The sequence below is a fragment of the Kaistia hirudinis genome (assembly GCF_014196455.1).
GTDB lineage: Bacteria > Pseudomonadota > Alphaproteobacteria > Rhizobiales > Kaistiaceae > Kaistia > Kaistia hirudinis.
This window is the reverse complement of the sequence record NZ_JACIDS010000005.1, coordinates 110,272-561,738: the sequence shown is the minus strand read 5'-3', so window position 1 is coordinate 561,738 and position 451,467 is coordinate 110,272. Positions and strand designations below refer to the sequence as shown.

Annotated in this window: 412 protein-coding genes, 2 tRNA genes, 2 other RNA genes, 1 pseudogene and 1 riboswitch (2 of these 418 cut by a window edge); of the genes and pseudogenes, 216 read left to right on the top strand and 201 right to left on the bottom strand. The window is 67.3% G+C overall.

Annotated features, from left to right (window positions below):
• From GGR25_RS21225 to GGR25_RS21195, 7 genes are all read left to right on the top strand, one after another.
• On the top strand, nt 1–996 hold the 3' portion of the coding sequence (locus GGR25_RS21225) for a M81 family metallopeptidase (protein ID WP_183400862.1). Its footprint begins 480 nt before the window's first position; only the last 996 of its 1,476 coding nucleotides appear in the window; its start codon lies beyond the left edge, outside the window; its stop codon occupies nt 994–996.
• A gap of 76 nt (nt 997–1,072) precedes the next feature.
• Nucleotides 1,073–2,518 (top strand): MFS transporter, encoded by a 1,446-nt coding sequence (locus GGR25_RS21220; protein ID WP_183400861.1) that lies wholly within the window; start codon nt 1,073–1,075, stop codon nt 2,516–2,518.
• 56 nt (nt 2,519–2,574) lie between these two features.
• Nucleotides 2,575–3,828 carry an aminopeptidase gene (locus GGR25_RS21215; RefSeq protein WP_183400860.1) on the top strand — a complete coding sequence of 418 codons (1,254 nt, stop codon included), beginning with the start codon at nt 2,575–2,577 and terminating at the stop codon, nt 3,826–3,828.
• Nucleotides 3,829–4,051: 223 nt separating this feature from the next.
• Nucleotides 4,052–6,721, top strand: a complete 2,670-nt coding sequence (gene mprF / locus GGR25_RS21210) for a bifunctional lysylphosphatidylglycerol flippase/synthetase MprF (RefSeq protein ID WP_183400859.1) — start codon at nt 4,052–4,054, stop codon at nt 6,719–6,721.
• Nucleotides 6,718–8,139 (top strand): virulence factor family protein, encoded by a 1,422-nt coding sequence (locus GGR25_RS21205; protein ID WP_183400858.1) that lies wholly within the window; start codon nt 6,718–6,720, stop codon nt 8,137–8,139. The genes mprF and GGR25_RS21205 overlap by 4 nt, the downstream gene beginning before the upstream one ends.
• 267 nt (nt 8,140–8,406) lie before the next feature.
• Nucleotides 8,407–9,072 carry a virulence factor family protein gene (locus GGR25_RS21200; protein ID WP_183400857.1) on the top strand — a complete coding sequence of 222 codons (666 nt, stop codon included), beginning with the start codon at nt 8,407–8,409 and terminating at the stop codon, nt 9,070–9,072.
• Nucleotides 9,073–9,183: 111 nt separating this feature from the next.
• Complete coding sequence (locus tag GGR25_RS21195; RefSeq protein WP_343068140.1) at nt 9,184–10,152, top strand: endonuclease/exonuclease/phosphatase family protein; 969 nt, start codon at nt 9,184–9,186, stop codon at nt 10,150–10,152.
• An 11-nt stretch (nt 10,153–10,163) separates the two neighbouring features.
• Here GGR25_RS21195 and GGR25_RS21190 read toward each other — a convergent pair whose 3' ends face one another.
• The 6 genes from GGR25_RS21190 to GGR25_RS21165 form a co-directional block, all read right to left on the bottom strand.
• Complete coding sequence (locus tag GGR25_RS21190) at nt 10,164–12,059, bottom strand: DUF2207 domain-containing protein (RefSeq protein ID WP_183400855.1); 1,896 nt, start codon at nt 12,057–12,059, stop codon at nt 10,164–10,166.
• A gap of 7 nt (nt 12,060–12,066) precedes the next feature.
• Complete coding sequence (locus GGR25_RS21185; RefSeq protein WP_183400854.1) at nt 12,067–12,621, bottom strand: LemA family protein; 555 nt, start codon at nt 12,619–12,621, stop codon at nt 12,067–12,069.
• A gap of 75 nt (nt 12,622–12,696) precedes the next feature.
• Nucleotides 12,697–13,077 (bottom strand): hypothetical protein, encoded by a 381-nt coding sequence (locus tag GGR25_RS21180; protein WP_183400853.1) that lies wholly within the window; start codon nt 13,075–13,077, stop codon nt 12,697–12,699.
• Between the two features lie 139 nt (nt 13,078–13,216).
• Nucleotides 13,217–14,422, bottom strand: a complete 1,206-nt coding sequence (locus tag GGR25_RS21175; protein ID WP_183400852.1) for a lytic murein transglycosylase — start codon at nt 14,420–14,422, stop codon at nt 13,217–13,219.
• Between the two features lie 136 nt (nt 14,423–14,558).
• Nucleotides 14,559–14,909, bottom strand: coding sequence for an MmcQ/YjbR family DNA-binding protein (locus GGR25_RS21170; protein WP_183400851.1), 351 nt, complete (start codon nt 14,907–14,909; stop codon nt 14,559–14,561).
• Between the two features lie 3 nt (nt 14,910–14,912).
• The gene (locus tag GGR25_RS21165) at nt 14,913–15,482 is read right to left on the bottom strand and encodes a TetR family transcriptional regulator (protein ID WP_183400850.1); all 570 of its coding nucleotides are present in this window, start codon (nt 15,480–15,482) and stop codon (nt 14,913–14,915) included.
• Nucleotides 15,483–15,559: 77 nt separating this feature from the next.
• Here GGR25_RS21165 and GGR25_RS21160 point away from each other — a divergent pair, with 77 nt between their 5' ends.
• Nucleotides 15,560–16,123: a dihydrofolate reductase family protein gene (locus tag GGR25_RS21160; protein WP_183400849.1), complete on the top strand. Its 564-nt coding sequence runs from the start codon at nt 15,560–15,562 to the stop codon at nt 16,121–16,123.
• Here GGR25_RS21160 and GGR25_RS21155 read toward each other — a convergent pair.
• Complete coding sequence (locus GGR25_RS21155) at nt 16,092–17,678, bottom strand: peptide chain release factor 3 (protein WP_183400848.1); 1,587 nt, start codon at nt 17,676–17,678, stop codon at nt 16,092–16,094. The two genes, GGR25_RS21160 and GGR25_RS21155, sit on opposite strands and share 32 nt — an antisense overlap.
• Before the next feature lie 240 nt (nt 17,679–17,918).
• Here GGR25_RS21155 and GGR25_RS21150 point away from each other — a divergent pair, with 240 nt between their 5' ends.
• Nucleotides 17,919–18,917 carry a helix-turn-helix transcriptional regulator gene (locus GGR25_RS21150; RefSeq protein ID WP_183400847.1) on the top strand — a complete coding sequence of 333 codons (999 nt, stop codon included), beginning with the start codon at nt 17,919–17,921 and terminating at the stop codon, nt 18,915–18,917.
• 18 nt (nt 18,918–18,935) lie between these two features.
• Here GGR25_RS21150 and GGR25_RS21145 read toward each other — a convergent pair whose 3' ends face one another.
• Nucleotides 18,936–19,286, bottom strand: coding sequence for a DUF423 domain-containing protein (locus GGR25_RS21145; RefSeq protein ID WP_183400846.1), 351 nt, complete (start codon nt 19,284–19,286; stop codon nt 18,936–18,938).
• An 81-nt stretch (nt 19,287–19,367) separates the two neighbouring features.
• On the opposite strand from GGR25_RS21145, the gene GGR25_RS21140 reads away from it, so the two are divergent.
• Together GGR25_RS21140 and mgrA are read left to right on the top strand one after the other, a co-directional pair.
• Complete coding sequence (locus tag GGR25_RS21140) at nt 19,368–20,219, top strand: NAD-dependent epimerase/dehydratase family protein (RefSeq protein ID WP_183400845.1); 852 nt, start codon at nt 19,368–19,370, stop codon at nt 20,217–20,219.
• 142 nt (nt 20,220–20,361) lie between these two features.
• Nucleotides 20,362–21,369, top strand: coding sequence for an L-glyceraldehyde 3-phosphate reductase (gene mgrA, locus GGR25_RS21135; protein WP_183400844.1), 1,008 nt, complete (start codon nt 20,362–20,364; stop codon nt 21,367–21,369).
• A gap of 7 nt (nt 21,370–21,376) precedes the next feature.
• Here the strand turns inward: mgrA and GGR25_RS21130 are convergent, their stop codons facing one another.
• The 3 genes from GGR25_RS21130 to GGR25_RS21120 form a co-directional block, all read right to left on the bottom strand.
• Nucleotides 21,377–21,949, bottom strand: coding sequence for a hypothetical protein (locus GGR25_RS21130; protein ID WP_183400843.1), 573 nt, complete (start codon nt 21,947–21,949; stop codon nt 21,377–21,379).
• A gap of 2 nt (nt 21,950–21,951) precedes the next feature.
• The gene (locus GGR25_RS21125) at nt 21,952–22,608 is read right to left on the bottom strand and encodes a TerC family protein (protein ID WP_183400842.1); all 657 of its coding nucleotides are present in this window, start codon (nt 22,606–22,608) and stop codon (nt 21,952–21,954) included.
• Between the two features lie 127 nt (nt 22,609–22,735).
• Nucleotides 22,736–23,737, bottom strand: coding sequence for an aldo/keto reductase (locus GGR25_RS21120; RefSeq protein ID WP_183400841.1), 1,002 nt, complete (start codon nt 23,735–23,737; stop codon nt 22,736–22,738).
• Nucleotides 23,738–23,929: 192 nt separating this feature from the next.
• Here GGR25_RS21120 and GGR25_RS21115 point away from each other — a divergent pair, with 192 nt between their 5' ends.
• On the top strand, nt 23,930–24,778 hold the full coding sequence (locus GGR25_RS21115) for a GNAT family N-acetyltransferase (protein WP_183400840.1): 849 nt from the start codon (nt 23,930–23,932) through the stop codon (nt 24,776–24,778).
• A gap of 35 nt (nt 24,779–24,813) precedes the next feature.
• Complete coding sequence (locus GGR25_RS21110) at nt 24,814–26,046, top strand: SAM-dependent methyltransferase (RefSeq protein WP_183400839.1); 1,233 nt, start codon at nt 24,814–24,816, stop codon at nt 26,044–26,046.
• 6 nt (nt 26,047–26,052) lie between these two features.
• Here the strand turns inward: GGR25_RS21110 and GGR25_RS21105 are convergent, their stop codons facing one another.
• The 6 genes from GGR25_RS21105 to GGR25_RS21080 all read right to left on the bottom strand — a co-directional run bounded on the left by GGR25_RS21105 (nt 26,053) and on the right by GGR25_RS21080 (nt 32,854).
• Nucleotides 26,053–27,150 carry a DUF1513 domain-containing protein gene (locus GGR25_RS21105; RefSeq protein ID WP_343068129.1) on the bottom strand — a complete coding sequence of 366 codons (1,098 nt, stop codon included), beginning with the start codon at nt 27,148–27,150 and terminating at the stop codon, nt 26,053–26,055.
• A gap of 2 nt (nt 27,151–27,152) precedes the next feature.
• Complete coding sequence (locus GGR25_RS21100; RefSeq protein ID WP_183400838.1) at nt 27,153–28,259, bottom strand: imelysin family protein; 1,107 nt, start codon at nt 28,257–28,259, stop codon at nt 27,153–27,155.
• Complete coding sequence (locus GGR25_RS21095) at nt 28,256–29,476, bottom strand: di-heme oxidoredictase family protein (RefSeq protein ID WP_246410085.1); 1,221 nt, start codon at nt 29,474–29,476, stop codon at nt 28,256–28,258. The genes GGR25_RS21100 and GGR25_RS21095 overlap by 4 nt, the downstream gene beginning before the upstream one ends.
• A complete protein-coding gene (locus GGR25_RS21090) occupies nt 29,473–30,930 on the bottom strand; it encodes a multicopper oxidase family protein (protein ID WP_183400837.1) in 1,458 nt (485 codons plus the stop codon). Before GGR25_RS21090 ends, GGR25_RS21095 begins: the two co-directional genes overlap by 4 nt.
• An 86-nt stretch (nt 30,931–31,016) precedes the next feature.
• Nucleotides 31,017–32,291 carry an imelysin family protein gene (locus GGR25_RS21085; RefSeq protein ID WP_183400836.1) on the bottom strand — a complete coding sequence of 425 codons (1,275 nt, stop codon included), beginning with the start codon at nt 32,289–32,291 and terminating at the stop codon, nt 31,017–31,019.
• Nucleotides 32,292–32,353: 62 nt separating this feature from the next.
• Nucleotides 32,354–32,854 (bottom strand): hypothetical protein, encoded by a 501-nt coding sequence (locus GGR25_RS21080; protein WP_183400835.1) that lies wholly within the window; start codon nt 32,852–32,854, stop codon nt 32,354–32,356.
• Between the two features lie 340 nt (nt 32,855–33,194).
• Between GGR25_RS21080 and GGR25_RS21075 the strand changes: the two genes are divergently transcribed.
• Genes GGR25_RS21075 through GGR25_RS21060 form a run of 4 tightly spaced genes read left to right on the top strand, consistent with a single transcriptional unit; the run spans nt 33,195 to nt 36,036 of the window.
• Nucleotides 33,195–33,455 carry a hypothetical protein gene (locus tag GGR25_RS21075; RefSeq protein ID WP_210300038.1) on the top strand — a complete coding sequence of 87 codons (261 nt, stop codon included), beginning with the start codon at nt 33,195–33,197 and terminating at the stop codon, nt 33,453–33,455.
• A gap of 8 nt (nt 33,456–33,463) precedes the next feature.
• Nucleotides 33,464–34,213: a metal ABC transporter ATP-binding protein gene (locus tag GGR25_RS21070; protein ID WP_343068128.1), complete on the top strand. Its 750-nt coding sequence runs from the start codon at nt 33,464–33,466 to the stop codon at nt 34,211–34,213.
• Nucleotides 34,210–35,082 (top strand): metal ABC transporter permease, encoded by an 873-nt coding sequence (locus tag GGR25_RS21065; RefSeq protein ID WP_183400834.1) that lies wholly within the window; start codon nt 34,210–34,212, stop codon nt 35,080–35,082. The genes GGR25_RS21070 and GGR25_RS21065 overlap by 4 nt, the downstream gene beginning before the upstream one ends.
• Before the next feature lie 30 nt (nt 35,083–35,112).
• Nucleotides 35,113–36,036, top strand: a complete 924-nt coding sequence (locus GGR25_RS21060) for a metal ABC transporter substrate-binding protein (protein WP_183400833.1) — start codon at nt 35,113–35,115, stop codon at nt 36,034–36,036.
• A 73-nt stretch (nt 36,037–36,109) separates the two neighbouring features.
• Here GGR25_RS21060 and GGR25_RS21055 read toward each other — a convergent pair whose 3' ends face one another.
• On the bottom strand, nt 36,110–37,030 hold the full coding sequence (locus tag GGR25_RS21055; protein ID WP_246410083.1) for a sugar kinase: 921 nt from the start codon (nt 37,028–37,030) through the stop codon (nt 36,110–36,112).
• An 82-nt stretch (nt 37,031–37,112) separates the two neighbouring features.
• Entirely contained in the window at nt 37,113–37,988 is an 876-nt protein-coding gene (locus GGR25_RS21050) for an oxidoreductase (protein ID WP_183400831.1), read from the bottom strand.
• 94 nt (nt 37,989–38,082) lie between these two features.
• Here GGR25_RS21050 and GGR25_RS21045 point away from each other — a divergent pair, with 94 nt between their 5' ends.
• On the top strand, nt 38,083–38,988 hold the full coding sequence (locus GGR25_RS21045; protein ID WP_183400830.1) for a LysR family transcriptional regulator: 906 nt from the start codon (nt 38,083–38,085) through the stop codon (nt 38,986–38,988).
• 10 nt (nt 38,989–38,998) lie between these two features.
• Here GGR25_RS21045 and GGR25_RS21040 read toward each other — a convergent pair whose 3' ends face one another.
• From GGR25_RS21040 to GGR25_RS21015, 6 genes are all read right to left on the bottom strand, one after another.
• Nucleotides 38,999–40,213 carry an alpha/beta hydrolase family protein gene (locus GGR25_RS21040; RefSeq protein WP_183400829.1) on the bottom strand — a complete coding sequence of 405 codons (1,215 nt, stop codon included), beginning with the start codon at nt 40,211–40,213 and terminating at the stop codon, nt 38,999–39,001.
• A gap of 60 nt (nt 40,214–40,273) precedes the next feature.
• The gene (locus GGR25_RS21035) at nt 40,274–41,449 is read right to left on the bottom strand and encodes an iron-containing alcohol dehydrogenase (RefSeq protein WP_183400828.1); all 1,176 of its coding nucleotides are present in this window, start codon (nt 41,447–41,449) and stop codon (nt 40,274–40,276) included.
• 204 nt (nt 41,450–41,653) lie between these two features.
• Nucleotides 41,654–43,057: an aldehyde dehydrogenase family protein gene (locus tag GGR25_RS21030; protein WP_183400827.1), complete on the bottom strand. Its 1,404-nt coding sequence runs from the start codon at nt 43,055–43,057 to the stop codon at nt 41,654–41,656.
• A gap of 33 nt (nt 43,058–43,090) precedes the next feature.
• Entirely contained in the window at nt 43,091–44,455 is a 1,365-nt protein-coding gene (locus tag GGR25_RS21025) for a glutamine synthetase family protein (RefSeq protein WP_183400826.1), read from the bottom strand.
• Nucleotides 44,456–44,616: 161 nt separating this feature from the next.
• Nucleotides 44,617–46,173: an amino acid permease gene (locus tag GGR25_RS21020; protein ID WP_183400825.1), complete on the bottom strand. Its 1,557-nt coding sequence runs from the start codon at nt 46,171–46,173 to the stop codon at nt 44,617–44,619.
• A 192-nt stretch (nt 46,174–46,365) separates the two neighbouring features.
• Nucleotides 46,366–47,205 carry an N-formylglutamate amidohydrolase gene (locus tag GGR25_RS21015; RefSeq protein ID WP_183400824.1) on the bottom strand — a complete coding sequence of 280 codons (840 nt, stop codon included), beginning with the start codon at nt 47,203–47,205 and terminating at the stop codon, nt 46,366–46,368.
• Nucleotides 47,206–47,358: 153 nt separating this feature from the next.
• Between GGR25_RS21015 and GGR25_RS21010 the strand changes: the two genes are divergently transcribed.
• The gene (locus GGR25_RS21010) at nt 47,359–48,216 is read left to right on the top strand and encodes a MurR/RpiR family transcriptional regulator (protein ID WP_183400823.1); all 858 of its coding nucleotides are present in this window, start codon (nt 47,359–47,361) and stop codon (nt 48,214–48,216) included.
• A gap of 9 nt (nt 48,217–48,225) precedes the next feature.
• Here the strand turns inward: GGR25_RS21010 and GGR25_RS21005 are convergent, their stop codons facing one another.
• From GGR25_RS21005 to GGR25_RS20975, 7 genes are all read right to left on the bottom strand, one after another.
• On the bottom strand, nt 48,226–49,776 hold the full coding sequence (locus GGR25_RS21005; protein ID WP_183400822.1) for a serine hydrolase: 1,551 nt from the start codon (nt 49,774–49,776) through the stop codon (nt 48,226–48,228).
• 77 nt (nt 49,777–49,853) lie between these two features.
• Complete coding sequence (locus GGR25_RS21000; protein ID WP_183400821.1) at nt 49,854–51,236, bottom strand: FGGY-family carbohydrate kinase; 1,383 nt, start codon at nt 51,234–51,236, stop codon at nt 49,854–49,856.
• 84 nt (nt 51,237–51,320) lie between these two features.
• Complete coding sequence (locus GGR25_RS20995; protein ID WP_380146553.1) at nt 51,321–52,424, bottom strand: autoinducer 2 ABC transporter substrate-binding protein; 1,104 nt, start codon at nt 52,422–52,424, stop codon at nt 51,321–51,323.
• Nucleotides 52,425–52,522: 98 nt separating this feature from the next.
• Nucleotides 52,523–53,488: an ABC transporter permease gene (locus tag GGR25_RS20990; protein ID WP_183400819.1), complete on the bottom strand. Its 966-nt coding sequence runs from the start codon at nt 53,486–53,488 to the stop codon at nt 52,523–52,525.
• A gap of 2 nt (nt 53,489–53,490) precedes the next feature.
• Entirely contained in the window at nt 53,491–54,477 is a 987-nt protein-coding gene (locus tag GGR25_RS20985; protein ID WP_183400818.1) for an ABC transporter permease, read from the bottom strand.
• The gene (locus GGR25_RS20980; RefSeq protein WP_183400817.1) at nt 54,474–56,003 is read right to left on the bottom strand and encodes a sugar ABC transporter ATP-binding protein; all 1,530 of its coding nucleotides are present in this window, start codon (nt 56,001–56,003) and stop codon (nt 54,474–54,476) included. Before GGR25_RS20980 ends, GGR25_RS20985 begins: the two co-directional genes overlap by 4 nt.
• Nucleotides 56,000–56,815 (bottom strand): DeoR/GlpR family DNA-binding transcription regulator, encoded by an 816-nt coding sequence (locus GGR25_RS20975; RefSeq protein ID WP_183400816.1) that lies wholly within the window; start codon nt 56,813–56,815, stop codon nt 56,000–56,002. The genes GGR25_RS20980 and GGR25_RS20975 overlap by 4 nt, the downstream gene beginning before the upstream one ends.
• Nucleotides 56,816–57,082: 267 nt before the next feature.
• On the opposite strand from GGR25_RS20975, the gene GGR25_RS20970 reads away from it, so the two are divergent.
• From GGR25_RS20970 to GGR25_RS20955, 4 genes are all read left to right on the top strand, one after another.
• The gene (locus GGR25_RS20970) at nt 57,083–59,185 is read left to right on the top strand and encodes a bifunctional rhamnulose-1-phosphate aldolase/short-chain dehydrogenase (RefSeq protein ID WP_183400815.1); all 2,103 of its coding nucleotides are present in this window, start codon (nt 57,083–57,085) and stop codon (nt 59,183–59,185) included.
• Between the two features lie 127 nt (nt 59,186–59,312).
• A complete protein-coding gene (gene rhaI / locus GGR25_RS20965; protein WP_183400814.1) occupies nt 59,313–60,605 on the top strand; it encodes an L-rhamnose catabolism isomerase in 1,293 nt (430 codons plus the stop codon).
• A gap of 279 nt (nt 60,606–60,884) precedes the next feature.
• Nucleotides 60,885–61,154, top strand: a complete 270-nt coding sequence (locus GGR25_RS20960) for a glycine zipper domain-containing protein (RefSeq protein WP_183400813.1) — start codon at nt 60,885–60,887, stop codon at nt 61,152–61,154.
• 176 nt (nt 61,155–61,330) lie between these two features.
• Nucleotides 61,331–61,597 (top strand): glycine zipper domain-containing protein, encoded by a 267-nt coding sequence (locus GGR25_RS20955; RefSeq protein WP_183400812.1) that lies wholly within the window; start codon nt 61,331–61,333, stop codon nt 61,595–61,597.
• Nucleotides 61,598–61,664: 67 nt separating this feature from the next.
• Here the strand turns inward: GGR25_RS20955 and GGR25_RS20950 are convergent, their stop codons facing one another.
• Both GGR25_RS20950 and GGR25_RS20945 read right to left on the bottom strand, forming a co-directional pair.
• Complete coding sequence (locus tag GGR25_RS20950) at nt 61,665–63,293, bottom strand: peptide ABC transporter substrate-binding protein (RefSeq protein ID WP_183400811.1); 1,629 nt, start codon at nt 63,291–63,293, stop codon at nt 61,665–61,667.
• A 133-nt stretch (nt 63,294–63,426) separates the two neighbouring features.
• A complete protein-coding gene (locus GGR25_RS20945) occupies nt 63,427–63,840 on the bottom strand; it encodes a YbaK/EbsC family protein (protein ID WP_246410081.1) in 414 nt (137 codons plus the stop codon).
• 184 nt (nt 63,841–64,024) lie between these two features.
• Here GGR25_RS20945 and GGR25_RS20940 point away from each other — a divergent pair, with 184 nt between their 5' ends.
• The gene (locus GGR25_RS20940; protein WP_183400809.1) at nt 64,025–64,645 is read left to right on the top strand and encodes a hypothetical protein; all 621 of its coding nucleotides are present in this window, start codon (nt 64,025–64,027) and stop codon (nt 64,643–64,645) included.
• Between the two features lie 4 nt (nt 64,646–64,649).
• Here the strand turns inward: GGR25_RS20940 and GGR25_RS20935 are convergent, their stop codons facing one another.
• On the bottom strand, nt 64,650–65,546 hold the full coding sequence (locus GGR25_RS20935; RefSeq protein WP_183400808.1) for a metallophosphoesterase family protein: 897 nt from the start codon (nt 65,544–65,546) through the stop codon (nt 64,650–64,652).
• A 194-nt stretch (nt 65,547–65,740) separates the two neighbouring features.
• On the opposite strand from GGR25_RS20935, the gene GGR25_RS20930 reads away from it, so the two are divergent.
• The 3 genes from GGR25_RS20930 to GGR25_RS20920 all read left to right on the top strand — a co-directional run bounded on the left by GGR25_RS20930 (nt 65,741) and on the right by GGR25_RS20920 (nt 68,433).
• Entirely contained in the window at nt 65,741–66,202 is a 462-nt protein-coding gene (locus GGR25_RS20930; protein WP_246410079.1) for an NUDIX domain-containing protein, read from the top strand.
• Nucleotides 66,203–66,425: 223 nt separating this feature from the next.
• Entirely contained in the window at nt 66,426–66,959 is a 534-nt protein-coding gene (locus GGR25_RS20925; protein ID WP_183400806.1) for a GNAT family N-acetyltransferase, read from the top strand.
• A 40-nt stretch (nt 66,960–66,999) separates the two neighbouring features.
• The gene (locus GGR25_RS20920) at nt 67,000–68,433 is read left to right on the top strand and encodes an arylsulfatase B (RefSeq protein WP_183400805.1); all 1,434 of its coding nucleotides are present in this window, start codon (nt 67,000–67,002) and stop codon (nt 68,431–68,433) included.
• 531 nt (nt 68,434–68,964) lie between these two features.
• On the opposite strand, the gene GGR25_RS20915 is transcribed toward GGR25_RS20920, so the two are convergent.
• The 4 genes from GGR25_RS20915 to GGR25_RS20900 are packed head-to-tail and all read right to left on the bottom strand — an operon-like array spanning nt 68,965 to nt 75,794.
• Nucleotides 68,965–71,043, bottom strand: coding sequence for a hypothetical protein (locus GGR25_RS20915; RefSeq protein ID WP_183400804.1), 2,079 nt, complete (start codon nt 71,041–71,043; stop codon nt 68,965–68,967).
• The gene (locus tag GGR25_RS20910) at nt 71,040–73,862 is read right to left on the bottom strand and encodes a DUF4159 domain-containing protein (RefSeq protein ID WP_183400803.1); all 2,823 of its coding nucleotides are present in this window, start codon (nt 73,860–73,862) and stop codon (nt 71,040–71,042) included. Before GGR25_RS20910 ends, GGR25_RS20915 begins: the two co-directional genes overlap by 4 nt.
• Nucleotides 73,859–74,773 carry a DUF58 domain-containing protein gene (locus GGR25_RS20905; protein WP_343068127.1) on the bottom strand — a complete coding sequence of 305 codons (915 nt, stop codon included), beginning with the start codon at nt 74,771–74,773 and terminating at the stop codon, nt 73,859–73,861. Before GGR25_RS20905 ends, GGR25_RS20910 begins: the two co-directional genes overlap by 4 nt.
• A gap of 4 nt (nt 74,774–74,777) precedes the next feature.
• A complete protein-coding gene (locus GGR25_RS20900) occupies nt 74,778–75,794 on the bottom strand; it encodes an AAA family ATPase (RefSeq protein ID WP_183400802.1) in 1,017 nt (338 codons plus the stop codon).
• Between the two features lie 122 nt (nt 75,795–75,916).
• Between GGR25_RS20900 and GGR25_RS20895 the strand changes: the two genes are divergently transcribed.
• The 4 genes from GGR25_RS20895 to GGR25_RS20880 are packed head-to-tail and all read left to right on the top strand — an operon-like array spanning nt 75,917 to nt 78,636.
• Nucleotides 75,917–76,522, top strand: a complete 606-nt coding sequence (locus tag GGR25_RS20895) for a DUF1285 domain-containing protein (RefSeq protein ID WP_183400801.1) — start codon at nt 75,917–75,919, stop codon at nt 76,520–76,522.
• Nucleotides 76,519–77,148 (top strand): CoA pyrophosphatase, encoded by a 630-nt coding sequence (locus GGR25_RS20890; RefSeq protein WP_183400800.1) that lies wholly within the window; start codon nt 76,519–76,521, stop codon nt 77,146–77,148. The genes GGR25_RS20895 and GGR25_RS20890 overlap by 4 nt, the downstream gene beginning before the upstream one ends.
• A gap of 1 nt (nt 77,149) precedes the next feature.
• Nucleotides 77,150–77,413 carry a DUF6111 family protein gene (locus tag GGR25_RS20885; RefSeq protein ID WP_183400799.1) on the top strand — a complete coding sequence of 88 codons (264 nt, stop codon included), beginning with the start codon at nt 77,150–77,152 and terminating at the stop codon, nt 77,411–77,413.
• Nucleotides 77,410–78,636 carry a CCA tRNA nucleotidyltransferase gene (locus tag GGR25_RS20880; protein ID WP_183400798.1) on the top strand — a complete coding sequence of 409 codons (1,227 nt, stop codon included), beginning with the start codon at nt 77,410–77,412 and terminating at the stop codon, nt 78,634–78,636. The genes GGR25_RS20885 and GGR25_RS20880 overlap by 4 nt, the downstream gene beginning before the upstream one ends.
• 69 nt (nt 78,637–78,705) lie before the next feature.
• Here the strand turns inward: GGR25_RS20880 and GGR25_RS20875 are convergent, their stop codons facing one another.
• From GGR25_RS20875 to GGR25_RS20860, 4 genes are all read right to left on the bottom strand, one after another.
• Nucleotides 78,706–79,614, bottom strand: coding sequence for a cytochrome c1 (locus GGR25_RS20875; protein ID WP_380146551.1), 909 nt, complete (start codon nt 79,612–79,614; stop codon nt 78,706–78,708).
• A gap of 29 nt (nt 79,615–79,643) precedes the next feature.
• Nucleotides 79,644–80,912: a cytochrome b gene (locus GGR25_RS20870; RefSeq protein WP_183400796.1), complete on the bottom strand. Its 1,269-nt coding sequence runs from the start codon at nt 80,910–80,912 to the stop codon at nt 79,644–79,646.
• Nucleotides 80,913–80,930: 18 nt separating this feature from the next.
• Nucleotides 80,931–81,491 carry a ubiquinol-cytochrome c reductase iron-sulfur subunit gene (gene petA, locus GGR25_RS20865; RefSeq protein ID WP_183400795.1) on the bottom strand — a complete coding sequence of 187 codons (561 nt, stop codon included), beginning with the start codon at nt 81,489–81,491 and terminating at the stop codon, nt 80,931–80,933.
• A 209-nt stretch (nt 81,492–81,700) separates the two neighbouring features.
• Nucleotides 81,701–82,207 (bottom strand): MarR family winged helix-turn-helix transcriptional regulator, encoded by a 507-nt coding sequence (locus tag GGR25_RS20860; protein WP_183400794.1) that lies wholly within the window; start codon nt 82,205–82,207, stop codon nt 81,701–81,703.
• Nucleotides 82,208–82,358: 151 nt separating this feature from the next.
• On the opposite strand from GGR25_RS20860, the gene GGR25_RS20855 reads away from it, so the two are divergent.
• Nucleotides 82,359–82,700 carry an antibiotic biosynthesis monooxygenase family protein gene (locus GGR25_RS20855; protein ID WP_183400793.1) on the top strand — a complete coding sequence of 114 codons (342 nt, stop codon included), beginning with the start codon at nt 82,359–82,361 and terminating at the stop codon, nt 82,698–82,700.
• Nucleotides 82,701–82,746: 46 nt separating this feature from the next.
• On the opposite strand, the gene GGR25_RS20850 is transcribed toward GGR25_RS20855, so the two are convergent.
• Nucleotides 82,747–84,576: an ABC transporter ATP-binding protein gene (locus GGR25_RS20850; RefSeq protein WP_183400792.1), complete on the bottom strand. Its 1,830-nt coding sequence runs from the start codon at nt 84,574–84,576 to the stop codon at nt 82,747–82,749.
• Between the two features lie 697 nt (nt 84,577–85,273).
• A complete protein-coding gene (locus tag GGR25_RS20845) occupies nt 85,274–87,124 on the bottom strand; it encodes an ABC transporter ATP-binding protein (protein ID WP_183400791.1) in 1,851 nt (616 codons plus the stop codon).
• Between the two features lie 56 nt (nt 87,125–87,180).
• Between GGR25_RS20845 and GGR25_RS20840 the strand changes: the two genes are divergently transcribed.
• From GGR25_RS20840 to GGR25_RS20815, 6 genes are all read left to right on the top strand, one after another.
• Nucleotides 87,181–87,666, top strand: a complete 486-nt coding sequence (locus GGR25_RS20840; protein WP_183400790.1) for a tRNA (cytidine(34)-2'-O)-methyltransferase — start codon at nt 87,181–87,183, stop codon at nt 87,664–87,666.
• The gene (gene hemF / locus GGR25_RS20835; RefSeq protein ID WP_183400789.1) at nt 87,663–88,547 is read left to right on the top strand and encodes an oxygen-dependent coproporphyrinogen oxidase; all 885 of its coding nucleotides are present in this window, start codon (nt 87,663–87,665) and stop codon (nt 88,545–88,547) included. The genes GGR25_RS20840 and hemF overlap by 4 nt, the downstream gene beginning before the upstream one ends.
• A gap of 19 nt (nt 88,548–88,566) precedes the next feature.
• The gene (locus GGR25_RS20830; RefSeq protein ID WP_183400788.1) at nt 88,567–89,436 is read left to right on the top strand and encodes an S-methyl-5'-thioadenosine phosphorylase; all 870 of its coding nucleotides are present in this window, start codon (nt 88,567–88,569) and stop codon (nt 89,434–89,436) included.
• 83 nt (nt 89,437–89,519) lie between these two features.
• The gene (locus GGR25_RS20825; RefSeq protein WP_183400787.1) at nt 89,520–90,062 is read left to right on the top strand and encodes an adenine phosphoribosyltransferase; all 543 of its coding nucleotides are present in this window, start codon (nt 89,520–89,522) and stop codon (nt 90,060–90,062) included.
• A 2-nt stretch (nt 90,063–90,064) separates the two neighbouring features.
• The gene (locus GGR25_RS20820; protein ID WP_343068126.1) at nt 90,065–90,709 is read left to right on the top strand and encodes a glutathione S-transferase; all 645 of its coding nucleotides are present in this window, start codon (nt 90,065–90,067) and stop codon (nt 90,707–90,709) included.
• Between the two features lie 90 nt (nt 90,710–90,799).
• Nucleotides 90,800–92,329: a DUF4282 domain-containing protein gene (locus GGR25_RS20815; protein ID WP_183400786.1), complete on the top strand. Its 1,530-nt coding sequence runs from the start codon at nt 90,800–90,802 to the stop codon at nt 92,327–92,329.
• Between the two features lie 208 nt (nt 92,330–92,537).
• Here the strand turns inward: GGR25_RS20815 and ychF are convergent, their stop codons facing one another.
• The 5 genes from ychF to GGR25_RS20790 form a co-directional block, all read right to left on the bottom strand.
• Nucleotides 92,538–93,632 carry a redox-regulated ATPase YchF gene (gene ychF, locus GGR25_RS20810; protein ID WP_183400785.1) on the bottom strand — a complete coding sequence of 365 codons (1,095 nt, stop codon included), beginning with the start codon at nt 93,630–93,632 and terminating at the stop codon, nt 92,538–92,540.
• A gap of 9 nt (nt 93,633–93,641) precedes the next feature.
• Nucleotides 93,642–94,088 (bottom strand): PIN domain-containing protein, encoded by a 447-nt coding sequence (locus tag GGR25_RS20805; protein WP_183400784.1) that lies wholly within the window; start codon nt 94,086–94,088, stop codon nt 93,642–93,644.
• Nucleotides 94,003–94,302 (bottom strand): hypothetical protein, encoded by a 300-nt coding sequence (locus GGR25_RS20800; protein ID WP_183400783.1) that lies wholly within the window; start codon nt 94,300–94,302, stop codon nt 94,003–94,005. Before GGR25_RS20800 ends, GGR25_RS20805 begins: the two co-directional genes overlap by 86 nt.
• Before the next feature lie 69 nt (nt 94,303–94,371).
• The gene (gene pth, locus GGR25_RS20795; protein WP_183400782.1) at nt 94,372–95,127 is read right to left on the bottom strand and encodes an aminoacyl-tRNA hydrolase; all 756 of its coding nucleotides are present in this window, start codon (nt 95,125–95,127) and stop codon (nt 94,372–94,374) included.
• A gap of 36 nt (nt 95,128–95,163) precedes the next feature.
• Entirely contained in the window at nt 95,164–95,778 is a 615-nt protein-coding gene (locus GGR25_RS20790) for a 50S ribosomal protein L25/general stress protein Ctc (RefSeq protein WP_183400781.1), read from the bottom strand.
• Nucleotides 95,779–95,970: 192 nt separating this feature from the next.
• Here GGR25_RS20790 and exbB point away from each other — a divergent pair, with 192 nt between their 5' ends.
• From exbB to GGR25_RS20775, 3 genes are all read left to right on the top strand, one after another.
• Nucleotides 95,971–96,846, top strand: a complete 876-nt coding sequence (gene exbB, locus GGR25_RS20785; protein ID WP_183400780.1) for a tonB-system energizer ExbB — start codon at nt 95,971–95,973, stop codon at nt 96,844–96,846.
• A 6-nt stretch (nt 96,847–96,852) separates the two neighbouring features.
• A complete protein-coding gene (gene exbD, locus GGR25_RS20780) occupies nt 96,853–97,272 on the top strand; it encodes a TonB system transport protein ExbD (protein ID WP_183400779.1) in 420 nt (139 codons plus the stop codon).
• Between the two features lie 225 nt (nt 97,273–97,497).
• The gene (locus tag GGR25_RS20775; protein ID WP_183400778.1) at nt 97,498–97,848 is read left to right on the top strand and encodes a hypothetical protein; all 351 of its coding nucleotides are present in this window, start codon (nt 97,498–97,500) and stop codon (nt 97,846–97,848) included.
• A 58-nt stretch (nt 97,849–97,906) separates the two neighbouring features.
• Here GGR25_RS20775 and GGR25_RS20770 read toward each other — a convergent pair whose 3' ends face one another.
• The 5 genes from GGR25_RS20770 to lgt all read right to left on the bottom strand — a co-directional run bounded on the left by GGR25_RS20770 (nt 97,907) and on the right by lgt (nt 102,295).
• On the bottom strand, nt 97,907–98,839 hold the full coding sequence (locus GGR25_RS20770) for a ribose-phosphate pyrophosphokinase (protein ID WP_183400777.1): 933 nt from the start codon (nt 98,837–98,839) through the stop codon (nt 97,907–97,909).
• Nucleotides 98,840–98,985: 146 nt separating this feature from the next.
• On the bottom strand, nt 98,986–99,501 hold the full coding sequence (locus tag GGR25_RS20765) for a hypothetical protein (protein ID WP_183400776.1): 516 nt from the start codon (nt 99,499–99,501) through the stop codon (nt 98,986–98,988).
• A 95-nt stretch (nt 99,502–99,596) separates the two neighbouring features.
• Nucleotides 99,597–100,367 (bottom strand): peptidoglycan editing factor PgeF, encoded by a 771-nt coding sequence (gene pgeF, locus GGR25_RS20760; protein WP_183400775.1) that lies wholly within the window; start codon nt 100,365–100,367, stop codon nt 99,597–99,599.
• A 21-nt stretch (nt 100,368–100,388) separates the two neighbouring features.
• Complete coding sequence (locus GGR25_RS20755) at nt 100,389–101,456, bottom strand: class I SAM-dependent methyltransferase (RefSeq protein WP_183400774.1); 1,068 nt, start codon at nt 101,454–101,456, stop codon at nt 100,389–100,391.
• Nucleotides 101,457–101,464: 8 nt separating this feature from the next.
• Nucleotides 101,465–102,295 (bottom strand): prolipoprotein diacylglyceryl transferase, encoded by an 831-nt coding sequence (gene lgt, locus GGR25_RS20750; RefSeq protein WP_183400773.1) that lies wholly within the window; start codon nt 102,293–102,295, stop codon nt 101,465–101,467.
• Between the two features lie 167 nt (nt 102,296–102,462).
• Between lgt and GGR25_RS20745 the strand changes: the two genes are divergently transcribed.
• Complete coding sequence (locus tag GGR25_RS20745) at nt 102,463–102,753, top strand: accessory factor UbiK family protein (protein WP_183400772.1); 291 nt, start codon at nt 102,463–102,465, stop codon at nt 102,751–102,753.
• Nucleotides 102,754–102,756: 3 nt separating this feature from the next.
• On the opposite strand, the gene GGR25_RS20740 is transcribed toward GGR25_RS20745, so the two are convergent.
• Nucleotides 102,757–103,197 carry a DUF1330 domain-containing protein gene (locus tag GGR25_RS20740; RefSeq protein ID WP_183400771.1) on the bottom strand — a complete coding sequence of 147 codons (441 nt, stop codon included), beginning with the start codon at nt 103,195–103,197 and terminating at the stop codon, nt 102,757–102,759.
• Nucleotides 103,198–103,314: 117 nt separating this feature from the next.
• On the opposite strand from GGR25_RS20740, the gene GGR25_RS20735 reads away from it, so the two are divergent.
• The gene (locus GGR25_RS20735) at nt 103,315–103,650 is read left to right on the top strand and encodes a GIY-YIG nuclease family protein (protein ID WP_183400770.1); all 336 of its coding nucleotides are present in this window, start codon (nt 103,315–103,317) and stop codon (nt 103,648–103,650) included.
• A 61-nt stretch (nt 103,651–103,711) separates the two neighbouring features.
• Here GGR25_RS20735 and GGR25_RS20730 read toward each other — a convergent pair whose 3' ends face one another.
• Entirely contained in the window at nt 103,712–104,611 is a 900-nt protein-coding gene (locus GGR25_RS20730; protein WP_183400769.1) for a branched-chain amino acid aminotransferase, read from the bottom strand.
• A 397-nt stretch (nt 104,612–105,008) separates the two neighbouring features.
• Here GGR25_RS20730 and GGR25_RS20725 point away from each other — a divergent pair, with 397 nt between their 5' ends.
• The 3 genes from GGR25_RS20725 (at nt 105,009) to GGR25_RS20715 (ending at nt 107,759) form a co-directional block, all read left to right on the top strand.
• Nucleotides 105,009–105,440, top strand: coding sequence for a MarR family winged helix-turn-helix transcriptional regulator (locus GGR25_RS20725; RefSeq protein ID WP_246410148.1), 432 nt, complete (start codon nt 105,009–105,011; stop codon nt 105,438–105,440).
• 53 nt (nt 105,441–105,493) lie between these two features.
• On the top strand, nt 105,494–106,213 hold the full coding sequence (locus GGR25_RS20720) for a response regulator (protein WP_183400767.1): 720 nt from the start codon (nt 105,494–105,496) through the stop codon (nt 106,211–106,213).
• A gap of 205 nt (nt 106,214–106,418) precedes the next feature.
• On the top strand, nt 106,419–107,759 hold the full coding sequence (locus tag GGR25_RS20715) for an ATP-binding protein (RefSeq protein ID WP_246410145.1): 1,341 nt from the start codon (nt 106,419–106,421) through the stop codon (nt 107,757–107,759).
• A gap of 234 nt (nt 107,760–107,993) precedes the next feature.
• Here the strand turns inward: GGR25_RS20715 and GGR25_RS20710 are convergent, their stop codons facing one another.
• From GGR25_RS20710 to GGR25_RS20685, 6 genes are all read right to left on the bottom strand, one after another.
• A complete protein-coding gene (locus GGR25_RS20710) occupies nt 107,994–108,821 on the bottom strand; it encodes a VOC family protein (protein WP_183400765.1) in 828 nt (275 codons plus the stop codon).
• A gap of 84 nt (nt 108,822–108,905) precedes the next feature.
• Complete coding sequence (locus GGR25_RS20705; RefSeq protein ID WP_183400764.1) at nt 108,906–109,250, bottom strand: tRNA-binding protein; 345 nt, start codon at nt 109,248–109,250, stop codon at nt 108,906–108,908.
• 63 nt (nt 109,251–109,313) lie between these two features.
• On the bottom strand, nt 109,314–109,973 hold the full coding sequence (locus GGR25_RS20700) for a TetR/AcrR family transcriptional regulator (protein ID WP_183400763.1): 660 nt from the start codon (nt 109,971–109,973) through the stop codon (nt 109,314–109,316).
• A gap of 68 nt (nt 109,974–110,041) precedes the next feature.
• Nucleotides 110,042–110,866, bottom strand: coding sequence for a pyrroline-5-carboxylate reductase (gene proC / locus GGR25_RS20695; protein WP_183400762.1), 825 nt, complete (start codon nt 110,864–110,866; stop codon nt 110,042–110,044).
• Between the two features lie 170 nt (nt 110,867–111,036).
• Entirely contained in the window at nt 111,037–111,540 is a 504-nt protein-coding gene (locus tag GGR25_RS20690) for a type III secretion system chaperone family protein (protein WP_183400761.1), read from the bottom strand.
• A gap of 331 nt (nt 111,541–111,871) precedes the next feature.
• Complete coding sequence (locus GGR25_RS20685) at nt 111,872–112,084, bottom strand: cold-shock protein (RefSeq protein WP_183400760.1); 213 nt, start codon at nt 112,082–112,084, stop codon at nt 111,872–111,874.
• Between the two features lie 456 nt (nt 112,085–112,540).
• On the opposite strand from GGR25_RS20685, the gene GGR25_RS20680 reads away from it, so the two are divergent.
• Together GGR25_RS20680 and GGR25_RS20675 are read left to right on the top strand one after the other, a co-directional pair.
• Nucleotides 112,541–113,392, top strand: coding sequence for a dienelactone hydrolase family protein (locus tag GGR25_RS20680; protein ID WP_183400956.1), 852 nt, complete (start codon nt 112,541–112,543; stop codon nt 113,390–113,392).
• Between the two features lie 153 nt (nt 113,393–113,545).
• Nucleotides 113,546–113,695 (top strand): hypothetical protein, encoded by a 150-nt coding sequence (locus GGR25_RS20675; RefSeq protein ID WP_183400759.1) that lies wholly within the window; start codon nt 113,546–113,548, stop codon nt 113,693–113,695.
• 46 nt (nt 113,696–113,741) lie between these two features.
• Here GGR25_RS20675 and GGR25_RS20670 read toward each other — a convergent pair whose 3' ends face one another.
• Both GGR25_RS20670 and lepB read right to left on the bottom strand, forming a co-directional pair.
• Complete coding sequence (locus GGR25_RS20670) at nt 113,742–114,914, bottom strand: MFS transporter (protein WP_183400758.1); 1,173 nt, start codon at nt 114,912–114,914, stop codon at nt 113,742–113,744.
• A gap of 92 nt (nt 114,915–115,006) precedes the next feature.
• Nucleotides 115,007–115,789 carry a signal peptidase I gene (gene lepB / locus GGR25_RS20665; protein ID WP_183400757.1) on the bottom strand — a complete coding sequence of 261 codons (783 nt, stop codon included), beginning with the start codon at nt 115,787–115,789 and terminating at the stop codon, nt 115,007–115,009.
• 183 nt (nt 115,790–115,972) lie between these two features.
• Between lepB and GGR25_RS20660 the strand changes: the two genes are divergently transcribed.
• The 5 genes from GGR25_RS20660 (at nt 115,973) to minE (ending at nt 119,952) form a co-directional block, all read left to right on the top strand.
• Nucleotides 115,973–116,776 (top strand): SH3 domain-containing protein, encoded by an 804-nt coding sequence (locus GGR25_RS20660; RefSeq protein ID WP_183400756.1) that lies wholly within the window; start codon nt 115,973–115,975, stop codon nt 116,774–116,776.
• A gap of 115 nt (nt 116,777–116,891) precedes the next feature.
• A complete protein-coding gene (locus GGR25_RS20655) occupies nt 116,892–117,974 on the top strand; it encodes an LLM class flavin-dependent oxidoreductase (protein ID WP_183400755.1) in 1,083 nt (360 codons plus the stop codon).
• 165 nt (nt 117,975–118,139) lie between these two features.
• Complete coding sequence (gene minC / locus GGR25_RS20650; protein ID WP_183400754.1) at nt 118,140–118,850, top strand: septum site-determining protein MinC; 711 nt, start codon at nt 118,140–118,142, stop codon at nt 118,848–118,850.
• A 26-nt stretch (nt 118,851–118,876) separates the two neighbouring features.
• Nucleotides 118,877–119,692: a septum site-determining protein MinD gene (minD, locus tag GGR25_RS20645; RefSeq protein WP_183400753.1), complete on the top strand. Its 816-nt coding sequence runs from the start codon at nt 118,877–118,879 to the stop codon at nt 119,690–119,692.
• Nucleotides 119,689–119,952 (top strand): cell division topological specificity factor MinE, encoded by a 264-nt coding sequence (gene minE / locus GGR25_RS20640; RefSeq protein WP_183400752.1) that lies wholly within the window; start codon nt 119,689–119,691, stop codon nt 119,950–119,952. Before minD ends, minE begins: the two co-directional genes overlap by 4 nt.
• Before the next feature lie 44 nt (nt 119,953–119,996).
• Here minE and GGR25_RS20635 read toward each other — a convergent pair whose 3' ends face one another.
• The 5 genes from GGR25_RS20635 to parA all read right to left on the bottom strand — a co-directional run bounded on the left by GGR25_RS20635 (nt 119,997) and on the right by parA (nt 124,822).
• The gene (locus GGR25_RS20635) at nt 119,997–121,721 is read right to left on the bottom strand and encodes a hypothetical protein (RefSeq protein WP_183400751.1); all 1,725 of its coding nucleotides are present in this window, start codon (nt 121,719–121,721) and stop codon (nt 119,997–119,999) included.
• A gap of 184 nt (nt 121,722–121,905) precedes the next feature.
• On the bottom strand, nt 121,906–122,211 hold the full coding sequence (locus GGR25_RS20630; protein WP_183400750.1) for a UBP-type zinc finger domain-containing protein: 306 nt from the start codon (nt 122,209–122,211) through the stop codon (nt 121,906–121,908).
• A complete protein-coding gene (locus tag GGR25_RS20625) occupies nt 122,208–123,893 on the bottom strand; it encodes an FAD-dependent oxidoreductase (RefSeq protein ID WP_183400749.1) in 1,686 nt (561 codons plus the stop codon). The genes GGR25_RS20630 and GGR25_RS20625 overlap by 4 nt, the downstream gene beginning before the upstream one ends.
• A gap of 39 nt (nt 123,894–123,932) precedes the next feature.
• Nucleotides 123,933–124,160, bottom strand: coding sequence for a SlyX family protein (locus GGR25_RS20620; protein ID WP_183400748.1), 228 nt, complete (start codon nt 124,158–124,160; stop codon nt 123,933–123,935).
• A 14-nt stretch (nt 124,161–124,174) separates the two neighbouring features.
• Nucleotides 124,175–124,822: a ParA family partition ATPase gene (gene parA / locus GGR25_RS20615; RefSeq protein WP_183400747.1), complete on the bottom strand. Its 648-nt coding sequence runs from the start codon at nt 124,820–124,822 to the stop codon at nt 124,175–124,177.
• A gap of 173 nt (nt 124,823–124,995) precedes the next feature.
• On the opposite strand from parA, the gene uvrB reads away from it, so the two are divergent.
• From uvrB to GGR25_RS20600, 3 genes are all read left to right on the top strand, one after another.
• Nucleotides 124,996–127,890 (top strand): excinuclease ABC subunit UvrB, encoded by a 2,895-nt coding sequence (uvrB, locus tag GGR25_RS20610; RefSeq protein ID WP_183400746.1) that lies wholly within the window; start codon nt 124,996–124,998, stop codon nt 127,888–127,890.
• A gap of 120 nt (nt 127,891–128,010) precedes the next feature.
• Complete coding sequence (locus tag GGR25_RS20605) at nt 128,011–128,562, top strand: hypothetical protein (protein ID WP_183400745.1); 552 nt, start codon at nt 128,011–128,013, stop codon at nt 128,560–128,562.
• Nucleotides 128,563–128,690: 128 nt separating this feature from the next.
• A complete protein-coding gene (locus GGR25_RS20600) occupies nt 128,691–130,283 on the top strand; it encodes an FAD-dependent monooxygenase (RefSeq protein ID WP_183400744.1) in 1,593 nt (530 codons plus the stop codon).
• Nucleotides 130,284–130,290: 7 nt separating this feature from the next.
• On the opposite strand, the gene GGR25_RS20595 is transcribed toward GGR25_RS20600, so the two are convergent.
• A complete protein-coding gene (locus tag GGR25_RS20595; RefSeq protein ID WP_210300036.1) occupies nt 130,291–131,016 on the bottom strand; it encodes a phytochelatin synthase family protein in 726 nt (241 codons plus the stop codon).
• A gap of 764 nt (nt 131,017–131,780) precedes the next feature.
• Here GGR25_RS20595 and GGR25_RS20590 point away from each other — a divergent pair.
• The gene (locus tag GGR25_RS20590; protein ID WP_183400742.1) at nt 131,781–132,353 is read left to right on the top strand and encodes an AAA family ATPase; all 573 of its coding nucleotides are present in this window, start codon (nt 131,781–131,783) and stop codon (nt 132,351–132,353) included.
• Here the strand turns inward: GGR25_RS20590 and GGR25_RS20585 are convergent.
• The gene (locus GGR25_RS20585; RefSeq protein ID WP_183400741.1) at nt 132,331–133,158 is read right to left on the bottom strand and encodes an SDR family oxidoreductase; all 828 of its coding nucleotides are present in this window, start codon (nt 133,156–133,158) and stop codon (nt 132,331–132,333) included. The two genes, GGR25_RS20590 and GGR25_RS20585, sit on opposite strands and share 23 nt — an antisense overlap.
• Nucleotides 133,159–133,289: 131 nt before the next feature.
• Between GGR25_RS20585 and GGR25_RS20580 the strand changes: the two genes are divergently transcribed.
• The 3 genes from GGR25_RS20580 to GGR25_RS20570 all read left to right on the top strand — a co-directional run bounded on the left by GGR25_RS20580 (nt 133,290) and on the right by GGR25_RS20570 (nt 134,480).
• Entirely contained in the window at nt 133,290–133,550 is a 261-nt protein-coding gene (locus GGR25_RS20580) for a hypothetical protein (RefSeq protein WP_183400740.1), read from the top strand.
• Nucleotides 133,551–133,640: 90 nt separating this feature from the next.
• A complete protein-coding gene (arfB, locus tag GGR25_RS20575; protein WP_183400739.1) occupies nt 133,641–134,060 on the top strand; it encodes an alternative ribosome rescue aminoacyl-tRNA hydrolase ArfB in 420 nt (139 codons plus the stop codon).
• Between the two features lie 165 nt (nt 134,061–134,225).
• Nucleotides 134,226–134,480: a GlsB/YeaQ/YmgE family stress response membrane protein gene (locus GGR25_RS20570; RefSeq protein ID WP_183400738.1), complete on the top strand. Its 255-nt coding sequence runs from the start codon at nt 134,226–134,228 to the stop codon at nt 134,478–134,480.
• Nucleotides 134,481–134,488: 8 nt separating this feature from the next.
• Here GGR25_RS20570 and GGR25_RS20565 read toward each other — a convergent pair whose 3' ends face one another.
• Nucleotides 134,489–134,737 (bottom strand): YgaP-like transmembrane domain, encoded by a 249-nt coding sequence (locus GGR25_RS20565; protein ID WP_183400737.1) that lies wholly within the window; start codon nt 134,735–134,737, stop codon nt 134,489–134,491.
• A gap of 138 nt (nt 134,738–134,875) precedes the next feature.
• Between GGR25_RS20565 and GGR25_RS20560 the strand changes: the two genes are divergently transcribed.
• Nucleotides 134,876–135,667 carry a DUF72 domain-containing protein gene (locus GGR25_RS20560; protein ID WP_183400736.1) on the top strand — a complete coding sequence of 264 codons (792 nt, stop codon included), beginning with the start codon at nt 134,876–134,878 and terminating at the stop codon, nt 135,665–135,667.
• A 187-nt stretch (nt 135,668–135,854) separates the two neighbouring features.
• Nucleotides 135,855–136,259: a septal ring lytic transglycosylase RlpA family protein gene (locus GGR25_RS20555; RefSeq protein WP_183400735.1), complete on the top strand. Its 405-nt coding sequence runs from the start codon at nt 135,855–135,857 to the stop codon at nt 136,257–136,259.
• A 9-nt stretch (nt 136,260–136,268) separates the two neighbouring features.
• On the opposite strand, the gene modC is transcribed toward GGR25_RS20555, so the two are convergent.
• The 4 genes from modC to modA form a co-directional block, all read right to left on the bottom strand.
• Nucleotides 136,269–137,342, bottom strand: a complete 1,074-nt coding sequence (gene modC, locus GGR25_RS20550; RefSeq protein WP_183400734.1) for a molybdenum ABC transporter ATP-binding protein — start codon at nt 137,340–137,342, stop codon at nt 136,269–136,271.
• A complete protein-coding gene (modB, locus tag GGR25_RS20545) occupies nt 137,339–138,034 on the bottom strand; it encodes a molybdate ABC transporter permease subunit (protein WP_183400733.1) in 696 nt (231 codons plus the stop codon). Before modB ends, modC begins: the two co-directional genes overlap by 4 nt.
• Nucleotides 138,035–138,131: 97 nt before the next feature.
• The gene (locus GGR25_RS20540) at nt 138,132–138,338 is read right to left on the bottom strand and encodes a TOBE domain-containing protein (RefSeq protein ID WP_183400955.1); all 207 of its coding nucleotides are present in this window, start codon (nt 138,336–138,338) and stop codon (nt 138,132–138,134) included.
• A gap of 5 nt (nt 138,339–138,343) precedes the next feature.
• Nucleotides 138,344–139,141 carry a molybdate ABC transporter substrate-binding protein gene (modA, locus tag GGR25_RS20535; RefSeq protein ID WP_183400732.1) on the bottom strand — a complete coding sequence of 266 codons (798 nt, stop codon included), beginning with the start codon at nt 139,139–139,141 and terminating at the stop codon, nt 138,344–138,346.
• A gap of 188 nt (nt 139,142–139,329) precedes the next feature.
• On the opposite strand from modA, the gene GGR25_RS20530 reads away from it, so the two are divergent.
• The 3 genes from GGR25_RS20530 (at nt 139,330) to GGR25_RS20520 (ending at nt 140,919) form a co-directional block, all read left to right on the top strand.
• Nucleotides 139,330–139,950: a glutathione S-transferase family protein gene (locus tag GGR25_RS20530; RefSeq protein ID WP_343068125.1), complete on the top strand. Its 621-nt coding sequence runs from the start codon at nt 139,330–139,332 to the stop codon at nt 139,948–139,950.
• A 231-nt stretch (nt 139,951–140,181) separates the two neighbouring features.
• Nucleotides 140,182–140,436, top strand: a complete 255-nt coding sequence (locus tag GGR25_RS20525) for a hypothetical protein (protein WP_183400731.1) — start codon at nt 140,182–140,184, stop codon at nt 140,434–140,436.
• Between the two features lie 96 nt (nt 140,437–140,532).
• Nucleotides 140,533–140,919, top strand: coding sequence for a winged helix-turn-helix domain-containing protein (locus tag GGR25_RS20520; RefSeq protein ID WP_246410076.1), 387 nt, complete (start codon nt 140,533–140,535; stop codon nt 140,917–140,919).
• 19 nt (nt 140,920–140,938) lie between these two features.
• Here the strand turns inward: GGR25_RS20520 and GGR25_RS20515 are convergent, their stop codons facing one another.
• From GGR25_RS20515 to GGR25_RS20495, 5 genes are all read right to left on the bottom strand, one after another.
• Nucleotides 140,939–142,183: a BaiN/RdsA family NAD(P)/FAD-dependent oxidoreductase gene (locus GGR25_RS20515; protein WP_183400730.1), complete on the bottom strand. Its 1,245-nt coding sequence runs from the start codon at nt 142,181–142,183 to the stop codon at nt 140,939–140,941.
• A gap of 366 nt (nt 142,184–142,549) precedes the next feature.
• Entirely contained in the window at nt 142,550–143,371 is an 822-nt protein-coding gene (locus tag GGR25_RS20510) for a lytic murein transglycosylase (protein ID WP_183400729.1), read from the bottom strand.
• A 134-nt stretch (nt 143,372–143,505) separates the two neighbouring features.
• Complete coding sequence (locus GGR25_RS20505) at nt 143,506–143,982, bottom strand: YaiI/YqxD family protein (protein WP_183400728.1); 477 nt, start codon at nt 143,980–143,982, stop codon at nt 143,506–143,508.
• Nucleotides 143,983–144,401: 419 nt separating this feature from the next.
• Complete coding sequence (locus tag GGR25_RS20500) at nt 144,402–147,539, bottom strand: autotransporter outer membrane beta-barrel domain-containing protein (RefSeq protein ID WP_183400727.1); 3,138 nt, start codon at nt 147,537–147,539, stop codon at nt 144,402–144,404.
• A 420-nt stretch (nt 147,540–147,959) separates the two neighbouring features.
• Nucleotides 147,960–149,162: a lytic murein transglycosylase gene (locus GGR25_RS20495; RefSeq protein ID WP_183400952.1), complete on the bottom strand. Its 1,203-nt coding sequence runs from the start codon at nt 149,160–149,162 to the stop codon at nt 147,960–147,962.
• Between the two features lie 261 nt (nt 149,163–149,423).
• Here GGR25_RS20495 and GGR25_RS20490 point away from each other — a divergent pair, with 261 nt between their 5' ends.
• Nucleotides 149,424–150,923: a DHA2 family efflux MFS transporter permease subunit gene (locus GGR25_RS20490; RefSeq protein ID WP_183400726.1), complete on the top strand. Its 1,500-nt coding sequence runs from the start codon at nt 149,424–149,426 to the stop codon at nt 150,921–150,923.
• 11 nt (nt 150,924–150,934) lie between these two features.
• On the opposite strand, the gene GGR25_RS20485 is transcribed toward GGR25_RS20490, so the two are convergent.
• Both GGR25_RS20485 and GGR25_RS20480 read right to left on the bottom strand, forming a co-directional pair.
• Nucleotides 150,935–152,992 (bottom strand): elongation factor G, encoded by a 2,058-nt coding sequence (locus GGR25_RS20485; RefSeq protein ID WP_183400725.1) that lies wholly within the window; start codon nt 152,990–152,992, stop codon nt 150,935–150,937.
• A gap of 207 nt (nt 152,993–153,199) precedes the next feature.
• The gene (locus tag GGR25_RS20480; protein WP_183400724.1) at nt 153,200–153,709 is read right to left on the bottom strand and encodes a DUF992 domain-containing protein; all 510 of its coding nucleotides are present in this window, start codon (nt 153,707–153,709) and stop codon (nt 153,200–153,202) included.
• A gap of 214 nt (nt 153,710–153,923) precedes the next feature.
• Here GGR25_RS20480 and GGR25_RS20475 point away from each other — a divergent pair, with 214 nt between their 5' ends.
• Nucleotides 153,924–154,889, top strand: coding sequence for a magnesium transporter CorA family protein (locus GGR25_RS20475; protein ID WP_183400723.1), 966 nt, complete (start codon nt 153,924–153,926; stop codon nt 154,887–154,889).
• 6 nt (nt 154,890–154,895) lie between these two features.
• Here the strand turns inward: GGR25_RS20475 and GGR25_RS20470 are convergent, their stop codons facing one another.
• The 3 genes from GGR25_RS20470 to GGR25_RS20460 form a co-directional block, all read right to left on the bottom strand.
• A complete protein-coding gene (locus GGR25_RS20470; RefSeq protein WP_183400722.1) occupies nt 154,896–156,338 on the bottom strand; it encodes a phospholipase D-like domain-containing protein in 1,443 nt (480 codons plus the stop codon).
• 25 nt (nt 156,339–156,363) lie between these two features.
• Nucleotides 156,364–156,807 carry a VOC family protein gene (locus tag GGR25_RS20465; protein WP_183400721.1) on the bottom strand — a complete coding sequence of 148 codons (444 nt, stop codon included), beginning with the start codon at nt 156,805–156,807 and terminating at the stop codon, nt 156,364–156,366.
• A 103-nt stretch (nt 156,808–156,910) separates the two neighbouring features.
• Nucleotides 156,911–158,113, bottom strand: coding sequence for a pyridoxal phosphate-dependent aminotransferase (locus GGR25_RS20460; protein ID WP_183400720.1), 1,203 nt, complete (start codon nt 158,111–158,113; stop codon nt 156,911–156,913).
• Nucleotides 158,114–158,388: 275 nt separating this feature from the next.
• Here GGR25_RS20460 and msrP point away from each other — a divergent pair, with 275 nt between their 5' ends.
• Nucleotides 158,389–159,348: a protein-methionine-sulfoxide reductase catalytic subunit MsrP gene (gene msrP / locus GGR25_RS20455; protein ID WP_183400719.1), complete on the top strand. Its 960-nt coding sequence runs from the start codon at nt 158,389–158,391 to the stop codon at nt 159,346–159,348.
• A 533-nt stretch (nt 159,349–159,881) separates the two neighbouring features.
• Here the strand turns inward: msrP and GGR25_RS20450 are convergent.
• Both GGR25_RS20450 and trxB read right to left on the bottom strand, forming a co-directional pair.
• Nucleotides 159,882–160,772, bottom strand: a complete 891-nt coding sequence (locus GGR25_RS20450; protein ID WP_183400718.1) for a LysR family transcriptional regulator — start codon at nt 160,770–160,772, stop codon at nt 159,882–159,884.
• 77 nt (nt 160,773–160,849) lie between these two features.
• Nucleotides 160,850–161,815, bottom strand: a complete 966-nt coding sequence (gene trxB / locus GGR25_RS20445) for a thioredoxin-disulfide reductase (RefSeq protein WP_183400717.1) — start codon at nt 161,813–161,815, stop codon at nt 160,850–160,852.
• Nucleotides 161,816–162,022: 207 nt separating this feature from the next.
• On the opposite strand from trxB, the gene GGR25_RS20440 reads away from it, so the two are divergent.
• On the top strand, nt 162,023–162,487 hold the full coding sequence (locus GGR25_RS20440; protein ID WP_183400716.1) for a winged helix-turn-helix transcriptional regulator: 465 nt from the start codon (nt 162,023–162,025) through the stop codon (nt 162,485–162,487).
• Nucleotides 162,488–162,500: 13 nt separating this feature from the next.
• Here the strand turns inward: GGR25_RS20440 and GGR25_RS20435 are convergent, their stop codons facing one another.
• Complete coding sequence (locus GGR25_RS20435; RefSeq protein ID WP_183400715.1) at nt 162,501–163,376, bottom strand: LysR family transcriptional regulator; 876 nt, start codon at nt 163,374–163,376, stop codon at nt 162,501–162,503.
• Between the two features lie 94 nt (nt 163,377–163,470).
• Here GGR25_RS20435 and GGR25_RS20430 point away from each other — a divergent pair, with 94 nt between their 5' ends.
• Nucleotides 163,471–164,484: an aldo/keto reductase gene (locus GGR25_RS20430; protein ID WP_183400714.1), complete on the top strand. Its 1,014-nt coding sequence runs from the start codon at nt 163,471–163,473 to the stop codon at nt 164,482–164,484.
• Between the two features lie 12 nt (nt 164,485–164,496).
• On the opposite strand, the gene GGR25_RS20425 is transcribed toward GGR25_RS20430, so the two are convergent.
• From GGR25_RS20425 to carB, 3 genes are all read right to left on the bottom strand, one after another.
• The gene (locus GGR25_RS20425) at nt 164,497–165,054 is read right to left on the bottom strand and encodes a DUF1697 domain-containing protein (RefSeq protein WP_183400713.1); all 558 of its coding nucleotides are present in this window, start codon (nt 165,052–165,054) and stop codon (nt 164,497–164,499) included.
• Between the two features lie 21 nt (nt 165,055–165,075).
• A complete protein-coding gene (greA, locus tag GGR25_RS20420) occupies nt 165,076–165,549 on the bottom strand; it encodes a transcription elongation factor GreA (RefSeq protein ID WP_183400712.1) in 474 nt (157 codons plus the stop codon).
• Nucleotides 165,550–165,798: 249 nt separating this feature from the next.
• Complete coding sequence (gene carB / locus GGR25_RS20415; RefSeq protein ID WP_183400711.1) at nt 165,799–169,113, bottom strand: carbamoyl-phosphate synthase large subunit; 3,315 nt, start codon at nt 169,111–169,113, stop codon at nt 165,799–165,801.
• Between the two features lie 249 nt (nt 169,114–169,362).
• Here carB and ypfJ point away from each other — a divergent pair, with 249 nt between their 5' ends.
• Entirely contained in the window at nt 169,363–170,289 is a 927-nt protein-coding gene (gene ypfJ / locus GGR25_RS20410) for a KPN_02809 family neutral zinc metallopeptidase (protein WP_183400710.1), read from the top strand.
• A gap of 6 nt (nt 170,290–170,295) precedes the next feature.
• Nucleotides 170,296–170,877, top strand: coding sequence for a DUF1003 domain-containing protein (locus GGR25_RS20405; protein ID WP_183400709.1), 582 nt, complete (start codon nt 170,296–170,298; stop codon nt 170,875–170,877).
• Between the two features lie 8 nt (nt 170,878–170,885).
• Here the strand turns inward: GGR25_RS20405 and GGR25_RS20400 are convergent, their stop codons facing one another.
• On the bottom strand, nt 170,886–171,398 hold the full coding sequence (locus GGR25_RS20400) for a ClbS/DfsB family four-helix bundle protein (protein ID WP_183400708.1): 513 nt from the start codon (nt 171,396–171,398) through the stop codon (nt 170,886–170,888).
• Nucleotides 171,399–171,426: 28 nt separating this feature from the next.
• The gene (locus GGR25_RS20395; protein ID WP_183400707.1) at nt 171,427–172,353 is read right to left on the bottom strand and encodes an alpha/beta hydrolase; all 927 of its coding nucleotides are present in this window, start codon (nt 172,351–172,353) and stop codon (nt 171,427–171,429) included.
• Nucleotides 172,354–172,620: 267 nt separating this feature from the next.
• Here GGR25_RS20395 and GGR25_RS20390 point away from each other — a divergent pair, with 267 nt between their 5' ends.
• Nucleotides 172,621–174,651: a DUF6600 domain-containing protein gene (locus GGR25_RS20390; protein ID WP_183400706.1), complete on the top strand. Its 2,031-nt coding sequence runs from the start codon at nt 172,621–172,623 to the stop codon at nt 174,649–174,651.
• 79 nt (nt 174,652–174,730) lie between these two features.
• Here the strand turns inward: GGR25_RS20390 and GGR25_RS20385 are convergent, their stop codons facing one another.
• From GGR25_RS20385 to GGR25_RS20360, 6 genes are all read right to left on the bottom strand, one after another.
• A complete protein-coding gene (locus GGR25_RS20385) occupies nt 174,731–175,018 on the bottom strand; it encodes an HlyU family transcriptional regulator (protein ID WP_183400705.1) in 288 nt (95 codons plus the stop codon).
• A 71-nt stretch (nt 175,019–175,089) separates the two neighbouring features.
• Complete coding sequence (locus tag GGR25_RS20380) at nt 175,090–175,671, bottom strand: Uma2 family endonuclease (protein ID WP_183400704.1); 582 nt, start codon at nt 175,669–175,671, stop codon at nt 175,090–175,092.
• Between the two features lie 72 nt (nt 175,672–175,743).
• Complete coding sequence (gene rpoD / locus GGR25_RS20375) at nt 175,744–177,723, bottom strand: RNA polymerase sigma factor RpoD (RefSeq protein ID WP_183400703.1); 1,980 nt, start codon at nt 177,721–177,723, stop codon at nt 175,744–175,746.
• Nucleotides 177,724–177,885: 162 nt separating this feature from the next.
• Entirely contained in the window at nt 177,886–179,817 is a 1,932-nt protein-coding gene (dnaG, locus tag GGR25_RS20370) for a DNA primase (RefSeq protein ID WP_183400702.1), read from the bottom strand.
• Between the two features lie 94 nt (nt 179,818–179,911).
• A complete protein-coding gene (locus tag GGR25_RS20365; RefSeq protein ID WP_183400951.1) occupies nt 179,912–180,892 on the bottom strand; it encodes a small ribosomal subunit Rsm22 family protein in 981 nt (326 codons plus the stop codon).
• A 5-nt stretch (nt 180,893–180,897) separates the two neighbouring features.
• Entirely contained in the window at nt 180,898–181,350 is a 453-nt protein-coding gene (locus GGR25_RS20360) for a GatB/YqeY domain-containing protein (RefSeq protein WP_183400701.1), read from the bottom strand.
• 271 nt (nt 181,351–181,621) lie between these two features.
• Here GGR25_RS20360 and carA point away from each other — a divergent pair, with 271 nt between their 5' ends.
• Both carA and GGR25_RS20350 read left to right on the top strand, forming a co-directional pair.
• Nucleotides 181,622–182,851 (top strand): glutamine-hydrolyzing carbamoyl-phosphate synthase small subunit, encoded by a 1,230-nt coding sequence (gene carA, locus GGR25_RS20355; protein ID WP_183400700.1) that lies wholly within the window; start codon nt 181,622–181,624, stop codon nt 182,849–182,851.
• A gap of 15 nt (nt 182,852–182,866) precedes the next feature.
• A complete protein-coding gene (locus GGR25_RS20350) occupies nt 182,867–183,793 on the top strand; it encodes a diacylglycerol kinase family protein (RefSeq protein ID WP_183400699.1) in 927 nt (308 codons plus the stop codon).
• Nucleotide 183,794: 1 nt separating this feature from the next.
• On the opposite strand, the gene GGR25_RS20345 is transcribed toward GGR25_RS20350, so the two are convergent.
• Nucleotides 183,795–184,529, bottom strand: coding sequence for an SIMPL domain-containing protein (locus GGR25_RS20345; RefSeq protein WP_183400698.1), 735 nt, complete (start codon nt 184,527–184,529; stop codon nt 183,795–183,797).
• Between the two features lie 128 nt (nt 184,530–184,657).
• Here GGR25_RS20345 and GGR25_RS20340 point away from each other — a divergent pair, with 128 nt between their 5' ends.
• From GGR25_RS20340 to GGR25_RS20325, 4 genes are all read left to right on the top strand, one after another.
• Nucleotides 184,658–185,920, top strand: coding sequence for an NAD(P)/FAD-dependent oxidoreductase (locus GGR25_RS20340; RefSeq protein ID WP_183400697.1), 1,263 nt, complete (start codon nt 184,658–184,660; stop codon nt 185,918–185,920).
• A gap of 47 nt (nt 185,921–185,967) precedes the next feature.
• Nucleotides 185,968–186,043: transfer RNA gene (locus GGR25_RS20335), tRNA-Ile, on the top strand.
• Nucleotides 186,044–186,288: 245 nt separating this feature from the next.
• A complete protein-coding gene (locus GGR25_RS25070) occupies nt 186,289–187,929 on the top strand; it encodes a GMC family oxidoreductase N-terminal domain-containing protein (RefSeq protein WP_183400696.1) in 1,641 nt (546 codons plus the stop codon).
• Nucleotides 187,930–187,940: 11 nt separating this feature from the next.
• Nucleotides 187,941–188,705 (top strand): SDR family NAD(P)-dependent oxidoreductase, encoded by a 765-nt coding sequence (locus GGR25_RS20325; protein ID WP_183400695.1) that lies wholly within the window; start codon nt 187,941–187,943, stop codon nt 188,703–188,705.
• A gap of 124 nt (nt 188,706–188,829) precedes the next feature.
• Here GGR25_RS20325 and pobA read toward each other — a convergent pair whose 3' ends face one another.
• Complete coding sequence (gene pobA / locus GGR25_RS20320) at nt 188,830–189,999, bottom strand: 4-hydroxybenzoate 3-monooxygenase (protein WP_183400694.1); 1,170 nt, start codon at nt 189,997–189,999, stop codon at nt 188,830–188,832.
• A 124-nt stretch (nt 190,000–190,123) separates the two neighbouring features.
• On the opposite strand from pobA, the gene GGR25_RS20315 reads away from it, so the two are divergent.
• On the top strand, nt 190,124–190,999 hold the full coding sequence (locus GGR25_RS20315; RefSeq protein ID WP_183400693.1) for a helix-turn-helix domain-containing protein: 876 nt from the start codon (nt 190,124–190,126) through the stop codon (nt 190,997–190,999).
• On the opposite strand, the gene GGR25_RS20310 is transcribed toward GGR25_RS20315, so the two are convergent.
• The 5 genes from GGR25_RS20310 to pcaD are packed head-to-tail and all read right to left on the bottom strand — an operon-like array spanning nt 191,000 to nt 194,652.
• Nucleotides 191,000–192,049: a 3-carboxy-cis,cis-muconate cycloisomerase gene (locus tag GGR25_RS20310; protein WP_183400692.1), complete on the bottom strand. Its 1,050-nt coding sequence runs from the start codon at nt 192,047–192,049 to the stop codon at nt 191,000–191,002.
• 9 nt (nt 192,050–192,058) lie between these two features.
• Nucleotides 192,059–192,685, bottom strand: a complete 627-nt coding sequence (gene pcaG, locus GGR25_RS20305) for a protocatechuate 3,4-dioxygenase subunit alpha (protein ID WP_183400691.1) — start codon at nt 192,683–192,685, stop codon at nt 192,059–192,061.
• Nucleotide 192,686: 1 nt separating this feature from the next.
• Nucleotides 192,687–193,430: a protocatechuate 3,4-dioxygenase subunit beta gene (gene pcaH / locus GGR25_RS20300; protein ID WP_183400690.1), complete on the bottom strand. Its 744-nt coding sequence runs from the start codon at nt 193,428–193,430 to the stop codon at nt 192,687–192,689.
• A 39-nt stretch (nt 193,431–193,469) separates the two neighbouring features.
• Entirely contained in the window at nt 193,470–193,871 is a 402-nt protein-coding gene (gene pcaC, locus GGR25_RS20295) for a 4-carboxymuconolactone decarboxylase (RefSeq protein ID WP_380146460.1), read from the bottom strand.
• Nucleotides 193,858–194,652, bottom strand: coding sequence for a 3-oxoadipate enol-lactonase (gene pcaD, locus GGR25_RS20290; protein ID WP_183400688.1), 795 nt, complete (start codon nt 194,650–194,652; stop codon nt 193,858–193,860). The genes pcaC and pcaD overlap by 14 nt, the downstream gene beginning before the upstream one ends.
• Nucleotides 194,653–194,781: 129 nt before the next feature.
• Between pcaD and pcaQ the strand changes: the two genes are divergently transcribed.
• Entirely contained in the window at nt 194,782–195,702 is a 921-nt protein-coding gene (gene pcaQ, locus GGR25_RS20285; protein WP_484496849.1) for a pca operon transcription factor PcaQ, read from the top strand.
• Nucleotides 195,703–195,720: 18 nt separating this feature from the next.
• Here pcaQ and GGR25_RS20280 read toward each other — a convergent pair whose 3' ends face one another.
• From GGR25_RS20280 to GGR25_RS20245, 8 genes are all read right to left on the bottom strand, one after another.
• Nucleotides 195,721–197,163: an aldehyde dehydrogenase gene (locus GGR25_RS20280; protein WP_183400686.1), complete on the bottom strand. Its 1,443-nt coding sequence runs from the start codon at nt 197,161–197,163 to the stop codon at nt 195,721–195,723.
• 55 nt (nt 197,164–197,218) lie between these two features.
• Nucleotides 197,219–198,004: a coniferyl-alcohol dehydrogenase gene (locus GGR25_RS20275; protein ID WP_183400685.1), complete on the bottom strand. Its 786-nt coding sequence runs from the start codon at nt 198,002–198,004 to the stop codon at nt 197,219–197,221.
• A gap of 41 nt (nt 198,005–198,045) precedes the next feature.
• Complete coding sequence (locus GGR25_RS20270) at nt 198,046–199,113, bottom strand: branched-chain amino acid ABC transporter permease (protein ID WP_183400684.1); 1,068 nt, start codon at nt 199,111–199,113, stop codon at nt 198,046–198,048.
• Nucleotides 199,110–200,006, bottom strand: a complete 897-nt coding sequence (locus tag GGR25_RS20265) for an ABC transporter permease subunit (RefSeq protein ID WP_183400950.1) — start codon at nt 200,004–200,006, stop codon at nt 199,110–199,112. Before GGR25_RS20265 ends, GGR25_RS20270 begins: the two co-directional genes overlap by 4 nt.
• Nucleotides 200,006–200,731: an ABC transporter ATP-binding protein gene (locus tag GGR25_RS20260; RefSeq protein ID WP_183400683.1), complete on the bottom strand. Its 726-nt coding sequence runs from the start codon at nt 200,729–200,731 to the stop codon at nt 200,006–200,008. The genes GGR25_RS20265 and GGR25_RS20260 overlap by 1 nt, the downstream gene beginning before the upstream one ends.
• Complete coding sequence (locus GGR25_RS20255; RefSeq protein ID WP_343068124.1) at nt 200,728–201,468, bottom strand: ABC transporter ATP-binding protein; 741 nt, start codon at nt 201,466–201,468, stop codon at nt 200,728–200,730. The genes GGR25_RS20260 and GGR25_RS20255 overlap by 4 nt, the downstream gene beginning before the upstream one ends.
• A gap of 79 nt (nt 201,469–201,547) precedes the next feature.
• Nucleotides 201,548–202,807, bottom strand: coding sequence for an ABC transporter substrate-binding protein (locus tag GGR25_RS20250; protein WP_380146547.1), 1,260 nt, complete (start codon nt 202,805–202,807; stop codon nt 201,548–201,550).
• A gap of 95 nt (nt 202,808–202,902) precedes the next feature.
• Complete coding sequence (locus tag GGR25_RS20245) at nt 202,903–204,351, bottom strand: aldehyde dehydrogenase (RefSeq protein ID WP_246410132.1); 1,449 nt, start codon at nt 204,349–204,351, stop codon at nt 202,903–202,905.
• A 345-nt stretch (nt 204,352–204,696) separates the two neighbouring features.
• Between GGR25_RS20245 and GGR25_RS20240 the strand changes: the two genes are divergently transcribed.
• The 11 genes from GGR25_RS20240 (at nt 204,697) to GGR25_RS20190 (ending at nt 216,741) form a co-directional block, all read left to right on the top strand.
• The gene (locus tag GGR25_RS20240) at nt 204,697–205,626 is read left to right on the top strand and encodes a helix-turn-helix domain-containing protein (protein WP_183400680.1); all 930 of its coding nucleotides are present in this window, start codon (nt 204,697–204,699) and stop codon (nt 205,624–205,626) included.
• Between the two features lie 98 nt (nt 205,627–205,724).
• Nucleotides 205,725–207,197: an AfsR/SARP family transcriptional regulator gene (locus tag GGR25_RS20235; RefSeq protein ID WP_380146456.1), complete on the top strand. Its 1,473-nt coding sequence runs from the start codon at nt 205,725–205,727 to the stop codon at nt 207,195–207,197.
• 122 nt (nt 207,198–207,319) lie between these two features.
• Nucleotides 207,320–208,606 (top strand): cytochrome P450, encoded by a 1,287-nt coding sequence (locus GGR25_RS20230; protein ID WP_183400679.1) that lies wholly within the window; start codon nt 207,320–207,322, stop codon nt 208,604–208,606.
• Nucleotides 208,607–208,670: 64 nt separating this feature from the next.
• Nucleotides 208,671–209,774, top strand: a complete 1,104-nt coding sequence (locus GGR25_RS20225; RefSeq protein ID WP_183400678.1) for a PEP/pyruvate-binding domain-containing protein — start codon at nt 208,671–208,673, stop codon at nt 209,772–209,774.
• 69 nt (nt 209,775–209,843) lie between these two features.
• Complete coding sequence (locus GGR25_RS20220; protein ID WP_183400677.1) at nt 209,844–211,652, top strand: PEP-utilizing enzyme; 1,809 nt, start codon at nt 209,844–209,846, stop codon at nt 211,650–211,652.
• A gap of 56 nt (nt 211,653–211,708) precedes the next feature.
• Complete coding sequence (locus tag GGR25_RS20215; RefSeq protein ID WP_183400676.1) at nt 211,709–212,314, top strand: HD domain-containing protein; 606 nt, start codon at nt 211,709–211,711, stop codon at nt 212,312–212,314.
• A gap of 16 nt (nt 212,315–212,330) precedes the next feature.
• Complete coding sequence (locus GGR25_RS20210) at nt 212,331–213,776, top strand: aldehyde dehydrogenase family protein (RefSeq protein WP_183400675.1); 1,446 nt, start codon at nt 212,331–212,333, stop codon at nt 213,774–213,776.
• The gene (locus tag GGR25_RS20205) at nt 213,773–214,387 is read left to right on the top strand and encodes an HD domain-containing protein (RefSeq protein ID WP_183400674.1); all 615 of its coding nucleotides are present in this window, start codon (nt 213,773–213,775) and stop codon (nt 214,385–214,387) included. The genes GGR25_RS20210 and GGR25_RS20205 overlap by 4 nt, the downstream gene beginning before the upstream one ends.
• Nucleotides 214,384–215,145, top strand: a complete 762-nt coding sequence (locus GGR25_RS20200) for an SDR family NAD(P)-dependent oxidoreductase (RefSeq protein ID WP_183400673.1) — start codon at nt 214,384–214,386, stop codon at nt 215,143–215,145. Before GGR25_RS20205 ends, GGR25_RS20200 begins: the two co-directional genes overlap by 4 nt.
• A gap of 13 nt (nt 215,146–215,158) precedes the next feature.
• Nucleotides 215,159–215,479: a 2Fe-2S iron-sulfur cluster-binding protein gene (locus tag GGR25_RS20195; protein WP_183400672.1), complete on the top strand. Its 321-nt coding sequence runs from the start codon at nt 215,159–215,161 to the stop codon at nt 215,477–215,479.
• Nucleotides 215,479–216,741 carry an NAD(P)/FAD-dependent oxidoreductase gene (locus GGR25_RS20190; protein WP_183400671.1) on the top strand — a complete coding sequence of 421 codons (1,263 nt, stop codon included), beginning with the start codon at nt 215,479–215,481 and terminating at the stop codon, nt 216,739–216,741. The genes GGR25_RS20195 and GGR25_RS20190 overlap by 1 nt, the downstream gene beginning before the upstream one ends.
• Before the next feature lie 14 nt (nt 216,742–216,755).
• On the opposite strand, the gene GGR25_RS20185 is transcribed toward GGR25_RS20190, so the two are convergent.
• Entirely contained in the window at nt 216,756–218,642 is a 1,887-nt protein-coding gene (locus GGR25_RS20185; RefSeq protein ID WP_210300031.1) for an ABC transporter ATP-binding protein, read from the bottom strand.
• Nucleotides 218,639–220,429 (bottom strand): ABC transporter transmembrane domain-containing protein, encoded by a 1,791-nt coding sequence (locus GGR25_RS20180; protein ID WP_211200359.1) that lies wholly within the window; start codon nt 220,427–220,429, stop codon nt 218,639–218,641. The genes GGR25_RS20185 and GGR25_RS20180 overlap by 4 nt, the downstream gene beginning before the upstream one ends.
• 286 nt (nt 220,430–220,715) lie before the next feature.
• Here GGR25_RS20180 and GGR25_RS20175 point away from each other — a divergent pair, with 286 nt between their 5' ends.
• Nucleotides 220,716–221,726, top strand: a complete 1,011-nt coding sequence (locus GGR25_RS20175; RefSeq protein ID WP_183400670.1) for a diguanylate cyclase domain-containing protein — start codon at nt 220,716–220,718, stop codon at nt 221,724–221,726.
• Between the two features lie 2 nt (nt 221,727–221,728).
• Here GGR25_RS20175 and GGR25_RS20170 read toward each other — a convergent pair whose 3' ends face one another.
• Both GGR25_RS20170 and GGR25_RS20165 read right to left on the bottom strand, forming a co-directional pair.
• Nucleotides 221,729–222,550 carry a class I SAM-dependent methyltransferase gene (locus GGR25_RS20170; RefSeq protein ID WP_183400669.1) on the bottom strand — a complete coding sequence of 274 codons (822 nt, stop codon included), beginning with the start codon at nt 222,548–222,550 and terminating at the stop codon, nt 221,729–221,731.
• A gap of 44 nt (nt 222,551–222,594) precedes the next feature.
• Nucleotides 222,595–224,358, bottom strand: a complete 1,764-nt coding sequence (locus GGR25_RS20165) for a uracil-xanthine permease family protein (RefSeq protein ID WP_183400668.1) — start codon at nt 224,356–224,358, stop codon at nt 222,595–222,597.
• A 196-nt stretch (nt 224,359–224,554) separates the two neighbouring features.
• Here GGR25_RS20165 and GGR25_RS20160 point away from each other — a divergent pair, with 196 nt between their 5' ends.
• Nucleotides 224,555–224,890 (top strand): STAS domain-containing protein, encoded by a 336-nt coding sequence (locus GGR25_RS20160; RefSeq protein WP_183400667.1) that lies wholly within the window; start codon nt 224,555–224,557, stop codon nt 224,888–224,890.
• Nucleotides 224,891–224,908: 18 nt separating this feature from the next.
• Here GGR25_RS20160 and GGR25_RS25065 read toward each other — a convergent pair whose 3' ends face one another.
• Genes GGR25_RS25065 through GGR25_RS20145 form a run of 3 tightly spaced genes read right to left on the bottom strand, consistent with a single transcriptional unit; the run spans nt 224,909 to nt 229,562 of the window.
• The gene (locus GGR25_RS25065; protein ID WP_183400666.1) at nt 224,909–226,828 is read right to left on the bottom strand and encodes a SpoIIE family protein phosphatase; all 1,920 of its coding nucleotides are present in this window, start codon (nt 226,826–226,828) and stop codon (nt 224,909–224,911) included.
• On the bottom strand, nt 226,825–227,973 hold the full coding sequence (locus GGR25_RS20150) for an ATP-binding protein (RefSeq protein WP_183400665.1): 1,149 nt from the start codon (nt 227,971–227,973) through the stop codon (nt 226,825–226,827). Before GGR25_RS20150 ends, GGR25_RS25065 begins: the two co-directional genes overlap by 4 nt.
• Nucleotides 227,970–229,562 carry an ABC transporter permease subunit gene (locus tag GGR25_RS20145; protein WP_183400664.1) on the bottom strand — a complete coding sequence of 531 codons (1,593 nt, stop codon included), beginning with the start codon at nt 229,560–229,562 and terminating at the stop codon, nt 227,970–227,972. The genes GGR25_RS20150 and GGR25_RS20145 overlap by 4 nt, the downstream gene beginning before the upstream one ends.
• 127 nt (nt 229,563–229,689) lie before the next feature.
• Here GGR25_RS20145 and GGR25_RS20140 point away from each other — a divergent pair, with 127 nt between their 5' ends.
• Nucleotides 229,690–230,571, top strand: coding sequence for an amino acid ABC transporter substrate-binding protein (locus GGR25_RS20140; protein WP_183400663.1), 882 nt, complete (start codon nt 229,690–229,692; stop codon nt 230,569–230,571).
• Between the two features lie 214 nt (nt 230,572–230,785).
• On the opposite strand, the gene GGR25_RS20135 is transcribed toward GGR25_RS20140, so the two are convergent.
• Both GGR25_RS20135 and GGR25_RS20130 read right to left on the bottom strand, forming a co-directional pair.
• Nucleotides 230,786–231,946: a dihydrodipicolinate synthase family protein gene (locus GGR25_RS20135; RefSeq protein ID WP_183400662.1), complete on the bottom strand. Its 1,161-nt coding sequence runs from the start codon at nt 231,944–231,946 to the stop codon at nt 230,786–230,788.
• Between the two features lie 95 nt (nt 231,947–232,041).
• On the bottom strand, nt 232,042–232,719 hold the full coding sequence (locus tag GGR25_RS20130; protein WP_183400661.1) for a TetR/AcrR family transcriptional regulator: 678 nt from the start codon (nt 232,717–232,719) through the stop codon (nt 232,042–232,044).
• Nucleotides 232,720–232,834: 115 nt separating this feature from the next.
• Here GGR25_RS20130 and GGR25_RS20125 point away from each other — a divergent pair, with 115 nt between their 5' ends.
• From GGR25_RS20125 to GGR25_RS20115, 3 genes are all read left to right on the top strand, one after another.
• Nucleotides 232,835–233,797 carry a glycosyltransferase gene (locus GGR25_RS20125; protein ID WP_183400660.1) on the top strand — a complete coding sequence of 321 codons (963 nt, stop codon included), beginning with the start codon at nt 232,835–232,837 and terminating at the stop codon, nt 233,795–233,797.
• A 57-nt stretch (nt 233,798–233,854) separates the two neighbouring features.
• On the top strand, nt 233,855–234,538 hold the full coding sequence (locus GGR25_RS20120; protein WP_183400659.1) for an HAD-IA family hydrolase: 684 nt from the start codon (nt 233,855–233,857) through the stop codon (nt 234,536–234,538).
• A gap of 171 nt (nt 234,539–234,709) precedes the next feature.
• Complete coding sequence (locus GGR25_RS20115; RefSeq protein WP_183400658.1) at nt 234,710–235,819, top strand: acyltransferase family protein; 1,110 nt, start codon at nt 234,710–234,712, stop codon at nt 235,817–235,819.
• Between the two features lie 6 nt (nt 235,820–235,825).
• Here the strand turns inward: GGR25_RS20115 and iolB are convergent, their stop codons facing one another.
• The 5 genes from iolB to GGR25_RS20090 form a co-directional block, all read right to left on the bottom strand.
• Nucleotides 235,826–236,629: a 5-deoxy-glucuronate isomerase gene (gene iolB, locus GGR25_RS20110; RefSeq protein ID WP_183400657.1), complete on the bottom strand. Its 804-nt coding sequence runs from the start codon at nt 236,627–236,629 to the stop codon at nt 235,826–235,828.
• 10 nt (nt 236,630–236,639) lie between these two features.
• Nucleotides 236,640–237,527: a myo-inosose-2 dehydratase gene (iolE, locus tag GGR25_RS20105; protein WP_183400656.1), complete on the bottom strand. Its 888-nt coding sequence runs from the start codon at nt 237,525–237,527 to the stop codon at nt 236,640–236,642.
• Nucleotides 237,528–237,725: 198 nt separating this feature from the next.
• Nucleotides 237,726–239,573 (bottom strand): 3D-(3,5/4)-trihydroxycyclohexane-1,2-dione acylhydrolase (decyclizing), encoded by a 1,848-nt coding sequence (iolD, locus tag GGR25_RS20100; RefSeq protein ID WP_183400655.1) that lies wholly within the window; start codon nt 239,571–239,573, stop codon nt 237,726–237,728.
• Between the two features lie 458 nt (nt 239,574–240,031).
• Nucleotides 240,032–241,960, bottom strand: a complete 1,929-nt coding sequence (locus tag GGR25_RS20095) for a bifunctional 5-dehydro-2-deoxygluconokinase/5-dehydro-2-deoxyphosphogluconate aldolase (protein ID WP_183400654.1) — start codon at nt 241,958–241,960, stop codon at nt 240,032–240,034.
• Between the two features lie 168 nt (nt 241,961–242,128).
• Nucleotides 242,129–242,971 (bottom strand): MurR/RpiR family transcriptional regulator, encoded by an 843-nt coding sequence (locus tag GGR25_RS20090; protein WP_183400653.1) that lies wholly within the window; start codon nt 242,969–242,971, stop codon nt 242,129–242,131.
• A gap of 208 nt (nt 242,972–243,179) precedes the next feature.
• Between GGR25_RS20090 and GGR25_RS20085 the strand changes: the two genes are divergently transcribed.
• The 3 genes from GGR25_RS20085 to GGR25_RS20075 all read left to right on the top strand — a co-directional run bounded on the left by GGR25_RS20085 (nt 243,180) and on the right by GGR25_RS20075 (nt 246,270).
• Entirely contained in the window at nt 243,180–244,301 is a 1,122-nt protein-coding gene (locus tag GGR25_RS20085) for a Gfo/Idh/MocA family protein (RefSeq protein WP_183400652.1), read from the top strand.
• Between the two features lie 25 nt (nt 244,302–244,326).
• The gene (gene iolG, locus GGR25_RS20080; RefSeq protein ID WP_183400651.1) at nt 244,327–245,322 is read left to right on the top strand and encodes an inositol 2-dehydrogenase; all 996 of its coding nucleotides are present in this window, start codon (nt 244,327–244,329) and stop codon (nt 245,320–245,322) included.
• 72 nt (nt 245,323–245,394) lie between these two features.
• Nucleotides 245,395–246,270 carry a glycerophosphodiester phosphodiesterase gene (locus GGR25_RS20075; protein WP_183400650.1) on the top strand — a complete coding sequence of 292 codons (876 nt, stop codon included), beginning with the start codon at nt 245,395–245,397 and terminating at the stop codon, nt 246,268–246,270.
• Here GGR25_RS20075 and GGR25_RS20070 read toward each other — a convergent pair.
• The gene (locus GGR25_RS20070) at nt 246,240–247,061 is read right to left on the bottom strand and encodes an inositol monophosphatase family protein (protein ID WP_183400649.1); all 822 of its coding nucleotides are present in this window, start codon (nt 247,059–247,061) and stop codon (nt 246,240–246,242) included. The genes GGR25_RS20075 and GGR25_RS20070 overlap by 31 nt on opposite strands.
• A 142-nt stretch (nt 247,062–247,203) precedes the next feature.
• Between GGR25_RS20070 and GGR25_RS20065 the strand changes: the two genes are divergently transcribed.
• Nucleotides 247,204–247,971 carry an SDR family NAD(P)-dependent oxidoreductase gene (locus tag GGR25_RS20065; protein WP_183400648.1) on the top strand — a complete coding sequence of 256 codons (768 nt, stop codon included), beginning with the start codon at nt 247,204–247,206 and terminating at the stop codon, nt 247,969–247,971.
• Here the strand turns inward: GGR25_RS20065 and cueR are convergent.
• Both cueR and GGR25_RS20055 read right to left on the bottom strand, forming a co-directional pair.
• Entirely contained in the window at nt 247,958–248,401 is a 444-nt protein-coding gene (gene cueR, locus GGR25_RS20060) for a Cu(I)-responsive transcriptional regulator (protein WP_183400647.1), read from the bottom strand. The two genes, GGR25_RS20065 and cueR, sit on opposite strands and share 14 nt — an antisense overlap.
• Nucleotides 248,398–250,683, bottom strand: a complete 2,286-nt coding sequence (locus GGR25_RS20055) for a heavy metal translocating P-type ATPase (RefSeq protein WP_183400646.1) — start codon at nt 250,681–250,683, stop codon at nt 248,398–248,400. The genes cueR and GGR25_RS20055 overlap by 4 nt, the downstream gene beginning before the upstream one ends.
• Nucleotides 250,684–250,828: 145 nt before the next feature.
• Here GGR25_RS20055 and GGR25_RS20050 point away from each other — a divergent pair, with 145 nt between their 5' ends.
• Nucleotides 250,829–251,026: a heavy-metal-associated domain-containing protein gene (locus GGR25_RS20050; protein ID WP_183400645.1), complete on the top strand. Its 198-nt coding sequence runs from the start codon at nt 250,829–250,831 to the stop codon at nt 251,024–251,026.
• Here the strand turns inward: GGR25_RS20050 and GGR25_RS20045 are convergent.
• Nucleotides 251,005–251,415, bottom strand: a complete 411-nt coding sequence (locus GGR25_RS20045; RefSeq protein WP_183400644.1) for a DoxX family protein — start codon at nt 251,413–251,415, stop codon at nt 251,005–251,007. The two genes, GGR25_RS20050 and GGR25_RS20045, sit on opposite strands and share 22 nt — an antisense overlap.
• A 348-nt stretch (nt 251,416–251,763) precedes the next feature.
• Here GGR25_RS20045 and GGR25_RS20040 point away from each other — a divergent pair, with 348 nt between their 5' ends.
• Entirely contained in the window at nt 251,764–251,988 is a 225-nt protein-coding gene (locus GGR25_RS20040; protein ID WP_183400643.1) for a hypothetical protein, read from the top strand.
• A 42-nt stretch (nt 251,989–252,030) separates the two neighbouring features.
• On the opposite strand, the gene GGR25_RS20035 is transcribed toward GGR25_RS20040, so the two are convergent.
• From GGR25_RS20035 to GGR25_RS20025, 3 genes are read right to left on the bottom strand one after another with little or no spacing between them, the layout of a single operon-like run.
• Nucleotides 252,031–253,527, bottom strand: coding sequence for an FGGY-family carbohydrate kinase (locus tag GGR25_RS20035; protein ID WP_183400642.1), 1,497 nt, complete (start codon nt 253,525–253,527; stop codon nt 252,031–252,033).
• 7 nt (nt 253,528–253,534) lie between these two features.
• Nucleotides 253,535–254,335 (bottom strand): BtpA/SgcQ family protein, encoded by an 801-nt coding sequence (locus GGR25_RS20030; protein ID WP_183400641.1) that lies wholly within the window; start codon nt 254,333–254,335, stop codon nt 253,535–253,537.
• Between the two features lie 48 nt (nt 254,336–254,383).
• The gene (locus tag GGR25_RS20025; protein ID WP_183400640.1) at nt 254,384–255,232 is read right to left on the bottom strand and encodes a DeoR/GlpR family DNA-binding transcription regulator; all 849 of its coding nucleotides are present in this window, start codon (nt 255,230–255,232) and stop codon (nt 254,384–254,386) included.
• Nucleotides 255,233–255,361: 129 nt separating this feature from the next.
• On the opposite strand from GGR25_RS20025, the gene GGR25_RS20020 reads away from it, so the two are divergent.
• Together GGR25_RS20020 and GGR25_RS20015 are read left to right on the top strand one after the other, a co-directional pair.
• On the top strand, nt 255,362–256,150 hold the full coding sequence (locus GGR25_RS20020; protein ID WP_380146442.1) for an SDR family NAD(P)-dependent oxidoreductase: 789 nt from the start codon (nt 255,362–255,364) through the stop codon (nt 256,148–256,150).
• A gap of 123 nt (nt 256,151–256,273) precedes the next feature.
• Nucleotides 256,274–257,233 (top strand): NAD-dependent epimerase/dehydratase family protein, encoded by a 960-nt coding sequence (locus GGR25_RS20015; RefSeq protein WP_183400638.1) that lies wholly within the window; start codon nt 256,274–256,276, stop codon nt 257,231–257,233.
• Between the two features lie 4 nt (nt 257,234–257,237).
• Here the strand turns inward: GGR25_RS20015 and GGR25_RS20010 are convergent, their stop codons facing one another.
• From GGR25_RS20010 to GGR25_RS19995, 4 genes are all read right to left on the bottom strand, one after another.
• Nucleotides 257,238–258,452, bottom strand: a complete 1,215-nt coding sequence (locus GGR25_RS20010) for an MFS transporter (protein ID WP_246410072.1) — start codon at nt 258,450–258,452, stop codon at nt 257,238–257,240.
• A gap of 108 nt (nt 258,453–258,560) precedes the next feature.
• The gene (locus GGR25_RS20005) at nt 258,561–259,745 is read right to left on the bottom strand and encodes an amidohydrolase family protein (protein ID WP_183400637.1); all 1,185 of its coding nucleotides are present in this window, start codon (nt 259,743–259,745) and stop codon (nt 258,561–258,563) included.
• Nucleotides 259,746–259,759: 14 nt separating this feature from the next.
• Nucleotides 259,760–260,800 carry a questin oxidase family protein gene (locus GGR25_RS20000; RefSeq protein ID WP_183400636.1) on the bottom strand — a complete coding sequence of 347 codons (1,041 nt, stop codon included), beginning with the start codon at nt 260,798–260,800 and terminating at the stop codon, nt 259,760–259,762.
• A 9-nt stretch (nt 260,801–260,809) separates the two neighbouring features.
• A complete protein-coding gene (locus GGR25_RS19995) occupies nt 260,810–262,231 on the bottom strand; it encodes an NAD(P)-binding domain-containing protein (RefSeq protein ID WP_246410070.1) in 1,422 nt (473 codons plus the stop codon).
• A 417-nt stretch (nt 262,232–262,648) separates the two neighbouring features.
• Between GGR25_RS19995 and GGR25_RS19990 the strand changes: the two genes are divergently transcribed.
• The 4 genes from GGR25_RS19990 (at nt 262,649) to GGR25_RS19975 (ending at nt 267,048) form a co-directional block, all read left to right on the top strand.
• On the top strand, nt 262,649–263,935 hold the full coding sequence (locus tag GGR25_RS19990) for an ABC transporter substrate-binding protein (protein ID WP_183400634.1): 1,287 nt from the start codon (nt 262,649–262,651) through the stop codon (nt 263,933–263,935).
• 139 nt (nt 263,936–264,074) lie between these two features.
• A complete protein-coding gene (locus GGR25_RS19985; RefSeq protein ID WP_183400633.1) occupies nt 264,075–265,022 on the top strand; it encodes a carbohydrate ABC transporter permease in 948 nt (315 codons plus the stop codon).
• A 113-nt stretch (nt 265,023–265,135) separates the two neighbouring features.
• Complete coding sequence (locus GGR25_RS19980; RefSeq protein ID WP_246410126.1) at nt 265,136–265,888, top strand: carbohydrate ABC transporter permease; 753 nt, start codon at nt 265,136–265,138, stop codon at nt 265,886–265,888.
• 410 nt (nt 265,889–266,298) lie between these two features.
• A complete protein-coding gene (locus GGR25_RS19975; RefSeq protein ID WP_183400631.1) occupies nt 266,299–267,048 on the top strand; it encodes an SDR family NAD(P)-dependent oxidoreductase in 750 nt (249 codons plus the stop codon).
• A 26-nt stretch (nt 267,049–267,074) separates the two neighbouring features.
• On the opposite strand, the gene GGR25_RS19970 is transcribed toward GGR25_RS19975, so the two are convergent.
• From GGR25_RS19970 to GGR25_RS19925, 10 genes are all read right to left on the bottom strand, one after another.
• A complete protein-coding gene (locus GGR25_RS19970; protein WP_246410067.1) occupies nt 267,075–268,490 on the bottom strand; it encodes an allophanate hydrolase in 1,416 nt (471 codons plus the stop codon).
• A gap of 175 nt (nt 268,491–268,665) precedes the next feature.
• Entirely contained in the window at nt 268,666–269,295 is a 630-nt protein-coding gene (locus GGR25_RS19965) for an isochorismatase family protein (RefSeq protein WP_183400627.1), read from the bottom strand.
• Nucleotides 269,292–269,993 carry a cysteine hydrolase family protein gene (locus GGR25_RS19960; protein WP_183400626.1) on the bottom strand — a complete coding sequence of 234 codons (702 nt, stop codon included), beginning with the start codon at nt 269,991–269,993 and terminating at the stop codon, nt 269,292–269,294. The genes GGR25_RS19965 and GGR25_RS19960 overlap by 4 nt, the downstream gene beginning before the upstream one ends.
• A complete protein-coding gene (locus tag GGR25_RS19955) occupies nt 269,971–270,528 on the bottom strand; it encodes a hypothetical protein (protein ID WP_183400624.1) in 558 nt (185 codons plus the stop codon). Before GGR25_RS19955 ends, GGR25_RS19960 begins: the two co-directional genes overlap by 23 nt.
• Nucleotides 270,529–270,559: 31 nt before the next feature.
• Nucleotides 270,560–271,729, bottom strand: coding sequence for an ABC transporter ATP-binding protein (locus tag GGR25_RS19950; protein ID WP_183400623.1), 1,170 nt, complete (start codon nt 271,727–271,729; stop codon nt 270,560–270,562).
• Between the two features lie 136 nt (nt 271,730–271,865).
• A complete protein-coding gene (locus tag GGR25_RS19945; protein ID WP_183400622.1) occupies nt 271,866–272,600 on the bottom strand; it encodes a copper homeostasis protein CutC in 735 nt (244 codons plus the stop codon).
• Nucleotides 272,601–272,603: 3 nt separating this feature from the next.
• Nucleotides 272,604–273,530, bottom strand: a complete 927-nt coding sequence (locus GGR25_RS19940; protein WP_183400620.1) for an ROK family protein — start codon at nt 273,528–273,530, stop codon at nt 272,604–272,606.
• A gap of 7 nt (nt 273,531–273,537) precedes the next feature.
• Nucleotides 273,538–274,701 (bottom strand): N-acetylglucosamine-6-phosphate deacetylase, encoded by a 1,164-nt coding sequence (gene nagA / locus GGR25_RS19935; protein ID WP_183400619.1) that lies wholly within the window; start codon nt 274,699–274,701, stop codon nt 273,538–273,540.
• 26 nt (nt 274,702–274,727) lie between these two features.
• A complete protein-coding gene (locus tag GGR25_RS19930; RefSeq protein ID WP_183400618.1) occupies nt 274,728–275,750 on the bottom strand; it encodes an SIS domain-containing protein in 1,023 nt (340 codons plus the stop codon).
• Nucleotides 275,751–275,772: 22 nt separating this feature from the next.
• Complete coding sequence (locus GGR25_RS19925) at nt 275,773–276,522, bottom strand: GntR family transcriptional regulator (RefSeq protein WP_183400617.1); 750 nt, start codon at nt 276,520–276,522, stop codon at nt 275,773–275,775.
• 235 nt (nt 276,523–276,757) lie between these two features.
• Here GGR25_RS19925 and GGR25_RS19920 point away from each other — a divergent pair, with 235 nt between their 5' ends.
• The 3 genes from GGR25_RS19920 (at nt 276,758) to ettA (ending at nt 280,155) form a co-directional block, all read left to right on the top strand.
• Nucleotides 276,758–277,975: an NAD(P)/FAD-dependent oxidoreductase gene (locus GGR25_RS19920; protein ID WP_183400616.1), complete on the top strand. Its 1,218-nt coding sequence runs from the start codon at nt 276,758–276,760 to the stop codon at nt 277,973–277,975.
• A gap of 4 nt (nt 277,976–277,979) precedes the next feature.
• Entirely contained in the window at nt 277,980–278,360 is a 381-nt protein-coding gene (locus tag GGR25_RS19915; protein WP_183400615.1) for an SEL1-like repeat protein, read from the top strand.
• 142 nt (nt 278,361–278,502) lie between these two features.
• Nucleotides 278,503–280,155, top strand: coding sequence for an energy-dependent translational throttle protein EttA (gene ettA / locus GGR25_RS19910; RefSeq protein WP_183400613.1), 1,653 nt, complete (start codon nt 278,503–278,505; stop codon nt 280,153–280,155).
• A 33-nt stretch (nt 280,156–280,188) separates the two neighbouring features.
• Here the strand turns inward: ettA and GGR25_RS19905 are convergent, their stop codons facing one another.
• Nucleotides 280,189–280,794, bottom strand: a complete 606-nt coding sequence (locus GGR25_RS19905; protein WP_183400612.1) for a glycoside hydrolase family 19 protein — start codon at nt 280,792–280,794, stop codon at nt 280,189–280,191.
• Nucleotides 280,795–281,258: 464 nt separating this feature from the next.
• Nucleotides 281,259–281,942, bottom strand: a complete 684-nt coding sequence (locus GGR25_RS19900) for a hemerythrin domain-containing protein (protein WP_183400611.1) — start codon at nt 281,940–281,942, stop codon at nt 281,259–281,261.
• A 156-nt stretch (nt 281,943–282,098) separates the two neighbouring features.
• On the opposite strand from GGR25_RS19900, the gene tam reads away from it, so the two are divergent.
• Entirely contained in the window at nt 282,099–282,878 is a 780-nt protein-coding gene (gene tam / locus GGR25_RS19895) for a trans-aconitate 2-methyltransferase (RefSeq protein ID WP_183400610.1), read from the top strand.
• Nucleotides 282,879–282,884: 6 nt separating this feature from the next.
• Here the strand turns inward: tam and GGR25_RS19890 are convergent, their stop codons facing one another.
• The gene (locus tag GGR25_RS19890) at nt 282,885–284,447 is read right to left on the bottom strand and encodes a restriction endonuclease (RefSeq protein ID WP_246410123.1); all 1,563 of its coding nucleotides are present in this window, start codon (nt 284,445–284,447) and stop codon (nt 282,885–282,887) included.
• A gap of 131 nt (nt 284,448–284,578) precedes the next feature.
• A complete protein-coding gene (locus tag GGR25_RS19885) occupies nt 284,579–285,484 on the bottom strand; it encodes a LysR substrate-binding domain-containing protein (protein ID WP_183400607.1) in 906 nt (301 codons plus the stop codon).
• Between the two features lie 155 nt (nt 285,485–285,639).
• Here GGR25_RS19885 and GGR25_RS19880 point away from each other — a divergent pair, with 155 nt between their 5' ends.
• The 8 genes and pseudogenes from GGR25_RS19880 (at nt 285,640) to metH (ending at nt 295,439) form a co-directional block, all read left to right on the top strand.
• Nucleotides 285,640–287,103: a catalase gene (locus tag GGR25_RS19880; RefSeq protein WP_183400606.1), complete on the top strand. Its 1,464-nt coding sequence runs from the start codon at nt 285,640–285,642 to the stop codon at nt 287,101–287,103.
• Between the two features lie 181 nt (nt 287,104–287,284).
• Nucleotides 287,285–287,467: riboswitch (yybP-ykoY riboswitch) on the top strand.
• The gene (locus tag GGR25_RS19875; RefSeq protein WP_183400605.1) at nt 287,463–288,023 is read left to right on the top strand and encodes a manganese efflux pump MntP; all 561 of its coding nucleotides are present in this window, start codon (nt 287,463–287,465) and stop codon (nt 288,021–288,023) included. Its footprint overlaps the riboswitch before it by 5 nt.
• Before the next feature lie 96 nt (nt 288,024–288,119).
• The gene (locus GGR25_RS19870; RefSeq protein WP_183400604.1) at nt 288,120–288,842 is read left to right on the top strand and encodes a B3/B4 domain-containing protein; all 723 of its coding nucleotides are present in this window, start codon (nt 288,120–288,122) and stop codon (nt 288,840–288,842) included.
• Nucleotides 288,843–288,926: 84 nt separating this feature from the next.
• Nucleotides 288,927–289,940 carry an ArsR/SmtB family transcription factor gene (locus tag GGR25_RS19865; protein WP_183400603.1) on the top strand — a complete coding sequence of 338 codons (1,014 nt, stop codon included), beginning with the start codon at nt 288,927–288,929 and terminating at the stop codon, nt 289,938–289,940.
• Nucleotides 289,940–290,872, top strand: coding sequence for a methylenetetrahydrofolate reductase [NAD(P)H] (gene metF, locus GGR25_RS19860; RefSeq protein WP_183400602.1), 933 nt, complete (start codon nt 289,940–289,942; stop codon nt 290,870–290,872). The genes GGR25_RS19865 and metF overlap by 1 nt, the downstream gene beginning before the upstream one ends.
• Before the next feature lie 65 nt (nt 290,873–290,937).
• Complete coding sequence (locus tag GGR25_RS19855; protein ID WP_183400601.1) at nt 290,938–291,222, top strand: type II toxin-antitoxin system Phd/YefM family antitoxin; 285 nt, start codon at nt 290,938–290,940, stop codon at nt 291,220–291,222.
• The gene (locus tag GGR25_RS19850) at nt 291,215–291,643 is read left to right on the top strand and encodes a type II toxin-antitoxin system VapC family toxin (RefSeq protein ID WP_246410065.1); all 429 of its coding nucleotides are present in this window, start codon (nt 291,215–291,217) and stop codon (nt 291,641–291,643) included. Before GGR25_RS19855 ends, GGR25_RS19850 begins: the two co-directional genes overlap by 8 nt.
• Nucleotides 291,643–295,439, top strand: a pseudogene (gene metH / locus GGR25_RS19845) (methionine synthase). Before GGR25_RS19850 ends, metH begins: the two are co-directional and overlap by 1 nt.
• A gap of 6 nt (nt 295,440–295,445) precedes the next feature.
• Here metH and GGR25_RS19840 read toward each other — a convergent pair.
• Complete coding sequence (locus GGR25_RS19840; protein ID WP_183400600.1) at nt 295,446–296,447, bottom strand: glycosyl transferase family 90; 1,002 nt, start codon at nt 296,445–296,447, stop codon at nt 295,446–295,448.
• 187 nt (nt 296,448–296,634) lie between these two features.
• Here GGR25_RS19840 and GGR25_RS19835 point away from each other — a divergent pair, with 187 nt between their 5' ends.
• From GGR25_RS19835 to GGR25_RS19825, 3 genes are all read left to right on the top strand, one after another.
• Nucleotides 296,635–297,345, top strand: a complete 711-nt coding sequence (locus tag GGR25_RS19835; RefSeq protein ID WP_183400599.1) for an AzlC family ABC transporter permease — start codon at nt 296,635–296,637, stop codon at nt 297,343–297,345.
• Nucleotides 297,342–297,662: an AzlD family protein gene (locus tag GGR25_RS19830; RefSeq protein ID WP_183400598.1), complete on the top strand. Its 321-nt coding sequence runs from the start codon at nt 297,342–297,344 to the stop codon at nt 297,660–297,662. The genes GGR25_RS19835 and GGR25_RS19830 overlap by 4 nt, the downstream gene beginning before the upstream one ends.
• A gap of 429 nt (nt 297,663–298,091) precedes the next feature.
• Nucleotides 298,092–299,093, top strand: coding sequence for a DUF2336 domain-containing protein (locus GGR25_RS19825; protein ID WP_183400597.1), 1,002 nt, complete (start codon nt 298,092–298,094; stop codon nt 299,091–299,093).
• An 87-nt stretch (nt 299,094–299,180) separates the two neighbouring features.
• Here GGR25_RS19825 and GGR25_RS19820 read toward each other — a convergent pair whose 3' ends face one another.
• The 3 genes from GGR25_RS19820 to GGR25_RS19810 all read right to left on the bottom strand — a co-directional run bounded on the left by GGR25_RS19820 (nt 299,181) and on the right by GGR25_RS19810 (nt 301,801).
• A complete protein-coding gene (locus GGR25_RS19820) occupies nt 299,181–300,290 on the bottom strand; it encodes a BMP family ABC transporter substrate-binding protein (RefSeq protein ID WP_183400596.1) in 1,110 nt (369 codons plus the stop codon).
• Between the two features lie 111 nt (nt 300,291–300,401).
• Entirely contained in the window at nt 300,402–301,058 is a 657-nt protein-coding gene (locus GGR25_RS19815; RefSeq protein WP_183400595.1) for a flavin reductase family protein, read from the bottom strand.
• Nucleotides 301,055–301,801: a GntR family transcriptional regulator gene (locus GGR25_RS19810; protein WP_183400594.1), complete on the bottom strand. Its 747-nt coding sequence runs from the start codon at nt 301,799–301,801 to the stop codon at nt 301,055–301,057. Before GGR25_RS19810 ends, GGR25_RS19815 begins: the two co-directional genes overlap by 4 nt.
• Nucleotides 301,802–302,026: 225 nt before the next feature.
• Here GGR25_RS19810 and GGR25_RS19805 point away from each other — a divergent pair, with 225 nt between their 5' ends.
• From GGR25_RS19805 to GGR25_RS19790, 4 genes are all read left to right on the top strand, one after another.
• A complete protein-coding gene (locus GGR25_RS19805; protein WP_183400593.1) occupies nt 302,027–302,176 on the top strand; it encodes a ribbon-helix-helix protein, CopG family in 150 nt (49 codons plus the stop codon).
• Nucleotides 302,177–302,179: 3 nt separating this feature from the next.
• Complete coding sequence (locus tag GGR25_RS19800; protein ID WP_183400592.1) at nt 302,180–303,079, top strand: DUF1989 domain-containing protein; 900 nt, start codon at nt 302,180–302,182, stop codon at nt 303,077–303,079.
• Between the two features lie 74 nt (nt 303,080–303,153).
• Entirely contained in the window at nt 303,154–304,119 is a 966-nt protein-coding gene (locus GGR25_RS19795) for an extensin family protein (RefSeq protein ID WP_183400591.1), read from the top strand.
• Nucleotides 304,120–304,246: 127 nt separating this feature from the next.
• Complete coding sequence (locus tag GGR25_RS19790) at nt 304,247–304,969, top strand: hemerythrin domain-containing protein (RefSeq protein WP_183400590.1); 723 nt, start codon at nt 304,247–304,249, stop codon at nt 304,967–304,969.
• 3 nt (nt 304,970–304,972) lie between these two features.
• Here the strand turns inward: GGR25_RS19790 and GGR25_RS19785 are convergent, their stop codons facing one another.
• Entirely contained in the window at nt 304,973–305,347 is a 375-nt protein-coding gene (locus GGR25_RS19785; RefSeq protein ID WP_183400589.1) for a winged helix-turn-helix transcriptional regulator, read from the bottom strand.
• Nucleotides 305,348–305,473: 126 nt separating this feature from the next.
• Between GGR25_RS19785 and GGR25_RS19780 the strand changes: the two genes are divergently transcribed.
• Complete coding sequence (locus tag GGR25_RS19780) at nt 305,474–306,487, top strand: zinc-binding alcohol dehydrogenase family protein (RefSeq protein WP_183400588.1); 1,014 nt, start codon at nt 305,474–305,476, stop codon at nt 306,485–306,487.
• A 171-nt stretch (nt 306,488–306,658) separates the two neighbouring features.
• Here the strand turns inward: GGR25_RS19780 and GGR25_RS24820 are convergent, their stop codons facing one another.
• Entirely contained in the window at nt 306,659–310,462 is a 3,804-nt protein-coding gene (locus tag GGR25_RS24820; protein ID WP_246410061.1) for a hydantoinase B/oxoprolinase family protein, read from the bottom strand.
• 141 nt (nt 310,463–310,603) lie between these two features.
• Between GGR25_RS24820 and GGR25_RS19765 the strand changes: the two genes are divergently transcribed.
• The 5 genes from GGR25_RS19765 (at nt 310,604) to rnpB (ending at nt 314,651) form a co-directional block, all read left to right on the top strand.
• Complete coding sequence (locus GGR25_RS19765; protein ID WP_183400587.1) at nt 310,604–311,959, top strand: hypothetical protein; 1,356 nt, start codon at nt 310,604–310,606, stop codon at nt 311,957–311,959.
• Between the two features lie 63 nt (nt 311,960–312,022).
• Nucleotides 312,023–312,727, top strand: a complete 705-nt coding sequence (locus GGR25_RS19760) for a J domain-containing protein (protein WP_183400586.1) — start codon at nt 312,023–312,025, stop codon at nt 312,725–312,727.
• Entirely contained in the window at nt 312,724–313,509 is a 786-nt protein-coding gene (locus tag GGR25_RS19755; RefSeq protein WP_183400585.1) for an N-acetylmuramoyl-L-alanine amidase, read from the top strand. The genes GGR25_RS19760 and GGR25_RS19755 overlap by 4 nt, the downstream gene beginning before the upstream one ends.
• A gap of 120 nt (nt 313,510–313,629) precedes the next feature.
• Nucleotides 313,630–314,145, top strand: a complete 516-nt coding sequence (locus GGR25_RS19750) for a lytic transglycosylase domain-containing protein (protein WP_183400584.1) — start codon at nt 313,630–313,632, stop codon at nt 314,143–314,145.
• A gap of 116 nt (nt 314,146–314,261) precedes the next feature.
• Nucleotides 314,262–314,651, top strand: an RNA gene (gene rnpB, locus GGR25_RS19745) — RNase P RNA component class A.
• Nucleotides 314,652–314,687: 36 nt separating this feature from the next.
• On the opposite strand, the gene GGR25_RS19740 is transcribed toward rnpB, so the two are convergent.
• Nucleotides 314,688–315,158, bottom strand: coding sequence for an MAPEG family protein (locus tag GGR25_RS19740; RefSeq protein WP_183400583.1), 471 nt, complete (start codon nt 315,156–315,158; stop codon nt 314,688–314,690).
• Nucleotides 315,159–315,168: 10 nt separating this feature from the next.
• Here GGR25_RS19740 and GGR25_RS19735 point away from each other — a divergent pair, with 10 nt between their 5' ends.
• The 22 genes from GGR25_RS19735 (at nt 315,169) to recN (ending at nt 343,614) form a co-directional block, all read left to right on the top strand.
• Nucleotides 315,169–315,984 (top strand): TetR/AcrR family transcriptional regulator, encoded by an 816-nt coding sequence (locus GGR25_RS19735; RefSeq protein ID WP_281378652.1) that lies wholly within the window; start codon nt 315,169–315,171, stop codon nt 315,982–315,984.
• A 64-nt stretch (nt 315,985–316,048) separates the two neighbouring features.
• Nucleotides 316,049–316,534, top strand: a complete 486-nt coding sequence (locus GGR25_RS19730) for a cupin domain-containing protein (RefSeq protein ID WP_210300029.1) — start codon at nt 316,049–316,051, stop codon at nt 316,532–316,534.
• 453 nt (nt 316,535–316,987) lie between these two features.
• Nucleotides 316,988–317,473 carry a division/cell wall cluster transcriptional repressor MraZ gene (mraZ, locus tag GGR25_RS19725; protein ID WP_183400582.1) on the top strand — a complete coding sequence of 162 codons (486 nt, stop codon included), beginning with the start codon at nt 316,988–316,990 and terminating at the stop codon, nt 317,471–317,473.
• Nucleotides 317,470–318,507 (top strand): 16S rRNA (cytosine(1402)-N(4))-methyltransferase RsmH, encoded by a 1,038-nt coding sequence (gene rsmH, locus GGR25_RS19720; RefSeq protein WP_183400581.1) that lies wholly within the window; start codon nt 317,470–317,472, stop codon nt 318,505–318,507. The genes mraZ and rsmH overlap by 4 nt, the downstream gene beginning before the upstream one ends.
• Nucleotides 318,504–318,899 (top strand): cell division protein FtsL, encoded by a 396-nt coding sequence (ftsL, locus tag GGR25_RS19715; protein ID WP_183400580.1) that lies wholly within the window; start codon nt 318,504–318,506, stop codon nt 318,897–318,899. Before rsmH ends, ftsL begins: the two co-directional genes overlap by 4 nt.
• Nucleotides 318,896–320,626 (top strand): peptidoglycan D,D-transpeptidase FtsI family protein, encoded by a 1,731-nt coding sequence (locus tag GGR25_RS19710; protein ID WP_183400579.1) that lies wholly within the window; start codon nt 318,896–318,898, stop codon nt 320,624–320,626. Before ftsL ends, GGR25_RS19710 begins: the two co-directional genes overlap by 4 nt.
• A gap of 54 nt (nt 320,627–320,680) precedes the next feature.
• Nucleotides 320,681–322,138 (top strand): UDP-N-acetylmuramoyl-L-alanyl-D-glutamate--2,6-diaminopimelate ligase, encoded by a 1,458-nt coding sequence (locus GGR25_RS19705; RefSeq protein ID WP_183400578.1) that lies wholly within the window; start codon nt 320,681–320,683, stop codon nt 322,136–322,138.
• A complete protein-coding gene (locus tag GGR25_RS19700; protein WP_183400577.1) occupies nt 322,135–323,586 on the top strand; it encodes a UDP-N-acetylmuramoylalanyl-D-glutamyl-2,6-diaminopimelate--D-alanyl-D-alanine ligase in 1,452 nt (483 codons plus the stop codon). Before GGR25_RS19705 ends, GGR25_RS19700 begins: the two co-directional genes overlap by 4 nt.
• Nucleotides 323,586–324,668: a phospho-N-acetylmuramoyl-pentapeptide-transferase gene (mraY, locus tag GGR25_RS19695; protein WP_183400576.1), complete on the top strand. Its 1,083-nt coding sequence runs from the start codon at nt 323,586–323,588 to the stop codon at nt 324,666–324,668. The genes GGR25_RS19700 and mraY overlap by 1 nt, the downstream gene beginning before the upstream one ends.
• A gap of 9 nt (nt 324,669–324,677) precedes the next feature.
• On the top strand, nt 324,678–326,078 hold the full coding sequence (gene murD, locus GGR25_RS19690) for a UDP-N-acetylmuramoyl-L-alanine--D-glutamate ligase (RefSeq protein ID WP_183400575.1): 1,401 nt from the start codon (nt 324,678–324,680) through the stop codon (nt 326,076–326,078).
• Complete coding sequence (ftsW, locus tag GGR25_RS19685) at nt 326,078–327,256, top strand: putative lipid II flippase FtsW (RefSeq protein WP_183400574.1); 1,179 nt, start codon at nt 326,078–326,080, stop codon at nt 327,254–327,256. The genes murD and ftsW overlap by 1 nt, the downstream gene beginning before the upstream one ends.
• Complete coding sequence (gene murG, locus GGR25_RS19680) at nt 327,257–328,369, top strand: undecaprenyldiphospho-muramoylpentapeptide beta-N-acetylglucosaminyltransferase (protein WP_183400573.1); 1,113 nt, start codon at nt 327,257–327,259, stop codon at nt 328,367–328,369.
• On the top strand, nt 328,366–329,778 hold the full coding sequence (murC, locus tag GGR25_RS19675; RefSeq protein ID WP_183400572.1) for a UDP-N-acetylmuramate--L-alanine ligase: 1,413 nt from the start codon (nt 328,366–328,368) through the stop codon (nt 329,776–329,778). The genes murG and murC overlap by 4 nt, the downstream gene beginning before the upstream one ends.
• Nucleotides 329,775–330,719, top strand: coding sequence for a UDP-N-acetylmuramate dehydrogenase (murB, locus tag GGR25_RS19670; RefSeq protein ID WP_183400571.1), 945 nt, complete (start codon nt 329,775–329,777; stop codon nt 330,717–330,719). Before murC ends, murB begins: the two co-directional genes overlap by 4 nt.
• Nucleotides 330,720–330,916: 197 nt before the next feature.
• Nucleotides 330,917–334,414, top strand: a complete 3,498-nt coding sequence (locus GGR25_RS19665; RefSeq protein WP_183400570.1) for an autotransporter domain-containing protein — start codon at nt 330,917–330,919, stop codon at nt 334,412–334,414.
• A 168-nt stretch (nt 334,415–334,582) separates the two neighbouring features.
• A complete protein-coding gene (locus GGR25_RS19660; protein ID WP_183400569.1) occupies nt 334,583–335,506 on the top strand; it encodes a D-alanine--D-alanine ligase in 924 nt (307 codons plus the stop codon).
• Between the two features lie 20 nt (nt 335,507–335,526).
• The gene (locus GGR25_RS19655; protein WP_183400568.1) at nt 335,527–336,408 is read left to right on the top strand and encodes a cell division protein FtsQ/DivIB; all 882 of its coding nucleotides are present in this window, start codon (nt 335,527–335,529) and stop codon (nt 336,406–336,408) included.
• Nucleotides 336,408–337,730: a cell division protein FtsA gene (gene ftsA, locus GGR25_RS19650; RefSeq protein WP_183400567.1), complete on the top strand. Its 1,323-nt coding sequence runs from the start codon at nt 336,408–336,410 to the stop codon at nt 337,728–337,730. Before GGR25_RS19655 ends, ftsA begins: the two co-directional genes overlap by 1 nt.
• 100 nt (nt 337,731–337,830) lie before the next feature.
• On the top strand, nt 337,831–339,570 hold the full coding sequence (gene ftsZ / locus GGR25_RS19645) for a cell division protein FtsZ (RefSeq protein WP_183400566.1): 1,740 nt from the start codon (nt 337,831–337,833) through the stop codon (nt 339,568–339,570).
• Nucleotides 339,571–339,846: 276 nt separating this feature from the next.
• Complete coding sequence (gene lpxC / locus GGR25_RS19640) at nt 339,847–340,803, top strand: UDP-3-O-acyl-N-acetylglucosamine deacetylase (protein ID WP_183400565.1); 957 nt, start codon at nt 339,847–339,849, stop codon at nt 340,801–340,803.
• A gap of 232 nt (nt 340,804–341,035) precedes the next feature.
• Nucleotides 341,036–341,920, top strand: coding sequence for an outer membrane protein assembly factor BamD (locus GGR25_RS19635; RefSeq protein WP_183400564.1), 885 nt, complete (start codon nt 341,036–341,038; stop codon nt 341,918–341,920).
• Between the two features lie 14 nt (nt 341,921–341,934).
• Nucleotides 341,935–343,614 (top strand): DNA repair protein RecN, encoded by a 1,680-nt coding sequence (gene recN / locus GGR25_RS19630; protein WP_183400563.1) that lies wholly within the window; start codon nt 341,935–341,937, stop codon nt 343,612–343,614.
• A gap of 19 nt (nt 343,615–343,633) precedes the next feature.
• Here recN and GGR25_RS19625 read toward each other — a convergent pair whose 3' ends face one another.
• Entirely contained in the window at nt 343,634–344,386 is a 753-nt protein-coding gene (locus tag GGR25_RS19625; RefSeq protein WP_183400562.1) for a class I SAM-dependent methyltransferase, read from the bottom strand.
• A 335-nt stretch (nt 344,387–344,721) separates the two neighbouring features.
• Between GGR25_RS19625 and GGR25_RS19620 the strand changes: the two genes are divergently transcribed.
• Nucleotides 344,722–345,987 carry a multidrug effflux MFS transporter gene (locus GGR25_RS19620; protein WP_183400561.1) on the top strand — a complete coding sequence of 422 codons (1,266 nt, stop codon included), beginning with the start codon at nt 344,722–344,724 and terminating at the stop codon, nt 345,985–345,987.
• Nucleotides 345,988–345,999: 12 nt separating this feature from the next.
• Here GGR25_RS19620 and GGR25_RS19615 read toward each other — a convergent pair whose 3' ends face one another.
• Complete coding sequence (locus tag GGR25_RS19615; protein WP_183400560.1) at nt 346,000–347,424, bottom strand: helix-turn-helix domain-containing protein; 1,425 nt, start codon at nt 347,422–347,424, stop codon at nt 346,000–346,002.
• A 161-nt stretch (nt 347,425–347,585) separates the two neighbouring features.
• Here GGR25_RS19615 and aceA point away from each other — a divergent pair, with 161 nt between their 5' ends.
• From aceA to ligA, 3 genes are all read left to right on the top strand, one after another.
• Nucleotides 347,586–348,875 (top strand): isocitrate lyase, encoded by a 1,290-nt coding sequence (gene aceA / locus GGR25_RS19610; protein ID WP_183400559.1) that lies wholly within the window; start codon nt 347,586–347,588, stop codon nt 348,873–348,875.
• 14 nt (nt 348,876–348,889) lie between these two features.
• The gene (locus tag GGR25_RS19605) at nt 348,890–349,084 is read left to right on the top strand and encodes a DUF4170 domain-containing protein (RefSeq protein WP_183400558.1); all 195 of its coding nucleotides are present in this window, start codon (nt 348,890–348,892) and stop codon (nt 349,082–349,084) included.
• A gap of 89 nt (nt 349,085–349,173) precedes the next feature.
• Nucleotides 349,174–351,612, top strand: coding sequence for an NAD-dependent DNA ligase LigA (gene ligA / locus GGR25_RS19600; protein ID WP_380146545.1), 2,439 nt, complete (start codon nt 349,174–349,176; stop codon nt 351,610–351,612).
• Nucleotides 351,613–351,694: 82 nt separating this feature from the next.
• On the opposite strand, the gene GGR25_RS19595 is transcribed toward ligA, so the two are convergent.
• Both GGR25_RS19595 and GGR25_RS19590 read right to left on the bottom strand, forming a co-directional pair.
• Nucleotides 351,695–352,219, bottom strand: coding sequence for a PRC-barrel domain-containing protein (locus GGR25_RS19595; RefSeq protein ID WP_183400556.1), 525 nt, complete (start codon nt 352,217–352,219; stop codon nt 351,695–351,697).
• A 126-nt stretch (nt 352,220–352,345) separates the two neighbouring features.
• Nucleotides 352,346–354,181, bottom strand: coding sequence for an aminopeptidase P family protein (locus GGR25_RS19590; protein ID WP_183400555.1), 1,836 nt, complete (start codon nt 354,179–354,181; stop codon nt 352,346–352,348).
• Between the two features lie 230 nt (nt 354,182–354,411).
• Here GGR25_RS19590 and GGR25_RS19585 point away from each other — a divergent pair, with 230 nt between their 5' ends.
• Complete coding sequence (locus GGR25_RS19585; RefSeq protein WP_210300028.1) at nt 354,412–354,630, top strand: hypothetical protein; 219 nt, start codon at nt 354,412–354,414, stop codon at nt 354,628–354,630.
• A 122-nt stretch (nt 354,631–354,752) separates the two neighbouring features.
• Nucleotides 354,753–356,243 (top strand): succinyl-CoA:acetate CoA-transferase ScpC, encoded by a 1,491-nt coding sequence (scpC, locus tag GGR25_RS19580; protein ID WP_183400554.1) that lies wholly within the window; start codon nt 354,753–354,755, stop codon nt 356,241–356,243.
• Nucleotides 356,244–356,453: 210 nt separating this feature from the next.
• Here the strand turns inward: scpC and GGR25_RS19575 are convergent, their stop codons facing one another.
• Both GGR25_RS19575 and GGR25_RS19570 read right to left on the bottom strand, forming a co-directional pair.
• Complete coding sequence (locus tag GGR25_RS19575) at nt 356,454–357,320, bottom strand: 50S ribosomal protein L11 methyltransferase (RefSeq protein WP_183400553.1); 867 nt, start codon at nt 357,318–357,320, stop codon at nt 356,454–356,456.
• 351 nt (nt 357,321–357,671) lie between these two features.
• On the bottom strand, nt 357,672–360,032 hold the full coding sequence (locus GGR25_RS19570; RefSeq protein WP_183400552.1) for an ATP-dependent helicase: 2,361 nt from the start codon (nt 360,030–360,032) through the stop codon (nt 357,672–357,674).
• A 136-nt stretch (nt 360,033–360,168) separates the two neighbouring features.
• On the opposite strand from GGR25_RS19570, the gene GGR25_RS19565 reads away from it, so the two are divergent.
• The 3 genes from GGR25_RS19565 to GGR25_RS19555 all read left to right on the top strand — a co-directional run bounded on the left by GGR25_RS19565 (nt 360,169) and on the right by GGR25_RS19555 (nt 366,598).
• Nucleotides 360,169–361,143 carry a zinc-binding dehydrogenase gene (locus GGR25_RS19565; protein WP_183400551.1) on the top strand — a complete coding sequence of 325 codons (975 nt, stop codon included), beginning with the start codon at nt 360,169–360,171 and terminating at the stop codon, nt 361,141–361,143.
• Nucleotides 361,144–361,327: 184 nt separating this feature from the next.
• Nucleotides 361,328–362,743 (top strand): FAD-binding oxidoreductase, encoded by a 1,416-nt coding sequence (locus GGR25_RS19560; protein WP_183400550.1) that lies wholly within the window; start codon nt 361,328–361,330, stop codon nt 362,741–362,743.
• A 45-nt stretch (nt 362,744–362,788) separates the two neighbouring features.
• Complete coding sequence (locus tag GGR25_RS19555) at nt 362,789–366,598, top strand: AsmA family protein (RefSeq protein WP_343068136.1); 3,810 nt, start codon at nt 362,789–362,791, stop codon at nt 366,596–366,598.
• Here the strand turns inward: GGR25_RS19555 and GGR25_RS19550 are convergent.
• From GGR25_RS19550 to GGR25_RS19510, 9 genes are all read right to left on the bottom strand, one after another.
• Nucleotides 366,585–366,815, bottom strand: a complete 231-nt coding sequence (locus GGR25_RS19550; RefSeq protein ID WP_183400548.1) for a ribbon-helix-helix domain-containing protein — start codon at nt 366,813–366,815, stop codon at nt 366,585–366,587. The genes GGR25_RS19555 and GGR25_RS19550 overlap by 14 nt on opposite strands.
• A gap of 5 nt (nt 366,816–366,820) precedes the next feature.
• Nucleotides 366,821–367,027 (bottom strand): DUF4169 family protein, encoded by a 207-nt coding sequence (locus tag GGR25_RS19545; protein ID WP_183400547.1) that lies wholly within the window; start codon nt 367,025–367,027, stop codon nt 366,821–366,823.
• An 18-nt stretch (nt 367,028–367,045) separates the two neighbouring features.
• The gene (locus GGR25_RS19540; RefSeq protein ID WP_183400546.1) at nt 367,046–367,345 is read right to left on the bottom strand and encodes a CcdB family protein; all 300 of its coding nucleotides are present in this window, start codon (nt 367,343–367,345) and stop codon (nt 367,046–367,048) included.
• The gene (locus GGR25_RS19535; protein WP_183400545.1) at nt 367,345–367,608 is read right to left on the bottom strand and encodes a type II toxin-antitoxin system CcdA family antitoxin; all 264 of its coding nucleotides are present in this window, start codon (nt 367,606–367,608) and stop codon (nt 367,345–367,347) included. Before GGR25_RS19535 ends, GGR25_RS19540 begins: the two co-directional genes overlap by 1 nt.
• A gap of 61 nt (nt 367,609–367,669) precedes the next feature.
• Entirely contained in the window at nt 367,670–369,058 is a 1,389-nt protein-coding gene (fumC, locus tag GGR25_RS19530; RefSeq protein ID WP_183400544.1) for a class II fumarate hydratase, read from the bottom strand.
• Nucleotides 369,059–369,197: 139 nt separating this feature from the next.
• Nucleotides 369,198–370,841 carry a Na/Pi symporter gene (locus tag GGR25_RS19525; RefSeq protein ID WP_183400543.1) on the bottom strand — a complete coding sequence of 548 codons (1,644 nt, stop codon included), beginning with the start codon at nt 370,839–370,841 and terminating at the stop codon, nt 369,198–369,200.
• 142 nt (nt 370,842–370,983) lie between these two features.
• The gene (locus GGR25_RS19520) at nt 370,984–371,526 is read right to left on the bottom strand and encodes an SspB family protein (protein ID WP_183400542.1); all 543 of its coding nucleotides are present in this window, start codon (nt 371,524–371,526) and stop codon (nt 370,984–370,986) included.
• Between the two features lie 62 nt (nt 371,527–371,588).
• Nucleotides 371,589–371,955: a transfer-messenger RNA gene (gene ssrA / locus GGR25_RS19515) on the bottom strand.
• A gap of 27 nt (nt 371,956–371,982) precedes the next feature.
• Nucleotides 371,983–372,681 carry a TetR/AcrR family transcriptional regulator gene (locus GGR25_RS19510; protein ID WP_380146413.1) on the bottom strand — a complete coding sequence of 233 codons (699 nt, stop codon included), beginning with the start codon at nt 372,679–372,681 and terminating at the stop codon, nt 371,983–371,985.
• Nucleotides 372,682–372,884: 203 nt separating this feature from the next.
• Here GGR25_RS19510 and GGR25_RS19505 point away from each other — a divergent pair, with 203 nt between their 5' ends.
• The 10 genes from GGR25_RS19505 (at nt 372,885) to GGR25_RS19460 (ending at nt 381,995) form a co-directional block, all read left to right on the top strand.
• Nucleotides 372,885–374,099 carry a multidrug effflux MFS transporter gene (locus tag GGR25_RS19505; protein ID WP_183400541.1) on the top strand — a complete coding sequence of 405 codons (1,215 nt, stop codon included), beginning with the start codon at nt 372,885–372,887 and terminating at the stop codon, nt 374,097–374,099.
• Nucleotides 374,100–374,213: 114 nt separating this feature from the next.
• On the top strand, nt 374,214–375,008 hold the full coding sequence (locus GGR25_RS19500; protein ID WP_183400540.1) for a thymidylate synthase: 795 nt from the start codon (nt 374,214–374,216) through the stop codon (nt 375,006–375,008).
• 277 nt (nt 375,009–375,285) lie between these two features.
• The gene (locus GGR25_RS19495) at nt 375,286–376,287 is read left to right on the top strand and encodes a DUF4424 domain-containing protein (protein WP_183400539.1); all 1,002 of its coding nucleotides are present in this window, start codon (nt 375,286–375,288) and stop codon (nt 376,285–376,287) included.
• A complete protein-coding gene (locus GGR25_RS19490) occupies nt 376,284–376,787 on the top strand; it encodes a GNAT family N-acetyltransferase (RefSeq protein WP_183400538.1) in 504 nt (167 codons plus the stop codon). Before GGR25_RS19495 ends, GGR25_RS19490 begins: the two co-directional genes overlap by 4 nt.
• A 56-nt stretch (nt 376,788–376,843) precedes the next feature.
• Nucleotides 376,844–377,356: a TIGR00645 family protein gene (locus GGR25_RS19485; RefSeq protein ID WP_183400537.1), complete on the top strand. Its 513-nt coding sequence runs from the start codon at nt 376,844–376,846 to the stop codon at nt 377,354–377,356.
• On the top strand, nt 377,343–377,888 hold the full coding sequence (locus tag GGR25_RS19480; protein ID WP_246410059.1) for a dihydrofolate reductase: 546 nt from the start codon (nt 377,343–377,345) through the stop codon (nt 377,886–377,888). The genes GGR25_RS19485 and GGR25_RS19480 overlap by 14 nt, the downstream gene beginning before the upstream one ends.
• 143 nt (nt 377,889–378,031) lie before the next feature.
• On the top strand, nt 378,032–379,165 hold the full coding sequence (hflK, locus tag GGR25_RS19475) for an FtsH protease activity modulator HflK (RefSeq protein ID WP_183400536.1): 1,134 nt from the start codon (nt 378,032–378,034) through the stop codon (nt 379,163–379,165).
• Complete coding sequence (hflC, locus tag GGR25_RS19470) at nt 379,162–380,109, top strand: protease modulator HflC (RefSeq protein ID WP_183400535.1); 948 nt, start codon at nt 379,162–379,164, stop codon at nt 380,107–380,109. Before hflK ends, hflC begins: the two co-directional genes overlap by 4 nt.
• Nucleotides 380,106–380,303, top strand: coding sequence for a DUF2065 domain-containing protein (locus GGR25_RS19465; protein ID WP_183400534.1), 198 nt, complete (start codon nt 380,106–380,108; stop codon nt 380,301–380,303). Before hflC ends, GGR25_RS19465 begins: the two co-directional genes overlap by 4 nt.
• Nucleotides 380,304–380,405: 102 nt before the next feature.
• Nucleotides 380,406–381,995, top strand: a complete 1,590-nt coding sequence (locus GGR25_RS19460) for a DegQ family serine endoprotease (protein ID WP_183400533.1) — start codon at nt 380,406–380,408, stop codon at nt 381,993–381,995.
• Between the two features lie 46 nt (nt 381,996–382,041).
• Here the strand turns inward: GGR25_RS19460 and GGR25_RS19455 are convergent, their stop codons facing one another.
• The gene (locus GGR25_RS19455) at nt 382,042–382,584 is read right to left on the bottom strand and encodes a GNAT family N-acetyltransferase (RefSeq protein WP_183400532.1); all 543 of its coding nucleotides are present in this window, start codon (nt 382,582–382,584) and stop codon (nt 382,042–382,044) included.
• Nucleotides 382,581–383,477, bottom strand: a complete 897-nt coding sequence (serB, locus tag GGR25_RS19450) for a phosphoserine phosphatase SerB (protein ID WP_246410056.1) — start codon at nt 383,475–383,477, stop codon at nt 382,581–382,583. Before serB ends, GGR25_RS19455 begins: the two co-directional genes overlap by 4 nt.
• Between serB and miaA the strand changes: the two genes are divergently transcribed.
• Nucleotides 383,476–384,405 carry a tRNA (adenosine(37)-N6)-dimethylallyltransferase MiaA gene (gene miaA / locus GGR25_RS19445; protein WP_246410055.1) on the top strand — a complete coding sequence of 310 codons (930 nt, stop codon included), beginning with the start codon at nt 383,476–383,478 and terminating at the stop codon, nt 384,403–384,405. The two genes, serB and miaA, sit on opposite strands and share 2 nt — an antisense overlap.
• An 8-nt stretch (nt 384,406–384,413) precedes the next feature.
• On the opposite strand, the gene GGR25_RS19440 is transcribed toward miaA, so the two are convergent.
• A complete protein-coding gene (locus GGR25_RS19440) occupies nt 384,414–385,439 on the bottom strand; it encodes a helix-turn-helix domain-containing protein (protein WP_183400530.1) in 1,026 nt (341 codons plus the stop codon).
• A 440-nt stretch (nt 385,440–385,879) separates the two neighbouring features.
• On the opposite strand from GGR25_RS19440, the gene GGR25_RS19435 reads away from it, so the two are divergent.
• The 6 genes from GGR25_RS19435 to ilvC all read left to right on the top strand — a co-directional run bounded on the left by GGR25_RS19435 (nt 385,880) and on the right by ilvC (nt 390,781).
• Entirely contained in the window at nt 385,880–387,646 is a 1,767-nt protein-coding gene (locus tag GGR25_RS19435; RefSeq protein ID WP_183400529.1) for an acetolactate synthase 3 large subunit, read from the top strand.
• 24 nt (nt 387,647–387,670) lie between these two features.
• On the top strand, nt 387,671–388,210 hold the full coding sequence (gene ilvN, locus GGR25_RS19430; RefSeq protein WP_183400528.1) for an acetolactate synthase small subunit: 540 nt from the start codon (nt 387,671–387,673) through the stop codon (nt 388,208–388,210).
• 58 nt (nt 388,211–388,268) lie between these two features.
• Nucleotides 388,269–388,577, top strand: coding sequence for an AbrB/MazE/SpoVT family DNA-binding domain-containing protein (locus GGR25_RS19425; RefSeq protein WP_183400527.1), 309 nt, complete (start codon nt 388,269–388,271; stop codon nt 388,575–388,577).
• A complete protein-coding gene (locus tag GGR25_RS19420) occupies nt 388,567–388,899 on the top strand; it encodes a type II toxin-antitoxin system PemK/MazF family toxin (protein WP_183400526.1) in 333 nt (110 codons plus the stop codon). Before GGR25_RS19425 ends, GGR25_RS19420 begins: the two co-directional genes overlap by 11 nt.
• 145 nt (nt 388,900–389,044) lie before the next feature.
• Complete coding sequence (locus GGR25_RS19415; protein ID WP_380146405.1) at nt 389,045–389,746, top strand: TetR/AcrR family transcriptional regulator; 702 nt, start codon at nt 389,045–389,047, stop codon at nt 389,744–389,746.
• Between the two features lie 15 nt (nt 389,747–389,761).
• Entirely contained in the window at nt 389,762–390,781 is a 1,020-nt protein-coding gene (ilvC, locus tag GGR25_RS19410; protein WP_183400524.1) for a ketol-acid reductoisomerase, read from the top strand.
• A 77-nt stretch (nt 390,782–390,858) separates the two neighbouring features.
• Here the strand turns inward: ilvC and GGR25_RS19405 are convergent, their stop codons facing one another.
• On the bottom strand, nt 390,859–391,323 hold the full coding sequence (locus tag GGR25_RS19405; RefSeq protein WP_183400523.1) for a BA14K family protein: 465 nt from the start codon (nt 391,321–391,323) through the stop codon (nt 390,859–390,861).
• A gap of 346 nt (nt 391,324–391,669) precedes the next feature.
• Between GGR25_RS19405 and GGR25_RS19400 the strand changes: the two genes are divergently transcribed.
• From GGR25_RS19400 to GGR25_RS19385, 4 genes are all read left to right on the top strand, one after another.
• Nucleotides 391,670–392,575 (top strand): PhzF family phenazine biosynthesis protein, encoded by a 906-nt coding sequence (locus GGR25_RS19400; RefSeq protein WP_183400522.1) that lies wholly within the window; start codon nt 391,670–391,672, stop codon nt 392,573–392,575.
• A 43-nt stretch (nt 392,576–392,618) separates the two neighbouring features.
• Nucleotides 392,619–393,692: a histidinol-phosphate transaminase gene (gene hisC / locus GGR25_RS19395; RefSeq protein ID WP_183400521.1), complete on the top strand. Its 1,074-nt coding sequence runs from the start codon at nt 392,619–392,621 to the stop codon at nt 393,690–393,692.
• A gap of 90 nt (nt 393,693–393,782) precedes the next feature.
• Entirely contained in the window at nt 393,783–394,205 is a 423-nt protein-coding gene (locus GGR25_RS19390; RefSeq protein ID WP_183400520.1) for a hypothetical protein, read from the top strand.
• A gap of 345 nt (nt 394,206–394,550) precedes the next feature.
• On the top strand, nt 394,551–396,128 hold the full coding sequence (locus tag GGR25_RS19385; RefSeq protein WP_183400519.1) for a 2-isopropylmalate synthase: 1,578 nt from the start codon (nt 394,551–394,553) through the stop codon (nt 396,126–396,128).
• Nucleotides 396,129–396,210: 82 nt separating this feature from the next.
• On the opposite strand, the gene GGR25_RS19380 is transcribed toward GGR25_RS19385, so the two are convergent.
• Complete coding sequence (locus GGR25_RS19380) at nt 396,211–398,421, bottom strand: esterase-like activity of phytase family protein (protein ID WP_183400518.1); 2,211 nt, start codon at nt 398,419–398,421, stop codon at nt 396,211–396,213.
• A 208-nt stretch (nt 398,422–398,629) separates the two neighbouring features.
• Between GGR25_RS19380 and GGR25_RS19375 the strand changes: the two genes are divergently transcribed.
• The 3 genes from GGR25_RS19375 (at nt 398,630) to GGR25_RS19365 (ending at nt 400,566) form a co-directional block, all read left to right on the top strand.
• Nucleotides 398,630–398,705, top strand: a tRNA-Lys gene (locus tag GGR25_RS19375).
• Nucleotides 398,706–398,841: 136 nt separating this feature from the next.
• Complete coding sequence (locus tag GGR25_RS19370) at nt 398,842–399,531, top strand: AIM24 family protein (protein ID WP_183400517.1); 690 nt, start codon at nt 398,842–398,844, stop codon at nt 399,529–399,531.
• A gap of 6 nt (nt 399,532–399,537) precedes the next feature.
• Nucleotides 399,538–400,566 carry a hypothetical protein gene (locus GGR25_RS19365; protein ID WP_246410052.1) on the top strand — a complete coding sequence of 343 codons (1,029 nt, stop codon included), beginning with the start codon at nt 399,538–399,540 and terminating at the stop codon, nt 400,564–400,566.
• Nucleotides 400,567–400,632: 66 nt separating this feature from the next.
• On the opposite strand, the gene GGR25_RS19360 is transcribed toward GGR25_RS19365, so the two are convergent.
• On the bottom strand, nt 400,633–401,817 hold the full coding sequence (locus GGR25_RS19360) for a Gfo/Idh/MocA family protein (RefSeq protein ID WP_183400516.1): 1,185 nt from the start codon (nt 401,815–401,817) through the stop codon (nt 400,633–400,635).
• A 156-nt stretch (nt 401,818–401,973) separates the two neighbouring features.
• Here GGR25_RS19360 and GGR25_RS19355 point away from each other — a divergent pair, with 156 nt between their 5' ends.
• The 11 genes from GGR25_RS19355 to GGR25_RS19305 all read left to right on the top strand — a co-directional run bounded on the left by GGR25_RS19355 (nt 401,974) and on the right by GGR25_RS19305 (nt 415,088).
• The gene (locus GGR25_RS19355) at nt 401,974–402,864 is read left to right on the top strand and encodes a MurR/RpiR family transcriptional regulator (RefSeq protein ID WP_183400936.1); all 891 of its coding nucleotides are present in this window, start codon (nt 401,974–401,976) and stop codon (nt 402,862–402,864) included.
• Between the two features lie 105 nt (nt 402,865–402,969).
• Nucleotides 402,970–404,487: a mannitol dehydrogenase family protein gene (locus GGR25_RS19350; RefSeq protein WP_183400515.1), complete on the top strand. Its 1,518-nt coding sequence runs from the start codon at nt 402,970–402,972 to the stop codon at nt 404,485–404,487.
• Between the two features lie 42 nt (nt 404,488–404,529).
• Nucleotides 404,530–405,444, top strand: coding sequence for a sugar phosphate isomerase/epimerase family protein (locus GGR25_RS19345; RefSeq protein WP_183400514.1), 915 nt, complete (start codon nt 404,530–404,532; stop codon nt 405,442–405,444).
• A gap of 65 nt (nt 405,445–405,509) precedes the next feature.
• Nucleotides 405,510–406,538, top strand: a complete 1,029-nt coding sequence (locus GGR25_RS19340; RefSeq protein WP_183400513.1) for an ABC transporter substrate-binding protein — start codon at nt 405,510–405,512, stop codon at nt 406,536–406,538.
• Nucleotides 406,539–406,622: 84 nt separating this feature from the next.
• Complete coding sequence (locus GGR25_RS19335) at nt 406,623–408,113, top strand: ATP-binding cassette domain-containing protein (RefSeq protein ID WP_183400935.1); 1,491 nt, start codon at nt 406,623–406,625, stop codon at nt 408,111–408,113.
• Nucleotides 408,110–409,084: an ABC transporter permease gene (locus GGR25_RS19330; RefSeq protein WP_183400512.1), complete on the top strand. Its 975-nt coding sequence runs from the start codon at nt 408,110–408,112 to the stop codon at nt 409,082–409,084. Before GGR25_RS19335 ends, GGR25_RS19330 begins: the two co-directional genes overlap by 4 nt.
• Before the next feature lie 13 nt (nt 409,085–409,097).
• Nucleotides 409,098–410,084 carry an ABC transporter permease gene (locus GGR25_RS19325; protein WP_183400511.1) on the top strand — a complete coding sequence of 329 codons (987 nt, stop codon included), beginning with the start codon at nt 409,098–409,100 and terminating at the stop codon, nt 410,082–410,084.
• A gap of 97 nt (nt 410,085–410,181) precedes the next feature.
• Nucleotides 410,182–411,255 (top strand): NAD(P)-dependent alcohol dehydrogenase, encoded by a 1,074-nt coding sequence (locus GGR25_RS19320; RefSeq protein ID WP_183400510.1) that lies wholly within the window; start codon nt 410,182–410,184, stop codon nt 411,253–411,255.
• 171 nt (nt 411,256–411,426) lie between these two features.
• The gene (locus GGR25_RS19315) at nt 411,427–412,389 is read left to right on the top strand and encodes a substrate-binding domain-containing protein (protein ID WP_183400509.1); all 963 of its coding nucleotides are present in this window, start codon (nt 411,427–411,429) and stop codon (nt 412,387–412,389) included.
• Nucleotides 412,390–412,475: 86 nt separating this feature from the next.
• A complete protein-coding gene (locus GGR25_RS19310) occupies nt 412,476–414,017 on the top strand; it encodes a sugar ABC transporter ATP-binding protein (protein ID WP_183400508.1) in 1,542 nt (513 codons plus the stop codon).
• Between the two features lie 48 nt (nt 414,018–414,065).
• A complete protein-coding gene (locus tag GGR25_RS19305; protein WP_183400507.1) occupies nt 414,066–415,088 on the top strand; it encodes an ABC transporter permease in 1,023 nt (340 codons plus the stop codon).
• A 200-nt stretch (nt 415,089–415,288) separates the two neighbouring features.
• On the opposite strand, the gene GGR25_RS19300 is transcribed toward GGR25_RS19305, so the two are convergent.
• The gene (locus tag GGR25_RS19300) at nt 415,289–415,855 is read right to left on the bottom strand and encodes a sterol desaturase family protein (protein WP_183400506.1); all 567 of its coding nucleotides are present in this window, start codon (nt 415,853–415,855) and stop codon (nt 415,289–415,291) included.
• A gap of 206 nt (nt 415,856–416,061) precedes the next feature.
• Here GGR25_RS19300 and GGR25_RS19295 point away from each other — a divergent pair, with 206 nt between their 5' ends.
• Nucleotides 416,062–416,967 carry a trypsin-like peptidase domain-containing protein gene (locus GGR25_RS19295; protein ID WP_183400505.1) on the top strand — a complete coding sequence of 302 codons (906 nt, stop codon included), beginning with the start codon at nt 416,062–416,064 and terminating at the stop codon, nt 416,965–416,967.
• Here GGR25_RS19295 and GGR25_RS19290 read toward each other — a convergent pair whose 3' ends face one another.
• The 7 genes from GGR25_RS19290 to GGR25_RS19260 form a co-directional block, all read right to left on the bottom strand.
• Nucleotides 416,968–418,053 (bottom strand): zinc-binding metallopeptidase family protein, encoded by a 1,086-nt coding sequence (locus GGR25_RS19290; protein WP_183400504.1) that lies wholly within the window; start codon nt 418,051–418,053, stop codon nt 416,968–416,970.
• A 48-nt stretch (nt 418,054–418,101) separates the two neighbouring features.
• Nucleotides 418,102–419,175, bottom strand: coding sequence for a sensor histidine kinase (locus GGR25_RS19285; protein WP_183400503.1), 1,074 nt, complete (start codon nt 419,173–419,175; stop codon nt 418,102–418,104).
• Complete coding sequence (locus GGR25_RS19280; RefSeq protein WP_183400502.1) at nt 419,175–419,618, bottom strand: response regulator; 444 nt, start codon at nt 419,616–419,618, stop codon at nt 419,175–419,177. The genes GGR25_RS19285 and GGR25_RS19280 overlap by 1 nt, the downstream gene beginning before the upstream one ends.
• 75 nt (nt 419,619–419,693) lie before the next feature.
• Entirely contained in the window at nt 419,694–421,115 is a 1,422-nt protein-coding gene (locus GGR25_RS19275; RefSeq protein WP_343068122.1) for a sensor histidine kinase, read from the bottom strand.
• A gap of 82 nt (nt 421,116–421,197) precedes the next feature.
• Nucleotides 421,198–421,350 (bottom strand): DUF3309 family protein, encoded by a 153-nt coding sequence (locus GGR25_RS19270; protein WP_183400501.1) that lies wholly within the window; start codon nt 421,348–421,350, stop codon nt 421,198–421,200.
• Nucleotides 421,351–421,423: 73 nt separating this feature from the next.
• Nucleotides 421,424–422,653 (bottom strand): MFS transporter, encoded by a 1,230-nt coding sequence (locus GGR25_RS19265; protein ID WP_183400500.1) that lies wholly within the window; start codon nt 422,651–422,653, stop codon nt 421,424–421,426.
• 213 nt (nt 422,654–422,866) lie between these two features.
• Nucleotides 422,867–429,427: an apolipoprotein A-IV repeat region-like domain-containing protein gene (locus GGR25_RS19260; protein WP_183400499.1), complete on the bottom strand. Its 6,561-nt coding sequence runs from the start codon at nt 429,425–429,427 to the stop codon at nt 422,867–422,869.
• Between the two features lie 474 nt (nt 429,428–429,901).
• Here GGR25_RS19260 and GGR25_RS19255 point away from each other — a divergent pair, with 474 nt between their 5' ends.
• From GGR25_RS19255 to GGR25_RS19240, 4 genes are all read left to right on the top strand, one after another.
• Nucleotides 429,902–430,183, top strand: coding sequence for a hypothetical protein (locus GGR25_RS19255; protein ID WP_183400498.1), 282 nt, complete (start codon nt 429,902–429,904; stop codon nt 430,181–430,183).
• 46 nt (nt 430,184–430,229) lie between these two features.
• Nucleotides 430,230–430,505, top strand: coding sequence for a hypothetical protein (locus tag GGR25_RS19250; RefSeq protein ID WP_183400497.1), 276 nt, complete (start codon nt 430,230–430,232; stop codon nt 430,503–430,505).
• A gap of 101 nt (nt 430,506–430,606) precedes the next feature.
• Nucleotides 430,607–430,927, top strand: a complete 321-nt coding sequence (locus GGR25_RS19245) for a 2Fe-2S iron-sulfur cluster-binding protein (protein ID WP_183400496.1) — start codon at nt 430,607–430,609, stop codon at nt 430,925–430,927.
• Nucleotides 430,928–431,042: 115 nt separating this feature from the next.
• Nucleotides 431,043–432,071: an NAD(P)/FAD-dependent oxidoreductase gene (locus GGR25_RS19240; RefSeq protein WP_183400495.1), complete on the top strand. Its 1,029-nt coding sequence runs from the start codon at nt 431,043–431,045 to the stop codon at nt 432,069–432,071.
• Nucleotides 432,072–432,113: 42 nt separating this feature from the next.
• On the opposite strand, the gene GGR25_RS19235 is transcribed toward GGR25_RS19240, so the two are convergent.
• Nucleotides 432,114–432,419: a hypothetical protein gene (locus GGR25_RS19235; protein ID WP_210300025.1), complete on the bottom strand. Its 306-nt coding sequence runs from the start codon at nt 432,417–432,419 to the stop codon at nt 432,114–432,116.
• 75 nt (nt 432,420–432,494) lie between these two features.
• A complete protein-coding gene (locus tag GGR25_RS19230) occupies nt 432,495–433,427 on the bottom strand; it encodes a bifunctional helix-turn-helix transcriptional regulator/GNAT family N-acetyltransferase (protein ID WP_183400493.1) in 933 nt (310 codons plus the stop codon).
• Between the two features lie 159 nt (nt 433,428–433,586).
• On the opposite strand from GGR25_RS19230, the gene GGR25_RS19225 reads away from it, so the two are divergent.
• The gene (locus tag GGR25_RS19225; RefSeq protein WP_183400492.1) at nt 433,587–433,760 is read left to right on the top strand and encodes a hypothetical protein; all 174 of its coding nucleotides are present in this window, start codon (nt 433,587–433,589) and stop codon (nt 433,758–433,760) included.
• Between the two features lie 152 nt (nt 433,761–433,912).
• Here GGR25_RS19225 and GGR25_RS19220 read toward each other — a convergent pair whose 3' ends face one another.
• The 4 genes from GGR25_RS19220 to GGR25_RS24815 form a co-directional block, all read right to left on the bottom strand.
• On the bottom strand, nt 433,913–434,941 hold the full coding sequence (locus tag GGR25_RS19220) for a YcjF family protein (protein ID WP_183400491.1): 1,029 nt from the start codon (nt 434,939–434,941) through the stop codon (nt 433,913–433,915).
• Entirely contained in the window at nt 434,938–436,416 is a 1,479-nt protein-coding gene (locus tag GGR25_RS19215) for a YcjX family GTP-binding protein (RefSeq protein ID WP_183400490.1), read from the bottom strand. The genes GGR25_RS19220 and GGR25_RS19215 overlap by 4 nt, the downstream gene beginning before the upstream one ends.
• A gap of 39 nt (nt 436,417–436,455) precedes the next feature.
• On the bottom strand, nt 436,456–437,004 hold the full coding sequence (locus tag GGR25_RS19210; RefSeq protein ID WP_246410050.1) for a SixA phosphatase family protein: 549 nt from the start codon (nt 437,002–437,004) through the stop codon (nt 436,456–436,458).
• Between the two features lie 169 nt (nt 437,005–437,173).
• Nucleotides 437,174–437,695, bottom strand: a complete 522-nt coding sequence (locus GGR25_RS24815) for a BA14K family protein (protein WP_246410049.1) — start codon at nt 437,693–437,695, stop codon at nt 437,174–437,176.
• A 239-nt stretch (nt 437,696–437,934) separates the two neighbouring features.
• Between GGR25_RS24815 and GGR25_RS19200 the strand changes: the two genes are divergently transcribed.
• Nucleotides 437,935–438,312 carry a flagellar biosynthesis repressor FlbT gene (locus tag GGR25_RS19200; protein ID WP_183400489.1) on the top strand — a complete coding sequence of 126 codons (378 nt, stop codon included), beginning with the start codon at nt 437,935–437,937 and terminating at the stop codon, nt 438,310–438,312.
• Between the two features lie 22 nt (nt 438,313–438,334).
• Here GGR25_RS19200 and GGR25_RS19195 read toward each other — a convergent pair whose 3' ends face one another.
• On the bottom strand, nt 438,335–438,784 hold the full coding sequence (locus tag GGR25_RS19195) for a hypothetical protein (RefSeq protein WP_183400488.1): 450 nt from the start codon (nt 438,782–438,784) through the stop codon (nt 438,335–438,337).
• 389 nt (nt 438,785–439,173) lie between these two features.
• Here GGR25_RS19195 and dksA point away from each other — a divergent pair, with 389 nt between their 5' ends.
• On the top strand, nt 439,174–439,590 hold the full coding sequence (gene dksA / locus GGR25_RS19190) for an RNA polymerase-binding protein DksA (RefSeq protein WP_183400487.1): 417 nt from the start codon (nt 439,174–439,176) through the stop codon (nt 439,588–439,590).
• A 169-nt stretch (nt 439,591–439,759) separates the two neighbouring features.
• Here the strand turns inward: dksA and GGR25_RS19185 are convergent, their stop codons facing one another.
• On the bottom strand, nt 439,760–440,938 hold the full coding sequence (locus GGR25_RS19185; protein ID WP_246410047.1) for a flagellar biosynthetic protein FliO: 1,179 nt from the start codon (nt 440,936–440,938) through the stop codon (nt 439,760–439,762).
• Between the two features lie 432 nt (nt 440,939–441,370).
• On the opposite strand from GGR25_RS19185, the gene cckA reads away from it, so the two are divergent.
• Together cckA and GGR25_RS19175 are read left to right on the top strand one after the other, a co-directional pair.
• Entirely contained in the window at nt 441,371–443,890 is a 2,520-nt protein-coding gene (gene cckA / locus GGR25_RS19180; protein WP_210300024.1) for a cell cycle histidine kinase CckA, read from the top strand.
• 452 nt (nt 443,891–444,342) lie between these two features.
• The gene (locus GGR25_RS19175; protein WP_183400485.1) at nt 444,343–446,166 is read left to right on the top strand and encodes an amidohydrolase; all 1,824 of its coding nucleotides are present in this window, start codon (nt 444,343–444,345) and stop codon (nt 446,164–446,166) included.
• 14 nt (nt 446,167–446,180) lie between these two features.
• Here the strand turns inward: GGR25_RS19175 and GGR25_RS19170 are convergent, their stop codons facing one another.
• On the bottom strand, nt 446,181–447,092 hold the full coding sequence (locus tag GGR25_RS19170; RefSeq protein WP_183400484.1) for a LysR family transcriptional regulator: 912 nt from the start codon (nt 447,090–447,092) through the stop codon (nt 446,181–446,183).
• A gap of 105 nt (nt 447,093–447,197) precedes the next feature.
• Here GGR25_RS19170 and GGR25_RS19165 point away from each other — a divergent pair, with 105 nt between their 5' ends.
• The 4 genes from GGR25_RS19165 (at nt 447,198) to GGR25_RS19150 (ending at nt 450,438) form a co-directional block, all read left to right on the top strand.
• Nucleotides 447,198–447,833: an NADPH-dependent F420 reductase gene (locus GGR25_RS19165; RefSeq protein ID WP_183400483.1), complete on the top strand. Its 636-nt coding sequence runs from the start codon at nt 447,198–447,200 to the stop codon at nt 447,831–447,833.
• Nucleotides 447,834–447,903: 70 nt separating this feature from the next.
• Complete coding sequence (locus tag GGR25_RS19160; RefSeq protein WP_183400482.1) at nt 447,904–449,145, top strand: cytochrome P450; 1,242 nt, start codon at nt 447,904–447,906, stop codon at nt 449,143–449,145.
• A 53-nt stretch (nt 449,146–449,198) separates the two neighbouring features.
• On the top strand, nt 449,199–449,579 hold the full coding sequence (locus GGR25_RS19155; protein WP_183400481.1) for a hypothetical protein: 381 nt from the start codon (nt 449,199–449,201) through the stop codon (nt 449,577–449,579).
• Nucleotides 449,580–449,583: 4 nt separating this feature from the next.
• The gene (locus GGR25_RS19150; protein ID WP_183400480.1) at nt 449,584–450,438 is read left to right on the top strand and encodes a class I SAM-dependent methyltransferase; all 855 of its coding nucleotides are present in this window, start codon (nt 449,584–449,586) and stop codon (nt 450,436–450,438) included.
• Here GGR25_RS19150 and GGR25_RS19145 read toward each other — a convergent pair.
• Nucleotides 450,369–451,190, bottom strand: a complete 822-nt coding sequence (locus GGR25_RS19145) for a DUF1194 domain-containing protein (protein WP_183400479.1) — start codon at nt 451,188–451,190, stop codon at nt 450,369–450,371. The genes GGR25_RS19150 and GGR25_RS19145 overlap by 70 nt on opposite strands.
• A gap of 154 nt (nt 451,191–451,344) precedes the next feature.
• Here GGR25_RS19145 and GGR25_RS19140 point away from each other — a divergent pair, with 154 nt between their 5' ends.
• Nucleotides 451,345–451,467: the 5' end (the start) of a winged helix-turn-helix domain-containing protein gene (locus tag GGR25_RS19140; protein ID WP_183400478.1), read on the top strand. It continues 1,455 nt past the right edge of the window; the window shows 123 of its 1,578 coding nt (coding positions 1–123); the start codon lies at nt 451,345–451,347; the stop codon falls past the right edge of the window.

The window sequence follows — 451,467 nt, the reverse complement described above, 5'->3', positions numbered from 1 at the left end:
TTCCCGCACACCGATTTCTACGAGCGCGGCGAGCATGTCGTCGACCTCGCGATCCGCACGCTGCGCGGCGAGATCCGGCCCGTCATCTCCACCTTCGACTGCCGCATGATCGACGTCTTCCCGACCAGCCGCGAGCCGATGCGCTCCTTCGTCGATCGGATGAAGGCGATGCACGGCAAGGATGGCATTCTCTCGGTCTCGCTGATCCACGGCTTCATGGCCGGCGACGTGCCGGAAATGGGCACGCGCGTTCTCGTCGTGACGGATGATCGCAAGGCCGAGGGCGACGCGCTGGCCGAAAAGCTCGGCCGCGAGGTCTTCTCCTATCGCGGCCGGACGATGATGCCGCAGCTCTCGATCGACGGCGGCATCGACCGCGCGCTGGAGATCGTGGCGAGCAAGCCCGGCAAGCCGGTCGTCGTCGCCGATACCTGGGACAATCCCGGTGGCGGCGTCGCCGGCGACGGCACGCTGATCCTGCGCCGCATGATCGAGCGCGGGGTCGAGGATGTCGCCGTCGCGACGATCTGGGACCCGATCGCCGTGACGTTCTGCCTGGCGGCAGGGGAGGGCGCGCGCATCCAGCTGCGCTTCGGCGGCAAGGCAGGCCCCGATGGCGGCGCGCCGATCGATGCGCTGGTCGACGTCGTGCGCGCGGTCCCGGAAGGCTGGCAGAGCTTCGGCAAGAGCCGCGTTACGCTCGGCGCGACTGCTCTCGTGCGGCTCGTCGGCACGAAGACCGACGTGATCCTCAACACCAACCGCACGCAGACTTTCGAGCCCGACATCTATTCCAATCTCGGCCTCGACCCGCTGTCGAAGGCGATGCTGCTGGTCAAATCGACCAACCATTTCCACGCCGGCTTCCTGCCGATCGCGGCGGAGATCCTCTATATCGACGCGGGCGCGCCCTATCCCTCGAACCCGCGCATCACGGACTACCGCAAGCTCACCCGCCCGATCTGGCCCCGCGTCGAGGATCCGTTCGCGGTCTGAGGGGGCCCTTGCAGGGCGGTGAAGAACGCGCGATGAGGGAGGCCCGCCTTCCGATGGCCTTCCGCACGCTGTCCCGATGACCGAAGCAACGCCGAAGAGCGACAAGCCTTCCAGCCTCATCGCCTATCTCGTCGCCGGTGCGTTCTTCATGGAGAACCTCGACGGGACGGTGATTGCCACGGCCTTGCCGCAGATGGCCAAGTCGTTCGGCGTGACGGCCGTCGACATGAATGTCGGCATGTCGGCCTATATGATCACGCTCGCGATCTTCATTCCGGCGAGCGGCTGGATGGCGGATCGGCTCGGGGCCCGCACCGTCTTCGCATGGGCCGTCGCGATCTTCACGCTTTCGTCGATCTGGTGCGCCATGGCCGGCAGCCTCGAGAGCTTCACGCTGGCGCGCATCGTCCAGGGTGCGGGCGGCGCCATGATGGTGCCCGTCGGGCGGCTCGTCGTGCTGCGCAATACCGAGAAGACCGACCTGATGCGCGCGATCGCGACGCTGACCTGGCCGGCGCTTTCGGCTCCGATCCTCGGGCCACCGCTCGGCGGCTTCATCACCACCTATGCCTCGTGGCACTGGGTGTTCATCCTGAACGTGCCGCTCGGCCTGGTGGCGCTGCCGCTGGCGCTGCGCCTCATCCCGAACGACAAGCCGAGTTCGCGCCCGACTTTCGACTGGCTCGGCTTCATCCTGACGAGCCTTACCTGCGCCGGCCTGATGTATGGCCTCGAACTCGTCGGTCACAGCGAGGCGACATGGGTCGTCGGCGGGTTGGTGCTCGCGGCGAGCCTCGTCTTCGGCGTTGCGGCGGCGCTCCATTCGCGCCGGCATGCCCATCCGCTGCCCGACCTCTCCGCCTGGCGGATCCAGACCTTCCGCGTCACGATGAGCGGCGGCTCGCTCTTCCGCTCCGCCGTCAGCGCCGTGCCCTTCCTCGCGCCGTTGATGCTGCAGGTCGGCTTCGGGCTCGATCCGTTCGTCGCCGGCCTCTATGTGCTCACGCTCTTTGCCGGCAATCTCGGCATGAAGCCGCTGACGAGCTTCGTGCTGAGGACCTTCGGCTTCCGGACGACGCTGATCGGCAATGGCCTGTTCTTCATCGCGACGATGATCGGCTGCGCGCTGCTGACCCCGGCGACGCCGCCCGTCGTCATCGCGGCGATCCTGTTCTTCTCGGGCGCGGCGCGCTCGATGCAATATACGGCGATCAACACGATCGCCTTCGTCGATGTGCCGCAGGAGCAGATGGCCGGAGCGAACACGCTCTTCAGCCTCGTCCAGCAGATCACCTTCGGCCTCGGCATCGCGCTGGGGGCCGTGGCGCTCCGCCTCTCCGATACGCTGCTCTCACCGGAGACGATCGGGCTGACGCTCGGGGACTTCCACACGGCATTCCTGATCGTCGCCGTCGTCGCGCTGATCGGGCTTTTCGACAGCTTCCTGCTGCCGCATGACGCCGGAACGCTCGTCTCGAAGCATCAACCCCGTCGCCGCGCCACGGTATCGCCACGCTCTTGACGATGGTCTGGCCGGGCGATACGTCGCGCCGAAGCGCTAACGGAGACGAAGGCTACATGAATATCGTCAACCGCGACCCCTTCCTCACGCAGGAATCGAAGCTCGATCGCCTCGGCGAGGTCGCCGTCAAGGTCGGACTCGGGCTGCAGGTCGGGCAGGAGCTGGTGATGACGGCTCCGATCGAGGCGCTGCCGCTGGTCCGTCGCATCACCGAACACGCCTACAAGGCCGGCGCCTCGCTGGTGACGACGCTCTTCTCGGATGACGAAGCGACGCTGATGCGCTTTCGCCATGCGCCTGACGGCAGCTTCGATGTGGCATCGGGCTGGCTGTATGAAGGCATGGCGTCGGCGTTCCGCAACGGTGCCGCCCGTCTCGCCATTGCCGGCGACAATCCGTCCCTGCTGTCGGGCGAGGATGGCGACAAGGTCGCGCGTGCCAACCGAGCGCGTTCGCGGGCCTATCAGCCAGCGCTCGAACTGATCGCCGGCTTCGACATCAACTGGACGATCGTCTCCTTCGCCTCGCTGGCCTGGGCCAAGGCCGTTTTTCCGAACGAGCCCGACTCGATCGCCGTCGCCAAGCTCTGGGACGCGATCTTCTCTGCCTCGCGCGTCGACCGTCGCGATCCGATCGCGGCCTGGGCCGAGCACAATGCCGTGCTCCACGCCCGTACCGCGCTGCTCAATCGCAAGCGTTATGCGGCGCTGCACTTCAAGGGACCCGGCACCGACCTGACCGTCGGCCTTGCCGACGACCATGAATGGGAAGGCGGCGCGTCGACGGCCAAGAACGGCGTCATCTGCAATCCCAACATCCCGTCGGAAGAGGTCTTCACGACGCCGCACAAGGATCGCGTCGAAGGCGTCGTGCGCAGCACCAAGCCGCTCTCGTATCAGGGCACGCTGATCCAGGACATCGAGGTGCGCTTCGAGGCCGGCCGGATCGTCGAGGCCAAGGCGCGGACGGGCGAGGAAGTGCTCGGCAAGGTGCTGGAGACCGACGAGGGCGCTGCCCGCCTTGGCGAGGTCGCTCTGGTGCCGCACTCCTCTCCGATCTCGGCGAGCGGGCTGCTCTTCTACAACACGCTCTATGACGAGAACGCCGCCTGCCACATCGCACTCGGCCAGGCCTATGCCAAGTGCATCCGCGGCGGCGACACGATGACCGCGGACGAGCTCGCCGAGAAGGGCGCCAACAAGAGCCTGATCCATATCGACTGGATGATCGGCTCGGGCGAGATCGACATTGACGGCATCGATGCGGCCGGCGTTTCCGAGCCGATCATGCGCAAGGGCGAATGGGCCTGAACGTCCGCCGGCGCGCTTCACTCAAGCACATTTGCGTGAGGCGCGACGGAAAACAGAAACTGCGGCATAACGTCGGTCCCGTGGTCTCCAGCCAGCCTCAATCCAGCCCAAATTGAGCCCCCACACACTGCTATCGCCATTATCGGTGATTAGCAGGGAAGGCCTGCCAGCCGACGCTTCGTCCCGATTGGGAAGCGTCGGCGCGACGGACCTGCCGGGGCCTATGACAGACACGACACTCTCAGCACAGACTTCCGATTTGAACGAGCCGGCGGGGCAAGCTCCTGCGCCTTCAGCGACGCGTCTGGACCAGCCGCCTCCCGGTCTCCGCCAGCGGATCGCCGAGTTCGCCTCGAGCTGGAAACCGCTGCTCTCGCTGGGCATCGGCGTCGTCGTGCTGGTGCTCGTCTGGGTCGCGATCAGCCATCTAATCGGCGAGGTCAACTATGACGATGTCGTCGATACGCTCCATGCGACGCCGCTTTCGGCGATCGCCGCGGCGATCGGCTTCACGGTGCTCTCGTTCCTGTCGCTGAGCATCTATGACTACTCCGCGCTGCAATATCTCAAGAAGCGCGTGCCCTATCCCCTCGTCGCGCTGACCTCCTTCTGCGCCTATGCCGTCGGCAACACGGCTGGCTTCGGGCCGCTGACCGGCGGCGCGATCCGCTTCCGCTTCTATGGCCGCATGGGCTTCGAGCCGGCGGATGTCGCCAAGGTCGTCGCCTTCATCACCGTCGCCTTCGGTCTTGGCCTCGCCGGCGTGACGGCGCTCGGCCTCGTATTCGACCCGGCCGACGTCGCCGAGCCAATCGGGCTGCCGCCCTTCGTCATCGCTGGCATCGGCGCGGCGATCCTTGCGGCGCTGGGCGCGCTCTGCCTCGCTTCTGCCCTCGGACGGCGGCGCATCGGCTTCCGCGGCATCGCCGTCGAACTGCCGTCGCCGCGGATCATGGCGGCGCAGTTCATCGGCACGCTGCTCGATGTGACGACCTCCGCTGCGGTGCTCTGGGTGCTGCTGCCGCAGACCGATCTCGGCTTTCCGGCCTTCGTCGCGATCTATGCGGTCGCCATCGGCCTCGGTGTCGCCAGCCATGTGCCGGCCGGCGTCGGCGTCTTCGAGGCGGTCATCGTCGCCGTCGTCGGGCGGACCGCCTCGATCGACGAGGTGCTGTCGGCGCTGTTCCTCTATCGCCTGATCTACTACGCACTGCCTCTGCTCGCCGCGACCGGCACGGTGTCCGTCATGGAGCTCCGCGGTGCCGCGGCAGGCGCTCGATCCTCCCGCGTCCTGCGCGCGGGAGCTCGGCTCGCGCCGCGCGTTCTCTCGGCCTTCACCCTGGTCATGGGCACGGTGCTGGTGCTCTCCGGCGTCACGCCGGCGGCCGATTCGCACCTAGACCTCCTGTCGCAATTCATGCCGCTGCCGATCGTCGAGGGCGCGCATTTCATCGAGAGCGTGCTCGGCCTTGGTCTGATCGTCATCGCGCGCGGGCTCGCACATCGCCTCGACGGTGCCTGGTGGGCTGCGGTCGTGTCGGTGGGCGTCGCGGCGATCCTGTCGCTGTTGAAGGCCATCGCGATCTCGGAGTTTCTGGCGCTCTCGCTGCTGTTCCTGGCCCTTCTCGCCACGCGGCGCGAATTCTCGCGGCCGGCGTCGCTGCTGCATCAGACCCTTACGCCCGGCTGGCTTCTGGCCATTGCGACCGTCGTGATCAGCGCGATCGCCGTCCTGTTCTTCGTCTATAGCGACGTCGATTATTCGCGCGAGCTCTGGTGGCAGTTCGAATTCTCGGAAGAGGCGCCGCGCAGCCTGCGCGCCATACTCGGCGTCGTAATCGCCGCCGGTGCGCTTGGCGTCTGGTCGCTGCTCCGTCCGCCCAAGGGCAAGACGGGCCGGCCGAGCGCCGCGGAACTCGCCGAGGCCACGGCCATCCTGGCGCATCAGTCGCATCCCGACGCCAATCTCGTCCGCCTCGGCGACAAGACGCTGCTGTTCTCCGAGGATCGCAAGGCCTTCATCATGTATGGCCGGCAGGCCCATTCATGGGTCGCGCTCTTCGATCCGGTCGGCCCGCGGTCGTCCTGGCCGGGCCTCGTCTGGCAGTTCGTCGAGATGGCGCAGGCGGCTGGCGGGCGGGCCGTGTTCTATCAGGTCCAGCCGCAGAACCTCTCCCTCTATGCCGATGCCGGCTTGCAGCCCTTCAAGCTCGGCGAGGCGGCGCATGTGGATCTCGCCAGCTTCGATCTGAAGGGCGGCAAGAGAGCCAGCCTCCGCCATGCCTTCAATCGCGCGCAGCGCGACGGTCTGATCTTCGAGATGCTGGCCCCGGCCGACGTCGCGCGCGAAATGGACGAGTTGCAGGCCGTCTCGAATGTCTGGCTCGCCGAGCGCAAGGCCCGCGAGAAGCGCTTCTCGATCGGCGCCTTCGAACGCGACTACGTCGGGGCGCTTCCGGTGGCGGTGGTCCGTCGTGAGGGTCGGATCGTCGCCTTCGCGACCGTCATGACCACGGATCTCAAGAACGAGGTCACGGTCGATCTGATGCGCTGTGCCTCGGATGCGCCCGGCGGCACTATGGAATTCCTGTTCACGGCGCTGCTGCTGCATTTGAAGGATGAGGGCTACCGGGTCTTCGACCTCGGCATGGCACCGCTTTCGGGTCTCTCGGAGAGCCCGGCAGCCCCGTTCTGGCACAAGCTGGCCCGAACCGTGGTCGAGCACGGCGAGCGCTTCTACAATTTCAATGGGCTCAGGGCCTTCAAGGCCAAGTTCCAGCCCGAATGGCAACCCCGCTACCTGGCCGTCTCAGGTGGTGCCAGCCCCGCATTGGCGCTGGCGGACGTGACAGTATTGATCAGCGGCGGTCTCAAGGGAGTGGTTGGGAAATGAAACTGCAGCTGGCCGCCGCTTTGCTGGCTACCGCCTTGGCCTCCCCGGCCTTCGCTGATGCCGATGCGCCCCCGCCCGTCGATCATTTTGTCGCCGGGACCGTATCGACCGCCGAGGGCGGCCTTCTCGGCAAGCCCAAGGTCTTCCTGCCGTCGGGTGCCGTGACCGGCGCCGTCTTCCTGTTCTCCGACGCCAAGGGCTGGAGCGCCTACGAGGAGGCTGCCGCCACGAAGCTGCAGGGGGAGGGCGCCATCGTCGTCGGCGTCGACACGCCCGTGCTCTTCGCCGCGCTCGAGAAGGACAGCGCCGACGAGTGCGTCTATCTCGTTTCCGACATCGAGGATCTCTCGCACCGCATCCAGCGGGCGCTGAACACCGAGAACTATTCCTCGCCGATCGTAGCCGGTGTCGGCGAAGCCGGCGCGCTCGGCCTCGCCATCGCGGCGCAGACCCCGGACGCGACCATGGGCCATACGGTCTCGGTCGATCCGACGCTCGCCATCTCGCTGGTCAAGACGCTCTGCACCGACGCGCCGCATGTGACCACCAACGGCCAGACGGTCTACGGACTCGCGCCTGACGATCTCACCAATCCCGTCGATGTCTATTTCACGGCCACTGCCCCGGCCGACGGCAAGGCGCATGTCGCCGAACTGCAGGCGAAGGGGTTCGCCATCAAGTCGAAGGCTGCGGACGGCAAGCCCTATGAGGCGCTGCAGGCCCGGCTCGACCATCTGGTGACGCCGCGCAGCGAGGCCGACAATCCGCTCGCCGATCTGCCGCTGATCGCGCTGCCGGCAAAGCCGCTTCGCAACACGATGGCCATCGTCTATTCCGGCGACGGCGGCTGGCGCGATCTCGACAAGTCGATCGGCGACGTCTTCCAGAAGGAAGGCGTTCCCACGGTCGGCGTCGATTCGCTCCGCTATTTCTGGTCCAAGAAGACACCGGACCAGACGGCGGCGGACCTTGCGCGGATCATCGATGTCTACACCGAGGAATGGGGCGTCAATCACGTCATCCTCGTCGGCTATTCTTTCGGGGCGGACGTCCTGCCGTCGGCCTATAACGGGCTGCCGGATGTCGAGAAGGCCCAGGTCGCGCAGATGTCGCTGCTCGGCCTTTCGGATCAGGTCGATTACGAGATCTCGGTCGGCGCTTTCCTCGGCACGAGTTCCGGCGATGGCCAGACGCTGCCCGAGATCGCGAAGATCAAGCCGGGCCTGATCCAGTGCGTCTATGGCGAGGACGAGGACGATAGCGCCTGTACCAAGCTGCAGGGGACGAGCGTCGAACTCATCAAGACGACGGGCGGCCATCATTTCGACGGCGACTATGAGGCGCTTGCCAACAAGATCCTCGATGGCCTGAAGCGCCGCGTCGCCGGCCACAGCGGCTATCCGATCGCCGAGAAGTAATCGCGCGCCGCTAACTGGTGGCAAGCCTTCCGGCCGGCTGTCCTGCCCTGTGGCAGGCTTGCCGGCCGGCGACGGATCACATTTGCGCGGCACGACCGCTGCCGGTCGTTCTGCCCTGAGCCATGGTGTTCGGACATGCGCTGGATCCGGCATATTGCCGCCGTCACGCTGGCGATGGGCTGCGCCGTCCTCCTCCGCGCCGACACGCGCCACGCGCTGCCCGATCTTCCGATCATCGTGCTCCCCGTCGAACTGCCGCGGGACACGATGGCCGTGGTCTTCTCCGGAGACGGAGGCTGGCGGGATATCGACCGGTCCATCGCTGCCGTTTTCCAGAAGCAGGGCATTCCGACCGTCGGGTTCGATTCCCTGCATTACTTCTGGCGAAAGAAGTCACCAACCCAGACGGCGGCCGATCTGGGCCGCGTCATCGGCCACTATTCCCGGCTCTGGAAGGCCAGGCACGTCATCCTTGTCGGCTATTCCTTCGGGGCCGACGTGTTGCCGCGCACCTATGATCAGCTTCCACGGCAGGCCAAGTCGAAGGTCTCGGAGATTGCGCTCCTCGGATTGTCCGGTCGTGCCGACTACGAGATTTCGGCGGGCTCCTTCTTCGGCACCGGCGCCGGTGATGGTCCGACTTTTCCGGACATCGCCAAGATCCAGCCCGGCCTGGTCCAGTGCTTCTATGGCGAGCAGGACTACGGCAGTGCATGCTCCAAGCTCGAGGGAACGGGTGCCGAAATCGTCAGGATGGCGGGCGGCCATCATTTCGACGGCGACTATAATGGCGTCGCCAACAAAATCCTCGACGGGGCGAAGCACCGGATCGCCGCGCATGCCGCCTATGCGGTCGCGCAGAAGCGATGGCAACGGCGACCGCACGCCTGGTGCATCGCGCGTGTTGACGATGTTCGCCGCGGTGCAGCATAACGGATCGTTCGATCGAGTGTGGGCAGGGCCTTGAGCGAGACGATTGCCGGAAACAGGATGGTCTCGGAGCGCCCTCGGCGAAGTGTAAGGTCGGTCCTGTCGTCCGCCTTGGTGTCACTGCTGCGCTTCGCCTTCGACGCGACGGTGCTTCCGGTGGCCTTGCTCGTGATCGCCAGTCATTTCGGCGACCGGGCATGGCTGTTCGACATGACCACCTTCTTTCGCCCGCACATCGCCGCCCTGGCCCTCGCCCTGGTGGTGCTGGGGCTCCTGGCGCGGAGCTTGCCGCGGCTTGTCGGTGCCGTCCTTCTGTTCGGCGCCGCGTTTTATCCGCTGTTCGTGCCGGTCGCGCCGATGGCTGCGACGGCCGCGCAGGCGAATTTCCGCGTCATGAGTGCCAATCTCATGGGCGGGGAGAACAATGACACCGAGGCTTTCCGCAAGCTCGTGGTGGCCGAGGCCCCCGATATCGTCGTCGCGCAGGAAGTCGTGCCGGCGTGGCGGCCGACGCTCAGCAGCCTGGAGGGCTACCCCTACACGGCGGGTCCCGAGTTCACCGACGGCGAGAGCACCGTGATGGTCGCGAGCCGCTATCCGATCAGGGCGGCGCAACTCTTCTGGCAGGCTCATCTCGAGGGGGGACCGGCGCCAGGCGCGATACCGCTCCGCATCCATGTCGCGCGGCCGGCGCCGCAGAAGCCGCTCATCGTCTTTGCGATCCATCCGCCCACGCCGCGGGCCTATCGCGACTGGAAATCACGCAACGCCTATCTGGAGCAGGTGGTGGTGCAGGCGGTGCGGGAAGGACCCGATGCCGAAGTGATCGTGGTCGGCGACTGGAACACGCCCTATTGGTCGCCCTTCTTCGCCCGCACCGTCGACGGTGCGGGTCTTCGGACCACGGAGGGTGCCTGGCCGTCGCCGACGCGGGTGTTCCAGGAGTTCGGCGCTCCCGACATGCTCGGCACCCCGATCGACCACGTCGTGGTAGCACCGTCGATCGGGGTGAAGGCGCTCAGGGTCGGCGGCCATTTCGGCTCCGATCACCTGCCGCTCATTGCGGATCTGGAGCTTCCCTGACGCCGGTTCGACTACCAGCCGGATCCGCCGCCGCCACCACCACCGCCGCCGGAAGACCCGCCGCCGCCCGATCCGGAGCTTGAACCTGGTGCGGTCGAAGCCGAGGCGACGGTTTGCGAAAGGCTCGAACCGAGCCGGTTGGCGAGGCTGCCGACATCGCGATTGGCGCTCGTCACATACCATTGCGCGACGGCCGCGGTGGCGCCTGCGCTGGCCAGGATGCCGGCGAACTTCGCCGCCCAGGCGTTCTCGACATCGAGTGCCACGGCATAGGGAAGATAGCGCTCGAACAGCTCGGGCGTCTTTTCCGGCGGATGCAGGATATCGAGCCGATGTTCCTCGGCGATCCCGAGATAGTGGCGGAAGCCCTCGATCGCGTCGCGGATCTTCTGCCCCTCCGCCGTCGGCGATCGCATCCAGGAGAAGGCCGAAACGAGCACAGGAAGCAGCACGAACGGAAGCAACAGCGCCGCGAGATCGAGCCGGCTGCGTATCGTGGTCACGAAGGCGCCGATGCCTGCGCCGCCGAAGCCGAGCGCGAACAGGCCCATGAAGAGCCAGATTCCGATGCGGCTGAACAGCGATGCCCCGCTGCGGCCCTGGTGGATGGCGATGCCGATGACTACGCCGGCGACGGATGAGAAGACGAGGCCGACGGCAGCCTGGACGCCGGCCTCCGGCCCCATGGCGGCGATCAGCGCCAGGATGGTCAGGCCATAGGCGACGGCCGTGACGAGGATGCCGACAGCCAGCCATCCCCCGTTCCAATGGAACAATGTGCCGGCATAGGCGCGCTGAAGGCCCGAATTGAGCGCCGATTTCGCCTCGGCGAGGATCGCATGCTGCGCCTGTTTCAGCGGCACCGCGACGCCGCGGCGAAAGAGGGCGGCCTGCATCGCCTCCTCAGACGTATCGACCGCCGCACCGCCTTCGAGCCGCGACAGCGTGAGCGTGCGGCCGTCATCGGCCAGCCTCAGCCGGCGGTGGACGCCGAGGTCGAGGATGGCCGAGGTGAAGGTCCGGTCGTCGAAATCCATCTCGGCGATGTATCGCGTCGCCGGCGCGGAAAGACCCTGCGGCGGCGAAAAGAGCGGCACCAGCGTGCCGCGGGGCGGATCGCGGCCGACCTTGTTCCAGGCGACGATGAAATAGGCGATGCCGATGATCGTCCCGATGATGGCGGCCATCGCGCCGAGATTATCCTCGATCCACCAGAGCGCGCGGCGCGCCGGGCCGGGCGGCGTGACGACACCCTTCGGCCAGGCAACGGCAATGGTGAGGCCGCTGCCCGGCGGCAGCGGGGCGGTGGTCTCGAACACGATCTGGCCGGGCTCCCGGGAGACGATCCGCGCATCCTGGCCGCGCGCGCCCTGCGGCCCCGTGTAGAAGGCCGTCTGCACGAAGGCGACGGGATCGGGCAGGCGGACGATTGCCTGCGCAGTATCGATCGGGAAGGTCCACTGGTTGCCCGTGGCATTCCAGTAGAGCTCGTCGAAATCGGAGAAATAGCCGAGCTGCCGCGTCGTGCGATAGCGGATGACATAGTCCTGCGGGCCGTAGGGCACGAGCGCGTCGGCAGAACCGATCCGGATCCTTATGCCATTGCCGAGTTGCTCGGTGTCATAGGGCTCGCCAGCGCCGTCGCGCTCGACCGAGACGACCTTCAGGCCGACCTGGACGGTCGCGCCGCGCCGGTCGCGATAGATCGTCGGAATGTCGCGGAGGATCCCGTGGCGGACCTGATCCCGCTCGACATTGATGCGGATGGTCTCGGTGACGTCGAGCGTCCCGTCGCGCTCGACGCTCACATCGCTGACGAAGCGCTGGATGCGCTCTTCAGCGTTTGCCGACGCTGCAAGAACCAGAACCAGCGCCAGGCAGCGAAAGAGCAGGGCTAAGCCGCGCATGGCCGGCTCAGAACGAGACCTTCGGCGGGATCTGCGCTGCCGCCCGGTCCTCGATCTCGTAGAAGGGCTCGGCATGAAAGCCGAGCGGGCCGGCGACGAGCACGGCCGGGAAGGACTGGACGGCCGTGTTCAGGTCGCGGACGGTGCCGTTGTAATAGCGGCGTGCCATCTGCATCTGATCCTCGATCTCGGCGAGCTGTCCCTGGAGCTCGCGGAAATTGGCGTCGGCCTTCAGCTCGGGATAGGCCTCCGAAATGGCGATCAGCCGTCCGAGGGCACCCGAAAGCGCCTGGTCGGCGGCGGCCTGCGTGGTGACGTCGCGGGCGCCCATCGAGGCGGCGCGCTTCGCGGCGACGTCCTCGAAGATCCCCTTCTCATGGGCGGCGTAGCCCTTCACGGTCTCGACGAGATTGGGGATCAGGTCGGCGCGCCGCTTCAACTGCACGTCGATGCCTGACCATCCCTCGTGCACGAGGTTCCGCTTGGCGACGAGGCCGTTATAGAGGGTGATCGCGTAGATCGCGATGACGACGATGACGGCGAGGATGATCCAGGTGCTCAATCCATTCCTCCTGCGCGCAAGCGGGCGGCGACTGCGTTCATCTTACGCTTCTTCGGCCGGATGTCCTTCACCGCGTCAGCCTGCCGTGACGATGCCGACATACAGCGCGTCGCTGCCCTCACCGCCGTGCAGGCAGATGAAGGGCAGATTGATCGTCGTCGCCGGTCGTCCGTCATGCGCCTCATAGCCGAGCTCGGCGAGGCCCACGATCTCGGTCGCCACATATTGCGAGCCGATCCTGGCGTCATAGCTGTTCTGTTCAAGCGTCTCGTCGCGCGCGATGGCGAAGCGGATCAGGTGACCTTTGTTCGGGTGGCCGAACTCTGCCACGGCCTTCGCCTCGCACGCTGTCAGGCGCGCATCGTCGCTCGACGTGCCCGTCTCGTCGCCGATCGCGGGATCGGCGATGGCGAGCGTTGAAAGGACGAGGGCCGCGGCGAGAAGGGGGCGGAACATTCGGGACATCCGGACGTGGTGGCGTTCGCATGCGTGCCTATCGCCGCGCGGCAGGCGAAGCTATGACGCCGCTCACACCTCTCCCGCCGGCGCCGGACCGGATGCGGATGTCGATCCGCCCAGCCGGCCGAAGTCTCGGCTAACTGCCCGATCGCAGGCGCTGCAGCAGCGCCTGGTCCGGATACGAATCCGGCGGCAGGCCGAGTTCCTGCTGCATCGCCTTCACGGCCCCGCGCGTGCCGGCGCCGATCATGCCGTCGGCCTTGCCGACATCATGGCCGCGCTTCGCCAGCAGCTTCTGCAGTTCGACCACCTCCTTGTAGGAGAGCTGTTCCGCGCCGCTGCCGCGGCCGACCGGCGGCGCGCCGGCAAGGCGCGTCGCGAAATAGGCGGCCGTCAGGGCATAGACGAAGGACTGGTTCCACTGGAGATAGACGTTGAAGTTCGGATAGGCGAGGAAGGCCGGGCCCTTGCGGCCCATGGGCAGGATCAGCGAGGCGGGCAGCCCCGCCGCGCCCAGCTTCGACCCCGGCGCGGCCGCCACCCCCATGCGCTGCCATTCCGCCACGCTGTGGGTTATCGTCAGATCCGCCTGCGCCCAGTCGAATTCGGCGGGAACGCGCACCTCGGTGAGCCAGGGCTGGCCGCGCTGCCAGCCCTCGTGGACCAGCAGGTTCGCCGCCGAGGCGAGCACGTCGGGCACGCTCTTGATCAGGTCGCGCTTGCCGTCGCCGTCATAGTCGACCGCAAAATCGCGATAATGCGTGGCGAGGAACTGCACCTGGCCGAGTTCGCCGGCCCAGGGGCCCTTCATCTGCGCCGCCGTCAGATCGCCGCGGTCGATGACTTCGAGTGCCGCCATCAGCTGGTCGCGGAAGAGGTCGGGCCGGCGGCAGTCATAGGCGAGCGTCGCCAGAGAGCGCAGCGTCGGCATGTCGCCGAGATTGGCGCCGAAATCTGTCTCAAGTCCCCAGAAGCCGACGATGACCGGCGCCGGGACGCCGTAATCCTTATCGATGCGGGTGAAGACATTCGCGTATTTCTTCATCAGGGCCGCGCCCTGCTGAAGCCGGTACTTCGCAACCATGCGGTCCGAGAACTGAAGGAAGCTCTGCGAGAAGACGTTCTGCGCGCGATCCTTCGCGACGACGTCCTTGGCGTAGCTGAGGCCGTCCAGAGCGGACGAGACGGTGGCGGGCGACACGCCCTTGGCGATCGCCTGCTGCTCGAAGGATTTGAGCCAGGCCGGGAAGCCGGCGGGATCGTTGCAGCTGGCCGCGGACGCCGCGCTGCTGGCAGTCGCGAGCAGAAGCGCCGCCAGGACGCGCCATCCAGTCTTTCGCATCGTCATCTCCATCGCCATCCCACGTCGCGAATCGGGCACGGGCACTATGAACGGACTCTATCGTCCATTCCATGGCGAGGCCGGTTCGCCGCAGCGAGCGTCGACCGGCTCAACCGGGTATGGCCCTCCGACCTCGTCAGGCCGGACGCGAGCGATCATGTGCCTCGACGAGCCGCTTCGGGGCCAATGTGCGCCAGGCCCGCTCGACCAAAGGCGCCAGACGGGCCGCATCCGTCGCCGCCAGTCGGATCAGGACATAGGGATAGCCGCGGTAGTGATCGGTGATGAAGAAGGTCTCGGGCTCCATCTCGATCAGCAGGTCGCGATCATCGATCTCCGACCGCAGCGCGAAGACCGTGTCCTCGTCCCGGAGACGGCCCAGGAAGCGTTTCCGGACGACGAAGGACATGGTGCCGTGGTGCGTGCTCTCCTCGACGCCGGGGAGTGCGAGGAAAAGGCGCCTCAAATCATTCGCATCGACGGGCATCGCTCAATTCTCCTCCAACGACCTCCGGCGCAGCCAACTGCCGAGCATGGTTTGCACATAGGAGCCGGGGGTGCCGTCGCGCTCGAAGCCCCACCAGAGGACGGCGCCCTGCCAGAGCGCCGTCAGCTCCCGCGCCGCATCTTCATCCGGCCCTCGGCGACCGGCAAGGCGCGGAGCCAGGATCGCGCATAGCCTTTCGCGCCACTGCCGGCCGCGGATGCGCAGATCCGGGTCGCGCAGGTCCTCGCGCAGGATCATCAACTGGTCGGCATAGGCGTCGCCCTCGGCATAGTCGCCCGAGAGCGCGACGAGCAGGGCCAGGGCGCCATCCGGTGTCGCTTCGGTCTCGTCGGCGATTTCCTCGGTTCGCGCGTCCAGCAGATCCCAGGCGCGTGCGAGCGCCGCCTTCACGAGCGCCGGCTTGGAGCCGAAACGTTGCACCAGCGTGGCCGGCGCGAGCCCGGTCGCGGCGCTCACCGCGGCAAAGGTGACGGCCTCCGGCCCCTCGGCCGCCATCAGCGCCAGGGCGGCATCGAGCAGGTCGGCATCGGCAATGGAACGACGGCGCGCCATGGGTGTCTCTTTTAATGAACGAATATTCGTTTATATAACACCGAACCGAATCGACAGGCGAGTCTCAGGAGGAGATCATGGCCAGGATCCGAGGCTATATGGGCATCAGCGTCGACGGCTGTCTCGCATCGGCGGATGGCAGCATCGACTGGCTGCGCCGCTATGACGGCGTCGATCTCGGCGTGCATGGCTATGACCGTTTCATCGCCGACATCCGGACGGTGGTGATGGGGCGGGGGACCTACGAGTCTCTGGTCGCGATGGGCGAGGGCTGGCCCTATGCGCAGCAGCGCGCGATCATCGTCACCGCGCGGCCGATCGAGGATCCGATCGGGCCGCTGGAAGTCTGGTCCGACGGCGTCGATGCGCTGGCGGAGACGCTCCGGGCGCTCGATGACGGCGATGTGTGGATCGTCGGCGGCGGGCAATTGCAGCAGGCGATGATCCAGCGCGGCGCGCTCGACCAGCTGGAACTCTTCATCGTGCCGGAGCTGGTCGGCGGCGGGATACAATTCTTCCCGCCAAACGGATTTGCCCGCAGCCTGCGCCTGGCCGATGCCGCGCCGCTCGCGGCCGGCATGGTCTGGCTCGACTATCGCTTCGACGAGACTACGCCGCCGCGCGGCGCTGATAGTCCTTGATCTCGCTGGCGGTGATCGCCGGCGCCCGGTCGAGCTCGTAGCGCAGTTCGAAGGCCGACGGCGCCATGAACACCGGTGCGCCGTCGAGATCGGCCGCCATCGAGCCGCGATGGCGCTCGATGAAGGTCTCCAGCGCGAGCTTGTCGTCCGAGCTGATCCAGCGACAGACCGAGAAGCGCGAGGTCTCGAAATCGATCGGTAGGCTGTATTCGGCCTGCATGCGCTCCTTCAGCACGTCGAGCTGCAGCGCGCCGACGACGCCGACGATCGCCGGCGAACCATCATGCGGCACGAAGACCTGCACGACGCCTTCCTCGGCCATCTGCTGCAGCGCTTCCTTCAGCTTCTTCGCCTTCATCGGGTCCTGAAGGCGGATGCGGCGCAGGATTTCGGGCGCGAAGCTCGGTACGCCGCGGAAGACGAGATTCTCGCCCTCGGTCAGCGTGTCGCCGATGCGGAGCGTGCCGTGGTTCGGGATGCCGACCACGTCGCCGGCGAAGGCCTCGTCGGCGAGGAGACGGTCCTGCGCGAAGAAGAACTGCGGCGAGGAGAGGGGGATCGGCTTGCCCGTGCGGACCAGCTTCGCCTTCATGCCACGCTCGAGCCGGCCCGAGCAGACGCGCAGGAACGCGATGCGGTCGCGATGGTTCGGATCCATATTCGCCTGGATCTTAAATACGAAGCCGGACATCTTCGCCTCGTCCGGCTCGACCAGCCGGCTCTCGGCCTGTTGCGGCCGCGGCGGCGGTGCATAGGCGGCCATGGCGTCGATCAGGTCGCGGACGCCGAAATTGCGCAGCGCCGAGCCGAAATAGACCGGCGTCAGGTGCCCCTCGCGGAAGGCATCGCGATCGAAGCCGTTGGCGGCGCCGGCGATCAGCTCCATTTCCTCGCGAAAGAGCGCGACGGCCTCGGGCCTCGTCAGCGTGTCGATGATCGGATCTTCGGGCCCCGAGACCTTGGTGACCTCGTTCTCGAGATCGAGGCGACGCACGGTCCGGTTCACGATGTCATAGGTGCCGGCGAAATCGCGGCCACGGCCGATCGGCCAGGTCATGGGCGCGGTTTCGAGCGCCAGCGTCTTCTCGATCTCGTCCAGCAGATCGAAGGGATCGCGGCTCTCGCGGTCGAGCTTGTTGACGAAGGTCACGATCGGGATATCGCGCAGGCGGCAGACCTCGAAGAGCTTCCGCGTGCGATCCTCGATGCCCTTGGCCGCGTCGATCACCATGACCGCGGAGTCGACGGCGGTCAGCGTGCGGTAGGTGTCTTCGGAAAAGTCCTCGTGGCCCGGCGTGTCCAGAAGGTTGAAGATCGTGCCGCCATATTCGAACGTCATCACCGAGGTGACGACGGAGATCCCGCGCTCGCGCTCGATGTTCATCCAGTCGGACCGCGTCTGGCGGCGGTCGCGCTTGCCCTTGACCTCGCCGGCAAGCTGGATCGCGCCGCCGAGAAGCAGCAGCTTCTCCGTCAGCGTGGTCTTGCCCGCGTCGGGGTGGGAGATGATGGCGAAGGTCCGTCGGCGTTCGACGGGTCCGATCGAGGCGTCCATACGACTTTCTTTGACCGATTTTCAGCGTGGCGTTTCGATAGACGAGGGCGCTGCGAAAGGCCAGCCCCCGGGGCGTTGTCGCCGCACCATGGCCTTCATGTAATCTCGCCGCCACGCATCGGTAAGGTGCGCGGGGGCAGGTCTTTCTATATCGAAGAGGCCGGCATATCCGGCGCCGCCTATTCCCGAACTTGCTGAGACATGAGCGGCGACACCCCTTCCTCCCCCATCCAGGAGCCTATGCTTCGCCCGTTCCACTTCTCGACGGCGGCCGAGCGTCCGGATCACCAGTTCGATGCATGGCGCTCCGCCATGTCCGGCTCGATCGATGTCCGTCGGCCGAAGGACGACGGCAACCGGCCGGGCTTTGCCGCTTCCATCGACGCCTGGAACCTTTCGGGCCTCGGGCTCGTCACCATGTCGATGCCGGGGGAGGGGTATCGGCGCGAATGGGATCACAGCCCGCGCGCCGAAGCCGACCACTGGTCGCTGATGATCCCCGTGGTCGACGGTTCCGGTCGGGCCTATGGCGATCGTCCGGTCCTGTTCGGCTCGCTCGCCCGGCCGTTTCGCGGTTCCGGAACCGACATGAAGGTGGTCACGCTGTTCCTGCCGCGCGATCTCTATGACGATCCCCCGGGCGTGCTCGACACCGCCATCGGTCAAGCGCGGGATCGCGGCGTCGTCTCTCTCGTCGCCGATTTCGTCCTGTCGGTCGAACGGCGGCTCGGCGAAGGCGGCGCGGGTGTCGATCCGGACGTTCTGTCCTCGGCGTTGCGGTCCGCCGTGCTGGCGGGTCTCGCGCCGACGCCCGACCGGATCGAGAATGCGCGGGCACTGCTCCAGGCGCGCCTCGTCGAGCGCATCATGCGCTATGTCCGCGAGAATCTTGCGGCGCCGGATCTCGACTGGCGCCGGATCTGCCGGGAGTTCGGTCTGTCGCGCTCCACGCTGCATCGCCTGTTCGACGATCATGACGGCATGTCGAACGTCATCCGCCGCGAGCGTCTGCTGGCGGCCTATCGTCAGTTGCAGCGCGGCGACCAGATGATGGCGATCAGCGTGTTGGCGGAACGTTTCGGCTTTGCGGATTCATCGAGCTTCTCGCGAGCGTTCCGGCGCGCCTTCGGCCATTCTCCGCGCGATCTGCGCGGCGCTGAACGCGGCAGCGGGCCGCTTGCCGCGGTCGAGCGGACGATCCCGCCGCTCGACGCCTTCCTGTTCGGTCTGAGCCGCTGACCGGCCGGCTCCGAACCGCTACCGGCGCTTGATCAGCGCGGCGAAGGCGATGCCCAGCCAGCCGAGGATCATCGCGGTTCCGCCGATCGGCGCGATCGCGGCGAGCGCCGCGCTGCCGGAAAGGTCGTGATAGGTGAGCGCGCCGGAAAAGGCGACGAGACCCACGGCGATCACCCAGGCGCAGAGCGTGAGCAGGCGGCCGGTGTCCTTGCCGTTGAGGCCGAGCGCGAGCAGGGCCGGGGCCTGCGCCATGGCGAGCGCGCCGGCCGTGGCGAGACGCTCGGCGCTGGCCATGTGCGAGCCTGCGGCGGCAAGCGCGACACCAGCGGCACCGGCAATTCCCGCGACGGCAACGAGGCTTCTGTTCATCTGCATCTCCAAGGGTGGTCGCCACCGCATGATCGGCCTAGATTCCGGTTCCCATCAAATGGCCGAGCAAGGAACAGGATCATGATCATCGTTACAGGAGGAAGCGGCCTCGCCGGCCGGGCCGTGGTCAAGGACCTCGTGGAGCATGGATATGAGGTTGCGTCCATCGACATGGCGCCGCAGCCGGCCGGGCAGGGCGTGCCGTTCTCGCGCGTCGATCTCACCGATTACGGCCAGGCCCTTGCCGCATTCTCCGCGATCGACGACCGCTATTCGCATGTCGAAGGCATCGTCCACCTCGCCGCGATCCCGGCGCCGGGGCTCACACCGAACCATGTGATCTTCGAGACCAACATGGTCTCGACCTACAATGTCTTCGAAGCGGCGCGCGTGCTCGGCATTCGCAATGTCGTCTGGGCATCGAGCGAGACGGTGCTCGGCCTGCCCTTCGAGACGCCGCCGCCCTATGTGCCGGTCGACGAGGCCTACCGGCCGCGGCCCGAGACGGCCTATTCGCTCTCCAAATATCTCTCCGAGGAGATGGCGCGCGAGTTCTGTCGCTGGGACCCCGCGTTCAAGATCTTCGGCCTCCGCTTCTCCAACATCATGGCGCCGGAGCGCTACGCCGAGTTCCCGGCCTTCGACGCCGATCCGAAGCTGAGGCGCTGGAACCTCTGGGCCTATATCGACGCCCGCGACGCGGCGCAGGCAGTGCGCCTCGCGCTCGAATCGCCGCTGAAGGGCGCCGAGGTCTTCATCATCGCCAATGAGGACGGCGTCATGGGGCGGCCGAACGAGGACCTGCTGGCGGCCGAGTTTCCCGGCGTACCGCGGAAGCGCGATGTCGGCCCCTATGAGACGCTGCTCTCGATCGACAAGGCCAAGGACGTGCTCGGCTACCGGCCCCAGCATAGTTGGCGCGCCAGCGCCTGATACCGTGCGGAACCGCCGCCTCCCGGGTGGCGGTTCCTCGCTCCGCCGGGCTTGACCGAACCGATCGGGAGGCGCAAAGGCTTGACGATTGAATCGATCCATTGTGCGCCCGTGCACGGTCCGGAACTGAGGAGACGCCGAGATGGTTTATGCCGCCGCCGCCAGCCGCTATGAGCGGATGAAATATAATCGCGTCGGGCGCACCGGGCTGCTGTTGCCGGCAATCTCGCTCGGTCTCTGGCACAATTTCGGCCATGACGGGAAGGCCGAGACGATGCGGGCGATGTGCCACCGCGCCTTCGACCTCGGCATCACCCATTTCGATCTCGCCAATAATTACGGCCCGCCGCCCGGTTCCGCCGAGGAATTCTTCGGCACGATGATCGAGGGCGACTTCAAGCCTTATCGCGATGAGCTGATCGTCTCGACCAAGGCCGGCTGGCGGATGTGGCCCGGTCCCTATGGCGAGTTCGGGAGCCGCAAATACCTGATCGCGAGCCTCGACCAGAGCCTCCGGCGGATGAAGCTCGACTATGTCGACATCTTCTATTCGCACCGCTTCGACGCCGACACGCCGCTCGAAGAGACAATCGGCGCGCTGGATTCGATCGTGCGGTCCGGCAAGGCGCTCTATGCCGGCATTTCGAACTACAGCGCCGAACAGTCGCGCCGCGCGGCCGAGATCGCCCGCGGCCTCGGGACGCCGCTCATCATCCATCAGCCGCGCTATTCGATGCTCGACCGCTGGACCGAACGCGACAGCCTGCTCGATACGCTCGAGGACGAAGGCATGGGCTGCATCGTGTTTTCCCCGCTGGAGCAGGGCGTGCTCTCCGACCGCTATCTCAAGGGCATCCCGTCGGATAGCCGCGTTCGCCATTCGCACTTCCTGCAGGAGAGCGTGCTCTCGGCGGAAAACCTCTCCCGCGTCGCCGCGCTCAACACGATCGCGGCCGGCCGCGGCCAGACCCTCGCGCAGATGGCGCTGGCCTGGGTCCTGCGTGACCCGCGCATGACCTCGGCGCTCATCGGCGCCAGCCGGGTGTCGCAGATCGAGGATGCGGTGGCCGCGCTCGACAACCTCACCTTCACCGAGCAGGAACTCACCGATATCGACGCCTATGCGATCGACGGCATGCTGAAGCGCTGATCGCGCTTCAACTGCTCCGCATCGCCATGCGGATCCAGAACTGGCCGTAGAAGACTAGCCAGAACAGCGCGACGGCGAGTGTCTGGGCGCGCGGCGACAGGCGAGGGGCGGTCAACGTCCCGAAGGCCGCCGCGAGCGCCGTGGCCGCGAGAAAGCGCGCCAGACGCACGGGCAAGCTCACGGCCAGAAAGAGCATGAGCGGGATGCCGGTCTCGCCCGCTCCGACCGCGAAAATCTTGTAGGGCATGCCGGTGAGCGAGCCGACGAACATGGCGACCGGCCAGTCCGTCCCGGTCATTGCGGCGATCCCGCGTTCGATGCGATTGGGATCGAAGAAGGGGACGGCGTCGAGCAGGGCGAAGGCGGCCGGCGGATCTGTTGCCGCCAGATGCCAGAGATAGGCGCCGGCGCACAGCGCGCCCAAGGCGGCGGCAAGGCTTGCGGCCAACCCGACGCGCCAGCCGAGGCGGAGCGCGACGAAGGTGAGCAGCACATCCGCGACGACGTAGAAGAACGTGCCTTCCGCGACGCCCCAGAGGAACGCCGCGCCGACCGCCAGAGGCACGGCGGCGCGGCGCATCGTCAGATGGCGCCGACCGCGTCGGCGAAGTGGAACATTTCGAGGCCGCCGTCCCAGATCATGCGCAGCGCGACATAGGCGATGACGGCGAGGCCGACATAGGCGATCCAGGGCGCCCGCTTCAGGACATTGGCGACAAAATTCGCCGCGACGCCCATCAGCGCGACCGACAGGACGAGACCGACGATCAGGACCCAGGTGTGCTCGCGCGCAGTTCCCGCGACGGCGAGGACATTGTCGAGTGACATCGAGACGTCGGCGATGATGATCTGCCGCAGCGCCTGGCCGAGCGTCTTGCCGCCGGGCCTAGACGCGGAGGCCTCCGCTGCGGCGAGGAGCTCTGCCTCCTCGTCCTGATGCGCCTGGCTGCGCAATTCGCGCCAGAGCTTCCAGCAGACCCACAGCAGCAGGATGCCGCCGGCGAGGGTCAGCCCGATCACGCCGAGGAGCTTGGTCGCGAAGAGGGCGAAGAGAATGCGCAGCGCCGCCGCGGCGCCGATGCCGAGAATAATGGCCTTGCGCCGCAGTTCGCGCGGCAAACCGGCGGCGGCCATGCCGACGACGATGGCGTTGTCGCCGGCCAGAACGAGATCGATCAGGACGACCGTCGCGAGCGCGACGAGTTCGGACCCGATCAGGCTGGAGGAGAAGAATTCCATTTGCGCTGCGGAACCTCGCGCGAGAAGCATGCTGCATCCGGGAGGCGCGGAACGCCCAGACCGGATGCCGCACCAGGCGGCGCTTCGTTGCGCCGCCCCGCGGATATCGCGCCCGCTTCCGCCTGGGTCAAGCGGGTATCGGCGCGTCTGCGTCGATCAGCCCCTCGCTCCTGAGATCCGTCCAGAGCGAGGCGGGAATGTCCTGGCGCCACCAGGCGACGATCTGGTCGAGCTCGGCGGCCATGCGGGGACCCGGGATGACGCTGCTGACGATCGGGTTGGCGATGACGAAGCGTAGCGCCGCCGCCGGCAGGTCGACGCCATGCGCCTCGCATACCCGGCCGATCGCCCGCGCCTTGTCGATGATCGGCTGCGGGGCCTTGGCATAGTTCCACGTGTCGCGGCCGGCGAGGATGCCGGAGTTGAACGGGCCGCCGATGATGATCGTCGTGCCGGCCTTCTGGCACTTCGGGAACAGGGTGTGCAGCGGCTCCTGCTCGAGCAGCGTATAGCGCCCGGCGAGCAGGAACGCGTCCCACTGTCCGTAGTCGAGCGCCTCGGCGAGCACCTGCCACTCGTTGACGCCGATGCCGATCGCCTTGATCGCGCCGGAGGAACGGAGCTGGTCAAGCGCCTTGTAGCCGCTCGCCATGGCGATGGGGAAATGATGCGCCTTGCCGGCCTCGCCGAGCGTCTCGGTCGACACGTCATGCATGAGCAGCATGTCGATATGGTCGACGCCGAGCCGCTGCAGGCTGTCCTCGAAGGAGCGCATCACCGCGTCATAGGAATAGTCGTAGACCTGCTCGAAGGGCAGCGGATCGACCCACTGGTCTTCCGGCCCGCGCGGTGTCACGCGCGACTTGAGCAGGCGCCCGACCTTGGTCGAGAGCGTCCAGCCGGTATGGGCGCGCAGCGTGTCGCCGAGGAGGTGTTCGGACTTGCCATAGCCATAGAAGGGCGCGGTGTCGAAATAGCGGATGCCGACTTCGAAGGCGTGCTCGACCATGGCCCGCGACTGCGCATCGGGCACCGGCGGGTGGACATTGCCGCCGAGCGTCGCCGTGCCGAAACCGAGGGTCGAGAGCTGCAGGCTCGTGCGGCCGGCGGCGCGGGTCTCGAATGTCATAGGGGTCTCCTCCGTGACCGTGTCGGCGGTCGTGCGGGCAAGCGCTGGCAGGCCGACTTTTCTCCGATCGGGGCGCTGGCAGTCGGCCCCTTGGAGGGGACGTTAGACGTCTGGGCACTGACGACGCAAGCGCCCACTGGACAGGAGGCACTCCTGACCGCCATACCCGTTCGAATGGCGTCGGAGACCGGCATGACCGATCAATTCTCGATCCGGACGATGGGGGCGAGCGAGCTCGACATCGCCATCGGCTGGGCCGAAAGCGAGGGATGGAATCCGGGGCGCGGCGATCGCGACGCCTTCCTCGCTGCGGATGCCGACGGCTTCCTGATGGGCTTTCTTGGCGACGAGCCGGTCACGGCGATTTCGGTCGTGCGCTATGGGCCGGCGTTCGGCTTCCTCGGCTTCTACATCTGCCGTCCCGACCAGCGCGGCAAGGGGCTGGGCTGGCGCACCTGGCAGGCCGGGCTCGAACGGCTGGACGGGCGGACCGTCGGGCTCGACGGCGTCGTCGCGCAGCAGGACAATTACCGCCGTTCCGGCTTCGTGCTCGAGCACCGTAACATCCGCTTCGCCGGAGCGCCCGTTCTCCCGGCACCGACCGATCCCCGGCTGGCGCGCGTCGAGGGTGGCAACGCGGCTGGCGTCATCGCCTTCGACACCGGCTTTTTCCCGGCGCCGCGGCCGCGCTTTCTCGATGCCTGGCTCGATGGAAAGGGAGGCCGCCGCGCCTATGCCCTCATCGAGGATGGTGCGATCGAAGGCTATGGCGTGATTCGTCCGGCGGTTTCCGGGTTCAAGATCGGACCGCTCTTCGCGCGCACCGCCGAAGGGGCCGATGTCCTCTTCCGTGCGCTGGCCGCGGAGGCCGGCGGCGAGACGATCATCATCGATTGCCCCGAACCCAATGCCGCCGCACAGTCGCTCGCGGCGCGCTACGCACTTTCTCCAGCATTCGAGACCGCGCGCATGTATCGAGGAACCGCGCCTCTTCTTCCGCTCGATTCGATCTTCGGCATCACGAGCTTCGAGCTCGGCTGATTCACCAGGCCCTTACCCGAAAGCACAGGATTCCGATGCACCTTCTTCCCCATCTGCTCACGCGCTTCGTCCAGAAGGGCCGCCTCACCGTGACCTTCGCCGATGGCGAGCGGCGCAGCTTCGGCAGCGGTGTCGATGGTCCCATCGTCGCGATCCGTCTCAAGGATGCGGCGGTGGAGCGGGAGATCTTCTTCAATCCGGAGCTCAAGGTCGCCGAGGCCTATATGGACGAGCGGCTGGTGATGGAGGAGGGCGGGCGGGTCTTCGACCTGCTGATGCTGTTCTCCGTCAATCGCTCGGGCCTCGCCGCCCATCCCGTGCAGAAGGCGCTGCGGGCGGTCTGGAAGAAGTTCCGCCGCAGCCAGCAGTCGAACCGGCTCGGCGGCGAGGCGTCGCAGAACATCCGCCATCACTACGATATCCCGCCGAAGTTCTATCGTCTCTGGCTCGACGAGACGATGACCTATTCCTGCGCCTATTACACATCGCCGGATGTCGGTCTCTATCAGGCGCAGATCGACAAGCTCCGCCATATCGCGGCGAAGCTGAAGCTCGAGCCGGGGATGCATGTCGCCGAGATCGGCTCCGGCTGGGGCGCGCTCGGTACGTTTCTCGCGCGGAACTACGGGGTCAAGGTGACCTCGGTCTCGCTGTCGCCCGAGCAGATCGCCGTGGCCAAGGAGCGGGCGGAGCGCGAGGGCGTCGCCGACAAGGTGACCTTCATCGAGCAGGACTATCGCGAGCTTCAGGGGACCTATGACCGCGTCGTCTCCATCGCCATGATGGAGGCGATCGGCATCGACAATTTCGACAACTACTTCCTGACGATCAAGAAGCTGACCAAGCCCGGCGGTTTCGCGCTGGTGCATTGCATCGCGCGCATGTCGCCGCCCGGTACCACCGCTCCGTTCATCCGCAAATATATCTTCCCCGGCGGTTATGTTCCGGCGATGTCCGAAGTCTTCGCCTCGCTGGAGCGCACGGGCACCTGGTGCGACGACTGCGAGAGCCTGCGCCTGCATTATTACTGGACGATCCGCGACTGGCGTCTCAACTATGAGGCCAAACGCGACGAGGCCGTCGCCATGATGGGCGAGCGCTTCTGCCGGATGTGGGACTTCTACCTGGCCTCGGTCGAGCTCGGCTTCCTGCACGGCTCGAATTTCGTGTTCCAGATCCTGATCTCGGACAAGCGCGACGACGTGCCGGTGATCCGCGACTATATCGTCGAGGAGGAGAAGCGGCTCGCCAGCATCGGCGCGGTCTGAGGCCGTTCAGTCCAGCCGCTTCAGGTGGTTGTCGAAATGCACGTCGCGGCGGACGATCGTCTTCGGCGCGTCGTCCGCGGCCATGTCGACCAGAATGCCGTCGCCTGAGGTCGCCAGGAAATGATGGCCGGCGGCGCTTGCGAGGCCGCAGCCATCGCGGAAGGGGCGCGCGGCCAGCGGTTCGCCCTTTTGGACATCGAAGAGAAACACGGCGCCGCCGATCGGCGACGACGCGGCGATGACCGAACCGTCGCGGCTTGCGGTCACCGAGCCGATATAATTGCGCGCGAGGCGGGCCCAGTCCGCAGGGAAGGGCAGGAGCGTCGGTTCGCCGTCGCGGTCGATCCGTCCGACGAGCGGCGGGCGCTCCTTCTTGTCGCCCTCCCATTGGCAGCCGAACCAGACATCGCCCTTCGCATCGAGGCTCATATGGCGCATCGACAGGCGGTTGAGATTGTCGGGAAGCGTGCTTTCGCCGATGCGGTCGCCATGGGCGCGGTCGATGCGGACGATGGAGGGACGCATGGCGGCGAGATTGAGCTTCTGGCGGCCGAAGTCGGGATGAGTCTCGATGCCGCCATTGGCGACGAACAGGCTGCCGCCATCGGGCGAAACCAGCAGTTCATGCGCATCGAGCCCGCCGGTGTCGAATTCGCCGATGCGCGCGAAGCCGGCGCTCGCATCATAGACGCCGACCACGCCGCGCGGTCCGGCGGCGAAATCGTTCTCCGTCGCGTAGAGTAGCCGCCCGTCCGGCGAGAACACGCCGTGGCCGAAGAAGTGGTGGCCCTCCGGCGGGCGGATGGTTGCGAGGGGGGTCAGGCTCGCCACATCGATGGCGAGCGCAAAATAGCCGGGGCGGCGGGCGAAAACGACGGCGCGGCGATGGACCGGGTCGGTCGCCACGTCATGCCCGCGGCCTTCGAGCGGGATACGGCCGAGCTCGCGGCCGTTCTCGTCCATGATCAGCGCCGCATGCTGGCGCGGGCCGATGCGAACCGAGCTGATGAAGACCGCCCCCTCTTCGAGCCCGGCGCCATCCGCCCGCTGGCGCGGCAGGATCGCGGCCAGGATGCGGTCGGCGATGGGGCGCAGGCTCGCCACGATCAGTCGCCGTCGAGCGCGTTGAAGCCGGGCGAAATGCCGGCCGCGACCGGGAAGGTGTAGTTGTAGATGTCCTCGAGCTTCTTCAACACGTCGAAGGCGGCGCGCAGCTTGTCGTAGCTCGCCTGCGTCGTGAGGGCCTTGGTCCAGTCGTCGCCGACAGCGAGATTGGCCTCATAGGTCGAGAGGATCGCCTTGGTCTGGTCGAGAAGCTGGGCCTCGTCCTTCGGCGCGAGGCTGAGAACGGTCGATGTCGTCACGAGATCGCCGATGGCGGTGCCGGAGGCGCGCAGATAGGGCAGCGTCATGCCCGATTTGACGAAGACGCCGCGGCCCGGCTTGGCGACGTCGAAGGACTTGCCGAGCGCGGGCAGGAGGCGCTGGTCGCGGATCTGCAGCACGCCGACGCCGATGGCCTTCAGGATCTCGACGACCGGCTCGGTGACGTCGCGATAGACGATGTTGTCGCCGCCGGGGCTCAGCATCGTTTCCTTCCAGCCGCCTTTTTTCGTCCATCCATCGAGCGTCGCTGCGGCGATGGCATCGAGATTCTCCGCGATCCGCGCGGCGAGGCGGCAGCGATAGTCGAGCGATTCCGTGGCGCTTTCGCCGGACCAGAGCAGGCTTTCGAGCGCCGGGAGGCCCTGCACCGCGGCGGAGAGCTTGGCGACGGCGCCCGGCTCCAGCAGGGCGGGATCGGGCTCGGCCAGGATCTTGCGGAGCTGGCGCACGCCGGTCCCATGCGGATCGGGCAGGAAGCAGAAACGCTCGTGCCGGCCCTCGTCGGCGATCGGCCCGAAGCGGAAGAAATCGACGCCGGCCCAGGCGTCGAGCACGGCCTCGAAGGCGGCGCGCACCTCGGCCGAGGGCGTCGCCGCCGGATTGGCGCAACTGGCGGATACCGCTGCGGCAAGCGCGGCCGTCTTCGCCTTCAGCGTGCCGTAGGCCGGCAGGATATAGCCGTCGATCGTCTTCGCCGTCACGGCGCGGAAGGCCGCCTCATCGATCACCGGCGGCGTCTCGAACTGCGCCTGCTGTCGGCCGAACGCCTTGCCGGCCAACATCATCAGGGGAGAGAGCAGGAGGAAGCGCTTGGTGATCGCGATCATAGTGTTTCCAGATAGGCGATGAGCGCCGCCCGGTCGCCATCCGGGAGCGCTTCGAAATTCGAGCGGGCCGCGGCCGCTTCTCCGCCATGGGCGAGGACGGCATCCGCGATGGTCGCCGCCCGCCCGTCGTGAAGATAGCGCCGATCGGGTGCACGGCGAGTCGAAAGCGTCAGTAGCGGAGCCGTGCGCCATTCCGATGACAGCACACCGGGCTCGCCGACGCCATCGTCGAGCTCCGCGCCCATGTCGTGCAGAAGGAGATCGGAGAAGATGCGCACCGTGCCACCTCCCAGCGCCGGCATGTCCGGCACATGGCAGGCCGCGCAGCCGGCCGACGCAAAGAGCGCCTCGCCCCGCGTATCCGGCCGCGGCGCGGGCGCCTTGAGGCCTTCGACATAGACCGCGAGCACGCGGATCATGTCGTTGGAGATTTCCTCGCCGTCGAATTCGGCGCTGCGGCCGTTCGGGGCCGCGAGGCAATCGGCCTCGGCGGGCGTGCAGTCGCCATAGGGATGCGGGAAGAGCGGGCTCGACATGCCGATGTCGAGGCCCAAGGCGTCCGCCGTCTGCGCGTCGATCGTCGGCGCCGAAGCCTTCCAGCCATAGCGGCCGAGAACGCGCTTGCCGTCCCGCTCGACAAAACGCGGCCGGCCGGAAGGCCCGGCGCCGCGCGCCTTCTGCTCCGCCGCGATCCGCTCGACTGCTGCGGGATCGACCGCGCCGAGCGCGCTGATGCCGCGCAGCGGCGGTGCCTGGCGCGGGCCCATATGGATTCCCGGCGCGAGCGGCCCGCGGGCTGGCTCGAAGCTCGGGACGACGCGCGGCGGCGTGCCTTCGACCCGATAGGCGACGCTGCCCTCGCTGATGATGCCATTGGCCGAGCGGGGCTGGATCTGGCGTCCATAGACGGGATCCGCTTCGCCGGTGGCATTGCCGAGGCGAACCGAGAGCCCGCGCGCCGTGATTCCGCCGTCCGGCCCGATGGTCATCGCGGCCGAGAAGGCCTTGCCGGTGTGGCAGCTGGCGCAGCTCTTCTCGTTGAAAAGCGGTCCGAGCCCGTCATTGGCGGCCGTCGAGGACGGCGCCTGGACCCACATGCGATCGAACAGCGCCTTGCCCATCGCGAAGTCGAGCCCGGAATCCGGCGCGCCGGCGAAGACCGATCCGGCCCAGGCAATCGACGCGCTGGCGGCGAGCGTGGCGAGGACCCGCTTCAAGAAACCTCGTACCAGCCCATCATGCCGGTCTCCTGATGCTCGATGATGTGGCAATGCAGCATCCAGCGGCCGGGATTGTCGGCGACGAAGGCGACGTCGAGGGTTTCCTTCGGCAGGAGCAGGACGGTATCGGCGTGATGCGGCGGCAGGACGCGCTTGTTCGATCCGATCACGGTCCAGGAATGGCCGTGGATATGGATCGGGTGCATCTGCGGCGTCAGATTTTTGAGCTGCATCCGGTAGCTGCGGCCCCGCTGGAGCTGCAACAGCGGCGGCGGCAGCTGGTCCATGCCCTGGCCCGGCCAGGAGGACTTGTTGATGGACCAGAGACTCGCGGCCGAAAGGCAGAGTGGCCCGAGCGGCAGGCCGTCATCGCCGGTTGCCGCCGCGACGCTCGCGCCGGTCGCCGTGGCCGAGAAGGTCATCGTCAGCCGTCCGGCGCCGTCGATGTCGGGCATGGGGATGCGCGCGGCCGCGAGGGGCGCGGGATCGAAATCGCCTTGCCGACGCGGCGCGCCCTTCGCGACGAAGCGGGCGAGCGGCACGGGCTTGGCGGCGAAATAGTCGAAGAGCGTCACGGTCCCGCCATCGGCCGGCGTGCGGATCACCACGTCGGCGCGCATCGCCGGTCCCATCTTCCAGGACCGGAGCGGGAAGGGCGGGCAGGCGAGGCCATCGATCGCGACCACGGCTGCTTCCGCGCCCTCGAAGCCGATCTCGGAGATGCGCGTCGCATCGACATTGATGACGCGCAGCCGCACATCCGCGACCGCCGGCACCTCGACGAGGGGATTGGTGATGCCATTGACGCTGCGCACCGTGCCGAAGGTTCCGGCGCGGCCGGCGCCTTCAAGCGTGAGAAAGGGCAGGAAGCCTGTCCTCGCCTCGTCGAGCCGCCAGTCGCGCATGACGACGAGCTGGTCGTCGTCATAGGGCTCCGGCGCGTCTCCATCGATGATCAGGATGCCGGCAAGACCGCGGCCGAGCTGCTCGACCGTGTTGCAGTGGGTGTGGAAGAAGAACGTGCCGGTGTCCGGCGGCACGAAGGAATAATCGTAGCTTTGGCCCGGTTCGACCGGCGGCTGCACGAGATAGGGCACGCCGTCCTGGTCGTTCGGCAGCCGAATGCCGTGCCAGTGGATCGAGACGTGCTCGCCGGGTCGCGTCAATCCGTTGACTAGATGCGTGTCCAGCCGGTCACCAAGATTCAGCCGCACGACCGGCGGCAGGCCCTGGTCGGCGAAGGTCCACAGCGGCAGGTCGTGGCCGTCGAAGCAGGGGAGCGCGAGGCTGCGCTCCTTCGCGACCAGATCGAGCCGGACCGCCTTCTCGGCGCCCGGCGTTGCGACGGGCGCCAGAGGGCGCGCATAGGCGCGTCCCCCGCTCGCATTGCCGACGAGAGCCGCTCCAGCAAATCCGGCGGCGCCGAGGAGCAGCGAGCGACGAGAGATCATGATTGCCTGCGCGGTTCGAAGGTCTCGGCCGTCCCCCGGCGGCCGAGACCTTAGATAGGGATCGCCCCGTTGTCCGTCGATGCGCCTTATTGACCGTCGACGGCCGACGGATTGTCGAGGCTGTCGGAGCCTTCGACCTCGATCTTGAGGTTGAGCGCGGCCACCACGCCTTCGACGGCGCGGGTCTGCGACACCAGCGCATCGACGACGTCCTGGACGATCTTGTTGCCGGCATCGTTGCCGGCCGCGATCATCTGGTCGTAGTGCTCGCCGCCATCCGACGTGTCCTTGAGGACCTGCATCTTGGCCGTGGTCGCGGCCATCGCCTCGTCGACCCGCTTGGCTGCCTCCGGGTTCTTGGCCGCGGCAAGGTCGCGAAGGCTCGGGCCGGAGACGACCGTTCCGTCGCTGCGCTTGTAGCTGGCGTCCCAGATCGAGACCATGCCGGCCTGATCGTAATAATGGCTGTTGGCCGTGTTGTCGGAGAAGCAGTCATGCTCCTCTTCCGGATCGTGCAGCAGCAGGCCGAGCTTCATGCGCTCGCCGGCGAGCTCGCCATAGGAGAGCGAACCGATGCCGGTCAGGATGGTCGAAAGCCCGCCCTCGGGACCCTTCGCCACCAGCTCCTTGCGAGCCTCGCCCTCAGGCTGCCAGTTGGCCGCCATGTCGGAGAGATCCTTCACGAGCAGGTCGGTCGCTGCCTTCAGATAGGCGGCGCGGCGGTCGCAATTGCCGTTGGTGCAGTTCTTGGTGTCGTAGTCGGTGTAGGGGCGGTTGCCGGCGCCGGGGCCGGTGCCGTTCAGGTCCTGGCCCCAGAGCAGGAACTCGATCGCGTGATAGCCGATGGCGACATTCGCCTCGATGTCGCCGGCTTCCTGCAGCTTGTCGAGCAACTCGGCATTGATGGTCGTCGCGTCGATCTTGTCGGGGCCGATCTGGATCTCCTTGTTGGCGATCACATTGGCCGTATAGAGCGGGTTGGCATCCGACTCCGTGCCGTAGCTCTTGGTGTCGACATAGTCGATCAGGCCTTCGTCGAGCGGCCAGGCGTTCACGCGGCCCTCCCAATTGTCGACGATGGCGTTGCCGAAGCGGTAGCCCTCGGTCTCCTGATAGGCGGGCCGTGCGTCAATCCAGGCCTTGCGCGCCGCGGCAAGCGTCGCCTCGGACGGCGTCGCGATCAGCGCGTCGATCGCGGTGTCCAGCGTCTTGGCGCCGGAAAGGGCGTCCTCGTACTTCGCCTGCGCGATGTCGGCATAGGTCTTGAGGACCGCCTCGGCGGTGGGCGCGTCGGCGGCAAAGGCCGCGCTGCTCAGCAGAGCCGATGCGGCGGCCCCGAGAAGAAAGGCTCTGATCTTCATTCGTATCTCCGTTTGACGGGCCTTGCCGCGCGGCTGCCGGTCACCCGGCCGCACCGGAAGGCTCAGTGATAGGCGCTGCGGGCCGGGCGGTCGGCGATGTCGCGCACGACGGCCGCCGGCACGGGCAGAAGCAGATGGCCGCAGCCGGCGAGTTCGGCGGCGAAGCCCTCGGCCGCGGCAGCGGCGGGCGCGACGCCTTCCGGCTCGACGAGGCGGCGCGTGGCGGCAAAGACGCCCTCGCGATCCTCGGACTGGGCCGCGGCAACCATGGCCAGCACCATGCATTCGTCGCGGCAGAGATTGGGGCATTCGACCGGGCTCGAATGCGCCGGAAGATCACGGAAGGCGTGGACGGCATCCAGCCAGCGCGCGAAGGCGAGAAAGAGCCGCCGTCCCTCGACCGAGCCGAGTTCATCCATGAAGAAGTCGGCGGTGCGTTCGAAATTGCCGAGCGAGCCGAACTCCCCGCCCATGGTCCAGCGCCGATAGCCCTCGATCACGAGGCGCTCCGCCCGGCGGTCGAGATAGCGACAGAAGCTGCCGCAGCCGCGAAAAGTCCCCATTTCCCGTCCTTCCGCCGTTCGTCGATGCTCGCAAGCGAGCGGCCGTCGAGATGTGAGCCCAGTCGATCGGCGCCACGGACCCGGACAATAATCGCCGGAACCCAAGGGAGCGCCGCCAAGGCCGCACCTTTCAGCATGTTGAAAGGCAAAGTCAAGAAATAGTCAGAGTTTGCAATCGTTCTAAATCATTGGTCATCCTCGTCTTTTTCGTCGGCTTTCCGCTTCGGGGCGCGCTGCGGCGCCATCCTGTCGCAGGGCCTCGATGCCGGCGGATTTCCCTCTTGCGCGATGCGGAATGATATAACATAACATCTGACAGGCCGGGGCGGCCGAAGGGACGATGATGGCATTTCGGGAATCGATCGGGAGGAGCTCGCCGGGCACGGGGGCATCGGTGCCGGCTTTGGCCGAGCCGGAGCCCCATGATCACGCCCACGCACCCGGTCACTCGCACGGCGCGGCGGCGCGTGCGCCGGCTGTCGCCGGGAGCCGGCGTCGGGCGGGTGAGCGGTTCTTCCTCGCCTCGGCGCTCGACCGCATGGCGCTGGCGCTCCTGCTGGCGGGCCTGATCTGGCTCGCCGTTCTCTGGGCTATGGGCTGAGGTCCGCCGTGTCGTCCGACCCCGCCGTCCGCTGCTCCGACGTGACGCTGTCCTACCGTCGCCATCCGGCGGTGCATCATCTTTCAGGTTCGTTTGCGGCGGGCTCGTTCACGGCGATCGCGGGCCCGAACGGCGCCGGCAAGTCGACCCTGCTCAAGGGCATTGTCGGGTTGATCCGTCCCGATGCAGGCACGATCGCGCTCGAAGGCGTGCGCCGGAGCGACATCGCCTATCTGCCGCAGCAGAGCGCGCTGGACCGTGGCTTTCCCATGCGGGTCGTTGAACTCGCGGCGATGGGCCTGTGGCGCCGCTTCGGGCCGTTTCGCCGCATGGGCGGCGCGGCGATGCGCGACGTCGAGGCTGCGCTGGAGACGGTCGGTCTGTCCGGTTTCGAGGATCGCAGCGTCGGTTCGCTGTCGGGCGGGCAGTTCCAGCGCGCGCTGTTCGCGCGGCTGCTTCTCCAGGATTCGCGTCTGATCCTGCTCGACGAACCCTTCACCGCGATCGACGCGCGCACGACCGAGGTGCTGCTCGACCTCGTCTGCCGCTGGCATCGCGAGGGGCGGACAGTGATCGCCGTGCTGCACGATTTCGACCTCGTCCGTGAATACATCCCTCAGACGCTGCTTCTTGCGCGCGAGCAGGTCGCGTGGGGGCCGACCGAAACGGTTCTGACCGAGGAAAATCTCGCGCGGTCGCGGCGCATGCAGGAAGCCTTCGAGGACGACGCCGAGCTTTGCAAGAGGCCCGCGGCGTGAGCGTCTACGATCTCCTGATCGCGCCGTTCGCCGATTTCGGCTTCATGCGGCGGGCCCTGGTCGGCTGCGTGGCGCTGTCGCTGTCCGGCGCGCCGATCGGCGTGTTCCTGATCCTGCGCCGCATGAGCCTGATGGGCGACGTGATGGCGCATGCGATCCTGCCGGGCGCCGCGATCGGCTTCCTGCTCTCCGGCTTCTCGCTCTTCGCCATGACAACGGGCGGCGTCATTGCCGGCCTGCTCGTCGCGCTTGGCGCCGGCGCGATCGCGCGCTCCACGCCGCTGAAGGAGGATGCGAGCTTCGCCGCCTTCTATCTGGTCTCGCTCGGGCTCGGCGTGCTGATCGTCTCGATGAAGGGCTCGAACATCGATCTGTTGCATGTGCTGTTCGGCAATGTGCTCGCGCTCGACGACGCGGCGCTGATCCTGATCGCCTCCATCGCAACCATCACGCTGCTGGCGCTGGCGCTGGTCTATCGGCTGCTGGTCGCGGAGTGCTTCGATCCCGGATTCCTGAAGAGCGTCGGCGGCTCGGGCGGGCTCGTCCACTTCCTCTTCCTGACGCTGGTAGTGCTAAATCTGGTCGGCGGCTTCAACGCGCTGGGCACGCTGATGGTCGTCGGGCTCATCATCCTGCCGGCCGCGTCATCCTCGTTCTGGGGCGAGACCATTCTCGGCCAGATCGTGGCCGCGGCCGTGATCGGCATCCTCTCCTCCTTCGTCGGCCTGGTGCTGTCCTATCAGGCTGACCTGCCTTCCTCGCCCGCGATCATCCTGACCGCCGGCGCGATCCATGCCGGCTCGATCCTCGCCGGTCCGCGCGGCAGCTATCTCGCCCGCGCCTTCCGGCCGCGGCATCTCCGCGGCTGAGATCCCGATTCGAGAAACAGGAGCAATCCGATGAAGCTCAAGCGTTTTTCCCTCGCTCTTGCCATGACGCTTTCGCTCGGCGGCGCCGCCTTCGCGGCCGAGCCGGTCAAGGTCGTGGCCAGCTTCTCCGTCCTCGGCGACCTCGCGGCCGAGGTCGGGGGCGATCATGTCACCGTCACGACGCTCGTCGGGCCGAATGGCGATGCCCACGCCTTCGAGCCGAGCCCCAAGGATGCGAAGGCGCTCGGCTCGACCGATGTCCTCGTCGAGAACGGTCTCGGCCTCGAACACTGGCTGGAGCGGCTCGTCTCCGTGTCCGGCTTCAAGGGCAAGGCGGTGATCGCCTCCGAAGGCGTGACGCCGCGTGAATGGCACGGCGACGCCGACGAGGCCGCGGAACTGGAGAAGGATTCGCATGGCCACGCGGTCGACCCGCATGCCTGGCAGGATGCCCAGAACGGCATCATCTACGTGAACAACATCGTCGCCGGCCTTTCGGCTGCCGATCCGGCCAACGCGGCGGACTACAAGGCCAATGGCGAGAAGCTGATCGGCGAGCTCAAGACGATCGACGCCCGCCTGAAGCAGGAGTTCGCCGCCTTGCCGGAAGCGCGGCGCAAGGTCGTCACCACACACGACGCCTTCGGTTATTTCGGCGCCGCCTATGGCGTTTCCTTCATCGCGCCGGAGGGGATCAGCACGGAGAGCGAAGTCTCGGCCTCGCAGATCGCCTCCGTGATCAAGCAGATCCGTGACGAGAAGATCCAGGCGATCTTCGTCGAGAACATCACCGATCCGCGCCTCCTCAACCAGATCGTGCAGGAGACCGGCGTGAAGATCGGCGGCGAGCTGTTCTCGGACGCGCTGTCGCCGGCTGACGGCCCCGCGCCGACCTATGTGAAAATGTTCCAGAACAACGAGACGCAGCTTCTGTCCGCGATGAGTGGGACCTGATCGCAGACGGCAGGAGTCCTTGCTCCCCGGTGGCACTCGGGCCGCCGGGGAGCGAGGCTTTTTCTGTCTTGCGTCAGCTCCGCTCGGCAAGCGCCGCGATGACGGCGGCACGCTTCGGCATCGGCGCTACGGCGCCGTAGCCCTCGGTGGCGAGGCCCGCCGCCGCATTGGCATAGCGCGCGGCGGCGAACGGATCGCCCTCGCGCAGATATTCCGCCAGGAAGGCACCGTCGAAGGTGTCGCCAGCGCCGGTCGCATCGACCGGGCGCACGGGAATGGCGGCGACGCGATCACGCCCGCTGGGCGTCGCGACCAGCGCGCCATCCGGCCCCATGGTCACGATGACGATCTTCGGTCCGAGGCCGAGATAGAAATCGGCGATGCGGTCCGGCTCGATCGTTCCCGCCAGCTCCTTCGCATCCTCAGCGCTCGTCTTGACGATGTCCGAAAGCGCCACGGCCGCGTGGATGATCGCCCGCGCCCGGTCGATCGGCCATAGGCGTAGACGCAGATTGGTGTCGTAGGAGACCAGCGTCCCGGCGGTGCGCGCCGTGCGCATGGCGAGAAAGACGAGGTCGGCGGCGGCCGATGAAATGGCCTGGCTGATGCCCGAGGCGTGGATCACGCGGGCGTTGCGGACATAATCGAGCGGCAGCTCTTCCGGCGTCAGGCGGCTCGCGGCGGAGCCGGCGCGGCGATAGGAAAAGACATGGCCCTCGGGGCCATGTGTCACGAAATAGAGGCCGGTCGGCGCGCCCTGATCGATCTTGACCGCGCTCACATCCATGCCCTCGCCGCGCCAAAGCTCGAGGAAGGACTGGCCGAATGAATCCGCGCCGAGCGCCGTGATCATGCCGACCGAGGCGCCCTGGCGCGCGGCGGCGACGGCGCAGTTCGATGCGTCGCCGCCATGGCCCGGATGAAAGTCGCCACCGTTCTTCGGCTGGTTCAGTTCGAACATCGGCTCGCCGATGCAGACGATCTCCGGACCCAAGCTCGCTCCCCTCAAGACGCATCCTCCACGCAGGACCGCGCCTTTCTGGAGCCTGGCGCGGCCTCGCGCAAGAGGTGGCCGGTCAGGCGGCCTGCGCCGCGATGCCGTCGAGTCTCGCGATCGCATCGGCGGGCAGCTCCAGCCCGGACGCGGCGATGTTCTCCTTGAGGTGAGCGAGCGAGGAGGTGCCGGGGATGAGCAGGATATTGGGCGAACGCTGGAGCAGCCAGGCGATCGCGACCTGCATCGGCGTCGCGCCGAGCTCGGCTGCGACCGAGGTCAGGGTCGACGACTGCAGCGGCGAGAAGCCGCCGAGCGGGAAGAAGGGCACATAGGCGATGCCGTCTGCGGCAAGCGCATCGATCAGCGCGTCATCGTCGCGATGGGCGAGATTATAGAAGTTCTGGACGCAGACGATGGGGACGATCCGCCGGGCGGCGGCGATCTGGGCCGCGGTGGCGTTGCTGAGGCCGATATGGCGGATCAGCCCCTGCTCACGCAATTTGGCCAGCGCCTCGACCTGTGCCTCGATCGGGCCTTCGGTCGGGGTGAAGGGATCGAACATCAGGCGCACATTGACGACTTCCAGTTGGCCGAGCCCGAGGCTGCCGAGATTCTGGTAGATTTGCGCCACCAGTTCCTCCGGCGCGAAGGCCGGGATCCAGGAGGCATCGACGCCGCGTCGCGCGCCGACCTTGGTGACGATCGTCAGATCGTCGGCATAGGGGGCGAGCGCGGCGTGGATGAGACGATTGGTGACGTGCGGGCCATAGATGTCGGCCGTGTCGATGTGATCGATACCGCTCTCGACGACCGCGCGCAGCACGTCCTGCGCTGCGGCGGGATCCTTCGGCGGACCGAAGACGCCGGGACCGGCGAGCTGCATCGCGCCATAGCCGAGCCGCCTGACGGAGCGGGTGCCGAGGGTGTAGGTGTTCGTGTTGCCGGACGTGCTCATGATGGATCTCCTCTGAGGACGCCCTGCAACTAGTGTCTGGCCGACTGCGCGATAATCCGCCACAATCCGCACAGCCCGTACGGAACTGCGAACAATGAAACCCGACCTCGGCGATCTCTCCGCCTTCATGGCCGTCGCGAAGGCAGGCGGCTTCCGCGGTGCGGCCAAGACGCTCGGCAGCAGCGCCTCGGGCGTCAGCGAAGCTGTGCGGCGTCTCGAAGAGGCGCTCGGCATGCGTCTCTTCAACCGGACGACGCGGAGCGTGGTGCCGACCGAGGCCGGCCGGCGTCTATTGGAGCGGCTGGAGCCGGCGCTGCGCGAAGTGGATTCGGCGCTCGACATCGTGAACGGGTTTCGCGACCGGCCGGCGGGGCCGCTGCGCCTCAATGTGCCGTTCAGCGCGGCGCGGCTGGTGCTGCCCCAGATCGTGGCACCGTTCCTCGCGGCCTATCCGGATATCCGCCTGGACATCGTGGCGGAGGATGCCTTCGTCGATCTGGTGGCCGAAGGCTGCGACGCCGGCATCCGCTATGACGAGCGGCTGGCGCAGGACATGATCGCGGTGCCGATCGGCCCGCGGCGGCAGCGCTTCGCCTGCGGCGCCGCGCCAGCCTATCTCGATCGCCATGGACGGCCGAACCATCCCCAGGACCTGCTGCACCACCGCTGCATCACGGCGCGCCTCACGAGCGGTGCGCTGCATGACTGGGAATTCGAGCAGGACGGCAAGATCGAACGGGTTCGCGTCAACGGTCCGCTGATCGTCCAGCCCGGCGCGGCCTTCGATCTCGCGATCGAGTCGGCGGCGCGGGGCGTGGGTATCGTCGCGATCTTCGAGGACTGGCTGCGGCCCTATTTTTCGAGCGGCGCGCTGGAGCCGGTGCTCGAAGACTGGTGGCAGCCCTTTTCCGGCCCCTATCTCTATTATCCCGGGCGCCGTCTCGTGCCGGCGCCGCTTCGGGCCTTCATCGATTTCATCAAGGCGCTGCCGCCAGGCTGATCGGGCGCGGCTACTGCAATCCGTCGAACCACTGCTTCCACAGCGGCACGGACGTGGCGAAGGTGCCGCGATGGTCGGTCTTGCCGGTCGAAATCGCCTCGACCGCCGGATTGCCGGCGCCGATCGCCTGCTGGTAGGTCATCGCCAGCCGTCCGAGGCCGACCGAGATCACCTCGTCCATCTCGCCGTAATAGTTGTGAACCGGCGTGCGGATGATCCAGCGATAGGCGTCGGACGCCGCGGCGATGCGGCCGAACGCCGATGCGGCGAAGAAGGTGGGGTCGAAGTATTCGGGGCGCACCAGCTTCTTGACGTCGGTCGGGATCTGCGAGGCGTCGACATTCTCGCGCTCATAGACCTTCCGCGATATCTCGTAATAGTCGTCGTTGAGCAGCGAGCGCGCGAGGCCGGGGACGCCGTAATAGTTCTCGAAGGAGAAGGACGACAGGATGAACAGGATCGGCACCCAGTCGGCGTCGATCTTGCGCGGGAAGTCGAGGAAGCCGGACAGCACCATATAGACGTCGAGCGGCGCACTGGCCGTCGCCGTGGCATCGACCTTGACGCCGGTTTGCTCCAGTTTCTCGAGAAAGGCCATCGTTACATAGCCGCCCTGCGACCAGCCGCCGAGGAAGAGCTTCGGCGTCTCGATCTTCATCGCGGCGAGGACGGCGCGCGACGCCATCAGCATGTCGAAGGTCGCCTGCTGGTGGCTGGCCTTGACCATGTAGCCCTCGGGCTCGTCGGACCCGCCGCCCATGCCGAAATAGTCGGCGCCGATGACCACATAGCCCTGGCCCGCGAACTGGGCGAGCACCAGCTCGGTCTCGGTCGACTGTTCGGGGACGGACGGGACCTGCGTCTTCAGATAGACCGTGCCGTGCTGGTAGGAGAGCAGCGGGAAGCTGGTCGCGCCGGTATCGGGGATCGCGAGCAGTCCGGTCGCCTTGATCGGCTTGTTGCCGCGCTCCGGCACGACGGAGTCGTAGCTCACGCGATAGAGCCGTACTGCATTCTTCGCGGGCGTATAGGTGACCGCGATGTTGAAGAATTTCGGCGCGTCGGCCGTGAGGACCTGGTTGAGCCTGTCGGCGCTCCAGACACCGATCTCCTCATAGCTGACGCCCGAGGAGACTGCGATTGGCGCCGCCGAGGCGGCAGCCGAGAGCGCGGCCATCACGACGGCGAGGGCGCCGGCGATGGCAAGACGAAGCAGCGCGGACATGGGCTCTCCTGACCGGCGAGCGAGGTGAGGTGTCCGGCCGCCGGGCGCCGGTGAGCGCCTCTATAGCACGCCGTTTATGGCGTTTTTGAACAGCACCTCATAGTCCTGCGCGGTCAGCGGCACGGGATTGCCGCCATTCGACGGGTCATGTTCAGCCATCTTCGCCGCCTCGGGCAGCACGTCCTCATCGACGCCGATTTCCTTCAGCGTGTGCGGAATGCCGAGTTCGGCGCGCAGCGCCAGCACCCAGTCGACGACGCTCGCCGCCGACTGGCCGGGCAGGTCCAGATAGCGGGCGAGCGCTGCGAGCTTCTCGTCGATGGCGGAAAGATTGTGCTTCAGCACATAGGGCATCACGACCGCATTGGTGAGGCCATGATGCGTGCCGCGCAGGCTGGAGCAGGGATGGCTCATCGCATGCATCGCGCCGAGGCCCTTCTGGAAGGCGACGGCGCCCATGGACGAGGCGATCAGCATGTAGGACCGTGCGTCGAGATTGCCGCCATCCTTGACCGCCACCGGCAGCCAGTCCTTGACCAGCCGCATGCCTTCGAGCGCGATGCCGGCCGAGAGCGGGTGGAAGAACGGGCTGCTCCAGGCTTCCAGCGAATGCGACAGCGCGTCCATGCCGGTCCATGCGGTGATCTTGGCGGGCAGGCCGACGGTCAGCTCGGGATCGGAGATGACGACCTTCGGCAGCATCAGCGGATGGAAGATGATCTTCTTGGTGTGGTCGCTCGGATCGGTGACCACGGTGGCGCGGCCAACTTCCGAGCCCGTGCCGGCGGTGGTGGGGACGGCGACGATCGGCGCGATGCCCTTCGCGTCGGCGCGGGTCCACCAGTCCTCGCGATCCTCGAAATCCCAGACCGGACGAGTCTGGCCGCTCATGAAGGCGATCGTCTTGCCGATATCCATGGCCGAGCCGCCGCCGAATGCGATGACGCCGTCATGGCCGCCGGCCTTATAGGCGGCAAGGCCGTCATCGAGATTGGCCAATGTCGGATTGCCGTCGACCTTGGAGAAGACCGCATAAGGCACGCCGGCCTTGTCGAGCACGGCGAGCGCCGTCGCGACCACCGGCAGGCCGGCAATGCCGGGATCGGTGACGAAAAGCGGCCTGGTGATGCCCGCCGTCTTCACCGCGCCGGCGAGATCGGCGATCCGTCCGGCGCCGAAGCGGATGGCGGTCGGATAGGACCAGTTCGCAGTCAGCGAGGCGTAGCGGTCGAGCATGATGGGTCCTCAAGTCTGATGTCGGCGTCTGCGGCCTGTCGGTTCGCTTGCCGTTTCCGGTTCATTCTCCGTCACCCCGGCGAAAGCCGGGGTCCATACAGCCGCCGAGCATCATCGTCTGCCGCTTCAGCTGCATGGATCCCGGCTTTCGCCGGGATGACGCCTTGATCGATTTCAGCGCCCCGCAAGAGACGCCGGGCTGGTTCAGCCCGTCTTCGTCCGCAGGTGGAACGCCTTCGGGCGGGTCAGGTGTTCGTAGCCGACGCGGGAGAGCGTCGCGCCGCGGCCCGTGCCCTTGACGCCGACCCAGGGCAGGGCGGGATCGAGGAAGTCGCAGCGGTTCATGTAGACCGTGCCGGTCTCGAGCTGGTCGCCGATGCGCTCGGCCGCGTCCACATCTTCGGTCCACAGTGCGCAGGTCAGGCCGAAATCGGAATCGTTCATGAGGCGGATCGCCTCCTCGTCGGAGGAGACCTTCATGATGCCGAAGGCCGGACCGAACGTCTCTTCGGTCATGAAGCGCATGGAATGATCGACATCGACCAGCACCTGCGGCGCGAGATATGCCGTGCCCTCGCGTGCCTCGGGGAAGTGCTTCGGATCGATCAGCGCCTTCGCGCCGGCGCGGATCGCCTCGTCGACCTGGTCCTTGACGAATTTCGCCGCGGAGGCGCGGACCAGCGGCCCGAGCGTCGTCGCCGGATCGGTCGGGCTGCCGAGCTTGTAGGCGTTCACGGTCGCGACCGCGCCCTCGACAAAGGCGTCATAGACCGCCTCGTGCACATAGACGCGTTCCATGCCGCAGCAGGACTGGCCGGAGTTGAAGAAGCCGCCATCGACGATGTTCTCGATCGCGAAGGGCAGGTTCGCATCGGCGCGGACATAGGCCGGGTCCTTGCCGCCGAGCTCCAGCGTGGTCGCCGGGAAGTTCGGCGCGCCGGCGACGGAAGCCATGATCGAGTGGCCGCCGGCGGTCGAGCCGGTGAAGCCGACCTGATCGACGAGGCCCGAGCGGATCGCCTTGTCGGTCGTCTCGTGGCTCATGTTCACATATTGGAACACGTCCTGCCAAAGGCCCGCCTTGGCGAAGGCGGCGGCGAAATGCTCGGCGACCAGCGCGGTCTGGCTGGAATGCTTCATGACGACGGTGTTGCCGGCCAGGATCGCCGGCAGCACGGCATTGAGCGCCGTCATATAGGGATAGTTCCATGCCGGCAGGTTCAGGCAGACGCCAAGCGGTTCGCGACGGATATAGCGCTTGAAGCCTTCCTTGGGGCCGACATCGATATCGGCCAGCGACTCCGGCGCGATCTCGATCATGTAGCGCGCGCGCTCCTCGAAGCCGCGCATCTCGCCATGGCCGTAGCGGATCGGCCGGCCCATCTGCCAGGCCAGCAGTTCCGCGACCTTGTCCTTCTCGGCGACCATGGCGTCGATGAAGGCGGTCGCGATTTTCTGCCGCTCGGCCATGGACGACGTCCGCCAGGCACGCTGCGCCGCCTTGGCGGCTTGGAGCACCTTGAGGACGTCGGCTTCGCTCGCCAGTGGCCGCTCGGCATAGAGCGAGCCATCGACGGGGGTGATTATCTTCAGGACGGGGGCGTTCATGTCGGTTTCCCGGAAGTGAGGATTGGGCGGCAGCTAGTACCGTTCGAACCCGCGCTGCAACTCCCAATCCGTGACGCGGCGGTCATATTCGAACTGTTCCCAGCGCGCCGTATGCACATAGTGATCGACGACGCTGTCGCCAAAGGCCGCGCGCAGCAGTTTCGACTTTTCGAGCGCCGTGGTCGCGTCGCGCAGCGTCTTCGGCACTTCGCGCAGTCGCTTGCCGACATAGGCGTCGCCGGCGAAGGCGGGCTCCAGCTCCAGCTTACGGTCGATGCCGTCGAGGCCGGCGGCGATCAGTGCGGCGAAGGCGAGATAGGGATTGAGGTCCGCGCCGCCGATGCGGCATTCGGTGCGGATCGACTTGCCATGGCCGACGACGCGGAAGCCGGCCGTGCGGTTGTCCATCGACCAGATCGCCTTGGTCGGCGCGAAGGTGCCGACCTGAAAGCGCTTGTAGGAATTGATGTAGGGCGCCAGGAAATAGGTGAATTCCTTGGCGCTCGTCAGATGTCCGGCGAGCCAGGACTTCATCGTCTCCGACATGCCGAGCGGGTCCTTCGGATCGGAGAACAGCGGCTTCTTGCCGGCCGCGTCCCAGAGCGAGGAATGGATGTGCGACGACGAGCCGGCGAGGTCGTAGCGCCATTTCGCCATGAAGGTCACGGCGCGGTTCTGGAGATGGGCGATCTCCTTGACGCCGTTCTTGAGGATCACATGGTGGTCGGCCGTCTCCAGCGCCTCGGCATAGCGGACATTGACCTCTTCCTGGCCGGGGCCCCATTCGCCCTTCGAATTCTCGACCGGGATGCCGGCGCCCATGAGGCCATTGCGGATCGCGCGCAGCAGCGGCTCGTTCTTGGTCGTCTGGAGGATGTGATAATCCTCGATATAATTGCCCATGGTCTTCAGATCGCGCCAGCGCTTGGCGTCGGCGGTCTCATAGGTCTCGTCGAAGACGTAGAATTCGAGCTCCGAGGCGAAGAAGGCGCTCATCTTGCGGTCGCTGAGCTTCTTCAGCTGCGCCTTCAGCATCGAGCGCGGGGCGTGCGGCAGATCCTCGCCGTGATGGTCGCAGACATCGGCGAGCATCAGCGCGGTTCCCTCGAGCCAGGGAATGCGGCGCAGCGTCGACGGATCGGGTTTCAGGACGAAATCGCCATAGCCCTTCTGCCAGCTCGCCGCCTCGTAGCCGGGCACCGGCTCCATGTCGATGTCGACGGTCAGAAGGTAGTTGCAGGCATGGGTTTCATGGACGGCGCTCTCGAGGAAGAAGGCGCCGGTGAAGCGCTTGCCGATCAGGCGGCCCTGCATATCGGGGAACGCGACGATGACCGTGTCGATCGTGCCGGCGTCGATTTCGGCCTCGAGTTCCTTGAGCGTCAGTTTTCCGGCCATCGGTGGATTCCTCGTTCGTTGGGGAAGGCACCGCACGCAGTCGCCGTTCCGTCATTGTCTTTCGGCCTTGGGCGCACCCAGGGCTCGCTGGGGTCGGCTCTTGGTGGCCGCTCGTCGGGAAGCCGTCCCGGCCATGCCGGGACGACTCTTGGTCAGGGCATTCAGCCGGTTTCGCCCACGGCCTTCTCGGCCGCAGCAATCGCCGCCTTGCGCTTGGCGATCACGTCGCCGATCGGCGGACCCTGGAAGCGGCGGTTCTCGAAGGCGAACCAGACGATGGCCGCGAGCACGAGGAAGCCGATCGTGATGTAGAGCGCCCAGTCGTTCGGCGGCTGGATGCCGATGACGAAGATCAGCACCATGGAGACGATGGAGAGGAGGGCGAAGAGCGAGAACAGGCCGCGCCCGACATTCCAGGGTCCCATGGTCGGCCACTTCTTCGTGCCATAGGCGAAGAGACCGAGCGCGATCGGGATCGCGAAGGAGAAGAACAGGAAGATGACCGTGCAAGAGACGACGATCGAATAGGCGGATGCCCCGGCGATCGTGATCTCGGAGGTGAACCAGACGAAGAGCACCGCGAGCACCGAACCCGTCCAGATCGCCGCCACCGGCGTGCGGAACTTCGGGCTGACCTTCGACAGCGCCTTGGAAGCCGGCAGGCCGCCATCACGCGAGAAGGCGAAGATCATGCGCGAGACCGAGGTCACCGTCGCAAGGCCGCAGAGGAATTGCGAAACGAAGATCGCGAGATAGAGGATGATCTTCACAGTCGGATTCACCTGGGCGTCCATTGCCCAGAAGAACACGTTCCAGCCCTGCTTGGCCGCGTCGTCCATGTTCGGGATCATGAGCACGAACGAGCACAGCATGATGTAGCCGAACACCGCCGACCACACGACGGACATCACCATGCCGCGCGGGACGTGATGGGCCGCCTTGACCGTCTCTTCCGAGGTGTGCGCCGACGCGTCGTAGCCGGTGATCGTATAGATCGGCAGCAGCAGGCCGAGCAGGAATACCCACCAGCCCGACACGGACGGCCAGACATTCCCGCCGGCTTCGCCCGAATAGTTGGAGAAGGTGAACAGGCGGCCGAAATCATACGACGGCGCCGCGATGAGGCAGACGATGGCGAGCACCAGCGCCGTGACGAAGATGAGATAGCCCGAGAAGTCGGTCAGCTTCGCCGTGAGACCGATGCCCATATGGTTGATCAACGCCTGCAGGCCGGTCAGGACGGCAAGGAAGATGACGCGATTGGTGATCGTGTCCTCCCAGCCGATCATCGGACCGAAGGCACCGAAGAAGAAATAATAGGTGCCGACATTGATCGCGCCGAGCACCGTGACGAGGCCGAGCAGGTTGAACCAGGCGGTGACCCAGCCGGTGAAGCGGTTGCCGAGGATCGAGCCCCAGTGATAGAGGCCGCCGGCCGTCGGATAGGCCGAGGCGATCTGCGCCATGGCCAGCGCGAAGACGCCGGAGATCAGGCAGCCGACCGGCCAGCCGATGCCGATCGCGGCGCCGCCGGCGCCCGAGGTCGCCTGGGCGAGCGAATTGATGCCGCCCGAGAGAATGCAGATGATCGAGAACGAGATCGCGAAGTTCGAGAAGCGGCTCATGCGCCGCTCGAGCTCCTGCGCATAGCCCATGGAGTGAAGGACGTGTATGTCCGCCTTCTTGTCCTTCTCGGTATAGCCGTCGACATTGCTCATTGACTTCTCCCGTCACAGGTCCCGATCGGGCCGGACCCCTGTCGCCGGCAGCCGATCCAGCCATGGCCCTCTGAAGTGCGGCACATGGCGCGGCCTTTGCCATGCGTCGCGTCCGTCTGCGGTCTTGCTGCCGTTCGATCGGACCCTTCGCGCCTCCCGGCGCTCAAGCTTTTCTGGTCTCTTCCGCGTCCCTCACGCTCGTGCGCGGCGCTGCTCCTTCAACTGATAGCCGAGGGTCTCAGCCGCTTCCGCGAGCGTGTTGCCGAGCCCCTCCACCCAGGCGCCGACGTCCCGCGGCGAGGCGAGGAGGTCGTTGCGGATCTCGATCATCACGTGCGGCAGACCGCGTTCGCGCCCGTGGCGCCGGATCGTGTAGTCGACATTGTCCTTCGGCGAATAGGGCTGGTTGTCGCCGACGACGAGGTCGCCGCCCTTGCCGAGGCTTGCGAGCATCGGCTCGACCAGCCGCCGGTCGTCGGTCGAAATGAGCCCGACATGCCAGGGCCGCGCCACGCCGCGATAGATCGGGGTGAACGAATGCACGGTGACGAGGATCGTCGGCCGTCCCTCGGCGAGGCGCCGGTTGAGCAGCTTGTCGACGGCGGCATGAAACGGCGCCCAGACCGCGGCGATCCGGCTCCGCCGGTCGTCCTCGGTCAGGCCGGTATTGCCGGGAATGGGCGTGTCTTCCGAACGGGGCGTGATCGCGTCGGGCAGATGCGGCTCGCGGTTGCAATCGATGACGAGGCGCGAATAGCGCTGCAGCACGGTCGCCGCGCCGAATCGCGCCGCGAGGCCGCGCGTGACGGGCGCCGCACCGGGGTCCCAGGCGATGTGGCGCTCGAACTGATCCGCCTCGAGGCCGAGATCGCCGAGGGCGACGGGGACGCGATTGGAGGCGTGCTCGCAGACGAAGACGAAGGGATCGGCCGATCCATCGGTCGATTCGGCGGCCGGCGGCTCGTCCGCGGACAGCAGCAAGCCGTCCTCCCGCGGAAAATGCGAACCGATCTCGCCGGAAGTCTGCGTCAAGAATGTGCCCGCCCGTTTTTCCGCCTGCCGATCCGGCCCGGCCATCCGGCAATCCGGATCCCCTATTGAAATGTACGTTACAGCAGCCGCAATATGCGTCAATTCTGAAATGAAGGCGTCAGTTGCCTTCGAACGCGGCAGAGGTGAGGGCGCATGACGCAGGAGGTTCAGCCCTCGCTGGCGGAACGATTGAAGCGCGAGCTCGGGCGCATGACGCCGAACGAGAAGCGCGCCGCCGTCCGCCTGCTCGCCGACTTCCCCATGGCCGGTCTCGATACGGCGGCTCGCTTCGGCGAGGCGGCCGGCGTCAGCGCGCCGACTGTCCTGCGCATGATCGCCAAGCTCGGCATCTCCAGCTATGGGGCATTCCAGGACGAGCTCAAGGCCGAGCTGGCGGCGCAGCGCGAGACCCCGCTCGCCAAGGGCGCCGGTCTCGGCGGGCGCATGCCGCGCGGCGATCCACTCTCGGATTTCGCCGCGGCGACGATCGACAATCTGCGGGCCACGTCGAGCAATGTGCCGCGCGACGAGTTCGCGGCCGTCGCGGCCATGCTGGCGGATGGCAGGCGGGCGGTGCATCTCCTCGGCGGACGCTTCACCGACGCGATCGCGGAATATGCAACCGTGCATCTGCGCGTGCTGCGCCCCGGCGTGCGCCACATCGCCGGCCAGCCCGCCGCCTGGCTCGACCAACTCCTCGATATCGAGAAGCGGGATGTCGTGCTGCTCTTCGACATACGCCGCTATTCGGACGATCTGCTCGCCTTCGCCGAGCGGGTGGCAGCGCGGGGTGCGATCGTCGTCCTCGTGACCGACCAGTGGCTCTCGCCGATCTCGCGCGTGGCCCGCCACGTGCTGCCGGCCCATGTCGCCGTGCCGTCGGTCTGGGATTCGAGCGCCGGCCTCCTGCTCGTCGTGGAGGCCTTGCTCGCCGAGGTCGCCAAGGCCGAGAACGGCGCCGGCACCAAGCGTCTCCAGGCGCTGGAAGCGATCCGCGGCGTGGAGGAATAGGCGCGCGGCCTATTCCGTCCGTTTCAGCGTCCCGAGGCCGAGATCGTCGAGGCTTTCGATGCGGACCGTTTCCGCCTTGCCGTCGGGACCGATGGCGAAGGTGACGGTCGAGCGGAAGGTCGGCATTTCGGCGGCTGGATACATCAGGAACGTGTCCCGCGCGAAGGGCGCGAGCGTAAAGCGGCGCTTGCCCTCGGGACCGAGCGCCAGCACGAGGCTGTCTCCCTCCTGGCTCACCGTCGCCGCACCGATATAGTCGTTCGCGTAGCGGGCGGCATAGGCTGTCAGCGCGAGCGGCGGCAAAGCGGGTTGCGGCGGGTGGGCGAAGCGCGCCTCCGAGGCCTTCACGGCCGGGTCGAACAGGCCCGAATAGGCGGCGTCCCAGTCCTTGATCCAGCCCTTCTCTATTCTGCCGTCGAGGGCGAGGTCGAAGAAGGAATCGGCGAGACCTTCGGGCAATCCGGTCGGGAAGGCGTTCGCCAGCACGACGATGCCGAGCTTCTCCTCCGGCAGGATGGTCACGAGGGTGCGGGCGCCTGTGCTGAACGCGCCGGCATGACCCCAGCTGAGCCCGTGACGGCCATATTCGATATTCCAGCCGAGGCCGTAGAAGGACTGTGCTCCGGTGACCGGGTTCTTGCCGCGGTCCATGAGGGGCTGGTGGGTTGCGGCCAGCGCATCCTCGGCGATGAACTGTTCGCCGCCCACACGGCCATTGTTGATCTCGAGCTTCAGCCAGGTGGCGAGGTCGTGCGCCGTCGAGCTGACGCCGCCGGCCGGAGCCTGGGCGTCGGGCAGGCGCTTGACCGCGGCGGTCCACTGGCCGTCGATCTTCACGTGAAGCTCAGAGCGGTCCTCGTGCTTGAGGAAATCCGCATAGCGCGAACTGGTCGCGCTCATGCCGAGCGGGCGATAGAGCGTTTCTTCCGCGAGGTCCGGCCAGGCGATGCCGAGCGATTTGGCGACCGCGACCGCGCCCTCGGTGAGGCCGAAATTCGAATAGGAGTAATGCGAGCGGAACTCGTCGAGCGGCACGAGGCGGAGGCGATGCAGGATCTCGGCCTGGTCATAGCCGAGGTCTTCGAGTTCGTTGCCGGCGAGGCCGGGGAGGCCGCTTCGGTGATTGAACAGGTCCTCGACCGTCAGCACCGAGGTCGGATAGGCGTCGGCCAAGCGGAACGCTGGATCGAGATCGGCGATCTTCGAGTCCCAGGCGACGCGCTTCTGACCGACGATGGCTGCGACGACGGTGGCCGAGATCGGCTTCGAGAACGACGCCAGCTGGAACACGGTGTCGGGACCGACCGCTCCGGCCTTGCCCGCCTCGCGCACGCCGAAGCCCTTCACAAACAGGACGTCGTCGCCCTGCACGACGGCGATGGCGAGACCGGGGACGTCACCGCGCGCGACAGCGGCCCGTGCCATATCCTCGAGCTTCGGCAATGCCGCCAGGACCTTGTCGCGCGCGACCGGTTCGGCGAGCGCCGCCGCGGGGGCCGCGAGCAGGGTGGCTGCGATCAGACCGCCAGCGATCCGATTCCGGGATCCGTGTGTGGACATGCGACCGTCTCCTCCCGTTCGATGCCGGCCCATACAACAGGACAAACCTTCCGCCGCCAAGTCGCGCTGCTGGCGGATCACTCCAGCGCGTCGCGCCACGCGGCGGCGTAGGTCGAAAGATCGATCGAGAGCGGTTCGATCGGCGCGCCGTCGGGCAGGCCGGGGCCGGCGCCTTCGGGACCGTCGGCGAGCAGCGCGGCGCCCTCGGTCGTGCCGGTCGCGTCTGTCCGCGCGATGACCGGGCGGTCGACGAGACGCGCGAGCGCGGCGAGGAAGATCGGGTTTCGCGACAGCGGCCCCTCGACGACGATCGGGCCGGCCGCACTGGTCAGTTCGAGGCAGGTCGTCGCCACGAGTGCGCAATAGAGGCTCGCGCCCGCCGCGCGCTCTCCAGGCGACAGCGCCGCCGGATCGCTCGACCAGTGGCCGTCGAGATAGGCATAGGGACCGGTGCCGGGCGCGAAGGAGGGGAGCGCCATCACGCCGCTGCGCACCACACGCTCGACGTCGTCGAGGCTCGGCGCGGTCTTGTCGCCATCGGTCAGCCGCTCATATTCGCGGCCCGCCATGAAGCGCGCCGACGGCACGGGCCGCCCGAGCGCATCGACATTGGCGAGGCAGTCGCGGGCCGGATCGAGATTGGCGATCTCGCCGCCGACGGCGAAGAGGATGAGCCAGGTGCCCGTCGACAGCACGGCGAAGGGGGCACGGCGGCGCAAGATGTGCGGCAGCAGGCTCGCATTGCTGTCATGGATGCCGGCGACGACGCGGCAGCCCACCGGCAGTCCGGTCTTCTTGGCGAGCGCCGGGCGGATCGTCCCCGCCGTGTCCCAGGGATGCACGACGGGCGGAATGCGCTTCGCCCAGCCGCGATCCTCGGCGAGGCGCGAAAAGGTGCCGGCTTCGGGATTCCAGAGATCGGTGTGGCATCCGAGCGACGTCGGCTCGGCGGCGAGCGCGCCGGAGAGGCGCCAGACCCAGTATTGCGGATAGAGCAGGATGGCCGTCGCGCGGCCGAAGGCCGAGGGAAAGGTCTCCTCGAGCCAATAGAGCTGACGGCCGACATTCAGCCCGCCCGGCAGGTCCGGCGAAAGCGTCTCCCAGAAGGCACCGCGCAGCGGGCGGTAGGCCTCGGAGATCGAATCCGGCCCGCCATATTCATAGTCGAGCACGGGCAGCAGCAGGCCGTCATCGTTCAGGATGGCGCAGGCGGCGCCATGCGTGGTCGTCGAGATGCAGCCGATCTCGGCCTGCGCCGCATATTCCGTCAGGCCCGAGACGATGAAGCTCCAGAGCCCGTCGGTATCGAAATGCGGATAGAGCCCGTCGCGCCGGACCTCGTTCGGCATGGTGCGCAGCGCGACGATGGTGCGCGTCTCGCTGTCGACCAGAGCGAGCTTCGCATTGGTCTTGCCGATGTCGAGGACGACCGTGGCGGCCGGGCGGGTAGAGGCGGACATTGGGGATACGCTCCGGCGGAAAAAGAAGACGCGGGCCACGCCTTATCGCATGACCCGCGTCCCCATCGATAGCCGCTCCGTCGATCAGAAGTCGAACTGGCCGATATTGCTCTTGTCGAACACGAAGGGCGAGCCGAGCAGGATCTCGGAGCCGTTCACGACCTTGAGCTCGCCGAGCTTGCCGGCCTTCACCGAGGTGGCGCCCGGCTTCAGCGTGCCGTCAGCCGTCGCGCGGAGAACCTGCATCGCGGCATAGCCGAGGTCGACGGGGTTCCACAGGACCACCGACTTGACGCAGTCCTTCTCGACATAGGGCTTCATCGCGTTCGGCGTCGCGAGGCCGACAATGGCGATCTTGCCGCACTGGTTGGCCTGGGTGACCGCTTCGGCGGCGGCCGGCGTCGCGACGGAGGTCATGCCGAAGATGCCCTTCAGCTGATCGCCATACTTGTTGATCAGCGTCGAAGCCTGGTTGAACGACAGGACGTTGTCTTCCTGCGCCTCGACCGTCTCGAGCCACTTCATGTTCGGGTGGCACTTGGCGGCATAGGCGGCCATCTCGGCGATCCAGCGCGCCTGGTTCGGCGTGGTGAAGGTCGAGGTGACGATGGCGAAGGACGCGTCCTCGCCGGCTTCCTTGGCCATGGAGTCGATCAGCGACTTGGCGATGCCGTTGAACTCGGCCTGGTTCACGAACCACTGCCGCGCGTCCGGCGTCGCATTGGCGTCATAGCCGACGACATTGATGCCGGCCGCGAGCGCCTTCTTCAGCACCGGCGCGATGGCGACGGGATCGTTGGCGGCGAACAGGATGCCGTCGACGCCCGAGGTGATGTAGTTGTCGATGAAGGTGATCTGCTCGTCGATATTGGCCTTGGTCGGGCCGTCCGTCTTGGCGTCGACATTGCCGAGCTCGGTGGCCGCTTCCTGGATGCCCTTGGTCGTGGCGGCGAAATAGCCGACGCCGATCAGCTTCGGAATGTCGACGACGGTGATCTTCTTGCCGGCGCGATCCGGCGCATTGGTCGGGACGCCGCCATCATAATCCTTGGACACCACGGCGCCCGGCGTGCCATCGCACGCGAGCGGATTGGTGGGCAGCTCGTCGCCGCCGGTCCAGGTCGACTGGGCGAGGGCAGCGCCGCTGACGAGGCCGAAACAGGCCGCCAGCAACAGGGTCTTCTTCAACATTGCCGTTCTCCTCCTGAATGCTCGCCCCCGCGGCTCCTCCCGAGGGGGATCTTTCGGCTGGTCCGGTCGGCAGGCCGCCGGGCCTTTCTCTAGTTTCAGCCGTCGCCGTTGCGGCTGAAGAGGTTGCTCGCGAGGATCGCGAGGATGAGGACGAGGCCGATCACGACGATCGTGCCGTCGCCCTTGACGCCGGAAAGGGCGAGCCCGTTCTTCAGCGCCTGGACGAGCACGAGGCCGACCACGGTGCCGATGATGGTGCCGCGCCCGCCGAAGATCGACGTGCCGCCGAGCACCACCGCCGTGATCACGTCGAGTTCGACGCCCGTGCCCATGTCGGAGCGCGTCGTCGAGACGCGCGAGACGAAGATGACGGCCGCGAGCCCCGAGACGAGGCCGGCGGCCGTGTAGATGAGAAGCTTGGTGCGATCGACATCGATGCCGGAGAAGCGCGCCGCCGTCTCGTTGGCGCCGACCGCATAGGTCGCGCGGCCGAAGGTGGTGTAGGTCAGCACGAGGCCGGCGACGATCGCGAGCGCGATGAAAATCCACAGCTGCGTCGGCACGCCGAGCACCTCGCCCTGACCGAGGACGAAGAACCAGTCCGGATAGCCGCGGACCGACCGCGCCTGGCTGATGCCCTCGGCGAAGCCGCGATAGAGCGCGAGCGTCGCAAGCGTGGCGATCAGCGGCGGCACCTTGAAGCGCGTGATGATCAGGCCGTTGACGAGGCCGCATGCGGCGCCGACGACGATGGCGAGCACCATGGCGATCGGCAGCGGGATGCCGAGATTGTGCCAGAACACCCCGAGCAGGATCGCGCAGAGGCCGAGGATCGAGCCGACCGAAAGGTCGATGCCGCCCGTGATGATCACGAAGGTCATCGGCAGGGCGATCAGCCCGACCTCGGTCATCAGGCGGCCCTGGTTGAGCAGGTTGGGCACCGTGAAGAACCGGTCGGACTGCTGCGCCAGCACGAACAGCACGAGGACGAGGAGGATCGCGAGGATCGTCTCGTGGCGGAGGAAGGATTTCACGGTCGTTGAAAGCGGAACGTCTGACATGATCACGAAATCCTGTGGCGGCGGGCCATGTCGGCGAGCACGGTGGCGAGGATCAGCAGACCCTGGACCGAGCGCAGCCAGTAGGCGGAGACGTTCAGGAAGATCAGCGACGAGCCGATCGCGGCGAAGAGGATGGCGGCGAGCGTCGACCCGATGACCGTGCCCGTGCCGCCGAGGATCGAGACGCCGCCAACGACCGAGGCGGTGATGATCGTCAGTTCGAGGTTCGGCGGAACCGTCGACTGGATCACCTGCAATTGCGTCGCGAACAGCACTGCCGCGATGCCGGCGAACATGCCGTGGATCGCGAAGATCGAGACCGTGGTCGCCTCGACACGAATGCCCGCGACGCGCGCCGCCTCGGGATTGCCGCCGACGGCATAGATCGAGCGGCCGAAGGCGGTGGAGCGCATCCAGATCGCGGCGGCGATGGTGAGGATCGCCATGAACCAGACGGGGGAGGGGACGCCGAGCAGGCGGAACTGCGCGATCAGATAGTCCGGCGGCAGATTGGTGATCCAGGCGCCGCCGGTCGCGCTGATGAGCCCGCCCTTGAGGATCGACAGCATGCCGAGCGTGACGACGATCGAGGGAATGCGGACATAGGCGACGAGAACGCCGATGATCGAGGTGATCGCCATGCCGACGACGATCGGCACGAGCCAGGCAATCCAGACCGGGTAGCCCGCGACGGCGAGCGTGCCGGAGATGGTGGCGAGCACGCCGATCAGCGAACCGACCGAGACGTCGATATGGCCGGAGATGATCACCATCGACATGCCGATCGCGGCAACCGCGATATAGGCGTTGCCGACGAAGATCGAGGTGAGGTTGGTCTGGCTCGTGAAGCGCGGCGCGATGGTGCCGACCACGGCGAAGAGCAGAACGATGGCGGCCAGGATGATGAGTTCCTGGCCATAGGCGGAGGCGATCCGCGAGAAGGCGCCCGTGGATGCCGCGCGGCGCGGGCTCGCTGCTTCGAAGCTCATGCCGCGTGCTCCCCACCGGTCGCGCCCGCATGCGTCATGGCCCCGCCGATGACGTCGGGCGTCGCCTCGGCACGGTCGTAGATCCCGACCATGCGGCCGCCATTCATCACCAGCACGCGGTCGCTCATGCCCAACACCTCCGGCAGTTCGCTCGAGATCATGATGACGGCGAGGCCTTCGCCGGCCAGTCGGCTCATCAACGCGTGGATCTCCGACTTGGCGCCCACGTCGATGCCGCGGGTCGGCTCGTCCATGATCAGCACCTTCGGCTCGGTCGCGATCCACTTGGCCAGCACGACCTTCTGCTGGTTGCCGCCCGAAAGCTGGCGCGCCGGCTGTTCAGGCCCGCGCGCGCGGATGCCGAAACGGACGATCGCATCCTTCGCCATCGCCAGTTCGCGGGCGCGGTCGATGATCGAGCCCTTGGAAATGCGGTCCAGGAGGGCGAGCGAGACGTTCTCGCGGATCGTCTGCGGCTTGATCAGCCCCTGGAGGCCGCGATCCTCCGGCACATAGGCGATGCCGATGTCGCGCGCCTGCTGCGGGCTGCGGATCGTGACCGGCGTGCCGTTCAGCAGGATCTCGCCCGAGGTGGCCGGCGTGATGCCGAAGATCGTCAGGGCGAGTTCGGTGCGACCCGAACCGACGAGGCCGGCAATGCCGAGGATTTCGCCGGCGCGCAGCGTGAACGAGATGTCGCGCACGTCCTCGCCATGCGAGACATTCCTCAGCTCCAGCACCGGCTCGCCGATCGGCACCTCGACCTTGGGGAAGAGCTGGTCGATCGAACGACCGACCATCATCGAGACGAGGGTGGCGTGGTCGACCTCGTCGATGGGGCGCGTACCGATCTTGGCGCCGTCACGCAGCACCGTCACGCGGTCGGCGAGGGCGAAGATCTCCGGCATGCGGTGCGAGATGTAGATGATCGCGACGCCGCGCGCCTTCAGCCGGCGGACCACGTCGAGCAGGCGGCGGACATCCGCTTCGGCGAGCGAGGCCGTCGGCTCGTCCATGATCAGCAGCTTCGCGTCCATCGAGAGCGCCTTGGCGATCTCGACGCGCTGGCGGTTCGCGACCGAGAGCGAGCCGACGCGGGAATCGATGTCGAGATCGTGGCTGTCGAGGTCGTTCAGCAATTCGCGGGCGCGGCGGCGCAGCGTGCCCCAGTCGATCCGGCCGAAGCGGGTGCGCGGCGCATGGCCGAGGAAGATGTTCTCGGCGACGGTCAGGTCCGGGAACAGCAGGAGTTCCTGATAGACGGTGGCGATGCCGGCATCGCGAGCATCGCGCGGCGCCGAGAAGGCGACCTGGCGTCCGCGCACGGTGACGGTTCCGCCTTCATCGGGGCGGTGAAAGCCGGAGATGATCTTGATCAGCGTCGACTTGCCGGCGCCGTTCTCCCCAAGCAGCGCGTGGACTTCGCCCGGCCGGACGTCGAAATCGACATCCTTCAGCACCTTGATGCCGGAGAAGGTCTTCGACACCCCGCTGAGGCGGATGAAGGGTTCGGCAGCCTCGGTCATTCCTGCTCCTCCGATGACGGGCCGGAAAGCGGCTCCGCCTGCACCTCGGCCACGATCAGCCGCACGCCCGCCTCGGTGACCATCTTGGCGTCACGGGGGGAGATCCCGCTGTCCGTGACGATGACGTCGAGGCGGTCGAGCGGGCACAGGATGAGGGCCGAACGGCGCGCGAATTTCGAGGAATCGACCAGAAGCACGAGCTCGTCCGCCTGGTTGATCAGCTTCTGCTCGGCCTGGATCAGCAGCGGGTCGCCTTCCATCACGCCGTGGCGGCCGACGCCCTGCGCGCCGAGGAACATGCGCCGCGCATAGAAATTGCGCGTCACGTCATTGTCGAAGGGCGAGAGGATCAGGCTCTGCTCGCGATAGACGGCGCCGCCCGGCAGGACGATCGTGTTGCGTGACCGGCCGACGAGCTCCTCGGCGATCGCGAAGGAATTGGTCAGGATCTGCATGCGCCGGCTGGCGAGGCCCGCGACCATCTGGAAGGTCGTGGTGCCGCCATTGATGATGATGGAATCGCCGTCTTCGCAGAGATCCACGGCCGCCTGTGCGATGGCGCGCTTCTCGGCCGCGTTCATCTCCTCGCTCGCCGAGAAATGACGCCCGCCTATGCCGACGAGCTGCGGCGGGTGCAGCGCCTCGGCCCCGCCGCGGACCTTCTTGAGCTTGCCCTCGACATGCAGCGCATTGATGTCGCGCCGGATCGTCGCCTCCGAGGCCCCCGTCAGCTCGACAAGCTGGGCCACGGTCACGACCGGACGGTCCGCGACCTCGCCCAGGATCAGGCGCTGGCGTTCAATCTCGTGCATGTGTCCTCCCAGACCGAGCGATCATGCGCACTGCAATGTAAGTGTCAATCATAATCGATCAAATTCAGCTATTTTGCGCCGCAGCAGAGCTTTCATGATCGTATTGCGCTGCAATATGACTAAATATGATCGCTCATGATTGACAATTACGGTCGAGACTGACAGATCATAGCGTCGACGAAGCGTCCGGCCCTCGGGTCGGGGCGCTAACCGGCCTGCGCGTCGGCGGCGGCGTGGCGGGCGCCCTTTCCAAGCGGACCTCCTCGCATGACATCCCCCGTTTCCAAGACCCTTCTCGACAATCGCTGGGACGACGCCAGGGCGGCGGGCATGAGCGAGCCGGAGCTGCTGCTCTATCGCTCGAACCTGCTCGGCTCGGACAAGCGGATCACCAATTTCGGCGGCGGCAACACCTCCGCCAAGGTCGTCGAGAAGGACCCGCTTTCGGGCGAGGACGTCACGGTTCTCTGGGTCAAGGGCTCCGGTGGCGATGTCGGCTCGATGAAGCTCGACGGCTTTGCGACGCTGTATCAGTCGAAGCTCGACGCGCTCCAGGGCATCTATCGCGGCCTCGAATTCGAGGACGAGATGGTTGGCTATCTGCCGCACTGCACCTTCAACCTGAACCCGCGCGCCGCCTCGATCGACACGCCGCTGCACGCCTATGTTCCCTACAGGCATGTCGACCACATGCATCCCGACGCGGTCATCGCGATCGCGGCGACGCCCAATTCGAAGGAACTGACCAAGCTCATCTATGGCGACGAGATCGGCTGGCTGCCTTGGAAGCGGCCGGGCTTCGAACTCGGCCTGTGGCTGTCGAAATTCGCCCGGGAGAACCCAAAGGCGAAGGGCGTCGTGCTGGAGAGCCATGGCCTATTCACCTGGGCCGACACGGCGAAGGATTGCTATGAGCTGACGCTCGCGATCATCAACAAGGCGATCGCCTGGTTCGACAAGGAGACGGTCGGCAAGGCTCCCTTTGGCGGCGCAGTGGCGAGCGCACTCGATCCCGAGAAGCGCCGCGCCGTCGCGGCCGCGCTGATGCCCGAGATCCGGGGTCGCATCGGCAAGACGGAATCGAAGGTCGGCCATTTCGACGACCAGGATGCGGTGCTCGAATTCGTCAACGCGGCGGAGCTCAAGCCGCTCGCGGCGCTCGGCACGTCGTGCCCGGATCACTTCCTGCGTACCAAGATCCGCCCGCTCGTGCTCGATTATGATCCGGCGCGCGATAATCTCGACGAGGTCATCGCCGGCCTCGACGCGGCGATCGAGGCCTATCGGGCCGATTACGCGGCCTATTACGAGCGCTGCAAGCGGGCGAACAGCCCGGCGATGCGCGATCCGAACGCGGTCGTCTATCTGGTGCCGGGCGTCGGCATGATCACCTTCGCCCGCGACAAGGCGACGGCGCGCATATCGGGCGAGTTCTACGTCAACGCGATCAATGTGATGCGCGGTGCCTCGTCGGTGTCGACCTATGTCGGCCTGCCCGAGCAAGAAGCGTTCGACATCGAATACTGGCTGCTCGAAGAGGCGAAGCTGCAGCGCATGCCGAAGCCGAAGAGCCTCGCCGGCCGCATCGCCTTCATCACGGGCGGCGCCGGCGGCATCGGTTCGGCGACGGCCGTGCGCTATCTGCAGGAGGGCGCAGTGGTCGTCCTCGCCGATATCGACCAGGGCTCGCTCGACGCGCGCGTCGAGGAACTCGGCAAGCGCTTCGGCAAGGACAATGTCCGCGGCGTGATCGCCAATGTCACCAGCGAGGCGCAGACGATCGAGGCCTTCCGCAAGACGCTGGTCGAATATGGCGGTCTCGACATTCTCGTCTCGAATGCCGGCATATCCTCCGCCGCACCGTTCGAGGACACGACGCTGGAAGTGTGGGATCGCAACATCTCGATCCTCGCCACCGGCTATTTCCTCGTCTCGCGCGAGGCCTATCGCATCCTGAAGAAGCAGAAGCTCGGCGGCGCGATCGTCTTCATCGCCTCGAAGAACGGCCTCGCCGCCTCGGCCGGCGCCTCGGCCTATGGCGCGGCGAAGGCGGCGGAGATCCATCTCGCCCGCTGCCTCGCGCTCGAAGGTGCGCCGTTCGGCATCCGCGTCAATACGATCAATCCGGATGCCGTCCTGCGCGGCTCCAAGATCTGGCAGGGCGAATGGCGCTCGCAGCGGGCCCAGTCGAACCGGATCGGCGAAGATGATCTCGAGGAATTCTACCGCAAGCGCTCGCTGCTGCAGCGCTCGGTGTTTCCCGAGGACATCGCCGAGGCGGCCTATTTCCTGGCTTCCGATCTCTCGGCCAAGTCGACCGGCAACATCATCAATGTCGACGCCGGCAACGCGGTGAGCTTCACACGGTAAGACATGCCGTTTCCGTCATGGCCGGGCTAATCCGGCATCCGTTCGGCCGCGCTTCATGCCGGCCGAACCGGAGCCTGCCCGGGCGGGATGGCGGAGGCGGAAACCAACAATCGGGGAGGACCAACCCATGAGCGCACTTCCGATCTCGGCCGAGCTCGTCACCGAGCAGAACGGCATCGAGGCGGCGGCTCTCGCCAATGACTATTCGCATCTCGGCGAGCAGCTCGACCGCCGTGGCATCGACATCGACGCGATCACCAGGAAGGTCGCGGCGTTCCATGTCGCGATTCCGTCCTGGGGCGTGGGCACCGGTGGTACGCGCTTCGCCCGCTTCGCCGGGCCCGGCGAGCCGCGCGGCATCTTCGAGAAGCTCGACGACTGCGCCGTGATCCAGCAATTGACGCGCGCGACGCCGACCGTCTCGCTGCACAATCCCTGGGACAAGGCCGATCCGAAGGAACTGAAGGCCAAGGGCGACGCGCTCGGCCTGGGCTTCGACGCGATGAACTCGAACACCTTCTCGGACGCGAAGGACCAGAAGCACTCCTATAAGTTCGGTTCGCTCTCGCACACCGACGCGGCCGTCCGCCAGCAGGCGATCGAGCACAACATCGAGACGATCGAGATCGGCAAAGTGCTGGGCTCGAAGGCGCTGACCGTGTGGATCGGCGACGGCTCGAACTTCCCCGGCCAGTCCAACTTCACGCGCGCCTTCGAGCGCTATCTCGACTCGATGAAGGCGGTGTATGCGGCGCTGCCCGACGATTGGCGGATCTTCTCCGAGCACAAGCTCTACGAGCCGGCCTTCTATTCGACCGTGGTGCAGGACTGGGGCACCAACTACCTGATCGCGCAGGAACTCGGCCCCAAGGCCTTCGCGCTGGTCGACCTCGGCCATCACGCGCCGAACGTCAATATCGAGATGATCGTCGCGCGGCTGATCCAGTTCGAAAAGCTCGCCGGCTTCCATTTCAACGATTCGAAATATGGCGACGACGATCTCGATTCGGGCTCGATCAATCCGTTCCAGCTGTTCCTCGTCTTCAACGAGCTGGTCGATGCCGAGCATCGCAAGGCTCCGAGCTTCAATCCGGCCTATATGATCGACCAGTCGCACAATGTGACCGATCCGATCGAGAGCCTCATGGCGAGCGCGATCGAGATCCTGCGCGCCTATACGCAGGCGCTGCTCGTCGATCGCAAGGCGCTGGAATCCTATCAGGATTCCAATGATGCGCTCATGGCGAACCAGACGCTGAAGCGCGCCTTCACGACGGATGTCGGCCCGATCCTCGCCAAGGCCCGTCTCGTCAAGGGCGGCGCCATCGACCCGATCGGAACCTATCGCGCCTCGGGCTATCGCCAGCGCGTCACGGCCGAGCGCCCGTCGAGCGGCGGCAGTTCGAGCGGTATTGTTTGAGGGTTCAGGAGAGTCTGGAACCGGATCGCCGTAAGCGGAATTGTCGCTTTGGCGGCAACGTGACGGCCGTCACACTATGACGACCGGACCCATGTTGCCCACTTCTCGCTCCGCCACGGAACGGATAATGTTGCTGCGGGCTTGCTGCGGGGTATCGTGTGGCAGGTGTCGTGGTTGACTGCCGCTCCGGTGTTTCCGGTCGCGTCCATCATGAGGCTTCGTGCCGTTAAGGCTGTGTGTGGCGGTTAGCTCGGGGCGCCGCCGACAGGAGGTTTGAGAATGAAGAAGTTTACGACTCTCGCAACGCTCGTTCTGCTCGGCGCCGTGGCTGCCGGCTGCTCGCCGACGACGGGTTCGCGCACGGGTGACGGCGCGGTGCTCGGTGCCGCCGCTGGCGGCGCCATCGGCGGCCTGGCGACCGGAACCTGGGGTGGCGCGGCCATCGGCGCCGGCCTCGGTGCCGTGACCGGCGCGATCATCGCCGATGCGACGGGCAAGTGCTACTGGGTCGACAAGAACGGCGTGAAGCACTACGTCGCCTGCCGCTAAGGCGCCCAATATTTCCTACGGAACGGCCGGGCTTTGCCCGGCCGTTTTCGTTTCAAACGCTCTTCATGGCGACCGCGGCATCGGCGCATGGGAACCGGATGCCTCTTCGCGGCTTTTCCTCAGCGGGCTTCGCCCGGGTCAAGGCGCCGGGGCTTCGGCCAGAGGAGAACAATCCCATGAAGAAATCTGCGCTTGTCGTTTCTGTCGCGCTTGCGGGTGCTGTGCTGGCGGGCTGCACCACCGGTTCGCGGACCGGCGACGGTGCCGTGATCGGTGGCGTCACCGGCGCGGCGATCGGCGGTGCGGCGACACAGAGCTGGGGCGGAGCGGCCGTTGGCGCCGGCGTCGGCGCCGTGACCGGCGCCATCATCGCCGACGCGACGTCGAATCGCTGCTACTGGGTCGATCGCTACGGTCGCCGGCACTACGTCTCCTGCCGCTGAGCGGCGGATGATCGACGTTTGAGCGCGGTCTCGAAGGGCCGGATGTCATGTCCGGCCCTGATCGCCGTCAGGGCGCGAGGCTCAGGAACCGGCTCGGGTGAACGTTCACGACGTTCGCCTGCCAGCCCTTGAGGTTTGGCGCGACCAGCGAGAGCGAGGCATAGCCGAGCAGGGGCATGAAGGGCTGGTCGCGCGCGATGACCGTCTCGGCATCGGCGATCTGCTTCAGGCGAAGGGCGGGATCGAGCTCCATCTCCGCATCCTGCACGATCTCGTCATAGCCGGCATTGGCGTAGCGGGCATAATTGAAGCGCTTGTTGCCGCTGAGCAGCAGCGTCAGCATGTCGACCGCATCCGGCTCGTCGAGAATCCAGCCGGCGCGGGCGACATCGAAATCGCCGCCGTCACGCAGGCGCTGGTAGTGGTCGGAATTGCTTTCCGTCACGATCTTGGCCTCGACGCCGATGTCCTTCCACTGTTCGGCGATCAGCTTCGCGGTCTGTTCATGGGCGGTGCCGGTGCCGACACGGATCGTCAGGTTGAGCGGCTTGGCGCCGGGCTTCTTCGGATCGAAACCGGCCTCGGCGAGAAGGGCCGATGCCTTCTGGCGGCGCTCGGCGATCGGAGCGACGGGTGCTTGCGGCCGGGCGGAGAGGTCGCGCGGGACAAGGCTTTCGGCCGGCACCATGCCGCCCGACCAGGCCTCGGAGGCAAGGGCCTCGCGATCGATCGCCATGGAGAGAGCGCGGCGCACGCGCGGATCGTCGAACGGCTTCTTGGCCGTGTTGAAGGCATAGAAATAGGTGCCTTCATAGGGCGCGACCTGGAGCGCGGGCCCGACTTCGGCGCGCAGCTTGCCGAGGTCGCCCGTCGGCACATCCGAGCACACCATCACCGCCTTGGCCTCGAAGGCCGCAAGGCAATCCTCGGCCTCGGCGAAGGGACGATAGACGACCGTGTCGGCCGCCACGCCATCGGCCGCGTGGAACTTCGGGTTCTTCAGCAGCGTATAGCCATCCTTGCGGTCGACGGCGCCGATCCGGTAGGCGCCGTTCGAGACGACCTTGCCGGTCGTGCCGAAATCGGCGCCGAGCTTCTTGATCGACGCGACGAAGACGGGAAGCGCGACGGGCTGCGCCAGCCGCAGTTCGAAAGTAGGGGTCGGCTGCTCCAGCGTGATCTCGAGCGTCAGCGGATCGAGCGCCTTGACGCCGAGCGTCTCGGGCTTGGCGAGGCCCTGCTTGATCAGGATCGCGCCGCGGATGACCTGCAGCGGGCCATCCTCGGTCGCGCCGGTCGCCGGATCGAACAGGCGGCGGAAGGAAGCGACGAAATCGGCCGCCTTCAGCGCCTCGCCATTCGACCAGATGCCGTCCTCGCGCAGCTTGAACGTATAGACCAGACCGTCCGGCGAGATCGTCCAGCTCTCGGCCGCGCCGGGGACGAGGCGCCCGAGCGCATCGACCGTCACGAGGCCGTCGAACATGTCGACCAGAATGGCCGCTTCCTCGGCGGTCGAAGCCTTCTGCGGATCGAGCGTCTCCACCTTGCCGGTAAAGCCGCGCTGGATCGTCACGTCAGCCGCCGCCTCGCTGGCGGGGAGCAGGACCGCGAGGGCGCCGGCGAGCGCGGTGGCTGCCGCAAGGATCGATCTGGCCCGGCGCGCGCCGCGCGCAGAGCGCGATGGAAGCTGCATTCGCTGTTTCTCCGATTCCGCTCTCGACTTCGAGGCATAAGCCCGACTTTCGATCGGTTCTCAAGCGCGTCCGCGCGCCGCTGTGACCGGCGTCACGACACGCTATCGTGATCGCGTGCACCGCCCCGGCGCCTCACGCGGGGCGGGCCTCGGCCATGGTGATGATGCTGGCGCCGATCGCCGTCGCGAGCGCCTTGGGATCGACGGCGAACACCGCATTCGGTGTTCCCGCGGCGGCCCAGACGGCCGGAAAAGCGAGAAGGTCCTGGTCGACCCAGGTGGCGATCGGCGTCGCGTGACCGAGCGGCGGGATGCCGCCGATGGCGAAGCCGGTGGTTTCGCGCACGAAAGCGGCGTTGGGGCGTTCGATCGCCGCGCCGACGGCCGCGCCGACATGCGCCTCATCGACGCGGTTGGCGCCCGAAACGAGCAGCAGCACCGGCCGGTGACCGTCGCGCGTGCGGAATACCAGCGATTTCACGATTGCGCCGACGGGACAGCCGCAAGCGGCCGCAGCCTCTTCCGCTGTGCGGGTCGACTCGGGCATAGTGCGAATCGTCACGGATAAGCCGAAGGATTCGGCGGCATCGCGCACGCGCGCTGTGGGTCCAGTGATCCCGGTCATGATCGGCCTGTGTATCCTCGTCGTTTCGGCGGATGAGAGGGTGCGCCGATCCGCCAAATTTGATAAACGAACACTAAACAACTTTGCTTGCATTCGGAGTCAATCGATGAGCGACGCCAGCGGCAGGAACGGGACGTCCTCCAACGTCCGCAATCTGACCGATGCGATCCGCAAGGTCCGCGTGGCGGAATCCGAGCGGTCGGATGTCGTCGTCGAACTGCGCGAAGCCGAGCGTACGCGCCTCGACATGCTGGCCGACGAGCTGCGCGGCGTCTTCGCCGATGTGCCGTCGGACGATGATCAATTCATCTTCGAGGTTTCGTCCGGAACGCAGCCGAGGCTGTGGATCGACATGACTTCACTCGTCGTGATGGGCCGTGACCGGCGGACCTATCGCTTCGTCAAGGATACGCGTCTCGGCCGCACGGTGATCCTCGAAACCGCTGATATCGACGACATGGCAGATTGCGTCACGCAATATGTCGCCGAGCGCATCATCGAGCGCGAGCGCGCCATGGAAGGCGACTGGCTGGCGAAACGCATCGCGCAGCAGGATATGCCGGCGCGTCCGGAAAAGACGGCTGCGAGCCTGCTCCGCCATGCGCTGCCGCAGGAGCCGGCGGCCGCACAGAAGGTGCATCCGGGCTGGATCGTCTCGGCCTTCCTCGGCGGTATCCTGGTCGGCGTGGCGATCCTTCTTGCCTATGCCTGGATCCATATCGGCTGACGCTTCACCATATCTGCCGCTCGCGGATCACACCGATCGCCGAACCCGGTCCCTCGAAACCGCGCTCCGTCATGTGGCAGCGCCAGGCGCCCGGCTCGCCATCAATCGCGAAGATATTGTAGCGGGCCGCCGGCTTGTGGCCGCCCGGCGCATTCGAGGCTGACGGCACGCCGACGACCGGAATGGCGCTGTCCGGACCTTCGATTTCGACGAAGGAATCGACATGGGTGTGGCCGTGCAGGACGAGTTCCGCGCCGGCCTCCTTGAGCACCGCGCGGATGCGTCCGGAGCCGACGAGGCGCTTGTGCCAGTTGGTGGCGCCCCTGAAGGGCGGATGATGGATCAGCACGACGCGGAAGAGGCCGTCACGGCGGGCATGGACCAGCTGGTCATGCAATTCCGGCAGACAGGCGCTTTCGACATGGCCTGTCGCCATGAACGGCGCCGAGGCGCGCGCCGACGACAGCGCGACGATCGCCACAGGTCCGCGCCGGCGGACATAGGGGAAGATGACGCGGCCGGGCGGCGTGCCATGGTCGCCGGTCGCATAGGGCGCCCAGGCCGCGAGCGCCCGCTTGAGCGCGCCGGGCACATAGGCGTCGTGATTGCCGGGAATGACCGAGATGCGCTCGGGACTGCCGAAGGCCTCGAGCCAAGCGCGGGCGGTGACGATTTCGTCCGGCAGACCGAGATTCATCAGATCGCCGGTCACCGCGATATGGTCGGGGGCCTGGGCGAGGACATCCTCGACGAGGTTTCCGAGGACCGGGCCGGCGAGGGCGCGCATGCGGTTGCGCCGCCAGTTCACATAGCCGAGCACGCGCTTGGAGGCGAGCTCCAGCGTGCGCGGCTTCGGCAGCGGCCCCAGATGCGGGTCCGAGAGATGGGCGAGGTGGAACATCACTTCCTGCAATAGGCCGTTGGGCGGCGCGGCGGAAGAGTGGATCGGTCGCGGCTTTGCTGGCAAGCTTCGCGCGGTCCAGAGCCGTCGAGCGGTTCATTGAATCGCCGAACGGCTCTATCTCATTGTTTGGTCGCGTTTTCTTCACGCGAAGGGGAGTCCCTTCGCTCGAAAGCGCTCTGATGAGTCCCGCCATGCCGATCCGCTCCACCCTCTCGAAGCTCGCCGGCCTCGTCGCGCCGGTCACACGCGGCATGACGCTCGGCGTGCGGGGCGCCTGTTTCGACGGCAACGGGCGGATTTTCCTGGTTCGCCACTCCTATATGCCCGGCTGGTACATGCCGGGCGGCGGGGTCGAGCGGGGCGAGAGCACGATCGAGGCGTTGGAGCGCGAACTCTGCGAGGAGGGCGGCATCGTTCTCGATGCGCCGGCGGAATTGTTCGCCGTCTACTGGAACACGAAGCGCCGGCGCGACCATGTGCTGCTCTTCGTCGCCCGGAGGATCAGCCGGCCCGATCCGCCCGCCTATCCCAATCATGAGATCGTCGAGGCGGATTTCTTCGATCCGGATTCGCTGCCCGCGGAGACCAGCCCGGCAACGCGGCGGCGCCTCGCCGAGATCCTCACCGGTTCGCCCGCGGACCGCCATTGGTGAAATCCCGGCGTTGCGGCGGGCGAGCCGCCGTGTTATGCGCGCTCTTCATATCAACTCGTCGGGAACCATCCATGGTTTCGAGGCCCCTTTCGCGACGACGTCGCTCCGGCCGTGACCTTGCGTCACTTGAGGCCGAGCTTCCGTTCGTCCTGCGGCTTCGCCCCGTCTGAGAAGGGTGCCTCCGTCGGACTCAGCCACCGCCATCCGACGAGACCGCATCCCGATGAAGATCGACAGCTTCACCATCACGCTCGAACAGCCGGGCGACGACCCGGCCATCGAGGCGCTGCACGAGAGCGCCTTCGGACCCGGCCGCTTCGCGCGCGCCGCCTCGATCCTGCGCGAGGGCGTGCCGCATGATCCGGGCCTTTCCTTCGTCGCGAAATCCGGCTTCGATCTGGTCGGCTCGGTCCGCCTGACGCCGATCCTCATCGGTGGCCGGCCCGGGCTGCTGCTCGGCCCGCTTGCGGTCGTCGACGGCTGGAAGGGGCGCGGGGCCGGCAAGTCGCTGATGCGCACCGCGCTCGCCGCCGCTGCCGAGGCGGGGCACGAACTGGTCCTCCTGGTCGGCGACGAGCCCTATTATGGCCCGTTCGGCTTCCAGCGCGTCGCGCCCTATCTTCTCACGCTGCCGGCACCGGCGGATCCGGCGCGCATCCTCGTCTGTCCGCTTGTCGAGGGCGCCATGGAGGGGATTGGCGGCAGGGTGACGCGGGCGCCGGGCGCCGGCTCGACAGTCCCCGGTCCGGGCGCATAAATATCGTCACACCGGCGAAGACGGCCGGAGGGAGCATGCGATGAGACGTGTGAATTCGGCGGTGGCCCTGCTCGGGGCTGCATTCGGCATGATGCTGGCGGCCCTCTCAGGCGCGACCGCGGCAACGGCCAAGCCGCCCAACATCGTCTACATCGTCGCCGACGACCTCGGCTATGCCGATGTCGGCTATCACGGCTCGGACATCAAGACGCCGACCATCGACGGCCTCGCCAAGGGCGGCGCGCGGCTCGAGTCCTTCTATGCGCAGCCGATGTGCACGCCGACGCGCGCGGCGATCATGACCGGGCGCTATCCGCTGCGCTACGGCCTGCAGAGCTTCGTCATTCTGCCGGAACAGACCTATGGCCTGCCGACCGACGAGAAGCTGCTGCCGCAGGTGCTGAAGGATGCCGGCTATGAGACCGCGATCATCGGCAAATGGCATCTCGGCCACGCCAAGCCCGAATATCTGCCGATGCAGCGCGGCTTTGACTACCAGTACGGCCCGCTGATCGGCGAGATCGACTACTACACCCACGAAGTGCACCACGTCGTCGACTGGTATCGCGGCGACAAGCCCCTGCACGAAAAGGGCTATTCGACCACGTTGCTCGGCGAGGACGCCGTTCGCTATATCGATGGCCGCAGCCCCGACAAGCCATTCTTCCTCTATCTCGCCTTCAATGCGCCGCACACCCCGTTCCAGGCGCCGAAGGAGTATCTCGACCGCTTCAAGGACATCAAAGACGAGAACCGGCGAACCTATGCGGCGATGATCGCGGCGATGGACGACCAGATCGCCAATGTTCTCAATGCGCTCGACAAGAAGGGGCTCCGCGACAACACCATCGTCGTGTTCCAGAGCGACAATGGCGGCGTGCGCGACTCCATGTTTGCCGGCGAGATCGAGACCAAGGGCGACCTGCCGGCCTCGAACGCGCCCTATCGCAACGGCAAGGGCTCGCTCTACGAGGGCGGCACGCGTGCCGTCGCGCTCGTCAACTGGCCGGGACACGTCAATCCGGGCGAGGTCAACGGCCTGATCCACGTCGTCGATATGCTGCCGACGCTGGCCGGCCAGGCCGGCGCCAGCACCGCGGGCACCAAGCCGCTGGACGGCATGGACGTCTGGAAGACGATCAGCGAGGGCGCCCCGTCACCGCGGAGCGAGATCGTCTACAATGTCGAGATGTTCCGCGGCGGCGTGCGCGAAGGCGACATGAAGCTGATCTGGCAGACCCCGCTGCCGCAGCGGGTCGAGCTCTACGACATCGCCAAGGACCCGAAGGAGACGACCAACCTCGCCGACGCCCAGCCGGAGACGGTGGCAAAGCTCGAGGCGCGCATCCAGGAACTCGCCAAGGAGAGCGCCAAGTCGCTGTTCATGGAAGCGACCATGGGCGCCTATCTCCATCGCGAACTCGGAACGCCGGCGCTGCCGAACGATCCGGCCTTCTTCGAGCAGAAGGACTGACGGGAGGCCGGCTCGTCCCCGTCGGAACCGCGTCGCCCGACCCGCACTCGGCCTTAACCCGCCCCTGGAGGGCGGGTCGAAAACGCGAATGCGTTTTCGGGGCGGGGGCGCGGTGGATGGGCCGTGCGCCTTCCGCGCCGACGATGCGCCTGGCCGATGCCGTGAAGGACGCTTCGGCTCCGCCGAAGCTACCCCCTCCCCGAAAGTGCTGATGCACTTTCGACCCGCCCTCCAGGGGCGGGTTGAAGCGGAGCTTGGCCGGACGCATCTCCGAAGCATATCGGTCGTTGCGATCTCGCCGCGACGCTGGGGGAGACCGTTCCGCCCTTCACCTCTTCCAGAGGGAGAGGTCGACGGCCAAAGGCCGGCGGGTGAGGGGTTAGGGAAGGTTCAGGATAGGGCTCTGATCCGTTCGTGCGGCTTCTGAGGGTCCGTAACCCCCTCACCCGGACCTGCGGTCCGACCTCTCCCTCTGGGAGAGGTGAGGGGCGGAGTTCCGTGCGATAGCACGCTCTCAAGGGGGAAGAGGCGCTACCGCCCCTCGCGATACCAGGTCGTGGCGGCGGCGCCGAGGAGGAGGGCGAGGCCGAGGAAGCCGGAGAAGAGCGGCAGGCGGTCGACACCCTTCAGCACCGAGGCTTCGGTCATGCGGATGCCGATCCAGTCGCTGCCCGCCATGGAGCGGCCCGAGCGGATCGGGACGACGCGTGGCGGGACGAGGCGGCCGTCGGCGTCGCTCATGCGCGCAATACGTCCTCCGGACGCAGCGACCACCGGCGCGAGCTTCTCCTCGGTCGAGCGCACATCGGTGAATTCGCGCGGATTGGCCGGCCCGACGTGGGCGAAGGCGCGCTGGTCGCCATCCTCGACGCGCCAGAGGCCGATCTCGTCGGCCGGGATCTCGGCGCGGAAGCGGCCGGGACCATCGGGCGCGAGCTGGACGCTGCTGGTCTTGCCCGAAGGCGCCGTCAGCGTCGCCGCCGGCGCCGCGTCCTTCATGGTCTGACGCTCGACGACGAGATTGCCGCCATCGGCGGTGACGCGGAGCGATTCCTCCTCGAGATCCGGCTCCTTCATCAGCCAGTGCGCGAGGCGGCGCAGCAGGTCGACATGCGGCCCGCCGCCCTCATAGCCGCGCGCCCAGAGCCAGACCTGATCCGAGAGCAGCAGCGCGACGCGGCCCTTGCCCTCGCGCTGCAGCACGAGCAGCGGATCGCCCTTGGCGCCCTTCATGATGACTTCCCCGCTCGGCTGGTCGGTCTCGACCTGCCGGAACCAGCGGCTCCAGTGCGGCGGGCTGGTGTCGCCGCCCTCGAGGCCGCGCGTCACCGGATGGCGCTTGCCGAGATCGGTGACCTCCGGGCGATAGGGCTCCTCGATCACGCGCCCGGTCGGCGCGGCCGGCAGCACATCGGCGAGCGGCGTGCCGTAAAGGCTGCCATCGGAGGCGTAGTCGGGACCGGAGGCGACGAGCAGCGCACCGCCGTCGCGGACATAGCGGGCGATGTTGTCGAAGTAGAGGATCGGCAGCACGCCGCGCTGGGCATAGCGGTCGAAAATGATCAGGTCGAACTGGTCGATCTTGACCGAGAACAGCTCGCGGGTCGGGAAGGCGATCAGCGACAATTCGTCGATCGGCGTGCCGTCCTGCTTTTCCGGCGGGCGCAGGATGGTGAAATGCACGAGGTCGACGGAGGCGTCGGATTTGAGCAGGTTGCGCCAGGTGCGCTCGCCGGCATGCGGTTCGCCGGAGACGAGGAGCACGCGCAGATTCTCGCGGATGCCGTCGACGACCGCCGCGGCGCGGTTGTTGATGGTCGTGAGTTCCCCCGCGAGCGGCTCGACCTCGAATTCGTAGACGTTCTGGCCGGCATGGGCGATGTCGATGGTGACGCGGTTGACGGCGCCGGGCTGCACCGTCTCGGTCGCCAGCGGCTCGCCGTCGCGGGTGATGGTGACGCGCACCGGAGCCGTCGACGCCGTGCCCGTGTCGATCACGCTGTATTCGATGACCTGCTTCTCGCCGACGATCGCGAAGCGCGGCGCCTCGCGGATGACGATCTGCCGGTCGGTCTCGTTCGGCTTGCCGGAGATGAGCGCGTGAAGCGGTGCGCCGCCGAGGATTTCGGCCGGCGGCGCGGGAATGTCGTGCACTTCGCCGTCGGTCAGCATCAGCACGGCGCCGATGCGTTCCGGCGCGACATCGGCGAGTTCGGTCTCGACGGCCTTGAACAGCTCGGTGCCATCCACCGGCCGGCCGCCCGCCGTTGACCCGACCTCGACCGTGCGGATCTCGATGTCGCGGAGGTCGCCGAGCCGCTTCTGGACGGCGTCGCGCATCGCGGCCGTGGTCGCGGCACGGTCGGCCAGGTCCTGGCTGGCGCTCTTGTCGACGACGACGGCGACGATCGTGGGCAGCGGCTCGCGCTGCTCGGCGAGCAGCACGGGACCCGCCAGCGCGGCGACGAGCGCGGCGAGCGCCAGCAGGCGCAGCCATGCCCCGCGCACGCGGCGGAAGAGCAGCAGCAGGCCGGCGCCGAGCGCCAGCGCCGCGGCGGCGAGCAGCAGCGGCAGCGGAATGAGCGGGGCGAAGTTCAGCGTCCAGTTCACTGTCCGAGCCTTTCGAGCAGGGCCGGGACGTGAACCTGATCGGCCTTGTAGTTGCCGGTCAGCGCATACATCACGATGTTGACGCCGGTGCGGACCGCCATTTCGCGCTGCCGCGGATCGGTCGGCACGGTCGGATAGAGATAGCGCCCGTCCGCGTCGGTCGCCCAGGCGCCGGCCAGGTCGTTCTCGGTGATCAGGATCGACGAGACGCCGTCACCGGGTCGTACGGGCCTGTCGGCGGCGGACGCAGCTGTCTCATCGGGCGGCAGCGCCTCGACCCAGAGCGGGCCGCCGGAATAGCGGCCGGGGAAATCACCGAGAAGATAGAAGGCCTTGGTCAGGACGTGGTTGCTCGGCACGGGTTCGAGCGGCGGAATGTCGAGGCCGGACAGCATGTCGCGCAGCCGCTCGGCCGCAGGCGTGCCGACGAAGCCGGAACCGCCGGGCGGCCGGTCGAGCTCGTCGCGCGTATCGAACAGGATCGAGCCGCCCTGCTTCATATAGGCGTCGATCTTGGACAGCGTCGCCGAAGAGGGCATCGGGCTCGCCGGGTCGATCGGCCAATAGAGCAGGGGGAAGAAGGCGAGCTCGTCCTTCTCCACATCGACGCCCATGGGATCGCCCGGCTCCAGCGCCGTGCGCGCGGCAAGCTCGCGCGAGAGGCCGGCGAGGCCGGCGCGGCTCGTCTCGTCGATCTCGCTATTCCCCGTCGTCACATAAGCGAGGCGGGTCTGGTTGGCGGCCTCCAGCGCGAAGCGATCGGATGCCTCGTCAGCATGCAGCGGGCGCGGGCCCGCGGCGAGGATCAGGGCGGCGGCGAGGAGCGCGGCCGGCGTGGCACGGCGCAGGCGCAGGCCGCCATTCAGCCAGAGCACGGCGAGCGCATCGAGGATCAGGCAGGCGAGGGCCGCGACGAGCAGGACGGGCGCCAGATCCTGCGGCGCCGCCGTCGGATAGGCGCGCACGCTCGCACCCCGCAGTGCGGCCGTATCCAGCGGAACAAGGGTGGCGTCCGGCGCCAGCACGTTCACGGCGCGGAAGGCCTCGTCGGAGCCATAGAGGCCCGGCGGATGCTCGCGATCCGGCACGGTGCCCTGCGCATTGGCGGGCAGCGGTCGCGCAAAGGGATCGTTCGCCGTGAAGCGGCCGAAGCCGTCGAGCAGGCGATAGGGCGGCAGCGAGACGACGGAGCCGCTCGAGCCGGCGGTGCGGGCGGCACCGTCGGCAGGCGGGGAGGAGAAGGCGACGATCCGGCGCAGCATCTCGACGAATGTGCCGGAGAGCGGCAGGTTCGACCAGCTCGTATCCGCGGTGACGTGGAAGAGCACGATCCAGCCCTTGCCCATAGGGGCGGCGGTGACGAGCGGTGTGCCATCGGCGAGCGCGGCCCAGGTGCGGCCCGCGAGATTGCCGTCCGGCTCGGCGAGGACCTGGCGCGAGACCGTCACGTCGTTCGGGACCGCGAGGCCGGCGAACGGGCTTTCGGCGGAGAAGGAGGCGAGCGGCTGCGGCGTCGACCAGGAGAGGCTGCCGCCGAGCACGCGGCCGCCTTCGCGGAGGCGCACGGGGATCAGCGTGTTCTGCCCCGGCGTGGCGGCGGCGAGGCGCGGGCCGGCGAAGCGCAGCAGCGTCCCGCCCTTGTCGACCCAGTCGGTGAGCTTGCGCTCGACATCGGGCGTGAGCGTGCCGATATCGGCGAGCGCGATCACGGCGGCGCCGCCCTCGATCATCTTCGGCACCGCGATCTCGGCATTGGCGTCGCGCGTGTCGAGCACGTCGGCGAAGGGCTGCAGCGCGCGTGAGAGGTAATAGAGCGGCGAGAGCAGCGGCTGGGCGGTATCGATCGATCCGCCGCCGATCAGGCCGACGCGGCGGCGCTGGAAACGATCGTCGAGCAGCTGGACGGCACCGGCGGTGCCGGAGCCGGCGATCTCGACGCGGACGATGTCGTTGCGCAGCTCCGTCGGCAGGTCGAAGGCGGCCTCGGTCCGAGTCTCGCCCGGCTTGAAGGCGAAGGGCGCGGTGCCGACCGGGCGGCCTTTCAGATCCTCGGCGACGAGGCTGCCGGTGGCGGTGCCGTCGCCCGCCGGACGGAGCACCGCGAGCGTCAGCGCCTCGGCGGTGGAGCGGGGATCGGCGATGCCGAGGAGCGGGGAGGGCGTTCCGGCATAGAGCGTGACGGGAACGGCGAGGCGATCGTTCAGGAAGGCGGTGAACGCGTCCGCATCGGGTCCGCCAAGGCCGCTCGCGAGCCAGTCGGCGCCGCCGATAGCCTTGCTCGCCCCCAGCGGCGCGAGGGCCGCGGCGAGCGCGGCGCGGTTCGCCGCATAGGGGCGCGGCGCCAGCGCGTCGAGCCGGGTGCGAATGGTCGCGGCGTCGGCCGGGGCGAGATCCTGGTTCGCCGGGTCGGCGCTTGCGGCGAGCACGATCGGCCGGCCGGCGCGATCGGCGATATCGACGATGCGCTTGGCGGTCTCGATACGGGCCGGCCAGTCGCGTGCCGCCGCCCAGTCATTGTCGACGACGAGCAGCAGCGTACCGTCGCCGGCCGCGCTCTCGCCCGCCGGACGCCAGACGGGACCGGCCAACGCGAGGATCACCAGCGCGGCGAGCAGGAGGCGGAGCGCAGTCAGCCACCAGGGGCTGCGTGCCGGCTGCTCCTCCTTCGGCGCGATCTCGGCCAGGATCCGCGTCGGCGGGAAGCTCTCGAGCCGCGGGCGCGGCGGCGTCAGCTTGAGCAGCCACCAGATGGCGGGCAGCAGCACCAGCGCCGAGAGCAGCACCGGCGTCGCGAAGGCGAGCGGGAGCCCGGCGATCATGCCGCCCTCCCGGGCGCAGCGCGCTCGGCGAGGCGGGCGTGCAACGCGAGCAGCGGTTCGCTGGCGGCCCTGTCGGTGCGGTGGACGAGATAGGTCCAGCCGAGGCGCCGGCAGAGCGCCGTCAGATGATCGCGCCGCGCGGCGATATGGCGGCGATATTCATCGGCCAGCTGCTCGGCGCGGCCGGCCGTATAGACGGCGCCGCTCTCCGCGTCGCGGAACTCGGTCCGGCCGGCATAGGGGAAGGTCTCCTCGATCGGATCGCGGATCTCGACGAGATGCGCGGTCGCGCCGGCCTTGGCGATTTCGCCGAGGCGCTGGTCGATCTCCGCGATCGGATCGAGAAAGTCGCCGAAGAGGACGAGATCGGACAGGCGGCTGAGGCGCCGCGCATCCGGGAAGGGCGGCAAGGCGCCGGCATGCGTGATCGTCATCGCGAGGCGTTCGGCGGCGTTGCGGGCGAGGATCGGATCCGACCCGCCGGCGATGCCGATGCGCTCGCCGGCTTCGGCGAGGAGTTCGGCGACGGCGAGCGTGAGCACCAGCGCCCGGTCGGCCTTGGTGACCGGGGCGAGGCGCGAGCGGAAATCCATCGAGGCGGAAAGGTCGACGCCGAGCCAGACGGTATGGGCCGCCTCCCATTCGCGCTCGCGCACATAGAGATGGTCATCGCGAGCCGAGCGGCGCCAGTCGATCCGCCCCGGCGCTTCGCCGGTCACGAAGGGGCGGAACTGCCAGAAGGTCTCGCCGGGGCCCGCCTTGCGGCGGCCATGCCAGCCGGCGAGGACGGTATTGGCGATATGGCGCGCCTGCACGAGCAGGGCCGGCATCCGCGCGGCAAGCGTCTTCGCCTGTCCCAGCGACGGGCCGAGGCGCCTGCTTTCCGATCTGTCGGCCGGCTCCGCGTCCACCCGCTCACCCGATCCTGGACTTCAGCCGCGCGATCACGTCGCGCACCGAAAGCCCGTCTGCCCGTGCCGCATAGGACAGGCTCATGCGATGCTGCAGCACCGGCTCGGCGAGTGCGGCCACGTCGTCGAGCGAGGGCGCATAGCGCCCGTCGATCAGCGCGCGGGCGCGCACGGCCAGCATCAGTGCCTGGCTGGCGCGGGGGCCTGGACCCCAGGCGATCGCGTCGGCGAGCTTCGGATCGCCGCTCTCGCCGGGGCGTGCCGAGCGGACGAGCTTGAGGATCGCCTCGACCACGGAGGTACCCACCGGCAGCCGGCGGACGAGCTGCTGCATCGCCAGCAGTTCGGCGGCCGTCGTGACCGCCTGCGGCGCGGCTTCGCTCGCGCCCGTCGTCTCGAACAGCATGCGCCGCTCGGCCTCGATATCGGGATAGAGCACGTCGATCTGCAGCAGGAAGCGGTCGAGCTGTGCCTCGGGCAGGGGATAGGTGCCCTCCTGCTCGAGCGGGTTCTGTGTCGCAAGGACGTGGAACGGCGCTGGCAGGTCGTAGCGCTGGCCGGCGATGGTGACGTGATATTCCTGCATCGCCTGCAGCAGCGCCGATTGCGTGCGCGGGCTGGCGCGGTTGATCTCGTCGGCCATCAGGAGCTGGGCGAAGACCGGTCCCTTCACGAAGCGGAAGGCCCGCCGTCCCTCGGCGTCCTGGTCCATCACCTCGGAGCCGAGAATATCGGACGGCATCAGATCGGGCGTGAACTGCACGCGCCGCTCGTCGAGCCCGAGCACGGTGGCGAGCGTTTCGACCAGCTTGGTCTTGGCGAGGCCGGGCACGCCGACGAGCAGGCCATGGCCGCCCGCGAGCAGCGTGATGAGCGCGCGCTCCACGACCGTATCCTGACCGAAGATGACCCGCCCGATCGCCTCGCGCGCGGTCCGGATGGTGGCGACCGCCGCGTCCGCCTCCGCCACGAGCTTGGCGGGATCGGCTGCGGGGACTTCGCTTTGATTGAATGCGCTCATGGCCACCCATATAGTTTCAATCGACGGAGGGGCGAGGCTGCATCTTACCCCTATCCCCAGATACCCCATCACTTCGGGATCGGCCCGGTCTCTTCGCCGCCGCCTCAGGAACATCAAGAAGCATGCCAGTGTCAAAGCAAGGCGAAACGAAGGCCGATCCGGATTTCGGGCCCGTTTCCCACCTGACGCGATGGGCCGAGGCCATCAAGGACGGCACGCGGGCCGCTCCGGTCGAGCGCTGGCATCCGTCGTCCTGCGGCGCGATCGACATCCGGATCGACCGCGCGGGCGCCTGGCATCACGAAGGCCGCCGCATCGAGCGCGAGGCGCTGGTCAAGCTGTTCGCGCGGGTGCTGCGGCGCGAGGCGGATGGCAGCTTTGTGCTGGTGACGCCGGCCGAGAAGCTCTCGATCCGCGTGGAGGATACCCCGTTCCTGGCCGTCGATCTCGACGTCGAGCCCGGCCCGCCGCGCCTCCTTCGCTTCCTGACCAATCTCGGTGAGGTCGTGCCGCTCGACGTAGCGCATCCGCTCCGGATCGCCGATACCGACGACGACGCCTTCGTGCCCTATGTCACCGTCCGCCCGGGCATCGAGGCGCGGCTGACCCGCGCGCTGGCCGAAAGCCTCGCCCATCTCGCCGAGGTGCGGGATGGCGCGGTCGGTATCGAATCGGGCGGTCACTTCTTCGTCATCGGACGCGCCGCCGCCATGGAGCGCCTTCCATGAGCGTCGCAGCGTCCCTTCCCATGGACGACGTCTTCGCGCGCGCCCGCCAGCGCCTCGCGCATATCGCGCCGGGCAGCGGCGCCGTTGAGGGCGAGGCCGTGATGAACCCGGAATTCGAGCCGCCGCCGGGCTTCCGCGCCCGGCCGGCCGCCGTGCTGATCCCGATCGTCGGCCGCGCCGCACCGACCGTGCTGATGACCCGCCGCACCGCCACGATGCGCCGTCATGCCGGGCAGATCGCCTTTCCCGGCGGCGCGATCGATCCGGAGGACAGCGACGCCGCCGCGGCGGCGATCCGCGAGGCGCAGGAGGAAGTCGGCCTGGAGCCGTCCCTCGTCGAGCCGCTCGGCCGGCTCGATCCCTATATCGCGCCCACCGGCTTTCACATCACCCCGGTCGTGGCGCGCGTCGATCCCGGCCATCACCTCGTGCTCAATCCGCGCGAGGTCGATCTCGCCTTCGAAGTACCGCTCGCTTTCCTGATGAACCCCGCGAACCACCGCATCGGGAGCCGTGTCCTCGACGGCGCGCGCCGTTCCTTCTACGAAATGCCGTATGATGATCACTATATCTGGGGAATAACCGCCGGGATCATTCGCGGCCTCTATGAAAGGCTCTTTGCCTGAGATGGTACGCTTTCTCGCCTTTACGATCATCGCGTTCCTGTTGCCGTTCATCGTCTATGGCGGCTGGCGCTTCATCACGGCCGGGATCACGCCGGGCAGCGAATCGTGGCCGATGAAGGTCTGGACGCGGCTCGCCGGCGCGGGTGCGGCGCTGATGCTGGTGTCGATCATCGTCCTGGTCTCCCTCTCCGGCGAGGGGGCGAAGAAGACCTATCATCCGGCGCGGATGGAGAACGGCCAGCTTGTTCCCGGGAGCTTTGATTGACTGAGACCGACCTGTCTTCGGCGCCTTTTCTGACAGATCCGCTGGTGAAGAAGGTGCTGGCGCTGCTTTCGAGCGACGGCGAGGAGGCGCGCGTCGTCGGCGGCGCCGTGCGCAATCATCTCATGGGCCTGCCGGATTGGGGCGATATCGACATTGCCACCACAGCACTGCCGGAGGAGGTCGTGCGCCGCGCCGAGGCCGCGGGTCTCAAGACAGCGCCGACCGGCATCGAGCATGGCACGGTCACCGTGATCGGCCATCACCGCATCGCCGAGGTGACGACGCTGCGCGTCGATGTCGAGACGGACGGGCGCCGCGCGACGGTACGGTTCGGCCGCGACTGGGAAGCGGATGCCGAGCGGCGCGACTTCACGATGAATGCGCTCTCGGTCGATGCCCATGGCCGGCTGCATGACACGGTCGGCGGTCTTGCCGATATCCGCGCGCGCCGCGTGCGCTTCATCGGCTCGGCCGATCGCCGGATCGCCGAGGACCGGCTGCGCGTGCTGCGCTTCTTCCGCTTTCATGCCGCCTATGGCGAAGGCGCGCCCGACGCGGTGGGGCTCGATGCCGCCATTCGCGCCCGGCAGACGCTTGGCGCGCTGTCGGCCGAGCGCATCGGGATCGAGATGCGCAAGCTCGTCGTCGCGCGCCGGGCTGCGGATACGATCGCCCTGATGCAGGAGAGCGGGATCCTGCCGCTCGTCGTGGCTGGCGTCGCCGATCTCGTGGCGTTCCGCCGCCTCTGCCTGTTCTTCGGCGGCGAAGGCCCGCCGGCGCTCCGCTTCGCCGTCGCCTTCGCGCGGATTGCCGAGGATGTCGAACGCATCGCGCGCCGTTTCCGCCTCTCGGGCAAGGAGCGGGACCGCATGCTGACAGCCATCGCCGCGCACCAGGTGCTGCAGGCGGGGGAGGGGGCGGGCGATCGCGCGAGCCTCTACCGGCTGGGCCGCGAGGCTTTCGCCGATGGGCTCGCCTATGGCGCGGCGCTCGGCCGGATTCCGGGCGAGGTCGCGCTCGGCCGGATGAAGGCCGTCGAGGGCTGGGCCGTTCCGTCGTTTCCGCTGTCCGGGCGCGACGTGGTCGAGCAGGGCGTCGATCGTGGCCCGCGCGTCGGTGTGCTGCTGCGCGACATCGAACGCTGGTGGATCGCCGAGGACTTCGCCCCGGACGCAGACGCGCTGCGCCGCCGGCTGCAGATGATGGTGGCGGCCCAGCAATAAAAAACCGGCGCCGCAAGGGCGCCGGTTTCGATCAGTCCGTTCAGCCGGGCGGAGCGGCCGGCATGCCGGTCAGTGCGCGATCTTCGACCAGATCTTGCGCTTGGTCGCGTAGAGCAGGCCGGCGAACACCAGCACGAAGATGATGACCTGGAAGCCGGTGCGCTTGCGCGCATCGAGATGCGGCTCGGCGGCCCACATCAGGAAGGCCGAGACGTCGCGGGCATACTGGTCCACAGTCTGCGGCGCGCCATCGGTGTAGGTCACCTGGCCGTCCGAGAGCGGCGGCGGCATGGCGATGGCCGGGCCGGCATTGAAGCCGACATTGTAATGCAGGCCGGGGCCGACGGTGACGCCGGGCGGCGGCTCCTTGTAGCCGGTCAGCAGGTTGTGGATGTAGTCCGGCCCGCCTTCCTGGTACTGCGTGAACACGTCCAACACGAACCAGGGGAAGCCGCGGTGCACGGCGCGCGCCTTCGCCATCAGCGAAAGGTCCGGCGGCGCCTTGCCATTATTGGCGGCGGCGGCGGCTTCCGGATTGGGGAAGGGCGCCGGGAAGCGGTCGGACAGGCGGCCCGGACGCTCGAACATGTCGCCGGCGTCGTTCGGCCCGTCCTGAACCTGGTAGCCAGCGGCCACGGCCTTGGCCTGCGCTTCCGTGAAATGCGGCCCGCCCTCATCCGCGAGATTGCGGAAGTGCAGGAAGTTCATGGAATGGCAGGAGGCGCAGACCTCCTTGTAGACCTGATAGCCGCGCTGCAGCTGGGCCGTGTCGTACTTGCCGAAGATGCCGGCAAACGACCAGGGCTCCATATGCGGATGGCGGATCGGGTAGGTCGGCACCGCTTCGGCGGCGGGGGCCGGCTCGCCCTCCGCAGCATTGGCGGACACCGTTCCGGCGAGGCAGGCCGCCGCCAGCAGCGAGGCGCCGAGGGCAAGGCCCAGCCTCGTGCGGGCGAAGGGGGCGGAGATCATCTTCATCATGGTCGATCCGTTTCCTGTCCCGTCGCTCACTTGGTCTGCGGCGCGGAAGGCGCCCCGGCCGTCACCGGCGCACCACCCTTGCCGAGCACCGATTCCGTGATGGAAGCGGGCAGCGGCCTCGGCTTCTCGAACAGGCCGAGCAGCGGAAGGATGACCAGGAAGTGCACGAAGTAATAGGCGGTGAGGATACGCCCGATGATCACATAGGCACCCTCGGGCGGCATGGCGCCGATATAGCCGAGGCCGACCGAGACCACCGCCCAGATCCAGAAGAACTGGCGGTAGAGCGGGCGGTAGTTCGCCGAGCGCACCTTGGACGTGTCGAGCCACGGCACGAGGAAGAGCACGGCGATGGCGCCGAACATCGCGATGACGCCGAACAGCTTGTCCGGGATCGAGCGCAGGATCGCGTAGAACGGCAGGAAGTACCATTCGGGCACGATATGCGCCGGCGTCACCAGCGGGTTCGCCTCGATGTAGTTGTCCGGATGGCCGAGATAGTTCGGCAGGAAGAACACGAACCACGAATAGAAGGCCAGGAACAGCACGAGGCCGAGCGCGTCCTTCACCGTGAAATAGGGGTGGAAGGGCAGCGTGTCCTGCTCGTCCTTCACCGAAACGCCGGTCGGATTGTTGGAGCCGGGGACGTGCAGCGCCCAGATGTGCAGCACCACGACGCCCGCGATGATGAAAGGCAGCAGATAATGCAGCGCGAAGAAGCGGTTCAGCGTCGGATTGTCGACCGAGAAGCCGCCCCACAGCCAGGTCACGATGGCCTCGCCGACGATCGGGATCGCCGAGAAGAGGTTGGTGATCACGGTGGCGCCCCAGAAGGACATCTGGCCCCAGGGCAGCACGTAGCCCATGAAACCGGTGGCCATCATGAGCAGGAAGATGATCATGCCGAGGATCCACAGCACCTCGCGCGGCGACTTGTAGGAGCCGTAATAGAGGCCGCGGAAGATGTGGATGTAGACGGCGATGAAGAACATCGACGCGCCGTTGGAATGCAGGTAGCGCAGCATCCAGCCGCCATTCACATCGCGCATGATCCCCTCGACCGAGGCGAAGGCGAGCGTGGTGTGCGGCGTGTAGTGCATGGCGAGCACCACGCCGGTCGCGATCTGGGCGACCAGCATGAAGGCGAGGATGCCGCCGAAGGTCCAGAAATAGTTCAGGTTCCGCGGATTCGGGAACACGATGAACGAGGAATGGATCAGCCCGCCGATCGGAAGGCGTGCTTCCAGCCATTTGAGGGCGGGATTGGTCGGCTCGTAGGACGAATGTCCGGACATGGTCTCAGTCTCTCCCCGTCAGCCGATGCGGATCTTGGTGTCGCTCAGGAACGAATAGACCGGGATGGCCATGTTCTCCGGCGCCGGGCCTTTGCGGATGCGTCCGGCCGTATCGTAGACCGAGCCGTGGCACGGGCAGAACCAGCCATGGTACTCGCCCTCCTGGCCGAGCGGGATGCAGCCGAGATGCGTGCACACATTGACCATGACGAACCAGTTTTCCTTGCCCTCGGCCGCGCGGTTCGCGTCGGTCGCCGGAGCGTCGGCGGGCAGGTTCGCGTTGCGCGCGATCGGGTCCTTGAGTTCGGAGAGCGCGGCCGCCTTGGCGTCGGCGATCTCCTGTTCCGTACGGTTGCGCACGACGACGGGCTTGCCGCGCCATTTCACGGTCACGGATTCGCCGGCCTGGATCGAACCGATGTCCACCTCGGACGTCGCCAGCGCAAGCGCCGATGCGTCGGGGTTCATCTGGTTGATAAAGGGCCACACCGTCGCCGCCAGGCCGACCGCTCCAACCGCACCGGTGGCGATGTAGAGGAAGTCGCGACGGGTCGGTTCTGCCGTAGCACTGGATGCCAAGATAACTCCCCTCTCTCAATACTTTCGGAGGCTATGCCCCCGGGACCGCTCCCCCGGCCCCGCTGCGGATAGCCGCTCGCCGGTGGTCGGCCGCAAGGCATGGGAGACGCACGGTCTCCCACCGCTCAGATTAGAAGCTGTTTAGCCACCGTCCGGCCACATTGTCCATAGAGCGCGGGGGCCATGCGCACATTGTCGCGGCAGCGCTCTCAGCCGGCGTCGTCCCGGCGGGCGATCGTGGCGAAACGCTCCAGCAGGCGTGCGAAATCGGCGAGGTCCTCATCCGACCACGCCGCGAAATGGGCGCCGAGAAGCGCGCGCTTGTGCTGCCGGGCCTCGCGGAGCAGCGTCTGGCCGCTTTCCGTGAGGCGCAGCGCGCTTCGCCGCCCGTCTTCTTGGGAGGCGACGCGGGCGACGAGGCCGCTCTTCACGGCGCTCGCGACGAGGCGGCTCGCCTGCGAAGGATCGACGCCCACCAGGCCCGCGACCGTCCCCACCGCGACATCCGATTCGTCGCCGCCGCGCGCGATCGCCTCGACGACTTCCATCACGGCCGCATCGACTCCCGCGCCGAGATCGGTCAGCACGCGGCGTCCGAGCGACCGGCGCGCCATCGAGCGGCGGATGCGGCCAAGTGATTCGTCGACCCGCGCGACATGGGCGGCGCGCCCGTCCTCGGCCGTCCCGACCGGTTCGTCCTCGTTCATCGTTTCCATGTCGCGCCCGTCCGCCATGCGCGCAGCCTAGCACGCCGGTCGCAAAGGCGCTTGCGAATTACGTGAAACAGACATATGCATGAGTAATGCATATAAATGCTATGCGCATGGAATACTGCCGCTCCAGATGGGCGGGGAAGGGGAGACTGGAATGACCGAATCGCTTTTGCCTGATCAGGGCGCGCTCTATCGCGTCGACAAGTTCGTGGTGCCGCCGGCGGCGCGCGCGGCCTTTCTCGAACGGGTCACCGCGACCCATGCCGTGCTGCGCGCCCAGCCCGGCTTCGTCCGCGACCTCGTGCTCGAGCAGAATGGCGGGCCGGGGGAGTTCAATGTCGTGACGCTGGTCGAATGGGAAAATGCCGGCGTGGTCGCGGCGGCCTCCGGGGCCGTGGCGCGGGCGCATGCCGCGGCCGGCTTCGACCGCCAGGCCTTCCTCGCCGCAAACGGCATCCGCGCCGACATCGCAAACTATGGCGCGCTTGCGCTCTGAAACGGAGAGGCCGCCGCCCGCCTGATGCGGATGGCGGCCTCTCATCTCATGCCGCGTCGAGGAAGCCGCCGGATTGGCGCCGCCACAGGCTGGCATAGAGCCCGTTCTGCCGCAGCAACTCGTCATGGCGGCCGGTCTCGACGATGCGGCCCTTGTCGAGCACGACGAGGCGGTCCATCGCCGCGATGGTGGAAAGCCGATGCGCGATCGCGATCACCGTCTTGTCGGCCATCAGCTCGGTGAAGCTCTCCTGGATCGCCGCCTCCACCTCCGAATCGAGCGCGCTGGTCGCCTCGTCCAGCACAAGGATCGGCGCGTCCTTCAGGAGGACGCGGGCGATCGCGATGCGCTGGCGCTGGCCGCCGGAGAGCTTGACGCCGCGCTCGCCGACATGGGCGTCGAGGCCGGTCCGGCCATGCGGATCCGAGAGGCCGTCGATAAAGCCGTCGGCATGGGCGCGCCGCGCCGCTTCCAGCACCTCGGCCTCGCTCGCGTCGGGCCGGCCATACAGGATGTTGTCGCGCACCGAGCGGTGGAGCAGGGAGGTGTCCTGCGTGACGAGGCCGATCCGCCGGCGGAGCGTATCCTGCGTCACCCCGGCAATGTCCTGGCCATCGATGCGGATCGTGCCGGCCTCGGTGTCGTAGAAGCGCAGCAGCAGGTTGACGAGCGTCGACTTGCCCGCGCCCGAGCGCCCGACGAGGCCGACCTTCTCGCCCGGCCGGATCGTCAGCGACAGATCCTCGATCACGCCGCCCTTCTTGCCGTAGTGGAAGTGCACCTTGTCGAAGCGGATCTCGCCCTTGTCGACGGCGATGTCCTTCGCGCCCGGCTTGTCGAGCAGCGCATAGGGCCTCGCGATCGTCTCCAGCCCCTCCTGCACCGTGCCCATCTGCTCGAAGATGCCGATCGACACCCACATGATCCAGCCGGACATGTTGGTGATGCGGATCGCGAGGCCGGAGGCGATGGCGATCGCGCCGAGCGAGATCGACGAGGACGACCAGAGGCTGACGGCGATGGCGCCGGTGCCCACGATCAGGATGCCGTTCAGCGTCGAGACGGTGGCGTTCATCAGCGTGATGAGCCGCGTCTCGCTGCGGAAGGTCTCGGTGTGCTCGACCAGGATGTCGCGGGCATAATCGTCCTCGCGGTCCGGATGGGCGAACAGCTTCACCGTCTGGATGTTGGTGTAGCTGTCGACGATCCGCCCGGTCAGGACCGAACGCACCTCGGACATCGCCGTCGCGCGATCGCGGATGCGCGGCACGAAATGGACCAGCGTCGCGACATAGCAGACGATCCACAGCGTGAGCGGAATCGTCAGCCGCCAGTCGGCATCGGCGAAGATGACCAGCGCCGAGATCGCGAAAATGATCACGAACCACAGCGCATCGATGATCTGCGTCACGGATTCCCGAAGCGCCGGGCCGGTCTGCACGATCTTCGACGCAATCCGCCCCGCGAAGTCGTTGGCGAAGAACGTCATCGACTGGCGCACGACATAATGATGCGTCTGCCAGCGGACGAGATTGGTGAAGGATGGCGCGATCGCCTGCTGGTTGACGAGGTCATGCACGACCTGCGCGATCGGCCGCGCGATCAGGATCACGAAGCCCATCCACAGGAACGTCGGACCGTAGTCGGCCAGGACGGCGCCCGGCGAGGTCGTGCGCAGGAGGTCAACGATCGAGCCGATATAGCGCATCATCGAGACCTCGATGAGTGACACGACGAGGCCGATGCCCATCAGCGCCAGCAACCAGGGCCAGACCTGCCGGCAATAGCGCAGATAGAAGCCGACGAGCGTCTGCGGCGGCATGCTCTCGTCATGCCGTTTGAACGGATCGATGCGGGTTTCGAAGAAACGGAACATGGCTGGGCTCCGAAGGCAGCACGGCCGGCGCCAACACGCGCGGAACCGGGAGCTGCCGGAATGAGACGGGCGCGCCGACGCGGGCAAAAGCCCTGCGGCGCGCGAACGGAACTGGAAACGTGGGGAACAGAGAAAGGGCGGTCGTCGAAGGCTCGACCGGATTTCGCTGCGGGTTTGAGCTAGTGGCGCGCGGCCAGTGCTTCAAACGGACGACGTTCGGCGCGGACAGCGGAGTGATTGAACTTCATCCAGCCCTCCATGGCTCGAAATCGCCCGCGCCCATCGCGGCGAGAAATACAACTTCGCTTATAGCCACGCCGGCGCAAATTGCGACCGCCTTTCGGGCCCGAAAGCGCGCATTGGCGCGCCCTGTTGCCGAATCGCGACAGGAGTAGGCGCAGTCTTCCCAGTCGCCGATGACATAAGCCCGGCCCCATGCATAGGCGTCATCCCGGCGAAAGCCGGGATCCATACAGCCGCTGCATCGGGGGCGCGAGCATGATGGCGATGGACCTGAGTGCCCCAAAGACGCCCTAGCATGTCTGGTCTGCACCATTCGACACCTATTCGAACGGCTTCAGGCTGAATGGACCCCGGCTTTCGCCGGGGTGACGCCGGAGAGGGTGTTGACGGCGGAGCGTTGGGGAGGCCGAGCGTCGCAAGCCGGTCGATCGTGACCGAGCCTGTCGGTCGAGCGCTACTCCGCCGCGATCTCGTGCGGGGCGCGGTCGCCGAGGAAGCCGCCGGACTGGCGGGCCCAGAGCTGGGCGTAGAGCCCCTGGCGTTCCAAGAGTTCGGCATGCGTGCCCATCTCGATGATGCGGCCCTCGTCCATGACGACGAGGCGGTCCATCGCCGCGATGGTCGAGAGACGGTGCGCGATCGCGATCACCGTCTTTCCGTCCATGAGGCTGGTCAGTTGCTCCTGGATCACCGCCTCGATCTCGGAATCGAGCGCGCTGGTTGCCTCGTCGAGCACGAGGATCGGCGCATCCTTCAGGAGGACTCGGGCGATCGCGATGCGCTGGCGCTGGCCGCCGGAGAGCTTGACGCCGCGCTCGCCGACATGGGCGTCGAGCCCCTTGCGGCCGCGCGGATCGACGAGGCCGGCGATGAAGCCGTCGGCGGCGGCGCGCCGCATCGCCGTCTCGATCTCGGTATCGTCGGCATCGGGCCGGCCGAAGCGGATATTGTCGCGGATCGAGCGGTTGAGCAGCGCCGTATCCTGCGTGACGACGCCGATCGCGGCGCGCAGCGACGCCTGCGTGACGGTCGAGACATCCTGTCCGTCGATGCGGATCGCGCCGGATTCGAGATCGTAAAGCCGCAGCATCAGGCTGACCAGGGTGGTCTTGCCCGCGCCGGAGCGACCGACGAGGCCGATGCGCTCGCCCGGCTTCACCACGAGGTCGACATCGCGCAGCACGGTCTTGCCGCCATCATAGGAGAAGCGGACATGGTCGAAGGCGATCTCGCCCTGCGTCACGACCAGTTCGCTCGCATCCTCGCGGTCGACCAGCCCATGCGGGCGGGCAATGGTGCGCATGCCGTCCTCGACCGTGCCGACATTGTCGAACAGGCCCGTGAGCGTCATCATCACGCGGCCGGACATGACGGTGAGGCGCATGACGAGGCCGAGCGCCACAGCCGTCTCGCCGGGGCTCATGCGGCCGACCAGCCACAGATGCAGGGCGAGCGCGCCGGTCGCGCCGATCAGCAGCGCGTTCGAGGTATGGAGCAGCGCGGCCAGCGTGGTCAGCAGGCGGTTCTGGTCGAGCTGGCGGCCAGTCTGCTCGGCGATCGCGCTCCGCGCCGTTTCCTCCTCGCGGCCGTCGCGGGCGAAGAGCTTCACGGTCTGGATGTTGCCGTAGATATCGGCGAGCTTGCCCGTCAGCAGCGAGCGCGCTTCGGAGGCGGCGGCCGCCCGCCGCCGCACGCGCGGCACGAAATAGAAGGCGACGCTCGCGAAGGCGGCGATCCAAAGCGCCAGCGGCACCACCATCCAGACATCGACGCTGAGGAAAATCACGAAGGCCGAGGCGACGAAGACGACGATGACCCACATGAAGTCGATCACCTGGGTGAGCGACTGGGTCACCGACGAGCCGGTCTGGACGATCTTGGTGACGATGCGCCCGGAGAAATCGTTCTGGAAGAAGGCGTAGGACTGGCCGAGCACGTGCAGGTGGTTGAGCCAGCGGATGCGCGCGGTCAGCGCCGGAGGCAGGATCTGGTTCGAGAGCACGATCTGCGTGATGGTCGCGAGCGGGCGCAGCACCACGACGACGAGCGCCATGCCGGCGAGCTGCCAGCCATATTCCGTGAGGAAGTTCGCCGCGGTGCCCTTGCTCATCATGTCGACGAGGCGGCCGATATAGGCGTAGATCGCGACCTCGGCGAGCGAGACGGCGAGGCCGGCCGCCAGCAGCGCGACGATATAGGGCCAGACGGGCTGCAGGAAAAAACGATAGAACGCGATGAGGCGGCCGGGCGGCGATTGCGCGTCGACGGCGAAGGGGTCGATCAGATGTTCGAAAAAGCGAAGCATCGCCGCGTTTCTAGTCCCGTTTCCTGCGCCGGGCGCCCGGCCTGAGCGCCTTCGTCATGCCGCGCATCGTCCTCTACCAGCCCGACATTCCGCACAATACGGGCGCGATCCTGCGATTCGCGGCCTGTCTCGACATCGGTGTCGACCTGATCGAGCCGGCCGGCTTCGATCTTTCCGATCGTGGCCTGAAGCGCGCCGGCATGGACTATGTGGAGCAGGCCATGCTCACCCGCCACCCTTCGTTCGAAACATTCGAGACGGCGCGGCGGGAATCGGGCGGTCGCTTCATCCTCTTTACCACGCGGGCCAGCCGAGCCTATTTCGACTTCGACTTTTGCACCGGCGACCATCTCGTCTTCGGGCGCGAGAGCGCCGGGGTGCCGGATTTCGTGCATGAGCGGGCGGATGAACGCCTCCTCGTGCCGATGCGGCCGGGGCTTCGATCGATCAATCTCGCCATGACGGTCGCGCTCGCCACCGCCGAGGCGCTGCGCCAGACGGGCGGCTTCCCCGAGCCTGGCGGCGAAAGGACGGACGGATGAGCGAGACGGAGAGGCTGGAGGCCGAGAAGGCCGCGGCCACGCGCTGGTTTGCCGAATTGCAGGGCGCGATCATCGCCGCCTTCGAGACGCTCGAGGACGAGGCGCCGTCCTTCCATGCCGGCGCGCCGGGCCGCTTCTTGAAGACGCCGTGGCAGCGCACGGATCACGCCGGCGGCGATGGCGGCGGCGGCACCATGGCGCTGATGCATGGGCGGCTGTTCGAGAAGGTCGGCGTGCATGTGTCGACCGTGCATGGCAGCTTCGCGCCGGAGTTCGCGGCGCAGATTCCCGGCGCCGACCAGGATCCGCGCTTCTGGGCGGCCGGCATCTCGCTGATCGCGCATATGGCGAATCCCAACGTGCCGACCGTGCATATGAACACGCGCATGGTTGTCACCACGCGGCAATGGTTCGGCGGCGGGGCGGACCTGACGCCGTTCCTCGGGCGGCGGCGCACGCAGGAGGACGCCGATTCGGTGCGCTTCCACGCGGCGATGCGGCAGGCCTGCGAGCGCCACGCTGTCGCCGACTACGGCCGCTACAAGGAATGGTGCGACACCTATTTCTACCTGAAGCACCGCGCCGAGCCGCGCGGCATTGGCGGCATCTTCTATGACGGGCTGAATTCTGGCGATTTCGCCGCCGATTTCGCCTTCACGCAGGATGTCGGCCGCGCCTTCCTCGACGTCTACCCGCAGATCGTGCGCGCCAATTACGGGTCGCCGTGGACGGAGGCCGACCGCGAGGAGCAGCTTGTGCGGCGCGGACGCTATGTCGAGTTCAATCTCATCTATGATCGCGGCACGATCTTCGGTTTGAAGACCGGCGGCAATGTCGATTCGATCCTGTCGTCGATGCCGCCTGTGGTGAAATGGCCGTGACATCCTCGGGGAGCGAAGCATGACGAAGGCGGTTCTCGGCATCATCGGCGGGTCGGGCCTTTATGACCTGCCGGGCCTCGAGGAGGCGGAATGGCGCGATGTGGCGAGCCCCTGGGGCACGCCGTCGGACCAACTCCGCTTCGGGCGGATCGGCGAGACGCAAATCGTCTTCCTGCCGCGCCATGGCCGTGGCCATCGCCTGTCGCCGTCGGGGATCGATTACCGCGCCAATATCGACGCGCTGAAGCGCGCGGGCGTGACCGACCTCATCTCCGTCTCGGCCGTCGGCTCGCTTAAGCAGGAGCTCTTTCCCGGCGACTTCATCATCGTCGACCAGTTCATCGACAAGACGGTGGCGCGCGTCTCGTCCTTCTTCGGCAATGGCTGCGTCGCGCATGTCTCGCTGGCGCATCCCGTGGCGCCGAAGCTGGTGGAGCGCATCCGCATGGCGGCCGTCGCCGAGGCGATCGACCATCATGTCGGCGGCACCTATGTCTGCATGGAGGGGCCGCAATTCTCCTCCGCCGCCGAATCGCACCTGCATCGCAGCTGGGGCGCGGATGTCATCGGCATGACCAACATGCCGGAGGCGAAGCTCGCCCGCGAGGCCGAGATCTCCTATGCCACCATCGCCATGGTGACGGATTATGACGGCTGGCACCCCAATCACGACGCGGTCACGGTCGATCAGGTCATCGCGGTGCTGAACGACAATCGCGACAAGGCGCAGCGGCTCGTCGCCCGCCTGGCGCGCGATTTTCCTGCCGAGCATGAGCCCTGTCCGATCGGCTCGGACCGCGCGCTCGACCATGCGATCATGACCGCGCCGGCCGCGCGCGATCCGATCCTTCTTGCCAAGCTCGACGCCATTGCGGGGCGGGTCCTCTGAGCGGGAGCATCGCGTCGCTCTGGACGCGGGCGCCAAGCTGAGGCAAGCCTAGCCACCAACTCTTCCATGATGCGAAAGCCAGCATGAGCCCCGTCCCCTTCGACATCGCCGCCGCGATCCGCACCATTCCGGACCATCCCTCGCCGGGAATCCTGTTTCGCGACATCACCACGCTGCTCGGCGATGCGCGCGCCTTCCGCCGCACGGTCGACGAACTGGTCCAGCCCTGGGCCGGGGCCAAGATCGACAAGGTGGCCGGCATCGAGGCGCGCGGCTTCATCGTCGGCGGCGCGGTCGCGCACCAGCTTTCGGCCGGCTTCGTGCCGATCCGCAAGAAGGGCAAGCTGCCCTGGAAGACCGTGAGCACGACCTATGCGCTCGAATACGGCACCGATCAGATCGAGATGCATATCGATGCGATCGCGCCCGGCGAGCGGGTCCTGCTCGTCGACGACCTGATCGCGACCGGCGGTACCGCCGAGGCGGCGGTGAAGCTGCTGCGGGAGATGGGCGCCGTGGTCGAGGCGGCCTGCTTCATCATCGACCTGCCGGCGCTCGGCGGTGCGGACAAGCTGCGCGCGCTCGGCGTGCCGATCCGCACGCTCGTCAGCTTCGAGGGGCATTGACCGTGGCGGATTTCTCCATCGTTCTCGGCACGCGGATCTGGTCGACCTGGTCGATGCGGCCCTGGCTGGTGCTGCACCGGACCGGCGCCTCCTTCGACGAGACGGTGATTCGCCTGCGCGCCGACGATACGGTCGCGCAGGTCGCGGCCGTCAGCCCGTCCGGCCTGGTCCCGCTCCTGACCGATCACCGTTTCGGCGCGCCGATCCAGGTCTGGGATTCGCTGGCGATCTGCGAATATCTGGCCGAGTCATTCCCCGAGAAGAATTTATGGCCTGCCGATCGCGCGGCGCGGGCCGTGGCCCGCTCGGTGTCGGCGGAAATGCATTCGGGCTTTGCGCGCCTCCGCCATTCCCTGGCCATGGATCTCTTCGCCGAGAAGCCGGGCGAGGGCTATGGCGACGAGGGCGTCGCGGCGCAGGTCGCCCGGATCGACGCGATCTTCCGCGATTGCCGCGCCCGGTTCGGCGCGAGCGGTCCCTATCTCTTCGGCGCCTGGTCGATCGCCGATGCGATGTTCGCGCCGGTCGCGAGCCGCTTCAGGACCTATCGTCCGCCGCTCTCCGATGTCGCGGCCGGCTATGTCGAGACGATCACCGGCGATGCCGGCTTCCGGGCCTGGGAAGATGCGGCCCGTCGCGAGTTGTGACGTGCGGGCCACAATGCGCGCATTGCCCCTATCCGGCCTTACCAGCAGGGCTCCGAGCCTGTACCATCGCGACGCGCTCGGGATGACTGAATGAATTCGTTCTTCGACATTTTCAGGTGGGATCGCTTCGTTTCGTCGAGCGCGGTCGAGGTGCTGTTCTGGCTTCTGGCCGGGCTCTCGATCCTCGGTGGAGCCTATGGCGTCATCACCGGTGTTCAGCTGCTCGCTTCCGACGAGGCGCGCGGGCTGATCGCGATCGCCGGCTCGATCATCGGCGGCGTCGCCGGCATGGTGCTGGCGCGCATCCTGTGCGAGGCGGTCGTGATCCTGTTCCGGGTCAATGACAGCCTGGCCGATATCGCCGACCGCATTGCCGAGACGGCGGTCCAGGATGAGATCGACCCCGTGCGGACCGAGCGTCGCGCCGCCGAGACGGCGCGGCCATCTTCCGGCCGACAGGAGCGGCGCGAGCCGCTCGCCGTGGAGCTCGCCGCGATCGACCATCGCGTGGCCGCCGCCGAGGCGCTGGACGACCGCCTGCCCGAGCCGCGTCTGGCCGAGCCGCGCGGCTGGGACCAGCGCGGCGCCGAACCGCGCCATCCCGAAGCCCGTCATCCCGAAGCCCGTCATGGCGAGCCGCGCCGCGTCGAGCCGCGCGCCATCGAGCCGCGTCCGGCCGAGCCCCGTTCCTGGGAGGTTCGCGCGCCGGAGCCGCGGGTCGCCGAGCCGCACCGCGCCGAGCCGCGCGCCGCGGATCTGCCGCCGCAGCGTGGCGAGGATCCGCGCAATGGCGAGGTGAGGCGACCGGCCCAGCGTTATGCCGAGCCGCGCCGCGGCGAACCGCATCCGCCCGAGCCGCAGCCCGAGCCGCGGCATGCGGACGCGCGCTTCGAACCGCGTCCGTCTGCCGAATCCCGTGGTGTCGAGAACCGGGGTGCCGAGGTCCGCCGCTATGAATCGCGCAGCGGCGAATCGCGCTACGGCGAAGGGCGCGCGCGTGACGCTGCGCCGAGCGACCATGCCGATTTCGTGCCGCCCTCGCGGCAGGAGAGCCATCCGGCGGACCATCGCCCCGGATCCTCGCGCCTTCCGGCCGAGCGCGATCCGGCGCGTGCACATGAGCCGCCGGCCGCCACGCGTCCGCTGCCCGGTGGCCTCCGTGAATTGCCGAGTCCGCGGCCGCCCGAGACGCGGGATACGTCGATCCAGCGCCCGGTCGCGCATGAGCCGCGGCACCCCGAGCCCCGTCCGCTTCCGCCGGCACCGGCCGCCAAGGTTTCGTTACCCCCGGCCGATAAGGCACCGCCCATCCAGGCGGAACCGGCAATCCATCGTGAGGAGGCGCCGGCGCGCGACGCGATCGAGGCGCACGAGCCGCATGGCGGCCAGGATGATCGGCCTGCGCCTGCGCCTCAGGCGGTGGAACGCAGCGCTGCGGAGTCGCCGGCCGCTGCGGTCGTCGCCCCGGAGGGCCCGCCCGAGCCTGCCAAGCCGCGCGGCGAGGGCCGTGGCACGGAAGGCAAGCCGCGCGAGGGCCGGGCGTCGCGCCGCGGCAAGTCGGCTCACTCGCAGAAATCAGGCCCCGGCCAGACCCCGCCCAAATCCGGCGACGCCGCCTGACCGGGCGCGTTCGCGCGCGGAGCCGTGCGGGATAGCGCCGAGCGCCCGACGGACCTCGTCAGGCGGTGGAAGGCAGCCTGCAGGCCATCTCCTCGCGCACGCCGCCAGCAGGCCTGGATTGCCGGGTCGAGCCCGGCAATGACTCGCGTGGTGTGTCGGCAGATGGCGAAGGTGGCGCGCGGGCAGCGTGCTGCCCGGCGTGGCAGACTCAGGTGTTGAAGCGGAAGAGCAGCACGTCGCCGTCGGCGACGACATATTCCTTGCCTTCGTCGCGCGCCCGGCCGGCTTCCTTGGCGCCAGCCTCGCCGCCGAACTTGACGTAATCGTCATAGGCGATCGTCTGGGCGCGGATGAAGCCGCGCTCGAAATCGGAATGGATCACGCCGGCGGCCTGCGGGGCCTTGGTCCCGACGGGGATCGTCCAGGCGCGCGCTTCCTTCGGGCCGACCGTGAAATAGGTGATCAGGCCGAGCAGCGCATAGCCGGCACGGATCAGACGGTCGAGGCCGGGCTCTTCGAGGCCGAGCGTCTCGAGGAATTCCTTCTGCTCCTCGGGCGCCAGCTGGGCGATCTCGGATTCGATCGCGGCCGAGATCACGACGCAGCCCGCGCCTTCGCGCGCGGCCATCTCCTCGACACGCTTTGAGTAGGCGTTGCCGGTCGCGGCCGAGGCTTCCTCGACATTGCAGACATAGAGAACCGGCTTCGACGTCAGAAGGTTGAGCGCTTCGAAGGCGCCGCGATCCTCGTCGGCGACCTTGACGAGGCGGGCCGGCTTGCCCTCGCGCAGGAGCGCGAGCGCGGCATCCATCAGCTCGACCTGGTGCTTGGCTTCCTTGTCGTTCGCGGCGCGCTTCCGGAGCGGCGCGACACGGCGCTCGAGGCTGTCGAGATCGGCCAGCATCAGCTCGGTCTCGACCGTCTCGGCGTCCGCGACCGGATCGATCCGGTTCTCGACATGGGTGATGTCGCCATCCTCGAAGCACCGCAGCACATGTGCGATCGCGTCGACTTCGCGGATATTGGCGAGGAACTGGTTGCCGAGCCCTTCGCCCTTCGACGCGCCGCGCACCAGGCCGGCGATGTCGACGAAGGTGAGGCGCGTCGGCACGATCTCCTTCGACTTGCCGATCACGACCAGCGTGTCGAGGCGGGGATCCGGCACCGCGACCTCGCCGGTGTTCGGCTCGATCGTGCAGAACGGATAATTCGCGGCCTGCGCCGCCGCCGTCTTGGTCAGCGCGTTGAACAAGGTCGACTTGCCGACATTCGGCAGGCCGACGATACCGCATTTGAAGCCCATGGTGCTTTCTCAGTTCATCAGGGCTTCGAGGCCCTGTTCATCACGGAATAAATCGACGATGCGCATACCATCAATCACGCGCCCATGCTCCAGATCTTCCGTCACGAACAGCCCGCAATTCGCTTTCAGCGCCGAAGAGAGCATAACGCAGTCCCACCAGGCGAAGCCGGTGGCGTCCTGAACCTCCCAGCCCTTAGCGGTCGTGGAGGCGTCGATCGGTGCCGTGCAGCTCGGCAGGAGCGATCCGATGAACCGGCGCGCATCCGGCCTCGGCATGATTTTCCGGCGATCCGTCAGCACGCGATAGCACTCGTTCAGGGTCTGAGGACTCGTGACCAGCCGATGCGACAGGGCTGCAAGGCGGACGAAATTAGCCGCCTTGATCCTTTTCGTCGGTTCGTTGGGATCGAGGCTGTAGATCAGAATGTTGCTGTCGACGAAGATCCCGGTCGTCATAGAGGTCATCCCTCCTGGGCATATTGGCAGCGATGCCGGGATACCCAGGTCCCGACAAGAAGGATTCGAGATCGGTCAACGAATAGGCGGCGTGGCGCATGTCGTTCTCCAGCCTTTCGCCCAGCCAGCGCGACAGGCTCTTGCCGGCCTTGGCCGCTTCGACGCGGGCCCATTGGGCGACCTTCTCGTCGAGAGTGATGGTGACGTTCTTCATGGCGGTTCCGGCACGAACTTCGTGTGACACGGATTTCGTGTCTTCGTGTCGCCTTGTCAAGGCGATGCGTCAGTCGCCCTTGCCGAAGAGGCGCTTCAGCCCCGCAGCGAAGGGGCTGTCGGACGTCTTTTCCGCCTGGAGCCCGCTGGCCTTCGGGGCAGGGGCCTGCGGCGCGGACGGGGAAGTCATGTCGCCGTTCGGCTTGTCGGACGCCTTGGCCTTGTCGGAAGGCGCCGCCTTGCCCGGTGCCGCCGCCTTGGGCTCGCTGCGATGCAGGCGGTTGGCGAAGGTGCTGTCCTTGTCGTCGGCGAGCAGGGGAGCGGCGTCGGCGATGGCGTCCATCAGGCCGTTGACCCATTCCTCGGCTTCGGCGCGCGAGAAATCATGCAGCACATGCGCATGGACGAGTTCCTTGGCGCCGGGATGGCCGATGCCGAGCCGCAGGCGGCGATAATCGTCGCCGAGATGGGCGCTGATCGAGCGCAGGCCATTGTGGCCGCCATGCCCGCCGCCCGCCTTCATGCGCGTCTTGCCCGGCGGCAGGTCGAGCTCGTCATGGATCACGACGATATCGGCATTGGGGATCTTGAGGAAGCGCGCGGCCTCGGCAACGGCCCGGCCGCTGTCGTTCATATAGGTCTGCGGCTTCATGAGGAGCACCTTGCGACCGGCAAGCGTGCCCTCGGCCACTTCGGCATGAAAGCGCGAGCGCCAGGGAGAGAAGCCATGGCGGCGGTGGATGGCATCCGCCGCCATGAAGCCGATATTGTGCCGGTTCAGCGCATACTGGCCACCGGGATTGCCGAGGCCAACGATGAGGAGCATGGACGCGTCCCCTTGTGCGAACCGGAGGACCGCGGCTTACGCCTTGGCAGCTGCCGCGTCGGCCTCGGCCTGCTCGGCCGACGTCAGGGCGGCGGGTGCGGCGATCGTCGCGACGGTGAAGTCACGGTCGATCACGGGCTTCACGCCTTCCGGCAGCGTCACGGCCGAGATGTGAACCGAGTCGTTGATGTCGAGACCGGAGAGGTCGACGACGATGTGATCCGGGATCGCATCCGCCGGAGCCGTCACCTCGATCTCGTGGCGGACGATGTTGAGCACGCCGCCGCGCTTCAGGCCCGGGGACTTGTCCTCGTTGATGAACTGCACGGGGATTTCGACATGCAGCGTCGAGCCGGCCGAAACGCGCAGGAAGTCGACATGGATCGGCTGGTCCGTGACCGGATGCAGCGCGTAGTCGCGCGGAATGACGCGGATCTTCTCGCCATCGACGTTGATGGTCGCGACGGTCGTCAGGAAGCCGCCGGCATGCAGCTTCAGATAGACGTCCTTGTGCGACAGCTCGATGGAAAGCGGGGCCTGCTTGTTGCCATAGATGACGGCTGGAATCTTACCTTCGCGACGCGACGCCCGGGCGGCCCCCTTGCCCACGCGGTTGCGCACGGAGGCCGTGAGCTCGTAAGAGGTGCTCATCGGTATTCTCCTTCTTGAACAACGAAAAAAGGCCGCGGTGCCTCCAGGGGTGTCGGCGCGGCCGTGCGCCTTATAGCCGAGGCCGGCAGGGGCGACAAGCAAGGATCCTTCCAAACTGCGGCACGGGGGTTGAACTCCGTGGGCGACGGCTTTATTCGGAGTATAGAACTCAACTTTAATCCGAAGGGCGCCATGCCGGACGCACTCCGCCGGGTTGCCGCGTCGATCGTCGCGTCGATCTTTCTTCTCCTGCCGCTGGCTGCCGCCGCGCAGGTTCCCGATTCGCTCGGACCAGCCGTCGCCGTCGAGGTCGCGGCGCCCGGCGAGATGGGGGGCACGGGCGAAGCCGTTGTCGATCCCGCGACGCTGCCGCACGACCTGTCGCCGATCGGCATGTTCCTCGGCGCCGATCATGTCGTGAAAGCGGTGATCGGCGGCCTCGCGCTCGCCTCGGTCGCGACCTGGGCGATCTTCCTCACCAAGGTGTTCGAGCTGACGGCGGTGCGCCGGCGCTGGACGGCTTTCCGCCATCGTCTCGGCCGGGTGGGGACGCTCGACGAGGCGCTCGAGCTCTCCCGGCGGCGGCGCGACGCCGCGGCGCGGCTGGTGCGGGCCGCGTCCGACGAGATCGACGTGTCGCGCGGCCTGCCCGCTGCCGGCATCAAGGAGCGCGTCGTGATCCGTTTCGACCGGATCCAGGCCGGCTCCAGCCGTGAACTGGCGCGTGGCACCGGCGTGCTGGCGAGCGTCGGCTCGCTTTCGCCCTTTGTCGGCCTGTTCGGCACCGTCTGGGGCATCATGAATTCGTTCATCGGCATCAGCCAGTCGAACACGACCAACCTCGCCATCGTCGCGCCGGGCATTGCCGAGGCGCTGTTCGCCACCGGCGTCGGCCTCGCCGCGGCCATTCCCGCGGTGCTCTTCTACAATATCTTCGCCCGCATGACGGCGGCCAACAAGGCGGCGCTCGCCGATGTCGCGGCCGAGGCACTGGCGCTGCTGTCGCGCGATCTCGATCGCGCCGCGCAGCGCGGCTCGCTGCGCATCGTCGCCGCGGCGGCGGAGTAGGGAGCGATGGCCGCCCGCCTTCAGGACAGCGACGACGAACTTTCCGAGAACAGCGAGATCAACGTCACGCCCTTCATCGACGTGATGCTTGTGCTGCTCATCGTCTTCATGATCGCCGCGCCGCTCGCCACCGTCGACGTGCCGGTCGAGCTGCCGCGCTCCAACGCCAAGGCGGCGCCGCGCGAGGGCAAGCCGCTCTTCCTGTCGATCGGCCGGGATCTCGGGTTGAAGCTCGGCAATGATCCGGTCGATCCGGCGGCGCTTGGCGCCGCGCTCGACCAGGCGAGCGGCGGCAATCGCGGGGAACGCATCTATCTCCGCGCCGACCGGCGTATCGACTATGGCGAGGTGGTGGAGGTCATGAACCGCCTGCGCGACGCCGGCTATGCCAAGGTCGCGCTCGTCGGGCTCGACGCGGGCCGCTAGGCCGTTCAGCGCCCGCTGGATCGGCCGGACCCCGTCGTCATCCCCCTTGCGATCCTTCCGGTCTGACCGATGCATGCCCGGAGCACACCCTGGCCGATCGGTGCAAACCGCGGCCTGATGCCGTGTCCTGTCCGCGTTTCGGCTAGCTTCGGCGTTCTGCTCGATCCATCATGCTTGCCGAGATCGCGCCGGTCGGGGGCGCCGGCGGCCCCGATGGAGGATGCCATGAGCTGTGAATGCGATTCCCAGTGCCCGGCTGCGACGCAGTGCTACTGCATTTATACCTATGACGACGGGATCTGTGTCTGCGTCTGCGACTATCCGATGGTTCAGCCGGCCTTTGCCAAACGGCCGGCCAAGTCGATCGAGACCATGGTGGATCTCTGCATCAAGAACATCGAGCTCGGCGATCTGGCCGCGGCGCTGGACGGCATTTCCGGAGCCGGCATTCTCGTCCCGGCGGCGCGCCTGAAGACGCAGGTTTCGCTCAGCCTGCGCAAGGCGTCGCTGGCCGATGCGCTCGCGCAGCTCGGCCTCGTCGCCCAGAATGGAGAGGCTGCCGCAGCAGCACCATGACGTGACGCGCCCGGCGCTGGTCTGGCTCGACGCGGGCCGCTGACCGGCCCGCGCGGCTTCAGATGAACAGGCTCGAGACCGATTTCTCGCTGGCCGTGCGGTTGATCGCTTCGCCGATGAGCGTTGCGATCGAGGTGACGCGGATGTTCTCCGCCTTCTGCACCGCCTCGGTCGGCTGGATCGAATCGGTGATCACCAGTTCCTTCAGCATGGACGAGGCGATGCGCGCGACGGCGCCGCCTGACAGCACGCCGTGGGTGATATAGGCGACGACCGACTTCGCGCCCTTGGCCAGCAGGGCCTCGGCGGCGTTGCAGAGCGTGCCGCCCGAATCGACGATGTCGTCGAACAGGATGCAGTCCTTGCCGTCGACATTGCCGATGATGTTCATGACTTCGGATTCGCCGGGGCGCTCGCGGCGCTTGTCGACGATGGCGAGCGGCGCGTCGATCCGCTTGGCGAGGGCGCGGGCGCGCACCACGCCGCCGACATCCGGCGAGACCACCATGACATTCTCGAGCTCGTAATGCTCCTTGATGTCACGGGTGATCACCGGAACGGCAAACAGATTGTCGGTGGGGATATCGAAGAAACCCTGGATCTGGCCGGCGTGGAGATCGAGGGTGAGCACGCGGTCGGCGCCGGCGTGGGTAATCAGGTTGGCCACGAGCTTGGCCGAGATCGGCGTACGCGGTCCTGCCTTGCGATCCTGCCTTGCGTAGCCGAAGTAGGGCAGGACCGCCGTGATGCGCCGGGCCGAGGACCGGCGGAGCGCATCGATGATGATGAGCAGCTCCATCAGGTGGTCGTTTGCCGGGAAACTCGTCGACTGGATGACGAAGACATCCTCGCCGCGCACGTTTTCCTGGATCTCGACAAAGATCTCCTGGTCGGCGAAGCGCCGGACGAGACATTTGGCGAGCGGAATTTCAAGATAGTTGGCGATCGCCTCGGCGAGCACCCGGTTGGAGTTTCCAGCAACCAGCTTCAAGGTGTCCGGTCCCGTCGTCAGGGGAAAATCCGCGCCCGACTCCGGGGAGGGGCAGCCGGCGGCGTTGTAGCAATTGAGGTGCCGCACTGCAAACGCGATTCTGGCGCAGGCGTGCGCCATCCCGTCCGACGTGCGCCGGGCGCCCTCTAGCGGGCGTTGCCCCAGGCGACGATCGACGAGATCGTGCGGCGCGCGACATTGGCCGTCGTCGAGGAATCGACGCCCGACCAGGGGTCGCTCTGCGAGCCGCCAGCCGAGGTTTCCTGGCCGGAAATGCGATGTACGCGCCGCCCGCTGGTGTCGAAGATATCCCAGACATAGACGAGGATCGTGCCGGAGGTATCGCCGAGCGCCGAGAGGTAACCCTTCACGACATAAGTCGCGGCGGTGTCGCCGGAGGGCACCAGCGACACGTGCTGGATATAGGCTTCCTTGCCGAGTTCGGCGGAAAGGCGCGTCAGCACGGTGGCCGGAGCGCCGGTCACCGGGGCGAAGGCGAACTTGGCCTCGGCAAATGGAACCGTGGGCGGCGCGGGCGCCGTGCTGCCTCCGACCGAGGTCGAGGAGGAGCCGCCGCCGCCCGTGTTGCCGCACGCCGCCACGAACAGAGCCGCCGCCAGCGCGAACGCCATCGGCAACAGCTTTTTACCCTTAACTATCATGGCGATCGTCCTGCCGGCGCGCTCGTCCAGACCCCATGTCCTTCCTAGACGCAAATGCCGTCACGGTCCAGAACGGGGGCTGTGGATTTCGTGTTTCAGTCCGCAATCGCGATCGCGTGCAGCAAGCGGCCATAGTCGGGCTCGCCGCGATGGGTGGTGCGCCGATAGGAGAAGAAGCGCGCCTCGTCGGCATAGGTGCAGAGCGCCAGATCTTCGAAACGGCCGATGCCGCTCGCGCCGAGTCGCGCGCCGATATAGGCGGGGAGATCGAACAGGTGATGCTCCGCGCGCGTCGAGGGCTCGAAATAGCGCGCATTCGCCGCATCGGCATTGAGGAAGCGGGCGCGGAATTCGGGCCCGACTTCATAGGCTGCGCGCGAGATGGTCGGCCCGAGCACGGCGACGATGCGCTCGCGCCGTGCGCCGAGGCTCTCCATGGCGTCGATCGTCGCCTCGAGAATGCCGGTGAAGGCGCCCTTCCAGCCGGAGTGCGCCGCGCCGACCACCCCGGCCTCGCCATCCGCGAACAGGACGGGACCGCAATCGGCGGTGCCGACGCCGACCGCGAGGCCCGGCCGCGCCGTGACTACGGCATCGGCCTTTGGTCCCGCGCCCGTCTGCCAGGGCTCGTCGACGATCACCGCGACGTCGCTGTGGACCTGATGCGGTGTCGCGAGGCGGCCGGGGTCGACGCCGAGCGCCGCGGTAACCCGCGCGCGGTTCTCGTTGACGGCAGCGCGGACGTCGAGCGAGCCGACGCCGCAATTGAGGCTCGCATAGATCCCGTCCGAGACGCCGCCCTCGCGGGTGAAGAAGCCGTGGCGGATCGACGGGAGAGCGGAGAGCGCATCGGAGGTGAGCTTCATGATCCTGGTCCGTGGCCGCTTCTAGAAGGGAGGAAGATGGAGGTCGGGCGCGGTGACGCACAGCACCTTGAACAGATCGCCCATGGCGCCGGGCGCCGCAAGGCGTTCGACGGCGCTGCGGATCTCGTCCTGAACGGGAGCGGGCTTACCGGCACCGAGCCGGCCGGCGCGCTCGACGAGGCCAAGGGCGAGGAGGAAGGCTCCCTGCGTCATCAGCCGCGCAGGAACCGCGCCGGCGGCTCTGGCGGCTTCGGCGAGGCGGGCGAAGTCGACATGGACCGTGAGGTCGGCTTCGCCGGGGTGGGCGAGCGGGGGATCGAATGCGTGCGCGCGGAGCGCCTGCAGCGTGTCGCCATGCCCAGCGCCTTCATGGCCGTAGTCGATGGCGAGGATCGCGCCGCCGTCCCGGGCGATCCGTGCGGCGAGCTCGGACATGATCGCGCCGGATATCGCGGCGATCTCGACCGTCTCGCCGTCGGCCACATCAGCCGGACCTTCGAAATCCGGCGCAGGCCGCAGCTGGAAGGCGAGGGCGCCGCCCTCAAGCGCCACGCAGCGTTCGGACCATCCGCCTCCGGCGCGCACAAACTGGTGGACGGGGAGGGCGTCGAAGAACTCATTGGCGAGGATGATGGCCGGTCCCGCCGGGATCGCGTCCACGGCCCGCAGCCAGACGACCTCGTGCCCGGCGAGGCGTTCGCGCTGGAGCAGCGTCAGGCGCGGACTGGTCTCGACCAGCACGATGCGCGCGGCCGTCTCGAAGGCCGGCACGAGCCGCGCGGCACGCAGCGCATCGGCCATCAGCGTGCCGCGGCCGGGGCCGAGTTCCGCGAGGATGAAGGGGGAGGGGGCGCCCATCTGCTGCCAGGCGTTCACGGCCCAGAGGCCGATGAGTTCGCCGAACATCTGACTCACCTCCGGCGCGGTGACGAAATCGCCCGCCGTGCCGAAGGGGTCGCGCGTCATGTAATAGCCGTGCTGAGGATCGCCGAGGCAGGCGTCCATATAATCGGCGATCGTCAGCGGGCCGTCGCGCGCGATGCGGGCCGCCAGACGCAGCGCGAGCGGGGTCGGCTGCTTGTCGAGCATGGCGAGGCTCACGAGGCCGGTGCGGGCACCGGCCGCCGCAGCACCACGACGAGCAGGATGATGCCGGCGATGAGAAGCGGCAGCGAGAGCAGCATGCCCATGGTGAGCCCGCCGGCCAGATAGCCGATCTGGATGTCCGGCTCGCGGAAGAATTCCGAGACGATTCGCGCCAGCGCATAGCCGATCGCGAAGATCGCCGAGATGAAGCCGGGCTGGCTGAGGCGCAGCTGCCTGTGGGTGAAGAAGCGCAGGACCAGGAAGAGCACGACGCCTTCGAGCAGCGCCTCGTAGAGCTGGCTCGGATGGCGCGGCTGCAGGTCGGCGTTCGGAAACACCATGGCCCAGGGAACGTCGCCCGGCCGGCCCCAGAGCTCGCCATTCACGAAATTGGCGAGGCGGCCGAGGCAGAGGCCGACGGTGACCGAGGGCGCGATCGTGTCGATCAGCGACCAGACCGGGATTTTCCGGCTCCGCGCGAACAGGATCATGGCGATCACCGTGCCGAGGAAGCCGCCATGGAACGACATGCCGCCATGCCAGACCTCGAAGATGGTCAGCGGCGCGGCGAGAAACTTGCCGAGATCATAGAACAGCACATAGCCGAGCCGGCCGCCGACGATGATGCCGACCGTCGCCCAGACCACGAAATCATCGAGATCGACGACGCGCATCGGCGCTCCGGACGGACCCCAGAGGCGCGGATTGGAGACGAGGCGGCGCGCATACCACCAGCCGAACAGGATGCCGACGATATAGGCCAGCGCGTACCAGCGGATCGCGAACGGCCCGATCTCGATCAGCACGGGGTTGATGGCGGGGAAGGGGAGGACGTTGAGCATGAAAACCCCGGATTTGCGCGTCGCGGGCATAGGTGCGCCGAGACTATGGTAGGGTCAAGGCCTCGTCGGGCCGGCCTCTGCCGCGCTTGGTCGCGCCGCCGCGCCCTTGCTGGCGGCAGGCCGAAACCCCATAGTCAGATCAACGCAGACCGCTTGGAGGGGATTCCATGGAACAGGGCCCGAACCGCATGTTCGACGATTTCGCCAAGCTGATGACCGATGCCGCCGGCATCGCGCAGGGCGTCCGCCGCGAGGCGGAGACCGCCATGAAGCACCAGGCCGAGCGTTTCCTCGGCGACATGGACTTCGTCAAGCGCGAGGAATTCGAGATCGTGCGCGAGATGGCGCAGAAGGCGCGGATCGAGAACGAGGCGCTCGCCGCCCGTGTCGCCGAGCTCGAGGCAAAGCTCGCCGTGCTGACGCAGGGCCATGTGGTGGCCGCGCCGACGGGCGAATAGACCTTACGCCTGGACGCCGTCCCGCTCGGTGAGCGGGACGAGACGCGAATCGGCCAGCGCCGCCGTGCGGTGGCCGAGGCCGGCGCGGTAGGCCGGATCGTCGGCGAAGGCGAGAAACGACGCGACGCTCGCTTGCCGGATCAGCATGACGCGATCCCAGCGCTCGGAGGCGGGGCCGATCAGGTTCGGACCGCCCTCATACAGGCCGAGAATCGAGCCGCCGCTCCGTGTCAGAAAAGGCAGCGTGTACGCGACGTAGCGATCGAATGCCTCCGCGCCGCTGATCGGCGTCGGCGGGGCGAGATCGGGATGCGCCGCATAGTCGGCGCGTTCGCGAAACCGCAGCAGGTTCAGCATCACGACCGGACCGACGAGGCCCCGCCGGAAAAAGGTGGCGCCCGCTTCCTGCGTGACGTCCAGATAGCATGTCGTGTCGGCGGCCATGGCGCTTCCTTCCGTGATCTTGGCCTTATTTTATCCGGGTGATATTGCGCATGCAATAATACCCGGATAAAAAATGCCGATCGCTCCGGCCTTTTCCGGAGCCGGAGGCATGTCCGGATGAACACCGAAGACAGGAAGGCGGCGATCTCCGCCTATAAGAAGCGCGAGCGCGCGATCGGCATCTATGAGCTTCGCTGCGCGGCGGCGGATGCGGTCTGGGTCGGCCAGACGACCAATCTCGATGCGATCTGGAACCGGATGCGCTTCACGCTGGAGCATGGCTCGCATCCGAGCCGCTCGCTGCAGGCCGCCTGGAACGCGCATGGCGAGCACGCCATCGCGCTCAGCGTCCTCGAGCGGATCGAGGACGAGGAGTCGAGCTACATATTGAACGGGTTGCTCAAGGAGCGCTGCGCCGCCTGGCGCACGCGGCTCGGCGCGCAGGCGATCTGAATCCGGCGCAACAAAAAGGCCGGGCGATGGCCCGGCCTTTCGTCATCGATGTCGTCTCGCCTCAGGCGTTCGCGGCGATCTTCTGCTCGGCCGGCTGGACGGCGGCCGTGTAGTCGTTCATCAGCGTCTCGGTGATCTTGCCGGGCGTGAAGCGGAACTCGTCGATCTCGGAGACCGGGGTCACCTCGGCGGCCGTGCCGCAGAGCCAGCATTCCGAGAAGGTCGGCAGCTCGTCCGGCGAGATGCGACGCTCGACGACTTCATAGCCGCGCGCCTTGGCGAGATCGATCACCGTCTGGCGCGTGATGCCGTTCAGGAAGCGGTCGGCGAGCGGCGTATGGATGACGCCGTCCTTGACGAAGAAGATGTTGGCGCCGGTGGCCTCGGCGACATTGCCTTCCCAGTCGAGCATCAGCGCATCGGCATAGCCGCGGCGCTCCGCCTCATGCTTGGAGATCGTGCAGATCATATAGAGGCCGGACGCCTTGGCGAGCGAGGGCGCGGTCTGCGGATCGGGACGGCGATACTTCGCGAAGGTCAGGCGGATGCCCTTGAGACGCTCGGCCGGGCTGAAATAGGACGGCCATTCCCAGGCGGCGATAGCGACATTGATCCGGTTCTTCTGGGCCGACACACCCATCATCTCGCTGCCGCGCCAGGCGATCGGACGGAGATAGCCGTCGACCAGGCCGTTCTTGGCCAGCGTCGCCTGACAGGCGTCGTCGATCTCCTGCAGCGTGTAGGGGATCTGGAAATCGAGGATTTCGGCCGATTTGAACAGGCGCTCGGTATGCTCGCGCAGCTTGAAAATCTTGCCGCCATAGGCGCGCTCGCCCTCGAAGACGCCGCTGCCATAATGGAGCCCGTGGGTCAGTACGTGAACCTTGGCGTCCTTCCAGGGCACGAAGGATCCATTGAACCAGATCCATCCATCTTTCTGATCGAAGGCAACCGCGCTCATCGTCATCGCTCCCAAATGGGTCTCCAAGACCCTTGCTTGTCGTGTCGTTTCGACCCGAATCCCGCGTTTTTCCGTCTTTGTAAAGCGCCATTGCGCCCTCAGCAGACGGACCGGCGACCGGTCGGGCCATTTTGCACCGCCGCGAAACTATCGGTAATGTGCCGGTCGAGGCGCGCTTCTGCGTTTCACATTGCAGAGGGGCACGGCTGGCGCGTTCGAAGATTTCGTCGCGACGGTCTCTCACGTAACAATCGAACCGAAATATGTCAATATGGCTGACGTAAATTTCGCGGCAGATTCCGGATCGGACACCCCTTCCGTGTCGGAGCCGGCGTCGCATGAGCTCTCGGGCCCGATCAGCGATCCCGTCTCGCTGGCCGAGCATCCCGAGATCGTGATGATCGAGCTGCTGTTCTACGCCTATCGCGACTTCGTGTCGGATCCCGACGCGGTGCTGGCGACCTTCGATTTCGGCCGGGCGCATCACCGCGTCGTCCATTTCGTCAGCCGCCATCCCGGCATGCCGGTCGCCGACCTTCTGGATATCCTCAAGATCACCAAGCAGTCGCTCGGCCGCGTGCTGAAGCAGCTGATCGACACGGGTTATATCGAGCAGGTGCCGGGACCGGTGGATCGGCGCCAGCGCCTGCTCTATCCGACCGCGAAGGGCCGCGCGCTGTCGCTGCGCCTGACCGAGCCGCAGGCGCGCCGTGTCCAGGCTGCGTTCGCGGGGCTGTCGGCGGAGGAGCGGCGGGGGGCCGAACACTTCCTGCGCATGATGATCGACGCCGAGGAACGCGATAAGGTGACGAAGCTGATCGGCCGCTGAGCCGCCGGCGGGAGGATCGCTGCCGGCTCGCCCCGGCGCCCGAGGAGTGTTCGATGAGTGATGCCGCCACCTCTCTTCAGCCCATCGTCGCGGACGATGCCCCGCATATCCTGGTCATTGACGACGACCAGCGCATCCGTTCGCTGATCCAGCGCTATCTGACCGACAACGGCTTTCGCGTCGATGTCGCCTCCGATGCCGGCGAGGCGCGCGGGCGGCTCGGCGGCCTCGCCTTCGACCTTCTGATTCTCGACGTGATGATGCCGGGCGAGAGCGGGCTCGAACTGATGAAGAGCCTCCGCGAGACGCTCGACGTGCCGATCCTCATGCTCACCGCGCGGGCGGAGATCGAACACCGCATCGCCGGCTTCGAGGGCGGGGCGGACGACTATCTCGGCAAGCCGTTCGAGCCGCGCGAACTGGTGCTGCGCATCAATGCGATCCTGAAGCGCGGCGCGCCGGCGCCGGCGCCGCTGATCGAGCAGCTTCGCTTCGGCCCGTTCACCTTCCATATCGGCCGCCGCGAACTGCGCCGCGGCACGGAGACCGTGCGCCTCACCGACCGTGAGCGCCAGATCATGGCCGTCTTCGCCGCGAGCCCGAACGAGACGGTGCCGCGCCTTGCTTTGCTCGCCGAGGATGAGCCGGCGGGAGAACGGACGATCGACGTGCAGATCAACCGGCTCCGGCGCAAGATCGAGGTCGATCCGACCAACCCGCTCTATCTCCAGACCGTGCGCGGCATCGGCTATCGCCTGGTGACCGAGGCGTGACGCTGTTCCCCGCACCGGGCGCGCGTCCCCGCCGCCCAGCCGGACGAAAGGCCTGATGGACAAGCCGCCGCATCCGTTCCACGGCATCGGCCGGATCGGAAGCTGGTCCGACTGGCCGCTGGTCGCGCTCGTCCGCCGCCTCGCGCGCTCGCCGTCCGTCAATGCCGCGCGCCGCGGCTTTCGTCGCATCCAGCCGGCGATCGACATGGCGCTCGCGCCCTGGCGCTTCGTGGGCCGCCGCTTCGGCCAGGCCATGCCGAAGGGGCTCTATGCCCGCGCGCTCATCATCATCATCGCGCCGATCGTCATCCTGCAATCCGTGGTCGCCTTCGTCTTCATGGAGCGCCACTGGCAGACCGTGACGCGGCGTCTCTCCGCCGCGACGGTGCGCGACATCGCGGCGATCACCGACCTGATCGAGACCTATCCCGGCGCGACCAACGAGCAGGAGATCGTGCGCATCGCCGCGCAGCGGCTCGGCCTCGTCGTGTCGATCGTGCCGAACGAGCCGCTGCCGCCCGCGGCGCCCAAGCCCTTCTTCTCGCTGCTCGACAGCGCGCTCTCCAACGAGATCAGCCAGCAGATCGGCAAGCCGTTCTGGATCGACACGGTCGGCAAGTCCAACCTCGTCGAGGTGCGCATCCAGCTGGGTGACAAGGTGATGCGCGTGCTCGCCCGGCGCAGCCAGACCTATGCGTCCAATTCGGAGATCTTCATCTTCTGGATGGTCGGCACGAGCCTCGTGCTGCTCGTCATCGCCATCGCCTTCCTGCGCAACCAGATCCGGCCGATCCAGCAGCTCGCCGATGCGGCCGAGAGCTTTGGCAAGGGACGGCCGATCGAGAATTTCAAGCCGCGCGGGGCGCGCGAGGTGCGCCGCGCCGGCGCGACCTTCATCGAGATGCAGGATCGCATCCAGCGCCAGATGGAGCAGCGCACGACGATGCTCGCCGGCGTCAGCCATGACCTCAGGACCGTGCTGACGCGCTTCCGCCTGCAGCTGGCGCTCTTGCGCGAAAACGACGATGTCCGCGCCATGCGCAAGGATGTCGACGACATGCAGCGCATGCTCGAAGGCTATCTCGCCTTCGCGCGCGGCGATGTCGACGAGCCCTCGCGCAATGCCGACGTGGCAGCGCTGCTGCGCGAGATCGCCGACAACACCCGCCGGCTCGGCCATGACGTGACGAGCAGCTTCTCGGGCGATCCGGTGGTGAATCTGCGGCCGGGCGAGTTCAAGCGCTGCATCATGAACCTCGTCACCAATGCCTGCCGGCACGGCAGCACGGTCACGGTCACCGGGCTCCATGCCGATGGCTGGCTGACGGTGCATGTCGACGATGACGGGCCCGGCATTGCCGAGGCGCAGCGCGAGGTGGTCTTCCGCCCGTTCTACCGCCTGGACGAGGCGCGCAATCTCGACGAAAGCGGAACCGGCCTCGGCCTCTCGATCGCCCGCGACATAGCGCGGGCGCATGGCGGCGACGTGGAGCTCACCGACTCGCCGCTGGGCGGCCTGCGCGCCAGCGTGTCGATCCCGGCTTAGGATGGGCCTCGTTCTTTCACCTCTCCCTGAGGGAGAGGTCGGCCCGCAGGGCCGGGAGAGGGTTTACGGCCTCTCCGCCATGGTCTCCGGGCAAGAATTTCCGGGATGGTCCGTAAACCCTCACCCTTCCGACCTAGGTGTCTCGGTCGCTTCGCTCCCTGCGACACCAAGGTCGAAAGCCCTCTCCCTCAGGGAGAGGGGAAGCGAAGCGCCGGCCGTCGAGCACCTTCGGCCTTATGCTCCCGGCACCAGCCGCACCACCGTGCCCCACGGATCGACCAGTTCCTTCTCCGCCGCGACGCCGGAGCCCGTCATCTCGACGAAGGCGAGGCCGCTGCGCTGCGGATCGCGCGCTCTGGCGCCGCGGCTGCGCCAGATATTGCCCGCGATGTGGTGGTGATAGCCGCCCGACGACAGGAACGTCGCGCCGGTATAATCGGCGACGGGCTGGAGCCCGACTTCCGACATCCACCAGCGCTCGGCCGCCTGATGATCGCCGACACGCAGATGCACATGGCCGATCCGCAGCCCTGCCGGCGCCGCGCGATAGGGCGCCCTCTCCGCGCCGGCCGACTCGACGATGGGCCTGAGGTCGAGATGCAACGTGGACATATTGACCGTACCGTTGCTCCAGACCCAGCCCTCATGCGGCCGGTCGGCATAGATCTCGACGCCATTGCCTTCCGGATCGGTCAGATAGATCGCCTCGCTCACGATGTGATCGGCCGTGCCGTCCACGGCAAAGCGATCCTGTGATGCGCGCATGATCCAGCGCCCGAGATCGGCCCGCGACGGCATCAGGAACGCCGTATGGAACAGGCCGGCGCTGCGGGGATCGTCCTCGAGCCCATTGGGCCCGAGCGGCGCGATTTCGAGAAACGCCGTGCCGCCGGCACCGAGGCTGACGGCGCCGTCCTTTGTCCCGAGCGTCTCGAGCCCGAGGATGGTGCGGTAATAATCGGCGACGCGGTCGACATCGCGCGCCTTGAGGCCGACCGCGGCGACATGGATCGGCCGCGTCAGCGCGAAGGGCAGATCATTCCCGGCAACAGCGGCGGTCATCGTTGGACATCCTTTTCCATCATGCCGTGAAGATAGGATGCCAGACCCCGCCTGCGGCAGGGGCCCGCGGGTGAACACACCGTGTCAGAAAAGGCGCGCGCCATTCGCAACCGGTCGCTCGATCGCCGTCAGAACCACGGCGCCCTCGTCATCCGGCATGCCGAGCGTCAGCACCTCGGACATGAACGGGCCGATCTGGCGCGGCGGAAAGTTCACCACCGCCATGACCTGGCGGCCGACGAGCTCCTCGGGCGTGTAGTATTTCGTGATCTGGGCCGAGGATTTCTTGCGCCCGATCTCCGGCCCGAAATCGATCACCAGCTTGTAGGCGGGCTTGCGCGCCTCGGGGAAGGGCTGCGCCTCGACGATCGTGCCCGCGCGGATGTCGACCTTCATGAAGTCGTCGAAACTGATGGGGGCGGTCGTCATGCGCGGGGCTCCTCGCGGGGTGAAGGCTGTTCTCCCCGCGTAGCACATCACCGCGCGGCGCCGTCAAGCCGCGTCGGCGGCGGGCCGGTCCGTGCCCCGCCGCGTGGAGCGGCGCTTCTCGATGCGCGCCGCGATCGAGCAGGCGGCCTTGGCCAGCTTCTCCGAGCGGCGCGACCAGCCTTCGGCCCGCTCCAGCGCGCGGTCGAGCGCCGCCATGGTGCGGCCTTGATCCGGGTCCTCGTCCTCGCGCCAGACCGGCAGCACGCGGGCGAGGATCAGCACATAGCCCTGCGCTCGCGCGGCGCCGAGAAGCCCGCCCGTGCCGATACCGGCGGCGGCCAGCATGAAGCGGGCGCTGTCGAGCGCTACTCTGTTGAGGCAGAGCGCCAGCCCCGGATCGCGGCGGACGCTGGCGTCGAGCGAGCCGAGCGCGGCCTTATGGGGTGCGAGGAGATCGAGGCGGCGCATGACGATGTCGAACAGGCGGTCACGCGCGCTCTCCTCGGCGGAGGGCTGCTCGATGCCGTCCAGCACGGCGCGATCGGTGCGGCGGACGAAATCGGCGAGGATCGAGACCTTGCCGTCGAACGCATCGCGGAGATCGGCAAGCGTCAGTCCCGCGCGCTCCGCGATCTCGCCGAGGCCGATCGCCTCGAACCGCTTCTCGCCGAGCAGCGCCATGAACGCCTCGACGATCGCCTTCTTCGTCTTCTCGCTCGCCATGATCCGAACTCCTCGGTTTCGCCTCGCACCAAGATGGGTGCGGGATGTGGCGAAGGCGAGGCTTTTCTCTAGCCCGCCAGCTCTTCCGCCCGCCGCTTGGCGGCGGCGACGGCGCGGATCATCAGCGGTGCCATTCCGTCTTCGGCCATCAGCACGTCGAGCGCGGCGGCGGTGGTGCCGTTGGGCGAGGTGACGTTACGGCGCAGCTCCGCCGGCGGCAGGTCGGAGCGGTAGAGCAGTTCGCCCGCACCGGAGACCGTCTGCCGCGCGAGGCGGGCAGCGAGCTCCGGTTCGAGTCCGGCCGCGACGCCGGCCTCGGCCAGCACTTCGGCGAGCAGGAAGACATAGGCGGGGCCGGAGCCCGAGACGGCGGTGACGGCGTCGATCAGGCCTTCACTCTCCACCCAGCCGATCTCGCCGACGGCGGAGAGCAGCGCGCCGGCGAGTGCGCGGTCCTCGGCGGTGGCGGCCTGATTGGCGTAGAGGCCCGTGACGCCGCGGCCGACCTGCGCCGGCGTGTTCGGCATGGCGCGGACGATGGCGCCGCCGAGCGCCTCGGCGATGGTCGCGACCGTGGTGCCGGCGGCGATCGAGAGCGTCAGCGTGCCCTGCCCGATCAGCGCCTTGAGCGCGGGCAGGGCGCCGCCCATCATCTGCGGCTTGATCGCGAGCAGCAGCAGCCGCGCCTTGACGCCGGCGGGGGGAGCCGCGAGCGGCACGATACCGGCCTTGGCGAGCAGGGCCTCCGTATCCGCCGGGGGCTTGGGATCGACGACGACGACCGCGGCGGGATCGAGCCCGCCCGCGAGCCAGCCCGCGAGCAGGGCGCCTCCCATCTTGCCAGCGCCGATGAGCACGAGGGGGGAGGCCGGGGAGAAGCTTGCGAAGGACATGGCAGGCGCGGATCCGATCTGGAGCGTCTTCAGGCGAAGTCCATACCGGTTCGCCTGAAGAAAATGCTCGGAGGCAAAAGGCTTGGTCCGGCGCGACGCGCCGGATCACCCCTTCGCCTTACGCCGGACGAGCCGCTCTGCCAACGGCTCTGTGCGCGAAGGCCTGTGCCTCAGGCCTCGCCGACCGTCTCGAACATGACGGTTTCGAGGGACTCGGCCGCCGACTTGCCGGCCCAGACGACGAACTGGAACGCCTGGTAATAGCGCTCGCAGCTCTCGACCGCGTTTTCGAGCAGGCCTTCGATCTGGGCGGAATTCGGCTCGGCACCGCCGGCGAGCAGCAGGGTCTGGCGGTACATGACCACGCCTTCCTTGCTCCACAGGTCGAAATGGCCGATCCAGAGCTGTTCGTTGACCAGCGACAGCAGGCGCATCACTTCGAGCTTGCGCGGGTCTGTCACCTTCAGGTCGAACGCGCAGGCGAGATGCACCGCCTCCATATCCTCCATCCAGGAGAAGGAGACATGGTAGTCGCACCAGCCGCCGCCGACCGAAATCGTCAGCTCGTCATCGGCGGAACGCTCGAAATTCCAGTCGTTCGCTGCCGCGACATGCTCGATCCGGTCCAGCGGATTCACCGGACGATCTTCGGTCTCGAATTCAATGAGGCTCATGGCCGATCCTCGCGCCTGATCGGGGAATGGGACGCATCAACAGCATTCCGAAAGCGAAGCCTGGCTCCTCCTTCGTTTCGAGCAAGAAATGTCCCGCGCATCGGCGCGAAACGCCCTTGTCTATTCGAGATCAATGCCGAGTTCGGGACCCGGCAGCGCGAATCTCTTCTGATTTGAGTATATAGGCGTGGTCGCGGTTTGCGAGATCACTTTTCTTCGCATGTGCAAAAGAAAAGGTGGGTAACGTCAGTCGACGTCACACAAGCCAAAGCCGCCGGAAGCGGTGCCGCCGGCGGTCAGCATCCTCGCCTTGAGGGCGAGGCGCTCGATGTCAGGCGGGACGGAGGTCGACCGCCTTGGGGCCCTTGCCGCGCTTGTCCGGCTCGGTGTCGAACGAAACCTTCATGCCGTCATTGAGCGCACCGATGCCGGAACGCTCGACAGCGGTGACATGCACGAAGACATCCTTGCCGCCGTCATCCGGCGTAATGAAGCCGAAACCCTTCGACGCATTGAAGAATTTGACGGTTCCCGTCTGGCGCATTCCCGATCCTTCCCTTCCGCTCCCTACCGGCCGCTCGTTGGCGGCCGGGCTGTCAGGCACCCAGATGTCGGCGAAAGGTCTCAGTGTCTTCCTCTGGCACCCGGCGGTCGATGCATTGCACCGATCCGGGATATCCAAACATCCGACACAGCTTAGTCCAGTCTCCGTCAGCTTCTCGTCTGCCCTCGCAACCAGAAGAATGCGACACAACTCGCACGAACGCAACGATCTTGCTTGCCGCGCCGAAATCGATGCGTGCGCGAGTTCTCAGGGGCATTGCGCGCGCGCAGCGCTGGGCGAGATCGCCGCGTCCGAGCCTCTCGCGCGGCCTGATCACGCGCGCGTGATCGGCATGGCGGTTGATCGGACCGCTGCGAGCCCCACTTCCCTAGGATCGCATCGATCAGAGGAGGAATTGCCGTGCCGGAGCCGACACGACCTGCCGTCACTCAGGAGATGATCCGTCTCTATGACGAATACACCCACCTGACGCTCGACCGCCGCGGCTTTCTCGACAAGCTGACGCGGCTCGCCGGAGGCTCGGTGGCCGCTGCCGCCATCGTGCCGCTGCTGGCCGCCAACAAGGCTCAGGCCGCGATCGTCGCCGCGGACGATGCCCGGATCACGACGAAACCCGTGACCTTTCCGGGACCCGGTGGCGTGCAGCTCTCCGGCTATCTGGCTGCGCCCAACGATGCGGCCGGCAAGCTGCCCTCCGTCCTGGTGATCCACGAGAACCGGGGCCTCAACCCGCATATCGAGGATGTGACGCGCCGCCTCGCGCTCGAGGGCTTCCTCGCTCTCGGCATCGACCTGCTCAGCCGGGATGGCGGAACGCCGGCCGACGAGGATGCGGCGCGCGAGAAGATCGGCAAGCTCGACCCCGCGGCGACGATCGCCGAGGCGGTGGCGGCCGTCGCCTATCTCAAGGCGCTGCCGGAATCGAACGGCAAGGTCGGCGCCGTCGGCTTCTGCTGGGGCGGCGGCGTCGTGAACCGTCTGGCGACCGCCACGCCGGATCTCGTCGCGGGCGTCGCCTATTACGGCATGCAGGCCCCGGCGGCGGATGTGCCCAAGATCAAGGCGAAGCTGATGCTTCACTATGCGGGCCTCGACGATCGCATCAATGCCGGCATCCCGGCCTATGAGGCGGCACTGAAGGCGGCCGGCGTGGACTACCAGGTTTTCGTCTATGACGGCGTCAACCACGCCTTCAACAACGACACGTCGTCAGCCCGCTACGACGCGGCCGCCGCCAAGCTCGCCTGGTCGCGGACGATCGACTTCTTCAAGGCAAATCTCGGCTGAAACCGGGGCTAACGCCTTTCCCTGTCACGAAATTGGCACGATCACTGCATATTATGGCTCGCAACATTCGGTTTCGGCGGGGGCTGCCGACGGAACCGAATGTCCTCACCAGACTTATGCAGCAGATAGCCGATATCGCCGGGAAGCAGCGTCATGTCCAAGTTCGGGGCTGAGAACATCATTGCTGCCGGAGCCGTATGGCTCCTGATCATGCTGCCGAGCGCCGCCTTTGGCGGCGTATGGGGCTCCGATGCGCGCTATTGTGGCGCGCAGGCGGCCACCGGCCTGGTTCGCGCGCACTAGCGGCTGCCCGGCAGCGCACGGCCGTCTTCGGCCCAATCATTGGTTTTTATTCGGCCGGACAGGCGATCGCCGTCTCGCGGCGTGCCATGTTGCGCGAGGCGATCGCGATGCCGAGCGCGCCGATCGCAAGCGCGGCGCCGACGAGCGGCAGATGGTCGTAGCCGATCCCCAGCGTAAGCGCGGCGCCGCCGATCCAGGCGCCGGCGGCATTGCCGAGATTGAAGGCGCCCTGGTTCAGCGTCGAAGCGAGGTTGGGCGCTTCGCCGGCGCATTCGATCACGCGCATCTGCAGCGGCGGGACGAGCGTGAACAAGACGATGCCCCAGACGAACACCGTGATGCTGGCGCCGAGCGGCGAGTGGCTCGAGAAGGTGAACTGGGCGAGCACGGCCGTCAGCAGCACCAGCGCGCCGATGACGGTCGCCATCAGCTTCCAGTCGGCGAGGCGCCCGCCGATCAGATTGCCGATCGTGATGCCGAAGCCGAACAGCAGCAGCACCCAGGTGGTCGTCTGCGGCGTCAGGCCCGTCACCTGCTGCAGGATCGGCGCGATATAGGTGAACACCGAGAACATGCTGGCCGAGGCGCCGACGCTGATGGCCATGGCGAGCCAGACCTGGCCGTTGCGGAATACGCGGAACTCGCTGATCAGGCTGACGGGCGCGCGGAGGCCGTCGGTGCGAGGCACCCAGATGCTGATCGCCGCCACCGAGACGAGGCCGATTGCTGCCACGACATAGAAAGTCGAGCGCCAGCCGAAGGCATGGCCGAGCGCCGTTCCGGCCGGGACGCCGAGGATGTTGGCCAGCGTCAGCCCGGCGAACAGCATCGCCATCGCCCGTGCCCGCTGATTGTGCGGCACCAGGCTCGCCGCGACGATGGCGCCGATGCCGAAGAAGGCGCCGTGGCCGAAGGCCGTGACGACACGGGCCGCCATGAGCAGGCCGTAGTCGGGCGCGATGGCGCAGAGCAGATTGCCGATGACGAAGAGAACGGCGAGGCCGATCAGCGTCGTCTTCCGCGGCAGCTTCGCCGTCGCGATCGCGATGATCGGACCGCCGACCACGACGCCGAGCGCATAGCCCGTGATCAAGAGGCCGGCGGCCGGGATCGTCACGCCGAGATCGGCGGCGATATCCGGCAGCAGGCCCATGATGACGAATTCGGTCGTGCCGATGCCGAATGAGGCAACGGCGAGGGCGAAGAGCGCCAAGGGCATAGGAAGTCCGTTCGCGAGGAGGGCACGCGAATTAGAATGCAACCCTGTGCATTTTGCAATGCAGCATTATCAAATTGCAGGACGATGTGGCGTCAGCGCACCAGCGAGAACATCCGGTTCCAGCGGATCGACCACGGCCAATCCCAGAACTTCCACAGCGACGAGCGATCATCGACGGAGAGGAAGATTATCTGCGCCTTGCCCTCGAGATCCTCGACCGGGACATAGCCCATCTCGCTCGGCACGCGGCTGTCGGCCGAGTTGTCGCGATTGTCGCCCATCATGAAGACGTGGTCCGGCGGCACCTCGAAGCGCGGCGTATTGTCGAGATCGCCATGGTCGCCCTGGATCTCGATGATGCGATGCTTCACGCCGTTCGGCAGCGTCTCGATATATTGCGGCACCGCCACCATCTCGCCGAAGCCGTTGCGCGTCTCGAAGGGCTCGATCGGCTCGCGCTCCACGATCTTGTCGTTGATGTAGAGCCGGCCGTCCTTCATCTGCACGGTGTCGCCGGGCAGGCCGATGACGCGCTTGATATAGTCCTTCGACTGGTCGACCGGGCCGCGGAAGACGGCGATGTCGCCCTGGTCGGGCAGGCTGCCGAAGATGCGCCCGGAGATCGGCGCGATGGCGAACGGGAACGAATAGCGCGAATAACCGTAGGAGTATTTGGAGACGAAGAGATAGTCGCCGATCTCGAGCGTCGGGATGAGCGAGCCTGACGGAATCTCGAAGGGCTGGAACAGGAAGGTGCGAACGATGAGCGCGATGATCAGCGCTTCGGCGAAGACGCGGATCGTGCCGCCGACGCCATCCTTGGAGGCCTTCTCCGGCGCGGCCTTGGCGGCCGGGGTCTTGTCAGTATCGGTCATCCGGGCGGTTTCCGGCCTGTTGCGTTGGGCGAGGTTTAGGCGAAGCGCTCGCCCGGAGCAATCCGAGCGGAATGCCGCCGGGCGGCGTGGCGAGGTGTTCGCCACCATATTGTCTGACTCTGCGGCGAAACTTGGTCTCGAATCGGCGTGCGGCGGCGCGACGTGAAACGGAGGATCTCCATATTGTCGATCATTGGCCATTCCGGCCCCGCGTCTGACGGCAGCGGGCTGCGACGGCGTTTCTCCATCGGCGCGCTCGGGCTGCTCGCCGGCCTCGTGCTGGCGCCCTCGCTGGCCGCGGCCGTGGACGGCTTCACCACCGGCAACGTCAATATGCGCACCGGGCCCGGAACGGGCTTCGACAAGATCACGACCTTGCCGGCCGGCACGGGCGTCGATGTGATCGGCTGCACCGACAATGGCTGGTGCCAGGTCTCGGCCGGCGGTCCGCCCGGCTGGGTGTCGCGCAGCTATCTCGAACGCATGTCGGGTCCCCCGCCGGCCTATGACGGCCCGCCGATCGTGGTGGCGCCGCCCGTGGTCGTGCCGCCGCCCTATTACGGCGGATTCTACGGGCCCGGCTGGTATCCGCCGCTCGGCTGGGGGCCCGGCTATCCCGGCTATCGTCCGCCGCCTCCGGGCTGGCGCCCGCCGCCCGGCTACGGCCCGCCCGGTTATCCGCCGCGGCCCGGCTATGGCCCGCCCGGCTACCCGCCGCCGCCTCCCGGCTACGGTCCGCCTGGCTATCGTCCGCCACCGCCCGGATATGGGCAGCCGGGCTACCGGCCTCCGCCACCGCCCCCGGGCGGGCAGCCCGGCTACCGGCCGCCGCCGCCTCCGCCCGGTGGGCAGCCCGGCTATCGGCCGCCGCCTCCCGGCGCGCCGCTGCCGGGCTACCAGCCGCCCATCCGTCAGCCGGGTTTCCCGCAGCAGGGCGGCAAGAAGCCGATGTTCGGCTGCGACCCGATCCTGGCGCCGTGCCAGTGATCGGCGACCGCCCGCTCGGGTAGCGGGCGGTTGACGGTCCGTCGCCGAAGGAGGGGCTCGATTCCGGGGCCGCCCGACCTCATATGTGCCTGAACGGGCACAAAGAGGCGGTTCCATGGAATTCGGCGTCTACACCTTCGGCGACAACATGCCGGATCCCGCGACCGGGGTCCGGCTCGATCCGGCCCATCGCATGCGCAATCTCCTCGATGAGATCGAGCTTGCCGATCAGGTCGGCCTCGACGTGTTCGGGCTCGGCGAGCATCACCGGCCCGATTACATGATCTCGGCGCCGGACGTCGTGCTGGCCGCCGCGGCCGCCCGCACGAAGACGATCCGCCTTTCGAGCGCTGTGACGGTCCTGTCCTCCGACGATCCCGTGCGCGTCTTCCAGCGCTTCGCGACGCTCGACCTGATTTCGAACGGCCGCGCGGAAATCATGGCCGGCCGCGGCTCGTTCATCGAGTCGTTCCCGCTCTTCGGCTACGATCTCTCCGACTATGACGAGCTGTTTTCCGAAAAGCTCGAGCTGCTGCTGGCGCTGCGGGCCGGCGAGCATGTCACATGGTCGGGCCGGCACCGGGCTTCCATCAACAATCTCGGCGTCTATCCGCGTCCCGTGCAGGATCCGCTGCCGCTGTGGATCGCCGTCGGCGGCACGCCGCAATCGGTGGCGCGCGCCGGCGCGCTCGGCCTGCCGCTCGCGATCGCCATCATCGGCGGCATGCCGGAACGTTTCGCGTCTCTGGTCCGCCTCTACCGGGAAGCCGGGCAGCGCGCGGGCCAGGATGCGGCAAAGCTCGCCGTCGGCATCAATTCGCACGGCTTCATCGCCGAGACCTCGCAGGAGGCGGCCGACATCGCCTATGCGCCCTTCACCGAGGCCATGAACCGGATCGGCCGCGAACGCGGCTGGCCGCCATCCGGCCGCGGCGAGTTCGAGGCCTCGCGGCGGCTGCGCGGTGCGCTCTTCGTCGGCAGCCCGAACGAGGTCGCCGAGAAGATCCTCTACCAGCACGAATTCTTCGAACATGACCGCTTCCTGATCCAGTTCACGGTCGGCTCGATCCCGCATGACAAAATGCTGAAATCGATCGAACTGTTCGGCACGAAGGTGGTGCCGCAGGTGAAAGAGGCGCTGGCGCGCAAGGCCGATTCGCCCGAGCCGAAAGCCGCAGACGCCGTTAACCTCGCCTAACGCGCGCAGGACGCGGGAAGCTCGCGTCAACATTTTTTCAACCATTCGAAAGGGGCGGAAATCCTTGGTTTCCGCCCCTTTGTCTATTGGACGGCCCGCTCCCGTTAACTGCTCGTTAACCAGCTTCGCTTCACACATTCCTTAACGAGAAGCGGAAGAGCGATCGTGTCCACAGCAGTCAAGCAGCGTCAGACAATCCGATTCCGGGGCCGGTCCTTCCTCGCGACCGTGCTTGCCCCGCAGCTTCCGCTGGCCGACTGGCTCGCCGAGCTGGAGCGCCTCGCTTCGCGTTCCGCCGGCTATTTCGAGCATCGGCCCGTCATTCTCGACGTCTCCGGCCTGCCCATCTCCGAGCGCGACTTCAAGGGGCTGCTCGCGGCCCTGTTCGAGCGCGACATCAAGGTGATGGGGGTCGAGGGCGTCGACACGAGCTGGCTCGGCTTCGGCATGCCGCCCTCCGTGAGCGGCGGCAAGCACACCGATATCGTGCACACGCCGAACACCGAGCCACCCACCAAGGCGAAGCAGTCCTTCGGCGACCAGTCGATCCCCTCGCTGCTGATCGAGACGCCGGTTCGCTCCGGCCAGTCGATCATCTTCCCGCAGGGCGACGTCACCGTGATCGGCTCCGTCGCCTCGGGCGCCGAGATCATCGCCGGCAATTCGATCCACATCTATGGCGCGCTGCGCGGACGGGCCATCGCCGGCTCGACCGGCAATGCCGCCGCGCGGATCTTCTGCCAGCGCTTCGAGGCGGAACTGATCGCGATCGACGGTCTCTACCAGACGGCCGACGAGATCGACGCGAAGTATCGCGGCAAGGCCGTGCAGGCCTGGCTCGCGCGAGACCAGATGAACATGGCGGCTCTGGCCTGAGCCGGAAGGGTTAAGGAGACACGGACATGTCGCAGGTTCTGGTGGTCACGTCGGGCAAGGGCGGGGTCGGCAAGACGACTTCGACCGCAGCGCTCGGCGCAGCCCTCGCGCTCGGTGGCAATCGCGTGGCCGTCGTCGATTTCGACGTCGGCCTGCGCAATCTCGACCTCGTCATGGGCGCCGAGCGGCGCGTCGTCTACGACCTGATCAACGTGGTCCAGGGCGAGGCGAAGCTGCAGCAGGCGCTGATCCGCGACAAGCGGCTCGACACGCTCTATCTGCTGCCGGCCTCGCAGACCCGCGACAAGGACGCGCTGACCGCCGAGGGCGTCGCCCGCGTCATGGAGGAGCTGCGCGAGAGCTTCGACTGGATCGTCTGCGACTCGCCCGCCGGCATCGAGCGCGGCGCGATGCTCGCCATGCGCCATGCCGATGTCGCCGTCGTCGTGACCAATCCGGAAGTCTCGTCCGTGCGCGACAGCGACCGCATCATCGGCATGCTCGACGCCAAGACCGAGAAGGCCGAGCGGGGCGAATATATGGAGAAGCACCTCCTGCTCACCCGCTACGACGCGGCGCGGGCGGAGCGCGGCCAGATGCTCAAGGTCGACGACGTGCTCGAGATCCTCTCGATTCCGCTGCTCGGCATCATCCCCGAGAGCGAGGCCGTGCTGAACGCCTCCAATCTCGGCTGCCCGGTGACGCTGAACGCGGCCGAGAGCGCGCCGGCCAAGGCCTATATCGACGCCGCCCGGCGCCTCGAGGGCGACACCGTGCCGATGGTGGTCCCGATGGAGCGCCGCGGCCTGATGAGCAAGATCTTCGGCCGGAGGGCGGCATGACGATTTTCGACTTCTTCCGACCCGCGCGCTCTGCGCCGGTCGCGCGCGACCGGCTGCAGATCCTCCTGCAGCACGAGCGCGTCACGGCAGGCGCCAGCGACCTCGTCGCCGTCCTGCGCGAGGAAATCCTCGCTGTCCTGCAGCGCCATGTCGACATCCCCGCCGACAAGGTCCAGGTCAAGATGCAGCGCGGCGAAGCGATCTCGACCCTCGAGGTCGACGTCGAACTGCCAAATCCGGTTCGCCGCAAGGCGGCGTGAGGGGCGGGGCGGCGGTCGGACATCTCTGCGCCGTCGCAGCGCGCTCAGGCGCCGAGGATCGTGTCCTCGGAATCGTCCAACGTCGCCGCGTCTCCCCCGATACGGCGGCTGATCGTCTCCCAGATCTGACGGAGGCGGATGACGTGGAGGTCGTCCATGACGACGCGAACCATATGCTTGATGGTCGCGTCCTCATCCTCGACTTCGAAGACCTTGTACTTGGTCCTCGTGCCGTCCTGTATGATGTCGAAGCTCATGATGGGCTGAGTGGTGCTTGCAGGCGTTTGCTCGACGCGAACATGATAGCCACACGGCGCGGTCGGCGTATCATAGAGTGGAAGCTTCACGCGGTACTTGGCTTTCTTGAGGCTTTCTTCAAACATCAACCTGTCAAACGCATCCATATCTAGAGGGGCCGAATCCGGACTATCCGGATTCCGCATTTTGATTTTCCCGAGGCTCTCTATATCTCGGCTGATCTGGGTCGTCGCCATGAGGATCGAGCCGACGGCCCGGCGAAACGCCTGGGTGGATTTCAGGCTCAGGACCGCCCTTTCGAGATCGAATATCGTGCGGATATTGTGCTGCCGCAGGATCAGGAAGCGCTCGAGCCCGACCACAGTGCAAAGCTGTGCCTGCGCAACCCAGTCGATGGTCTGATAGATGCCATACGGGGTTTCGACGTGCAGCAGGATCGGATTGGCAACAGCCAGGTTCTGCACTTCATAAACGCCGGCCGCCGCCAGCCGAAAACGTGTAAAGAAATCGATGCCATCGATCGCGTCGAGCGGGACCGAGCGGGTGGCATCATTAAACCGGTTGTCGGTGAGCTTGAGAAAGCTTGCCAGCCCCGCGGCGAAGCCTGCGGCACGCTCTTGCTTCTGCGCTTCAACGACCGATGTCGCGACAGATGCCTTCGCCCACTCCCGATTGCTGATCCAAGCCAGGACATAGTTGAGACCTGCATCGGGAACGAACCCTATGGCGAAGACGAAGGGATAGAGAACCTTGCCCGGGCTCGTGCCGCAAACATGATCAAGTGTCAGGCCACGAAGACAGTTCCAAAGGACAATTGCGGCAGCGAGACTCGTCACGATTTGCAAGGTGGCGCGCATGAATGTCGTCGCCGAAAGGTCGAACAGACAGACGGCTCTGACCAGTATGGTCATGGCCGAAGCATAGGCACCGAGGAAGGCTATGGATAGCATCGGCGGGTAAAGTGCGCAGCCGCCGAACTGGGCGCCGACATTGGATAGCGTGCCGAACGGGTCGATCTTTCGCGCGGTGTCTATCGCACCAATCCAGCCGATCATTACGATACCGACAAAAGGAAGGGCTGTCATAGCCATCTGCCGATTGACTGGCATATCGAAGCAGCGAATCGGATTGACAAGATAGTTGACGGTCGGCTTGCTTTTATATGGCGCGGGACTTCCCGCACTTCGGGCATCCAGTAGTTCCTCCAGCCGGATGAAATGGTCTTCCGGCATCGCTTCATCAAGGTCGATGGTATACTTTGAAACGACCAGCTCCATTGACGGCGAGGAGCGGATGTCGGGTCGATAGGACTTGAGGGGCACTGGCGTTTCGCCGTTTTTCGGGCACGGCGACGGGTCGATCGCGAAGCCTTTCGAGAACGCATAGATGCGCTTAACGCGTCCGATGCGGACGGCATGATTGACTTTGATGGTTATGATCGAACTGGCGAGTGCGATCAGCAGAGGCAGCCAGAGAACGTAGCAGGTGTCGCGGCTGACAACCCAGCTCACCAGTCCGTCCAGTGGGCTTGTCACACCATCAGGTGAACCGACAGACCAGAGCGCATCCACAAAGACCCCTCCGGACCATAGTGTCGATCGCATAAGTTTATATCATATGTTTCTGCTCGTAAAAAGAGTGTAATCTTTCGAATGCTGTGTGAGCTGATGGCCCTATGCACTCACTCCCGCCCCCTCACACAAACCTCGGGATCGGACCGTCTTGCGGGGTCTGGTTGGGGAGGTCGATGAAGGTTTCGTCGATGTAGCACCAGCCCCAGCCTTCGGGCGGATCATAGCCTTCGATGATCGGGTGGCCGGTTGCGTGGAAATGGCGGGTCGCGTGCTTGTTCGGCGAGTCGTCGCAGCAGCCGACATGGCCGCAGGTCCGGCACAGGCGCAGATGGACCCACCAGGCGCCGATCTTCAGGCATTCCTCGCAGCCCTTGGCGCTCGGCTTGACTGTCCGGATCGTGCCGGCGTGTGTGCAGGTTTCGCTCATGTCCTGTCGACCCGTGTCTGGTTGGGGGAGGGGGTGTTGGCGTTTGCGGCGAGATAGGCGTGGATCGCGGCGACGACCTGCGCGCCTTCTCCGACGGCGGCCGCGACGCGCTTGACGGAGCCCGAGCGCACGTCGCCGGCCGCGAACAGGCCGGGCCGGCTCGTTTCGAGCGGCTGGCGTCCGGACCCGGCGGCCTCGCCGGTCAGCACGAAGCCCTTGGCGTCGCGGGCGACGCCGCAGCCTTCGAGCCAGTCGGTGTTCGGGTCGGCGCCAATGAACAGGAAGAGATGGGCGGCCGGCCGCGTCGTCGTTGCGCCGGTCTTGCGGTTGGTCCAGCTCACGCCGTCGAGCGCGCCGGGCGTGCCATGCAGCGCCGTGACCTCGCTGTCCGTGACGAGTTCGATATTGGGCGTCGCGGCGATGCGGTCGATCAGATAGCGCGACATGCTGGCCGCGAGGCCGCCGGCGCGGATGATCATCCAGACCTTCGCCGCCTGGCCCGACAGGAAGACGGCGGCCTGGCCGGCGGAATTGCCGCCGCCGACCAGCACGACCTCCTGGGCGGCGCAGAGCCTGCGCTCCAATGGCGAGGCCCAATAATGCACGCTCGCGCCGCCGAAATCCGCGATGCCCGGAATGGCCGGATGGCGATACCGCGCGCCACTGGCGATCACCACCGTCTGCGCCGAGGCGTGCTCGCCGTCACCGAGCGTCAGGCGGAAGCCGGGCGCGCCGTCGATGTCCTGCGGTTCGATGAACTGCGCCGAGGCCGGGATCGCGAATTCGGTGCCGAATTTCTGGGCCTGGTTATAGGCCCGCGCCATCAGCGCCATGCCGGTGATGCCGGTCGGGAAGCCGAGATAATTCTCGATCCGTGCCGAGGCGCCGGCCTGGCCGCCAAAGGCGCGCGTATCGAGCGCCAGCACCGAGAGGCCCTCCGAGCCGGCATAGACTGCAGTCGCGAGGCCCGCCGGTCCGGCGCCGACCACCGCGACGTCATAGACGCGATCGGGATCGATCTTGCCGACGAGGCCGAGGCAGCGCGCGAGCTCCTGTTCGGACGGGTTGCGCAGGATCTGCCCGCCCGGGCAGAGCACCACCGGCATTTCCTCGCGCGTCAGATGCAGCCGCTCGAGCAGCGCGTCCGAGGCCGGATCGGCGGTGGGATCGAGCCATTGATAGGGATGGCCGTTGCGCCCGAGGAAGCCTTCGAGCCGCAGCAGGTCGTCAAGGCCCGCCGGCGCCACGATGACGGGACCGGCGCCGGCCTCGATCAGGCCGACCCGGCGCAGGATCAGCGCGCGCATGACGCGTTCGCCGAGATCGGCTTCCGCGATCATCAGTCCCCGCAGCCGTTCGGGCGGAACCAGCAGCGCCTCCACGGCGCCGATCGCGCGCACATCGACGAGGGCAGGGCGGCCGGAGAGCTGGCTGATCTCGCCGACGAAATGACCCGCACCCTGGCGCACGATCAGATGCTCGACGCCCGCCGCGTCGCGATGGGTGACCGTGATCTCGCCGGCCAGGATCAGCAGCAGACCGGGCGAAAGGCCGCCGGCTGCGACGATCGTCGCGCCATCGGCATAGGCGACGCGCGTGGCGAAGCGCTCGACGCGGGCGATATCGGCCGCCGAGAGGAGAGGGAAGGCCTGATCGCGGCGGGATTCTACGGTCGATGGCATGTGCGATGCTCCGCGAGATCGGCCGCCGGGCGACCGGTGTCAGTAATGCGGCGGAGGGGGTTCCGCCGAGGGCAGGCTCGGGCGCGCCTCGACGATCTCGTCGAATTCGGCCTTGAGCCTGTCATAGCGCCGCGCGAGCCGGTCGATCTTCTCCCATTGCGCGGCAATCATGGTGTGCAGCTCCTCGATCGTGCGTTCTTGAAAAGCGGCACGGGTTTCGAGGTCGTCGATCCGGGCGACGAGGTCCTTGGTGGGGTCGGTGCTCATAACTTGTCTCTAGCTCAGGGGGCGGCGACGTCGAGATGGCGCTTCATCTCCGCCGCGACGGCCTCGACTTCGGCGGCGGCCTTGCTGCCCGGGAAGGTTTCCATGACGGTCGAGCCGAGGCCCATGGTCGAGCCGAAGGCGACGCGGTTGCCGATGCGGGCTTCCAGCGTTTCGGCGCCCAGCTCGGCCAGCTTGGCGATCATCTGATCTGTGGTCTGCGCCCGGGCGGGGGCACGGTTGATGACGAGGACGGAGGGAGGGCCGCCGCGCTCGACCAGTTCCAGCGTCGCCTGCGTCGCCCAGAGGTCGACCGGCGTCGGCTGGACGGGAACGGCGACGAGATCCGCGATCTCGATGACGTTGCGCGCTTCGAGGTCGGAGCGGGGCGGCATGTCGATGACGACGAGGTCATGGTCGCGGGCGAGCAGCTTCGCCTCGCGCTTCGCGCCCCAGCCGCTGGCCGTGCGCAGGACGAGGCCCGCCCCGTCCTCGCCGAGCCGCCGCTCCCGGATCTCGAACCACTGGCCGAGGCTGCCCTGCGGATCGACATCGAGGATCGCGACGCGCCACCGCTTCGTGAAGGCGACGGCGAGATGAGCCGCGAGCGTCGTCTTGCCCGAGCCGCCCTTCTGCTGCGCGATCACCAGAGTCTTGCCGGCCATGCCATTGTCGCTCCGTGGCTCTCATCGGCGAACCTGCCCGCCTGATCCAGGTTGCACTGCGGCATCCTATAGAAGGCGCAGCCCGCCGTCTCCCCGCGTGCGTCGCCTGATGTGACCGGAATCTTGGCGGCCGACCCTTCAAATCGGCGGTGACTCGTTCTACTTTCGTACCCATGGCCAAACGTCCCACTCCCCAAGGTTTCGGCGAAGCGCCGCAGGCTCCGTTCGAGGGCGAACCGCTCTCGGGCAACATCGCCGACTGGATCGACGAGATCGCGCGCGCGGCCGACGCCGAGCCGATCGCGCCGAAGCCGAAGCGGGCGCCGCGGGCCCGCGGCGAGCGCATGCAACTGGTCGATCTGCCCGTCGACGCCGACAAGAAGGCGAAGAAGAAGGGCGGCAAGGAGGGGGCCGGGCATAAATCCGGCCGCGGCACCTCGATCGGCATTGCGGGTTCGGCGCGCGAGCGCGCCGCCAGCGGGCTCAATCCCGTCGCCGGCCTCGACGTGACGCTGGAGGAGGCCGAGGCGACGGGGAGCCTCGCCTCGTCTTCCGTCACCAAGACGGTGGCGGCGCTGACCGAACTGATCGAGAAGGGCCGGCCGGAGATCCGGGACAAGACCTGGGTGCCGCATCGCCCGCCGCGTCCGGAGAAGTCGGAAGGCGGCGTGCCGCTGAAGATCGTGTCCGAGTTCGAGCCGCGGGGCGACCAGCCGCAGGCGATCGCCGAACTGGTCGGCGCGATCCGCAATCAGGAGCGCGACCAGGTGCTGCTCGGCGTCACCGGCTCGGGCAAGACCTTCACCATGGCCAAGGTGATCGAGGAAACGCAGCGCCCGGCCCTGATTCTCGCGCCGAACAAGACGCTCGCCGCGCAGCTCTATGGCGAGTTCAAGTCGTTCTTCCCGGAGAACGCGGTCGAATATTTCGTCTCGTATTACGACTACTACCAGCCCGAGGCCTATGTGCCGCGGACCGACACCTATATCGAGAAGGAATCCTCGGTCAACGAGCAGATCGACCGCATGCGCCACTCGGCGACGCGGTCTTTGCTGGAGCGGGACGACGTGATCATCGTCGCCTCGGTCTCGTGCATCTACGGTATCGGCTCGGTCGAGACCTATACCGCCATGACCTTCGGCATCGCGCTCGGCGAGAAGCTCGATCAGCGTCAGCTGCTCGCCGACCTGGTCGCGCTGCAATACAAGCGGCAGGATCTGAATTTCGTGCGCGGTTCCTTCCGCGTGCGCGGCGACACGGTCGAGATTTTCCCGGCCCACCTCGAGGACCGCGCCTGGCGCGTCTCGCTGTTCGGCGACGAGGTCGAGACCATCACCGAGTTCGACCCGCTGACCGGACAGAAGACGGCGGACCTCAAATTCGTGAAGGTCTATGCGAATTCGCACTATGTGACGCCGAAGCCGACGCTCAACCAGGCGATCCAATCGATCAAGACCGAGCTGCGCGCGCGCCTCGCCGAGCTGGAGGCCGCCGGGCGGTTGCTGGAAGCGCAGCGGCTTGAGCAGCGCTGCCGCTTCGACATCGAGATGATCGAGGCGACGGGCTCCTGCGCCGGCATCGAGAATTATTCGCGCTATCTGACCGGCCGCCTGCCGGGCGAGCCGCCGCCGACCCTGTTCGAATATCTGCCGGACAATGCGCTCGTCTTCACCGATGAGAGCCATGTCACGATCCCGCAGATCGGCGCCATGTATCGCGGTGACTTCCGCCGCAAGGCGACGCTGGCCGAATATGGCTTCCGCCTGCCGTCCTGCATGGACAACCGGCCGCTGCGCTTCGAGGAATGGGACGCGATGCGGCCGCAATCGGTCCATGTCTCGGCGACGCCCGGAAGCTGGGAAATGGAGGAGACCGGCGGCGTCTTCGTCGAGCAGGTCATCCGCCCGACCGGCCTCGTCGATCCGCCCGTCGAGATCCGCCCCGCCAAGAGCCAGGTCGACGATCTGCTCGGCGAAGTGCGCGAAGTCGCGAAGAAGGGCTATCGCACCCTCGTCACCACGCTGACCAAGCGCATGGCCGAGGACCTGACGGAGTATCTGCACGAGAACGGCGTGCGCGTGCGCTACATGCACTCCGACATCGATACGCTGGAGCGCATCGAGATTATCCGCGACCTGCGCCTCGGCGCCTTCGACGTGCTGATCGGCATCAACCTGCTGCGCGAGGGCCTCGACATTCCCGAATGCGGCATGGTGGCGATCCTCGATGCCGACAAGGAAGGCTTCCTGCGCTCGGAGACGTCGCTGATCCAGACGATCGGCCGTGCGGCGCGCAATGTCGACGGCAAGGTCATCCTCTATGCGGATCACATCACCGGCTCGATGGAGCGGGCGATGGCGGAGACCAATCGTCGCCGCGAGAAGCAGGTCGCCTATAATCTCGAGCACGGCATCACGCCGGAATCGGTCAAGAAGTCGATCGGCGACATCCTGTCCTCGGTCTATGAGCAGGATCACGTCACGGTCGATGCCGGCCTCGCCGATACGCCGCTGGTCGGCAATAATCTGAAGGCGCATCTCGACGACCTCGAAAAGCGCATGCGCGAGGCGGCGATGAACCTCGAATTCGAGACCGCCGCGCGGCTGCGCGACGAGATCAAGCGGCTCAAGGAAACGGAACTCGCCATCGCCGACGATCCGCTGGCGCGCCAGAGCGAGATCGACGACCGTACCGGCGGCTTCCGCGGCACGCGCAAATATGGCAACGCCGCCAACATGCCGCCCGAGACCGAGGCGGATCGCCAGCGCCGCCGCCAGAGTCGCGGCTTCGACCGCGACCGGTCGGAGCTGGCCGACGAGCCGGCGAGCCGCGCGCGCAAGAATTCGCTCGACGAGATGACGGTGAAACGCACCGAGGTTCCCGTCGCGACGCGGGCGCGGAAGCCCGATCTCGACGAGATGGGAGAGAGCTCCAACATGACGTCCAAGGCCGCCGATATCGGCGAGCGCCCCGTCAAGCCGGACCCGATGACCAAGAACCACCGCCCCGGCGGTCGCTCGACGGCGGGACGGGCCGGGAGCCATGCGGGGCGGAAGGGCAAGCGGTAGGCGCGGGCGCTGCTCGCCCCGCGCCGCGACCATTTCGGCCATTGGTCGCTCGCGGCGGCAGGCGCACAGTGAGCATCTCGAACCGAACCGGCGTGCGACGGGGTGCGCCTGGATATCAGCATGTCGCTCCTTGACGACTATCTGCCGGTGCATCAGTTCAGCGAACGGCACTCCCGGCGCATGACGGCGGAGCCGCACGCCGTCCTGGCGGCCGCCGCGACCTATGAGCCCCGGTCGGATCGTTTCATTCGCGCTGCGATCGGCCTCCGGGAATTGCCGATGCGCCTGTTCGGCCTCGTCTCGGGGCGACAGGCAGAGCTTCCGCCGGCCTTCGGCATGGACAAGTTCGCGCTGCTCGACGAGCGCGCCGGCCGCGAACGGGTCTATGGACTGGTCGGACGGTTCTGGAAGCCGAATTTCGGTCTCGTGCCCGTTGCGGACGGCCCCGCTTTCCTGGCCTTCGACGAGCCGGGCGTCGCGAAGCTGGTCCTCGGCTTCTCCGCGACGCAGGAGCCGGGCGGGTTCACGACCTTGACCACGGAGACGCGCGTCTTCTGCCCGGACGCCGCGACGCGCCGCCAGTTCGCGCCCTATTGGTACCTGATCCGCCCGGTGAGTGGCCTGATCCGCGGCCGGATGCTGGCCGCGATCCAGCGCGCGTGCGAAGGGTGACGCGCTCGTAGCGATCGGGGGAAGCGGCGGCCCGTCCCGGGCCAAACCCGGCCGATCTGCTCGGGGCTGTGCTCTTGCCGTCGATTGTGCTGTTCTCTGGTCGGCCATCGGCCGATGGGGAGGCGCGAATGACGGATGTCCTGGTTGTCGGGGCGGGTCCGGTTGGGCTCAGTCTTGCGATCGAACTGGCGCGGCATGGCGTGCGGTGCCGGATCATCGACAAGGCGGCGGAGCCTTCGCGCTTCTGCCGCGCCATCGGCGTCACGCCGCGGACACTGGAAATCTGGGAATCCATGGGTCTCGCGCGCGACATGGTCGATGCCGGGCTCTGGCTGACCGGCATGCGGTCGATCATCAATGGCAAGACGATGCCGGACGAGGTCGTGCCCGAGCTCGACCTGCCCTATGCCGCGCTGGGGCTGCCCCAATACGAGACCGAACGCCTGCTCACGGCCCGCTTGAACGAACTGGGGATCCATGTCGAGTGCGGCGTGGAGCTGATCGGCGTGACGGCGGGGGCGGATCGCGTCCTTGTCGAGCTTCGCGACAGTTTGGCGGCCCTGGAGAGCGCCGAATTCGCCTATGTCGTCGGCTGCGATGGCGCCCATAGCCGGATCCGCAAGGAGATCGGCGCAAGCTTCGACGGCGACGCCTATCCCTGGTCGTTCATGCTCGGCGACGTGCATATCGACTGGGATCTCGCCTATGGCCGCGCCCTTCGCGCGGTGCGCCCCGTGGAGGGCGGTCCGCCCGACATGTTCATCGCCATTCCGCTGCCCGGGCGCGGACGCTATCGCGTGTCGATGCTGGCGCCGCAAAGCGTCCAGGACCTCGCCGGCTCCGACCACGGCATCCAGACCGAAATGCCGGGCCCGAGCCTTGCGGATCTGCAGGCCATTGCCGACGATCTTCTGCCCGATGGCGCTCGGCTCTCCGATCTGCGCTGGTCGTCGATCTTCCGCATATCGATGCGTCTCGCCAGCCTGTATCGCCATGGCCGTCTGCTGATCGCGGGCGATGCGGCGCATATCCATCCGCCCACGGGCGGGCAGGGCATGAACACCGGCATTCAGGACGTCCATAACCTCGCCTGGAAGCTGGCGCTCGTGCTGAAGCGACAGGCGGCGGCGGACCTGCTCGACAGCTACGAGGCCGAGCGCCGGCCGGTTGGGGCCGACGTCATCGCCCGCACGCGGGCCGCCAGCGAGAATTATGGCCGCGAAATCGACAAGGCCAATGCGCGCCTTGTCGATGCACAGATCCTCGTCGCCTATCATGAGAGCCGGATCGTGCGCGACGATGCCGGACCGGGGGTCGCGGGCCTTGTGCCGGGCGACCGGGCTGCGGATGTCAGCGGCCTCGCGCGTCAGGGGCTCGGCTTTCCCCTCCGCCTGTTCGACATGCTGGCCGGCACGGATCACGTCCTGCTCGCGCGCATCGATGGCGAGGATGTTGCCGGCGCGCTGGTCGATTTCGCCGCCTTCGCAGCCGACTGGCGGCGCAGCCATGACGTGCCGCTGCGTTTCGTCGCGATCGTCGCCGATGGCCCGCAGCAGCCCGGCGTCGCGGTGCTGCACGATCCGGCCCGCCGCTTCGGTGCGGCCTATGGCGGGGCGTCGGCCTTCCTCGTGCGGCCGGATGGCTATATCGGGTGGCGCGGCCCGTCCTTCCGCCACGATGGCCTGGCGGACTATTTCGAGACGCTCATGAAAGGCGCATGAGGGCGCGCTACTGCACCGTCTTCTTCGCGATCAGCACATAGCCGCGCGTCTTGTTGTCATTGTCCGCATCGGGCGTGTTCATCGCGGCATAAAGATCGGCGACGGTGACCCAGACCGGCGGATATTTGTAGCGGGCGACGTCGAGGATCAGGAAGCGGTCCGCCTCGGCGTCATAGGCCGCGAGCGGCGAGATATGGCCGCCGGTCTGCTGGCCCATGGCCTTGCGCAGATAATTGACGATGACGAAATGGCCCTTCTGCGCCAGATAATCCCGCGCTTCGCTGCGGAAGGTGTCGAGGCTCGAATCCGCGGCGTGGCGCACGCTCGCCTCGACTGGCTTCGTGGCGATGGCGGCGCCGAGCTGGTCGAGCGTCATGCCCTGCTTCAGGATCGTCGCCCTGGGGATCACCGCCTCGGTGGCCTCGTCGAGGACATTGTCCTGCGTGAAGGTCTTGAACGGCTCATATTCCGGCACGGCTGGCGCGGGCAGGGCCATGGCGTTGAATACCATGGTCATCGAGGCGACGCCGCAGAAAGACTGCGTCTTCTGGGTGACGAAATTGTCGGCGAGCGGGAAATAGGCCTCGCGCGCCTCGGCGCCGACGAGCAGCGCTTCTCCGGCATCGCTGGAGGCGCCGACGAGGTTCTCCGGCAACGGCAGGGTCTGCGCGAGTGCGCCGGCCACGGCGAGGCCGAACGCGACGACTGCAATACCGAGGCGGCGGATGATCATGGCGACGTCCTCCCACCCGCAGGATGAACCCGCCGCGCCAGCGTGACAATGGCCGGGATCAGTGAGCGCCAAGCGCATCGGCAGAGGGGGCAGTGGCGCGTTCCCTCTCCCGCGAAGCGGGGGAGGGCGAGGGAGGGAGCCAACCTGCACGATCGCTCGAGTTGTGGCGCCAGCCTGTGCTCGATAATCTCCGGCCGCCGCGGCCTGATCACCCCCTCCCCAGCCCTCCCCCGCAAGCGGGAGAGGGGGCAGGCCGGTGCGCGCCGGACGAGCCCGGGAAAGTAATCTATCCCCGCCCCCTCCGACCGAGCGCATACTCCCTTCATCCCCGCCCACCGAAGAGGGCGAACCGGTCGTTCCGTTTGCGGGTGGGGCTCGGCGGGCCTTGGGGGCGAGGGCGTCACGAGCCTCGCCCCAAAGGGCGGCCGGAACTCCGATGCGCCGGGTCCGTACACGCGGGCCAGCGGCGGGCGTTCGGCTTCTTCCGTAAGGAGGAGGCTGGCGTGGGACTTGCCGCCGGGTGACCCAGCAACGAAACACCCACGGTCCGTCGGTACCGGTCGCAGATCTCGTCGGCGCGGGGCGCCGGCTGCCGTAAACGGGCGGCTCGGGCACCTCATCTATTCAATTCAGCCGGCGCGCCGTCCGCGCGCAGGCAGCAGGCCGCCTCGCGCGACCTCTTCGAAGCGAAGCCTCGCGGCCAATGGCCGGCGGGGATTTTCGCGCTGTCCTTCCCATCAACCAAGCCGGCAAACGAGGCTGCCATGATCGACAAGACCGCGCGACCCGCCACCGCGCCCGTCCTCCTCACGGGCTGTTCAGGCGGAGGCAAGTCGACCCTCCTCGCCGCGCTGGCACGGAGGGGCTATGCGACCTTCGAGGAGGCCGGGCGGCAGATCGTGCGCGAGGAGACGGCGAGCGGCGGACGGGGCCTGCCATGGCTGGACATGGACCGCTTCGTCGACCTCATGCTGGCGCGCGCCAGCGCGCAGTTCGCAGCCGCCCGTGCGGTGCCGGGGCCGGCATTTCTCGATCGCGGCGTGATCGAGGCCTTCGCCTGGTATCGGCGGACGGGCCGCACGGTTCCCGCGCCCGTCGAGGCGGCGGCGCGCACGCTGCGCTATGGCGACCCGGTCTTCCTGGCGCCACCCTGGCCGGAAATCTTTGCCGGCGATGCCGAGCGGCGGCACGATCTTTCCGCCGCGACGGCGGAATTTGAGGCGATCGTGGCCGCTTTGGCGGAACTCGGCTACCGGACGGTGGAACTGCCGCGGATCGATGTCGAGGCGCGCGCCGATTTTGTGCTGGCCGCGATCAGGGCTTCAGCGACGCCTTGAAGACGTCGGCCCAATCCTTGTGCCAGCGCGACAGCGGCGGGCGGTTTTCGACGATGTCGCCGGCGGCCCAGAGGATGCGCTTCTCGTCGGTGGCGCGATCCACCTCATTGTCGGGGCAGAGGATGTAGAAATCGCCGCGCGCGATCGACTCCAGCATGAGATCCACCGTCTGCTGCGGCGTCCAGGCGCCGGCGGGCTTTTCGGCCCGGCCCTCGGCCGTCAGATGGGTGAAGACGAAGCCGGGAACGAGCAGATGGGCGGTGACGGCGCAGCCCTCGGTGTTGCGCAGTTCATGCGCCAGCCCCTCGGTCAGCACCTTCACGCCGGCCTTGGAGACGTTATAGGCCGTGTCGCCCGGCGGCGTGGTGATGCCCTGCTTGGAGCCGGTGTTGATGACAAGGCCGGGCCGGCCCGAGGCGACCATGCCCGGCACGATCGCCTGCACGCCGTTGACGACACCCCACAGATTCGTGCCGAGCACGCGCTGCCAGTTGGCGAGGTCGCCGAGCGCGGGGCCGCCATGGCCCGTGCCGGCATTGTTCATGAGCACGTCGATGCGCCCGAACTTCGCCAGCGTCGCGTCGCGCATCGCCTCGACCGAGGTGCGATCGGAAACATCGGTGCGGATCGCCTGCGTGTCGCTGCCGAGCGTCGCGCGCGCCGCGTCGAGCGCGTCCTGCCGCAGATCGGCGATGGCGACCTGCATGCCGAGCGCGCGATAGGCGCTGGCCGCGGCGAGGCCGATGCCCGATGCGCCGCCGGTGATCAGCGCGACATGACCGGGGGCGATGGCGGGATGGATCATGGCGATGTCTCCGATGGCTGGTGAACGGGCGGGGTCCGGCTGCCTGCAAAAAGACACGCAGGGCTGGCATGATTTCACAGTCGATCTATATCGGCGTAGGACAATTCAGGCGACAGGGATTCAGCTCAGCCATGCGACGCACGCTCCTCGCTCTCTCGCTTCTTCTCGCCGCGACGCCCGCCGCCTTCGCCTGTTCAGAGGACGAATTGCAGGCGAAGTCGATCCAGCTTTCGGATCTGGTCAAGGCGATCGTCGCCAAGGATCCGAACCAGGCGGACGCCTGGCGCCAGAAGCAGATCGAGGTCGACCGCACGGCGGAGCGCACCAGCGATCTCGACGAAATCTGCGCGGCCTACGACAAGGCGATCGGCGAGGCGAAGGCCGGCCAATAGGTCGCCACGACGCGCCGAGGTCCTCGCCGAACGGTCGCGGCTGTGCGATAGGGTGCCTCCAGCAGCCAGGGTGTGCCGGAGGTCCCCGCCATGATCCCCGTGACAGAGACGATCTTCCTCGACGAGAGCGAGATCGAGGAGAGCTTCATCCGCTCATCCGGCCCCGGCGGGCAGAACGTCAACAAGGTGTCGAGCGCGGTTCAAATCCGCTTCGACGCGCGCCGCTCGCGCTCGCTGCCCGATGCCGTGGCTGTGCGGCTGATGCGGCTTGCCGGCTCGAAGCTGACGCAGGACGGCGTCATCGTCATCACGGCGCAGCGCCATCGCGACCAGGCGCGGAACCGCGTCGATGCGGTGGAGCGGCTGGTGGAGCTGATCCGCGAGGCGGTCCCGCCGCCCGTGCCGCGGCGCGCGACCAAGCCGACCAAGGCCTCGAAGGAAAAGCGCCTCGAAGGCAAGGCCAAGCGCTCGGGCATCAAGTCGATGCGCGGCAGCGTCAAGTTCGACTGACCGCGGGCTCCGTCACCGGGGAGGCGACGCGGTGGCGCGCGGCGCCGCGATGCAAGCAAGGGGACGGCTCGTCAAAGCGCGCGATCGCGTGCACCATAGCCGCCACCGCGCCGAGGGGCGATTCGCGGGAGGCGGCGCGATCCACGAAGGCGAGGGAGCGTGCCTATGGGCATCATCTGGACGATCATCATCGGCGGCGTCGCGGGCGTCATCGCCAAGTTCATCATGCCCGGCGACAACGAGCCGAAGGGCTTCATCCTCACCATCCTGCTCGGCATCGCCGGCGCCTTCATCGCGACATGGCTCGGCCAGGCGATCGGCTGGTATGGCCCGAACGATCAGGCAGGATTCATCGGCGCCATCGTCGGCGCTATCATCATCCTGCTGATCTGGGGTGCCGTCACGCGCAGGCGCGCCTGACGCAGCCCCTAGCGAATCCGCTGATCCCGGTCACCGAACTGCTCCTCGAGCGCCTCGGTGATCGGGCAGTGGCCCGTCGCGCCGCGATAGGCGAGGTAGGAGCCGGTCGCGAGCGCGAGCACGGAGAGGAAGCGGTTGGGACGCGGGCGGACCGCCGCTGCCGCGAGCACGAGGCCCGCGAGCACGGACACGGCGCGGCCGGTCGCCGAGATCTCGGGAAGGGGGGCCGGCGGCTGGGGTCTCGAACGGAAGATCATCGCTATCGCTCCTGTGTTGCACTGGACAACGTGCTGCCCGGCGGCGCGTTCCGTCGATCGCTGTTCCATTCCGGGTGGCCGGGCGGAAAGGCCGAGGGTAGTCTGGTCCACGCTTAGCGCTCGGATGAAGAGGCTTCCATGATCTATGTCGGTATTGGCGGCTGGGTGTTCGAGCCCTGGCGCGGAACTTTCTACCCCGAAGGCCTGCCGCAGAAGCGCGAGCTCGCCTACGCGGCCGACCATGTGACCGCGATCGAGATCAACGGAACCTATTACGGGACACAGAAGCCGGAGAGTTTCCGCAAATGGGCGGGCGAGACGCCGGACGGTTTCGTCTTCGCACTCAAGGGATCGCGCTTCACCACCAACCGGCGCGTGCTGGCCGAGGCCGGGGAGTCGATCCAACGGCTGATCGGCAGCGGCGTCACCGAACTCGGCGCCAAGCTCGGGCCGATCAACTGGCAGTTCATGGAGACGAAGAAGTTCGATCCGGAGGATTTCGAGGCCTTCCTCGCGCTGCTGCCGAAGGAGTCCGACGGGGTGCGCCTGCGCCATGTCGTCGAGGTCCGCCATGCGAGTTTCGTCGATGCCGCCTTCGTCGCGCTGGCACGCCGCTATGGCGTCGGCATCGTCGTCGCGGACTCCGAGACCTTCCCGCTGATCGCGGACCCGACGGCGGATTTCGTCTATGCGCGGCTCCAGAGCGCCGATGAAGCCCATCCGAAGGGCTATTCCGAAGCCGCGCTCGCCGACTGGGAGCGCCGCGCGCGGAGCTGGGAAGGTGGCAGTACGCCGGACGATCTCCCGCTCCTCGCCGAGGCGCAGGGCAAAGGTGCGGCGCGCGACGTTTTCATCTTCATGATCAATGGCTTCAAGCCCAAGGCGCCGCACGCCGCCATGGCACTGATCGAGCGTCTGGAGCAGGGCTGACGGCATTCCTTCCCACGCCGATTCATCCCATTGCTTTGCCGGCTTGCTAAGATTGAGTCAGATTGGTTGACAATCTCTGCCGCATTCTCGCCTTTTTCGTCCCGTTGATGAACAACGAAGCTCAGGTTCTTCTTGGGAAATCGGGTGGGTGCCGCGCCGAGCGAGCGCGAAAACGGAGAGATCCGCATTGGGTTCGAAACTACGTGTTGCGGCGTTTGCCGCCAGCTTCCTTGCCGCTGCCGCGGCCTATTCTGTGGGAACAACACCGGCTGAGGCCGGCAGCCAGTGCGGCAGGGCCTCCTGGTACAAGCTCGGCGGCAAGACGGCGAGCGGCGAACGGAACAATCCGAGCGCCATGACCGCCGCCCATCGCTCGCTTCCCTTCGGGACGCGCGTCAAGGTCGAGAACCTCAGGAACGGCAAGTTCGTCGTCGTTCGCATCAATGATCGCGGTCCCTATTCCGGCGGACGCGTGATCGACCTCTCCAAGGCCGCCGCACAGCAGCTCGGCATGATTTCCAGCGGCACCGCGCATGTCCGTGTCACCACGGTCGATGCCAAGGCGGCGCTCCGCGGCGCCTGCCCGGCCTGAGCCTGCGGCTCAGCCCCGCCGCTCGTCGAGCGCGACCGCCTTCACCAGCGCCGTCACCATCTGACCGGGTTCGAGGCCGAGTTCGCGCACCGCGTCGCGCGTGATCCGCGCGACCAGTGGCTCGCCGCCGACATCGAGCCGTATCGCGACGTCCGGCGGCGCCAGCTCCGCGATCGCGGTGATGCGCGCGGTAAGGCGATTGCGGACCGAGAGGCGGCCCGGCTCGCCGACGGCGATCGTGACATCGCGCGAGCGGATCGAGAGGCGCACGAGGCTGCCCGCGGGACGGCCGACATGCGGCACCAGCAGCGCGCCGGCCGGATGTTCGAGACGCGCCAGCCCGTCGGCCCCGGCTTCGGTGACGAGACGCGCGGTCAGCACGCCGCCGGCCTCGAAGCCGCCTTCGGCGTCGATGGTGGCGAAGACCTCGCCGACTGGACCGCTCGCCAGGACCCGGCCGCCCTCGATCCGCACCACCGTGTCGGCCAGCCGCGCGACCTCCTCGACCGAATGGCTGACATAGACGATCGGCAGCCTCATCTCGTCGCGCAGTCGCTCGACAAAGGGCAGGATCTCGGCCTTGCGCGCGGGATCCAGCGCGGCCAGCGGCTCGTCCATCAGCAGGCATTCCGGGCTCGACAGGAGCGCGCGCCCGATCGCGACGCGCTGTTTCTCGCCGCCCGAGAGATCGCGTGGCCGGCGGGCGAGCAGGGGCCGGATCGCAAGCAGATCCACGATGGCGTCGAAATCGCCCCAGCGCCGGGCGCCCGGGGTCAGCCAGCGGCCGAACATCAGGTTCGAGCGGACGGAGAGGTGCGGGAAGAGGCGGCCCTCCTGGAAGACATAGCCGATGCGCCGCTCGGCGGGGCGCAGGAAGACGCCGGTATTCGTATCCACCAGCACGCGGCTGCCGAGCGCGATGCGGCCCTTGTCGGGCCGCAGCAGGCCCGCGATCAGGTTGACCAGCGTGGTCTTGCCCGAGCCGGACGGGCCGAACAGGGCCGTGATGCCGCCGCCGGTCTGGAAGCGCATCGCGACCTCGAACGCGCCGAGCCGCTTCTGGACATCGACATCCAGCGTCACGTCCGCTCCCCCGCACGGAACCGCGCCGCCAGCCATTCCGCCAGCAGCATGGCGCCGATCGCGATCACGATGGAGACGAGGGTGAGGCGCAGCGCGCCCGTCTCGCCATCGGGCGACTGGATCAGCGCATAGATCGCAGACGGGATGGTCTGCGTCTCGCCGGGGATGTTGGAGACAAAGGTGATGGTGGCGCCGAACTCGCCGAGCGAGCGCGCAAAGGCCAGCACGGCACCCGCAAGGATGCCGGGGATGGCGAGCGGCAGCGTCACGGACAGGAAGACGACGATCCGCCCCGCGCCGAGCGTCGCGGCGGCGTCTTCGAGCCTGCGGTCGATCGCCTCGATGGAGAGGCCGATGGCGCGCACCATCAGCGGGAAGCCCATGATGGCCGAGGCGAGGGCCGCGCCCGTCCAGCGGAACGCGAAGACGAGGCCGAAGGTCTGGTCGAGAAACGCGCCGATCGGTCCCTTGCGGCCGAAGGCGAGCAGCAGCAGATAGCCGGTCACCACCGGCGGCAGCACGAGCGGCAGCGAGACGATGCCGGCCAGGAGGCTGCGTCCCGGAAAGCGGCCGCGCGCGAGCAGCATCGCCATCGCGATCCCGACCGGCAGGCTGGCTAGGGTCGCGACGGTCGCAACCTTCAGGCTGAGATCGATCGCCGTCCATTCCTCGGGCGTGAAGAGCTGCTCCATGGCGTTCACTCTCGCCGGATTCGGCGCGCCTCGCTATGGCGCGTCGATCCAGGGTGCCGCGAGGGCCGCCGGGGCACGGGCCGGGCGGCGACGCCGGTCACTTGCCGATGATCACGTCCGAGGCCTTGATGACCGCGACGGCGCTGTCGCCCACGGCGAGGCCGAGATCGTCGACGGCCTCATTGGTGATCGAGGAGGTGATGACGATGCCGTGGCCGACATCGATCTTGACGCGGGCGGTGGTGACGCCCATATCGATCGATACAATCTTGCCGTGCATCTGGTTGCGGGCGCTCAACTTCATCATCGTCACCCCTTGCTGCCGAGAAGCGTGAAGCCCTGAACCTCGAAGGCAGATTTCGCATCGGAGGACAGCAGATAGTCGAGGAACGCCTTCGCGTCGGCGCTGGTGCCGGTCTTGGTCAGCGCGACGGGGTAGACGATCGGCGGATGCGTATCCTCGGGGAAGGTGGCGACGATTTTCACCGCCTTCTCGGCATGCGCATCGGTGCCATAGACGATGCCGAAAGGCGCCTCGCCCTTGGCGACGAAGGCGAGCGCGCCGCGGACATTGTCGGCCTGCGCCACATGCGGCTCCACGGCGGCCCAGACGCCCAGCTTCTCCAGCGCCGCCTTGCCATACTTGCCGGCCGGCACCGAGGCGACCGCGCCCATGGCGAGCTTGCCATCCGCGCCGAGCGCTTCGGCCAGCGGAAAGCCCGGCTTGATCTCGAGCGACGCGGTCGAATCCTTCGGCGCGACGAGAACCAGCGTGTTGCCGAGCAGCGTCACGCGCGAAGCGCCGTCGATCAGGTCCTTCTTGGCGAGGTAGTCCATCCAGTCGAGATCGGCGGAGAAGAAGATGTCCGCCGGCGCGCCGGCTTCGATCTGCTTGGCGAGCGCCGAGGACGCGGCATAGCTGACCGCGACGTCCTTGCCGGTCTTGGCCTTGTAGGCGGACACGGCGGTGTCGAGCGCGTTCTTGAGGCTCGCGGCGGCGAAGACCGTGACGTCGGCGGCATGGGCGAGCGTCGCCGAGAGCGGCGCGGTGATGAGGACGGCGCCGGCAAGGACGATGAGGCTGCGGCGAAGGCGGTTGGGTGACATGGGAGGCTCCGTGGATCTATCGACATTTCTGCACGGAAATATCGATGCGATCAACCGAGGTCTCCCGGCGAGACGCGCGCGCCGGATCGATCGCTTCGCTTGATGCATGCTTCAGCAGCGTGAATTGGACGGCTGCACCCGCGCCGCCTAAGCTTGCCGCTACCGGATCGGAATAGCGGGAGAAGACCGTGAGCGACGCCTACACGCTCTATTCGATGCAGCTCTCGGGGAACTGCTACAAGATCCGCCTGGCTCTGCATGAGCTCGGCCGGCCGTTTCGCATCGTCGATGTCGAGAAGGGCAGCGGCGTGACGGCGTCGCCGGAATTCCTGGCGCTTAACCCGAATGCGCAGGTTCCCCTCCTGATCCTCCCCGATGGGCGGCCGCTGGCCGAATCCGGCGCGATGCTGATCCATCTCGCCGAGGGAACGGAGCTGATCCCGTCCGATTCCTATGAGCGGGCGCTGTGCTTCCAGTGGATGTTCTTCGAGCAGTACAGCCACGAGCCCGTCATCGCGGTGGCGCGCAACTGGCTGCATCTGACGCCCGGCGGGCGGCAGACGATGGCGCACCGGCTTGAGGAATGGCAGCAGAAGGGCCATCGCGTGCTCGGTGTCATGGAAGGGCGCCTCGCGGCGTCGCCGTTCTTCGCCGGCCCTCGCTTCTCGATCGCCGACATCGCGCTCTACGCCTATACGCATGCGGCGGAAGATGCCGACTATGATCTCTCCGCCTATCCGGCGATCGGCAACTGGCTCGACCGTGTCGCGGATCGGCCGCGCCATGTCGGGATCGAGTGGCGTCCCTAGGGCGTCCGATACGACTTTCCAGGCGCTCGTTCACGCGGTGTGACTTTCATCACAGACGGCGTGAACTTTGTTTCCTAATGTCATGTTGCAGCAACAGTTTCGGCGATTCGCCGATGGCCTCATTTTGGCCATCACAACTGTCGGCCATCGCCACATTGCCTTCGAACGGCTGCCGCACTCGAAGCTTGGAATGAGGAGGTCGGGATGGGGGTCCGCGACCGGGGAACGATCATGCGCAACGACGATAGAATCCACAGAGGCAAGGGACGCAGAGAGGCCGCGACCCGTCGCGCCTTCTACATCTGGATGGCAGCCTACGCCGCGGTGCTCGTCGCGATCGTCGCCATCCACTCCTTCGGCGGTGTTTCGACCGGCACGACGATCGATGCCAATGGCGTTCGCACGCAGCAGGCCGGTGCCGTCGGCGCGCCGCAGAGTTCGCTCGCGGTGCGCCTGGCGCCCGTCTCGTTCGACGTCGAGGGCTGAAACGCGGCCGACCCGCTGAAATCCGCGCCGTGCTCGACGAGCCCGCGGAAGAGATCGACCGCTTCTCGCCGATGGCGCATGATGGCGAGAGACCTGATGGCCAGAGTCTTGCGGGATCCGTTCGCCATGCGCGTCACCAACCAGACAGAGGGGCTGCGCTTCCGCCTCGTGCTGAAGCCGGGCTTCGCGCTCGGTCCCGGCAAGGCGGACCTGCTCGATGCGGTCGAAGCCACCGGATCGCTGGCCGCTGCGGGGGCACGGCTCGAAATGAGCCCCAAGCGCGTCTGGACGCTGGTCCGCGAAATGAACGACGCGTTTCTCGAACCGCTGATCGAGACGGAAAAGGGCGGGGCGGGCGGGGGCGGTGGCGCGCGCGTGACCGATCTCGGGAGGCGCATCCTGGAGCGCTACCGGTCCATGGAGCACGAGGCCAACGCGGTGGTCGCCGCGGGTATCGCCGAGCTCAAGACCCTGATGCGATAGCGCTTCAAGCTGCGCGCGGTCAGCCCGCCGGCAAAGCGATGCCGAGATGGTTCGCAATGCCCGATGCGGCCACGACGCCGGTCGCAAAGGCGCCCTGCAGCAGATAGCCGCCCGTCGGCGCTTCCCAATCGATCATCTCGCCCGCGGCGAAGACGCCGGGCAGGGCGCGGATCATCAGCTGCGCATCGAGCGCCGCGAACGGAATGCCGCCCGCGCTGGAGATCGCCCGCTCGATGCCGGCCGTGGCGTCGAGGCGGACGGGGACCGCCTTGATGCGGGCTGCGAGCCCCTCGGCGTCGCGTGGCAGCTGGCCCTCGGCCGCTTCACGCAGCAGATTGATCGCCACCGGGGCGAGATGCAGCGCCTTGCGCAGACGGTTGGCGAGCGATTGCGACGGGTTCTGCCGGGCGATGCGTTCGGCGATCTGCGCCTCGTTCATCCCGGGGCGGAGGTCGACGGGGATCGTCGCGCCGCCGTCACGCTCGATCGCGTCGCGGAGCGCGGAGGACAGCGCGTAGATCGCTCCGCCTTCGATGCCATAGGCCGTGACCATTGCCTCGCCGCGGACGGTCTGTCCCTCGAAGCTGATCGCGACGGCCTTCAGCGGTTCGCCGGCGAAGCGCGTGCGGAAGCTCTCCGACCAGCTGACGCGAAAGCCGACATTGGCCGGCTTCAGCGGCGCGACGGGCACGCCGCGGGCCGCGAGAATCTCCGTCCACGCTCCATTCGAGCCGAGGCGCGGCCAGCTCGCGCCGCCGAGCGCGAGCAGAACCGCGTCGGGCCGTGCGGTGACCTCGCCGTCGGGGCGCGCGAAGAGCAGCGCACCGTCCTCCGTCCAGCCGCGAAATTCGTGCCGCATCGCGAAGGTGACGCCGAGCGCGGTCAGCCGGCCGAGCAGCGCGCGCAGCAGCGGCGACGCCTTGAGGGATTTCGGGAAGATGCGGCCGCTCGACCCGACAAAGGTCGCCTCGCCGAGGCCTTCGGCCCAGGCGACGAGCGAAGCCGGCGGAAACGCCTCGATGATCGGCCGCAGCGTGTTCGCCGCCGGACCGTAGCGATTGAGAAAGGGCTCGATCGGCTCGGAATGGGTGAGGTTCAAGCCGCCGCGGCCCGCCATGAGCAGCTTGCGGCCGGCGCTCGGCATGCGGTCATAGACCGTGACGGCAACGCCGGCAGCGGCGAGCCGCTCGGCGGCGATCAGGCCGGCCGGACCGGCGCCAATGATGGCGACGGTTGGTCTGGGCGCGTTGGATGGGTTCGACATGGCGGGCGTTTTCCGCCGAATCGCAGGGAGCCGCAAGATGGCTGCGGCCGAATTCGCCGCCACGGCAATAACCAACGGCGGCGCGGCCGCTGGTGTGCCGATGCAGGAGGAACGTCAATCGGCTGGGCCGGCGCATCCGACGCCGGAATCCACGTTCGTCGTGGGCTTCCGGCGTCGTGAGCGGCTCCTCCAGGCTCGCGGAAAAACGCGAAATCCTGCCGCCATTGTCGCGTCGTCGGGGGGATGCGACGGGACGGAACCATCCTAGCTATTCCACCGGTCGCCGGAATGGCACTGTGTCTCAGCGATAGGCTCGCCGTCCCATTGTCGTCCGGGACGGCGTCAATTGGGCTGATGGGCCTCCGGCTACTGCTTGCCGACCAGCTTGTCGGCGAAGAGCGCCGCGCTCTTGGCGTAGACCTCGGCCTTGTTCCACTGCCGCAGCACGTTGAAATTGGCCGAACCCTCTTCCCAGCTGCCGCCGCGCTGCCAGCCATAGCCCTTGAGGTAGTTGGCCGTTGAGGCGAGCACGTCGTTGGGGCTGCCGCGGAGGTTAGCATGGCCGTCGCCGTCGAAATCGACCGCGAAGCGCACATAGGAGGATGGCATGAACTGCGTCTGGCCGAGTTCGCCTGCCCAGGCGCCCTTCATCTGGGCCGGGGTGAGATCGCCGCGCTCGACGATCAGGAGCGCATCGAGGAGTTGCTCCTGGAAGAAATCGGTGCGGCGGCAGTCGAAGGCGAGCGTCGCCACGGAGCGGATCGTCGACATGTTGCCGCTGCCCGCGCCGAAATCGGTCTCCATGCCCCAGATCGCGATCAGGATCGGGCCGGGGACGCCATAGGTCTTCTCGATGCGATCCAGCGTGCGCGCATATTGCTGCAAGAGCTGCTTGCCGCGCGCCACGCGGCCGGGCGAGACGACGCGCTTCGAATAGACCTCGAAGGGTTGCTTGAAGTGCTTCTGGTTCCGGTCGAGCTTGATGACGCGCGGATCATAGGTGACGCCGTCGAACGCGATGCTCAGCGTCCGCTGCGAGATGCCCTTGGATGCCGCATAGCTCTTGAAGCTCTCGAGCCAGGCCGGGAATTGCGACGGATCCTTGCCGCACTGGACGGCTTCGGCTCGTGCGAGGCCGGCTGCCAGGAGCAGGGATACAGCCAGGATTCGGAGTTTCGAAGAATTCATGATCAGCCTGCGTCTTCCTCGCGTTTCTTCTTGCGCCGGCCCCCAGCGCGCTGCGCGAGACTAATTCGGAACGCAAGCAATTGCAGTCGAAATAGCGTTGACCATCGCGTTTGCGCGGCTGCGTTGCGCCGATGCTATGCGCCGGAGACGAAGCCGGCCCTTTTCAGGCGGACGATGGCGAGATCGAGCGCGGACAGAAATGTCGAACGATCGCGCGGGGAGAAAGGGCGGGGACCGCCGGTGATGGCGCCGGCCGAGCGCAAATCCTCCATCAGGTTCCGCGTCGCCAGCGCCATGCCGATCGAGTCCGGCGAGAAGGGCTTGCCATTCGGCGCGATCACATCGGCACCGGCCTTGACCGCGCGATCGGCGAGCGGGATGTCGGCGGTGATGACGATGTCGCCGCGCGACACGCGTTCGGCGATCCAGTCGTCGGCGACGTTCAGCCCCTCGCCGACGACGACGCGGCGGATCCAGGGCTCGCGCGGCACCGCGATCGGCGCATTGGCGACGACGAACACCTCAAGCCGATGCCGCTCGGCGACCTTGTAGATCTCCGCCTTCACCGGACAGGCGTCGGCATCGACATAGACGAGGATCGGGCGCGTCATAGCTCCTTCCGAAGTCATGGCATTCATTCCAAATGAGAAGGGCCGCCTGCGTGGCGGCCCTTCCATTGTCTTACCGCGTCCGGGCGGAGCCCGGAACCATCACTTACGCGGCGGAAACTCCGACAGAGGCAGAGATCCGGACCTGCATGAGCGACGCGCGCGGCGAACGACAATGAGACACGAGATCACCTCCTTTCGAACGTTGACGATGGGTCCAAGATAGTACGCAAAGCGCGAGTCTGTAAGACCCCCGCCCGATCGATTTCGAACGACGCGGATACCTGCTTTGGCAGGGAGCGTGGCCCACAAACAGAAAGAGCCGCTCAGCGATCTCTTGAAACGCTGAGCGGCTCTGGTGATGGTCGGCCAGGTCTCCTCCAGTGTCGTGCCGGAGGAGAGGGCGCAGTCTCGCTCGATGATCAGAACTTGATGTCGAGATTGCCCTTGACGGCGTTGTCCTGGAGGCCGTCGCCGAACTGGCCGCTATAGGTCAGGCCGGCGGAGACCTTGCTGTTGAAGTTGTAGTCGACGCCGGCATTGACGACGGCGGTGTCCTCGGCGATCGGGACGCCGGCGACGGAGAAGGGCAGGCCTCCGCCGACGAAGGCAAGCTGCGCGGTCGGATCGACATCGTCGAAGGCGTGCTGCCAGGCCAGCATGATGCGCGGCACGATGCTCGCCTCGTTCTCCAGCTTGATCATGGTCGCCGCGCGGGCACCGAGCGTCACATAGAAGAGGTCCTCGCCGCCCGTCGTCCCGGTGAGGGCCGAGGACGAGCCGGATTCGGTGACGTCCGCCGAGCCGAGATTGACATAGGCCGGCGCAACGAAGGGCTCGAGCCAGGCCTTGCCATAGGCCGTCTCCGCGCCCGGAGGCGAGAGATCGAAGTGCCAGTTGGCCTCGCCGAAGAGCTGGGTGGTGCCGAGCTGGTAGCTCGCATTGTTGGCGCCGACATAGCCCGGGAAGGCGACGGTGCGGCCGATGGAGGTATCGTTCCAGCTATAGCTGGCGGCACCGAGCAGGCCGATGGCGCCGATGCGCGCACCGCCATAGCCGCCGAGGCTGTAGGTGTCGATGTCGCCGGACGAGGCGCGGTCGTCGATCTCGAAGGTCGAGCGGCCATAGCCGCCGAGAACACCGAGGCGGACGCCATCGGCAACCGCACCGTCGACGCCGGCGAAGAAGCCGCCGGTATCTCGGCTCACGGATGCGGCATTGCCGTCGCTGTCGATATCGCCCCAGGCGCCATAGCCCTGGCCCCAGACGGCGAGACCGGTGGCCGCGCCCAGCGCGGCGGCGTTCGGACCGCCGACGCCCTTGGTGTCGAGGCTCTGCCAGACCCGGCCGGTGACGGCCTGCCGCAGATAGATCGAATCCTGCGCGATGATCGACGTCGCGCTGGCATAGGCCTCCCCGGACAGCGCGTCGAAGGCGCCGGGTGCCTGCGCTGCCGTCAGGGTCAGCACCGCGTCATAGACGGGATTGCCGAGGCCGAGCGACTCCGTCCCGAAGGCCGAAGCCTTCTGGTTGGCCGTGCCCGCCAGCGCCGTGAACGCGACGGCGTTGCGCATCAGCTTCAGATAGACGTCGTTGGCGTCGTAGCTGAGCAGCGGATCGAGGAAAGCGTAGTTGGTCGTCGCGCTGTCGAACGTTCCGCTGACGCCGCCCACTGCGGAGAGGATGGCATAGGTGGTGAAGGGGTTGGCGCCGGGCGCTGCGTTCACCTGCACCGTTCCGCCGGTGAGGCTTGCCGTTCCGCTCGCCGCGATCAGGTCGTGCGCTCCAGAGGCAGCGACGTCGACGACATAGGTCGAGCCAGCAGCGAAGGCGACGTCGCCATTGACGGTGAGCGTCCCCGGCGAATAACCGGGCGAGACCGTACCGCCCGCGTTGACGACCAGGCCGCCGATCGAGCCGGAACCCGAGAGCACGCCGCCATCCACCGTGAAGACCGAGGCCGACGAGGCTCCCTGCGCCAGCTGCAGCGCACCGGCATTGATGGTGGTGGTACCCGTCAGGCTGCCGCCGCTCCCGGTCAGGACCCAGAGGCCCGAGCCTGACTTCGTCAGATTGGTGAAGCCTTCATAGGTGCCGGTGTCGCTGACGTCGCCGAGATTCAGCGTTCCGCTTCCGGCGCCGGTCAGCTCCAGCATGTTGCCGGTGCTCGCATTCGTCACCTTGCCGACCAGATTTGACGTGTCGGACATGACGAACCGGTTGCTGCCGGCTCCCATGGCGACCGCCACCCCGTTCGCCGAGCCGGCCGAGATGGTGCCGCTATTGACGACGGTGGAATTGCCGTCGCCGGTCGCAACCGTGGTCGGGCCGCTCGAGGCGAGCGTGCCGGTGTTCACGAGGCTGTTTGTCGTCGCGTCCATCCAGACGGCGAGATCGGTTGCGGAGACGCGTCCGATATTGGTGATCGAAATGGCGCCGTCGGTCCGGGCAACCGACGCGGACGTGTAGCCCGATACGAAGCCGCTATCGGCGGAGATGCCGATACGTCCTGTCACCGTGCCGTTGTTGACGATCGTGATGTCGCCCTTTGGCGTTTCGGCACGGATTCCGGCGTCGCGGTTCGCGGTGACCGAGCCGGTCGCCCCATTGGCGATCTCGACGTCGCCGGCCGTGTCGACGGCAGCGCGCAGGCCATTATACCCCTGCGCCGCCTTGAGCGCGTTGTGGGCTGCGTCGAGCGCCGGATCGCCCTCGGCGACGACGGTGCCGCTGTTGTAGACGCTGGCATCACCCGTCTCCGTCGCCGCGAAGATGGCGTTGTCGTTGCCGGAGATGGCGGTGCCGGAATTGTTGATGGTGGCATCGCCATTGGCCGACCAGGCGATGAGCGCGTGCTGCAGCGTCGCTTCGACCGTGCCCTCGTTTACGATCTCGGCCAGTCCGTAATAGTCGATCACACGGATGCCGGCCGTTGTGGCGGTCACATGTCCGGTGGCGGTATTGGTCACCGAGACGGTCTGCTCCTCGCCGTCGGTCACACCACGAGAATTGCCGTCGGCATAGATGCCTCGGGCGTTCGATGTCACGGTGCCGGAATTGACGATCGTGACGGCGCCGAGATTGGTGGCACCGTCGATGGCAGCATTGCCGGGATAGCTGGTCGGTCCCTGCCAGTCGATGGTTCCGGCATTGTTGATGGAGATGTTGCCGGCATAGTCGTTGCGGATCCAGATCGTGCCGAAGCCGGCGGCTGCGGTAGCACGCACGGCACTGTCGATCGTGACGTCGACATTGACGGTGACCGGAATGACATTGGCCGACTGATCGGTCCCGAACTGCATGACCAGGGCGCTGTAGTTCGGGTTGTTCACGACTGTATTGCCGGTCAGCCAGACGGTCTGGTCATAGGTGCCGGAGGTCAGCGGCGAGCCATAGCCGACGAACACCGTGTCGACGTCGCGGACGGTCAACGAACCGACGCCCGGCACCATCGAAACGCCGACAACGGACGAGTCACATTGAACGAGCGTCGTGGTGCCGGTGACGGTGCAGGCCGCCAGCGCCGAACCGCCGGTCAGCATCAGCGAGCCCGCCGCCATGGCCGGAACAAGCGCCGACGTCAGGAGAAGATGGCGGTGTGCTCGTCCGAACCCAGATGCTGGGCGATGCCCGGTGGAGTGGGATTGGCAGCGCGATATCTTCGCAGCGGAATCAAACATGACGGCCCCCCGGCTGATCCAAAGATGACGGCGCACTGCCAACTTTGGACGACCAGAAGGACGCAGGCGGACGCATGGTTCCGCACGTTCTCCTCGCATCGCCCCCAATGCGAGTCCCATCAATAAGTTAGACATCTGATCGTGGGGCCAGCCAGAGCCGTTTTGCAGCCGGCCCAATTACTCGGCTGCAAGTTGCGCAATGGCAACAGAGGAGGTTGTGGCGCGAATACGTCTGGCAGTCGGAAGCGCGGTGGACTTGACCCATCGGACGATGGCTGCTGGAACTCCGCACAACGCGCCCTACCGGATCGCCTTCAACAGCGCCGCATCCGGGAAGCAGGTGTCGGCGCGGCCGTTCGCTTGTTGCCACTCGCCGATCGCGATGCGGGTCTTGTAGCCGACGAGCCCGTCGACATTGCCGACATCCACGCCGCGGGCCGTCAGGCGCTCCTGCATGGCGCGCACATCCGAGCGCTTGAAGCCGCCGACATCGTCCCAGGTGCCGCGGATCGCGCCGCCGCCGCGAATGCGATCCCCCAGATGGCCGATGAACAGCGCGTAGAGATCGGAGTTGTTATAGGTCTTCAGGATGTAGAAGTTCTTCGAGACGATGAAGGCCGGGCCGTGACGTCCTGCGGGCATCATCAGATGACCGATCCGCTTGCCGTTGCGCCCCGCGAGCGGCTTGCCGTCGACGGTGCGAATGCCCATCGCCTCCCATTGTGCGAGCGGCTTGCCCTGGTCCGGGCCCTCGAGGCTGCAGGCGACACCCGCGGGCAGCACGACCTCGACGCCCCAGCCGACGCCGGGCTCCCAGCCGTTCTGCTTGAGATAATTGGCGATCGAGGCGAGCACGTCCGGCACCGATTCCCAGATGTCGCGCCGGCCGTCGCCGTCGAAATCGACGGCGGTGGTCAGATATTTCGTCGGCATGAACTGCGGCTGGCCGAGCGCACCGGCCCAGGAACTGCGCATCTCCGACAGCGGGATGTGGTCGCCTTCGAGGATCTGCAGGGCGGCGATCAACTCGGGATAGAAGCTCGCCTTGCGCGCGCCCATGAAAGCTTCGGTCGCGAGCGTGCGGATGGCGGGGTAGGGGATCTTCGCGGCGCCATAGCCTGACTCGCGACCCCATATGGCAACGAGAATCGACGCGGGAACGCCATAGCGCTTCTCGATCGCGGCGAGCGTCTTCGACCATTGCTGCGTGCGGGCGCGGCCGGCCGTCGTCAGGCCGGCGAGCTTGGCCTCGTTGAAATAGCGCGCCGGTCCGGAGAATTCCGCCTGGCGCTGCGGTTCCTCGCGGCCCTTCGGCGCGCCCGGCGGGGCGAGGTCGGGCAGCTTCCAGTCGAGCGTCAGCCCGGCGAGCGCCGCGTTGAGCGTCCCCTGGGAGACGCCGGCCTTCTTCGCGTCGGGCACGACCTTGGCGGCGAGCCATTGCTGGAAACTCGCCTCGACTGCGCCTTGCGACTGTGCGGACGCCGCACCGGCGAACGCGAGCATCGCTGCGCCGATCAGGGCGGGCAGAAGGCTGAAACGTCGCGACAAGGTTCGGCTCCCGGGATCGATTCGCATGCCGAGCTTGGTCAATCGTGCGGCGGCAGGCAACCTCGCCGTCTCGGCGCGCATTTCCGCGCCGTCCGCATCAGGCGGCGACAAGCGCGATGCGGGAGCGCATCATCAGAGCCGAGCGTCCGATCGGTTGCGATCCGGGCGACCAAATTCGGGCCGTTGCGCGGCGCGGCAAGGCAAGCGGGGGAATGAATGTCTCAGGGCGAAGCCGGCGCGCCGGCGCGGACCGGCGTGCTGGTGGCGACGATCCTCGCCTCCGGCATGGCCTTCATGGATGGCTCGGTCGTGCCGGTCGCCTTGCCGGCGATCCGCGGCGGCCTCGGCGCGAGCTTCACAGAGGCGCAGTGGACGTCCAATGCCTATACGCTGACGCTCGCCGCCTTCACGCTGCTCGGCGGGGCGGCCGGCGATGCGTTCGGGCTTCGCCGCGTCTTCATGATCGGCATCGCGCTGTTCGGGCTGGCCTCGGCGGCCTGCGGGCTCGCAACCTCGGCCGAGATGCTCATCATCGCCCGCGCGATCCAGGGCGTCGGCGGTGCGCTCATGGTGCCGGGCTCGCTGGCGCTCATCTCGGCGCATTATCCCGCGGCGGAGCGCGGCCGGGCGATCGGCGCCTGGGCGGCCGCGTCGTCGATCGCGCCGGCGATCGGCCCCATCCTCGGCGGCGCTCTCGTCGATGCCGGATCGTGGCGCGCGATCTTCCTCATCAACCTGCCCATCGCCCTCATCGCGCTCCTCGTCTGCCGCCGCCATGTGCCCGCCGACGCCGCTCACGCGCGTCAGCGGATGGACTGGACCGGCGGTGCCCTGGCGGTCGTCGGGCTCGGCCTCGTCGCGTTCGGGCTCACGCGGCTCGGCGAGGGTGGGGCGGACGCAAACCGGTTCATCGCCTGGGCCGCGACGTGTGTCGGTGCCGGTGTCCTGGTCGGCTTCGTGGTCTGGGAGCGGATGGCGCCGACGCCGATGATGCCGCTCGCGCTCTTCGCGAACCGCACCTTCGCCGGCGTCAACCTTCTGACGCTTCTGCTTTATTTCGCATTGTCCGGCGCGCTGTTCTTCCTGCCGACGGCGCTGATCCAGGCGCATGCCTATCCGGCGACGCTGGCCGGATCGGTCTTCCTGCCCTTTGTGATCGTCATGGCACTCCTGTCGCGCTATGGCGGCGTTCTCGCCGATCGCATCGGCACGCGGCCATGCCTGACGGTGGGGCCGATCCTGACCGGCATCGCCTTCTGCCTGCTGGCGCCTGCGGTCGCGCATGGCGGCTTCTGGATCGCCGTCGTGCCGGTCATGCTGCTGATGGGTCTCGGCATGGGCATCACGGTCGCGCCGCTCTCGACGGCGGTGATGAATGCGGCGCCCGAGGCGCGGCGGGGCGCGGCCTCCGGCATCAACAATGCCGTGGCGCGCGTCGCCAGCCTGCTCGCGGTCGCCTCGCTCGGCATCGCCATCGGCGCCGGCTTCCGGGTTGCACTGGCGGGGGCGGATGGCGAGACGGCGCGGCGCGTCACCGAGGCGGGCTTCGGCGGCACCCTACCGCTCGCCGACGGCACGGCGACGGCGCTCTGGGCGCAGGCGACCGTCACCGGATTTGCCGCCGCGACGCTACTTTGCGGGGTGCTCGCCATCCTCTCCGGCGTCATCGGCTGGCTAACGACCGGCGGAACGGCCGAAGCCGATCCCGCCGGCTGAATTTGTCGCCGTCACGCGGCGCGGGCGCGCCGCTCCGTGACCTGCTCGGCCAACCGTCCCGTGAGTTCGGCGAGATGATCGAAGCGGCTCTCGAACGAGCCAACGCCGGCCGTCGCCGAGCGGAGCTCGACGATCAGCCCGCGCATCTCGCCTTCGGGGATTTCCGCCTCCACGACATCCCAGCCGGGCCAGCCAGGCTTCGCATCGAAGCCGAGCAACTGGCCGCGCCGCTGCGTCACCATCATGTTGACGCGGGCGCTCGCCTCGGAGGGCACGGAGATCGAGACATGCAGGATCGGCTCGAGCAGCACCGAGCGGCAGGTCTCGAGCCCCTCGCGCATGCCGATCTGCGCGGCCATGCGGAAGGCCTGGTCGGAGGAATCGACGCTGTGATAGGAGCCATCGACCAGCTTCACCGCGACATCGACGACTGGAAAACCGAGCGGGCCGCGCTTCAGCACGTCGCGGATTCCGGCCTCGATCGCCGGGATATAGTTACGCGGCACCACGCCGCCTGTGATCGCCTCCTCGAAGTGGAATCCGCCGCCACGGGGATTCGGCCGGATCTCCAGCACGCAATCGCCGAACTGGCCATGGCCGCCCGATTGTTTCTTGTGCCGGCCGCGCACCTTCGCCTCGGCGCGGATCGTCTCGCGATAGGGCACGCTCGGCGGCTGCGACTCGATCATGAGACCGTATCGTCCCGCGAGCCGCTCCATCGCGACGCGCAGTTGCATCTCGCCCTGGCCTTCGAGGCGGATCTCGCCGGCCTCCTCGTCCAGGGCGAGCGCGAGGCCTGAGCTTTCTTCCGCGAGGCGCCCAAGGGCTGCGGTGAGCTTCGCCTCGTCCTTGCGGTCGAGCGGGCTGACCGCGAGCGACAGGACCGGGATCACCGGGCGGGCCGGCGCGATCTGTTCGGGCGCCGTCTTGCCGGCCGCGAGCGTCATGCCCGTGCGCGCACCGTCCAGCTTGCCGAGGCCCACGACCTCTCCGGCCGTCGCCGTCTCGCGCTTCGCCATCTGCTGTCCCAGCAGGCGCAACACGCCCGAGACGCGGCCGACTGGTCCGTCCGGACCCTGCAATTCCGTGCCGTCGGCAATCGCGCCGCGCAGCACGCGGCCGACCGAGATCTTGCCGGCGTGGCCGGTGTGGATGGTGCGGACGACCTGGAAGGTCGGCTCGCCTTCGGGGGCGAGCCCGAGACGGGCGATCGTGTCGCCGATATCGGGCGCCTCGTGACGGATGGCCTTCATCAGGCGGCCGACGCCATGCCCATGCAGGGCGGAGCCGATCAGGACCGGGCAGAGCAGGCCGGCGCGCGTATCGGCGACGAGATCGGTGAAGATGCGCTCGCGCGAGGGCTCGATATCTTCGAGCAACTCCTCCATCAGCGTATCGTCATAGTCGGCGAGCTTTTCGAGCATCGCATAGCGCGCCTTCGTTTCTTCGGCGCGGTCCGCGGCTTCGAGCGCGACGACCTCGCTCGGCGCGTGCTCGCGATAGAGGAAGGCGCGCTCCAGCGCGAGATCGACGAAGCCCGTGACGATGCCCTGCTTGCGCAGCGGGATATGGCGCAGCAGCAGCGGCGCACGGCTCGCAGGCTGGAGCAGCGCGAGCGCCTCCTGCATGTCGAGCGCGCTGCGGTCGATCTTGTTGAGAAACAGGAAGCGCGGGATGCCGCGCTCTTCGAGTTCGCGCAGGATGAGCTGCAGCGCGGGCACTTTCTTGGCGTCCGCTTCCGCCACCACCACGGCGCAATCGGCCACGGCCAGCACCGCATCGGCCTCCGCGGCGAACTCGACCGAACCGGGGCAATCGAGGAGCGTGATGCGCTCGTCCATGAAGCCCGTCTCGGCGATGTTGAGCTCGACGCTCATCTGATGTGCGCGCGCCTCGGCCGACGTATCGCCGACCGAGGTGCCGTCAGTGACCGAGCCCTGTCGCGCGACGGCGCCCGTCCGGGCCAGCATCGCCTCCAGCAGCGTGGTCTTGCCGCTGCCGAAAGGGCCGACGAGCGCCACCGCTTTCGGGCCGGCACGTCTGCCGGTGTCGCCTCCATCCCTGTCCATGGTCGCGTCCTCCGTTCATGAAATGTTCTTGGCTCATTCTCATGGCTGGATGCGAGAACCGGACCCGGACGCCCGGACCGCGGCGACATCGTCTCAGGGACGGGCAGGAATGGCAAGGCGCCGGCCCGAAAGGCGAACCGGGGCGAGAAAAGCAGAAGGCCCGCGCCGGGGGGCGCGGGCCTTCGCAAAAGCTCAGATGAGGCGCGATCAGTTCGCGGCGTAGAGCGTCAGTGCGGCGCCGCCGGCGGCTACGTTGATGCCGAGCTGGCCGGTCACGCTGATGGGCTGCAGCACGATCGCTCCGCCCGTGCCGCCGATGAGCACATTGGCGCCGACGCCGGCGACCACGGTCGCCTCGGCCGTCGCGCCGAGATAGAGGCCCGAGAGGGCGCCGCGCTGATAGCCGGCGACCGGGGCGAACACGGCCCAGGCCAGCACGCTCTGCTTGGTCACGCCGAGATCGACGCCGAGCTTCTTGATGTTGCCGGTGTAGTGCTCGACGCGGCCCTTATGCGTGGGCTTGAAGACGCAGGTCATCTCCTTGGCCGAGCCGATGACGTAGCCGATGCCGCCATCGATCTGGCACTCGAGCATGCCGACCTTGACGCCGCCGCGAACGTCCGGCTCCTCGTACTTGCTGGCGTCGGCGGCATAGGCCGCGCTGCCCAGCGTCGCCGAGAGGGCGAAGGCGGCGATCATCTTGCGGACATTCTTCATGTCTGACACTTCCTTGTTGTTGCTCCCCGGCCGGAAGCCGAGTCGGTTGGCGAACCGTCGGGGCGCATGGTAACGCATCTCGGCAAAGGGATTCCGCGCGAGTTCGTCGCGGTCATGACAAAAGCCGGTCATCGGCGCAAGTGACTGCAATCACTTGTGGTGAACGGAAATTTCATGCGCCGCGCAAGCGCGCATCGACTGCCGCAGGTTCGACATGCTCACCGCCTATGCGATTTCGACACGGGGACCCGAGCCATTGGCGCCGGGTTCCGGAGGGACGCCCGCCTGGATCGACCTCTATGAGCCGACCGAAGTCGAGGAGCGCGAGGCGGAGGCCTTCCTCGGCGGCCTGATCCCGACGCGCGAGGAAACGCGCGAGATCGAGTTTTCGAGCCGCTTTTATGTCGAGGACGGGATCCTGTTCATGACGGCGAGCCTTCTCGTCGGCGTCGACCAGGGAACGCCGGGCCTCACGCCGTTCACCTTCGCCGTGCGCAAGGACCGGCTCGTCACGCTGCGCTATGCGGACATGACCGCCTTCAAGCAGTTCATGCAGCGCGCGCCGAAATCCGACTTTCCCTGCACCACGCCGGCCGGAGCATTCGCAGGCCTGCTCGATGCCTTCATCGACCGCACGGCGGATGTGATCGAGCGCATCACGCAGTCGGTCGACAAGCTCAACGACGAGATCTTCGACCGCAAGAGCGGACCGCGGCGGCGCCGTTCTCTGGCGACCTCGCTGGAGGGACTGGGAGAGCAGGGGAACCTCGCCTCCAAGGCGCGCGAAAGCCTCGCCTCGCTCGAGCGGCTGGTGCAGTACGCCTCGGCCATGATGCCCGAGCGCGCGGTCAAGGCCGACAGCCTGCCGGCGCGGCTCAAGCTGATGCTGCGCGACATCCGCTCGCTGGAAGACCATGTGACCTTCGTGCTGGGCAAAATCACCTTCCTGCTCGACGCGACGCTCGGCCTGATCTCGAACGAGCAGAACCGCGTCGTGAGCGTGCTGACCGTGGTCTCGACCATCCTGCTGCCACCCATGGTGATCGCGACGATCTACGGCATGAACTTCCGCGACATGCCGGAGCTGACCTGGGCCTTCGGCTATCCGGTCGCGCTGACCGTGATGGTCCTGTCGGCCATCCTGCCTTACCTCTATTTCAAGTGGCGCGGCTGGCTTTAGGCCGTTTCAGAGATAGGGCGAGGCGAGGCGCGTCGCGGCATCGCGGAGGCGCACCACGATCGAACGTCTCTTCAGAGCCTCCAGCGTGACCGGGACCGCGTTCGCAGCTTTCGCATCGATGATCGCGTCGCAGGTCGCCGCGAAGGCCGCCGAATAGGCCTCGACATTGAACTCGAAATTGAGGCGGAGGCTGCGCGCATCCCAATTGCCCGAACCGAGCAGCGTCCACGCGCCGTCGATCGTCATCAGCTTCGAATGGTCGAACGGCCCCGGCGCACGGCGGATGACGCAGCCGGTGCGCAGCAGCGGCGCGAACAGGGCGTTCATCGCCCAGTCCATATAGGCGTGGTTGGAACGCTCGGGGATCACGAGCTCGACCGACACGCCGCGGGCCGCGGCCAGCGAGAGCTGCGCATTGATGCGGTCATCCGGCACGAAATAGGGCGTCAGGATGCGCACCGAGCGGTCGGCCCGGCCGATCGCCGCCGCCATGGTCCACATCAGCTTCTCATTGTCCTCGTCGGGACCGCTGGCGATGCCGCGCGCCGGGATATCGCCGGCCGGCCCGATCTCCGGGAACCAGGCCGGGCCTTCAAGGACCTCGCCGGTGGTGAAAGCCCAGTCCTCTGCGAAGGTCTCCATGAGATGCGCCACGACCGGGCCCTCGACGGTGAAATGCACGTCCTGCACCGCCTGGGACGGGGGGATCTTGATCTTGCGGAACAGATTGACGGCGGCGATGTTCATGCCGCCCGTGAAGCCGTGGCGTCCGTCGATGACGAGCACCTTCTTGTGGCTGCGCAGATTGACGAAGGACATCTTCCACGGCGCCACTTCATGCATGAAGCGCTCGGCGCGCACGCCGTTCGCGGTCAGGCGCGCGCAGACGGCACTGCGGATATAGCCCGAGCCGATGCCGTCGACGAGCACGCGCACCGCGACGCCGCGCCGGGCCGCGGCGATGAGCGCATCGATGATCGGCCCGCCGCCCGCGTCGTCATGGAAGATGAACGAGCCCATGGCGACGCTGGTCTCGGCCTGCTCGATCGCCGCGATCATGCGCGGATAGGCCTCGTCGCCGTCGATGAGCGGCGTCAGCGCATTGCCGGCGAGCAGCGGCCGGCCGGTCAGGCGGAGGCCAAACCGCGCCAGCGGTTCGAGATGCACCTCGCCGCGCTTCTCCATCGCCTCGGGCTTCAGCGCGAAGGGGGAGAGCTGCGAATCGATCGCGCCGTCCGGATTGGTCAGCTTGATCGCCTTGCGGCGGACGCGATTGACGCCGAACAGGAAATAGAGGAGCGGGCCGACATAGGGCGACAGCCAGGCGAGGCCGACCCAGGCGATGGTCGATTGCGGCGCGAGACGGGTCAGCAGCGCATGCACCGTCACCGCGGAGGCGAGGGTGAAATGCAGCAGAGACAGGAAGAGCGGGAAGTGACTGCTGATCATGGCGGCGCGCTGCGATCCCTTGGGCTCAATCCGCGGCGACCGCGGGCCACAGCGGCGGCTGCTCCGCCGGCGCGCCGTTGATCTCGATGATGTTGTTGTCCGGGTCGCGGATATAGAGCTGCGGGAAACCCGCCAGCCCCTGGCGCAGAACGAGGATCCGGTCGGGATCCTCCGCGCCGGCGTCCTCGCGGAAGCCGATGGCGAAGAGATGGTCGAGCATGGCGTCGAACTGGTCCGTCCGGAAGGCGAAGTGCCAGTCGTTATTGTCGACGGTGGCGTGCGGGCGGAAGCTGCCGTCGCGGTTCTCGACCAGATGAATCTGCAAGGCCCCGCTCTCCAGCCATGCGCCCGGCGTCTTGAAAGGCGGCCGGTTCAGGCGCCGCAAGCCGAAGGCGCGCTGATAGAAGCCGATCGACCGCTCGAGGTCGGTGACGACGAGCGACACATGATGGACCATCAGGCCGTGCATGACTTTCCTCCCCCGGGGCCGTTCCGCCCATTTGGTGGACGATACGACCAAGGGGAGGCACTGTCGTCAAGGAAACGTCGGGCGCGCCGCCCGACGTCCTGTCTCAGCGCAGATTGGCGCAGAAGCGCTGGATGCGGGCGCAGGCGTCCTCGAGCAGAGCTTCCGACGTCGCATAGGAGATGCGGAAATAGGGCGCGAGACCGAAGGCCGAGCCCTGCACCACCGCGACGCCTTCCTCTTCCAGCAGCGCCGTGATGAAGTCCTCGTCGGTCTTCAAGAGCTTGCCGCCCGCCGTCGTCTTGCCGAGCGTGCCGGCGCAGGACGGGAAGACATAGAAGGCGCCTTCCGGGTTCGGGCAGACGATCCCGTTCGCCTGGTTCAGCATCGATACGACGAGGTCGCGGCGCTTCCTGAAGATCTCGGCGTTCTTCGGGATGTAGTCCTGCGTCCCATTGAGCGCCTCGACGGCCGCCCATTGCGAGATCGAGGAGGGGTTCGACGTCGACTGCGACTGGATCGTCCCGATCGCCTTGATCAGCTCGACCGGGCCGCCGGCATAGCCGATGCGCCAGCCGGTCATGGCATAGGCCTTGGAGACGCCGTTCACGGTCAGCGTGCGGTTGAACAGCTTGGGCTCGACCTCCGCGATAGTCGCGAACTTGAAGCCGTCGAAGACGAGATGCTCATACATGTCGTCGGTCATGATCCAGACCTGCGGATGCTTGAGCAGCACGTCGGCCAGTGCGCGCAGTTCCTCGCGCGTGTAGCCGGCGCCGGTCGGGTTCGACGGCGAGTTCAGGATCAGCCACTTGGTCTTCGGCGTGATCGCCGCTTCGAGGGCGGCCGCGTTGATCTTGAAGCCCTGCTCTTGCGGGCCGACGATCTCGACAGGCGTGCCGCCGCCGAGCGCCACGATCTCCGGGTAGGAGACCCAGTAGGGCGCCGGGATGATCACTTCGTCGCCGGGATTGAGCGTCGCCATCAGCGCGTTGTAGAGCACCTGCTTGCCGCCGGTTCCGACCGTGATCTGGTTCGGCGTATAGGTCAGGTTGTTCTCGCGCTTGAACTTCGCGACGATGGCGGCCTTGAGCTCGGGAATGCCGTCGACGGCCGTGTACTTCGTCTTGCCCTCGCGGATGGCGCGGATCGCGGCTTCCTTGATGTTCTCGGGCGTGTCGAAATCCGGCTCGCCGGCACCGAGGCCGATCACGTCGCGGCCGGCAGCTTTCAGCTCACGCGCCTTGTTCGTGACCGCGATGGTGGCGGACGGCTTGATGCGGGCGAGGCTGTCGGCGAGGAAGGCCATTATCGGGGCTCCGGAGTCGGATTGAACGGCGCCGTTCGGCGGGTCTCCAACGACCCTGCGGGCGCCACGCATGCCTCTAGTGAAAGGCGCGCGGCGAGGCAAGGGAAACCGGCATCGGAAACGGGATTCACGCCGGACTGTGTCCGTTCGGGGCGCGTGGCCGGACCGGGGGAGAAAATTCGCGGCCTTTTGAAACGACTTCGTGAATTGACGCGTAGAGAGGTGAGCCTAGCTCTAGGCATAACCGCGATATTCTCGCGACAAGGGAGACGAGCATGCTGATCCGCAGGACGAGGGGATGGGAGATCGCGGAGCGCGAGGCGACTCCCGAGGCCGTATTCCTCAATCGCCGCGCGCTTCTGGCCGCCGGAGGCTTCGGCCTCGCCGCGCTCGCCATGCCGCGGTTTGGCCACGCCGCCGAGGAGGCCGATCCGAGCGCCGCGCTCTATCCGGCCAAGCGCAATCCGCGCTTCGTCGCCGAACAGGCGATCACGCCGGAGGAGATCAACACCCACTACAATAATTTCTACGAATACAGCACCAACAAGGACCTCGCCGATGCGGCGCAGGCCCTGCGCACGCGGCCCTGGTCGGTCGAGTTCGGCGGGCTGGTCGAGGCGCCGAAGACGGTCGCGATCGACGATCTGTTCAAGGCGATGCAGTTCGAGGAGCGCGTCTACCGCCATCGCTGCGTCGAGGCCTGGTCGATGGTGGTGCCGTGGACCGGCTTTCCGCTCGCCGCGCTCGTCGCCTTCGCCAAGCCGCTCGGCTCGGCCAAATATGTCCGCATGGAGACCTTCATGGATCCGGACATGGCGCCGGGCCAGAACCAGCCCTTCTATCCCTGGCCCTATGTCGAGGGGCTGACCATGGCGGAGGCGACCAACGAGCTCGCCTTCATGGTGACCGGCGCTTATGGCAAGCCGCTGCCCAAGCAGATGGGCGCCCCGATGCGCCTGCACACGCCATGGAAATATGGCTTCAAGAGCATCAAATCGATCGTCAAGATCAGCTTCGTCGAGGAGCAGCCGCTCAATTTCTGGCAGCAGCTGCAAGCGTCGGAATATGGCTTCTGGGCCAATGTGAACCCCGAAGTGCCGCATCCGCGCTGGAGCCAGGCGAGCGAGACGGTGCTCGGCACCAATGAGCGTGTGCCGACGCAACTCTTCAACGGCTATGCGCCCTTCGTCGCCGACCTCTACAAGGGCCTGCAGGACCAGCCGCTCTATATGTGAGCCCGGCTGAACGCGTCTTCGTCGCGTCGGGCCGAGCCCGGCGCCGCGATGGGGCGCAGCATGTCCATGTGGCAGATGGGGGAGGGCTTGGCGGTCCGTCCAAGGCAATCGTCCTTGTCCGGCGTGAAGCGCACCTAACCCCAGAAAAGAAAAGGCCGGGCACTCTTGCGAGGCCCGGCGAGTCTTTGTTGCTGCGGCAGGGAAAGCGCAGCAAACACCTTCCAGAGGGAACAGTTGAGGTCAGCCGGGCCGCAGGGAGGAGAAAGCGGGGGCCAACGCATCAACAAGGCTGTATATGTATAGGTCAGGCTGCCTAAACAACCAGCATCTGTGCATCGCAGCTATGCATTTTGCGAATGCCCCGGAAATCGTGGTCCAGCAAGGGTTTTTGGGCGTCTTGCGCCGCAGCAAGCCCGTGAAAAGGGGCTCTGTCGCCGAAATCGAGCCCGTCGCGACGACCGCGCGCGGGCAACGGCATTGCGCCGGTCCGAATCGATCACGAGGACTTGACTAAAATATGGGCTCGGCGGCGATCAGAATTGCCAGTTCTGCGCCTTGGCGAGCATGAAGTCGCGGAAGGCGGTGACGCGGGCCGAATTCTTCAGCTCAGCCGGATAGCAGAAATAGGTCGGGAAGCTCGGCACCTGCGCTTCGGGCATCAGCTTCACGAGCGCGGAATCCGCCTCGATCATGTAGTCGGGCAGGATCGCTATACCGGTTCCGCGTTCGACCGCGGCTTTGATGGCGTAGATATTGTTGATGCGCACGATCGGCTCGCGCGGATTGTCCGTCGAGCGGCCGGCGATCTCGAGCCAGTTCACGTCGCGAATATTGGGCGGCACAGGCACGCCGAACGTCACGATGCGGTGCTTGTCGAGGTCGTCCAGCGTCTGCGGCATGCCGAAGCGCTCGACATAGGCCGGCGCCGCATAGACGTGATAGTGCGTCGTGAACAGCCGGCGCTGGATCAGGTCGGGCTGGACCGGCTGGCGCAGGCGGATCGCGACGTCGGCCTGGCGCATGGTCAGGTCGAGTTCCTGATCGTCGAGGATCAGGTGCAGGTTCACGCCGGGATGCAGGTCGACGAACTCGTTGAGCCGCTCGGTGAGCCAGGTCGAGCCGAGCGCCACCGTGGTGGTGATGCGCAGCGTGCCGGTCGGCTTCTCGCGCGAATCCGTCAGGCGCACCTTCACGCCTTCGAGCTTCATCATCACGTCCTGCGACGTGCGATAGAGCAGTTCGCCCTGTTCCGAGAGGATCAGGCCGCGGGCGTGGCGGTGGAAGAGGGGAACGCCGAGATCCTGTTCCAGCGCGCTGACCTGACGGCTGACCGCGGACTGGCTCATGCCCAGCGTCTCGCCGGCATGGGTGAACGAGCCGGCCTGCGCGGCTGCGTGAAAGATGCGGAGCTTGTCCCAGTCCATGGTCAGGGCGTCCCCGTCGGCGCCGATCGCTTCAATGCGGCCGCGCCCCTGCGCCGGCCTCGTTCGACACGACTATTCTATTCGGCGGCCGCCGCGACATCGGCGATGCGCGACGAGGCCAGCCAGCGCTCGGCTTCGAGCGCGGCCATGCAGCCCTGTCCCGCGGCGGTAACGGCCTGGCGGAAAGTCTCGTCGGTAACGTCGCCGGCGGCGAACACGCCCTCGATATTGGTGCGGGTCGAGCCGGGCTCGGTCCAGATGTAGCCGGACGGCTTCAGCTCGAGCTGGCCGCGCACGAGATCGACCGACGGCGCATGGCCGATCGCGATGAACACGCCGTCGGTGTTCCGCTCGGTCACTTCACCGGTCACGACATTGCGCAGCTTCAGCCCGGTCACGGAGGGCGGGAAGCCGGCCTTGCCGACGACTTCCGCGATCTCGGTGTTCCAGAGCACGTCGACGTTCTTCAGCGCCGCGAGGCGGTTCTGCAGGATCCGTTCGGCGCGGAAATGGTCGCGGCGGTGCACGATCGTCACCTTCGACGCGATATGCGCCAGATAGAGCGCCTCCTCGACGGCCGTATTGCCGCCGCCGACGACATAGACTTCCTTGCCGCGGTAGAAGAAGCCGTCGCAGGTGGCACAGGCCGAGACGCCGAAGCCTTTGAAGCGCTGCTCGCTGTCGATGCCGAGCCAGCGCGCCTGCGCTCCGGTGGCGATGATCAGCGCGTCGGCCGTGTAGGTCTCGCCGGAATCGCCCTTGAGCACGAAGGGGCGCTGCGAAAGGTCGGTCTCGATGATATGGTCGTTGACCATGCGCGTGCCGACATGCTCCGCCTGCAGCCGCATCTGTTCCATGAGCCAGGGGCCCTGAATGACATCGGCGAAGCCGGGATAGTTCTCGACATCGGTGGTGATGGTGAGCTGGCCGCCGGGCTGGATACCGGCGATGAGCATCGGCTCCAGCATGGCGCGCGCGGCATAGATCGCGGCGGTGTAGCCCGCGGGGCCGGAACCGACGATGATGAGTTTGGCGTGCTGCATGATGGATCGATAAATGGTGTCGAGAGCCGAAATCCGAAAGGGTCTCAAGTCTAGAGGGTTGCCATAAGTGCATGCAAGGGCGCGAGCCATGCATTCTTGTGAGTTCTCACCGACAATTGTTTCCGAATCATGGCGCTTCGGTCAGAATCGCCGCGACCGGCGACTCAGGCATCGCTCCGGGTTTCGGGCCCGTTCCAAGGCAAGCGCGTGAAGGCCAATCTCGACGCCATCGACTGGAAGATCCTGAAAGAACTTCAGGACGACGGCCGTATCACCAATGTGGAGCTTGCGCGGCGCGTCGGGATCTCGGCGCCGCCCTGCCTCAGGCGCGTCCGCGCGCTGGAGGAGAGCGGCATCATCACCGGCTATCGGGCGCTGGTGGACGAGAAGGCGCTCGGCTTCGACGTGACCATGTTCGCCATGGTCGGGCTCGCCAGCCAGGCCGAGGCCGATCTTTCGGCCTTCGTGGCGCGCGTGCAGGGCTGGTCGATCGTGCGTGAGTGCTACATGCTCTCCGGCGAGGCCGACTTCATCCTGAAATGCGTGGCGCCGACCTTGCGCGCCTTCCAGGCCTTCATCGAGGAACTCACCTCGGCCTCCAGCGTCGAGAGCGTCAAGACCTCGCTGACGATCCGCCGCGTCAAGGACGCCCCGGCGGTGCCGATCGGGTAGGGCGCCGACCCGGTCAACCGGAACCGCGCGCTGCCTCGCCGCGGAACAAGGCACCATGTTTCGCCATCAGGTCGGCGATCCGGTCGGCAACCGTGCGCACGGCCAGGGCGTGACGCTCCTCATGATGGCTGACGAGCCACTGGTCGGTCTCGAGTTCGGTGATTGGTTCTGTCATGCGCACAAGGCGGGGATCGCTGTCGCCGACGAAGCAGGGGAACACCGAAAGGCCGGCGCCTGCTGCGACCAGTTCCCTGACACTCGCCGTGTCATTGCCGCGCACACTGATCCGGTCGCCGTGGCGGGCCTGGATCCAGCGTGCCGAACGGGTCTGGCCGGCCTCGCCGCTGACGCCGACGAAGACGCCGGCCGCCGCGCCGCCCACCGAGGTGGCGCCGGCATAGATCGCATAGGCCACTCGGCCGATCAGCCGTCCGGCCAGCCATTGCTCGGTCGGTCGCTGGTTGCGGATGCCGAGATCAGCATGGCGCCGCCCGATATCGACCTTCTCGTTGGCTGTAACGAATTCCAGCGCGAAGGGGTCTTGAACGGTCCAGATCGTGCCGATGTGGCGGGCCACGAAGGCGGAGGTCCAGGCGCCGGCCGAGAGGCGGATCACCCGTTCGCCGGCCACGCCCTCCCGCCACTGGCGCAGCGACAACATCGCCGCCTCGACTTCCGCCGCCCGGGACAGGAGCTGTTCGCCCGCATGGGTGAGACGATAGCCGCTCTGCAAGCGATGAAACAGCGGCTCCCCGATCGCGCGTTCCAGCTCCGTCATCCGCCGTCCCAGCGTCGCGGCGCTGAGACCGGTCGTGCCGACGGCGGCGCTCAGTCCGCCCAGCCGCGCGACATCCAGAAACAGTCTCAGATCGTTCCAGTCGAGCTGCATTTTTCATTTCTGCAAAGAACGTTGCGTACCTTGCTCTGTTGCCGGCTCGGGAGGCAAGGCCATCATGCTACTGCGAGATCAGGGAGTAGCTTCGATGAATGAGACGAACCGCACGCCGCCGCGATCGCTGGGGCGCTCGGGCCGCACGGTCGGCGCGATCGGCCTTGGATGTTGGGCGATCGGCGGCGCATTCTCGATGGATGGTCGGGCCGATGGCTGGGGCGACATCGACGACGCGCAGTCCACCAGCTCCATCCGACTGGCGCTCGACCTCGGCTGCACGCTGTTCGACACGGCCGATGCCTATGGCACCGGCCATAGCGAGGCTGTGCTGGGCGCTGCCCTCGGGCGGCGGCGGCTGGACGTCGTGATCGCAACCAAGTTCGGCTTCACCTATGATCCGGTGACGAAGAGCCTCGGCCGCATCGACGTCTCGCCGGCTTATGTGGAGTGGGCGTGCCGGCAATCGCTCGATCGGCTCGGCACGGACTATATCGACCTCTATCAGATCCATCCCGGAGAACTCACCAAGCCCGAGGCAGATCGGGCGGCCGAGGCGCTGGAGCGCCTGGCGGAGCGCGGTCTGATCCGGAACTGGGGGTGGAGCACGGATAATGCCGAGTTGGCCGCGCGCATGCTGGCTTTTCCGCATTTCGTCGCGATCCAGCAGGAACTCAGCGTCTTTCACGACAATCCCGCCATGCTCGCCCTGTGCGAGCGCGAGCACCTTGCCAGCCTCAATCGCTCGCCGCTCGCCATGGGGCTTCTGACCGGCAAGTTCTCCGCGACATCGGCGCTGGGGGCCAGCGATGTGCGAGGCGCCGGCCACGCGTGGGTGCGCTTCTTCCGCGATGGTAAACCCGATCCGGAGGCGCTCTCGCGTCTCGCGGCTCTGCGCGAATTGCTCCAGACCGGTGGTCGCAGCCTTGCTCAGGGTGCGCTCGGCTGGAATCTCGCCCGCTCGTCGCAAACGATTCCTGTGCCCGGCTTCAAATCCGAGGCGCAGGTACGCGATAATCTCGGCGCTATCGATAAGGGGCCGCTGCCGGCCGGCGTCATGGCTGAGATTGCCTCAGTCCTTGAGCGGCATGCGGCGACGGCGCTCTAGCAAAGAACCTCGTCACGGAGATGACGCAGCGCCTACCGCGAGCGCGCCAAGCTTCGTCGCCGTGTTCCAATTCCGCCCGGTGCCTTTGAGGCCGAGCTTCTTCTCGATCAGGGGGAGAGTCAGCTTCGACGGGCCGATGCCGTCGGGATAGACGACATAGAGCATGTCGGCGACCGCTGCGATCCGCTCGCGTCCCTTGATGGCGGTGCGGAGTGCGGCGATGTCGTCCGGCTTTGCCTCGCCCTTGAGGGCGATGAGCACGAGATGGCCCGGATCATCCGCCGCTTCCTGGGGGAAGGGGTTGGCGGCGAGGCGCGCCGACCAATCAGCCGCCGATCGGACAAAGAAATCGGTGTCGAGGCCGAGATGCTCGCGCGCCGCGCTTTCGAGCCGCGCCTCGAGCGCGCCGTCGGGTGGGTCGGCCGTCTCGAAGACGAGATTGCCGGTCTGGAGCAGCGTGCGGGGATTGCGAAGGCCGAAGCCTTCGCAAAACGCCTTGAGCTCGGCCATCGCGATCTTGCCTGTGCCGCCAACATTCACGGCGCGCAGCAGGGCGATCGCGGTCGTCATCGGACGACCGCGCGCGACGGCTCAGTTGAAGCGGACGTCGAGGATCTCATAGGAACGCTCGCCGCCCGGCGCCTGCACCGCGACGGTGTCGCCGACGGCCTTGCCGATCAGGGCGCGCGCGATCGGGGAGGAGATCGAGATCCGGCCCGACTTCACGTCGGCTTCGAGATCGCCGACGATCTGGTACTTCTTCTCTTCCTCGGTGTCCTCGTCGATGAGCTTCACGGTCGCGCCGAACTTGACCGTCTTTCCGGTCAGCTTCGAGACGTCGATGATCTCGGCGCGGGACAGCTTGTCCTCGAGCTCGGCGATGCGGCCCTCATTGAGGCTCTGCGCCTCCTTGGCGGCGTGATATTCGGCGTTCTCGGAAAGATCGCCATGCGCCCGCGCCTCGGAGATCGCCGCGATGATGCGCGGGCGCTCTTCGGAGGTGAGGCGCTTCAGCTCGATTTCGAGAGCCGCGTGCCCGCCGGCGGTCATAGGAACCTTTTCCATGGTGTTCCAAGCCTTTTCTTCGTCGTTTGTCCGCGCGGAAGGCCGCGCGAACACAAAAATATCCGGTCCGGCTCCTGAGCCGGCCCGCTCTCACCTGTAGATCAGCAAGGTGGGGAACACCCTCCGCCGCTTCAAGCGGCCCCGTTCCCCGTCCCTCGGCCCGCCGTCAGGCGGACCGAAGCAAGGAGTGTCCTCTACGACGGCGGCAAGCGCAAGGGCTGTTTTCCGCCGTTTTCGCCCGCCCTGCTTTCAGGCCGCGTCGAAATAGGACTGCAGCGGACGCACTTCCAGCACGCCGGTCGCATAGGCCTCGATGCCGAGCGAGGCGGCGATGGCACCGGCGAGGGTCGTATAGTAGGGCACCTTGTGCAGCAGCGCCGCACGCCGCATCGAGCGGCTGTCGCCGAGCGCGCGGGCGCCTTCCGTCGTGTTGAAGACGAGCTGCACGTCGCCGTTCTTGATCGCGTCGACGATGTGCGGACGACCCTCCAGCACCTTGTTGATCTTGGTGCAGGCGATGCCCTCATCGGTCAGGAAGCGCTGCGTGCCGCTCGTCGCGATGATCTTGAAGCCAAGCGCGGCGAGGCGGCGCATCGGCTCGACGATGCCTTCCTTGTCGGCGTCCCGCATCGAGACGAACACGGTGCCGGAGACGGGCAGGGCGCTGCCGGCGCCGAGCTGGCTCTTGGCGAAGGCGACGGCGTAGTCGCGGTCGAGGCCCATGACCTCGCCGGTCGAGCGCATCTCCGGCCCGAGCAGCGTGTCGACGCCCGGGAAACGGGCGAAGGGGAACACCGCTTCCTTGACGGCGATATGGTCGAACACCTTCGCCTTCAGCGCGAAGGAGGCGAGGCTCTCGCCGGCCATGATGCGCGAGGCGATCTTGGCGAGCGGCTTGCCGATCGTCTTGGCGACGAAGGGCACCGTGCGCGAGGCGCGCGGATTGACTTCGAGCACGTAGATCTCGCCGTCCTTGATCGCGTACTGGACGTTCATCAGGCCGCCGACCTTGAGCGCGAGGGCGAGGCGCCGCGTCTGCTCTTCGAGCTCGGCCAGCGTCTCGGCGGAGAGCGAGTGCGGCGGCAGCGAGCAGGCGCTGTCGCCCGAATGGATACCCGCCTCCTCGATATGCTCCATGATGCCGGCGACGAACACGTCCTTGCCGTCCGAGAGCGCATCGACGTCGATCTCGATCGCGTCGGAGAGATAGCGGTCGAACAGCAGCGGGTTCTTGCCGAGCAGCGTGTTGATCTGGCCCGTCTTGTCGTTCGGATAGCGCGCCTTGACGTCGGCGGGCACCAGCTCCGGCAGCGTGCCGAGCAGATAGTCGCTGAGCGCCTCGTCCTCGCGGATCACCTGCATGGCGCGGCCACCGAGCACATAGGACGGGCGGACGACCAGCGGATAGCCGAGATCGGCGACGACCAGGCGCGCCTGCTCGACCGAATAGGCGATGCCGTTCTTCGGCTGGCGGATGCCGAGCTTGACCAGCAGCTTCTGGAAGCGGTCGCGATCTTCTGCGAGGTCGATCGCATCCGGCGAGGTGCCGAGGATCGGAATGCCCGCAGCCTCGAGCGCACCGGCGAGCTTCAGCGGCGTCTGGCCGCCGAACTGCACGATGACGCCATGCAGGCGGCCATTGGTCATCTCCGTCCGCAGGATCTCGAGCACGTCCTCAGCGGTCAGCGGCTCGAAATAGAGCCGGTCCGAGGTATCGTAGTCGGTCGAGACGGTCTCCGGATTGCAGTTGACCATGATGGCTTCATAGCCGGCATCGCGCAGCGCGAAGGCGGCATGGCAGCAGCAATAGTCGAACTCGATGCCCTGGCCGATCCGGTTCGGGCCGCCGCCGAGAATGACGACTTTCCGTGCATCCGACGGTTCGGCCTCGTTCACGGCCGTGCCGGCGAAGGGGGTCTCGTAGGTCGAATACATATAGGGCGTCGGCGAGGCGAACTCGGCCGCGCAGGTATCGATGCGCTTGTAGACCGGGTGGACGCCGAGCTTGCGGCGCATGCCGGCGACATCCGACTCCACACCGCCGACGAGGCTCGCCAGCCGCTGGTCGGAGAAGCCCATCGCCTTCAGGCGGCGAAGCGCGGTGGCGGTCTTCGGCAGGCCGTGCGCGCGCACCTTCGCCTCGGTCTGCACGATGGCCTCGATCTCGCGCAGGAACCACGGGTCGATCTTGCAGATCTCGTGCACGGCATCGACGGAATGGCCGAGGCGGAGCGCCTGCGCCACCTTGAGCAGGCGGTCGGGCGTCGGCGTGCCGATCGCGGCGCGGACAGCGTTCTTGTCGTCGCCCTGGCCAAGGCCGGGGATCTCGATCTCGTCGAGGCCGGAAAGGCCCGTCTCCAGGCCACGCAATGCCTTCTGCAGCGATTCCTGGAAGGTGCGGCCGATCGCCATGACCTCGCCGACCGACTTCATGGCCGTGGTCAGCACCGGCGAGGCGCCCGGGAACTTCTCGAAGGCGAAGCGCGGGATCTTGGTGACGACATAGTCGATCGTCGGCTCGAACGAAGCCGGCGTCGCGCCACCCGTGATGTCGTTCTCGAGCTCGTCGAGCGTGTAGCCGACCGCGAGCTTCGCCGCGATCTTGGCGATCGGGAAGCCGGTCGCCTTGGAGGCGAGCGCGGAGGAGCGCGACACGCGCGGGTTCATCTCGATGACGATGAGGCGGCCGTCGTCCGGATTGACGGCGAACTGCACGTTGGAGCCGCCGGTCTCGACGCCGATCTCGCGCAGCACCGCAAGCGATGCGTCGCGCATGATCTGGTATTCCTTGTCGGTGAGCGTCAGCGCCGGAGCGACGGTGATCGAATCGCCCGTATGCACGCCCATCGGATCGATGTTCTCGATCGAGCAGATGATGATGCAGTTGTCCGCCTTGTCGCGGACGACCTCCATCTCATACTCCTTCCAGCCGAGGACGCTCTCCTCGATCAGGACCTCGTTGGTCGGCGAGGCGTCGACGCCGCGCTCGACGATCTCGATGAATTCCTCGCGCGTATAGGCGATGCCGCCGCCGGTTCCGCCGAGCGTGAAGGACGGGCGGATGATGGCGGGCAGGCCGATCTCGTCGAGCGCCGGCAGCGCCTCGGTCAGCGAATGGGCGAGGCGCGAGCGCGGCGTCTCCAGCCCGATCTTGGTCATGGCGTCGCGGAAGAGCTCGCGGTCCTCCGCCTTGTCGATCGCCTCGGCGGTCGCGCCGATCATCTCGACGTTGAACTTGTCGAGCACGCCCATCTTCTTGAGCGACAGCGCCGTGTTGAGCGCGGTCTGGCCGCCCATGGTCGGCAGCAGCGCGTCGGGGCGCTCCTTCTCGATGATCTTCGCCACGATTTCGGGCGTGATCGGCTCGATATAGGTGGCGTGGGCCAGCTCCGGATCCGTCATGATCGTCGCCGGATTCGAGTTGACCAGAATGATCCGGTAACCCTCGTCCTTCAGCGCCTTGCAGGCCTGCGTGCCGGAATAATCGAACTCGCACGCCTGGCCGATGATGATGGGGCCGGCACCGATGATCAGGATGGATTGAATATCTGTACGCTTCGGCAATTTGGTCTCGCGCGGCACGAAGCACCCGCGCGGCGGCTCCGGCGAGTGTTCAGCTGGGGGTCGATTCAGGCTAGGGCGGCCTTATAGGGGAAAAGGCGGGGAGGGGGAACCCCCGCACGCGGATCCGGAACCGCCGTGCCCGCCAGAGGGTTGAAGCACCATGGCTGGCGGACGCCGTCCTGCGGGGATAATCTCGCAGCAGCATCCATCGGTGCCGGGGGCCACCCTCTCGCGGAAGGACACGAACTCATGCGTCTCGACAACCAGCGCGAAAGCAGCAATGTCGAGGATCGGCGCGGCGACAGTTCCGGCGGGCTCGGCGGCGGAGGCTACCGGCAGGCCGGCATGGGCATCCCGCTGCGCGGCGGCTCGCTCGTCACCATCGCCGTCCTCGTCGGCATCGGCTGGCTCGTGTTCGGCATCAACCCGCTGCAGATGCTGTCGATGCTGACCGGTGGCAGTGGCTCCGTCACGCAGGAGGACAGCTACCAGCCGTCCTCGCCGCGGAGCACGCAGACCAGCCAGAATGGCGGCTTCGAGGATGCCGGCAAGCAGTTCGTCTCCAAGGTGCTGGGCAGCACAGAGGATGTCTGGACCGAGATCTTCGCAGCGGGCGGCAAGACCTACAAGCCGACGCCGCTCGTCCTCTTCTCCGGCGCGACCGGCTCGGCCTGCGGCACGGCCAGTTCGGCGACGGGCCCGTTCTATTGCCCGGTCGACGGCAAGGTCTATATCGACCTCGCCTTCTATCGCGAGCTTCGCGACCGTTTCGGCGCGCCGGGCGATTTCGCGCAGGCCTATGTCATCGCGCATGAGGTCGGCCACCACATCCAGGACCTCGTCGGCGTGCTGCCTGAGTTCAACCGCCAGCGCCAGCAGATGAGCAAGGCGCAGGCGAACGAGATGTCGGTGCGCGTCGAGCTGCAGGCCGATTGCTATGCCGGCATCTGGGCGAACCGGACCGACAAGCAGGGCATGCTCGACCCGGGCGACATCGACGAGGCGCTGAATGCCGCGACGCAGATCGGCGACGACGCCATCCAGAAGCGCAGCCAGGGCTATGTCGTGCCGGACTCGTTCACGCACGGCACCTCCGCCCAGCGCAGCGCCTGGTTCAACCGCGGTTACAAGACCGGCCGCATGGACCAGTGCGACACGTTCTCGGGCAGCATCTGACGTGCGATGAGCGAACAGGCCATCCGCGAATTCGCCACGCGCCTGCTCGCCGAAGGCCCGCAGGCGCTCTCGACCCGCGATCGCAAGCTGCTCGAGAAGATCGCGCGTCGCCGCACGGTCGCGCGCAACATCAATGCGGAGTTCGAGGAGCAGCTCACCTTCGGCGAGCGCGTTTCGGACCGTGTCGCCGAGATCGGCGGGTCCTGGGCCTTCATCATCGGCTTCGGGACGCTGATCATCTTCTGGGTGATCCTCAACTCCTTCATTCTGGTCCGCTGGAACGGCAGCTTCGACGCCTACCCCTATGTCTTCCTCAACCTGATCCTCTCGATGGTCGCGGCGATCCAGGCGCCGGTGATCATGATGTCGCAGAACCGGCAGTCGGATAAGGACCGCCTCGCGGCGGCGCATGACTACGAAGTCAACCTCAAGGCCGAGATCGAGATCGCGGCGCTGCACGAGAAGCTCGATCAGCTGCGCTCAGGCGAGATCACCTCCATCCTCGATCGCATCGAGACGCTGCTGGAGCGGCACATGGCGGAGGATGATCGACGGGAGAGTCGGGCTCGGAAAGTCAGCGAGGGCTGACCGAAGGCCTATGCGAGTCCCGCGGCCTTGCGCCATTTCTGCAGCCTTGCCCGCGTATTGGCGTAGGGCGAGGACGTGTTGAGCTGGATCATCCGGCCGAGCGGCCACTTGCCATACCAGGGCACGCCATAGAGCGACTGGTCGGATTGCGCCGCTATGAGCGCCACGATGTCGTTCTTCGCCCGGCGGAGCCGATCGATGAGTTCGGGGTAGGGCAGGTCGTCATAGTCGCGATAGAACTTTTCCGCGAGGCGTCCGAGTTCGTCCCAGCGATATCCCGTCTCGGGGAAATCGACCGCCGCTCCCGCCTCGCGGCGGGCCTGCCATTTGAGGACCAGTTCGTTCCAGCCGACGAGATAGGCGACCGCGTCGCGCACGCTGATCTGCGAACCGGCGCTGTGGCCCTCCATGGTGGCCTCGCCGACCCGGTCGGTCGGGATCGCCTCGATCACATCCATGAGCTTGGCGAAGCTGGTCTCGATCGCCGCGAGAAGGCTCTTTCGATCGGACGGGATGGCCATTCTGTCAGTGCGACGCCGGTTCGATTCTTCAATACCCGCCGACCGACAGCATCCAGTTGATCACCTGGCGCCAGTCGGTCATGCGGATCGGCGTGCCGTGCGAACCGGTGTTGAACAGCACGAACTTCGCCGGATAGCCGGGCGCCTGCTTGCGGATCGTCTCGTAGAAAGCGGCCTGCGCCTTCCAGTCGAAGACATTGTCGTCGCTGCCATGACCGAAATAGAGCGGGATGCGCCGCCCGCCGGGCTTCATCGCCGGATTGCCGAAGAAGGCGGGATCGTCCAGCGAGCCGAGCAGCAGCATGCCCGAGAGGATCGCATTGATCTGCGGGTCCTCCATCAGCTGCCAGCAGATATTGCCGCCGAAGGAGCCGCAGGCAAGGATCATGGGCGCGCCGGGTGAGCGCCTGGCATAGGAGAGCATGAGCGCCTTGACGTCGGCCGCGCCGCGATCGTTGAAGTCGGTGAAGTCGGGCGAGAGATAGACCCCGCCGGCCTTCACGACCATGTTCTTGATCCGGTTGAAATTTCCGCCGAAGGTCCAGTCGTCCGCGCCGAGGAAGCGGGTGCCGTTCTGGCCGTGCAGGAAGACGACGATCATCTTCGCCGGCTTGTCCACCGCGCCGACGCCGACATAGCGCAACTTGCGGCCATTGCCGCCGGTGTAGTCGTAGTGGCCCTGCGACCAGTTCACGCCGGTCGACACATATTGCCACTTCACCTTGCGCTCGGGGATCTCGTCGCGCTGGTGGATGTCGCGCATCTTGTCATAGGCGACGACGATGAAATTGCCGTCGTCCTTGGTCTCCAACACCTTCGGTAGGGCGAAGAGATCATCCTTCATCGATGGCAGGCGGACGTCGGCGCGCGCGGGGGCGGCGGCCGACAGCGCGAGCGCGACGCCGAGCAGCGATGCGGCGGCGAGGGCTGAAGCCCGACGGAGAAGTCCCTGCATCACTCGCCTCTGATCCACGATTCCGTTGCCGCGGGCGACAAGATGGCATCACAGCCCCCCGCCGCCAACTCCCTCGCGCTCCGTCTGCGCCATTGTGTCCGTTCAGGGAACGTTCAGTCCGTTTCGACGATTGAGGCGTGGCGACCTGCCACGATTGTTTCGTGATGGGGTCGCCGCATTGCCGCTTTCTCGTGATCGAATGCGGCGAATCGTTCAACGACGGTGCGTCGTCGAGATGCACGTCGCGCGAGGAAGGGAAGTGGAAGCATGAAGGCACTCGGAATCGTGGCAGCAGCGTTGCTCGGCGGCGTCGCCGTGGCGGCCGCGGGGGTTGCGACCGGGTTGGTCGACGTCCCCTACCGGATTTCGCTGACCCCGAAATCGGAGCCGGTCGCCGAAACCATCGGCACGCCGGCGCCGGCCGATGCCACCACGGACACGGACTCGTATGATGAGGCGACGGCCGCCGCGGCCGCCGCTCCGGCAAAGGCCGCGCCTGCGCCAGTCAAGGTCGTCGCAGCGCCGCCGAAGCCCAAGCCGAAGCCGGTCGTCTCCGCGCCCGCGCGGCCGCGGCCGACCCCGGTCGTCAATGACGCGCCGAGCGGCACGATCGACTATTTCTTCAATGCGCTCGCGCCCTATGGCTATTGGGTCGCCGATCCCGACTATGGCTATGTCTTCGTGCCGAAGCGGCGCGGCGCCGGCTGGCGTCCCTATCAGCAGGGCCAGTGGGTCTGGACCAATGATTATGGCTGGTATTGGGAATCCGACGAGCCGTTCGGCTGGGCGACCTATCACTATGGCCGCTGGGACTATAACCCCGACTATGGCTGGTTCTGGGTTCCGGGCGACGAATGGGCGCCGGCCTGGGTGACCTTCCGCGTCGGCCGCGATGCCATCGGCTGGGCGCCGATCGCGCCGGACAGCACCGGCTATGCCTATGGTGCGCCGCGCCGCTATGAGGCGCCGGTTGCCGAAAGCTGGGTGTTCGTCGACCGGGGCCAGTTCGGTGCCGGCGATGTGGGCCGCTACGCCGCGCCGATCGACGAGGTCGGCGGCTATCTCGGCCGCGCCCGCGACGTGCGCCAGCCGCAGTTCGAGGATGGCCGTTACTACAATGCGCCGATCGGCAGGCCGGACCGGCCGGGCCGGGAACTGGTTTTCGTCGATCGTCAGGACGGCATGTTCGCCGATGAACGCGACGGGCGGATCGGCGTTTTTCGGCCCAATATCGACGACGGCTCCTTCGACCAGCGTCCGCAGCGCGTCATGCGCGACCTGCCGCAGGCCGACCGTCCGATGATCCAGCAATATGTGTCGCCGGACGCAGCCGTGGGCGGACTGGTCTCGGCCGCGCTCCTCCAGGTTCTCAATCCCGGCGAGCGGCAGGATCTGCGCCGCGATCGCGCTCAGGATTCGGGCAATGCGCTGGCCGCGCAGGTCGCGAAGCTGAACTCGGAAAAGGCCGCTCTCGTGGAACAGCAGCGCCGCGACTCCGCCAACCGGCAGGCCGAGATCGATGCCGCGGTGAAGAAGGCGGAGGCCGAACGCGCCGCCGAGCAGCAGCGCATCCAGGCGGAGCGCGCGGCCAATGCCCCGCCGCCGCCGAAGCCCGCCGCCGAGCAGCCAGCCGCGCCGCCGGTCAATCCCCCGGCAGAACCCGCGCCCCAGCCGGCTGAGCCGGCCCCTGCACCCAAGCCCGCCGAGCCGGCACCTGCGCCTCAGCCTGCGGAACCTGCGCCGGCTCCCGAACCGGCCCCGGCCGCCGAACCGGCACCCAAGGCAGAGCAGCCGGCCGCGCCGGCCGAGAAGCCGCGCCGCAAGCGCCCGCCGCAGCAGGAGGACGCGCCCGCGCCGCAGCCGGCCGCGCCTGCCGAGGCCGTGCCTCCGCCGCCCGCCGAAACGCAGGCCCCGCCGCCGCCCGCAGCCGAGCAGGCTGCACCGGCTGAGCCCACCGCGCCTGCCGAGAAGCCGCGCCGCAAGCGTCCGCAGCAGGAGGAACCTGCCGCTGCGCCGCCGCCTCCTGCCCAGGAGGCGGCGCCGCCGGCAGCCGAGCCGCAGCCCGCGCCTCCGCCGCCTCCCGCCCAGGAGCCGCCGCCTGCGCCGGCTCCGACGCCTGAACCGGCCCCGGCCCCTGCCGCCGAGCCGGCACCTGCGCCAGCGCCCGAGCCGACCCCGCCCGCGCCGCCGCAGGCCGAGCCCGCACCGGCGCCCGCGCCTGAACCCGCGCCCGCACCGGCACCGTGCCCCGAGGGCACGCAGCCTCAGGCGGATGGAAGCTGCGCCGCGCCGCAGTGAGAACAGTTCGGGCGAAGCGGAGGCCGCTTCGCCCGAATCCATTGCATATGATGCGAGATGCTAACGGCGCGGACGGCGCTCAGGAGGCGGGGTCGTAGATCCGGTCGCCCTGTTCGTCGATGATCTGCTGGCCCTTCATGATGATGAGGGCGACCGCGTCGTCGCGGCTCGAATGCTTGTCGACGCGGATGAAGCGATAGCTCTTCACCGAGCCATCGATTTCCTTCTCGATGAAGCCGGCAACCTGGAACTGGCCGCCCGATGAGATCGGTGCCGGGCGGATGTGATGCCCGCGATATTCGACGGCATCGTCCGTCGGCTCGCTCGCGCCCTTGCCGCCGAAGAGCTTGCTGAAAAATCCGGCCATGGGCGTGCTCCTGTTGTCGTCGTGGGGCCGAACCTAGCCAAGTGAGGTCGCGCGCGCCATCCCGCTCTTGGTCAATCGCGAAGATCGAAATCGGCGAGCCGCAACGCGAATTCGCTCGGCGCGAAGGCCGGCGCGACGAGATCCTCAGCGCCCCAGGGCGTGATCGAGCGATAGCGCCCCTCCGCCGGGTCGCGGTGGACATGGATCTTCAGCGCGATGGCGTCGATCACCCAGAGCTCGCGCACGCCGAAATGCGCATAGACGAGCGCCTTCGGGCCGAGGTCGTAGCCGAGGGACGAGTCCGACAGTTCCACGGCCAGGAGGACGTTTGGGCCGCGAATATCGCTGATGCCGATGCTGCGCGGAAAGACCAGGAAATCAGGTTCGAGGAACGTATCGGCGGCGAGCCGAAATGTGGTCTCCGGGATGAAGACCATATCGCGCGGACAGGTGCGGCCCCAGCGCAGGACGATCTCGAACTTCAGCGTCTCGTGCCGGCTGCCCTTCGCGTTCATCGGGATGAGCTCTCCGCCCAGCAACTCGACCCGCTCGCCCTCGCGGATCAGCCCGACTTCGCCCATGCGTTCGACCTCCTTCACCGTGAAGGTGCGGCGGGGCAGATCATCCGTTCCGGTCAGCGCGCGCATGTTCATGGCGGATATCCTAAACGAAAAGGGCCGCCCTTTCGAGCGGCCCTCTCATTTCGTCGCCCATCGGGCAAACCGTCAATTGTCCAGGAAGCTCCGCAGCTTGCGGCTGCGGCTCGGGTGCTTGAGCTTGCGCAGCGCCTTCGCCTCGATCTGGCGAATGCGCTCGCGCGTAACCGAGAACTGCTGGCCGACTTCTTCCAGCGTGTGGTCGGTGTTCATGCCGATGCCGAAGCGCATGCGCAGCACGCGCTCCTCGCGCGGCGTCAGCGACGCAAGCACGCGCGTGGTGGTCTCGCGCAGGTTCGACTGGATCGCCGCGTCGATCGGCAGGATCGCGTTCTTGTCCTCGATGAAATCGCCGAGATGCGAATCCTCCTCGTCGCCGATCGGCGTCTCGAGCGAGATCGGCTCCTTGGCGATCTTGAGGACCTTGCGCACCTTTTCGAGCGGCATGGCCAGCTTCTCGGCCAGTTCTTCCGGCGTCGGCTCGCGGCCGATCTCGTGCAGCATCTGGCGCGAGGTGCGGACGATCTTGTTGATCGTCTCGATCATGTGCACCGGGATGCGGATCGTGCGGGCCTGGTCGGCGATCGAGCGCGTGATCGCCTGACGGATCCACCACGTTGCATAGGTCGAGAACTTGTAGCCGCGGCGATACTCGAACTTATCGACCGCCTTCATCAGGCCGATATTGCCTTCCTGAATCAGATCAAGGAACTGCAGGCCGCGGTTCGTGTATTTCTTCGCGATCGAAATCACGAGGCGGAGATTGGCCTCGACCATCTCCTTCTTGGCCTGACGCGCTTCCTTCTCGCCCTTCTGCACCATGTGCACGATGCGGCGATATTCGGTGATCTCCAGACCCGTCTCCGTGGCGAGGTTCTGGATATCGCCGCGCAGTTCGCGAATCCGGTCCTTGCCGTTGGCGACGAAGTCCTTCCAGCCACGGCCGCCGAGATTGGCGACGCGGCGGAGCCAGTTCGGGTCAAGCTCCGAGCCCTGATATTCGCGCAGGAACTCCTCGCGCGAGACGCGATAGCTCTCCGCGAGGCGCAGCAGCTTGCCCTCGGAACTGACGAGGCTCTTGTTGATCGCGTAGAGCTGCTCGACCAGCGAATCGATGCGGTTCTGGTTGAGCGAGAGCGACTTGACCTCGAGGATCAGGTCGTCCTTCAGCTTTTTGTAGCGGCGCTCCTGGCTCGGCGAGAGCGTCTCGTTCTTGAGACGGCCTTCGACGAGCTGCTCCTGCAGGCGGCGCAGCTTCTTGTAGTTCTCGGCGACGTTCTCGAAGGTCTCGACGACCTTCGGCTTGAGCTCGGCCTCCATGGCGGCGAGCGACATGTTGTTCTCGAGATCGTCCTCGTCGTCGCCCTCGGCCTCCGGCGGAACCGGCGGCTCGGCGTCTTCGGCTTCCTCGTCGAATTCGCCGCCGGGGCCGGCAATCGGCGCGTTCTTCGCATCGGGGCCGGCATAGGTGGCCTCGAGGTCGATGATGTCACGCAGCAGGATCTTGCCTTCGGCCAGCTCGTCCTTCCAGATGATGATGGCCTGGAAGGTGAGGGGGCTCTCGCAGAGGCCCGCGATCATCGTCTCGCGGCCGGCCTCGATGCGCTTGGCGATGGCGATTTCGCCCTCGCGCGAGAGCAATTCGACCGAGCCCATCTCGCGCAGATACATGCGCACGGGGTCGTCGGTGCGGTCGGTCGGCTCGCGCGCCGTGGTCGTCTTGGCGACGGCGGTACCGGTCGATTCGGTCAGTTCGCCCGAATCGTCGTCCGCATCCGCGCCCGGCTCCTCGGCTTCCTCGACCTCGTCGGCCTCGATCACATTGATGCCCATTTCGGACAGCATCGAGAGGATATCCTCGATCTGTTCCGAGCCGACCTGCTCGGAGGGCAGGACGGCATTGAGCTCGTCATAGGTGACAAAGCCGCGCTTTTTGGCGACCTTGATCATCCGCTTGACGGCGGCATCGGAGAGGTCCAGAAGCGGGCCGTCCTGAGGCTCGGCCGCCCCCTCCTGCGCCTCGTCGTTCTCCTGAACCTTCGTCGCCATGCTCTTCTCCGTCTTGGCGTCGACGTCGCGCCAGACTGTACCGTCCGTCGCGCCAGGCCTACGCCGATCCAACTTCGTTTCGTGCCGGCGGGTTTCACCGGCGCTTCGCTTGAACTAGACTTTTCCCGTTAAGGTCCGCCTAACCTTCCGCCACCTTTCGGTCTAGACGGATTTGAGGCGCTTGCCCGAATTCGCTCCAAATCCTTCGATCAGAGCTTCCGTGCCTTCGCTGTTCGCCAGCTGGTTCTGGATGTCGACGAGGTGCGCCAGATTGGCATCGCTCGGGTCGGAGGCGAGTGCAGCCTCGGCATCCTTGAGCTCCTTATGTAAAGTGCGCGCTTTCCTATGCAAGGTCAGTGCCTGAATCCATCCGTCCAGCGCGTCCTCGTCAGAGGCTGCGGCGTCCGCCTGCCACAATCCGTTGCGCTGAATCTGGTGATCGAGGCGCGTGATCAACTCGCCCGTCTCCGATCCGGCCAACCGACCGCGCAGAGCCTCCGCCGCCACATGAGGCTCATCGGCCGCAATCTCTAGGATTTGCGAACGAAGAGAGTCAAGTTCGCGATTCGCAAGCTCGATCTCGGCGAATGCTGCAAAGTGCTCCGCAATCAACGCAGGGTGGTTGACCATGGTCATCACCAGGAGGATTTCGCGCGGCTTCGGCGTCGCCCGGCTGAGCGTTTCCTGAAGCCCGCGGGACACCTGAACCGGTCGGGTTCGGAGGCTCGGAACATAGTGCGGCGCGTCCCCGCCGGAACCCCGCCGCCCGCCGGGACGCTGGCGTTCGCGCCGGCCCTGCACATCGGCGGCGGGCGCGAACAGCGCCTTGAGCCGCTCGCTGAATGCCATCTCATAATGCCGGCGGACGGTCTCGTCGCCGATGCCGCGCGCCATGGTCCGCATGCGCGCCTCGAACGCGGCGCGCCGCTCCGGCGTCTCGAGGCCGCCCTGTTCCGTCTCGCGCATCCAGATCAGGTCGACGAGCGGCCGGGCGGCGTCGAGCACCGACTTCATCGCGTCGCGCCCTGATTCGCGGATCAGGTCGTCGGGGTCGCGGCCTTCGGGCAGCAGGGCAAAGCGGACGCTCTTGCCCGGCGCCAGCAGGGGCAGGGCGAGATCGGCAGCGCGATAGGCCGCGCGCACGCCCGCCTTGTCGCCATCGAAGCAGAGGATCGGTTCGGGCGTCAGCCGCCAGAGCAGGCCGAGCTGGTGTTCGGTGAGCGCGGTGCCGAGCGGCGCGACCGTATTCGGAAAGCCGGCGATCGCCATGGCGATCACGTCGACATAGCCCTCGACGACGATGAGCGTGCCGGCGCCCTGCAGCGCCTTGCGCGCCTCGAACCCGTTATAGAGCAGCTCGCCCTTCTTGAAGAGCGAGGTCTCCGGCGAGTTCAGATATTTCGCCTGCGCGTCCGGCGAGAGCGCGCGCCCGCCAAAGGCGACGATGCGGCCGCGGAAGTCCGTGATCGGGAACATCACGCGGTCGCGGAAACGGTCGAAGGAGACCGGGATGTCGTCGCCGGTGATCAACAGGCCCGTCGCGACCATATCCTCCTGCGGCACGCCCTTGGCGGCGAGATATTCCTTGAGCGCGTTGCGCGCGCTCTTGGCGTAGCCGAGGCGGAAGCGGCGCTGGATCTCCGGGCCGAGCGCGCGGCCGTTCAGATAGCCGCGGGCCACGGCGCCGTCGCGCGATTGCAGTGTCTGTTCGAAGAAGCCGGCCGCGAGTTCCATGACCTCATAGAGCGAGGCGCGGCGCTTCTCCTCCGCCTCGGCGCGCTCGTCGCGCGCGGGCATGGCGAGGCCGGCTTCGCCGGCGAGGCGCTCCACCGCCTCGGGGAAGGAGACGCCCTCAAGCTCCGTCAGGAAGGTGAAATGGTCACCCGAGGCGCCGCAGCCGAAGCAGTAATAGCGGCCCTTGCGGTCGTCGGCGTGGAACGAGGGCGACTTCTCGCCGTGAAACGGGCAACAGGCCCAGTAATCGCCCTTGGCCGGCTGCGACTTGCGTCGGTCCCACGCGACGCGCCGCCCCACGATGGACGAAAGCGGAAGCCGCGCCCGTATCTCGTCGAGGAAGGAGGGCGGAAAGCGCATGGTGATCCGAGGTGTGAAACAACCAGTATGTAGGGTGTGGGCCGCCTGCGGCAAAGCGGAAGGGCGGGATTATAACCGAAATCGCCCCGCGCTTTCAGCGCCCGATGGCGGAGGGGACGGCATCGCCCCATTCGAGCCGGCGGGCGATACGGAAGGCTTCGCCCTCGCGTCGCGTCACCAGCACCTCTTCAAGATCGCCCGAGGCGCGGCAGAGCTTCAGTCCGACCCGGCCTGAGGCGGCGCGGGGCGGGGTGAGGACGCGCGCCGCGATCGGCTCCGCCTCGGTGCGGGAAGCGACGAGATAGGCAAATTTCTCGTCCTCGAAGGGCGAATCGGCCTGCTTGGTGCGCCGGTGCAGCCGGCTTCGCGGCAGGCGGACGGCGAAATGGCACCAGTCGGGCGCGGCGACGGGACAGGGCGCGGCATGCGGGCAGGGCGCCGCGATCCGCGCGCCCTCCGCGATCAGCCCGTCGCGCGCCGCGAGGATGCGCCGCCAGCCGGCCGGCGTTCCCGGCTCGACGATGACGAGGGCGCCGCTCGTCGCGCGCCAGGCCGCCGCGATCAGGCGCTGCCGCGCGGCCTCGTCGAGTTCGTCCAGCACATAGGCGATGGTGACGAGATCATGCGGCGTGAACGCCGGCAGGGTGACGCCGAGATCCGTCGCCGACCATTCATGCGCCGGCGCGCCCGCGGCTGCGGCCAGCCTTGCGCAGGCGGCGCGCATCGCCGCGCTCGCTTCCACGAGATGAGCCGATCGCAGCGTTGTCCAGGTGTCGGAGGCGGCGAAGAGGGCGGTGCCGGGGCCGGAGCCGAAATCGAGCTGGCTCAGCGGCGCGAAATGCGGCAGAGCCGCTTCGGCGGCGGCCAGCGCGCTTCGGCTCGCCGCGAAGGTTGCCGGCAGGCGGGCGGCGAGATAAGCCGCCGCCGCCTCGTCGTCGGAAACATGCAGCCTGCCGTCCCGCAGCTCCGCACGGTAGCGTTCGGACAGCACGGAAGCGGCCCGCGCGAGCCGGTCGGTCGAGACGCCGTCCAGCAGCCCCTCGACCGCGGCGCGGAGCGCGGGCGGCAGCTCCACGGCGCTCAAGCGGTGAGCGCCGCCTTGACCGCCGCGCTCGCCTTGGAGAAGTCCATCTGGCCGACATGGCGCGTCTTGAGCTCGGCCATGACCTTGCCCATGTCCTTGACGCCCGCGGCGCCCGTATCGGCGATCACCTTGGCGATGGCGGCCTTGGCCTCGTCCTCGGACAGCTGCTTCGGCAGATAGTGCTCGATCACGGCGATCTCGGCGCGCTCCTGCTCGGCGAGTTCGGCGCGGCCGTTCTCTTCATAGATGCGCGCCGATTCGAGCCGCTGCTTGACCATCTTGGCGAGCAGGTCGACGAGCTCCGTATCGCTCGCCTGGGGCTGGCCGGCGCCGCGGGCGACGATGTCGCGGTCCTTGATCGCGGCGCTGATCAGGCGGAGCGCGCCCGTGCGCTGCTTGTCCCGGGCGAGCGTCGCCGTCTTCAGATCGGCTGTGATGGCCTCACGCATGGCTCTCTCCTGAGCTCTCTTTTGGCGGAAAATCCGGCGCACCATAGGGGCGCAGCCGGGCGCCTTCAACCACAATCGCAGCCGGGATTCGGCTAAGGCTTTGAAACCGAAAGACTTTGCCTTTCGACGCGCCGCTTGACGGCAAAAGGCGCTTCTCCTAGTTTCCGCGCCGGCGCGACATGCGGCGAACCTTTGTGGTCCGGCCGCGTTTTGTCGTGCGCAGATGGCTCCCTATATCGAGGGCCAGCCCGCCGAACGCAATGGACAGCCGATGACCGATGTGACGACCGCCGATGATGCCTGGGGTGAGGATGCGTGGGCCGAGCCCAAGGCGACCGCGCTTCTGATCCTCGCCGACGGAACGACCATCGAGGGGCGAGGGATCGGTGCGATCGGCCATGCCGTCGGCGAGGTCTGCTTCAACACGGCGATGACGGGCTATCAGGAAATCCTGACCGACCCGTCCTATGCCGGGCAGATCATCACCTTCACCTTCCCGCATATCGGCAATGTCGGCACGAATGACGAGGACATCGAGACCGTCAACATGGCCTCGGCCTCGGGCGTGCGCGGCTGCGTCCTGAAGACGGACATCACCAGCCCGTCGAACTATCGCGCGCTCCGCGGTTTCGACCTCTGGCTCAAGGCGCGCGGCATCATCGGCATCACCGGCGTCGATACGCGCGCGCTGACCGCGCTGATCCGCGAGAAGGGCATGCCCAATGCCGTGATCGCGCATGCGCCGGACGGCGTGTTCGATCGCGCGGCGCTCGGCGCCGAGGCGTCGGCCTGGCCGGGTCTCGTCGGCATGGATCTCGCCAAGGACGTCACCACGGGCCAGTCGTTCCGCTGGGACGAGACGCCGTGGGTCTGGAAAGAGGGCTTCGGCCGGCAGGACGCGTCCACGTTCAAGGTCGTCGCGGTCGATTACGGCATCAAGCGCAACATCCTGCGCCTGCTGACCGAGGCGGGCTGCGAGGTCACCGTGCTGCCGGCGACGGCGACGGGCGAAGACATCCTCGCGCACAAGCCGGATGGCGTCTTTCTCTCCAACGGCCCCGGCGATCCGGCGGCGACCGGCGAATATGCCGTGCCGGCGATCAAGGACGTGATCGCGGCCGATGTGCCGCTATTCGGCATCTGCCTCGGCCATCAGATGCTCGGCATCGCGCTCGGCGGCGATACCAAGAAGATGCATCAGGGCCATCACGGCGCGAACCACCCGGTCAAGGACATGACCACGGGCAAGGTCGAGATCACCTCGATGAATCACGGCTTCGCGGTCGATTCGGCCTCCCTGCCGGCGAGCGTCGAGGAGACCCATGTCTCGCTGTTCGACGGCTCGAATTGCGGGCTCCGCGTCAAGGACAAGCCGATCTTCTCGGTGCAGTATCATCCCGAAGCGTCGCCCGGTCCGCAGGACAGCCATTATCTCTTCACGCGCTTCGTCAATCTGATGCGCGCGCGCAAGGGCGAGGCGCCCCTTCCGGAGCAGGGCTGAACCGAGGAGAAGCCCGTGACGGGTGCGGCGACTTCGAACGAAACCGTCGTCATCCTGAATGCCGGGGCCGGAACCATCCGCGACCGCCGGCCCGATGATGTCGAGGGCGTCGTGCGCGACGCCTTCGCGGGGCATAGCGAACCGATCACGATCGAGCTTGCCGAAGGCGACCGCTTCATCGCGGCGATCGATCGCGCCGTGGCCCGCGGATGCGGCACGATCATCGTGGGCGGCGGCGACGGCTCGGTGAATTATGCCGCGCGCAAGCTCGCGGGCGGCGACACGGTGCTCGGCGTGCTGCCGCTCGGCACGATGAACCTCCTCGCCCGCAGCCTCGGCATGCCGCAGGATCTCGAGCCGGCGCTGGCCGCGCTCGCGGAAGCGAAGCCGCAGCGGATCGATCTCGGACGCGTCAACGGCCGCATCTTCCACACGCTCGCGGGGCTCGGCTATTTCGCGGAAGTGGCGCGGGCGCGCGCCGCGGTGCGCGATGATTCGAGCCTGCCCTTCTCGCGCTATATCGCGGCGACGCGGGCGACCTGGCGTGCCTTCACGCGGGCCGGCGTGCTGCAGCTCGCGATCGAGACGGCCAAGGGCAACAAGGACGTCTCCGCCTATGCGCTGCTCGTCTCGAACAACCGCCTCTCGGCGAACGGCTTCGAGCGGGCGCGCCTCGACGAAGGCGTTCTCGACGTGCATTTCGCGGAAGGGGCGGGCATTGGTCCGCGCCTTGAGGCGGCGTTCGATATTCTGGCCGGCCAATGGCGCGAGAATCCGGCGATCAACTCGATCGATACGCCGCACCTGACCGTGCGGAGCCATCGTCCCCGGCTCTGGGTTTCGATCGACGGCGAACTCGCGCGGCTGCAGACGCCGCTGGTCTTCGAGACGATGGCCGGCGCGCTCCAGATCCTGGTGCCGCCGGCCGCCGTCGCGGACTGAATCAGTCCGGCTTGATCTCGAAGACGATCGTCGCCGTCGCGCCGATCTCCTGCGTGCCGCCCATGACCGGGGTCGGCGCCGAATCCTTCGCCATCATCGCGGCGCGGAACACGGGCTGGACGCCATTCTCATTGGCGTTGAGCGACTGGATCCGGCCGAGTTTGACGCCGGCGGCCTTGGCCATCAGCTCCGCCTTGGAGCGCGCATCCGCGATCGCATCCTTGATGGCTTCGTCGCGCAGCTCGTCGGACTTGCCGATCTCGAACGCGATGCCGCTGACGCGATTGGCGCCGGCGGCGATCACCTTGTCGAGCAGCGGGCCGGACGATTCGAGGTTCCGGATCCGCACGGTGAGCTGGTTCGACACGCGATAGCCCGTGATCGCCGACTGGCCGTCGGGCGATTTGCTCGCATCGGAATAGATCGGCTCGACGAAGAGACCGGTGGTGGCGACGTCCTTCTTGTCGATGCCGGCCTCGGCGATCGTCTTGACCACGGCGGTCATGTCGGTCGCATTGGCGGCGAGGGCGTCCTTGGCATTCGGTGCCTCGGAGACGACGCCGAGCGTCACGACCGCGATGTCCGGGGCGGCGCTGGCGGTGCCATTGCCGAAAGAGGTCAGCGTCGGCACGACGGGCGCCGACTGGGCGAATGCCGGGGCGGCGAAGGCCGCGGCGAATGCGCCGGCCAGCAGCAGGGTCCGGCAGGTGATGCGGGCCTTCGAGATCGGCGTCATGGCAGCATTACTCCTTTGGCTGTCTACAAGTGGCAGTTTGGAGGCTATTGCTGGATAAGCAGGCATTACGATGGCACCGGCACGGGCGGATGCCATATCTCGTGATCAATCCAACGCTGGGCGGGGGCATGAGCATCGAGCGCGTCGTCATTCTGGGGGGCGGTTTCGGCGGTCTCGCCGCCGCGAGGGGGCTTGCCGGCGCGCCGGTTTCGGTCACCCTCATCGACCAGCGAAACCATCATCTGTTCCAGCCGCTGCTCTATCAGGTTGCGACGGCGCTGCTCGCCACGTCCGAGATCGCCTGGCCGATTCGCAGCCTCCTGCGCGACGCCCGCAATGTGACCACGCTGCTCGGCACCGTGGTCGGCATCGATGCGGAAGCGCGGCAGGTGAAGCTCGAAGACGGCGCCGCGATCCCCTATGACGTGCTGATCGTCGCCACCGGCGCGCGTCACGCCTATTTCGGGCATGACGATTGGGAGCGGCATGCGCCCGGGCTCAAGATGCTCGAGGATGCGACCACCATCCGCCGCCGCATCCTGATGGCGTTCGAGCGGGCGGAGCGCGAAACCTCGGCCGAGAAGCGCGCCGCGCTGCTGACCTTCGTCATCGTCGGCGGCGGCCCGACCGGCGTCGAGCTCGCCGGTACGATCGCGGAGCTCGCGCGCCACACGCTGCCCGGCGATTTCCGCGCCTTCGATCCGCGGGATTCCCGTGTCGTGCTGGTCGAGGCGGGGCCGCGCGTCCTCGCCGCCTTTCGCGAGGATCTTTCGGCCTATGCGCGCAAGGCGCTGGAACGCCTCGGGGTCGAGGTGCGGACCGGCACCGCGGTTACGCGCGTCGATGCGGAGGGCGTCATGCTCGCCGCGGAACGGATCGACGCCGCGACCGTCATCTGGGCGGCCGGCGTACAGGCCTCACCGGCGGCCGACTGGCTCGGCGCGGCCAAGGATCGCGCCGGGCGCGTCATGGTCGAGGCGGATCTGACGGTGCCCGACCATCCGGAGATCTTCGTGATCGGCGACACCGCGATGCTGGTCTCCGACGGCAAGCCGGTCCCCGGCGTCGCGCCAGCAGCCAAGCAGCAGGGCGCCCATGTCGCCGCGACGATCCGGGCGCGGCTCACGGGCGACATGGCGATCCACCGCTTCCACTATCGCGATCAGGGCAGCCTCGCCACGATCGGGCGCAGCGCCGCCGTGGTCGATTTCGGCTGGATCCGCCTGAAGGGTGCGCTCGCCTGGTGGCTCTGGGGCATCGCCCACATCTTCTTCCTGATCGGCGTCCGCAACCGCCTCGCCGTGGCGCTCAACTGGCTCTGGATTCACACCAGCGGCCGGCGCGGCGCACGCCTGATTACCCAGCGCGATCTCCCCGATGACGACGGCTGAACAGCGGGTCGACAAGCCCTGGCAAAGACGCTAGGCATCGTCGCGCAGGGCCTATAGCTCAATGGTTAGAGCCGACCGCTCATAACGGTCTGGTTCCAGGTTCGAGTCCTGGTGGGCCCACCAACCTCTCCAGCCAAAATTGTCTCTGTTGAGACCCCGAAGACGGCGCGGTCAGCAGGCGCCATGGTGCGCCGCGCGCGTATGCTCATCCGGCGTATTGACAGGCGTGTCGCGCCGGCAGACCAAATATCGGATAGCGCGACACGGGCGGGGACGGGGGACGGCCGTAGAACAGCGCTTCGAGGGGCCAGCGCGTATCCGCGAGCCCTTCCAAAGATAAAGAGAAGACTATCCCGAGGGAGCGCGTGGTGTCTGAGACATTCGATCATATCGTTATCGGCGGCGGGGCGTCCGGGTGCGTCGCCGCTGCCCGCCTTGTGACAGACGGCAATCGCCGGGTCCTGTTGCTCGAGGCAGGATATTCGCACCACCATCCCTTGCTCGACATGCCGCCCGGCATCTTCAAGATGATCAACGGCTCGAAATACATGACCTATCATCACACGGTGCCGCAGCCGCACCTGCATGACCGGGTCCATGACATTCCGCAGGGCAACGTCCTCGGCGGCGGCACGTCGGTGAATGCGCAGGTCTATATGCGCGGCCGCCCCTCGGATTATGATGAATGGGAAGAGATCCTTCGCGGGAACAATGAAGGTGCATCCTGGGGGTGGTCGACCGTCCTCAAGCACTTTCGCCGCATTGAAGGCAATAACCGGCTGAGCAATGAGCTGCACGGCAGTGACGGGCCCTTGCTGGTTTCCGATCCCGGATATGTCGACGACGTCTCGCGATGGTTCGTCCAGAGCGTCCAGGAAAAGGGCGAACCGTACAATCCGGATTTCAACGGACCGACGCAGCGCGGGGTCGGCTTCTACCAGTTCATGAATCGGGCCGGGAAACGGTCGAGCGCGGCCTACGCCTATATCGAACCGCTCAAGAACGACACGCGGCTGACGGTGCGCCTGCGCGCCGCGGTGTCGCGCATCAATTTCGAGAACGGCCGTGCCGTCAGCGTCACCTATACCGACGCGAAGCGGCAGGAGCATACGGTCTTCTCGAAGGGCGATATCGTCCTCACCGCCGGCTCCCTCGTTACCCCCAAAGTGTTGATGCTGTCCGGCATCGGGCCTTCGGCTCATCTGAAGGCGCACGGGATCCAGACCCTCGTCGACCTGCCGGGTGTCGGACAGAACCTGATCGATCATCCGGAAGTTCCGGTCATCTCGATCGCCAATGGCCCCTACGGGTATTACCGGCAGGGCGTCGGCTGGCGGATGCTGATGAACGGCTTGAACTTCAAGCTGTTCCGCAATGGCCGGATCCTTTCGACGGGCTTCGAGGCGGGCGCCTTCATCAACCCGATCGACCGCGATGCGCCGCCGACCATCCAGGCCTTCTGCGTCCCGATCGTCTATCTCGATCGCGATCTCCTGAAAGTGTTCGACGATACCTATGGCGTCACCATCACGACGGTCGTCGCCAAGCCGAAGTCGCGCGGATATGTCCAGCTTCGTTCGGCCGATCCGGCCGCGCCACCACTGGTGTCTCCGCACCTGCTCCAGCACCCGGACGATATGGCGACGATGGTCGCGGGGCAGCGCTTCTTCCGCGATGTCCTGCTTTCGGGGCCGCTGGGCAAACGCGTTGAAAAGGTCATAGCGCCGGCCGGTCCGGATCTGAGCGACGACGTCATGGCGGAGCATTGCCGCCGGTTCGTCAAGACCAACTACCATCCGGCCAGCACGGCGCGCATGGGGGCGGATGGCGATCCGATGGCAGTGCTGGACGCCCGGCTTCGGGTTCGCGGTGTCGACAATCTGCGGGTCGCGGATCTTTCGGCCGTGCCCAATATCAATGCCGGCAATACGACCGCCCCGGCCATGATGCTGGGCGATCGCTGCGTCGATTTCATACTCGGGCTCGATCAACCCACGACGACAAACTGAGGAATGGGACCATGATCCTCGATCTGTTTTCCCTCTCCGGCAAGGTTGCCCTGGTCACTGGCGCCACCCGTGGCATCGGGCTTGGCATAGCGGAGGCGCTCGCCGACGTGGGGGCCCATGTCATCCTCTCGTCGCGGCTGCCCAAGCCGGACGTGATGGCATCGCTCGAAGCGGCCGGACACAAGGTGTCGTATATTCAGGCCGACATGGAGGACCCGGCGGCGCCGGCCAAGCTTGTTGCCGATGCGACGGCCCTGCATGGCCGGCTGGACATCCTCGTCAACAATGCCGGGATTGCCTATCACGGCGACACGCACAGCTTTGCCGAAGCCGACTATCGGCGGCTGATGGACATCAATGTCGATGCCGTGTTCAGAGCCTGCCAGGCGGCCCTCGGGACGATGCGCCGGCAAAAGAGTGGCGTCATCCTGAATATCGGCTCCATCTCGGGCTACATCTCCAACATTCCGCAGTCGCAGGCGGCGTACAACGCGTCGAAGGCGGCGGTGCATATGCTGACGAAGAGCATTGCCAGCGAATATGCCGGCGAAGGCATTCGAGCCAACGCGATCGCGCCCGGCTACATCGAAACCGATATGACAGCCGGTGGTCTCGCCAACCCGGAATGGTCGCCCGTCTGGAGGGCGATGACGCCGCTGCCGATGATCGGCACGCCAAGGGACATCGGCGCCGCCGCCGTCTATCTCTGCTCGGAAGCGTCCCGTTACGTCACCGGGGAGGTGTTGGTCATCGACGGCGGCTATACGAGCCGGTGAAAGCATCGAAGCGACACGGATAAGATCCTCGTGCCCATGCAGCGTGTTCTCAGATTGAGGCTCGCGACGACATTGATCCGAAGACGCTGTTCCGATGCCTGCGCGCATGTCGGGGGCATTGGCCTCAATACGGCAGGCCGACATAGTTCTCGGCCAGGGCCGCGCGGGCGGTTTCGGAGCTCGCGACATAGTCGAGCTCGGCGCGCTGGATCTTCCGGTCGAAGGGCGTGTCGGTGAAGCGGTGCAGGACGGTGGTCATCCACCAGGAGAAGCGCTCCGCCTTCCAGATGCGGGCGAGCGCGCGGGACGAATAGGCGTCGAGGCCCGCCATCGAACCGTCGCCGTAATATTCCGCGAGGCCGTGCGACAGATAATGGATGTCGCTCGCTGCCAGGTTGAGGCCCTTGGCGCCGGTCGGCGGCACGATGTGCGCCGCGTCGCCGGCGAGAAAGAGCCGGCCGAAGCGCATCGGCTCGGCGACAAAGCTCCTTAGCGGTGCAATGCTCTTCTCGATCGACGGCCCGGCCGTGACCTTGGTCGCCACATCGTCCGGCAGGCGGCGGCGCAGTTCCTCGAAGAAGCGCTCGTCCGACCAGTCCTCAACGTGCTCGTCGAGCGACACCTGAACATAGTAGCGGCTGCGCGTCATCGAGCGCATCGAGCAGAGCGCGAAGCCACGTTCGCTATTGGCATAGACGAGTTCGTGCTCGGCCGGCGGCACGTCCGCGAGCAGGCCGAGCCAGCCGAACGGATAGACGCGCTCGAACTCCTGGATCGCGCCGGCCGGCACGGATTTGCGCGACATGCCGTGGAAGCCGTCGCAGCCGGCGATGAAATCGCAGGCGAGTTCGTGCCGCACGCCATTGAGCGAGAAGGAGACGAGGGGCGAGGTGCCGTCGAAATCATGCAGCGCGACGTCGTCGGCCTCGTAGAAGCTCGTCGCCCCGAGGGCCGAGCGGGCTTCCATCAGGTCCTGCGTGACCTCCGTCTGGCCATAGACGGTGACCGTCTTGCCGCCGGTGAGCCCCTTCAGGTCGATGCGGTGGCGCCCGCCGCCGAAGGCGATCGAGAAGCCGTCATGGACCAGCCCTTCGCGGTGCAGGCGCTCCGTGACGCCGGCTTCGTCCAGGAGATCGACCATGCCCTGCTCGAGCACGCCGGCGCGGATGCGCCCGAGCACATAATCGGGGCTGCGGCGCTCGATGATGACATTGTCGATGCCCTGGCGGGCGAGCAACTGCCCGAGCAGCAGTCCCGACGGTCCTGCGCCGATGATGGCGACCTGCGTGCGCATTTTTTATCCTCCCATGGCGCGACGCTCGTGCGCGCGCCGATCCTGAGGGCAGTGTCGCGCTGAACTCCGTTGACATGAATGGAGCATTCGCGCAGTGTCTTGGACAAATCGATCGGAGATCGCGGTGTCGGATCAATCCGTCCCTGCCTATTGGCTCTATGGCGAGCGGCGGACGGATCGCTTTCCCGACGCGCTGCATATCGAGACCATCGTCTCGCGCAGCACGCTGCATGACTGGCGGATCGAGCCGCACCGGCACCAAAGCCTGCATCAATTCTTTCTCATCGCTCGCGGCGGCGGCACGGCGCGCATCGACGGGGTTGACCATCGGCTCGCGCCCGGCACGGCCGTGCTGATGCCGCCGCTTCACATCCATGAGTTCCGTTTCGAGCGCGGCACCGACGGCTTCGTCGCCAGCATCGCCGAACTGGGCCTCCGCCGGCTGTTCGATGCGGAGGCGGACGCGCATAACGAACTCATGCGTCCCGCGGTGTTCGGCCTGGGCCTCGACGATGCCGAATACGCCGAGCTTGCCGGCGTGATGCAGGCGGCGCTGACCGAATTCGCGCGGAACCAGGGCGGGCGCGAGGTGGCGCTCACTGCCCATGCCGGGCTGATTGCGCTTTGGTTCTGGCGTGCCACGCGACGGGCGCGGGCCGATTCGGCGCCGCCCAGGGATGGCCACGCGGCGCTGGTCGGACGCTTCATCGAATGCGTGGAAGCCGATTTCCGCAGCCATCGTCCGCTGGAGGCCTATGCGCGGCGCCTTGGCGTCTCGGTGCCGCATCTGTCGCGCACCTGCCGGGAAACGCTCGGCCTGTCGGCGGTGCGCGTCATCCATGACCGCATGATGCTCGAGGCGCGGCGACACCTCGTCTACACGTCGATGCCGGTTTCCCAGATCGCCTTCGCACTTGGATTTTCCGATCCAGCCTATTTCTCGCGCTTCTTCGCGGCGCGCGCCGGTGTCGCACCGTCTGACTATCGCGCTGCGGCCTGATCAGCGCGTGGGTTCCGCCCTTAGCGTCAGCGCCTCGACCAGCCCCAGCGCGTGGCGCAGCGCGGCGCCCGTGGTGACGGCCATCTGGGGCAGGACGAGCCATTCGAGCGTCCAGGCCGCGCCGGAGCGTTCGTTCTCGTGCACCAGCGCCTGATGCAGCGTGCCGCAGAGGCCGGCATTGAAGCGGGCGAGCGCGATCAGAAGCTCGGCCGCGACCGGATTGGACTTGTGTGGCATGGCCGAGGAGGCGCCGCCGCCGGCGATGATCGCGGTGCCGACTTCGTTCTGCGCCATCAGCGCAATGTCGATGCCGATCTTGCCGAGCGTGCCCGAGACAAGCGACAGCCAGTCGCCAAATTCGACGATGCGCTGGCGCGCCGAATGCCAGACGGGGGCTGGCGCGAGGCCGAGGCGGCCGGCCAGGCCTTCGGCGACGCGGTCGCCGAGACCGTTCAGCCCCTCGCGCGTGCCGATCGGGCCGCCGAACTGGATCACCAGAAGCTCTTCGCGAACGGAGGCGAGCCTTTCGCGCAGATGCGCCAGCGGGCGCATCCAGCTATCGACCTTGTCGCCGCCGGTGAAGGGGAGTGCGCGCTGCATGCGCGTATGCGCCATCAGCGGCGTCGCGGCCGCCTCGTCACGGAGCCGGCGCAGCAGGTCGAGCAGTGCGTCGAGGCGGCGTCCGAGGATCGCGATCACGTCGCGCATCCGCAGCACGAGCGCGGTGTCGGTCAGGTCCTGGCTCGTCGCGCCGAGATGCAGCCATCGGCCATGTTCGGCGCCGACGGCCTTTCGCAGCACCGCCACGAACGCCGGGCCGATGACACCGTCCTTCTCGATGCCCGGCGCGAGGGCGTCGGGCGCGATCGCGATGCTTCGACACGCGGCTTCGATCGCGTTCGCAGCCTGCTGCGGCACCAATCCAACGTCGGCTTCCGCCGCCGCCAGTGCAGCTTCGAAATCGAGCATCGCGGCGATCTCGGCTTCATCCGAGAGCGCCGTTTCGATTTCGCCATCGCCGGCGAGGGTACGGAGCACGAGCGAGCGCATGGCGGCCTGTCAGATGTCGAAGAAGATGGTCTCGTTCTCGCCCTGCAGGCGGATGTCGAAGGTGTAGGTCGGAACACCGCTTTCATCCGAGCGAGACGCGATCAGGGTCGGCACGCGGCTCTTGAGTTCGATCCGGCCGAGGACCGGGTCGGCCGCATTGGCCGCTTCCTCGTCGCCGAAATAGAGCCGCGTGTGCAGGCCGACATTGATGCCGCGCGACACGATCCAGAATGTGATGTGCGGCGCCATCGGCCTGCCGTCGGAATAGGGGGCCGAGCCGGGCTTGATGGTCTCGAAGCGGTAAATGCCCGTCGTACCGTCGACCGGCTGGCGCGCCCAGCCGGAGAAGGCCGGATCGGCGGTGCCGCGATGCTCGCCGCGGCCGGGATAGAGGCCGTTCGCATCGGCCTGCCAGATCTCGATCAGCGCGTCGCGGAGTGCGTTGCCGCTGCCGTCGAAAATGCGGCCGGTGATCACGATCCGCTCGCCCTTGACTTCGGGTGGCACCGGCAGTGAGCCGAGGTCGACGGGGTAGACATTGTCGATGCCGATGAAGTGCGGCGTGGTGCCGATATGGACATAGGGGCCCGCAGTCTGCGACGGGCTCTCCTTCAGGCGGTCGAGGCGCTGGACCATTTCAATTCCCCTCCCTGCGGTTCTCGAACATGGTCGAGCGGCGACCGCGCAGCACGATGTCGAACTTGTAGGCGAGCGTGTCCATCGGCAGCGAGGCCTCGCGGTCGAGCGCCGCGATCAGCGTCTCCACCGCCTCACGGCTCGGAATGCCCATCACGATCGGGCACTGCCAGATCATCGGATCGCCCTCGAAATACATCTGCGTGATCAGGCGCTGGGCGAAGGCGTGGCCGAAGACCGAGAAATGGATATGCGCCGGGCGCCAGTCGTTGACGCCGTTCGGCCAGGGATAGGCGCCGGGCTTGATGGTGCGGAACCAGTAGCGGCCCTCATCATCCGTGATCGTGCGCCCGCAGCCGCCGAAATTCGGGTCGATGGCCGCGAGATAGGTTTCCTTCTTGTGGCGATAGCGCCCGCCGGCATTGGCCTGCCAGAATTCTACCAGCGCGCCCTGAACCGGCCGGGCGTTCTCGTCGAGCACGCGGCCATAGACGATGGTGCGCGGACCGATCGGATCGCCCGTGGTCGCGTAGTTGCGGATCAGGTCGTTGTCGAGCGGTCCGATCATCGCGTGGCCGAACACGGGGCCCGTCATCTCGGAGATGGTGTTGCCCAGCGAGATCAGCGCGTTCTTGGGCGATCGCAGCACCGACGTCTTGTAGTCGGGCGTGAGGGCCGGCGGGTGCCAGGCGCGGTCGCGCTGAAAGAACGCGCCGTCCTGATAGGTCGTGTTGTCATTGCGCATGGCGGGACCTCCTTCCCATCCGTGGCCGAGCCGGCCGGCTCAGGCCTTTGATTCCGCGTCCAGTTCGGCAAGCGCCGTCCGGGCGATCTTGAAGGCGTGGTTGGCGGCCGGCACGCCGGCATAGATCGCCACGTGCAGCAGCGCTTCCTTGATGTCGTCGATGCTCGCGCCGGTGTTCTTCGTCGCGCGGACATGCATCGAGACTTCGTCATGATGGCCGAGCGCCGCGAGCAGCGCGATCGTCAGCATGGAGCGCTCGCGCTTGCTGATCGTTTCGCGCGACCAGACCGAGCCCCAGGCGCTCTCGGTGATCAGCGTCTGGAAATCCGCATTGAACTCGTCGGTCGCGGCGACCGCGGCATCGACATAGTGCGCGCCGAGGACGGCGCGGCGCGTCTTCATGCCGGTCTTGTAGCGCTCGGAGGGTTCAGACATGTCCATGTTCCTCGAGATGGCGCGCGATGAGGGCCGTGAGTGCGGCCGGCTGCTCGACCGGCGGGATGTGGCCGGAGCCGGTGATCAGTTCGAAGCGCGCGCCGGGAATGCGATCGGCGGTCGCACGAACGAGGTCGGGCGGCGTCGAGAGATCCTGGTCGCCCGCGACCGCAAGGGTCGGTATCGCAATCGTGCCGATCCGGTCGGTAAGGTCGGCGTCGCGGATCGCGGTGCAGCTTCCGATATAGCCGGCATCCGGCGTGCGGATCAGCATGTTGCGCCAGCCGGCGAGATCGACCGGCTGCTCGCTCCTGAAGCGCACCGTGAACCAGCGCTCCATCACCCCATCGGCGATTGAGGCGAGGCCGTTGGTCTCGACGGCGCCGATGCGAGCGGCCCAGCTCTCGGCCGTGCCGATCTTGGCGGCCGTGTCGGCGAGCACCAGGGCGGAGAGCCGTTCGGGAGCGCGGAGCGCAAGGTTCTGGCCGATCAGCCCGCCGATCGACAGGCCGACAAAGGCGAAGCAGGCGATGCCGAGTTGGTCGGCGAGCGCGAGGACGTCGTCCGTATGATCGTCGATCGAATAGGGAGCGGGCGGCGCGTCGGAAAGGCCGTGGCCGCGCTTGTCGTGCCGGACGACACGCCAGCGCTTGCCGAGCTCGGCCGCGACCGCATCCCAGACCCTGAGATCCGTACCGAGCGAATTGGCGAACAGCACCGCCGGCCGGTCCGGCTGCCCGGAATCGTCCCAGTGGATTACGTGATCGTTCAGTCGCGAGAAGGCCATGATGGTGTCGGGTCCCCAGCGATCATGCTACCGCAAGCAGCATTACGCCCGTCCAGAATTCATGTAAAATGACATATCGGTGCCGTTGTATAACCTATGGGTCATGAAATGCCGGAGATGCGCGGGGACCTGCTGGATGGGAGGATCAAGCTCAGGCATCTCACCTGCTTCCTCGAGGTCGCGCGGCTAAAGAGCGTCAGCGGGGCGGCGTCGATGCTCGGCCTCAGCCAGCCGGCCGCATCCAAGACGATCCAGGAACTCGAGGCCATCCTCGGCGTCGAGCTGTTCGACCGCAGCAGGCGCAATCTCGTGCCGACCAGCTTCGGCGAGGTATTCCTGCGCTATGCGGGCGCCAGCATCACGGCGCTCAAGCAGGGCATGCAGTCGGTCACGCAGGTCGAGGGAGGGGTTTCCTTCACCGTCGGTGCGCTGCCGACCGTCTCGGCGCGCATCCTGCCGGCGGCAGTCACCCATTTCTCGGCGCAGCGCTACGGCATGAAGCCGCGCATCATCACCGGGCCGAACGGCTACATCATCTCGCAGCTGCGGCTCGGCGAAGTCGATCTCGTCATCGGGCGCATGGCGGAGCCCGACGTAATGAAGGGGTTCTCGTTCGAGCATCTCTATTCCGAGCGGATCGCGCTCGTGGTGCGGCCGGGCCATCCCCTGCTGCAGCCGAGCGTCTTCGATATCGGCGCGATCGGCGGCTATCAGGTGCTGATGCCGCCGCCCGGCTCGATCATCCGCCCGACCGTCGACCGCTTCCTCGTAGCCAATGCGATCGGGCCTCTGGCCGACGAGATCGAGACGGTGTCGGATTCCTTCGCCCGCAGCTACACGAGATCGAGCGACGCGGTCTGGATCATCTCCGAGGGTGTCGTGGTCGACGACATCGATCATGGGCTGCTCATGCGGCTTCCCGCCGACATGTCGGATACGCTCGGTCCCGTCGGCCTGACGACGCGAACCGACACGCCGCCTTCGCTGCCGGTCCAATTGTTCGCGCAGTCCGTGCGCGCCGTCGTGGCGGAGCGCATCGGCCCCCGTTGAGCCGATGCGCTGCCGTTGTCAGAATGGATATTGCTGCGGGCCTTCGATGGTGACCCAGCGCAGCTCCGTGAATTCGGCGATCACGGCCTTGCCGCCAAAACGGCCATAGCCGGACGACTTCACGCCGCCGAAGGGCATCTGCGCCTCGTCATGCACGGTCGGGCCGTTGATATGGCAGATGCCGGTCTCGATCCGCTTGGTCACGGCGAGCGCGCGCTTGATGTCCTGCCCGAACACCGCCGACGAGAGACCGTACTCCGTGTCGTTCGCGACGCGCACCGCCTCATCGACGCCCTTGACGCGGATGATCGGCTTCACCGGGCCGAACGACTCCTCGGAATAGATCCGCATGGCAGGCGTGACGTGATCGATCACCGTAGCCTCGACGATCGAGCCGTCGCGCTTGCCGCCGGCCACGACCACGCCACCCTTCGACACCGCATCGGCGATCAGATCATCCATGCGCTCGGCGGCCTTCAGGTCGATCAGCGAACCGAGCACCACATGGCCGCGCGGATCGCCCGCCGGCAGGTGCGACGCCTTGGCAGCGAGCTTCGCGACGAATTCGTCGGCGACCTTCTCGTCGACGATGAAGCGCTCCGTCGACATGCAGATCTGGCCCTGGTTCAGGAAGGCGCCGAAGGCCGCGGCATTGACCGCCTGATCGATATCGGCGTCATCGAGGACGACGAAGGGCGCCTTGCCGCCGAGCTCGAGCAGCACCGGCTTCAGATGTTCGGCCGCCAGCTTGGCGATGATCTTGCCGACCTTGGACGAACCGGTGAAGTTCACCCGGCGCACGGCCGGATGCGCGATCAGCGTCTCGACGATCGTCGCCGCATCGGCCGGCGCATTCGAGATCACGTTGACGACGCCCTTGGGGAAGCCGGCGTCGTTGAGAACCTGGCCGATCAGGTGGTGGGTGCCGGGGCAAGCCTCGGAAGAGCGCAGGATCACGGTGTTGCCGCAGGCGAGCGGCGCGGCGATGGCGCGGACGCCGAGGATGACCGGCGCATTCCAGGGCGCCATGCCGAGCACGACGCCGGCCGGCTGGCGGATGGCGAGCGACAGGATGCCGGGCTTGTCGGACGGGATGACCTCGCCGGTGATCTGCGTGGTCAGCGCCGCCGCCTCGCGCAGGATGCCGGCGGCGAGGTGCACGTTGAAGCCGGCCCAGGGCGCGGTCGCGCCGGTCTCTTCCAGCATCAGGCGGGTGAAGTCGTCGACGCGGCTTTCGAGCAGGTCAGCCGCCTTGAGCAGCAGCGCGCGCCGTTCGCTCGGGCCGGTTTCGGACCAGGTCTCGAAGGCCTTGGCCGCCGAGGCGACGACCTTGTTGACGTCCGCGACGCCCGCCGCGGCGGCGCTCGTCGCGACGGCGCCGGTAACGGGGTCCTTGCGGTCGAAGGTGGCGCCGGATGCGGCGTCGGCCGCCGTCCCGTCAATGATGAAGCCGATCTTCATGTCGTGTCTCCTTGTGTCGTCGGCGCCTTCGGCGCCGTAGAGGTCCGGTGCTCGGTCAGAAGCCGATGACGTCCGCGTTGATCGAGGCTTCGAGCCCGCCATCGACGGGCAGGTTCGCGCCGTTGATCCAGCGCGCGCCGTCGGACAGCAGGAACAGGATCGCCGGGGCGATGTCGGGCGCGTTGCCGGCGCGGCCGACGCGGGTGATGTCGCTGTCGACGCGTGCATCGCCGAAGACCTGGCGGAATTCTTTCAGGATCGGTGTCGTCACCGGGCCGGGGCTGACGGAATTGACGCGCACGTCGCGGTCGCGGAACAGCTTCTGATGCGCCGCCCGCTGGGTCCACAGAAGCAGCGCCTCCTTGGAGACCGGGTAGCCCTCGCCCTCGGCGATCGCGAATTCCTTCACGATCGCATCCGGATCCGGGAAGCCCTGCGCGCCGACGAGGCCCTTGGTGCGTTCGAGATTGGCGCGCCAGCCATAGCCGGCGATGGAGGCGACATTGACCACGGCGCCGCCCTCGCGGATCCGCGGCGCGACAGCCTCGGTCAGGGCGCGCAGGCCGTAGAAGTTGATGGCGATGGTCTTGGCCGCCCCGAGCGTACCCGAGACGCCAGCGACATTGGCGAGGCCGTCGATGCGCTGGGGCAGGCGCTCGACAAGGCTCTGGATCGAGGCCGGCGCGGAGAGGTCCGCCTCGATGAACGATGCGATCGCCGCGCCGGGCGCACGCTGGTCCACGCCGATGACGTCGGCGCCGAGCGCGAGCGCCAGCTCCGCGGTGCGCGCGCCGATGCCGGACGAGACGCCGGTGATGAGGATGGTTTTGCCGAACAGCATGGAACTGCCTTTCTACTTCGGTCGTCGAATGGAGGTCGGGATCAGCCGGCGTTGCCGGTCGGGGCCGGCGCGGCGGGACCGCCTTGCGGGGTCCGCTCACGGGACGGCGGTTGCCCGCCGATCGTCACGCGGTAGCCGAGCGGGAGGAGCGCGAGGTCGTAGCGCCGCTCCAGCCAGCCCCAGAGGCCGCGCGGCAGGAACAGGGCGAAGACCAGCGCCGTTGCGCCGAGGCCGACGAGGTACCAGACGCCGGACGCGCCGAACCACGCCTCGATCACGAAGAAGATCACCGCGCCGAGGATCGCCCCTTCAAATGTCCCGAGCCCGCCGACCAGCACCATGAAGATCATGTAGGCCGTCCACTGGACCCCGAAATAGGTCTTGGGCTGGAAGGTGATGGCGGTCGCGAGCCAGAGCGCGCCGGCCAGCGCCGCGCCGAAGGCGGCGAAAACGAAGATGATGCGCTTGGTCGACATCACCCGGACGCCGACCGAGGCCGCGGCCTCCTCATTGTCGCGGATCGCCTGGATCGCGGAGCCGACCCGGCTCCGAAGCAGCGCGAACAGGATCGCGAGGATCGCCGTCATCGACCCGAGCGCCACCCAATAGGTCAGGGCGTGGCGGGTATCGGCCTCATAGGCATTGAGCGCGATCAGCGAGGTTCCTGTCTCGCCCTGCACGAGCGAGTCGAGATTGACGAGCAGGTGGCAGAGCGCGGCCACGACCCACATGCCGATCGCGAACTCGCCGCCCTTGAGGCGCAGCATGAAGGCCGAGATTGGCAGCGACACGATCGCGACGAGCACGGCCGCGATGACGAGCGCCGGATAGACGCTGAGGCCGGCATCGGCGAGGCGCACCGCCGCATAGGCGCCGAGGCCGAAGAACGCCTGCTGGCCGACCGAGACCAGCCCGCCATAGCCGGCGAGCGCGTTCCAGCACACGGCGAGCATCACGTAGATGAACAGCGTCGTCAGCTTGTCGATGGCGTTGTTGCTGAACAGCAGCGGCCCTGCGGCGAGCAACACGAGGACGAGCGCGGCGATCAGGATCGCCGCCCGCGACAGAGGCGTCCAGCGCTCGATGCGGATGGTCTGGTCAAGGCTCATGCCGAACGCCTCATGGTCTTGCGGAAACGGGTGCCGATCTCGTCGACATGCAGGCGGGCGAGGAGCACCACCAGGAAGACGACATGCCCGGTGATCAGGAAGCCCTGCGGGTTGATCTGGGCGCCGATGCTCTGGGCGACTCCGAGCACGATGCCGCCGATCAGCGTGCCCCAGAGCGAGCCGGCACCGCCGATAACGGCCGCCTCGAAGGCAAAGATCAGCTGCGGGCCGCCGGCATAGGGATCGAAGGTCGCACGCATGCCGAGGAAGGCGCCGGCGACGCCGACCGTGAGCATGGCGATCGCCGCCGCGGCCGCATTGACGCGCCGCGCATTGATGCCGATGAGGCCGACCGTATCCGGATCCTCGGCGGTGGCGCGGATCGCGCGGCCGAGCTGGGTCCGCGTCAGGAAGAGCTGCAGGCCGCCGAGGATCAGGACCGCCGTCACGAAGGTGATGGCCGCCAGCTTGCCGATGGAGATGTCGTCGGTGAGCTGCCAGCTGTCCCATGACAATTCGTCGATATAGGGCGCGAGCGAACGCGTATCGGCGCCGAAATGCTCGAACAGCAGGTTGTCGATGACGATCGACAGACCGAAGGTCGACAGGATCGGCACCAGCATGCCGCCGCGCTGGCTGCGCTCAAGGATGGTCCGCTGCAGCACCCAGCCGATCACGCCCATGGCGGGCAGCACGATGATGAGCGCGCCGAATGGATCGAAGCCAAATTGGTCGGCCAGCACGTAGAGACCGAAGGCCGCGACGATCGCGAGGCTGCCATGCGCCAGGTTGATGATGCGCATGACGCTGAACATGAAGGACAGCCCGCAGGCAATCACCGCGTAATAGCCACCGAGCAGGATGCCCTGCACGATCTGGTTCACCCAGATCATCATGCGTGAACCCTCCCCTTGTCGGTGCCGAGGCCGAAATACGCCTCCGACACCTGTTCGCGGCTGATCTCGCCGCGCTTGCCTTCGAGCACGATGCGACCTTCGAGCATGCAGACGATGCGGTCTGCGACGCGCATGGCGCGGCGCAGATCCTGCTCGACCAGGATGATGGTGGTCCCGCCGCCGATCAGGGATTGCAGCGAGGCGTAGACGCGGTCGACGGCGAGCGGGGAGAGGCCGAGCGAGACCTCGTCGAGGATCAGTACTTCCGGATTGGTCATCAGCGCGCGGCCGATGGCGGTCGCCTGCTGCTCGCCGCCGGAGAGATTGCCGGCCTTCGCGTGACGGCGGGGCTTCAGATTGGGAAATGCCTCCAGCACGCGCTCGACGGTCCAGTCGCCGCGCCGTCCGGCGGAGCGGGCGAGCACGAGGTTCTCCTCGACGCTCATCTGGCCGAACAGGCGCCGCCCCTCCGGCACCAAGGCGACGCCGAGGCCGACGCGCCGATAGGCCGGGATGGTGGTGATGTCGATGCCGTTGAAGACGACGCTGCCGCCGGCCGGCATATGGGCGCCCGCGATGGTTCTGAGAAGCGTCGTCTTGCCGGCGCCATTGGCGCCGACGAGCGCGATCGTCTCGCCCTTCTCGACGGAAAGGCTCAGGTCGCGCACCGCCTGGAGCAGGCCGTGGCGCACATCGAGATTGCGGATTTCGAGGAGGCTCATTCGACGCTGCCTCCGAGATAGGCCTCGACCACGGCGGGTGTCTTCATGACGGTCTCCGGGTCGCCGTCGGCGATGATGCGGCCGGCATCCATGCAGATCAGCCGGTCGGCGATCTGCAGCAGGATGTGGACGATGTGCTCGATCCAGACGATCGCGATGCCGCGATGGCGGAGCTCGCGGATCGTGCCGACCAGTTCGTTCGCCTCGCCGTCCGTGAGCCCGCCGCCGATCTCGTCGAGCAGCAGCAGCTTCGGGTTGGTGCCGAGCGCGCGGGCGAGTTCGAGGCGCTTGCGGTCGAGAAGGCCGAGCGTCTCGGCGCGCCGGTTGGCGAGATGGAACATGCCGCAGAGCCGCAGCGACTCGCTCGCGCGCTCATAGGCTTCCTCCCGGGCGAAGTTGCCGCCATTGGCGGCCGCCACGAAGACGTTCTCGAAGACGGTCATCCCGCCGAAGGGGCGTGGAATCTGATGGGTGCGGATGATCCCGCGCCGGCTGCGCTCGGCCGCCGGAAGGTGGGTGACGTCCTCGCCCGCGAAGGTGATCGTGCCGCTGGTGGGCGCGTGCGCGCCTACGAGGACGCTCAGGAACGTCGTCTTGCCGGCGCCGTTCGGGCCGACGATGCCGACCGCCTCATCGGCTCGCATCGAGAAATCGATCTGATCGAGCACGACCAGCGCGCGAAAGCGCTTCTCGAGGCCCGAGACCGTGACAATGGGCTGATTGCTTGCCTCGTTCACGTCGTCATTCCATCCGGTGGGGCGGACCCGCCCGACCTCTGTTCGAGAAGCCGGGCGGCGCGGCGAATGTGGTACGATCTCAGCCGTTCAGCGGCAGCAGCTTGGCGCCGACGGGCACGTTCGGATCGGTCACATTCTCGGTCACGACATAGTCGAGCTTGAACTTCGACCCGGACGGAGCCTTGACCCACTGCGTGCCGATGATCGGGCCCGGCGAGACGTTGGGGACGGGACCGCTGGTGAAATCGACCTTGCCGCCGATGGTGGTGGTGTTGAGCGTGGCGATCGCCTTGGCCAGCGCCGCCTTGTCCGTCGGGGTGCCGCTCGCCTTGACCGCCGCCGCTCCGGCGTCGAACAGCGCGAGCGTCGCGCCGAGCTGCTGCGTCCACTGCTTGCCGGTCGCCGCCTCGTAGCCATCGGCGAGTTCGATGCCCGTGACACCGGTGAGGCTGGAGGTGTAGGGGAAAGTCTTGTGCCAGTAGGCGGCGCTCGCAATGTTGAAGCCGAGGCTGCCCAGCGCCTCGATCCCGTCCGGGAACAGGCCGGTCTTGGCAACCTGGCAGATCTTCAACTGCTTCCGCAGACCCTGCTGTGCGGCCTGGCGCCAGAAGGCGGCGAAGTCCGGCGGGATCGGGAAGGAATTGAAGATCTCGACCTTCTCCTTCTTGAACAGCGCGATCTGGGCGGAATAGTCCGTCGTGCCGTCCTCATAGGCGCCCGGATCGATGATCGTGAACCCGTCCTTCTCGAGCAGGGGCGCGAGATTGGCGCGCACGGCATTGCCGTCGGCGTCGTTGGGATAGAGCACGCCGACCTTCTTGTTGGTCTCGAGCAGGTTCCATTGCGAGACATAGGTCCGGTGGAACTCGCCGACGCCGAAGCCGAAATGATAGGTCCACTTGAAGGGCGAGGGCGCGCCGGGCTTGGCGCCGCGGCCGAAATACCAGGCCTCCCAGGGCATGACGGTCGACAGGCACGGCACGCCCGCCGCCTCGGCGGCGTCGGCGACCGGATTGATCGTCTCAGGCGTCGAGACGGCGAGGATCAGGTCGACCTTGTCGCTGTTGATGAGCGATTTGGCGAGCTGGCTGGCGCGCGAAGGATCGGATTGCGTGTCGACATCGAGGATCTGGACCTCGTAGGTCTTGTCGCCGACGGCGAGGCCGTTGGCCAGCGCCTTGCGGACGAGGTCGAGCACATAGCCGTCGGTTTGCCCGAAGCCGGACAGCGCGCCGGTGCGGGGGCTGACGAAGCCGATCTTCAGCACGTTCTCGGAGCCGGCCGCGAAGGCGCGGCCCTGCGTCGCGAGCGCGAGGCCGCCGGCGCCGATGCCGGCCATCAACTGGCGGCGGGTCGGCCTGAATCCGATCAGGCCATTCTTGGCATGGGTCATTCTCTTCCTCCCTGTTATGACAGGCGCTGGCAGGCCGATCGTTAGATCGGGTAGCTGCCGGGCGCCTCGGACACGGTGATCCAGCGCAGTTCCGTGAATTCGGCGATGGCCGCGACTCCTCCGAAGCGGCCATAGCCCGATGCCTTGACGCCGCCGAACGGCATCTGGGCCTCGTCGTGAACGGTCGGGCCGTTGATGTGGCAAATGCCCGATTCGATGCGCTGCGCGACGTCGATCGCGCGGCGGATGTCGCGGCTGAACACGGCCGAGGACAGCCCGTATTCGGTGTCGTTGGCGACACGGACCGCTTCGTCCACGCCGCGCACCCGCACGATGGCGACGACGGGGCCGAAGGACTCCTCGGCATAGATGCGCATCACCGGCGTGACGCGGTCGATCACGGTCGCGTCCATCAGCGTGCCATTGGCATGTCCGCCGACGCGCAGCACGGCGCCCTTCGACAAGGCGTCCTTGACGAGCGCGTCGATGCGCTCGATCGCATCGAGCCCGACGACGGCGCCGAGCGGCGTATTGGCGAGCCGCGGATCGCCGGCGACGAGTGTCGCCGCCTTCTGCGCGAGCTTCTCGACGAAGGCATCGGCGACGCGTTCGTCGACGACGATCCGCTCTGTCGACATGCAGATCTGGCCCTGGTTCATGAAGGCGCCGAAGGCTGCGGCCTTCACGGCCTCGTCCAAATCGGCGTCGTCGAGGACCAGGAAGGGGGCCTTGCCGCCGAGTTCCAGCAGCACCGGCTTCAGATGGCGCGCCGCCACTTCGGCGATCGCGCGGCCAACCCGGGTCGAGCCGGTGAAGTTCACGCGGCGGACGGCCGGATGCGCGATCAGCGCCTCGACCACGCGCGCGGCATCCGGCGGGGCGTTGGTGACGACGTTGACCACGCCCCTGCCGAGCCCGGCGTCGCGGAACGCCTCGCCGATCAGGCGGTGGGTCCGCGGACAGAGCTCGGAGGCCTTGAGGACGACGGTATTGCCGCAGGCGAGCGGGGTCGCGACCGCGCGCACCCCCAGAATGACGGGCGCGTTCCACGGTGCGATGCCGAGAACGACGCCGACCGGCTGGCGAATGCCGAAGGCCATCATGCCGGGCTTGTCGGACGGGATCGTCGAGCCCGCGACCGAGGTGGTCAGCCCGGCGGCATCACGCAAAATGGCGGCGCCGAGCGAGACGTTGAAATCGGCCCAGGCCGCCGTCGCGCCAGTCTCGTCGGCCATCGATGCAATGAAGTCGGCGCGCCTCGCCTCGATGCAGTCGGCAGCCGCCATCAGTCGCGCGCGCCGCTCGTTCGGCCCGAGGCGCGACCAGAGCGGAAAGGCGGATGCAGCGGCGATCGCGGCGCCGGCGGCATCGTCGGGGGTTGCCGCCGCGGCACGGCTCGCGACCTGGCCCGTGATCGGATTGAGCCGCTCGAAGGCCGCGCCGTTGGACGCAGGCAGATCGCGATCGCGAACGAGCAGCGGAACATCCAGCACGGCGTCCTCCTCCGACGACAGCGCATAAAAGACCGGGCCGGGAAACGCATGTTTCCAGGGGATGAGATTGTGCATTGCGAAGTTCGTCTCGCGGCGTCGCAAGAACGACCGCTTATGATGACTTCAGATTTTTGAAGATGCGGGGCCTTCGCTCTTTCTCCTCAGAAGGCGAAGTCTTTCCCGGAGCTCCTCTCCCATACTGCTTCTTTCATTCAGCTCTTCGGCTGAACTGACATGACTAGGTAAGCCCACTCCCGTGGCGAGTGGAATGCACTTTTCTCGACATAGATGGGACTTTTGTGGATAATCCGGGCTTGTTTTCATCGATCGGGGCCGCGCGGCATGGAGCGGACATCGCAAGGGGCTGCTCCGGCGACGCGGCCGGAGAGGGCGGCGCGGGCCGGCGCCGTGGTGGTCGCGAGCCGCGTCGAGACGGCGCTGGCTGAGCGTACCTGGTCGATCGCAGGCCCCGGATCGAACGGCACCTGCCATCTCTTCTTCATCCTGCACGGCCAGGCGCGCTTCGCCGGCCGTGACGGCCACGAGCTCGAACTGTCAGCGCCCTTCATGCTCTGGCTGCCCCGCCCGGTCGAAGGCGCGTTCCGGCTCGAGGCGGGGAGCGACGGCGTCGCCGCCACGATCGCCGAGGATTTCGCCTGGCGCGTCGTCGGCGACAGCCCGATCGCGGCCCATCTGCGGCCGATGCTGGAGCGCGCGGCCGTGGCGCCGGCGGAACGGATCGCGCCGCAGCTCGGCGAGATCGGCATGTCGCTCGGTGCCCTGGTGCGCGAATCGCGCGAGGGAGGTCCGGCGGCCGGCGCGCTCATGGCGCTGCATCTCGGCATCGCGCTGCTGCATCTGTGGCGGGCATCGGGTCACGGCACGACGATCGTGCAGCGCGGCAGCGGCGCGGCGACGGTGCAGCGCTTTCGCCAACTGGTCGAGCTTCACTATCGCGAGAATCTCGGCATCGACGAGTATGCGGACCGCCTCGGGGTGACGCGCGCGCATCTGCATGATGCATGCCTGCGCGCCACCCGCGAGACGCCGCTCGCGCTCATCCACACACGGCGGCTCGAGGAGGCGCAATCGCGCCTCATCCAGACGGATCTTCCCGTGGAGCAGATCGGCTACAGCCTCGGCTTCCGCGATCCGAGCTATTTCAGCCGCTTCTTCAAGCGCCTCGCCGGCATGACGCCCGCCGCCTACCGCCAGCGCGCGCCGCGCACGCGCCCCGCCAGCGAGCAGACCTCCTTCGCCGCCTGGCCATAGGGCGCCGGCCACTGCGCAAGCGCGGCTTGCACCCGTGTTTTCGCCAGATCATAGTGCGCGGCGATCGCGCCGGGTTGCCGCGCGGGACGACGGAGGAGGTGACGTCGTTGGAGGCTGCGAGCCTCGCCTATTTCTTCGACCAGCAGCAGGACGTCGTCGCCGCCCTGGCCCGCCTGCTGCCCAAGCTGCGCGCCGGCAGCCTGGCGCTGGTCGCGGACAGCGACCTCGCCCCGACGTCCGCCGAGCCGGCGCTCGCGGCCTTCCGCTCGGCCGAAGATCTCGGCTTTCATCGTGCGCCGCTTTCCTTCGGCCGCATCCGCGCCGACATCACCGCATGGGCCGCCTCCGCGCTGCAGGGGCGGCGGCGGGGGACGACGATCCTCGCGATCGACATGGGCTGGGCGATGCGCACGACATCGGCCACCGCCAATCTGCCGCTCTGGCCGGGCGCGGCGATGGAGATCGCGCGTGAGACCGGGCTGACCGTCGTCTCGCTCTATAATCGCCGGACCCTGCTCGACGAGCATCTGATGATCGGCCTGCGCGGCCATCCCAGGATCCTGACGGAGCAGGGTGCGCGTAGCAATCCGCACTGGCTGCCGCCCGAGATTGCGCTCCGCGGCACGCCGCGCCAGCAGTTCGATCACTGGTTCGCGCGCCTCGCCGACACGCCGTCGCCACCGCCCGTGTCGACGCCGCAGGGCGGGATCACCTTTCCGGGCTGGCTCGAGCGCATGCCCGATCCAGCCGCGACGCCCGATGGCTCGCCGCAGCAGCGCTGGAAGATCCGCTGCTTCGGCCGCCTGCGCATCTATCGCAATGACGGGTCGACGGTGAACTGGTCGATCAAGGGCGGCGCGACGCGCAAGACGAAGACGCTCTTCGCCTATCTGCTGCAGAAGGGCGCGCAGGGCGCGGCCATTGACGAACTCGCCGATCTCCTGTGGCCCGAGGCCGAGGCGCTGGAGCAGAGCCGCAACCGCCTCTATCACACGGTCCGCTCGCTCCGTCAGGTGCTCGGCGCCGATGGCGACGATCGCGCCGCCTCGCCGGTGCGGCGCGAGGATTCGCGCTATGTGCTGGTGCCGCCCGAGGGCAGCTGGATCGACATCGCGACGTTCGAGCAGCTCTGTCGCCAGTCGGACGGTCATATCCGCGCCGGCGAGTTCGACGAGGCGCTGATCTGCCTCGAAGCCGCGGACAGGCTCTATACCGGCGATCTGTTCGAGGACATTCCGCCGGACTATGCCGACGACAGCGAACGCGACTGGTGCTTCAGCCGGCGCTTCTGGTTCCGGCAGATGTTCGTTCGCGTGCAGCGCGACGCGGCGCGGATCCAGCGCGGCAAGGGCGATCTCAAGGCGGCGCTGTTCCATTGCCAGAAGGCGCTCGCCCTCGATCCCGTGAGCGAGATGGCGCATGAGGAGGCGATGCTGGTGCTGCATGCGCAGGGCCGGCGCGACGCTATCGAGCGCCAATACCGGCTCTACACCACGGCCCTCGGCCGGCAGGAGGGAAGGCCGGGCGTGCCGGCGCTCAAGGCGCTCTATGAGCGGCTCCGGGCGTCGTGAACGAGCCCGGCGGCATTGCCGTAAAAGCCAAAGAAAAACCAAAGATCGGGTGCTAGGGTCGTCTGCGAGGAGACGAACCGGAGGCCGCTTGGCCGGGAGGCCGGATCGTCCGGGAGGATGACATGAGCACAAGCCTTGCCGCGCCGCCGCGCGGCTGTCCGGTGCATGGCGCCGCACCGAGCCATACCGCATCGCTCGCCGAAACGTTCGATCCGTTTGATCTCAGCGATCCGTTCCCGTTCTATGCCATGGCGCGGCGGGACGAGCCGGTGTTCTTCTCCGAGGAGATCGGCGCCTACATCGTCCTGCGTCACGCCGACATCAAGGCGGTGTTCGACGACTGGCAGACCTTCTCGTCCGAGAACGCCCAGGCGCCGCTGCGCCCGATTTCCGACGAGGCGAAGCGCGTGATGAAGGAGGGCGGCTTCACGGCCTATTCCGGCCTTTCCGCCCGCATTCCGCCGGACCACACCCGCATCCGCAAGATCGTGCAGGGCTGCTTCGGGCCGAAGCGCTTCAAGGCGATCGAGCCGCAGATCCGGGCCATCGTCGAGGGCGCGATCGACGCCTTCGCCGGCCGCGGCGAGGCCGATCTCCTGGCCGAGTTCGCCTATGATGTGCCCGCTCTGGTTCTCTTCCGCCTGCTCGGCGTGCCGCAATCCGACGTCCGCGACGTGAAGGACTGGGCCGCCAGCCGTGCGCTCCTGACCTGGGGCAATCTCTCGCCGGACGAGCAGATCCCGCACGCCCACAACATGGTTCGCTACTGGAGCTATTGCCAGGCGCTGGTCGCCAGCCGGCACGAGACACCGAGCGACGACCTGCCGGGCGATCTCGTCGCGCTCCAGAACGAGGGCGCCGAGATCACCGACCATGAGATCGCGTCGATCTGCTACAGCCTGCTGTTCGCCGGTCACGAGACCACGACGACGCTGATGAGCAACGCGATCCGCGAATTGCTGGCGCATGGCACGTCCTGGACGGATCTGCGCGACGATCCCTCGCTGATTGCTAATGCGGTCGAGGAAGTGCTGCGCTTCAGCCCGTCCATCGTCGCCTGGCGGCGGCGCGCCAAGGCCGATGCGATTGTCGGGGGCGTGGCGATCCCCGAGGGCTCCGATCTGGTCCTCGTCATGGGATCGGGCAATCGCGACGAGGAGGTCTTCGCCGATGGCGAGGCCTTCGACATCCGCCGCGCCAATGCCCGCAACCATATCTCGTTCGGCTACGGCATCCATTTCTGCCTCGGCTTCCAGCTCGCCAAGCTGGAGACGAGCATCGCGCTCGAAGCGCTCAGCCGTCGGCTGCCTGGTCTCAGGCTGCAGCCGCAGGAGACGGCATTCGTGCGCAACATCTCGTTCCGCGTGCCGAACGCCGTTCTCGCGGCCTGGGACCGGCCGGTCGGTTGAGCCGACCGCCAGCGTCCCGAACCTGCCGGGCCTCCCGGCCCCACACACCGGAGGAGTTCGACCGATGTCCGCATTCGACGCCCGGAATCTATCCGGAATCGCCTACACCATCCCCTTCGACAGCGCCGGCCCGGATGATTTCGAGCGCATGGGCGGCAAGGGCGCCAGCCTCGCCCGCATGACGGCGGCCGGCGTTTCGGTGCCGCCCGGCTTCTCCGTCGCGACCGAGGCCTATGCCGAGATGCTGCGCGCCGACGGGCTCGGCGCGGAGATCGACGCGCTGATGGCGAAGCTCGATATCGAGGATGTCGGCGATCAGGCGCGGACCTCCGATGCGATCCGCGCGGCGATCACGCGCCGCGTGATGCCGCAGGCCGTCGAACAGGCGATCCGCGCCGCCTATGCAGCCTTGTCGGCGCCCTTCGGCGGCGATCTCGCCGTTGCGGTGCGCTCCTCCGCAACGGCCGAGGATCTCCCCGATGCGAGCTTCGCCGGCCAGCAGGATACCTATCTCTGGGTGGTCGGCGCCGACGCGGTGATCGACCGCGTCCGGGCGTGCTGGGCGAGCCTCTTCAACGCCCGCGCCATCGCCTATCGCGCCCGCAACGGGCTCGGTGAGACGAATGTCCTGATGAGCGTCGCCGTGCAAAAGATGGTCGACGCCCGCGCGGCCGGCGTTGCCATGACGCTCGATCCGGTGACGGGCGACCGATCCCGCATCGTGATCGACTCCGCGTTTGGGCTCGGCGAGCCGGTCGTTTCCGGCGAGATCACGCCGGACAATTTCGTTCTCGACAAGGTCCTGCTCGAGATCGCCCGCCGCAACATCGCGCACAAGGATTTCGAGCTGGTCGTCGACCGCGCCGCCCGCTGCACGGTCGAGCGCGTGATCGAGCCGGAGCGTCGCAGCCAGCCCTCGCTCTCCGACGAGGACGTGCTGGCCGTCGCCCGTCTGGCCAAGGCGCTGGAGCGGCAGATGGGCTGCCCGCAGGACGTCGAATGGGCGATCGATCGTGATCTGCCGCCCGGCGCGGACGTCGTCGCCTTGCAGAGCCGTCCGGAAACGGTCTGGAGCCGCAAGGCCGCAACGCGGCCGAAGACGGCCTATGCCACCGGCATCGAGGGCGTGCTCGGCACGCTGCTGTCCCCGGTCCAGATCAAGCACTGACGAAACGAACCAGCGGCCAGGCCGCGCACGGAACCAGACGGGAACAATCCCGCAAGGAGGAACAGTCCCATGACGCAGCAGGCCCGTTTCCCGAGCCCCTACGACCTCGCGCCGCCGCCGGGCGCCGAGGGGTGGAAGGATCTCTATCCCTATTACCTGACCTTCAAGGACAAGCTCCGGAGCGAGGAGGACGCCAAGTTCTGGTTCTGCGACGCGCAGCATTGGCCGAGCCCGTTCAAGCCCTTCGATGCCATCACGGTCGAGTTCGCGGTCAAATGCCTCGGCCAGTACAATACCCGGCACTATCTCGTGCCGCCGGCCAACGGCGTCGAGTACCGGATTCACAACGGTTATTGCTATATGAGCCCGGTCGCGGTCGCGCCGGAGCTGATCGCCGATCGCGTGCCGCAGTTCTTAGAGCGGGCCGGCCATTATTTCCAGAACTGGCAGTCGCTGCTGGAGAACTGGGACAAGAAGGTCCGCGCCAACATTGCCGACATGGAGACCATCCATTTCGAGGCCCTGCCGGATGCGGTGCCGATCGAATGGATCAAGGGCGGCGTCGGCCTCGACAATACCTATGCGCTGACCGAGAGCTATGACCGCCTGATCCAGCTCCTCTACAAGACCTGGCAGTATCATTTCGAGTTCCTGAATCTCGGCTACGCCGCCTATCTCGATTTCTTCGGCTTCATGAAGAGCCTCTTTCCGAGCATTCCCGACCAGGCGATCGCCAAGATGGTGCAGGGCGTGGAGGTCGATCTCTTCCGCCCCGACGACGAATTGAAGAAGCTGGCGCGCCTCGCGGTCGAACTCGGCGTCGACGCGGCACTGGCCACGGGCACTGTCGACGAGGCGCTCGCGGCCGTCGGGCAGGTGCCGGGCGGCGACGTCTGGCTCAAGGCGTGGAAGGACGCGCAGGACCCCTGGTTCAACTTCACCTCGGGCAATGGCTTCTATTCCGACGACAAGTACTGGATCGAGCATCTCGACCTGCCGCTCGGCTATATCCGCGACTACATCGTCCGCGTGAAGCGCGGCGAGACGATCGAGCGGCCCACGGCCAAGATCGCTGCCGAGCGCGACCGCATCACCGCCGAATATGCGGAACTGCTGGACGACGACGCCCGCGCCGCGTTCGAGGGCAAGCTCGGCCTCGCCCGGACCGTCTTCCCCTATGTCGAGAACCACAATTTCTACATCGAGCATTGGTCGATGAGCGTGTTCTGGCGGAAGATGCGAGAGCTCGGCCAAATCCTGCAGCAGGCCGGCTTCTGGCACGACGCGAACGACATCTTCTATCTGACGCGCCAGGAAATCCGCGACGTCATCTTCGACTATGGCAATGGCTGGGCTGTCGGCGCCAAGGCCGCCGGCCCGGATTACTGGCCGGATGAGATCGAGCGCCGTGCGGCCATCATGAAGGCGCTCGCCACGCGGCCGCCGCAGCCGGCCCTGAACGAGCCGCCGGCGGTGATCACCGAGCCCTTCACGATCATGCTCTGGGGTATCACCACGGATCGCATCAACGCCTGGCTCGGCGGCGACGACAAGGAAGGGCACATCACGGGGATGGCGGCCTCGCCCGGACTTGTCGAGGGCAGGGCCCGCGTCATCCGCTCCGCCTCGCAACTCGACGAGATCGAGGAGGGCGAGATCCTGGTCGCGCCCGTCACGGCGCCGAGCTGGGCGCCTGTCTTCGGCCGCATCCGGGCGATCGTGACCGACGTCGGCGGGATGATGTCGCATGCCGCCATCGTTTGTCGCGAATACGGGCTGCCCGCCGTCACCGGCACGGGCACGGCGAGCTCGCGCATCCAGAACGGCCAGATGCTGCGCGTCGACGGGACGACCGGCGAAGTGACGGTCCTTTCCTGAGCAACTCCGCGGGCGTCGTCTCCGGCGCCGCCCGCGCCATCCGAGGAAGACGGATCATGCTGAACACCCATGTCGACGAGACGCGCTACGACGCGGTCTGGCGGGCGGCCGAAACCTATCTGCGGGCGCGCAAGAACGACGTGCATGTGCCGCTCTCCTATGCCTTCGCCGAGCAGCTTCTCCAGCACCATCCGGAAGCCGATCGCGACATCGTGCTGCTGGCGATCCTGCTGCACGACATCGGCTGGTGGACGATCGATTCCGAGGAGATCTTCACCAAGGGCTTCGGGCCGAACATGATGGAATCGGAGGTGCGCTTCCGCCATGAGGCGGAGGGGGTGCGGCTGTCGCGCGAGATCCTCACCGCGCTCGACTGGCCCGAGGAGGTCATCGCCGCCGTCGGCGCGATCATCGACGGCCATGATACCCGTCGCGAGCCGCGCTCGCTGAACGACCGGCTGGTGCGCGATTCCGACAAGCTGTGGCGCTTCACGGAGACCGGCGTCGCCGTCGCCTGCGACTGGTTCAAGATGACGCCCGGTCAATATGCGGCGCGCCTCGAGCGCGACATCGCGCGCTCGATGGAGACCGAAGCCGGCCGCGCGATGGCCGAGGAAGCGCTCGCGGAAACGAAGCGGTCGCTGAAACTTCATTTGCTCTGACGAGACGAGACCGATCATGGACATGTTCATCGACGGGGCGTGGACCGCCACGGCGTCGGGAGCCACGCGCGACGTCCGCAATCCGGCGACGGGCGCCGTCATCGACACGGTGCCCTGGGGCACGGCGGACGACGCAGACAGGGCGTTGCAGGCCGCTGCCGCCGCTTTGACGCGCTGGCGCAAGGTGCCGGTCGAGGAGCGGGCGCGGCTGCAGCACCGCGCCGCCGAGGCGATGCGCGCTGCGAGCGGCGAGATCGGCCGCCTGCTCTGCCTCGAGCTCGGCCGACCGCTGAAGGGCGCCGTCGCCGAGGTACGCCGCGCGGCGGATCTGCTCGATGTCTATGCGGAGGAGGGCGTGCGGATCCATGGCGAGCTGAGGCAATCCACGCTGCCGGGCGAGAAGGTCCTCGTCAGCCGGGAGCCCGTCGGCGTCGTCGTCGCGATCACGCCGTTCAACTATCCGATCAATCTTCTCGTCTTCAAGCTCGGCGCCGCGCTGATCGCCGGCTGCACGGTGGTGGCGAAGCCCGCCGACGACACGCCGCTTTCGACACTCGCGCTCGCCGGCGTGCTGCATGAGGCGGGGATTCCGGCCGGCGTGTTCAATGTCGTCACCGGCCGCGGCAGCGAGATCGGTTCGGCGCTGATCGGCCACCGCATCCCGCGCAAGATCGCCTTCACCGGCGGTACCGAGGCGGGCAAGAAGATCGCGGCGCTCGCCGCGCAAACGATGAAGCGCGTGACGCTGGAACTCGGCGGCCAGTGCCCGGCGATCGTGCGCGCCGACGCGGATCTCGACGTCGCGGCGCGGGCGATCGTGAACCATGCCTTCGCCAATTCCGGCCAGTTCTGCTACCGCGTCAACCGCGTCTATGCGCAGCGCGCGATCTATGAACCGCTTCTCGCGCGCCTCGCCGAGCATGCCGGACGGCTGACCGTCGGCGACGGCTTCGCCGAGGACGTGGCCATGGGGCCGCTCGTCAACGAGAAGATCTTTGCCAACGCCTATGCGCAGATCGTGGATGCCGAAGCCAAGGGCGCCCGGATCCTGACCGGCGGCCGGCGGCTCACCGGAGGCGCTTTCGACCTCGGCTTCTTTCTTCCCGCGACCATCGTCGCCGATGCCGATCACGGCATGAAGGTGATGCGCGAGGAGACGTTCGGTCCGGTGCTCGGCGTCATGCCCTATGACAGCGATCTAGAAGCGATCGAGCGGGCCAACGATACGCCCTATGGGCTGGCCGGCTTCGTCTTCAGCGGCGATGTCGGGATCGCGCTCACGATGGCGGATGCGATCGAGGCCGGCTCGGTCTGGATCAATGACATCCATCGCTCACGGCATGACGTGCCGTTCGGCGGCGTCAAGGAGAGCGGCATCGGCCGCGAGAAGGGCCGCTACGGCGTCGAGGCCTATCTCGAATACAAGACGACCTACCTGACCTATCGCGGGGTGCTGGCATGAGCATCCTCGATCCCCGCGACGCGCCGCTCTGGGAGCGGGCTCGCCCTTTCCTCGATGTGCGCTCCAACGACGTGCACACGCTCATTTCCTATCGCCTCGGCATCGCATTGCTCCGGCAGAATCCGGAAGCCGCGGCGTCGATCGTGCTGCCGGCAATCGTGCTGCACGATACCGGGTGGAAGCTGATGCCGGCCGACAAGCTGGCGGCGGCGGTCGGGCCGACGCCGAAATATCCAGAACTGCAGCGCGAGCACGAGATCGCCGGCGTCGCAATTGCGCGCGACATCCTGGCGGCGGTGGCCGATCCGTCGATCCCGGTCGAGCCGGTCATCGCGATCATCGACGGCCACGACACGCGCGCCGAACCGCATTCGCTGGAGGACGCGCTGATGAAGGACGCCGACAAGCTCTGGCGCTTCACCGCGCATGGGGTCGCGACCATAGGCGGCTGGTTCGACACGCCGGCGGCCGAGACGGTCGCCATGCTCGAGAGCTTCGTGCTGCCGAAATTCTGCACCGCCACGGGTCGCGCCATGGCGGAGGCGCTGCTCGCCGAGCAATACGCGTCGGTGCATCTCGATCACGCCATGGCCGGGGGATCCGCCACATGACCAGCCTCGGACTAGACGACAAGACGGTGGTCGTCACCGGCGCCGCGGGCGGCCTTGGCCGCGCCTTCGCAGAGGCCTTCGCCGCCGCCGGCGCGCGCGTCGTCGCTGCGGATGTCAACGAAGCCGGCGCCGCGGAGACGGCCGCCCGCATCCGGGCGGGCGGCGGATCGGCGCTCGGTACAGCGGTCGACGTGACGCGTCAGGATTCGGTGACGGCGCTCGCCGAGGCCGCCGATGCGTTCGGCGGCGGCGTCGATGTTCTCGTCAACAACGCCGCCATCTATGCCGGCCTCAGTCGCCAGCCCTTCGATGCGATCGACGAGGGCGAGTGGGATCGTGTCATCGCGGTCAACCTCAAGGGCGTCTGGCTCTGCACCAAATGCCTCGCGCCGTCGATGCGGGCGCGGGGGCAGGGGGCGATCATCAATGTCTCGTCGGCAACGGTGATGAGCGGCTCGCCGCAATGGCTGCACTACGTGACGTCGAAGGGCGGGGTCATCGCCATGACGCGGGCGCTCGCCCGCGAACTCGGCGACGACCGCATCACGGTCAATGCCATCGCGCCCGGCTTCACCCTGACCGAGGCCAGCCGCGGCCTGATCGAGGACGCCGCCAGCTATGGCGTCACCCGCGGCGCGCTGAAACGGGCCGCGCTCTCGGAGGACATGGTAGGCGCGGCGCTGTTCTTCGCCTCGAACCATGCCGCCTTCATCACCGGCCAGACGCTCGTCGTCGATGGCGGCCGCCAGTTCCTTTGACGGAGATCCGAGCATGACGACGATCGTCTTCATCCAGCCGGACGGAACGCGCCGCGAAGTCGACGCGAAGGCCGGCGAAAGCGGCATGCAGGCGGCGGTGCGGGCCGGCGTCGACGGCATTGTCGGCGAATGCGGCGGCGCCTGCATGTGCGCGACCTGCCATGTCCAGGTGAGCGAGGCGGACGATGCGCGTATCGGGCCGCGCGAGGCGATCGAGGAGGAGATGCTGGAGAGCGTCCTCGACGACGTATCGCCGGCGAGCCGCCTTTCCTGCCAGATCAAGCTGCGGCCGGATCTCGAAGGGCTGGTGCTCAACGTGGTGGAGGTGGTCTGATGGGCATCGGCCGGATCGCGATCGTCGGGACGGGGCATGCCGGCGTGCAGGCCGCTGCCAGCCTGCGGCAGGACGGCTTCGAGGGCGAACTGTTCCTGATCGGCGAGGAGACGGATCTTCCCTATCACAAGCCGCCGCTCTCCAAGACCTTCCTGAAGGACGATGTCCCGCAGCTGCAATTGCTGCGGCCCGAAGATTTCTATGCGCGCAACCGCGTCGAGCTTCTGTCGGGGCGGTGCGTCTCGGCGATCGATCCGGCCGGCAAGCGGCTCGAATTCACGCATGGCGGTGTGCTGTCGTTCGATCGTCTCGTCCTCGCCACGGGCGCTCGGCCGCGCCTGCCGGCGGTGCCGGGGACTGATCTCGAAGGCGTCCTGGCGCTGCGCAACCGGGCTGACGGGCTGGCGCTTCGCGCCGCGCTGCCGGCGGCCGGCGATGTCGTGGTCGTCGGCGGCGGCTTCATCGGCATGGAACTCGCCAGCACGTTCGCAGCGCTCGGCCGGTCCGTCGCCGTGCTGGAGGCGGCGCCGCGCATCCTCGGACGTGCCGTGTCGCCGCTGATCTCCGATCACCTTGCCGACAGGGCTGTGGCATCGGGGATCCGGATCCTGACCGGCACGGGGCTGGCGGCGATCGCGGGGGAGGCGGGTCGCGTGCGGCGCATCACGACCGGCGACGGACAGTCGCTGCCGGCGCAACTGGTGGTGATCGGCATCGGCGTCGAGCCGAATGTCGAACTCGCCGCGGCGGCCGGGCTCGCCTTCTCGAACGGCATCGCGGTCGACGCCGCTTTCCGGACGAGTGCTCCCGATATCTATGCGGTCGGCGACGTCGCGAGCTACGAGCACTGGCTGGCCGGACGGGTGCTGCGGCTCGAATCCGTCCAGAACGCCACCGACCAGGCGCGCTCCGCGGCTGCGCACCTCCTGGGACGTCCGGCGCCGTTTCGCGCCGTGCCATGGTTCTGGTCGGACCAGGGCGACGCGCGGCTGCAGATGGTCGGCCTTGCCTACGATCCCGATCGAGACGTGGTGCGGGGCGATCCGCAATCCGGCGCCTTCTCGGTCTTCCGCTATCGCGGAGATCGCCTGCTCTCGATCGAGACCGTTAACCGCCCATCCGATCACATGCTGGGGCGCAAGCTGCTGGCCGCCGGCATCGCGCCGCCGATCGCGATGGTGCGCGACGCCGGGGCGGATCTTCGGAGCCTGCTCGAAGGGGAACCGAAGACGTCGGCCCGCGCGGCGGTGGTTTCGTCCTGAAGCGGTGGCCCCGGTCAGTCGACCTCGGCGAATTGTGACTGGTGCAGGCGCCAGTAATGGCCGCGGCGGGCGACGAGCGTGTCGTGCGTGCCCTGTTCGAGCACATTGCCGTTTTCCATGTAGACGATCAGGTCGGCGTCGCGGATGGTCGAGAGGCGATGGGCGATGACGAAGCTGGTGCGTCCGCTTCTGAGGCGCGCCATCGCGCGCTGGACGAGAAGCTCGGTGCGCGTATCGACCGAGCTGGTCGCCTCGTCGAGGATCAGCACGACCGGGCGGGCGAGGAAGGCGCGGGCGATCGTCAGGAGCTGGCGCTGGCCGACGCTGAGGCTGGAGCCGTTCTCGTCGATCGGGGTGTCATAGGCCTTGGGCAGGGTGCGCACGAATTCGTCGACATGGCAGGCGCGCGCCGCTTCGACGATCTCCGCCTCGGTGGCGTTCTCGCGGCCATAGGCGATGTTGTCGCGGATCGTGCCGCTGAAGAGCCAGGCGTCCTGCAGCACCATGCCGAAATTGCGCCGGAGCGCCTCCCGGCTCATGGCGCGGGTGTCGACGCCGTCGAGCGTGATCGAGCCGCCGTCGATCTCGTAGAAGCGCATCAGCAGGTTGACGAGCGTCGTCTTGCCGGCGCCGGTCGGTCCCACGATCGCCACTGTCTGGCCGGGCAGGGCTTCGAGGTCGACATTCTCGAACAGCGGAACGGGGGGGTCATAGCGGAAGCGCACGTGATCGAAGACGACATGGCCCTGCGGCGCCGCGATCCGCGCGGGCTCCGCCGGATCGGGTGCGAGTTCCGGCGCGTCCAGCAGTTCGAAGACGCGCTCCGCTGAAGCCGCCGCCGATTGCAGGATCGCGGCCATGCTGGAAACCTGCGAGACGGGCTGGTTGAGCTGGCGCACATATTGGATGAAGGCCTGCAGCGTGCCGATGGTCAGCCCGCCGGCCGCGACGCGCAGCGCGCCGCCGATGACGACGGCGATGAAGCTGAGATTGCCGATGAACATGATCGCCGGCTGGATCACGCCGGCGAGGAACTGCGCGACGAAGGCATTGTCGCGCAGCGCCGTGTTGGCCTTCTCGAATTCGGCGCGCGCCGTCTCCTGATGCCCGAACACCTTCACCAGAGCATGACCGGTGAAGTTCTCCTCAACATTGCCGTTGAGCACGCCGGTCCAGCGCCATTGCTCGACGAAGCGCGGCTGCGACCAGCGCGCCAGAAGCCGCGTGACCAGCAGCGAGATGGCGAGGCTGGTGAGGGCCGCGAGCGTCAGGAGCGGCGAGAGCACGAGCATCATGGTGATGACGCCGATCACCTGCAGCAGCGACATCAGCAACTGGCTCAGCAGCTGCTGCAGGCTCTGGCTGATATTGTCGATGTCGTTGGTGATGCGGCTCAGCACCTCGCCATGCGGCTGGCGGTCGAACCAGGCGAGGGGCAGGCGGGCGAGTTTTTCCTCCGCCTGCCGGCGCAGCGCCCGGCTGGTGCCCTGCACGACGCCATTGGTGAGCCAGGCCTGTTGCCAGTTGGCGACCGCCGCCACGAGCTGGAGCGCGATGGCGAGGCCGAGCAGACGCGCGAGTGAGCCGAAGTCGATCGCGTTCGACGCCGAGACGGCGCTGACGACGAGATCGGTCGCATGGCCGAGCAGCCACGGACCGAGGATGCCGAAGCCCACGCTGACCAGCGTGCAGGCCAGGATGATCGCGAGCTTGGTGCGCTCGGCGAGCATGATCCGCGCAAGGCGCCGGATCGAGGACGCGAAATTCCGGGGCTTGGCGCCGGCCCCGATCTGCGCGGCACCGCCCGGCCCCATGCGGGCTCCCGGCGTGGGCATCGGGGCACGCGTCGGTGCGGTGGCGAGATCCGGCGCCCGCTCGGTCGGTTGTCCCGGCGCCTTCATGGCGCGAGCTCCTCGGCGTGCTGGGATTCGACGATTTCCCGATAGGCCGCGCACTCGGCGAGCAATTGCTCGTGCCGTCCCGCCCCGACGATCACGCCGCGGTCGAGCACGAGGATGCGGTCGGCATGGCGCACGGAGGAGACGCGCTGGCCCACGATCAGCATGGCCGCGTCGTCACCCATCTCGCGGGCGAGCGCCTGGCGGAGCCGCATGTCCGTCACATAATCGAGCGCCGAGAAGCTGTCGTCGAACAGATAGATCGGCGCGCGGCGAACGAGGGCGCGCGCGATGGTGAGGCGTTGGCGCTGCCCGCCCGAGAAATTGCCGCCGCCCTGCGCCACGGGCGCATCGAGGCCGAGCGGCAGCGATTCGACGAAATCCTTCGCCTGCGCGATTTCCAGCGCGTGCCACAGCGCCGCCTCGTCGGCATCGGCGCGGCCATAGCGCAGATTGTCGGCGATCGTGCCGGAAAAGAGGTAACTCTCCTGCGGCACGAGGCCGATCAGGCTCCAGAGCGTCTGGAGCGGCAGCGCGCGCACGTCGATCCCGTCGAGGCACACGCTGCCGCCGGTGACGTCGAAGAGGCGCGGAACCAGGTTGACCAGCGTGCTCTTGCCGGAACCGGTCGAGCCGATCACCGCGACGGTCTCGCCGGGATCGATGCGGAAGCTGACATGGCTCAGCACCGCGGCCTCGGCGCCGGGATAGGAGAACGTCACGTCGCGGAATTCGACCGCGCACCGCGTCATCGCGGCCGCGCCGAGCTTTGCCGGCGCCGCCGGCTCGACGACGGAGGTCTCGGTCTGCAGCACCTCGCGGATGCGCCGTCCGCTGACCAGCGCGCGCGGCGCGATGGCGAACAGCATCGAGGCGATCATCACGGAGATCAGCACCTGCGCGATATAGGCGATGAAGGCGACGAGGGAGCCGACCTGCATCGCGCCGGAGGCGATCCGGTGCGCCGCGAACCAGACCATCGCGATGCTGGAAAGCTGCATCACGATCATCGCCGCCGGCATGTTCAGCGCCATCAGGCGGCCGACCCTGAGCGCCGTGTCGGTCAGCGCGTCATTGGCGACCGCGAAGCGATCGCGCTCATGCGTGTCGCGCACGAAGGCGCGGATGACCCGCAGCCCGGTGATCTGCTCGCGCAGGATCTGGTTCACGCGGTCGATCTGGCCCTGCATGGCGGAGAAGAGCGGCAGGCTCTTGACCATCAGCACGCCGATGATCAGCCCGAGCACCGGCACGCTGACGAGCAGCAGCAGCGAGAGGTGGCTGTCCTGACGGATCGCCATGATCACCGCGCCGATTCCCATGATCGGAGCGGTCATGACCATGGTCAGGAACATCACCAGCACGGTCTGCAATTGCTGGACGTCGTTGGTGGTGCGCGTGATCAGCGACGGCGTGCCGAAGATGCGCAGTTCGGTCAGGGAGAAGCTCTGCACGCGGGCGAAGACGGCGGCGCGGAGGTCGCGGCCGAAGCCGATCGCGATCCGCGCCCCGAGCCAGGCCGTCCCGGTCGCGAACAGGATCTGGGCGACCGCTGCGGCCAGCATGATCGCCATCGTGCGGAAGATATAGGCGTGGTCGCCGTCGAGAATGCCGCGGTCGATGACATTGGCGCTGAGGCTGGGCAGCGCGAGCGACGCGATGGACTGCCCGGCCTGGCAGAGGATCAGTAAGAGGATCAGCTTGCGATAGGGCTCGAGCAGCCGCGCCCACAGGGCGGCACGCCCCCCATTGCCCTCACGCCGCCTCATGCCCTCGACCACGTCGCTCACTCTACGATCCGCTTCGCTTCCTGGCCGTCTCGTCGGCACGGAGGGTGTCCTCTGGCGGAGAATGACGCCGAGATCGTGTCTGCCGCAACCGTCCCACTTCGTCGCACGGGGCTGCGGCGCGAAGCCGACGCAACCAGGAGGTTGCACCTGCGGCGCGCGCGGACGGTGTCTTCCGCCGCCGCGCGAAGGAACAACAAGAAGATGATCGGAAGCCTGATTGATTGCGGCGCCGGAACGTGGCTATGTGCAAGTGAAATCGGAGATTTTCGCCATCCGGAGCCGTGTAGTGTGGCAGTCCCCCTCTCCGCCCGCCGAGCGCGAGCGGGTCGAAGTTCTGGAAAGTTGCGGTCTGCTCGATTCGCTACCCGATCCCAGTTTCGACCGTGTGACGCAGCTCACCCGGTTGTTCTATGGCGCGGACGTGGCGTTCCTCGGCCTGGTGGACGGCTCCATGCAATGGATGAAGTCGCGCACCAGCACGGATGTCCCCGAGATTTCCGGTCGCAACGATTCGATCTGCACGTTGATCATCGCCAGCGGCCGGGAACTCGTGATCGACGACATTCGTACGTCGCCGCTTCTCGCGGGACATGCCGTGCACGGCTCACCCTGGCGATTCTATGCCGGCGTGCCGCTGATTCTGGATGGTCGCTGGACGATCGGGACGCTCTGTATCCTCAGCCGGACACCCGGAAAGCCTGAGGGCTTCACGACCGCCGTGCTGCGGGATCTCGCCGCGCTGTCACTCGATCTGATCGAATTCCGCCGCCGCAATTCGGAGCTCCAGCTGCTCTCCCATTCCGACAAGCTGACGGGTCTCGGCAATCGCCGCCTGTTCGACGAGGAGATCGAGCGGGCGTGTCGGCGGGCGAAGCGCACGGGGGAGCCGGCCTCACTCATTCTGCTCGATATCGACCATTTCAAGCAGCTGAACGACGCATCGGGCCATCCTGCCGGCGACGCGGCCCTTGTCCGGGTCGCCTCGGCGCTGCGGGACATCGCGCGGCGGCCCGACGATGTCGTGGCCCGGGTCGGCGGCGAGGAGTTCGCTCTCATCCTCGGCGGGACCGACCTTCCGGCCGCCGCGGAACGGGCTGAATGGATCCGCACCCGCCTGGAGGCGGAGGGCATCGCGCATCCGGCCGGCCCGAGGGGCAAGCTGACCGCGAGCCTCGGCGTCGCCTCGACACAGTCGGCTGAAACGCCCGATCGGCTGTTCGCCTCTGCCGACCGTGCGCTCTATGCCGCCAAGGCCGTGGGGCGGAACGTCGTGATCACCGCGCCGGCCGCCGAATAGCGTCAGGCCGGCCGCGCGACGACCAGATAGCCATAGCCCCAACGCGTCGGCAGGATGGCGGAGACGGCGTCGTCGAGGAGCGCGAGGACGCGCGAGGTCGTCACGGCCCGCTCCGGCAGCGTGCTCTCATTGGTCAGCCGGTCGACGACGAAGCCGGCCTCGGCGAGGTCGGCCAGGATCTCGTCGCGGCGGAAGAGGTGGTAGTAGAGCGCGATCGCGCCGGCCTCGGAGCCGCGCGAATAGAGAATGTCGCCCGCCTCCAGCGTGCCGGCGGCGACCAGCGGGGCGGCCTCGGCCTGCGCCGCCCGGAAGCGCCGGGCCGCATTGGGCAGGCCCATGATCAGCCGGCCGCCGGGCTTGAGGCTGGAGCGCATGGCGCGGAGCACCGCGATGCGCTCGGACCGGCCAGCGATATGGCCGAGCACGCCGAAGCCGAGCAGCGCGACATCGAAGGCGCGCGAGCCGAGGGCGTTATCGCGATAGGCCGCATCGTGCGTGTCGGTGACGGTCAGATGGTCGGCGAGGCCGCGGCGCGCCGCTTCGGCCGCGAGCAGATCGCGCGCGACGGGGCTGACATCGACGGCGAGCACGCGCGCGCCGTCGCGCGCGGCGAGGTCGAGCGCATAGCGGCCTTCGCCGGCGCCGAAATCGAGCAGGCGGCCGCCCTGGCCGAGATGGCGGCGCACGAAGCGGAGCGTGCGGCGGTTCGGCCGCGGATAGCGCGCATGATAGAGCCCCGAGCGGAAATAGGCGTCGTAGCTCTCGATCATGTCGGGGAGTGCCGGCGGCGTCGGCCGGCGCTCATTGGGGCGCGGGGAGGACAAGCTGGGAGCTTTCATTGGGTCGCCGGGACGCGCCGACGGACCGCTCAGTGGTCGAAATGCAGATGCAGGACCGACGTTCCCGGCGTCGGGCCCTTCTCGCCCTTGATCCGATCGGCCAGGCGGGTCACGAGCGTGCCCGAGACCGACTGGATCGCCGCGTCGATCGCGCTGTCGTCGTCGCCCTCCAGGATCGCGGCGAGGTCGGTCGGACCGGCGCCGGCCACCGGCAGCGGCGGTCCGAGATGCACGAGGTCGATGTTGAAGTTGAGCTCGTCGAACGAGCCGCCGATGCCGATCACCTTGCGGCCGTCGCCGGAGGCTTCGATCGCCTCGGACGCCTCGACGGCGGCGAGCGCGGCCCGGCGGACCACGTCACGCCGCGCGGCCCAGGCGCCGCCCATGGCCTCGACGAAGTCCGTGATCTGGATCGACAGCGGCTGGCTGTCCGCATTGCGGTCGAGCTGGATGCTCTCCGATTTCTTGATGCCGAGGCGGAAGAGCAGGTTGAGCAGGATCGCCAGCACGCCGGTGACGATGAAGCCGGAGCCGACGAGATGGCGCAGCCCCGGCGAGGCATGCTCGGCGAGGCCCGGCATCAGCAGCGTGCCGACGCCGCCGACCGTCGAGATGCCGACGATGAAGATGCCGCGCGGGTCCATTTCGCGCGAGGCGAGCAGGTCGACGCCCGAGGCGATCAGGAAGGCGGCGGCATAGAGCTCGATCGCGCCGATCACCGGGGTCGGGATCAGCGTCAGGATCAGCGTCGCCTTCGGCAGGAAGGCGACCAGCAGCAGCACGGCCGCCGCGGCGAGGCCGGCATAGCGCGTCGTCGAGCCGCTGGCATGGGTCAGGCCGATATTGGCGGAGGACGTCGCGGTCGGCATGGCGCCGAGCAGGCCGCCGATGAAATCGCAGATGCCGGCGCCGAGCACGCCGCGGCTCGCCTGGCGCATGTCGGCCCGGCGCCAGTCGGCGTCGTCCATCTTGTCGATCAGGATGAAGGAGCCGATCGAATCGATCTGCACCAGCAGGGCGACGAAGGCGAGGCCGATCAGGGCGCCGATCGGCACGTCGAAACTCGGCGCCACCAGCGTCGGAACGGCAAAGGTCGGTGTTGCCAGAAGTTCGGCCCCGCCGGAGAGCTCGCCAAGCAGCGCGGCGGCGATCACGCCGCCGACGATGCCGGCGAGGAGGGCGAACAGGCGCATCTTGCGCGTGCCCCAGACCGAAAGGCCCATGATCAGAACCAGCGTGACGCCGGCGATGATCACGCTGTTCCGGTTGATCTCCATGTCCTCGGAAAGGCCCATGGAGTGTTCGAACGCCTCGCGGATCAGCGACAACCCGCCGATGAGCACGACGAGGCCCGCGACGATTGGCGGAAACAGCCCGCGCAGCTTCTGCGCCAGCGGCGCCACCAGCAGCGTGGTGATGGCCGAAACGATGGTGATCGGGACCAGCCCGCCCGGGCCGACCTGCTCCAGCACCGGCACGGCGAGCGGCAGGATGAAGGGCGTCGGCATGTGGATCATCAGCGAGCCCGAGCCGAACCGTCCGCCCCAGGCCTGCAGGAACGTTCCGATCGCCATGGCGATGATCGTGACGGCGAGCAGCGCCCGCGTCTGTCCGATGTCGAGATGGGCGCCCTTTGCGAGCGCCAGCGCATAGGCCGACAGCGCCAGCGCCATGATGGCGTGCTGGATGCCCAGCGTCATCATGGTGGCGAAGGGCGGGCGCTCGTCGGCCGCGTAGGAGAGCTCCTGCGGACGCCGGCGTGGCCGGGACGGCGGAAGGCGGAGGCTGATCATCGGCCAATCGCCCCGGCAGCCGCCACCCCGCGGCCGTGATTGCTGGCTTCCCCCGATCGATGCATTCTCGTCCCCAGCGCCAGATAGGCCGTGCGCGAGCATCGCCCGCTGGATAAAGTGCTGCAAATGCTTTTTATGTGCGTCAGGCCGCAAGTCACCCTTTTTGCGGGCGGCATGGTTTCGGGAGTCGAACTGAATGAGCATCACTTTCGAGACGACGGGTCCTGTTCTCGTCGTGGACCTGCTCGGTCGGCTCGATAGCGCCAATGCTGCGGAAGTCGAGGGCGCGCTTCTGGAGCGCGTGACGGCGACGACCGGTCCGGTGGTGCTGGATCTCGTTCGGCTCGACTATATCTCGAGCGCGGGGCTGCGGGTCGTGCTGGTGGTCGCCAAGCGGATGAAGCAGGCCGGCCGGCCGCTGGTGCTGTGCGGGCTGCAGCCGAACATTCGTGACGTGTTCGAGATCAGCGGCTTCCTCGGCATTCTCGACGTGGTGGCGAAGCGGGCCGAAGCGCTGACGAAGCTGCGCTGAGCCGAAGCGGCTCTCGCCTCAGGCGGCCGCGGTTTCCGGCTGGCCGAGATAGCGGATCACCAGGCAGGTGATGTCGTCCGATTGCGGCGCATCGCCGACGAAATCGCTCACCGCATCCGTCACGCTCGCGAGCACGAGATCGACCGACTGCATGTCGGTGCCGCTCAGGACGGATTTGAGCCGCGCCTCGGTGAACTCGCGTCCGCCGCCGTCCATCGCCTCCGAAATGCCGTCCGTATAGAGGAACAGCGTGTCGCCCGGCTGCAATTGCAGCGTCCGCTCGGTATAGGCGACCTCCGGCATCACGCCGAGCGCGAGGCCGCCGGTGCGCGGCACCTCCTCGACGACGCCGTCGCTCCGCCGCACCGCGAGCGGCGGGTTGTGGCCGCCATTGGCATAGGTCAGCTGCCCCGTCGCGGCATCGAGAATGCCGTAGAAGGCCGTGACGAACAGCTCCATCGGGTTCTGCGCACAGAGCGCATCGTTGGAGCGCGCGAGGCAGATGCCGGGCGAGGCCTGTTCGCGCGCCTGGGCGTGCAGCACCGTGCGCGAGATCGCCATGAAGAACGCCGCCGAGACGCCCTTGCCCGACACGTCGGCGATGACGATGCCGAGCCGGCGGTCGTCGAGCGCGAAGAAATCGTAGAAATCGCCGCCCATCTCGCGCGCCGGAAGCATGGCCGCCGTGCCCGTGAAGGCGGGATCGGCCGGCAGCGTCTGCGGCAGCATGGCGGCCTGCAGCGAACGGGCGGCCATCAGTTCCGCCTCGACGCGGCGCGCGGCTTCCTCGAGGAGCTGGTTCTTCTGCTCGAGTTCCTTCGTACGGGCGCGCACGAGCTGTTCGAGATGCTCCTCGCGGCGCTGGACCTCGATCGCCATGTGACGGAACACGCGCGCCAGCGTGCCGAGCTCGTCGCTCTGCGCCGCGAGGCCGTCGAGGCTCTCAGGCGCGAAGGTGCGGGCGTCGATCTGTTGTGCCGCCTGGGTCATGGCCTCGACCGGTCGGGCGATCCGGCGCGCCGAGAAGGTCGCGATGGTGACGCCGATCGCGATGACGATCAGGCACGCGGCGGTCCCGTAGAGCAGCAGGTTCCACAGCAGATGGTTGAGGCGGTGGTTCGACATCTCGATCACCGCCGCGCCGATCACGATCCCCGCAATGTCATGGATCGGCGCCGCGACCCAGAAATGCCCGAGCCGGATGGCGGAACTCGGCGCATTGGTCGCGATCGCGCCGCTGATGAGATCGGCATAGGAGGCGGGCTCGGCCTGCGGCCCGGCCGAGGCGAGCAGCTTCTGCGTATCGTCGACGACGCGGATCGAGATGATGTTGTCGCGGTCGAGCAATTCGCGCATCAGCACGGGGACGCTGTTCGCCTCGCGGACCGCGTCGAGCGCGGCGACCGGCTGCCCGACGATGATCGCGCGATTGCCCGGCGCGCGGACGCCGACATAGTGCACGCCGTCGGTGGAGGGGCCGAAATCGGCGCTGTAGCGCTCGCCGCTGGCAAGATCGAGCAGCGCCTGACGGGAGAGATGGACCGGCACCTCCTCGCCGCGCAGCACCGCGCTGTAGCCGCCGATGGAGCTTGCGACCACGTTGAGCTGGTCGTCGATCAGCCAGATCGAATCGAGCCCGCCGCGCGCCACGATCTCGGCCAGGCGGTCGCTGAGATCCGCCGCCGTACGGCCCTCGATGTGATCGGCCGTCAGGGCGAGCGAGGTCAGGATATCGCCGACCACGGCCTCGGTCTCTTCCAGCGACACTTCGGTGAGGCGCGCGCTCTCCGCGATGATCCGCGCCACCACGGCGGCCTGTCCCTCCGCCTGCTCAACGAGCGCGCGGCGGCCGAGCAGGCCGAAGACGATGCTCGTCACCAGGATCGCGAGCGCGATGGCGATGGCGGTGGTCAGGACGAGGCGGCGGGAGAGCGTCACGAGGCTGTCGCTCCGGCGTGGGCACCCGGTCGCAACATGACGAGGCGGATCGCGTTGGTCCCGCCACTGTGGTGATACACGGCCTCGTCGATCATGTTGGCGACGAGGTGGATGCCGAGCCCGCCAATATGGCGCTCGTCGATATCGGCCGTGAGATCGGGCTTCGGCGCATCGCGGAACGGATCGAATTGCGGACCGCCATAGGCGAGGTCGACGGTGACGCGGCTGTCGTCATGGCGCACCGCGACGCGGATCGGTTCGCCGCCGGCATGGCCATATTTGACGACGTTCGTCACCAGTTCCTCGACGGCGAGCGACAGGCGGAACAGCGCGGCCGGATCGAGCCGCTCGCCGCAGACCGTCTCGACGCGGCTCTGGATCGCGGCGACCGAGGCCGGTGCCACGGGTAGCTCGAAGCTGTCGTCAGGGGTCGCGTCAGGATCCACGCCAGCATCTCCGCGCGACGATGTCGCCAGGACGGCCTCGGTCCCGGCCGGGCTCTCCGGCGATACGCGCACGCCCACCTCGCTGCCCGCCCGCCGGCCGAGACGGACTCTCGCATAGCCGAGCAAGCGCGCCAATGGCCAGCAGAAGACGAGGAAGAAGGCCATGACGTAGAGGTAGACGGCGAGGATCGCGCCGCTGTCGCCGATCGCTGCGATGACGGTGTTCGCCCGCTGAACGATCTCCGGCACGCCGATCACCGAGGCGGTCGACGAAGCCATCACGATGATGAGGAAATAGGTCGTCCACGCCGGCACGAAATAGAGCGCCTCGACCCGCTCGCCGCGCTTCAGATGTCTCAGCGCCTGCAGCGCATTGTCGGAGACGAAGCCCGTGACCGCGACGGCGAGCGCCAGCGAGGCCTTGACCCAGCCGGGGAGGGGCAGGGCGAGCGGCCCGAGCACGATCTCGGGCGGCAGCAGATAGGCGAGATAATAGATCAGCACGAAGGTCGGCGGCACGCGGGCGGCCGCGGTGAGGAAACCCGCGACCCGCGATCCGTTCAGCCTGCCACGGGCGAGCAGGTAGCCGGCGGGCGTTCCGATCGCCATCGTCGCAAGCGAGATCACGATGTTCCACAGGAAGCCGCCGGCGAGGAAGGGCGTCCAGGCGAGGAGGGCGGCGAAGGTGTCGCGGGTCATCGGCGCAGAACCCGTCGCTCGAACAGCGTGAAGGCATGCGCCACGGCCAGGACGATCAGGACATAGCAGGCGAGCATCAGGTTCATCATCACCGCGACATTGCCGTAGTCGGCGGCGATGGCCGTGCTGACATGCACGAGTTCCGGCACGGCGATCGCACTCGCCATCGCCGTCGCCTTCACGACATTGATGCAGCTGCCCATGACGGCCGGGTGGGCGAGGGCGGCGATGCGGCGGGTCCGGTGCGGCAGGCCGGGCGCGAGCGTCGCCGCCGCCTCCGCGATCGCCGCCGCATTGGCGGCGCCGGCATAGAGCGAGAGCACGGCGACAGAGGTCCAGAAGGCGCCGAGCGAGATGCCGTGCGCCGCGATGAGCGCGCCGAGGCCGAAGAAGACGAGATAGAGCTGCAGCAGCGGCGGCGTCATGCGGGCGAGCGTCACGACGAGGCGCACCAGCGGCGTCAGGATCGGGATGCCGGCCCGGAGCGCGGCGGCACCGGCAATGCCGACGACGAGGCTGCCGACGAGCACCGAAAGCGCCAGCGCTATGGTGGTCAGCAGGCCGTTGACGAGGGAAGCACGGTCGAGCGGATCGTAGAACGGCGTCAGATCGAGGCCAAGGCTGTCGCGCAGCGACAGCGCCAGGCCCGCGAGACCGACGAGCTGGCGCGATTCGATCAGCTTCAGCTCGCGGCACTGCGTTGGCCAGGCGCCATCGGCCTGCCGCGCGCAGACGTACTGGCCCTGCGCGTCACGCGCCGACCAGCGCGCGCTCGCCTCGCGCAGATATTCCGACGGCGGCAGTTTCCACTTGGCTTCGAGCGACGTGAGGCGGCCGTCGCGCAGCCAGGCCGCGACCTGGTCCTCGGCGAAGGCCGCGAGCCGCCCGTCCGATGCGACGGCGATCGCCCAGGGAGAGACGAAATCCGGCGGCAACAGGCGATAGCCGTTCCATTCCGGATTGAGCGCCGCGTGTTTCAGCGCCGTCTCGTCATAGAGCAAGCCCTCGCAGCTGCCCTCATGCAGGCCGAGCGCGGCGTCGCGCAGATTGCCGAAGGCGTGCACCTCGGCGAGGAGCCGGGAAGCCGCGAGGCGGTTCCACAGCGCGCCCTGCACGCCGCAGAGCGTTCGGCCGCGCACATCCTGCCAGCCCTGGATCGGGCTCGCCTCGGGCACGAGGATCGAGGCGCCGCCGCCATAATAGCCGGGCTCCACCATGCGCACGAGGCGGCGGCGGTCGAGCGTGTCGCCGAGCGTCGCGACCAGCACGTCGACATCGCCGGCCGCGAGCTTCTGCAATCGGTTGGCGCTGGTCACGGGCACGAGCCGCAGGCGCACGCCGAGCGCCTCGGCCAGGCCCCCCGCGACATCGACATCGAAGCCGACGATCTCGCCGCTGGCATCGCGGAAGCCGAAGGGCTCGTAGTCCGTCTTGACACCGGCGATCAACTCGCCGCGCGCGCGGATCTCGTCGAGCCGGTCGGCCTGCGCGAAGGCCGTCAGCGCGAAATAGAGCGCCGCCATCGCGCAGAGCAGCGCGGCGAGCCGTTCGGCCTTCGGCCGGTGCGCGGCGATGACAGAGGGCGGCAAGGACGGAACCTCGGACGGGCGCCCGGCCGAGTGATTGGCCGTGGACAGCGGGCGGCGGATCGCACCATTGTATCGCCCGAGTCCTGCCGAAACGGCAACAGGACGGATCGTTTCGCGCGGAGGTCACATGGTCATCACGGTGGGTCGGCTCGTCCGGGCGTCGATGGTCGTTGCGGCGCTGCTTCTGCCGGGCGCAGCCGGGGCCGGCGTGCTCGACCGCGTCGCGGAGAGCGGCGTGCTCACGGCCGGCACGCGCGCTGACGCCGTTCCCTTCGCCTTCACCGGCCCTGACGGGACGCCGGCCGGCTTTTCGGTCGATCTGCTCGAGCAGGTCAGGGCCGCCACGGCCGCGCGGCTCGGCCGGCCGGTCGAGCTCAAGCTGCAGACGGTGACCACCAAGGACCGGCTGGAGCGCATCGCCTCCGGCGAACTCGACGTCGTCTGCGAGATCACCACGCCGACCTGGGCGCGGGAGAAGACCGTCGACTTCTCGATCCCCTTCTTCCGCGACGGCACGCGCATCCTCGCCTTTCGCGAGACGCTGCGCACCCATCCCGACCCCAAGGACATGCTAATCGGCGTTGCCGAGGGCACGACGACGCAGAGCATCCTCGAAGACGCGCTGCCCGGCATCAAGACGAAAAGCTTTCCCGACATGGACGCGGCCTTCGCCGCGCTCGGCAAGGGCGAGGTGCAGGGCGTCGCCAATATCGGCGTCATCCTGCTCGGCCTGTCGCGCAAGCTGGAGCCGAACCGCTCGGTCGTGCTGCTGCCGCGCTCGCGCCCCTATGGCAACGAGGCGATGGCTTGCATCCTGCCGCAGAACGACAGCGCCTGGCGCGACCTCGTCGACAAGACGATCGTCGATCTCATGGCCGGCCTCGACGATTATGACGGACCCTATATGGCCATCCACGACAAATGGTTCGGCCGCGACGGCGTCATGCCCTATCCGCTCGACCGCTCGACGCGCGACTATCTGCTGCAGATGAACATCTGGGCGCGGTAGGGCGGGGGCAGGGTCCGGAAGGGCCGGCGCCAGACCATTCTCCGCCGTCATCCCGGCGGACGCCGGGATCCATTCAGCCGTGACGGGCAGTGTCCGAGCGCCGAACGGCACAACGTCTTCGAACCATCAGCGCCTCAGGCTGTATGGGCCCCGACTTTCGTCGGGGTGACGCCGCAGCGTGGGGCGCGGGGCGGAGCACCGACCTCCACCTGGCCTAAACGATCCCCGCGACCGCCAGCAGGCGGCGCATGCGTTCGATTGCGCGGTCTGGGTCGGCGAGGCAGCGCGCCTGGTCGGCGAGGCGGAAGAGCTCCGCGAAATGTTGGATCGAGCGCGCGCTCTGCTGGCCGCCCGCCATCAGGAAGTGATCCTGGTGGCCATTGAGCCAGGCGAGGAAGACGACGCCGGTCTTATAAAAGCGGGTCGGCGCCTTGAAGATGTGCCGCGACAGGGGAACGGTCGGATCGAGCAGCGCGCGGAATGTCTCCGTCTCACCGGACGCAAGATGGGCGAGCGCCTGCGAGGCCACCGGCGCGATCGCGTCGAAAATGCCGAGCAGCGCGTGGGAATGGCCCTCGGCGTCGCCGGCGATCAGTTCCGCATAGTTGAAATCATCACCCGTATACATCTTCACGCCATCCGGCAGGCGACGGCGCAGCGCGATCTCCTTGTCCGCGGACAGGAGCGAGATCTTGATGCCGTCGACCTTGGCGGCGTGCCGGCGGATCAGTTCCAGCACGGTGTCCATCGCCGCGTAATGGTCGTCCGTGCCCCAATAGCCGGCGAGCGCCGGGTCGAACATCTCGCCGAGCCAGTGCAGCACGACCGGCTCGCGCACGCCTTCGAGGATGCGCCCGTAGACGCGGAGATAATCGTCGGGCGAGCGCGCCGCGCGGGCGAGCGCCCGGCTCGCCATCAGGATGATGCGTCCACCCGCGGCCTCGATCGCCTCGACCTGCGTCTCATAGGCGGCGATGACATCGTCGATCGTGACGTCGGGCGAGGGCTCCAACTGGTCGGTGCCAGCGCCGCACGCGATGACGGCGCCGGGCCGGGTCCGCGCCTCGGCGATGGCGCGCTTGGAAAGCTCGAGCGCGTTCTCCCAGGAGAGGCCCATGCCGCGCTGCGCCGTATCCATCGCCTCGGCGACGCCGAAACCGAGATCCCAGAGATGATGACGAAAGGCGAGGGTACGCTCCCAGTCGAAGGCGACGTCGAGCGAGGGATCATTGTCCGCGAAGGGATCGACCACGACATGCGCCGCGGCATAGGCGACGCGGTTGAACGCCGGCGCGGTCGCCGTACGCGGCAGCGGGACGCCGGTCGGCGTGTAGGGGGCGGTGCCTCCGATAACGGGCAGGACGATCGTGGCCATGATTTTCTCCGCGGCGCGACGATCGCCGGCCTGGCGCATCGCCATCTTGTAACTGATTGGTTACAAGATGGCGATGCGCGCGTCAAGCAATGGCGTCAGGCGCGGCCTTCCGCCCGGGCATAGGCGAGCACGACATCGCCGATGTGATCGCGCCAGGCGGCGACGCGTTCCGGATCCGACAAAGCGCGGCCGAAGATCGCGGAGAGGGTGAAGCGGTTGGAGAGATAGAAGGCGCCAAGCGCCGCGATCGTCATATAGATGTCGAGCGCGTCGAGCCCGGGGCGGAAGACGCCCGTCTCGGCGCCGCGTTCCAGAACGCGCCCGAGATCGCCGAGGAAGAGCGCGTGCATGCTGCGCAGCCTTTCGGAGGCCGAGATATGCTCCGCGCGGTGCAGATTCTCGGTGGCGAGCAGGCTGAGAAACTCGGGGTTGGCCAGGTAATAATCGAAGGTGAACCGGGCGAGGCGCAGCAGGCTCGCCTCCGGCTCCAGCGCGTCGAGTGCGAGTTCCGCTTCCGCGGCGCGGATACGGGCATAGGCGGCTTCGAGAACGGCGAGGTAGAGGGCGTTCTTGTCGCCGTAATAGTGATACAGCATCCGCTTGTTGATGCCGGCCAGCGCGGCGATGCGATCGATGCGGGCGCCGGAGAGGCCGTGTTCGGCGAATTCGCGAGTCGCAGCATTGAGGATGGACCGGGACGTTCCTTCCGGATCGCGATGATTGGCCGGCCGGGACTTTCCTTTGGTCAGATATTCATCGCTCTGCTGATCCATGTCTTGATCGTCTGCCATCGGAAGCCATTTTTGTTGGAATTATTTTAAATCGGTGTCTTCACCTGTTTGGCGCCGCCATGTAAAAGGCACCGTCCGTCGGGAGGAACGCGCCAGCATGATCGCCGTGTGCATCTGCACGTACAACCCGCCAGCCGCGCGCTGGCGGATCGTCGTCGATGCGCTGGTGCGCCAGAGTGCGCCGCGAGACGCGTTTCACGTCATCATCGTCGACAACGGGTCGACTCCTCCGCTCGGGCCGGAACGCATCGAGCCGCTGCTGGCCGCCGGCATCCGCGCGCGGATCGTCGTCGAGCCGCAGGCCGGGCTGTCGCGGGCCCGCCTGAAGGCAATCGCCGAGACCGACGACGACTACATCCTTTTCGTCGACGACGACAACGAACTCGCGCCCGACTATGTCGAGAACGCCATCGCCTTCGCGCGCGCACATCCGCAGATCGGTGCGTTCGGTGGCAGACTGCTCCTGCCGCGCGAACTCCAGCCTGCGGAATGGGTAGGACCCTTCCTGGCCAGTCTGGGCGTCCGCGACTACGGTCCCGAGCCGATCATCAATATGGACCAGGATTGCTGGGGCGAATGGGAGCCGGCCGGCGCCGGCGCCGTGGTTCATCGGAGCGTGCTCGATCGCTATGTGCGCTGGTCGAAGGAATCGCCCGATTTCTTCAAGCTCGGCCGCAGCGGGCGCTGGGGGCTGGCTTCCTGCGACGATTCGCTGATGATGCGGGGTGCGACACGGGTCGGGCTCGGCAACGCGTATGTGCCGGCCCTGTCGCTCCGGCACCACCTGAACCCCAAGCGTTTCGGCTTCGTCTATATGATGCGGCTGCATTACGGCTATGGCCAGAGCTTCGTGCGCCTGGACCGCATCCTCTATGGCCGTACGCCCACGCCCAAAGAATATTCGCGGCCACGCCGCCTGTGGCGGCAGATCAAGTGGCGCTGGCTGCAATTCGCAGCCTTCTCCTGGCAGATGAAGGTCGCTCAGGTGATGACCGAACTCGGCCGGTACAATGAGTACCATGCCGACGGCGGCGGATCGGTGGACAGCGCTGATCGGTAATGCGAAGAGGCGAGGGCTCACCCCCGAACTCTTCGTCCCAGCCATAGCGGATCGCCCATGTCTCTTGTCGAGGTCTTTCCCGGACGCAGCTTCTCCGCCTTCCTGTTCGATATGGACGGGACGATCCTCACCTCGCTCGTCGCGGCGGAGCGCGTCTGGATCCGCTGGGCGGAACGGCATGGCGTCGACGTCGCGATGCTCCTCGCCACGCTGCATGGCAAGCGCTCCATCGACACGGTGCGCGCGCTCAACCTGCCGGGCATCGATGCGGAGGCCGAGGCGGCGGCCATCACACAGGCGGAAATCGAGGATGTCGACGGGATCGAGGCGATTCCCGGTGTCGCGCCGTTCCTGGAGGCGTTGCCGCGCGAGCGCTGGGCGATCGTGACATCGGCGCCGCGTGCGCTGGCCGCGCGCCGCATCGAGGCGGCCGGGCTGCCGCTCCCCGGCCTGATGATCGCGTCGGAGGATGTCGAGCGCGGCAAGCCGGCGCCCGATCCCTATCTGCTTGCCGCCGCCCGGTTCGGCGTCGCGCCGGAGAGCTGCCTCGTCTTCGAGGATGCGCCAGCGGGGATCGCCGCCGCGGAGAATGCAGGCGCACCAGTGGTCGTCATCACGGCGACCCATGCGACCATGACGCATGGCGGGGCGGCCGAGACGCCGCATCCACGCTTTGCCGATTATCACGGCTTGACCGGCCGCCCGCTGCCGGGCGGCCTCGGCCTGTTCGAGGGGCGCTGACGCCGCGTTTCAGCGACGGCGCTCGAGGTGCAGCGACGCGATGCCGGCCGGTGTCACGCTCCAGTCCGAAATCGCGCCGCCGAATTGTCGCCATCATTCGTCGCGCGGCGGTTGACCGCCGCATTACGCGCCCCGATAAGACTTGCCGGGCGCCTGCATGGGGAGATGGCAATGAAGCGGCTCGGTTATCTCGACAGTCTTCGCGGGATCGCGGCCGTCTACGTCCTCATCTACCACGCCATTCTCGTCGCGCAGCCGCAACTCGTGGTGCCCCAGTGGTATGCGCCGTTCTTCCTGGCGGGCGGCACCGGCGTCATGCTGTTCTTCGTCGTCAGCGCCTTCTCGCTGTGCCTCACCTGGCCGCGGCACGAGAAGAGCGGCATCCCGCTTTCGAGCTATTTCATCAGCCGCTTCTTCCGCATCGCGCCGCTGTTCTATTTCATGATGATCGTGACCTATATTCGCGACATCTTCGTCTACGATGCCTGGCATACGCCCTGGCAGGTCTTCATCAATCTCGCCTTCATCTTCAACTTCGTGCCGCAGCAGCAGGAAGGGTTTGTCTGGGCGAGCTGGGCGATCGGCGTTGAGTTTCTGTTCTACGTACTGTTTCCGCTATTCTATTGTGCCGGAGCCACGCTCTGGCGTCGGCTGATGCTGGTCTTCGTCCTAGGGCTGGTGACGGTGATCTATTTCTCGCTCCTGCCCTATCTCCACATGGATGAGCAGACTCGCGCCGGTTTCACCAATTTCGGCCTGTTGCGCTTCCTGCCGGTTTTCGGCATCGGCATGGTCGCGTTCGATGTCGCGCGACGCACGCATGAACTGCCCAACGCACGCGATATCGGCGGCGCGCTGGTCGCGCTCAGCATTCTGGCCTATGCAGCGATCATCGCCGGCTATCTGCCCGCCGCCTCGAACATCTACGGCCAAGGCATCTGCTACGCGCTGCTGCTGGTCGGACTGTCGCTCAATCCTGTCGGCCTCTACGTCAATCCGCTGACGCGCTTCTACGGCCGGATTTCCTATTCCGTCTATCTGCTGCACCCGCCGATCGTCTATGCGCTTTCACCGGCCTATCGCTGGATCTATGCGGCGCGCATCGGCAAGTCCGACGCGGTGAGCTTCTGGCTCTCCATCGGACTGACGCTCGCGATCGTCACGCCGCTCGCCATGCTGACCTATCGCTTCATCGAGGCGCCCGGCATCGAGCTCGGCAAGCGCCTGATCAAGCGCGCGCAGGCGAAACGCGGCATTGGCGTCGCGTCCGCCGCCGCCTGAGGCTCCTCAGCCCTTCAGCAGCCACGCGTGTTCCGGCGCGTTGTGGAACTTCCAGATGCGCCTCGGGCCGGCCATGACGTTCAAGTAATAGAGGTCGTAGCCGTGGATGGTGGCGCAGGGGTGGTAACCCCTGGGCACCAGCGTCACATTGCCGTCCTCGATCAGGATGGTTTCGTCGAGCGTGCGATCGTCGGTGTAGACGCGCTGGAAGGCGAAGCCCTGCGGCGGGTTCAGGCGGTGGTAATAGGTCTCCTCGAGCAGGGATTCCTCCGGCAGCGCGTCGCGGTCGTGCTTGTGCGGGGGATAGCTCGACGTGTTGCCGCCGGGCGTGATCACCTCGACGACGAGGAGCGAATCCGCCGGCTCGTTCTCGGGCAGGATGTTGGTGACATAGCGCGTGTTCGAGCCCTTGCCGCGCACTTCCTGCGAGGTGTGGCCCGGGCCGATGCGCCGCGCCGGCAGGGCGCCCTTCAGCGACGGCGCCGAGCAGACGGCGAGCGTCACCTTGGTCTCGGCCGTCGCCTTCCAGTTTGAGCCGCCAGGGACATAGACCGAATCCGGCTTGCCTTCGAAGGGCGACATGCGCTCGCCGACCGTGCCGAAATCCGTGCCGCCGGCGACGATGTTCGCTCTGCCGGCGATCAGCACGAGGCAGACCTCGCGGTCTCCCGTGTCGTGATGGGCGCTTTCCCCCGGCTCCAGCTCATAGACGTCGAAGCCGACATAGTGCCAGCCCGCGCTCTCCGGCGTGATGTTGATGGTCCAGCCTTCATGGCCGGAGGGGTGGACGACGAGATCGGACCTGCGCATGGCGGCTCTCCTATCGCTTCCAGCCTGCTTCGGCGAAGAAGCGGACGAGGTTGTCGTAGCCGAGCTTCACATAGCGGGCCGGCGGCGCCTTGACGGGGTCCTGCTCGGCCTCGATCACCACCCAGCCGGAATAATTCGGCAGCGCCTTGAAGACCGAGACGAAATCCACCGAGCCGTCGCCGGGTACCGTATAGACGCCGGCGAGCACGGACTGGAGGAACGACCAGTCGTTCGCGATCGCCTCGCGCGCGACATCGGCGCGGACATCCTTGGTGTGCACATGGGCGATGCGGCTGCGATAGCTCCGCGCGAGCTCCGCCGGATCGGCGCCGGCCCAGGTCGCGTGGCCGGTGTCGAGCAGGAGATGCACCGCCGGGCCGGTCGAGGCCATCATGCGGTCGATCTCGTCCTCGGTCTGGATCACCGTCCCCATATGGTGGTGATAGACCAGCGTCAGCCCGTCCTCTTCCTGGAGGAAGTCGGCGAATTTGGTCAGGCCCGTATTGAAGCGCGCCCATTCCTCCTCGTTCATGACCGGGCGCGTCGAAAGCGGCGCAGTCTCGTTGCCATGGATGGTGCGCGTGCATTCCGCCGCGATCAGCACCTTGGCGCCGAGGGCCTTCAGGAGGTCGATATGGGCGCGGGCGGCCTTGTATTCGCTCTCCGCGTCGCGCTCGATCAGGAAGGTCGAATACCAGCCCGACACGAGGTCGAGCCCGTAGCGGGCGAGGATCGGGCCGAGCGTGGCCGCGTCCCGCGGAAACTTGTGGCCGAGTTCCATGCCCTCGATGCCGATGGCCCGGGCGTCGGTGAGGCATTGCTCGAGCGGAATGTCGCCGCCGATGTCCTGCTTGTCGTCATTGGACCAGCAGATCGGATTGGCGCCGATGCGGATCATGGGGTGGGTTCCTCCGGAGGCCTGTTGGCCGTAATCGTTTTTCACGTCCCGCCTGTCATTGCCGGGCTTGACCCGGCAATCCAGCCTTTCTGTCGGGCGAACGAGCGTTGAGGCGTAGAAGAGTAAGTCTGGATTGCCGGGTCAAGCCCGGCAATGACAGTGCTATGGAAGGCGACGCCGTAACGAAGATCGGCGGCTCTAATTCACGATCCGCTGCGCCTTGATCGCTGCCTCATAGGCCTCGCGCGCGGCGTTGACGCTCGGCCGGTCGCTGACTTCGGGCACTGCCACGTCCCACCAGGCGCCGCCGGCTTCCGTGGTGATCAGCGGGTCGGTGTCGATGACGAGGACGGTGGTGCGGTCATTGCCCTTGGCCGCCTCCAGCTCCGTTTCGAGCTCGGCGATGGAGGCGACCTTCTTCGAGATCGCGCCGAGGCTCGCGGCATGGGCGGCGAAATCGATAGCGGGCAGAGTCTGATGCCGCGTATCCCTGAAGAGATTGTTGAAGTTGGCGCCGCCGGTCGCCATCTGCAGCCGGTTGATGCAGCCGAAGCCGGAATTGTCGAGCACGACGATATAGAGCTTGAGGCCGAGCATGACGGATGTCGCGATCTCGGAATTCAGCATGAGATACGACCCGTCGCCCAGCATCACGACGACGTCCTTGTCGGGCTTCGCCATCTTGACGCCGAGCCCGCCGGCGATCTCGTAGCCCATGGTCGAATAGCCATAGTCGAGATGGTAGGAGCCGGGGCTGCCCGCCTGCCAGAGCTTGTGCAGTTCGCCCGGCAAGCCGCCGGAGGCGCAGACGAGCGTCATCTCCGAGCCGAGCACGCGGTTCACAGCGCCGATCACCTGGCCGTCGGAAGGGAGTTCGGCATTGGTCGGCGCCGTCGCCTTGTCGGCATCGACGAACCATTGAGCGCGGCCTTCCTTGGCCGATCGCGTCCAGCTTTCCGGCGCGCGCCAGCTGCCGAGATCGGCGGAAATATCCTTGAGGCCAGCCAGCGCATCGGCGACGAGCGGCAGGGCGCGATGCTTGGTGGCGTCGAAGAGCTGCGGGTTGAGGCCGATCACCGTCTGCTGCCGGCTCTTGAACAGCGCCCAGGAGCCGGTGGTGAAATCCTGCAGGCGCGAGCCAATGGCGAGGATGACGTCGGCTTCCTCGGCGAGGCGGTTCGAGGCGGAGGTGCCGGTGACGCCGATCGAGCCCATGTTGAGCGGGTGCGCGGCGGGAAGGGACGACTTGCCGGCCTGCGTCTCTGAAACCGGGATGCCATAGGTCTCGGCAAAGGCCCTTACCGCCTCGGTGGCGCCGGAATAGAGCACACCGCCGCCGGCGACGATCAGCGGCTTCTGCGCGCCGCGCAGCGCCGCGACGGCGGCCGCCAGCTCGTCCTCGGACGGGCGGGTGCGGCGCGGCAGCCAGAGCCGCTCGTCGAAGAAGCTCTCCGGATAGTCATAGGCCTCGGCCTGCACATCCTGGCAGAGCGACAGCGTGACCGGGCCGCATTCGGCCGGATCGGTCAGCACGGCCATGGCGCGATGCAGGGCGGGGATGATCTGCTCGGGCCGCGTGATGCGGTCGAAATAGCGCGACACCGGGCGGAAGCAGTCATTGGCCGAAACCGTGCCGTCCTCGAAGCTCTCGACCTGCTGCAACACCGGATCCGGCCGGCGATTGGCGAAGACATCGCCGGGGAGCAGCAGGACGGGCAGGCGGTTCACATGCGCCAGCGCCGCCGCCGTCACCATATTGGTGGCGCCTGGCCCGATCGACGAGGTCACGGCCATCATGCGGCGGCGGAAGCTCGCCTTGGCGAAGCCGATCGCGGCATGCGCCATGGATTGCTCATTATGGGCGCGGAAGGTCGGCAATTCGTCGCGCACGCCATAGAGCGCCTCGCCGAAGCCGGCGACATTGCCATGGCCGAAGATCGCGAACACGCCGCCGAAGATGGGCACCTTCTCCCCATCCACCTCGGTCATCTGCTTGGTCAGGAAGCGGGCCAGCGCCTGCGCCATGGTGAGGCGGATGGTGGTCATGCTTGCGGCTCCTCCGGTCGTTTCTCGCTATACCGTCCTTCCCTTGAACCCTCCCCTTGAGGGAGGGTCGAAAACGCCTTGGCGTTTTCGGGGAGGGGTTGCTGTCTCTCGGTCATCATCGCGTTGGGGCAGCGCATCTGCCCGTTCTTCTCTTGGGTGGCCGTACCGCCACCTCGCTGGCGTCATCCCGGCGAACGCCGGGATCCATCCAGCCTGAGGCGGAGCGCGGCTGGCGCTACAGCTGCATGGATGCCGGCCTTCGCCGGCATGACGGCGTCCGTCCTGCAACGCTGCCGCCACTTGCCCCACCAACCCGACCCCTCGCCAAAACCGCTGCGCGGTTTTGACCCTCCCTCAAGGGGAGGGTTCAAGGGAAGAGGTCGCCGCTCTTCTCCCTCTCCCGCGAAGTGGGGGAGGGTCGGGGAGTGGCCAGCCTGCACCCGCTCCCCGCTGCATCCTCACGCCGCCTCCGTCCTTCTTACGCTCCGCCATGCGGCGACCAGCTTCTCGAATTTCCGCGCCATGTCCGCCACCGCCGCCTCGTCGCTCATCTTCCCCGAGAGCCAGCCTTCGGCGGCTTCCGCGAAGATCGTGCGGCCGACGGCGAAGCCCTTGACCAGCGGCGAGGTGGCGGCCGCCGCGAAGGCCTCGACCAGTTCGTGTTCCGGCGCCTCCAGCCCGAGCACGACGATACCGCGGCAGAAGGGGTCGCGCGCGCGGATCTCGCTCTCGATCGCGCGCCAGGCCGCGACGTTCTTCTGCGGTTCGAGCTTCCACCAGTCGGGGCGGATGCCGAGATCGTAGAGCCGCGCCAGGACGCGCGGGATCGTCGTCTCGTCGAGCGGGCCGTGCTTGCCGGCGATGATCTCGACCAGAAGCTCGCGCCCCACGGTCCGCGCGGCGTCGTTCAGCCGGAGCAGCGTCCGCTCCTGCTCCGCCTTCAGCTCGGCCGGATCGTCCGGATGATAGAAGCAGAGGCACTTCACCGTATGGCCGACCGGCCATTCGACGAGATGGCTGCCGAGATCGGCGAGATGGTCGAAATCGAGCGGGCGCGAACCCGGCTTCTCCACCGGGCGGCCGATCCAGAAGCCCTCCCGGGCGGCGCGCGGAAACGCCTTCTGGCCATAGGTCGAATCGAGCAGCATGCCGAAGCCGGGCCGACCCTTGGCGACGCGGGCGGCCGCCTCGACGGCGAGCGCCTTCAGCGCGTCGATGCGCTGGCGCGGGACGCCGAGCCGGTCGGCGACCGCCTCGAGCTGCGAGCGGTGATCGATGGCGAAGGCGAGGAGTTCGTTGCTCTCCTCGCGGCGCGTGGTCGCCCAGTGGATATGGGCGAGGTCGGCATCCTTGCGCAGCGCGCGCTCCGTGCTGCCCTTTTCGAGGAAATGCGTCAGTTCCGGCCAGGTCGGATATTCCGGCGCGCAGAGAAGGCGCGACACCGCGAAGGCGCCGCAGGCATTGGCCCAGGTCGCGCAGGTCTTCAGCGCCTCACCCTTCAGCCAGCCGCGCAGGAAGCCGGACATGAAGGCGTCGCCGGCGCCGAGCACATTATAGACCTCGATCGGAAAGCCATCGCCGACCACGCCGGCCTCGAGATCGTCGGAGATCGGGCCGTCATAGACGATGCAGCCCATGGCACCGCGCTTCAGCACGATCGTCGCCGGCGTCAAAGCGCGGATGGCCTTGAGCGCGCCGAGCACGTCGTCGGCGCCCGAGGCGATGCGGATTTCCTCCTCGGTGCCGATGACGAGGTCGCAATCCGGCAGCACAGTTCTGAGCCGCTCCGAAACGCGATCCGATTTCACATAGCGCTCAAAGCCCGCGGCATGACCGGCGAGGCCCCAGAGGTTCGGCCGATAGTCGATATCGAACACGACCTTGCTGCCGGCGGCCCGCGCAATGCGAATAGCCTTGCGCTGTGCTGCATCGGTGTTGTCGCGGGAGAAATGCGTGCCGGTGACCACGATCGCGCGCGCCGAGGCGATGAAGCTCTCGTCGATATCGGCCTCCGAAAGCGCCATGTCGGCGCAATCGGTGCGATAGAAGATCATCGGCGAGACGCCCTCGTCCTCGACGGCGAGAAGCACAAGCGCGGTGAGCCGTTCCTTGTCGGTGGCGATGCCCGCGGTCGATACGCCCTCGCGCGCCATCTGCTCGCGGATGAAGCGACCCATCTGCTCGTCGCCGACCCGGGTGACGACTCCGGACCTGAGTCCGAGCCGCGCGGTCCCGATCGCTATGTTGGAGGGGCAGCCGCCGACCGACTTCGCGAAGGAGGCGATGTCCTCGAGCCGGGACCAGATCTGCTGGCCATAGAGGTCGACGGAGGAACGTCCGATCGTGATGACGTCGAGCGTCCGGTTCCCTCCGCTGGCGTCGTTCATCGTCATCTCCTCCGGATCATTCCGCAAACGAGCCCGTTCGTCCCGCTCGTTTCGCCAATGGCGGCCTTCGGGCGAACACGGCTCACGCGCGCCCGCCTCTTGTAAGCGGGCGCGATCAGTGGAGCGGAATGAAACATAGGTTCCACAATATCGTCAATCCGGAATGATCTATCCATCCTGTCGCCTGACCTCCGCGACGGCGACGGTCAGCGTCATCGCGAGCGCGAGGCTCGCCGAGAGCGAGCGGAAGCCCTCATAGTCGGCCTCGACGACTTCGAACCAGACGCCGAGCTTCGGCACGAGCGGGCTGAACGGGCTGTCGGTGATCACGACGAGCGGGGTGCCCTGATCTGAGACTTGGCGTGCCTGCGCGAGCGTCGCCGAGGCATAGGGCGTGAACGAGATCGCGATGGCCGCGTCGCGCGGTCCGGCGAAGGCCAGCGTCTCGGGGTCGGTGCCCTGGGCCGAGCCGACGAGGACCGTCTTCACGCCGAGCTTGCCGAAGGCGTAGCTCATATAGCTGGTCACCGGGAAGGAACGGCGCTGGCCGATCAGATAGATCGTCTCGGCGCGCGCCAGGAATGCAACCGCCGCCTCGATCTGGCGCGCATCGATCCGCTCGCGGAGCGAGCCCACGGAGCGCTCCGCCGCGTCGCAAAAGCCGGCGAGCAGGCGCTCCGTCTTCGAGCCGCCATCCTTATGTGCGCGGAGCTGCGACAGCCGCTCGTCATAGGTGGAAGGCCGGTCGCGCAGCCGGTCACGAAACACCTCCTGCAGTTCCGAAAAGCCCTGATAGCCGAAGGCCTGGGCGAAGCGGACGAGGGTCGAGGGCTGGACCGCGGCCTTCTCGGCGATCGAGGCGGCGGTGCCGAAGGCGATGTCGTCCGGGCTCGCCATGGCATAGAGGGCGACCTGCGCCAGCCGCTTCGGCAGCGCGTCCTTGCGCGTCACGATCAGATTGCGCAGCGTCCAGAAGTCACGCGGCGCTGCCGTCCCGGTCTCGTCCGTCATCCATGGTTCCTGCGCCCGGCCGTCGCGGCGACATCGCTTGACGGCTCTGCGAGATGCGAAATAAATGTTCCAGACATTCCGCGAGCGGTCAATTCATTCCATTGGGGCGCCGGTGGCGGCGGTCTGGGGGCGATGGTCCAGGTTTTTATAAGTCTGGCTTATTAAAATCGACTGCGAAGGTTAGCTCGGTTCGATCGGAGAAGGCGGCATGAAGTCACTCGGCGTCGGCCTGATCGGGACCGGCTATATGGGCAAGTGCCATGCGCTCGCCTGGAACGCAGTGGCGCCGACCTTTGGCGACGTGGCGCGGCCGCACCTCGTCCATCTTGCTGAAATCACGGATGATTTGGCTGCGCGCAAGGCGGCGGAGTTCGGCTTCGCCAGGGCGAGCGGCGACTGGCGCGCGCTGATCGCCGACCCCGAGGTCGACATCGTCTCGATCACCACGCCGAACGCCTTCCATGCCGAAATGGCAATCGCGGCGCTGGAAGCAGGCAAGCATGTCTGGTGCGAGAAGCCGATGGCGACAGCACTCGGCGATGCCGAGGCCATGGCGGAAGCGGCGCGCCGATCCGCGCAGGTGACGGCGCTCGGCTACAACTACATCCAGAATCCGGCGCTCAACCATATGAAATCGCTGGTGGATTCCGGTTCGATCGGCACGGTCAACCAGATCCGCATCGAGATGGACGAAGACTTCATGGCCGATGCGGCGGCGCCGTTCGGCTGGAAAAGCGCCGCCGGGTCCGGTCATGGCGCGCTCGATGATTTCGGCGTTCATCCGCTCTCGCTGCTGACCGTCTTCTTCGGCCGCGTCGCCCGTGTCGTCACCGACATGGCGAAGCCCTATCCGACGCGGCGCGTGGAGGATGGAACAGCGCGTCCCGTCGAGACGGCGGATATCGCCAACATCCTGTTTCGATTGGAGAATGGCGTCGGCGGCACGATCCAGCTCAGCCGGTCCGCCTGGGGCCGAAAGGGCCGCATCGCGCTGCAGGTGTTTGGGTCAGAGGGCACGATCCTGTTCGACCAGGAGCGGATGAACGAGCTCCAGATCTATGAGGCGCGGGGAGCTCCCGCATCGCAGGGCTTCCGGACCATTCTCATGGGGCCGTCGCATCCGCCCTATGGCCGCTTCGTCGTCGCGCCCGGCCATGGCCTCGGCTTCAACGATCTCAAGGTGATCGAGGCGCGCGCGATCCTGCGCGCCATCGCCGGGGAGCCGGCGCATCTCATCGATTTCGAGACCGGCCTTTCGATCGAGCGAACCGTCGACGCCATGGCGCGCTCGTTCGCGTCGGGCGGGTGGGTCGATGTAAACCATTCATAATATTCGATCTTTCCGGGAGGGAAACATGACCGTCAGACTGGGCCTGCTCGGCGCCGGGCGCATCGGCAAGGTGCATGCGGAGGCAATCGCCGCAAACCCCCGCGCGCGGCTCATCGCCGTCGCCGACGCCTTCCCCGACGCGGCCGCCGCTCTGGCGGCGAGCGCCGGCGCGGAGGTGCGCAGCGTCGATGCGATCATGGACGCGTCCGATATCGACGCGGTCCTGATCACCACGCCGACCGATCTGCACGCCGCCATGATCGAGCGGGCGGCAAGGGCTGACAAGGCGATCTTCTGCGAGAAGCCGATCGATCTCGACGTCGCGCGCGTCCGCTCCTGCCTCGCCGTGGTCGCCGAAACCGGCGCCAAGCTGATGGTCGGCTTCAATCGCCGTTTCGATCCGAACTTCGCCGAGGTGCGCCGGCAGATCGATGCGGGTGCGATCGGCTCGGTCGAGATGGTCTCGATCACGTCCCGCGATCCGGGCGCCCCGCCGGCCGACTATATCAAGCGGTCCGGCGGCATCTTCCGCGACATGACCATCCATGATTTCGACATCGCCCGCTTCCTGCTCGGTGAGGAGCCCGTCACCGTCTATGCCAGCGCCTCGGTCCTGGTCGATCCGGAGATCGGCGCGCTCGGGGATTATGACAGCGCCTCGATCGTGCTGACGACAAGATCGGGGCGGATCGCGCAGATCTCGAACTCGCGCCGCGCCAGCTATGGCTATGACCAGCGCATCGAGGCGCATGGCTCGAAGGGTCTGGTCAGCGCCGAGAATGTCCGCGCGACCAATGTCGAGGTGGCCGGCGCCGATGGCTATCGGCGGGAGCCGCTGCTCAACTTCTTCATGACGCGCTACACCGAGGCCTATCGCGCGGAAATCCAGGCCTTTGTCGCCGCGGTAGAGCAGGGCGGTCCGATCTCGCCGTCGGGCGAAGACGGCCTCAAGGCGCTGCTGCTTGCCGATGCGGCGCTGACCTCGGCGCGGGAGAAGCGCGTCGTCGACGTGGCGCTGTGATCCACTTGCGGCTTCACGGGGCTGTCACTCCACGCCAATAGGGTCCGCCCGCTCCAATCAGGGAAGGGCGGCATGACCGACGAAACCTCTCAGCCCGACATAGACGGCGTCGCGATTCATGCGCACGATCATGTCGTGCGCCTCAAATGGCACCGCATGAAGCGGCGCGCCGGCGATATCCCGTTCACGCCTGCGATCCTCGCCGAGGCGCTTGCCCTTGGGGCCTCGGCCGAGATCGACCTGCAATTGCACGGGGAGGGCGGATTCGTCGTGCTGCATGACGAGACGCTCGACCGCGAGACGACCGGTCACGGCCCTGTCCGCGAGGCGCGCGTCGAGACGATCCGCACGCTGCGCATGCGCGCTCCCGATGGAGCGGCGACGGATCAGGCGCTGATGCTGCTGGAAGATCTGGCGGAGGGCGCCGCCAGCGCGGCCGAGCCGGGTGCGCTCATCCAGCTCGACCTCAAGGTCGGCGCCGATGCGATCGACGCGGCGATTGCCGCGCGGTTCGGGGCGGTCGTTGCGCCGGTTGCCGGCCGCTTCGTGCTGTCCGGCGGGGATTTCGAGGCGGTCAGCCGGCTCGCCGCCGCGACGCCGGGGCTCGCGACCGGTTATGATCCTTGCCATGGCGGGGTGATCGAGCGGCTCGTCGAGCGCTCCGCCTTCGACGCCTTTGTCGCTGAGGCGCTCGCCCGCGCGCCGCAGGCCACGACCATCTATCTCGAATATCCGCTGATCCTGAAGGCGGCGACGCTCGGCTTCAACATCGTGCACGCCTTCCAGGACGCCGGCCGGCTGATCGATGCCTATACGCTCAACACGCGCGAGCCCTATGCCGGCGGCACGCTGCGCACGCTCGTCGCCCTCGGCGTCGACCAGATCACGACCGACGAGCCGATCGCGCTCGCCGCGCTCTATGCGAGGAGCGAGACGAGCCAGGGGTGAAGCGACGGATTGCCGGCGAGCACGGCGCCGCGCGCGTCGACCGGCGCGCCGGAAAAGCCGGTGACGAGGCCGCCGGCCTCCGTCACGATCAGGGCAGCCGCGGCATAGTCGTGCGGCGACAGGCCGTCCTCGAAGAAGGCATCATGCCGGCCCGCGGCGACATAACAAAGGCTCAGCGCCGCCGAACCCAGCCGCCGCACGCCCGTCGCTGTGTCCATCACCGAGCGGAGTGCGGTGTGATAGGTCTCGACCGGAATGCTGCGGAGCTGGCCGGGAACCGGCAGGCTGGCGCCGATCAGCGCCTCGTCTGGCGCGACATGCCGGATTGTGGCGAGGCGCGTGCCGTTCAGAAAGGCGCCTTTGCCCGTCTCGGCGACGAAGGCCTCGCCGAGCGAGGGATCGAGCACGACGCCGGCGACGGTTTCGCCGCCGCGGCGCAGCGCGATGCAGATGCCGAAGAAGGGCATGCCGAAGGCGAAATTCGTCGTGCCGTCGATCGGATCGACCAGGAATTCGCCTTCCGAACCATCGATCGCCGTTCCCTCCTCGCCGCGGATTGCATGGCCGGGAAAGTCGGCCTGAAGCCGCGCCGTGATCGCGCGTTCCGAGGCGATGTCGGCTGCCGTCTGCAGGTCGCGCGCGCCTTTCAGCGTGATATTGGCGCGCTCAAAGCGCTGCCGCAGCGGGCCGATCGCCTCAGCACCGGCGATCGCGGCCGCGAGCATCGCGCGGGTGACGGGGCTCGGCGCGATGGCGTCGATGGCGAGAAGATCGGTCAGTCGCTGCTGCATGGCGGGCCTCCGGCTGGCGTCCGCCCGCAATAGACCCAAGCGATGACAGTTCGGCTACGGCCGCCGATCGCGACATTTGGTCGTTGCCTGCGCGGCTTCGGCGTGTCGATATCGATCCGACACACGCGCGGGGGAGAAGACGATGGCGGGACGGCTTGAAGGCAAGGTGGCGCTGATTTCGGGCGGGGCAACCGGCATGGGCGGGGCGACGTCGCGCCTCTTTGCCCAGGAGGGCGCCCGCGTCGCGATCGTCGATCGCAATGCCGAAGCGGCGGAGGCGATCGTCGGCGAGATCGTCGCCGCCGGCGGCACGGCGATCCATGTGCCGGCGGATGTCTCCTTCGCCAGCGACGTCGCGGATGCCGTCGAGCGGGTCATCGCGCAGTTCGGGCGGATCGACGTGCTGTTCAATCATGCCGGCTCGATCGTCATCAAGCCGTTCCTCGAGACCACGGAGGAGGAATGGGACCGCCTGACGGCCATCAATGTGAAGAGCATGTTCCTGATGACCAAGGCGGTCTTGCCGCACATGATCGCGGGCGGCGGCGGGTCGATCGTCTGCACCTCCTCGATCTCGGCGGTGGCGGCGACGCCGATGGAGGTGCTCTATGACACGACCAAGGGCGCCTGCCACATGTTCGCGCGGGCGATCGCGGTCGAGTTCCGCGACCGCAACATCCGCTGCAACGCCGTCTGTCCCGGCTTCGTGCGCACGCCGCACGGCAATCGCGAGGTCAGCGAATTGATGCGCTACGGCGTCGACGTCTCGGATGCGGCGCTGGCCGCGCAACAGGGCCGCATCTGCGAGCCGGAGGAGGTCGCCCGCGCCGTTCTCTTCCTGGCGAGCGACGAGGCGAGCTTCGTCAACGGCACCCACCTCTTCGTCGACAATGGCTTCACCGCCGCCTGAAGCCGGTCCTCTGAGAGGGCGGCTGCAGGGCCGGCGCCGCTTCGCCCTCCGAGATGTCCTCGAGGATCGGGCAGTCGGGCCGGTGGTCGCCATGGCAATGGCTGGCGAGGTGGCGCAGCGTGTTCGCCATGCCCTGCAATTCGCGGATGCGCCGCTCGATGTCGGCGACATGATCTTCCGCGATCCGCTTTACCTCCGCGCTCGCCCGGTTCTTGTCCCGCCAGAGCGCGAGGAGCGCCGCCATTTCCTCGACGGAGAAGCCGAGGTCGCGCGCGCGGCGGATGAAGCGCAGCGTCGCGATCGCGTCTTCGTCATAGATCCGGTAGCCGGCTTCCGTCCGTCCGGCCGGCGGGATCAGGTCGATCTGCTCGTAGTAGCGGATCATCTTGGCGGAGACGCCAGAGGCGCTCGCCGCTTCGCCGATATTCATGCGGTTGCTCCCTGTCCTGCGGGGTGAAAGCGGCGGAGGCGCAGCGCATTGCCGACGACGAAGACGCTGGAGAGCGCCATGGCGCCCGCGCCGAGCATCGGCGAAAGCAGCAGGCCGAAGGCCGGATAGAGGGCGCCGGCCGCGACCGGGATCAGGATGATGTTGTAGAAGAACGCCCAGAACAGGTTCTGCGCGATGTTGCGCATCGTCGCGTCCGAGAGCTCGATCGCCTTGGCGACGCCCTGAAGATCGCCCGACATCAGCACGACATCCGCGCTTTCGATCGCCACGTCCGTGCCCGTCCCGATGGCGATGCCGACATCGGCTGCCGCGAGCGCGGGTGCGTCGTTGATGCCGTCACCGACGAAGGCGACCTTGCCGCCGGCCTTCAGCTTCTCGACCGCCGCCACCTTGCCGTCGGGCAGGACCTCGGCCACGACCTCGTCGACGCCGATCTGCCGAGCGATCGCCTCGGCCGTCGTCCGGTTGTCGCCGGTGATCATGACGATGCGCCGGCCGGCACCCCGGAGCGCCGCGAGCGCCGCGGGCGTCGTCGGCTTGATCGGGTCGGCGACGGCGAGGATGGCCGCGAGACGGCCATCGATGGCGGCGAAGAGCGGTGACTTGCCTTCGCTCGCGAGGCGGGCGGCGCTCGCCGCGAGCGCGCTGGTGTCGATGCCGAGCGTTGTCATGTAACGATCGGCGCCGATCGCGACCGTGCGCCCGTCGACGGTCGCCGAGACCCCAAATCCGGCTACCGCCTGGAAGTCAGCGGGTGCGGCAAGCTGAATGCCGTCCGCTTCCGCCGCCGCGACGATCGCCTTGGCCGACGGGTGCTCCGAGCGCTGCTCGGCGCTGGCAACGAGGCGCAGCACGCCGGCGCGGTCGAAGTCGTCGGCCGGTTCGAGATCGGTCAACGCCGGACGTCCCGCCGTCAGCGTGCCGGTCTTGTCGAGCGCCACGACATGCGCCTCGCGCAGAGCCTGCAGCGCGTCACCCTTGCGGAAGAACAGGCCGAGCTCGGCCGCGCGGCCCGTCGCCACCATGATCGAGACCGGCGTCGCGAGGCCCATGGCGCAGGGGCAGGCGATGATCAGCACCGCGACCGCATTGACGAGCGCGAGCGGCAGGGCCGGAGCGGGGCCGAAGACGAGCCAGGCGACGAAGGTGGCGAGCGCCGCGAGCATTACGGCCGGCACGAACCAGCCGGTGACGCGGTCGACCAGAGCCTGGATCGGGAGCTTCGCGCCCTGTGCGGCCTGGACCATGCGCACGATTTCGGCGAGCAGCGTATCCGCGCCAACCTTATCAGCGCGGAACACCAGGCTCCCGGTGCCGTTGATCGTGCCGCCGACGACCTCGTCGCCGCCCTTCTTGGCGACGGGGGCGGGCTCGCCCGAGATCATGGATTCATCTACGAAAGACGCGCCTTCGACGACCGTCCCGTCGACGGGAATGCGCTCGCCTGGCCGGACGATGATGCGGTCGCCAACCTGAACCGCGTCGATCGGGATGTCGGCCTCGGCGCCATGGCGCTCGACCCGCGCGGTCTTCGGCGCGAGGTTGATCAACTTGCTGATCGCCGCGCCGGTACGGCCCTTGGCGCGCGCCTCCAGAAGCCGTCCGAGCAGGATCAGCGTGACGATCACCGCCGCCGCCTCGAAATACAGGCTCGCCGTGCCCTCGGGCAGGACGCCGGGGAAGAAGGTCGCCACCGTTGAATACAGCCAGGCGGCGCCGGATCCGAGCGCGACGAGCGCGTTCATCTCGGGCGCGCCATGCAGCAGCGCAGGAATGCCGGAGACGAAGAAGCGCCGTCCGGGCCAGGCGAGAATGATGGTCGCGAGGATGAACTGGAGATAGCCGTTCCACGGCCCGAGCGTCATCATCGTCCAGTGGTGGAAGGCCGGGACGAGATGCCCGCCCATCTCGACGATGAAGATCGGGGCCGTGAGCACCGCCGCGATGATCGTGTCGCGAAGCAAAAGCTTCGCATCCTCGTCATGCATGTGCGCATGGTCGTGCATCGGCTGGCTGTGGTCGATCACATGGGCGTCGTAGCCGATCGCGCGCACCGCAGCCTGGAGCGCTTCGGTCGATGCGGGCGCGCCTTCGATGCGGGCGCGCTCCGTGGCCAGATTGACGCTGGCGCTCTCGACGCCGGGCACCTTCTTCAGCGCCTTCTCGACCCGGCTGACGCAGGAGGCGCAGCTCATGCCCTCGATCGAAAGGTCGATCGGCTCGGCTTTGGTGAGCTGTTCGGGATGGGCATGACGGGACATGGACGCGCCTCCTTGTTCGGGAACGCACCCTAGATAGAGCTTCCCATCATGGGAAGGTCAAGGGCGGGATCGGAGGTTTCATCCTCTTGACCTTTCCATCGTTGGAAGGGCCATCTTCTGGTCGATCCAATCGAAGGAGATCTTCATGCTCGTTCTCAACGTACCCGACATGTCCTGCGGCCATTGCGTCGCGACGATCGAGAGGGCCGTTCATGCGGTCGATCCCAAGGCGACGGTCGCTGCCGATCTCGGTGCCAAATCGGTGCGGGTCGAAAGCTCGGCCGGGGCCGAGGCAATCCGCCAGGCGCTCGATGCTGTGGGCTATGAGTCCGCGCTCGCCTGAGCACGCCGGAGCCCGTCCAGGCTGAAGGCGCCCGGTCCCGCGGCGGCGAGATACAGGAACACGAAGCAGAACAGGATCGGCGCGTCGCCCTGATTGCGGATCGGGAAGAAATCGATCGGCAGGTGCTCCATGAAATAGGCGACCGCCATCTCGCCGGAGAGGATGAACGCCGCGGGCCGGGTGAAAAGGCCGAGCAGGAGCAGCACGCCGCCGACGATCTCGATGACGCCGGCGGTCCAGAACAGGGTGAAGGGCGGCAGGTTGCTGAGGCCGTCGACATAGGGCCAGCCCCAGAGCTTCGACGTGCCGTGCTCGATGAAGAGCAACGCCGCGACGATCCGGAGCGCTGCGAGGCAATGCGGCTGCCAGCGTTCGAGGAAGGTCATCATCGTCCATCCTCCGTCCAAGCTCTTGCGAGAGCCCCCGGAGCATAGCGCACCAGCGCCTTGCTGCGCGTCACGATCGGGCGATCAGGACTGCGCAGGATCGGGAGAGGTGATGCGCCGCGGGCGGGACAGGGGCTCGGCTGCCGTTTCGTTGGCCGAGGCGAGAAACCGGAAAAATCGCCCCGTTCCCCTTGCCGCCACGTCCGGTTGACGCGCGGTGCATCGAAGAGCCAATGCGCGGAGGCGGTGCTTGTTCCCTGGTCTCAGTGCGCGATCGTGCGTCGGGCCGAGGAACGATTGCGGGTGTCGCGACTTGAACCTTCGACACCACTCCCGGTGCAGGAGGATATCATGGTCATCGATCAGATTCTGAATGCCGTCGTCCCCGGCCGCGCCGCGCGTCAGGCGCGCCAGCGCGACGACACCAAGCTGGACGGCGAGCTCAATGATTCGTTCCCGACATCCGATCCGCTGAGCGTCGTGCAACCGGGATCGGGCATCACCGGCGCAGAGGTCAAGCCGTCGGAGCTGTCGCCCTCGCAAAAGGCGAAGGCCGGCACCACCAAGGCAAACTGATCACCGACAAGCCGGCGCCTCGCGGCGCCGGCTTTTCCTGTTTCAAGCCATTGCGAAGATCGGCTTCAGGGCCTCGTACGAGGCCCGATAGCGCCGATAGCCCGCATCATAGACCTGCCGATTGGCCTCGTTCGGAATGACGAGATCGCCGAGACGGGCGAGGGCGCTGACGCCCGACCAATCGTCGCTGAGCCCGCTGCCAATCGCGGCGACCCAGGCCGCCCCCACGGACGAGCCGTGCGGGTTGTCGAGCAGCTGCAGCGGCATGCCGACGACATCCGCCACGATCTGCATCCAGACCCGGCTGCGTGTGCCGCCATCCGAAGCGAACAGGCGCTCGGGCGTGTGGCCCATGTCGAGCAGCACGTCGAGATGATGCCGGAAGCCATAGGCGATCGCCTCGAGCAGCGACCGCCACAGATGGCCGCGGCCATGCGTCAGCGTCAGCCCGATGAACGTGCCGCGGGCGAGCGGATCGTGGATCGGGGTCTTCTCGCCGAGGAAATAGGGCAGGCAGATCAGCCCGTCGCTCCCCGGCGGCACCTCGGCGGCCAGCATGTCCAGCGCGACATGCGGGCGCTCGACGCTCTGCGTCTCGCCAATCAGGGCGGCAAGCCAGTTGAGCGCCGAGCCCGATGCCGCCATGCAGCCATTCGGAGCATAGACGCCGGGCACGAGGTGGTAGTCGAGATAGAGGCGCGGATCTGGCGCGGCATGATCCGCTGCGACGACGATGTCGCCGGCGCCACCGAACTTCAGCAGGATATCGCCGGGACGCGCTATGCCCGCGGCGAGCGCCGAGGCGATATGGTCGGCGGCCCCGCCATAGATCGGAAGCCCTTCCGGCAGGCCCGTCGCTGCGGCGGACTCGGCGGAGACGGTGCCCATCTGTTCATGCGTCACAGTCCGGTCCGGAACGGCGGATGCCGGGATGCCGCCGAGTGCGACGAGGTCCGGCGCGATCCGGTCGGTGGCGACATCCGTGAACCCGGCTTCGAGCGCCCAGTTCTGCTCCACCGCGCGTCGGCCGGTCAGGCGGTAGTTGATATAGTCATAGGAGCCGAACACGGTCGCGATCCGGGCGAAGATTGCCGGTTCGTGCTTCGCCAGCCAGCGCAGCTTGGTCGCGACAAGCTGCTGGTTCACGCCATTGCCGGTGCGCTTCAGGAACGCCGCCTCGTCGAGCTCCGCCTTGAGCGCGTCGACCTCGTCGGAAACGCGGCCGTCGCTCTGCTGGATGCTCGGCCGCAGGACGGCGCCGCTTTCATCCAGCAGCACCACGGCCGGCAGCATGCCGGTCACGCAGAGCCCGGCGAGCGAATCCGTGCCGCCGGGGAGCGTCGCCGTGATCTCGCGCAGGATCGCGACGCTGTTCGCCCACCATTCCTCCGGGTCCTCCTCGGCCCAACCGGGGCGCGGGGAGGAGAGCGTGACCGGACGCGAGGCGACATGCAGGATGTCGCCCGGCATGCGCACGGCGATGCCGATCGTCGAGGTGGTGCCGATGTCGAGGCCGATGACGGTGTCGCGCGCGGTCATGGCGTTTTCACGCGATGCTCGCGACGACATCCATGAAGCGCTTCACCCGGTCCCCGTCGATGGGGTTCCAGGTGTTGCCGTCGACCTTGAACGAGGTCCCGACGATGGCGCCGTCGGCGATTGACAGCACGTCGCGGACATTTTCCAGCCGCACGCCGGTATTGGCGAAGACCGGCACCGTGTCGATCACCTCGCGCACCGCCTTCAAATCCGAGGTGGCGGCCGGCTGGCCGGTGATCGGGCCCGAGACCAGGATTGCGTCCGCCAGCGAGGAGAAGACGGCGCTCTTGGCGCGGAGCGCGATCGGGCGCTGATCGAGCGAGTGGGCGAATTCGGCGTTGATGTTGAACAGCAGCTTGAGGTCCGGCCGGCCGAGGTCACGGCGCAGGCGCAGCGCCTCGGCCGCATTCGGCTGCCACAGGCCCATGTCGGAGGCGAAGAGGCCGGTGAAGATCTCGCGGGCGAAGGAGGCGCCGGTCGCGCAGGCGATGGCGACCGAGCCGGTCGGATCCCAGAGATAATTGACGCCGAAGGGGATCTTCAGCATCGGCTTCAGCGCGGTGACGACCGCGGTCATCGCCGCCAGTGTCGCGGGGCTCGCCTTGAACACATAGGGGCGATCATTCTCGTTGCCGAACATCACGGCATGAACGCCGCCGGCCTGCAGCTTCTCGATGTCGCTTGCGGCATCGGCGATCAGCTTCTCCATGCCGCCATCGGCGTCATAAAGCGGCGTGCCGGGAAGGGCGCCGATATGAACCATGCCGACCACGACCTTGCGGCGATCGCCGAAGAAATCGAAAACCATACGCTTCATCTCCATTGCGGGACCGCGCCGTCCGGCGACCCCGATTGACTAGCCGGTCCGGCGCTCCGCAGCGACGCCGGCGACAATGACCTCGACACGCGCCGTTTGCAGCGCCTGGGCGAGGTGCGGCGGCGGGGGCGCGTCGGTTATGAGGATCTGGGCGCCGGCGAGGTCGCAGACCCGCGCCAGAGACCGATGATCGAATTTCGAGGAATCGCACAGGATCACGGTCTGTCCTGCGCGTTCGATGAAGGCGCGCTTCACCTCGGTATCCTCGATCGAATAATCGAAGAAGCCGGCCTCGATCAGGCCCGACACGCCGATGAAGACGCGATCGAGATTGTAGTTCGCGAGTTCGCCGACGGCGCGCGAACCGACCACCGACTGCTCGGGATTGCGCACCTCGCCGCCGAGCACATAGACGGGGCTCTTCGAGGCGGACAGGACCATCGCGGCGCGCAGCGAATTGGTGAAGACGCGGAGGTCGCCGCGCTCGACGATCGATTCGGCCAGCGAGAGCGTCGATGTGCCGACATCGAGTCCGATCGTCTCGCTCGGACCGATCAGCAGCGCCGCGGCGGTGGCGATGGCCGCCTTCTCGCGGGCATTGCGATGGCGCCGGCGCTTGAAGGCGGGCTCTTCGAGGTCGAACACCTCGCGCGGGCTGGTCGCCGCCGAGACGGCGCCGCCATGGGTGCGCGCCAGCAGGCCGCGCTCCTCCAGCGCCACGAGGTCGCGACGGATCGTCATCTCCGATACGTTGAGATTGGCAGCGATCTGGGAGACGGAGACGAAACCGTCCATCTCCACGACGTCGAGAATCAAGGATTGGCGCGCTCCGGCCGGCATGCGGCCAAAACCGATCGTCGCGTCATAACTTGGAAGGTCGTCAGCCATGGTCTCAGCCTCCGACGTTCATACTGCAACAGGTTCGCACATAACCGCACATTATCTGGAAGGACGGCGTTGTAAAGTGTTCGGATTTCGGTTTTGTTGGGCGCCATCCAACGTGGCCGCGACGGGAGCATGCAAATGGCTGAAATTTTCGATCTCACGGGGCGCAAGGCGCTGGTGACGGGTGGTGCCAAGGGTATCGGCGCGGCAATCGTGCGCGCGCTCGACCGGGCCGGAGCCACGGTGGCGATCGCCGACCTCGACGTCATGGGCGCCCAGAACGTCATCGCCGAGCTGCAGAATGGCGGCTTCGCGGTCGAGATCGACGTGACGAAGCGGGAATCGGTCCAGCACGCCTTCGACCAGGCGGTGGAAGGCCTCGGCGGGCTCGACATCCTCTGCGCCAATGCCGGCGTCTCGACCATGCGCCCGGCCGTCGACATCACCGACGAGGAGTGGGACTTCAATTTCGACGTCAATACGCGCGGCGTCTTCCTCTCCAACCAGATCGCGACGCGCTATTTCCTCGCCCACAACCCCAAGGGCGTGATCGTCAACACGGCCTCGCTCGCGGCCAAGGTCGGCGCGCCGCTTCTGGCGCATTATTCCGCCTCGAAGTTCGCCGTCTTCGGCTGGACGCAGGCGCTCGCCCGCGAGCTGGCGCCGAAAGGCATCCGCGTCAACTGCGTCTGCCCGGGTTTCGTGAAGACCTCGATGCAGGAGCGCGAGATCATCTGGGAAGCCGAGCTGCGCGGCATGACGCCGGAGGCCGTTCGCGCCGAATATGTGACGCTCACGCCGCTCGGCCGCATCGAGGAGCCCGAGGATGTCGCCGATGTCGTCGTGTTCCTCGCGTCCGACGCCTCGCGCTTCATGACCGGCCAGGGCATCAACATCACCGGCGGCGTCCGGATGGACTGAGGCCGCGCGGCCGAATCGCGGCGATGGCCGCATCGGCTCTCCCCGGCGGGGTCTGCCACGGCTAGAGTGGTGCGAAAGGGATGCGCCGTCCTGCGTCGCACCACCAATCCGGGGAGGAAGTTCATGTCGCGCGTCGTGGTCATCGGGGGAAGCGGTCACGTCGGCACCTATCTGGTGCCGCGGCTGGTCGAGGCGGGGTTTGAAGTTACGAACATCAGCCGCGGCCAGCGCCAGCCCTATACGCCGCACGCGGCCTGGGCCTCGGTCAAAAGCGTCGCGATCGATCGCGACGCGGCGGAGAAGGATGGTTCGTTCGGGCGCCAGATCCTGTCGATGCGGCCGGACATCGTCGTCGACATGACCTGCTTCACGGTCGAGAGTGCGCGCCTTCTCGCCGAGCCCCTGGTCGGCCAGGTGCAGCACTTCCTGCACACCGGCACGATCTGGGTGCATGGGCCGAGCGCCGTCGTGCCGACCACCGAGATGCAGCCGCGGCATCCCTTCGGCGAATACGGAATCCAGAAGGCCGCGATCGAGGCCTATCTGCTGGATCTGGCGCGCCGGCGCGGTTTTCCGGCGACGCTCGTCCATCCGGGCCATATCGTCGGGCCGGGCTGGGAGCCGCTCAACCCGGCCGGCCATTTCGATCCCGCCGTCTTCTCGACGCTGGCGCGGGGGGAGGAGCTGGTGCTGCCCAATCTCGGGCTCGAGACGGTGCATCACGTTCATGCCGACGATGTCGCGCAGATGTTCATGCGCGCGATCGCGAGCCGCAGCACGGCCGTTGGCGAAGCCTTCCATACCGTCTCGCCCGCCGCCGTGACGCTGCGCGGCTACGCCGAGGCCGTTTCGGCCTGGTTCGGGCGCGAGCCGAAGCTCGTCTTCCGGCCCTGGCCGGAATGGAAGGCGACCCACAGCACGCGCGAGGCCGAGGCGACCTGGGACCACATCGCGCACAGCCCGAACTGCTCGATCGAGAAGGCGCGGCGCCTCCTCGGCTACGCGCCGCGCTATACCTCGCTCGAGGCTGTGTTCGAGGCGCTCGCCTGGCTGATCGAGAAGGGCGTGGTGACGCGCGGCTGATGCGTCAGGCGCGCTTCGTACGTAGTTCCATGAGGTAATAGAGGAAGGCGATGGCCGGCAGGATCGCGCCCGCGATGACCACGGCGCGCCAGCCGCCGGTCTCGTAGAGCGGGCTCGACATAGCCGATCCCGTTGCGCCGCCGAGGAAGAACATTGCGATATAGAGGCCGTTCAGGCGGTTCCGCGCTGCCGACGGCAGCAGGTAGATTTCGCGCTGGCCGATCACGGTGTTCATCTGCGCGACAAAGTCGAGCGCGATCGCCGCCAGGGCCATCAGGATGATGGAGCGGATATCGCGGCCGAACCCGGCCAGCAGGAAGGCCATCGATCCGCCGGCAAGGCAGAGCCCCGTGGCGATCCGCGAATGGCCGCGATCGGCGAGATGGCCGCCGATGGGCGCGGCAAGCGCGCCGGAGGCCCCCGCGAGGGCGAAGATGGCGATCTGAGTCTGGCTCAACCGGAAGTCGCCGCCGGCGAGTTCAAGCGGGACGGCGGTCCAGAACAGAGCGAAATCGGCAAAGAGCGCGAACTGATAGAAGCCGCGACGGCGCAGGGCCGGCGTCGACTTGAACAGCGTCCAGAGAGAGCGGATCAGTTCGCCATAGCTATGCTGCGCGGTGGGCTGGCGCCGCGGCAGATGCCGGGCGAGCAGGAGCGACAGCGCGATCATGAGAAGCGCGGACACACCGAATACGCCGCGCCATCCGACCAGATCGGCAATGAAGCCGGCAAGGGGGCGGGCCAGAAGGACGCCGACGGTGAGGCCGCTCATCACGTTGCCGACCGTACGGCCGCGCGTCTCCTCGTCGGCCATGCTGGCCGCCAGCGGCACCAGCATCTGCACGGCGCTCGACGTGAAGCCGAAGAACAAGGCCGCCGCGAGGAAGGGCAAGGCGCTCGGCGCGAACGCCGTGAGCACGAGAGCGCCGGAGGTGATGACGACCGATGTCAGGATCAGGCGTCGATTCTCGAAGATGTCGCCGATCGGGACGAGGAAGATCAGGCCGAGGCCGTAACCGATCTGGGTCAGCGTCACGACGAGGCTCGCCACCTTCGGCGGCATGCCGACATCGGGCGCGATCAGCGCGACGAGCGGTTGCGCATAGTAGAGATTGGCCGCGATCGCACCGCAGGCTACGGCGAAGAGGAGCGTCAGGGCGGGCGTCATCTTCGGCGCCGGAGCGACGGCCGCCGAGGGTTCCCGCGAAGTGGTGGGCATGAGAGCGAATCCCCGCACGCCGCAGGCGCGCGGCGCTGCCGAGACATGCCAGCTTTTTGTTCGGATGCCAATTGAACGCGGAGCCGGCTGTGACCGGCTCCGTGCGGATCAGAAATTGCCTGCGCCGCCGACGATCCGGCCGCGCTTGATGACCGTGCGGCGGGTTGGAACCGTGGCGACCGCCTCGGGCACCGACGCCATCGGCAGCAGGACGAGATCCGCCTGCTTGCCCGGCGCGATGCCGTAGCCATCGAGGCCGAGGACGCCAGCCGGGATCGCCGTCACCATCGCGAAGGCATGCGCGACGTCCTCGTCGGCGAGGAAGCCCTGACGATAGCCGATCAGCATCGCGCGCTGCAGCAGGTCGCCATTGCCATAGGGCGCCCAGGCGTCGCGGATATTGTCCGAGCCCGCAAACACCGTCACGCCCGCCGCAGCCAGCCGCATGACCGGTGGCATCGGGACCGGGCCCGGCCCGTTGGTCATGATCGCAACGTCGGCGCGCGCCAGCAGCTCGCTCGTGCGGCCGAACTCGAAATCGTCGATATCGCCGAGCGCGAAGGCATGGCTCACCGCGACCTTGCCCTGAAAGCCGTTCGCCAGCGTCCGCTCGGCGATCTGGCGCAGCTCGAAGGCGCCGAGCGTGCCGCCATCATGCAGGTGAATGTCGATGCCGGCGCCGTGCTTCACGGCGAGCGAGAACACGGTATCGAGATGGCCGGTCACGTCGCGATCGATGCCGGCCGGATCGAGACCGCCGACGAGATCCGCGCCCTCGGCCAGCGCCGCGTCGAGCAGGTCCGCCGTGCCGGGATCGGCCATGATGCCGCTCTGCGGGAAGGCGACGATCTGGATGTCGACCAGATGCGCGAACCGCGCTTTCAGCTTGAGCAATTGATGCAGGCCGGCGAGGCCGATTTCCGTGTCGATATCCACATGGCTGCGCAGGCTGCCCGTGCCGAAGGCTGCGATCTGCTCGATCAGCCGGGCGCCGCGCTCCTCGATCGACATCGGCACGGTCCGGCGCAGCTGCTTCTCCGCCGCGATGCGCGCGGCCACGGTATCGCCGGGGATATGCGGGATGAAGGGCAGGCCCAGCAGCGTCTTGTCGAGATGGATGTGCCCCTCGACGAAGGAGGGCGCCACGAGCCAGCCGGCAGCGTCGAGCCGCTGCTCGGCCGGGCCCGCCGTACCCGCTGCCGAGACGGCCGAGATGGTGGCGCCGCGGATGGCGATATCGACGAGATCACCCTCCGGCGTGCGAGCGCCGGAGATGACGAGATCGGAATGCATGCGACGTCTTCTTCCTATGCGATGAGGCCGACACGGCGCGCGGCGACGACCCGGTAGAGCCGATCGCCATAGATCTTCTGCTCCTCGCGGGCGGAGAAGGTCAGGCTGATGTCGTGCTCGTCGTCGGACTGGATGGCCTTCGCCTCGATTTCCGGCCATTCGGGCGCGTCCAGATTGCGCCACGCCTCGATGGTTTCCGCGTCGGGGATCGTCGGGAAACCGATCTTCGGCACCAGCGAGGCGATGATCTGCCAATAATAGCGGATCAGGCGCGGACGCTCGTCCTCCGGCAGGTGCGGCGTGACGAGGCGGACCCAATGGGTCCCGGTCACCGCGTGCAGCGAGGTGAAGTCCATCGCCGTGGCGAAGACGACCAGCGAGGTCGCGGCGAGGCGCTTCAGGCAGTCCGACTTGATGGCGAGCATGTCGACCACCGGCGCGAAGCCGGGCTCGGCGCCCGCCGCGCGAATCGTATGCCAGAGCAGGTCCGTCTCGGGTTCGAGATGGTGCATGCCTTCGATGGCGGCGGACTGGGCGAGAACGGCGGCCGGATCGTCGGTGATCGGCGCGGCGCCTGTCGCCTCGGGCATTCTGAGATAGGTCGTCGCCCAATAGCCGAGCGCGGTGCCGACCTCGTCCGGATCCATCCGCAGCACGCCATAGGCGAGCCGCATCAGCCCGTGCAGCGCGCTGGCGCCGATGCCGGGCAGGAGCGTGGGAAGATAGGCCGCGATCGCGTCGTTCACGCCGAGCCGGCGGACCTCGGCGACGAAGAAGTCGCGATAATCCGCCTCACGCGACCGGTCGCCGAGCGCTTCCGTCCAGCGCGCCCGCTCGATCGGCGCGACGCGCGGCGGAATGGGGACCAGCCCCTTCACGCGGCGATAATTCGCCAGATACTCGGCGACACGCGCGTCGGAGGCGCCGAGCCGCGATAGCGCGACGAGCACCATCGGGACGTGATTGGCGAGAAGATAGGGAAATTCGACGCTGTCGCGGCGGGCATCGGCAAGGATGTCGTCGAGCGCGTCGCGCGTGCTGAGGGCGAAGCTCATGGTTTCCTCCTATTGCCGTCCATTGTCCTCGGCGCGGAAATGTTCCTCATCATAGGCCATCAGATCGGCGTAGTACCGATCCGCGTCGGCGAGGAACAGCCCGCGAACGAGAGCCGCGACCATGCGGGGCACACCATATTTGAGCCCGGTGATGCCGTTGCAGATCGGGCCGAGGCTGGGCACGGCGCCATTGTTGAATACATGGATATTCGCCAGGAACGGCGCACGTCCCGGCTCGATTTCCAGGAACTCGAAATTCGGTCCGAGGAAGGGATAGCGGGCCAGCGACCTGTCCTCCTCGCCGGGTGGCGGTGAGAAGCGGTCCTGCCACAGGGCGATATCGTCGACGAAATCGGCGAGCTCGGGCCGCCGGGTCAGGTCGATGTCATAGCCCGTGCCGAGCAGGAGATGGTCGAAATGGAAATCGCCGCGCGGCGTATCGAGGCGGATGCGGCCCCCCTCGATCGAGGCGCGGGATGGCGGGCATCCGAGCTCCGTGCGGAATTGAGGGAAGGCGTGCGCGGCCTGATACATCTCCTGCGTCGGCGGCACCTTGAGATCGAACACGCGCCGCATGAAACGCCAGCGCCGCAGCGTGTCGAGATCGGCGAAATGGCCGAGAAAGCCGGGAAAATTCGTCCAGGCGAGGACCTCGGTCTTCGGGAACTTGGTCGAGCGGGCGAACAGCGTCACGGATTTGGCACCCGCGCGGAGCGAGGCGACGGCCCAGTCGAAGGCCGAGGCGGCGGCGCCGACAATGCCGATGTCGAGCCCGGCGAGGCGATCCGTCTCGATCGGCTCGCCGCTATGGGTCCAGCGCTCGCGCGGCAGGCCGGTGCGGACGAAATCCGGAACGGCGAGACCGCCGGCGCCTTCGATGCCCGTCGCGAGCACCAGCTTGCGGGTGAAGATCCGCTCGGATCCGGCCGGCGTCCTGACGTCGAGGGCGAGAATGTCGCCGAAGGGGACGATCGCCTCGAGTGTCGTGCGATTCCTGACATCGAGATCGGTCACGCGGCGGTACCAGCGCAGATAGTCCATCCAGTCGGCGCGATCGATCTTGCCGACCTCGTCCCAGGCCTGCGCCCCGTACTGCGCCTCGTACCAGGAGCGATAGGTGAGGCTGGGCACGCCGAGGTCGGGGCCCGTCAGGTGCTTGGGCGAGCGCAGCGTGTCCATCCGCGCGCAGGTGACCCACGGTCCCTCGCGCCCCTCTGCGCTCTTGTCGATGATCAGCACGTCGCCGACGCTCTGGCGCTTGAGGCCGAAAGCGATGGAGAGGCCCGACAGGCCGGCGCCCACGATCACGACGTTATGCAAGGTCGCGCCGTCCGGTCCGGACCGCTCGGGAAGCCAGGCGCGCGGGGTTGCTTCGATCCGCTCGAGGTCGTCAGCGATGCGTTTCTCGAGCTCGGCGAGGGCAGCAGTCATCAATGTCATCCTTGGCGACATGGCGTGGGGGCAGTCGAACGTCGGCCAGCAGGCCGGCGGCTGCTTTGACTTCGATCACTTCGCCGCGCGGTTCCGCGATCAAATCTGAGGCTTGATGCAGGATTGGGCACGGGCGAGTATGGGGCAGGTTGGGTCGGCTCGTCCATGCCGGCGTGAACGAGGCCGTGCTTGGGCGAAGCGAGATCGGTGGAAGAAGACGTGCCCGAACATAGTTTGATGACGGGATCGAACATTACGTGGCGTGACGCATCGAATGTGATCGCACTGTCGAGTTTCAGTTCAGGCGCGCGTTGCATGTTCGTTTTTGTGTGATAACTGAATAAATGTCGTTTCTTGAGCGCGATTTTGTTTGATGTATACTCCGTTTCCGCTCCCTTGTCACAACGGAAGAGAGTCATGACAAAGCTCAATTCGACAGCCCGGAGGCTCGGCGCCGCCCTGCTTCTCTCGACCGGCCTGGCCGGTGCCGCCTTCGCGGCCGACAAGCCGCTCGACGGCGTGACCCTCACCATTGCGTCGCAGAACGACCAGTTCGCGGCGGTGATCGCCAAGCTCGCACCGCAGTTCGAGGAAAAGACCGGCGCGACCGTCAAGGTCGACATTCTCGACTATGGCTCGCTGCTGACCAAGACGCAGGCGGACTTCGTCGGTCATACCAAGAGCTATGACATGGTGACGATGGACATCGTCTGGGCCGGCCAATATGCCGACAACGGCTATTCCGTCGACCTGACCGACTGGATCAAGCGCGATGCGGCCGAGCTGCAGATCGACGACATCTATCCGGCCGCGCTGAAATATATCGGCCAGTACGACGGCAAGCAGGTCGCGTTCCCGTTCGCCGGCTATGCGGCCGTGATGGCCTACCGCAAGGATCTTCTGGATGCGGCCGGCATCAAGGTGCCGGAGACCGCCGAGGACTTCGTCGAGGCGGCGATCAAGCTCACCGACCCGTCGAAGAAGATCTATGGCTTCGTCGCCAACGGCCAGAAGGGTGCGGCCGTCGCGCAGGACTGGCTGCAGTACAACGCCCAGCTCGGCGGTTCCGTGCTGAACGCCGAAGGCAAGCCGGTGCTGAACTCCGACGCCAATATCGCGAGCCTCAAGGTCTACAAGGAGCTGTTCGACAAGGCGGCACCGCCCGGCGCCGTCGATTATGACTGGGGCGGCCGCGAGGAGAGCTTCCGCCAGGGTCTCGTCGCCATGATGGAGACCTGGTCGGTCGGCGCGCCCGGCTATTATGACCCGTCCATGTCGAATATCGTCGATTCCGTCGCCATCACCTACACGCCGGTCGGCAAGGGATTGCCGCCCAAGTTCGGTTTCGGCGGTTGGGGTCTGGCGATCAACAACGACATCGACGAGAAGAAGAAGGAAGCGTCCTGGGAGTTCATCAAGTGGCTGGTCAGCCCGCCTGTCCACAAGGAGATGAACATGCTCGGCGCGGGTAGCTATATCCGCAAGTCGACGCTGGCCGATCCCGAGCTGAACGCCAAGTATCCGTTCCTGCCGATCATCGCCAAGTCGTTCGAGAACGCCGACGGCGACTATCGCCCGCGCATTCCGCAGTATCCGGAGATCCAGGACCTCCTCGGCACGGCCGTGAACGCCGTTCTCGTCGGCGGTGCCGATCCCAAGGCGGCGCTGGACGAGGCGCAGAAGCAGGCTGAGAAGCTCTTCTGAGCCATTCCAGCCGGCCCGCGCGGCCGCTAAGCATCGGCCCATCCCGTGCGCGGGGTGGGCCTCATCCGTCAGGCGTAGACGGCGACGTGTCGAGCATCGTGGTTCAGGGCGCCCTCCGAACCACCGAGGATTCAGCGTATTGACCAGCATTTCCGCCGGCACAGCATCGGTTCCGCGGCGCCGCTCCGGCCTGCGTTTCACGGATCGGCGCAAGCTCTTCCTGTTCTGCCTGGCCGTCCCGGCGGTCGCCTATGTCATCGCCATCGCCGTCTATCCGCTGGCGCAGGGCATCGTCTATTCGTTCTACGACTATAATTTGCTGCGACGCGGCGGGCGCATGACGTTCGTCGGGCTGGAGAATTATCGCGAGCTGCTCACCGACGCGACCGGCCAGCGCGCCCTGATCAACACCTTCGCCTTCACCTTCGGCGCCGTCGTCTTCGAGTTCGTCCTGGGCCTCGGGCTGGCGCTGCTGCTGTGGCGCGACAGCCGCTTCAACCGGATCGCGCTCGCCTTCCTGCTCATTCCCGTGACGATCACCCCGCTGGTCGTCGGCCTTATCTTCCGCGCGCTGCTCGCCGTCGACTACGGCTATATCGGCTACTATCTCGCCGAATGGGGCATCACCGATCCGCGCGGCCTGTTCGCCGGCACATCGACGGCGCTGCCCACGCTGATCTTCATCGATATCTGGGAGTGGACGCCGCTCGTCGCGCTGATCCTGCTCGCGGGCCTCAAATCGCTGCCGGGCGATATTCTCGAGGCGGCGCTTGCCGATGGTGCGACGCCGGCGCAGCGCTTCCGGCTCGTCATCCTGCCGTTGCTGCTGCCGACCGTCTTTCTCGCGCTCGTGCTGCGCATGATGGATGCGTTCCGCGTGTTCGATTCGATCTTCGTCACGACGGGCGGCGGTCCGGCCGATGCGACCAATTCGATGATGGTCTATGGCGTGAAGCAGGGCCTGCAGTTCTTCAACATCGGCTACGCCTCCGCGATCGGCAATGTCACGATCCTCTGCATCGCGTTCATGGCCGCCGCTTTCGCCCTTCTGATCCGCCGGGCCGATGTGAGGGCCAACGAGACATGAGCGTCACGACCCTCGACAGCCGCCCGGCACGGGCACCCTCGCGCCGGCGCACGGCGCTGCAGCAGCGCGTGCTGCGCGAGCGCACCGCGCTCGTCATCATCCTCATCATCTACATGGTGCCGGTGCTGTGGCTGGTGGCGACCGCCTACAAGCCGCCCAAGGACATGTTCTCCTCGCCGCCGACCTTCATCTTCGAGCCGACGCTGCATAATTTCCGCCGCGTCTTCGAGGTGTTCGACGTCTGGTCGCTGCTGAAGTCGAGCATCATCATCTCGCTCGGCTCGGCGGTGCTATCGCTGCTGCTCGGCGTGCCGGCGGGCTATGCGCTCGCCCGCTCGCAGTCGCGCTATGCGATCGTCATCGCCTATTTCTTCCTCGCGATCCGCATCGTGCCGATCATCGCGACGCTGATCCCGTTCTATCTGATGATGCGCGACATCGGCCTGCTCGGGACCTGGTGGGCCGTCATTCTGGTGAACACGACGCTCAACTGCGCCTTCGTCACCTGGATGATGTTCTCCTATTTCCGCTCGCTGCCCAAGGACATGGAGGAGGCGGCGCTGACGGATGGCTGCACGCTCTGGGGCGCGTTCTGGCGCGTCGCGTTGCCCACCGTGATCCCCGGCATCATCGCCTCGGCGCTCTTCTGCGTCATGTTCTCGTGGAACGACTTCCTGGTGGCGATGTTCCTGACCAACACCGATTCGAAGCCGCTGTCGGTGGCGCTGCTCGCGGCCTTCGGCACGAAGGACATCACTTGGGGAACGCTGGGCGCGTTGGCCCATTTCTCCACCATCCCGATCATGCTGATGGCGCTGTTCCTCAACCGATACTTCATCCAGGGCGTGACCCGCGGCGTGAACTGAGGCCGGCGTCGGCTATCTCGGCAAGCAGAAGCAAAACGGCCAGTCCCTCGAGACTGGCCGTTTTCGTCCGTGCGCCCTGGATTCGCTCGCGTGCCTTTCAGCGCGTCGTGCGCTCCGCATAGGCCAGCGCCAGCATGAAGGCTGCGAAGACGGCCACGATGCAGACGGTGGCGATGAGATGGCCTCCCGACATTTCGAACTCCCCGATGATTCCTCGACATGGCGAATTTCCCGGGCGGGGCGAGGCGACGCCTTGATCGGGATCAATCGCGTCCCGCGTGCAGGCTGCGACATTGCGCTGCGCGTCCGGCGGGAAACCGGATCGTCATCTGCACGGCATAAGGATCGTGTGCCATATGATCCGTGTGCCGATTTATCGGCGGGCCCGAACCCGTATTGGAACAGGAACGATGACTGAGGAATTTGCAGGCAAGGTTGCGATCGTCACGGGCGCTGGCTCGGGCATCGGCGCGGCCGTCGCGAAGCTGCTGGTGGCCGGCGGCGCCAAGGTGGTGGTGGCTGATCTGAACGAGGAGCACGCGAAGAGCGTCGCTGCCGCGCTCGGCGATGCGGCCAAGCCGTTCACGCTCGATGTCGGCGATCCCGCTGCCGTCGAGGCGCTTGTTGCCTTCGCCGTCGACACCTTCGGTGCGCTGCATCTTGCCGTGAACAATGCCGGCATCGGCGGCGCGTCGGCGCCGACCGGCGAATATGCGATCGAGGATTGGCACAAGGTCATCCAGATCAATCTGAACAGCGTGTTCTACGGACTGCGCTACGAGATCCCCGCGATCCTGAAGTCGGGCGGCGGCGCCATCGTCAACATGGCGTCGATCCTCGGCACCAATGGCTTCGCCAACGCGCCCGCCTATGTCGCGGCCAAGCACGGCGTCGTCGGGCTGACCAAGAATGCGGCGGTGGAATATTCCGCGCAGGGCGTGCGCGTGAATTCGGTCGGGCCGGGCTTCATCCGCACGCCGCTCATCGATGAGGTGATCGAGGAGGACGAGGCGGAGCAGGCGCTGATCGCCAAGCATCCGATCGGCCGGCTGGGCCGCCCGGAGGAGGTGGCCGAACTGACGGTGTTCCTCCTGTCCGACCGCGCCTCGTTCATCACCGGCAGCTATCACCTTGTCGACGGCGCCTATAGCGCCGTCTGATCGCGCCGCTCGATCCGCGGCCGGGCTCAGTCCGGCTGCGGATTGCCGGTGGCGCCGAGCGTCAGGCCTGTCGCCTTATGGAAGGCGGCGCCATAGCTCGCCACCTTCGCATCCTGCCACGAAGGCGCGAGGAAGGTGACGCCCTGCGGCAGCCCGTCCGGGCGGAAACCGTTCGGCACGGCCATGCCGCAGAGGCCCATCAGATTGACGAAGTTCGTATAGATGCCGAGCTGCGCATTCAGTTTGATCGGATCGGCGAGGATCTCCGTTTTGCGGTAGATCGTCGGCGTCGTCGGCACGACCAGCACGTCGATATCGGCCCAGGTCGCGCGCGTGTCGCGCTTCAGCGCGGCGATGCGATGCATCGCGGCGAAGACGTCCTTGGCGCTGTAATCGCTGCTCGTCTCCAGGATCTGCAGCGTGACCGGATGGATCACGTCGCGATATTTTTCGACGACCGCGTCCATCGCGATCGCCCGCTCGGCGATGAACGGCCCGCCATAGAGCAGCTTCTGCGTCTCTTCGAACGGCGTGAAATCGACCTCGACGCGCGTGCCGCCCATGGCTTCGAGCCGGGCGATTGCCCCGGCGAACAGCTTGGCGGCCTCGTCGTCGCCGAAGAAGCGCAGCGCCGATCCGCCGGGAACGCCGAAGCGGAAGCGGGCGGGGAGGGCGCTGATCGTCAGATCGACCGTGTTGGCCTCAGGCTTGGAGAATTCATAGCTGACATCGTAGCCGCCCATGCGCCGCCCCACGGCGACAGCGTCGGCGGTGGTCAGCGCGAAGACGGTCATGGTCTCGGCGCTCTTCAGCGAGCCGCCGCCGGAGACCGAGGAATTGGAGATGAAGCCCGGCGTCGGCTTGAGCCCGACAATGTTGTTGAAGGCCGCCGGCACGCGGCCCGATCCCGCCGCGTCATTGGCGACCGAGAAGGAGCAGAGGCCCGCCGCGACCGAGACGCCCGAGCCGGAACTCGACCCGCCTGAGATGAAGTCCTCATGGAACACCGACGAGCAGGCGCCATAGGGCGTGCGCACGCCGACGAGGCCGACGCCGAACTGGTCCATATTGACCTTGCCGAGGCAGAGCGCGCCGGACTCGGCAAGGCGCTGCATCGCCTGTCCCGTGGTCTCCGGCACATAGGCCATCTCGGGCAGCGCGTTGGTCGTCGGCATCCCGGGGACGTCGTTGCAGTCCTTGACCGAATAGGGAATGCCCCACAGCGGATCGTCGGTCGGTCCGGCAGCCTCAAGCGCCGCGGCTTCGGAAAGGAGCTGCGCGCGCGGGGCCAGATAGATCCAGACGTGATCGTCGCCGCGCCGCGCGATGCGGTCATAGACGGCATCGACGACGGCGCTGGGCGTTAGCGCGCCGCTGCGATAGAGGCGGCCGAGGGTCTGGAGATCGAGCGAACCGGTTTCAGGGGACCAGGGGGATGTCATCATGGCTTCCGGGGGCTACTTCCTTCACCTCCCCCTGAGGGGGAGGTCGACGGCCGCAGGCCGGCGGGAGAGGATTGAGGGAACTCGCCGGAGGGGCCGTAAACCCTCTCCCGGCCCTTCGGGCCGACCTCCCCCTCAGGGAGAGGTGAAGAGATGCGAGATAGCTCGGCCGATCTCAGGCGATCGCGTCCCGCAGTACGGCGATCGTCGTGGTCGTGCCGAACAGGCCGGAGCCGAAGCGGGTGATGTTGAGGATCGTGTCCTTGGCGCCGGCGAGATCGGTGGTCGTGCCGTCCTCGAGCAGGAGGGATTCGAGCCCGACATCATTGGCCGCGCGCATGGTCGCGTGCACCGCGCCTTCGGTTCTGAGGCCTGCGAAGACGAGGTTGGCGATCTTGCGCTGCTCGATCAGGAAATTGAGGTCCGTGCCCAGAAAGGCATTGTCGCCGGCATGCTCGATCACGGGCTCGCCGTCGACCGGCGCGAGTTCGGGTACGATCTCCCAGCCCTCGCTGCCGCGCGGCAGGATGCGGTCGAGCGGCCGGGCCGCGTTGCGCGCGGCGAGCACGCGCGGCAGCCCGACATGCGGATCGAAGCCGCGCCGTCCATGGATCACGAAGCCGCCCGCGGCACGCCAGGCGGCGAGCAGCGGCGCGAGCGCCGCGACGGTGGCCTCGGCCTTGGTTTCGGCGACGGCTTCGCGCTGGAAATCGACGAGGAACAGCGCCGTGTCGGCAAGCGTCCAGGCGCCGGTATAGGGCCAGGCATAGGGGCGGGAGGCGACGGGCTGGAACGTCTTCATCATGCCGCCTCCGCGACCTTGGCGATCATAGCGTTGATCTCGTCAGCCGTGGACGAGGCGCCCCAGCGGCCGCCATGGGCCGCGATGACGGCGAGCATGCCTTCGTGATTGGTGTTCTCGACCGCCTGCGTCCCGTCGGTGACGAGGATGCAGTCATAGCCGAGGTCGGATGCGTCGCGCATCGTGGATTGGACGCAGCAGTCCGACGTGACGCCGGCGATGATGATCGCCTCGATGCCGCGAGCCCGCAGGACATTGTCGAATTCGGTCGCGTGGAACGAGCTCTTGCCCGGCTTGTCGACCACGATCTCGCCCGGCTCCGGATAGAGTTCCGGGATGATGTCATGCCCCGGCTCGCCCCGCGTCAGCGCGCGGCCGAGATTGCTTTCGTCGCCAATGCCGACGCCATGCGCGCGGCTGCGCCAGCGCTTGACCGGGTTCAGGTCGGTCAGATCCGGGCGATGCCCCTCGCGGGTATGGATGATCGTCATGCCGGCGGCGCGGGCCGCCTTGAGCAGGCGGGCGATCGGCTCGATGGGCTTGCGGGTGTTCGCGATGCTCTGACCGAGCCGGTCGATCCAGCCATTCGGTCCGCAGAAATCCGTCTGCATGTCGATCACCACCACGGCGGTGCGCGAAAGGTCCAGCGAGCCGGAAAGCGGCCAGGGGAGGGGCATGTCAGCCATCCAATCGTTGCTCATCCTCGGGACGAAGGGGCGTGCGGTACCAATCGACATCGTCGAGAAGGCCTTGGGCCATGTCGTCCAACTCCATGTGGTAGTGGTGCTCATGCGGATACGGGACGACGATTTCCCCCGCCCGATAGCCGAGCTCTCCGAGCCGCTCGCCGAAGCGCTCGGCATCGCCATAGGCATGCAGCAGATTGTGTCGATCCCAGACGATCGTCGTTGATGCCCTCGGGGCGTGTATCCACAGGTCGAAACGGCCGTCCTGGCGGAGGAACGCCGCGTATTTGTCGATGAAGTCGGCGACGGCCTCGTTCGAGAGTTCCGGGCTTTGGTATCGGCCGGCCTCGCCCTCTCCCCGTGGTGTGTGCAAGACGTAGAGCAGCAGGTGAGGCGGCTCCGATGCCAGGGCCAGAGCCCTGAAGATGGACGGATCTCCGTGGGGAATCGTGGCCGTGATCCGATCGCCCTTTTCGTTGATGCGGTAGACCGGCGGGTACACATGCTCGACCCAATCGCCGTCCACGCTATGGCCGAGCCTGAACATCACGGCAGCCCAATCTCCCGCCCAGCCTCTTTCATCAAGCGCCGGCGATCGCCTTTTCCGTCTTCGCGTCGAAGACGTGGATGCGGGCCGGGTCGACGGCGAGGCCGATGCGGCTGCCGTCCTTGATGCGCAGCGTGCCGTCGAGGACGGCGCGCAGGCGGGTGCGGGCGCTCGACATCTCGTCCTTGTCTTCCGGCAGGCCGGCGGCCACGACGGATGCGCCGTCGAGATCGACATGGACGAGGAGGTTGGCGCCGAGATCCTCGACGAAGGCGACATGGCCGCAGATGAGGCCCGGCTCGCCCGGCCGGTCCTCGGCGATGCGGAAGGCCTCCGGCCGGATGCCCGCGACGATGGCGTTGCCGACATTGGCGGCGAGCGCCGGCCGCGCCGCGAGGGCCGCCGCATCGATCGGCAGAACCAATTCGCCGAGCCTGTAGGCCAGCGCGTCACCGTCACCGGCGATATGGCCGGCGAGCAGGTTCATCGGCGGCGAGCCGATGAAGCCGGCGACGAAGAGATTGGCCGGGGCGTCATAGAGCGTGCGCGGGCCGGCGAGCTGCTGCAGCACGCCCTTGTTCATGACCGCGACGCGGTCGCCCATGGTCATCGCTTCGACCTGGTCATGCGTGACATAGACCGTCGTGACGCCTGTCATCTTCTGCAGCCGCGCAATTTCGGCGCGCATCTGGCCGCGCAGCCGCGCGTCGAGATTGGAGAGCGGCTCGTCCATCAGATAGGCCTTGGGCGAGCGCACGAGAGCACGGCCCATGGCGACGCGCTGGCGCTGGCCGCCCGAGAGCTTGCCGGGCTTGCGGCCGAGATATTCCGAAAGCTCCAGGAGCTCGGCGGTCTCCGCGACCTTCTTGCGGATCTTTTCCTTGTCCTCGCCGCGCACCTTGAGTCCGAAGGCGATGTTCTCGGCCACGGTCAGGTGCGGATAGAGCGCGTAGGACTGGAAGACCATCGCGATGTTGCGGTCGCGCGGCGCGAGATCGTTGGCCACCGTTCCGTCGATGATCAGGTCGCCGTCGGAGATCTCCTCGAGCCCCGCGATCATCCTGAGCGCCGTCGACTTGCCGCAGCCAGAGGGGCCGACCAGCACGAGGAACTCGCCATCCGCGATTTCGAGATCAAGCGCGTTCACGGCGAGCTGTCCGTCGTCGTAGCGCTTGGTAACTCCGTTGAAGACGATCGCGGCCATCGAGTCCCTTCGGCTCCATCGTTGAGAGGGGAGAAAGTGCCACGCCGCCGAATGCCCTGTCAAAGATCGGGCGTGCTTAAATTCTTCTCAGATTATCGCGATCTGATGGCCGATGATCGATTGTATGCAATTCAGCCTAGCCCAATTCGAACGTCCGCACCGCGGCGACGAGGGCGGCCACCTCGCTCTCCGATGTCGTTGGGCTGCTGGCCGAATGCGCGAAACCGAGCCGCACCGCCGCCTCGGCTTCGTCGCGCGCGCCGGTCCGGCAGGAGGCGTGGATCTCACGGGCGCCCGTCGCGGCGAGGATCTGAGTTGCGTTGCCCGCGCGAACACCGCCGCCAGGCATGAGCGAAATTCGCTCGCCGGCATGGCGGGCATAGTCGGCGAGGCGCGGGAGCGCTTCGGCCGCCGGACCCGCACCGCCGGCGGTGAGGATACGCTCGAAGCCGAGCGAGGCGGCGAGGTCGATCGCCTCCAGCGGATCGGGCGCCGCGTCGAAGGCGCGATGCAGCGTCGCGCCGAGCCCCGCGGCATGCGAGAGCAGATGGAACAGCGCCCCCGCGTCGAGGCGGCCGCGCGGCTCGCAGGCGCCGATGACGATGCCGACCAGGCCGGCGGCGCGCACCGCGTCGATGTCGCGGCGCATCTGGTCGAGTTCCGCGGGCGAATAGACGAAATCGCCGTCGCGCGGCCGGATCATCGCATAGACCGGGATCGGCGCCTTCGCCGCGATGCGCATCAGCCCCGGCGTCGGCGTCAGGCCGCCGAGCGACAGCGCCGCGCAGAGCTCGATGCGGCCGGCACCGCCGGCGATGGCGGCCGCGAGCCCGTCGGGCCCGTCGACGCAGATCTCGACCGTCACGCCCATGGCTCAGGCCTCCCTGAGCAGTTCGGCGGCGAGCATGGCGGCGCCGATCAGGCCGCTCGCGCCGCGTGTCGTCCCGGGGACGACGAGCGGGGCGTCATAGCGGGCCAGAACGCGCTCCCTCACGACGGCATCGATGCGCTCGATCAGCCGCGTTTCGGCGGAAAGGCCGCCGCCGACGGGGATCACGGCCGGACCGAGCGTGTTGACGATCATCGACAGCGGCGCGGTGAGCAGATCGACATAGGTCTCGATCGTGCGCGCGGCGGCGGCGTCGCCGGCATGCCAGGCGGCGGTGATCTCGTGGCGGGCCAGCTTGGTGCCCGAAAGGCCTTCGTGGATATATTCGAGACCACGCACCGAGCCATAGACATCGACGCAGCCGACCTGGCCGCAGCCGCAGGCGACGAGGGGAATGCCGCGCGCCCGCACAGCGTCGGCGAGGACGGGGCCGTGGCCCCATTCGCCGCTATAGCCGCGGGCGCCGCGCAGGATGCGGCCGTCGATAACCACGCCGCCGCCGACGCCCGTGCCGAGGATCACGGCGAAGACGACGGGCTGGTCGCGCCCGACGCCGGCCTTGGCCTCGGCGAGCGCGAAGCAATCGGCGTCATTGCCGACCCGTACCGGCAGGCCGAGATGGGCGGCGAGCTTGCGCTCGATCGGATGGCCGGTGATCGACGGGATATTGGCGGCGTTGGCGATGCCGGTCGCGGGATCGACCGTGCCGGCAATCGAGATGCCGATGGCGCTGGCGCCGCCGGCATTCTCCACGAGCGTTGCGATGGCACGCGCGAAATCGTCCCAGCCCGTGTGGGGCGTCGGCAGCGTGGCCCGCTCGCTGACCGCGCCGTCCGCCCCGACCCGCGCGGCCTCGATCTTGGAGCCGCCAATATCGAAGGCGAGGGTCGGGAGCGATCCGGTTGGGGACATGAGGGCCTCAGGCGAGCGGTTCGAAGGTCTGTCGTTCGCCTCCGATATAGACCGCTTCGGCCGAAAGGTCCTCGCCGAGAAGCACGAAATCGGCGCGCGCGCCGGGCGCGATGCGGCCATGCGTGCGGTCGATGCCCAGGAACTCCGCCGGATAGAGCGAGGCCATGCGTAGCGTCTCGTCGAGCGGCAGGCCGACGACATTGGTCATGAAGCGGAGCGCGCCGATCATGTCGAGATCGGAGCCGGCGAGCGTGCCGTCCTCCAGCGTCAGCTTGCCGCCGGCGCGCGTGATGACGCGGCCGTTGAGTTCGAACTCCGTCAGTGCGGAGCCGACCGTCGACATGGCGTCGGTCACCAGATAGATGCGGCCTGGCGCCCGCTTGGCGCGGAGTGCATTGGCGATCGCCGCCGGATGGACATGGAAGCCATCCGCGATGAGGCCGCACCAGCTGTCCGGGCCGTCCAGCGCCGCGCCGACGACGCCGGGCATGCGATGGCCCAGCTGGCTCATGGCATTGAAGAGATGCGTGACGCCGCGTGCGCCGGCCGCGAAGGCCGCAGACGCGGTCTCGTAGGAGGCATCGGAATGGCCGATCGCGACATGGACGCCGGCATGGGTCAGCCGGGCGATCTGCGCCGGCGGGACCATTTCGGCCGCGACGGTCGTCAGCACATGGTCGATGCCGGTCGTGGTGAGCCTCTCGATGTCGGCGTCGTTCATCGGCCGGATCAGCGCCGGATCATGCGCGCCCTTGCGGGCGATCGAGAGGTGCGGGCCTTCGATGTGGATGCCGAGGCAGCCAGGCACGCCGGCATCGATCGCGCCGCGCACGGCGTCGATCGCGGCCTGCGTCACGGCGGGCGTGTCGGTGATCAGCGTCGGCAGCAGGGCCGTCGTGCCGTAGCGCGCATGGGCGCGGCAGATCGTGCGCACGCCCTCGACGGTCGCGGCGCTGTTGAGCAGCGCGCCGCCGCCGCCATTCACCTGCAGGTCGACGAAGCCCGCGGTCAGCAGCCCGTCCGGGAGCTTGACGATGGTCGCGTCCTCCGGCAGTTCGCCCGGCTCGGCGAGCGCTGTGACGATGCCGTCCTCGACGAGAACGGCGGTATCGGTCAGGCGGCGATAGCCGTTGAAGACGGTGGCGCCCAGGAAGGCGGTCCGGCTGGTCATGATGGTGCGTCCTTGTTCCTGGCGGCTCAGACCGTTTCCGTCACCTTCTTGAGGCCCCGCGGCTTGTCGGGATTGTAGCCGCGCGCCACCGACACGCTCTCGACGAAGCGGTAGAAGGAGAGGGCGATCGCGATCGGGTCGGTCAGCGGATGGCCGGTCGGGGCGACGGGCAGGCGCGGGCCGGCGACCTCGGCGGTCGTGGCGGAAAAGATTGTGGCGCCGCGCGCGGTGAGCGCGGAGGCGGTGGCGGCGAGGCTCGGCGCGGCGGCATCCTCGGGGATGAAGGCGAGAAGCGGGAAGAACTCGTCGACCAGCGAGACCGGGCCGTGCTGCAGCTCCGCGCCGGAATGCGCCTCGGCATGCAGGATCGACGTCTCCTTGAACTTGAGCGCGGCTTCGAGCGCCATGGCGAAGCCGGGGCCGCGGCCGATCGTATAGAGCGACTTGGCGCCGACGAAGGTTTCGAGCGCCGGGCTCCAGTCGCAGGCGAGCGCCGCTTCCAGCCGGTCGGGCAGGGCGGCGAGCGCCGCCTTCAAACCGGAATCGCCGCGCCATTCGGCAAGCACCGCCAGGGTCGCGACGGCGGCGCCGATGAACGACTTGGTCGCGGCGACGCTCTTCTCCGGGCCGGCGCGCAGCGGCACGAAGATATCGGCCATGGCGGCGAGCGGCGCGTCCTCGACATTGACGAGCGATATCGTCGTCGCGCCGGCCTTCTTGGTCGCCTCGAACAGCGCCAGGAGATCGGGGCTCTTGCCGGACTGCGAGAGAGCGATCGCCGCCGCTCCGGAGAGGCGTAGCGGCGCATCATAGATCGAGGCCACGGACGGGCCGAGCGAGGCGACCGGCACACCGGCCGTGATCTCGCAGGCATATTTGAAGAAGGTCGCCGCGTGGTCCGACGAGCCGCGGGCGCAGGTCACGATCACGGACGGATCGCGGGCGCGGAGCGCGGCACCGGCGGCGGCGATCGCGTCGCGCGAATCCGTCAGCAGGCGGCGCACGGCCTCCGGGGTCTCGTCGATTTCGGCGCGCATCAGCGTCGTCATGGTCTCTGTCCTTCGTTCGGGCTCAGCCGGGTTTCAGCTCGGCGACGAAATCATAGGCGTCGCCGCGATAATGGGAGCGGGTGAATTCGACGACGCGGCCGTCGGCGAGGTGGGAGATGCGTTCGATCGCGAGGATCGCGGCGCCGGTGGGGATGCCGAGCAGGCGCGCGTCGCCCTCATCGGCATTCTCGGCATTGACGCGCTGGGTCGCGTGGACGGGCCTGAGGCCTGCCGCGGCGAGCGCGTCATAGAGCGAGCCCTCGACGATCGTCGGATCGGGCATGAGGCGGGCCGGCAGCAGCGAGCGCTCCACCGCCATCGGCTCGCCATTGGCGAGACGCAGGCGATTGAGCCGCGTGATCCGTTCCGTCGGCGAGAGACCGAGGATCATCGCCTCGGCCGAGGAGGGCATGCCGACCTGCCGCAGCAGCCAGCGCGCCGTCGGTTCCAGCCCGCGCGAGCGCATGTCCTCGCTGAAGGAAGAGAGGCGCGACAGCGGCAGCTCGAAGCGCTTGCCCTCGCCGGCGACGAAGGTGCCCGAGCCGTGACGCTGACGCAGCAGCCCTTCAGCGACGAGACCGCCGATCGCCTTGCGGACGGTGACGCGGGAGACGCCGAGCGTGCTGGCGAGTTCGCGCTCCGGCGGCAGGCTGGCATTGGGCGCGAGCCGGCCCGATTCGACCGCGTCCCGGATCATCGCCTGGAGGCGGACATAGAGCGGCCCGCCCTCTGCCGCAGCGAGGCGGTCGGATGTCAGGAGGATCTCGGTCATGGCCGGTCTGTCGATTTCCGGAGCAGCGCTGCCGCTTCACGTCGGTTCCGAGTTCAATACCAAATCGAGGCCACGGACAAGACCAATTCGACAATCGTCGCTGTTATTCTGGTCGTTCGACGTCATTTAAAATACCAATTTGCGATAGTGGTCTTATATCTGGCCAATGGTGCGGCGGGTCTTGCATCCGGTGGCTGGCGGATGCGAGTGTCGCGCGATCGTTCAAGGGACTTCCATGAAGAACATCGTCATCATCGGCGGCGGCCATGCCGGCGCCCAGGCGGCTGCCAGCCTGCGCGCGGACGGCTTCGACGGGCGCCTCGTGCTGGTCTCCTCGGAAAAGGAACTGCCCTATCACCGTCCGCCGCTGTCCAAGGCCTTCATCAAGGCGGATGAGGACGCGCTGCAGGAGCTGCGGCCGGCGCTGTTCTACGAGAAGAACGGCGTCGAGCTGATGCTCGGCCGGACGGTGCAGAAGATCGACCGCGCGGCGGGCAAGGTGGTGCTCGACGATGGCGAACTGCCCTTCGACGGCCTGGTGCTGGCGACCGGCGCGCGCGTGCGCATTCCGCCGGTGCCCGGCATCGATCTGGCCAATGTCTTCCTGCTGCGTACCGTCGAGGACGCCCGCCGCCTCAAGGAGCGCTTCGCCGCGGCGAAGGATGTCGTCGTGGTCGGTGGCGGCTTCATCGGGCTGGAACTCGCGGCCACTGCGCGCATCCTCGGCAAGACCGTGACGGTGTTGGAAGCCGCTCCGCGGCTGATGGGCCGCGTCGTCGCGCCGGCGATTTCGGCCCATTTCCTCGATCTGCATCGCGGCCTCGGCTCGGCGGTGCGCCTTGAGACGCCGGTTGCAGCGCTGATCGGCGAGAATGGCGCCGTCGTGGCCGTGGAGACGGCGAGCGGCGAGCGCATCCCGGCCGATACGGTGATCGTCGGCGTCGGCGTGGTGCCGAATGTCGAACTCGCCGCCGAAGCCGGGCTCGACGTCCTGAACGGCATCGTCGTCGACGAGGCCATGCGCACCTCCGATCCGCGCATCGTCGCGGCCGGCGACGCCGTCGCGTTCCATCATTGGGCGCTCGGCCGCCCGGTCCGGCTCGAAAGCGTGCAGAACGCCGTCGACCAGGCCAAGACGGCCAGCGCCACGCTGATGGGCAAGGCGGAGGCCTATCGCGCCGTGCCGTGGTTCTGGTCCGACCAGGGCGACGCCAAGCTCCAGATGGTCGGCCTCTCAATGGACGCCGACCGGGCCGTGACGCGCGGCGACCCGGGGAGCGGCAGCTTCTCCGTCTTCCATTATGCCGGTGACAGGCTGGTCGCGATCGACAGCGTCAACCGCGCTACCGATCACATGCTCGGCCGCCGCTGGCTCGCCGCCGGCTTCTCGCCGTCACCGGAAGCGGTGGCGGATGAGAGCGTCGATCTGAAGGGGCTGATGCCGAAGGGCTGAGACGATGAGCTTCGTTGGCGAGATCGATGAGCGGCTTGAGCCGATCCTGTACCTCATCGAGGAGGACTACGAGCGCGGCTTGGCTCAACTGAAGTTGCTGGCGGAGGAGGGACATCAATTGGCGATCGAGTCGCTGGGCTGTCATCTATCCTACGACGGCGACGATGATGCCGCGATGAAGTGGCTTCTGATGGCCAATGATTTCGGTAGCGCGGTAGCCGCCTGGAACCTGGCGATGATGGCCAATCAGCGCGGCGATCGACAGGACGTGAAGCGCTGGATCGATCGCTCGGCCGAACTTGGCGAGGCTGACGCTATCGATGTCCAGTCGCTCGCCTACGACGTCGAGGCTCATCTCGCCAAGGAGCGAGGGGAGGACATTTAGGGATCGTCCTCCATGCGCTCCCTCGCATCGCATGCGCCGCCGTGCCGTTCACATTGCCCCGCAGCATCCGTTCGACTAGAAGAGCGCCAACCCCCTTCCCATATTCGCTCCGCCCCGAAAGCGGGCGGCATCGGAGCAGTACATGGCGCGGCAGTTCATCTATTTCATGCAGGGCCTGACCAAGTCCTATCTTGGCGGCAAGAAGGTGCTGGAGAACATCAACCTCTCCTTCTACCCGGACGCGAAGATCGGCGTGCTCGGCCCGAACGGCTCGGGTAAGTCGACCCTGCTCAAGATCATGGCCGGCCTCGACAAGGAATTTACGGGCGAGGCCTGGGTCGCGCAGGGCGCGAATGTCGGCTACCTGCCGCAGGAGCCGCATCTCGATCCGACCAAGACCGTATTTGAGAACGTCATGCTCGGCGTCGCCAAGAAGACGGCGATTCTCGAGCGCTACAACGAACTGATGATGAACTACTCCGACGAGACCGCGGAGGAGGGCGCCAAGCTTCAGGACATCATCGACAGCCAGAATCTCTGGGATCTCGAATCGCAGGTCGAGATGGCGATGGAAGCGCTGCGCTGCCCGCCGAGCGACTCGCCGGTCGACAAGCTCTCCGGCGGTGAGCGCCGCCGCGTCGCGCTCTGCCGCCTGCTGCTCGAGCAGCCGGACCTGCTGCTCCTCGACGAGCCGACGAACCATCTCGACGCCGAGTCGATCAACTGGCTCGAGAAGCATCTGCGCGAATATCCGGGCGCGATCCTGATCGTCACCCACGATCGCTACTTCCTCGACAATGTCACCGGCTGGATCCTCGAACTCGATCGCGGCCGCGGCATTCCCTATGAGGGCAATTACTCGACCTATCTGGAGAAGAAGGCGAAGCGCATGGAGCAGGAGGGCCGCGAGGAGGCCACCCGCCAGCGCGCGCTGCAGCGTGAGCGCGAGTGGATCGCGGCTTCGCCCAAGGCCCGGCAGTCCAAGTCCAAGGCTCGTATCCGCGCCTATGACGAGCTGGTCGAGGCGTCGCAGGACAAGACGCTGTTCAACACGCAGATCGTCATTCCCGTTGGCGAGCGGCTCGGCGAGAAGGTCATCGACGTCGAAAACCTCACCAAGAGCTATGGCGATCGCGTGCTGATCGAGAATCTCTCGTTCAAGCTGCCGCCCGGCGGCATCGTCGGCGTGATCGGCCCGAACGGCGCCGGCAAGTCGACGCTGTTCCGCCTGATCACCGGCGAGGAGAAGCCCGATTCCGGCTCGATCTCGCTCGGCGACACCGTGCATCTCGGCTACGTCAATCAGGGCCGCGACGATCTCGCCGACAACAAGACCGTCTGGGAGGAAATCTCCGGCGGCGCCGAGGTGTTCTATCTCGGCAAGCGCGAGATGAACTCGCGCGCCTATTGCGGCGCGTTCAACTTCAAGGGCGGCGACCAGCAGCAGAAGGTGGGCTCGCTCTCGGGCGGCCAGCGCAACCGCGTGCACCTCGCCAAGCTGCTCAAGGATGCGAACAACGTCATCCTGCTCGACGAGCCGACCAACGACCTCGACACCGAGACGCTCTCGGCGCTGGAAGAGGCGCTGGAGGATTTCGCGGGCTGCGCGGTCATCATCAGCCACGACCGCATGTTCCTCGACCGCCTGGCGACGCATATCCTCGCCTTCGAGGGCGACAGCCATGTCGAGTGGTTCGAGGGCAACTTCCAGGACTATGAGGAAGACAAGAAGCGTCGCCTCGGTCCGGATGCGCTGAACCCGCACCGGATCAAGTACAAGCCGCTGACGCGCTGATGAAGGGGCGCGGGCTCGCCGCCCGCGCCGTTCTCACGTCGTATAGCTGATCGCGGCGTAATAGGCCTCGCCATAGCCCGCGATCAGATTGGCCTTGTCCTTGCCATTGATGATGGCGCGGGCGCCGACCCAGTCTGCCTTGTTGGGATTGAAATAGTCTGGCAGCTTCCTGGTGGTGAACCAGCCGCCGATCATGCCTTGGAAGAGGATCGGGCGGGCATATTCCGGCTTCATCGCATCGTCGGGATTGTTCACGAGTTCGGGATAGCCGATCTCGTTTCCTGCGCGGATGTAGTTGTTCTTCCACGTCAGCTGGACGAAGCCGCGGCCGCAATAGAGCGCGCCGTCACCGACCTTCGTATTGCCCATGCTCTTGGCGCGTTTCGGGTCCACGCCCGAAATGTCGTAGAGCCGCATGAAGCGCTCGCGCGTTCCGTATTCGTGGATCGGTTGCATCGTCCGATCGGTCTCGTGATGCGCCGTCGCAAGGGCATAGGCGAGCCAGCGGTCGTCGCGCGCGGCGTGGTGCTTTTCCCATTCATCAAGCAGGCCGGTCAGCCCGTTTACCTGCTTGGCGCTGAGCGATCCGCCGAAGTGCGTCAGCCGAACCTGCTTGAAGAAGAAGTCGCGGTTGATCATGTGCAGCCTCCCGTGGGGTGTAACCCAGGGGTGCATGCTACCATGAATTGATCTCATGGGTTGTATTTATCGGGGGCGTGCAACCAAAGGGCGTCCAAATGCGAACGAGCGATCCTTCGGCGCCGGCTATGCGTCGCCGATGGATCGCTCGTCGCCCCACCGGCTGGGCCGGTTTGGGCTTTGCCGTGCCCGGGGGGAGCGCGGCATCTCGAATTTGCAGCGGACGACCCCACCTGGGTCTAGGGGGGCAGGGGCAGGGCCGTCCGCTCTTCCTCAGCCACAAGTGGCCGAGGGTCTCGAAGGTCCCCTGCTGTCGCAGCGAAGACGCCGCGCCGGCAGGGGGCCGTAATTGTTCGGAAGCTCCGGCATTGGCCGACGACCGGGAGGTCCGTATCGATCGTCACCACGCTTCTCTTCCGTCCGTGACGCGGCGGGGTCATCCGCGTCATCAACTTGATTGGACCCTATTTCGTTCCGTCGCGTCCGTCTGTGACGCCGGTCACAGGCCGGCGATCCCGGCGCGGTGCTCGTGTGACGTGGGCTCTGTGCTCGACACTCGGTCGGGCGCCGCGCGCGGCGCGTTCAAGGCTGCGGCGGGCGTGAGCGAAGAAGTTCGAGCCGGCCGATGGGTCGGCGCGCTGGTGGTCCTGCCCGTCTTCGATCGACGGCGCGGTCGCCGCCAGGGCGCGCGCGGCTGCATGGAGCGCCGGCGGCGGGAAGGCGTCGAGAAGGACGGGCAATGCGCCCTGGCGTTCCTCGCGCTGGTGCTGCTCGCAGTCGGCGAGGAAGGTAGCCGCGAGGCGGCAGGTCTCGCGGATCGCCTTTTGCCGTGCGGCATCGGTCTCGATGTCGCGGAGACTGGCCAGTACGCGGCTGATGGCGCCGGCGCTGCGTTCGAGGCGCCCGTGCTGGCGGTCGAGCCGCTCCGCGAAGGCGGGCGCGCGAAGCCGCAGCATCGGGTGAAGGCAGGCTGCCTCGCTGCTGCCTTGCGCCTCGACCAGCTCGATCACGGTCGTCCAGGCGCACGCCAGCGCCGGCACCGATTCAGCCTCCGCAGAGGCCGTTTCGAGTCGGTCGACGAAGCGGGCAAGTGCAATGCGCAGCGCCCGTTGTCCGGGGCCATAGAGATCGGGGGTGATCCAGATCACGACACCCTCCTGTCATTGTGTTCGGCGAAGCTAGTGCCGGGCCTTCTCGGGGGATATGACGTCGGTCACAGTCGCGGCCGCGTCTTCGCGGGAGCCGGCGGACCGGACTCTTTCTCCCGCGCCAAGCAGAGCCGCAAGCGGAGCAGGGTGTCGTCGATGAGCGCGATTGCGTGGTCAGCCGGACAATATGTGAAGTTCGAGGATGAGCGGACGCGCCCGGTGCGCGATCTGATCGCGCATATCCCGCTCGCCAGCCCGGCGCGAATCGCCGATCTCGGCTGCGGGCCCGGCAATTCGACCGAGCTTCTGGTCGAGCGCTGGCCCGGCGCGGAGGTGGTGGGCCTCGATTCCGCTCCCGACATGCTGCGCGCGGCCCGCGAACGCCTGCCGGCGGTCAACTTCGAAGAGGCGGATCTGACCGTCTGGACGCCGGCGGAGCCGTTCGACCTGCTCTTCGCCAATGCGGTCTTCCAATGGGTGCCGGATCATCTCGCCGTGCTGCAGCGCCTGTTCGCGGCACTGCCCGCCGGCGGCGTCCTCGCCGTGCAGATGCCCGACAATCTATCGGAACCCACCCACCGCCTCATGGAGAGCGTCGCGCAGGACGCGGCCTTTGCCGATGAATTCGCCGGCCGCTCGCTGCGTCGGCCCGCGCTTCCCGCGCCGCGCGACTATTATGATGCGTTCGCGCCGAACGCGGCCGGGATCGATATCTGGCACACGATCTACAACCATCCGCTTCAGGATGCGGAGGCGATCGTCGAATGGGTCAAGGGCACCGGCCTCAGGCCTTATCTCGGCGCTCTGCCGGGGGCGCGGCGCGCTGCCTATCTCGATGCCTATCGCGCGGCCATCGCCGCAGCCTATCCGCCGCTCGCCGACGGCAAGGTGCTGCTGCGCTTTCCGCGCCTCTTCCTGGTGGCGATCCGAGCCTGAAGCGTTTCAGTCTTCGGCGGGCCGTGCCGGCAGGCGCGCCAGAAGCGCGAGGCCGTGCCGGTCTATCAGCTCGACCGGGCGGCGCTCGGCCCGGCGGATCGCCGCCAGATCGAACGTTCCGTCACTGACCAGAATGCCCCGGACCGCGCCCTCCGTGGCGATGGCATCCAGAAAGGCGGAAACGGACGCCTCGTTGGCCGCCGCGTCCGGCACCGCGCCCAATATGACCTTGCCGCCGACCAGCGGGTGATCGTCGAACGCGACGAGACGGAGCGCGTCGCCCGCATCGATCGAACGGACCGCATCGAAGCCGAGATCGGCCGCGAGGCGTTCCAGTGCCAGGCGGAAAGGCGCCGGATCCTGCAGGTCGATCCGCGGCAGGTCCCGCGTGGACCGTGCCGGCATGGTCACGATCGGCGACACGGCCGGGCTTTCGTCGGTCGGCCGGGCGATCACGCCGCCGAGCGCGCGGACCGTGGCCTTCGCATCGACCTTGGAGAGATCGAGATGCGTGAAGGCGGCGGTGGTCGCGCGCAGCGAGACGACGCAGAGCGGTGGTCCGCTGCCCTCCCATGACCGGCGCGCGATCAGGCCGTTGAAGCCGATCACAGAGACGGGCAGGCCGACAACGGCGCCGCAGAGCTCGTGCATGGTGCGCAGCGCCGTCATGGCGATGACGTCGTGATAGATGAATTTGCGGTCGAGACCGCGGATCGGCACCGGGACGATCTGGTTGCTCGACTGGATGTATTGGACATCCGTGTCGAGCGGCAGGATCGCGATGTCGGGCAGCATCATCTCGACGGTCAGCACGCCGCTCGCCCGGTCGAAGGCGATGTCGAAATCGCGCGGAAAGCCGGGCGGATAGACGGAGCGTTCCAACGTGAGGGCGGCATAGGCGGCGATCGCCTCCGGATCGCCGTCGACGATGGCCTGGCCCATGGCCTCGATCTCGCGCGCCCGCCAGAGCTGCTTCAGGCGGAACGCCTCGTGGTCGCTCTCCTGCGCCACCTCCCACGCCGTGAGCCGCTCGAGCCGGCGCCGTTCCTGTTCGGCCCATTGCGCTTGCGCCGCGAGGCGCGCGAGGCGGGCCGCCTCGTCCTCGGCCGGGTTCGTCCGTGGCCGGCTCCTGTGCACCAGCGTGGCGAGCCCCCAGGCGCGCTCATCCCGCGCGCCGACGGGGTCTTGTGCGGGGCGCGGTTCCGGATGGGCGAGCTCGGGCGGCGGCGGCATCTCGGGCGGCGGCTCGGTCAGGCGGAGATCGTCGAGGAAGAAGGTGCAGCGGTTCGCGAGGCCGTCGGCGAGCAGCGATTGCGCCGCGCGCCAGCGTTCGCGGATCTCCGCGGCCCGCTCGCCGGCCTCGTGCTGCTTTTCGCGGAGAAAGAGTTCCTTCTCGCTGCGGGAATCCTCCGGGCGGCGGAAGCCGGGCCGGATCGCCGCGCGCAAGGCTTCCCGTTCCGCCTTGAGCGCAAGGCGAAGCTCGACAGCCTGCAGGCGGCGGGTCTCGGCGGCTTCCTCGCGGGCCGCCTCCTCGGCGAGCCTTTGGCCCCGCGCCGCCTGCCGCGCCATGGCCAATCCGATGCTCCCGAGCCTTCGATCGTGCGGCAACGCCCCCTCCGGTCGCCTGCGACGAAACCGCTAACGCGTCATAGTAGATGAGTTCGCCCGATTCGCATCGCCCATCACCGGGCCTGGCTTCGTCAGGATGCGGATCGCGTCTCGCCGATGGCGGCGACGAGCATGTCGCCGAACGCATCGAAATCGTGCCGGCGGGGCGAGGAGGAGCGCCAGACGAGCCCGATCTCGCGCGAGGGCTCGGGCGCCGCGAATCGCGTCAGCGCGATGCGCGCGTCGCGCGCCTCCACCTCGACGCACATTTCGGGCAGCAGCGTCACGCCATAGCCGTTGGCGACCATCTGCATGATCGTCGAAAGGCTCGCCGCGCCGAAGCCGTTCATCCGCTCGGTGCGCGCAATGCCGCAATAGCGCAGCGCCTGGTCGCGCAGGCAGTGGCCATCCTCGAGCAGAAGCAGCCGCTCGGGCTCGATCTGGTCGGGCGTCGCGAGACGGGTCTCGTCGACCGCCGCGCCGGCGCGCGAGGCGAGGAGAAAGCGATCCTCGAACAGCTTGCGGCTGTCGAGGCCCGGCTCGCCCGTCGGCAGCGCCATCAGGACCAGGTCCAGTTGTCCCTGCAGCAGTTCGTCGACGAGCTGGTCGGTCCGCGTCTCCCGTAGCTGCAGTTCGAGCGTCGGATAAGTCTGCTGCACGCGCGGCAGGACGCGGGGCAGCACATAGGGCGCTACGGAGGGGATGACCCCGAGCTTCAGCATGCCCGACAGGACGGAGGCACCATGGCGCGCGAAGTCCGTGAGGTCGCGCACATCGCCAAGGATCTTGAGGCCGCGGCGGGCGATCTCCGTGCCCTTCGCCGTCAGCGCGACTCGGCGTGCGCCGCGCTCGACCAGCGGCAGGCCCAAGATCGCCTCCATCTCGCGAATCTGCTGCGAGAGCGCGGGCTGGGATATGCCGCATTCGTCGGCGGCGCGGCCGAAATGCAGGTGCCGGGCGACGGCTTCGAAATAGCGGAGCTGACGAAGGGTGATCACGGCGCGAGAATGGTTTCCTGCGGTTTGGTCGATCCCGATAGGTAGGACTTATCGTCCTAACCCTTCAATATGATTGGAACCGATCTAAGGCACATGGCATGTTGCAGCCACCAAGAGCCGGCCGATGGAGCGGCCGCAGCAGCCTGGAGGGCGCCATGACCGACAAGATGACCACGACGGCGGGCGCGCCGATCTCCGACAATCAGAATTCGCTGACGGCCGGCGAGCGTGGGCCGGTGCTCATGCAGGATTGGCAGCTCGTCGAGAAGCTGGCGCACCAGAACCGTGAGCGCATCCCCGAGCGCGTCGTGCACGCCAAGGGCTGGGGCGCGCACGGCACGCTGACCATCACCCACGACATCACGCAATACACCAAGGCGAGCGTCTTCGCGCAGGTCGGCAAGAAGATCGAGATGATGGCCCGCTTTTCGACCGTTGCCGGCGAGACCGGCGCGGCCGATGCCGAGCGCGACGTGCGCGGCTTTGCGCTGAAGTTCTATACCGACGAGGGCAATTGGGACCTCGTCGGCAACAACACACCCGTCTTCTTCGTGCGCGACCCGCTGAAGTTCCCCGATTTCATCCACACGCAGAAGCGTCATCCGAAGACCAATCTGCGTTCGCCGACGGCGATGTGGGATTTCTGGTCGCTTTCGCCGGAGAGTCTGCATCAGGTCACGATCCTCTTTTCCGATCGCGGGCTGCCGCAGACCGTCCGCCACATGAACGGCTACGGCTCGCACACCTATTCCTTCATCAACGCAGCCGGCGAGCGCTTCTGGGTCAAGTTCCACTTCAAGACGCTGCAGGGCCACAAGCACTGGACCAATGGAGAGGCGGCGGAGGTCGTGGGGCGCACCCGCGAATCGACGCAGGAGGATCTGTTCGGCGCGATCGAGCGCGGCGAGTTCCCGCGCTGGCGGCTTCAGGTCCAGGTCATGCCCGAGCTCGACGCGGAGAAGACCTGGTACAATCCCTTCGACCTCACCAAGGTGTGGCCGCATGCCGACTATCCGCCGATCGATGTCGGCATCCTCGAGCTGAACCGCAACGCCGACAATTATTTCGCCGAGATCGAGCAGGTCGCCTTTTCGCCGTCGAACATCGTGCCAGGTATCGGCTTTTCGCCCGACAAGATGCTGCAGGCGCGCATCTTTTCCTATGCCGACGCGCATCGCTATCGCCTCGGCACGCATTACGAGGCGCTGCCGGTCAACGCGCCGAAGGTGCCGGTCCACAACTATCACAAGGACGGCGCCATGCGGTTCTTCCCGCCCGGCACCAATCCCGACGCCTATTACGAGCCCAATTCCTTCGGCGGGCCGAAGCAGGACGACAAGTTCCGCGAGCCGCCGCTGAAACTCTCGGGCGACGCGGACCGCTATGATCGCCGCAAGGGCAATGACGACTATCAGCAGCCCGGCGATCTGTTCCGCCTGTTCACGCCGGAGCAGAAGGAGCGGCTCTTCGGCAATCTCGCCGCGGCGATGCAGGGCGTGCCGATCGAGATCGTCAATCGCCAACTCGTGCACTTCTATCGGGCGGATCCGGAATATGGCTTCGGCGTCGCCCGCAAGCTCGGCCTCGCGACGGAAGGCCTCGCCGCCGCGGCGGAGTGACCGAGCCGTCATAACGATGTCTTTCAAAAGGGCTCCGTCCGCAGGGACGGGGCCTTTTTTGTTGGGCGTGACCTGACCGCGATGCTCCATGCTGCGGCGCATATCGTCGATGCGGCAGTTGCGAATGCTTTTCAGAACCATTTTAACTCTTTGAAATCGTTTGACTTCCTCCTCCACGATGCCTATCGACATCGTCATCGGGGAGTAGTCACCGCCTCCGAGCGGGATCGCGTCAACAGGCTTGCGCAGCAGCGCATGGCGCGGTCAGCCGAACGATCGGCCAGACCAGACCGTTGTGCCGGCTCTCCCGCGGACGGAGAGGTTTCCGGGGCGCGGTCTCTCGTCCGTTGGTCATTGTCATGTCTCCCTTTGCCATTCTCGTGCTGGCCTTCAGCATGTCCGTCGATGCCTTTGCCGTCTCCGTCGGCCGTGGCGCGGCGATCGGCCGTCCGCGTGTCGGCGAGGCGCTGCGCACCGGCGCGGTGTTCGGCCTCGTCGAAGCCGCGACGCCGGTGATCGGCTGGGCCGCCGGCCTCGCCGCGAGCCGCTACATCGAGGCCGTCGACCACTGGATCGCGTTCGGGCTGCTCGGCGCCGTCGGCCTTCACATGCTCTATGCCGCCATCTGGAAGCGTCAGGACGAAGCGCCCAAGGGCCGATCCATCGCCGTGCTGCTCGCCACCGCGCTCGGCACCAGCCTCGACGCCATGGCCGTCGGCGTGTCGCTCGCCTTCCTCGACGTGAACATCGTCGTCATCGCCATCGCGATCGGCCTCGCCACGTTCGTCATGTCGTCGGGCGGCATGCTGGTCGGGCGCCTTATCGGCGACCAGTTCGGCCGAGCCGCGGAACTGGTGGCGGGCGCGGCGCTGATCATTCTCGGCGGTGCGATCCTCGTCGAACACCTCGCCGCGGGCTGAGGATTCGTTTCCGTCCGGGGCGCTTCGGGAGCAATTCGTCGCTTCTGCCGCACGCCGAAATGCACTACCACCCGCTTCCATCGAGAGGGGGGTGGCATGCGCATCGACATTTCCGAGCTTTCCGAGGTCTTTCCGGATTTTCGCGTCGCCGTGGTCATCTTCGACGGACTGGCGATCGGAGAAGGGCGAACGCCCGTTCTGTCGGCAGAGATCGCGCGGCGCGAGGCGGATGTCCGGGCGCGCTTTGCCGGCACCGAGCTTTCGGAGATCCCGGGCGTGGCCGCCTGGCGGCGCGCCTACCGCGCCTTCGGGATCAAGAAGACCAGCTACCGCTCCTCGGTCGAGCGCCTCGTCAAGAACATGCTGGCCGATCGCCCGCTCCCGGCGATCAATCCCTTTGTCGACGCCTATAACGCCGTCTCGATCGCGCATGTCCTGCCGATCGGGGCGGATGATCTCGACCGCGTCGCGGGTGATATCGCCTTCCGCTATGCCCGGCCGGGCGACAGCTTCCTCGACATGGCTGGCGGCGAGGAGGGGGAGGGCGGCGCTCCCGCCGAAGATCCGCCCAAGGAGGGCGAGGTGGTCTATGCCGATCACGAGAAGGTGCTCTGCCGGCGCTGGAACTGGCGTCAGGACGCGCGCTCGCTCGTCGGCCCCACGACGCGGCGCGCCGTCGTGACGATCCAGTCGAACGGGGCGGGCAGCGTCGAGACAGCCGCGCAGGATCTCATCGCGCTCGTCGGTGCGTCCTGTGGCGGCAAGGGTCGCTTCGTGACCGCGGACCGGAGGCAGCCGCTGGTCGAGATCGCGATTTAGCGGCGGACACCCTTTACACATATAAAGATATCTTTATATGTTGCTGGCCACGCGAGGGCGCAGTGCCGCGCAGGCTGGATCGACATGAGCGCAAGCCGAGCTTCTCCCACGATAGCGACCGAACCCCTGATCGCCGCGCTCAAGGCGGCGGGCGAGGCGACGCGCTATCGCATCCTGGTTCTGCTGGCGCGGAGCGAGCTGACGGTGAAGGATCTGACCGCGATCCTCGGCCAGTCGCAGCCGCGGATCTCGCGCCATCTCAAGCTGCTCGCCGAGGCCGGGCTGATCGCGCGCTATCCGGAGGGCGCCTGGGTCTATTACCGGATCGCCGAAGGTGGCGCGGCGCGGCGGCTGGTGCAAGACCTGACGGCGCTGGCCGATTTCACCGATCCGACGCTGATCCGCGATCGCGAATGGCTGGCCGCCGTCAAGCGCGAGCACGCCGCGGAGGCGGCGCGCTATTTCACGGCCAACGCCGCCGATTGGGATACGATCCGTTCGCTGCATGTGCCGGACGCGGCGGTGGAGGCGACGATGCTGCGCCTCCTCGGTGGACGGCCGGTCGATCGCCTGCTCGATATCGGCACCGGCACGGGTCGTCTGCTCGAGCTTTTCGCGCCACTCTATCGGCAGGGCGTCGGCATCGATGCCTCGACCGCCATGCTCGCGGTCGCGCGCGCCAATCTCGACAAGGCCGGGGTCCGCCACGCGCAGATCCGGCATGGCGACATCATGAAACTGCCGCTCGCTGCCGGCAGCTTCGATCTCGTGACGATCCATCAGGTGCTGCATTTTCTCGACGATCCCGGCGAGGCGATCGCCGAGGCCGCGCGCGTGCTGCGGCCGGGCGGACGGCTGCTGGTGGTCGATTTCGCGCCGCATGCGCTGGAGTTCCTGCGCGAGCGCCATGCGCATCGCCGGCTCGGCTTCTCGCATGAGGCCATGGCCGGCTGGATCGGCAAGGCGGGGCTCGATCTGGTCGAGACGGCCGATCTCGGCGCGGGCGACAGGACGGAACAATTGACGGTGACGATCTGGCTGGCGCGCGATCCGCGCCTGCTGGTCGCGGAAGAAATCTCGGGGATGGAGACGGCGTGATGACGGAAGCTGGCGGCCGGGCGAGCCGGAACGGCGGCGGAGCGAACGGACTGGGCGTCTCGTTCGAGTTCTTTCCGCCCAAGACGGAGGCGATGGAGCAGACGCTCTGGACGTCGATCGAGCGTCTGGCCCCTCTGAGCCCGTCCTTCGTCTCGGTGACCTATGGCGCGGGCGGCTCGACGCGCGAGCGCACCCACGCGACGCTCGCCCGCATCCTCTCGGAGACCACGCTGAACCCGGCGGCGCATCTGACCTGCGTCGGGGCGACCAGCGCCGAGGTGGATGCGGTGGTCGACGACTATGCCGCGACAGGTGTGCGCCACATCGTGGCGCTGCGCGGCGATCCGGTCGAGGGCATCGGCGCGACCTATCGGCCGCATCCGGGCGGCTACGCCTATTCGGCCGACCTCGTCGCTGCGATCCGTGCGCGTCATCCCGAGGTCGAGGTGTCGGTCTCGGCCTATGTCGAGCGCCATCCCGAGAGCCCCGACTGGTCGACCGAGATCGACAATCTGAAGCGCAAGGTCGATGCCGGCGCGAACCGCGCCATCACCCAGTTCTTCTTCGACAACGACCTCTATTCGGCCTTCCTGGACCGTGTCGCGGCGGCGGGCCTCTCCATCCCGATCGTGCCGGGCATCGTTCCGGTGCTGAACTTCACCCAGACGGCGAAGTTCGCGCAGAAGGCCGGCGCCAGCGTGCCGCCCTGGTTCGCCGCCCGCTTCGAGGGGCTGGAGGACGATCCGTCGACGCGCCAGCTCGTCGCGGCGGCAGTCTGCGCCGAGCAGGTGCTCGATCTCGTCGACCGCGGCGTGACGGATTTCCATTTCTACACCATGAACCGCGCCGATCTCGTCTATGCGATCTGTCACCTGCTGGGCATGCGGTCCGCGAAGCCCGCGCCCGCATCCGGGGAGGCCGTGGCGGCGTAGGAAAGCTGGAATTCGGGTCAGAATGACCTTATATCTGGTCATCCTGATCTGAACTGGAGGCGGCGATGGCGGATTGGCAAGTCCAAGAGGCGAAGGCGAAGTTCAGCGAGCTGGTCGAGCGCGCCATCCATGAGGGGCCGCAGACGATCACCCGCCACGGCAAGCCGCGCGCGGTCGTCCTGTCGATGGAAGAATACCGTGCGATGGCGGCGGGAAGCACAGCGCCGGAAGCCGGTAAGCCGCGCATAAGCTTCAAGGAGTTTCTGCTGAGCGGGCCGAAATTCGATGACGACGTCGAGTTCGATTTCGAGCGGATCAAGGACTATCCGCGAGACATAGACTTTGACTAGCCGTCAGGTCCTGCTCGATACCAATGTCGTGTCGGAACGCTGGCGTAAGCGTCCCGATGCGGCCGTTGCAGAATTTCTTGGTCGTCTGCCGATGTCGGCGGTCCATGTCAGTGTCCTGACGATCGGCGAGATGCGCCGGGGCGCGGAACTGAAGCGGCGAACGGATGTCGTGGCGGCAGAGCGGCTGACGCAGTGGTTGTCGGAGATCGAGCGGGAATTCGATGAGCGGATCCTACCCGTCGATGCCGCCACGGCCGATCTCTGGGGGCGCCTCTCTGCGCAGAGGCCCCGGCCGATCGTCGATACGCTGATCGCCGCGACGGCGATCGTACATGGGATGACGCTGGTGACCCGCAATATCGACGATGTGCGCGACACCGGTGCCCGGCTGGTCAATCCCTGGACCGGCGAGGAGGTCTGATGATGCAAACCGTTCACGAGCGAGCCGAGGCTTTGAAGCGTCTCGCGGCGACGCGCATCCTGGTGCTCGACGGCGCGATGGGCACGATGATCCAGCGGCTGAAGCTGACCGAGGCGGATTTCCGCGGCGAGCGCTTCAAGGACTGGCCGCGGGACCTGAAGGGCAATAACGACCTCCTGATCCTCACGAAGCCGGACGCTGTCGAGGCGATCCACCGTGAGTATTTCGAGGCCGGCGCCGATATCGTCGAGACCAACACCTTCTCCTCGACGACGATCGCCCAGGCCGATTACGGCATGGAGGCGCTCGCCTATGAGCTGAACTATGAAGGCGCCCGCATCGCGCGGCGTGCGGCCGACAAGGTCGCGGCCGAGACGGGGCGTCCGCGCTTCGTCGCCGGCGCGATCGGCCCGACCAATCGCACCGCCTCGATCTCGCCGGACGTCAACAATCCCGGCTTCCGTGCCATCACCTTCGACGAGTTGCGCACCGCCTATGCCGAGGCGACGCGCGGGCTGATCGATGGCGGCGCCGATGCGATCTTGATCGAGACGATCTTCGACACGCTGAACGCCAAGGCGGCGGTCGCCGCCGTCGAGGACGTGTTCGAGGAGAAAGGCGTCGAACTGCCGGTCATGATTTCGGGAACGATCACGGATCTTTCGGGCCGCACGCTCTCCGGCCAGACGCCGACGGCGTTCTGGTATTCGCTCCGCCATGCGAAGCCGTTCTCGATCGGCCTCAACTGCGCGCTCGGCGCGAAGGAGATGCGCGGCCATATCGACGAGATCGGCCGCGTCGCCGACACGCTGGTCTGCGCCTATCCCAATGCCGGCCTGCCGAACGAGTTCGGCGAATATGACGAGAGCCCGGCGGCGATGGCGAAACTGGTCGGCGAATTCGCGCAGTCCGGCCTCGTCAACATTGTCGGCGGCTGCTGCGGCACGACGCCGGACCATATCCACGCCATCGCCGAAGCGGTGAAGGGCGTCGCGCCCCGCGCCGTCCCGAAGATCGAACCGCGGCTGCGCCTTTCGGGGCTGGAGCCGTTCGTGGGCGCGGCGTAGAAGCCGAGCCCATCCAACCCGCCACGCAACAGCCTGTCCCGATCGGATCGTTGATGACGACCCCCACCGCATCCTTCGTCAATATCGGCGAGCGCACCAATGTCACGGGCTCGGCCAAGTTCCGCAAGCTGATCACGGCCGGCGATTATGGCGCCGCGCTCGACGTGGCGCGCGAGCAGGTGGCGAACGGGGCGCAGATCCTCGACGTCAACATGGATGAGGGCCTGCTCGATTCCGAGAAGGCAATGGTCACCTTCCTGAACCTGCTCGCCGCCGAGCCGGACATCGCGCGCGTGCCGATCATGATCGACTCGTCGAAATGGTCGGTGATCGAGGCCGGCCTCAAATGCGTGCAGGGCAAGCCGATCGTCAATTCGATCTCGATGAAGGAAGGCGAGGGGCCGTTCCGCGAGCAGGCCAGGAAGCTGCGCCGCTACGGCGCGGCCGTCGTCGTGATGGCCTTCGACGAGAAGGGGCAGGCGGATACGTTCCAGCGCAAGACGGAGATCTGTGCGCGGGCCTACCGCATCCTCGTCGACGAGATCGGCTATCCGGCCGAGGACATCATCTTCGATCCGAACGTCTTCGCGGTCGCGACGGGCATCGAGGAACACAATAATTACGGCGTCGATTTCATCGAAGCGACGCGCTGGATCCGCTCGAACCTGCCGCATGCCCATGTCTCGGGCGGCGTGTCGAACCTTTCCTTCTCGTTCCGCGGCAATGAGACGGTGCGCGCCGCGATGCACTCCGTCTTCCTCTATCATGCGATCGCCGTCGGCATGGACATGGGCATCGTCAATGCCGGCGCGCTGCCGGTCTATGACGATATCGAGCCTGAGCTGCGCGAGCTCTGCGAGGACGTGGTCCTGAACCGCCGTCCCGACGCGACCGAGCGGCTGCTCGAGGCGGCGTCGAAGTTCAAGGGCGACGGCGGACAGAAGAAGGAGGCCGATCTCGCTTGGCGCGAATGGCCGGTCGACAAGCGGCTGGAGCATGCGCTCGTCGCCGGCATCACCGATTTCATCGAGATCGACACGGAGGAGGCGCGCGCCCGCTCGACGCGCCCGCTCGACGTGATCGAGGGCCCGCTGATGGCCGGCATGAATGTCGTCGGCGACCTCTTCGGCGCCGGCAAGATGTTCCTGCCGCAGGTGGTGAAGTCGGCCCGCGTGATGAAGCAGGCGGTCGCCTATCTGATGCCGTTCATGGAGGCGGAGAAGGCGCGGCTCGGCGATGCCGGCACGTCCTCGGCCGGCAAGATCCTGCTCGCCACCGTCAAGGGCGACGTGCACGACATCGGCAAGAACATCGTCGGCGTCGTGCTCCAGTGCAACAATTTCGAGGTGATCGATCTCGGCGTCATGGTGCCGGCGACGAAGATCCTCGCCGTGGCGCGCGAGCAGAAAGTCGATGTGATCGGCCTTTCCGGCCTGATCACGCCCTCGCTGGACGAGATGTGCCATGTCGCTGCCGAAATGGAGCGCGAGGGCTTCGACGTGCCGCTGCTGATCGGCGGCGCGACGACGTCGAAGGTGCACACGGCCGTCAAGATCCATCCGAACTATGCGCGCGGCCAGGCGGTGTATGTGCTGGATGCGAGCCGCGCGGTCGGCGTCGCCTCGAGCCTGCTCGGCCGCGACAAGGGCGCCTATGTCGCCGAGGTGCAGGCCGACTATGTCCGCATCGCCGAGGCGCATGCGCGCGGGCAGGAGGCGAAGAGGCGCCTGTCGCTCGCCGATGCGCGCGCCGACGCGCTGAAGCTCGACTGGTCCGCTTACCGACCCACGCAGCCGAGCTTCCTCGGCACGCGCCTTTTCGCCGATTATCCGATCGCCGAGCTCGTCCCCTATATCGATTGGACACCGTTCTTCGCGACTTGGGAGATCAAGGGCACCTATCCGATCCTCTTCGAGGACGAGAAGGTGGGCGCGGCGGCGCGGGCTTTGTTCAATGACGCGCAGTCGATGCTGGCGAAGATGGTCGAGGAGCGCTGGCTGACGGCCAATGGCGTCGTCGGCTTCTGGCGTGCCAATGCGGTCGGCGACGACATCGCGCTCTATGCCGACGATACGCGAACGGGCGAGATCGCCCGGCTCCATACGCTGCGCCAGCAGATCGCCCGCTCGACAGAGAAGCGGCGCCACGTGGCGCTCTCCGATTTCGTCGCGCCGCGCGACAGCGGCGTCGCCGACTATGTCGGCGGCTTCGCCGTGACCACCGGCATTGGCGAGGAGGTCATCGCCGAGCGTTTCAACCGCGCCAATGACGATTATTCGAAGATCCTGTCGCAGGCGCTGGCCGACCGGCTCGCCGAGGCCTTCGCCGAGCGGCTGCATCAGCGGGTGCGACGCGAGCTCTGGGGCTATGCGGCCGACGAGACGCTGTCGAACGCGGATCTGATCCGAGAGACCTATGCCGGCATCCGTCCGGCGCCCGGCTATCCGGCGCAGCCCGACCATACCGAGAAGCGGACGCTGTTCGACCTCCTCGATGCCGAACGGGCGGCGGGAATCCAGCTGACCGAGAGCTACGCCATGTGGCCGGGCTCGTCGGTTTCCGGCCTCTATATCGGCCATCCCGAGAGCTTCTATTTCGGCGTCGGCAAGATCGAGGCCGATCAGGCGGCGGACTATGCCGCGCGCAAGGGTTGGACGCTGGCAGAGGCCGAGCGCTGGCTGGCGCCCGTGCTCAATTATGATCCGCTGCGGGCCGTGGCCGCCGAATAGGACGGCTCAAGCCTTGCCGAAGAGCGCGTCGGAGAACGGCTCCGGCGGCAGCTGGCCGGTGCGCTCGAAGTATTTCTGCAGGACCAGCAACGCTGCGAGCCGCTCGTGGCGCGGATTGGCGTAGTGCGCCGCATGGGCGTTGGCCGCGGCGATGATCGCGCGCGCCTCGTCCTCGTTGCGGTCGAAATAGGCGATCTTCTCCTCGAGATCCTCGAAATCGGGCCTGAGCTCGACATAGTGGATGCCCGGCTGGAGCGTGCCCTCCATGAACCAGGTCTCGAAGATCGGCCGCGGCATCAGGCAGAGCGATTGCGAGGCGAGGATCCATTTGAGGTTCGTCGCGACCTCGTTGCCCTCGACCGAGATCACATAGCGGTGCTGCATCTGCTGGTGCGGCGTCAGGAACGGCTTCGCGGGAAGCTGATCGACGGCGTGCACATAGCCGATGTCGTGGCGCGGATGGTCGTGGAATTTCTCGACGAGGCGGCGCCGCATGCCCGAATGCCCGGGGCTCGCCCCGCGCCAGACGGCGGTCTTCGGCTTGTCGGCGAAAGCGAGACGATCGGGAAAGCGCGCGAAATGCCGGAGCGCGTCGAGCTTCATCACGACGGAATTGGTGTTCTCGCCCGCGATCGGGCGGCTCTTCACGATGGCCGGGCGTTCCGGAACGAAGGTTATGTCGCCGAAGGCATAGTCGAGCAGCAGGTCGGGGGCGAAGGCCTTCGCATATTGCTTCAGGTCGTAATAATAGAAGCTGCCATCCTTCAGCGCGATCTCGGCGTTCCGCCGCGCGCCGGCGACGGACGCATCCGCGCCGAGCTTGTTGCAGTAGTTGACCCGCGCGACGATATGGGCCGGGACGTCGGCCGGCCGCAGATGCGCGAAGAGGCTGCGGCGGCGGGCGGCGAAGAGCGCATGCGGGATCGCATCGCGGATCACGCCGCGGAGATAGAAATCGACGCGCCGCAGCTTGCGCTCCAGATCGAATATCCGATTGCCGCTGCCCATCTCCAAACCGTCCCTTGAAGCCCGATCCCGACTCCGCCGCGGCACCATTGGACGCGCGGCCCGGTCGTCATAGGGCAGGGCGGGGCCGAGAACCACCGGATTGTTGATGCTGCGACGTTCGGGGCGGCTGGCCTGGGTCGGCGAAATGGGCTAGGCACAGCGCGCTCCCGCCCGACGAGGCTTCCCCATGCCGGCCGACAGAATGAGAGGCATCTTCACCCGTGACGGATTCCGCCGCGGCTTCATGGAAGGCATGGCGCTGCTGCCGGGCATGATCGGCTTCGGCGTCGTCTTCGGCGTGCTGGCCGGCTCGGTCGGCTTCACCGTGCTCGGCGCGAGCGCCATGAGCGTGTTCGTCTTCGCCGGCACGGCACAGCTTCTGGCGCTGCATTCCTGGGGCGGCAGCGGCACGCTGCTCGCCGCCGTCGTCGCGGTCGTCGCGATGAACTCGCGCTACATCCTTTTCGGCGCCGCGCTGCAGCCCTGGATGCGCGGCGCGCCGCCGCTGCTCTCCTATGCCTCGCTGTTCCTGCTAGTCGATCCCAACTGGGCGGTGGCGATGCGCGAGCGCGACATGGGGCGCCGCGATATCGCGGTCTTCGTCGGCATGGGCGTCGCCAGCATGATCTGCTGGCTGCTCGGGACGATCGCCGGCTCGGCCTTCGGCCAGCTGCTCGGCGATACCCGCCGGTTCGGCCTCGATTTCTTCCTGCCGGCCTTCTTCCTGTCGCTCGCCTGCGATTTCTGGAAGGGCCGGGACGATGTCATGCCCTTCGTCGCCGGCGGGCTCGTCGCGGTCATGTTCGATCGCTATGTCGGCGGGTCCTGGCATGTGCTCGGCGGCGGCGTTGCAGGGAGCCTCGCCGGCGCCTTCTGGCCGAGGCGGCGCGCGGCATGAGCATCGATCCGAACACCACGGCCGGCTTCGCGCTCATCGTCGCGGCGATGGCGGTCGCGGCCTATCTGACGCGGATCGCCGGCTTCTTCCTGATGAGCTTCGTGTCCGTGACGCCGCGCGTCGAGGCGTGGTTGAAGGCGCTGCCGCTGGCCATCATGGGCTCGATCCTGGCGCCGATCGCGCTGCATGGCGGGCCGGCCGAATATGCCGGCTTCGCCGCGACGGTGGCGGTCTTCCTGTGGCGGCGGAACGATATTCTCGCGGCTGTCGCCGGCATGGCCGCCGTGGCGGCCATGCGCGCCGCGCTCGGGGGCTGAGGCCGGCGGGTCTCGCCGGCCGGGCCGTCATGCGGCCGTCAGAGCAGGCCCACGACGATCGCTGCGACGAAAATGAACGCCGCACTGACGACGACGAATTGGAAGGGTCGAGCGAGGCTCATATCTGGGTCTCCCATTGCTCTTCCACGTCACGATGCTGACACAATGATGAACGGGAAACCGCCCCGCGACAAGAGCGAAGGATCGGCACTCCGGCCATCCCTGAGTTAATCGTTTCGCAATTCGAAGGTTCCTGGGAATGATCTCCCCCGGACGGCCCGCCATGGCGGGTGCCAGGAGACGAAACGTCCCGGGCCGATGGTGACCGATTCACTAATGCCGATGCTTGTACGTCGCGCATCGCTCAATCGTTTTTTATCGGTTGGGTGACATCCTCCGCCTCGTCTCAACGGCGTGTAACGAGGTGCCATGTTCGACCAACTGACCCGGCTGGCACAGGACCGCTCTCCGCTCGGCCGCGCCGAGTTGCTTGCGACGATCACGGATCTGTTCGCGAGTGCAGGGCACTGCGTCGATGGCGGCATCGCCGCCCTTTATGGCGATATCGTCCGTCGCCTGCTGCCGACCATTCCCTATCACGAGCAGTCGGAATTCGCGGCGCGCCTCGCCGAGCTGCCGACCGCGCCGCATGACGTGGTCATGGGCCTTGCCCGCGACGAGATCGCGCTGGCCGAGCCGGTGCTGCGCTATTCGCCCGTGCTCGCGGAAGAAGATCTCGTGATGCTCGCCCGCGAGCTGCCGCGCGAGCATCTCTTCTGCCTCGCCTCGCGCCAGCCGCTCGGCGAGGCGGTCACGGATATTCTGGTGGCGCGGGGCGACTCGCTGCTGTCGCGCGTCGTCACCTCGAATGCCCAGGCGCGCCTTTCCGCGGCCGGGCTCGCACGGCTGGTCAGCGACGCCTCGGCGGATGCCGCGCTCGGCGAGACGCTCGCCCGCCGCTGCCGCGACGAGGGCGACACGCATAACGTCGTCCCCTTCCGCCAGCGCGCCGAGGGCGAAGGCCGGCAGGGCGGGGCGCCCGAAGGCGGCGGCGTCGTGCTGCAATTCGTCGACCGTCAGGGGCCGGCCCCCAACTCGGCGCTGGCGAGCGTCATCGACGCGGTCGCCGCCGACAAGCGCATGCTCGAAGTCGCGATGCTGCTCGCCGGTCATGCCGGATTGCCGGTGGAACTGGTCAGCCGCCTGATCGCGCGAACCGATCCGACGCTGCTCGCCGTGCTGTGCAAGGCCGCGGGCGTCTCGGGCGAGACCTTCCAGCGCCTCGTCGCCATCCGCGCCGAGCGTTGCGGCCGTCCGCAGACGCAGAATGCCGAACTGGCGCGGCTCTATGAGCGCCTCTCGGCTTCGGAAGCGCTGCGCGCGCTCGATATGGTGCGCGACCGCCATGTCGGAGGCGCGCGGCCGGCCTGAGCGACGGCTCTTCGGTACCCGGAGGTCAGGGAGCTCCGCGCCTTGGGGCGCGGAGTTATGCTTTGCGATATGCCGGAACCGAAGGCTTCAGGTGATCGAGCCGACCACGCCCTCGACCAGATAATCGGTACCCCACAGGCCCGGATCGTAGAGCTCGATCGTCTTCTCGCTGACGAGCTTGCCGGTGTTCGACTTGATCGGGCCGATGAAGAACGGCTTGCCGGCCTTTAGCTCCTCGATCGCGGCGAGCGCGGCCGCCTGGGCCTCCGGCGTCGCGCCGGCGCCGAAGGGCGTGCTCTGGACCATGTTCTTGTCATAGCCGCCATAATTCTCGTTCGGCAGCTTCTCGCCCTTGGCGAGCAGGTCGGCATAGGCGGTGTAGACGGTGCCCCATTTCAGCTCGGCGCCGGTGATGAAGCCCTTTGGCGCGAGGCTGGACTGGTCGGCATTGTGGCCGCAGCTCTTGATGCCGCGCTTCTCGGCCGTCTCGACGATGACCTTCGGGCTGTCGACATGGCAGGCGAGGATATCGCAGCCGGCATCGGCGAGCGCATTCGCCGCTTCCGCCTCGCGCACCGGCAGCGACCATTCGCCGGTGATGATCAGCCGAACCTCGGCATTCGGGTTGACCTTGCGCACGCCGGTGGTGAAGGCGTTGACGTTGCGCAGCACCAGCGCGATCGGCTTGGCGGCGATGAAGCCGATCTTGTTCGACTTGGTCGAGAGGCCGGCGGCGATGCCGTTCACATAATGCGCTTGGTCTAGATAGCAGAAATAGCCGCCGAGATTCATCGGATGCTTCTTCGGATCCCAGAGCGAGGTCGGATGACGAAACTCGACATCGGGATATTTCTTCGCCGCCTCGATCATGAAGGGGTCGAAATAGCCGAACGAGGTCGGGAACAGCAGCTTGGCGCCGTCGAGCTCGATCATGGATTCCATGGTCTTGGAGACGGCCGAGGTCTCGGGGACGTTCTCCTCCTCGACCACGGTGACGCCGGGGATCGCCTTCAGCGCCTGCGCGCCGACCGCATGGGCCTGGTTCCAGCCGAAATCGTCACGCGGCCCGACATAGATGATGCCGATCGTGAGGCCGTCGGCGGCGCGGGCGCGGAGCGGCAGCCCGGTCGTGGCGGCGATGGCACCGAAGGCGGCGCCCTTGATGAGTGATCGTCTCGAAATTCCGTTCATGCTCATTCCCTCTCGTTCTTGTTGAAGGCATGCGCGATCGTTTCCGCCGGCGAGGGGCGGGGAGGCGCCCTTCACGAGGTGGGGGATCGCACCGAACGGACGGACCGGATAAGGCCGTCAGGTCGTCTGGAGTTCGTCCTGCCGCGCCCGCCATTCGGCGGCGCTCATGGTCGGCAGGTCGAAAAGGTCCCGCGTATAGGCGTAGCCATGCCCGCCCATGCGGCCGATCGCGTCGATCCGGTCGGGATCGACATGGTGGCGCGCATCGACCGCATCGTCGCGCACATGGATGCCGACGATCCGCCCGAGAATGATCTCGCGGGCCCGGCCCACCTCGATCGTCGTGTGGCGATGGCACTCGAACGCCGCCGGCGCCTCGGCAATGCGCGGCGCGGCGATGTGAACGCCCGGCAGCGCGGTCAGGCCGGCCTCGGCCAGTTCGTCGATCTCCGGGGCGAACGGCACGGCGCAGACATTCATCGCGTCCAGAATCTCGGCCGAGACGATGTTGACCGTGAAGACCTCGGTCATGCGGATGTTGCGCGCCGTATCCTTGAACGACATGTCGGCATGGTTCTCGACGCCGAGCGCCAGGATCGGCGGGTCATCCGAGAGGACGTTGAAGAAGGAGAACGGCGCCGCATTGACGCGTCCCGTCTCGCTCACCGTCGTGACCAGCGCGATCGGGCGCGGGATCACCGTGCCGATCAGCAGCTTGTAGCAATCGCGCCGCGTGAGCGACGCCGGATCGAAGAAGCGATGCGCGACGCTCATGACGCCTCCTTGCCGGCGCGGCGCCGGGCGGGGAGGGGAACGACGCCGGCGGCCGGCTTCTGCGGCAGATAGCGGCCGATGATGGCGCCGAGATCCGGCTCGTCGCCGCCCTCGGCGATGAGCGCGCGCTGCTCGACCAGCGCGACGTGATGATCCATGACATGCACCGCCCGCGCGACATCGCCGGACCGCAGCGCGGCGATGACGTCGCGGTGCTCGTTCATGCCGCATTCGGAAGAATGGGGCCGGCCATAGAGGGCGAGGATCAGCGAGCAGCGCGAGACGACCTCGGAGACGTAGCGCAGCAGCAGCGGATTGCCGGTCATCGCGGCGAGGCGGATGTGGAATTCGCCGGCAAGGCGGATCGAGAGCGCCTTGTCCTGACGCTTGGCGGCCTCCTCCTCGTCGCGGACATGGCCTTCCAGATCGGCGCCGAATTCGGGCTTCCAGCGCTCGACCAGCAGGCGGATGGCCTCGCGCTCAAGGCAGCGGCGCACCTCGAAGATGGCGCGTGCCTCCTCAAGGCTCGGCCGGGCGACGGTCGCGGTGCGCTTCGCCTTCATCTCGACGAGCCCGTCACCGGCCAGCTTCTGCAGCGCAGCGCGGACAACGGTCCGGCTCACGCCGAAATGCGCGCCGATCTCGTCCTCCAGCAGCTTGGCGCCGGGCGCCAGCGCCTGCTCGATCACGGCGCGGCGCAGCACCGTGTAGACGAGATCGCTGCGGGTGGAGGGCTTGGCCATATCGGTCCTTCGACGTGTTACGTCACCGATGGCATTTCTAGTATACGTGATTTCAGCCAACAAGTATGCGTGATGCACAAAGAAGCCGCAGCGCTGCCTAGCGTTTGAGCGCGTCAAGTGCAGGAAATCTGCGATATTGCGCGACATGGCGCCGGCGCGATGGCCTCCTGCTAGGGGGTCCGAAGCGCATGGTGGGCTCAATCATGTATACATGACGGGGATGCGATGGCCGAGACGACCGTGACGATCCATCTGAACCAGCAGCAGAAGGACCTGCTCGACAGGACCGTCGCCGCCGGCGTTGCGCCGGACCGGATCGCGCTGATCCGCCTGGCGCTGCGCCGCTATGGCGAACTCCACGCGGAGAAGGGCTGAGCCATGCGCACGCTGATCGAGGAATTCGTGCTGGAGCCCGGCACGGGCAAGGCGCTGGAGCTGCGCAAGGGCCAGATCCTGCGGCTGGAGCAGATCGAGGGCGGGCAGTGCCTCGACTTCAACTGCTTCAATCTCGACGACTACAAGGAATTCTTCCATTGCGGGCGGACGCGCACGCTGCACGGCATCCATCCGACCAGGGGCGATTTCCTCTGGTCGGCGCCGCCGCGCGAGCGGGCGATGATGTACATCCTCGCCGATACGGCCGGGGCGAACGACGTGATGTTCCCCCGCTGCAGCGCCAATCTCTACGAGTCCGTCTATGGCTATGACGCGCACACCAACTGCCAGGACATCCAGGCGGAGGCGCAGCGCGAATATGGCCTGACGCCGGACGACGTGCACGACTCGTTCAACCTGTTCATGTGCACCGGCGTCGACGAGAACGGCCGCACCTACATCACGCGCCAGGTCTCGAAGCCGGGCGATCATGTCGAATTGCTGGCGCTGATGGACGTGCTCGCCGTGCCGAACATCTGCGGCGCCGACGTGATGCGCACGTCGAATTTCGCGATCAGGCCGGCGAAGGTGCAGATCTTCGCGGCGAGTGACGAGGATTTCGCCGCCGTGCCGCCGCTGCGCTCCTGGCGCACGCAGCGCACCGTGGCGGATTTCAAGGTCAAGGCGATCCGTACCGAGCGCAAGCTCGCCCGCGATCCGGACTACCGGCCGGAGTTCGTCAATACGCCGATCGACTATGAGGCGATCGAGATTGCCCTCGACGCCGAGGAACTGGCGCTGCTCGGCCGGCTCGCCCGGCGCGAGCAATATGGGGATCGCGACGGCGAGGCGCTCCGCGACATCGTCTTCTCCTGGTGGGAGGAGACGCGGCCGATCGGCTGACGCGCTGCGCGCCGCAACAGGCTTGACGCTTCGTTAAGCCGTTCGATCGCATTCTAGCGATCATGTTGCGTAGCGTGGCGTCGCGTATCCTGTCGGTGGTTGCGCTCCTCGCGCTCTCCGGGTGTGGCCTGAACTTCTTTGAAGAACGGGAAACCTGGCGAGACGCGAGCGAGCGCGCCTGCTTTCAGGAAAAGCTGGTCGTGCCGAGCTATTTCCAGAAGCCCGCCAAGGAAATCGACGGCCGCGGCGCCTGCGGCATCGAGATCCCGCTGAAAGTGAATGCCTTCGAGGGCGGTGTCGTCGCGGTCACCGGCGGCGACGTCGTGCTCGGCTGCATGATGACCTGGTCGATGGAAAACTGGATCAAGAAGTCGGTGCAGCCGGCGGCGATGCGCCGCTTCGGCATGCCGGTCACCGAAATCCTGACCATGGGCACCTATTCCTGCCGGTCCCGCAACAATGTCCATGGCGAGAAGCTGTCCGAGCACGCCTTCGCCAACGCCTTCGACGTCGCCGGCTTCCGCCTCGCCAATGGCACCACGATCCGCGTCAAGGGCGACTGGTGGGGCGGCGACCCGGCGGAGCAGGCCTTCCTGCGCGAGACGCTGATCTCGGCCTGCCAGTATTTCACCACCGTCCTCGGACCGGGCTCGAACCGGCTGCACGAGGATCACATCCATATCGACCTCGCGCATCACAACGCGGCAGGCACCTCCCGCTATTGCCGGCCGAAGCTGCAGATGCCGCCCGATACGCTCGATCCCAACGTGCCGATGGTGAGCCTGCCGCCGGGCGGGGCGACGCCGGTGACCATGGAGCAGCGCGCCTTCACCTATCGCTGGGACGACAATCTCGGCACGCCGGACGCAACCGCGCCGAACCCGAACCAGCAGGTGATCGCCCGCGAGCCCGTCGCGGTCGCGCAGCCCGCGCAGGCGGCGCCCAGCTATCCGCGGCCGGTCTATCCGCAGACGAGCGCACCCGCTCCCGCCTTCCGCCTGGTCCCACCGGCCTCGATCCCGCTTTCTTACGCGGAATAGCGGCTTTTCCTTCGGAAAAGCCGAAGTCTTATGAGCTCAAAGCGCTTTGGGCGTCCAGTGACGGCGGTCACAGACGCTCCGTGCTGCCTCCTCTAGAGCGGCGGCCGGCAAACACGGAGATGAAGCCATGAACGCTCATGCCAAGGTCGATACCGCCGCCAGCGCGATCTATGTCGACGAGTCCCGCTACAACCTCTACACGATGCCGCACAAGGCGCTGCGCCGCGCGCAGATGCTGCTCCTGACCCGCCTCGGCGCGCTCGATGCCGACGACACCGCCGCCGTCGCGGCGCTGGTCGCCGATATGCGCATGCTGAACGCCGCCGGCCGCGGTCACCTCGAGCACGAGAACATCCATATCCACCAGGTCATCGAGGCGCATGTCATCGGCGCGACCGAACAGCTGGCCGAAGAGCACGAGGAGCACGAGCGCGACTTCGACGAGCTCGACGCCATGCTCGCCCGGATCGAGACCGCGCCGGCCGCGGAGCTGCCCGGGCTGCTGCGCGGCCTCTATCTGCGCTACTCGCTGTTCATCGCCGACGACCTCCAGCACATGGCGGAGGAGGAGACCGAGACGCTGTCGCTGCTGCACCAGCTCTTCGGCGACGCGGAGCTGCGCGCGATCGAGCAGCGCATCGTCTCGTCGATCGACGCGGAGACCATGATGGGCTTCCTGCGGTTGATGATGCCGGCCATGAACCATGGCGAGCGGCTCGAAATGCTCGGCGGCATGAAGGCTGCGATGCCGGCGCCGATCTTCGCCATGGTCTGCGAGACCAACGTCAAGCCGTTCCTCGAGGCGAATGCCTGGCGCAAACTCGAGAGCGCGCTGGCTTCCGCGAACTGAGGCTCAGGCGGCGGCCTTTGCCGCCGCGTCCCCGCTCTCCTGGTGGGGGCTGTCCTGGCGGGCGCGATACTCCGCGCCCCATTGCCGGAGCGCCAGGATGATCGGCTTGAGGCTCTCGCCGAGTTCGGTCAGCCGGTATTCGACCCGCGGCGGCACTTCGGCGAACACGGTGCGGGTCAGGAGCCCGTCCCGCTCCAGCTCACGCAGCTGCTTGGTCAGCACGCGCTGCGTGACCTGAGGGATGCGGCGGCGCAGTTCGTTGAAGCGCAGCGTCTCGCCGAGGAGATGGTAGAGCGCGACGCCCTTCCATTTGCCGTCGATGAGTTCGAGTGCCGTCTCGACGGGGCATTTGCCGTCGCTCGTGAGAAGTTCCCGCATCGTTCCCTGGTATCCAATCGGTCGCTATAGGCTCGAAATGTGCATTCTTGCGACGTCCGTCAATAACACTGAAATGGCCGCATGGGTCCCGGCGCAGTGCCGGGGCTGCCGCAAACGGAGGCCTTCATGCGCGCTGTCGCTTTCACGCGATCCCTTCCCGCCGACGATCCCGCCGCGCTCGCCGACATCACCACCGACACGCCCGAGCCGGGTCCGCACGACCTCCTGGTGAAGGTCGAGGCGGTGTCGGTCAATCCGGTCGACACCAAGGTCCGCCGCGCCGGCGATTCCGCCGCGCCGCGCATTCTCGGCTTCGACGCGGCGGGAACGGTCGCCGCGGTCGGCTCGGCCGTCAGCCTGTTCAAGGTCGGCGATGCCGTCTTCTATGCCGGCTCGATCCTTCGTCCGGGTTCGAATGCCGAGTTCCACACCGTCGACGAGCGCATCGTGGGCATGAAGCCGAAGATCCTCGATTTCACCGCCGCCGCGGCGCTGCCGCTGACCTCGATCACGGCCTATGAGCTGCTGTTCGACCGGATCGGCGTGAAGAAGGGCGAAGGCGCCGACACGCGCAGCCTGCTCGTCTTCGGCGGCGCGGGCGGCGTCGGCTCGATGGCAATCCAGTTCGCCCGCGCGCTGACCGGCCTCACCATCATCGCGACGGCATCGCGGCCCGAAAGCACGGAATGGGTCCGCGGCCTCGGCGCACATCACGTGATCGACCATTCGAAGCCGCTGGCGCCCCAGCTCGCCGCGATCGGCATTCCCGAGGTCGACATCATCCTGTCGCTCACGGGCACGGCCGGGCATGCGTCGGTCCTGCCGGAGATCATCGCACCGGAGGGCCGCATCGGCGTCATCGACGATCCCGGCGTTTTCGACGTGGTGCCGTTCAAGCGCAAGGCCGTGTCGGTCCATTGGGAATCGATGTTCACCCGCCCGATCTTCGGCACGCCGACGCTCGGCGAACAGAACAAGCTCCTGAACGAAGTGGCCGATCTGGTCGATGCAGGCCGCATTCGTTCCACGCTCACGAAGACGCTCGCCCCGATCGACGCCGCCAATCTGCGCGAGGCGCACCGCCTGGTTGAAAGCGGCCGCACGATCGGCAAGATCGTGATCGCCGGCTGGCCGGGCTGAGGCTGCGTGGCGTGACCTGAGCCGTCGGCGTCACGCTCCGTCCGGCCGGGGCAATGAAGGACGCTTCGGCTGTCGCCGAAGCTGACCCCGCCCCGAAGGCGCTGTGCACTTTCGACCCGCCCTCAAGGGGCGGGTTCAAGGAGGAAGTCCTCGCCGACGAGTGGTACCTTTCTACGCCCGCCCATACCCCCCGCCGGTCGGCGTCGTGATGATTACGGCCTCGCCGGGCTTCAGCACCGTCTGATCGCAGCCTTCGAGTGTTTCGATCGTGCCGTCCGCCCGGCGGACTTCGGTTTTGCCGAGCGCGCCTTCCGCGCCTCCGAGCAGGCCGTGCGGGCGGATCGTGCGGTGGGAGGCGAGGATGGCGCAGTCCATTTCTTCGAGGAAGCGCAGCGTGCGCGTCGTGCCGCCGCCGGCTGACCATCGGCCCTTGCCGCCCGAGCCGGCGCGAATGCGGAAGTCCTCGAGCAGGACGGGGAAACGGAATTCCAGCACTTCCGGGTCGGTGAGGCGTGAATTGGTCATGTGGGTGTGCACGCCGTCAGTGCCGTCGAAGCCGGTGCCATCGTTGAACACGCCGGCCGGCGAGCCGGAGCAGATCGTCTCGTAATACTGGTACGTCGCATTGCCGAAGGTGAGGTTGTTCATCGTGCCCTGCGCCGAGGAGAGCGCGCCGAGCGCGCCGAACAGCGCGTTGGTCACGTGCTGGCTCGTCTCGACATTGCCGGCGACGACGGCGGCCGGGTAGCGCGGCGCCAGCATCGAGCCTTCCGGAATGATGATGTCGATCGGACGCAGGCAGCCGGCATTCATCGGGATGTCGCCCTCGACCATGACGCGGAAGGCATAGAGCACGGCGGCGCGGGTGACCGGCTCGGGCGCGTTGAAATTGGTCTTCTGCTGCGGGCTCGTACCGGTGAAATCGACGGTTGCCTGGCGCCGCGCCTTGTCGACGGTGATCTTCACGCGGATCACCGCGCCCTGGTCGGTCTCGACGGCGAATTCCGAATCCTTCAGCGCGTCGATGACACGGCGCACGCTCTCGGCCGCATTGTCCTGGACATGGCCCATATAGGCGCGGACCGTGTGGAGGCCGAAATGCGCGACCATGCGGGCGAGCTCGGCCACGCCCTTTTCGTTCGCCGCGATCTGCGCCTTCAGGTCGGCGACGTTCTGGACGACGTTGCGGACGGGGTAGGGGTGGCGGGTGAGAAGTTCGACCAGCTCGGCCTCGCGGAAACGCCCGCGATCCAGCAGCTTGAAATTGTCGATCAGCACGCCTTCCTCGTCGACCGTGGTGGCGCGCGGCGTCATCGAGCCCGGCGCCGTGCCGCCGACATCGGCGTGATGGCCGCGGCTCGCGACGAAGAAGAGGATGCTCTCGCCCTTTTCGTCGAAGACCGGCGAGACGACGGTGATATCCGGCAGATGCGTGCCGCCATTATAGGGCGCGTTCAGCGCGTAGACGTCGCCCGGCCGCATCGTGCCGCGATTGAGCTCGATGATCGTCTCCACTGAGCGATCCATGGAGCCGAGATGCACCGGCATATGCGGCGCGTTGGCAACGAGATGGCCCTCGGCATCGAAGACGGCGCAGGAGAAATCGAGCCGCTCCTTGATGTTCACGGAATAGGCGGTGTTCTGCAGCGTCACGCCCATCTGCTCGGCGATCGACATGAAAAGGTTGTTGAACACCTCCAGCATGACGGGATCCGCATCGGTGCCGACCGCGCGATGGCGCTCCGCCGCCTCCGTCCGGCGCATCACGACATGGTCGCGCGCCGTGATCTCGGCCTGCCAACCGGGCTCGACGACGATGGTCTGGTGCGGCTCGACGATCAGCGCCGGCCCGGCGATCAGCGCGCCCCGCGCGAGATCACTGCGGCGGTAGACGCCGGCGTCGTGATGGCGGCCGCCCGAGAAGATGCGGGCCCGTGTCGCGGTCTCCGCCGCGTGCGGGGCGGCGGCCTCGGCTGGTTCGACAATCGCCGCGCCGCCGCCGACGGCCTCGACCTCAAGGCTCTCGACCACGACCGCCTTGCCCTCGAAGACGAAGCCGAACTGTTTGCGATGCGCCGCCTCGAATGCCGCGATCATCGCGGGGAGGGGAAGCCAAAGTGAAGGAAGACCCTCACCCCAGCCCTCTCCCGCCTTGCGGGCGAGGGAGTCCTGACGGTGGACTTCATTGGTCTCATGCTCAATGGCTGCCGCCCCCTCTCCCGCGGGCGGGAGAGGGCTGGGGTGAGGGGCTCGACTGGCTGCCTCGCTGGAAAACACCTCGATCGGGATCGGCGTGTCCGTGCCGTCATAGCGCAGATGCGCGCGGGCGAAGATCGAGACGCTGGAATCGCTTACGCCCTGTTGCTGCAATTCCGATTCAACATCGGCCTGCAGCGTTTCGGCGAGCGTCTTGAGCGCGGCCAGCGTCTCCGCGTCCAGCTTGCGCACCACGGCGCGCGTGCGATGCGCGCGGATGTCGGCGAGGCCCATGCCATAGGCGGAGAGGATGCCGGAGAACGGGTGGATCAGCACCTGCGTCATGCCGAGGCTGTCGGCGACCGCACAGGCATGCTGCCCGCCCGCGCCGCCGAAGCAGTTCAGCACATAGGACGTCACGTCATAGCCGCGCTGGACCGAGATCTTCTTGATTGCGTTCGCCATGTTCTCGACGGCTATTCTGAGGAAGCCGTCCGCGATCTCCTCCGGCGCGCGGCCGTCGCCGATCGCGGCGGCGAGCGTTTCGAACCGCGCGCGCACGGCATCCGCATCCAGTGTCTGGTCGCGGCCGGGGCCGAAGATCGCCGGGAAATATTCGGGCCGGAGCTTGCCGGTCATGACATTGGCGTCGGTGACCGTGAGCGGTCCGCCGCGGCGATAGGCGGCGGGGCCGGGATCGGCGCCGGCCGAATCCGGCCCGACGCGGAAGCGTGCGCCGTCATAATGGAGGATCGAGCCGCCGCCCGCCGCGACCGTGTGGATGCGCATCATCGGGGCGCGCATGCGCACGCCCGCGACCTCGGTCTCGAAGGAGCGCTCATAGGCGCCGTCATAATGCGACACGTCGGTCGAGGTGCCGCCCATGTCGAAGCCGATGACCTCGCCGAACCCCGCCTGCCGCGCCGTCTCCACCGCCGCGACCACGCCGCCGGCGGGGCCCGAAAGGATCGCGTCCTTGCCCTGGAAGAGATCGGCGGCCGTCAGCCCGCCCGAGGACATCATGAACATGAGGCGCGGGGAGGCCGGGGAGGGGGGTACCTCCGCCGAAACATCAAGCGGAGAAGCCCCGAGCTCCCGCGCGACTTCGCCGACATAGCGGCGCAGGATCGGCGAGAGATAGGCGTCGACCACGGTGGTGTCGCCGCGGCCAACCAGCTTCATCAGCGGCGAGACCTCATGCGAGACTGAGACCTGCGGGAAGCCGATCCGCCGGGCGATCGCGGCGGCCATCTCTTCGTGCGCCGGAAATTTCCAGGCATGCATGAAGACGATCGCCACCGAGCGGATGCCGTCGTCGAGCGCGGCGCGCAGCGCGGCCTCGATCTCGGCCGCATCGGGCGCGGCCTCGATCGTGCCGTCGACCCGCACGCGCTCGCCGATCTCGGCGACGCGTTCATAGAGGAGCTCGGGCTTTATGATCTTCTTGGCGAAGATGTCGGGGCGGGCCTGGTAGCCGATCGCCAGCGCATCGCGGAAGCCGCGCGTGATCAAGAGCAGCGTCCGGTCGCCCTTGCGCTCGAGCAGCGCATTGGTCGCGACCGTCGTGCCCATCTTCACCGCGCGGATCGCGCCGGGCGGGATCGGCTCCCCGGCGGCAAGGCCCAGAAGCTCGCGAATGCCCTGGACCGCCGCATCGCGATAGACGCCGGGGTTTTCCGAGAGCAGCTTCGCGGCCCTGAGCGACCCCGAGGGATCACGCGCGACGATATCGGTAAAGGTACCGCCGCGATCGATCCAGAAATCCCAGCCCGTCGTCATCGAAATTGCCGCCTCGCGCACCGTTTCGTAACCACGGGCAACAATCGCAGGCCGCCACAAGATCGCAAGCTCTGGATAATACCCGTATAAGGTGTATTTGTTACATCTGCTATTCTTGGTGGCAGATGCGCGGGGGTTGTGATGGCGACGGATGGAGTGGGCAGCTCGCCGCGAGGCGCGCTTGATCAGGACGGGCTCGGACAGCAAGCTTCGGTCGATGAGCAGCGCAACATGCTGCGCGCAACCTGGCTGCAGATTCAGGCGGCGGCCAATGGCGGGACTGCATTCCCTGCCGCCGTCCAGCAGGAGATCGAGGTGCGGCTCGCGGCCGGCTCCTCGCTCGCCGACCTCAATGTCGTCGAACAGCTCCTGATCAGTGCCCTTGGCGGCGCGGCACTCGACGAGGCGATCGCCCGCAAGCTGGTGGAGGCCAAGCGTCGCGGGCTGCCGGATATCGCCGAGACCAGTGCGCGATTCACGCAGCTTCAGTCCGCGGGGCCGATTGACGATACCCGCAAGCGGGCTTTCCTGCTCGGCCTGGTCGTCGATCTGCAGCATCTCGGCCTGCGCAGCGCGCAGGTGAGGGCGCTCCGGGGGCAGGCGATCGCCCTGGTCGGACGGCTGACCTGCTGGGCGGTCACCTTCGCCGTCATCCCCTTCCTGGTCTTCCTGGTCTACCGGCTTTCGCTGGTTGATTCCGGGCTGCATGGTCTCGGCGACGGCATCGTCTGGATCGTCTCGACCTTTCCCAATTACGGCTTGTACACGGCCGTCACCTTCGGCGCGCTCGGCGCATTGTTCAGCCGCTACACGGATTTCCAGCAGGTGACCGAGACGTCGGTGCCGCTCGGAGACGCCGACACCTATTACAGCCGCGCCAATGTGCTGCTGCGGATGCTGATCGGCACAGTCGGCGCCATGTTCATCTATTTTTTCGCCGCCTCGGAACTCCTGACCGGTCCGCTCGTTCCGGACCTCCAGAAACTGACCTATGTCGCGGCGCGATCGGATCTGGCGAGCGGCCCCTTCTGCGATCTCCTTGGCGGTCCCGCCGATTGCGTTGTCCAGACGGGCCCGGTGAAAGCCGACGTGCCCGCCAAGCCAGCCGCTTCCGCTGATCCGTCGGTCAAGCCGCAGCCTGCGCCGGGGCAGCCGAGCGGCGGCGGCGAACCGAATGGCGGCCGCCCCCCGCCGGCGCCAGCGCAAGCCCCGAAGGGTATCACCACGGTCCTCGGCGTCCTGACGCCGAACGCGCTGGTGCCGTCGAGGGATCTCGCGCTTCTCATCATCTGGGCGATCATCGCCGGCTTCTCGGAACGGCTCGTTCCCAACCTGCTGACGTCGACCAGCCGACAGATGGAGGCGCGTCTCTCGGAGGCCGAGAAGAAGACAGTGGTCGTAACGCCCGTCCCGCCGGCGGTCGCCGGCAGTGCCCAGATCAAGGACGACACGATCAGGCCAGCCGCGCCAGCCGACGTGACGCCGAAGCCCGGCTAGGCGCATATCGCCGCGGCTTGCGGTCTCGTCGTCGCCGCGATCGTCCTCTATGATCGCGCCACCATGAGTTTCTGGAATCGTCTGGGGGAAATCATCTGCCGCATCCCCGGCGGCTGCGTCTTGGTCGATCATGTCGTCGAGGCGGTGCGTTCGGCCTTCGGGACGGCCGAGGAGCGGCGCCATGCCGCGTTCTCGATCTCGATGATTGCGCTTTCGGCCAAGATGGCGAAGGCGGACGGTGTCGTGACGAGCGACGAGATCGCCGCGTTCAAGGAATTGTTCGAGATTCCAGAAGGCGAGAAGCGCAATGTCGCGCGCCTCTTCAACCTCGCCAAGCAGGACGTGGCCGGCTTCGACGCCTATGCGCGGCGCATGCGCGGCCTGTTCGACGACGGCTCGGAGATCTTCGAGGACATCGTCGACGGCCTCTTTCACATCGCCACGGCCGATGGCGCGCTGCATGAGGACGAACTCGCCTTTCTGCGTCAGGTCGCTGTCATCTTCGGCATTCCCGAGGCGGCCTATAGCCGGATCGAGAGCCGCCATGTCGTGCCGGCGGAGGGCGATCCCTATCTGATCCTCGGCATCGAGCGGTCGGCGTCGAACGACGACGTGAAGCGGCATTACCGGCGGATCGTCTCGGAGACGCATCCCGACCGGCTGATCGCGCGCGGCGTCCCGGCCGAGTTCATCGCGATCGCGACGCAGAAGGTCGCCGCCCTCAACGACGCCTATGACCGGATCCGCCGGGAGCGCGCCTTCGCATGATCGCCGACACGACGCTTGCGGCCGCGCTCAGGCCGTCGCCCAATTTCGGCCCGCGGCCGGACGACGTGGCGGCGGACATCCTGCTGCTGCACTATACCGACATGCCTACGGCCGAGGGCGCGATCGCCTGGCTCGCCGATCCGCGCTCGCAGGTCTCCTGCCACTATGTCGTGGCGGAGGACGGGACGATCACGCAGATGGTGGCGGAGGCGGATCGCGCCTGGCATGCCGGCGTCGCAACATGGCGCGGAGAGGGCGATATCAATTCGCGTTCGATCGGGATCGAGATCGCCAATCTTGGCCATGATCACGGCTATCCCGATTTTCCTGACGCCCAGGTTGAGGCGGTGATCGCACTCGCCTGCGACATTTGCGCCCGGAACCAGATCGCGCCGGAGCGCGTTCTAGCCCATTCGGATGTCGCACCGCTGCGCAAGCGCGACCCCGGCGAGAAGTTTCCCTGGGCGCGGCTCGCCGCCGCCGGCGTCGGTCATTTCGTCGAGCCGGAGCCGATCCGCGGCGGACGCTTCTTCCAGATCGGCGACCAGGGCGCGCCGGTCGAGGCGCTGCAGGCCATGCTCGTCTGGTATGGCTACGGCCTTGAAATCGATGGCGTGTTCGGACCCGTCACCGAATCGGTCGTCGCCGCGTTCCAGCGCCATTTCCGTCCGGCGAAGGTGGACGGGATCGCCGATGCCTCGACGATCGCGACGCTGCACCGGCTGTCGCGCGCGCTGACGCCGCCGGAAGACGCTGCGGGTGCGAAAACCGTCTCGAAATGAGACAGAAGCGCTCACGAAATATTTCATAAAGACATCTGATTTGAGTTTCTGCGCCGCATTTTGGTTCGGTTGACCGGCGAGAGAGGCCGCCGTCGTCAACAATGCGAGTGCATCCACGGGATGAAGAAGTTCTGCGTAACGGGTCTTTTTGCCTCTCTCGCCGCCGTCGTCCTCGTGACCGGCTTCCAGGTGGCTCCCGCCGAGGCCGCCTCCGGCCGCCTGCTCAAGTCGAATGCGAGCCGCGTGGCCGCCGCCAAGCGCACCGACAGCTATGACACGCTCATCGCGTCCGAAGCCCGCGCCAACAATGTTCCGCTCTCGCTGGCCCATGCCGTGGTCCGCGTCGAGAGCAACTATAATCCCGGCATGCGCGGCTCGGCCGGCGAGATCGGCCTGATGCAGGTCAAGCTCCAGACGGCGCGCGGCATGGGCTATCGCGGTTCCGCCAAGGGGCTGTACGACCCGGCGATCAACATCCGCTACGGCATGAAGTATCTCGGCCAGGCGCGCGAGATCGCCGGCGGCGACCTTTGCGGGACGATCCTGCGCTACAACGCCGGCCATGGCGCCACGCGCATGTCGAGCGGCCCTCTGCGCTATTGCGGCAAGGTCAAGCAGATCATCGCCTCGAACTGAGGCGGTCGGCCGGTGCGGCGCGCGCTGGTTTTATGTCCGCGCCGCACCGGATTTGTTCCTGAAGCCCGCCCGCTCGGGGCTTGACCCCATCCCACCGCACCCATAAGGCAGGCGGGCCAGCTGGCCGGACGGCCGCTCCCGCAGGATCGAAAGGTCGCGGGGGAGGAAAGTCCGGGCTCCATGGAAACACGGTGCCGGGTAACGCCCGGCGGGGGTGACCCCAGGGAAAGTGCCACAGAGAGCAGACCGCCCGGCGTGCGCGCCGGGTAAGGGTGAAAGGGTGGGGTAAGAGCCCACCGCGCTGCCAGCAATGGGAGCGGCATGGCAAACCCCACCGGGAGCAAGACCGAATAGGGGCGGCACGGACTTCGGTCCAGGCATGTTTCCACGCCCGCCGCCCGGGTTGGTCGCGTGAGACGTCCAGCAATGGTCGTCCAAGATGAATGGTCGTCACGCGGCGGGAGACCGCCGCCCTACAGAACCCGGCTTATAGGCCGGCTGGCAATTCTACCCGACCAGGCCGCGCCGGCGCCCGACGTTGATCACATCCAGCCGATGCCGAAGAACAGCACGCGGCCTGTGATGAAGATCAGAATGAGCGAGCCCGGCGTCCACAGCAGCGATCGGACATCGTGGGTCTGCGCCGTCGCATAGGCGGCGAAGTGGAGCAGGCGCGTTACGACGAAGCCATAGAGCAGCCACTGTGCCAGGACGAGCGATGGGCTCGTCAGGACGAAGAGCAATCCGGCGACGAGGAAATAGGGCAGGCTCTCCAGATCGTTGAGCTGGATGCGGCGAAAGCGCTCGACCCGCGCATTGGGCTCCAGCTGGTGCGCGTGCGGCTTCGGGTTGAATGGCGTCTTCTTCGCGTCTTCCGGATTCCGGAACCCGCCATTTTCGCGGATCATCGCGACCACCGTCAGCCACGACATCGCCACCGCCTTCAGGATCATGATCGACGCAGCCACCGCGTAGGTCGCGAAAACCGGGTCGGCGAAATTCAACCTGTCCATCGAAGTCTCCTTGGCAGCGGTCGAGCCGGAAGCGGCGCGGGAAACCAGCCGAGATCGATTTTTAGACCGTTGGTCGAATTTGTCAAACTATGGACATGTTACCGATCGTTTGGTAAGTTCCGTGCCAATGAAAGCAGGAGCCCCAATGACGGACGACCGAACCGATATCGTCGATGAAGCCCGCACTTCGGCGCGCCAGGCTCGACAGGAAAGGCGGCGTGACCGCTCTCGGGAGGAAATCCTCACCGCGGCCCGCGCGGTCCTGCTGCGCAGCGGCGCCGCCGCGATGACGCTGGACGCGGTCGCCAAGGAAGCCGGCATGTCCAAGACCGGGCTCTATTATTACTTCCCCTCCAAGGACGCGCTGGTGTTCGAGCTCGTCTTCGGCGCGGTGGAGGGCCATGCCCAGGCCGTCAGCGGGGCGGTGCGCGAAGCGGAAACCGGCGGCGCGATGCTGGGCGCCATCATCCGGGAGACCGTGCAAGCCTTCGTGCCGCGGCTGGACGATTTTCGCCTCGCCTTTCTCTTCGGCCAGGTCGCCGGCGCGGGCGCGATCCACTGGACCGACGAGCAACTCGCGCGACTGCGCCCACTCAACGAACTCATCCTGCGGCAAACCGCGGAACAGCTGGCAGGCGAGGGGCGCGAGCGTCCGTCGCGGGCCGCTGTCGAGCCGCGGCTGCTGGCCTTCCTCGCCTATCTGGCCGCGATCGGGCTGCTGACGATGAAGGGCATGGTCGAGCACGTCGAGGACCCGCTCGTCTATTCCGACGAGGCCCTCATCGAGGGCTTCGCCCGCGTCTTCGCCGCCGCGGCCGCGCCGTGACGGTCTGTGGCGCGCCATCGTGGTTTCACCCGCGCCGAAGGGGCGCCAGAGAGGAGTGAAGGGAATGACTGTCCATACCCAGATGCCCGAGCGCGCTGCCGCCACGCCAGCCGAGGAGCGTCGTTTTCTCGGCTTGCCGACATGGATCCGCGCCGGGCGCGCGAACACCGCCGGAGCCCTCAGTCTCGTCGAACAGGTGATCCCGCCCGGGTTTGAATCCCCCTGGCATATCCACCACGACGAGGACGAATCTTTCTATGTCATCGAGGGATCGATCGAGGTGGTCGTCGCCGAGCGTACCGTGTCGCTGGCAGCCGGTGACTATGCGTTCGGTCCACGCGGCATCGCCCATGGCTTCCGCATCACCGGCACCACGCCGGCGCGGGTGCTGCTCATGACGACCGGCTCCGGCTTGGCCGATTTCATCCACGAGGCCAGCGATCCGGCTGGCAAGGATGACGCCACGGCGTCCGGGCAACCCGATCTCGGTCGCCTCCTTGCTGCGGCCGAGCGCCACGGCCTCGCCATTCTCGGCCCGATGCCGCGCTAGAATTCTCTTTTGTCGGTCGGAATGGGCGGCGCCAGGGCGCCGCCTTTTTTGTTGTGCGGTCGCCACTTCCGAGCCTCGCCGTGAGCGCATCCACAGGAAGGCGGCGCGCGCATGCCGGGACAAGGCTCTCGCGCATCAATCCCCGCCAAAACAAAGCCTTTTCCAGCCTTTGTGGCCAACGCCGCAACCGAAAATTAAGCATGCCCGGCCCATTTTCGAGTTTCGTCGCACGAGGCCGGCGGAGCCCGATTCCATTGACGCCCATGCTGTCCCATGCTATCCCAGATCATCCCGGAACGACGGGGTCGCGTTGGGCATTTTTGAGCCTTCGATCCCTCCATCCGTTCATTCCGGGTCCGTGTTCCCTGTCCGCGTCCGTGAGTTTCGATCCGTGCTCGCAAGCGGGGCGCGGCGGGGGTGTTCGTTTGCGGTGCGAGGCTCAGCCGAGGGGCGATGGAAGAGTTCGTTTCGACCTTCACCAATCGGCTCGATTCCAAGGGGCGGGTTTCCGTGCCCGCTTCGTTCCGACAGGTTTTGGCGCGTGATGGTTTCGAGGGACTCTATTGCTGCCCGACGCTGGATCAGAATGCGGTGGACGCCGGAGGCAATCGCCTCCAGCAGCAGATCCGTGCCAGCCTCGCGCGCTTCGAGCCCTTCTCGGAAGATCACGAATATCTGTCGACCACGTTGATCGGCGAGAGCGAGATCCTGAAGATCGACGCGGACGGGCGGGTCAGCCTGACCGAGAGCATCAAGTCCTATGCGGGGATCGCCGACGCGGTGACCTTCGTGGGGCAGGGCTACAAATTCCAGATCTGGGAACCAGAACGCTTCGACGCCTACCGGTCCGAGGCCAGGAACCGGCTGCGCGATCTGCGCAAGCGTCTCGTTCCCGGCAGCCGTGCGTCCGCCGAGGCGGCGCCGGGAGGTTCGGAATGAGCGCGGGAGGCGAGGTCGGGAACGGCATCGTCGGCGGACCGCCGCGCCATGTTTCCGTTCTTCTCGACGAGGTGATCGAGCATCTCGCTCCCACCCCGGACGGCGTCTTCATCGACGGCACCTTCGGGCTCGGCGGCTATAGCCGCGCCATCCTCGCGCGCGGCGCCGAGGTCATCGCGATCGATCGCGATCCGACGGCGATTGCCGGCGGGCAGGGGCTCGTCGCCGAGGCCGTTGGGCGGCTGATCCTGCGCGAGGGTCGCTTCAGCGCGCTCGACGCGATCGCGGCCGATGCCGGCTTTCCCGCCGTCGACGGCGTGGTGCTCGATATCGGCGTCTCCTCGATGCAGCTCGACGAGGCGGAGCGGGGCTTCTCCTTCCGCTTCGACGGGCCGCTCGACATGCGCATGGGCGGCGAGGGGCCGAGCGCGGCCGACGTGGTCAATGCGATGGACGCGCGCAGCCTTGCCCGCATCTTCTCCGTGCTCGGGGAAGAGAAGCGGGCAGGCGCGCTGGCGCGCGCCATCGTCGAGGATCGGGACGAGACGCCCTTCATCCGCACCAAGGATCTCGCCGGCCTCGCCGAGCGGGTGATCGGCAAGCGGGCGGGTGACGCGATCCATCCGGCGACGCGTGCCTTCCAGGCGCTGCGCATCTATGTGAACCGCGAACTGGACGAACTCGGTGACGCGCTCGCCGCGGCGGAGCGCATCCTGAAACCGGGCGGACGGCTGGTGGTGGTCTCGTTCCATTCGCTCGAGGACCGGATCGTCAAGCGCTTCTTCGCGGAGCGCTCGGAGGAGCGGGCGGGCGGCTCGCGTCATCTGCCCGAGGCGACGATCGCGCCGCCGACGTTCCGTCTCGCCGGCCGCGGGCCGGTGGTGCCGGGCGAGGAAGAACTGTGCCGCAATCCGCGGGCCCGTTCGGCCAAGCTGCGCGCCGGGATCCGGACCGAGGCGCCGGCCCGTCCCTTCGATGCGGCCGCTGCCGGCGTGCCGTCGCTGCCGCCTTTCAAGCTGGAGAGATCGCGATGAAACGGGGCGTCGGGATCATGTGGGTCGGGCTGATGGTGGCGGGCGCCGTCGTGACCTACGCCATGAAGGACAGCGCCGGCCGGGCCGCCGACCGCGTGCACAAGCTCCGTGCCGAGATCGCCGCCGAGAAGGAGGCGATCACGCTGCTCAAGGCGGAGTGGAGCGTGTTCGACCAGCCGGCGCGCCTGCAGGAACTCGTGGCCCGCTATGGCGCCGTGCTGAAGCTGCAGCCGATCGACGTGCGCCAGCTCGGCACCATCGACGACGTGCCGGAGAAGCCGCCGGTGCCTGCCGCATCCGAACTCGACGAATTGCGGACCAGCTCGATCCGGCCCGGCAGTGCCGCCGCCAAGGTGGCGAACGCCGCGCCGATCGCGGGAGGAAAGCCATGACCCTCACTTTGACGGATCATCCGGACATGTTCTCCCGTGCGGGCAAGGCCAAGGCCAAGCAGAAGGTCACCGCGAAGCAGCGCCAGGACCAGTCGCGCGGCCGTATCATGCTGACCATCGGCGCGTTCATGCTCCTCTATGGCGTCATCACCGGGCGCCTGATCATGCTCGGCACCTCCGATCCGGCCGCCGCCGCGGCGCGCGGCAGCGCCGCCTCGGCGATCGCGACCGCGCGGCCGGACATCGTCGACCGCAACGGCGAGATCCTCGCGACCGACATCAAGACGGCCTCGCTCTATGCCGAGCCGAACAAGATCGTCGATCCCGACGAGGCGACCGAGCTGATCACCTCGGTGCTGCCCGATCTCGACGCCGGCCAGCTGCGCAAGAAGCTGTCGACGCAGGCCGGCTTCGTCTGGATCAAGCGCGAGATCACGCCGAAGCAGCGCGCGCAGATCTTCGATCTCGGCATTCCCGGCGTCGGCTTCCTGACCGAGAACAAGCGCTTCTATCCGGGCGGACCGGCGGCGGCGCATATTGTCGGCCTCGTCAATGTCGACAATCAGGGCATTGCGGGCATCGAGCGGGCGATCGACGAGCGCGGGCTCGGCGACCTGCACGAGGCCGGGTTCGCCGTGAAGGGCAGCGAGCAGGAGCCGGTGCGCCTCTCGGTCGACCTCCGCGTCCAGCATGTGCTGCGCGACGAGCTCGTCGGCGCGATGCAGCGCTATCAGGCCGCCGCCGCCATGGGCGTCCTCATCAACGCCAAGACCGGCGAGGTCATGGCGCTCGCCTCGCTGCCCGATTTCGATCCGAACGATCCGGTCGACGCCAACAAGCCGGACCGCCTCAACCGCATCACGGCCGGCACCTATGAGCTCGGCTCGGTGTTCAAGAGCTTTACCTTCGCGATGGCGCTCGATTCGGGCCGCGTGAAGATGTCGGATTCGTTCGATGCCCGCGCGCCGATCCGGGTCGGGCGGCACGTCATCCACGATTCGCACGCGCAGGCCCGCTTCCTCACCGTGCCGGAGATCTTCCAGTATTCGTCCAATATCGGCACGGCGAAGATGGCGCTGGCGATCGGTGGCGACCGGCAGCAGGACTATTTGAAGAAGTTCGGCCTCTCCGTCCGCCTGAAGACCGATCTCCCGGAAGTCGCGACGCCGCAGGTGCCCAAGCGCTGGAGCGAGGCGACGACGATGACGGTGGCGTTCGGCCATTCGATCGCGATCACGCCGATGCAGGCCGCGATGGGCGACGTCGCGCTGGTGAATGGCGGCAATTTCCTGAATCCCACCTTCTTCCCGCGCACGCAGGACGAGGCGCTGGCCGAGTCGACGCCGATGGTCTCGAAGAAGACCAGCGACGAGATGCGCTGGCTGTTCCGCTTCAATTCGGTGAACGGCTCGGGCCGCCATGCCGACGTGCCGGGCTATGTCGTCGGCGGCAAGACCGGCACGGCCGAGAAGATCGTCAACGGGCGCTATGTGAACGGGCACTATCTGAACTCGTTCCTGGCCAGCTTCCCGATGGACGACCCGCAATATGTGCTGCTCGTCTCGGTCGACGATCCCAAGCCCGAGGCGCCCGGCAAGCCGGCGCTGGCGGCCTGGAACGCGGCTTTCGTCGCGGGCAATGTCATCCGCCGTTCCGCCGCTTTCCTCGGTGTCCAGCCGCGCACCGCGAATGAAAGCCACCCCGATGCCATGCTCGTGTCGTATTGAGCGCGGAAGGAGCGCCCTTTAGCGGTCTCACCACGATTGGGATATGAAGGGCCAATGCGACTGAGCGACCTCATAGCGAGCGACCTTTCCCTGCCGCCGGACGCGGCGGGAACAGAGATCGCGGGCCTCACCTCCGACAGCCGGGCGGTGCAGCCCGGCTTTCTGTTCGTTGCCCTGAAAGGCGTCGCCGCCGATGGCGCGCGCTTTGCCGCCGACGCGGTCCGTCGCGGCGCGGTCGCGATCGTCGCCGCGCCGGGCGCGCTGGGCAGCGAGCTCGGCGTTCCCGTCATCGAGGCCGCAGACCCGCGCCTGGCGCTCGCGCGCATCGCGGCGCGCTTCTATCCGCTCCAGCCGGAAAAGCTCGTCGCCGTCACCGGCACGAGCGGCAAGACCTCGGTCGCCGTCTTCGTGCGGCAGATCTTCAAGGCGGCCGGCTTTCCAGCGGCCTCGATCGGTACGATCGGCGTCGTTTCGCCAGCCGGCGCAGAATATGGCAGCCTGACGACGCCCGACCCGGTCGCCTTGCACCAGATGCTCGACCGCCTCGCACGCGAGGGCGTCACCCATGCCGCGCTGGAAGCGTCGAGCCATGGGCTCGATCAGCGCCGCCTCGATGGCGTGCGCCTCGTCGCGGCCGCCTTCACCAATCTCGGCCGCGACCACATGGATTATCATCCGACGGTCGAAGACTATTTCGCCGCCAAGCTGCGTCTCTTCACCGTGCTGCTTCCGGCGGACGGCGCGGCGGTCGTCGATATGGACGGGCCCTATGGCGCGCGCGTCGCCGAGATCGCGCGGACCCGTGGCCAACGCCTCATCGACGTCGGCCGCAACGGCACGGCGATCCGCCTCCTTTCCGTCAATGAACACGATGACGGCCAGGCGCTGGCGCTTTCGGTGCTCGGCGAGGCCATGTCGGTCGATCTGCCGCTGCGCGGCGGCTTCCAGGTCTCCAATGCGCTCGTCGCGGCGGGGCTCGCCATTGGCGCCGGCATCGCGCCGGCCGTCGCCATCGCGGCGCTCGGCCAGCTGACCGGCGCGCCGGGCCGGCTGGAGCGGGTCGGCAGCACCCTGTCCGGCGGACAGATCTTCATCGATTACGCCCACAAGCCGGATGCGCTCGACGTCGCGCTCGCCGCGCTCCGTCCCCTCGCCAAGGGCCGGCTCATCGTCGTCTTCGGCGCCGGCGGCGACCGCGACGCGGGCAAGCGCCCGCTCATGGGCGCGGCGGCGAGCCGGCAGGCCGATCTCGTCATCGTCACGGACGACAATCCCCGCTCCGAGGATCCGGCCACGATCCGCGCCGCGATCCTCGCCGCCGCTCCGGGCGCGATCGAGATCGGCGACCGGGCGCGGGCGATCGGCGAGGCGGTCGCGATGCTGGAGGCGGGCGATGTGCTCTGCATCGCCGGCAAGGGGCACGAAACGGGACAGATCATCGCCGGCGAAGTCCATCCGTTCTCGGATCACGAGGTGGTCGCCGCGGCGCTTGCAGGGGAGCGCGCCGCATGAGGACGCTTTGGACATTCGAGGATTTCATCACCGCGATGAAGGGCCGGCCGACCGGGCAGGGCTCGGCGCCGATCGGGGGCATCTCGATCGACAGCCGCACGGTCGGGCCGGGCGACGCCTTCTTCGCGATCAAGGGCGATCGGTTCGACGGGCATGATTTCGTCGGCAGCGCCGCCGGTCACGGCGCCGCGCTCGCCGTCGTCGCCGAGGAGCGGCTTGCCGGCCTCGGGCGGATGACGGTCCCGCTCGTCGTCGTGTCCGACGTGCTCAAGTCGCTCGAGGCGCTCGCCCGGGCGGCGCGTGCCCGCTCGAAGGCGCGGATCGCGGCCGTCACTGGCAGCGTCGGCAAGACGACGACCAAGGAAATGCTGGCCCGCGCGCTGGCGCCCGGCGGCGAGACGCATTATTCCCCGGCCTCGTTCAACAATCACTGGGGCGTGCCGCTGACGCTGGCGCGCATGCCGGCCGAGGCGCGCTATGCAGTGTTCGAGATCGGCATGAACCATGCCGGCGAGATCGTGCCGCTGGTCGCCCAGGTCCGCCCGCATGTGGCGATCGTGACCACCGTCGAGCCCGTGCATATCGAATATTTCCCCGATGGCATCGCCGGCATCGCCGCGGCCAAGGCGGAGATCTTCACCGGCGTCGAGCCGGGCGGCTCGGCCATCATCAATCGCGACAATCCGTTCTATGAGGCGCTCGCCCTGAAGGCGATCGAGGCCGGCGTCGAGCGGATCCTTGGTTTCGGCGAGAACCCCGACGCCGAGGGGCGTCTCGTCTCGGCCGAACTCGCCGCTGACCATTCGCGCGTCGTCGCCAGCATTCTCGGGCGCGAGATCGACTTCGTGATCGGCGCGCCCGGCCGTCACATCGTGCAGAACGCGCTCGCGGTGCTGCTCGCCGCCGCCGAACTCGGCGCGGATCTCGAAGCGGCAGCGGCCTCCTTCGCGGATCTTTCGGCCCCGAAGGGCAGGGGATCGCGCCACCGGCTTCATGTCGGGGATGACGGCGCCCTGCTGATCGACGAGAGCTACAACGCCAACCCGACCTCCATGCGCGCGGCGATCGCGGTGCTCGGCAGCACGGCGCCGGCTTCGGGCGGGCGCAGGATCGCCGTGCTCGGCGACATGCTGGAACTCGGTGCGGAATCGCCGAGCCTGCACGCCGCGCTCGCCGAACCGCTGGCCGCCGCCGGCGTCGATCGCGTGTTCGTTGCCGGTCCGTTCATGGCGTCGCTCTGGCAGGCCTTGCCGCCGGCCATGAAGGGCTATTATGCGGAGAAGGCGAGTGATCTCGTCCCGATTCTCGGGGAAGAGATTGCAGCCGGCGATGTGTTGATGGTCAAAGGCTCCAACGGCAGCCGGATGACCGGTGTCGTCGATGCGCTGAAATCGCGTTTCGCGCCGCCGGAAATCGCGGCAATATCCGATGCTGAAGGACCTGCCTGATGCTTTACTTCCTGGGCGATCTATCCGGGCAAGTCTCCGCGCTCAACGTCTTCCGCTACATCACCTTCCGCGTCGGCGGCGCGACGATGACGGCGCTCATCTTCGTGTTCCTGTTCGGGCCCACGATCATCCGCGCGCTGCGGCTGAAGCAGGGCAAGGGCCAGCCGATCCGCACCGACGGACCGCAGAGCCATCTGATGAAGAAGGGCACGCCCACCATGGGCGGGCTGATGATCCTCTCGGGGCTCATCGTCTCGACGCTGCTCTGGGCGAATCTTTCCAGCATCTATGTCTGGACGGTGCTCGCTGTGACCGTCGGCTTCGGCCTGATCGGCTTCTATGACGATTATCTCAAGGTCACGAAGCAGAGCCACAAGGGCTATTCCGGCCGCATGCGGCTGCTAGTCGAGTTCCTCGTTGCCGCCGTCGCCTGCTTCGCGCTGTCGCGCCTTGGCGGCGGGCCGCTCGCCGATGCGCTGACCTTTCCCTTCATCAAGTCCTGGGTCATCGATCTCGGCTGGTTCTTCATTCCCTTCGGCGCCTTCGTCATCGTCGGCGCGGGCAATGCGGTGAACCTGACCGACGGCCTCGACGGCCTCGCCATCGTGCCGGTCATGATCGCGGCGACGACCTTCGGCATCATGGCCTATCTCTCCGGCAACGCGGTCTTTGCCGAGTATCTGCAGATCCATTTCGTGCCCGGCACGGGCGAGCTCGCGGTGCTGTGCGGCGCCATGTTCGGCGCCGGCCTCGGCTTCCTCTGGTTCAATGCGCCGCCGGCGGCGATCTTCATGGGCGACACCGGCTCGCTCGCGCTCGGCGGCATGCTCGGCGCGATCGCCGTCGCCACCAAGCACGAGATCGTGCTGGCCATTGTCGGCGGTCTCTTCGTGCTCGAGGCCGTCTCGGTGATCATCCAGGTCGCCTCGTTCAAGCTCACCGGAAAGCGCGTCTTCAAGATGGCGCCGATCCACCACCATTTCGAACAGCTCGGCTGGACGGAACCGCAGGTCGTGATCCGCTTCTGGATCATCGCCGTGGTGCTGGCCCTGATCGGGTTGTCCAGCCTGAAGTTGCGGTAAACAGAACCGATGATTCCCGTCACCACATTCGCCGGCAAGAAGGTCGCGGTCTTTGGCCTCGGCGGCAGTGGCATCGCCACGGCGAAGGCGCTCGTCGCCGGCGGCGCCGCGGTCTCGGCGTTCGACGACAATGTCGATTCCGTCGCGGCCGCCGCCCTGGCCGGCGTGCCGACCGTCGATCTGAAGCAGGCGGATTTTCATGAGTTCGAGGCGCTGGTGCTGGCGCCCGGCGTTCCGCTCACCCATCCCAAGCCCCATTGGACGGTGGAGAAGGCCAAGGCGGCCCGGATCCCGATCATCGGCGATATCGAGCTGTTCTGCCGCGAGCGCCGTGCCGTCGCGCCGAAAACGCGCTTCATCGCGATCACCGGCACCAATGGCAAGTCGACCACCACGGCGCTCGTCGCGCATCTGCTGCGTGTCGCCGGCCGCGACGTCCAGATCGGCGGCAATTTCGGCCCGGCGGTCCTGTCCCTCGATCCGCTCGACGACGACCGCGTCTATGTCATCGAGTGCTCCTCCTTCCAGATCGATCTCGCCCCGACCCTCGATCCGACCGTCGGCGTGCTGCTCAATGTGACGGAAGACCATCTCGACCGGCACGGGTCGATGGAGCGCTATGCCGCGATCAAGGCCAAGCTGGTTCGCGGCGCGGATACGGCGATCGTCGGCATCGACGACAGCTGGTCGGCCGCGATCGCCGCGGAGCTGGATCGGGCCGGCAAGACGCTGGAACGCATCTCCGTGCGGCGTCCGGTGGCCGACGGCTATTACGCCGACCGCGGCATCATCTATGAGGCGGACGACGCCACCTCGCGCAAGATCGTCGATCTCAAAGGCATCGGCTCGCTGCGCGGGACGCACAACGCCCAGAACGCGGCGACGGCGATTGCCGCCGCCATGGCGATCGGCATTTCCGAGCTGACGATCATTAAGGGGCTCAAGAGCTTCCCCGGCCTCGCCCATCGCATGGAAGAGGTCGCAACGATCGGCAAGGTGCTGTTCGTCAACGATTCCAAGGCGACCAATGCGGATGCCGCCGAGAAGGCGCTCGCGAGCTTCGACCGGATCTACTGGATCGCCGGCGGCAAGCCGAAGACCGGCGGGATCACCAGCCTCGCGCCGTATTTCCCCAAGATCGCCAAGGCCTATCTGATCGGCGTCGCCGCCGAGACCTTCGCCGAGACGCTCGAGGGCAAGGTTCCCTACGCGATCGTCGGCACCATGGAGGCCGCGGTCATCGCCGCCGCGCGCGACGCGGCCGAGGATCCGGCGCCGATGCCGGTGGTGCTCTTGTCGCCGGCCTGCGCTTCCTTCGACCAGTATCGCAATTTCGAGAAGCGCGGTGACCATTTCCGTTCGCTCGTCCGCGCGCTGCAGCCGAGCTCGTCAATCGAGGAGGTCAGGTGATGGTCAGCAGGGCCGATCGCGGTGTCTTCGCGGAATGGTGGTGGACGGTCGACAAGTTTCTTCTCGCCGGGGTGATCGGCCTGATGCTGATCGGCGTGGTGCTGTCGCTGGCCGGAAGTCCGCCGGTCGCCGAGCGCATCGGCCTCGACAGCTTCCATTTCGTGGAACGCCATGTCGCCTTCCTGATCCCCGCCATCGCCATCCTGATCGCCACCTCGCTGCTCTCGCCGCGTGACGTGCGCCGCGTCGCGCTGATCGTGTTCGTCGTCTCGATCGTGCTGATGTTCGCGACGCTGTTCATCGGTCAGGAAGTGAAGGGCGCCCGACGCTGGATCAATGTGATCGGCTTCTCGCTGCAGCCATCCGAATTCATGAAGCCGGCCTTCGTCGTGCTCTGTGCCTGGCTGTTCACCGAGAACACCCGCCGCAGCGACATTCCCGGCAACATCTTCGGCGTGCTGCTGCTCGGCATCGTCGTGTCGCTCTTGGTGGCGCAGCCCGACCTCGGCCAGACCATGCTGGTGGTCGTCTCCTGGGCCGTCGTGTTCTTCATGGCCGGCCTCTCCTGGTACTGGATCGGCGCGCTGGCGGTGCTGGCCGCGGGCGGCGTCGTCGCCGCCTATACGGTGTTTCCGCATTTCGCGAGCCGCATCAACCGCTTCCTCGATCCCGGCGCCGGCGGCGACACGTTCCAGGTCGACACCGCGCTCGAATCGATCCGCAATGGCGGCCTTCTGGGACGCGGCCCCGGCGAGGGGCTGGTGAAGCGCATCCTGCCGGACAGCCATACCGACTTCATCTTCGCTGTCGGCGCGGAAGAGTTCGGCGTGATCTTCTGCATCCTGCTGGTGATGCTGTTCGCCTTCGTCGTCATCCGCGGCCTTGCCCATAGCTTGCGCAACGAGGACGCCTTCGTGCGCATCGCCTCGGCCGGGCTGATCGTGCTGTTCGGCGTCCAGTCCGGCATCAACATGTCGGTGAACCTCAACCTGATGCCGGCCAAGGGCATGACGCTGCCCTTCATCTCCTATGGCGGCTCGTCCATGCTGGCGCTCGCCTTCCAGATGGGTCTCGTGCTGGCGCTGACGCGCCGCCGCTATGAGCCCGTCCGCCTGACGACGGGCTTCTCGGCGTTCCCGGCGGATCGCCTGCCGACGCCCAAGGCCGGAGCCGTCTGAGTGAGCCGCGGCACTGTCCTCGTCTGCGCCGGCGGCACCGGCGGCCATCTCTTCCCCGCCGAAGCGCTGGCACATGCGCTGATCGCCCGCGGCTGGCGGGTCGAGCTCGCCACCGATCATCGCGTCGAAGCCTATGGCCAGGACTTCCCGGCTGCGGCAACCCACATCATCCGCTCGGCGACGCCCTCGGTGAAGTCGCCGCTGGTGATGGCCAAGGCCGGCTGGAGCCTCTGGGAGGGTTACTGGCAGGCGCGCGCGCTGATGGCGAGGATCGGACCCAGGGTCGTCGTCGGCTTCGGCGGCTATCCGACCGTGCCGCCGATGCTCGCTGCCGCCCATCTCGGCATCCCCACCATCGTGCATGACGCGAACGCGGTGCTGGGCCGTGCCAACCGACTGCTCGCCAAGCGGGCGCGTGTCCTCGCCACCTCGTTCCCCGATGTCGCCAATGGCGGCGGCCGGGCGATCGTGGTCCAGACCGGCAATCCGGTGCGCAGCGCCGTCGTCGCGGCGAGCGCCGTGCCCTTCGTGCCCCTCGTGGATGGAGCGCCGCTGCATCTCGTCGTCTTCGGCGGCAGCCAGGGCGCGCGCTTCTTCTCCGACCTCCTGCCCGAGGCGCTCGGCAAGCTGGAACCTTCGGTGCGCGCGCGGCTCTCGATCGTGCAGCAATGCCGGCCCGAGGACATGGCCCGCGTCACGCAAGCCTATGCAGCGCTTAAGGTTTCCGCCGAGCTCGCGCCTTTCTTCCGCGATCTGCCGGCCCGCATCGCGGCGAGCCAACTCGTCGTCTCGCGCTCCGGCGCCTCGACCGTCTGCGAGCTCGCCGTCATCGGCCGCCCCGCGATCATGGTGCCGCTGCCGCACGCCATCGACCAGGACCAGAGCGCCAATGCCCGCGTCCTCGCCTCGGCCGGCGGCGGCTGGATCGTGCCGCAGGCGGAACTGACCGCCGACCGGCTCGCCCGCGAACTCACCGCCTTCCTGGCCGAGCCGGCCCGTCTCGAACAGGCGGCGCTTGCCGCGCGATCGGTGGGGCGCCCCGATGCGGATGCGCGCCTCGCCGACCTCGTCGAGCGCGTGGCCGCCGGCCTATCTCCTGGAGAATCCTCATGAAAATGCCCCGGGACATCGGTCCCGTCCACTTCGTCGGCATTGGCGGCATCGGCATGAGCGGCATCGCCGAAGTGCTGGTCAATCTCGGCTATCGCGTCCAGGGCTCGGACGCCGCCGAGAACGCGAATGTCCTGCGCCTCCGCGCCAAGGGCGTCCCGATCGCGATCGGCCACGACGCCGCCAATCTCGGCGAGGCACGGCTGGTCGTGGTCTCCTCCGCAATCAAGGCGGGCAATCCGGAGCTCAAGGCCGCGCGCGAGCGCCTCCTGCCCGTGGTGCGCCGCGCCGAGATGCTGGCCGAGCTGATGCGCCTCAAGAGCGCCATCGCGATCGCCGGCACGCATGGCAAGACGACGACCACCTCCATGGTGGCGGCGCTGCTCGATGCCGGCGGCTTCGACCCGACCGTGATAAATGGCGGCATCATCAACGCCTATGGCACCAATGCCCGCATGGGCGCCTCGGACTGGATGGTGGTCGAGGCGGACGAGAGCGACGGCACCTTCGTCAAGCTGCCGGCCGACGTGGCGCTCGTCACCAATATCGATCCCGAGCATCTGGATCACTACGGCTCGTTCGAGAAGGTGCGCGAGGCCTATAAGCAGTTCATCGAGAACATCCCGTTCTACGGCTTTGCCGTTATGTGCCTCGATCATCCCGAGGTGCAGTCGCTGATCGGCAAGATCGAGGACCGCCGCATCGTCACCTATGGCGCCAATCCGCAGGCGGATGTGCGCTATAGCGACCTGCGCACCGAGGGCGCCGTGTCGCGCTTTACCGCCGTGATCCGCGACCGCCTGACCGGGGCGACGCATGAACTGGCCGGACTGACGCTGCCCATGCCGGGCGAGCACAATGTCCAGAACGCGACCGGCGCGCTCGCCGTCGCGCACCAGCTCGGCATTTCCGATGAGGCGATCCGCAAGGGCCTCGCCGCGTTCGGCGGCGTGAAGCGCCGCTTCACCCATACCGGCACCTGGAACGGCGTCGAGATCTTCGACGATTACGGGCACCACCCGGTCGAGATCGCGGCCGTGCTGCGCGCCGCCCGCTCCGCCGCCTCCGGCCGCGTGATCGCGGTGGTCCAGCCGCACCGCTACAGCCGCCTGCACGACCTCTTCGACAGCTTCTGCGGCTGCTTCAACGATGCCGAGACGGTGATCGTCGCGCCGGTCTATGCGGCCGGCGAGGCGCCGATCGAGGGCATCGACCGCGATCATCTGGTCCAGGGCCTCAAGGTCCGCGGCCATCGCGATGCGCGCGCGCTCGAGGCGCCGGAGAAGCTGGCCGGCATGATCGCCGAGATCGCGAAGCCGGGCGACTATGTCGTCTGCCTCGGGGCCGGCTCGATCACCAACTGGGCCTACGCGCTGCCCGGCGAACTCGCCAAGATCGGCGGGGCGCCGTGAGCTTTCCAGCGCTCGACCTCGATCTCGACGGCATCCGGGGTCGCGTGACGCCGAATTTCGGTTTGGACGCTGTGACGTGGTTCCGGGTCGGTGGCCCCGCGCAGGCGCTCTTCCAGCCCGCTGATGCCGATGATCTCGCACTGTTCCTGCAGCGCCTGCCGGAGAGCGTACCGGTCTTGGTGATCGGCGTCGGCTCCAACCTGCTCGTGCGCGACGGCGGCATCGAGGGGGTGGTCATCCGCCTTTCCGCCAAGGGGTTCGGCGCCGCGACTCGTCTGCCCGGTGATCGCATCCGTGTCGGCGCGGCGCTGCCGGACAAGCGCGTCGCCGCCTTCGCGCTGGAGCAGGGGCTTTCGGGCTTCGCCTTCTACCACGGCATTCCCGGCGGCATCGGCGGTGCGCTCAGGATGAATGCGGGGGCCAATGGCGGCGAGACGCGCGAGCGGCTGGTCGAAGTCACGGCGATCGACCGGAGTGGCCGCCGCGTGACGCTCTCCAATGCCGAGATGGGGTTCACCTATCGCCACACAGCCGCACCCGACGACCTCATCTTCGTCGACGCGGTCTATCAGGGCGAGCCTGCCGACCCGGCGACGATCCGCGCGGCGATGGACGAGGTCGAGGCGCATCGCGAGCGGGCGCAGCCGATCCGCGAAAAGACGGGCGGCTCGACCTTCAAGAATCCACCCGGCCATTCGGCCTGGAAGCTGGTCGACGCAGCCGGTTGCCGCGGCCTCATGATCGGCGGCGCGCAGGTGTCCGAAATGCACTGCAATTTCCTGATCAATACCGGCAGCGCCACGGCGCATGATCTCGAACTGCTCGGCGAGACGGTGCGCGCGCGGGTGCTGGCAACCAGCGGCATCCGTCTCGACTGGGAGATCAAGCGCCTCGGGATTCCGCTTCCGGGAGAGACCGTGGAGCCGTTCCTGGGGGCATAGAAATCGTTGCGCAGCGGCAACAGTGCTCGCCGTGATGGTGCGCGCGAGCGCCGATCCGCGGCTCCAGGAGCTCCGCATCTCGCGGAATCCAGCGATTTCTCAAGATCAGCGTGTGCGCTTGACCGCGGTTGGCCGTCAACCAGCTGTCATATGGAGCCCCTAGCTCTCGGTCACCATTTGAAGATCGGGGCTCCTTCATGCATTTCGTTTCCGCGCAGGCACGCCGCCGCGTGCTGCTCGCCGCCACGGCCATTGTCGTTTCGCCCGCCGCTTTCGCCGTCGATATCACCGTTCCCAGTGGAACGACCCTCACCACGCAGCAGACGATTTCGGGCACCAACAAGCTCACGGTCGATGCCGGCGGCGCGATCACGACGTCGTCCAGTCCCTCCGTCGTGCTGTCGAGCGCGAATGCCAGTCTGACGGTCGACAATTCCGGGACGATCTCGTCGACGAACGGACGAGCCATTCGCACGAGCGGCTCTTCGGGCTCGTTCTCGCTGACGCTGACCAACCGGTCGGGCGCGCTGATCGAGGGCACGGACGACGCCATCGGCATCAACCGCGCGCTGGGCGGCGGCACCATCCTGCTCGACAATTACGGGACGATCCGCTCAACGACCGACGGGCAGGCGCTCGACTTCAATCCGGCGCTCGGCGGGACGGTGACGATCAACAATTTCGGCGTCATCGAAGCCAACGGCACGTCGGACGTCGTGCGGCCGGGTGGCAACGCCACGATCACGAACTACGGTACCATCCAGTCGATGAATGACGGCGTCTGGACCGGCACGGAGTGGGATCGGGGCGACGGCATCGATTTCCAGTCGGCCGGTGCCGGCACGGTCTACAATTACGGTACTGTCGAGGCGGCCAAGCACGGCATCACCGGTGATACCGGCGCGACGGCGTTTGAGATCACGAATTATGCCGATGGTCTCATCCTTGGCCGCAATGGCTCAGGCATCAATTTCGACATTCCGGATGGCGCCACGCCGGAGCAGATCGCAGCGCTGTCGACGGCGCATGTCGTCAATTACGGCGTCATCGCCGGGGCCGCGCTCGATACCTCTGATCCCGTGCATGCCAACGCCGACGGTGACGGTGTCGATATCGACTACCTCGCCAACATCGAGAACCATGGCGCGATCCTGGGGCTCGGCGCCGTCGGCGACAAGGACGGCAATCCCGACGATCCCAATATCTCGGATGCGATCTCGATCGGCGGCGGCAGCATCACGAATGACGGGCTGATCTACAGCGTCCAGCGCGGCATCCTCGTCGACGACAGCGAGGGCGGCTCAGCCTATGGCGCGACCAGCATCGTCAATTCGGGGGTGATCTTCAGCGGCTCGGGCCAGGCGATCACGCTGCGCGGGAACTTCGCCGACACGATCACGAATTCGGGCGTGATCGTTGGCGACATCGATATGGGTGCCGGCGACGGCGATATCGACAAGGGCTCGGGGCAGGATCTGCTTCGCAATACGGGCTGGATTTTCGGCGACGTCGCTGGCTCGTCGTGGCTGGAGAATTACGGCGCGATCGATGGCAACGTCGCCATGGAGCCGTCCTATTCCGGCTACCTCATGAACGATGGCGATATCAGCGGCAATGTCGATCTTGCAAAAGGCGGCAACCTCCAAAACCTCGGTTGGATCGGCGGCAGCGTTGTCTCCGAAGGCTATGGTGTGCAGATCAGCAATGGCGGATCGATCGACGGAGACGTCACGCTGACGGGCGCTCTCTGGGGCCATAACGTCCTGATGAATTTCGGCTCGATCGGCGGAAACGTCTCCACGGGGATCGGCAACGACCTCTTCGCGAATTTCGGTCCGATCGGCGGTCATGTCGACCTCGGGGCCGGCGATGACGTGGCTTCGCTCACGGAAGGCGACGGCTACAGCGGTTCGTCCTTCGACGGCATCGATGGCGGCACCGGTTTCGACGCTCTGGACCTTTGGTCCACGGCCAGCGGCGTCTCCACCCTCCGTGGCGCGACGAATTTCGAGACGCTCGGCGTTCGCGCCGGTCAATGGGCGCTCGGCGACGACCAGTCCTATTCGGATGGCGTCACGGTCTATTCCGGCGCCGCGCTCGACGTGAACACGCGGCTTGCCGCGGTGACGATGGTCGAGGGCGGTGCCACGCTTTCAGGCGGCGGCAGCGTGTCGGGGCTGGTAACGACCAGCGTCGGCGCCGTGATCGTGCCCGGCAATGGCTCCAGCGGCGCGCTCACGGTCAATGGCAATGCCTATCTCGACGGCGCGACGATGAAGGTCGGCATGGCCGCCAATGGCGCTTCGAACCAGCTTGCCGTGGCCGGCACCGCCGCGATCAATGGCGGTACGGTCGTGCTGGATCTCGCGCCGGGGCCCTATGTCGTCGGCACGAAGGCGACGATCGTCACGGCCGCAGGCGGTGTGAGCGGGTCCGGCTTTGCCGCGCTCGACGCGCCGAGCTTCACCTTCATCACCCCGACGCTGGGGATGACCGCGAACAGCGTCACGATCTCGCTCGACCGCAATGGCGTGCCCTTCGCGAGCTTCGCTCAGACTGCCAACCAGCGTGCCGTCGCCAACGGGCTCGACAAGGCTCCGGCGGGCAGCGCGCTGTACAGCCAGATCGTGAGCAGCACGACCAGCGCCGGTCTCGCCGACGCCTATGATTCGCTCTCGGGCGAAGTTCATGCCGATCTCGCCGGCACGCTGCTCGATCAGGCGACGCAGACGGAACTCACGCTGCTCCAGCGCCTGCGCCAGGTCGGCACGCCGGCCAAGGGTGCCGCCGCGCCGAGCCAGAAGCTCGGCTATGGCGAAGAGAACAAGCCCTCGACCGCGGCGTTCGACGCGCTCCAGAACAGCGGCCCGCGTTATGCCGGCTGGGCGCAGGGCTTCGGCTCCTGGCTCAATCGCGACAGCGACGGCAATGCGTCCGCCACCGATTCGAGCGTCGGCGGGCTGATGGCCGGCGCAGACCTCACCAACGACAACTACACGCTCGGTCTTGCCGGCGGCTACAGCTGGGGCTCGACGAATACGTCGAAATGGTCCGGCTCGGCCGATATCGAGACCGCGCTGCTCGCGCTGTATGGCGGCGTCGCATTCGATGCCACCAAGCTGCGCGGCGGTGCGTCGATGGCCTGGAGCAATATCGACACGAGCCGCATGGCCATGGTCAACGGCATCGTCGAGACGCCGCAGGCCTCCTATAACGCCACGACCGGCAACGTCTTCGGTGAGGTCGCCTATGATGCGGCGCTCGGCGGTTCGGTGATCGAGCCCTATGCCGGCCTTGGCTGGGTGAATGTGGACTCGGAGGACTTCGCCGAGACCAATGCGCCGCTCACCGGTCTCGCTTCGAGCGGCGTCTCCTATGACACCGCCTATTCGACGCTGGGCGTGCGCCTCTCGGCCGACTTCGTCGCCAAAGGCATCAAGGTCACGCCGCGCGGCATGCTCGGCTGGCGTCACGCCTTCAGCGATGTCCCGCCGGAAGCGGCCATGCTGTTCGAGAACACGGGGACCGGCTTCACGGTCGCCGGCACGCCGATCGCGCAGGATTCGCTCCTCGTCGAAGCGGGCGCGGATTTCGCCCTCAATCAGCGGTTCAGCCTCGGCTTCACCTATGCCGGCTCCTTCGCCGACAACGCGGATTCCAACGCGGTCAAGTTGACGGGTCTGCTGAACTTCTGAGTTCTGACGGCCTTCACATCGACGGACGGCCCGCCCTTGACGGGCCGTTTCCGTTTCGTGCTTCCCCCCGAGTCAATTTGTCCCGCCGGTGGGCGCTGTCTGGTTAACGCTTCCTTTCGTCTTCCCTGACATATTGCAGCGAATTCGATTCGACGAAGAGGAAGCACCTTGGCGAAGCACGTCGCCGTCCTGATGGGCGGCTGGTCGAGCGAGCGTCCGGTATCGCTCAATTCCGGCAAAGGATGCGCGGATGCGCTCGAGGCGGCGGGCTATCGCGTGACGCGGGTGGACGTCCAGCGCGACGTCGCGGAGGTGCTCGCGCAGCTGCGGCCCGATGTGGCGTTCAACGCGTTGCACGGTCCCTATGGGGAAGATGGCTGCATCCAGGGCATCCTCGAGGTGCTCGGCATTCCCTATACGCATTCCGGCGTCCTCGCCTCGGCGCTCGCCATGAACAAGGCGCGGGCCAAGGACGTGATGAAGGCGGCGGGCATACCGGTCGCGGAATCGCTCCTCATGCACCGCCTCGACGTCGCCAAGGCCCATCCGATGGAGCCGCCTTATGTGGTGAAGCCCGTCGCGGAGGGCTCGTCCTTCGGCGTGCTGATCGTGCGGGAGGGGGCGACGCACCCGCCGCAGCAACTATTTGCTGACGATTGGCGCTATGGCGAGACCGTCATGGTCGAGCGATATGTGGGCGGACGCGAGCTCACATGCGGCGTAAAAGGCGACGAAGCCTTTGATATCATTGAGCTCGTGACGGATGACGGCGGCTGGTACGACTACGACGCCAAATATTCCGACAACGGTGCAAAGCACGTAATTCCTGCGCCGCTTTTACCAGATGTTTACCAAAATGTACGGAATCTGGCGGTGAGGGCCCATCGCGCTCTCGGGTGTCGCGGCATCAGCCGGGCGGACTTCCGATACGACGATCGGCCGGGGGGCACCGGGCAGTTGGTGTGCCTCGAAGTGAATACCCAACCGGGCATGACGGCAACGTCGCTGGTCCCGGATATGGCGAGACATGCCGGGATCGATTTCCCGGCGCTGGTGAGCTGGATGGTGGAGGACGCATCGTGCGGCAGATAAGCCGACGGGCAAAGGGTCAGATGGGTGAAGGGGTCGCGGCTTCGGCTGCGGCGGCGCCCTCGAGGCTCGCCTCGTGGCTGCGTCGTCGCATGAAGGTCGTGGGCCGCATCGAATGGCGCCTGCCTCCCTATGCCGGCACCAAGGGGCTCGTCCTGCTCTTCGGCGCCACGGCGGTGGCCGGAATCGTTTCGGCCGGCCGGGTGGACGAGGTCGTCAGCGATTTCAGCCGTGCCACGGGTCTCGTCGTCGACAATGTCCGGATCTCCGGCCAGATGGAGACCTCCGAGGTCGCCGTGCTCGACAAGCTGCAGCTGCAGCCCGACGCGTCGCTGCCCTTCGTCGATGTCGATGCCGCCCGCGAGCGCATCGAGACGCTGCCCTGGGTGCAGCAGGCGAGCCTGCGCAAGATCTATCCCTCCACACTCAAGATCACGATCGACGAGCGCGTTCCCTTCGCCGTCTGGCAGCACGATCAGAACCTCTCGGTGATCGACGCGTCGGGCCGCGTAATCGGCGCCGCCAACGGCTCCTATGGCAAGCTGCTGCGTCTCGTCGGTAAGGGCGCCGATACGCGGGCGGACGAGGCGCTGGCCCTCGTCGATGCCTATCCGGCGATTCGGGACCGGCTGCGCGCGGCCGTTCTCGTCTCCGAGCGCCGCTGGGATCTCGTGCTCGACAATGGCGTGACGATCATGCTGCCCGAGGAACAGCCCAAGGCCGCGCTCGATCGCGTCGCCGCGTTCGATTCGGGCAAGGATCTGCTCTCGAAGGACATCGTCGTCGTCGATCTGCGCCTCGGCGACCGGATGTATGTCCGCCTCACGCCCGATGCCGCCGCACGTCGCCTCGCGGCGATCAAGGAGCAGGAAAAGCTCGCCAAGCGGAAGGGAGCCAGCACCTGATGCCGCTCTTCGTCGCTTCCGACAGCCGCGTCCGCGCCCTCCCGACCCGCAAGTCGAGCATCGTTTCGATCCTCGATGTCGGCTCGTCCAAGATCTGCTGCCTGATCGCACGGTTGAAGCCGCGTGAGCTCGGCGACGTGCTTCCCGGCCGCACCCATGCGGTCGAGGTGATCGGCATCGGCCACCAGCGCTCGCGCGGCGTGAAGTCCGGCGTGGTCGTCGATCTCGACCAGGCCGAGCAGGCGATCCGTCTCGCCGTCGACGCCGCCGAGCGCATGGCCGGCGTGACCGTCGAATCGCTGATCGTCAACGTCTCCTGCGGCCGGATCGCGAGCGAGGCCTATTCCGCCTCCGTGGCGCTCGGCGGGCACGAGATCGTCGAGACCGATATTCGCCGCGTGCTCGCGGCCGGCCGTGAGCATTCGGTGACGCCGGAGCGCTCGGTGCTGCACTCGCTGCCGATCGGCTATTCGATCGACGGCAATGGCGGCATCCGCGATCCGCGCGGCATGCTCGGCGAACGGCTCGGCGTGGACATGCATGTCGTGACGGGCGAGGCCGCGCCGCTGCGCAATCTCGAGCTCTGCATCGCCCGCTGCCATCTGCAGGTCGAGGCGATGGTCGCGACGCCCTATGCGAGCGGTCTCGCGGCCCTCGTCGAGGACGAGACCGAGCTCGGCGTCGCCTGCGTCGATCTCGGCGGCGGCACGACGACGATCTCCGTCTTCATGGACGGCCAGTTCGTCCATGCCGACGCGCTCGCCATCGGCGGCCAGCATGTGACGACCGATATTGCTCGTGGTCTTTCGACCAGGATCGAGGATGCCGAGCGGCTCAAGACGATGCATGGCAGCGCGCTGCCGAGCGTTTCCGACGAGCGCGACATCCTCTCGGTCCTGCCGATCGGCGATGACGACCGCGATATTCCGAACCAGCTGCCGCGCTCGGCGCTGACCCGCATCATCCGCGCCCGCACCGAGGAGATCCTCGAACTGGTGCGCGACCGCCTCAATGCTTCCGGCTTCCAGACCATGGTCGGCCGCCGGATCGTGCTGACGGGCGGGGCCAGCCAGCTCACCGGCCTCACCGAGGCGGCGCGCCGCATCCTGGCGCGCAGCGTCCGTCTCGGCCGGCCGCTCGGTGTGACCGGCATGCCGGAGGCGGCCAAGGGGCCGGCCTTCTCGGCGGCGGTCGGGCTTTTGATCTATCCGCAGGTCGCTCAGATCGAACAGGTCACGGCGATCCGCGGGCACAGACTGGCAATGACCGGAACGGGGGGCGTCTTCTCCCGGTTCGGACATTGGTTCCGGGAGAGTTTCTAAGTCGCCGAAAGGCGGGGCGTCGGCGGCTCAGCGCCCCCAAGCGTAGAAAGCGATGCCGGTATCCGCCACCGGCAGTAGGGGTCTAGACGACGAGGGTACCATGACGATCAACCTGAAGATGCCGGACATTACTGAGCTGAAGCCCAAGATCACGGTCTTCGGGGTCGGCGGCGCGGGTGGCAACGCCGTCAACAACATGATCCGATCGGGCCTCGAGGGCGTGGAGTTTGTCTGCGCCAACACCGATAGCCAGGCGCTCATGTCTTCGCGAGCCGAACGGCTCATCCAGATGGGTGTTGCCGTCACCGAGGGTCTCGGTGCGGGCTCCATGCCCGAAATCGGCCGTGCGGCCGCCGAGGAGGTGATCGACGAGATCAATGATCACCTCGCCGGCTCCCACATGGTCTTCGTCACCGCCGGTATGGGTGGTGGCACGGGAACGGGCGCGGCCCCGGTCATCGCACGCACGGCCCGTTCGCACGGGATTCTGACCGTCGGCGTGGTGACGAAGCCGTTCCAGTTCGAAGGTGCGCGCCGCATGCGCGTCGCCGAGGCTGGAATCCAGGAACTGCAGGAGAGCGTCGACACGCTCATCGTCATTCCGAACCAGAACCTGTTCCGTATCGCCAACGAGAAGACGACCTTCGCGGACGCCTTCTCCATGGCCGACCAGGTGCTGTATTCGGGCGTCGCTTGCATCACCGACCTGATGGTCAAGGAAGGCCTGATCAATCTCGACTTCGCCGACGTCCGTTCGGTGATGCGCGAGATGGGCAAGGCGATGATGGGCACGGGCGAGGCGTCGGGCGACCGGCGCGCGATCATGGCCGCCGAGGCGGCGATCGCCAATCCGCTGCTCGACGAGACGTCGATGCACGGTGCGCGCGGCCTGCTGATCTCGATCACGGGCGGTCGCGATCTGACCCTGTTCGAGGTCGACGAGGCGGCCACCCGCATCCGCGAGGAAGTGGATCCGGACGCCAACATCATCCTCGGCGCAACGTTCGAGGAGAGCCTCGAGGGCGTCATCCGCGTCTCGGTCGTCGCGACCGGCATCGACAGCGAGGTTCAAGCCGTCGAAAACCCTAATGACCAGCGCATCGCCGAGCTTAACCAGCGTATGAAGGCGGCTGCGCAGGCGGCGGTACAGGCGCAGCCTCAGCCGCAGTCGAGAATTCCGGCGGTCAACACCGAGATGCGGGGGCAGGCCCCGGCCCAGCCGCTGCGTCAGGCCGTGCCGAGCCAGCCCTCGGTCCGCGATCCCGGCGTGACCATCGCCCCGATGGCCCCGCAGGCTCCGGTCTCCTATGCCGAGGCCGAGCTCGATCATGACTTCGGCATGGTGCCGCAGCACGCTCCGGTCGAAGACCATGCGCCGCCGCAGCACTTCATCCCGCCGGCTGCCGAAGCCCCCGGTTCGGCCCGCATGCCGCGGGTCGAGGACTTCCCGGTGGTCGCCCAGCGCGAGATGCATGCCGCGCGCGGCGAGGAGCAGCACGAGGAAGACCGCGGCCCGATGAGCCTTCTGCGCCGCCTCGCACATGTCGGCCTCGGCCGTCGCGAGGATGATGCCCAGTCGCAGCAGCCGCCCCTCGCTCGTGGCAACCCGCAGCCGCAGACCGGTCCGCGTACGCAGGTCCGTCCGCCGCAGGCTCCGGCCCAGGCGCCGCGGCAGCAGCAGCCGGCTCCGGTTCGTCCCCAGGCTCCGATGCCGCAGGACCAGGCCTATCGCGGGCGGCAGGCGGAACTGGACCAGCACGGCCGCGTGATGCCGCGCGAGGCCCGGCACGAGGATGACCAGCTGGAGATTCCGGCTTTCCTCCGCCGCCAGGCGAACTGATCGCGGCCTGTTACGAAATCGAGCCCGGCGCCTTCACAGCGCCGGGCTTTTTTCATTATAGGATAGGGACTTACGGCACCTGCGAACGGCGTTACAGACGGTTAGAAACCGTGATTTGTTGGCGGGGAGTCCGAGCCTTATCCTTACAATCAAGATGCGAATGGATAAGACGATTCGAGCGGCTGTCGGGGCGATCTGGCGCTCGTCTTCAAACTTGGGACATCACGGGTGCCGCACTGCGGTTTTTTCCATGATGATGTCGAACGGGGCGAACTGATGGCGAATCGGCAGGGCACGGCTCAAACGACACTGCGCGACGCCGTCGTCATTGCGGGCATCGGCGTGCATGGTGGCAAGCCGGCCTCGATGACGCTGCATCCCGCCGAAGCCGGCACGGGCATCGTCTTCCAGCGTCTCGACGCGAGCGGCGCCAGCAGCGTATCGATCCGCGCGACGATCGATTGCCTCCACGCCACGGAATCCTGCACCACCATCGCCAGCATGGGGCTCTCGGTCGCGACGATCGAGCATCTGCTCGCGGCGTTCAGCGGCCTCGGCCTCGACAATGTCATCGTCGAGATCGACGGGCCGGAAGTTCCGATGATGGATGGCAGCGCCGCTGCCTTCGTCGCGCTGATCGACAGCGTCGGCCTTGCGCCGCTGGCGGCCAGCCGCCGCTTCATCAAGGTTCTGAAGCCGGTGCGCGTCGATAATGGCGCTTCCTTCGCGGAACTGCTGCCGTTCGACGGCCGCCGCTTCGAGATCGATATCGAGTTCTCCTCGGCGCTTATCGGTCGCCAGTCCTTCGCGATCGACCTGACGCCGCATAATTTCCGCCGCGATCTGGCCCGCGCCCGCACCTTCGGCTTCCTCAAGGATGTCGAGTTCTACATGTCGCGTGGCCTGGCGCTCGGCTCCTCGCTCGAGAACACGGTCGTCCTCGGCGATGATCGCGTGCTCAACCCCGAGGGGCTGCGCTTCGCGGATGAATTCGCGCGTCACAAGACGCTCGATGCGGTCGGCGATCTGGCGCTTGCCGGCGCGCCGATCCTCGGTGCCTATCGCTCCTATCGCGGCGGCCACAAGCTGAACGCGAAGATGGTCGAGGCACTTCTGGCTGATTCGGACGCCTGGACGTTCGTCGGCGATTTCGCGGAGCCGCGGCGCCAGCCGGTGCGTGCCGAGATTCCGGTGCGCCTGCGCGAAGCGGCTTTCGGTCCGGACAAGTCCTGACCGTCTTCGCCGGCCAGCAGCCACAACCCTTGATTCTGCGCGCCAATCATCACGTCGCGGGCCCCTTTGGGCCTTATGCGCGGCTGTCGTGGATTGGGGCGCACCTTGCCATGAAAATGCGCCAAAGCACTGCCACGGCTGATGACACCCTGTTGTCGTTTCGGCTAGAGAAGCGGCAGTGCGTTGACCCGTCGAGAGAGGCGAGGCCGGCCCCGCCGGCTCGAAGCTGCACATGAATGATGCCGGTATCGACCTGCCTGCGAAGCTGAACACCCTCGGGCGGGCGAGTTCGGTGGCGCTCCGCGCCGCTTTGATCGTCTGCATGATCACGCTGGCGGGCTGCAGCAGCTTCGGCAACATCTTCGGCGAGAAGGATAAGCCCGAGGAACCGGACGTTCCGGCGGGCGAACTCTACAATCAGGCGCTTTTCCTGATGCAGGAAGGCAAGCTTCGGCAGGCGGTGAAGCGCTTCGACGAGGTCGACAAGCAGCATCCCTATACGGAATGGGCGCGCAAGGCGCTGATCATGAGCGCCTTCTCGAACTATCGCCTCGGCCGCTATGACGACTGCATCGAGTCGGCGAAGCGCTATCTGTCGCTCTACCCGTCCAGCAAGGACGCGGCCTATGCGCAGTACATGATCGGCCAGTCCTATTTCAAACAGATCCCGGACGTGACGCGCGATCAGGAATCGACGCAGCGCGCGCTCGACGCGATGCAGCTCGTGATCGATCGCTATCCGGATTCGGAATATGTCGACGACGCGCAGAAGGACATTCTCGTCGCGCGCGATCAGCTCGCCGGCAAGGAAATGCAGATCGGCCGGTATTATCTCGAGCGCAAGGAATATGCGGCCGCGATCAACCGCTTCAAGATCGTCGTCCAGGAATATGCCAATACGCGTCAGGTCGAGGAGGCGCTCTATCGCCTGACCGCCGCCTATTACGCGATGGGCATCGTTCCGGAGGCCCAGACGGCCGCGGCCGTGCTCGGGCATAACTTCCCGGATTCGCCCTGGTACAAGGACGCCTACAAGCTGCTCCAGGAGGGCGGCGTGTCGCCTCAGGAGAACAAGGGCTCCTGGATCAGCAAGGCGTTCAGTCTCGTGACCGGCTGACGGGCGCGGGGGCGATGCTCGCTGCGCTCTCGATCCGCGACATCGTCCTGATCGACCGGCTGGAGATCGAATTCTCGGCCGGGATGACGGCGCTCACCGGCGAGACCGGTGCCGGCAAATCCATCCTGCTCGACTCGCTGTCGCTTGCCCTTGGCGGGCGCGGCGACGGCGCTCTGGTGCGTCACGGCGCGAACCAGGGCCAAGTCACGGCGGTCTTCGACGTCGCCGCCGACCATGCCGTCCGCCCGCTGCTCGCCGCCAATGCGATCGATAGGGACGGCGAGCTGATCCTGCGGCGCGTCCAGACCGGCGATGGCCGCACGCGGGCCTTCGTCAACGACCAGCCCGTCAGCGTCGCGCTGCTGCGCGATATCGGCGCCACGCTGGTCGAGATCCATGGCCAGCATGACGATCGCGCGCTGGTCGATCCCGCCGTGCATCGCCGCCTTCTCGACGCGTTCGGGCGGCTCGATGTCGAGACAAACGCCGTAGCAGCCGCGCATCAGGCGTGGCGGAGCGCGGAGAGCGCCGTCGCGGCGCTGCGCCGTCGCATCGCCTCGGCCCGCAGCGAGGGCGACTATCTCCGCGCCTCCGTCGAGGAACTGCGCCGCCTCGCGCCGCAGCAGGGCGAGGAGGTCGAGCTGGCCGACCGGCGCCATCGGCTGATGCAGGTCGAGAAGATCGCGGGCGATCTTTCGGACGCGCATGACACCATCGCCGGTTCCGCTTCGCCCGTGCCGACGCTCGCCTCGCTGGCGCGGCGGCTCGAGCGCAAGCGCGACCAGGCGGGCGGCTTGCTGGACGGCGTCGTCGAGGCCATCGACAGCGCGATCGACGGGCTCGAGGAGGCGGAGACGCTGCTCGCGCGCGCCATCACGGAAAGCGCCTTCGATCCGCGCGAGCTGGAGCGCACCGAGGAGCGGCTCTTTGCGCTGCGCGGTGCGGCGCGCAAGTTCGATGTTCCGGTCGAGGGCCTCGAGGGGCTGCGCGACAAGATGGAAGCGGATCTGACGGCGCTCGATTCGGGTGAGGAGCGGCTCGCGGCGCTGGAAGTCGCGGCCGAGGCGGCGCGGAAATCCTATGATGCGCTCGCAGCCGCGCTGTCCACCCGCCGCAGCGAGGCCGCCGCCGAACTCGAGGCGCGCGTCGCGGAAGAACTGCCTGCGCTCAAGCTGGAGCGCGCGGCCTTCATCGTCTCGATCGAGAGCGATCCGGAAGAGCGCACCGAGAGCGGCATCGACACCGTCTCCTTCGTGGTGCGCACCAATCCCGGCACGCGGCCGGGCCCGATGATGAAGGTTGCGTCCGGCGGCGAGCTTTCGCGCTTCCTGCTCGCGATCAAGGTGGCGCTCGCCGATCGCGGCTCGGCGCCGACCCTCGTTTTCGACGAGATCGACACCGGCGTCGGCGGCGCGGTCGCCGAGGCGATCGGCCGACGTCTCGCCCGCCTCGCCGAGCGGGTCCAGGTCCTTTCCGTCACGCATGCGCCGCAGGTCGCGGCGCGGGCCGGCCATCACTTCCTGATCGCCAAGCAGGCGCTCGCGGGCGAGGATCGCGTCGCGACCGGCGTCAGCGTGCTCGGCGGCGGCGAGCGGCGCGAGGAGATCGCCCGCATGCTGGCCGGCAGCGTCGTGACCGAGGAGGCGCGCGCGGCTGCGTCGCGTCTCATCGCGGGAGAGGGCGGGGCCGGCTGAGGCCGCCGCCCACCCAGAATCAGCGGCGACGGTAGAATTCGGCCTTGGCGCTGAGCGCCTCGTCACGGACGCCGTCCGGAAAATACGGCGCGAGCACATCCATCATTTCCGCGCGGCACGCCTCCACCCGCGTGCCGAGCACGGCGGCCGACGTGACGGAGCGTGTCAGGATGCGCTCGAACAGCGCCTCCGGCGTGACGGGACGCGTGAACGGCACCTCGACCGCACCATCCGCGGCGAAGGGCGTGTCGTCGAACCAGCCCTCATAGACCCAGTGACGTCCCGGTGCCGCATTCGGCACCCATGCGTTGATAAGCTGCTCCAGAGGCTCCCGCCACGGATTCGCCGCGCCGCGATCCGTGCGCGCGCCGCAGATGAGGATGACGCCTGTGGGCGCGAGGATGCGGTCCAGCACGGCGAGGGTTGCCGGCCGGTCCATCCAGTGCAGGGCGCGGCCGATCGTGACGATATCAAAGGTCCCGATATCGGCTGGCAGATCCTCCGTCCGTCCGTGAATGAGCGGCAAGGCGACGCCGGCAGCGGCTGCAGCCGCCCGGGCCTCGGCCAGCATGCCCGGTTCCGGATCGACGCCGAGGATGGAGCGGACAGAGGCCGCGAAGCCGAGCGCGAGCACGCCGGGTCCGGTGCCGAGATCGATCAGCGCCTCGGTGCCGACGAGGCCGAGCCGCTCGGCGATCAGGGCGAAGAACTCCGGAGGATAGGGCTCGCGATAGCGGGCATAGGTTTCGGCCGTCGTCGCGAAGCGTCCCATCGGTTCGTCCCTCTCCGTTTCGAGCCCGCTTCTCTGCCCGAAGAGCACGACCGAATCACGACGAGGGGAAGCATCGCGCCTCGCCGGCGCCGGTCTGCCGGTCACGAAATCGTGCGTCGCGAAAGAAGAGCCTGATTGATCATAAGGCTTCCATGTAATATCAGGCAGTAGATCGACTGCGCGTCGCGCCTTGCCGTGTGACGCCTGTCATGGAAGCGTCCCGTTTTTGGGCGTAGAAAGATTTTGCGCCGATCCGCCGCCCCACAGCGCGCGCTCGCGGGCCGTCGGTCCAGGGCGCTCGGCCATTCCGCCGTTCGCGAAAGCTGAGAATATTGATGTCCATCCTCACTGCGGCTCGCACCGCGCGCGCAGCGCCTTCCCCGACCTTTCTGGAATTCGTCGGCATCATCGCCTTCATGATGGCGCTCGGCTCCATGTCGATCGACAATCTCCTCCCGGCGTTCGGGCCGATCGCGGTGGACTATGCGCTTCCCAGCGTCAACGAGGCGCAGCTGATCCTGACGGTCTACATGATCGGCTTTGCCACCATGCAGCTCTTCTACGGGCCGATCTCGGATGTCATCGGCCGCCGCCCGACCCTGATGATCGGTCTTGTGGTCTTCGCCGTCGGCACCGTGGTGGCGATCTTTGCGCCCAGCTTCACGATCCTGCTGATCGCGCGCGCCGTGCAGGGCATGGGCGCGGCCGCCACCCGCATCCTATCCGTCGCCATCGTGCGCGACCGCTTCCATGGCCGCGAGATGGCGCGGGTCATGTCGATCACCATGATGATCTTCATCGTCGTGCCGGTCATCGCGCCGTCGGTCGGCGGCTTCTTCCTGCTGTTCGGCACCTGGCACCTGATCTTCGTGTCGATGCTGGTGCTGGTCGCCATGCTCGCCATCTGGTTCTGGCGTCGCATGCCGGAGACGCTGCATCCCGAATATCGCAAGCCCTTCTCCTTCGCCCGCGTCGGCGCCGGCATGAAGCGGTGCGTGTCGGAGCGCGTGACGCTCGGCTACGCCACCGGCATGGCGCTGATGTATGGCTCGCTGATGGGCTATCTCGGCTCGGCGCCGCAGATCTTCGAGACCGAGGTCTATGGGCTCGGTTCGCTCTTCCCGCTCGTCTTCGGGGTGATCGCCGCGCTGATGGGCGTCGCCTCCTTCGTCAATTCGAAGCTGGTGCGCCGGCTTGGCATGCGCCGCCTGTCGCATGTCGGCGTCTGCGGCTTCATCGTCTTCGCCGCCGCCATGGTGGTGGTCGCGCTCGTCTTCCACGGCAAGCCGCCGCTGCTCCTCTTCGCGCTGACGCTTGCCGGCTGCCAGTTCCTGTTCAGCCTGACCATGCCGAACTTCAACACCATGGCGATGGAGCCGCTCGGCGATATCGCCGGCACGGCCTCTTCCGTGATCGGCGCCTATACCACCCTTGTCGGGGCACTTATTGGCATGCTGATCAGCCAGAGCTTCAACGGCACCGTGCTGCCGATGGCGATCGGCTATCTGGCGATCGGCATCGGCGGGGTCGCGGTGACGTTGTGGACGGAGAAGGGCCGCCTGTTCCGGCCGCACAATCCGGATCCGCTGCCGGGCCGCTGATCGCGCCCGGTTTCACGCGGGGTCGACCCCGCGGCGCGGCGGATCAAAGCGGAAGGGCGCGGTGCCGCGCACCCATTCGTCGATGAGGATCGGGCGCGCGGCCGGCGGTTCGGCCCGCTGCAGGCAGTCCGTCCGCTCGCAGAGCCGGCAATTGGTGCCGATCGGCATCGGCTCACCCGCCAGCGACGCGGCGTAGGCGAGGCGGGGCGCATATTTCATCTCGCAGACCAGCGCGACGGCGAAGCGCGCCTCGCGCCGCGGAAAGGGCTGCGGCGTGCCGGCGACCGTCGAGGCGATCGAGAAGAAGCGGCTGCCATCCGGCATTTCGAGCTGCTGCGTCAGGATCGTGTTCGGCGCGCGGAAGGTCTCGTGCAGGTTCCAGAGCGGGCAGGTGCCGCCGAAGCGCGAGAGATGGAATCGCCCGGAGGCATGGCGCTTCGAGACATTGCCGGCATCGTCGACGCGGATCATGAAGAAGGGCACGCCCTTGGCGCCCGGCCGCTGCAGCGTGGTCAGGCGATGGCAGACCTGCTCGAAGCTGGCGCCGAACTTGCGCCCGAGCACCGAGATGTCGTGGCGCGTCGCCTCGGCCGCCGCGAAGAAGCGCCCATAGGGCATCAGCACGGCGCCGGCGAAATAATTGGCGAGGAAGACGCGGAACATCCGCCGCGCCGTCGGATCCGCGAGGCCGCTCGCCTCGACCGTCGCATCGAGCGTGGCGGCCTGTTCGAGCGTGCCCAGCTGGAAGGCGGCATGGAAGACCCGCGCCGAGGGGCCGAGCAGCTCCGATAGCAGCAGGTGCCGGCGATGGCGATCGAAGCGGCGTATGGCGCCCGTCATGACCTCGTCGGGGAGGATGCGCAGCCGCACGCCGTGCCGCGACTGGAGGCGGGCGGCGAGCCCGGCGAAGAGTTCGCTGTCCGCCGCGGCGAGTTCGCCAGCCAGCGCCTCCGCGGCCTCGTCCAGCTCGGGGAAATAGTTGCGGGCGTTCTCGATCGCGGCGCGGACCGCGTCGACGGGCTCGAAGGGCAGGGCGGTCGCCGTGCCATCGTCCGGCCGGCGCTGCGTCTGCTGATAGGCCTGGTACAGCCGCTGCAGGGCGAGCGCGAGCGTCGGGCAGTTCTCGACGAGGTCGCGCATCTCCTGCGCCGGCACAGCGAGATCCTGCACCAGCGGATCGCGCATCAGCTCGCTGATCTCGGCGAGGCTGCGATCGTCCTCGCCGGCGGCGAGCTGCTTCACGTCGACGTCATAGACCTCGGCGAGGCGGATGAGGATCTGCGCCGAGACGGGGCGCTGGTTGCGCTCCATCAGGTTCACATAGCTCGGCGAGATGCCGAGATCCTCGGCCATCTTGGTCTGGTTCAGCCCGAGATCACGCCTGAGCCGTCTGAGGCGCGGGCCGATGAAGAGCTTCCGGTCGAGTTCATTTGTCATAGTTTTACAATTCAACGAAAGCAGCGGTAAAGCTTCGACATCGCATCCCGATTTGCTGAGAAACCCTTTGTTTTCGGCGAGCGAATGCGGGTAACTGATCCTGTCAACGGCATTACACCGCCATTGCGGCGGAGATGTCAAACGTTGTCATGGAGAGGACTATGTCACCCGATTTCGCCAAGCTCGTCCCCAACCAGGCGCCCGGCCGCTTCGACGGCATCCGCCGCCCCTATGCCGCCGCCGACGTGGCGCGGCTGCGCGGATCGGTGGCCATCGACCACACGCTCGCGGCCCGCGGCGCCGATCGTCTCTGGCGCCAGCTGAACGAGCTGCCCTATGTCAACGCGCTCGGCGCGGTCACCGGCAACCAGGCCATGCAGATGGTCCGTGCCGGCCTGCAGGCGATCTATCTGTCCGGCTGGCAGGTCGCGGCCGATGCCAATACGGCCGGTGCGATGTATCCCGACCAGAGCCTCTATCCGGCCAATGCCGGGCCGGAGCTCTGCCGGCGCATCAACCGGACGCTCCAGCGCGCCGATCAGATCGAGCTTTCCGAGGGCAAGGTCTCGCGTGACTGGTTCGCCCCGATCGTCGCCGATGCCGAGGCCGGCTTCGGCGGTCCGCTCAACGCCTTCGAGATCATGAAGGCCTATATCGAGGCCGGCGCGGCGGCGGTTCATTTCGAGGACCAGCTCGCCTCGGAGAAGAAGTGCGGCCATCTCGGCGGCAAGGTGCTGATCCCGACGGCGGCGCATGAGCGCAATCTCGTCGCGGCGCGCCTCGCGGCCGACGTGATGGGTGTCGGCACCCTGGTCGTCGCCCGCACGGACGCCGAATCGGCGCGGCTGATCACCTCGGATATCGACGAGCGCGACCGGCCGTTCATCGTGCCCGGCGAGCGGACGGCGGAAGGCTTCTTCCGCCTGAAGGAGGGGACGGGTCTCGAGCATTGCATCGCACGCGGTCTCGCCTTCGCGCCCTATGCCGATCTCCTGTGGTGGGAGACCTCGCATCCGGATTTGGATGATGCGCGCGCCTTCGCCGAGGCGATCCATGCGCAGTATCCGGGCAAGATGCTGGCTTATAATTGCTCGCCCTCGTTCAACTGGCGGGCGAAGCTCGACCGCGACACGATCGAGACGTTCCAGCGCGAGCTCGGCGCCATGGGGTACAAGTTCCAGTTCGTGACGCTCGCGGGCTTCCACGCGCTGAACCACTCCATGTTCGAGCTCGCGAGCGGTTATCGCGATCGCGGCATGGGCGCCTATAGCGAGATGCAGCAGGCCGAATTCGCCGCCGAGGCGATCGGCTACACCGCGACGCGGCACCAGCGCGAGGTCGGTACCGGCTATTTCGACCAGGTGTCGATGGCGATCACCGGCGGGCTCTCGTCGACCACGGCCATGGCCGAATCGACCGAGACCGAACAGTTCCTGACAGCGGCCGAATGAGGGGAGGCTCCATCATGCACACGTCCCGTTTCTGGATCGTCGGCGGCGAATACGCCTCGATGGCGTTCGACAGGCTGATCGAGGGCACGCAGCGCGTGCTCGGCCCCTTCGGCGAACGCGGCGCAGCGGAAGAGGCCTGGCGCCGCCTCTCGGAGGAAAACCGCAGCCAATGCCTGATGCGCTTCACGATCGCAGCGGAGCGTACTTAGGCTCGGGTGAGGCCGGGGATCCCCCGCACAGTCCACCGGCCCTTGCCCGGCGTCCGGCGGCGATGGCATAGCTCTTCGGCAGAGGAGCTATCGCCATGCCGTCGGAAACGCCATTGGATCGAGACGTCGCCGCCCTGAGCGAGGCCGAGGCTGCGGCAGAGCATGCGGTGATCGCGGCGCGGATCGCCGAGGCGGATATCCGCTACCACCAGGAAGATGCGCCGACGATCTCGGACGCGGACTATGACGCGCTGCGCCGGCGGCTCTATGCCATCGAAGCGCGCTTTCCCGCGCTCAGATCGGCCGTCAGCACGTCCGTTGGCGCGGCCCCGGCGGGCAAGTTCGCCAAGGTGCGGCATGTCGTGCCGATGCTCTCGCTCGACAATGCCTTCGCGGACCAGGACGTCGTCGATTTCGTCGATCGCGCCCGGCGCTTCCTGGGGCTCGATGCCGGGCAGGTGCTGCCTTTCACCGCCGAGCCGAAGATCGACGGCCTGTCGCTGTCGCTGCGCTACGAAGCGGGGCGGCTCGTGACGGCTGCGACGCGCGGCGATGGCTATGAGGGCGAGAACGTCACCGCCAATGCCCGCACGATCGCCGAGATTCCGGAGATCCTCCCGGCCGGCGTGCCCGAGATCGTCGAGATCCGCGGCGAGTGTTACATGGGCCATGCCGATTTCGCCGCGCTCAATGCGCGCATGCTGGAGGAGGGCGGCAAGGCCTTCATGAACCCGCGCAATGCCGCGGCCGGCTCGCTGCGCCAGCTCGACGCCAAGATCACCGCCGTGCGGCCGCTGAAATTCTTCGCCTATGCCTGGGGCGAGATGAGCGCGCTGCCCGCGACGACGCAGATGGGCATGGTCGAGGCCTTTGCCGCCTGGGGCCTGCCGACCAATCCGCGCATGGTGATCTGCACGGCGGTGGACGAGGCGCTCGCCTTCTATCATGCGCTGGAAGAGGATCGCGCTGGCCTCGGCTATGACATTGACGGCGTCGTCTACAAGGTCAACGAGCTCGCGCTGCAGAACCGGCTCGGCTTCGTCTCGCGCTCGCCGCGCTGGGCGATCGCTCACAAATTCCCGGCCGAGCAGGCGTTCACCGTGCTGGAAGGCATCGATATCCAGGTTGGCCGCACCGGCGCGCTGACACCCGTCGCGCGGCTCAATCCGGTGACGGTTGGCGGTGTCGTCGTCTCCAATGCGACGCTGCACAACGAAGACTACATCAAGGGCATCGGCGCCGATGGCGCGCCGATCCGCGGCGGCCGTGACATCCGTATCGGCGATACCGTCATCATCCAGCGTGCCGGTGACGTGATCCCGCAGGTGGTGGATATCGATCTCGCCAAGCGGCCCGCCGATGCGCAGCCCTATGTGTTTCCCACGGTCTGTCCCGCCTGCGGCAGCCATGCCGTGCGCGAGGAGGGCGAGGCGGTGCGCCGCTGCACCGGCGGCCTGATCTGCCCGGCGCAGGCGGTCGAACGCATCCGTCATTTCGTCTCGCGGCTCGCCTTCGACATCGAGGGGCTCGGCGACGAGAATGTGCAGCTGTTCCATGAGGCCGGCCTCATCAAGAGCCCGGTCGACATCTTCCATCTGCACGAGAAGCGCGAGGCCGCGCGGGTGGCGCTCGCCGAATATCGCGAACGCCAGTCCGAGGAGCGGCGCCAGCGCGAGGGCACGGAAGCGAAATCGAAGCGCAAGAACGAGGACCGCTCCTTCGAGGGCCTCGAAAAGCTCTTCCGCGCCATCGACGAGCGGCGGAGCATCCCGCTCGACCGCTTCATCTATGCGCTCGGCATTCGCAATGTCGGCGAGGCGACGGCCAAGGCACTCGCCAAGCGCTATGTCGGCATCGACGCCTTCCGCGAGGCGGTGGCGCGCGCGATCGAGGGGCTGCCGGGCGAGGCCTGGCAGACGCTGACGGAGATTCCGCGCGTCGGCGCCGGGTCGCGCGACAAGCTGATCGCGGCGGCGGGGGAGTTTTCGGGCGATCTTCTCGGCGCGCTCGACGTCGAAGCGGCGCTCAACCGGGCGGGGCTCAACAAGCCGGCGCGCGACAATCTGCTCGCGCATTTCGGCGATGCGGTCGGCGTGATCCGCGCGGCGCGCGAAGCGGCGGGCGGACAGCCCGGCGAGGCGTTCCGCGAACTTGCCTCGCTCGGCGATGTCGGCGAGGTCGCGGCGATCTCGATCGCCGATTTCTTTGCCGAGCCGCACAATGAGGCGGTGGTTTCGGGCCTCCTCGCCGAGGTCAGCGTCACCGATGTGGCGCGCCCGGCGACGGGCGGCGCGCTGGCCGGCAAGATCATGGTCTTCACCGGCAATCTCGAAAAGATGACGCGCAGCGAGGCCAAGGCCACCGCCGAGCGGCTCGGCGCGAAGGTCGCCGGATCGGTGTCGAAGAAGACGGACCTCGTCGTGGCAGGTCCCGGCGCCGGCTCAAAGCTGGCCGATGCGACGAAATTCGGTGTTCGCGTGATCAGCGAAGACGAATGGCTCGCTTTGCTCGATGAGGCGAGCCGGTAGCGACAAAGGCGCGCCCGCCGGCACGCACGAAAAGAGCCCCGCCAAGGCGGGGCTCTCGTCGATCGTCAGATAGACGACGGCGTTACTGCGCGGGCGCGGCCGGGGCAGCCGGGGCAGGGGTCGCCGGGGTCATCGGCTCGGCCGGCGTGGTCGAGGATGTCGTCGAGGCATCGACCGCGTCGAGGGCCTTGAACTCAGGCGCCGCCGTCAGCTCTTCCTTGGTGGTGGCGAGCTGGTAGCGCACCGAATTCTCCTGGCGGACGCGCTCGAGGGCGCCCGGGTTCACGGCGACGTTCTTCTCGCCGATGCCGAGGAAGCCGCCGACGCCGAGCACGACGGCCTTGATCTGGCCGTTGCTGGCCACGATGACATCGTTGATGTCGCCCAGCTTCTCGTCGCCCGGGCCATAGACGGCCGAGCCGATCATGCGCGAGGCGAGCCAGTCATCGGGCGCCTGGATGGTGATGAAGCGCTCCGCCGGCGTCGAAGGCGTGCTCATATCGGTGGTTGCAGCCGGCACCTGGGCCGGGGTGGTCGCATCCTGGGCAAAGGCGGGACCGGCCGCGAGGAAGCCTGCCAGCGCCGTAGCCGCGAGAATCTTCTTCATGGTCGTAACTCCGTGTTTTGTCTCGATTTAGAGCGTTTGCTCATCGGGGTAACGGAGTCGGGGAGTCACCGTTCCATCACGGAGTATGAACGGATTTCGTATTCCGTGATGGAACGATTGCCAGCTTTACGCAGCGAAGGGTTGTGTCGCGCGGATCAGGAAATCGAGCGCCTCGCCCTCCAGACGGGGCGCCAGCGCGGCGCGCACGCGGGCATGATAGGCGTCGAGCCAGTTGAGTTCGGCTTCCGTGAGCAGGGTGGGCTCGACGAGGGTCCGGTCGATCGGCGCCAGCGTCAGCGTCTCGAAGGCGAGCATGGGACGCTCGCCGCCCGCGATCGCCGCGGGCGGCGTGACCAGGATGAGGTTCTCGATGCGGATGCCATAGGCGCCGGTCTTGTAATAGCCGGGCTCGTTGGAGAGCAGCATGCCGGGTTCGAGCGGCACGGTGCCGGCCTTCGAAATCCGCGCCGGTCCTTCATGCACGCAGAGGAACACGCCGACGCCATGGCCGGTGCCATGGTCATAATCGAGCCCCTTCTGCCACAACGCCATGCGCGCCAGCGTGTCGAGCTGTGCGCCGGTGGTGCCGGCCGGAAAGCGGGCGGTGGCGAGCGCGATATGGCCCTTGAGCACGAGCGTGAAGCGTTCGCGCATTTCGGCCGTGGGCGCGCCGACGGCGATTGTCCGCGTGATGTCGGTGGTGCCGTCGCGGAACTGCGCGCCGGAATCGACCAGATAGAGCGAACCCGGCTCGATGGTCCGGTTCGTCGCCTCGGTCACGCGGTAATGCACGATGGCGCCGTCCGAGCCGGCGCCGGAGATGGTGTCGAACGAGATCTCGACCAGCGGCATGCCGTCTTCCTCGCCGATCTCGGCGCGGAAGGCCTCCAGCCGCCGCGCAGCCGCGATCTCGTCGAGACCGCCCTTCGGCGCCTCGCGATCGAGCCAGGCGAGAAAGCGCGTCATGGCCACGCCGTCGCGCAGATGCGCCCGCTTGGTTCCGGCGATTTCGACGGCGTTCTTGCGCGCCTTGGGCAGCGTGACAGGATCGCTGCCCTCGACCAGCGTGCCCTCGGCCGCGATGAAAGGCGTCAGCAGCCCGGCTGGCGTCGTCGCGGGATCGGCGAGCAGTCGGGCCCCTGAACTGCCGAGCCGTTCGAGATCGGCGCCGATCGCCGCTTCCTCGCGAATATCGGCGAGATCGGACAACGCGTCGCGCACGACGTTGGAGAGCTTGCGACCGTCGATATAGAGCGTCGGCGGACCCTCGCGGTAGAGGATCGCATAGGAGAGCGCGATCGGATTATGCGGCACGTCGCTGCCGCGCAGATTGAACGCCCAGGCGATCGAATCGGACTGCGCGATCACCGCGGCGTCGGCGTTCTTCTCCGCCAGCAGCGCGCGGAGGCGCTCGATCTTCTCGGCGGCGCTTTCCCCGGCGAGATCCTCGCCCTGAAGCGAGACGGCCCCGATCGGGGCGGCCGGCCGTCCGGTCCAGACCCGGTCGATCGGGTTTTCTTCGAGCGCGACGAGCTCCGCCCCGGCGCTTTTCGCGGCCGCATCGAACCGGCGCAGTTCCGCGAGTGTCAGCAGGCGCGGATCATAGCCGAGCCGGTCGCCATGCTTCAGCCGGCCGCGCAGCCATTGATGCGGCGGCGCCTCGACGAGATGCTCGGGCACGAAGTCCGCGACATCGACCTGGTCGCGCACCTGCAGCGTATAGCGCCCGTCGACGAAGATCGCGGCCTCATGCGCCAGCACGATCGCAACGCCGGCCGAGCCGGTGAAGCCGGTGAGCCAGGTGAGGCGCTCGGCCGAGGCGGGCGTGTACTCGCCCTGATATTCGTCCGAATGGGGAACGATGAAGCCGGTGGCGCCGTGCTTGGCGAGCTCCGCCCGCAAGGCCACGAGCCGTCCGCCGATCGGCTGGGAGCGGGCCGGCGCATCGAAATTCTGGAACATTTCAGGGCTTTCCGTCTCGAATTGTTGACGAGACCCTAACGGGCAGGCTCGCCGGGGGCAATCGCGTCAACGGCTCTGTTTGCATCGCGGCATGAATGTGGCCGAATCTTGTGCGATGCAAAATGCGCATGTCTGGCATGTCCCGCTGGGTGTTCTGCCGACTCTCCTCAGCCGCTATATGTTGGACCACGAGGAGAGGGCGTCAGCGCTCCGCGAAAAGGAATATTGGAATGATGGCACGAGCATATGGCGAAATCGGCGTTGCCCCGGCGGGAAGCCGCGGCCATGGCGTCGTCCGCCGGGCCGTTGCCCGGATGAACCATGTCCGTGACCGGCAGATGCCGCGTTACGTGAACGGCTACCAGCTTTCGCTGGACGACGCGACGCTTGCGACCTTCGGCTTCGACCGCGAGACGCATGAGCGCGCGCTGGGCGGCAGCCCGATCTAGTTTCCCGATGACGAGAACCTGACGCAGGCGCGACAGCCCGTCGCGCCGCGTTCGATCTTGCGTGCGTCGCAGCATCGTTTGTGATTATGGTCCGGCAGACTTATCGTCTGACCGGATTATTCATGTTGCAGGAACGTATTCGTCTCGCCTCGCTGCGGGACAAGGTCATGAGTGCCGCCGAGGCCGCCCGTTTCATCCAGGACGGCATGATCGTCGGCATGAGCGGCTTCACGCGCGCCGGCGACGCCAAGGCCGTGCCGCTGGCGCTGGCCGAGCGTGCCAAGACCGAGCCGCTCGGCATCACGCTGATGACGGGCGCGTCGCTCGGCAGCGGCATCGACAAGGTGCTGACCGAAGCCCATGTGCTGAAGCGCCGCCTGCCGTTCCAGTCCGACCCCGTGCTCCGCGCTGCGATCAATCGCGGCGAGGTGATGTTCATCGACCAGCACCTGTCCGAGACGGTCGAGCTCGTCCGCTCGCACCAGATGGGCCCGATCGATGTCGCCGTCGTCGAGGCGGCCGCAATCACCCGCGAGGGCGCGATCGTGCCGACCACCTCGGTCGGCAATTCCGCGACCTTCGCGATCCTGGCGAAGCACGTGATCGTCGAGATCAATCTCGGCCAGCATGTCGACCTCGAAGGCATCCACGACGTCTACATCCCGACGCGCCGGCCCTATCGCGAGCCGATCCCCGTCGTTTCGCCCGAGAGCCGCGTCGGCCTGCCGTTCATTCCGATCGATCCGGCGAAGATCGTCGCCATCGTCGTCACCAACCAGCAGGACAGCTCCGCCGAGACGACGCCGCCCGACGCGGACACGCGCGCCATCGCCGGCCATCTGATCGAGTTCCTGTCGCGCGAGGTGGCGAAGGGCCGGCTCAGCAACCGCCTCGGCCCGCTGCAGGCCGGTATCGGCTCGATCGCCAATGCAGTGCTGACCGGGCTGGTCGACAGCCCGTTCCACGATCTCACCATGTATAGCGAAGTGCTGCAGGACAGTACCTTCGACCTCTTTGATTCCGGCAAGCTCGTCTTCGCCTCGGGCTCGTCGATCACGCTGTCCTCGGCCTGCCAGGCGCGGGTCTTCCCGAATATCGGCAAGTATAAGAACCGTTTGATCCTGCGTCCGCAGGAGATTTCGAACCATCCCGAGGTCATCCGCCGCCTCGGCATCATCGGCATCAACACCGCGCTCGAATGCGACATCTATGGCAATGTCAATTCGACCCATGTCGGCGGCACGCATATGATGAACGGCATTGGCGGCTCGGGCGATTTCGCGCGCAACGCCTATCTCGCCGTCTTCGTCACCAAGTCGCTCGCCAAGGGCGGCACGATCTCGCGCATTGTGCCGATGGTGCCGCATGTCGACCATAACGAGCACGATGTCGACGTGATCGTCACCGAGAACGGCCTGGCGGACCTCCGAGGTCTCGCCCCGCGCGAGCGCGCCGAAGTGATCATCGCCAATTGCATGCACGCCGATTTCCGCGACCAGGCGCGCGACTACTTTACGCGCGCGCTGAAACGCGGCGGCCAGACCCCGCACCTGCTCAACGAGGCGTTCGAATGGTACGACCGGCTCGAAAAGACGGGGTCGATGAAGGGGTAGGGGGCTGCGGCCGGGCCTCGCGCGGCCTTTGGCTGTGCGCCTTCATCGTAGTTCAGGCTCTGCCGTCACCCCCGCGAAAGCCGGGGTCCATCCAGCCTGAGGCCTGCGGCGACGCGCAGGATAACTTAAGCTGCGGCTGTATGGATCCCGGCTTTCGCCGGGATGACGCCGTCATGCGCGGGCGGCCGGCTTATGCAGCCGCCCGAACGCTTACCGCTCCAGCGTCAGCGTCAGCCAGCCTTCCATCTCGCCGGAGCGGGTGAGGCGCAGTCCTTCCGCCTCATAGGCCGCTGTCACGGCAGGCCCTTGCGCGACCAGCAGGCCGGAGAGCACGACCGTGCCGTCCGTGGTCAGATGGCGTGCGACATCGGGCGCGAGCGCGATCAGCGGGCCGGCCAGGATATTGGCGATGACGAGGTCGAAGGGTGCGTTGGCCGCGAAGACCGGATCGTCGAAGCCCTCCGCCGTCGCAGCCGCGATAAGTTCGCCCACACCGTTCAGCGCGGCATTTTCTTCCGTGACGCGGGTCGCGATCGGATCGATGTCGGTGGCGAGCACGCGCTTGCCGAACGCCTTGGCGACGGCGATGGCCAGCACGCCCGTGCCGGTGCCGAGGTCGAGGATGCTCTTGAAATCGCGCGCCGAGCAAAGGCGGTCGATCTCGGCGAGACAGCCGGCCGTCGTACCGTGATGGCCGGTGCCGAAGGCTTCGCCCGCTTCGATCTCGATGGCGATATCGCCCGGCTGGATCTTGTCGCGGTCATGGCTGCCATGGACGAGGAAGCGCCCGGCGCGCACCGGCTTCAGCCCTTCGAGCGACTTCGCCACCCAATCCTCGTCTGGCAGCGGCGCGATGGTGAAGGCGGGCGCCTTCGAGCCGAGCACGCCGGCGGCCAGCGCGTTCAGCACGGCCGCGTCCGGCTCATCCTCGAAATAGACATCGACGACCCAGCTCTGGTCGGCCTGCTCGGTCGTCGCGGCCGTCGGAAAATCCAGCTCCTCACTGGCACCGATCGCCTCGACGAGCGCTTGCGCGATGGATTCGGTGGCGACGGGGAGGGAGGCGATGAGGGTCATGGGGTCGAGCGTTTCTCGTTCGGGAAGTGCGGATGGCTTAGCAGGGGCCGCGCGAAAGGCCAATCACCGGAGATCAATCTGCCGTCGCTGTACCGACGGGCGATTCCGTTGCCATCGACCGTCAGCATCGGCCATCATATTCATGGCACTCAGCGCGCTGATCCATCGGCTGGCACGCCGCACCCTTGAGGGACTACAGCCATGACGATCTACAACCTGATCCCAGTAGCCGCATTCGCTATCGGCGGTGTCGTTCTGGCTTGGTGGGCCTACCGGACCGCGACCCATGGCGACCATCCATCCCGCTAGATCGGACTTAAGTCCGTACGGCCCTTTCGCCGATGGCGGTCCTCACCCCTTCGTCACGAAACTATCCACCACCTTCTTGCTGCCCGCCTTCTCGAAATCCACCGTCAGCTTGTTGCCTTCGATTTCGGTGATCGCGCCATAGCCGAATTTCTGGTGGAAGACGCGTTCGCCGAGGGCGTAGGCCGAGGCGCTGCCGGTGGATTTGGCGATCAGTTCGCCCTCGATCAGGCGTGACGCGCCGTAGGATTTGCTCTTCGCGCCTTCGGCGCGGTTCTTCTGCGCGCGCTGCCAGCCGGGCGTCGAATAGGTGTTGGCAAATGGGTCGGCGCGGTCGAAGCGGCTCGCGCCGTAGTTTCCGATGCCGCCGACATTGTAGCCGCCATAGCTCGATGTCTGTTCGACGACGTCGACATGCTTCTCCGGCAATTCGTCGAGGAAGCGCGAGGGCACCGTCGATTGCCAGAGGCCGTGGATGCGGCGGTTGGAGGCGAACCAGATCAGCGCGCGCTTCTTTGCCCGCGTGATACCGACATAGGCGAGGCGGCGTTCTTCCTCAAGGCCGGCGCGGCCGCTCTCGTCGAGCGCGCGCTGGTGCGGAAAGAGGCCTTCCTCCCAGCCGGGGAGAAAGACGGTCTCGAATTCGAGACCCTTCGCCGAATGCAGCGTCATGATCGAGACGGCGTCGTTGTTCTCGGCGCTGTCGCGGTCCATGACGAGGGCGATGTGTTCGAGGAAGGCTTCGAGCGACTCGAAGCCTTCCATGGAGCGGATGAGCTCCTTCAGGTTCTCGAGCCGCCCCGGCGCGTCGGCCGAGCGGTCCTGCTGCCACATCTCGGTGTAGCCGCTCTCTTCCAGGATCGTCTCGGCGAGCTCGGTGTGCTTGATCGCGCCGAGGCTGTTACGCCAGCGCGCAAAGGAGGCGATCAGCTCGCGCAGCGACGTGCGCGTCTTGGCGGCGATCTCGGAGGTCTGCGTCAGCTCGTCGGCCGCCTGCAGGATCGGGATCTGCCGCGAGCGGGCGTGGTCGTAGAGAAGACGCACGGTCGTCTCGCCGATGCCGCGGCGCGGCGTGTTGACGATCCGCTCGAAGGCGAGATCGTCGGCCGGCTGCGCGACGACGCGGAAATAGGCCAGCGCATCGCGGATTTCGGCGCGCTCATAGAAGCGCGGGCCTCCGATGACGCGATAATTGAGGCCGAGCGTGACGAAGCGGTCTTCGAAGGAGCGCATCTGGAACGAGGCGCGCACCAGGATCGCCATCTCGTTCAGCGCGTGGCCCTGGCGCTGCAGGCTCTCGATCTCCTCGCCGATCGCGCGCGCTTCCTCCTCCGAATCCCAGCTCGACGCGACCTGAACCTTGGGCGCGTCGGGATCGTCGGCGTCGGTGAACAGCGTCTTGCCGAGGCGGCCTTCATTATGCGCGATCAGGTGTGATGCGGCGCCGAGGATATGGCCGGTGGAGCGGTAGTTGCGTTCGAGGCGGATGACGACGGCGCCCGGAAAATCCTTCTCGAAGCGCAGGATGTTGTCGACCTCGGCGCCGCGCCAGCCATAGATCGACTGGTCGTCGTCGCCGACGCAGCAGATGTTGCGCCGCCCCTGCGCCAGCAGGCGCAGCCAGAGATATTGCGCGATGTTGGTGTCCTGGTACTCGTCCACCAGCATGTAGCGGAAGCGCTCGTGATATTCCTTGAGCACGTCCGGATGCTCGCGGAAGAGGCGGAGGTTTTCCAGCAGCAGGTCGCCGAAATCGCAGGCGTTGAGGACCTTGAGCCGGTCCTGATAGGCCGTGTAGAACTTGACGCCCTTGCCGCCCGCGAACGCGCCGCCTTCGCCCGGCGGCACATCCTTCGGCGTCAGGCCGCGATTCTTCCACGAATCAATAAGCGCCGCCAACTGCTTGGCCGGCCAGCGCTTTTCGTCGATCCCCTCGGCCTGGATCACCTGCTTCATCAGGCGGATCTGGTCATCGGTGTCGAGAATGGTGAAGGACGGCTTGAGGCCGACCAGTTCGGCATGGCGGCGCAGGATCTTCACGCCGATGGCGTGGAACGTGCCGAGCCAGGCCATGCCCTCGACCGACGATCCGATCAGGTCGCCGATGCGCTGGCGCATCTCGCGCGCCGCCTTGTTGGTGAAGGTCACCGCGAGGATCTGGCTCGGCCACGCCTTCTGGCTGGCGAGGATATGGGCGATGCGCGTCGTCAGCACGCGCGTCTTGCCCGTGCCGGCGCCGGCGAGCACCAGAACGGGCCCCTCCGTCGTCTCGACGGCAAGCCGCTGCTCGGGATTCAGCCGGGCGACATAGTCCGGGCCGGCGACGGGCGCCCGCGCCGCCATGGCGCGCGCGGCGATGCCGCCGGGACGGGGGCCGGGCGCGGGGGGATCAAACGGGTCGCTCATGCCGCGGCCGGAACGTGATTCGAAGACGAGAACATTCCGGGAATATGGAGCGTGATGCGCCGTGTTGCCAGCAATCCTGGCGGATGAGGCGATCGGCGCCCTATATCAGCGCCAGACAAGAGCAAGGAGTCCTGTCATGCGCAGCGTCGTCTTCGAGCGTTTCGGCGCGCCGTCCGAGGTCCTCGGCACCGCGGAGCGGCCGATTCCGCAGCCCGGTCCCGGCGAAATCCGGGTCCGGCTCGTGCTGTCGCCGATCCACAATCACGATCTGTGGACGATTCGCGGCACCTACGGCGTGAAGCCGGCCCTGCCGGCGACGGGGGGCACCGAAGCGCTCGGCATCGTCGATGCGCTGGGCGAGGGCGTGAGCGGCCCGGCCATCGGCCGGCGCGTCGTGATCACCGGCGTATCCGGTGTGTGGTCGGAGTTCTTCCTCGCGCCGGCCGCCCGCGCGATCCCGATCCCCGATTCGATCGACGACGAGACGGCCTGCCAGCTCATTGCCATGCCGGTCAGCGCGCTGATCCTGCTGCATGATCTCGAGGTGAAGGCGGGCGACTGGATCGCGCAGAACGCCGCGAACGGCGCCGTCGGCCGTCTCGTGGCGCGCCTCGCGGCCAAGCGCGGCGTCCGCGTGCTTTCCGTCGTGCGCCGCGACGCCGGCCTCGCCGAGCTTTCCGCCGCCGGGATCGGCGACGCCGTGTCCAGCGAGCATGTTGGCTGGCAGGAGCGCGTTCAGGCGATCACCGGCGGCGCGCCGATCCTGCGGGGCGTCGATTCGGTCGGCGGCGAGGCGGCGAACCAGCTCGCGGAGCTGCTCGCGTCGGGCGGAAGGCTGGTTTCCTTCGGCGCCATGTCGAACCGGCCGCTCGAAATCAGTTCGGGCCTGCTGATCTTCCGCCGCATCACCGTGAGCGGCTTCTGGGCCGCGGTTCGCACCGGCGAATTGGGGCCGAAGCTCGGCGAGATGATCGGCGAGCTCATCACCATGGCCGCCTCAGGCGAACTGCGCCTGCCGGTCGACGGCGTCTTCCCGCTGGAGAAGGCGGCGGAGGCGGCTGCGGCCAGCGATCGGCCCGGACGCGGCGGCAAGGTCGTCCTGAAGCCCTGAGCCGCGGCCGGTCGGCAGGCCGGCGGCGCCCGCGCCCTCGGTGAGGCTGTCCACGTCGTCGGCGTCTGCATGACGGGTTCGATAAGCCGCCCCGCGACGAGGAAGTCTTTGGCGCGGCAGGTGGGTTTTGCTACGGTGCACAGCGTGCGGCGGATGTCGCACGACTCCTGTGGAGGCATGGACGATGGTTGTTTCGGCGCTGCGCAAGGAAGGCGGGCGTGGCGAGGACGGGCTGCCTGGTGTTCTGGACCGGCTGAAGGCCCAGTTCGGCGACCGCATGTCGCAAGGCGCGGAGATTCGCCGCCAGCATGCGAACACCACCAACTGGCTGCCGAACGAGCCGGCCGACGCCGTCGTCTTCGCGCAATCGACCGAGGAAGTGGCCGACATCGTGCGCCTCTGCGCCGAAGCGCGCGTTCCCGTCATCCCGTTCGGCACCGGAACCGGTCTCGAGGGCCACGTCAATGCGCCGTTGGGCGGCATTTCGATCGATCTCTCCGGTCTCAACCGCATCCTCGCCGTCCGCGCCGAGGATCTCGACTGCACGGTCGAGGCCGGGGTCACGCGGCACCAAATCAACGATCACCTCCGCGACCAGGGCCTGTTCTTTCCGATCGATCCCGGCGCCAATGCCAGCCTCGGCGGCATGGCATCGACGCGCGCCTCCGGCACCAATGCCGTGCGCTATGGCACGATGCGCGACAATGTCATCAACCTCACCGCCGTGATGGCCGACGGATCGATCGTCAGGACAGGCGGCCGGGCCAAGAAGAGCTCCGCCGGCTACGACCTGACGCGCCTTCTCGTCGGCTCCGAGGGTACGCTCGGCGTGATCACCGAGCTGACGCTGCGCCTGCACGGCATTCCCGAGGCGATCGCCGGCGGCGTCTGCTCGTTCCCGACCGTCGAGGATGCCTGCAACGCGACGATCCTGACGATCCAGAGCGGCATTCCGGTCGCGCGCATCGAGCTGCTCGATACGCTGATGGTCCGCGCCACCAATGATTTCGCCAAGCTCGGCCTCAAGGAGACGCCGCATCTCTTCGTCGAGTTCCACGGCTCCAGCGCCTCGGTGAAGGAGCAGTCGGAGCTGTTCGGCGAGATTGCGGCCTCGCTCGGCGGCGGCGAATTCGTCTGGGCGACGCGGCCGGAGGATCGCTCCAAGCTCTGGCATGCCCGGCACGAGGCCTATTTCGCGGCCAAGGGGCTGCGCGCCGGCGCGTCCGTGGTCGCGACCGATGTCTGCGTGCCGATCTCGCGCCTCGCCGAATGCGTCGCCGAGACGACGGTCGATATCGAGCAGAGCGGGCTGATCGCGCCGATCGTCGGCCATGTCGGCGACGGCAATTTCCACGTCCAGCTGCTGATCGACATCGAGAATGCGCAGGAGGTGGCCGCGGCCGAGCATTTCGTCGGCCGCCTCAACGAGCGCGCCATCGCGATGGAGGGAACCTGCACCGGCGAGCACGGGATCGGGCAGGGCAAGCGCAAATATATGAAGCTCGAGCATCCGAGCGGTTTGCCGATCATGCGGGCGATCAAGCAGGCGCTCGATCCGCTCGGAATTCTCAATCCCGGCAAGATCTTTCCCGATCCATGACGGTTCCCGGTCCATGACACGGCCGAGGGCTGCGGGGAGGGCGTTCTGAACAGGCTGTACCTGATCATCGGCGGATTCATCATCGCCGTCCTCGTGGCGGCGCTGGTCGTGCCATGGTTCATCGACTGGAACGCCTATCGCTCGACCTTCGAGCGCGAGGCGGAGAAGATCCTCGGTCAGCCCGTGCGCGTCGCCGGCATCGCCGATGCCTCGCTGCTGCCGATGCCCTCGCTCACCTTCACGGATGTGCGGGTCGGCGATACCGGCGGCGCGCCGATGATGACGGTCGCGCGCTTCCAGGTTCATGCCGAGCTGATCCCGCTCTTGATGGGCAGCCTGAAGATCGTCGACATGGCCGTGGACCGCCCGGCCGTGTCGGTGGACATCGCGAATGACGGCTCGATCGCCTGGCTCAGCCGTTCCGAGGCCTCGCGGGCGCTCGATCCCGATGCCGTTTCGCTGCAGCGGGTCGAGATCAAGAACGGCTCGATCGCCTATCTCGACCGGCGCACGGGGCGGAAGGTCGACATCGACAACGTCAATGCGACGCTCGACGCCCGCTCGCTGCTCGGCCCCTGGAAGGCCGAGGGCGGCGCCGTGGTCGGCGGCATGCAGACGATGTTTCGCATCGCCACTGGCCGCCTGACCGACGCCGGCATGCTGCGCGTTAAGGTCGAGGCCGATCCGGCCACGGTCCCGGTGACCTTCTCCGCGGAAGGCGATCTCGGCCTCGACGGGGACGGCCTCGCCTGGAGCGGCGGCTTCTCGCTCGCCCGCGCCATGGTCGATGACGGCAGCGGCAAGGCGGCCGGACGCGGCTGGCGGGCGCTCGGCAAATTCGTGCTCGATCCGTCGCAACTGAGCCTGCCGGAGCTGGCGCTCGCCGCCGGCCCGGAGGATCGCCCCTATGGTCTGACCGGCTCGGCGAAGATCGATCTTGGCGCAGAGGCGCGCTTCGACGCCGCGCTGAAATCGCGCCAGCTCGATCTCGACCGCGCGATCGGCAAGGGGCCGAACCAGCCGGCCAATGTCGATCAGGCGGGTGCGGTGCTGGTCGCGGCGATCTCCGATCTGCCGGTGCCGAGCATTCCCGGACGGATCGATTTCGACATACCCGGCGTCATTCTCGGCGGCTCGGTGGTGCAGAATCTGCGCTTCGGCGCCGTCTCCGCGCCGGAGGGATGGAAGATCGAGGAGTTCGGCGCCGATCTGCCGGGCCGCACACGCCTCACCGGCGACGGCATCGTGCGCACGGCGCCTCTGCCGAGCTTTACCGGCGGGGTGCGTCTCGCCTCGGACCAGCCGTCGATCTTCGCCGCGTGGTGGCGGGGCAAGAGCGATGGCAATCGCCGGCCCTTGCAGCCCTTCGACATGTCCGGCCAGCTGTCGCTGTCGACCGCCGCGCTCGGCATCTCCAACATGTCGGCCAAGCTCGGCCGCTCCAATCTTCGCGGCCGGGTCGACTGGCAGCGCACCGCTGCCGGGCGGCGCGATCTCTCGATCGACGTCAAGGCCGACCGCTTCGACTATGACCAGATCGCCGCGCTGACCGCGATCTTCGCCGGCCGCTCGCCTTCCGAGCCCGGCGGCATCGCCGATGCCTTCGCGGTGAAGCTCGCAGCGGGATCGCTCGTCGCCGACGACACGAATTTCGACCAGGTGTCGGTGGATGGCAGCTATGCCAATGACGCGCTGAGCCTGCGCAAATTCTCGGTCGGCAATGTCGCGGGCGTTTCGATCCGCGTCGACAATGGGCGGATCGAGAAGCTCTCGACCACCCCGAGTGGCCAGATCTCCGCGACCTTCAAGGCCGAGGCGCTCGGCGGCGTCGCCGACCTCGCGCTCAGGCTCATGCCCGGCTCGGCGCTCGCGCGCTGGCTCTCCTCCGCGTCGGCCGATCTCGGCCCGGCCAATGTGACGGTCACCGTGGCGGGGCAGGGCGTCGATGGCGCGACCAACGCCAATCTGGCGCTGAACGGCAGTCTCGGCGGCACCAAACTCGACGTGGCGCTCGGCTGGGTCGGGCGCCTCGCCGCATGGCGCGACGGCACCCTCAAGGCGTCGGTCCGCGTCGAAAACGACGATTCGGGTCAGGTCCTGCGCCAGATCGGCTATGCGACGGCGCCCGGCACGCCGGGCGGGCCGTTCAGCCTGACCATGGAGCCGCGCCAGGGAACCGGCGGCTCGCTCGCAGCCGGCGTACCGCTCGATTTCAAGGGCGCGTTTGCGGGGCTTTCATACCAGTTCGACGGCGCGATCGGCCTCGACGAGAGCCTGCTGCCGACGGCGCATGGCAGGATCGATGTCGCGGGCGACGATCTCGGCCCCGCCTTCGCGCTGCTGGTCGGCGGCGTGCCGGGCAGCGAGCCGGCGCGTCCGCTGGCGCTCACGGCCGCGCTCGATGTCGCCGGTCCGAGCGCGCATGCGACGTTCCGCGATGCACGGTTCGGCGCGGCCACAGCGGCCGGAAGTGTCGACTTCGCGCCGCAGGCCGGCCGCTGGCGCCTCGCCGGCACGATCGACACGGACGTCGCCGATCTCGACTATCCCGTCCGCCTGGCGCTCGGCCTGCCGGCCGATACGGGCGACGCGGCGACGCTCTGGCCGAAGACGACCTTCGGCGCGCCGGTGATCACGGATTTCGATCTGGCGCTCCGCCTCAATGCGGATCGTCTGGCCGTCGCCGACGGGCTCACGCTCGCCAATGCGCAGCTCGGCATCGGCGTCTCGTCGGGCCGCACGGAACTGCAGCTCACCGATGCCGATATCGCCGGCGGCAAGGTCAACGGCTCGCTGTCGATCCAGAACAGTGGCGGCGACGCGACGGTCTCGGCGCAGTTCGCGCTGGCCGGCGCCGAGCTCGGCGAGCTCGCCTGGGCACGCGACGACCGCTCGGTCGCCGATGGCAAGCTCGACATGTCGGGCCAGGTGCAGGGCGCCGGCCGCTCCATGGCCGGCGTGGTCTCCTCGCTTTCGGGCGGCGGCTCGCTCAAGGTCGGCGCCGGCACGGCGCGCTTCGTCGGGGCTGGGGCCTTCGGCTCGGTGATCCGCACGGCCGATTCCGGCCGCGATCTCGGCGAGGCGGACTTGAAGAAGCTGTTCTCCGGCTATCTGGATGCGGGCACGCTGGCCTTCGAGCGCATCGAAGGCGCGTTCACGGTGGGTGCGGGCGTGCTGCGCGCGCCCAATCTCGATGTCGCGACCAAGGACGCGACGATTTCGGGCGGCGCGACGGTCGATTTCAACGATGGCACGCTGAACAGCCAGTGGACGCTGACGGTCGACGCCGGCGACGACAAGGTGAGCGGCGTGGTGCCCCAGGTCGGCGTCATCTTCCGTGGGCCCTTCGATGCGCCGCAGCGCGTCGTCGATGTCTCGCCCTTCCTCGGCTATCTGCAGATCCGCGCCTCGGAGCGCGAGAACGAGCGCATCCAGAAGCTTGAGGCGGAGATCCGCGAGAAGGAGAAGCTCGAGCGGATGATGCGCTCCTATCGCGACGACGCTGCGCGCCGCACCGAGGCCGCCAAGGCCGAAGCGGCGCGGAAGGCGGCGGAGGACAAGGCGAAGGCCGAAGCCGCCGCGAAGGCCGAGGCCGACCGCAAGGCTGCGGAGACGGCGGCGAAGGCGGAAGCCGATCGCAAGGCCCAGGAGGCCGCCGCGCAGAGCGAGGCCCAGCGCAAGGCCGCCGCAGCCGCCGAAGCCGCCCGCAAAGCCGCCGCCGCCAAGGCGGAAGCCGACCGCGCCGCAGCGGAAGCCCAGAAGGCCGCCGACGCAGCAAAGCGCGCCGCGGACGATGCGGCCAAATCATCGGGCGGTTTCTCGCCGGACCTTCTACAGCCCGTCAATCCGAACTGACAGTGGCCGGACCGCCGGCGCGATAATGGCCGAGCACGGCGAGGCGGATCGCCGATGAGAGGTTCACGTCGGTCGGACGCTCGGCATCGATCGCGGCGACGAGGGCTGCGAGGCTCTTGCCTTCGTGGCCGGCGATGTCCTTGAGCGCTTCCCAGAAGGGCTCCTCGATCGAGATCGACGTGCGGTGGCCGGCGATCGTGATCGAGCGCTTCTTCATCGCGCCTAGCCCTCGGAGCCTTCGGAGCCTTGGGGTTCCTCACGACGATGCGCGTCGAGGGTTCGCGTCGCGCGCTCCGCTTCGGCCTTTTCCTTCAGCTTCTCGGCCTTCGTCCGGCCGAATTTCACGCGGTTCGCCTCGGCCTCGGCCAACCGGTCGCGCTTCGCCTTTTCCTTGCGGGCGCGGTTCAGGTTGATGAGGTCGGCGGACATGTCAAAACCCCAAGCGTTTCAGAAACCGAGGAACAGCAGATCGAGCCCGGCCTTGATGCGATCCTGCTCGTGTTCGAGGCGGCCGGCATATGGACCGATCGCGGATCGCGATAAGGCCGCCAGACGGTCGATCTGGAGCAGATAGTCGCCGCTGCCGAAATCGACCTTGAGGCGCAGCCCGTCGACGACAAGGCGATGCGGTACATCCGTCAGCGGCGCGACGACGCGCGTATCGAGCTGGTCGGCGAGATCGTGCTGCAGAATGACGACGAGGCCCTCATGCGGGGATCTGAGCCAATGGACGTCGAACTGCCGCATCAGAACAGCCTGAGGCCGTCGGACCACAGGCCGTTGCGTTCGAGTTCCGCATTGGCCTCGTCGATGGCTTCGCGGTTCGCCTCGCGCCAGCGTTCGGCGCGCCGCTGCCGATGTTCGGCCTCGAGCGCACGCTCGAGGACTGCGGACATATTGGTGCCGAGGGCCTTCGCCTCATCGACCAGGTCAGCGCGCACGGAAACGTTGACGGCGCGCTTTCCTGGTGCCGACTTCCGCCTTTCGGCGCGCGCCGCTGCATTCGCCATGGCCAGCCTCATGCGTAGGAGTCCTGCGCATGATGGATGTTCAGATCGGGTGTTTCAACCCTCACTTCGGGCCGATCATGTCCTCAGGCCGGACGATCGCGTCGAACTCCTCGTCGGTGACATAGCCGCCGCCGACGGCTTCCTGGCGCAGCGTCGTGCCGTTCTTGTGCGCGGTCTTGGCGATCTTGGCGGCGTTGTCGTAGCCGATCTTGGGCGCCAGTGCGGTGACGAGCATCAGCGAGCGCTCGACGCCGTGACGGATATTGTCGAGGCGCGGCTCGATGCCGACCACGCAATTGTCGGTGAAGGAGATGGCCGCGTCGGCGATGAGGCGCACCGACTGCAGGAAATTATAGGCCATCACCGGATTATAGACGTTGAGCTCGAAATGGCCCTGGCTATCGGCGAAAGTGAGCGCGGCATTGTTGCCGAACACCTGCACGCAGACCTGCGTCAGCGCCTCGCACTGGGTCGGGTTGACCTTGCCCGGCATGATCGACGAGCCCGGCTCGTTCTCGGGCAGCGACAGTTCGCCGAGGCCGGCGCGCGGGCCCGAGCCGAGCAGGCGGATATCGTTGGCGATCTTGAACAGCGAGGCGGCGACCGTGTTGATCGCGCCATGGCTGAACACCATCGCGTCATGGGCGGCGAGCGCCTCGAACTTGTTCGGCGCGCTCGTGAAGGGCAGGCCGGTAATGTCGGCGATCTTGGCGGCGACTTTCTCGGCGAAGCCGATCGGCGCGTTGAGGCCCGTGCCGACGGCGGTGCCGCCCTGCGCCAGTTCCATCAGCGCCGGCAGCGTCATCTCGATGCGGGCGATGCCGTTTTCGACCTGCTTGGCATAGCCGGAGAATTCCTGGCCGAGCGTCAGCGGCGTCGCGTCCTGGGTGTGGGTGCGGCCGATCTTGACGATGCCGGACCATTCCTTGGCCTTGGTGTCGAGCGCTGCATGGAGATGCTTCAGCGCGGGGATGAGCAGGCCGACGATCTCCTCCGCGCCGGCGACATGCATCGCGGTCGGGTAGGTATCGTTCGACGACTGGCTCATATTGACGTGGTCGTTCGGATGCACCGGCTTCTTGGAGCCGAGCACGCCGCCGAGCATCTCGATCGCGCGGTTCGAGATCACCTCATTGGCGTTCATGTTCGACTGGGTGCCCGAGCCGGTCTGCCAGACGGCGAGGGGGAAATGGTCGTCGAGCTTGCCGTCGATGACTTCCTGCGCGGCGGCGACGATCGTCTGGCCGATGGCAGGGTCGAGGCGGCCGAGCTCCATATTGGCTTCGGCGGCGGCGCGCTTGACCACGCCGAGCGCGCGGACGATCGCCTTCGGCTGCTTCTCGATGCCGATCTTGAAATTGCCCAGCGAGCGCTGCGCCTGAGCGCCCCAATAGCGGTCCGAGGAAACTTCGATCGGGCCGAACGTATCGGTTTCGATGCGGGTCGTCATGGCGCTCGTCAGCTTTCGATGAGGATCGGGAGTTGGCTCTGGCCCTGCGGCCACAGCCGGTAGGGCGTCTCTACCACGCGGCTTCCGCCCATGCCAAGTTCGCAGGAAGCCGAATTAATTCGCGCATTCCGGCCGTGCTTCACGCGGGCTCGCGCAGCGTTTCGAGCGGCGCGGCCTCGGTCCGCTCTGCCGCCAACGCGCGGCCCGCCGCATCGCCGCCCACGGGGCGGAGCGCGATGGCGAGGCGGCGGACCAGCCAGACGGCGCGCTCGAACTGGCTGGTGGCGAGCAGCAGGCGCTGCGCATCGACCTCGGTGCCGAAGGCGGAAGCGGCGAGCGAGCGGCGCATGCGGTCGAGATATTCGCTGCGATCGCCGGTCAGCGCGATCAGCAGCTCGTATTCCGCTCCGTCGGCGCCGGCCTCGGCGAGCTGCATGACGATGAGGCGGAGCGATTCCGACAGGTTGAAGGCGAGCGCGGGGCGCGGCCGGAAGGAGAGGATAAGCGCCGAGAACTCGGCCAAAGTCTCCTGGAGGGCGCGCACCATTTCGAGATGCGATTGCCGGGCCAGCGCGGCGTCGAGATCGCGGCTCGAAAGGCCGCCGGCGATGAGCTCGACGATGAAGGCGTCCGTCGTCTCGGCGACGGCCCGGCCGCCGCGCGCCAGCACGAGCAGCCTGCCGCCATCGCCATGGCCCTCCCGGTCGAGATCGGGCAGGAGATCCGGCAGGCGGGCGACCAGCGCGCCGATTTCGGAGGCGGCGAGTTCCAGCGCGCCGGATGGATCGGCGGCCGCGTCGGGGTCGACGAAGCGCGGCCGCGACACGTCGTCCTCGAGCGTCGGCGGGCTGAAGCGATGCGCGAGCGCCGCGACCTGCGTGCGGAACAGCGAGACAGGCACCGCGCCGACAAGTTGCAGGACCAGGAACAGCATCGACACGGCCGCCGCGGCATCGCCGCCGCCGAGCCGCGCGAAGAGGGCGACCGGATCGAGCCCGGCCATCGGCGCGGCGAGGAAGGCGGCGAGCAGCAGGCCTGAGCCGAGCCCCTTCACCATGATATGGACGACGCAGAGCTGGCGCCCGACGCCGCGCAGGCCGCCGGACGCGATGAGCGTTGCGAGGCCCGAGCCGAGATTGGCGCCGACGACGGCGAAGAAGCAGCCGTCGAGGCCGATGAAGCCGGCCTTCAGCGCCGCGAGGACGATGATGGTCGCGGTCGAGGAGGATTGCGTCAGCATCGCCGCGACCAGGCCGAGCGCCAGCAGGCCGATCGGCGGCAGCGATGAGATCAGGGCGGCGATCGCCGCGCCGTCCAGCGCGCGCGGCGCGGCCTTGATGAAATCGATGCCGAGGAAGAGCAGCGTCAGCCCGAGCAGGATGCTCATCCAGCTGCGCGAGGCGGCCCGCCGGTCCAGGCCGAGCTGGAAGCCGATTCCGACCAGGCCAACCAGAAACAGCACGGCGAGGTGGAAATTGACCGCCGCGAGCAGGACCAGGACGGAGGTGCCGACATTGCCGCCGGCGACGATCGGGATGGCCTCGCGGGTCGAGAGCAGGCGGGCGCGGACGAGATTGCCGGTGATGACCGCGACCGCATTGCTCGACTGCGTGATCGCGCCGGCGAGCGTGCCCGCCGCCAGCCCGGCGACCGTAGTCCGCGTCGCCGCGCGCAGCAGGTGACGGATCCGCCGGCCCATCGCCTGCTGCAATTGCGACGACATCAGGCGGAGGCCGATGAAGAGGAGGCCGAGGCCGGCCAGGCTTTCAGCGAGACTGAGCACGAGCGGAGCCTGAACCGGAGGCGGTTGACGGGGCGGCGCAGGGCGCCGCACGCCGGACCGATCCGCGTACGAATCCGCTCAGGCGATTCCGCTATGGATCGCGCCGCTCGTGACAGGCGTGTGACAAGCCGTTCCGGCCGGCTCAGTTCTTCTTGCGGAAGGCGTCGAGGCGAACGATCTGCGCCTCGCCGGGGCGCTCCTCGGAGACCGCCGGCTCTTCGGGGGCAGGGGTCTCGGCGACGCTCTCGCGCTCGGCGTCGAGCACGAGCGGGGAATCCTCGAGTTCCTCGATCTCGCGGTCGGCCTCGTCGGCCTCGGCATTCGCCTGCTGCGCCGTCTCGAACTGGAGGCCGAACTGGACCGAGGGGTCGAGGAAACTCTTGATCGCCGCGAAGGGAACCAGCAGCCGCTCCGGCACGCCGCCGAAGGAGAGCCCGACCTCGAAGGCGTGCTCGCTGACCGAAAGGTCCCAATACTGGTGCTGGAGAACGATCGTCATCTCCTCCGGATACTTTGCCAGCATGCGGCTCGAAATGCGCACGCCGGGGGCCCGGGTCTCGAAGGTGATGTAGAAATGGTGATCGCCGGGAAGGCCGGTCTTCGCCACTTCGGCGATGACCTTTCGGACCACGCCGCGCAGCGCGTCCTGGGCCAGAATATCGTAGCGGATCAGGTCCTCGGGCATTCGTCTATCCGTCTTGGCGGGCCGCTGTCCCGATCAGGTCGCCGGGATGGGCCGGGCGCAGAAGTGGAGGCTTCTGTTGCCAGGTGCCTCCGGACCCCGCCTTACAGTGCTACCCGCAAGGACTTGAATTTCGGTACCGGCACCGCTTACGCGGCGACAGCCACCGGAGCATAGTTGTCATTCGCAACTATAGGTTTGGTCCGATATCGGCGGTACCATGCCGAGCAAAAGCCCACCCTTTACGCCCTCGTCGATCCTATTTCGCCCCCGCCGGAGCCCATCCGCCGCAATTGTCGGCCGATGGGCTCGGGTGGAGGCGCCGGGTACCGCCCCCGGGTCCGATGGGTTTATTACGATGGCCGTTTATCGCCATAGCCGGCTTGCGCCGGCACAGGAGATATAGGGGATCGCGAGGGGCGTGAAAAGGGAGCGCGCTGTCGCCGTCCCCATTCGGTCTCAAGCCGCGACGGGCGCGCTGCGTGCGAGCGGCTGCTCGTGCGCCGCGCTCCGGCGGCCGAATGCGGCCAGAAAGGTGCGGACCGCGTTCTCGGCGGCCCTGCGCATCTCCGCCTCGGTGGGGAGGCCGCCGAGCAGCGTCACCATCTGGATGTCGGCATTGGCGAGCGCGATGAACTGCCGCGCGGCGAGGGCGGGGTCGTCGATTCGCAGCCATCCGGCATGGTCGAGCGCCGCGAAGCGGGCGCCGATCAGGTCCCAGGCCTTGCCCGGCCCCTGGGTGCGCCAGTCGGCGAAGAGTTCGGGATAGCGTTCGCCCTCGGCCTCGATCAGGCGGCGGAGCGCCTTGCCGTCGCGATTGCACATGCAGTTGCGCATCAGGGAATAGGCGAAATCGGCGAGGGCGGCTTCGAGATCGGCCGGCGCCTCGGGAAAACCCGCGATCGTCTCGAACAGGCCGGCGTTCGAGCGCTCCGTCAGGTCGCGCACCACGGCGACGAACAGGTTCGCCTTGTCGCCATAGTGGTTGTATATGGTCTGTCGCGAAACGCCGGCCCGGTTGGCGATCATGTCGATGCTGGTCGCCGCGAATCCCTCGCGCGCAAACATCTCCTCCGCGGCCTCCGTGATGGAATCGCGCTTGGCGCACTGGCCATAGGAGGAGCCCGGCGCGGCTCGCGCATTGCGGGGCATCTTCATGTGTTGCGCAGAATCTGCATGGGGCTCCGATCCTTCGCTTCGCAAGATAGAGGGGCTTGACCTTTTGGACAAGTGTGTCCAAAAATCTGGACAAGACAATCAAACGCGGGTCGTGCGTCGCAGCGTGTTGCTGCACCGGCCCGGACCCACCCCTCCGTCGCCCGCATCCGCGCGCGGCGGTTTTTGCTTCTGAGGATCTTCGCATGAACCGTTCCGTCGTGCGCTTTGCCGTCGTGCTCGGCCTGCTGAGCGCGATCGGCCCCTTCGCCATCGACATGTATCTGCCGGCTCTGCCCTCGATCGGCGCGGATCTGAAGGCCGATACCAGCCAGGTCCAGATGAGCCTGATGGCCTTCTTCCTGTCGCTCGGCTTCGGCCAGCTCGTCTATGGCCCCGTCTCCGACATGGTCGGGCGCAAGGCACCGCTCTATTTCGGGCTCGGCCTGTTCATGGTCGGCTCCATCGGCTGCGCGCTCTCGCCCTCGATCGAGATTCTGATCGCCTTCCGCTTCGTGCAGGGGCTCGGCGCCTGCGCCGGCATGGTGGTACCGCGGGCCGTCGTGCGCGACCTGCACACCGGCCCCGAGGCGGCGCGGCTGATGTCGCTGCTGATGCTCGTCTTCTCGGTCTCGCCGATCCTCGCGCCGCTTTCCGGCAGCGCGGTGATCGCGATCGCCGGCTGGCGCGCCGTGTTCTGGGTCGTTCTGGTCGCCGCGGTTCTCGGCGTGATCCTGCTTGCCCTGGCGCTCCCCGAGACGCGGCCGGTCGCGGAGCGGCGCGAAAGCAGCATTGGCGGCGCGATCCGCGGCTATGGCTTCCTGCTGCGCGACCGGCATTTCCTCGGCCTCGTCTTCATCGGCGCGTTCGGCATTGCGAGCTTCTTCGCCTTCCTCGCCAATTCCTCCTTCGTGATGATCGAGCACTATGGCCTGACGCCGACGCAGTACAGCTTCGCCTTCTCGGTGAACGCGGTCTCCTTCATCGGCGTCTCGCAATTCGCCGGTCCGATCGGCTCGCGCATCGGCATGGTGCCGATGATGCGCTACGCGGTGCTCGGTTATACGCTGACCATGGCGCTGTTGTTCGCGCTGTTCCTGCTCGGCTTCAACAGCCTGCCGGTGCTGATGGTGCTGCTGTTCATCGGCTTCGGCTTCCTCGGCCTCGTCATCCCGAGCTCGGCCGTGCTCGCCCTCGATGCGCATGGTCCGATCGCCGGTACCGCGTCGGCCTTGATGGGCACGCTGCAATTCGCCGCCGGCGCCCTGGTCATGGCCGTGGTCGGCCTGTTCCTCGACGGCACCGCGCTGCCGATGGTGACGGGAATCGCGGGCTCCGCGCTCGTCGCGCTGATCCTGACGCAGCTGACGCTCGGCGGTCGTGCGCCCCGCGGCGCCAGCAAGACGGCGGCCGCCGAGTAGGGGCCACACCCAAGATGCCGTCCCCGGATCTGGGGACGGCATGACATCGAGGGCGCGCGCCGCCGCGTCGCGTATTATGATGCGGTACCGAATCCGCCAGCGGGCCCGATCGCCATGCGCCAATATCTCGACCTGATGCGCCTCGTGCTCGACAAGGGCGCGGTCAAGACCGACCGCACCGGTACCGGCACGCGCTCGATCTTCGGCCACCAGATGCGCTTCGATCTCGCCGAGGGCTTTCCCCTCGTGACGACGAAGAAGGTGCATCTGAAATCGATCATCCACGAGTTGCTGTGGTTCATCCGCGGCGACACCAACATCAAATATCTGCACGACCACGGCGTCACGATCTGGGATGAGTGGGCCGACGAGAACGGCGATCTGGGGCCGGTCTATGGCGCGCAGTGGCGCTCCTGGCCCGCGGGCGACGGGCGCTCGATCGATCAGCTCGGTCAGGTGATCGAGATGATCCGCAAGCGGCCGGATTCGCGCCGCCTGATCGTCTCGGCCTGGAACCCGGCCGAGGTCGAGGCGATGGCGCTTCCGCCCTGCCACATGATGTTCCAGTTCTATGTCGCGGACGGACGGCTGTCCTGCCAGCTCTACCAGCGCTCGGCCGACATCTTCCTCGGCGTGCCGTTCAACATCGCTTCCTATGCGCTGCTGACGATGATGGTGGCGCAGGTGACCGGGCTCGAGGCGGGCGATTTCGTGCACACGCTCGGCGACGCGCATCTCTATTCGAACCATCTCGAGCAGACCCGCCTGCAACTCGCCCGCGAGCCCCGCGCCCTGCCGATCATGAAGCTCAACCCCTTCGTCACGCGGATCGAGGATTTCCGCTACGAGGATTTCGAGCTGATCGGCTACGAACCGCATGCGGCCATCCGGGCGCCGGTGGCGGTGTAGGGACGGGTCGACCTCCCGGCGGCCCGCCTGTGAGACGGACTGCCCGCGTGACGGCGTCATGCCGGCGGAAGCCGGCATCCATGCAGCCGCGGCCTGGATCGCCGATAACAGTTCGTCTTCGCCTCAGGCTGAATGGACCCCGGCTTTCGCCGGGGTGACGCCAGAGGGTGGGGCTATCGCCGACGCGCGACGGAAAAAGCCTGACGTGCCGCCCTTCACAGCGCCGTTGCCGTCTGCGCTATAGATCGGGTGGATCCATCCTCGATCGAGGTTCGCCATGCGCGCCGTTCCGCTCGTTCTTCTCGCAGGCCTTCTCGCCGGGCCGGCCTTTGCCAATGATTCCACGGCCGAGCTCGGCGCCGGTGGGCTCGTCTACATCACCACCGATGCCGTGCGCATGAAGTCGGAGGACCTGTTCCTCTCGATGAACGAAGTGCGCGTGCGATACGAATTCGAGAATGTCTCGGACAAGGACGTGACGTCGCTTGTCGCCTTCCCGATGCCCGATATCACCGGCAGCGTCGACTTCATGGAGGCGGTGCCGGTCGAGGATCCCGTGAACTTCCTCGGCTTCTCGACGACGGTCGACGGCGTGCCGGTGAAGGCGGAGGTGCAGCAGCGCGTTTCGGCGCTCGGCGTCGACCAGACGGCGCTGCTGACCGCGCTTGGCATCCCGCTCGCCCCCCAGCTCGATGCGACGCGCGCCGCGCTCGACAAGCTGCCGGCGGACAAATGGGACGAACTGATCAATCGCGGTCTCGCCGCGCCCGACGAGTTCGATGCCGGCAAAGGCTGGGAAAAGCACCTCGCGCCGATGTGGCAGCTCTCGACGGCCTACTATTGGCAGCAGACCTTCCCGGCGAAGAAGACGATCATCGTCGAGCACCGCTACACGCCGAGCGTCGGCATGACGGCCGGCGTGTCGTTCGCCTCGCAGGACAGCCGCGAGGAGCCCTATTTTCAGGACTACCAGCGCAAATACTGCATCGACAAGGCGTTCCTGGCGGCGACCGACAAGGCGACAGGATCTGGCGCCAACAGCGATTATCTGTTGGAACACCGCCTCGACTATATCCTCAAGACTGCGGAGAACTGGGCCGGGTCGATCGAGAAGTTCCACGTCACGATCGACAAGGGCAAGCCCGAGAATCTCGTCTCGTTCTGCGGCGAGGGCGTGAAGAAGACCGGACCGACGACATTCGAAATGAGCGCGAGCGATTTCTATCCCATGGACGACATGCACATCCTGATCCTTGCCCGGCCCGAGGCGGCGCAGTGAGCGACCGCGATCTCGTGATCCGGCCGGCACAGCCGGGCGAGGCGGGCCTCGTGCTCGATTTCGTCAAGGCGCTCGCGGACTATGAGAAGCTCGCGCATGAGGTCGAGGCGGACGAGGCGGCGATCGACGCGGCGCTGTTCGGTGCCACGCCGCGCGTCTTCTGCGACATTGCCGAAATCGGCGGAACGGCCGCCGGCTTCGCGCTCTGGTTCTATTCCTTCTCGACCTTCCGTGGCGCGCACGGGATCTATCTCGAGGACTTGTTCGTGAGGCCGGAATTTCGCGGCGCTGGCATCGGCAAGGCGCTGCTGCGGCATCTGGCGCAGCGCTGCATCGCCGAGGGCCTGCCCCGCTTCGAATGGCAGGTGCTCGACTGGAACGCGCCGTCGATCGCCTTTTATGAGGGGCAGGGCGCGCGGCGCTATCCCGAATGGCATCGCTGCCGTCTCGACGGCGACGCGCTTTTCGCCTTCGCCGGGGGCGAGGTACTGGCGGACTGAAGCGAAAGCCGCCATATCCTGCCTCCGACGACGGACCCCATTTCCGGAGCCTTGCCGTGAAGACAATCGAAAACTGGATCGAGAGCGTGCTGCTGGCCAGCCGCTGGATTCTGGTGGTGTTCAATTTCGGCCTCGCCGCGGCGCTGGCCGTCTATGCCCTCTCCTTCGTCTTCAAGTTCATCAAGGTGGTGAAGGACGTCTTCGTTCTCGACGAGAGCGAGATGATCCTCGCCATGCTGAGTCTCATCGACGCCGCGCTCGTCGCGAGCCTCATCCTGATGGTGATGATCTCGAGCTACGAGAACTATGTCAGCCGGCTCGACAATGCCGGCGTGCAGCTCTCCTGGCTCGGCAAGCTCGATGCCGGCAGCCTGAAGATCAAGGTGGCCTCGTCGATCGTCGCGATCTCCTCGATCCACCTGCTGCAGGTCTTTCTGAACGCCAACAGCTACGACAACACCAAGATCATGTGGTCGGTCATCCTGCATCTCACCTTCGTGGTCTCGGCGCTGCTGCTCGGCGTGCTCGACCGCATCACCTCGAAAGGCGACGCGCATGGCAAGCCCTGACACCGCACCCGGCCGCGAGCCGCTGCGCCTGTCGCTGATCGCGGCGGTCGCGGAGAACGGCGTGATCGGGCGGGACGGCGTCATGCCGTGGAAGCTCTCGACGGATCTGCGTCGCTTCAAGTCGATCACGATGGGCAAGCCGGTGATCATGGGGCGGAAGACCTTCGATTCGATCGGCCGCGCGCTGCCGGGCCGCATCAACATCGTCGTCACGCGGCGGGGCAGGGCGCCGGTCGGCGACGTGGTGTTCGTGCCGACGCTCGGCTCCGCCGAGACGGCGGCGATCGCGGCGGCGGCCGCGTCGGACGTGGTCGAGGCCATGGTGATCGGCGGCGGCGAAATCTATCGCGCGCTGCTGCCGCGCGCCGCCCGGCTCTACATCACCCATGTCGCCCTCTCGCCGGAAGGCGACGCGCATTTCCCGCCGATCGATCCGGCGCTCTGGCGGGTGGTTTCGTCCGAGGATGTGCCCGCGGGAGCCAATGACAGCGCGCCGAGCCGTTTCGTCGTCTATGAGCGCATCGCGGACTGACCGCGCGCGTTGACACGGGCGCTGCTTCACCCCACTTCTGACGACGCTGCGCGCATGCGTGCGCCCGTACCGTGTACGGCCGAAGGTTGGCGCGCCGAAAGGCGCTGCCGCCCTGACCGAGGATTGGGATTGAAGGAGAAGAGATGCCCTGGAGCAACCAGACGGGCGGGGGCGGGTGGAACAACGGGGGCAATAATAATGGCCCCTGGGGTCAAGGCCCGCGCAACAGTGGCCCCAATCCGCCGGATCTCGAGGAGCTGCTGCGCCGCAGCCAGGACAAGCTGAAGCGCGTCCTGCCGGGTGGCGGTGGCGGTTCGCGCGGGGGCGTCAATCCCGTCGTGGCGCTCATCATCGTCGTCGCAGCCGTGGCGCTGATCGGCTATAATTTCTTCACGTTCCGCGTCGAAGCGAACCAGGTCGGCCTCGTGCTGCGCTTCGGGGAATTCGACCGGCAGGTCGGCCCCGGCCTCTCCTTCCGGCTGCCCTATCCGATCGAGACGGTCTATACGCCGTCCGTCACGGAAGTGCGCCAGACCACGGTCGGCTCCATTCCCGGCGCCTCGGGCGGCCGCGATGCCTCCGCCGAGAGCCTCATGCTTACCGGCGACGAGAACATCGTCGACATCGACTTCTCGGTGCAGTGGGTGATCAACAACGCCCGCGATTACCAGTTCAACGTCCAGAACGTCGAAGGCACGGTCAAGGCGACCGCGGAGAGCGCCATGCGCGAGGTCATCGGACGTTCCGATGTCGAGCGCGTGCTCACCGAGGAGCGCCTCGGCATCCAGACCCAGGTGCAGGACCTGATCCAGCAGCGGCTCAACCAGTATGGCGCCGGCGTGCAGATCACGCAGGTGCAGCTGCTGAACGCCAGCCCGCCGCCGGAAGTCGTCGACGCGTTCCGCGACGTGCAGGCCGCCGAGCAGGACCAGGACCGGCTGCGCAACGAGGCGCAGACCTATTCCAACCGCGTGCTGCCCAACGCCCGCGGCCAGGCCTCGCAGATCGTCGAGGCGGCCAACGCCTATCGCGACCAGTCGATCGCCATCGCCCGCGGTCAGGGCGATCGCTTCGTCAAGGTCTATGAATCCTACAAGGCCGCGCCCGACCTGACGCGTCAACGCATGTATCTGGAGACAATGGCCAATATTCTCGCCAACACCGACAAGGTGATCGTCGACGAGAAGGCGGGCACGGGCGTCGTTCCCTACCTGCCGCTTCCCGCGCTTTCGGGCGCCCAGCCTGCTGCGGCCGGCAATGCGGGAGCCAAGCCATGAAGGGCGGTATTTTCGGCGGCCTCGGCGTCGTCATCCTGATCGTGCTCGCCATCCTCGGCTATACGAGCCTCTTCGTCGTCGATCAGACGCAGCAGGGTCTCGTGCTGCGCTTCGGCCGTCCGGTGCGCGTCGTCGAGGAGCCGGGGCTCTATTTCAAGGTCCCGCTGGTCGACAATGTCGTGCTGATCGACAATCGCCTGCTCGATATCGACTCGCAGCCGATCGAGGTCATCGCGCGTGACCGCAAGCGCCTCGTCGTCGACGCCTTCGGCCGCTATCGCATCACCGATCCGCTGCTGTTCTACCAGGCGGCGGGCTCGATCGACGCGGCCGAGCAGCGCCTCGCCGTGATCCTCAACTCGGCCATCCGCGGCGCGGTCGGACAGATGGACTTCTCCAACATCGTCCGTGACGGCCGTGCGGGGCTGATGGACAGCATCACGCGGCAGGTCAATGCCGAGGGCCAGCGCCTGGGCATTGACGTCGTCGACGTGCGCATCCGCCGGGCCGATCTGCCGGCTGCGAACAGCCAGGCGGTGTTCCAGCGCATGCAGACCGAGCGGCAGCGCGAGGCGACCGACATCCGTTCGCGCGGCGAGCAGGAGGCGCGCACGATCCGCGCGCAGGCTGATCGCCAGGCGACGGTCATCGTCGCCGAAGCGAACCAGCAGGCGGAAGAGCTGCGCGGCGACGGCGATGCCGAGGTCAACAAGATCTTCGCCCAGGCCTATGGCCAGGATCCGGATTTCTTCGCCTTCTTCCGCTCGATGCAGGCCTATGCGGATGCGCTGAAGGGGGAGACGACGCGGATCGTCATCTCGCCGGATTCGCCCTTCTTCCGCTTCTTCAAGGATCCGAACGGCGCCGGCGTGAACCGGCCCGTCGCGGAGGCGCCGACGGCGCCGGCAGCGGCACCTGCCGCGCCGGCACCCGCGGCCCCATGACCGACTTCCTTGCGGCGTTCGGTCTCGTCCTGGTGATCGAGGGGGCGTTCTATGCGGGCGCCCCCGCGGCCGCCAAGGCGATGATGCGTCGGGGCCTCGATGCGCCGGATCATATCCTGCGCATCTGCGGCCTCGCCGCGCTCGCCTTCGGCGTCGGCCTCGTCTGGGCCGTGAGAAGCGCCTTCGGCCAGTGAGGGCGGAGGCGCATCCCGACATCGATTGAATCGAGTCGCGCCCCGACCTAGTTTGTCGGGGCGGGGCTGTTGGCCGGCATGGCCGGCGTTAAGGAGAGATCGATGCGAGCGTTGGCGGATCGCGCCCTTTGCCCCGGCTGGCCCCGCGCGCGGTCGCCCTTCGCGGCGGCGCTCCGTCGCGCGGTCGTGGCGGTCGGCCTCGCCGCCGTATCGCCCCTGGTCCTCGCGCCCGTGGCGGCCCATGCACAGGGCCCCGAATCCGTCGCGGATCTGGCCGCCGGGCTCCTCGATTCGGTCGTCAACATCTCGACCTCGCAGACGGTCGAGGGAACGCGCGGCGGCCCTGTGCCGCAATCGCCCGACGGGCTGCCGTTCCAGGAATTCTTCAACGAGTTCTTCAAGAAGCCGAAGGGCAAGGATGGCGAGCAGGATGCGCCGACGCGCCGTGTCCAGTCGCTCGGCTCCGGCTTTGTCGTCGATGCCTCCGGTATCATCATCACCAATAATCACGTCATCGAGGATGCGGACGAGATCGTCGCCAATTTCTCCGATGGCACCAAGCTGACGGCCACGCTGATCGGCAAGGACGAGAAGACCGATATCGCCGTGCTGCAGGTCAAGCCGAAGGCCAACAAGCCGCTCAAGGCGCTGCGCTTCGGCGATTCCGACAAGATGCGCGTCGGCGACTGGGTGATGGCGATCGGCAATCCGTTCGGGCTCGGCGGCACGGTGACGATCGGCATCGTCTCGGCGCGCAACCGCGACATCAATTCCGGCCCCTACGACAATTTCATCCAGACCGATGCCGCCATCAATCGCGGCAATTCCGGCGGCCCGCTGTTCAACATGAACGGCGAGGTCATCGGCATCAACACGGCGATCATCTCCCCCTCCGGCGGTTCGATCGGCATCGGCTTCGCGATTCCCTCCGATGCCGCGATCCACGTCGTCGACCAGCTCCGGCAATATGGCGAGACGCGGCGCGGCTGGATCGGCGTGCGGATCCAGCAGGTCACCGACGAGATCGCGGATTCGCTCTCCATGGGCTCGCCGCGCGGCGCGCTGGTCGCCGGCGTCACTGACAAGGGCCCGGCCGCCGACGCCAAGATCGAGCCCGGCGACGTGATCATCTCCTTCGACGGCAAGCCCGTGACCGAGATGCGCGATCTGCCGCGTCTCGTCGCGGATTCGCCGATCGACCAGACCGTCGATGTCGTCGTCATCCGCAAGGGCGCCGAGCTGTCGCTCAAGATCAAGGTCGGTCGCCTGACCGAGACCGAGCAGGCGGCGCCGGCCGACAGCGAAGGTGGCGACAAGGACAGCGTGACGCCGGGCGACGAGAGCGGCAAGGCGCCGGCCATGCCGGGCGCGCCCGATCAGGCGGTCGAGCCTACCGAGGCGCTCGGGCTGACGCTTTCCGAGCTCACATCCGAGCTGCGCGATCGCTACGCGATCAAGGCGGAGCTGGAGGGCGTCGTGGTGACGGATGTCGCCGCCGGCAGCAGCGCCGAGGAGAAGGGCATCCGCGCCGGCGAGGTCATCGTCGAAGTCGCGCAGGAGGCGGTCGCCAAGCCCGAGGACGTGCTCGCCCGCATCGCGCAGCTCAAGAAGGACGGCCGCAAGCTGGCCCAGCTCCTGATCGCCAACCCGGCCGGCGAGCTGCGCTTCGTGTCGCTGGCGCTCGACCAATAGGCCGGGCGCCTACCCCCGCATGCGGGGGTGAGCGGCGGCGATTGTCCTATCGCTGGAAGTCCTCGGCCTTCAGCCGATAGAGCACATGCGGGCGGAGCATATGGCCTTCGGCCAGCGCGGGGTGTTCGAAATCCGACGCCGGGTCATAGCGCATCCCGATGCGTTCCATCACGCGGCGGGAGGGCGTGTTGCCGACATAGGTGAAGGCCACGATTTCGGGGAGGCCGAGATTGTCGAAGCCATGGGCGAGCCAGGCGCGCGCGGCCTCGCTCGCATAGCCTTTGCCCCAATGGTGCCGGGCCAGGCGCCAGCCGATCTCGACGCCGGGAGCCGCGGGATATTCGGGCTTCACCGGCGCCATGCCGACGACGCCGACCAGGTCGCCGGTCGCCTTCTCCTCGACGGCCTGGAAGCCGAGATCCTCGCTTTCGAGCGCCGCGATGCGCTCGATATAGGCGACCGTCTCCTCGCGGGTGAAACGCGCCGGAAAGAAGCGCATCACCTCGGCGTCGGCGTTGATCGCGGCGAAGGGCTCGAGGTCGCGTGCCTCCCAGGGCCGCAGGATCAGCCGTTCCGTCTCGGCCCTCATGCCACGAACTCCGACCGGCGATAGCCCTGCGCGAACAGGAGGGCCGTCAGGTCATTGTGATCGATCCGCGCGTCGGCCTCTGCCGCGACCTTGGGCTTGGCGTGATAGGCGACGCCGAGTCCTGCGGCGTGGATCATGGCGAGGTCGTTGGCGCCGTCGCCGATCGCCAGCGTCTCGTGCCGCGACAGCGAGAAGCGCCGCGCCAGTTCCATCAGCGCGGTCAGCTTCGCCTCCTTGCCGAGGATCGGCTCGGTGACCGTGCCGGCGAGGACCCCGCCCTCGACCTCAAGAATATTGGCGCGGTTCTCGTGAAAGCCGATCCGCTCGGCGACCGGCCCAGTGAACAGCGTGAAGCCGCCCGAGACGAGCGCCGTATAGGCGCCGTTGGCGCGCATGGTGCGGATCAGCTCGGGCCCGCCCGGCGTCAGGCGGATGCGCTCGGCGAGCACCTCGTCGATCACGCCGACCGGCAGGCCCTTGAGCAGGCCGACCCGCTCGCGCAGCGCCGGCTCGAAGGCGATCTCGCCCCGCATCGCCCGCTCGGTGATCGCGGCGACATGCGTCTTCAGCCCGGCCATGTCGGCGAGCTCGTCGATGCATTCCTGGCCGATCATGGTCGAGTCCATATCGGCGACGAGGAGCCGCTTGCGCCGTTCCGACGCGCGCTGCACGACGACGTCGACCGGCTTGTCGCCAATGGCGGCTTCCGGGCGAAAGCCGGCGCGCGCCGTCTCGGGGAAGACGACGTCGAAGGCTTCGCCCTCGCTGAGCCAGTCGCCGCGCGCGCCTTCCAGCGCCGCAAGCGACGTCGCGACGGCCTGGCCGAGCGCGTCTGCATTCTCGGGGCGTGCTATGAACGTCGCGACAAAATCGTTCGGTGCGGCGAGGGGCATGGAGAACCTTGGATTTTCGGCGGATCGGCGCGCCGTCCTGATAGCGGGGCCGACGGCGAGCGGCAAGTCGGCGCTGGCGCTCGACCTCGCGGAACGGCTCGGCGGCGTGGTGATCAATGCCGATTCCATGCAGGTCTATCGCGAGCTGCGCATCCTGACGGCGCGGCCTGACGCCAGCGAAGAAGCCCGCGCGCCGCATCGGCTCTATGGTCAAGTCACTGCATCCACACGCTTTTCTGTCGCGGCCTGGCGCGCCGAGGCGGAGCGTGTCCTGCGCGATGTGAGGGAGAGCGGGCGGTTGCCGATCTTCGTCGGTGGGACCGGGCTCTATTTCAAGGCGCTGACTGAAGGCCTCGCCGATCTGCCGCCGATCGATCCGGCTATTCGCCAGGCGATCGCCGATCGTGCCGCGGCCAAAGGTGTGCCCGCGCTTCATGCCACGCTGGCGCTGCTCGATCCGGCCGGTGCTGCGCGTCTCGAACCGGGGGATCGCACGCGCGTTCTGCGCGCGCTTGAGGTCGTCGAGGCGACGGGCATGCCGCTAAGCCATTGGCAGGAAAAGACTTCGGCGCCGCCTCTGGTCGATCTCACTGACGCGGCCGCCTATGTGCTCGCGCCGGATCGCGTCGCGCTCTATGGGCGGATCGGCCGCCGATTCGACGCCATGGTGGCCGAGGGCGGGCTCGACGAGGCGTCCGCGTTGCTGGCGCTCGGGCTCGATCCGGAGCTTCCCGCGATGAAGGCGATCGGCGTGCGGGAATTTCGCTCCTATCTCGCCGGGGAAATCGATCTTCCCGACGCGATCGAGCGCGCCAAGATGGAGACCCGCCGCTACGCGAAGCGCCAGTCGACCTGGTTCCGCCACCAGATGGCGGGTTGGCGGCATGTCGAATCGCCGGCGGATGTTCCGTCGGACCCTTTCGCCTGATCGTCGGATCAGGCGAAAGGCAGTTCGGATTCCTTGCCACGCGCCCGCCATTCCGAAGGCGCCATGCCGCTCCAGCGCTGGAATGCATGGACGAAGGCGGCCGGCGTCGCATAGGCGAGGGCGCTGGCAACATCGGAGATCGGCAGGTCGGTGATCGTCAGCAATTCGCAGGCAACCGAATAGCGCACCTGCTGGCTGAGCTCCCGAAACGTCGTGTTCTCCTCGCGGAGGCGCCTGTTGAGGGTGCGTACGTGAACGCCGAGTTGGCGCGCAACCTCCCGGGCGGAAACCGAACCCATCAGCAGGTTCGGGCGGATCGTGTGCTGAACCCTGGCGCCGAATTCCGGATAGTGCCGGTCGAGCAGCAGGCGGATCTGCGTCATCAGCCGGGCATGCTCGGCATCGTCGCGGGTCGCTACGGGGAGCGCCGCGACGACATCGGGGATAACGATCGTCGTCTGGGGCTGGTCGAAATGGGTCGCCGCACCCAGGATGCGATAATAGGGCTGGCGATCGCGCGGCGTGCGGCGCGAGAGCATCACCTCGGTCGGCCGCGCACGCGCTCCGCCCAATCGTTTCAACAGGTTGATCCCGACCGCTGATGCGAGATCATAGATGTGGCCGCTGCTCGCCACCGCCCGGTCGTAGACGCCATAGCCGAGGAAGACGTTTTCCTCCGCCCGCGCGATGAAGACGACGGCGCCGTTCGAATTGCGCAACTGGCAGCTGGCAAAATCCAGCAGGGCCTCACCGACCGTCGCCGCACTCGCCATCAACTGGCCGGGAAGACCGAGATCGCGGTGGTCGGCCCGCTCGCCGACCAGCAGCCCGAAATGCGCGCACCCCGATGCTGCGGCACAGCGCTCGAGCAGCGCGCCGGCCTCCACGAACGGAATGAAGGCGTCGGGGTTCTTGAGCGGCTCGGCCGCAGAACCAAGTATTTCGTCCTGCCGACTGCGCGGAATGCCAAGGCTTTCCAGGACAGCGGGGATATGCTGCAGGGGGCCGATCCGTTGTAGGGCCTTTTCCGGCATAGTGACCTTGTCGCGAATTGGCAATTCCCGTCAGAGCTACTCGAACAATTCTGTGAACGCAAATCGCCTGATCTACGCATCGCCGGCCGACTGCGCGTCCTCTCGTCACGGCACCGCAACGCCACAAGGGGAGCCGCGGCGGTCGAGTCGGCTCGCCCTAATATGTGCAAACGCCGCGCGATTTTTGCGCAATATTCTTCCGCGGGGCTTGACCGCGCTCCGGCGGTGCGCTTATGGTCCGCCGAAATCTCTTCCGAGGAGTCCGGCATGAGCCGCGGCGTTATTCTTCTTGTAGTATGGAGCGCACTACCGTGATGGCCTGAAGCCGTCCCGATAGGTAGTGCGCAATCGACAGGCCCCCAGAGGGCCTTTTTTATTGGCCGAAGCAACGAAGAAGCGAACGGAAACGGTTCGCGCAAGATTCGCAGTGGAGTGAAGCGATGACACGGCAGATGACGGGCGCGGAGATGGTCGTCCAGGCATTGATCGATCAGGGGGTCGAATACCTCTTCGGTTATCCGGGCGGCGCCGTACTGCCGATTTATGACGAGATCTTCCAGCAGGATAAGGTTCAGCACATCCTGGTCCGCCAGGAGGGCGGGGCAGGGCATGCAGCCGAGGGCTATGCCCGCTCGACCGGCAATGTCGGTGTCGCGCTGGTCACGTCCGGTCCCGGCGCCACCAACATGGTCACGCCGCTGACCGATGCGCTGATGGACTCGATCCCGATGGTCTGCATCACCGGCCAGGTCGCGACGCATCTGATCGGCTCGGACGCATTCCAGGAGGCCGATACGGTCGGCATCACGCGGCCCTGCACCAAGCACAACTGGCTGGTCAAGGACGTCAATGATCTCGCTCGCGTCCTGCACGAAGCCTTCTACGTCGCTCGCTCCGGCCGTCCGGGTCCGGTCGTCGTCGACATTCCGAAGGACGTCCAGTTCGCGACCGGCACCTATCAGGGGCCGGCCCATGTCGAGCACAAGACGTACCGTCCGCAGATCAATGGCGACGAGCGCTCGATCCGCGCGGCGGTCGAACTGATCGCCAAGGCGAAGAAGCCGATCTTCTATACGGGCGGCGGCGTCATCAATTCGGGGCCGGAAGCCTCGCGGCTGCTGCGCGAGCTCGTCCACGCCACCGGCTTTCCGATCACCTCCACGCTGATGGGACTCGGCGCCTATCCGGCGTCCGACAAGCAGTGGCTCGGCATGCTGGGCATGCACGGCACCTTCGAGGCGAACAATGCGATGCATGACTGCGACGTCATGATCGCAGTCGGCGCGCGCTTCGACGATCGCATCACCGGTCGCCTCGACGCCTTCTCGCCCGGCTCGAAGAAGATCCAGATCGATATCGATCCGTCCTCGATCAACAAGAATGTCCGCGTCGACCTCGGCATTGTCGGCGACGTCGGGCATGTGCTGGCGGACATGTTGCGGATCTGGAAGGAGGGTCGTCATGCGGCCGACGCGCCGGCGCTGAAACGCTGGTGGTCGGAGATCGATCGCTGGCGGGCGCGCAAGAGCCTCTCCTATCGCCAGACCAGCGAAACGATCATGCCGCAATACGCGATCGAGTCGCTCTACAAGAAGACCCGCGGCCACGACACCTACATCACGACGGAAGTCGGCCAGCACCAGATGTGGGCGGCGCAGTATTTCGGCTTCGAGGAGCCGAACCGCTGGATGACGTCCGGCGGCCTCGGGACGATGGGCTACGGCCTGCCGGCGGCGATCGGCGTCCAGACGGCGCATCGCGACGCGCTGGTCATCGATATTGCCGGCGACGCCTCCATCCTGATGAACATCCAGGAGCTGTCGACGGCGATCCAGCATGAGCTGCCGGTCAAGGTCTTCATCCTGAACAACCAGTACATGGGTATGGTGCGCCAGTGGCAGCAATTGCTGCATGGCAACCGCCTGTCGCACTCCTATACGGATGCGCTGCCCGATTTCGTGAAGCTGGCCGAGGCCTATGGCGCGGTCGGGCTGCGGGTCGAGAAGGCATCGGATCTCGAAGGCGGCATCGACGAGATGATCGCGGTCAAGCGTCCGGTGCTCTTCGATGTCCGCGTGGCCAATCTCGCCAATTGCTTCCCGATGATCCCCTCGGGCAAGGCGCATAACGAGATGCTGTTGCCGGAAGACGCGACGGACGAAGCGATCGCCACCGCGATCGACGAAGAAGGCAAGGCCCTGGTCTGAAACGAGAAGAAGCGGAGAAACGCCATGCAGCCCGGATCGGTCTATGCGATCAAGGAAGGCAAGGACAGGACCGAGGTGCACACGCTCTCGGTTCTGGTCGACAACGAACCGGGCGTCCTAGCCCGCGTCATCGGCCTCTTTTCGGGGCGGGGCTACAATATCGAGAGCCTCACCGTCTCGGAGACCGAGCATGAGCGTCATCGCTCGCGCATCACGGTGGTGACGACCGGTTCGCCCCAGGTCATCGAGCAGATCAAGGCGCAGCTCGAGCGCATGGTGCCGGTGCATCGCGTGATCGACCTGACGGTCACCGGCAAGGCGATCGAGCGCGAGTTGCTGCTCATCAAGGTGCGCGGTTCGGGCGATCATCGCAGCGAGGCGCTGCGCCTCGCCGACGCCTTCCGCGCCCGCGTCATCGACGCGACGACGGAGAGCTTCGTGTTCGAGCTCACCGGCAAGACCGACAAGCTGGACCAGTTCATCGTGCTGATGCAGCCGCTGGGCCTGGTCGAGGTCTCGCGCACCGGCATCGCGGCGATCGCACGGGGTCCGGACGCGACCTGAGGGCTGCTTGAAGGCAGTCTCCTTGGGATATACATTGGATATCCCAAGGAGAACCGTCATGCGCGTTCGGCTTGCAAGGTGGGGCAACAGCCTCGCCGTCAGAATTCCGAAGGATGTCGTCGAGTCGGCCGGGCTTGTCGAAGGACAGGAACTGGAAGCTGAGGCGCGAGACGGCGGCGTCGCGCTGCGCGGACTCCAGAAGCGCTATACGCTCGATGAGTTGCTCGCCAGCATGCCGCTGGATGCGAAGCCCCCGGAGTTGCTCGACTGGGGTCCTGATCGGGGCTCGGAGGCGTTGCCTGACGACGACTATGCACGCGGCCTGATCACGGAGCGGGATTTCCCCGGCCGGCGGGATGATCGCTGACGCCGGCGATCTCGTCTGGTGCGATTTCACGCCCACACTGGGCACCGAGCAGTCCGGCCGCAGGCCGGCCCTCATCCTGTCGCCGCGCGCCTACAACATCGCCTCCGGCCGATCGATCGCTTGTCCGGTGAGTTCGACAACCGGCGACTGGGCCTGGAATCTGTCGCTTCCCGAAGGCCTCGGAACGAAGGGCGTGGTGCTCGTCGATCAGGTTCGCGCCGTGCATAACGAAACGCGGCTGTTTCGACTGATAGAGCGAGTTCCCGACGTCTTTCTGGCCGAAGTGCGAGCGCGACTCGCGCCGCTGCTCGGCATGAACTGACCCGAGCGTCCGTTCCATCCTGTATCACATCCGCGATACCGGCTTGACGGCTCGTGCTGCATCTCCTAGACATCCGAACCGTACGGTACGGTACGCTGCAGTGCAGCATGATTTGGCCAGGCCTCGGGCGGATATGAACAGCGCCGTGACAGCGATCCGGAACGATGCGGCTGACCTGACGGGCCCGGCGGCGGCTGGCTATTCGGCTCGCCAGAACGACGTGCTCGAAACGGCGCTGGCGCTGCTCGTCGAGGGCGGGGAGAGGGCGCTGACGACGGCCGGTGTGGCGCGGGCGGCGAACTGCTCCAAGGAAAGCCTCTACAAATGGTTCGGTGACCGCGACGGTCTGCTCGCGGCGATGATCACCTTCCAGTCGAGCAAGGTGCGCGGCGCATCCGGCGCGGATTCTCCTGCGACGCGCCCGGCCTTCCGCGCGAGCCTGGTCGGCTTTGCCGAAGACCTGCTCAAGGTCCTGTCGGGCGATGTCTCGCTGGCTCTCAACCGCCTTGCGATTGGCGAGGCGCGGCGCGATGCGGCGCCGCTCGGCCGTCTCGTGCGCGAGCATGGCCGCCGCCCGATCGAGGCGCGGCTTTCGGCGCTGCTGGAGGGTGGGCGGACGCTCGGCTTCATCGCTTTCGACGATACGCGCGAGACCTATCGCACGCTCTACGGCCTCATGGTGCGCGACATGCATGTTCGCCTCTTGCTCGGGGAGGCGGGAGGCGATGACCTCGCCGCCGACGCCGGGCGGGCGATCGACCAGTTCCTCCGCCTTTTCGGCGTGAGCGAAGAAGCCTCCGAACCGGGACGACAGAGGCCAGGGGCGGGAAACGAACGGACGGGTTAGAAAAGGAAGATCGAGATGCGCGTCTATTACGATCGCGATGCCGATGTGAACCTCATCAAGTCGAAGAACGTGGCCATCATCGGCTACGGTTCGCAGGGCCGCGCCCATGCGCTGAACCTCAAGGATTCCGGCGCGAAGAACCTCGCGGTCGCGCTGCGTCCCGGCTCGACCACGGCGCTCAAGGCCGAGGCCGATGGCTTCAAGGTCATGTCCGTCGCCGAGGCGGCGAAGTGGGCCGACCTGATGATGATGGCGACGCCGGACGAGCTCCAGGCCGACATCTACAAGTCCGAGATCGCCCCGAACATTCGTGACGGCGCCGCGATCGCCTTCGCGCATGGCCTCAACGTCCACTTCTCGCTCATCGAGCCGAAGAAGACCGTCGACGTCGTCATGATCGCGCCGAAGGGCCCGGGCCACACCGTGCGCGGCGAATACCAGAAGGGCGGCGGCGTGCCGTGCCTCGTCGCCGTGGCGCAGGACGCGTCTGGCAATGCGCTCGAGCTGGCGCTCTCCTATGCGTGCGGCGTCGGCGGCGGCCGTTCGGGCATCATCGAGACGACGTTCCAGGAAGAGTGCGAGACCGATCTGTTCGGCGAGCAGGTCGTGCTCTGCGGCGGTCTGGTCGAGCTGATCCGCGCCGGCTTCGAGACGCTGGTCGAGGCGGGCTATGCCCCTGAGATGGCCTATTTCGAGTGCCTGCACGAAGTGAAGCTGATCGTCGACCTCATCTATGAGGGCGGCATCGCCAACATGAACTACTCGATCTCGAACACGGCCGAGTGGGGCGAGTACGTCACCGGCCCGCGCATCATCACCGACGAGACCAAGGCGGAGATGAAGCGCGTCCTCAAGGACATCCAGAACGGCAAGTTCACGTCCGAGTGGATGCAGGAGTATCGCGCTGGCGCCGCCCGCTTCAAGGCGATCCGTCGCAACAACGACAGCCACCAGATCGAGGAAGTCGGCGAGAAGCTGCGCGCCATGATGCCCTGGATCGGCAAGAACAAGCTGGTCGACAAGGCCCGCAACTAAGCCTCACGGCCTCTGGAAACGAAGAGCCCCGCGGGAGCGATCCCGCGGGGCTTTTTCATCTGCGCCTTACGCCGAGCTTACGGGCCGACGCAGCGATAGGCGCGGCCGTCATAGCCGGTGAAGGTATCCGTTGACGGATTGTAGCTGCGGTACCGGCCCTCGCACCACGCGACGTGCTCGCGCCAGCCCGTCGCGCCATAGGGCGGGGGCACTTCGTAGCCATTGTTGGAATTGGCGATCGCCACACCGACGCCGAGGCCGATGATCGCGCCCGCTGCCGCAGCGCCGGGACCCCAGCCACCATAGCCGCCATAATAGCGCGGGCCGCCATAGTAATAGCCGGGACGCGGACCGTAATAGCCACCCCAGCCCGGACGCGGGCCATAGCCCCAGCCGGGACGTCCCCAGCCGCCGCCCGGAGGCGGGCCGCCATGCCAGCCGCCATAGGGGCCACGCCACTGGGCCGAGGCGCTGCCGCTTGTCGCGGCGACGGCGGTCAATCCCAATGCCGCCGCCAGCACAAGGGAAACAATGCGCTTCATGGGTTTCTCTCCTTAATTCCATCCGTCAGCCTTGGACGAAATCAGATCGGTCCAAGTATCATCCGGCAGATGGGCGAAACTATGATTCAAGCGGATGATCCGATTTCTCGCCCTGCTTCATCGACCTCTTGCGGTCGGCATGACGAATATAGGGTGTCATGCTCATGGGGCGGCGAGACCTCCTATCGATCCTTGCCTGTCTGTTTGACAGATGTCGCCTGAACGGCGGCTGAACGATCTTCAGATAAGGTGCCGGACGCCGGGACAGTGTGATGCCGATCACAGGCGGCGCCCTTTTGGCTGCGTTCGTGCTATCACGCAGGCCTTGCTTCCGATCGAGGTCCCGATGTCACGACCCTATGCCATCCTCGACGTCTTCACCGACACCCCGCTCACGGGTAACCAACTCGCCGTCGTCTTCGACGCGAAGGGGCTGGACGACGCGCAGATGCTCGCCATCACGGCCGAGTTCAATCTCGCCGAGACCGTGTTCGTGCTGCCGCCGGAACGCCCGGCGCACCGCGCGCGGATCCGCATCTTCGCACCCACCAAGGAGCTTCCGTTCGCGGGCCATCCCACGGTCGGCACGGCCGTGCTGCTGGCGCTCGAGGATATGGGCGGTGCCGGCGTGGGTCTGGATGCCGTCCTGCTGCTCGAAGAGAAGATCGGCCCCGTCCGCACCGCCGTCGCGCTGAAGGGCGAGCGGGCGGGCCACGCGATCTTCGACCTGCCGATGCTGCCGAAGCCCGTTGACGTCAAGCTCGACAAGGAGCGGATCTCGGCCGCGCTCGGGCTCGCCTCCTCGGAGGTCGGCTTCGAGAATCACGAGCCCTCCGCCTTCTCCGCCGGCGTGCCCTATCTCTTCGTGCCGCTGCGCAATCTGGACGCCATGGCGCGCGTGCGGCCCATGGACGCCTATTGGACCGACGCGTTCCCGGGCGGGATCTCGGCCTTCCTCTATACGCGCGAGACCGAGGGGCTGGCGCGCTCCTTCCATGGCCGCATGTTCTGGCGCACGCAGAGCCTCGTCGAGGATCCGGCGACGGGATCGGCCGCGGCGGCCTTCGCCGGCGTGATCCAGCATTTCGACACGCCGACCGCGGGCACGCATCGTCATGTGATCGAGCAGGGCTTCGAGATGGGCCGGCCGAGCCTGATCGAGCTCGAATGCGACACCGAGGGCGGACACCTCCGTTCGGCGCGCATCGGCGGCGACGCGGTAGTGGTCGCGCGCGGAACGCTCGACATCTGACGCCGTCGCCCCAAACAGAATTGTCGAACCGCAGGAGACTTCCGTGAGCCGCTTCTGGAGCTCGCTCGTCCATGAGCTCAAGCCCTATGTCCCCGGCGAGCAGCCGAAGATCGCCGATCTCGTCAAGCTCAACACCAATGAGAACCCCTACGGTCCTTCGCCGAAGGCGCTGGCGGCGATCGCCGCTGCGGCGGGCGACGATCTGCGGCTCTATCCCGAGCCGACCGGCCTCGCGCTGCGCGCGGCCGTCGCCGCGCATCATGGGCTTGGCGTGGATCAGGTGTTCGTCGGCAATGGCTCGGACGAGGTGCTCGCGCACACCTTCCAGGCGTTGCTCAAGCACGAGCGGCCGCTGCTCTTCCCCGACATCAGCTACAGCTTCTATCCGACCTATTGCCGGCTCTACGGCATAGCGCCGGTCGAAGTGCCGCTACGGGACGATTTCCGCATTGCCATCGGCGACTATGACCGCCCCGCGGGCGCCGTCATCATCCCGAACCCGAATGCGCCGACCGGCATTGCGCTGCCGCTTGCCGAAATCGAAACGCTTCTGGCGCAGGACCCGGATCGGGTCGTCGTGATCGACGAGGCCTATGTCGATTTCGGCGCTGAGAGCGCGATCGCGCTGGTGCCGCGCTACGAGAACCTCTTGGTGATCCAGACCTTCTCGAAGTCGCGCTCGCTCGCGGGCCTTCGCGTCGGCTTCGCGATCGGCCAGCGGCCTTTGATCGAGGCGCTCGAGCGGGTCAAGGACAGCTTCAACTCCTATCCGCTCGATCGTCTCGCGCTGGTCGGGGCGACCGCCGCCTTCGAGGACCAGGCGTGGTTCGAGACGACGACGGCGCGGATCGTCGCCTCGCGGACGGCCCTTGTCGACGCGCTCGCCGGGCTCGGCTTCTCTGTGCTGCCGTCGGCGGCCAATTTCGTGTTCGCGCGCCACGCTTCCGCAAAGGGCGAGGCGCTGGCCGCGGCGCTGCGCAGTCGCGGCGTGCTGGTGCGCCGTTTCGGAGCGCCGCGTATCGCCGATTTCCTGCGCATCACGGTCGGCACCGACGCGCAATGCGAGCGGCTGATCGGCGCGCTGCGGGAGATTCTCGACGAGTCGTCTTCACACTAGGAAGCCGACGCATTCCCGGCGCGCGAACCCTGCGCCGGGCCTTCATCCGTGATAGGCTGGAGCAATTCCAGCCTTTCGGGGGAGGGTGCCGTGAACAACATTCTGCTGTTTCTGCATTTCGTCGGGCTGGCCATGGGCTTCGCCGGAGGGATCGGCTCGGCCGTGACGATGCGCTTCGCCGGTGGGGCCAGCGCGGAGGGCGCCGCGGCGCTGAAGCGCCTGCCGCCCGTCTTCGCCAACATCTCGGCCTATGGTCTGCTCATCCTCTGGGCGACCGGACTGATCCTCATCTGGAGCGTCTATGGCGGGCCGCAGAACCTGCCGAACCTTTTTTGGCTCAAGATCGTCTTCGTGCTGCTGCTGACGGTTTTGGCCGGCCTGCAGCACGCGACCTATGCGAAGATCCGCCGGACGGGGAATGCGGCGCTCGGCGCGAGGCTGAAGGTTCTCGGTCCCGCAAGCGGGCTTTCGGCGCTGCTGGCGATGGCTGTCGCCGTGTTCACGTTCAACTGAGACGCATCGGCGCGCCTGCCGGCTCTTGCGTTTTTGTATCAACGATTGATATGAGTGCTGCTGCCCGGGAGGATCGGGCAACCAGGATTGCGGGCCGTGCCCCGTCCAGCGGAGCCGATATGAGCGTTTGGAACCACGATATGGCGCATGGCGCGGGACCTCTGTCCTGCGATCGCGCCATCGTGCCGGCGCCCGGTCTCTTCAACGCCCTCCTTCTTCTTAGCAGCCCCTGAGCGCTGGCTGGCCGCACGCGGCCGGGCACTCAGGGGATGAGCCGACCACAGATCGACAAAGGCTCGCAGCGCACGGCCCGATGTGCCCGCTGCCAGAAGAAAGACGAAGACCATGACCGCCACCCAGCAAAACGCCGGGCAGACTGCATCCAAGGACAAGATCGTCGTTTTCGACACCACGCTGCGCGACGGCGAACAGTGCCCCGGCGCCTCGATGACCTTCGAGGAAAAGCTGGAGGTCGCCGAACTGCTCGAAGCGATGGGCGTCGACGTGATCGAGGCCGGTTTCCCGATCGCCAGCCAGGGCGATTTCGAGGCCGTGCAGGAGATTGCCCGCCGCGCCGGGCCGGATGTCACTATTGCCGGCCTCGCCCGCGCCATTTCCGGCGACATCGCCCGTGCTGGTGAGGCCGTGCGCGTCGCCAAGCGCCCGCGCATCCACACCTTCGTCTCGACCTCGCCGATCCATCTGGCGCACCAGATGAAGAAGAGCGAGGAGCAGGTGCTCGACATCATCTCGGCGACGGTCGCGCAGGCACGCAACCTAGTCGACGACGTCGAGTGGTCGGCGATGGATGCGACCCGCACGCCGATCGAATATCTGATCCGCTGCGTCGATGCGGCGATCAAGGCCGGCGCGACCACGATCAACCTGCCCGATACGGTCGGCTATGCGGTGCCCGAGGAATATGCCGCGATGTTCCGCACGGTCATCGAGCGCGTCCCCGGCTCCGACAAGGCGATCTTCTCGACCCATTGCCACGACGATTTGGGCCTCGCCGTCGCCAATTCGCTGGCCGGCGTCGCGGGCGGCGCGCGGCAGATCGAGTGCACGATCAACGGCCTCGGCGAGCGCGCCGGCAATGCGGCGCTGGAAGAGGTCGTGATGGCGATCCGCACCCGCGGCGACTATTACGCCTATCGCACCGATGTCGAGACGACGATGCTGACCCGCGCCTCGAAGCTGGTCTCGGCCGTCTCGGCCTTCCCGGTGCAGTACAACAAGGCGATCGTCGGCCGGAACGCCTTCAGCCACGAGAGCGGTATCCACCAGGACGGCATGCTGAAGAATGCCGAGACCTACGAGATCATGACGCCGGAGAGCGTGGGCGTGAAGGCGACCTCGCTGGTCATGGGCAAGCATTCGGGCCGCCATGCCTTCCGCGAGAAGCTGCGCGAGCTCGGCTATGAGTTGGGCGAGAACGCGCTGGAAGACGCCTTCAAGCGCTTCAAGGATCTCGCCGACCGCAAGAAGCATGTCTATGACGAGGATATCGAGGCGCTGGTCGGTGACGAAGTCGCTGTCGCGAGCGAGACGATCCGCGTCCTGGCGCTGACCGTGATCGCCGGCACCGGCGGCCCGGCCAAGGCGATCATCACGCTCGATGTCGAAGGCACGCACATCACCAAGGAGATGAGCGGCAACGGCCCGGTCGACGCGACCTTCAACGCCATCCGTGCGATCGTCCCGCATGAGGCGAAGATGTCGCTCTATCAGGTGCATGCCGTCACCGAGGGCACGGATGCGCAGGCCGAGGTCTCGGTGCGGCTCGAGGAGGACGGCAAGTCGGTCACCGGCCGCGGCGCCGATCCCGACACGATGGTCGCCTCGGCCAAGGCCTATGTCTCGGCCGTCAACAAGATCGCCGTGAAGCGCCAGCGCCAGCACGCGCAGGCCGCGACCGCCTGAGACCGCCGGCTTCAGTCCGGACCATGAAAAAGGGCCGCGTCGATGACGCCGCCCTTTCTCGTTCCGGTCGGGAGCGCTGCGACTACATCGGCAGCGCGACCTTGCCGAGGCGGATGAACTGCGTCTCGCCGGAATGGTCGTCGACGCCGTCATTGTCGGTGATCACGAAGGCATTGCCGTCCGCGTCGATCGCGAAGCTCTCGACCTTGTCGAGCACATAGCCCTTGGGCGCCGCGAGCGCCGGAAGCAGGTCGACGAGGTCCTTCTTCTCGACCTTCGGCAGTTCGCCGCCGAGCGGGGCAGGGGTCACGCCGGCCATCGGCACGAAGACGAGCTTCTTGATCGCCGCGTCGCGCCCGACCTGATTGTCGCGCTCGATGACGACGAAGCCGCCCGGCACGGCCGTCAGCTCGGAGAGGCCGACCCAGCCCTTCGGCGCCTTGTCGAGCGGATAGTGGACCGCGCCCCATTCCTTGGTCGCCGGCTTATAGGCCAGCAGCTTGGTGAAGCCCTTCGGGTCGTCCTTCCATTCGCGCTGGACGGCGAGCCAGACCGTCTCGTCGGCGCCCGAGCCGGTCACGGTGACGCCCTCGAAGCCGAAGCGCGTCGCATTGGCGGCGAGCGACTCGGGCAGCGCGATCTCCTCGACCACCTCGCCCTTGGCGTCGACGCGGACGAGCGTCGACTGCGTCTTGTTCTTCTCGCGTTCCGGGTTGCCCTCGGATGCCAGCCAGAAGCCGCCATCGGAGGCGAGCGCGATGCCCTCGAGGTCGAGATTCTCGGCCGGCTTGCCGCCCTTGGTCACGACGAGCTCGTCCGCGATCAGGGCGGGCGTCTGCGTCGCATCGATGGTCAGGATGCGGCCGATCGACTGCGCGCTGTCGATGACGGCGTAGAGCTTGCCCGGCGTCTTGGCATCGCCGACCGTGCCGGAGAGCGCGGCCCAGCCGATCGGCTTGCCGTCCTTGTCGGCGGAGACGATCGTGGGGTAGGCGGCCGGGGCGTCGGAGCGCTCATAGATCGTCACGACGGAGCCGATCAGGCCGTCCTCGCGCAGATCGTTTTCCGCGGCGGTCACGAAGAGATTGCGGTCGGGGATCGCGAGCAGGCCTTCCGGGCCGATGCCGCCCGGTAGCGCCTGCAGGAAGGTCGGGGCCTTGCCGGCGCCCTCATCCTTGAAGACGCCGACGAGCGAGGCGCGCTCGGAGCCGATGAAGATCAGCCGGTCAGCGCCGAAGGTCGCGACCTCGGCGCCTTCCGGCTCGTTGCCCTTCTTGTTGCGCTTCTCGGGATAGTGGCCGAGGCGGACGGTTTCGTATTCGAAGGCGGTGCCGCTGTCATAGTCGACCGTGCCATCCGTCTTGAAGATGGTGAAGCCGCGGCTGCCGCCCTTCCAGTCGCCCTCGTTCGCCGTGACGAAGTGCTCCGCATCGATCCACTGCACGCCGTCCGGCTCGCGCGCGACGCCTTCCATCTTGCCGGAAAGGTCGATGACGCCGTCCTTCTTGGTGTCGATGCCGTCGAGATCGACGGTGTTGGCGGAGAAGTCCTTCACGATCTTGCCGCTCGCCGCATCGACGATGGCGATCGCGTTGTTCTCCTGCAGCGTCAGCACGACCTGGCCCGCATCGTTGAAGTCGACGAATTCCGGTTCCGGATCCTCCGGCGAAACACCGGAAAGGCCGGTGACGTCGACGATCTTCTTCGTCGCGCAATCGACCGAGCCGTCGGCGCCGATCGAGAACAGCGTCAGATTGCCGGCCGGAAGCTGGGGCAGGGCGCCGTCATTCACGTCCTCGTCGCGCTCATTCTCGATCGCTATGGCGAGGAACTTGCCGTCCGGGCTCTTTGCCAGCGAATCGGGCTGGCCGCCGAGATCGCAGGTGGCCGTCACGGCCTTGGTCGCGAGGTCGACCATGGCGAGATGGCCCGACGGCTCGGCCTTGGATTTCGACGTCACGACGCCGACCAGCGCGAGGCCACCTGCGACGACGGTCGAGGTCGGCTCGCCGCCCAGCGCGACCGTGCCGGCGCCCTTCGGGGCCTTCGGGTCGGTGATGTCGATGAGGCCGATGCGGTTGCCGGGGCTGTCCGTATAGACGAGCGTCTTGCCATCGGCGGTCGCGGTGATGATCTCGGCGACCGTCGCCTTGGCGGCGTCGGCGCCGGACGGGAGATTGTCGACGACGTGGAATGTCGCGATGCGGTTGAAATTCTCTGCGGCGAGCGCGGCGAGGCTGGTTCCGGCGAGCAATGTCGCGGCGAGCGTACCGCGGAGCAAGGGCTTCAGCATGGGGCGTCCAATCTTCGTCTGTCCGTCGGGGATTTGGCAGTGCCGTGAAGGCACTAGACGTCGCCGATGACGTCGGGATGACGACGGGACCGGCAGGAGGCCAGCGCATCAAAAGATATGCACAGGCCAGATCAATCGACGCTGGACAGGCCCGATCGGCTTTGCTACACACCGCCTCGTTCCGCACGGCCAAGCGCCGCTGCGCGGCGGGTGCATAGCTCAGTTGGTAGAGCAGCTGACTCTTAATCAGCTTGTCCTAGGTTCGATCCCTAGTGCACCCACCAAATTTCCCTTGGCTGCATATGAACTTGTCGAGCGCTTTTCGCGCTCTCGTTGCATTTGTATCGAACTGTCCAAGCCGGTGTTAAGCCGCGCCCGATAGCATGGGCGCCGGCTTGTGGAATTGGCTGGAGTTCGACCATGCAAACGAAAATCGTTGGTACCGTTCTTCCCGTGCTCGAGGTCGAGCTCGCCGCCGGCGAGTCGGTCATTGGCGCGCCGGAGCAGCTTTCGTGGATCGCGGGCGGCGTGGCGCTGCATACGTCGGGGAGCGCGGGCGGCAGCGGCGGCTTGTTCGGCATGGTGAGCCGGGCGGTTTCCGGAGGCGGCATCGTGATGACCGAGATGCGGGCCGAGAACGGTCCCGGCTCGCTCGGTTTCGCCGCGCATCTTCCCGGCGAAATCGTTGAGCTCGATGTCGGGCGCAGCGCCTATATCGTGCACCGGCACGGCTTTCTCTGCGGCTCGCCCGGCATCCAGCTTTCGGGAGCGCTGCAGCAGAATCTCGGCGCGGGCCTTTTCGGCGGCGAGGGTTTCGTGCTGCAGAAGATTGCCGGCGAGGGCAAGGCGTTCGTCGAGCTCGGCGGCGAGATCGTGAAGTATGACCTCGCGGCCGGGCAATCGATCCATGTCCATCCGGGTCATGTCGGCCTGTTCGACGAGGGCGTCGGCTTCGAGATGACGACGATGCGCGGCATCCGCAGCACCTTCTTCGCCACGGGCGATCTCTTCATGGCCAAGCTGACCGGTCCCGGCCGGGTCTGGCTGCAGACGATGACCGTGCCGGGCCTAGCCCACGCGATCAGCCACTATCTGCCGAAGCAGGGCTGAGTCGCGATGATGTCGTTTCGTCGCCTCGCGCTTGCACTTCTCCCGCTGCTCATCGCCGCGCCTGCTTCGGCGCAGGAGGTGTCGCGGCCCGATTATTCCGCGTTCAGCGCCACGACGTTCCTGCGCTTCCTGAATGCCCGCGACGGCGAGATCCGCCGCAGCCCGCATGTCGGGCTTTCCTTCGGCGGGCGCACGATCTCGGCGACGCTCGATACCGGCTCGACCGGTGTCGTCGTGGCGGCGGCGCTGCTTCCGAACTTCGACCAGCTGCCGGTCATCGGCGATGGCAAGCTGACCTATACGAGCTCCGGCCGGATCATGCTGGGGCAGTGGGTCACGACGCCGCTGACCCTCGTCGGCGCCGATGGCGCCTCGGTGACGACAGCGCCCATGCCCGTGCTCGCGATCACGCGGATCGCCTGCACGGAAACGGCGCGGCGCTGCGAGCCGAGCGATGATCCGCGTCATACGGCCATGGTCGGTATCGGCTTCGGCCGGGAACGCGACGCGCAGGCGCAAAGCACGCGTGACAAGAATCCGCTGCTCCAGATCACGTCGACCGCGAACCAGCGCAGAGGCTATGTCGTCACGGCCGAGGGCATCCATATCGGCCTGACCTCGGCGGCGGCCGAAGGCGATTTCCGCTTCATCAAGCTCAAGAAGATGAACAAGGTCGACGATTGGGCTGGCATTCCGGCCTGCATCTCGATCGGCGGCCAGATGCCGGCGGCCTGCGGCTCGATGCTGGTCGATACCGGCGTCGGCGACATGTACATGACCGCGCCGCCCGCGCAGGCTCCGGCGGTTCCCTTGCCGGATGGCACGGCGGTCTCGATCGCAGTTGGCGACGAGACGGCGAGCACGCCGCTCTACGACTTCAAGGTGGGCGATGTGGCGGCGCGGATGGCGCCGGATCGCATCTTCCTGCACACGTCAGACGAGCGCACCTTCGTCAACACCGGCTTCCACTTCCTCTACGGCTTTGACTATCTCTACGACGCCGATGGCGGCTACGCCGCATTCCGCCGCCGCTGAGAACGGATCGCCGGGATCGTCGATCGACAAAGAGGGCGGCGGGAATGCCGCCGCCCGTAAGCCGCGTCAGCCGAAGCGCGCGCTCGTCCAGGCGCCGCCGGCCGCGTTCGATTCGACCGCCGCCGCCACGAACTGGACGCCCCGCGCGCCGTCGGTGACGTCGGGCACCAGCGCCGAGAGGGCCGGGTCGATGGCGGCGCCAGCGCGATGCGCCTGGATGATTTCGGCTGCGTCGCGATAGAGATTGGCGAAGGCCTCGATATAGCCCTCGGGATGGGCCGCCGGCATGCGCGACACGCGGCGCGCCGCGGCGCCAGAGCCATGACCGCCGCGGATGATGGTGCGGCTGTCCTCGCCGAAGGGCGAGAAGCGCAGCGCCTCGGGCTCGGTGCCGCGCCATTCGAGGCCGGCCTTCTCGCCATAGATCCGCACGGAGAGATCATTGTAGTGGCCGGGCGAGGTCTGGCTGGCGAGGATCGTTCCGCGCGCGCCGCCCGTCCAGCGCACCAGCACATTGGCGTTGTCGTCGAGCCGCCGGCCTGGCACGGCCGTGAACAGATCGGCCGCGACCGTCTCCGCCTGTTGTCCGGAAACGAAGCAGGCGAGGTTAAAGGCATGCACGCCGATATCGGCCAGCACGGCAGATTGGCCGGCGCGGGCCGGATCGGTGCGCCATTCGGCCTGCTTCTGGCCGTCGGCGTCGATGGGCTGGGTCAGCCAATCCTGAACATAGGCCGCATGGACCGCGACGATCCGGCCGAGTTCGCCGGAGGCGACCATTTCGCGCGCCTGGCGGACCATGGCATAGCCGGTGTTGTTGAGCGTCACCAGCAGCTTGCGGCGACGGGCCGCCGTCAATTCGACCAGCGCCCGCGCTTCGTCGAGCGTCGTCGAGAGCGGCTTGTCGCAGATGACGTCGATGCCGGCCTCGAGGAAGGCGGTGGCGATCGGCGCATGCAGATGGTTCGGCGTGACGATGACGACGGCCTCGATGCCGTCCGGCCGCGCCGCCTCGGCGCGGGCCATTGCGCGATAATCGGCATAGCTGCGCTCGGGCGCGAGGCCGAGATCGGCGGCCGAGGCCGCGGCATTTTCCGGGTCGGACGAGAGCGCGCCGGCGACCAAAGCGATCTTGTCGTCAAGGCGCATCGCGAAACGATGGACGGCGCCGATGAAGGCGTTCCGCCCGCCGCCCACCATGCCGATCCGCAGACGCGCGAGCGCGGATCCATCGGCCGTTGCATAGACCATTTTCTCGATCTCCTCCTCCGAAGGCGCCGACCATAACGCGCGCCTCTCCGATATCGAAGAGGATTTCTATTTTTTGGATTGTGAAATGGAAGTGCCGAGAGAACAATGCGCGCGCCGGCGGACGAGGCCGGTGCGGGAACGGGACCGGAGCGCGCCATGACCGAGGACGGTCCGAAGACAGGCAAGAAGGAGGCCGCGCGCGCCGCGCTCGGCTATGCCAAGCCCCGCACCTATGAGGAGCTGCGCGCGGTCCTCTCCTCGGGCACCATTCATTTTCCGAAGCGGCTGCGTCAGGTCGCGATCTTCCTGTGGCAATATCCCGGCGAGGTCGCGCTCGGCACCATCGTGCAGGTGGCCGAGAAGGCCGGCGTCCAGCCCTCGACCCTGGTCCGCTTCGCGCAAATCTTCGGCTATGCGGGATTTTCGGATTTCCAGGCGCTGTTCAAGGAACACGTCAAGGCCTCCTGGCCGGAGGCGCGCGGCGGGGAGGGTGGCGACCGTCGGGAACAAGACGAGACCGATCCCGACCTCCATTTCCTGAACGGCCTCGTCGCCGCGTCGCAGGCTTCGCTCGCCCGGATCGGCGAGGGGCTCGAAGCGGCGAATTTCGCCCGCATGGTCGAGGTGCTGGCGGCGGCCGACCTCATCTATCTCGTCGGCAGCAAGCGGGCCTTTCCGGTCACGACCTATCTTTCGCTGACACTCGCCCAGCAGGGCGTGCGCAATGTGCTGGTCGACAATGTCGGTTCGACCGCCCTCGACCAGATGGGCTGCATCGGCCGCGGCGACGCGGTGCTGGCGGTGAGCTTCAGCCCGTATAATTCGATCACGCCGGATCTCGTCGCCGTCGCCCATGAGCGCAACGCTGCGATCGTCACGATCACGGATTCGACCTTCAGCCCTCTGGTGGAACTGTCCGACACATGGATCGAGGTCGTCGAATCCGAATTCGGCGGCTTCCGGTCGCTGGCGGCGTCGCTCGCCGTCGGCATGGCGCTGGTGCATGGCATCGTCGCGCGGCGTGCACTGGCGCAGGCGAGCCGTTGACAGGCGGAAATCGGCATTCCATGATGGAAAAAATAGAAACATAATTCTGGACGGGAAGATGGAAACGCGTGTCGGCCGGCCGGCCAAGGCCGGGGGAGTGGCCTCGTGAGTGCGGCGCCTCGGCCGGTCCCCACCCTCGGGAATGGATTGCTCGGCCAATTGCCGGCCGGTGTGGCGGCTCCGGCCTATGATCGCGCGGCACTCGCTCCGGGGATCGCGCATATCGGCGTCGGCGCCTTCCATCGCGCGCATCAGGCGGAATTCACGGACGATCTGCTGGGCGTGGAGTTCGGCCGCTGGGGCATAATCGGCATCAATGTGCGCCCGCCGGTGCTGGCCGATACGCTCGGGCGGCAGGACGGGCTCTATACGCGGCTACTGCGCGAGAATGAGCGCGTCGAGCCGCGGGTGATCGGATCGATCGTCCGCGTCGTCGACAGCCAGGACGATCCCGCGCCGGCGCTCGGCGTTCTCGCGTCGGGGGAGATCGACGTGATCTCGCTGACCATCACCGAGAAGGGCTATTGCCATCGGCCGGCGAGCGGCGTTCTCGACGAGACGGCGCCCGACATCATGCATGATCTCGCGCATCCCGAGGCGCCGCGGAGCGTTCCTGGCATCCTCCTACGGGCGCTGGAGCAGCGGATGGCGACGCATGGGCGCCCGGTCACCGTCATGAGCTGCGACAACATCCCGTCGAACGGCGCTGTCCTCAAGACGGTGGTTGCCACGCTCGCGGAGCGGAGGGGCGGCCAGCTCGCCAATTGGATCGGGGCGAATGTCGCGTTCCCGTCCACCATGGTCGACCGGATCGCGCCGGCGACGTCCGAGGCCGATCTCGCTTTTGTCGAGAGCCATCTCGGCTATGCCGATCGGGCCGTGGTCGTTGGTGAGCCGTTCCGCCAATGGGTGATCGAGCAGCGTTTTGCCGGGCGCTTTCCGGGCTGGAATCGAGTCGGCGCCGGCTTCGTCGACGATGTCGAGGCGTTCGAGCATCTGAAGATGCGCATCCTCAATGGCGCGCAGTCGACGCTCTGCTATCTCGGCGTCTTCGCCGGGCTCGAATATACCTGCGATGACATGGCCGATCCGCTGCTCGCGGGTTTCATCCGCCGCATGCTGGTCGAGGAGAGCCTGCCGACGCTGCAGCCGGTGCCCGGCGTCGATCCGCTGGCCTATGTCGAGCAGAGCCTCGCGCGGCTCCGTAATACCGCGATCCGGCATCGTAACCACCAGATCGCGACCGACGGCTCGCAGAAGATCGTCCAGCGCATCCTCAATCCGATCCGCGACCGGCTTCGGCGCGGGGAGGGGATCGAGCTGCTGTCGGTGCCGGTTGCAGCCTGGATGGCCTATCTCATCCGCGCCTCCGCGCGGTTCGGCAGCGCGTGGCGGGTGGAGGACCCCTATGCCGCGCGGGTCGCAGGCCTCGCCGACCGGATCGGCCATGATCCGAAGGCGCTCGCCGGGGCGATCATCGCGATCGATACGATCTTCACCGCCGAGTTGGCGGGAAGCGCAGTATTTCGCACGATGGTGACGGAGCGGCTGTCGGGTCTGCTTTCAGGCGATCCGGTCGGCTATCTGCGCGCCGTCTGCGCGGCGCGCGGGATCGAGGGTTGAGGGCCTCGGACCGCACGGCACCATAGAAACGGGGAGGATGACATGAAGCTGGGCCTTTTGACCGCACCGTTTCCGGACGTGTCGCTGGAGAATGTCGCGACATGGGCGAGTTCCGTCGGCTTCGAGGCCGTCGAGATCGCCTGCTGGCCGAAGAGCGCCGGATCGAGCCGACGCTATGCCGGGACGAGCCATATCGACGTGGCGTCGCTGTCGGCGAGCGAAGGCCGCGAGATCGTGGCCGCGCTCGGCGAGAAGGACATTACGGTTTCGGGCCTCGGCTATTATCCGAACCCGCTTCATCCCGATGCAGCGCACCGCGAGGCGGTCATCGCCCATCTGAAGCAGGTGATCGTCGCGGCCGGACGCATGGGCGTCGGTCTCGTCAACACCTTCATCGGCAGCGATGCCTCGAAGACGGTCGATGCGAACTGGGACGAGGCGCTGAAGGTGTGGCCCGATATCGTCGCCCATGCGCGCGACAATGGTGTCCGGCTCGCCTTCGAGAATTGCCCGATGATCTTCAGCCATGACGAATGGCCGGGCGGGCACAATATCGCCTATTCGCCGCGGATCTGGCGCCGGATCCTCGAGGCTTGGGGCGGCGATGTCGGCATGAACTTCGACCCGTCGCATCTCGTCTGGCAGATGATCGACATTGCGCGCTTCATCGGCGAGTTCGGGCCGGCGATGCTGCATGTCCATGCCAAGGACCTGATGATCGACCGCGAGGGGCTCTATGAAAACGGCATCCTGTCCGCCGGCATCGGCTGGCAGGTGCCGCGCATGCCGGGCCTCGGCGAAGTCGATTGGAGCCAGTTCTTCTCGGCGCTTTATCGGGCCGGCTATGACGGCCCGGTGATCATCGAACACGAGGATCGCCGGTTCGAGGGAAGCGAGGAAAAGGTGAAGCGCGGCTTCCTGCTCGCGCGAGACGTGCTACGTCCTTATGTGAAGTGAGGCCTGCCGGCGTCGCGAGGAGGCGGCCCGGCGGAGAAAATCGATCCCAAAGAGGAGGAAACGGGATGACGAAGTCGAAACTCTTGCTGCCGCTCGTCGCGGCCGCGCTGATGGCGTCGGCCGGCGTCGCTGCCGCGAAGGAATACACGATCGGCATTTCCAACACCGTTCAGGGCAATGGCTGGCGCGAGGAAATGATCTGCGCGATGAAGGCGCAGGCGCTCGCCTCGGGCGAAGTCTCCAAGCTGAACATCGCCCATCGCAACACCGATGCGGCCGGCCAGCTCGAAGACGTCCGCAACCTGATCAGCGCGGGCGTCGACGCGATCGTCGTCAACCCGGCCGATCCGGCCGGCATCAATGCGGCGCTCAAGGAAGCGACCGACAAGGGCATCGTCGTGGTGGCCGTCGACCAGGCGGTGACCGAGCCGTCCGCCTATGTCATCTCGAACAACCAGGAAGAATACGCCTATCTCGGCGCCAAATGGCTGTTCCAGCAGATGGGCGGCAAGGGCGGCGTGGTCTATATGCGCGGCGCGGCCGGCGCCTCGGCCGACAGTGATCGCGACAAGGGCTTCAAGCGCGCGCTCGCCGAGTTCCCGGACGTCAAGGTCGTGCACGAGGTCTTCACCGGCTGGCAGCAGGACCAGGGCAAGCAGCAGATCCTCGACTTCTCCGCCACCGGCACGCCGTATCAGGGCATCTGGACCTCGGGCATCGACAATGTGATCGTCGATGCGCTCGTCGAGTCCCAGGCGCCGCTCGTTCCGGTCGTCGGCGCGGACAATGCCGGCTTTGTCGGCCAGCTCACCTCGGTCGAGGGCCTCAAGGGCGCCGCAGTGACCAATCCGGGCTCGATCGGCGGCGCCGGCGTGGCGCTCGCGCTGCAGATCCTCGATGGCAAGAAGCCTGACAGCAAGCTCGTGCTGGTCAATCCCGAGCTCTGGGAAAACGCGACCGACGAAGGCAAGGCGAAGCTCAAGGCCGCTGCCGATCCTTCGCTGAGCCCCGAATGGCCGGTCTCGATCTCCATTCCCGGCTGGACGACCTACACCAAGGACCAGATCGTGGCCTGCAAGGGCCCGGGCGAATAATCCGCCCGATCCTGGCCGCTTCGGGAGCGGATGGCGTGTCCATCCGCTCCCGGTATGCTTGAAACGACCGGCGCGAAGAAGCCCGTGACGACCAATCCGATCCTGGACGCCACCGGCGTCGCAAAGAACTATGGCGCCGTGGCAGCGCTCCGGAACGCGTCCCTCTCGGTCCTGCCGGGCGAGGTGCATGCGCTGATGGGCGCGAACGGCGCCGGCAAGTCGACGCTGGTCAAGATCCTGACCGGGGCGGTTCGTCCGAGCGGCGGCCGTATCCAGATCCGCGGCGAGACGCGCGAATTCTCGTCCCCTGGCGCCGCCCGCCGCGCCGGCCTGGTGCCGGTCTATCAGGAACCCTCCCTGATCCCGGATCTCGATATCGCCTCCAATCTTCGCCTGACGCGGACGCCCGTCGAGCCCTTCGCCGAATGGGTGCGCGAACTCGGCGTGAATGATCTGTCCCTCGGCGCGACGGCGCGCGATGTGCCGCTCGCCATCCAGCGCGTGCTGGATCTCGCCCGCGCGCTCGCCGCCGAGCCGCATGTGCTGCTCCTCGACGAGATGACGGCCGCACTGCCGGCCGATCTCGCCGAACGCGTCGTCGACGTCGTGCGCCGCCAGAGCGCCGCCGGGCGATCGGTGATCTTCATCTCGCACCGCTTCGTCGAGATCGCCGCGATGTGCGACCGCGCCACGGTGCTGCGGGACGGCGAGACGGTCGGCGTGCTCAAGATCGAGACGGGCGTCGAGGAGCGCATCGTCGAGCTGATGCTGGGCGCGAAGATCGAGAAGGCGCGCGGCGTCACGCACGGCGCGCGCAGCACGGCGACGGTCGCCGGTCCGCCGCGCGTCGCCGTCCGGAACCTCGCCGTCGGCAAGCTGCAGGACGTCTCGTTCGAACTCGCCAATGGCGAGGTCGCGGGCGTCGTTGCTCTGGAAGGGCAGGGGCAGGACGAATTGTTCGAGGCGCTGGCCGGGGCGCGGAAGCCCTCGGCCGGCACGATCGAGGTCGATGGCGCGGCTGTCCGCTTCGCTCATCCGGCGGATGCGATCCGCGCCGGCCTCGCTCTGGTGCCGGGCGACCGTTCCGAGGCGCTGCTCATGCATCGCTCCGTCCGCGAGAACATCGCGCTGCCCTTCAGCGCCCCATTCCGCCGCTGGGGACCGATCGCGCTGCGCAAGGAACGGGCGACGGTGACGGCGGCGATCGAGCGGCTGCAGATCGACACGCGCGCACAGCGCGAGGTCCAGCGCCTCTCCGGCGGCAACCAGCAGAAGGTGACGATCGCGCGCTGGATCGCGGCCGAGACGCGCACGATCCTGTGCTTCGATCCGACGCGCGGCATCGATGTGCGCACCAAGCGCGAGATCTACCGCCTGCTGCGCGAACTCGCCGGGCAGGGGTTCTCGGTGCTCTATTACACCTCCGAGCTCGAGGAGGTGCAGCATGTTTGCGACCGCGCCATCGTCATCTTCGGCGGGCGCGTCGTCGATGTTCTGCCGGTCGAGATCGCCGACGAGGCGGCGCTGACCCGCGCCGCCTATGGCCTTCCCCGCCAGAGCGAGGTGGCGCCATGATCCGCCTCATCCGCCGCAATGCCTGGGTCGCCGGCCTCTGCGTGCTGTTCATCCTGCTCGCCGTCACGACCAAGCTGATCCAGCCGGATTATGGCGCCGGCGATTTCGGCTCGCTGATGCGCGCCGTGCTGCCCTATGCCTTCGCCGTTGCCGCGCAGACCGTGGTGGTGATCGCCGGCGGCATCGATCTTTCCGTCGCCGCGATGATGGCCGTCACCTCTGTGACTGCTGCGGCGATGATGAACGGGGCGAGCGAATCCCATGCGCTCTTCGTCGTCCCCTTCGTGCTGGCCCTCGGCCTTTGCCTCGGCGCGCTGAACGGATTCCTGATCGTCTGGACCCGCGTTCCCGATATCGTAGTGACGCTCTCGACGCTGTTCGTGTTCCAGGGCGTCGCGCTCCTGATCCTCGATGCGCCCGGCGGCGGCGCAGCCGAATGGCTGAAGGGGCTCGTGGTCGGCACCGTGCCGATCCCGTTCCTGCCGGAAAGCGTCACGGCGTGGATCCCCAAGGCGCTGATCGTGCTGGTGATCTGCCTCGCTGTGGTGTGGATTCCGCTCCGCCGCTCGCAGCTCGGCCTCTCGATCTACGCGATCGGATCGAGCGAACTCGCGGCGTTCCGCAGCGGCGTCTCGGTCGCGCGAACCAAGATCGCTGCCTATGCGATCGGCGGACTGTTCGCCGCCATGGGCGGGCTCTCGCTGACGCTGAGCACGGGAATCGGCGCGCCCATTCCCGGCCCCTATCTCCTCGCCTCGGTCGCGGCCGTCGTGCTCGGCGGCGTGGCGCTTGGCGGCGGCAAGGGCGGCCTGCTCGGGCCGATCATCGCGGTGATCGTGCTGCGTCTCGTGCGCACCGACCTGACGCTGCTCGCCGTCGATCCGAACGCGACGACGATCATCGAGGGGTTGATCATGGTGATCGTCGTGATGCTCGGCGCGTTCCTCGCCATGCGGGGAAGAACCAGATGAGGGGAGGTTCGACATGAGCGTGACCGCCGCCGGCGCCGAGGCCGTCCCGCTCGGCAAGCGCATCCGCCGCTTCATGAGCGACCGCCCGCTGGTGCCGCTCGTGATCCTGCTCGTCCTCCTGGTGGTGGCGCTGCAGATCCTCCGCCCCGGCATCGTGAACGAGCGCTGGATCGCCAATACGGTGAAGTTCGCGATCCCGCTCGCGATCCTCGCCGGCTGCCAGACCATGACCATGCTGACCGGCGGCATCGATCTCTCGGTGAGCACTGTCGCGACCATGGCCGCCTTCATCGTCTCGACGCAGGCGGTCGAGCATGGCCCCGTCATCGGCGTCGCGCTCGCGCTTCTCCCCGCCGTGCTGATCGGTCTCGCGAACGGCATCGGCGTCGGCATCTTCCGCGTCCATCCGCTGATCATGACGCTCGGCACCAGCCTCGTCGGCATAGGCTGCCTCCAGGTCTATCAGCGCACGGTGATCGCGACGGGGACGAAGGTGCCCGCGTTCCTCTCCTGGCTCGGGACAGGCGTGACCGGCGGCTTCCCCAATGCGCTGCTGCTGTTCATTCCGGTCGCGTCGCTGATCCTGTTCGTGCTGAACCGGACCGGGTTTGGCCGGCTGCTCTATGCCGTCGGCGACAATGAACGCGCCGCCCGTCTTTCGGGCGTGGTCTACTGGAAGGTGATCCTCGCGCTCTATGTCGGCTCGTCGCTGCTCGCCGGCGTCGCCGGGCTGCTCTATGTCGGCCTGATCAAGGCGCCGTCGCTGTCGCTCGCCGATCCGCTGCTGCTGCCCTCGGTCGCTGCGGCCGTGGTCGGCGGGACGTCGATCTTCGGCGGGCGGGGCGGCTATACGGGGACGATCCTCGGCGCGCTGATCCTGACCGTGCTGACGACCTTGCTCACGATCCTGCAGATGCCCGAGGGCGCCCGCCGCATCCTGTTCGGCCTGATCGTCCTGCTCGTCACGGCGGCCTATCTGCGCATTGTGGAGGATCGCTGAGCGGGGGCTTGATCCTCATCAAGGCGCATTGCTCCCGAAAACGCATGGTTCCCTTGCTGGTCGCCGGATCGGTCTATGCAATCAGGGAGCGAACGCCATGCCCAAGATGAAAGCCGCGATCTTCGTCGAACCCGGACGGATCGTCCTCGACGAGAAGCCCATCCCCGAGGTCGGCCCGCTCGATGCGCTGATCCGCATCACCACGACGACGATCTGCGGAACGGATGTCCATATCCTCAAGGGCGAATATCCGGTCGCGAAGGGCCTGACGATCGGCCACGAGCCGGTCGGCATCATCGAGAAGCTGGGCTCGGAGGTCACGGGCTTCCGGGAAGGCCAGCGCGTCATCGCCGGGGCGATCACGCCGAGCGGTCATTCCTATGCGTGCCTGTGCGGTTGCGGCTCGCAGGACGGGCCTGGCACCAAGCATGGCTTCAAGGCCATGGGCGGCTGGAAGTTCGGCAACACGATCGACGGCGCGCAGGCAGAATATGTCCGCGTGCCCGACGCGCTCGCGAACCTCGCGCCCGTGCCGGATGAGCTGACGGACGAAGAGGTCCTGATGTGCCCCGACATCATGTCGACGGGCTTCTCGGGCGCCGAGAGCGGCGGCGTGAAGATCGGCGACTGGGTCGTGGTCTTCGCCCTCGGCCCGATCGGCCTTTGCGCCGTGGCCGGTGCCAAACTGAAGGGTGCGACCAAGATCATCGGCGTCGATACCGTGCCGGAGCGACTGGCGATCGCCAAGAAGCTCGGCGCCAGCCATGTCGTGGATTTCAAGGCCGGCGATCCCGTCGAGCAGATCATGGCAATCACCGACGGGCGCGGCGTCGATGTGGCGATCGAAGCGCTCGGCACGCAGAACACGTTCGAATCCGCCCTCAAGGTGTTGCGCCCGGGCGGCACGCTGTCGAGCCTCGGCGTCTATTCGACCGATTTGAGGATCCCGCTCGGCGCCTTTTCCGCCGGCCTCGGCGACAACAAGATCGTCACCACGCTCTGCCCGGGCGGCAAGGAACGGATGCGCCGGCTGATCGATGTCGTCGCATCAGGTCGCGTCGATCTGAAGCCGCTCGTCACGCACCGCTTCAAGCTCGACGATATCGAGGCGGCCTATGATCTCTTCTCGCACCAGCGCGACGGCGTGTTGAAGGTCGCGATCACGCCCTGACGCCGATCTGAGCTCAAAACCCGCCCGCCGGGCGACTGGCGGGCGGGTTCTTCTTGCTGCGGCGCATCATCGAGATTTCAGCTAATCGATTAAATGACGATTGCGCACGGCGCGAGCCTGCGTCATCCTCCGCATCAGCCCACGTAGAAGGGCACCATGGGAGGAATTCAGATGTCGAAAGTCGCAAGGTCCGTCCTTGCCGCGAGCGCGCTTGCGTTTGCGGCCATGTCGTCCGTCCCGGCACCGGCTGCCGCGGCCGATGAGAAGATCACGATCCTCGCCTCCGTGCCGGGACTGACCTTCCCGTTCTTCGTCCACATGATGAACGCGTTCAAGGCCGAAGCCGAGAAGCAGGGCGTCGCGGTCATCGAGAGCGACGGCCAGGTCTCCTCGCCCAAGCAGACGGCCGACGTCGAGGCGGCGATCGCCCAGGGCGTCAAGGGCATCGTGATCAGCCCGAATGAAGTCGACGCCATGGCGCCCGCTCTGCAGCAGGCCGTCGAGGCCGGTATCCCGGTCGTGACCGTCGACCGTCGCGTCGCGCAGGTCGAGGGCATCCTGGCCCATATCGGCGCCGACAACGTCAAGGGCGGCGAGGCCCAGGGCGAGCTGATCATGAAGCTCTATCCCGATGGCGCGACGATCATCAACCTGCAGGGCCAGTCGGGCGCCTCGCCGGCGATCGACCGCAACAAGGGCCTGCACAACGTCCTCGACAAGGCCGCCGACAAGTACAAGATCGTCTTCGAGCAGACGGCCGGCTTCGATCGCGCCAAGGGCCTCTCGGTCACCGAGGCCGCTCTCGCCGCGCTTCCCGAGCCGCCCAAGGTCATCGTCGCCGCCAATGACGACATGGCGCTCGGCGCCCTGGAAGCGGTCAAGGGCCGCAATCTCTCCGGTATCGCCATCATCGGCTTCGACGCGCTGCCCGAGGCTCTGGCCCAGGTTCGCGACGGCGGCCTGACCGCCACGATCGAGCAGTTCCCGGGCAAGCAGTCGGCCATCGGCGTCGACACGCTCGTCGCCTTCATCAAGGACGGCACGAAGCCTGCCGAGCAGGTTCACCTGCTGACCCCGGTCGCGATCACCAAGGACAATCTGAACACCGCCGAGCGTCTCGGCGAGGTCAAGTAAGTCCGAAGATCCGGGGCGCCGGTCCGCCGGCGCCCCGTCTCTTGTGATCCATACCCCGCATTCGATCGACGGACGGAGGTCCTGCAATGGACGGCGAAGTGCGCCCGCTTCTCCGCATGGCTGGCATCGCCAAGAGCTTCCCCGGTGTCCGCGCGCTCGACGGCGTGGATCTCGAGGTGGCGGGCGGCGAGATCCATGCGCTGCTCGGCGAGAACGGCGCCGGCAAGTCGACGCTGCTGAAGATCCTCGCGGGCGCCCAGTCGCCCGACAGCGGCTCGATCACCTTCGACGGCAAGACGATGAGCTTCGCCAATCCCCATGCGGCTCAGCGGGCGGGCATCGTCACCATCTATCAGGAATTCACGCTCGCTCCGGACATGAGCATCGCGGAGAACGTGTTCATCGGACGCGAGCCCGGGCCGGGCCCGTTCGTGAACTGGTCTAAGCTCGCCGCCGATACCGCCGCGATCACGCGCGGCATCGGCCTCGAGCGCAATCCGATGACCCTGGTGCGCGACCTCTCGGTCGCCGAGCAGCAGCTGGTCGAGATCGCGCGCGCTCTCTCGATGAATTCGCGGCTCATCGTCATGGATGAGCCCACCTCCGCCCTCAGTCTGGCCGAGGTCGACAAGCTCTTCGCCATTGTCCGCAAGCTCAAGGCCGACGGCATCTCGGTCATCTTTGTGACGCATCGGCTGGAGGAAGTGATCGAGATCTGCGACCGCTACACGGTGCTGCGCGACGGCCGCAATGTCGGCGCGGGTGCGGTCGCCGATGTCACGATCGACGACATCATCCGCCTCATGGTCGGCCGCGAGATCACCACGCTTTTCGCCCATCGCGAGGCGGGCGAGCCGGGCGAGGTCGCGCTGGCCGTCGAAGGCCTGACGCGGCGTCGCACGGCGCAGGACCCGCATGCGACGGAGCTCCGGGACGTCTCGCTCTCGGTACGGCGCGGCGAGATCCTCGGCATTGCCGGCCTCGTCGGCGCCGGCCGCACGGAGACGGCGCGCGCCATCTTCGGCGCCGATCCCTTCGATACCGGCCGCGTGCTGATCGACGGCCAGCCCGTCGATATCCGCTCGCCGCGCGACGCGATCGAGCGCGGCATCGGGCTGGTGCCCGAGGATCGCAAGCTCCAGGCGCTGTTCCTGACGCAGGCCATCCGCACGAACATGTCGATCGCGGCGCTGGATCGGCTCGACCTCTTCGGCATCTTCGTTGACGAGCGCAAGGAACGCGGGCTGGTCGACGAGTTCAAGAAGCTGCTCAATATCCGCATGGCGGGACCCGAGCAGGCGGTCGGCAATCTCTCCGGCGGCAACCAGCAGAAGGTGGTGCTGGCGCGCTGGCTGGCGCTGCGCCCGAAAGTGCTGATCGTGGACGAGCCGACGCGCGGTATCGATGTCGGCGCCAAGGTCGAGGTGCACAATCTGCTCTTCGAGATGGCCAAGAGCGGCATCGCCGTCATCGCGATCTCCTCCGAATTGCCCGAGGTGCTCGCCGTGTCGGACCGGATCGTCACCATGCGGGAGGGCCGCGTGACGGGCGAGGTGATGCGCGCCGACGCCACGCAGGAAAAGCTGATGGCCATGATGACGCTGACCAGTACGGCCGCGGCCGCCTGAGGCGATCATCGCGCCGAACGAGAGTTTTGAGGGAGGATAGGTGACGTCATGAGCGAGGCCCAGCAGGCCGCGGCACGAAACGGAGGCGGAGTCGACCTTTTCGGTCTGCTCGCCAAATTCGCGCCGCTCCTTTTCCTGATCGTCCTGATGGCGGTGTTCGCGATCCTCGAACCGCGCTTCCTGTCGTCGATCAACCTGTTCAACGTCATGCGGCAGGTGTCGATCACAGGCCTGCTGGCGATCGGCATGACCTTCGTCATCCTGACCGCCGGCATCGATCTCTCGATCGGCTCGCTGCTCGCCTTCGCCGGACTCGTCGGCGCTGCCGTCGCCAAGGGCGGCATGCAGGATCGCTTCACGGTGGGCGATGGGGCGGTCGGCTATGGCTGGCAGCTCGCGGCTCTGGCCGCGATCGCGGTCGGCCTTGCGGGCGGCTATATCCAGGGGCTCGCCATCACCCGCCTCAAGGTGCCGCCTTTCGTCGTCACGCTCGGCGGCATGTCAGTGTTCCGCGGTGCGGCGCTGCTCTTCGCCGGCGGCGGGCCGATCTCCGGCTTCGACCGCGCCTTCACCTGGTGGGGGCAGGGCAAGTTCGGGCCGGTGCCGATCCCGGTCATCATCTTTCTCGTCGCCGCCGTCATCGCCCATATCGTGCTGCGCTACACGCGCTATGGCCGGCAGGTCTATGCGGTGGGCGGGAATCCCGAGGCGGCGCGCCTCTCGGGCCTCAATGTCGGCCGCGTGATCTGCAGCGTCTATGTCATCATGGGGTTCTTCGCCGGCCTCGGCGCATTCGTCCTGTCGGCGCGGCTCAATTCGGCCGAGGCGGTGGCGGGAACGGGCTATGAGCTGACGGTCATCGCATCCGTCGTCATCGGCGGGACGTCGCTCTTCGGCGGCATCGGCTCGATCTTCGGAACCGTGATCGGCTCGTTCCTGATCGGCGTGCTGCTGAACGGCCTCGTGATGATGAACGTCTCGTCCTACATCCAGCAGATCATCATCGGCGTGATCGTGGTGCTGGCCGTGGCGTTCGACACCTTCGCCAAGTCGCGACGACGCAAGGTCTGACGCGGCGTGGGGGCGTGGGCCGGTCGCGCCGACCGCACACAGGGGGATCCGTATCGTGGCCGGGCTCGACCCGGCCACTCAACCCCTCCCGAGGCGAGGGCTTCAGAGCGGACAAGCCGGGATCGCCGCGCCAAGACCGGCAATGACACCCTGCCGGGGCCCGGACGAATCCCAATAGGGGCCTGAACGTCGATTGACTGTTAGTCGCTCTTGCGGCGGCGTGCGCTGGCGATGGCCGTGCCGAAGACATAGTCCCAGAACAGCGAGGTTACGCCGAAATTGCCGTCCTCATGACGGAAATGGTGCAGCGCGTGCTGGTGCTTGAGCCGGTAGAGATAGGTGCCCGGCGTCATCTTCCAGTGATGCAGGATATGGTGCGCCGAGGTGTAGGCGAGATAGCCGACGACCATGCCAGCGCTGAAGCCGCTGCCGATGGCGATGCCGAAGAACCACCAGGACGGGAGGACGACGGCGACCAGCAGCAGCGCCATGCTCATCCAGACCGGCGTGCCGATCAGCGCCGTCGGCGTGTTGTGGTGCATGCCGTGCAGGTCGCGGAAATAGACCAGGTGATGCAGGACGAAACGGTGAATGAGATATTCGGCGAACGTCCAGACCGCTATGCCGGCCGCGATCGCACCGACCCATTTCAGGAGGTCGACCGGCTCGCCGGTCATGAACGACGTCACGCCCAGCCCCACGATGATGACCGGGTAGACGATGAAATCGGCGTAATAGCCGACGGCCTTCAATTCGAACGTCGACATGTTTGAAATACTCGACCTTTGCCCTTCACCCCGCCACGCCAGATGAGCCGGCTCAACTTCAGTCCGCAAGGCAGTATCACGCAATCCGTTACGAATTTGCGCGAAATCGTTGCGCCGCACACGCCAGAATCCGGCATTCCCGCCAAAACCCGCCACCGCCCGCGGCGAAAAGTGACGCCGCGCGAACCGTATGGCATCGTGAGCGCATGCGCACCCTTCTTCTGATTCCGGTCCTTCTCGCCCTTGCCGGCCCTGCCGTCGCCGCCTCGCCGATCCCGGTCGAGACGCCGACCGAATCGCGGCCGCTGGTTCAACCCGTCAATATCATCAATGGAAATGATGACCGTGATTCGCTGCTTTTGCTAGGGCCGTCTCTGGGGCTCTCCGCCGAAGAAATCGCGCGCATCCGCACCGTTTCCGGATATGTCGGCTGCCTCTCGCCGTCGCCGTCCGTCGGGTCGGCTGCGCTCTTCCTCGACAATTCGCAGATCCTGACGGCCGCCCACGTGTTCTTCGAGCCGTCGGGCAAGCGTCGCTGGAAGTGCTTCTTCAAGAACCAGTCGGCCGATCCGGTGATGATCGACCTGATGGTCGACGACGCCAATGCGCGCTTCGGCTCCAAGAAGCCGAAGCCGGGCTCCAACAATGACTATGCCGTGGTGCGTCTCGTCGAGCCGATCAAGGGCGCGCGCCCGTTCCCCGTGTCCGACGTTCCGGTCCAGAAGGGCGACGCGCTGATCGTGGTGACGGCGCATCCGGCCGCCATGGCCAAGACTGTCGATCGCGGCATTCCAGTCGTGCAGAGCTGCGAGATCATGCGCGTGCCGCGCTCGAGCGAGAAGACGTCGTTCTATCGCTCGGACTGCGACGCGACCGGCGCCTCGTCGGGCGGCATGAACCTGTCACGTGTCGGCGGCGAACTTGTCTTCCGCGGCATCAACATCACCACAGGCCCGTGGCAGGATCCGAAGTACAAGGGTGCGCCCTATGACGAGAAGGGCGGCAGCGTCACCACGGCGCTCGGAACCGATGCGGCCATCCTCGCCGCCGGTCGTGCATTGCAGGCGGCGCCATGGCCGCCGGCGCCGGCGGCCTCGGGGGCCACGCCCTGATCAGCTATTGTCCACGCGCGCCTGGCGCCCATGGATCAGGGCGTCGATGAAGGCGAGCTTCTCGATCGCGCCGGGTCCCGGCGTGAACGGGTAGAGCTCCGGCTGCCCCATGCTGCGATTGATGGAATTCACCGCAACGGTCAGCGGGGTCCACGCGTCTATGATCGCGTCGAAGGCGACCTCGCGATAGGGATTGAAGTCGATCGTCGCCGAGAGATCCTCCCGTCCGGCCGATTTCGGGCGGATGCGCAGCCCGAAGGCATAGGCCGTTTCCAGCGTATCCACGATATGCAGGAAGTGGGCGAAGGTCTCGGCGAAGTCCTCCCAGGGATGCGCCGTCGCATACTGGCTGACATAGCGCTCGCGCCAATCGTCGGGCGGCGCGCTGGCATAGTAGTTCTGCAGCGCGGTCTGATAGTCGACGCTCTCATCGCCGAAAAGCGCGCGGAACGCATCCACCTGGCCGCCATCCTTGACCAGGCGGTCCCAGTAATAATGGCCGATCTCGTGCCGGAAATGGCCGAGCAGCGTGCGATAGGGCTCGTGCATGTCGCTGCGCGCCCGCTCGCGCTCGACGGAATCCGCCTCCACGATGTTGATGGTGATCAGCCCGTCCTCGTGCCCCGTCATGACGCGGAGGTCGTTCATGTCGGCGAGGAACTGGAACGAAAGCCCCGTGACCGGCTCGTCGATCTTGTTCGGAATGCGCAGGCCGAGCCGCAGCAGGCTGTACATCAGGCGATGCTTCGCCTGCTCGATCTCCCGCCAGCGCGTCGCGAAGACATCGATCGAGATGTCCGGGATCATCTGGTTGGTGCGGCAGCTGAGGCAAAGATCCTCGATGGCGTCGGCCGGCACGAGCCAGTTGCAGGCGCCATGGCCGTGGTTATGGCAGAAGCGATAGAGCGGCTCCTGATCCGGATGGGCGGCATAGAGCTGGCGGCCAGTCGGATCGAGGATGATGGGGTTGAGCGAGCGCAATCGCGCTTCGATCGCCAGATAGCCGAGTTCGCGGCTGCAACCGGCGCATGTCTCGTCCTCGAACGAGAGCCAGTGTCCGCACGCATGGCATTCGAACAGCCGCATTCGTCATTCTCCATGGGACCCGCCGGATCGCCGGCCGGGACGCTCTGTTCAATGGCTATTGGCGACGTCTTCGTCGGTGGCGAAGCGGATGGTGACGCGCGTGCCGCGATGCCGCGCGTCGTGCTCGATTTCGGCGTCGAGCTTGGTCGCGAGGGCCTGGATGATGCGACGGCCGAGCCCCGTCCCGACCGCCTTGACGCCGACCGCCGAACCGACGCCGTCATCCTCCACGGTCAGGGCGAACTGGCCATCCGCCACGCGGCCCTGCACGCGCACGGCGCCGCCGCCCTCGGGATAGGCATATTTGAGCGCGTTCAGGACGAGTTCCGTCATGATGACGCCGATGGCGATGGCGCGGTCGGGCCGCGTCGGCGCGCGGTCGATGGAGAAGACGATGCGCTCGTCCTGCGCCTCGCCGTCGACCGCGCGGGAGAGATCCTCGATCAGGCCGCCCAGATAGAGGTCGAGTTCGACCGTGTGGACGTCGTCGGAGGTGTAGAGGCGCCGGTGCACCTGCGACACCGCCATGACGCGGCCGATCGCGGTCGCGAGCACGCTCTTCACCGCCGGGTCAGGGTGTGCGGAGGCCTGCATGTTGAGCAGCGAGGCGACGAGCTGGAGGCTGTTGCCGACGCGGTGGTTCATCTCGCGAATGAGCAGCGCGCGCTCCTCCGCCAGCGCCTCGAACCGATCGCGCGCGGCGTGGATCTCGGCTTCCGCCTCGTCACGGGCCCGCTGCAGAGCGCGCGCATTGAGCGCGGAAATGAGCGCGGCGCGGAGCAGCGGGAAGAACTCGCCGGTGAGTTCCTTGATCACGTAGTCGTCGGCGCCCGCCTTCAGCGCGGCGACGGCGATGCGACCTTCCGCTTCGCCGGTCACATAGACGATGGGCGGCGGGTCGGGCAGGGCGCGGATCTTCGGGATGATCTCGAGACCGGTATGGCCCGGCATGTGATGATCGAGCGCGATGATGTCGATCCCGCCCTCGGCCGCGCGCGCGAGGCCCGCCAGTCCGTCGGTGGCGGTTTCGACGTCGAAGCCGTGCCGGGCGAGATCCTTCTCGGCCAGACGGCAGATGCCGGGATCGTCGTCGACATAGAGGACGACCGGATTGCGCGTCATCAGTGAGCCTCGGGAACCTTGATCACGGAGAAGAACAGGCCGAGCTGCCGGATCGCGTGGGCGAAATTGTCGTAATTCACCGGCTTCACGATGTAGACATTGGCGCCGAGCTCGTAGCAGCGCTCGATCTCGCGCTGGTCGTCGGTGGTGGTCAGCACGACGATCGGCGTCGCCTTCAGATGCGGGCTGCGCTTCACCGCCTGCAGGATGTCGATGCCGGTCATATCCGGCAGGTTGAGATCGAGCAGGATCATCAGCGCCTGGCCGCGCCGCACCACGCCTGTCCGATCCGGGCCAAGCAGATAGTCGAGCGCGCTCGTCCCGTCCGCGAACGCCTTGATCTCGTTGCTGACGCCGGCGCGGCGGATATTCTTTTCGATCAGGCGCGCATGGCCCTCGTCATCTTCGATCATCACGATCGTCACATGGTCGGCATCGCTCATCACACATCACTCTCTTCGGCATTTCGTGTCGGTCCGCAGTGCACGGGCCAGTTGTCGCTTGTCTTCATAACGCGCTTACCCCCGCCAGCGTTTCGGCAGGATCACGGTGAAGGTGCTGCCTTCGCCGGGCTCGCTCTCCAGGCGGATCGATCCGCCGAGGCGGCGCACCAGCGCACGGACATGGGCAAGGCCGATTCCTTCGCCCGGGCGATCCTGGGCGCCCGCACGGCGGAACAGCTCGAACACGCGTTCCCGATCCTCGGGCGCGATGCCGCGGCCATTGTCGGAAACGCGAATGATCGCGAAACCGATCTTCTCCTCGCCGCTGACGACGACGCGGCCGATATGGCCGGGCTTCAGATATTTGACCGCATTGTCCAGTAGGTTGGAGAAGATCTGTTCGACGGCCAGACGGTCGCTCTCGATCTGCGGCAGCGGCTCGATCCGGATCTCGGCGCCGACCTCCTGCGCCTGATGCGACAGCGCATCGCGCATGGCGCCGAACATCGTGTCGAGGTCGAGCATCTCGGGCATGAAGTCCCGCCGCCCGGCCCGTGACAGGTCGAGGATCGCCTTGATCAGCCGGTCCATCTTGCTGATCGACGAGGTGATGAAGCCGAGCGCCTCGTCGAAATCGGCGAGGATCTGCTGGCGTGCGGGATCCGCCGTGCCGTCGCGAGGCTGCTCATCCGCCAGGTCGCGGCGGATGGCATCGAGCTCGCCCGTGAAGCCCATGATGTTGACGAGCGGCGAGCGCAGATCGTGACTGACGATATAGGCGAAACGCTGCAGCTCCTCGTTCGCCTCTTTGAGATCGGTCGTGCGTTCCTCGACCTTCGCCTCGAGGTTCGCATTGGCGTCCGCAAGCGCCGTCTGCGCGGCGACCAGGCCGGCGATGAAGCGCCGGATCAGCAGGATCGTAATGATGGCCAGCGCGACGATGAGGCCGGCACCGAACAGGGAAACGGCGAGCAGAAGCGACGCGGTCGACCGCGAACGTTCCTTGCGCTCCTCCTGAAGCTGGATCTCGGCGTCGCGCAGGGCACGCGTGGCGTCGATGAAGCGCGTCATCAACGACTGGCCCGTCGGATCGCGGATGATATCCAGCGCCTCGGAGGGGTTGCCGGCGATCTGCAGGTCGGCGATCCGTTTCAGTTCCGCGAGCTTGGCGGATACCAGTTCGCCAATGAGCGCGGCGCGCGCCGCCTGCTCGGGATTATCCGCCACCAGCGTCTGCAGCTTGTCCACATAGCCCGGAACCACATCGACGCTGGTCCGGAGGATATCCAGATAGTCGGTGTCGGCCGTCAGCATGTAGCCGCGCTCGCCGCTTTCGGCGCGGCGGATCGCGAGCTGGAGCTGCAGCAGGGCCGATTGGACGTCCTGGGAATGGGCCGTCCAGCGGAAGTTCGTTTCCGTCTGGCGCACGAGCCAGAGCGTGGTGCCGGACATCGCGGCGAGCACGACGAAACCTACCGCGAGCAAGGCGGTCTGCACGGAAAAGCGATGTCGGGGGCCGGCTATCAGGCGGATTCTTCTGATCCTTCTGGTCGTTGCGCGTCGTGCTCGAAGGACCGGATCAGATCCGGCCGAGCAGAAGCAGGATCAGAAGAATGACGACGATGACGCCGAGCAGTCCGCTCGGCCCGTAGCCCCAACCTGAGCTGTAACGCCAACTCGGCAGCGCTCCGATGAGCAGAATAATCAGAATGATGAGAATGATCGTGACCATCGGGCGCACCTCGTCCAGTTCGGACGTTCAACATCCCGCGACAATGATGGTTCCCTTCGCCTCGCGAAAAATTTCAGGGGCGGCCGTCGAGGTGGCGGGCCCGCCTGAGTGAGGGGAAGATGTTCGCCCAGATAGCGGCGACGGCCACCGTGCCGGCGCCGCCGACGACCACGGCCGCGACGGCACCGAACAGCGCCGCCGAGACGCCGGCGCGGAACTCGCCGAGCTCGTTCGACGCGCCGATGAAGACCATGTTGACGGCGTTGACCCGGCCGCGCACCGCGTCCGGCGTCCACAGCTGGATCAGCGTCTCGCGGATATAGACGCTCACCATGTCGCTCGCGCCCATGATGGCGAGGGCGACCACGGATAGCCAGGGGAGGGTGGACAGGCCGAACAGGATCGTGCCGAGGCCGAAGATCGTCACGAAGACGAAGAGCAGCAGGCCGGCATGATCGCGCACCGGCCGGAAGGCGAGCCAGGCGACGACGGCGAGGGCCCCGACGGCCGGCGCCGCCCGCAGCATGCCGAGCCCCCAGGGGCCGACCTCGAGAATGTCGCGGGCATAGACGGGGAGGAGGGCGGTCGCGCCGCCGAGCAGCACGGCGAAGAGATCGAGCGAGATCGCGCCGAGCACGATCTTCTCCTTCCAGACATAGCGGAAGCCGGCGATGACGGTGTCCCAGCCGGCGGATTCCGCCAGCCGCATCTGCTTCGGTCGGGCGATCGAGAGCAGGGCGACGAGGCCGAGCGCGATCAGTCCCGCCGCAGCCGCATAGGGCGCTTCGGGCGCCAGCCCATAGAGCAGCCCGCCGGCAACCGGTCCGACGATCGTGGCGATCTGCCAGGCGCTCGAATTCCAGGCGATCGCGCTGCCGAGATCTTCCGGCGGCACCAGGTTCGGCGCCAGCGCGCCGGAGGCCGGGCCGATGAAGGCGCGGGCAATGCCGAAGCCGAGCAGGATCGCGAAGACGATGCGCACATCCGTGCTGCCGGACAGGGTGAAGGCGATCAATCCGAGAATGCAGGCCGCCTCGCCGGCAATGCACAGCGCCATGATCGTGCGGCGGTCATAGCGATCGGCCACGGCGCCCGTGACGAGGACGAGCGCGAGCGCGGGAATGAACTGGACGAGGCCGATGATGCCGAGATCGAGCGGATCCTTGGTCAGGTCGTAGACCTGCCAGCCCACGGCGACGGAGACCATGTTGACCGAGAAATTGGCGGCGAGGCGGGCCAGCCAATAGAGCGTGAAGCTCCTGTGGCGAAACGCTCCCCAGTGGCTGCGCGGCGTCGCGGACATGTGGTGGCTCTTGCGTGGACGGATCGATGCGGTGCGCGAGCGCGCCGACGGACGCGGCGATCGGCTCCGCTCCGGGGAATGGGAGGGCAGGCCGATTGGCTCTAGCCGTCCGCGCGGGCCGCGGCAACGGCAAAAGCGGCGACGCAGCCTTCCGCGCAAACGAAAAGGGCGCGGCAAGCCGCGCCCTTTTCAGGGAATCCAGGATGGAGCGCCTCAGTCGAAGCGGCCGCTCGCATGGGCGAGCATCGTGTAGACCTTGCCGGTATCGGAGACGAGATAGGCATTGCTCGTCGTCGGGTCCTGGCGGGTCGCCTCGGCGAGCAGGCGCTCGAAATCGCCGACATAGCGGTCGACCGCGGCGCGGAACTCGTTCTCCTGCTGATACTTGCGACGGATCTCGTCGAAAGTCTGCTGGCCCTGCAGCGTGTAGAGCCGGCGCGTGAAGACGTTCTTCTCGCCGCGGCGATGACGCTCCCACAGTTCGGCCGCCGCGCGCGGATCGATGGCGCGGGCGATGTCCGCCGAGAGATTGCCGAGCGATTCCGCCGTGCCATTGCCGCGGCCATTGGCCGAGCGGGCCTCCTTCGGCGCCGGAACGGCGTCCTCGTCGCGCGAGGCGCGGCGGAGCAGATCCGACACCCAACCGCGCTGCTCGCCATCGGCAGCGGCAGGCGCCGCCTCGGCGACCGGCTCGGGCTGCGGGGCGGCCTTGGCCGCTGCCCGGGCCTCGCGCTGCGGCGCGGGGGCGGGACGGGCGGCCGGCGCGCTCGGCGCAGGAGCCGGCTCGCTGCGTGCAGCAGCGGACCGGGCGGGCTTGGCCGGAGCGGGCGCCGGGGCCGGCGCGACCGCAACCGGAGCCGATGCCGGCTGGCTGAAGATCCCCGCGGCGCTTTGGGGCGCAGCGGCGGCCTTCGGCGCGGGTGCCGGGGCGGCGGGCTGGCGAAGCGCGGCAGCCGGCGGCTCGAACATGCGGCTGCGGCTCGGCTGCGTGGACGAGGCGGGCAGCGCCACGTCGAGCGCCTTGCCGTGCTTGGAGATGATCTCCGACAACTCGGACAGAGCCTTGAGCTGATCGGTCACCACGCGGCGCATGGCATCCGCGCTCTCGCGAGTCTCGTTCGGCAGCTCGAGAATGCCGCGCTTGATCTCGGTGCGCGTCGTCTCGAGATCCTGCTGCATCTCCTTGGTGGCGGTGCGCATGCCGTCGGTCGCCGAGGCAAAGTCCTTGGCGGCCTGCTCCATGACGGCCGACATCTCGTCGATGAGCGCGCGATTGGCGGCGCGCACGGCTTCCACCGTCCGCGTTCCGGCAGCGCCGGCCGTCTCGCCGAGACCCTCGATGCTGGCCACGACCGACTTGGTCGCTTCGGCGCTCGACTGGGCGAGATTGCGGGCGACCTCGGCAGCGCGCTCCTCGGCCTCGCGCAGCGAAGCGCTCACCGTGTCGGTGAAGGACTTCATGCGGAGGTCCAGTTCCTGCGAACGGCCGGCCAGGCTGCCCGCGAGATGCTCCAGCGTCAGGCGGCGCTCGTCGAGGCCCGTCTCCATGTCCGTGTTGGCCTTGGAGAGGTTCTGCGCGGCTTCCTGGAGCGAACGGCCCTGTTCCTCGAACCGGCCGGCGACGACGCCGACATTGTCGAGCACTTCCTTCGACACGTCGCGCAGCATGGCGACATGCGAGGCGAGCATGGACGAGGAGCTCTGCGTGTTGCCGATCGCCTGCTCGATCGAGACGGCGAATTCGCTGGTGCGCGAGGCGAGGCCGGTCTCGATCTGGTTGAGATTGTCGCTCGTCTTGTCGAGCAGCGAGCTCAGCATGTCGTTCGACTGCGCCAGCCGCTCGACGATGCCGGCGACGTCGGAGTTGAGACGCTCATTGGCGAGGCCGAAGCTGCGCGACACGGTCTCGCTGCTGTCGAGCAGGGTGCGCGCCGCCTGGTCGGTGCTCGAAAGCACCATCGAGACGACCTCGCTGCCCTTCGAGGCCAGCAGGTCGACCACCGAGTCGCCGACCGTGGCAACGCGGCGCGTCAGCTCGTCGCCGCGCTGGTCGAGCGCGCTGACGAGACGGTTGCCCTCGCCGTCGAGGAGACGGGCAAGCTCGGACGAGCGGTGGCCGAGCACCTCGTTCAGCGTCTGCGTGCGCTGCTCGAGCGCCGTCGCAACCGCAAGCGCACGGCCGGACAGGTTCTGCTCGACCTCGCTGGCAATGCCCGTGAGGCGGCCGGTGACATCGTCCGAGAGGCTGGCGAAGCGTTCGCTGGTCTCGGTCGAGACGCGCGTGATCTGCTCCGTGACGCTGTCGGCGAGACCGGTGATCCGGCTGGTCGCGTCTTCCGAAAGGCGCGCGAACTGGCTGCCCGCCTCGTTGGTGGCTTCGGCGATCTGGCCGCTGACCTCGACGGAGACGCCGGCAAAGCGGCGGGTGGCCTCGCCCGAGACGCGGGCGAGATGATCGCCGGCCTCGGTCGTGACTCGCGCCATCTGGTCGCCGACCTCGCCCGCCATGCTGATGAGGCGGCCGGCAATGTCGCCCGAGAGGCGGGTGAAGCGGTCGCCCGCTTCCTCGGTGCTGCGGTTGAGCTGGTCGCTGACTTCCGCCGCCGAACGGCTGAGGCTCGCAGTCGCTTCCGCCGCCGACGTGGCGAGCAGGTCGATGGTCGAGGACGCGACCTGGCTGATCGCCTGCGAGGCTTCCGTCGTGGTCCGCGTGACGACGTCCGCGGCGCTTTCCGCCGAGCGGGCGAGCGACTGGGTCGCTTCCTCGCCGGAGCGCGCCAGGAACTGGATCGATTCCTCGGTGTTCTGGCGCAGCGAATCGGTGGTCGTGGCCGAGGCCGAGACGAGCCGCTCCGTGGCCTCCGACAGCGAATTCACGATCTGCTCCGCAACGCGCACGGATTCGCGGCCGAGCGTCGAGGTGATGTCGCCGAGGCGCGTCGAGAGGATGCTGTCCATCTGCGCGGCGCGGGCGTCGAAGCTGTCGGCTGCCTCGATGGCGCGCTGGCCGAGCGTGTCATTGATCGACGTGGTCCGCTCCGAGAGCATGTCGGACAGTGCCTGGGTGCGATCGGTCAGGCGATCCGAGATGTCGGAGAGGCGCACGTCGATGATCGAGTTGATCTCGGCATGGCCGGTGGCGAAAGCGTCGGCGATCTGGCGCGTGCGCTCGACCAGCGTCTGGCTGATCTGGCGCGAGCGGGCGTCGAGCGCCTCGTCGATGCGGCGGGTATTGCCGTCGAGCAGTTCGGAGGCGGCGTTGAGCTTCTGCTCCATCGTGTCGCCGAACACGCCGATCCGGTCGGAAAGGCTGGTGTCGAGCACATTGGCCCGCTCCGAGAAGCGGGTGATCAGCTCGGGGCCGCGCACTTCGATGATGTCGCGCAGCGCCGCGAAGCGCTCGTCGAGGCCGGTCGCGATGGCCTGGCCGCGATCGGCGATCAGTTCGCCGAAGCGCGTCGAGGTGTCGACGATGCGGTCGTGAACGATGATGGCGCGGTTCTCGATCTCGTTGGCGAGGTCGTTGCCCGAGGCCACGACGCGCTCATGCGCCGCATTGGCCTGGCCGACGATGTCCTCGACCAGCGTCGAGCCGGTCGCGAGGATCCGCTGGTGCACGGCGCCGGCGCGGTTCTCGATCTCGCTCGCAATGTCGGTGCCCGAGGCGACGATGCGCTGGTGGGCGGCGCCGGTGCGGCTTTCGATCTCCTCGATCAGCGAAGAGCCGGAGGCGACAAGACGCTCATGGGCGGTGCCCGTGCGGGTCTCGATTTCCTCGATCAGGGAGGAGCCGGAAGTGACGAGCCGCTCATGGGCGACGCCGGTGCGGCTCTCGATCTCTTCGATCAACGATGAACCGGAGGTGACGAGGCGCTCATGGGCGACGCCGGCGCGGCTTTCGATTTCCTCGATCAGCGAGGAACCGGAGGTGACGAGGCGCTCATGCACGGCGCCGGCGCGGTTCTCGATCTCCTCGGCCAGCGACGTGCCGGAGGTGACGATCCGCTCGTGCACGGCGAGGGCGCGGTTCTCGATCTCTCCAGCAAGATCGGAGCCCGAGGTCGCGATCTGCTGGAAGGCGGCGCTCGCCTGGCCGGCGATCTCGGCCGACAGGGTCGAGCCTGAGGCGATGATCTGGCGATGGACGGTGTTGGCGCGCTCTTCGATCTCGCGTGCGAGGCCCGAGCCGGACTGCGTCAGCTGCTGGAAGGCGGCGTCGGCGCGGTTGGCGATCTCGTCGACGAGGCCCGAACCCGACGCGATGATGCGCTGATGCACCGCCGTGGCGCGTTCCTCGATCGCACGGGCGAGGCTGGACCCCGTCTCGTTGATCTGCTCATGCGCGGCACTCGCCCGGTTGGCGATCTCCTCGGACAGCTCGCTGCCGGAGGAGACGATGCGCTGATGGACGTTGTTGGCGCGGCTCTCGATCTCGTCCGCGACACCATAGCCCGAGGTAACGATCTGCTCGTGCGCGGCGCCGATCTGGTTGGCGATATCGCCGATCAGCTCCGAGCCCGTGGCGATGATGCGCTCATGGACCGCCGTCGCGCGGTTCTCGATCTCGTCGGCCAGCGAGGTGCCGGCGGTGATCAGCTGGTGATGGACGGCGCTCGCCTGGCCGGCGATCTCGCTGACGATACCCGAGCCGGAGGCGACGATGCGCTCATGCACGGCGCCGGCGCGGTGCTCGATCTCGTTGACGAGATTGGTGCCCGAGGTGACGATCCGCTCATGGGCGATGTCGGCGCGCTGCTCGATCTCGCGGGCAAGGCCGGAACCCGAGTCGACGATGCGGCGATGGGCCGAATCCGCGCGTTCCACGATCTCGGACGAGAGGCGCGAGCCGGATGCGACGATGCGCTCATGCGCCTCGGCGCCCTGCTGCTCGATCGTCGCGGCCAGATCGCCGCCGGAGGCGAGGATCTTCTCGTGGATCGTCGTGCCGCGGGTCTCGATCGCGTCGGCCAGCTGCTGGCTGGTCTCGATAATGAGGTCGTAGACGGCCGTGCCGCGGCTCTCCATCGTCTCGATCGCGTCGCGGCTCGAATTGATGAAGCGGTCATGCAGCATGCTGGCGCGGGCGGTCATCGTCTCGGCGATCTCGTTGCCGGAGGCGATGATGGTCTCGTTGACCTTGAGGCCGCGCACGGCGATGGCCTTGGCCACCTCGCCGCCGACGCTGGCGAGCCGCTCGGTAAGCTCCGCGGCGCGGGCGTCGAAGGCCTCGTTCACGGCGCCCGAGGCGCTGTCGATCGTCTCGCGCAGCGCCTGGGTGCGCGCCTCGACGAGATTGGCCATCAGGTCGCCGGCGGCCGTCAGGCGCTCGGCCAGGCTGCCGCCGTCGATCGAAATGGCGTCGTTGATGCGCTCGCCGGTGATGGCAAGGCGCTCGGCCAGCTCATCGCCGCGGGCCGAGATCGTGTCGGCGACGCGCATGCCGGTCTCGTCCAGGCGCTCGCTGATCTCCTGGCCGCGGATCGCGAGATCGACGACGAGGCTGTCGGCATTGGCCTTGAGCGCGGCATTCACCTCGCGGGTGTGGTGCGAGATCGTCTCGGCAACCTGATTTCCGGTGATCGAGATCGACCGGGTCATCTCGACCGTGCGGCGGTCGAGGCCCTCATTGAGCTCGTCGGCAATGCGGGCCAGCGTGTCGCTGACTTCGCGGCCGCGCTCGGCGACCGTATCGGCCATGGCGCGGCCGGTGGTGTCGAGCGTCTCGTTGATCTCGGCGCTGCGCGCGAGCAGCTGGTCCGTCACGTCCATGCCGGTCCGCGTCAGCGATTCCGTCACGTCGCCGACGGCCGACGACATGCGGTTGACGAGGTCCTCGCCGCGCACCGACAGCTTGTCGATCATGGAATCGCCGGCGGCGCCGAGCGCCACGGTGATCTGCTCGCCGCGGTCGGAGAGCGCCAGCGTGATGCGGCTGCCGGATTCGATGACGTTCTCGGCGATCTGCTCGCTCGCCTCGCGGAGGTCCTTGGAGAGCGACTCCTGGGCCGACACGATCGACGTGCGGACGCGCTCGGAATTGATGACGATCGCCTCGCGCTGATTGGCGAGGTCGTCGATCAGCCCGCGCATGCGGACTTCATTGTCGGAATAGGACCGCTCGAGGGCGGCGACCTCGTTATGCACCAGCAGTTCGAGTTCGCTGGCGCGGGCGAGCGCACGCTCGATGCCGTCGCCCATGGCGGCGACTTCGCGGCGGATCGCCTGGCTGACGGTCACGACGGCCTCGGTCGCGGCCTGCTCCGGCTCGGCGAGGCGGGCTGCCACTTCCGAGATCGAGCGGGCGGCGATGCGCATCTCCTGGGCACGCGCCACCATGATGGCGATGCCCCAGACGATGCCGACGGGCAGCGCGAGCGCGAGAGCGATGTTGGCGAACTGGGCCACGCCGAGCTCGCCCTGGCCGGCGAACGGATTGATGCCGGCCTGCGAGAGATAGAACAGCACCGCACCGACCCACACGACCGTGAGGAGGAGGGCGGCGGGATAGATCAGGCGCGAGGGCCGGCGGACCGGCAGGCCGGCGCCGGTGACGCGGCGGTCGTCATTGGCCGCGACGCGGTTCCGTCGCTCACCGCGGCGCTGGCGGGGCGAGGCGTCGTCATTGCCGGCGGCGCGCGGCGCATCGGGGCGCGGCGCCTGCGGGCGGGGCGAGGCAGCGGCTGCGGCCTGCGGAGCAACTTCGGACTTGCGGGGCGCATCGGCGCGGCGCGGGCCGGCATTGCCGCGCGGCGATTCATTCGGCCGCTCGTTCATCCGCGGCTGCTCGAGGCGGCGATCGCGCGGGCCGCCGGACGGCACGGGGCGATCCGAAGGATCAACGGAGGGCGAGCTGAAATCATTCCGGAGAGCCTGCTCCACGGCGGAGAGCGCTGCGTCCGCCGGGTCCTTGGACTTCGGAGTGTTAGCCATTCTTTAAGCCTCGCGTCCGTACTCGATACTTCACCGGCCGCTTCGACGAGATACGATTCGTCGAAAGCACGAGGATGCCTGCGGAACACGACAGTCCCGCGCCAAAAGCGCGGCACATTCTGCCTGGCCCCGTAGATCCGCCGTTATCCGCAACGTCCCCCGGACGAGGCAGATTGGCCTCCACACCCTTGCCCACAGCCCCACGTTTTGGCACATTCACGGCGAGGGCACAAGGAAGTCCGGCTCTGCAAGCCTTCCCTGTCAACAGCTTGGACGGGGCGACGAAAGCGTCGCGGGAACGGATCGGGAGCGAGCTCCTTGGGCGTCAAGCGCAGTGCATCTCCGCGTGGCAGCGGCCCTTCCGCAGCACAGCGTCGCTATCTCGAACGCGGGCTCCGCGAGCCCGGCGGCAAGCTGCCGCTGTTCGATCGCAATGGCCGCGAGATCGATCCACGCACCGTGCGCTCCTGCATCGAGCGAGCCTGGGCGGCGCCCTGGTTCGACAATCCGCTCAAGCCCGACTGGCTGATCTGCAAGCTCACGCCGGCCGGTCTTGCCGCGCTCGCGCCGGGCGCCCTCGACGAATCCGATGCCGTCTGATCCGCCGATTGATACGGCTCTTCTGCTTGCAAACGCCGGCGGAGACGTGGCGCTGGCGCTCGACCTGCTGCGCACCTTCCGGGACGCGCTCGCTGCCGAGGCGGCCGGCCTCGACGATATGGAGGCAACAGCGGTCCGCGTTGCGCTCGCGCACAAGGTGAAGGGTGCCGCGCTGGTGATCGGCGCTCGCGGCCTCGCCCTTGCCGCCGAAGAGGCCGGGCAGGGCGCGGCGGGCGGAGGCTATCAAACGGCCTTCGCCGAGACCTGCGCGGCGATCGACGCCATGCTCGCCGCAGGTCGCCTCGTTCCGGGCGAGGCATAATCGGTCGCACCGCCGTTCAAAGCCTTCCTCTTGTGGGCGCTGCGGCAAATCGCCTATGAGGTTGCGCCCAGTATTTCAGCGAGAGAGCGCCTGAAGAGGCCATGGCCAAGATCACCTATATCGCCTTCGATGGAACCGAATATGTCGTTGAGGCGAAGGATGGTTCGACCGTCATGGAGAACGCCGTCCGCAACGCCGTGCCCGGCATCGAAGCCGAATGCGGCGGCGCCTGCGCCTGCGCGACCTGCCATGTCTATGTCGATCCGGCCTGGGTCGAGGCCACCGGCGAGCCGGAGCCGATGGAAGAGGACATGCTGGACTTCGCCCATGACGTGCAGCCGACCTCGCGCCTTTCCTGCCAGATCCGCGTGAGCCCGGCGCTTGACGGGCTGGTGGTTCGGGTCCCCGAGAGCCAGGGATGAGCCTCGCCGGCAATATTTTGCCGGCGGAATGCGCTCTCGTGGAACAAAGATGCTTTGCAGGGGCGGGGTGAGCGGCTAAAGCTGCCGCGGCATCTCAGGATTTACGGATCTTCCCATGAGCGAAACGATCGAAACCGACGTCGTCATCGTCGGCGCCGGCCCTGTTGGCCTGTTCGCCGTCTTCGAGCTCGGCCTCCTCGACGTGCGCTGCCATCTGATCGACATCCTGGACAAACCCGGCGGCCAGTGCGCCGAGCTCTATCCCGAGAAGCCGATCTACGACATTCCCGGCTTCCCGATCATCACGGGGCAGGGGCTAACCGATAATCTGCTCGCCCAGATCAAGCCGTTCAGCCCGACCTTCCATCTCGGCGAGATGGTCGTCTCGCTCGAGCGTCTCGAAGACGGCCGCTTCCGCGTCCAGACCGACGCCGAGACCGTCTTCCTCACCAAGGTGATCGTGATCGCAGCCGGCGGCGGATCGTTCCAGCCCAAGCGCCCGCCGGTTCCCGGCATCGAGGCGTTCGAGGGGCGTTCGGTCTTCTATTCCGTGCGCAAGATGGACGCGTTCCGTGACCACGACATCCTGATCGTCGGCGGCGGCGATTCAGCGCTCGACTGGACGCTGAATCTGCAGCCCATCGCCCGTTCGGTCACGCTGATGCATCGCCGCGACGCGTTCCGCGCCGCGCCCGACAGCGTCAACAAGATGCGCGCGCTCGCCGAGGAGGGGAAGCTCAACCTCGTCTTCGGGCAGGTGACGGGGCTGAAGGGGGGCGACGGCCTGATCGAGGCGGTCGAGATCATCGACAATGATGACAAGACCCATCACCTGCCGGCGACGCGGCTGCTGCCCTTTTTCGGGCTGACCATGAAGCTCGGGCCGATCGCCGACTGGGGTCTCAATCTCCACGAGAACCTGATCACCGTCGATACCGAGAAGTTCCAGACCTCCGAGCCCGGCATCTTCTCGATCGGCGATATCAACTGGTATCCCGGCAAGCTGAAGCTGATCCTGTCCGGCTTCCACGAGGCGGCGCTGATGGCGCAGGCCGCGAGCCGCATCGTGTTCCCTGACAAGAAGGTGCTGTTCCAGTACACCACCTCCTCGACCAGCCTGCAGAAGAAGCTCGGCGTCGCCTGACGCCGAGGTTATCTCCCGCGCTACCCGCTCGTTCAGGCCCGCTCAGCCGGCCTTGAACGAGATGACCTTGCCGGCCGCATCGGCGGTGCAGGTGGCGCGGTCGCCGCGGACGGCGATCAGCTGCATGGTCTGCGATCCATCCGCATTGAGTTGCGAATTGCCGACCGTGACGTCCTCCGCCTTGATGCCGAGCGCCTGCGCCATGCGTGCCGTGCAGGCCGCGGCCTCGCCCGTCTGGTCGCCACCGGCCGTCGCCTGCGAGGCCGGGACCATGTCGCTGCTCGACTGGCAGGCCGCGAGGCCGAGGACGAGAAGGAGGCCAGCACCGGCCCGGAAGCAGTTCTTCATCATGCGTCTCCCCGTGAATGCGCGCGCCCTCTGTTCCACGGAATCCGGGCGCTTGTCGAGCGGGAAGGGGCGATCTCAGAGCGTGCGGGTCCAGGTCTCGCCGATGAGGCGTGGCCCGAAATCGGTATGCTCGGCGGCCTCGACGCAGCGAAAGCCCGCCGCCTCGTAGAGCCGTCGTGCCGTGACCAGCACGTCATTGGTCCATAGCACCATCTTGCGGTAGCCGGCCTCGCGCGCGAAGGCCATGCTTTCTCCGAGCAGGCGGCGGCCGAGCCCTTCGCCGCGCGCTTCCGGCTCGACGAGCAGCAGGCGCAGCTTGGCCGTCTCGTCATCGGCGCGCACCACCATGACCGAGCCGAGCCGGCGGCCATCGCGCTCGGCGATCAGGCAGGTCTCGCGCGCGGGATCGTTCTCTCTCAGGAAGGCGGCGACGATGTCCGCGACGAGCGCCTCGAAGCGGCCGTCGAAGCCATATTCGCGCGCATAGACCGTGCCGTGGCGCTCGACGATCCAGCCGAGATCGCCGGGGCGATGCCTGCGGATCGCGATCGGCATGGGCGGGGAGAGCGGCGCGCCGAGACTGCGCGCCATGTCCTCCGTCGCAGCCAGGAAGGCCGCGCGATCCTCGTCCTGCAAGCCATCCAGCAGTCCGGCCACCGAGCGGCGGGAATCGTTCTCCAGCCGGCTGTAGGCGTCCTGGCCGGCGGCGGTGAGGCGCAGTTCGCGGCTGCGGCCGTCGGCATCCGAGCGCACCGCCTCGACCAGCCCGTCGCGCACGAAGCGCGCGAGCAGACGGCTCAGATACCCCGCATCGAGGCCGAGCGCGGTGCCGATCGCCTTCGCCGTCGTTCCCGGCGCTGCGGCAATCTCATAGAGAATGCGTGCCTCGGTGAGCGAGAACGGGCTCCCTAGCAGCGTTTCGGCGAGCACGCCGATCCGCTTTGTATAGAGGCGGTTGAAGGCGCGGACGCGGTCGACCGCGTCGTCGGGCAGCGTGACATCCAGCATGATCCGGACGCTCGCCGAACTACTTGCTTTTGTCAACTATTAGCATGCGTTGCGGCCAGGCCACGCCCCCGCGCCAAACCGACGCGACTCCCGCATGCCGAGTCGTTCGCGTACACCGATCCGGCTAGACTGGCCGCTCAACGCGAGCGGGATGGATTGATGGCCGACGACAAGGAACGCTACCAGAAACAAAAGCCGCGCCGCTCTGCGCCGGCCAAGACCGTGAGGCTCTCCGAGGACGCGAAGCGCGCCTATGAGGAGCTGATCCAGAAGCGGGACGAGCGCGAGCGCGAATATGCGCGGCACCTCTCGCAGGACAACAAGCCCCGCTAGGACAGATCGGCATTCAGCCGATGCCGGGCTGCAAATGGGGCTTCCCTGCGCTTCCGGTGCTCACCTACGGGACGTAGGCTCCGCTCCGGTTCTCGGAAACCCGCCATTTTCGCCGCGGCCCGGGCCGAATGGCGATCCGTCCCGCCTTGGGCTCAATCGCCGACCGGACGGCCCTTCGTCGCGGCGTTGAGCCGCGTCAGTTCGGCCATGAAATCCGTCATCGAAGGCGCCGGCTCGGCCCGGAAGGGGAGCGGGCGGCAGACATCGATGGCGGCGATGCCGACGCGGGCCGTGAGAATCCCGTTGATGACGCCCTCGCCGAGCCGGGCCGAGAGGCGGGCCGCGATGCCGTGGCCGAGCACCTGCTGCACGAGGGAATCGCCCGCCGCCATGCCGCCGGTCACTGCGAGATGGGCGATGACGGTGCGCGCGAGGCGGAGGAAGCCGAGCGTTCCCGGCCGGCCGCCATAGAGTTGGCCGAGCTGGCGGATCAGCCGCAAAGCCGAAACCAGCACGAAGATCACGTCGACGGCGGCGCGCGGCGAGATGGCCGTGACGACCGTCACCCGTTTGGCCGAGGCCAGAACGAGCGTGCGCGCGGCCGCGTCGAGATTGCGCATCAGTTCATGCTCGCCGAGCGCGATCAGGTCGCGCCCGTCGATGATCTCGGCGGAGTGGCGTTCAAGCGCGGCGCGGCCATGCGCCGTGTCGGGCCGGGCGGCATAGAGCGATACGAGATCGCGCACCACAGTACGCGCCGCCTTGCCGTCGTCGCGGGCCGCGGCATCCACGGCTTGCGCCCGCAGCCGCTCGATATGGCGCAGCCGCACCAGGCCGGCGATTTCGCGTATGGCGATGGCGAGCACGGCGAGGAGAGCGACGCCCGCAGCCGCCAGCGCGAACCAGCCGAGCCATTCCGCGCGGTCGAAGAGGTCGCGCACCAGCTGGTCGACCCACAGACCGATGGCGAGCGAGACCAGAATTCCGACGGCGCCGAAGAAGAGGTCCGCCCAGCGCGCCGGCCGGCGCGGCTGCGGCAGCTGCGCTTCGATGGCGGCCTCGTCCGGCTCGCGCAGCACGATCGGCCGGTCGTCGGCGCGGTCGGCCGCATCCGGATCGTCGGTCACGCGGATATCGTCGAGGCGGAAGGCCGCCGGGCGGCGCGGATTGTCGGCGCTCATGCCAGGCGATCTCCGATCAGGAATTCGAGCGCCCGGTCGAGGCGGATATGCGGCAGCGACAGCGTCACGCCCTCGGCGGTGCGCTCCAGCGCGGGTGGGCGGAAGCGGACGAAGCGGAGCGGCGCCGCGGCGCGTCCGACCTCACGAACCGATTCCGGATCGCGCGGCAAGTCGCCGGGAAAGAACGCGATTTCCGTGCGGCCATCATAGGTTTCGCCGGCGAAGCGCTCGCCGGGGAGCGGCGTTCCGATGATCGAGGGCAGCTTCTCGCCGCCATGCGAGACGATGCCTTCCTTGGTGGCGCGCACCGAGGCGAGCGCCGCGATCTCGACGCGCGCGCCCGCCGAGGCCGCGCGGTCGATCGCGGGGGCGAGCAGGCTGGCGAGGATTCGCTCCAGCCGGTCGTGGTCGGCATGGTGGAGATGATCGGCCTTGGTCGCGCCGATCAGGATCCGGTCGATCCGCCGCGTCAGCAGGCTGCCGAGCCAGGAGGTCGTGCCGGGGCGGTAGCAGGAGAGGATCTCGGTCAGCGCCGCGCCGAGATCGGCGACCGCGGCCGGCCCGGCATTCAGCGCCTGCAACGCGTCGACCAGCACGATCTGCCGGTCGAGCCGGGCGAAATGATCGCGGAAGAACGGCTTCACGACGACGTTCTTATAGGCCTCGAAACGGCGGCCCATCATGCGCGCGAGCGAGCCGGCCGGCGTCGCATCCGGCGCGCCGGGCAGGGGGCAGAAGGTCAGCGCCGGCGAGCCGTCGAGGTCGCCCGGCATGAGGAAGCGGCCGGGCGGCAGCGTCGACAGCGCGTTCTCGTCGGCGCGGCAGGCGCGCAGATAATCGGTGAAGAGCGCGGCGAGCTCCTTGGCGACGACATCGTCCTCCGGCGCCGCCGGATCGATCGTGGCGAGGCGCGCCAGCCAGCGTTCCGCCGCGCTGGCGCGGGACGGATCATGGGCGAGCGCGAGTGCCTCGCGCGACCAGCTCTCGAAATCCTTGCCGAGCAGCGGCAGGTCGAGCAGCCACTCGCCGGGATAATCGACGATATCGAGATTGAGCGTGCCCGAGCCGAAGCGCTGGCGCAGGAACGAAGCGGAATCATAGGCGATGGTGAGGCGCAGCTCGCTGATGCGGCGCGTCGAATCCGGCCAGATCCGCTCCTCGACCAGCGCGCGGACATGGTCCTCATAGTCGAATCGCGGCACGTCGTCGTCCGGCTGGGGCTCGAGGCGGGCGTCGGAGATGCGGCCCGTCGAATAGGCACGGAAGAGCGGCAGCCGCCCGCCATGGACGAGGTTGTGCACGAGCGCGGTGATGAAGACCGTCTTGCCGGCCCGCGCGAGGCCGGTGACGCCGAGCCGCACCGTAGGCGAGAGGATATCGCCGGCGCGCTCGCCGAGCGTCGAGAGCGCGATGCGGGCTTCATCGGTAAGCGAGGAGAAATTCAATCGCGTCCATCCCTGCCGGTCCGCGGGCATGTAGGCATGCCGGGCGGGCGGCGGTAGATGCCTGGCGTCCTATTCGTCGTCGGAGGGCGGCTCGCCGCCGACCACTTCCAGCTCGCGCGGGCGGAAGAAGGCCACGATGCGGCCCGTGCGCGGGTGCAGCTCCGACCATTTGTGGATGTCGAAATCGATCACGGCGAGGCCGGCGGTCGGGAACTTGCCGGCGATCTCGTCGCGCAGCGCCGGATTGCCATTGCCGATCAGCTCGAGCGCCGTCTCCTGCACCGTCGGATTATGGCCGATGAGCAGCAGCGTCCGCGCGCCGCCGCCGAGCGCCGAGATGCTGTCGATGTAGGCGTCGTGACCGACCTCGTAGAGATCGCGCGTGACGCGGATGTCCACGTCGCTGGTGATCAGCGGCAGGATGCCGATTAGCGTCTCGCGCGTGCGCCGTGCCGACGAGCAGAGGATGCGGTCCGGCATCAGGCGATGCGTCGCCAGATGCTCGCCGATCATCTGCGCCGCGCGCCGGCCACGCGGCGCCAGCGTCCGCTCGAAATCGGGCTGTCCGGAGACATCCCAGGACGATTTGGCGTGGCGCAGCAACAGGAGGCGCATCATCGTCGAGGTCATCTCCCGTCAGGGCATCGATGGGTGGTCTTGCGGCATCATTCTTGCCGCGATGCCGCCCGATCCGCAAAGGAATTGGACGCATCTGCGAAGACGCGCTCCTAGCACGAAAACGGCCCGCGGTCGAACCCGCGGGCCGTCCGGATCGGTCCGAGTGGCCTTAGCGGCAGAAGACCTGCTGGCCGCCCTTGGCGATGAAGTAGCCCGTATTGGGATTGAAGCTGCGATAGCGCGCCGAGCAGTACTGGTACCACTCCTGCGTCCAGGCAGGGGGTGCGCCGGGCGGCGGTACGCGGCCGGGCGGCGGCGGCGGCACGCGTCCCGGCGGGGGCGGGGGCACAGGGCGCGCGCTGCGGGCCATGCAGTCGTTGAAGACCTGGTCGTAGAGCGACTGCCACTGGCGACCGCCCTGCGTGCCGCCGACGATGGCGCCGCCGGCGCCGCCGATCAGCGCGCCCGTGCCGGCACCCTTGTTGCCATTGATGATGCCGCCGAGCAGCGCGCCGCCGGCCGCGCCGAGCACGCCGCCGACCGCCGCGCCGCCGAGCGCATTGCCGCCGGCATTCTGGTTCGCATAGTCACGCGCGACGCTGTCGCAATATTGCTGCTGCGCCGCTGCGCTTCCCGCCGTGCCGGCGAGGGCGGCGATCGCAACCCCGATCCCCATCAAGCTCTTTCTCATAACGTCTTTCCTCTTCGGCACTGTGCCGGCCGGATTCGTTCCGCTGCGCCCACCTCCGATGAGCGCGCGCATCCGGCAACAATATGGCGCACGCCCCGCACGCTTGCGAAAGATGTCGCGCACTGGTCGCCAACACGCTGCGATGCCCGGAACATTCGGCATTTTAACTATTCCGGCGAAGCGCGGTTAACGAAGCGCGCCCTAGCTTTCGCATGGGTGGCGATGGTGATTCGAGACTGATGGCTCTCAAACTTGAACTGAAGGCGGGCGAACGATTGCGGCTCGGCGACTGCGTCCTCGTCAATGGCGGCGCCCGCGCGACGCTCCTGATCGAGGGCGATACGCCCGTGCTGCGCGAGACCGAGATCATCGATCCGGCCGAGGCCGATTCGGCGGCCAAGCGGCTCTATCTCGCCGTCCAGTCGATGCATCTGTCACGCCGCCCGCGCGGATTCCTGACCGACTACGCCTTCCACGCCGGCGAGATCGCCGCCTCTTCCCCGACGCTGAAGCCGATGATCGAGGCGATCGACGATCTCGTCGCGGCAGGCCGCTACTACAAGGCGATGCGGGCCGCGCGGCACCTGATCGACGCGGAAACGCGCCGCGCCGCCTGAGGCTTCCTGCACGGGTCGGACGCTAATACGCGCCAGGCGCGGCGGAGAAGCCGGCGCGCGGCATCGTGGCAGCCGGACGGCGGCGGCCGGGTTTCGGGGCGAGCGGATCGGAGGCGGCCTGCGCAGCGGCGAGCGCCGCCAGATCGATCTGCAGCACCGAGACGAATTCCTCGTGGCGGCGGCGCAGCCGCTCGACGGAGCCGGGAACATGCGCCTCGATCTCCGCGCCGATGGTGCGGAGCAGGTCGAGCTCGCCGAGATAGGCGCGGGCATAGTCGTTCTTGGCTGGCTCCAGCGCCGCTGCCGCGACCATCCGGCCGGAGCGCAACAATTCGCTCTCTGCCTCGATCAGTTGCAGCAGTGCCTCCATCGTGGCCTCGATGCGCGCGCAGATCGCCTCGGCGTCGCCGGGACCCTGCACATGCGGCAGACCTGTCGGGATCGGAGCGGAGCTGGCTTCGAGACGGGGCACCGGAGCATCCTCGTTCTGTCGGGCGCGGCGGATCAGGGGCGGCGTATCGGCGCTGAAACCGGATGCTCCATTAAGCATTCGTCATGCTTAACAAAACCTATCCACAGCGACGCTCTGCCGGCTTCCATCCGCCCTTGCGCATATGGTCGGCGCCGCCGCCGAGGGCAAGCCGCCCGACGATTCGGCGGCCGGTCAGAGGGCCAGGCCGGACCCTCGCCGGTGCCCCGGACCGGCCTGATAGGACGCCGACTAAGCGCGATTCAGGAGGCGTTCCGCCAGCTTCCGGCCCACTTCCTGCATAGTGATTCGCAGGGTGGGAAGCGGTGTTGTCCTCAGTCGGTCGCATCGCTATATTCCGCGCCGCAAAACCACCGACCCAGGGGTTGTTCATGACGCTACATACTCTTGAAGAGTATCGGCCCTCCGAGACCGAACCCTTCATGAACGAGCGGCAAAGGGAGTATTTCCGTAAGAAGCTCCTCGCCTGGAAGGAAGACATTCTCAAGGAATCGCGCGAGACGCTGCAGCACCTGCAGGACGACAACCAGAACCATCCCGATCTCGCCGATCGCGCCTCCTCGGAGACGGATCGGGCCATCGAGCTTCGGGCGCGTGACCGCCAGCGCAAGCTGATTTCCAAGATCGATGCCGCGCTCCAGCGCATCGACGATGGCAGCTATGGTTATTGCGAGGAGACGGGTGAGCCGATCAGCCTGAAGCGGCTGGACGCCCGCCCGATCGCAACGCTGTCGATTGAGGCGCAGGAGCGGCATGAGCGCCGCGAGCGCGTCTATCGCGACGACTAGTGGGAAATGGAGAGCCGGCGCGGCGCGCCGGCTCTGGCGAAACGTCACCTCTCCCGGGGAGGGGTGAGACCATAGACCGCCACCAAGGCGCGGATACGGGCCATGCGGTGTGGCGAAGCACTCTGCCGCCACGGGTGCTCCGGCGTGCCGGGCACCGGCAATCCAGGCTTCAGCGCTTGTTGCCCGAAATCTCGCCGAGCAGGCGGGCCATTTCCTTTTCGAGATCGCCGACCTGCGCATTGCGCGCTGGCGTCTCGCTCTCGTCTCCCTCCGCGATCGACGGCTCGATCCGCCCGCCATGGGAGAGGATCGGCGCATTCTCGTCGAAAGCCTCGTCGATGCCGACAGGCCGGTCATCGCGCGTCGGCGGCTCGACTTCGGGAGCGGCCTCCTGCAGCGCGAGCTCCGGCTCGAGCTCGACCATCGGCTCGAAGCGGAGCGGCTGGGCCGGCGCGCTGTCCGGCAGGCCATAGGGCTCCTCGCCGAAGGCCGGGTTTTCGAGCGGCGGGGCGGGCGGCACATTCGAGCGGAACGGCGACTGGCGCGGCGCCGCCACGGGCTCGCTCTCTGGCTCCGATCGCGCCGGCTCCGGCCGGGCCGCGTCGCGGCCGAAAGGCGAACCGGTCGAGCGCTGCAGCGGGCGGGCCTGCTCCAGAACCCGGTTGCGCGACTCGCGTCGTGCGGCCGCCGATTCCTCGCTCTGCGGATGGCGCGAGCGCCCGCCCGTCAGAAATGCAGGGACGCCGCGCGGCGAACGGGCGGGTGCTGCGGCCTGCGGTGCACGCTCGGCCTGTGTCGGCGCCGGCTCGGGCGCAGCCTCCATCACCGGCTCGGGTGCGGGCGCGAAAGCGGGTTCCGGCTCGACGGCTTCGGGTTCGGGCCGGGGCGGCTCGGGCATGCGGGCCTCGGCCTGGCGCAGCTCGGCGGATCGCGATTCGGCCTGCGCGGCGGCGCGGGGCGGCTCGCTCAGGGGCGCCGCGGCCTTCGGCGCCGGCTGCGCGGCTGCGGCGGGGCGCGGCTGGCCTTCCATCCGGCGCTGGCCCGGCGGGGCGCGGACGATCGCCGCCTCCACCACGACATCGGACGGGCCGCCGATCAGCAGCAGATGCTCGACATTGTCGCGGCGGATGAGCACCAGGCGGCGGCGCTGGTCGATCGGCAGGGCGTCGAGCACGGACAGGCGCGGCTGGCGGCCGCGCTGGCTGTTCGCGCCGAAGCGTCCGCCCGAGAAGCGGCGGATCAGCCAGAACACGACCAGGATCAGCGCCAGGATGATCAGCAGCGTTACCGCGAACTGCGCGATCAGGGCGCCGGTCGTGCCCAGCATCGGTTCAAGATAGTCGCGCATCCCGGTCTCCTGACAAAAGTGCGGGTCCGCCACCCGCGCTCAATCGCTTGCCCTCGCACCGGCGGCGATCCGGTCCGATTCATGTCCAGCGCCGTTTTCGTGCGGGCGTCGCAGCTTGGCAAGGCCCAACCGCCTTACCCGCTCCATTCCACGCACGACGTTCGTTGGCAACCCGTCAACCATGAAAAGCGCGAGAATGCGCCGATTTCGAGCCCGATGCCGCAGGCTGTGTCATTTCGTTGGCGCTGGAGCGTCAGCGGCGCGGTGCCGCAGCGCCGCCGCCGGGCCCTCGCGCGGGCGGCTGCGTTGTAATCGCGCGCATTCCTCAGCATTGTGACGCAATCGGCGGCGTTCGATTCTCCGGCCCTCGGCGCACAGGCGCTGCGGGCCGGAACAGCCGCCCGAGCAGCATGGGCGCGAATGAACGATCGAATGCGCGATACACCCCTGGAGTGGCCGGCCATCGACCGCGGCGAGCGGAGCGGGGGCATAGGCCGCCTCGCGCTTCTGGCGGCGCTGTTTGTCGCTGCCGCGCTCGGCCTGGCGCTGCTGCCGCAGGAGATCGCGGAGCCCTTCGTCTATGTGCTGCTGGGGCTGCTGGCCCTCGTCGGCGTCTTCGCGCTGTTCGCGCTCGCCATCGGGCTGGTGCGCATTGGCGCCAAGGCGCCGCGCGACGAGCTCGCGCGCGGCTTCATCGACACGATGGCCGAGGGCCTCATCGTCACGGACCGCGAGGGGCGGATCCTCTACGCCAACCGCGCCTATGCGAGCCTGATCGGCGCCGAGGCGCAGCGCGACGTTCGCGTGGTCGAGCGCGTCTTTTCGGGCGACCAGGCGGCGAGCGAGGCGATCTACCGCCTGTCGCAGGCGATTCGCGCCGATCGCAGCGCGCTCGAAGAGGTGCGCATGGCGCATCCGATCGCCGGCACCGCCGGCGAGGGGCCGCGCTGGTACCGCATCCGCGTTCGCCCGGTGAAGGCCGGCGAGAGCGACCTCGTCGCCTGGCGCGTTTCCGACGTCACGGAGGAGCGCGAGCAGCAGGAGACGGTGTTCCAGGACCTGCAGCACGCGATCGATTATCTCGACCACGCGCCGGCCGGCTTCCTCTCCGCCGAGCCGGACGGGCGCATCGTCTATCTCAACGCGACGCTCGCCGAATGGCTCGGCATCGACCTGACCTTCTTCAAGCCGGGTTCGCTGCTGCTCACCGATATCGTGCGCGGCGACGGCGCGGCGCTGCTGAAGGCGGATCGCACCGCCACCGCCGAGGCGCGCACCGCGATCCTCGATCTCGACCTCGTCAAGCACAACGGGCAGATCCTGCCCGTGCGCTTCCTCAACAAGATCCCTTATCGCGCGGATGGCGCGCCGGGCGCGACGCGGACCATCGTGCTCAACCGCAGCCCCGGCGAGGACGTGTCGGAGGCGCTCCGCGCCGCCGAAGTGCGCTTCTCGCGCTTCTTCAATTATACGCCCTTCGCCATCGCCTCGATCGACCGTTCCGGCCGCATCGGCCAGACCAATGCCGCCTTTGCGCGCCTGTTCGGGCCGGTGAAGCTCGAAGGGCCCTCGCGGGCGCGGCTCACGGATTTCGTCGCCGACGCCGGCAAGCCGGCGCTGGAAGCGGCGATCGAATCCGCCGCCGGCGGCATCAGCGAGATCGCGCCGATCGACGGGCTGATCGCCGGCAGCGGCGAGCGCAATGTCCGCTTCTATGTCAGCGCGGTGGAGGAGGCGGCCCGCGACGACGAGATCGCCATCGTCTATGCGCTGGAAACGACCGAGCAGCGCGCGCTCGAATCGCAGTTCGCGCAGAGCCAGAAGATGCAGGCTGTCGGCCAGCTCGCCGGCGGCGTCGCGCACGACTTCAACAATGTGCTGACGGCGATCATCGGCTTCTCCGACCTGCTGCTCGCCAACCACCGCCCGTCCGATCCGTCCTTCCAGGACATCATGAACATCAAGCAGAATGCGAACCGCGCCGCCGGCCTCGTGCGGCAGCTGCTCGCCTTCTCGCGCCGCCAGACGCTGCGCCCGCAGACGCTCGCGATCGGCGACGTGCTTTCCGACCTCTCGATCCTGCTCGAGCGGCTGCTCGGCGAGAAGGTGAAGCTCTCGCTGGTGCATGGGCGCGACGTCTGGCCGATCAAGGCGGATTTGAACCAGTTCGAGCAGGTCGTCATCAATCTCGCGGTGAATGCGCGCGACGCGATGCCGTCCGGCGGCCAGCTCACCATCCGCACCAAGAATGTCGATGCCGAAGCGGTCGCCGCCTATGGCTATAAGGGCCTGCCGGCGGCGGATTATGTGCTGATCGAGGTGCAGGATACCGGCACGGGCATCCCGCCGGAAATCCAGGAAAAGATCTTCGAGCCGTTCTTCTCGACCAAGGAAGTCGGCAAGGGCACGGGCCTCGGCCTCTCCACCGTCTATGGCATCGTGCGCCAGACCGGCGCGCATATCTTCTTCGATAGCGCGGTCGGCAAGGGCACCACCTTCCGCATCTTCGTGCCGCGCCATGTCGAGGTCGAGACGAAGGTCGTCGAGGCCGTGCCGGAGAAGGCCGAGATCGCCGACCTGACGGGCAGCGCCAACATCCTGCTGGTCGAGGACGAAGAGGCGGTGCGCGCCTTCGCCGCCCGCGCGCTCGCCTCACGCGGATATAAGGTGCACGAGGCCGCATCGGGCACTGAGGCGCTGGAGATCATGGAGGAGACGGGCGGCTCGATCGACCTCGTCGTCTCCGACGTCGTCATGCCCGAACTCGACGGCCCCTCGCTGCTGCGGGAACTGCGCAAGACCCGCCCGGGCCTCAAGATCATCTTCGTCTCAGGCTACGCCGAAGACGCCTTCGCCAAGAACCTCCCCGAAGGCGAGACGTTCCACTTCCTGCCGAAGCCCTTCTCGCTGAAGCAACTGGCGACGGCCGTGAAGGAGGCGTTGGGGGAGTAGGAGGGGCGATCGGGGGATCGCTGGACGCGTTTGGACTGCGTGAAGCCGACGGCGCATGGCCCGGCGATTGCTACCCGATCGCCGACGATTGTCTCCGGTTTTTCCCTCCCCAAACTCCCCCAGCCGCCTCGACAAAGCTTATCACCTTCAACGTCGGCCGTTCGGCCGGAGGCGCCGACCCGGGGTGCCAATTCGCCGTGGCGAAAGCGCCTCCTGGGCAGAAATCGCCCCGACATTGACCGGGATCAATTCTTCGGATCGGGCCCATGGTCGAATGGCAGCCGCGGCGTGAGCCTGCGCTTGGGCTCGCCGGGAGGAGAGCCGGGGCCGAGAGCGGATTGAGGCGGCTCGACCGGCGGTGTTCCGACCTCTCATGTGCGGCTCCGAACGCGCGGGCCTCGCGCGAGGCGGACGAAGAAGGGGGCTTCGCGATGTGCCTGGTTTGCGATTGGATGAAGATTGCCGGCAATGGCGTGCCATCGTCGCGGCGGGAGGTGCTGCGCGGCGCGGGTCTGTTCGTGGCGGCCGCGGTGGTCGCGCCGTCACTGGGCGTTGCCGCGGAAGCGCCGGCCAGGCGACAGCCTGCGACGCCGCAGGAAGGGAAGGCCGACTGGCTGTTCCTCAACGGGACGATCCACACCGTCAATTCTGCGCAGCCTTCGGCCGAGGCCGTCGCGGTCCGTGGCGACACGATCGTGTATGTCGGCGATGCCGCCGGAGCGGAGGCATGGCGCGGCCCGGCGACGCGGGTCGTCGATCTCCATGCCGGCATGCTGCTGCCCGGCTTCGTCGATGCCCATGACCACCTCGCCATGGCGGCGGTCAGCAAGCTGGGCGTGAACATCCGCGGACTCGTTGGCAAGGACAAGATCCTGGACACCGTCCGACAGTGGATCGCGACGCAGCCGCTCGACGCACCACTACGCGGCCATGGATGGACCGTAGGCGTTTCCTTCGAGGAGGGTTATCCGCGGCGCGAGTGGCTGGACGAGCTCACCGGCGATCGACCGATGTATATCTTCAACGCCGATGCGCATGATCTCTGGTTCAATACGGCGGCAATGAAGGCGGCAGGGCTCGACAAGGACAGTCCCGATCCCGATCCCGGCAAGCAATATTACAAGCGCGACCCCGACGGATCGCTGACGGGCTCTGCGGTGGAAGCCGCAGCCGCACTCCCGATCGCCATGGCCCTTGGCATGAGCTCGCTTGAAGCTATTCGCGAGTCGCAGCGGCTGACGATTGACCGCGCCCCTTCGTATGGGATGACGACCTATATGGACGCTGGCGTGCTCGCCGGCCCGACCAACGAGGCTGCCGAAGGGGTGTGGCGCGATCTCATCGAGCGGGACAATCGCGGCGAACTGCCGGTCCGAATCGTCGGCACGGTCTTCACCCGCAACGTGGGCGACGATCCGCAGGCGATCGCCGCCGAGCTCGTCGACTGGAGCGCGCGACTGCGCTCCCCCCATGTACAGATCTCGATCTGCAAGATGTGGGTGGACGGAACCGCCATGGCCGGCACTTCGCTGATGCTGGAGCCCTTCGCCAATCAGCCGGACTTCAGGGGCACGATCACGCTGCCGCCGAGCCACATCAAGGCGCAGATCGAGGCGACGCAGCGCGCCGGGTTCGACATGCACATCCATGCCGACGGCGACGGCTCAGTCCGCGCAGTGCTCGATGCGCTCGAAGAGGTGCAGGCACAGCTCGGCCCACAGGGGCGGCGGCATACGATCTGCCATCTCAGCCTGACGCATCCCGACGACGTGAAGCGCTTCAAGCCGCTCGGCATCATCGCCAACGGCACGCCGCTATGGGCCACGAACTATGACGGCGTCTATATCGAGCAGTACAAGGCTCTGTTCGGCGCCGAGCGCATGGAAGAGCGCATGTATCCCTATGGCGACCTCGTGCGCTCTGGCGCGACGGTCACTTTCGGTGCCGATCTGCCCGGCGTGGACATCGACGAGGTGCCGCCGCTGATACAGCTCGAGGCGACCGTCACGCGCCAACGGCCCGGCTTCCCCAATGATCCCGCCATGGTCCCGCGGCAGCGGATCAGCGTCGAGGAGGCGATCCGTGGCTATACGATCAACGGCGCCTATCAGCTTCGTCTGGAAGACCAGATCGGCTCGATCGAGGTCGGCAAGAAGGCTGACTTGGTCGTCCTGGCGGCAAGCCTCTTCGAAGTCGACCCCCACGACATCCACCGCGTCCCCGTGCTGCTCACGCTGATGGACGGCAAGGCTCGCCACGACAAGCTGCCTGCCTAACGCGGGCGGCAGCCTCATGTCGCCTCGGCAGGTCTCTCCCCAAACTCCCCCAGCACCGCCTCGACAAAACTCTTCACCTTCACGGTCGGGCGGCGTCCGGCGGGGTAGAGGATGTGCATGGGGCGGGCCGGGCCTTCGTAGTCTGGGAGGACGCGGACGAGGCGGCCGGCGGCGATTTCCGGGAGCAGGACGCTGACGGGGCCGAGGGTGATGCCGAAGCCGTCCAGCGCGGCCTGGAGCAGCGCCTTCCAGTCATTGACCCGTACGCGGCCTTTGGCGCGGACTTCTTCCGACCTGTCGTCCTTGGTGAAGACCCAGCGGCAGGATGCCGAGGAGGGTGACCAGGACGCATAGGCGAGGCAGTCGTGCTGCGCGAGATCCGCCGGCGTCGCGGGCGTGCCGCGGGCGGCGAGATAGGCCGGCGCGGCGGCGGCGATGAGGCGGTAGGGCGCCAGCGGATGGGCGATGAGGGCGCTGTCCTCGATGGCGCCGATGCGGATGATGACTTCGAAGCCGTCTTCCAGCGGATCGATGAAGCGGTCATTCAGCGTCAGATCGACCTGCATGTCCGGGAAGCGCTGAAGATAGCGGCTGACGAAGGGCGCCAGCTGGAAGGCGCCGAAGGTCACGGGCGCATTGACCCGCAGCACGCCCTTGGGCTGCGTCTTCATGGCGTGGGCGAGGTCGTCCGCCGCTTCCGCCTCCGTCAGGATCAGCCGGCAGCGCTCATAATAGGCGCGGCCGACATCGGTGAGGCTCTGCCGGCGCGTGGTGCGATGGAGGAGCGTGGTGCCGAGCCGGTCCTCCAGATGGACCACGTGCTTGGCCACCATCTGCGGTGACATGTGCATCGCCTCGGCCGCTGCGGCGAAAGAGCCGAGATCGGCCGCCCGGACGAAGACGGCCATGCTGGTGAAACGGTCCATTCATTCCCTCTCGTGGGTTGGGAATCTCTATCCGAAATCACAATTTATTCCCGATCCGGCGCGGAATAAAGCTCTGCCATCGAAAGCCAAGCGATGGAGTGCGCCATGAAGATCGGAATTATCGGAGCGGGGTTTGTCGGGCGGGCGGTCGGCAAGCTCGCCGTGAAGGCCGGGCATGAGGTCATGCTCAGCAATTCGCGCGGGCCGCAGACGCTGTTCAGCACGGGCTATGGCATCGGCGCCCGTGTCGGCACCACGGAGGAGGCGATCGCCTTCGGCGACGTGGTCGTGGTCGCGATACCGCTCGCCGCCTATGCGTCCATCCCGGTCGCGCCCCTGGCCGGCAAGATCGTGATCGACGCCAACAACTATTATTTCGAGCGCGACAGTCACATCGCGGCGCTGGATCGCCGGGAGACGACGACCTCGGAAATGCTGGCCGCGCATCTGCCTGCCGCCCGCATTGTGAAGGCGTTCAATGCCGTGAAGATGACGGACCTCGAGGTCGATGGACGGCCGGCCGGCGCGGCGGATCGCAAGGCCCTCCCGCTCGCCGGCGATGATGCGGAAGGCAAGGCCGTCGTGGCCGGGCTCTATGAGGCCTTCGGCTTCGACGCCGTCGATGCCGGGCCGCTGGCCGAGGGCTGGCGTTTCGAGCGCGACATGCCCGCCTATTGCACGCGGCTCGGCAAAACGGATCTCGAGCGGGCGCTGGCTGCGGCGCTTCGCGCGGCGGCATGAAGCGGAGAGACGTGGCGGCCGGGACGGTCTAACCTTTGCGGGATTCAACGCCGATTGTCGGAATTCCCGCATGCATGCCCGCGTCCTGGACCTTGATCCCGCCACCCGCCACGTCTCCCTCGACGCCAAGGACCCCGCCTTCTTCCAGAACCCGTATCCCGCCTTCGAAGCCATCCGCGCCGAAACGCCGGTGTTCTTCTGGAAGCAGTACGGGCTCTGGTGCTTCGTGAATGCGGATGACGTCAACGCGCTGTTCCGCGACCGCCGGTTCGGGCGCGAAATCCTGCATGTCGCGACGCGGGAAGAGGTCGGCCTGCCGGAGCCCGAGCCGCGGCTGAAGCCGTTCTACGATGTCGACAGCCTGTCGATGCTGGAGCGCGAACCGCCGGCGCATACGCGCCTGCGGACGCTGGTCAACCGCGCCTTCGTCTCGCGCCAGATCGAGAAGCTGCGTCCGCGCATCGAAAAGCTCTCGCATGAGCTGATCGACCGCTTCGAGGGCCGGGGCGAGGCGGAGCTGATCGCGGATTTTGCGACGCCGATTCCGGTCATCGTCATTGCGGAACTGCTCGGCGTTCCGGCTGATCGGGCCGACGATCTGCTCGACTGGTCGCACAAGATGGTCGCGATGTACCAGTTCGGGCGGACGCGCGAGCAGGAGGACGCCGCCGTCGCGGCCACGCTCGCCTTTTCGGATTTCCTGCGCGGCTACATCAATGAGCGGCGCGGCAAGCCGGCGGACGACCTGATCTCGACGCTGATCGCGGCCGAGGAGGCGGGCGACAAACTGACCGAGGACGAGCTCGTCACGTCGTGCATCCTGCTGCTCAATGCCGGGCACGAGGCGACCGTGCACGCGACCGGCAATGGCGTGAAGGCGATCCTCGAATCCGGTCTCGATCCCAAGGCGCTGTTTGCAGATGCGGAGCGGATAGCGGCCACGGTCGAGGAGTGCATGCGCTTCGATCCGCCGCTGCATTTCTTCGCGCGCTATGTGCTGGAGGATCTCGATTATCGCGGGCTCAGCCTCAAGAAGGGCGAGCGCGTCGGCCTCGTGATCGGCGCGGCCAATCGCGATCCTGCCCGCTTCGAGCAAGCCGCGCGCTTCGATCCCGGCCGCCCGCCGCTCGCCAATGTCTCCTTCGGCGGCGGCATCCATTTCTGCATCGGCGCGCCGCTTGCCCGGCTCGAAATGCAGACGTCGATGCCGATCCTGTTCGAGCGGCTGCCGAAGCTGCGGCTCGCGGGCGAGCCGCTCTATCGCGACGCCTATCACTTCCACGGCCTCGCTGCGCTTCACGTCGCATGGTGAGAGGCCCGGGGTGGGGTGCTATGGTCGCTTCCAAGAAAACGAGGGGAGCAACCATGCGGCATTTCATTGCCAGAGGCGCGGGCCTGCTCGCGCTCGTCGCGCTGGCCGGCACGGCATCCGCCGAGACGGTTCTCGGGACGCCGCTCGCGCCGCCGGCGCTGAACGCTGACGTCACCGGCGCGGTGGCGAAGCACTTCACCGATGCCGGCGGGCTCGTCTTCAAGGATCTGAAGCCGTCCAAGGCGCGCGGCGGCAAGGGCTATTGCGGCAAGGTGGCGACCGCCGCCGATGCGCCCTTCGTGCCGTTCCAGGTCATCCTCGAAGCGGGCGCGGCGCCCTCCGTCCTGCTGCTCTCCGATGCGGATGGCGCGAGCCCGGCGATCTCTGAGGAGAACGCTACGCTGCTGCTCAAGAACGCCGGGTGCCTGGAGTGACACGTTGATCGAGGGCAAGCCCAGCGCCACGGCGTTCCGTGCGGCGTGCCGGCGCGCCGCGCATCAGTTGGTCGACCGGCCGCTGATCCTCGAGGATCCGCTGGCGCTCCCCATCATCGGCGGCGATCGCGGCTCCGCGATCGCGCGCGACGAGCTTTCGCGCGCCGATTCGCCGGGGGGCACGGCGCTGCGCCTCTTCCTCGCGGCGCGCAGCCGCTATGCCGAGGACCGGCTGGCGCTCGCCGTGTCGCGCGGAGTCCGCGCGGCCGTTGTGCTCGGCGCCGGGCTCGACACCTTCGCCTATCGCAATCCCTTCGCGGCCGAGGGGCTCGTGGTCTTCGAGGTCGATCATCCCGCAACGCAGGCCTGGAAGAAGAAGCAGCTCGCCACGACGGGGATCAAGGTGCCGGAGGGCGTCACCTTCGTGCCGGTCGATTTCGCCGTCGATCGGCTGGACGAGAAGCTGGCCGCGGCCGGCCTCGATCCGGCGGCGCCCGCCTTCTTCTCCTGGCTCGGCGTCGTGCCCTATCTGACGCTGGATGCGATCGTCTCGACGCTCACGGTCATCGCATCACGGCCGGGGGCGAGCGAGGTGGTGTTCGACTATGCCGAGCCGCCGGGGAAGCTCGAAAAGCTGCAGCGCCTTGCCTTCGAGACGCTGGCGGGCCGCGTCGCACAGCTCGGCGAACCCTTTGTCAGCTATTTCACCCCGGCCGATATCGCCCGCCGGCTCGCCGATCTCGGCTTCACCGGTGTCGAGACATTTTCAGGGCCGGAGCTCGGGGCGCGCTATCTGGCCGCGCCTTCGGCGCTCGACCGGGCCGGGGTCGGCCATGTCGTCGCCGCGCGGCGCGGCTGAGGCGGCGTCTCAAGGCTCGCGATCATCTCGAACCCCTGGATCTCGCGCAGCAGCTTCATGCGCACAGCCTCGCGAAAGCCATCGAGCGTCACGGCCGGCTGGACGAACGCGGCGGGGCCGCCGATGACGTCGGTTTCGAAATAGGCGATCAGGTCCGCCGCGCTGACCTGGTCCGGCCGGCCGCTCTCGTCCCGCTGTTCGGCGCCGAAGGAGATCGGTAGGCCGTTGATGCTGATGCCCTTGCCGACGAGGCGGGCGCGGACCGTGGCGAGCGGAATGCCGCGATTGCTGGTCCCGTCGCCGGAAACGTCGATCACCTGACGCGTGCCCGCATAGGGGCTCGCCGCGAACAGGCTCTCGGCCCGAGCCAGCGCATCGCCGATCGCCGTGCCGTGGGTGAGCTGACCGGGCACGCGGCTGCCGATCGTCTCCGCCAGCGCGTCGGCGCTCGCCGGCCCGTCGACGAGCGTCCACGGCACGATAACCGTCTGCCGGCCTTCGCCGCCCCATTCCATGACCGTGACGGCGATCTTGCCCCGGCGGCCGGCGAGGATCGCCTGCTGGACGGCGCGATCGCGGAATGCCTCGGCGAAGCCCATCAACTGCAGCACCCGCTCTCCATAGCTCATCGAGGAGGAGACGTCGGTTGCGATGACGAGTTCGAGATCGACCATCTCGGATGCTGTGCTCTTTTCGGCCGGCCAAGCGAAGGCGATCAGCACGGCCCAAAGAAATACCGCTGGAATCGACATCGCATCGCAGCAAAGTCCTGCAATCTTCCTGTGCCCCATCACAGTCATTCCGAGTCTTCGCGCGGTGCGGCCTTGCCCTCGACCCACCTCGTCTTTATCGCTTGAACGATAGGCGGGGATTGTTGCAGGATTGTTCGAGGCGGAGGGAGCCGCGATGATGGAAGTTCTGCGATACCGGGGCATAGTGTTCGACGGATCGCTTCTGTCTGCGCGGCTCGACGATCAGACGGAGATCCGTTTCACCCGCTCGGAACGCGCTTTGCTGGCGCAGTTCACG

Excerpts from the sequence above, each read along its gene's own strand:
- GGR25_RS21220 (WP_183400861.1), top strand. The coding sequence starts at position 1,073 with ATGACCGAAGCAACGCCGAAGAGCGACAAGCCTTCCAGCCTCATCGCC.
- GGR25_RS21215 (WP_183400860.1), top strand. The coding sequence starts at position 2,575 with ATGAATATCGTCAACCGCGACCCCTTCCTCACGCAGGAATCGAAGCTC.
- mprF (WP_183400859.1), top strand. The coding sequence starts at position 4,052 with ATGACAGACACGACACTCTCAGCACAGACTTCCGATTTGAACGAGCCG.
- GGR25_RS21205 (WP_183400858.1), top strand. The coding sequence starts at position 6,718 with ATGAAACTGCAGCTGGCCGCCGCTTTGCTGGCTACCGCCTTGGCCTCC.
- GGR25_RS21200 (WP_183400857.1), top strand. The coding sequence starts at position 8,407 with ATGGCCGTGGTCTTCTCCGGAGACGGAGGCTGGCGGGATATCGACCGG.
- GGR25_RS21190 (WP_183400855.1), bottom strand. The coding sequence starts at position 12,059 with ATGCGCGGCTTAGCCCTGCTCTTTCGCTGCCTGGCGCTGGTTCTGGTT.
- GGR25_RS21180 (WP_183400853.1), bottom strand. The coding sequence starts at position 13,077 with ATGTTCCGCCCCCTTCTCGCCGCGGCCCTCGTCCTTTCAACGCTCGCC.
- GGR25_RS21175 (WP_183400852.1), bottom strand. The coding sequence starts at position 14,422 with ATGCGAAAGACTGGATGGCGCGTCCTGGCGGCGCTTCTGCTCGCGACT.
- GGR25_RS21170 (WP_183400851.1), bottom strand. The coding sequence starts at position 14,909 with ATGCCCGTCGATGCGAATGATTTGAGGCGCCTTTTCCTCGCACTCCCC.
- GGR25_RS21165 (WP_183400850.1), bottom strand. The coding sequence starts at position 15,482 with ATGGCGCGCCGTCGTTCCATTGCCGATGCCGACCTGCTCGATGCCGCC.
- GGR25_RS21160 (WP_183400849.1), top strand. The coding sequence starts at position 15,560 with ATGGCCAGGATCCGAGGCTATATGGGCATCAGCGTCGACGGCTGTCTC.
- GGR25_RS21155 (WP_183400848.1), bottom strand. The coding sequence starts at position 17,678 with ATGGACGCCTCGATCGGACCCGTCGAACGCCGACGGACCTTCGCCATC.
- GGR25_RS21150 (WP_183400847.1), top strand. The coding sequence starts at position 17,919 with ATGCTTCGCCCGTTCCACTTCTCGACGGCGGCCGAGCGTCCGGATCAC.
- GGR25_RS21145 (WP_183400846.1), bottom strand. The coding sequence starts at position 19,286 with ATGAACAGAAGCCTCGTTGCCGTCGCGGGAATTGCCGGTGCCGCTGGT.
- GGR25_RS21140 (WP_183400845.1), top strand. The coding sequence starts at position 19,368 with ATGATCATCGTTACAGGAGGAAGCGGCCTCGCCGGCCGGGCCGTGGTC.
- mgrA (WP_183400844.1), top strand. The coding sequence starts at position 20,362 with ATGGTTTATGCCGCCGCCGCCAGCCGCTATGAGCGGATGAAATATAAT.
- GGR25_RS21130 (WP_183400843.1), bottom strand. The coding sequence starts at position 21,949 with ATGCGCCGCGCCGCCGTGCCTCTGGCGGTCGGCGCGGCGTTCCTCTGG.
- GGR25_RS21125 (WP_183400842.1), bottom strand. The coding sequence starts at position 22,608 with ATGGAATTCTTCTCCTCCAGCCTGATCGGGTCCGAACTCGTCGCGCTC.
- GGR25_RS21120 (WP_183400841.1), bottom strand. The coding sequence starts at position 23,737 with ATGACATTCGAGACCCGCGCCGCCGGCCGCACGAGCCTGCAGCTCTCG.
- GGR25_RS21115 (WP_183400840.1), top strand. The coding sequence starts at position 23,930 with ATGACCGATCAATTCTCGATCCGGACGATGGGGGCGAGCGAGCTCGAC.
- GGR25_RS21110 (WP_183400839.1), top strand. The coding sequence starts at position 24,814 with ATGCACCTTCTTCCCCATCTGCTCACGCGCTTCGTCCAGAAGGGCCGC.
- GGR25_RS21100 (WP_183400838.1), bottom strand. The coding sequence starts at position 28,259 with ATGATCGCGATCACCAAGCGCTTCCTCCTGCTCTCTCCCCTGATGATG.
- GGR25_RS21090 (WP_183400837.1), bottom strand. The coding sequence starts at position 30,930 with ATGATCTCTCGTCGCTCGCTGCTCCTCGGCGCCGCCGGATTTGCTGGA.
- GGR25_RS21085 (WP_183400836.1), bottom strand. The coding sequence starts at position 32,291 with ATGAAGATCAGAGCCTTTCTTCTCGGGGCCGCCGCATCGGCTCTGCTG.
- GGR25_RS21080 (WP_183400835.1), bottom strand. The coding sequence starts at position 32,854 with ATGGGGACTTTTCGCGGCTGCGGCAGCTTCTGTCGCTATCTCGACCGC.
- GGR25_RS21075 (WP_210300038.1), top strand. The coding sequence starts at position 33,195 with ATGATGGCATTTCGGGAATCGATCGGGAGGAGCTCGCCGGGCACGGGG.
- GGR25_RS21060 (WP_183400833.1), top strand. The coding sequence starts at position 35,113 with ATGAAGCTCAAGCGTTTTTCCCTCGCTCTTGCCATGACGCTTTCGCTC.
- GGR25_RS21050 (WP_183400831.1), bottom strand. The coding sequence starts at position 37,988 with ATGAGCACGTCCGGCAACACGAACACCTACACCCTCGGCACCCGCTCC.
- GGR25_RS21045 (WP_183400830.1), top strand. The coding sequence starts at position 38,083 with ATGAAACCCGACCTCGGCGATCTCTCCGCCTTCATGGCCGTCGCGAAG.
- GGR25_RS21040 (WP_183400829.1), bottom strand. The coding sequence starts at position 40,213 with ATGTCCGCGCTGCTTCGTCTTGCCATCGCCGGCGCCCTCGCCGTCGTG.
- GGR25_RS21035 (WP_183400828.1), bottom strand. The coding sequence starts at position 41,449 with ATGCTCGACCGCTACGCCTCGCTGACTGCGAACTGGTCCTATCCGACC.
- GGR25_RS21030 (WP_183400827.1), bottom strand. The coding sequence starts at position 43,057 with ATGAACGCCCCCGTCCTGAAGATAATCACCCCCGTCGATGGCTCGCTC.
- GGR25_RS21025 (WP_183400826.1), bottom strand. The coding sequence starts at position 44,455 with ATGGCCGGAAAACTGACGCTCAAGGAACTCGAGGCCGAAATCGACGCC.
- GGR25_RS21020 (WP_183400825.1), bottom strand. The coding sequence starts at position 46,173 with ATGAGCAATGTCGACGGCTATACCGAGAAGGACAAGAAGGCGGACATA.
- GGR25_RS21010 (WP_183400823.1), top strand. The coding sequence starts at position 47,359 with ATGACGCAGGAGGTTCAGCCCTCGCTGGCGGAACGATTGAAGCGCGAG.
- GGR25_RS21005 (WP_183400822.1), bottom strand. The coding sequence starts at position 49,776 with ATGTCCACACACGGATCCCGGAATCGGATCGCTGGCGGTCTGATCGCA.
- GGR25_RS21000 (WP_183400821.1), bottom strand. The coding sequence starts at position 51,236 with ATGTCCGCCTCTACCCGCCCGGCCGCCACGGTCGTCCTCGACATCGGC.
- GGR25_RS20990 (WP_183400819.1), bottom strand. The coding sequence starts at position 53,488 with ATGTCAGACGTTCCGCTTTCAACGACCGTGAAATCCTTCCTCCGCCAC.
- GGR25_RS20985 (WP_183400818.1), bottom strand. The coding sequence starts at position 54,477 with ATGAGCTTCGAAGCAGCGAGCCCGCGCCGCGCGGCATCCACGGGCGCC.
- GGR25_RS20980 (WP_183400817.1), bottom strand. The coding sequence starts at position 56,003 with ATGACCGAGGCTGCCGAACCCTTCATCCGCCTCAGCGGGGTGTCGAAG.
- GGR25_RS20975 (WP_183400816.1), bottom strand. The coding sequence starts at position 56,815 with ATGCACGAGATTGAACGCCAGCGCCTGATCCTGGGCGAGGTCGCGGAC.
- GGR25_RS20970 (WP_183400815.1), top strand. The coding sequence starts at position 57,083 with ATGACATCCCCCGTTTCCAAGACCCTTCTCGACAATCGCTGGGACGAC.
- rhaI (WP_183400814.1), top strand. The coding sequence starts at position 59,313 with ATGAGCGCACTTCCGATCTCGGCCGAGCTCGTCACCGAGCAGAACGGC.
- GGR25_RS20960 (WP_183400813.1), top strand. The coding sequence starts at position 60,885 with ATGAAGAAGTTTACGACTCTCGCAACGCTCGTTCTGCTCGGCGCCGTG.
- GGR25_RS20955 (WP_183400812.1), top strand. The coding sequence starts at position 61,331 with ATGAAGAAATCTGCGCTTGTCGTTTCTGTCGCGCTTGCGGGTGCTGTG.
- GGR25_RS20950 (WP_183400811.1), bottom strand. The coding sequence starts at position 63,293 with ATGCAGCTTCCATCGCGCTCTGCGCGCGGCGCGCGCCGGGCCAGATCG.
- GGR25_RS20945 (WP_246410081.1), bottom strand. The coding sequence starts at position 63,840 with ATGCCCGAGTCGACCCGCACAGCGGAAGAGGCTGCGGCCGCTTGCGGC.
- GGR25_RS20940 (WP_183400809.1), top strand. The coding sequence starts at position 64,025 with ATGAGCGACGCCAGCGGCAGGAACGGGACGTCCTCCAACGTCCGCAAT.
- GGR25_RS20935 (WP_183400808.1), bottom strand. The coding sequence starts at position 65,546 with ATGTTCCACCTCGCCCATCTCTCGGACCCGCATCTGGGGCCGCTGCCG.
- GGR25_RS20930 (WP_246410079.1), top strand. The coding sequence starts at position 65,741 with ATGCCGATCCGCTCCACCCTCTCGAAGCTCGCCGGCCTCGTCGCGCCG.
- GGR25_RS20925 (WP_183400806.1), top strand. The coding sequence starts at position 66,426 with ATGAAGATCGACAGCTTCACCATCACGCTCGAACAGCCGGGCGACGAC.
- GGR25_RS20920 (WP_183400805.1), top strand. The coding sequence starts at position 67,000 with ATGAGACGTGTGAATTCGGCGGTGGCCCTGCTCGGGGCTGCATTCGGC.
- GGR25_RS20910 (WP_183400803.1), bottom strand. The coding sequence starts at position 73,862 with ATGATCGCCGGGCTCCCGCTCGCCTTCGCGACGCCGGTGCTGCTCTCG.
- GGR25_RS20900 (WP_183400802.1), bottom strand. The coding sequence starts at position 75,794 with ATGAGCGCATTCAATCAAAGCGAAGTCCCCGCAGCCGATCCCGCCAAG.
- GGR25_RS20895 (WP_183400801.1), top strand. The coding sequence starts at position 75,917 with ATGCCAGTGTCAAAGCAAGGCGAAACGAAGGCCGATCCGGATTTCGGG.
- GGR25_RS20890 (WP_183400800.1), top strand. The coding sequence starts at position 76,519 with ATGAGCGTCGCAGCGTCCCTTCCCATGGACGACGTCTTCGCGCGCGCC.
- GGR25_RS20885 (WP_183400799.1), top strand. The coding sequence starts at position 77,150 with ATGGTACGCTTTCTCGCCTTTACGATCATCGCGTTCCTGTTGCCGTTC.
- GGR25_RS20875 (WP_380146551.1), bottom strand. The coding sequence starts at position 79,614 with ATGAAGATGATCTCCGCCCCCTTCGCCCGCACGAGGCTGGGCCTTGCC.
- GGR25_RS20870 (WP_183400796.1), bottom strand. The coding sequence starts at position 80,912 with ATGTCCGGACATTCGTCCTACGAGCCGACCAATCCCGCCCTCAAATGG.
- GGR25_RS20860 (WP_183400794.1), bottom strand. The coding sequence starts at position 82,207 with ATGGAAACGATGAACGAGGACGAACCGGTCGGGACGGCCGAGGACGGG.
- GGR25_RS20855 (WP_183400793.1), top strand. The coding sequence starts at position 82,359 with ATGACCGAATCGCTTTTGCCTGATCAGGGCGCGCTCTATCGCGTCGAC.
- GGR25_RS20850 (WP_183400792.1), bottom strand. The coding sequence starts at position 84,576 with ATGTTCCGTTTCTTCGAAACCCGCATCGATCCGTTCAAACGGCATGAC.
- GGR25_RS20845 (WP_183400791.1), bottom strand. The coding sequence starts at position 87,124 with ATGCTTCGCTTTTTCGAACATCTGATCGACCCCTTCGCCGTCGACGCG.
- GGR25_RS20840 (WP_183400790.1), top strand. The coding sequence starts at position 87,181 with ATGCCGCGCATCGTCCTCTACCAGCCCGACATTCCGCACAATACGGGC.
- hemF (WP_183400789.1), top strand. The coding sequence starts at position 87,663 with ATGAGCGAGACGGAGAGGCTGGAGGCCGAGAAGGCCGCGGCCACGCGC.
- GGR25_RS20830 (WP_183400788.1), top strand. The coding sequence starts at position 88,567 with ATGACGAAGGCGGTTCTCGGCATCATCGGCGGGTCGGGCCTTTATGAC.
- GGR25_RS20825 (WP_183400787.1), top strand. The coding sequence starts at position 89,520 with ATGAGCCCCGTCCCCTTCGACATCGCCGCCGCGATCCGCACCATTCCG.
- GGR25_RS20815 (WP_183400786.1), top strand. The coding sequence starts at position 90,800 with ATGAATTCGTTCTTCGACATTTTCAGGTGGGATCGCTTCGTTTCGTCG.
- ychF (WP_183400785.1), bottom strand. The coding sequence starts at position 93,632 with ATGGGCTTCAAATGCGGTATCGTCGGCCTGCCGAATGTCGGCAAGTCG.
- GGR25_RS20805 (WP_183400784.1), bottom strand. The coding sequence starts at position 94,088 with ATGACGACCGGGATCTTCGTCGACAGCAACATTCTGATCTACAGCCTC.
- GGR25_RS20800 (WP_183400783.1), bottom strand. The coding sequence starts at position 94,302 with ATGAAGAACGTCACCATCACTCTCGACGAGAAGGTCGCCCAATGGGCC.
- pth (WP_183400782.1), bottom strand. The coding sequence starts at position 95,127 with ATGCTCCTCATCGTTGGCCTCGGCAATCCCGGTGGCCAGTATGCGCTG.
- GGR25_RS20790 (WP_183400781.1), bottom strand. The coding sequence starts at position 95,778 with ATGAGCACCTCTTACGAGCTCACGGCCTCCGTGCGCAACCGCGTGGGC.
- exbB (WP_183400780.1), top strand. The coding sequence starts at position 95,971 with ATGCCGGACGCACTCCGCCGGGTTGCCGCGTCGATCGTCGCGTCGATC.
- exbD (WP_183400779.1), top strand. The coding sequence starts at position 96,853 with ATGGCCGCCCGCCTTCAGGACAGCGACGACGAACTTTCCGAGAACAGC.
- GGR25_RS20775 (WP_183400778.1), top strand. The coding sequence starts at position 97,498 with ATGAGCTGTGAATGCGATTCCCAGTGCCCGGCTGCGACGCAGTGCTAC.
- GGR25_RS20765 (WP_183400776.1), bottom strand. The coding sequence starts at position 99,501 with ATGATAGTTAAGGGTAAAAAGCTGTTGCCGATGGCGTTCGCGCTGGCG.
- pgeF (WP_183400775.1), bottom strand. The coding sequence starts at position 100,367 with ATGAAGCTCACCTCCGATGCGCTCTCCGCTCTCCCGTCGATCCGCCAC.
- GGR25_RS20755 (WP_183400774.1), bottom strand. The coding sequence starts at position 101,456 with ATGCTCGACAAGCAGCCGACCCCGCTCGCGCTGCGTCTGGCGGCCCGC.
- lgt (WP_183400773.1), bottom strand. The coding sequence starts at position 102,295 with ATGCTCAACGTCCTCCCCTTCCCCGCCATCAACCCCGTGCTGATCGAG.
- GGR25_RS20745 (WP_183400772.1), top strand. The coding sequence starts at position 102,463 with ATGGAACAGGGCCCGAACCGCATGTTCGACGATTTCGCCAAGCTGATG.
- GGR25_RS20740 (WP_183400771.1), bottom strand. The coding sequence starts at position 103,197 with ATGGCCGCCGACACGACATGCTATCTGGACGTCACGCAGGAAGCGGGC.
- GGR25_RS20735 (WP_183400770.1), top strand. The coding sequence starts at position 103,315 with ATGAACACCGAAGACAGGAAGGCGGCGATCTCCGCCTATAAGAAGCGC.
- GGR25_RS20730 (WP_183400769.1), bottom strand. The coding sequence starts at position 104,611 with ATGAGCGCGGTTGCCTTCGATCAGAAAGATGGATGGATCTGGTTCAAT.
- GGR25_RS20725 (WP_246410148.1), top strand. The coding sequence starts at position 105,009 with ATGATCGAGCTGCTGTTCTACGCCTATCGCGACTTCGTGTCGGATCCC.
- GGR25_RS20720 (WP_183400767.1), top strand. The coding sequence starts at position 105,494 with ATGAGTGATGCCGCCACCTCTCTTCAGCCCATCGTCGCGGACGATGCC.
- GGR25_RS20715 (WP_246410145.1), top strand. The coding sequence starts at position 106,419 with ATGGCGCTCGCGCCCTGGCGCTTCGTGGGCCGCCGCTTCGGCCAGGCC.
- GGR25_RS20710 (WP_183400765.1), bottom strand. The coding sequence starts at position 108,821 with ATGACCGCCGCTGTTGCCGGGAATGATCTGCCCTTCGCGCTGACGCGG.
- GGR25_RS20705 (WP_183400764.1), bottom strand. The coding sequence starts at position 109,250 with ATGACGACCGCCCCCATCAGTTTCGACGACTTCATGAAGGTCGACATC.
- GGR25_RS20700 (WP_183400763.1), bottom strand. The coding sequence starts at position 109,973 with ATGGCGAGCGAGAAGACGAAGAAGGCGATCGTCGAGGCGTTCATGGCG.
- proC (WP_183400762.1), bottom strand. The coding sequence starts at position 110,866 with ATGTCCTTCGCAAGCTTCTCCCCGGCCTCCCCCCTCGTGCTCATCGGC.
- GGR25_RS20690 (WP_183400761.1), bottom strand. The coding sequence starts at position 111,540 with ATGAGCCTCATTGAATTCGAGACCGAAGATCGTCCGGTGAATCCGCTG.
- GGR25_RS20685 (WP_183400760.1), bottom strand. The coding sequence starts at position 112,084 with ATGCGCCAGACGGGAACCGTCAAATTCTTCAATGCGTCGAAGGGTTTC.
- GGR25_RS20680 (WP_183400956.1), top strand. The coding sequence starts at position 112,541 with ATGATCCGTCTCTATGACGAATACACCCACCTGACGCTCGACCGCCGC.
- GGR25_RS20675 (WP_183400759.1), top strand. The coding sequence starts at position 113,546 with ATGTCCAAGTTCGGGGCTGAGAACATCATTGCTGCCGGAGCCGTATGG.
- GGR25_RS20670 (WP_183400758.1), bottom strand. The coding sequence starts at position 114,914 with ATGCCCTTGGCGCTCTTCGCCCTCGCCGTTGCCTCATTCGGCATCGGC.
- lepB (WP_183400757.1), bottom strand. The coding sequence starts at position 115,789 with ATGACCGATACTGACAAGACCCCGGCCGCCAAGGCCGCGCCGGAGAAG.
- GGR25_RS20655 (WP_183400755.1), top strand. The coding sequence starts at position 116,892 with ATGGAATTCGGCGTCTACACCTTCGGCGACAACATGCCGGATCCCGCG.
- minD (WP_183400753.1), top strand. The coding sequence starts at position 118,877 with ATGTCGCAGGTTCTGGTGGTCACGTCGGGCAAGGGCGGGGTCGGCAAG.
- minE (WP_183400752.1), top strand. The coding sequence starts at position 119,689 with ATGACGATTTTCGACTTCTTCCGACCCGCGCGCTCTGCGCCGGTCGCG.
- GGR25_RS20630 (WP_183400750.1), bottom strand. The coding sequence starts at position 122,211 with ATGAGCGAAACCTGCACACACGCCGGCACGATCCGGACAGTCAAGCCG.
- GGR25_RS20625 (WP_183400749.1), bottom strand. The coding sequence starts at position 123,893 with ATGCCATCGACCGTAGAATCCCGCCGCGATCAGGCCTTCCCTCTCCTC.
- GGR25_RS20620 (WP_183400748.1), bottom strand. The coding sequence starts at position 124,160 with ATGAGCACCGACCCCACCAAGGACCTCGTCGCCCGGATCGACGACCTC.
- parA (WP_183400747.1), bottom strand. The coding sequence starts at position 124,822 with ATGGCCGGCAAGACTCTGGTGATCGCGCAGCAGAAGGGCGGCTCGGGC.
- uvrB (WP_183400746.1), top strand. The coding sequence starts at position 124,996 with ATGGCCAAACGTCCCACTCCCCAAGGTTTCGGCGAAGCGCCGCAGGCT.
- GGR25_RS20605 (WP_183400745.1), top strand. The coding sequence starts at position 128,011 with ATGTCGCTCCTTGACGACTATCTGCCGGTGCATCAGTTCAGCGAACGG.
- GGR25_RS20600 (WP_183400744.1), top strand. The coding sequence starts at position 128,691 with ATGACGGATGTCCTGGTTGTCGGGGCGGGTCCGGTTGGGCTCAGTCTT.
- GGR25_RS20595 (WP_210300036.1), bottom strand. The coding sequence starts at position 131,016 with ATGATCATCCGCCGCCTCGGTATTGCAGTCGTCGCGTTCGGCCTCGCC.
- GGR25_RS20590 (WP_183400742.1), top strand. The coding sequence starts at position 131,781 with ATGATCGACAAGACCGCGCGACCCGCCACCGCGCCCGTCCTCCTCACG.
- GGR25_RS20585 (WP_183400741.1), bottom strand. The coding sequence starts at position 133,158 with ATGATCCATCCCGCCATCGCCCCCGGTCATGTCGCGCTGATCACCGGC.
- GGR25_RS20580 (WP_183400740.1), top strand. The coding sequence starts at position 133,290 with ATGCGACGCACGCTCCTCGCTCTCTCGCTTCTTCTCGCCGCGACGCCC.
- arfB (WP_183400739.1), top strand. The coding sequence starts at position 133,641 with ATGATCCCCGTGACAGAGACGATCTTCCTCGACGAGAGCGAGATCGAG.
- GGR25_RS20570 (WP_183400738.1), top strand. The coding sequence starts at position 134,226 with ATGGGCATCATCTGGACGATCATCATCGGCGGCGTCGCGGGCGTCATC.
- GGR25_RS20565 (WP_183400737.1), bottom strand. The coding sequence starts at position 134,737 with ATGATCTTCCGTTCGAGACCCCAGCCGCCGGCCCCCCTTCCCGAGATC.
- GGR25_RS20560 (WP_183400736.1), top strand. The coding sequence starts at position 134,876 with ATGATCTATGTCGGTATTGGCGGCTGGGTGTTCGAGCCCTGGCGCGGA.
- modB (WP_183400733.1), bottom strand. The coding sequence starts at position 138,034 with ATGGAGCAGCTCTTCACGCCCGAGGAATGGACGGCGATCGATCTCAGC.
- GGR25_RS20540 (WP_183400955.1), bottom strand. The coding sequence starts at position 138,338 with ATGAAGTTGAGCGCCCGCAACCAGATGCACGGCAAGATTGTATCGATC.
- modA (WP_183400732.1), bottom strand. The coding sequence starts at position 139,141 with ATGTCACCCAACCGCCTTCGCCGCAGCCTCATCGTCCTTGCCGGCGCC.
- GGR25_RS20525 (WP_183400731.1), top strand. The coding sequence starts at position 140,182 with ATGCGCAACGACGATAGAATCCACAGAGGCAAGGGACGCAGAGAGGCC.
- GGR25_RS20520 (WP_246410076.1), top strand. The coding sequence starts at position 140,533 with ATGGCCAGAGTCTTGCGGGATCCGTTCGCCATGCGCGTCACCAACCAG.
- GGR25_RS20515 (WP_183400730.1), bottom strand. The coding sequence starts at position 142,183 with ATGTCGAACCCATCCAACGCGCCCAGACCAACCGTCGCCATCATTGGC.
- GGR25_RS20510 (WP_183400729.1), bottom strand. The coding sequence starts at position 143,371 with ATGAATTCTTCGAAACTCCGAATCCTGGCTGTATCCCTGCTCCTGGCA.
- GGR25_RS20505 (WP_183400728.1), bottom strand. The coding sequence starts at position 143,982 with ATGACGCGCCCGATCCTCGTCTATGTCGATGCCGACGCCTGTCCGGTG.
- GGR25_RS20500 (WP_183400727.1), bottom strand. The coding sequence starts at position 147,539 with ATGGCGGCGGGCTCGCTGATGCTGACCGGCGGTTCGGCGCTGGCGGCC.
- GGR25_RS20495 (WP_183400952.1), bottom strand. The coding sequence starts at position 149,162 with ATGCTCGCGTTCGCCGGTGCGGCGTCCGCACAGTCGCAAGGCGCAGTC.
- GGR25_RS20490 (WP_183400726.1), top strand. The coding sequence starts at position 149,424 with ATGTCTCAGGGCGAAGCCGGCGCGCCGGCGCGGACCGGCGTGCTGGTG.
- GGR25_RS20485 (WP_183400725.1), bottom strand. The coding sequence starts at position 152,992 with ATGGACAGGGATGGAGGCGACACCGGCAGACGTGCCGGCCCGAAAGCG.
- GGR25_RS20480 (WP_183400724.1), bottom strand. The coding sequence starts at position 153,709 with ATGAAGAATGTCCGCAAGATGATCGCCGCCTTCGCCCTCTCGGCGACG.
- GGR25_RS20475 (WP_183400723.1), top strand. The coding sequence starts at position 153,924 with ATGCTCACCGCCTATGCGATTTCGACACGGGGACCCGAGCCATTGGCG.
- GGR25_RS20470 (WP_183400722.1), bottom strand. The coding sequence starts at position 156,338 with ATGATCAGCAGTCACTTCCCGCTCTTCCTGTCTCTGCTGCATTTCACC.
- GGR25_RS20465 (WP_183400721.1), bottom strand. The coding sequence starts at position 156,807 with ATGCACGGCCTGATGGTCCATCATGTGTCGCTCGTCGTCACCGACCTC.
- GGR25_RS20460 (WP_183400720.1), bottom strand. The coding sequence starts at position 158,113 with ATGGCCTTCCTCGCCGACAGCCTCGCCCGCATCAAGCCGTCCGCCACC.
- msrP (WP_183400719.1), top strand. The coding sequence starts at position 158,389 with ATGCTGATCCGCAGGACGAGGGGATGGGAGATCGCGGAGCGCGAGGCG.
- GGR25_RS20450 (WP_183400718.1), bottom strand. The coding sequence starts at position 160,772 with ATGGACTGGGACAAGCTCCGCATCTTTCACGCAGCCGCGCAGGCCGGC.
- trxB (WP_183400717.1), bottom strand. The coding sequence starts at position 161,815 with ATGCAGCACGCCAAACTCATCATCGTCGGTTCCGGCCCCGCGGGCTAC.
- GGR25_RS20435 (WP_183400715.1), bottom strand. The coding sequence starts at position 163,376 with ATGCAGCTCGACTGGAACGATCTGAGACTGTTTCTGGATGTCGCGCGG.
- GGR25_RS20430 (WP_183400714.1), top strand. The coding sequence starts at position 163,471 with ATGAATGAGACGAACCGCACGCCGCCGCGATCGCTGGGGCGCTCGGGC.
- GGR25_RS20425 (WP_183400713.1), bottom strand. The coding sequence starts at position 165,054 with ATGACGACCGCGATCGCCCTGCTGCGCGCCGTGAATGTTGGCGGCACA.
- greA (WP_183400712.1), bottom strand. The coding sequence starts at position 165,549 with ATGGAAAAGGTTCCTATGACCGCCGGCGGGCACGCGGCTCTCGAAATC.
- ypfJ (WP_183400710.1), top strand. The coding sequence starts at position 169,363 with ATGCGTCTCGACAACCAGCGCGAAAGCAGCAATGTCGAGGATCGGCGC.
- GGR25_RS20405 (WP_183400709.1), top strand. The coding sequence starts at position 170,296 with ATGAGCGAACAGGCCATCCGCGAATTCGCCACGCGCCTGCTCGCCGAA.
- GGR25_RS20400 (WP_183400708.1), bottom strand. The coding sequence starts at position 171,398 with ATGGCCATCCCGTCCGATCGAAAGAGCCTTCTCGCGGCGATCGAGACC.
- GGR25_RS20395 (WP_183400707.1), bottom strand. The coding sequence starts at position 172,353 with ATGCAGGGACTTCTCCGTCGGGCTTCAGCCCTCGCCGCCGCATCGCTG.
- GGR25_RS20390 (WP_183400706.1), top strand. The coding sequence starts at position 172,621 with ATGAAGGCACTCGGAATCGTGGCAGCAGCGTTGCTCGGCGGCGTCGCC.
- GGR25_RS20385 (WP_183400705.1), bottom strand. The coding sequence starts at position 175,018 with ATGGCCGGATTTTTCAGCAAGCTCTTCGGCGGCAAGGGCGCGAGCGAG.
- GGR25_RS20380 (WP_183400704.1), bottom strand. The coding sequence starts at position 175,671 with ATGAACATGCGCGCGCTGACCGGAACGGATGATCTGCCCCGCCGCACC.
- rpoD (WP_183400703.1), bottom strand. The coding sequence starts at position 177,723 with ATGGCGACGAAGGTTCAGGAGAACGACGAGGCGCAGGAGGGGGCGGCC.
- dnaG (WP_183400702.1), bottom strand. The coding sequence starts at position 179,817 with ATGCGCTTTCCGCCCTCCTTCCTCGACGAGATACGGGCGCGGCTTCCG.
- GGR25_RS20360 (WP_183400701.1), bottom strand. The coding sequence starts at position 181,350 with ATGCGTGAGGCCATCACAGCCGATCTGAAGACGGCGACGCTCGCCCGG.
- carA (WP_183400700.1), top strand. The coding sequence starts at position 181,622 with ATGACCGATGTGACGACCGCCGATGATGCCTGGGGTGAGGATGCGTGG.
- GGR25_RS20345 (WP_183400698.1), bottom strand. The coding sequence starts at position 184,529 with ATGACGCCGATCTCGAAGGCCCGCATCACCTGCCGGACCCTGCTGCTG.
- GGR25_RS20340 (WP_183400697.1), top strand. The coding sequence starts at position 184,658 with ATGAGCATCGAGCGCGTCGTCATTCTGGGGGGCGGTTTCGGCGGTCTC.
- GGR25_RS20325 (WP_183400695.1), top strand. The coding sequence starts at position 187,941 with ATGATCCTCGATCTGTTTTCCCTCTCCGGCAAGGTTGCCCTGGTCACT.
- pobA (WP_183400694.1), bottom strand. The coding sequence starts at position 189,999 with ATGCGCACGCAGGTCGCCATCATCGGCGCAGGACCGTCGGGACTGCTG.
- GGR25_RS20310 (WP_183400692.1), bottom strand. The coding sequence starts at position 192,049 with ATGCGCTCGCTCGTGCTCCGTACCCTCGCCGGCGATGGCGAAATCGAA.
- pcaG (WP_183400691.1), bottom strand. The coding sequence starts at position 192,685 with ATGGTCCAGCGCCTCGACCGCCTGAAGGAGAGCCCGTCGCAGACTGCG.
- pcaH (WP_183400690.1), bottom strand. The coding sequence starts at position 193,430 with ATGCGCAATGACAACACGACCTATCAGGACGGCGCGTTCTTTCAGCGC.
- pcaC (WP_380146460.1), bottom strand. The coding sequence starts at position 193,871 with ATGGACATGTCTGAACCCTCCGAGCGCTACAAGACCGGCATGAAGACG.
- pcaD (WP_183400688.1), bottom strand. The coding sequence starts at position 194,652 with ATGGCCTTCTCGCGACTGAACGATCACGTAATCCACTGGGACGATTCC.
- GGR25_RS20280 (WP_183400686.1), bottom strand. The coding sequence starts at position 197,163 with ATGAAGATCGGCTTCATCATTGACGGGACGGCGGCCGACGCCGCATCC.
- GGR25_RS20275 (WP_183400685.1), bottom strand. The coding sequence starts at position 198,004 with ATGCTGTTCGGCAAAACCATCCTCATCACCGGCGTCTCGTCCGGCATC.
- GGR25_RS20270 (WP_183400684.1), bottom strand. The coding sequence starts at position 199,113 with ATGAGCCTTGACCAGACCATCCGCATCGAGCGCTGGACGCCTCTGTCG.
- GGR25_RS20265 (WP_183400950.1), bottom strand. The coding sequence starts at position 200,006 with ATGATCTGGGTGAACCAGATCGTGCAGGGCATCCTGCTCGGTGGCTAT.
- GGR25_RS20260 (WP_183400683.1), bottom strand. The coding sequence starts at position 200,731 with ATGAGCCTCCTCGAAATCCGCAATCTCGATGTGCGCCACGGCCTGCTC.
- GGR25_RS20250 (WP_380146547.1), bottom strand. The coding sequence starts at position 202,807 with ATGGCCGGCATCGGCGCCGGCGGCCTCGCGCTCGCGACGCAGGGCCGC.
- GGR25_RS20240 (WP_183400680.1), top strand. The coding sequence starts at position 204,697 with ATGGAGCGGACATCGCAAGGGGCTGCTCCGGCGACGCGGCCGGAGAGG.
- GGR25_RS20230 (WP_183400679.1), top strand. The coding sequence starts at position 207,320 with ATGAGCACAAGCCTTGCCGCGCCGCCGCGCGGCTGTCCGGTGCATGGC.
- GGR25_RS20225 (WP_183400678.1), top strand. The coding sequence starts at position 208,671 with ATGTCCGCATTCGACGCCCGGAATCTATCCGGAATCGCCTACACCATC.
- GGR25_RS20220 (WP_183400677.1), top strand. The coding sequence starts at position 209,844 with ATGACGCAGCAGGCCCGTTTCCCGAGCCCCTACGACCTCGCGCCGCCG.
- GGR25_RS20215 (WP_183400676.1), top strand. The coding sequence starts at position 211,709 with ATGCTGAACACCCATGTCGACGAGACGCGCTACGACGCGGTCTGGCGG.
- GGR25_RS20210 (WP_183400675.1), top strand. The coding sequence starts at position 212,331 with ATGGACATGTTCATCGACGGGGCGTGGACCGCCACGGCGTCGGGAGCC.
- GGR25_RS20205 (WP_183400674.1), top strand. The coding sequence starts at position 213,773 with ATGAGCATCCTCGATCCCCGCGACGCGCCGCTCTGGGAGCGGGCTCGC.
- GGR25_RS20200 (WP_183400673.1), top strand. The coding sequence starts at position 214,384 with ATGACCAGCCTCGGACTAGACGACAAGACGGTGGTCGTCACCGGCGCC.
- GGR25_RS20195 (WP_183400672.1), top strand. The coding sequence starts at position 215,159 with ATGACGACGATCGTCTTCATCCAGCCGGACGGAACGCGCCGCGAAGTC.
- GGR25_RS20190 (WP_183400671.1), top strand. The coding sequence starts at position 215,479 with ATGGGCATCGGCCGGATCGCGATCGTCGGGACGGGGCATGCCGGCGTG.
- GGR25_RS20185 (WP_210300031.1), bottom strand. The coding sequence starts at position 218,642 with ATGAAGGCGCCGGGACAACCGACCGAGCGGGCGCCGGATCTCGCCACC.
- GGR25_RS20165 (WP_183400668.1), bottom strand. The coding sequence starts at position 224,358 with ATGATCAGCCTCCGCCTTCCGCCGTCCCGGCCACGCCGGCGTCCGCAG.
- GGR25_RS20160 (WP_183400667.1), top strand. The coding sequence starts at position 224,555 with ATGAGCATCACTTTCGAGACGACGGGTCCTGTTCTCGTCGTGGACCTG.
- GGR25_RS20150 (WP_183400665.1), bottom strand. The coding sequence starts at position 227,973 with ATGACCCGCGACACCTTCGCCGCCCTCCTCGCCTGGACGCCCTTCCTC.
- GGR25_RS20140 (WP_183400663.1), top strand. The coding sequence starts at position 229,690 with ATGGTCATCACGGTGGGTCGGCTCGTCCGGGCGTCGATGGTCGTTGCG.
- GGR25_RS20135 (WP_183400662.1), bottom strand. The coding sequence starts at position 231,946 with ATGGCCACGATCGTCCTGCCCGTTATCGGAGGCACCGCCCCCTACACG.
- GGR25_RS20130 (WP_183400661.1), bottom strand. The coding sequence starts at position 232,719 with ATGGATCAGCAGAGCGATGAATATCTGACCAAAGGAAAGTCCCGGCCG.
- GGR25_RS20125 (WP_183400660.1), top strand. The coding sequence starts at position 232,835 with ATGATCGCCGTGTGCATCTGCACGTACAACCCGCCAGCCGCGCGCTGG.
- GGR25_RS20120 (WP_183400659.1), top strand. The coding sequence starts at position 233,855 with ATGTCTCTTGTCGAGGTCTTTCCCGGACGCAGCTTCTCCGCCTTCCTG.
- GGR25_RS20115 (WP_183400658.1), top strand. The coding sequence starts at position 234,710 with ATGAAGCGGCTCGGTTATCTCGACAGTCTTCGCGGGATCGCGGCCGTC.
- iolB (WP_183400657.1), bottom strand. The coding sequence starts at position 236,629 with ATGCGCAGGTCCGATCTCGTCGTCCACCCCTCCGGCCATGAAGGCTGG.
- iolE (WP_183400656.1), bottom strand. The coding sequence starts at position 237,527 with ATGATCCGCATCGGCGCCAATCCGATCTGCTGGTCCAATGACGACAAG.
- iolD (WP_183400655.1), bottom strand. The coding sequence starts at position 239,573 with ATGACCACCATCCGCCTCACCATGGCGCAGGCGCTGGCCCGCTTCCTG.
- GGR25_RS20095 (WP_183400654.1), bottom strand. The coding sequence starts at position 241,960 with ATGAACGACGCCAGCGGAGGGAACCGGACGCTCGACGTCATCACGATC.
- GGR25_RS20090 (WP_183400653.1), bottom strand. The coding sequence starts at position 242,971 with ATGACGGACGAGACCGGGACGGCAGCGCCGCGTGACTTCTGGACGCTG.
- GGR25_RS20085 (WP_183400652.1), top strand. The coding sequence starts at position 243,180 with ATGAAGTCACTCGGCGTCGGCCTGATCGGGACCGGCTATATGGGCAAG.
- iolG (WP_183400651.1), top strand. The coding sequence starts at position 244,327 with ATGACCGTCAGACTGGGCCTGCTCGGCGCCGGGCGCATCGGCAAGGTG.
- GGR25_RS20075 (WP_183400650.1), top strand. The coding sequence starts at position 245,395 with ATGACCGACGAAACCTCTCAGCCCGACATAGACGGCGTCGCGATTCAT.
- GGR25_RS20070 (WP_183400649.1), bottom strand. The coding sequence starts at position 247,061 with ATGCAGCAGCGACTGACCGATCTTCTCGCCATCGACGCCATCGCGCCG.
- GGR25_RS20065 (WP_183400648.1), top strand. The coding sequence starts at position 247,204 with ATGGCGGGACGGCTTGAAGGCAAGGTGGCGCTGATTTCGGGCGGGGCA.
- cueR (WP_183400647.1), bottom strand. The coding sequence starts at position 248,401 with ATGAATATCGGCGAAGCGGCGAGCGCCTCTGGCGTCTCCGCCAAGATG.
- GGR25_RS20055 (WP_183400646.1), bottom strand. The coding sequence starts at position 250,683 with ATGTCCCGTCATGCCCATCCCGAACAGCTCACCAAAGCCGAGCCGATC.
- GGR25_RS20050 (WP_183400645.1), top strand. The coding sequence starts at position 250,829 with ATGCTCGTTCTCAACGTACCCGACATGTCCTGCGGCCATTGCGTCGCG.
- GGR25_RS20045 (WP_183400644.1), bottom strand. The coding sequence starts at position 251,415 with ATGATGACCTTCCTCGAACGCTGGCAGCCGCATTGCCTCGCAGCGCTC.
- GGR25_RS20040 (WP_183400643.1), top strand. The coding sequence starts at position 251,764 with ATGGTCATCGATCAGATTCTGAATGCCGTCGTCCCCGGCCGCGCCGCG.
- GGR25_RS20035 (WP_183400642.1), bottom strand. The coding sequence starts at position 253,527 with ATGACCGCGCGCGACACCGTCATCGGCCTCGACATCGGCACCACCTCG.
- GGR25_RS20030 (WP_183400641.1), bottom strand. The coding sequence starts at position 254,335 with ATGGTTTTCGATTTCTTCGGCGATCGCCGCAAGGTCGTGGTCGGCATG.
- GGR25_RS20025 (WP_183400640.1), bottom strand. The coding sequence starts at position 255,232 with ATGGCTGACGACCTTCCAAGTTATGACGCGACGATCGGTTTTGGCCGC.
- GGR25_RS20020 (WP_380146442.1), top strand. The coding sequence starts at position 255,362 with ATGCAAATGGCTGAAATTTTCGATCTCACGGGGCGCAAGGCGCTGGTG.
- GGR25_RS20015 (WP_183400638.1), top strand. The coding sequence starts at position 256,274 with ATGTCGCGCGTCGTGGTCATCGGGGGAAGCGGTCACGTCGGCACCTAT.
- GGR25_RS20010 (WP_246410072.1), bottom strand. The coding sequence starts at position 258,452 with ATGCCCACCACTTCGCGGGAACCCTCGGCGGCCGTCGCTCCGGCGCCG.
- GGR25_RS20005 (WP_183400637.1), bottom strand. The coding sequence starts at position 259,745 with ATGCATTCCGATCTCGTCATCTCCGGCGCTCGCACGCCGGAGGGTGAT.
- GGR25_RS20000 (WP_183400636.1), bottom strand. The coding sequence starts at position 260,800 with ATGAGCTTCGCCCTCAGCACGCGCGACGCGCTCGACGACATCCTTGCC.
- GGR25_RS19995 (WP_246410070.1), bottom strand. The coding sequence starts at position 262,231 with ATGACTGCTGCCCTCGCCGAGCTCGAGAAACGCATCGCTGACGACCTC.
- GGR25_RS19990 (WP_183400634.1), top strand. The coding sequence starts at position 262,649 with ATGACAAAGCTCAATTCGACAGCCCGGAGGCTCGGCGCCGCCCTGCTT.
- GGR25_RS19980 (WP_246410126.1), top strand. The coding sequence starts at position 265,136 with ATGGTGCCGGTGCTGTGGCTGGTGGCGACCGCCTACAAGCCGCCCAAG.
- GGR25_RS19975 (WP_183400631.1), top strand. The coding sequence starts at position 266,299 with ATGACTGAGGAATTTGCAGGCAAGGTTGCGATCGTCACGGGCGCTGGC.
- GGR25_RS19970 (WP_246410067.1), bottom strand. The coding sequence starts at position 268,490 with ATGACATCCCCCTGGTCCCCTGAAACCGGTTCGCTCGATCTCCAGACC.
- GGR25_RS19965 (WP_183400627.1), bottom strand. The coding sequence starts at position 269,295 with ATGATGAAGACGTTCCAGCCCGTCGCCTCCCGCCCCTATGCCTGGCCC.
- GGR25_RS19960 (WP_183400626.1), bottom strand. The coding sequence starts at position 269,993 with ATGAGCAACGATTGGATGGCTGACATGCCCCTCCCCTGGCCGCTTTCC.
- GGR25_RS19950 (WP_183400623.1), bottom strand. The coding sequence starts at position 271,729 with ATGGCCGCGATCGTCTTCAACGGAGTTACCAAGCGCTACGACGACGGA.
- GGR25_RS19945 (WP_183400622.1), bottom strand. The coding sequence starts at position 272,600 with ATGGGCGTGACGGTCGAGATCTGCGTCGACGGGCCCGACGGGCTCGCG.
- GGR25_RS19940 (WP_183400620.1), bottom strand. The coding sequence starts at position 273,530 with ATGTCCCCAACCGGATCGCTCCCGACCCTCGCCTTCGATATTGGCGGC.
- nagA (WP_183400619.1), bottom strand. The coding sequence starts at position 274,701 with ATGACCAGCCGGACCGCCTTCCTGGGCGCCACCGTCTTCAACGGCTAT.
- GGR25_RS19930 (WP_183400618.1), bottom strand. The coding sequence starts at position 275,750 with ATGACGACGCTGATGCGCGCCGAAATCGACGAGACCCCGGAGGCCGTG.
- GGR25_RS19925 (WP_183400617.1), bottom strand. The coding sequence starts at position 276,522 with ATGACCGAGATCCTCCTGACATCCGACCGCCTCGCTGCGGCAGAGGGC.
- GGR25_RS19920 (WP_183400616.1), top strand. The coding sequence starts at position 276,758 with ATGAAGAACATCGTCATCATCGGCGGCGGCCATGCCGGCGCCCAGGCG.
- GGR25_RS19915 (WP_183400615.1), top strand. The coding sequence starts at position 277,980 with ATGAGCTTCGTTGGCGAGATCGATGAGCGGCTTGAGCCGATCCTGTAC.
- ettA (WP_183400613.1), top strand. The coding sequence starts at position 278,503 with ATGGCGCGGCAGTTCATCTATTTCATGCAGGGCCTGACCAAGTCCTAT.
- GGR25_RS19905 (WP_183400612.1), bottom strand. The coding sequence starts at position 280,794 with ATGATCAACCGCGACTTCTTCTTCAAGCAGGTTCGGCTGACGCACTTC.
- tam (WP_183400610.1), top strand. The coding sequence starts at position 282,099 with ATGAGCGCGATTGCGTGGTCAGCCGGACAATATGTGAAGTTCGAGGAT.
- GGR25_RS19890 (WP_246410123.1), bottom strand. The coding sequence starts at position 284,447 with ATGGCGCGGCAGGCGGCGCGGGGCCAAAGGCTCGCCGAGGAGGCGGCC.
- GGR25_RS19880 (WP_183400606.1), top strand. The coding sequence starts at position 285,640 with ATGACCGACAAGATGACCACGACGGCGGGCGCGCCGATCTCCGACAAT.
- GGR25_RS19875 (WP_183400605.1), top strand. The coding sequence starts at position 287,463 with ATGTCTCCCTTTGCCATTCTCGTGCTGGCCTTCAGCATGTCCGTCGAT.
- GGR25_RS19870 (WP_183400604.1), top strand. The coding sequence starts at position 288,120 with ATGCGCATCGACATTTCCGAGCTTTCCGAGGTCTTTCCGGATTTTCGC.
- GGR25_RS19865 (WP_183400603.1), top strand. The coding sequence starts at position 288,927 with ATGAGCGCAAGCCGAGCTTCTCCCACGATAGCGACCGAACCCCTGATC.
- metF (WP_183400602.1), top strand. The coding sequence starts at position 289,940 with ATGACGGAAGCTGGCGGCCGGGCGAGCCGGAACGGCGGCGGAGCGAAC.
- GGR25_RS19855 (WP_183400601.1), top strand. The coding sequence starts at position 290,938 with ATGGCGGATTGGCAAGTCCAAGAGGCGAAGGCGAAGTTCAGCGAGCTG.
- GGR25_RS19840 (WP_183400600.1), bottom strand. The coding sequence starts at position 296,447 with ATGGGCAGCGGCAATCGGATATTCGATCTGGAGCGCAAGCTGCGGCGC.
- GGR25_RS19835 (WP_183400599.1), top strand. The coding sequence starts at position 296,635 with ATGCCGGCCGACAGAATGAGAGGCATCTTCACCCGTGACGGATTCCGC.
- GGR25_RS19830 (WP_183400598.1), top strand. The coding sequence starts at position 297,342 with ATGAGCATCGATCCGAACACCACGGCCGGCTTCGCGCTCATCGTCGCG.
- GGR25_RS19825 (WP_183400597.1), top strand. The coding sequence starts at position 298,092 with ATGTTCGACCAACTGACCCGGCTGGCACAGGACCGCTCTCCGCTCGGC.
- GGR25_RS19820 (WP_183400596.1), bottom strand. The coding sequence starts at position 300,290 with ATGAGCATGAACGGAATTTCGAGACGATCACTCATCAAGGGCGCCGCC.
- GGR25_RS19815 (WP_183400595.1), bottom strand. The coding sequence starts at position 301,058 with ATGAGCGTCGCGCATCGCTTCTTCGATCCGGCGTCGCTCACGCGGCGC.
- GGR25_RS19810 (WP_183400594.1), bottom strand. The coding sequence starts at position 301,801 with ATGGCCAAGCCCTCCACCCGCAGCGATCTCGTCTACACGGTGCTGCGC.
- GGR25_RS19805 (WP_183400593.1), top strand. The coding sequence starts at position 302,027 with ATGGCCGAGACGACCGTGACGATCCATCTGAACCAGCAGCAGAAGGAC.
- GGR25_RS19800 (WP_183400592.1), top strand. The coding sequence starts at position 302,180 with ATGCGCACGCTGATCGAGGAATTCGTGCTGGAGCCCGGCACGGGCAAG.
- GGR25_RS19790 (WP_183400590.1), top strand. The coding sequence starts at position 304,247 with ATGAACGCTCATGCCAAGGTCGATACCGCCGCCAGCGCGATCTATGTC.
- GGR25_RS19785 (WP_183400589.1), bottom strand. The coding sequence starts at position 305,347 with ATGCGGGAACTTCTCACGAGCGACGGCAAATGCCCCGTCGAGACGGCA.
- GGR25_RS19780 (WP_183400588.1), top strand. The coding sequence starts at position 305,474 with ATGCGCGCTGTCGCTTTCACGCGATCCCTTCCCGCCGACGATCCCGCC.
- GGR25_RS24820 (WP_246410061.1), bottom strand. The coding sequence starts at position 310,462 with ATGACGACGGGCTGGGATTTCTGGATCGATCGCGGCGGTACCTTTACC.
- GGR25_RS19765 (WP_183400587.1), top strand. The coding sequence starts at position 310,604 with ATGGCGACGGATGGAGTGGGCAGCTCGCCGCGAGGCGCGCTTGATCAG.
- GGR25_RS19760 (WP_183400586.1), top strand. The coding sequence starts at position 312,023 with ATGAGTTTCTGGAATCGTCTGGGGGAAATCATCTGCCGCATCCCCGGC.
- GGR25_RS19755 (WP_183400585.1), top strand. The coding sequence starts at position 312,724 with ATGATCGCCGACACGACGCTTGCGGCCGCGCTCAGGCCGTCGCCCAAT.
- GGR25_RS19750 (WP_183400584.1), top strand. The coding sequence starts at position 313,630 with ATGAAGAAGTTCTGCGTAACGGGTCTTTTTGCCTCTCTCGCCGCCGTC.
- GGR25_RS19740 (WP_183400583.1), bottom strand. The coding sequence starts at position 315,158 with ATGGACAGGTTGAATTTCGCCGACCCGGTTTTCGCGACCTACGCGGTG.
- GGR25_RS19730 (WP_210300029.1), top strand. The coding sequence starts at position 316,049 with ATGACTGTCCATACCCAGATGCCCGAGCGCGCTGCCGCCACGCCAGCC.
- mraZ (WP_183400582.1), top strand. The coding sequence starts at position 316,988 with ATGGAAGAGTTCGTTTCGACCTTCACCAATCGGCTCGATTCCAAGGGG.
- rsmH (WP_183400581.1), top strand. The coding sequence starts at position 317,470 with ATGAGCGCGGGAGGCGAGGTCGGGAACGGCATCGTCGGCGGACCGCCG.
- ftsL (WP_183400580.1), top strand. The coding sequence starts at position 318,504 with ATGAAACGGGGCGTCGGGATCATGTGGGTCGGGCTGATGGTGGCGGGC.
- GGR25_RS19710 (WP_183400579.1), top strand. The coding sequence starts at position 318,896 with ATGACCCTCACTTTGACGGATCATCCGGACATGTTCTCCCGTGCGGGC.
- GGR25_RS19705 (WP_183400578.1), top strand. The coding sequence starts at position 320,681 with ATGCGACTGAGCGACCTCATAGCGAGCGACCTTTCCCTGCCGCCGGAC.
- GGR25_RS19700 (WP_183400577.1), top strand. The coding sequence starts at position 322,135 with ATGAGGACGCTTTGGACATTCGAGGATTTCATCACCGCGATGAAGGGC.
- mraY (WP_183400576.1), top strand. The coding sequence starts at position 323,586 with ATGCTTTACTTCCTGGGCGATCTATCCGGGCAAGTCTCCGCGCTCAAC.
- murD (WP_183400575.1), top strand. The coding sequence starts at position 324,678 with ATGATTCCCGTCACCACATTCGCCGGCAAGAAGGTCGCGGTCTTTGGC.
- ftsW (WP_183400574.1), top strand. The coding sequence starts at position 326,078 with ATGGTCAGCAGGGCCGATCGCGGTGTCTTCGCGGAATGGTGGTGGACG.
- murC (WP_183400572.1), top strand. The coding sequence starts at position 328,366 with ATGAAAATGCCCCGGGACATCGGTCCCGTCCACTTCGTCGGCATTGGC.
- GGR25_RS19665 (WP_183400570.1), top strand. The coding sequence starts at position 330,917 with ATGCATTTCGTTTCCGCGCAGGCACGCCGCCGCGTGCTGCTCGCCGCC.
- GGR25_RS19655 (WP_183400568.1), top strand. The coding sequence starts at position 335,527 with ATGGGTGAAGGGGTCGCGGCTTCGGCTGCGGCGGCGCCCTCGAGGCTC.
- ftsA (WP_183400567.1), top strand. The coding sequence starts at position 336,408 with ATGCCGCTCTTCGTCGCTTCCGACAGCCGCGTCCGCGCCCTCCCGACC.
- ftsZ (WP_183400566.1), top strand. The coding sequence starts at position 337,831 with ATGACGATCAACCTGAAGATGCCGGACATTACTGAGCTGAAGCCCAAG.
- lpxC (WP_183400565.1), top strand. The coding sequence starts at position 339,847 with ATGGCGAATCGGCAGGGCACGGCTCAAACGACACTGCGCGACGCCGTC.
- GGR25_RS19635 (WP_183400564.1), top strand. The coding sequence starts at position 341,036 with ATGAATGATGCCGGTATCGACCTGCCTGCGAAGCTGAACACCCTCGGG.
- recN (WP_183400563.1), top strand. The coding sequence starts at position 341,935 with ATGCTCGCTGCGCTCTCGATCCGCGACATCGTCCTGATCGACCGGCTG.
- GGR25_RS19625 (WP_183400562.1), bottom strand. The coding sequence starts at position 344,386 with ATGGGACGCTTCGCGACGACGGCCGAAACCTATGCCCGCTATCGCGAG.
- GGR25_RS19620 (WP_183400561.1), top strand. The coding sequence starts at position 344,722 with ATGTCCATCCTCACTGCGGCTCGCACCGCGCGCGCAGCGCCTTCCCCG.
- GGR25_RS19615 (WP_183400560.1), bottom strand. The coding sequence starts at position 347,424 with ATGACAAATGAACTCGACCGGAAGCTCTTCATCGGCCCGCGCCTCAGA.
- aceA (WP_183400559.1), top strand. The coding sequence starts at position 347,586 with ATGTCACCCGATTTCGCCAAGCTCGTCCCCAACCAGGCGCCCGGCCGC.
- GGR25_RS19605 (WP_183400558.1), top strand. The coding sequence starts at position 348,890 with ATGCACACGTCCCGTTTCTGGATCGTCGGCGGCGAATACGCCTCGATG.
- GGR25_RS19595 (WP_183400556.1), bottom strand. The coding sequence starts at position 352,219 with ATGAAGAAGATTCTCGCGGCTACGGCGCTGGCAGGCTTCCTCGCGGCC.
- GGR25_RS19590 (WP_183400555.1), bottom strand. The coding sequence starts at position 354,181 with ATGTTCCAGAATTTCGATGCGCCGGCCCGCTCCCAGCCGATCGGCGGA.
- GGR25_RS19585 (WP_210300028.1), top strand. The coding sequence starts at position 354,412 with ATGATGGCACGAGCATATGGCGAAATCGGCGTTGCCCCGGCGGGAAGC.
- scpC (WP_183400554.1), top strand. The coding sequence starts at position 354,753 with ATGTTGCAGGAACGTATTCGTCTCGCCTCGCTGCGGGACAAGGTCATG.
- GGR25_RS19575 (WP_183400553.1), bottom strand. The coding sequence starts at position 357,320 with ATGACCCTCATCGCCTCCCTCCCCGTCGCCACCGAATCCATCGCGCAA.
- GGR25_RS19570 (WP_183400552.1), bottom strand. The coding sequence starts at position 360,032 with ATGAGCGACCCGTTTGATCCCCCCGCGCCCGGCCCCCGTCCCGGCGGC.
- GGR25_RS19565 (WP_183400551.1), top strand. The coding sequence starts at position 360,169 with ATGCGCAGCGTCGTCTTCGAGCGTTTCGGCGCGCCGTCCGAGGTCCTC.
- GGR25_RS19560 (WP_183400550.1), top strand. The coding sequence starts at position 361,328 with ATGGTTGTTTCGGCGCTGCGCAAGGAAGGCGGGCGTGGCGAGGACGGG.
- GGR25_RS19550 (WP_183400548.1), bottom strand. The coding sequence starts at position 366,815 with ATGAAGAAGCGCTCGATCACGATCGCCGGCCACCGCACGTCGATCTCG.
- GGR25_RS19545 (WP_183400547.1), bottom strand. The coding sequence starts at position 367,027 with ATGTCCGCCGACCTCATCAACCTGAACCGCGCCCGCAAGGAAAAGGCG.
- GGR25_RS19540 (WP_183400546.1), bottom strand. The coding sequence starts at position 367,345 with ATGCGGCAGTTCGACGTCCATTGGCTCAGATCCCCGCATGAGGGCCTC.
- GGR25_RS19535 (WP_183400545.1), bottom strand. The coding sequence starts at position 367,608 with ATGGCGAATGCAGCGGCGCGCGCCGAAAGGCGGAAGTCGGCACCAGGA.
- fumC (WP_183400544.1), bottom strand. The coding sequence starts at position 369,058 with ATGACGACCCGCATCGAAACCGATACGTTCGGCCCGATCGAAGTTTCC.
- GGR25_RS19520 (WP_183400542.1), bottom strand. The coding sequence starts at position 371,526 with ATGCCCGAGGACCTGATCCGCTACGATATTCTGGCCCAGGACGCGCTG.
- GGR25_RS19510 (WP_380146413.1), bottom strand. The coding sequence starts at position 372,681 with ATGAAGATGCCCCGCAATGCGCGAGCCGCGCCGGGCTCCTCCTATGGC.
- GGR25_RS19505 (WP_183400541.1), top strand. The coding sequence starts at position 372,885 with ATGAACCGTTCCGTCGTGCGCTTTGCCGTCGTGCTCGGCCTGCTGAGC.
- GGR25_RS19500 (WP_183400540.1), top strand. The coding sequence starts at position 374,214 with ATGCGCCAATATCTCGACCTGATGCGCCTCGTGCTCGACAAGGGCGCG.
- GGR25_RS19495 (WP_183400539.1), top strand. The coding sequence starts at position 375,286 with ATGCGCGCCGTTCCGCTCGTTCTTCTCGCAGGCCTTCTCGCCGGGCCG.
- GGR25_RS19480 (WP_246410059.1), top strand. The coding sequence starts at position 377,343 with ATGGCAAGCCCTGACACCGCACCCGGCCGCGAGCCGCTGCGCCTGTCG.
- hflK (WP_183400536.1), top strand. The coding sequence starts at position 378,032 with ATGCCCTGGAGCAACCAGACGGGCGGGGGCGGGTGGAACAACGGGGGC.
- hflC (WP_183400535.1), top strand. The coding sequence starts at position 379,162 with ATGAAGGGCGGTATTTTCGGCGGCCTCGGCGTCGTCATCCTGATCGTG.
- GGR25_RS19465 (WP_183400534.1), top strand. The coding sequence starts at position 380,106 with ATGACCGACTTCCTTGCGGCGTTCGGTCTCGTCCTGGTGATCGAGGGG.
- GGR25_RS19460 (WP_183400533.1), top strand. The coding sequence starts at position 380,406 with ATGCGAGCGTTGGCGGATCGCGCCCTTTGCCCCGGCTGGCCCCGCGCG.
- GGR25_RS19455 (WP_183400532.1), bottom strand. The coding sequence starts at position 382,584 with ATGAGGGCCGAGACGGAACGGCTGATCCTGCGGCCCTGGGAGGCACGC.
- miaA (WP_246410055.1), top strand. The coding sequence starts at position 383,476 with ATGGAGAACCTTGGATTTTCGGCGGATCGGCGCGCCGTCCTGATAGCG.
- serB (WP_246410056.1), bottom strand. The coding sequence starts at position 383,477 with ATGCCCCTCGCCGCACCGAACGATTTTGTCGCGACGTTCATAGCACGC.
- GGR25_RS19440 (WP_183400530.1), bottom strand. The coding sequence starts at position 385,439 with ATGCCGGAAAAGGCCCTACAACGGATCGGCCCCCTGCAGCATATCCCC.
- GGR25_RS19435 (WP_183400529.1), top strand. The coding sequence starts at position 385,880 with ATGACACGGCAGATGACGGGCGCGGAGATGGTCGTCCAGGCATTGATC.
- ilvN (WP_183400528.1), top strand. The coding sequence starts at position 387,671 with ATGCAGCCCGGATCGGTCTATGCGATCAAGGAAGGCAAGGACAGGACC.
- GGR25_RS19425 (WP_183400527.1), top strand. The coding sequence starts at position 388,269 with ATGCGCGTTCGGCTTGCAAGGTGGGGCAACAGCCTCGCCGTCAGAATT.
- GGR25_RS19420 (WP_183400526.1), top strand. The coding sequence starts at position 388,567 with ATGATCGCTGACGCCGGCGATCTCGTCTGGTGCGATTTCACGCCCACA.
- ilvC (WP_183400524.1), top strand. The coding sequence starts at position 389,762 with ATGCGCGTCTATTACGATCGCGATGCCGATGTGAACCTCATCAAGTCG.
- GGR25_RS19405 (WP_183400523.1), bottom strand. The coding sequence starts at position 391,323 with ATGAAGCGCATTGTTTCCCTTGTGCTGGCGGCGGCATTGGGATTGACC.
- GGR25_RS19400 (WP_183400522.1), top strand. The coding sequence starts at position 391,670 with ATGTCACGACCCTATGCCATCCTCGACGTCTTCACCGACACCCCGCTC.
- GGR25_RS19385 (WP_183400519.1), top strand. The coding sequence starts at position 394,551 with ATGACCGCCACCCAGCAAAACGCCGGGCAGACTGCATCCAAGGACAAG.
- GGR25_RS19380 (WP_183400518.1), bottom strand. The coding sequence starts at position 398,421 with ATGCTGAAGCCCTTGCTCCGCGGTACGCTCGCCGCGACATTGCTCGCC.
- GGR25_RS19370 (WP_183400517.1), top strand. The coding sequence starts at position 398,842 with ATGCAAACGAAAATCGTTGGTACCGTTCTTCCCGTGCTCGAGGTCGAG.
- GGR25_RS19365 (WP_246410052.1), top strand. The coding sequence starts at position 399,538 with ATGATGTCGTTTCGTCGCCTCGCGCTTGCACTTCTCCCGCTGCTCATC.
- GGR25_RS19360 (WP_183400516.1), bottom strand. The coding sequence starts at position 401,817 with ATGGTCTATGCAACGGCCGATGGATCCGCGCTCGCGCGTCTGCGGATC.
- GGR25_RS19355 (WP_183400936.1), top strand. The coding sequence starts at position 401,974 with ATGACCGAGGACGGTCCGAAGACAGGCAAGAAGGAGGCCGCGCGCGCC.
- GGR25_RS19345 (WP_183400514.1), top strand. The coding sequence starts at position 404,530 with ATGAAGCTGGGCCTTTTGACCGCACCGTTTCCGGACGTGTCGCTGGAG.
- GGR25_RS19340 (WP_183400513.1), top strand. The coding sequence starts at position 405,510 with ATGACGAAGTCGAAACTCTTGCTGCCGCTCGTCGCGGCCGCGCTGATG.
- GGR25_RS19330 (WP_183400512.1), top strand. The coding sequence starts at position 408,110 with ATGATCCGCCTCATCCGCCGCAATGCCTGGGTCGCCGGCCTCTGCGTG.
- GGR25_RS19325 (WP_183400511.1), top strand. The coding sequence starts at position 409,098 with ATGAGCGTGACCGCCGCCGGCGCCGAGGCCGTCCCGCTCGGCAAGCGC.
- GGR25_RS19320 (WP_183400510.1), top strand. The coding sequence starts at position 410,182 with ATGCCCAAGATGAAAGCCGCGATCTTCGTCGAACCCGGACGGATCGTC.
- GGR25_RS19315 (WP_183400509.1), top strand. The coding sequence starts at position 411,427 with ATGTCGAAAGTCGCAAGGTCCGTCCTTGCCGCGAGCGCGCTTGCGTTT.
- GGR25_RS19310 (WP_183400508.1), top strand. The coding sequence starts at position 412,476 with ATGGACGGCGAAGTGCGCCCGCTTCTCCGCATGGCTGGCATCGCCAAG.
- GGR25_RS19305 (WP_183400507.1), top strand. The coding sequence starts at position 414,066 with ATGAGCGAGGCCCAGCAGGCCGCGGCACGAAACGGAGGCGGAGTCGAC.
- GGR25_RS19300 (WP_183400506.1), bottom strand. The coding sequence starts at position 415,855 with ATGTCGACGTTCGAATTGAAGGCCGTCGGCTATTACGCCGATTTCATC.
- GGR25_RS19295 (WP_183400505.1), top strand. The coding sequence starts at position 416,062 with ATGCGCACCCTTCTTCTGATTCCGGTCCTTCTCGCCCTTGCCGGCCCT.
- GGR25_RS19290 (WP_183400504.1), bottom strand. The coding sequence starts at position 418,053 with ATGCGGCTGTTCGAATGCCATGCGTGCGGACACTGGCTCTCGTTCGAG.
- GGR25_RS19285 (WP_183400503.1), bottom strand. The coding sequence starts at position 419,175 with ATGACGCGCAATCCGGTCGTCCTCTATGTCGACGACGATCCCGGCATC.
- GGR25_RS19280 (WP_183400502.1), bottom strand. The coding sequence starts at position 419,618 with ATGAGCGATGCCGACCATGTGACGATCGTGATGATCGAAGATGACGAG.
- GGR25_RS19270 (WP_183400501.1), bottom strand. The coding sequence starts at position 421,350 with ATGGTCACGATCATTCTCATCATTCTGATTATTCTGCTCATCGGAGCG.
- GGR25_RS19265 (WP_183400500.1), bottom strand. The coding sequence starts at position 422,653 with ATGTCCGCGACGCCGCGCAGCCACTGGGGAGCGTTTCGCCACAGGAGC.
- GGR25_RS19260 (WP_183400499.1), bottom strand. The coding sequence starts at position 429,427 with ATGAACGAGCGGCCGAATGAATCGCCGCGCGGCAATGCCGGCCCGCGC.
- GGR25_RS19245 (WP_183400496.1), top strand. The coding sequence starts at position 430,607 with ATGGCCAAGATCACCTATATCGCCTTCGATGGAACCGAATATGTCGTT.
- GGR25_RS19240 (WP_183400495.1), top strand. The coding sequence starts at position 431,043 with ATGAGCGAAACGATCGAAACCGACGTCGTCATCGTCGGCGCCGGCCCT.
- GGR25_RS19235 (WP_210300025.1), bottom strand. The coding sequence starts at position 432,419 with ATGAAGAACTGCTTCCGGGCCGGTGCTGGCCTCCTTCTCGTCCTCGGC.
- GGR25_RS19230 (WP_183400493.1), bottom strand. The coding sequence starts at position 433,427 with ATGCTGGATGTCACGCTGCCCGACGACGCGGTCGACCGCGTCCGCGCC.
- GGR25_RS19225 (WP_183400492.1), top strand. The coding sequence starts at position 433,587 with ATGGCCGACGACAAGGAACGCTACCAGAAACAAAAGCCGCGCCGCTCT.
- GGR25_RS19220 (WP_183400491.1), bottom strand. The coding sequence starts at position 434,941 with ATGAGCGCCGACAATCCGCGCCGCCCGGCGGCCTTCCGCCTCGACGAT.
- GGR25_RS19215 (WP_183400490.1), bottom strand. The coding sequence starts at position 436,416 with ATGCCCGCGGACCGGCAGGGATGGACGCGATTGAATTTCTCCTCGCTT.
- GGR25_RS19210 (WP_246410050.1), bottom strand. The coding sequence starts at position 437,004 with ATGATGCGCCTCCTGTTGCTGCGCCACGCCAAATCGTCCTGGGATGTC.
- GGR25_RS24815 (WP_246410049.1), bottom strand. The coding sequence starts at position 437,695 with ATGAGAAAGAGCTTGATGGGGATCGGGGTTGCGATCGCCGCCCTCGCC.
- GGR25_RS19200 (WP_183400489.1), top strand. The coding sequence starts at position 437,935 with ATGGCTCTCAAACTTGAACTGAAGGCGGGCGAACGATTGCGGCTCGGC.
- dksA (WP_183400487.1), top strand. The coding sequence starts at position 439,174 with ATGACGCTACATACTCTTGAAGAGTATCGGCCCTCCGAGACCGAACCC.
- GGR25_RS19185 (WP_246410047.1), bottom strand. The coding sequence starts at position 440,938 with ATGCGCGACTATCTTGAACCGATGCTGGGCACGACCGGCGCCCTGATC.
- cckA (WP_210300024.1), top strand. The coding sequence starts at position 441,371 with ATGCGCGATACACCCCTGGAGTGGCCGGCCATCGACCGCGGCGAGCGG.
- GGR25_RS19175 (WP_183400485.1), top strand. The coding sequence starts at position 444,343 with ATGAAGATTGCCGGCAATGGCGTGCCATCGTCGCGGCGGGAGGTGCTG.
- GGR25_RS19170 (WP_183400484.1), bottom strand. The coding sequence starts at position 447,092 with ATGGACCGTTTCACCAGCATGGCCGTCTTCGTCCGGGCGGCCGATCTC.
- GGR25_RS19165 (WP_183400483.1), top strand. The coding sequence starts at position 447,198 with ATGAAGATCGGAATTATCGGAGCGGGGTTTGTCGGGCGGGCGGTCGGC.
- GGR25_RS19160 (WP_183400482.1), top strand. The coding sequence starts at position 447,904 with ATGCATGCCCGCGTCCTGGACCTTGATCCCGCCACCCGCCACGTCTCC.
- GGR25_RS19155 (WP_183400481.1), top strand. The coding sequence starts at position 449,199 with ATGCGGCATTTCATTGCCAGAGGCGCGGGCCTGCTCGCGCTCGTCGCG.
- GGR25_RS19145 (WP_183400479.1), bottom strand. The coding sequence starts at position 451,190 with ATGTCGATTCCAGCGGTATTTCTTTGGGCCGTGCTGATCGCCTTCGCT.